We start from the raw sequence: 359,620 nt of genomic DNA, 5'->3' as shown, positions 1-359,620 counted from the left end.
CGTGGGTCGGCAGTCGGGCGAGCGTCAGAGAGTGGCTTGAACAGTTCGTACACTATTATAACACGCAGCGACCGCACCAGTCACTCAACGGACAGACGCCAGCAGAGGTGCTAAACTAGACAGTGCCACATGAACGGATATGCGTATAAACTGTTCCCGAGCTCATCCATGACTTTCCTCATATGATAACTCCACATCCCATCATGGTCGGAGCCCCCATCCTTCTTATCAGAGAACTTTGAGCGCATCAATGCACTCGTCGCTTTGTATATTGAATAGTAAGACATCGTAATCCTCCATTCTGCTATCCTCATACGGTCTCGGGCATCCCCGGCAACTGGGTCGTTTAATGCGAACTCATCACGCCAAGCGTTACTGATATTTTTCATCGCTTTGGCGGGCTGAGCGCCTGCTTCTTTATCTGAAAAGAATCGGTTCAATTCCTGTTCGTTCTTCTGAGCGTTTGCTACGACATGGTAGAGTGCATGATTCTGAACGTCTGTGAGGTTGCTACCCCATGTGTCATAGCTGTGATTTACCTTGTTGAGATTTAATCCCCACTTCTCCCTTATCGCTGGACTCTGGTCGTCGCCAACCCAAATACCGCCTTCGGCATAATCATGCTTGTCAAACTCGTACGTTTCGTAGAAACTCCCGTTTATACGACGGAACAACCGTGCAACCGGAGCCCCCTCTCGCATGAAGCCCGAAGGTGTCTGGCTCATAGAATGCTTGTCACCGGATGAGACTTTCACTCTTCTCTTTCACTATTCGGTGTTGGTGTTCATTCAGTCGTCACATCCGTCGTTGCTATCCATACGCCTAGGTGATTCCAGCCGCAATCATATGTTGTGAGACACGAATGAGTGATGAAGAGCCACAGCAGACCGATTGGGAGACCGAGGTCGGCTTGTCCGAGGAGACAACCTACGTCGCCATCTACCCGAGTCGTAAACACGCCGAGGAATGGATAGAGGAAGCTGAGGAGCAAGGCTATGGCAGTCGATCGCAATACCTGTACGAACTGATACAAGAGGCCCGCGCCGCCCGCCAAGAGGGGTTCCTTGCGTACAGTCAAAACGAATCGAAAGTAGAGGAGCTTCAACTACAAGTTGAGCAGTTGCAGGACGAACTCGAAGACGCTCGGAACTCCGAACCCGGTGAAATCGATATCGAACACGAGGAGTTCGTTACCGCGTTCCTCACCGACCGCTACCAGGAGTTCGAAACTATCCTCAAGGAGGTCACGGGAAGCGGGGTCCTCACGGGCATCGTCAAGGATGCTGTCGAGGAGCAACTGTTCGACCTCGCGGAAGAGAACAAGGTCGAGTACAAGCAGGGATACGGCTGGCGACTCGCTCACGACGACGCTGACGCGGAGGTGGTCGAGGCATGACGGGCAGTTCCCGCGAGAAGATCTACGAGAACGAGCACGACGCGGTCAACGACTTCATCCAACGTAAGGAAGCCATGGGTCGTAGTCGGAGGACGCTCAACGCCTACTCCCGAACCTTGAAATCATTCTTCCACGAGGAGTTCCCCGACCTCGCACCCGAAGACGTCACGCCGGAACATATCGAGGACTACGTCAGCACGCTTGCCGCCCGCGACCTCTCGCAGAACACGAAGCGTAGATACCTCGAATCGCTCTCCTCGTTCTACGGGTGGACGATGAAGCGCCCGCGGTTCGAGAACATCACGGGGAACCCGGCGGCAGTCGTCCTCGAAGAAATCCCGCAGAAGTACCGAGAGCGTCCCGACTGTGCGACGTGGGAGAACGCTAAGCAAATCGTTCACAACGTCGCTGACCCTCGGAACAAGGCGATTACTGTCATTCTCGCCAAGACCGGCTGCCGGATTCGGGAGGCACTCGAAATCGAACAGGACGACCTGATGCTCGACGATGGCTTCATTCGCCTCCGTGAGCGTAAGGGCGGGAGTCAGACGGTCGTCCCTGTTGACGAGGAGGTGAAGCACGCCATCAAGCGGTATCGACTCGTCCGCCCCGACAACGACTCTGAGTATCTGTTCCTGAGCGTGCGGGGTAGCCGCGTGCAGTCGACGCAGGTGCAGCGGGCCGTTCGGGATGCTGCGGTCAGAGCAGGCGTGATGGACGACGGTGAGACACGCTTTCACCGCAAATTTACGCCTCACACGTTCCGCACGGTGTTCACGACTCGAATGCGCAATAACGAGATGCCTGACCACATATTGCAGTACATCAGAGGTGACAGCAATAACCGAACGATGGACGTGTATACTCGTGTCTCGCGGGATGAGGCGAGGCAGTCGTATCTTGAGTGTATCGAGTCACTCGACCTCTAGCCTCCCCCTCGTGGAGCAATACGGGGAGACGCGAAGAGACTCGCTCGTCTGACGGTCGACGGCATGAGGCCCTGTGTTCCTTCGGACATCTACTGAAACTCGAGAGACGACCAATTGTCTGCGGTCTAAGGGGACGGTGCATCTGACGGGACGAACCTTCTACAAAATTCTGCGTGATGTGCTTCACCTGTATTCGTTCGTCTGTAACATCCACACTCGTCACTATGCCTGCGTTCGAGTCTCTGACAAGACGCGCAACGCTCTCCCTTTTCGTGACCCCGGCCCCTACGATGTAACAGATGGAACCTGACCTGCAAGAGGAGGAGTCTGCTTTGTCTCTCCGGTGAGGAAGTTATCCGTTCTTGATGAACCCGAGTACGTTGTCGCTGACGTGCAGGAATCCCCACAGCGGTAGTCCGACGACGAGCACCCCGAACCAGTAGATGGAGAGGGCTATGTCCAGAGGATGCGGGAGTGCAGTGATGGGCAGGCCCACTGCGTTGAGCCCGATGGCGAGCAGGAACGAGACGAACCCGAGGAGGTTCAGGGAACCAACGGCGCGACGAGGTGACTGGAACGGGCCACGAGGATAATCCCGCGAGTCGCCATCCGTCGAGGTCACGTCGGCGGTCGTCTCGGGTTCGTAGTCATCTCCAACTGCGGTACCACACTCGGGACAGTACGAGGTCTCATTATCAAGCTCTGCACCGCATTGTTGGCAGTATCGGTCTGGCACGACGCTACGCACGGAGAAGATGCTGGTAGGTGTGGTGGAGGATTTTCTATTCCGAATCAGACTGAATCCCCTGAGATAGAGATTCTCCTGTTCTTTGTGGGACTGGCTGAGCCACTAGTCCGAGTCGTTGCCTCCACGTTCACTTCACGGACACGGGAGCAGCTTGCGTCGTCTGACGATGGACGGAATAATCTGTGTGTTCCATCCTCTCGTCTCTACTATCGCTTAGACTGCAAGTGTCTTTGTTTAGAACAGGTATCATATATTTAACAACGAGTGGGAAGACGGGTGTTTGAGAAGAAACCGTTGTTAGACTCTTTCAACGGAGTCAATCACTACTCATCTATTGGTACAGCATACAGCCAAAAAAGCTAGCTACTTGCGTAGCTAGTAAAAAACCCGATTCGACCCGGTGTTGATGGAGGTGAGATTAAGCTTGCTAATGACTACCGTGTCAACCCTTCGTCCTAAATACGGGGTCATTATTGGCTCGTACGTGTAATCCGGGGTGGTCACTCACTTCCGAGCGTGGAGCCTCGATGGTCAGTTGGGCTACGAGCGGTTCGTTGGAAGGCTTCATACATGGTGTCGAAAATGGCTAAAACCCAATCCTACGACGGACGAGATGCACAGGAAGAGAAAGCAAAGACGGTTGGGCCGATTTACGAAAGCCCAGGAGGATGGCCCCGTGACCTCCCCGCGAATGTGCTTTCATTGGAGTTCTCGAATTATTCTGATGACGAACTCGGAGAGCGGTACGAATCGTCACGCAGGGAGTACTCGACAGCTGAAATCAATCGGGCCCGAGGTCGGGGACCCGAGAGTCGTGAACAAAAGCTCGCTCGCAGGTACGAGCGTGTCAAGAAGAGTTCCAAAGAGGCGACTTCGGCAGCAACGAGCGCCGCGAACAGTTCGTCTGGAATCAATGGCTCAGACGGCGAAAGCGCCCGGAATTCAAGCAAGTCTCCCGAACTGACGACGAAGCCCTCTCTCACGGGCTACGACTTGAAGGAGGTCATCCGCGACGAGTTCAACGAGGAGGGCTGGACGGTGATGAAGCCGCTCTTGGCAACCCATGCGACGCTCCTCCTCGACGATATCGAATCCTCCCGAGCGATAATGGTCGAGGGTCAGTCGGGTGTGGGGAAGACCATGCTGCTCAAGACGTTCGGAGGGCTCAACGAGCAGTTCTGTCGTCGTTCAGATATCACGCCTGCCTCATTCGTGAGCGCAGGGCCTTCAAAATCTGCGGGCGGTTCGACTAATACCGACCTACTCCCGCAACTTGAAGGACGGACTCTCGCCGTCCGCGACGCCCAGACATTATTTGGAGGCAGCGAACAGACGATTCGGAGTCGGTGGGGAACGATGGCCCGGATAATGGACGGTGATGGCTACTTTCGTCAGACCGCGACCCACGGGAAAGCCGGATACGATGATATCCGATTCAATTTCATCGGCGCAACAACGCCTCTTAGCCCGCGAGCGTGGAAGATGATGGGCAACGTCGGGCAGCGCCTTCTCTTCATTGAGTGGCCCGAGGAGGAGTATAATGATGGGTGGCTAACATCCGTGGTTGACGGAGGTGAACGGCGACCCATTGAACGTGGCCAAGATGCTGTCCAAGAATTCCTGCATGGCCTCTGGGAGTTCCACGGCGGCTCATCAAGCGTTACATGGGATGACGAGCGTCCGAACGAAGTCATGGAGCTGATTGAATATCTCGCCAAAGTCGTCATCTACGCTCGCGCTTCAATCACGAATGGAGAATCACAACGCGAGGCCCCCAAGCGAATCGGGCAGCTCCTCCACGACCTCGCCCGAGGTCACGCGCTCATCCACGGTCGTACCCATCTTGAACTCGAAGACGTCGAAGTGTGTGGACGAGTCGCCCTGAGTACCATGCCGTCGAAGCGTCGGGGTATCGTCCGGGCACTCCTAAACCCGAACAGGGACGCTCCTCTCACCGCCAGCGATGTGGAGACGATTCTGGACGTGAGCCGGCCGACCGCCCGTGACCGTATTGACGATGTGGTGGCTCTCGGCTTCGGTGAAGTCGTTGAGGCAACCGGACGTGGTGGGACCACGAAGGCGGTCGAGGTAAACTCGGAGTTCCGCTGGCCTGGCGGAGTCCCGTTCCCCGAGTTCTAGCGGCTCACGGCTCTGTATTTTCTCGACACCAGTCTCGTGAAGCTGAAAATATTTTCAGAGTACCTGCGTTTGACGCGCCGGAATCGCCAATCGGCCAGTCTGCAACCTCGAATGTAGGGCTTAGTCGTCACAGGTACGTGTTGGTCGAGGATTCTTTCAGCTTCACATCTACCGGTGTCGTAGTTCGGAACCTTACGATATAGACCGAAATCAGTCGTGGCTGACTCACACGGTCGAGCCTACAATCCACTACGGGAAAATTCGCCAACAAAAATATCAGATATTTGAGTAAAGTACTTCTGTGCTGGTCACATATCCCGACTCAGAATGAGCTTGGAATTGTATGAGCGGTTTGCGCGGCAGTCATCCGTCGAGTCCTGCAAGGAAGATGGCGATGTGCTGGGAGCGTATCGCCCGATGGTTGTTGACCGTCTGTTGAGGCATCTAGAGCGGATTGCGGATAGTGGCGATATCGACGGGTGGCTGGATTACGTTGACCCGGAGCTCACGTACGATGAAAACAAGGCCAAGCTGAAACGGGAGGCCAGGGCCGAAGGACACGGCACGCCATTCAATTCCGACAGAGAAGCGTACGTCTCAAAAATGCTGGCCAAACAGGAGGAGTATGAACAGAGGATGAAAGAGGAACGAGATAGACAACGAGCTCGAGAGGAAATGTTCAGAAATTCGATGCGCTAAGTCGCGAATCGGGTTAACCGAAGAAGCTTGGCGTCGCTGCGGTTCCTCGCTCGTTACGATGCATCCCTCGGGCCGCTCCCTCGCCTCCGCTTCTCGTGCGAGTCTCTTCGGGCTGCAATGAGAGACAGCCGTTCGCTAATCCAATTCGGTTAACTTCCGGTTTTAGAATTGAGTGCTCTCCAAGGCAACTAAAGCGCGGTCAACATCTCGCAAACTCAGGTTAGTCTGATTAGCGATATCACGGCAGACTTTCAGATATTCATCATACTCTTCAATATTTGGCGTAGATTGCCCATCCCAGAGCCCTTGCCGAATAAGAGACAAGATCGCGGGTTTTGTCATTACACTGAATTCATCCGGACGCCAAAACATGAGGAGAGCAGTGGCAGTATTGATGCCGAGCCCGTCTTGATTATACAAGCGTTTTACTCGGTCAGCCGCACTACTCATGTTAGACGAAAATGCTTGGCTCGTCGCCATTTTCACCTGGTAATTTTGGATACTACCAAATTGACTTTCCCATAGTCCGGCTCTAACCCATTTGATTACAGATTTGAAATCACTAGTAGTAGTCACACATCCATCTGACTGAAATTTTTGAGGAAGGTTATTGAGTAAATATTCCTCTTCTTTCCAATAGGAATCGATACCTGCCTTCTGAGTATTTCTGGGCTTCCACCGTTCAGTAGTGTTTTTGTACTGGTCACGAGCTTGATTCAGAGTTTGTGCTGAGAACATACTTCAAGACGGGTTTCCCTTAGGTCAGTTGTCTGGTGAACCACTAATAAAGTATCGGGAAGAAGTGGAGCAATGGTGGTCAACGAGGTCTGTGAATCCTCGAGCGAGATGAATGAAGGATTGCTGGCGATTAAATACTGTCAGGAAAAATACTACTACACATGGACGACCCCGAACGCCCTGGTCCCGATGCCGGCGCCTCGGAGATAGCGGAGTGAATGGAGAATGATTTCGGGCGAGCCGTGGCTGACGGAGTCGAGAACGCGAGCGGTGAAGACGAGCAGGAGGTCGTTGAGGTCGAGATACTCAATCACGAGCGGGGTGAGGTCGTCGGGACGATAGACACGGACGGGAATCTCGACACGGAGAGCGAGGCGCTCAGAAACGTCTCGCAGGAGTATCTCAACGAGGGCATTCCCGTACTGGTCCCCACGACCTACGAGAACGAGGACGGTGAGACGGTTCACGCCGACGCCGAGGTGATCGTTGAACCGGGAACCACGGGATTCGTTCGGGCAATCGTTGACGAACTCCCGAGTCCGTTCGACGGTGACCCGGAGGCACTTGCCGACCTACCGGCTCACGACATAGAATAGGACTAATCGCACACTGTGCCCTTCTATTCCGAAAATCGAAATTCGCAGGCATTAGAGACTCCCGTTTTCAGAGCAACACCTGTTTTTCGCCTAGTTCCTCGTCTCGTCAAGAGACGTGCGTCTACACGTGTCGAAGTGCAATCCGATGTATCCCTCAGACCCTCGCCTCAAAACCGTGTCTCGTCGAAGTCTCTCGGTCTATCCGTTAGTCAAAGGTGAGGAAGTCCGTCAATTCATCCTGAAACGCTGCAAACGTCTGCTCGACTGCATCAAGGTTCGGGCTTCCCGTAACCACAACACGACCAGAGGCGAAGAGTAGAACGACGCTGTCTGCTCCGGGTGGTCGGTAAATCAATCCGGGGAACTGATCAGGCTCGTATTCCGTACGCCCCAACCCGAGCGCTACCGCCGCAGCAAGGTTCACACTCGATCCTAGCTCTGCTGTAGCGACGAGATACTTCACCATAATCGACACCGAGATGGTTTCTCGGTCAATGTCGACCCCTACGCTGTCGAGCACTTGCGACAGCCACTCGACGATATTTAGCACCTCCTGCCATGATTCTGCCCCGGCAATCGTGTAGGACCCCGAACGAAACACCATCGCGACCGGTGTTCCGGGATTCTTCGACAAGTACAGGCGTCCCGGCTGCACGGTCTTTACAACGTCAAGGTCGGTTGCCAACGCCTTAACGTCAATCTCACCAGTACCGAGTGTTCCGGGGGCGACGATATTGACAATTTGCAGGTCTCGATAGTCGCTTCAGTCTGTACCGACTGGCGTTGGCATGTATTCAGGGAGAGTGATCGATGTACAAAAGCCTCGTTGAGTCTCAGTAATTCGCCGTTGCGGGGCGGAGTTTTGGAGGGGAAAACCAGATACTTATGCAAGATGCGCTGTAGAGTCGGACTATGTCAGAGACTCCGAAGGAACAGAAGTTCCACAGTCTTCTCTACTCGGCTCTTTATCGGTATGTCGAAAATAACGACACAAAGTTCTCTGAAGTCTCTATCGAGAAGGACGTTGAGGGGCGCCGAGCAGACATCTACCTCGAAAGTAATCTTACGGGTAGTCTCGTTATCGAGGTCAAGCGCGACGTCATCTCGCCGTACGACAAAGAGGTAATCAAGCAGGCACGTGACTACACGCGAGACATCGGCGCTGACTTCTTCGCCACCTGCAACAGTAACGACTTCTACCTCTTCAATTACGACGGTCAAATCGACCTGCAGAACGTCCCGTACAATTACGCGAACCTCCGGTCAATAAACCTCTCAGACGAAGAACTCGACGGGTTCGTCCCGCACCTCCTTGCCGGCGTCGATCACCTTTACCAGCGCGGAGAACTCCCGGAGCAGGAAAAGAAAGAACAGGTTGTTGGCCTGCTTCGAACGTTCCACTCGACAATCTGGCCAGCATACAAGGAACTCGCCGAACAGAAATACGAAAGCAATGAGAAATTCATCAACCTGTTCGAGGACTGGGTTCGCGAAAATGACTTCACGGCTCTCGATACCGACGAGCAGTTAGAAACTGCAGCGAAGCAGTACGCGTACCTGTTAACGAACAAGATTCTGTTCTACGAAGTTGTCCGGGAGCAAACACCAGAACCCATTGAACCAAGTGACGGGAACAAACTCGATTCACTCGTCGGTGTCTCTAAGCTCGACTTCCTCGATGAACACATTCGTCGGCGATTCGAGGAGATCATCGAGAAAATCGACTATGAACCTATCTTCAGGAACAGTGATTTGTTCGAGCAGTTTCCGAACAACAGGAAGACACTGCAGAACATTCAGTCTCTGGCTGAGAACATTGAGCAGCGCAAAATATCCGGAGTCGACGAAGACCTGCTCGGTGACATCTTCGAGGAGCTCATCCCAGAAAGTGAACGGAAAAAACTCGGGCAATACTACACGCCGCCGACAATCGCTGACGCCGTCTCGAAATGGGTTCTTGACGCACCAACGGAAGATGGGATCCCTGAAGTTCTCGACCCCGCATCCGGAAGTGGCACCTTCCCTGTGGAGGTGTACACCGAGCTGAAACACGATTACATAGACTCTTCACATCAAGAGATTCTGGATGCGATTACGGCAGTTGACATTAACAAGTTCCCACTGCACCTCACGGCGCTTAATCTAGCGAGTCAGAATATTGAGGAGAAAATCGATACACTGCACGCCTATCACGCATCGTTCTTCGATATCGAACCAGATTCGACGATGCTGTCTTCAGCTCGCCTTGACAATCGCGACACTGGAGAGGTCGGGTATTTCGATGGTGTTGTTGGGAATCCACCGTACATTCGGAATAAGAATATCCCGAATAAGGAGGCGTTCCGAACGCACCTTTCGCGGTTCGGTCCGGAGAACCAGTCACCATATCTCACCGGGTCGAAGAAACTGAGTAAGAAATCCGATGCATACGTGTACTTCGTTACACACGCTACGCAATTCCTCAGAGACGGTGGGCGGCTCGGATTCGTTATCCCACCGAAGTGGATGACTGTCCGATACGGGATGGATTTCCAGCAGTTCCTGTTCGACCACTACCGCATTCACGCCGTAGTGTCGTTCGCCGAGCGAGCGTTCGAAGACGCGTTCGTTGATACATGCCTTCTGCTTATCGAGCGGTGTGAGGACGAGGAGACGCGTCGAGAGACGACGACGCGATTCATTCGCGTACAGGACCAAATGGAGCCAGTTGACTTGTACGACACTGTGACATACGGGATGACGCTGGACGAAGAACCAATCGACGTTCGGACACGACCCAACTACCGAGCACTCGGGGTGCGGCAGGCGTATCTTGAGGATACTGGTCCGAAGAAAATCGGGCACTATCTGAACGCGCCGCTGAAACTCATTAATCTGATTGAACGTGATGATTTCGTTCCGGTTAATGAGTTCGTTGATGTGTCGTATGGGCAGAAGACCGGGGCGAATCGGTGGTTCCTACTTGATCAAGATGAGGCCCACCGTCGCGGTATCGAAGACCGGTTCCTGAGCCCGGTAGTGAAATCCATCAAAGGGATGGATTCAGAGGTTTTCGACAGTGGTGAAGTAGATAAGTACATTATCGACGTACATGACTACGTCGAGGAAGTCGAGCGAGAGGTTGGGGAGTTCGGTGAGGATACCCGCTTAGAGGAGGACGTGAAAGCGGCGTTGAAACGCGACGGGTACACCGGATTACTGCAATACATTAAGGAAGGGGAGAATAACGGTGAGCATGAAGGAAGCACGTGTGCAGCTCGCCCGGTGTGGTTCGATCTCGGTGAGCAAGTCGCACCGGAACTCTTCCACCCAGTATTCTTCAAATGGCGGTTGTTCACCGTCGTCAACCGTGCTGGGGCGCTCACCACAAATGCTGTGCAGTGCGTTCAGGTAAAACCGGAATATGACTCGAAAGTCATGATCGGGTTGATGAACTCTAGCCTATACGCTGCTGCTGTCGAGTGCTGGGGACGCGTCGAAGGGAACGGTGTGCTGCAACTATTGACGTACGAAACCAAGACTGTCCCGGTACCCAACATTCGGAATTTCGATGAGGAGGCGTGTGAGATGATCCGAGAGGCAACAGACGCGTTACTAGCTGGTGAAGAAGATGCGAACAAACGTCTTAACGAAGCTGTCCTTGAAGCCGTCGGAATTGAAGATATCACAGCAGAGGAACTTGAAGAGATTCGGCAGGTAATGACGCATCAGCGGTTGGAAGGAGAGTTTGAGTCGGAAGTGATGCTTCGTGATCTCGACGCTGCAACGGAGTGGTCAGCAGAGTATTTCGGTGAGGAAAATGAGGGCGGGGCTAGCACGTTAGACGACTTCTCGTAATTCTTCTTTTTGTCCAGAGAATTTCTCTGTTGGATTTCTCTCACTCAACCAACTGGTTAGACAAGCCCGTCAAGCGGGTCGGCCATTTCTTTCAGCCGCTGATCAAACCCTCGTTCCCACTCCTGCATCGCATCAGCCTACTCCTGTCGAGCAGATTTAGATTCATCAATGAGTTCTTCATAAATTTCGTGATCTATGTGATGTCTCAGAGTGTACTCTATTCGCCTTTTGATTACGACTGTCCTCTCTCAGAGGGGAGTAAACGCAATTCTATGACGTTCGTTCACTTCTCTTCGCAACTGTATGGATAGAAAGCTGGCCTCGGCACTCATAGGGTTCGTCACCGCTGGGTGCCACCCCGACTCGGTCCGGTGCCCTCGTCATCGGCCGGGCGGACATACGGCCCTGCGCGTTATCACGGTTCCGACGAGGCGTCGGCGGGGTCCGGCAGCGCCTGGTTGTCTTCGTCCGTCGTATTCGGCAGTCTCGACGTGCGAAACGGTGAAAACGTCGCAGGTGCGTCGTCGCTTGCGGAGCGAGTTTCGGGTGACCCGTCGAGTGTCGAAGCGTCGGGCGAGGGGGTCGAGGACGACGGCGTTTCGGAGTCTGTGCTTGAATCGGATCGCGTGGTTTTGGTGTACATCGAAGGTGAGTCGAATCGGAGCGGTCGCGGCACTGGACGACGGTCGAGAGAATCAGGCGCGTACGGGTACGACCAGCGTCATCGGATGCGTACCTCTTCTCCGCCATATATAATAATCTTTCGTGTCGGTGCGGCTGTCGCCGGAACTGACGGCGGTAGAGCCGAAGCGACGCAAGAACTAACAGCGTCTCCGATGCAGTGACGAACGATGGCCGACGAACGGGCCTCGACAGCGAGCGACTGCTCTCCGACGGCGAGTTTCGTCGTCCCGGCGCGCAACGAGGCCGACTACCTTCCCGCGACGCTCGCGAGCATCCGCGAGTTAGAGACCGACGAACCGTACGAGGTCGTCGTCGTCGACGGCGAGAGCAATGACTGCACCGTCGATGTGGCCGAAGCGCAGGGCGCTCGCGTCTACCATCAGAACGGGCGGGGGATCGGACCCGCTCGCGATCTGGGTGCAACCCACGCCCGCGGCGACTGGCTCGCGTTCGTCGACGCCGACACCGTCGTCCGCCCGGAGTATCTCGACGCGATGCTTGGCTTCGTCGAACGCGAAGGACTCGATGGAGCGTCCTCGCGCTGTCGACTGACCGGACCGCGGCGGGCGAAGCCGATGGAGTGGACGATAAACTACGTTTTCCCGCGTCTTCTGGGCCCGGTCCTGCCGGGATTCAACTGTTTCGTGCATCGAGAGGCGTACCGCGACGCAGGAGGATTTCCGGACGTTCCGAACGAGGACACGGCGTTCAGTCGTCGCCTCGGCAGGGTCGCCGAGACGGGGTACTGTCCGAGAGTGCTGGTCGAGAGTTCGGGCCGGCGGATCGCGGACGTGGGACTGACCGGAACGCTGTATCACTACTTGCGGCTCGACTGGGGTCGGGTGACGACGGACTACTAACCGCGAGCGTCTTGACCGACGGGTCCGTTACACCGCGTCGACGTGTTCCTCGACGAGGCGGACGTTCCGGCGGTTCGCCTTCCACGCGGCGTCGAACAGCGTCCCGAGTAGCGGGACCGAGCCGACAACCGCGTCGATGGCGATGTTCGCGACCATCCTCGCGACGACCGGTGCGGGAACCCCGAGGTTGGCCGCTTCGAGGACGATGTACATCGAAACCACGAACATCACCGAATCACCGGCGACGGGAAGGATCCCGACGAGCGGGTCGAGGCCGACGCGGAAGTCAGTTCCGGGGACTCTGATAGCGTCGTCGAGAACCGTACTCACCGCTCGCATCCGTTGTATCGCCGTCTCCTCGTCGCCGACGAGCGTCAGGTCGGCGTCGGACGACAGACCGGCGGTCGGGTCGTCGAAGTCGAACTGTGCCATACCAGTGGTTCGACGGCGAGCGGGATAGGTACCCGTATGAGCGAACCGAACGGTTTCCGGGATTGACTGGTCGTCAGCCCGGAACACCGGCGCTGGCGGCTAGTCCGGCCCCTACTCGCCGACCCGTTCGCGGGCGGCGGCGACAACCAGCGGCAGGGTGATCGTTGCGTCGGCGTAGACGCTCGCGTTGCGCCCCGCTTTCTCTATTTTCCCCCACGACCGCGCCTCGTCGAGCGTCGCACCGGAGAGACCGCCGGTGTTCGGCTGGTCCATCGTCAGTTGCACAGCGTAGTCGTACGCGCCCGGCGCGACGAGCATCGTCTGGAGGACGAAGTTCTTGGGGACGCCGCCGCCGACGACCATCGCGCCGGCCTTCTCGGCGTCGAACGCCTTGTCGGTCAGCGGCGTCATGTCGGCGAGCGCGTCCAGCGAGAACTCGTTCGTCTGGGAGTACATCCACGCCTGGAGGCCGAGCACGGAATCCTGGACCGCGGGACAGTAGATCGGCACGTCGTGTTCGTACGCGGTCGCGGCGATACCCGGCCGTTCGTCGACGTCCTCGGCCTCGTTGACGGCGGCGTTCGCCCGGCCGAGTTCCTCGGTGAGTCGCTGAATGCTCACCACGCCCTCGCACTCGGGGAACACTCGCGAGCGAAGATGGTCCTCGAACAGCGCGAAATGCTCCTGGGGAAGATAGACGTTGTAGATGCGATCCACGCCCTCGTCCCGGAGCTGTTCGTCGTGTTCGCGTTCGGTCCCCTCGCCGTGGACCTGCCCGTGGTGGTGCTTCCCGCCGATAGCCTCGATAGCGTCGTGGGTGAGATTCGCACCGGTCGTCACCAGCGCGTCGATGTGGCCGTCCCGTATCAGGTCGGCGACGATGCGGCGCATCCCGGCGGGCACCATCGCGCCGGCGAGGCCGAAGAAGTTGGTCACGTCGTCGTCGCCGATCATCTCCGCGTACACGTCGACGGCCTCGTGCATATCCGTCGCGCCGATCCCGGCGTCGCCGTACTCCCCGACGAGTTCGTCGACTGTCATCTCCGCCCGGACCGCCGCGTGGGCGACAGGGTCGTGAGAGAACTCCTCGCGCTCCGGGTCGTGGTCCTCCGCCGGCTCGTGGTCCTCGGACATGTGTTCGCCTGCGCGTGCCAGGGGTTTGAACGCCGCGATCACCGCTCGCCAGCGCGGCCAGCCGGACCGGTTACCGCAGTGTCACAGTCCAGCCGGACCGGTTACCGCGGTGTCACAGGCCAGTCGGGCGGTCGACGTACTCCGTCTCCAGTCCCCACTCCTCGGCCGCCGACTTGAGCGACCGGACGCCGAACGTCTCGGTGGCGTAGTGCCCCGCCAGAACGAGCGTGATTCCGGCCTCCCGCGCCTCGTGGTAGGCCTTCTGCTTGCCTTCTCCGGTCACGAGCGCGTCGACGCCTTTCTCGTCAGCCTCGGCGATCCAGTCCGTGCCGCTACCTGTCACGACTGCGATGTCTTCGATCGGTTCCGGGCCGAAGTCGAGCACCTGAACGTCCTGTCCGCCGGTGTCCAGTGCGTCGCCCAACCTCTCACCGAGAGTGTCGGCGGTGAACGGCTTGGACGCCGTCCCCCGCAGGCCGATGTACTCCGGTCCGACCTCGGCGAAGCGCTCGCGGTCGGTCAGTTCCAGGCGGTCTGCGACGCCGGCCGCGTTGCCCAGTTCCGTATGGCCGTCGAGCGGCAGGTGGACGGCGTACAGCGCGATATCGTTCTCGATGAGCGGGGCGATGCGGTCGAACTTGCGCCCGGTGACGCGGTCGAACCCGCCCCAGGAGACGCCGTGGTGGGTCACGAGCACGTCCGCGTCCGCCTCGGACGCGGCCTCGATAGTTTCGGTGGCGGCGTCGACGGCGAAGACGGCACGCTCGACGGACGCTTCGTCGGGACCCACCTGCAGGCCGTTCGCGGCGGCGTCGAGGTCGGCGTACTCCTCGATTCGCAGTCGGTCGTCGAAGCGCTCGCAGAACTCGGAGAGGTCCATGGGAAGCCGTACCGCCGGCCGCACCGTATGCGTTGCGCTCTCTTGCTTCGGCCGCCTGCTTTCCCCTGATGGGGACGTTGTACGTCAGTTCGGTAGTTCACCGACACGGGAGCGGCGACATCGCGAGGCGGAGTTACAACAGTCCCTACGAGGCGGGCCGTCGCCCCCGTCAGGCGCGCTACTCCGATTGCTTCAGGTACTGCCCGTCTTCGACCAACACGCCGCGGTCGACGGCGGTTTCGATGACGGCGTCGAAGTCCTCCGGCGGTATCTCGTAGGCGTTCGATGCGACGGTCGCTATCTCTCCCCGTTCGACCGGGAACTCGCGGTTCTGGAGCAGGCGCACGACGCGGTTGTACGTCGCCTGCGGCGGGCCGTTACTGCTCCCCGCGGCGCTCGTTCCCGAATCGTCGGCGCTGCCGCCAGTTGTTCCGGGACCACCGGCGCTGTCGCCGTTCGACTCCCCGCCACCGGCGCGTTCGCCCGCCGTGCCCCCGTCGTCGACGGTTATCCCGTCGTCAGCCTGCGGTTCGCCGGGCGTCTCGTCCGGCGTTTCTACCTCGACGGACACCTCAGTCTCGTCGGCGTGTGCCCGACCGGTCGCCTCGCTCGTTTCGTCCGCGTGTGTCGGATCTGTGTTCTCACGCGGTTCGTCCGAAGGATCGGTATCGGCCGACTCGCCGGCGTCGCTCGACGACTCCGTTCCCAGCAGGTCCTCGGCCACGTCGTCGTCGATGGACGGCGGGTCGTCCACGCCGAGTCCGTCCGACGTTCCGGCCGCGTCTGCCGCTGAGTCCGCGGACGGCGATGCGGCGTCCGCGTCGTTCGACGCCGTTGCACGGTCGGATTCGACCGACCCTGCTGTCCGGTCGAGACGCTGCTGTCGGTCGTCGACGGCGGTAACGACGTGGTCCATCACGCGGGAGAGCTTTCGGTGACAGGAGGGACAGAGGACGACGGTCCCCTGTTCCTCGGGAGACGGTGCGAAGGCGTCAGGGACGACGGGATACTCGGAGAGCGGTTCCTCGATTGCGGTCCCGCAGAAGTAACACGACGAGAGGGTCATGCTTCCAACACTCACCGCGACGCGGTAAAAACCTCCCCCTGGCGGTCGACGCTCGACGGACAGCACTGACTACCGAGCGTGCTCGTAGACGAACTCGCGGAGGAGTTTGCCGGCGAGCGCCGCGGCCTGGCCGTCGTCGCGGTCGTTCACTTCGACCACGTCGAACCCGTCGGCGTGCGGGGCAACGGCGCGGACGGCGTCGCGCATCTCGCGGGGGCGCAGTCCGAACGGTTCCATCGTGCCGGTTCCGGGGGCGTACCCCGGGTCGGCACCGTCTACGTCGACGCTGAGATAGACGGATTCGCCGTCGAAATCCGGCGTCCAGTCGGGCACGTCTGCAGGCGGGACGACGGTCACGTCGTCCGCGTCGGCGCGCTCCCACTCGGCCTCGCTTCCGGTGCGAGCGCCCAGTATCACGGCTTCGTCGGCCACGTCTAACGCGTGCCGGGTCGCCGTGGCGTGGCTCAACTCGTTGCCGTCGTACTCCTCCCGCAGGTCAAGATGTGCGTCGAGGACGACGACGGCGTCGGGGTCGACGGCCCTGACACCGGCGACCGAGACGGTGTGTTCCCCCCCGATGGTGAGCGGGACGGCTCCGTCCCACACCGCGTCTGTCAGGACCCCTTCGAGATACTCCAGGTACTCGGCGGCGTCGTCCCACGCGCGGACGTTGCCGTGGTCGTGAACTGAGAGTTCCGAGAAACGGAGGTCGGTTCGACGGTCGAAGTCGTCGTACGTTTCCGCGAAGCGTCGCACGCGGTCCGGGCCGAATCGTGTGCCCGGTTGGAACGTCGTCGAGACGTCAAGCGGAGCCCCGACGACCACGTACGACGCGTCGTCGCGGTCGGCGCGGGCTCCGGGGAACATTATATGATCTTGCGCTGCTCTTCCATCTCCAGATATTCGATGTCGTCGTCCGGCGAGAGATCAGCGTCCTCGGGCGTGCTGATCGTGATCGTCTCGTACGTTTCGAGGTCCATCACCTGCGCGACGGTGGGCGACTCGACGCTGACGACCTGTCCCTGCTTTCGCTCGATGATCGGGACCCATACCTTCGCGTCGACCGGCTGCGACAGCGAGCGCTTCTTCCCGTCGAACACGCCTTCGGCCTCGATACGTGCCTTGGCGCTGCCGTGCTTGCCCGGTTTCGCCGTGCTGTACGCATTGATCTGGCACGGCGTGTCCTCGATCATCACGTAGTTGCCTTCCTGAAGGTCGCGAACTTGCTTCTGCTGTTTCGCCATAGGGCGGCTTAATCAACGTAACAGTATAAACGATTTGGAAGCGTGTAACCGGTCTCTCCGGGGCTAAATCCGCCGAATGACGCCGCAATCAGTTCTGGGCGGAGTTGCGCAGTTCCGTTCTCCCTCTCCGGGCGGCGTCGGGACGGAATCGCTCGTCGACACTTTTTTCCTCCGGTTTCATGATGGAATTGTATGGGTAGTCCTCCTTCCCTGTCGCGTCGCCGAGCGCTTCGGGCGACCGCCGCCTGCGTCGTGCTGTCGTCCGGCTGTCTGAGCGGCGACGACTCGACGGAAACCTCCCCCGTACAGACGACTGGCGTCCCCTCCATCTCGGACCCCGACCACGGCGACTTCTACGTCTGCGTGCGCAACGACGCCGACGAGAGCCGGGAGATAACCGTGACTATTCGCGGCCCGGACGGCGACGAACCGTTCTCGGCCGACGTCTCTCTCGAATCGGACGAGCGGGACCGGCGGAAGAACGTCGTGAACGCTGGCGGAGCGTACACCGTCGAGGTCGACGCCGGCGACGCCGGGTCGGAGACAGTGACGTGGGACATCCCGGAGTCAGTCGAAGACGTGACCGGCGTGAACGTCAACGTCGAACCGACCGACGAAATAGAAGTGGTCGTCGCCGAGCGACAGCCCTGTTGACCCGGACCGGGCCGGTCCAATCCGGCGGACCCGCCGCACACACTTACCCCCGACGCTCGATAACTCGCCCGACGCGCTCCAGCCCCTCAGTCAGTTCATCCCGGGGCAGGCCGAAGCCGATCCGGAAGCGGTCCGGATGGCCAAACAGATCGCCGGGCGCGAGGACGACGCTCTCCTCCTCGACGACCGCGGTGCAGAAATCACGCGCGCCGTCGAACCCGTCGGGGACCGTCACGAACCCGTTGACGCCGACCGGTTCGTGCCAGTCGAGGCCGTGGTCGCCGACGAAGTCGCGGACTCGCTCTCGGTTCCGTCTCGCGTGCTCCCGGTTCTCGCGGAGAAGCCCGTTCTCCTGACCGCCCAGCGCCTGCTTCGCGACGTGCTGGCCGAAGACGGAGGGCGAGATAGTCGTGTAATCCTTCCAGTTCCACGCCGTTTCGACCAGTTCCTCGGGAAGGACGGCCCAGCCGAACCGGAGGCCGGCGAGGCCGTGGGACTTCGTCGTGCTAGACGTGCTGATGCCGCGCTCGCCCATGCTGGCGACCGGCGGGATCGGTTCCTCGGCAAGGAGGCGGTACACCTCGTCGCAGAGCAGGTAGGCGTCCGCGTCTTCGGCGAGGTCGTAGAGCGCGCGGATTTTCCCTTCGGGGTGATACCGTCCCGTCGGGTTGTTCGGGTTGTTGACGACGATCACCTCGGTGTCCTCGCGGACGGCGTCCGCTACCGCATCGATGTCGAGTTCCCATTCCGGCGGCGAGAGAGGGACGCGCGTCACCTCGGCCACGGCTTCGGGGACGGCGTGGAGCGCTTGGTACGTCGGCGTGACGACGACGGCGTGGTCGTCGGCGTCGAGCAGCGAAAGGAAAGTGAGGAAATTCGCCTCCTGCGCGCCGCAGGTGAAAAGCACCTCGTCGGCGGTGCGGTCGTACCGCTGTGCGACCTCGGCGCGGAACTCGGGGTCGCCGTTGGTCGGGATGACGTAGCCGAGTTCGCCGGGGTCGGTGTCGAACCGGTCAGCGTCGAGGCTACGGATGCCGCTTTCAGCGAGCATGATATCGGCTTCGTGTTCGTGTTCAGCGAACCACCGCTCCAGACCGAAGTCGGCGACGTTCATAGTGGTCGATAGCGAGCGAAGGTAAAAGCCGGCGGGGATCTCCAGCAGACGACGCTCGTCAGTTTCAGTCGCCCTCGCCCGGGCGGCGCTGTTTCAGATTCTGGCGGGTGAACTGGGGCTTCGTGCGGATCCCCTTGCGGGACCGGAACGAGCGGTAGAGCAACAGGGCGACGCCGACGGAGAACGCGGCTGCGATCGCGGTCGACCGGACGGTGGCAAAGGAGTAAAGCACCGAGGTCGAGAGGACGCCCGCGGTGAGCAGGAGGCCGTAGACGATCCGCTTCGCAAGCGTGTCGAACACGTCGTTCGAGTCCTCTATCTCGGCGCGGACGTGGAAGTTCTCGCGGTCGATGCGGTCTAATGCGCGCTCCAGTTTCGGCGGCGCGCGAACAGCAGAGAGCACCGACTGCTGGACCTGGTCGCCCGCCTCGTCGATGTACTGCCGGACGCTCTCCTCGCGATACCCCTGGTCTGTCAGGTAGTCGGTGGCGATAGAGATGAAGTCGAAATCGGGGTCAAGCGTCACGCAGACGCCCTCGACGACGGTGGCGACCCGCAGGACGAGCGCGAGGTTCTTCGGCAGGCGGAACGGGAATTCGTAGATGGAGTCCTCGATCTGGCCGATGATCTGCTGGACGCGGTACTGCTCGATGTCCTCGCCGCGGACGTCCTGAATGGCGAGTTCCATCACCTCGCCCATCACCTGTCGGTCGGCCTCGGGCGAGAGCGTCCCGATCTCGATGAGGGCGTCGAGGATGCCGTCGATGTCTTGGTTCGCGACGGCGACGTAGAAGTCGACTATCTTGTCCTGGATGAAGTCGTCGACGCGGCCGCTCATCCCGAAGTCGTAGAAGATGATGCGGCCCTCGTCGGTCACCGCGAGGTTCCCCGGGTGGGGGTCGGCGTGGAAGACGCCGTCCTCGATGATCATCTGGAGATACGCGCGTTGGAGGTTCTCGGCGATTTCCGTGCGGTTGAGGTCCTTTTCCGCGAGCGTCTCCAGGTCGTTTATCTTCGTCCCCGGTATGTACTCCATCGTCAATACTCGCGCCCCCGACCGTTCCTCGACGACGGGGGGAACGACGATCGCGTCGTCGTCATCGAAATTCGACCGGATCTCCCGGAGCATCTCGGCTTCGCGCTCGTAATCCATTTCCTCGCGGATCGTCTTGGCGAACTCGTCGGCGAGGTTTTCGAGCGAGAACGCCCGCGACTCGTCGATGAACGTCAACAGGACCGGGAGCGACCAGCGGATAACCCGTAGGTCGGCCTCGACGAGCGGTTCGATGTCCGGGCGGCGGACCTTCACGGCCACCTCCGACCCCTGGAACTCGGCGGTGTACACCTGCCCGAGACTTGCTCCGCTTATCGGCTCGGTGTCGAATCCGTCGAACGCTTCGTCGACGGGTCCGAGCTCCGATTCGACCACCGTCCGGGCGTCGGACCACGGCGCGGGCGGCACCTCGTCCTGGAGTTGCGTGAGGACGTCTATGTACTCCGGCGGGAGGATGTCGGGCCGGGTCGAGAGCAGTTGACCGAGTTTGATAAACGTCGGCCCCAGCGTGAGCAGCGAGTCGAGCAGGCGGTCCGCGCGCTCGCGACGCATCTCGGCGTCGACGCGGCGGCGACCGCCGACGATCAGGAACCTGTGACGGTCTCTCGCGTAGGCGACCAGCAGCGGTAGGAACTGACGCACGACGACGAAAAAGCGCCAGTAGGCCCGGAGGTTGACCAGCGTAACCACCTCGCGCTACGCGCCCTCGGTGACCTCTATCGACGTGCCAGTAGACTCCGAACCGCGTTTCGGCAGGTGGAGTTCGAGGACGCCCCGGTCGACCGTCGCAGACGCCCCGGCGTCGGTCGCGTCCGGCGGGAGCGGGATATCGGCGTCCAGAAACAGGGACCGGTCTTCAGTCCGGTACTGGAACTCCGGTGGGAGGTTTTTCTCGCGCCGCGCCTCGATCTCGAGCGCAGAGCCATCGACGGCGATGTCGACCGTGTCTGCAGTGACACCGGGGAGGTCGACGACGAGCAGATACTCGTCGTCGCTCTCCAGCAGATCGGCGAACACGGCGTCGGGTAGGTCACGCAAGGCATCACGCAGCGCTGACATACGCGGTCGTACGGAGTCCGTGGCGAAAAAGGCCGCGATCCAGCCTAGACCGGTGAGACCACGACCCAGAGAACGGCCAGAACGACCGCCGCGCCAGCGATTCGCCACAGGGCGGGCATCGCGAGGCGTCGAACCGCCTCCCCCTCGTCGCCGTCGGTGATCCGGAAGAGCGCCGTCTCGCCGTCGCGGACGACGGCGTTGACGGTCCCCGCGGCGTTCGACCACGGTTCGTACTCCACTCCGCCGTACACGTGGACGGGGTCGCCGGGGTCGAGGCGGCGTTCGATGTACTTGCGGTCGTCGCCGGTCGCTATCTCGATCACGCGGAGGTCCCACGACTTCTCCTCTGAACCGACATCCGGAGTGTCCTCGATCCACCGTCGGATCCGTTCGGGCGGAGCCTTTCCGCCGTCGACGCGGGTGGTGTGGTCGTCGAGCGCCAGGGCCGCGCCGTCGGGATCGACGAGTAACGCCCCGGTGTCGTCGTCCAGAACGAACGGGACACGCCCGCTCCCCGAATGGATAGTCTCCCAGTGGTTGTTCTTGCCCGACGACCGCAGTTCCTGTACTTCGTACTCGCAGACTACGCATTTCGTTCCCGAAAACGGCGCACGGAGCGACGACTCGTGTATCCCGACCGACCCCTCGATCTCGACGATTCCGGAGACGTTCGCCGCGGACGCGACGTCTATGGGATCGTTCCGATAGACGCGGTATGCCCGTGCGCCGTGTCTGCCGGCGTCCCCGAGTAAGAGGAGACTAACGAGGACGAGTACCGCGATGAGAGCAGTCGCGGCCGAGAGCAGTGCCATGCTTCCGGTTGAGAACCCCAGGAAATAAGCGTTCCGTCGCTGAATAAGGGTAACTTACCGTTCGAAGCCCCGGTTTGGGTGGGGGATAACAAAACACCCAGAAGGGGTTAGATGGGACGATGAACAGACGGACTCCCCTGGTGGTCCTCGGATCCATCTTGTTTCTCGCTGTCGCGACTGTCGGAGCGTTCACGGTAGCAGCGACGGCCGCGGCGGTGGAGGGACCGATCGACCCGCTGACGAAAAACGAGACGGACGTACAAGAAAACGAAACGAACGCACGGGATTCGCTCTCGGCCCACGCGACGGTTCGCGGCGGCCCCTCCACCGGCGAGGATATCGGCGGCGGCGACGTCGACGGCGACGGGTCTGCCGACGTTCTCGTCGGCCAACCGTTCAACGACGAAGCGGGCGAGAACGGCGGCGCGGCGCACCTGTTTTACGGTCCGGTCGAGGGTGGCGAGTACGACATCGAAGACGCCGATCTCACGATCCGCGGCAGTGCCGGCGGACAGTGGACGGGGTACGACGTGAACGTCGACGATGTCGACGGCGACGGCTACGGCGACCTGATAGTGAGCGCGCCGCTTCGCGAGGAGGGGTACGTGTACGTCTTCTACGGTGGCCCGTCCCTGTCCGGTACTCTCACTCCCGACGACGCCGATGTCGTGCTGAGCGGCGTCGACCAGGACGAACAACTCGGCCTCGCTGTCGATCCCGTCGAGCATGAGAGCGGCGCGGGACTGGTCATCGGCGCGCCGCGAAGCGACGTCGGCGGTGAGAACGCCGGTGCCGCATACTACTTCGAATCGCCGTCCACAGACGTGACCACCGCCGACGCCGACCTGCGACTGGTCGGCGCTGAGTCCGGCCACACCGCCGGGTGGGACGTCGCCGGTGCCGACGCGGACGGCAACGGGTCTGCCGAGATCGCAGTGGGTGCGCGCGGCGTCGACGACGCGGCAGGCGCGGCGTACGTCGTCTCCTCGAACTGGTCGGGCACCCATTCGCTCGCCGACGCTGACATCGTGGTCCGCGGCGCGCAGTCCGGCGACAGAGCAGGCCAGAGCGTCGATATCGTCGGGACGGACGACGGCGGAGAGGTAGTCGTCGGCGCACCGAGCGCGAACCGGGACGGGAGCAACTCCGGAGCGGTGTACGTCAGCCCCGTAGAGTCGACTGACCTCTCCGAGAGGGACCCGGTTTTCGTCGGTTCGTCGGGCGACCGCGCCGGATGGGACGTGACGGCCGGCGACGTGACGTGTGACGACCGCCCCGACCTGCTCGTCGGCGCGCCCTACGCCGAGGACAAGGCCGGCGCTGCGTACGTCGTCCCCGGTGGCGGGGGCGACGCAGCGCAGCTGCTGACCGGCGAGAGCGCGGGCGATTTCGCCGGCTACCGCCTGGCGCTGGTCGCAAACGCGACCGGCGGGGAAACCAGGGACGCGCTGGTCGGCGCACCGCACGAAAACACGACGAACGTCACCGGCCACGCCTATCTCCTGGAGGGAGAGTGCGCCGTCGACACCTCGCCGGTCGAGAACGCGACGACAGGCGACGGAAACGGTACGGACGGTGCCCGAAACGGGACGAACGGGACGGAGAACGGCTCAGCGAACGGGACCGAAACCGGCGGAGACGGGGGCTCCGCGGAGACGGACGACGCCACGACGGGACCGGCGACCGCTGACGGGACAAACGGACTTCCCGTCGATATCGTCCCCGCCAGTGTCGCCGTCGCCGCGGCACTCGCGACCGTCGGCGTGGTAGTGCTGTGGCGTCGCCGCCTGTGAGAGCTCTGCTGTAGCGACACCGTCCGTCGAAACCGATTTCGCCGTTACGGTGTCCCGGCGGTCTGGTGATCAGCCGCCCCGTCAGTCAGCACCGCCGGCGTCGAGTACCCCCACTTTTCCCGCGGCAGTCCGAACGTGGTGGTATGAGCGATCAAGTAACTGACGCCGGGTTCAAGGACCGAACCCGGGTCGACGAGGCACGCGACGCCCTCCGCGAGGCCGTCGCCGGGATCGACCGCACGGAGTCGGTCCCGCTGACCGCGGCCGACGGGCGGGTCGTGGCCGAGCGAATCACCGCGGAACGGTCCGTCCCTCACTACCGGCGGGCCGCGATGGACGGCTACGCGGTACGGGCGGCAGACACCTTCGGCGCGAGCGACCGCTCGCCGTCGGTCCTCCGGGCCGACGACGCTGTCGGGCCGGAACGTGCGGCCCGCGTCCACACCGGTAGCGAACTCCCGGAGGGAGCCGATGCGGTGGTGATGGTCGAGCAGGTCGAGGCGGTCGGCGACGACCTCGAAGTGTTCGACGCCGTCGCCGAGGGCGAGAACGTCGCCCCCGTGGGCGAAGATGTCGAGCAGGGCGACGTGTTGTACGAACCGGGCCACCGCCTACGCCCGTCGGACCTGGGACTGCTGAAATCGGTCGGCGTCGACGAGGTCGAGACCTACGACCGCCCGTCAGTCGGCGTGATACCGACGGGCGAGGAACTCGTCCAGTACGACCCCGACCTCGGGGAAGTGATCGAGACGAACGGGCTGACGGTTTCTCGCTACGTCGAGCGCTGGGGCGGGCGCGCCGAGTACCGGAACGTCGTCACGGACGACCGGGATGCGCTCCGTGCCGCCGTCCAGCGCGACCTGACGAAAGACATCGTCGTCACGACCGGCGGGTCCTCGGTCGGCGAGCGCGACCTGATCCCCGACGTCGTCGACGACCTCGGTGAAGTGTTCGTCCACGGCGTCGCGCTGAAGCCGGGCCATCCCGTCGCGCTCGGCGTCGTCGAGGAAACGCCCGTGCTCATGCTCCCGGGGTATCCCGTGGCCTGCATCGTCAACGCCGTCCAGTTCCTCCGGCCCGCGATGAAGTGGACCGAGAACGCGGCCGTTCCGCCGCACCCGACGACCGAGGCCCGCCTCGACCGGAAGATAGCGAGCGAACCAGGCACGCGGACGTTCGCCCGCGTGACACTCGAATCGAGAGACGGCGAGCGCGTCGCCATCCCGACGCGGGCGAGCGGGTCGGGGATCCTGTCGAGCGTCGCGCAGGCCGACGGCTGGGTGGTGATCCCGGACGACCGCGAGGGCGTCGCGGAGGGCGAAACCGTCGCCGTACAGGACTGGGAGTGGTCGGCGTGACGGACGCAGACGCCGCCGCGGAGGTGAGCGCATGAGCGACCGTAAGGAATTCCGCGACCTCGCGTCCCCGGAGCGCGCCCGGGAGGCCATCGACTCGCTCGACCTCGAACCGAAGCCGGAGACGGTGTCGCTCGAAGACGCCCGGGGCCGCGTTCTCGCCGAGCGCGTGGACGCGGGTATCGACGTACCGGGGTTCGACCGCGCGTCGCTCGACGGGTACGCCCTCAGAGCACGGGACACGTTCGGCGCGGACGAGGCTGACCCCGCTGCCCTCGACTTGGTCGGGTCGGTCCACGCAGGCGAGGAACCCGGCGTCGACGTGGAAACGGGCGAGGCCGTCGAGATATCGACCGGTGCGGTGATGCCGCCCGGAGCGGACGCGATGGTGATGGTGGAGGAGACGGACGAGAGCGGGGATCGGGTCCTCGTCCGGACCTCCGTCGCGCCCGGCGACAACGTGATGCTCGCCGGCGCGGACATCGCGGCGGGCGAGCGAGCGCTCGGCCCCGGAACCCGACTGACCGCCCGCGAGATCGGCCTGCTGTCGGCGCTCGGGGTCGACGAGGTGCCCGTCCGCGGGACGCCCCGAGTCGGGATCATCTCGACCGGCGACGAACTCGTCCGGCCCGGCGGCGACCTCCACAGCGAGCGCGGCCAGATCTACGACGTGAACTCCTACACCGTCGCCAGCGCCGTCGAAGAGGCCGGCGGCGAAGCAGTCACTTACCCCCACGCGGGCGACGACTACGATGAAATGGAGCGGATCCTGACGACCGCCGCCGATGAGTGCGACCTCGTCCTCTCGTCCGGGTCGACGAGTGCCAGCGCCGTCGACGTCATCTATCAGGTGATCGAAGACCAGGGCGAACTCCTGCTCCACGGCGTCGCGGTGAAGCCGGGAAAACCGATGCTCGTGGGTCGGCTGGCTGACTCGGCGTACGTCGGCCTCCCCGGCTACCCCGTCTCGGCGCTCACCATCTTCCGGACGTTCGTCGCGCCGGCGGTCCGCGACGCTGCCGGCCGCCCCGAACCGCGGACCGCGACCGTCACCGGCCGGATGGCTCGCCGCGAGCGGTATCAGGAGGGTCGTCTCCGGTACATGCCCGTCGGCCTCGTCACGGTTGGGCCGAAGGACCAGCGAGGCGGAAACGGTGACACCGTCGGCGCGGACGGGAACGGCGAAACGCTCGTCTACCCCGTCGACAAGGGAAGCGGCGCGACGACCAGTCTCGTCGAGGCGGACGGCGTCGTCGCCGTGGACCCCGACACGGACTACCTCGCCGAGGGAGAACCGGTTACCGTCGAGTTGTTCTCGCCGGACGTGCGCCCGCCGTCGCTGTTCGGCGTGGGCGAAGACGACCCGCTGTTCTCCCGGCTACTCGACGACCTGTCGAACCCCCGATACCTGTCACTCGGGAGCCGCGAGGGACTGCGCCGGCTACGCGACGGCACGCCGGACGCCGCGGTGACCGCCGGGCCGGTCGAGCGAGATGTCGACGCCGAACCGCTCGGCGAGTGGACCCGTGAGTGGGGGCTGATCGTCCCCACGGGCGATCCCGACGGGGTCGACGGACTCGCCGACCTGGTCGACCGGGACCTGCGGTTCGTCAACCGAACGACCGACTCCGGCCTGCGGACGAGCCTCGGCGAGGCGGTAGCCGCACTCGCCGAGGAGCGCGGCGCCGACCGCCGCGAACTGGTCGACGCTATCGACGGGTTCGAGCTTGCCGTGCGCGCCCACGAGAGCCCGGCGCGGAAAGTCGCTGCGGGCGGTGCTGACGCTGGCGTCGGATTACGGGCGAGTGCGGAGAAACTGGGACTCGGTTTCGTCCCGCTCGGCGAGCAGCGAGTGCGGGTCCACGGCAACCCCGACCGGACCGAAAAAACCGGCGTGACGGAACTGATCACGGCGCTCGACCGGGTGCCCGATCTTGCCGCAGACCTCCCCGGTTACAGGTCGGCGAACGAGGAGAGTCGGTAGTCCCCGAGCACGCTGTGGCCGAGCAGGTCGGGGTCGTGACGCTCGACGTGGATGCCGTCGAGGCCGGCGTTCCAGGCGGCGCCGATGTCGCAGGCACCGTCGCCGACGAGGACGCCCTCGTGTCCGTTGTACGCGACCTCCATCTTCTCTTTCGCGTGTTCCACGGGCGCGGGGTCGGGCTTCCAACCCAGGTCTTCCGAACAGCAGACGACCGTCTCGAACCAGTCCCGGATGTCGAGGTGGTCGAACACGACGTCGGCGACCGGTGCTGGACAGTGCGTGACGATGCCCGATGGCGTGTCGATGTTCGTGATACGGTCGGCGTCGTCGTAGAGGTACGTCGACTCCGCTCGCGCAATGGGGTCGTCCACCTCGTCGAACACCTCCCAGAACTCCCTGACAGTGAGTTCGGGCGGTAGAATATCCATTCGCAGGTCGTCCGTCGCGTGCCAGAGGAGATACCGCTCGTCGTCCGTAAACGCAAGGCCGAGTCGGTCTTCGACGCCGGCCATCACCTCGTGGCGATAGTCGGATTCGACGTCGACTAACGTCCCGTCGAGATCGAACAGCCAGTAGTCGTACTCCGGGACCATAGGAGGCAAAAATAGAGGCCGTAGCAGAATAAGTATTCTGCCCCTACGCGCCGTGTTAACACGGTTTGGATCGGCCTAAGCGGAGCCAAAATACGGCCAGTGCGACCTACGCGTCACCCTCTCGCACCTCGACGCTGCTGCCGAGATATTTCGAGATCACCTCGGAGACCGAATCCGCATTGAACAGGTCCAGTGACTCTGCGATCTCGGCTTTCATACCGTCGAAGTACGCTTCATCGGTCCGCAGTGCGCTGAACGCGACGCTGTCTACCGGAACGTCGAGGGCCTCCTCGGCCATCGCCCGGTGGTGCTTCTCGTCGTTTACCTCGCCCCGCCACAGGTTGTCGCGGAAGAACAGCCACCCCTCATCGCCGGGCGGGTCAGCGCGGCGGTACAGCGTCGTCTCGAACGTAGCGGGGTCGACGCGAACGCGCTCGCCCGCCGGATCGATCCGGACCCGAACGCGGAACACGTACTCTGCATCCATCAGGCGTAAGGCCCCTTCATCGTTGTAGTTGGTCTCTCACTCGTGGCCTGACTCCGTCTCGACGAGTTCCGCCATCTCGGCGTCCTTGTCCGTGATGCCGCCCTCCTCGTGGCTGGTGAACCGGACTTCGACCTCCTCGTAGCCGATCCGGATCTCCGGGTGGTGGAACTCCGCCTCCGCGATCTCGCCGACGAGTTGCGCGAAGTTGACGCCGCGTAGGTAGTCGTCGAACTCGTAGGTCCGGACTATCTCGTCACCTTCGCGGTGCCATTCATCCGGGATCTGTTCCTCGACTTCGTCGTCGGAAAGCAGGTCGGCCATGGAGAAGATATCCCGAGGCCAGCAAGATAATCGTTGTGCCCGCTTCAGTCGTCGTCGAACGGGCTGACGAGCGCGTCGGCCGGCAGTTCGTCACGCGCGTCCGCCGGCATCTCGTCGGACATCGCCTCGGTAACGAAGTCGGACGGACCGTCGGCCCCGGCGAACTCCGGGTCGAACAACTGGAGCGCGGTGTGGATAGTCGTCCAGTCGTCATCAGCGGCGGCGTTTCTGAGACTCTTCGTGGGCGCGGCGAGCAACTGGCCGACCAGCGCGTCGGCGAGCGATTCGAGTATCTCGCGCTGGCGGTCGGAAACGTCGCCCTCCGCCTCTAGTTTCGAGACCGCGGTTTCGATCTCGCGGGACTTGACCCGTTCCGCGCTCTCGTACATCGCGGCGATGACTTCGTCGGCCCGCTTACGTTTGTACTGGTCCAGCAAGCGCTCGAACTCCTCGTCTATCGTGCTCTCGACGCGTTCGGCCGCCTCACGTCTGCGCTCTCGGGTCCGGTCGGTCACCGACTCCAGTTCGTCGAGGTCGTACACGGCCACCGCGTCGAGGTCGTCGGCCGCCGGCGCGACGTCTCGCGGCTGGGCGAGGTCGATCACCACGGTCCCGCCGGTGTCGGTGAGAGTGTCCGCGTCGAGGATGAACCCCTCCGTACTCGTCGCCGTGACGATGACATCGGCGCGCTCCGCCGCGGCGGGGACGGCGGGCAAGGCGATAGCCCGCGCGTCCGCGTCGACTTCCGTAGCGACGTGTTCGGCGTGGGGGACGGTCCGGTTGGCGACGATCATCTCGTCCGAACCGTGGGTGGCGAGCGCCCGGGCCGACAGCGTACCCATCTCCCCGGCTCCGACGACGAGCGCCGTCGAGTTACCGAGGTCGGTCTCCGTCTCGGCCAGCCGCGCCGCCGCGGTGCCGAGCGAGACGGCCCCCTCGTTGATGGCCGTCTCGGTGCGAACCCGCTCGCCGACGTGGATCGCCTTTGTGACGGCGTCTTCCAGCACGGGGCCGATACCGCCCGCACCGCGGGCCTCCTCGTAGGCAGTCCGGACCTGGCCCAGGATCTGGTCCTCGCCGAGGACGAGCGATTCGAGTCCGGAGGCGACCCGGAGCAGATGGCGAAGGCTCTCCTCGTGGTCCATCTCGACAACGCTATCGTCGGGAACGTCCGCGACCAACTCGTCGAGAACGGCCCGTCCGGTCACAGGGGATTCGGTGACCACGTACGCTTCGACGCGATTGCACGTCTGGAGGGCAAACGCCTCCTCGGCACCGCCGAGCAGACCCGAGACGACGGTCCGCTGGTCGGGGCCGCTCGCCTCGGCGAGCACGTCGACGGACGCCCGTTCGTGCGAGACGCTTACGCCGGAAATGACGCCGGTGCTTGCGATCATCGAGTATCACCGGACGAGTGTAGTTTGTCGCTGATCACGTCGCGAGCCACTTGCCGACCCTTGGACTCCCCCCTACGTAAACCCTTCCAAACCCGGGAAGACCTGACGACGGCTCGGATCGCGTCGTGTCGGTCCCCCTCGGGCACGCCCTCGTCGCGCAGTTCGTCGCGGAGGTCGGCCGTCACCGTCGCCATCGCTCCCGCTCCCGCTATCTCCGCTTCGATAGTTTCGCGGAGATGCTTGCTCAACGCGGGGCTCGCGCCGCCCGTCGCCACGGCCGCGACCACTGGATCGTCGCGGACCGTCGCGGGGACGACCACGCTCCCGGGGTTGCGGTCGCCGTGGCTGTCCGCCCGATTGACGAGAACGCCGCGGTCCCGGGCCGCCTCGGCTATCGCCTCGTTGACGGTAGCGTCGTCGGTCGCCGCGACGACCAGCGCCGGGTCGAACCTGTCGAGCCAGTTCGGAACGTCCCCTTCGGCGGGGGCCGCCCGCACTCGCTCGCTCCCGCCGAACTCCGCGTCGGCGAAATCGGGGCTGACGACGACGACGCTTGCTTCGCGTGCGAACCGTCTCGCCTTCCGCGCGCCGACGGGGCCGCCGCCGAACACGAGCACCGTCGTGCCCGAGAAGTCGTGGAGTAGCGGGATCATACGGGGTTCACTCTGCGGTGTTTGCGCTCGCGCGCTCCTCGATTCGGATGCCGGTCTTCTTCAGGATGCGCGTCGAGAACAGCGTGTCCCAGTCGCCCTCGTCGACGCTGTCAGGCTCCGTCCGGCGGGCCGACGACGGTTCTTCGTCGACGTCCCAGAACTCCGCCATGCGCTCGCGCACCTGCTCGATGCGCCGCTCGCTCTCTTCCTCGCTCCGGCCGTGGGTCATCGCGAAGAAGTTGTACGGCCAGACGCCCTCGTGGCGCGGCCGCCGGTAGCAGTGCGTGACGAAGGGGAGGGCGGCTATCTCGGGGCCGACCTCGTCGACGATGTCGTCCGGAACGTTCCAGACGGTCATCCCGTTTTCCGTGTAGCCGAGCGCGTAGTGGGTCGGGATGACGCCGACCCGTCGGATCTTCCCCTCCGCGTCGAACCGCTTGATCGTCTCCAGCACCCAGTCGACATCCGCGTCCAGCGCGTCCGCGACGTCCCGGTACGGCGTCGCGGAGACCGGGAGCCCGTCCTGTATCTCGACTACCAGGTCCCGCTCGGCGGGCGTCAGCGTGTCGGCGTCGGTCGGGGCCACGTCCGGACCGAGATGCGAGAGGTCCACGTCGCCCTCGGGGATCGGCCCGTCGACGTAGAACTTCGCTTCGACGCGGAACTCCCGCTGCTTGGGGAGGTTGTACGTCTCCTGGCCGGTCTCGTCCTCGATAGCGGCCAGAACCTCTTCGACGCGGTCGCTCGCGGTTTCACCGCTCGACTGGGACCCCTCCGGAGTCCCGCCGTCCGCGACCGAGACGACGAACCACATGTTCAGGTGCGGGTGCTCGCGCTCGTAGTTGTGCGCCACCTCGCGGTGGGCGTTGACCTGTTCGGCCACCTCGTCGAACCGGTCCTCCGGCGCGTGCATGGCGACCAGCGTCGCTGTGCCGCCGATCTCCTGTGCGTTGATCAGCGGGCCAAACCGCGTCAGCACGCCGTCGTCGTCCAGTCGCCGGACCCGCTCCAACAGTTCGTCGGCATTCACATCGACCCCCCGGTCCCGCAGCGCCGCGGCCGCCGGTTCGAAGGGGTCGCGGACGACCGGGAACCCGCCCTGAAAGGCGTTGACGACCGCGCGGTCCCGCTCGTCTAGGTCGACGTCCGTCTCGCTCATAGTCGAAACTGAGGACCGGGGGCCTATAAGCAATGCGAGGCGCGACGGCGGCGTCTCTCGATACCGCCGTTCCGACTGCCGTGATCAGTCGCCGCGGACGCCCGTCACGTCGAAGCCCGCCTCGCGAATGTCTTCCAGAATGGCCTCGTGGTCGGCGGTGGCCTCGTAGTAGAAGACGACGTCGAACGTGCCGTTGCGGAGAAGCTGCTGGCACTCCCAGACGAACTCGTCGTCGTCGAGCGTGAGCCCCTGATGCTGATTCGACGCGAACTCGGAGTCGTCTGAGCCGGAGTAGACGTACGCCTCCTCGTCCGTAGCGTGGTCGGCGATGACCTCGCCGATGTCGATGGTCGCCTGCGTCATCGCGATGTCGTCCTGGGACTCGATGTCCGTGTGGACAACGGCACCGTTGAGTTCTATCTCGCCGGGTTCGAGCAACTGCTTGGTCCGCCGGTACAGGTCGTCGTCGAGAGCGTCGCTCATTAGCGGGACGAACGTGTCGCGTCCCCTTATGGTACCCGTTTCCGCGCGAGCGAGCGGTTTCCGGTCGTCGCGTGCGGACGGAGCCGTCGCTGGCGTGTGTGAAAAAACGGAGAAACGATGCACGGGCGGACTGCAGAGGGGTGGACCCCCAGAGATGCGCGTCGCCGCGCCGCCTGACAGCGCCCGGATGCGAATTGGGCTGTAAACCGGTTTACAGACGCTCGAGGTTCGTCGCGCGCGGGCCCTTGTCGGCCTGCTCGATATCGAACTCGACTTCCTGACCTTCCTCCAGGTCAGGACCGCCGACGTCCTCCATGTGGAAGAACACGTCTTCCTCGGAGTCGTCGCTGTCAATGAAACCGTAACCGCCCGTGTCGTTGAAGAAGTCAACCGTACCTTTCGCCATTGCAACTCTGGAGAGTGGCTCCGCCTATATAAGCTATGCGACTCGCGGTCGTCGTGGAGGCCGAGATCTGCTTTCACGGCCCGCAGACGCGTACTGATACTGACGGACGGAAGTCAGTGACGAATTTCGCGGGGACGTTCCCGCGAAATATCTGAAACAGTTACGTCCATCAGAATACGACACTTACCGACACACAAGACACATTATCCCCGCCGTTGTCGCCGTACGTAGATGCTGTCTGGTCTCCGCGAGCGCGCCGAGGATGCCTACGAGCGACTGCTCGAACGCGAAATATCGGGAACACCGTCGCACGTGGCCGTGATTCAGGACGGAAACAGACGATACGCCCGAAAGCAGGGCACAGAGAAACACGACGGGTACCGATCCGGCGCGGAGACGACCGAACAGGTGTTGAACTGGTGCCGGGACATGAACATCGACGAACTGACGCTCTACACTTTCTCGACGGAGAACTTCGACCGTCCCGAGGAGGAGCGCGAACCGCTGTTCGACCTCCTCGAGGAGAAACTCCACGAGTTCGCTGACGCCGACCGCGTCCACGACGGCGAGGTGTGTATTCGAGTGCTTGGCGACGTGGACCGCCTGCCGGAGCGCGTCAGGGACGCGGTCGAGTACGCGGAGGACCGGACCCGCGGCTACGACCGGTTCGTTCTGAACATCGCGCTCGCGTACGGCGGCCGGGCCCAACTACTCTCCGCCGCACAGAGCGTTGCCCGGGAGGTCGACGACGGGGACCTCCGCACCGACGACGTCGACGTCGAAACCGTCGAGAAGAGGCTGTACGACCGCCCGGTTCGCGACGTCGACCTCATCCTCCGAACCGGCGGCGACGAGCGGACGAGCAACTTCCTCCCGTGGCACGCGAACGGAAACGAGGCGGCCGTCTATTTCTGTACGCCGTACTGGCCGGAGTTCTCCCGCGTCGACTTCCTGCGGGGAATCCGCACTTACGAGCACCGGGAACGGTCGTGGCGGCGCACCCGCGCCCGCCGCGGCCTCGCGCTCTTGCGCGCGCTCGGCGGCGTCGAACTCGACGAGGCCCGGTCGGTCGTCCGGCGGTTCCGCGACTCGTTACCGAGCAGCGAGCGCTCGACCGTCGACGAGGTCGCGCCCGAGGACCTGCCGCCCGCGGACGAGGAACCGAAGCCGGCGGACTGACGGGTCTCGTCGGGCGAGCGCTCGTCGGTTCGTTTTCCGTCCGTGCCGTGTCGAGGCTACCGCCCATATCGACGGTTTCGCTTCCCGTACTCCCGGAGCGCTCGCAGGTAGTCGCGCTTCCGGAAGTCCCGCCAGTTCACGTCGGTGAAGTAGAGTTCGGAGTAGACGGACTGCCAGATCATAAAATCCGAGAGGCGCTCCGCGCCGGTCTTGATGACCAGGTCGGGTTCTTCGGGGAAGACGAGTCGGTCCTCGATGTCGTTGGCGTCTATCTCGTCGGGGTCCAGTTCGCCCTCCTGTACCTCCTCGGCCAGGCCGCGGACGGCGGTGGTGAACTCGTGTTTGCCGCCGAGGCCGATGCTCACCTGGATAGGGGCGTCCGCGCGAATGTCGTCGTCCGGTCCGCGAACGTCGATGGTACGGGGAACGTCGATGTCGTCGAACTGTCGTTTCAGCGTCGGAACGGCCGCTTCGTCGAGTACACTCACGGAGACGGTAACCCGTTCCGCGTCGTATTCGAACGCCCAGTTGAAGGCGTCCTCTAACGTGTCGTACGCTCCCTGCTCCAGCAGGTCGCGTTCCGTGATGACGATCGCGACGCGGTCCGGGCGAACGTCGTCCTCGAAGCGTAGACGGGTGGCGAGGTATCTATCGTAGAGACCCACACGAATCGCTTGTCAGGCGGATGGCCTAATACTGTCGGCTATGAGACGCTGGACGGTTTCGACGCTCCGGGTTCGACTATTCTCGCGAGAGAACAGACGCCAGAATACACTGTCGGCTGTCCGTCCTTGTGGACGTTCACCGGACCGATCCGGTGCACTCCACAACCGGATACGGCCGACGGTATAAGTGGTACGGGTCGCCGTCGGCGGTGATTCGCTTCGGGAAGGTTAAGTGACCTACCTACAAACGGACGCGTTAGCGTGACATCGACTGTACGGCGAGCGGGGGCGTTTGCGGGGGTCGGCAGCCTCGCACTGGTCGCACCCCTGCTCGGATGGGCGGCCGCCGTCCCGTTCGCCGTGGTCGCGGGAATCGCCGTGCTCGTCGGTGACGGGCCGGTGTTCGAGTTGTTTGCGCGGCCCGGCGACTGGGAAGAGGGCCGCCTGCACGGACTGATCGGATTCGCACTCGCTGCGACCGGTCTCGGACTCCTGTCGACCGTCGAGGCGATGCCGACACTCGCGTTCGTCGGTGCGGTACTGACGCTCGTGTACGGCAATCTGGCCGCACAGGTTGTTCGCCGGCGCTCGACCGACCCCGTCGTCGGCGCTGTCGGATTCGTCCTCGGCGGCGCCGTCGGCTGCTGGATCGGCATTCTTGCCACGGCGCTGCTGAACGGTGACTCGGGGGTGGCCCCCGCGTTCGTCGTGTTCCTCTCGGCAAGCGGCGCGTTACTCGGCGCGTTGCTTCGGTCGGTCCTGTTCGAACGCGACGACCCGGTCGTCGTTCTCTCGGTCGGACTCCTGCTTTGGTTCCTCTGGGAACTGACGGACCCGGGGACGGTACACGATGTCGGGATCGCCCTCGCGGTGACAGTCGCCGTCGGATACGCCTCCTACGCTCTCGACACCGCGTCGGTCTCCGGAATGCTATCGGGCGTGTTCCTCGGCCTGCTCACGATCGTTCTCGGCGGGATCGGGTGGTTCGCCGTCATCATCGTCTTTTTCGGCATCGGCGGCCTCTCGACCAAGTTCCGGTACGAGGAGAAGGCCCAACGCGGCGTCGCGGAGAAAAACGAGGGCGCGCGTGGGAGTTCAAACGTGTTCAGTAACGCGGCGGTCGCGCTGGCGGCCGTCCTCGCGTACGCGGCCGCGCCGATCCATCTCCCGGTCGGCGACGGCACGGGGATCGCCGGAGGGATCTTCCTCTACGCGTTTGCCGGCTCCATCTCCACGGCGATGAGCGACACGCTCTCCAGCGAGATCGGCGGCGTGTTCGACCGGCCACGACTGATCACGACGCTCAAACCGGTCGACCCCGGGACTGACGGTGCCGTCACCTGGCAGGGGGAACTCGCCGGCACCGCTGGGGCGACGCTCATCGCGCTCGTCGCCGTCGCGTTGCTCGACTCGGTCGGGCCGACAGGCGCAGGCGTCATTCTCGTCGCCGGCGTCGCCGGCATGACCGTCGATAGCCTCCTCGGTGCGACGGTCGAGGGCGGTCGTCTCGGCAACCAGAGCGTGAACTTCCTCGCCACCCTGTCCGGTGGCGCCGTCGGGGCGGTCCTGGCGAGCGGACTGGGCATCGCCGCCGTCGCGTGATCCGAGCGGCGACGCCCGCCGACATGCCCGTGCTTCGTGCGCTCCAGTCGCTTCTCCCCGCGTCGAGTCCGCAGCTCCTGACGACCGCGCTCAGCGGTCCCGGCGTGGTGCTCGCGTCAGTCGACGGGCCGGACGATACCGGCGTTCCGGTGGGGTACATCCTCGCGATGAACGGCCCCGAAACGGCCCACGTCGCTGAACTCGTCGTGGCCCCGTCGCACCGACGGGAGGGGCGCGGCCGGCGGTTGCTCGCCGCGGCGCTCGCCCGCCTGCGCGAGACGGAGGCGACATCGGTAGAATTGGCCGTCGAACCGGGAAACGACGCGGCCAGACGGCTGTACGAGGAGTTCGGGTTCGAGGAGAAAACGCGAATAGAGTCGTACTACGACGACGGCGGTCCCGCCGTGCTCATGCGGCGGCCGTTGTAGCGCGCGTTCGCTACAGTTCGATGTCGGCGGCGGCGTGGACGCGGACGCTCGTCGGGCGCTTGGTGAACTCCCCGCGGTCGCTCCCGACGACACGGTCGACGCCGCGGTCGGCCGCCACGTCTGCGAGTCGCTGAGTGACGTCCCCGTCGCGAACCACGGCGGTCGGCACCGGGTCAGCGTCGTCGACAGCGTCGACCGCCTCGTCGGCCGGTGCCTCCGACAGCGGCGAGTGGTCGGCGTCCAGCAGACGGACGACCCCGCGTCCCTCGTCGATCACCTCGGCGACGTGGTCGCGGAGCGTCTCGGGGAGCGCCTCCGTCGAAACCGCTTCCTCGGCGGTTTCCGCCGCTTCAGACTCGTCGGGCATCGATTCCGGCGTGTTCGCATCCGTCGCTGCCGACCCGTCCGAGGCGCCGCGTCGGAGCGGTTCCGTCGTGTCGGCGTCGTCCGGCCCTGGCGACTCCAGCGTCTCCGGTGAAACCGGGGTTTCCGCCGTCGTGGCGTTCTCGTCGACTGGCGGGGACGGCGACCGACTCCCGTCCGTGGCGACGGTGTCCTGAGAGTCGGGGCGGTCGGCCACCGTCTCGTGCGGTTCCTTCTCGCGGAGCGCCGCAAACACTTCCTCGCGCGAGAGGTCTTCGACGGACTTGCCGTCGGGCGCGAACGCGACGTAGTCGATCTGAGCGACCTGCCCCAGTTCTCGGAGGATGAGGTGTCCGCCGCGGTCGCCGTCGAGAAACGCTGTCACCGTCCGGTCGGCCGTAAGATCCGCGACCGCGTCGGGGACGTTCGTCCCTTCGACGGCGACGGCGTTTTTCACCCCGTAGCGCAGGAGCGTGAGGACGTCCGAACGCCCCTCGACGACTACGACGGCGTCGCTGTCTGCGACGCGGGGGCCTGCCGGTTGCCCCTCGTGGTCGGTGACGGTACCGACGCGGGCGCTCTGTCTCACTTCGTCGAGGATCTCCTCGCTCGTCATCACGCCGTCGTCGAACGAGTCGTGTAGGAGTTCCTGCGCGCGCTCGACGATCCGGCGGCGTTTCGCCGCCCGGACGTCTTCGATGTCGGTGACTTCGAGTTCGGCTCGGCAGGGGCCGATCCGGTCAAGCGCTTCCAGCGCGGCCGCGAGCGTCGCCGTCGCCACTTTGTCGACGCTCGTGGCGATGGTTACCGTGCCTTCCGACCGGCCACTGGCGCTCTCTATCTCGACTTCGATACGACCGACCTTCGAGGACTGCTGGAGGTCTCGCAGGTCGAGTTCGTCGCCGAGGAGCCCCTCGGTCTGACCGAAGATCGCACCGACGACGTCACTCCGCTCTACCACCCCGTTGGCGGAGATTTCGGCGTGAATGAGATATTTCGATGTGTCCTCCATAGATGATCTGCCCGTTTGTCGGGCTGAACCGTGACTCCATGCGCGTCCATGGACTACATTGTAATTGTTGAGGATCCCTCAAATACCTGTTGGGGTTGAAAGGAAGGAGACGGGAAAACGGACGGCGTCCGGAGGCCGCCGGAGCCTGACGCGGGCATCGAGTCCCTGATGAGGCCTGTCAACGTCTGCTGACAACGGCGAATCAACTACCTGAGCGCGTCGAGGACCGCACCGCCGTGGGCCAGCGACGTACGGGGGTTCGACGGCTCATCGTGTTCGTATATGATCCACTCCGTCCCGGCGTCCCGTGCCGCTTCGGTGCATCCCTCCACGTCCAGGTCACCCTCGCCGAGTTCGACGGGCGTCTTCGTCTCGGCGTCGACGTCTTTCAGGTGAACGAGCGGCGCGTCGTCGATGCGCCGTAGCAGGTCGACGGGGTCGCGGCCCGCTGCGAGGGCCCACCCCGTGTCGAGTTCGATGGAGACGCTGTCGCCGAGTTCCGAAAGAAGCAGCTCGTACCCAGTCGTCTCGCCGAGAGCCGTGAACTCCTGGTCGTGGTTGTGATAGGCCAGGCGAAACCCGCGGTCCGCGAGGGCGTCCCCGATACCGTCCAGTCGGTTCGCCGTTCGCTCGACGGCGGCGCGGGATTCGAATTCGGACTCGTCGAGCCACGGGACGACGACGGTGTCGACGCCCGCCGCCTCGCAGGCATCGAGGACGCTCCCGCGGTGTCCCTCCAGATGCTCGATGCCGACGTGGGCTGCGGCCGCATCTAGCCCCGTCTCGGTCAGGGCGGCGGACACCTCCTCGTCGAGAGTCCCGGCGAACTCCACGCCGTCGAACGTGGTCTCCGCGACCAGCGAGACGAGGTCGCTCGTCGATCCGTCTACGTCGCGAAGCGTGTACAGCTGGATTGCCGTTCGCATACCTGGGGGTACGCGGACCAGCGGAATATACGGTCGGCCGTACACACAGCATAGCGACCAGTCGTCGGTGTATTTTTCCGCGCGTCTACTCTCGCGTCTCCGTCTGCGCGCTGGCCGTGAGAGACGTGGCGAGTGCGGCGGCCTCGACCGCCGTCTCGCCGAGAACGTAGGTGATCGGTTCGACGCCGAACGCGCCGCGGTGGTAGATCACCCGTGGTACGCTGCCGCGCTCCTCGAACCGCTCGCGAAGGCGCGCGCGCCGGGTGTCGTACTCCGCGTCGAACTCCAGCGGGTCGATCCCTGCCTCGTGGGCGGCGGCGAGCAGGGCCTCGGACGTTGCGAGATTGAGAGCGCCGCCGACGTCGGGGTCGACTGCGCTCGCGGCCAGAACGGTCTCCGCGACGTGTTGGGACGCGCCGAACTCGGGGTTCGCCGGCACGTTGATCCGCCCCCGCATCGCGTGGATCCGGCCCGGGATCGCCGCCACGTCGGTTTCGTCGGTTGCGCCGGGCAGTGCGGTGCCGACGTTCGTTCCGACGTTGGGAACGTGGTCGACGATAGCGGGTTCGTTTTCGAGCGCGCGGGTCGCCTCGCGGACCGTCGAGAGCACGTCTCGCTCCGCGAGGACGGCGTCGTCGCGCCCGCGGACGCAGAGGTCGCAGCCGAGCCCCTGCAACGAAGGCATCGCCTCCTCGTGGGCCTCGCAGATCGGCCCTCGGTCCTCGAACTCGCGGATCAGGTCGAGCAGTTCGGCGAGCGCCTCGTACTGGTCGAGTTCGCCCGTCGCAAGCCCGTCGGCGATGGCCGACATCGTCTCTCTCATCCGGCGGTTATCGCTGAACCGCTCGTTCAGCGCACTGTCGCCGGCGACGTACTTGCTGACGGCAGCCTGCGTCACGCCGAGCTGGTCGGCTATCTCCTGCTGGGTCAGGTCGTGCTCGTGGAGTTCCGCCGCGAGCATCGCCCTCGCGGTCGGCAGGAACCGGTCGACGACTATCTCGCTCGGAAGCCGCAGCGACATGGCCGTCGTTTCGGCGGGCGGGGGAATAAGTATCCCGGCAAGGGCGAGGGCGTCAGTGCTGTTCGTTCGAGCCTCCTTCGGTGAGCCAACCGCGGTTAGTCGTCCGCGCTCGGATACTCGTGAGAGAGGTCGACGCCCTCTATCTCGTCGGCGATGTCGCTTGCGTCGTGGCGGCCGACCGGCGGCCGGTTCACCTCCGCCGCGGGGGAGTCGGCGACGTCGGTGTCGTCCTCGATCGACTCCATCTCGCCGTCGGCGTCGCGGGCGTCCTGGTCGATCCGCATCGAGCAGAACTCGACGCCGCACATCGAACAGAAGCGTGCCTCCTTGTAATTATCTCCCGGCAGCGTCTGGTCGTGGAACTCGCGGGCACGCTCCGGGTCCAGCGCGAGTTCGAACTGCTCCGACCAGTCGAACTCGTAGCGGGCCTCCGAGAGCGCGTCGTCCCAGTCGCGGGCACCCTCGCGGCCGTTCGCGACGTCCGCGGAGTGGGCGGCGATGCGGTACGCGGCGAGACCGTCGCGGACGTCCTGTTCCTCGGGCAGGCCGAGATGCTCTTTCGGCGTCACGTAACAGAGCATCGCGGCACCGGCGCGGGCCGCCTCCGTCGCGCCGATAGCGCTGGTGATGTGGTCGTAGCCGGGCGCGATGTCGGTTACGAGCGGGCCAAGAACGTAAAACGGCGCGCCGTCGCACACCTCCTGCTGGCGCTCGACGTTGTCGGCGACCTCGTCCATCGGCACGTGGCCCGGTCCCTCGACCATCACCTGCACGTCGTGTTCCCACGCGGTGCGAGTCAGTTCGCCGAGCGTGTCGAGTTCGGCGAACTGGGCCTCGTCGCTGGCGTCCGCGATACAGCCGGGACGGAGACCGTCGCCGAGGCTGAACGTGACGTCGTACTCCGCGAATATCTCGCAGATCTCCTCGAACTTCGCGTACAGCGGGTTCTGCATCCCGTTTTCCTCCATCCACTGCGCGAGGATCGACCCGCCGCGGGAGACGATACCGGTTTTCCGGCCGTCGGTCAGCGGCAAGTGCTCCATCAGTACGCCGGCGTGGATAGTCATGTAGTCGACGCCCTGCTCGGCCTGCTTCTCGATTATATCGAGCAGGATCTCGTGAGTGATGTCGGTGACGTCGTCGACCTGTTTCACCGCCTCGTAGATAGGCACGGTACCGACGGGGACCGGCGAGCGGGCGATGTTGGCCTCTCGGATGCTGTCTAAGTCGCCGCCCGTGCTCAGGTCCATCACCGTGTCGGCACCGTGGTGGACGGCAGTGTGGAGCTTTCGGAGTTCGCCCTCGATGTCGCTGGTCGTCTCGCTGTTGCCGATGTTCGCGTTTACTTTTGTCCCGAACTCGCGACCGATGATCATCGGGTCGAGGCTTCCGTGTTCGACGTTGGCGGGAATTACGGCCTGCCCTTCGGCGACCTGTTGTCTGACGAACTCGGGGTCGACCTGCTCGCGTTCGGCGACTCGTTTCATGGCGGGCGTAACTTCTCCATCGCGCGCTCGGCGGATCTGCGTCATAATAACTAGGTCATATTACTGCATTATAAATCTCGGGGGGACGCGGGTCGGAGCGGCGACCGCGATTTTATTACTGCGCCGGCTGATGACAGAAACGATGACGTTCAACAGTTCCATCGATCAGTGCACGTCCACTCTCGTCACGGACTTCGGAGACGCGCTTCGATTAATCGGCGTCGGAGACGGTGCTGCCGACGAGTTCGAGATACAGTACATACGAGACGACATCGCCGAGCAGTACTCTCCACCTGACCGGCGGGAACTGTTCGACGGCGCGATCCTCGAGGCGCTGATGTGCGAGCGGCAGGAAGACCTCGTTCAGCGCGGGGAACTCGAATACACCATCAGAGTGTTCGAGCGGGGGATAAACCTCCTCTGCCGGATCGGTGACCGGCGGATGTTGTTCGTCGGCGTGGACCGCGACCTGTCGCTGATCCCGGCGACGATAGCGCGCATCGAACGGGAAACCTCTCCCGGGGGTGACCGGTAAGGACGAACGATGCGCAGTCGGACGGTATTCCACTTGAGGGGATTAATAAACGTCCCCACGGAGTATAGCGTATGCAAACGCACATCGTCCCGGTCGGGTTCGACTACGACCGGCTGATCGCGCCGCTGGTGCGCGATCAACTGGACGTCGACCACGTGATCCTGCTGGAAGGGGCCGTCGGGAGCGAGGCCAACGTCGAGTACTCCCGAAACCTCTCGGAGAAGTTGGAGACGGACTTCGAGAACCTCCTGGGGGCGACGACCGAGCGGTTCGTCATCGAGGACGTGTACGATTACGACAACGCGTTCGAGCAGGCGTTCGACCTGATAAACGCCGAACTCGACGACGGGAACGAGGTGTGGGTGAACATCAGCGCGATGCCCCGCACCGTCAGTTTCGCGTTCGCGACGGCGGCCCACTCGATCATGGTCGAGCGCGAGGGCGACCGCGACCAGATCCACACCTACTACACCGTCCCGGAGAAGTATCTGGAGACGGAACTCGCCGAGGAACTGCGGACCCAGATCGACCTGCTTGCGGACCTTCGCGAAGAAAACGGCGGTGACGCCGTCGACGACGACCGCGTCACGGAACGCTTAGAGAGCGCCCGGGACCTCCTCTCGGAGTTCGACGAGCGCGGCACGACTATCGGAGCGAAGGAGATAGGCGGCGGCCACATCGTTGAACTCCCCGTGGCGTCGTTCTCGAACGTCAAACCGTTCGAGGAGCTCATCCTCTACAAACTCGGAGAGCGCGGCGAGTTCGAATCCGTCTCGGAACTGGCGGAGTCGCTCGCCGACGAACTCAACGAAGAATACACCGACAGCTTCCGGTCGAAAGTCATCTACAACGTCGACAGACTCGGGCCGGGCGGGAAGGGGTACATCGAACAGGAGTCACATGGCAAGTCCTACCGGACGCGGCTGTCACGCATCGGCGAACTGTGGGTGCGCGCGCACTCCGACGGGGAACTGGAGCGCTGAACGCCGAGCGCCGCTCGGACACCGTCCAAGGCTGTGAGACCTTTTTGCCCGCGGAGGTGGTACGACGGCGTATGGACACCGAGCGAGCGGGAAGCGCCATCGTCGGCGGCGTGGCGGGGACGGCCGTCATATCCGGGATCCTCGTCATGCTGGAGGTGCAGATGCGGGACGTCCTCCATCTGTTCGACGCGGTCGCGCGGTTCGTCGGTCTCCCAGGACAGACGTTTCTCGGGTTCGTCATCTACTCGTTCGCCGGCGCGGTCGTCTGGCCGCTGATCTTTCTCGTGTTACGGCCGTATCTGCCGCGCGGACCGGACCCCGCCGCGCAGGGTGCAGTCTTCGCCACGGCGCTATGGGTGGTGTTTGCGATCACGGGGCGCGGCGACCTCGACGGGGCGATCCTGATCGTCTATCTCGTGTTCACCCTGCTCGCTCACTGGGCGTACGGGTTCACGATGGGTGCGGTGTACGGCTACCTGACCGGGGAAACGCCGCGCGCTCGGGGAGACCAAACGCCGGGATAGCGGACGGTTCACGACCGTTCTGACGGGGACCCGACCACAGTGTGCGCGGAGGGATCTACGCTACGTGCCGCCGCGCTCGCGACCGCTCGCTCCGACGAGAAGTGTCCCGCCTGTATTTCCGGATGCGCGTCGATCCACTGGATATTGGACCGGGGTGGAACGAATGGGGCAAATACCGGGGATCGTCATCGCGGGAGGAGTACTGCTCGCACTCGCCGTCGCCGCGCTCGCGTACGGCCGACCGAGGCGACGCGCGCGCGACGGCGGGTACGTCACCGGGTTAGAGGTTGGAACGGAGAAGCCGACGAACGTCGTTCTCCGGTGGCTCACCACGGTCGACCATCGCGATATCGGCGTGCTATACCTTGTTCTCGGCACCGTCGCGGCGCTGTGGGGCGGCGTCGACGGAATGATGATCCGAACGGAACTGCTGACACCCGAAGCCACGGTCTGGGACCTGGAAACGTACAACGCCCTGTTTACGACTCACGGGCTGACGATGCTGTTTTTCTTCGTCACGCCGGTGTTTACCGGGATCGCTAACTACTTTCTCCCCATCCTGATCGGCGCTGACGACATGGCGTTCCCGCGGATCAACGCGCTGGCGTTCTGGCTGCTGCCGCCGGGGCTGGCGCTCGTCCGCGGCGGCCTGATAACCGAGGTGTTCGCGAAGGGACTGGAGTTCGTCGGCTACACCGTCCCGCTCCTGTTCGAACTCGAACCGGTGGCGATGGGGTGGACGATGTACACGCCGATGACTATCGAGATGGCGAACCCGCAGATCGACATGGCGCTTCTCGGACTGCACCTGTCCGGGGTCGCCACGACGATGTCGGCGATCAACTTCATCGCGACGATATTCGTCGAACGCGACGAGGAGGTCGGGTGGAGCAACCTCGACATCTTCTCGTGGGCGATGCTCACCACCAGCGGCATCATCCTGTTCGCGTTTCCGGTCCTCGGGAGCGCTATCGTCATGCTCCTGCTGGACCGGAACTTCGGCACCTCCTTTTTCGCGGTGGCGGGCGGCGGCCCGGAACTGTGGCAACACCTGTTCTGGTTTTTCGGCCATCCCGAGGTGTACATCCTCGTCCTGCCCGCCTTCGGACTCATCAGTTACATGCTGCCGAAACTGGTGGGCCGGCGGCTGTTCGGCTTTCGGTTCGTCGTCTACTCGTCGCTCGCTATCGGCGTGCTCTCGTTCGGCGTCTGGGCTCACCACATGTTCGTCGTCGGGATGGCCCCGCAACTCCGCGCGGCGTTCATGATGACGTCGCTCACTATCGCCGTGCCGAGCGCGGTCAAGACGTTCAACTGGCTCACAACGATGTGGCAAGGTCGGATCCGCCTCTCCGCGCCGTTTCTCTTCGTCGCGGGCGGGGTCGGGCTGTTCATCATCGGCGGCGTCACTGGCGTGTTCGTCGCCGTTGTCCCCTACGACGTTCGGGTCCACGATACGCTGTACGTGGTCGGCCACTTCCATCTCATCATCATGGCGATCATCCCGTTCTCGATGTTCGCGGCGAGTTACTTCTGGTTCCCTCTGTTGACGGGTCGCCTGTACAACCGCCGACTCGCACAGACACAGGCGTTCGCGATGATCGTCGGGGCGTTCCTGACGTTCATGCCGATGCTGGTCATGGGCAACGCCGGGATGCCGCGGCGGTACGCCGAGTACCCCGAGATGTTCCGCCCGCTCCAGTTCGTCTCCTCGGTCGGGGCGTTGCTCATCGGGATCGGGGTGATCCTCTGGATAGTGAACATGATCCAGTCGTTCCGGATCGGGCGTCCCGTGCGGGACGCCGACGTGTGGGACCTCAAGGAGACTGGGCAGTTCTCCCGGGAGTGGCAGTGGTTCGAACGCAGACTGGCCGAACGGCGGGGCGAGGCGAGCGACGGGGAGTCGGAGTAGTCGGGCTCTCCCCGGCCAGGAACCGAGTCTCGCAAGAGTTAAATCCGAACGCGCGACACGATACCAGTAATGAGCCGGAGCGTCGCAGTCGAGCGGTCGGCGTCGGCCGCCGCTGTGAGACTGGTACGTGTAGGGGCGTCCTAGCCCCACCACCACCCATTCTTCGTCCGGTTACGGTCGTTCCAGACGCGGAAAAGCGGAGAACCGATCAGGCAGTATCGACCAACAGACGACCAGAACGCGACGCAGTCAGACACACGGAACACAACACATGAGCGCAGAAACGAACCAACGACAGGACGGCCCCGACGGCGACTACGACGCCGAGGCGGTCGAGAAGAAGTGGCAAGAGCACTGGGTCGAACACGACACGTACGCCTACGACGGCGACCCCGAAATGGACCCGAACACGGTGTACAGCATCGACACGCCCCCGCCGACCGTCTCCGGAAACCTCCACATGGGTCACATGTACGGTCAGGCGCTCCAGGACTTCGCTGCCCGGTTCCACCGGATGGCCGACGAGGACGTGCTGTTTCCCTTCGGCTACGACGACAACGGCATCGCGTCCGAACGGCTCACCGAACAGGAACTCGGCATCCGGCATCAGGACTTCTCCCGGCGGGAGTTTCAGGAGAAGTGCCGCGAGGTCTGCCGCGAGTACGAGGCCGAGTTCACGGAGAAGATGCAGGGTCTCGGGATATCGATCGACTGGAACCGGACGTACAAGACGATCAGTCCGGAGGTCCAGCGGATCTCCCAGCTATCCTTCCTCGACCTGTACGAGCAGGGTCGCGAGTACCGCAAGCAGGCCCCCGCGATCTGGTGTCCCGACTGCGAGACGGCTATCTCGCAGGTCGAACAGGAGGACGCCGAGCGCCACACCCACTTCAACGACGTGCGGTTCGACCTGGCCGAGCCGACCGAGAGCGGTCGCGACTCCTTCGTCATCGGCACCACGCGTCCCGAACTGCTTCCGGCCTGCGTCGCCGTCTTCGTCCACCCCGAGGACGACGAGAACCGCGAACTGATCGGGAAGGAGGCCGAGGTGCCGCTGTTCGGTCACACCGTCCCGATCATCGAGGACGACCGCGTCGACCTGGAGACGGGGACTGGCGTCGTCATGTGCTGTACCTTCGGCGACCAGAACGACATCGAGTGGTACCAGGCACACGACCTGCCGCTACGGGTCGCTATCGACGAGTCCGCGACGATGACCGACCTCGCCGGCGACTACGAGGGCATGAGCACGACGGAGGCCCGCGAGGCCATCTCCGAGGACCTGGACGAGGCGGGTCACCTCGTCGACCGCGAGGAGCACACTCACACCGTTCAGGTCCACGAGCGCTGTGAGACGGACGTGGAGTTCCGCGTCTCCGAGCAGTGGTACGTCGAGATCCTGGACCACAAGGAGGAGTATCTGGAAGCAGGCCGGAAGATGGACTGGTACCCCGAGAAGATGTTCACGCGGTACGAACACTGGATCGAGGGACTGGAGTGGGACTGGCTCATCTCCCGCCAGCGCGACTCCGGCATCCCGTTCCCGGTGTGGTACTGCGAGGACTGCGGTCAGGAGGTCATGGCGGACCGCGAGGCCCTGCCGGTCGACCCGCTCGCGGACGATCCGCCGGTCGACGCTTGCCCCGAGTGCGGCGGCGAGGCGTTCGAACCGGAGGACGACGTGTTCGACACGTGGGCGACCTCCAGCCTGACGCCGCTTATCAACGCCGGCTGGGACCCCGAGTCGATCGGCGAGGGTGAACTCGCCGCGGGTGACCTCGACAACCCCGAACTGTACCCCTTCGACCTGCGCCCGCAGGCCCACGACATCATCAGCTTCTGGCTGTTCCACACGGTCGTCAAGTGCTACGAGCACACCGGAGACGTGCCGTTCGACACCGTCATGATCCACGGCCACGTCCTCGACGAGAACCGCGAGAAGATGTCCAAGTCCAAGGGCAATATCGTCGCGCCCGAGGAGGTCGTCGACGAGTATCCCGTCGACGCCATCCGCTACTGGGCGGCGTCGTCGGCGGTCGGCGACGACTTCCCGTATCACGACAAGGACATCGTCGCCGGCGAGAAACTGCTGCGAAAGCTCTGGAACGCCTCGAAGCTCGTCGACCAGTTGACGCCCGCCGAGGCCGCCGAACCCGACGAACTCGACCCGATCGACGAGTGGCTGCTGGCGAAACTGGACGCGGTCGTCGCGGAGACGACCGAGCAGTTCCAGGAGTACGAGTTCGCCAAGGCTCGGGACAACCTCCGGACGTTCTTCTGGAACACGTTCTGCGACGACTACCTCGAGATAGCGAAGAGCCGGGAGACGGAGTCGACGGCGTACGCGCTTCGGACGGCTCACCGGACGTTCTGTCAGCTGTTCGCGCCGCTGCTCCCGCACGTCACGGAGGAGTTGTGGAGCGAGATGCACGACGGCGGGAGCGTCCACCGCACCGACTGGCCGGAGCCGCGCGGATACGAGGCCGACCTGGAGGCCGGTGAGACGGCGATGGAAACCGTCTCCGCGCTCCGCAAGTACAAGACCGACCACCAGCTCGCGCTGAACGAAGAGCTCGACGCCGTCTCCGTCTACGGCAACGTCGCCGGGATGGAGGACGCCGTCGCCGAGGTCATGCACGTCCGGAACCTGGACGTTCTCGACGCAGAGCCCGAGACGACAACCGAGATCACGAGCGTCGACCTGGACTACTCGACCGTCGGCCCGCAGTACGGCGAGACGGTCGGCGACATCGACGCCGCCATCGAGAGCGGCGAGTTCGAGATCGAGGACGGCACCCTGCACGTCGCCGGGGAGGAACTCGGCTCCGACCTGTTCGAGATCGAGCGCGAACGCACCTACTCCGGTGAGGGCGAGATGATCGAGACCGAATCGGCCATCGTCATCGTGCGGAACTGAGCGCGGGCCCGGACCGCATCGCGGCGATGGGGCATTCCTCGGGCGCGCATCTCGCGGCCCTCGCGAGCGTTAGGAAGGCGGCGTTCGGCAAGCGCCGCGAGGCGTCTACTGTAGTCGGGGCGGTCGTCGGCATTTCCGGAGTGTACGACCTCACGATCACCGACGGGGGTCCGGACATCTACCGGCGGTTTCTGAGCGGGGCGAGCGAGGAGTTGCCGGAGCGGTACCGCCGCGCGTCGCCGCGTCAGGTGGCCACCGGGGACGCGCCGCCGACGCTTCTCGTTCACGGGTCCGACGACGAGACTGTGCCGGTGGCGTAGTCGGAACGGTACCACGACCGGTTGCCGGGCCTGGGCGTCGAAACGGCCCTGTTCGTCGCGGACGGCGGCGACCACGTGGTCCCGTTCCGCAACGATTGGGACGACGATATCGTCGACCGAACCGCCGAGTTCCTGCGGTCGAATCTCTAGCCACAGTTAGATTCGACAGCGCCGGTCTCTCCTTTCTTCACTCGCGTCGCAAGCGACAGGAACGTCGCAAGTAGTGTCAGTACCACCGCGCCCGCGGCGGCGTACTCGTGGGCAGGAGAGGTGTGGATGACGCCGCTTGCCGATATCCCTTCGGCGGGGACGAGGGTGTGATGCGGCGTTCCGAGGATGGGGACGAAGTAGTCGACGATGTCGTTGAGGCCGTACCAGAACAGGGCAACGGCGACGGCCCGCACCGGAAAGTCGGCGAAGCGGTAGAGGACGAACCCCTGGACGACCATCGCGAGGTGGCTCCAGAAGAGGAAGTTGTACATCGCCCAGTGGAGATAGGAGAAGTCGGCTTTGAACACGAGCAGGACGTACGGCGTCCAGAAACCGAGTTTGAGGCAGCCGAAAAACGCCAGTGCGTTGAGCCACTCCCGGGACTCGCCCAGTTTCCACGACGCGACGGCGAGGGCGATAAACAGCGTCGCAACGGGGCTGTCGGGGACGAGCGGCCACATCGACAGCGGTTCGATGGCGAACTGCCCGGTGATGAGCGGGTCCGACAGCGGCAGCGGATGGAAGCCGTAGTACCAGAACCCGAAGACGGTGCCGAGGAGGTTGACAGCGACGACTACCCACGCGTACCGGAGGCCGAGGTCCTCCAGTCGTTGCGGGACGGGAGCAACGTACCGGGGGAGATCAGGCCGTTCGGGGAGCGAACGCATCGGGACGGACCACGGATGGGGGTAGCAAAACGGTAGCGGTTTCGGCGCGGACGGCCGACAGTCGATCCGGAAGGGAGTGTGCGAAAGGACAGCGGTAAGTGCTGGCGGGTCCAAGCCACTCGCATGGCGGAAGAGACCGATCTGGAGGAACTCAAGCGAGGGACGGAACTCGTCAAGCGGGGGTTCGCCCGCATGCAGAAAGGCGGCGTGATCATGGACGTTGTCAACCGCGAGCAGGCCCGCATCGCCGAAGATGCCGGTGCCGTCGCGGTGATGGCGCTGGAGGCCGTTCCGGCGGACATCCGCAAGCGCGGCGGCGTCGCCCGGATGCCGGACCCCGTCGACGTCGAAGCGATCATCGACGAAGTATCGATCCCGGTGATGGGCAAGTCCCGCATCGGCCACACCAAAGAGGCGCAGATCCTGGAGTCGGTCGGCGTCGACATGATCGACGAGAGCGAGGTGCTGACGCCCGCTGACGACCGCTACCACATCGACAAGCGGGAGTTCACATCGCCGTTCGTCTGCGGCGCGCGCAACCTCGGCGAAGCGCTCCGGCGCATCAACGAGGGTGCGGCGATGATCCGCACCAAGGGCGAGGCCGGCACAGGCGACGTGAACCAGGCCGTCCACCACCAGCGCAACATCAAAGGGTCCATCCGCAAGTTGGAGGGGATGACCCACGAGGAGCGAGAAAAGTGGGCCCGCGAGAACGAAGCGCCCGCCGAACTCGTCCACGAGACGGCCGAACAGGGCCGTCTCCCGGTCGTCAACTTCGCCGCCGGCGGCATCGCAACGCCCGCCGACGCCGCTCTGATGATGCATCACGGCTGCGACGGCATCTTCGTCGGCAGCGGCATCTTCGGGGCGGAGGACCCGGAAGAGATGGGCGATGCCATCGTCCAGGCGACCAACAACTGGGACGACTCCGACGAACTCGCCGACATCAGCAAAAACGTCGGCAGCGGCATGCGCGGCGACGCCAACGCCGACCTCCCCGAGGAAGAGAAGCTTCAAGGTCGCGGCGTCTGAGTCGGTTCGAGGCCGCGAAGTAAAGCGGTGCGGGGTCGCGGCAGTTAGCCGGATCCGTTCGTCGTTTTTCTCGCTGTCACGACCGCGAGCAGCGTCAGATACGACACGACGCCGCCGAGGAGTGCCCACAGCACTCGTCCCGGTGCTCGCGGGGCCGCGACTGCCGCCGCTCCCGCGCCGCCTATCGTCGCGCCCCACCGAACGCTCGGTCGCTCCCAGAGGGCTCTCACGCGGTCGCGGTGTCGCAAAAGCGCGCCCTCCAGCGCGAGCGCGCCGACTGCTCCGACGGCGACTGCTCTCGGCGAGAGCGGGATATCGCGCCAGCGGACGACGGCGGCCACGACGGAACCGACGGCGAGGGCACTCGCGGCGTCCACGACGGCCTCGCGGCTCGCGGGTCGTTCCTCCCCGCTCACTCTATTCGAGGCCTTCCGTCGGTCGGCCTCGCGGCCCGCGGGTCGTTCCTCCCCGCTCGCTCCATCCGAGGCCTCCTGCTGGTCGGCCTCGCGTGTCACTCGAATACCCCCTCGACGACGAGACCCGCGCCGAGCACCCACGCTCCGACGAGAGCGACGAGCGAGGAGACGTAGAAAACCAGTTCGACACCGGAAAGCGACGCGGCGTCCGCGCGCAGGAGCGCGTCCGCGCCGCGGACGATTCCGGCCGGTGCCGTTCCGCCGAACAGCGAAACGCCGGCGAGTAGCGCGACCGGAGCGCTCAGCGCGACCGCCGCTACGCCGACGGCTACGGCCCGCCGCCCGACAGCGACAAGCGACGGGTTCTCGTGGGCCGGCTCCCGGTGGTTCGGCCTGCGCCCAGCCATATCTTGGTAGTTACTCACACACACGAATAAAAGCACGGAACCGAACCGGTTCGGGACACATCGGAGTCCGACCGGACAGCGCCGACAGTTCTCATTGGGACTGCCGTAACCGCGTACCGGTGTTCGCCGACCCGGCGTCGGCCAACGACTGATACTGTCGGCTGTAAGTACGTGAAGACTGCGACGCAAGTATGGCCGTGTTACTTGCTTACACACAGTTTGCTGTCTAATCACTGTTCGACGAATTACAGCCGACAGTATGAACTAACCCTCACCTACCTCTATCAGCGGAACAGTTCCGCTCCGTCGGCGATCCGGCTCTGGTACGCCCGGCTGTCGATGTCCGCGTCGTCGAACGCGTCCAACATAGCGCTGGCGACGTCCCGCCGCGTGTTCTCCCGGCACGCGGCGATGACGCCGGGTCCTGCGCCGCTGACCGTGACGCCCGTCGCCCCCGCGTTCAGGGCGGCCTCGCGGACGGCGTCGTACCCGTCGATTAGTTCCGCCCGGGCCGGCGTGACTATCTCGTCTTCCATCCCTTTGCCGACCAGCGCCGGGTCGTCCCGAGCCATGCCGACAGTGAGAGTGGCGGCGCGGCCGACGGTGTCGACCACCTTGTCGACGGACGTGGTCTCGGGAACGACGCGGCGAGCGTCGCGGGTCGAGACGACGATGTCGGGCAGACAGACCACCAGCGGGATGTCGGCGTCGACCTGCGTGACGCCGTCGCCGGTCGCGACCGTAAAGCCCCCCAGCAGCGAAGGCGCGACGTTGTCCTCGTGCGCCTCGCCGGAGACGAGCGCCTCGCCTTTGGCGGCGACCGGTACGAGTTCCTCCCGCGAGAGGCCGCGGTCGTACAGTTCGTTCAGCGCGAGCGCCGCACCGGCCGCACTCGCCGCGGAGGACCCGAGACCGGAGGCCGGCCGCACTCCTTTGTCTATCTCGATCCGGGCGGGAGCGTCGAGCGCTTTGGCGACCGCGCCGGCGGTGTTTTTCTCCGGGTCTTCCGGGATGAAGTGACTCCCGGTGCCGGTGACTTCGATAGTCGTCTCCGGGGCGCGCTCGACTCGCACGATGTCGGCGGGCCGGTCGAGTGCGGCCCCGAACACGTCGAACCCGCTCCCGAGGTTCGCACTGGTTGCGGGAGCGCGGACGGTAAGCATGCGCGTCAGTTGCCGTAGTGAACGCAAAAAGGTAGCGGACCGAGAATCCCCTGACAGACGCGCGTCGTCGGAGAGTTCGGTGACGTTCCCGCGACGTATACCGAAACAGGGGTCCCGACGGTGACATTCAAAAGACCCATCTCGGCCCCCCCACAACGCACGGACATGATCGGTATCGTCGGCGGCGGCGTCGCTGGACTCGCGGCGGCGTACCGCCTGCAGGAACGCGGCCACGACGTTCACGTGTTCGAGGCCAACGAGGAGATGGGCGGTCTCGCGGCCGTGTACGAGACGGCGGGCGACCCCATCGAGAAGTTCTATCACCACCTCTCGGGGGCCGAAGAGACTATCGTCGACCTCGCGGAGGAACTGGGCCTGAGCGACCGAGTGGAGTGGCGGTACAAGACCGACGCCTACTACGTCGACGGCGTGGTCCACCCGCTGGAGAAGCTATGGGAGATAGCCGCCTATCCCCATCTCTCCCTCTACGACAAGTTCCGGCTGGGGATGCTCACGATGGAGGTGGACTGCACTACATTCCCGCCGTCGACGGACAGTTACGACGACATCGAAGCGTACGAGGACGTTCCCGTCGAGCAGTTCCTGCGCGAACATACCACCGACCAGGTGTACGAGCGGTTCTGGCTCCCGCTCTTGGACGCCAAGTTCGGGAGCAGGAAAGAGGACGTCAGCGCCGCGTGGCTGCTCGGACGCGTGAAGTTCCGCGGCGAGCGCGACCTCCTGCGCGGGGAGCAACTCGGCTACTTCCGGGGGAGTTTTGCGGTGTTGATCGACGCGCTGCTCGACGCGGTGGGCCGGGAGAACGTCACCACGGGGGCGCGTGTGACGGGGGTGGACACGACCGGCGGCACCGTCCGAGCGCTCACCGCGGAGACGGAGAACGGCTCGGCGACCTACGAGGTCGATTCGGTAGTCGTGGCGGCGATGCCGAACGTGCTGGAGGACCTGACCGGCTACGCCTGCGACATCGACTTCCAGGGGACCGTCTGTTCGGTGTGGAGCATGGACCGGTCGTTGTCGGACGCCTACTGGCTCAACATCGCCGACGAAGCGCCGTTCGGCGTGCTCATCGAACACACGAACTTCGTCCCGCCCGAGCGCTACGGCGGCGAACACCTCTACTACACCGCGAGCTACGTACAGGACCCCGCGGAGGAACTATGGCAACTGTCAAACGCCGAGGTCGAGGACGCGTGGCGGGACGGCATCGCGGACCTCTTTCCGGATTTCAGCCGGGACGACGTGAACTGGGTCCGGACCGCGCGAAAACCGCGAACTGCGCCCGTGTACGAACGGGGGTATCTGGACATGGTGATACCGTACGACCTGGCTGGCGAGGTGGCCGACGACCTCTACTACGCCGGGATGGCGTCGGAGGCACAGTATCCCGAACGCAGCCTCAACGGCGGTATCGTCGCCGGGTTCGAGGCGGCGGACCGAATAGCCGAGAAGGGGACGCGACGGGAGCGGCCGCCGCAACGCTGATCCGGTCTGGCGGTCGCCGCTCGACGCGGGGCTGACCTCTCTGGCCGACCGCTACCGAGTATTATCACGCCGCGCGTCGAAACAGTACTATTCCGGTGACTATCGTGCCCGGAGACGCCAACTCAGGCCGGCCGGAAACGGCGACGCCGCGGACCGCCGCCGAGTGCGACGCGTTCGGGGCGTCAGTCCACTACGCCCGCAGCCGCGACCGTGGCTCGCCGCCCGAGCGGTCGTACGCCGAGGCGCTTCCCGCTGCTCGGCGAGAGATCCTCTTTCGATTCGTCCGCGGGATCATGCGCGGGTCGCCGGCCGGGCTCTGTGACCCGCAGTTCGTCTCGGCGTCGTCGCCGTCGGTGCCGGACGCACCCGTCCCGCTCTCGGACCTGGACGGCCCGAGGCTACTCGCGGCCGTCGGCCCCCTCGCGGACGACTGTCAGCGCCTCGCGCTGTTGCCGTTTCCCGCCGCCGGGAGCGTCGTCGTCGCGCAGGTTGCGAACGTCCACGGCTACGACCGCGCCCGACTCTGCGGGTCGGTACGGCGGTGGAACTGCGGCGAGGAGGACGCAGCGACGGTTCGCCATCCGGTCGACCTGGTCCCGCTCGTCGAGTGTGCAGGCGCATTCGCCGACACGAGACAGGCCGAGCGGGTCCGCGGCGAACTCGCCGAGAGCGTCGCGAACCTCGCGCTCGCTCGACTCGCCGAGCGGATTCACGCCGAGGCGGTCGACGCCGAAGGGCTTACTGCGGAGACAGTCGACGCGGAGGAGATCGATGCGGCCGCGGCACCGAGACCCGGCGCGGCCGGACGGTCGATACTCGACGCTGTGGCAGACGGGATTCCTGCCGCGGATCCCGTCGCCGCGTTCGAGCGGATCACGACCGACGGCCACCCGTTTCACTACGGCGGCAAGATTCGGCGCGGGATGACGGCCGCCGACGGCCTCGCCTACGCGCCGGAGTTCACGGAAAGGATCGACCTCCGCTTCGTCGCCGTCGACCGGGCGTACGCCCGCGAAACCCGGGCGGCGGACGCCGAGCGGTTCAGTAGCCGGATCCTTGCCGCATTCGGCGGGCTCCGAGACGCGCTGGGGAATCAGCTCCCGAGCGGGCGAGACCCCGGCGAGTACGCTGTGGTCCCGGTCCACCCCTGGCAGTACGCCCGGACGATCCCCGATCGATACGCCGAACAGCGTCGCGACGGTCGCGTCGTGCCGATATCCGAGTTCTCACATCCGGCGACGCCGGGCCTCAATCTCCGGACTGTAGTGCCGTACGACACCGAGCGGATCGACGGCGGTCCGCCGCCGCACGTCAAGTTAGCCATCGCCGTCCAGACGACGAACGTCGAGCGGACCCTGTCGCCGCACGCGGTGACGAACGGCCCACAGGTGACGGACCTGCTTTCGGACGTGGCGGGGGCGGAGTCGTTCGAGACGCTCGGCTTCCTCGACGAACTATCGGCGACCTGCTACTTCGCGCCCGGCGGACCCCACCTCGACGGCGACCAGTTCGACGACGCTCGCCACCTCTCCGGACTGCTCCGGGCGAACCCGTACGACCACCCGCTCGTCGGCGACGGAGCGCATCCGGTGGTCGCGTCGAGCCTCGTGGCCGACTCCCCCGCCACGGGACGGCCGCTCGTCTGCGACCTGCTAGACGAGTACGCGTCAGCGACCGAAACGACGGACCCGACCGACGCCGCGCTCTCGTTCGTCGCCGACTACGCGTCCGTCGTCGTGCCCGAGCAGGTGTTTCTCCTCTCGAAGTACGGAATCGCGCTCGAGAGTCACCTCCAGAACAGCCTCGTCGCGTTTGACGGCCCCCGTCCCGTCGCAACGCTCGTTCGGGACTTCGGCGGCATCCGGGTCCACCGCGGCCGCATCGCCGACCGCGGCCGCTCGATAGACCCGTATCCCGAGTCCGACCTCGACGCCGACGGCGAGACCGACCTCTACCGGAAACTGTACTACGCGCTGTTTCAGAACCACCTCGCCGAACTCGTCGCGGTGATCGCGACCGAACTCGACGTGGACGAGGGCGCGTGCTGGGCGCGGATCCGCGCGGCGTGCGAGCACGGGTTCGACGCCGCCCGGTCGGACCCCGCCGTCGCGGACGAGCGAGTCCGCCGCGACGAGCGAGCACTGTTCGCGGACCCGACCGTCCACAAGGCGCTGACGGCGATGCGACTCCGCGGCAAGCGTCACGAGTACGTCACGAGCGAGGTGTCGAACCCGCTCGTCGGAGCGAAACCGCGGTCCGAGTAGCGACCGTCAGGCCTCGCCCTCGTCCTCCACGCCCGGCGCTTCGCTCACGTCGACGTCCTCGGGTTCGTCCTGGCCGCCGACGACGAGGTTGCCTTCGGCGTCTTCGACGTACACGTCGTCCGCGAACCCGCCCTCGGCGTGGGGGTGGTCGGGGTCGTCGAGTTTCTCGGGCGTCGACGGCGCGTCGGCGATGCCCTCTTCCGGGTGGAACTCGCCGAGCGGGTCGTCGATGGAGATGCCGTGACGCTCGAAAAAGGCCGCGTAGCGGTCGTAGTGGTCGGACAGTTCGTCGCCGGGGAACTCCATCATCTCGGTCCAGCCGTGGTTGTAGAAGTCGAAGTTGGCCTGGATGTGCGTTATCTCACGCGCCTGCGCCTCAGTGAATCCAGTGTCGAGCGCAGCGACGTACGTATCGAACGTGGCGTCGAAGAAGTCGTCGAGGTGGTCTCGCCGTTCCTCGCGGCGGGTCTCGTCGGCCTTGTCGAGGAAGATGCCCGTGTGCATGTCCACGAGTCTGCTCCGCACGACGTCGCCGACGACCGGCGTAGTGAGCGATTTCTTCGCGGCCCAGTGGCGGACGTTCTGGCGGATCTTCATACGCTGTCTTTAGGAGAGGATCCTATTGAACCCCGCGACAGGTGAGATAGCAATCCACTTCAACCCTCGTTCCGAATTCCATGCACATGACCCAGTCGTACGTAATTATCGGTGACGGTATCGCGGGGAGTTCCGCGGCCGAGACCCTCCGGGAGGAAGCCCCCGAGTCCGACATCACAGTCATCACCGATGAAGGAGAAGCCCTGTACAATCGTATCCTGATCAAGGAGTTCGCGAAAGGGAAACTTCCGGAAGCCCCCATCTCCATCCACGAGGAAGACTGGTACGCCGAACGCGAGATCGACCTCGCCCTGAACACGCACGTCACCGAGATAGACCCCGACGCTCACACTATCCACACTCACGAGAGCGACACGTACGAGTACGACAAACTGCTCGTCGCCACGGGCGGCACGCCGACCCAACTGCCCGTCGACAACAGCGACGCCGACGGTATCCACCACTTCTGGACCTTCCAGGACGCCAGAAATATCGCCGAACACGCCGAGAGAGCGGACACCGGTGCCGTCGTCGGCGCGGGCCTGCTCGGCATCGACCTCGCGGCCATCTGCGGTGCCCAGGACATCGACGCGAACTACTTCATGCGCGGTAATCGCTGGTGGCGCTACGCCCTGAGCGAGGAGGGCGCGGAGATCATCCACGACGGCCTGCGCGAGAAAGGCGTCACGCCCGTGTTCGATAGCGGCGTCGACGCGTTCGTCACGGACGACGACGGCAAGGTCACGGCGACGGTCACGCCCGACGGCGAGGAACACGACAGCGACTTCGTCGGCGTCGCCATCGGTCTCGATTTCAACGTCGAGGTGCTCCAAGGGACCGGCGTCGAGACCGACGACGGCGTCGTCGTCGACGAGTACATGCAGACAAACGTCGACGACATCTACGCGGCCGGCGACCTCACACGCTTTTACGACACGATCCTCAACGATCACGGTCAGAACGGATCCTGGGGCAGCGCCAAGGAACAGGGGCAGGTTGCGGCGAAAAACATGGTTGCGGACGGCGAATCGGAGGCGTTCCGCTGGGTATCCTCGTACTCTATCACTCACTTCGACTTCCCGTTTCTCTCCTTCGGCCACCCGACACTCGGCGACAACCACATCGAGCGCAAGTACAGCGACACCGAGTGGCGACGCCTCGCGCTCAAGGACGGGAAGATAATCGGCGGCGTCCTCATCGGCGACCTCGCCCCCCAGAGCGCGTTCAAACAACTGGTTCGCGAGGAGCGAGACGTCAGCGGACAGACGGACGTTCTCCTCGAAGAGGAAGTCGACCTCGAAGAACTCGAAGCGCCCCAGAAAGAACAGTAGGTTCCGGACCCGACACGACGGCACGACGCTCGACCCCGAGCGTGACAGCAGGACTCTCCTTCGGACGGATTCGAGACAAGTGGCTTCATCGCTCGCCGCGGGCCAGACTACGGTGTGCTGATACGAACGGGCCGTCTCGCAGATCTAATTGCTGAACACACGTGGGGTCGTCGCCGTCCGATGGCGACGGTTCGGACTGACTCGTACCGCCTCCCGGCATCTAGATTAATAGCCCCTCTCTCTACACGAGGGTACGAGGCTAGCTGGGTCGCCTATACATCTGTAGTGCTTCAGAACGGATATGCAACGAGAGGTCGCAGACGGAAGCACGCGTCACGACGCCGATAAACCCAGTACAGCGGCGGTACTGGCCGTCGCAGAGGAACGAGGCGTCGACGCGGCCGAACTCGAAACCCGACTCAACGACGTCATAGACCCCGATGCGCTCGACCAACTGTTTGGAGAGGAACACCAGCGGACGGTTGCCCCGGCGAAAGTTGAGTTTACGATGGCGGACTGTTCCGTCGTCGTTTACGCCGACGGAACCGCAACAGCGGCGGTTACGTCCCCGTCTCGTAAGACGGGTGCGACTCCGTGAACGGACAGAAAATGGATACTCCTTCCACTGAAACGTGCACGTACTGCGAAGGCGAAATAGAGACTAGCGAGTGGCATCCAGTTCGAGTCGTCCGAAGCGACGAAGACGAGGTCGAAATTCTCCCCTTCTGCGAATCAGAGTGCGTCGAAGGCTGGAACGACGAGTAGGGTCCGGCCGAAGACGACTACGTCGTGTAGTGTTTCGTCGGTCCGCCGTCGAGACCGACGCTCAGTTCTGCTTCGACCTGACTCACCTTGTCCGTTGGCTCGAGTACGTACCCGTCACCGCGTTCCGACCGTTTGACGAGGCCGACGGAGTGGAGTTTCGGGAGATGATTGTGATGCAACGTCATCTGAATACGCTCCGCTGTCTCGTCGTCGACCTCACTGACGGCCTTGTCTTCCTCCCAGGCGGCGATCTGCTCGGCGAGTTCTCTGTCGGTTATCGGCAGGCCGCGCTTGCTCAGATACGCGAGCGCGTAGCGTCGCCGGGGGTTCGAGAGCAGTTCGAAGGTAATTTCCGGTGTTAACTCGACATCCGATTTTCCGTTTGACATCTCAGCTGATCCCCCACTCAGCCTCGCGCTGTCTCTGGGTTCGTTGGTTCATGCCCCCAGTACAACGTTCAGTCTTAAATTCTTCTCGTGAGTCCGAATGCTGAGACGTTTCTGTTGTTACTGAGATGAAAAACGGGGTCACTGCTCGCCGGCAGACCCGTGAAGCGTCTCGTGAACTCCGATAACGAGCCCCGGAACCACCAGGATAAACAGGTGCTCCTCGACCGGAATCCCGAGGAGGTCGACGCCCGTTCGTAGTTCGATAGCGAACACCCCGACCCGGAGCGTGTACCAGTCCCAAACGTACGCTACGGGATACAGTGCGGCGATGGTACGGGCGGCGCGGCCCAGAGCGTTGGCGTACACAAGTAACGCGAACGCGACGCTACCGAAAGCGATCTCCGTCACCAAATAGGTGTACGGACCGAAAACGCTGATATCCGGAAACACGATCTCACGTTAGGCGCCCTCGTCCTAAGGCACACATGTGGTACACTTTGACAAGGGACGAAGTTTGAAGTCAGTCGGACGAGAAGATTCCGGTGTGAGTACGATGGATATTGCTGACATCGCTACCCGAGAGTACGTGGAAGTCGACGCTGACACGCGCCTCGGGAAAGTCCGGTCGTTGTTCGAGGAGAAGAACCCGAAGGGGATCATTGTCATGCAAAACGGCGAGTACGAGGGGGTCGTCGGCGAACGGCAACTCCTCAAATCGCATGTCGAGGACGATACGAAAGTCGCGGCGCTGGTCAAACCGAGCCAGAACGCACCCGCACCGACGGTCGAACGAACTGAAGACATCCGCGAAACCGCCCGAGTGCTCGTCGAGGGAGGGACGAAGGTCGCCCCGGTCTTCGAGGGCGGCGAACTGTGGGGTATCATCACGGAAGACGCGATCCTGACCGCCGTACTGGAGAACCTCGACGCCCTCGATGTCGGGCAGATATACACTGAAAACGTCATCACGATCACCGAGGAAGACGGTATCGGAAAGGCGATCAACCTCATGCGCGAGAACGTCATCTCGCGTCTCCCCGTGGTCGACGACTCCGGGATGCTCTCCGGCGTCGTCACGACCCACGACATCATCGACTTCGCCACCCGCAACGAGCAACGCATCACCGGAAAAGGTGACCGCGCCGGCGACCTGGACCGGATGCTCGACATCCCCGCGTACGACGTGATGTCCAGTCCCGTCGCGACGACGTCCATCGACGAGAGCGTCCGCGACGCCGTCGAACGGATGCTCGACAACGATTACTCCGGACTGGTCGTCACGCCCGAAGACGACGACCGCATCGTGGGCGGCGTCCTCACGAGAACTGACGTTCTCCGTGCGCTGACGTACACCGAGGAGGAACATATGGACGTTCAGATCACCAACATCGAACTCCTCGAAACCATCTCTCGGCAGGACATCCGCCAGAGCATCGAGCAGGTCTCGGACAAGTACAGCAAGATGCAGGTCCGACACGCTCACGTCCGCTTCCAGGAACACCAGGAGAAACTCCGCGGCACGCCGCTCATTCTCTGTCAGATCCGGATGCGGACGAACAGAGGCCAAATGATGGGTAGCGGCGAGGGGTACGGAGCCAAGCAGGGCTTCCACGTCGCCCTCGACAAACTCGAACGGAACGTACTCGAACAGAAAGGTATCCAGAGCGACGAGGAGTACCGGGGCCAGTTGCTCCGGAAACTCGGCGAGATCTAGGGCTCGTCGGCCGCCGCTAGGCCCTCGTCGGTGATCCGGAACGTGGCCGTCTCTCCGGCGGCCTTCGACCGGTGTTTTTCAAGCGTCGCTCGGCGGTTTCCGCCGCGGAAGCGGTCGATTCGAAGAACCGTTCCCGTCCAGTGCTCTAGGGTGTGCCCGCCCAGCGCCCGCGTTCGGTCCGACTCGGGGTCGGTGAACACCTGGTTAGTGATCACGACCGCGAGGTCGTGCCGGCGGGCGAGCGACAGCAGATGCGTCACCTGCCTGGCGACGTCCCGAAGCGACTCCCCGTTATCGCTTTCTTTCGTTCGTTCGAGACGGTAGAACCCGGTTGCGCTGTCGAGCACGATCAGGTCCGCCTCCTCGGCGAACTCGCTGGCGTCCTGAACTGCCTCCGCCTGCTCCTCGTAGTCGTGGGCCGATTCGACGACGATCCGAGAGGTCACTGACTCGGCGTCACCGTCGGTACGCCCCTGCGCTATCTGCTCGAACCGGTCGAGCGAAAGCCCCTCCGTGTCGATGTACACCGCCAGACCACCGTCCGCCGCCACGTCGACGGCGGCCGAGAGCGCGAGGTTCGTCTTGCCGGCCGCCGGCTGACCGTACACCTGCGTGACGGTGCCTCGCTCGAACCCGCCGCCGAGCAGGTCGTCGACGGGCGAACAGCCGGTCGGGATCGGCGTCTCGTCGTTCACACCCGTCGCTTGGCGGGTTTCGGGGAAAAAGCCCCCGGTCCGCGGAAGACTTTAACTCCGACGACTGCGAACGATCGCCTAGTGATAGTCGTCGCGACCGAGAACTTCGAACTGTACCACGGCGTCGTGAACGAACTCCGCGACAGGGGCGTGACGTTCACGACCATCGAACCGGGGGACCCGATCCCCGAGTCGACGACAGTTCTCGTCACGGACGCTCAGGGAGGGATCGCCGGCGGCGACGAGTCGGTCCCGAGCGACGTGGCAGTCATCACCGCCGACCCGGAGAGCCCCCGCCGTGCCGTCGAGTCGGCGCTTGCCGCCGTCCGCGGCGAAGGGGGTCGGACTATCGTCGGCGTCGACCCCGGCACGCGCCCCGGAATCGCCGTTTTGACGGGCGAGACGGTGGTCGCCGCGTTCCACGTCCCGTTAGAGGACGCGGTCGAGGTCATCCGGGAGGAGGTCGCAGACGCGCCGGACCCGGTCGTCCGTGTCGGCAACGGTGCGCGCCTTCAGGGGGCGACTATCGTCAACGACCTGGACGACGTTCGGGTCGAACTCGTCGACGAAACGGGGACGACGCCGTATCTCGGCACCGGCGCTCGCGGCATGGGCGACGTGCTCGCGGCGGTCAACATTGCCCGCATCGAGGGCGACATCGTCGACGAACGCGAGGTCGAACCGACCGAGGGCGAACTGAAGGTGATCAAGAACCGCTCGCGCGAGCAGTCGGCCCGGAACCGCGCTATCGACGAGGCGCTGGCACGGCGCGTCGCGAGCGGCGACCTCACTATCGACGAAGCGCTCGACGAACACGGGGACAGGTAGCGTTCATTTCACGGGTCTACCGTGATATCCGCCAGCGGACCGGGGTCCGAGACTCCGTCGTCCCGCCTCCGAAGCACATACTTCTGCCCGTCCGGGAGGGCGTCGGGCGCGGTGGACAGGAACGTTCATCGTGACGCCCCAAGTGTCGTATCCGAGTGATGATCTCCCATTCTGAATCACCGCAGGCATCTCCCCACTGTCGGTGCGAAAAAGGTATGGACCGGTTAGCGGGGAGTACCTAGCGGGTTGTTTTCGGCTTTCATCGGGAAACATCCGGAGAAAGTGCAATAACATTCCAGTTCACCCTCATGGAATTTATCCCTCTGCTCGTGGCTATAGCGTCCGGAGGTCACACAGTGTTTTTCCAAAACGACGAACTACAGTACGAGGTCGAGGTCGAGGAACCGGATCCGCACTTCGCGAAACTGCTTCAGCAGGCTATCGGCGGCGTCGAGGGGGAGATGCGCGTGGCGATGCAGTACATGTTCCAGGCGATGGCGCTTCCGGAGGAGCACAGCGACTTCCGGCACATGCTGATGGAGACGGCCGCCGAGGAACTCGGACACATCGAGATGCTTGCGACGGCGGTGACGAAGAACTTGCGCGGCGCGCCCCAGGAACTCCGCGAGGAGGCACAGGAGGACGCCGCCGTCGCCGCGGCGATGACGGGACAGAACCCCCGTCACTTCCTGTCGTCCGGGCTGTCCGCGATGCCGGTCGACAGCAACGGCACGCCGTTTAGCGGGAACTACGTCGTCGCGTCGGGGAACCTCGCGGCCGACATGTACGCGAACGTGATGGCCGAGTCGACCGGGCGACTGCTAGCGACCCGGCTGTACGAATACACGAACGACGAGGGGATGAAAGACATGCTCGCGTATCTCATCGCGCGCGACACGATGCATCAGAACCAGTGGCTGACGGTTCTCGACACGTTCGAGGACCATCTGCCGATCCCCGCGAGCTTCCCGCAGGAGAAGGAGAACCAGGAGTTCAACTACTCGTTCATGTCGACGGCGAGAGACCCGCACGAGGACCCTGCAACGCCGTGGACCCAGGGCGAGGCTCCGGACGGCAAAGGCGAGTTCTCGTTCCTGGCTGAACAGCCCGGCGGCGGATCCCCCGGCGTCGGTCCGGCCGACCCGACGACGAACAACGAGCCCGAATCCGAATAACGCACGAGTGCGTTCACCGTTTCCCTATTCTTTCACCGCGTTCTCCGCCCGCCGCAACACCTCGCGGAGCGCGAGCCCCGTCTCCCGCGCGACCCCGAGCGCGTCGTCGTACTCGGCGCTCACGTCGTACGTCTCGCCCGCGTCGTCGCTCGCCACTTTCACGTCCACATCGTAGGTGTCGCCGTCCACCGAGAGAGTCGCAGTCAGAAAGGCGCGTTCGGCGATCCAGCGGTGGGTCGCCCCGCTCTGCCGGACGCCGAGCGTTCCCGTCTCCTCCGCGAGGCGGCGCGCTACTGCCCGCGCGTCCTCGGGTTTCGCGATCACCTTCACGAGGTGGCCCGGGCGGGACTTCTTCATCGTCGTCGGGAGTATCGTCACGTCTCGCGCGCCTGCCTGCGAGAGCGATTCCTGTAGGCTTCCCAGCACCTCCGGCGTCACGTCGTCGACGTTCGTCTCCAGAACTGCAACGTCGTCGCCGACGAGGTGTCCGTCGTCCGTCGCATCCGCAACGCCGTGTCGGTCGTCCGACGTGTCCGAGACAGAGCTCCCGTCGTCCGCGCCGTGTGTGTGACCGTGGCCGTCGTCCGCGCCGTGTGCGTGACCGTGGCCGTCGTCCGCCGCGTCCGCCTCGCGCTCCGCTCCGACGAACGCGCGCAGCACGTTCGGTCGTTCGTCGAAGTCGTAGCCGCCGACCCCGTACCCCGACGCCGTCACGTCCAGCGGCGGCAACTGGCCGACGCCGTCGGCGAAGTGCGCGAGTATCGCCGCACCCGTCGGCGTGAGCAGTTCAGCGTCGACCGGGCCGCCCTGAATCGCCCAGTCCGCACGTTCGACTATCTCGACGACCGCCGGCGCGGGAACCGGATACACGCCGTGACTCATCTCGGCGGTCCCGCCGCCGGTCCGGACCGGCGTGGTGACAACCCTGTCGACCCCTACGTCATCGACCAGCAGCGCCGCCCCGACCACGTCGGCGATGGCGTCGTCAGCGCCCACCTCGTGGAAGTGCGTCTCGGCGAGGTCGGTCCCGTGGACCGCCGCTTCGGCCTCGCCGAGGATCTCGAAGACGGCTTTCGCGTCCGCCGCGACGCTGGCCGGGAGATTCATCCCCTCGACGATCTCGATTACCTCGGGGTAGGTTCGGGCGGGGCCGCGACCCTCGGCGGATCGCTCGTGGTCGTGAGTGTGGGAGTGTTCGTGGTCGTGATCGTGGGTGTGAGAGTGGTCGTGGCTGTGAGTCTCTTCGTGATCGCGGCTGTGGTCGTGTTCATCGCTGTCGCGGGTTTGATCGTCGTCCCGTCCGTCGCTGACGAGCACGCGGATGTCGGTCGCTCCGATTCCGTGTTCCGTTCGCTCGTCGACCACGTATTCAACGTCGAGAGCGGCCGTTACGGGAGCAAGCGCGTCGGGGTCGGCACCTGCCGCGACGAGAGCGCCGAGGAGCATATCGCCGCTGGCTCCCATCCGGCCGTCGAAGGCGAGCGTTCGCATATCACACGTTCGGAAGTGACGGCTGGTCAAAGTTCGGGTCCGGGAACGTCACGCCTTTGTGTTCCCCGGTTCAATATCAAGTGGTACCATATGACACGAGACAGGGTAAACAGCGGGGGTGACCCCCCCATAACAAAAGACATATCGGGACCGGCGTCTGAATGCAAACCATCTCTACCGCTGTGAAATCATGAACGAAGTTCAACTCGAGGTCGCAAAAGCGTACCCGAACGACTCGGGGCGCGGTATCGCTCGCCTCGACCCGGACACGCTCCTCCACCTGAAGCTGAGTCCGGGCGACATCATCGAAATCGAGGGTGCTGACACGACCGCGGCGAAGGTGTGGCGCGCCGACCGGCAGGACTGGAACACGGACACAGTTCGTATCGACGGATTCACGCGACAGAACTCGGACGTGGGGATCGGCGAGCGCGTGACGATCCGCAAGGCCGAGGCGACGAAGGCCGACTCGCTGGTGCTCGCGCCGCCCGAGGAGGCGAGCGTCCAGTTCGGCAGCGACGCTGCCGGCATGGTGAAACGGCAGATACTGAAGCGGCCGGTCGTCGAACGCGACATCGTTCCGGTGATGTCGTCGACGAACCACCCGTTCATGCGCTCGCCGGGACAGGCGATCCCGCTCATCGCCGTCGAGACGGAACCCGAGGGCGTCGTCCTGATTACCGAGGACACCGACGTCGAACTCCGCGAGGAGCCGATCAGCGGGTTCGAGAAGACGGGCGGCGGGATCACGTACGAAGACATCGGCGGACTCCAGTCGGAGATCCAGCGGGTCCGGGAGATGGTGGAGCTCCCGATGAAACACCCGCAGATATTCAAGAAACTCGGGATCGAACCGCCCCAGGGGGTGTTGCTCCACGGACCGCCCGGCACCGGGAAGACCCTCCTTGCGAAGGCGGTGGCTAACGAGACGTCTGCGAGTTTCTTCTCTATCGCCGGTCCGGAGATCATCTCGAAGTACTACGGCGAATCCGAGCAGCAACTCCGGGAGATATTCGAGGACGCGACGGAAGAAGCTCCCTCTATCATCTTCATCGACGAGCTCGACTCCATCGCGCCGAAACGCGAGGACGTGACGGGCGAAGTCGAGCGCCGCGTCGTCGCCCAGTTGCTGACGATGATGGACGGCCTCGAATCGCGCGGTCAGGTCATCGTCATCGCGGCGACGAACCGCGTCGACTCGGTCGACCCCGCGCTTCGCCGGCCGGGTCGCTTCGACCGCGAGATCGAGATCGGCGTCCCCGACGAGATGGGTCGCGAGGAGATACTCCAGATCCACACGCGCGGCATGCCGCTGTCCGACGACGTCAACCTGGGTCACCTCGCGGATGAGACCCACGGCTTCGTCGGCGCGGACATCGAGAGCCTGACGAAAGAGGCCGCGATGAAGGCACTGCGGCGATACCTCCCCGAGATCGACTTGGACGAGGAGGACATCCCGCCGAGCCTCATCGACCGGATGATCGTCAAACGCCAGGACTTCCGCGGCGCGCTGAACGAGGTCGAACCGTCCGCGCTACGGGAGGTCCTCGTCGAACTCCCGAAGATATCCTGGGACGACGTCGGCGGCCTGAACGAGGCGAAAGAGCAGGTTCAAGAGAGCGTCGAGTGGCCGCTCACCTCGCCGGAGAAGTTCGAGCGCCTCGGCATCGACCCGCCGAGCGGCGTCTTGCTGTACGGCCCGCCCGGAACCGGGAAGACCCTGATGGCGAAAGCCGTCGCCAACGAGACCAACGCCAACTTCATCTCGGTGCGCGGCCCGCAACTGCTGTCGAAGTGGGTCGGCGAGTCGGAGAAGGCGATCCGGCAGACCTTCCGGAAGGCACGGCAGGTGTCGCCGACGGTCATCTTCTTCGACGAACTCGACAGCCTCGCTCCGGGTCGTGGCGGTGAGATGGGGAGCAACGTCAGCGAGCGCGTCGTCAACCAACTGCTGACGGAACTCGACGGCCTCGAAGACATGGAGGACGTCATGGTCATCGGCGCGACCAACCGGCCGGACATCATCGACCCGGCGCTGATCCGCTCCGGGCGGTTCGACCGGATGGTGATGATCGGTCAGCCCGACGTCGAGGGTCGCGAGCGTATCCTCGACATCCACACGGCGGACACGCCGCTGGCCGCGGACGTGTCGCTGCCGGAAATCGCAGAGATAACTGACGGCTATGTCGGGAGCGACCTGGAAAGCATCGCGCGCGAGGCCGCTATCGAGGCGCTTCGCGAGGACGACGACGCCGAAACCGTCGAGATGCGCCACTTCCGCAAGGCGCTCGAAAACGTCCGGCCGACGATAACTGAGGACATCCTCGATTACTACGAGCGGATGGAAGACCAGTTCAAGGGCGGCACCGGCGACCCTGCACACGACAAAGCCGGCGGTCGCATCGGATTCCAGTAGGCCGACCGTCGGCTCTCGCAGGCGAACCGCTTTTTCCAGCGCGCTACACGTTTTCGCGGCGGATCGACGATAACGTTTTAAACGTCTGATACGTACGCCAGTTGTAACATCCGTGAAGGGACGATCGCCCGGCGAACCGGACGAAGACGCGCTCACCGGCGGCGAGGACCCGTACAGCGCCTTCCGGGACCCGACGATCATGATCCTCGTCGGCATCGTCTGTGGCACGCTTGTCGCCATGGTTATCGGTCTGGGCGGTCCGGGTGCGGTGGCTGGAAACGAGAGCGGGCCGGTCTTCCCGTTCCCCGACCTCGACGACGGCGACTCGGCGACGGCCGTCGAACTTCGGATCGACGCGAACAGGTCGACGAGCAGACCCGGCGACGCCGTTACGTTCACCGTCGAACGCGCGGGGGATGACCCGGTCGCGAACGCGTCGTTGCGCGTCGGCGGGGAACGGTACAGAACCGGCGACGACGGGACCGTCACAGTACGGTTCGACCGCGGCGGCGAGTACACGGTCAGGGCAACGGCGTCAGCTGACGGGATCAACTTCATCGACGCGCGGCGAACGGTCACGGTGGAGCGGTACGTCACCGACCTGGACATCCGGGCGAACGCGTCTCGTGCGACGGCCGGCGATGCGGTCCGATTTACCGTCACGGACGGGACGGATCCGGTCGAGGGAACCGTCGAAGTCGCCGGGAAGGGACACACAACCGGCGCGGACGGCACCGTCGTCGTCATCTTCGAGCGAGCGGGCGAGTTCACCGCGACGGCGAGCAAAGGCCGGACTCCGACGACGCGATTCAACCGGAGTTCGGTCGACGTATCGGTCACTCGCCGGCGAGCGTCGCTCTCGCTCACCGTCGAGGACGACCCCGTTGCCCACGAACCGGTCCGGGTTCGCGTGACCCGCGACGACACCGGCGGCCCGGCCAACGCGACAGTTACCGTCGACGGGAAGACGTACGAGACGGACGACGACGGCATCGTCAACGTCACCGTCGAAGCCGCTGGCGAGGTTGCGTTCACCGCCAGCGCGCCCGACACGCCCGCGGTCACGTTCGACGACGCCGCACTGACGGTCGCAGTCGACCGCCGGACGGTGTCGTTGGCGCTCGCGGCGAACCGGACTCGCGTCGAGAAGGGTGCGGTGGTTCGGTTCGATCTGACCCGCGAGGACACCGGGGAACCGGTCGACGGCTCACTGTCCGTCGGTAACGCGACCCACGCAACCGGCGCGGACGGGACGGTGAACGTGACGTTCGACGATCCCGGGACCGTGCCCGTCCGCGGCCTGCGAACCGACACGGCGACCGAGACGTTCGAGGCTGACGGCTACACCGTCTCCGTCCGCGGGGCCGACTTCACCCTCTCGTCGCTCGACGCTCCCGACGAAGTGGCGCGCGGTGAGAACGTCACGGTCGAGGCGACGGTGACGAACGCGGGCAACGAACCGGGAGGACAGTGGGTGAAATACCGGTTCGACGACGCCGTGGCCGACCGTGAGTACGTCAGACTAAACGCCGGAGAGTCGCGGACGGTCGATCTAACGACGCGGGTCGCTGAGAACGCGTCGACCGGCGAGTACTCTCATGGCGTAGAGTCGGATGACGCGGATATCGAGGCGACGATAACGGTCGCGGAGCGAGAGGACGCGTTCGAGACGAGATCCGCTCGAGCGCTCGTTCTGACTGTAAACTCGATATATTGACTCATAGACTGTTGTAAAGGATCTCGACGCCTCTCAGGGCGTCGTGAAACGTAGTAGGAGGTTGGTACGATCCGTAAAACGGAGCGAAATAAAGCGAACGCTCTGACGGTTATATGGTCTGACGTACTGTAGGACTGTTCAAGCGCGACAACAATGTCACGTCCCTCCCCCTTCCACAGCGAACAAGCACCCTCCGACGCGAGTGACAACCGCAACGGTCGACAGTCGGTACTTGACCGACTCGATTCGTCCCTGTTCACCGCGCCGATCAGAATGATTAGCTTCTGGATGGCCGTTGCCCTCCCGTTCCTCCACGTGCCGTTACTCCTCCGCGGTCTGACAGATCCGTCACAGACGATCACCTTCCTCGGGCTACTCGTCGTCAATATGGTGGCGCTTCTGATCGGCCATTCGTACAACACGACCTGACGGCAGTCGCGGCCCCGAACTCCCCTGCTGACGCCATCTTCTATCGTCCCCTGTGGTCCCTCGTCTCGCAGTCAGTCGACCACGGCTCGCTTGATACCTTCGACCTCCTTGGTCAGCGCCCGCCGCTTTATCAGGACGAACCCGGCGAAGATAACGAGGAAGCCGACGACCGTCGGGACGCCGATTATCTCACCGAGGAACAGCCACCCCGACACTGCGGCGAATATCGGCGCGACGTACGACACGAGATTGATCTCGATGGGGCCGAGACGCTCGAGCAGATCGAAGTAGACGAGGAAGCCGAGAGCGCTCGCGACGACCGAGAGATAGGCGACGGCCGCGACCGCTTCGACGGTCCAGGTTATCGCCGCGAACGACTCGTTTGGCAACGCGGCGCTCAGGACGTGCATCAGTAACGCGCCGAAAACCATCGACCACGCCTCCAGCGTCTCGATAGGGAGTTCGGCCTCGATCCGACGCGTCAAGACGCTTCCGAGGGCGAACGCCGCCGCCGCGCCGAAGACGAGTAGTTTCGCGACCACGTCCTCGGCCAGCAGGTTCGACGGGTCGGGTTGCGCCAGGATAGCAACGCCGAGAAGGCCGAGGACGAGGCCGGCGATGCCGGCGGTCGTCATGCGTTCGCTCGGTAACAGCATCCGGGCGAATCCGGCCGTTAGAACGGGAGAGAGCGAGACGACCACTGCGGCGGCCGCACTCGTCGTGTTCAGTTCGCCGATAAACAGCAAGGCGTGGTAGGCGGCGATCATCAGCGACGCGCCGACGGCGACCAGAGCCCACTGGCCGCGCCCGCGTGGGAACGGGTCGTCGACGACGTACGCGGCGTAGCCGAGCATCAACACCCCGGCGATATCGTATCGGATGGCCGCAAACAGCACGGGCGGGAAATACGCCAACCCGGCCTTGATCGCCATAAACGCCGTCCCCCAGACGGCCGCCAGTACGACGAACAGCAACACGTTTCGATAGCGGGTCACACTGGCCGTTTTACACACACCGGACTGAATGTTTCGATCCGTAACACCGTACTGTCCCGAACTATCCCTCCTTTCAGTTTAGATATCGTGGGGATCCAACCCGAATATCCAGTATATCAAACGCCTGTGTCCGAGCGCGGGACTACAACGACCCGACTCAGTCGGTACCCCAAACAAATCCACGGTAGCCGGCAAGGAGCGGGTTCGCCCGGTGTATTTATACGGAAACGGGTCCTTGTAACAGTATGGCCGTTCATGGCCGGCCCGCGTTGCGGGATCTCTTCGACGAGTCACCGACGCCACACATCGCCCATCCACCCGAAACTCATCATCGGGACTTCTATGTCGCTACCGACGGTTCGTTCAGAGCCTCGGATCCGGGCGGACTCGGCGTCGTCATCGAGACTCGCGACGGGACGAAAGTGACGCGGCTTTCCCTCCCGGATAGCGCTCCTGATAACAACGTCGCCGAGTACCGTGCGCTCCATCTCGGACTCGACGTGCTCGACGCTCGCGCGCCGCCCGATGCACGGGTCGGTCTCCTGTTGGACCACGACGACCTCGCCGAGAACGTCAACGCCGCGGTACTCGCCGCGCGTCACCCGGACAACGACCCGCCCCGACCGTACTCGGTCCCGGACGGGAGCGCCAACCACTGGCGCGGTATTCGGGCGCGCCTCGCGACGTTCGGCGAGATCCGCGCCGCGCGCATCCGGAGCGAGCAGAACCCGGCCCACCCGCTCGCCAACACGCCGGACCACTACGAACACGTCAACCGCGAATCCGCCCGCTGCGTCCTGCCGAAAACGCACGAACCGGACGCCGCGGCCGATCCGCGGTTCCCGCCGCCGTCGCGTGCCGACCGCCACGCGAACGAGGCGAGCGACTAAGCCGGACTCCGCTGTCCGCACGCCGGCGAAGACCTATCTCTACGGGCCAAAACACTCCGTCGGGACAACCTCGACGGGGGCCGTCCCCGGGAGTCGGCCGCTCGCGTTCGTTACGGAGAATCAAGGAGAAAGTTCCGCCCGTCAGGGCGGGGAAGATGTCAATCCTCTTGTTGTGCGTCGACCACCGCGACGCCCGCCAGGTTCACGATGTCTTTGACCTCGTCGCCCCGCTGGAGGACGTGGACGGGTTTGTCCATGCCGACGAGCATCGGGCCGATGGCCTCCGCGCCGCCGAGGCGCTGGAGGAGTTTGTAGCCGATGTTGCCCGCCTCAAGGTTCGGGAAGATCAGCACGTTTGCAGGGTCATCGAGGTCAGAGAACTCGTACGTCCCTTCGAGAATGTCTTCGACGACGGCCGTATCGGCCTGCATCTCGCCGTCGACGGCGAAGTCCACGCTGTTGTCCTCGCGGAGGCGGCGAGCGGCCTCGCGGGGCTTGCGCGTCCCCTGGTTGTCGACGCTGCCGAAGTTCGAATACGACAGCATCGCCGCTCTCGGCTCGATGTTGAACCGGCGCGCGAGTTCGGCGGTGTGGCGGGTGACCTCGGCGAGAACGTCCTCGTCGGGGTTTTGGTTGACCGTCGTGTCGGCGCAGAAGACGACGCGGTTCTTGAACGTGAGCATGTAGACACCGGCCGCGTAATCGGCGTCATCGGCGGTTCCGATCACCTGTAGCGGCGGCCGTAGCGCCGACGGGTAATTGTGGGTCAGCCCCGTGAGCAAGGCGTCGGCGTCGCCGCGTTCGACCATGACGCTGCCGAAGTAGTTCGTGTCGCCGCGGATCAGTTCCTCGGCCTCGTTCTCCGTGATCCCTTTCCGACGGCGGATCTCGTAGAGGTGGTCGGTGTAGTCGTCGTAATCGCCGCTGCGCGGGTCGGCTATCTCGGGCTCGAAGTCGAGTCCGAGTTGCCGGGCGGTCGTCCGGATGCTGTCGGCGTTGCCGAGGAGTATCGGCTCGGCGATCCCCTGTTCCTGGATCTGGTAGGCCGCGCGGATCATCTTCTCGTCGTCGCCCTCGGCCAGCGCGACACGTTTCGGGTCGGACTTGGCCTTGTTGAGAACGACGCGCATCATCTCGCGGGATTTGCCCAGGCGGGCCTCTAACCGCTCGACGTACGCTTCCTCGTCGAGTTCCGCACGGGCCGCGTCGCTTTCTATCGCCGCCCTCGCGACTGCGGGTGCCACTTCGAACAGCACGCGCGGGTCGAGCGGTTTCGGGATGATGTAGTCCGGGCCGAACTGGAGCGGCTGGTCGCCGTACGCCTTCACCACGGCGTCCGGTACGTCCTGTTTCGCCAGGTCCGCAAGCGCCTCGGCGGCGGCGACTTTCATCGCCTCGTTTATCTCCGTCGCCCGCACGTCGAGCGCGCCGCGGAAGATGAAGGGGAACCCGAGAACGTTGTTGACCTGATTCGGGTAGTCCGAGCGACCGGTCGCCATGATGACGTGGTCGTCGCGGGCCGCTTTCGCCTCCTCGTAGCCGATCTCCGGGTCAGGGTTCGCCATGGCGAAGATGATCGGGTCGTCGTTCATCGACTGGACCATCTCCTGGTCGACGATGCCGCCGATAGAGAGGCCAACGAACACGTCAGCACTGTCCATCGCGTCCGCGAGGTCACCCTCGGGAACGTCCCGGGCGAACTCCTGTTTGTACTCGTTGACGTCGCCGTGTCGGGCGCGCTCCTCAGTGATGATCCCCGAGGAGTCACACATCGTGATGTTCTCTTTGCTCGCGCCCAGCGAGACGTAGAACCGGGCGGTGGCGATCGCGCTCGCCCCCGCTCCGGAGAAGACGATGTCGAGGTCGGAGAGGTCCTTTTCGGCGATCTCGACGGCGTTCAGCAGCGCCGCGCCGCTGATGATGGCCGTGCCGTGCTGGTCGTCGTGGAACACGGGGATAGACAGCTTCTCCCGGAGTTCCTCCTCGATGGTGAAACACTCCGGAGCCTTGATGTCCTCCAGGTTGATCCCGCCGAACGTTGGCTCCATCTGTACGACGGTGTCGACGAACTCGTGCGGGTCGTTCTCGGCGAGTTCGATGTCGAACACGTCGATGTCGGCGAACCGCTTGAACAGTACGCCTTTCCCCTCCATGACGGGTTTCGACGCCTGCGCTCCGATGTCGCCGAGTCCGAGCACGGCTGACCCGTTCGACACGACGCCGACCAGATTCCCCTTCGCCGTGTACTTGTAGGCGTCCTCCGGGTTCTCACTGATCCGCAGGCACGGTTCGGCGACGCCCGGCGAGTACGCGAGCGAGAGGTCGCGCTGCGTGTTCGTCGGTTTCGTCGTGGATATCTCTATCTTGCCGGGTGGTTCTTCGCGGTGATACTCTAGCGAGTCCTCGTCGAGTCCCATGTACGGAGAACGTCGCCATCAGCCGTTATAAACTTTGACGAAACGACAGTTCGTCATTCGTCGAAATCACGGCGAAAGCGGGCGGTGGCGGTCGACAGTCACGTCGCGGTCGACCGCCGCGACGACCTCGGTCGGCCACCGACCGGTCCGCGTGAGGACCTCGAAGCCGTCCTCGGTGACGAGAACGGTGTCCTCGCTTTTCGCCCCCTGAACCGTCGGGTTCCAGGCGTAGCCCATCGGCGTCGTCACCGGGCCGTCGTGGCCCGGGGTCGCGATCCACTCGCGTCCGGCAAACCCGGCGGCACCGCCCTGATGGTGGCGTTTCCACTCTCCCTCGTGGCCGACGGCCTCGTAGGCGTCCCGAACCGCGTCGAAGACGGCCCCTGCGGCGTCGCCGTTCGCCGCCGCCTCCTGCGTCGCGGCGAGCGCCGTCGCCTCGACGGTCATCGCCGCGTCGTGGCGCTCCTCCAGCCACTCCGGGGGGTCGAACGCGACCGTCCGGGTGAGACTCGCGTGTAAACCGCCGCTCTCCGCGGTGATCGAGACGAGTGCGTACGCCCCCAGTTCCTCCCGTTTCGGCGTGTAGTGACGGTACGTCTGGGCGCGCTCCGCGCCGCCGACCAGCACCACCGGCGCTTCGAGATCCCGCGCCGACATCGCGACCCGGAGCGCGGAGGCGACTTCATGCTCCGTGTCTTCCGGTTCGATCTCCTTGCACACCGCCTCCAGCGCGGCGGCCGCCTTCTGCCCGAGTTCGCGGTACTGTTCGATGTCGGCCTCGGTCAGCGGCTGCCGGAGCGACGAAGTGTCGACCGTCTCGAACCCGGGAACGTCGAAGTCCGCGGCCGCGGGCTCCGTCGCGTGGGTCCGGACGCCGTCGGCCAGCGAGGAGTCGTACCACTCAGTCTCGTGGACGGTCACGTCGTCGTCGAGTTCCTCGGCGGCGAGACGCGGCGCTTCGATGTTGTCCGTGACGACGGTGACGCTCTCGCCGTCGTATCCGGCGGCAGCCACGCCGACGGGCGCAGAGCGGTCCACGACGTTGTCGCCGCCGGCGAGCCACGCGAAACTGTTCGGTTGCGCGAACCAGACGGATTCGAGGTCGTTCTCCGCCAGATACGCGTCGAGTCGCTCCTCTCTCATGCTCGCTACCAGTCCGTACCCGTTCTTGAAGCCACCGGACGGTTGTCGAGTTCCGCGGCCCTAAACGCGGGAAATCACTCGCCGAAACCGCGTGACATAAGTGCGCGAGCGACTGATTTCTAAACAATGTCCTCGACTTCCGGGTCGAACGGCACGGACCGCTTTCGGGGCCTCGCCGTCGCCACGGCGATCATGACGTTCCTCCTGATCCTGATCGGCCTCTACACGGCGACGGCTGGGTTCGGTCTCACCTGCGAAACGCGCTGGCCGTTCTGCGACGGGGCGGTGTTCGGCCTGTTCCCGGCCAACTGGGGGAGTTTCGTCGAGTGGTTCCACCGGCTGGTGGCGATGGCAACGGGGTTCATGATCCTCGGCCTGACCGCCGCCGCCTGGCGGGGCGGTCGCTCCCGTCGAGTCCGGTACGCGGCGGCGACGGCGACGCTCGTCCTGCCGACGCAGATCGTTCTCGGGGCGCTCACCGTCACCGAGTACGAACTCCTGATCCTCGCGGCGCACTTCGCCACGGCGTTGCTGATCTTTCTGCCCGTGACCGCGGTCGCGGCTTGGGCGCTCGCCGACGGTGACACGACACGCGGTGAGGGGACGGCCGCTACCCGCGCCGGAGACGACCGAAACGCCGACGCAAGCGACGACGGCGAGCGCAGAGACGCCGCCCGACTGGCCCGGATCGCTGCCCTCCCGCCGGTGATACTCGGCGTTCCGGTGGCCGTCGCCGCCTGGTCGTTTTCGGACGGCCCGGCAGTCGACCGCGCCGGTCTCGTCGCGGCCACCGCCGTCCCTCTCGCCGCCTTCGCACTCGCGTCCGGCCCGGCGGTTCGACGCCTCGCCGGCGGGACGCGCCGCTCGCGATCGCGGATAGCGCTCGGCGGGTCGCTCCCGTTGCTCCTGCTCGGTGTCGTGCTCACGCCCGGACTGATACTCACGTCTCTCGGCGCGACTATCGGCTACTACGCCGCGAGCCTGGCCGCGTTAGCCGCCCTGTTCGCCGCCGGTCTGTGGCTGGGGGACGTCGACGTCGCCGGACAATCGCACGTCCGGCTTGTCTCGTTCGCCGCCGCGGGGACGCTCGCGGTCCAGTTGCTGATCAGTCGCGTCTGGCTCACGGGTAACACGGTGGCAGTGGCCGTCGGACTCAACCTCGTCGTCCTCGTCGCCACGCTCGCCGCGTTCCGATTGAGTTCACGACGGGACGGCTCGGACCCGCCCGGCGGTCGCTCCGCCGCCGTCGAGTAGCGCAACTCGCCACGCCGTCGGACCCGTCCGGACAGGTCGGGTCGGCCTCGCCGTTCCGGAAGTCGTCGTAAACCCTGTTATCCGACGCACTTCCCTGACGAACACGAATTAAAGCATTTACATAGGTATAGCCACTGCTTTTTCGGTATGGATCGACGTACGTATCTTAAAACATCGGTAAGTACCGTCGCAGGACTAGGAATCGCCGGCTGTCTCGACTCGATCACCGGTGGCGGTGACGACGACCAGACTCTCACGCCCGCAACCAATCCGGGGTTCGCACCGTTCGAGATGAAAGAGAACGGAGAACTCGTCGGCTTCGACGTGGACCTGCTCAACGCCGTTATCGACGAAACCGAGTACGAACTCGGCGAGTGGCAGGAGTTCGATTTCACGTCGCTCGTCCCCGCACTCGACAACGACCGGGCGGACGTCGTCGCCGCCGCGATGACGATCAACGACGAGCGAAAACAGACGGTCGACTTCACGGACCCCTACTACAGCGCGGATCAGGCTGTCCTCGTACAGGAGGGGAGCGATTTCTCGCCGGAGTCGATGGACGACCTCGCCGGCCACGACATCGGTGCACAGGGCGGGACGACCGGCGAAGGGCTGATCCAGGACCGGATCGAGAACGGCACGTACGAGGAGTCCAACTACAACACCTACGACAACTACGTCTTCTCCGTCGAGGACCTGGAGAACGGCAACATCGAAGCCGTCGTGCTTGACGACCCTGTTGCTAACACGTTCGCATCCAACCGCGACGTCGAGGTCGCCTTCGTCTTCGAGACCGACGAGGAGTACGGGTTCGCCGTTCAGAAGGGGGCCGACGATGTTCGGACCGCTCTCAACGAGGGACTGCAGGCAGTCCGGGACAACGGCACGTACGAGGAACTGACGAACAAGTGGTTCGCCTCGGAGTAATTCGATGCTACAGGCCCTCGCCGACGCGTCGTTCGGGGCCGTGGTCCTCCAGAGTGGGGACTGGGGTTTCGTCTTCGAAAACGCCGACTATCTGCTAGAGGGGACGCTGACGACGGTGTTGCTCACCGTGGCGAGCGTCCTGCTCGGCTTTCTGGTCGGCTTTCCCGCCGGGGTGGTTGAGGTGTACGGCGGTCGCGTACTGCGGGCGATAGTCGGGACGGCCGGCGTCGTGTTACGCGGCACCCCGATCCTGGTGATCTTCTTCTTCGGCTACTTCGTGTTTCGCTTCGGGGGCGCGTTCGAGACGGCGATCGTCGGTCTCGGCCTGCGAAGCGCCGCGTATCAGTCCCAGATATTCCGCGGGTCCATCCAGAGCGTGAGCGAGGGCCAGATGGAGGGGGCCCGCTCGGTCGGCATGTCGAAACTGGAAGCGATCCGGTGGGTGGTCGTGCCGCAGGCGCTCCGTCGTTCGATCCCCGGGTTCCAGAACGAGATGACTATCGTCCTCAAGGACACCTCGATCGCGTACGCCATCGGCGTCGCGGAACTCCTGACGCTGAGTCGCGAACTGTTCATCCAGGAGACGACCGCCGTGATGGAGGTGTTCCTGTTCGCCAGCGCCATCTACTTCGTGCTGACGTTCACGACGAACCGCGGACTCGACTACCTCGGCCAGTACTACGGTATCCCCACGGAGGAATCAGTATGAATCCACTGCTACGTCTCGACTCGGTGTACAAGAGCTACGGCGACGAGGAGGTACTGCGCGGCGTCTCCCTCGACATGGAGGTCGGCGACGTGGAGGTCGTCGTCGGTCCCAGCGGGAGCGGCAAATCGACGCTACTGCGCTGTGTCAACCGCCTCACGGAAATCGACGACGGCGACATCTATCTCGACGGCGACCGGGTGACCGCCCCGGACACCGACGTGAACGAACTCCGGCGCGACGTCGGGATGGTGTTTCAGGACTTCAACCTCTTCGCGCACAAGACGGCGCTGGGCAACGTGACTCTCGGCCTACGACGCGTCCGCGGCATGGGCAAGGTCGAGGCCCGCGAGAAGGCGATGGAGCATCTCGACCAAGTCGGTCTGGGGGACCAGGCCGACTCCTACCCGGCGGAGCTTTCCGGCGGGCAGAAACAGCGTGTCGGCATCGCTCGCGCGCTCGCGATGGACCCGAAACTGATTCTGTTCGACGAACCGACGAGCGCGCTCGACCCCGAACTCATCGGCGAGGTGACTGAAGTGATGCGCGATCTCGCGTCGGGCGGGATGACGATGCTCGTCGTTACCCACGAGATGACCTTCGCCAGAGAGGCCGCCTCCACCATGACGTTCCTCGACCAGGGGGAAATAGTAGAGCGCGGCCCGCCGGAACAGCTTTTCGACAGATCGGAGCGGAAACGAACGAGAGAGTTCCTCAGTCGGATCACGGCCCGCCACGGTGACGCGCAGCCATGAGCGAGACGGCGACGCGCTCCCGCACGGGCATATTTCGGTCGCTCTCGCCCGGCCAGGTCGTTACCGCCGCGGCGGGGATCCTGTTCTGGGGATGGCTCGCCGTCCGCCTGCTGAACGACTGGGGAGTCGTCGACGCCGGCGCGGCGCCCGACGAACCGTTCGTCGACCCCGCCGGCCTTCCCGAGTGGATCCCTGAGTGGGTCGCCTTCGCCGTCGAGTTCCTCCCGCAGATGGCAAGCGGCGTCTATCTCACCGTCGTGCTGACCGTCGCCGGTATCACGTTCGGGTTCGTCCTCGCCGTGCCGCTTTCGATCGCCCGCGTGTACGGGACCACTTCGTCGTATCTCTCGCTCGCGTTCACCGAACTGATCCGTGGGACGCCGCTGCTCGTCCAGTTGTTCGTCCTCTACTACGGTATCGGTTTGACCTCGTTCCTCGGCGGCCTACCCGGTGTCGGTCAGGGTTGGGTTCCCGACGAGGCGGTGTGGGTTGCCATCGTGGGCTTCACGATAAACAGCGCCGCCTATCAGGCAGAGTACATTCGATCGGCGCTCATCAGCGTCGAAGAGAGCCAGTTGACCGCCGCGCGAGCTATCGGACTGTCGAAACTCGACGGCATCCGGTACGTGGTTCTGCCGCAGGGCCTTCGCTACGCCATCCCGGGGTGGACGAACGAACTCGTCTACCTCATCAAGTACTCCTCGCTGGCGGCGTTCATCACCGTCCCCGAACTGTTCCACCAGGCACAGGACATATCGTCGAACAACTTCCGGTACACCGCCGTGTTCACCCTGGCCGGCGTGCTGTATCTCGCGCTGGTGATATCGGCCGCGAAACTGATGGAGACCGTCGAACGCCGGACGTCCATCCCCGGTGTCGGCCGAATCAAGGGACGCCAGTAGACAGTCCTCCTGCGTCGCGACAGTAGTCTCCTCAGCTCGAAACTTTCGTTCATGTTTCTGATATAACTACTAGGAGAACCGCCCTGCACTGTGTCGGTAGTTTCCACGACCTTGGATCCCGAACTATTATAGTCTCGTCAACTGACCGCTAGAGCGTGGTTTACGAAACGGGTAATCGGACGGTAGACGACGCAGTCGAACGTGTCCTCGCCGGCGAACAACTCGACCGGCGCGACGGGTTGGCGCTCTACGCGCAACCGGTCGACGACCTCGCGCCGGCCGCCGACTACGTGCGTTCGCAGTTCGGCGACGACACGGTCGACGCCTGTTCCATCGTGAACGCGAAGGCGGGCGACTGCGCCGAGGACTGCGGGTTCTGCGCGCAGTCGGTGCATTTCGACACCGGCATCGACACCTACGGCTTTCTCGGGCCCGAGAAGATACTGGAGGCGGCGAAACGCGCCGAGCGGGACGGCGCTCAGCGGTTCGGTATCGTCGTGGCCGAGAAAGGCGTCTCGAAAGAGCACCGACCGGATGAGTGGGACGAAGTGCTGGAGGCGATCCGCCTCGTCCGCGATGAGACGGACGTAGAAGTAGACGCCTCGCTCGGCATCCTCACGGAGGAAGAGGCCGCTATCCTCGCCGACGAGGGGATCAACCATTACAATCACAACATCGAAACGTCGCCGCGCTACTTCCCCGAAATCGTCGGCACCCACGAGTTCGAGGACCGTGTGAAGACGCTCGAAATCGCCAAAGAGGCCGGGATGGACCTCTGTGCGGGGGTCATCCTCGGCATGGGCGAGTCGCCGACCGACCGCGTGGAGGCGGCCGTCGCGCTACAGGATATCGGGATTTCATCGCTTCCGGTGAACGTGCTCAATCCCGTGGCGGGGACCCCGCTGGGCGAGGAGCCCCGAGACGTAACTAGCGCCGCCGAAGACGGCACTCCGGCGGCGGACATCACAACCGAGGGAATCGTCAAGACAGTCGCTGTGTACCGACTGCTCCACCCGGAGGCCCGCGTCCGCCTGACCGGCGGTCGCGAGGTCAACCTCTCACCGGATGAGCAGCATCTCCCGTTCGAAGCGGGCGCTGACGGGATCCTCACCGGCGACTATCTCACGACTGGCGGCCAGTCCCCCGGCGACGACATAGAAGTGATGGAACGCGCGGGGATGGAACCGAACACCGACGCGAACGAATTCGACCCCGAACGGGTGAAAGAGCGGTCGACGGACGGCGACGACGCGGCCGCCGAGACCGCTGCGGGGTCTGCGACCAGCAACGCGACACAGGATTAGATATGGACGAAATCACTTTCGCGGTACTCGGCACCGGCGGTATCGGCAGACGGACGCTCGAAGTCTCGAAGGACAAGGACGCGCTCGTTCCCGTCGCGGCCTGCGACCGAAACGGCATCGCCGTCGACCACGGCGGCCTCGACGTGGACGAACTGCTGGACGCGACCGAGGGGAACATCGCCAGCGGTCCGGACGACGGGGCCGTCACCGACGGGGGGACGGCGGCCGTCAAACAGAGAGGCGAGGACGCGGGCGTCGCCGCCTCGGCACAGGCAGAGCCTACGGAGACGCCGATCGAGGACATAATCGCCGATAGCGACGCTATCGACGCGGTCCTGATCGCATTGCCGAACCTGGAACACGATTTCATCCCGCGCGTGGGCGAACAGTTCGCAAAGGCGGGTTACGAGGGCGTCCTCGTGGACGTGCTCAAGCGCTCCCGGGTTATCGGGATGCTCGACGACCGCGCCGACGAGTTCGAGGAAAGCGGCATCACGTTCGTCTGCGGCGCGGGCGCGACCCCCGGGTTCCTCACAGGCGCGGCGGCGCTTGCCGCCCAGTCGTTCGTCGAGGTCGAGGAGGTCGAGATCTGGTGGGGAGTCGGCCTCAAATCCGGCTACGAGGACAACCGCGGCACCGTCCGCGAAGACATCGCACACCTCGACGGCTACGACATCGAGACCGCGCGCGACCTTTCCGACGAGGAGATCGAAGCGATCGTCGACGAACACGACGGCATCATCGAGTTCGAAGACATGGAACACGCCGACGACGTACTGCTCGAACGGGCGGGCATCTGTGACGCAGACGACGTCAGCGTCGGCGGCATCCTCGACGTCCGCAGCGACGAAAAGCCGACGACGACCACCGTCAGCGTGACAGGCCGAACGTTCGACGGCGAACGCGGGACGAACACGTTCCAGTTGGACGACGACACAAGCATGGCCGCGAACGTCAACGGCCCCGCACTCGGCTACCTAAAGGCCGGAGTCCGGCGTAACCGTGCTGGCGAATACGGCGTGTTCGGCCCCGCAGACCTGCTACCGGAGTTCTGATGGCCGACTGCGACCGTACTCCCGGTGACGAACACGGGTTCGACCTCGCGGAGCGTCTCGACGAACGAGACCGACGCGGCCTTCGCCGCGACCTCCAACCCGTCGACCGCGTCGCCGAGCGATCGCGGATGGCCGCCGACCCGAACGGCCATCCTCCGTCGTTCACCGGCGACGAACTGCTGGTTTTCGCGGCGAACAACTACCTCGGACTGACGACCGACGAACGCGTTCGGAATGCCGCGGCACAGGCCATCGATTCGGTCGGAACCGGGGCCGGCGCGAGTCGGCTTCTCACCGGGGACACCGAGATTCATCGGGAACTTGAACGTGCGCTCGCTGATACCAAGGGGACCGAGCGAGCGCTCGCGTTCTCGTCCGGCTACGCCGCCAACGTCGGCACGATCACAGCGCTCGCCCCGGACGTAGTGTTCTCGGACGAACTCAACCATGCTAGCATCGTCGACGCGTGCCGACTCGCCGACGCCGAAACGGTTGTGTACGACCACTGTGACCCGGATGACCTGTCACAGCGGATGGACCGCCGTTCCGCGGACGTAGCGGGCGACGAGTCGTGGCTGGTCGTCACCGATTCCGTCTTCAGTATGGACGGTACTGTCGCGCCGCTGTCCGAACTCTGCGATGTCGTCGATGAGTCAGGCGCGTGGCTCATGGTCGACGAGGCTCACGCGACGGGCCTGTACCAGGACGGCGGCGGCATCGTCCAGCGAGACGGACTGGAAAACCGCGTCGACGTACAGATGGGAACGCTCTCGAAGGCGCTCGCCAGTCAGGGCGGATACGTTGCCGGTGACGAGGTACTTGTCGAGCATCTCGTCAACGCGGCGCGCTCGTTCGTCTTCTCGACGGGACTCGCGCCGCCCGCCGCGGCGGCCGCTCGCAAGGCGCTCCAGATCGCCCGTGCGGACGACCGCCGCGACGCGCTCTGGGTGAACGCCGCCATGCTCCGCGAAAGGTTGACGGACGCGGGCTACGACGTGAGGGGCGAAACGCAGATCCTACCCGTCATGATCGGTGACCGCGACGACGCACTCGATCTAGCTGCCGCTCTCCGCGAACGCGGCGTCGCCGCACCGGCGATCCGCCCGCCGACGGTGCCGGACGGAACGAGTCGTATCCGCGTCGCACCGATGGCAACTCACACGGAATCGGACATCGCGCACTGTGTTGACGTCTTTCGAGAGGCCGGCACGGAGGTCGGGATACTGTGAGACTCGCCGTCGTCGGCACCGACACCGGAGTCGGAAAGACCGTCGTCACCGCCGGACTGACGGGGTGGCTTCGAGAGGAAGGGGTCGACGCGAGTGCTGTCAAGCCGGCCCAGACCGGCTATCCGCCAGACGACGACGCCGCGTTCGTCGCCGAGGCCTGCGGTACAGCGGACGCTGCGACCTGTCTGCGGCGGTTAGAGCCTCCGCTCGCACCGCGGGTCGCGGCCGAGCGCGAGGACGTCACGCTCGGTTACGACGTGATCCGCGACGGGTGCGAGCGCGAACTCGATACGACAACTGTCGGGATCGTCGAGGGGATCGGCGGCCTTCGCGTGCCGCTTGCGGGCGAACGCGAGGTGATCGACCTCGTCTCAGACCTCGACTGTACAGCGGTTCTCGTCGCGCGGTCGGGGCTGGGGACACTGAACCACACGGCGCTGTCGGTGAGCGCGCTAGAGCGCCGCGGCGTCGACGTTCACGCCGTTGTTCTAAACGAGTTCGAGGGCGCGAGCGTCGCCGAACGGACGAACCCGGCGGAACTGGAGCGGATGACTGGCGTACCGGTACACACCGTACCGCCGCTTGTCTTTTCCGAACCCGCGGACACGGTCGACGAACTCCGGAAGCACCTGCCCCCGTCGGTACTACCTGCGGGTGCGTTAAACGGGTGATACTGTCGAACGTCCCGTCGTGACAGGATTCGACACCCTGGTGTCTCGACAGTCTTCAGATCTCTGCCCGACAGCACGAGAGGCGATGAACTCGATAACTGTGATGGCGAACAGGCGGCCGTAGCGTACGCGAAGCGGGCGGCCGCACGACCGCGGACCGCTTCGCGGCGGGTCGGTCAGATCACGGCGGTTCTGGCCGCCCCTTCGAGTATAAACCCTTGCGTCACCCGAAGACTTATTCTCCCTCCTCGGTCGAGATGGCTATGGAAACGAGATCTCTCTCATCGGCCGACCGGGACCTGATCGACCGGGCATCGGAGACGGTCGCCGACTGCGTCGACCACGAGAAGTTCGGCGGCGCGCATATCGTCGCTGCCACGCTCAGAACGGCGTCAGGAGCCATGTACGACGGGGTGAGCGTTCCGGCGAGCATCGGTCGGGCGTCCGGCTGCGGCGAGCCGGTCGCTATCGGGTCAGCTATCGCGGACGGCGAGGACGAGTTCGATGCGATCGCGGCGGTCAGCTATCCGATGCCGGAACACGAGGCGGAGGAGATACAGTTGATCCCGCCTTGCGGCGTCTGTCGGGAGATGATAGTCGACTACGGCGAGGATATCGACGTGATAATTCCACGGGAGGGAGACGCAGTGAAAGTCCGCGCGGAGGAGTTGCTCCCGGTCCGCCCCTGGTGAACGAACCCGGTCTGACGGCAGTGAGTACCCCCGCTCAGCCGACGGTCACATGAAGTCGTCGAGGCCGGACTGGTCCTCCGACGCGGCGGGGTCGGCGGCGTCGTCGACCTCGTCGCCGTTCGTCGGGTTCGGCCCGCCCGTATTGTCCGCGTCACCATCGTCGGAGTCGCCCTCGGTAGCCCCGTCGATAGCATCCCGTACTGCTCCTTCGAACGCGCCGCCCGCGTTGTGTTCGATCGCTTCGTCGCGGCGCTCTCGCGCGTCTTCGACGACGCTCTGGACCTTGTTCGTCGTCTCGCCGCTTCCCGTGATGAATGACACGTCGCTCTCGTCTAAGTCGTAGGCTGCGGCCATCGCGACGGTGAGTTCGCGGTTCTTACAGTGATGTGTCATCGTCGCGAGAAACGGGAGGATCTCCCGCCGGGCCGTGCCGATGCTGGTGCCGGACCGCTCGGCAATCTCGCGGGCAATGCGGTCGCGCTGTTTCCTCGTCGCGCTCGTGCGCCCCAACTTCGACCAGTAACTCGGCGGCCCGTATCGAGTCCACCCGCCCTTGCTCTCCTTCCGGGCGGCGGCGACGCCGGCGGTCATGTTGTCCCCGGCGTAGCGCCAGTACGAGTAGTCCTGCGTGGCGCGGACGCGACCGAGCCAGCGGTCAGCATTCGCGAGGAACCCGTACGCGTCCGCGAGTTCCGCCCCGTGGTAGTCCTTCGGCATGTTGTCCTCGATCCAGTTGATCATGTCGTCCGGCGTCTCGTCCACGTCGTACGAGGCGTACAGCGCGTCCTGAGCGTCCAGGTTCTTGATCAGGTCGTCGAGGAAATCGAAGATGCCCTCGGTCTCGTCGCGTGCGCCGGTGACCACGTCGTCCTCGGTGAGCCGTTCGGTCTCCTCGGCGAGCGCCTGGAGGTCGTTGATCGCGGACCGGAGGTCGCCGCTCGTGTTGTCGGCGATAGCATCGAGCGCGTCGTCCTCGTACTCGACGCCCTCCTGTCGGCAGATATCTCGGAGAACGGGGACGATAGAGCGCGAGGAGACGTCTCGAAACTCGATTTCCTCGCACGCGCTCCGGAGGCTGTCGCTCATGTCGTAGAACTCGTTGGCGACGAGGACTATCGGCTGGTCGGCCTCCTTGACGACTCCAGTGACGGCCCGCGAGCCACCGTAGTCGGCGTTGCCGTGGAAGTTGTCGGCCTCGTCCAAGATCAGAAGTCGGCGGCCGGATTCGCCCGCGGTCAGTGTTCCCGACTGCGCAGCCTCGCCCGCGATGTGTTCGACCACGTCCCCTGTGCGCGAGTCGCTGGCGTTGAGTTCCATCACCGGCCACCCCATGTCGTTTGCTAGCGCGTGCGCCGCGGATGTCTTGCCGACGCCGGGACTGCCGTGGACGATGGCGGCCTTCCGGTGGTCCTCCCACGTCTCCGCCCACTCTTTTAGCTTATCGCGGGCCTTGTTGTTCCCGCGGACCTCGGAGAGCGTCGAGGGGCGGTACTTCTCCGTCCAGTCAGTCATTGCTCGGTCGTACGGACGAACCGCGTTTAGTGGTTGCGGACCCGTCGGGGATCTCTCCGGGAGCGCTTCCTAGCTTCTAGGTACCGGGAGTCGCCCGGCGCTTCTCGGATCACTACTCCGCGGTGAAACCGCCCGGATCGAGCGAGTGCTTCGAGACGGTGAGGATCCGGACCATGTACGCGCTGAGCAGGACGTACGGTGAGAGCGCGACGACGAAGGCGATACTGACGTAGAGGAGGCGTCGCTGGATGTCGAACACCGTGAACGAGGGAAACAGGCCCGCGTCGATGGCAAGCAACACGAACGAGGTGAACACGATGACGGGAAGCGAGAGCACGAGGAGGTCGCCCGACAGCGCCCGTACTTCGCGTTTGTAGTAGAGCGTCGTGAAGTACTCCCGACCGGAGGCGAAGATGGTGAGAACGGAGATGAGGTCGTCGAGCGTCTGGCGTACGGGCTCCGGAAATCTGTCGCCGCGAGTCGCTCTGAGTCGACGAACGGCGTTGATATGTCGGGCGTAGTCGTAGTCCAGACCGGCCACGACGACGGCGGACAGGCTGCGGTCGGACGACTGGATCCGCTCTTCGATGAGCGCGACTTCCTCCTGGACGTCCTCAGCGATCGCCACGACGTCCCCGCGGTCGCCCTCGTCGAGGATCGACTTCGCCTCTCGCCGCAAGGTGTCGGCCTCCTCGTCGAGTGTCTCGAGGACGAACAGGTAGAAATCGCCGAACCCGGCGGGGCTGATCCCCGTTCCCATCCCCTCGAGTTCCGTCTGGAACTCGATCGACTCCTCGACGTGTGACTGTTTCGTTTCGAGGGGTCCGAACTCGTCCGAGATGACGGCAGTGTTGATCGAGAGGACGACGGAGACGAAGAGGATGATTCCGCCGAGGAGCGTGTTGAACAGCGTCTGGACCGCTCGAGTTTCGTCGACCAGCGTCTGCATCTCCAGTTCCCACACGGTTCCGATGGTAACGAGCGATAGGAGGATAGTGACCAACAGTAGCACCGCTAGCAGTCGGCGGCTGCCGGTAAGGAGAACCCACCGGACAGCCTCCTTCGGTCGTGTACGCGACCCTCCCGTAGCAGCGCCGGTCCCGTCCGTCCCGTCGCTCTCGGGCATCGTCTGGTACGACGACATCGAGCCGCAAGTAAACGAGCCTCCGCGCTGTTGCGAAAGACGGACAGTCGTACTCCACCGATCTAGCGCATGGACGTCGCTATCCTCACCGTCGGCGACGAGATACTCGCCGGCGATACGACGAACACCAACGCGTCGTGGTTGGCCGAGGAGATCACGGACCGCGGCGGACGAGTACGGCGGATCCTCACGGTCCCCGACGACCGCGACGTCATCGCGGAACACGTCCGCGAGTGGTCGGGTGGGTTCGACGCCGTCGTCGTCACGGGCGGTCTCGGCGGGACGCCTGACGACGTGACGATGGAGGCAGTCGCCGACGCACTGGAGCGCGACATGCTCCTCGACGAGGATCAGCGCGGGCGACTGGTCGAGAAGGCTCGGGAGTTCCGTGAGGAGAACCCCGGACTGGCCGAGGAGTACGATCTGGACCTCGATTTCGACGCGGCGGCGTCGCTCCCCGAGGACGCTCGCGCCCTCGCGACGGACGCGGGGTGGGCGCCGGGTTGCGCCGTCGAGAACGTCTACGTGTTCCCTGGGTTCCCGGACGAGATGCGGGCGATGTTCGACCTGGTCGAAGCGGAGTTCGTCGGCGACGCCGTCTCGGAGACGGTGTGGACGCCGACGCCGGAAGGCGCACTTGGTGATATCATCGACGCCGTGGACGAACGCTTCGACGTCTCCGTCGGAAGCTATCCGGGCAAAGGCGAGACGCCGGGGCGGTTGAAACTGTCTGGGACGGACGCCGACGAGGTCGCGGCGGCGGTCGAGTGGATCAGTGCGAATCTAGCCGTGACGGATGGGCCGGGGTCGTCTAGGGAATCCGAATAGCCCGCGAAACGTGTCTACGCAACAGCGTCCTGACTACTGATCCGATTTCATATCGTGGTATACGCTTCACGACACGTTTCCGGCTGTCATCACCCGGCCATGTCGCCTCGCCGAACGCTCTCGTGCCTCCAGAACGCTTATCACACCACGGCCGGAACCTCCGGAATCAGTTGATGTTCCCGGAGGAAATCGAGACGGAGCGATTGCGCCTCGTCCAGTTCAGTCGCGACCACGTCGACCTCGAACCGGTCTACGAGGCGCTGTCGCGCGACGAGCAGACGGAGCGCGAGTTACAGCACGTCACCAAGACTCCGGACGACACGCTGAAAGACACCCGGGACCGCTTCGTCGCCGCCGAGCGGAACTGGGACGACGGCGAGAAGGCCAGGTACGCCGTCTTCCCGCGGGAGGGCGAACCGAACGCCGGCGAGTTCGCGGGGATGGCGGCGCTGACGCCGGACTGGGACCGTCGCAGCGCGCGGTTCAGCCTCGTCCTCAAGGAACGGTTCTGGGGCCGCGGGTACGCCGGCGAACGAGCTATCGCGTTCATGGGACTCGCGTTCGACCGCCTCGACCTCGACCTCGTCTCGACCGGATATTTCGAGGGGAACGAGCGATCGAAACAGGCGATCGAGAAGTACGTCGACCGCGTCGGCGGCGGTTACGACGGCCTGTTGCGGAACTGGGTGCCCGACGGGGACGAGGTGCTCGACCTGTATCGTTACACGGTCACACAGAAGCAGTGGGAGGCGAACCGGCCGGACGACCATCTGGTGTTCCGCGATGGGTGAACTCCTCGAACGGCGGCGAAACGAATCGTTTCCGGAAACCATCGAAACCGACCGCCTGCGCATCGAACGCCTTTCCCACGAGACCGTCGATCTGCCGGAGTACTATCGGATCTGCTCCTCGGACGAGGCCATCGACGAGGTGACGGAGTACCTGTCGTGGGACCCGCACGAGTCCATCCGCGAGACCAGAGAGTACGTCGACATGGTCGAGCGACAGTGGGAACGCGGCGACAGCGCCGCCTATCTGCTCAGGCCGCGTGAGAACGAAGACGGTTCAGGCGACATCGCAGGCGGAGCCGGGATGACGTTCGACTGGGAGCAAAAGACCGGGACGCTGGGCGTGTGGCTCCGCAAGCGCTTCTGGGGACGCGGGTACTCCGGTGAGCGCGCTGCGGCGTTCATGCGCCTCGCGTTCGACCGACTCGACCTCGATGTCGTCGCCGTCGAACATCAGGCCGGGAACGAGAAATCTCAGCGTGCGATCGAGAAGTACGCTGACCGGTTCGGCGGCTCCTACGACGGGACCGTTCGCAACTGGGAAGTCAAGTCCGGCGAGGCCCACGACCAGCACCGCTACACGATCCGGAGAGAGGAGTACTGCGAGGCGACGGCGTGACGGGCCGGGGATGTGAACGGCCGGCCGTACCGGTCGTGACGGTCATCACAGCGGCCGGGCGACCATCTCGCCCCAGGGCTCGAAACCGTAGTTATCGTAGAACGCCTGCGCGCGGTCGTTTTTCGGGTCCACGTCGAGCACGATCCGATCAAGCGGTAGGTCCTGGTCGCGGGCCGTACCAATCGCCGCCGCGATCAGGTCGTCGGCGACGCCCGACCCCCGATACTCGGGGGCGACGTATATCTCGTTGAGGACGGCAGCGTCCCAGATCATCGCCAGACGTTCGGGGAGGACGAACGCGTAGCCGACGAGACTGCCGTCCAGCGCTGCGACGGTCACACAGTCCGGTTCGTCTTCGGTACAGCGCTCGACCCAGTCGAGATACCGCTCGCGGTAGTCGTCAGTGAGTTTGTCCTCGTAGGCTGTTTCCTTCTCCTCGCCGCCGGTGTTCGCGCCGAGACCATGCTCGAAGGCGCGCTTGAGTCTCCAGAGGTCGTTCTCGTCGGTGTCGGAGTCGTATGCTCGAACGTCCATACCACATCTCCTCGCCCGATCCTGTTTATCTGTGCGGTTCCGACCAACGCGCTCGTCTGTCTGCCGCCGGGACTGTCGGTCACGCCCGCCGCTCAAACAGGCGCGCCGCGACCGTGACGACTCCCGCCACGACGACTATCAACTGGTCGCCGTTCGCGACGACGGGGAAGATCCGTTCCGGGGACCCGCCGTCGCCGCCGGCATCAGCGCCAGTGCTACCGGGTTCAGGATCGACGCCGGTGTAGAACTGCGTCTCCTGAGTCGTTCCGCGCGCCGACTCTTCGAGGTCGACGAACGTCTGGACGATACCGCCGTCCGTCGAGTAGTACAGTTCGCCGTCGAACGCGTAGAACTGGTCGTGTAGGGGATACAACAGATTCACGCCGTTGAACGTCAGGTCTGGGCCGATACCCGCGAGTGTCACGGCCGCGATAGTCGACCAGGCAACGCGGGACCCATACGGACCCCATCTCGTCCGGATCCGCGATTGTTCGCTCATCCGAGTGTCGTAGTACACGACTGCGGCGGCCGTCAGCGGCAAAAGCAACGTGTGGAAGGCGGCCCTGTGGGTCCCGATGAAGTACCAGCCCAGGAAAACGTCGAGGTCGATACAGGCCGTTGCGGCCATCACGACCGCTATCGCGCGAGCGTCGAACTCGTCCCCGAGAAGTGCTGTCCCGACGAGACCGGCCAGCGCGACGTGGACGACGGTCGACGGCATACCCACACACCACGTGTGCCGAACCTATCAGCGTTCCCGTCCCTTAGACCGGAGCGGTCGGGTCTCCCGCCGCTCGTCTTCGTCGTCTGTCGAACGGTGGTTTCGGTAGAGCTATTATCCGCTCTCTTCACCCCCTTACCATGGCACGGACGAACGGGGCACGGCGCGACCTCGCCGAAAAGATCGCCGGCGAGATAACCCTGAGCGATGATCCGGGCGCGACGCTCCGGAAATGGCGTACCGATTTCGACGTCTCGCAGACGGAACTCGCGGACGAACTCGACGTCTCCTCGTCCGTCATCAGCGACTACGAGAGCGGCCGTCGCAAGAGCCCCGGAATCGGTGTCATCGAACGGGTCGTCACTGGTCTGCTCGACATCGACGAGCGCCGGGGCGGCGGTCGGATCCGGCAGTACGCGCGCGTCCTTTCGGCCGGGTTCGAAAGCGACATCGTCCAGGACCTCCGCGAGTATTCGACGACCGTCTCGCTGGGGCGGTTCTACGAAACCGTCGGCGCGACCGAACTCGTTCGCGGCACGCAAGACCGGATAAGCGGCCACACGGTCATCGATTCCATCGAGGCGATCACCCGCCTCTCCAGTGAGGAGTTCTATCGCCTCTACGGGCAGAGCACGAACCGCGCGCTCGTGTTCACCGGGATCACCCGCGGCGAGTCGCCGCTGGTCGCCATGCGCGTCGTCAACCCGACCCCGAACGCCGTTGTCCTCCACGGGATCACCGAAGACGAGCTATGGGAACACGCTCCCGACCTCGCTACCATCGACGACTTCGCGCTGGCAGTGACGGACGCCGACAAAGACGAGATGCTCGACGCGATGCGGGAACTGCCGTAGCGGCCGTTTTCGTCGGGTCATCTCCGGCGACCACTCTCCGTTCATAGGCCGCGCTCGTACGCACGGACAGCGGAACCATTGGGCCCGCTCGGCTCGGAAACCACTCGCGACAGAGGGCCGCTCGGTCGCGAATACTTCGACGATACCGGGAAAAAGGGTCGTCGGCTTACTCCACGTACCGGTACTTCCGCTCGCCCATCCGACCCCACCCGTCGAAGGTGAACTCCTCCTCGGGGACGGTCAGGGCGTCCATGTCCGTGTCCTTCTCGTGGTTGTGAGAATCGTGGATCGACTCGTACTCGCCGTACGAGAGGTCGTGGCGGTCCGCGAGTTGCTCCTCGACGTTCAGCGCGCGAACCTCCTCTTCCCACCCCTCGACGACCGTCTCGGCGTGGATTTCGGCCTGTGCGCCGCTGCCGTAGGACCCGATGAGCAGGCGCTTTCCGACAAGGTCGACGTCGTTTTGCAGCGCGTGTCGAAGCGCGCTGGCGCGGGCGACGTGGACCGAGCCGGTGTACCAGTTCCCGACCTCGCGGGAGATGGTGAGCGTCGGGTCGATCGTGTTCGCGTACCACTCGCGGTAGGCGTCTGTCTCTTTCAGTGCGTCCATGTACTCGAGGACGGCGTCCTCGTAGGCCTCGTCGTTGTCGAACGCTTCGCGGCGGGGTTGGCGACCGATCTCCTCGGCGAGTTCGTCCTCGACGGACGTGTCGCGGATCATGTGCCGATATCCGAGGAGGCCGGCCTTTCGGACCATACCCGGGAACGGCGTGTGGAACGGGATATACGCGTAGTCGTCGGGATGCGTGTCGCCCGCGACGCTCTCGAAGTCCTCCAGCGCCTCGCGCATGCGAGAGAGGTACACCTGCACCGAGCGCTTGCCGTCGACGCTCGGGAACTGCTGGTTCGGCTTGAGGAAGTCGGTCTCGTCCGCGCTGCCGTACCCCTGCTCCGTACTCATCTCGACGACCGACGGGTCCTCGGTTATGAGCATGGCGACGGCACCGGCACCCTGCGTGGCTTCGCCGTCGTCGCCGCGCGCGTACAGGGCGGTGTCAGTAGCGACGACTAGGGCCGCGCGTCCGCGGTTACGCCCCGCCTTGATCCAGTTGTACGCGTCGTCTAAGCTCTGAGTGCCCGCGATGCAGGCGAACTTCCGCTCGCCCTTGTTCGCGTGGTGGAAGTTCTCGCCGTACACGTCTTCGAGACAGCCGGCGATGTACGTCGAGACGGGTTTGGAGTTGTCGAACGCGCTTTCGGTCGCGACGTCGATCCGGCCGATGTCGTCGGGCGTCAACCCCTTGCGCTCCATCAGGCGGTGGGCGGCGTTCGCGCCCATCGTCACGATGTCCTCATAACTGTCCGGGAACGAACTCGCGTTCAAGCCCAGCCCTTTCGTGTACTTGCCCGGCTCCTCGCCTTTCGCCGGCGCGAAGGTGTTCGGGAGGTCGAGCTTGAGATTCCCGGTCCGGATCTCGATGGCGTCGATACCGACTGCGGTCATACCCCGACCAACGAAACAGTGGTATAAGTTATTGTCGTCTGGGCGATCGACGATCGTCGAACTGCGTCAGGAGGCACCGACGCCGTTGTCGTTGACCCTTACCTTGTCGCCGTTCGTATCGCGGACGTATCCGACACCGCCGGAATCGGTCGCGTATTTCAGGTAGTAGTTGTTACCGTTGGGGCCGAGGCCGACGTAAATCACTTCGGGAGTCCCGTCACCGGTCCAGTCGAAGGTTCCGACCGGGGATTCGATACTGCCCGACGTAAGCTCCCGGTCGTTACCGTTCTCGTCCGCCAGGTTGACGAACCCGTTCCCGTCTACGTACGGAACTTCCGGCGCTCCGTCGGCGTCGTACTCGGCCGGAGCGCCGGTGGCGGCAGCGGTGTTGAGATTGATTCCCGTGTTGATGACTTCCCTATCGCCGTTTTTCTTGTCCTCGACGAACACCAGGTCCTGATCACTGTTGACGAACACCAGATCAGCGTCTCCGTCGCCGTTCATGTCGGCGACGCCGACTGCGGAGGATGCCGCTATCGGTTTGAAATTGTTGCTCTTAGACGGCTTTTTATCGATCGCTTGCGCGGAGCTGCCACCAGTAACTCTGGACAGTTTCCCCTGTCCGTTGACGAAGAAGACGGAGGTGTCTCCGTCCCAGGTGCCGACCGCCAGACGCGTCTGGGTCACGCTACCCCCGTCGACCAGTCGTCTCACGTCGCCGTTGAGGTCCGTTATCTCGATGTTGTTGTTCTGGTCCATGTACGGTAGGTCTATCGCGCTATCGTCGTCGAGGTCGGCGGTCATCGGCCCCGTACTCAGTGGCTTGTTCGGGCTGTAGTCGTTGAGACGGCCGTTCGAATCGATCGTCTTGAGGCTGTTATCCGTTCCGCGGAAGGCGATGCCCTCCGTCGGCGGTCCGGTCGCATCGCAGGCACCGCCGGCACCGTCTTCGGGGGTGACGGTGAACGTCTGACTCGGCTCGTTCTCGAACTCGACCGTGATTTCGACCTCCTCGCAGACCATGTCGTGTTCCCCGCCGTTCTGGAGGAACCGGTACAGCCAGAACCGTGCGCTGTCACTGCTTCCGATGACAGCTTCCTGTGCGCGGTTGTAACCGTTCCCGCCGCTTAGGTCAAGGGTCGACGGGAGTGTCACACCGTTGTCGGCGTCAGCGACCCCATCGGTGTTGCTCGTTTCGATGTACAGTTCGCTCTCGTTGATCCCGTTGCCTGTGACGGGGTCGCTCAGTTCGTCGATGTTGGCGTTTGCCGGATCGACTGTGACATCGGTGACCGTCACGTCAGTCGTTGCCGTGTTTTCGACACTGAACGTAACTCCTTCGCGGATCCCGACCGACCCGTCGTCGTCGTAGGCGTAGCCGTCGCCGTTGTACCGTACCTGTCCGCTACTGCCGCCGAAGAACACGCTCTCGGACTGCGTGCCCCAATCGCTCCTTTCGTCCGTCTCCCGGTAGCTCTCGTCACTGTAAGCGGTACGATACCCGACCTCGCTGGTACCAACCGAAACGCTCCAGCCGTTCGACGTGCTCTCGGACCCGTACGCCGCTTCGTCTCGGAGTTCGCCGTTCGCGTCGGTGAGCGTCAGCGCCTCGCCTCCGTTGTCGAGGCTTAGCGAGGTCTCGTAGACGCGGTTCGCTGAAACGGACCCGTGGGCGTTGAGAAAGGCCGTCTCGTTTTTAGTCAGGAAGTAGTCGCCCTGCAGTCGTTCGACGGGAAGCGTCTCAGACTGGTCGCTGTCAGCGATGGTCCAGCCCGAAGTCTCCGTCGAGTTCTCGAAGTGAATCTGAACGAACTCGGTTCGGTCGTTCGTCGTGCTGGGATCCGGCTCGACGGCAGTGAGCAACGCCTCGCCGCGGTAGGTCGCGTTCACCTGCCCGTTGATCGTCGTGGTGGTGTACGTCGTCGACGAGTTGTCGAGATCCGCTATCGTACGAAGGCTATCGACGAACCCGGCCGACGGGGTCCGGTAGCTCTCCCGATTGATGATATCGGTCCCGTCGTACGACCTGTCACTGTCTAATATCGCGTCTACGGCCCCGTCGTTGAGGTTGGCTGTTGTCGAGGAGCCGGTCCGGCTAGAGTAGATCTCGACACTCCCGCCCGGGTTCGACCCGTCCGGTTCACGGAACGCCTCGACAGTGATATCGAACGATGTCGTCCGGTTCTCAACCGAGTACCGGAGCTTCACGTAGTCGTCGCCGCTGACGTACACCGGGTCTGTGTCACTGAGGATCAACTGGTCGGTCTTCGTGATCGCCGTCCACTTTCCGTTTGCGACCGACATCCGTGCCGTGTTCGAACTCGGGGAGTAGACGGACGTTCCGCCCGATCCGACTCCTAACGACGCTTCACCACCTGAACTCTCCACGTTCATCTCGAACTCGACTTTCTCGCTCGCGTTCGGCGACGCGCTGACGTTCGCGGTAACGGTGTCGGTCCCCTTGCTATCGGGCGCGTTGTACGTGACCGTCACCCGGCCGTCGCTGTTCGTCGTCCGAGTGATATCCGCCGCCGGCGGACCCGAGGCGTTTTCGAACTCGCCGCCGGTCGCGCTCAGGTTCACCGTTTTCCCGCTCACCGGGTTGTTGTACGTGTCGCGAACCTCGACCGTCACTTCCTGCGTGCTACCGGTCTGGACGGACCCGCCACCCTCGATGTCCGTGATGTATCTCTCCGCCGACCCGGCCGACGCGCCTGTCCCGACGCCGACTCTCGCCATCTGCAGGTCGTATGTCGGGCCCTCTTCGAGTTCTATCGTCAGTAGCGCGTACGATGCGCCGCTTACGTCCTCGTGATACTGCCCCACGATGTGGCCCCCGTTGCTCGCGTACTCCTCCCTGAGCGCCTCGCTCCACGTGTCGTTGTCGAGGCGCGTCGGCACGGTGATGTTGATCGGATCGCTATCAGCTTCGACGGCGACGGTGTTGGTCGAGGCGCTCACGGACCGGGCTGTCACCGACGCGCTTCCCATTCCGTTCTCCGAGAGGTTGCCATCGAGGGTGACGAGCGTTATCTGTCGGTCGTTGACGATGGTCTGGTCCGACACCGTGAGGTTGGCGTCTCGGAATTTGTTGTACAGCAACGAGTGTTCGTACACCGTCGTCGGCGGGTTCTGGTACTCGTGGTAGCGGGGTTCGTAGACGAGCGCGCCCGTCGTGTAGTTCCGAGCGTCGCCGCTCCAGAAGTCCTCGACCTCGCCGTCGGTCGCCACCGCGTGCGAAACGCTGACGTTCACGTTCTCCTCGTTCGTCCCGACCGTCCGCAGCGATCCGGACGGCGGGCCGGGATTCAAGAACAGCGTCCGCGACGGGTACGTCGTCCCGAGGTCGAGCGTGACTGACCCCCCGTTACCGCCGCCGGGGACGGAGACGACGGCGTTGCGGAGGTCCTGCATCTGGCCCTGTACCTTCTGGTTGTGGTTGAACTCGATTCCCTTGTTCTGGTCGGGGACGACAGTGGCCTGGTAGAGCGCCATCGAAATGATGAGCATACCGAAAAGCAGCGTCGCTCCGACCTGGATCGCTGCTGCGCGCTCGTCGTCCCCGAACTGCATGGGCACACCTAGAGACGGGGAGAGTAAAACACTTGTTGCCGGAGACAGGTTGCCTCCGTGATGGTTATTCCGCCTCGTCCTCCTCGACGACTTCCGGGTCGCTCATGGCGCTTTGTAGGCTGTCGAGACCGTTCACCCACTCAGTGACGAGACCGTACTCGACCTCTTCGGCGATCGAGATGTCGAGTTCGTCGCCGTCGATGATACGCGTGCCGGCCTGGGCGACGTACCCCAGTGCGGCGTCTAAGTCCTCCTCGGCCTCGGCGTCAGCGGCCGCGCGGATGTACTCCTCGACGCTCGCCTCCTCGGCGGGGCCGTTGGCGATGAACTCCTCGGCGGCGTAGAAGACGCAGACGAGACTGGTCTGCACGCCGTCGATGAGCATGAGTTTCTCCTCGTCCTCGAAGTCGACTTCGCTCAGGACGATCTCGCGGATGTCCGCTATCTCCTCTAGGGCCGTCTCCTGGTCGAGAGTCTCGTCGTCGTACGCGGAGACGATTTTCGCCACGGCGATAGCCGCGTCGTCCTGCAGATTCAACAGCAGGCGGGCGGAGTCCTCGTCCTCGGGATCGATCTCCTCGTCTTTGATGCGGTCGACCCAGTTCTGCCAGCGTTCCTCGGAGTAGAACTCCTGCGGCGGTTCGCTCATACATGAGGGTACATTGGCCGCCTGAAATGCCTTTCTCTCTCACCGGTGCGTTGGGCCGAACCGACACTTCCTCATACGGACAGTTGTAATTCAGTTCGGTCGTGCGCCGACGCGGGGTCGGCGCGGACCGGCATACAGGTGCAAAAACCTATCAGTCTCCGTCGAGCGTGGCGACGGTGTCGAGGCCGTACACGCGGCCAGGCGTCGTCACGTGTGCCCGCTCGACGGCGTCGTCGTACCCCTCTTCGAGCATCCAGCGCACCCGGCGCGGCACGGTTTTCGGCCCCAGCACCGCACCGGGCCGGTCGGGGTCGTCGACGAAGTCCGTCTCCATGAGGAACGGTTCCCCTGATTCGGCGGCGACAGTTAGCCGCTCTTTCTCGCTCATCACGCTCGGCGTCGGACCGACGAGGCGGCCGCCCGCGTAGTGTTTGACGACGCGGTGGCGGGGGAGGCCGGCGGCCTCGGCCCACTCCGCAACGGCGGTCATCTCCTCGCTCGCTTCCGTGTGCAACTGGACGGCGCAGTCCGCGTCCGCGCCGCGCGCGAAGGTGTGGCGCATGACATCGTTCGACGCGTCCCACACCGCCTCGCTCACGTCGTAGTGCGGGCGACCGGATTTCAGCGCGACTGCGGCACCGTCCGCGACGTACTCCGCGGCGACATCGATGCCGGCCTGCATCAGGTCACGTGCGTCTTCGGGCGCGAACCCGCGGTCGTCGACGAGACGCGTGACGAGGCCCGGGTGAACGCCCAGAACGGGCCATGCCGTGCCGTCGACGACTTCGCTCGCGCGGTCGACGACCTCTATCGTCCGCTCGAACACCGCCCGGAAGTCCTCGCCGACCTCGGGTTCGACGCCGAGATGCCAGGACGGCTTGTTCACGACGAGCAGGTGCGTGCCGCCGAGGCGCGCGAAGTCCTGTACGGCCTCGATCCCGCGCCCGTTGTCGGGGTCGATGTGGAGGTGATTGTCGAGCACCGGCGTGTCGAGATCGGTCATCGGTCCGCAGTGGGCGTTCCAGCACTGAAAAGGGGTCGGTCCCGCGCGCGAGACCTCGATGGCGGCGGCTCGCCTCCGGCGCGCGGCGTCACGGACGCCCGTCGCAGTTCCTATCAGGCGTCGACGACGAGCGCTTCGTCGGCCGCGTTCCCGAGCGCGTCGGACTTCCCGTGTTCGCCCGGAGCGATAGCGAGCGTCCGGACCCCGCGTTTCCCGGCGGTTTCGACGACCGGCTTGAAATCCGTATCCCGCGAGGCGATAGCCAGTACGTCCATCGTCCCGTCGACGACCGCCGCCGCCGCGTCGACGGCGAGTTTTACGTCCACGTCGCCGCTCGTGACGATCACCTCGTAGCCACGCGCCTCGGCGGCCTGGATGAGTCCCGGCGTCGCGTGTTCGTCGAGGTACAACCGTGTCACCGCGAGGTCGCCGGTTTCGGCCGCGATGTCGCGCAGGTCGTCCAGGTCGACGTCGAACTCGTCTCTGAGGACGTTCGGGCCGTCAACGAACAGCCCGACCCTCGTCCGACTCTCGTCGCCGCCGACCAGACGGCGCAGTAGTCCGTTCATGGATCGCCGTTGACTGCTTACCACGATAGTCGTAGCGGTGTCGCGTCAGCGGGTCCGCCTCTCCCGGCGTCGCCTTCGGTACACGTTGGCAGATTTAAAAATTATCAGTACGTTTCTATCTGGCCCAGATCGTGGGACTGAGTCGTCCATACGATGAATTATCCTTGAATTTTTATACCTACCATCACTTTATATATTATTTGGAAAAGTTTAAATTAAAGTACTGCAAAAATTGCCACCGCCATGTCAAATAATGGCAACCCATCATGGTCACGACGATCGTTTATCAAAGCAACCGGTACGATGGGGGCGATAGGCGCCCTCAGCGGTGTCTCCTCGGCAACCCCGGGGAGATCTCCCGGTCCACGGGAGGACGAGATCCTCGTCGGCGTCTCCGCGGCGTCGACGATGGATGACGTTCAGACACAGGTCGAGCGAGATATTCCGGACGACGCGGAGGTCGTTCACCGGAACGAGACGCTCGGTTACATGGCGGTACGACTGCCGGATCGCGCGAGCACGCAGGCACGCGATTCGGTGAAATCCGCGATGGAAAACCGAAACGGCGTCCGATACGCTGAGGACAACTCGACCCACCACCCGCTGGCCGAACCGAACGACCCCCGGTTCAACGACCAGTACGCGCCCCAGCAGGTCAACGCGCCCGCGGCCTGGGACACCACACTCGGCTCCGAGAGCGTCACCGTTGCCGTGGTCGACCAGGGAGTCAAATACGACCACCCCGACCTGGCCGACCAGTTCGGGAGCAACAAGGGACGTGACTTCGTTGACAACGACGGCGATCCGTACCCCACGGACCTACAAAACGAGTATCACGGTACTCACGTCGCCGGCATCGCCGCGGCGACGACGAACAACGGCACGGGCGTCGCGGGCATCAGCAACTCGCGCCTCCTCTCGGCCCGAGCGCTCGGAGACGGCGGCGGATCCACTGCGGACATCGCCGACGCGGTGCAGTGGGCCACCGACCAAGGGGCGGACGTGATCAACATGTCCCTGGGTGGCGGCGGCTACACGAACACGATGAAAAACGCCGTCTCCTACGCGACGAACAACGGTGCGCTCGTCATCTGTGCGGCCGGTAACAACGGCTCCCGCGGTGTCTCCTACCCCGCGGGGTACGACGAGACCGTCGCCGTCTCCGCGCTGGACCAGAACGAGAACCTCGCGGACTTCTCGCAGTACGGCAACAAGATAGACGTCGCCGCGCCGGGCGTGGACGTCCTCTCCGCCTGGACCACCAGCGACTACAACCGGATCTCTGGTACCTCGATGGCCTGTCCGGCCGCCGCCGGCGTCGCCGCGCTCGGCAAAGCGGTGGACTCGTCGCTGTCCGCAACGGAACTGCGCCAGCGCCTCAAACAGACCGCGGTCGACGTGGGACTCTCCAGCGACCAGCAAGGGTCCGGCCGAGTCGACGCCGGAAACATTGTTGGCAACGGCGGCGGCAACGACTCGCCGACGGTGTCTATCGACGCCAGTTCCGCGTCCGTCAACGTCGGCGAGGAGGTCACGTTCGACGGTAGCGCGTCCTCCGACCCCGACGGCACCATCACGAGCTACGAGTGGAACTTCGGTGACGGCACCACCGACACCGGCGAGGTCGTCACGAAGACCTACGACTCGTCCGGCGATTACACCGTGTCGCTGACAGTTACCGACGACGAGGGCGCGGCCACCACCGACTCCGTCGCCGTGACCGTCGGGGACGGCGGTGGCGGCGGAGAGTGCGGAAGCCAAACTGAAACCGGGAGCGTCGACGGGAGTCTGTCCGGCTACTACGATTCGGACAGCTACACCTACGGGACGGACACGGCCGACCCCTGTCAGGCCACCGTCTCGCTCGACGGCCCCTCTAACGCCGACTTCGACCTGTACGTGACCCTCGACGGCCGTACGCCGTCGACGAGCGACTACGACAAGCGCTCGATCACGCGCGACAGCCAGGAGACAGTCGTCGCCGAAGACGTCGACAGCAGCACCGAACTCGGTATCCTCGTCGACTCCTACAGCGGGAGCGGCAGCTACACCCTCTCTGTCGAAGAGATCGGCCAATAAGCCGTCACCCGAACCGCTCCGTGTCACTGTCGTTCCGTCTCTTTTTTCGCGACCGGCGTAACTGGCGTCCCGGACTACAGTCCAGCGTGGTTCTCGCCCGGCTCCGACCGTAATACCAAAACCTTACTTACAGGCGGTCGACCGTTGGGGTATGTCCCGACGGAGGCCACCATTGCACGCGGTCCACGACGATCGCGGTGCATCATTCACCGGGTTCGGCGGGTGGGAGATGCCCGTCGAGTTCGATTCGATCAAGACGGAACACGCCGCCGTCCGAGAGTCCGCCGGCATCTTCGACGTCTCGCACATGGGGGAGATAACAGTGAGCGGTCCCGACGCGACGGCGCTGATGCAACGGCTCGTCACGAACGACGTGACGGCGCTCTCGCCCGGTGACTCGCAGTACGCGATGATCACCGACGAGGACGGTAGCATTATCGACGACACCGTCGTGTACCGCCTCCCCGACGACGGGGAGATCCGGACGGAGTCACGGGCCGGCGAGGCGTCGTATCTCTTTGTCCCCAACGCCGGCCACGACGAGGAGGCGTACGACCGGTGGACGGGCTACCGCGACGAGTGGTCCCTGGACGCGACCGTCGAGAACCGAACCGAGGAGTACGGCATGTTCGCCGTTCAGGGACCGGACGCCGAAGCCCTCGTGTCCGAGGCGGCCGACGACGAGGTGACTGACCTCTCCCGGTTCGAGGCCCGCTGGGCGGCCGTCTCCGGCGTCGAGTGCTGGGTCGCTCGCACCGGCTACACCGGCGAGGACGGCTTCGAACTGGTCGTTCCGCAGGAGTCCGCCGAGACGGTGTGGGCGGCGTTCGACTGTCAGCCCTGCGGCCTCGGCGCGCGCGACACGCTCCGCATCGAGGCCGGGTTCCTCCTCTCGGGGCAGGACTTCGACCGGGAGGAGAACCGGCGGAACCCGTACGAAGCGGGCGCTGGCTTCACCGTAAAGTTAGACACCGAGTTCGTCGGCCGGGACGCGCTCGAACGCGCGAAGACCGACGGCGTCGACGAATTATACGTCGGCTTCGAACTCACAGAACGCGGCGTTCCGCGTCACGGGTACGACATCACGGATACCGACGGAGACGTCATCGGCACCGTCACCAGCGGTACGATGAGTCCGACACTGGACAAGCCGATCGGACTCGGCTACGTCCCCGTCGAGTACGACGACCCTGGCACCGATGTACGGGTCGTCGTCCGGGACCGACCGAAAAACGCGCAGATCACGAACACACCTTTCATCGACCAATGAGCTTCGACGTACCTGACGACCACGGCTACCTGGAATCGCACGAATGGGCACACAACGACGGCGGAACCGTCCGGATCGGTATCTCCGACTTCGCGCAGGACGAACTCGGCGACGTCGTCTTCGTCGAACTGCCGGATGCCGGCGACACGATCAGCGAGGGCGAGGAGTTCGGCGTCATTGAGAGTATCAAAGCCGTCTCGGACCTGTACGCGCCCGTCTCCGGCGAGGTGACGGCTGTCAACGAGAACCTGTTCGACACGCCGGAACTCGTCAACGAGGACGCGTTCGGTGACGGTTGGATGCTCGAAGTCGACGCCGCCGACGAGAGCGAACTCGACGACCTCATGTCCGCGGACGAGTACAGAGCTCAGATCGAGTAGAAGCGACCTTTTTCCTCTGGTTTCGAACGGTGTGACCGCTCGAAGCGACAAGCACGACCGAAAGCCGCCTCACGGAACGGAGCTCCGCTTCGGCGGTGAACCGCGCTCTGCCTTCGCGGGATGTCCGACGCGCGGATGCCCAGTCACCACACGAGACGAGTCAGTCGCCGGGTTCCCGCAACGTGAACTCCCGACGCTCGTACACGTCGTTGTCGGGGGTGTCATCTTTCGGAACGTACCCGAACGCCCGCCAGTTGTCGCTCGGGTACACGTGTAGCGACCTGCTACGGACGGGGCTGTACACGGCGTGGATCTCGTTTTTCCGCGGGTCGACAACCGCCGGTTCTCCGGGGTCCGTGACCTCCGAATCGACGACATCGAAGGCGTACTCGCCGTCTCCGACCTCCGTGCGTTCGAGATTCGAGAGCGTGAGATGGCCGTCTACCAGTACCTCGAAACAGGGCCGGCCGTGATGCTCGTGAGGCATCAACGTGTATTCGGGCGGCCACTCCATGAACCGGATTACGTGTTCGCCGGGGTCGCCGATGACTTTCTCTCGCGTGTACTCATCGGGTGCGGCCGGGTCCGTGGTAACGTTCTCGAAGAAGCCGTCCTGTTCGATGGCGTCAGCTAAGCGGGCGGGCCCCTTCTCGATGAACGCGTCGTCTCCCTCTTGAAGTAGTTCGCCGAGTTCGTCGTACACCTCGCGAACTAGCGGGTTAGGGTCTGATTCGGGCGCCGTTTGCCGGCTCATACTTTCACCGACGGTAAACCCGAACTTATACATTGGGGAGAAGACTGAGACGGCGGTTCCGTCGGTCCCAGGACCGTACACCGGAGAAACCGAGGATGTGATAAGGGGCGGGTCGTAAGTACGCAATACCTGTGCTTTCGACCACTCTCCGCGGGTCGCCGCGGGTTACGCGACGCTTTTCCCTCGAACGCGAGAGTCCCACGCAACCATGACTGGACACGACACAACTACTGGCAGTCCGTTCGCGCCGCACACGCCGGACGAAACCGAGGCGATGCTCGACGCGATCGGTGCCGACGACGTCGACGAACTTTTCGACATTCCGGAGGCCGTTCGATTCGACGGCGAGTTCGGGATCGAACAACGAAGCGAACGCGCGGTCAAGCGCGAACTGCGCGAAACATTCGGTGACAACGACGACCTGACGGAGTTTCTCGGACGCGGTCACTACGACCACTACGTGCCGTCGCTCGTCGACCACCTCTCCCTGCGCTCGGAGTTTCTCACCTCGTACACGCAGTACCAGCCCGAGGTCACCCAGGGGTTCCTGCAGGTCCTGTTCGAGTACCAGTCGCTGCTGGTCGAACTGACCGGACTGGAGATCGCGAACTGCTCGATGTACGACGCCGCGACTGCGCTCGGCGAGGCGGCGACGCTCGCCTCCCGCGTCCGTGCCACCGACGGCCACCGCGTGCTCGTGCCAGAACTGCTCCGTGACGAGCGCCGCGAAGTGCTGGAGAACTACGTCGCCGGAACCCAGATGGTCGTTGAGACGGTGCCGAGTGACGACGGTAATATCGACGTCGAAGCGCTCGCAGACCTGGTCGACGGCGACACCGTGATGGTGTACGCTGAGAACCCGTCTGTCCGCGGGACCGTCGAGGAAGGACTCGCCGACATCGCCGACATCGCACACGACAACGACGCGCTGTTCGTGCTCGGCTCCGACATCGTCGCGCTCTCACTGCTCCAGAAACCGTCCGAGGTCGGGGCCGACGTTGTTATCGGCGACGCCAGCGTGCTGGGCCTTCCGACGAGTTACGGGATGGGGCTTGGCCTGTTCGCCACGCGGGACTCGTTCGTCCGACAGGTTCCCGGTCGTCTCGTGGGCGCGAGCGAGGACGAAGCCGGCAACCGGACGTACACGCTGACGCTCCAGACCCGGGAACAGCACATCCGCAAGGAGCGCGCCACGAGCAACATCTGTACGAACCAGGCGTGGGTCGCGCTCCGGACGGCGATTCACGCCGCGGACCTCGGCCCCTCTGGTCTCGTCGACCTGGCCGAAACGTGCGTCACCGAGGCCCAGGACCTCGCCGAACGCGTCGACGATATCAGCGGCGTCGGCGCTCCCGTTCACGACCGGCATCACTTCCGGGAGTTCGTCGCACGGACCGACCAGCCCGCGCCGGCGATCGCCTCGGATCTCGAAACAGAGGGCTTCGCGGTGCATGCGCTTTCCGACCATGAACTCCAGATCTGTGTGACCGACGCCAACGCCCGGAAGGCAGACGATCTGGTCGCCGCGCTCGCGGAGGTGGCAGAATGAGATTCGACCAGGCGCGATGGACCGACGACGATGGCGGCCGCTACGAACCCCTCCTCTCCGAGAAAGACGGGACCGAGGTCGAAATCGACGACTCGCCGCTCCCCGACGACCTGACACGGGACAGCCTCGACCTGCCGGAGCTTTCCGAACCCGAACTCGCCCGGCACTACACGCGGCTCTCGGAGATGAACTACGGCATCGACAACGGGCCGTACCCGCTTGGTTCCTGTACGATGAAGTACAATCCCAAGTTCACCGAGGACGTGGCCGCTATCCCGGACGCTGCGGTCCACCCGGACCGCTCCGAGGACACCGTACAGGGGACGCTCGAACTGCTGTACGACCTGCAGGACTACCTCGCTCGTATCGGTGGCATGGACTCCGTGACGCTCCAGCCCCCCGCCGGCGCGGCCGGCGAGTTCACCGGTATCCTCCTCGCCGAGGCGTACCACGAAGCTAACGGCGAGGGCCACCGCCACGAGGTGATCGTTCCCGAGAGTGCCCACGGCACAAACTTCGCCAGCGCTGCTCTCGGCGGGTACGACGTGGTCGAACTCCCGGGCGGCGACGACGGCCGGGTCGACCTCGACGCGCTCGAAGCGGCACTCTCGGAGGATACGGCCGCGCTGATGCTCACCAATCCGAACACGCTCGGCCTCTTCGAACGCGACATCGAGGAGATAGCCGAGATGGTACACGACGTGGGCGGCCTGCTGTACTACGACGGCGCGAACCTCAATGCCCTGCTCGGCCGAGCGCGCCCGGGCGACATGGGCTTCGACATAATGCATTACAACGTCCACAAGACGTTCGCCACGCCCCACGGCGGCGGCGGCCCCGGTGCGGGACCGGTCGGCGTCGTCTCGGACCTCGAACCGTACCTGCCGACGCCGCGAGTCCGCCAGGCCGAGAGCGGAGCGTACGAACTGTTCGAACCCGAGGAGACGGTCGGCAAAGTCCACGGCTTCCAGGGCAACTGGCTCGTCCTCGTGAAAGCCTACGCCTACATCGCCAGATTGGGCGATCCCGGCCTCCGCGACGCCAGCGCGAAGGCCGTACTGAACGCCAACTACCTCGGCGAACGGACCGACTACGACGTGCCGTACGGTCCGTACCACCACGAGTTCGTCGCCAGTGCCGGCGACCAAGACGCCGCAGACGTGGCAAAGCGCATGCTCGACTACGGCGTCCATCCGCCCACGACGAAGTGGCCGGAGATCGTCCCGGAAGCGCTGATGACCGAACCGACGGAGATCGAGAACCGCAAGACGTTAGACCAGCTAGCGGCCGCGTTCAACGCCGTCGCCGGCGAGGAGGACTCGACGCTCGCCGATGCCCCCGAGCACACGACCGCACGCCGGATCGACCAGACGTCCGCCGCGCGAGACCTGCGGCTCTCCTGGCACTCCCTGGACGGGGACTGATCGTACTCCGCGGCGTCTGATCTCTCGGTCGGCGGCGTTCTCTCGAACAGTTTCTTCCTGTGCAGTCACTTTCTTTCACAACTCGTGTTCAGTTCTTCCAGAGCCGCTCGGACGGGAACCGGACTCAGGACAAGTCGCTGGATCGCTGTTTGTGGTGAACGGACGGCGGTATACCGCCGCCAACCGGAGAGGGGTGGACGAGTTCACTAGCTATCGCTTGTTTCATTAGACTCTCATGGTTCTTAACGCGGGCGTCAATTTAGCCTGCAGCTGATCGCTCAGTACAGAACGAGGACAGTTCGTTCCGTAGTTTGAGTGAACTCACTCCTCCGCTTGGTTATCGAGGTAGTTGTTTATCATCATCGGTGAAATAATCCCGACGAACATGATAAGGCCTATCGTCACCTCGTCCGGGAGTTCAGTAAGATAGAACGTAGCTGCGTGGAGAACCAGTGCCAGAGCCACGAAGATTCCGATTATTTTGTTCTCTCGTGAGACCATACTCCATCTTGAATTTGATCTTACAATATATTTGGGTAATTCTCTATTTGGTAAAACGGTGAGAACCATATACGCAAAGCGACCTATCGGTTGGTTCACGACGTTTCCGGGTGAAACTACTATTGTGCGAGGTATTCTTCCGAAAGACTCTCTGATAGCGTGTCCCCCCGGTATCGTTTACTCTGAGTACCCTGTTACGTCTTCACCGAACGGGTCCACGTACGGGTCCTGGTCACTACACCGCGCTAACTTCCTCTTTGTTTCTTCCTGGTCTAACCACTCATCAAGGTCGCTTCGACCGTCTTCAACCTGCTGGTGCATGTCCAGCATCGTCCGATACGCGTGAGTAACACCCAACTGGTCCAGTTTCTTCACGATGCGCGCACCACGTTCGCTTAGCCGATACTGGTCACCGACTGACGTTTCCTGCTCGTCAATCTCGGGAGTGACTAAGCCGAGATCGCGTGCTTCTGCGAGGCGATACGTGAGCGTTGAGTCACTGATATGCAGCAACTCCGCGAGGTCTGTGAACCGCTGCGGGTCGCTATACAGCAGGATGAGGACACCGAGCGCGCCGCGAGAGGTACAGTACTCCCTCACCGTATCAGCCATGCAATACCCGCTGTATCAACGCCCGCCGTAGTGAAACTTCTGCACGAACAAAGATAGCTACGATTCATACAATACTTTGGATACAAGCGCTCAACAAGGCGAACCCGGCTCAAGCGGTTGTTGATTTTATACGCACTCTACGTAGTCACATCCGGAAATTTCGGAATTACCGCCCCCGCGCTTATACTTCGAATCAAAGTACATCGCTCTCAACGCATGACGGCCACTCCGGACACGACGCACGCGGTGCTCAGCGCTGTCCGAGAGTCACATCCTCAGTGGCCGTACGCAGATTCTCACGACACGGTAGACGGTGATCCGTGGCCGCTCGCATGGGATGCCGCTGCATTCATCGAAGAATGGTTCGCCCACCTCGACCACAACGACCTGGAAGAAGCACTCTGCAACCTCCCACTGGACCCCTGGAAGTTCGGGTACGACATCACTGAGTGGCACGACAAGCGAGAGCCACAAGCATTACTCAGAGCACACCTGCTTCGTATCGTCAAAGGGTGGGGCGGCGAAACCGCGCTCACAGACTACCTCAACGACAACCCGGAGCTGGTAGATGCCCTCGGATTCGACAATGGAAGGGCGTCGAAATCTACGCTGTGGCGTGTCTGGAACGACGGAAGACTCACCGACACCCACAAACAAGTTATTCGGACCATCGGGCAAGTGCTCGTGAACGTCGCCCGCGAGCACGACGTGCCTGCGCCCGACGAGGTGTTCCACCCGGACCCGAGTGTCGATGCTCCCGAAGACGTGACACAAGATGACTCAATGGTTCAGGATCGCACGATAGCTAACACGCGGGAGGTCTGGAAACACGGCAAACCGATGTTGACCGAGAACTACTATCTTCCGCGTGGAGTGAACACTGAAATCAACGAAAACGCGTTCTTCGAGGGGCACACCTTCATCGGGTCACGCGAAGAGATGTACGCGGAAGACGGGACGTGGAATTTCGCAGCAGAAACCACACGCGACCGCGTCCAGACCGGCAGCACGCACCGATATCACCTGCAGAAGATCGGGCCTGATGCCGCACGCCAAATGCACCGCGATACAACAGAAGCGTTGATCGAACGAGCACGGCGGGACTCAGAACTCGTTGGCGGTGTGCTCGCCAGCATTGACATCACGAAGTCGAATCCGACCGGGAAAACACTGAACTCGAAGAGGGGGTGTATTTGATATCGCGTTTAATGGTTTATTTGATCGCCCTGGTGACGACTTCCCGGGACGTTGTTGCGAGGTTCTTCAGGCGCTCAAGCCAGGGGTACCACGTGACGAGAGAACTGTGGCTATCACACTTACCAACGCAGTCCGAAAGTGTGTGACAGGAAGCGTTCAGCCCAGACCAGGGGAATTCACTGAACTAAATGATCATCTCCGAGTGCAGGGACGACAGGTGATGGCTCTCAGAGCCCTCAACCTCAAGCAGTTCATGAGTACCGCCCTGGCACGCGGATGCCCTGTCGAGATCAAGACAGCCTGTCCCGGATCTGGCCACGGATGCGGGGCTATTCCTCACCGCAATGGACTCTGCTCGTGTCATTTTCTCCGTCGAATCCACCGTATGGCCTCTGCGAGGACTGATCCGATAGTAGATTAGGGCGAGGATCCGCTGCTCAGGGAGTACGAACCGCCAGTCGTACGGTGATCTCGACCGTGAGAACGTCCTTCGCGAGGGGGTGTTTGGTCCGCTTGTACGGATGGGTCGAACTTCCCACCGGCAGACTCGTCTCGGCATGCAGTCCACCACATCGATCCTCGGTCGGACGACACCGACAGATCCTGTTGTGGGCGGCGCTCGTTTCAGCTACTAGCAGTCTTCAAAATCGGTGTGCCGGAGGATATTCCTCTACTCTTACACCCGGACCGATGAGAACAGGCCGGAGAGATCGATGGACTGGACACGTTACCCCGGGGGTACGGTCCAGAACAGGCTACTATAGCTTCGACACTGAGTCGAGGGTGATCGGTCGCGGAGAACAGGCGGGAACCAGTGTTACGCTTCGATGTCGGACTGGCTGGAATCGATGCCGTCGATCGTGACGAAGGAGTAGTTGCACTCGGGGCATCGCCACTTCGTTTTCTCTCCGAGATGGAGCGTCGTGCTCGCGGCACGCCAGAATGTCCGGTCTGTCTCGCAGTCCGGACAGTAGTGGTCGAGTTCGAGGGCCATATTCGATCGTTTCTACGAGCGTTGTTTAACATACTGGTTTCCCCCGGACTTACGCACCAAGTTAAACCTCATAGTGATATATCAAAATCCTCGGACGCTCCAAGCCGCCGCGACTAAACTCGGCGTTCGTGATTGATACTAAGTGGGTCCGAGGCGACCGTGATCGTATGAAAATCTACACCGGTCGCGGCGACGAGGGAATGACGGACCTGCGAGACATGTCGCGCGTCTCGAAAACGAGCCCCCGGATCGAGTCGTACGGGACGGTAGACGAACTGAACGCTCTGATCGGGACCATCGTTCCGACAGGGTACGACGACATCGACGAACAGCTCTCCGGCGTCCAGAACCACCTCCACATCGTGCAGGCGGATCTGGCGAACCCGGACCCCGACGACGGCGACCCGGTCGTTCGCGAGGCTCACGTCGCCGAAGTCGAAGACTGGATCGACTCCTACGACGACGAACTCGACCCGCTAGAGTCGTTTATCCTCCCTGGCGGGTCGGAGACGGGGTCCTGTCTCCACCACGCCCGCACCGTCTGTCGGCGGGCGGAGCGCCGAGTTGTGGCGCTCGCCGGCGAATCGGAGGTCAACGAACACACAGTGGAGTATCTCAACCGCCTCTCGGACGCGCTGTTTACCTTCGGCCGCGCGGTAAACGAGCGTGACGGCGTCCCCGAGGAGAACCCGACGTACTGACTGCGGACGAGATCACTTCCCGCCGTCTCCCGGCGGCATCAATCCCACGACGCGCCGGCCGAAGATGTCTGCGTAGCCCCGCGGCGTGAGTTTCAGCGACGGCACCCCGAAGAAGGTGAGCGTCTGAATCGGAAGCAGCGGCCGTTCGACATCGACGCCTACGGCCCTCAGCGCCGCCCGAACGTCGTCCATGCGTTCCGCTGTTTCGTCGAGAGGCGTGTCCGCGGCGACGCCGGCGACTGCCAACGGCAGGTCCGCGAGCACCTCGCCGTCCCGGACAACGGCGAATCCGCCGCCGGCGTCGGCGACGTGAGATGCGGCACGGGCCATCGCCGCGTCGTCGACGCCGGCGACGGCGACCGACGCTTGCTCCCAGGTGAGACTCGTTGCGACAGCGCCCTCGTCGATGCCGTACCCAGTGAGAAAGCCGGTAAAGGCGTCGTCGACACCGCTCCGGCGGTCCAGCAGCGCGGCCTTGGCAATATCGTCGGACGGGTCTGCGACGAGCGCATCTCCGTCGACAGGGGGACTAACGGTCGTTTCGGTCGTGATGAGGCCGTGGCTGTACTCCAGCGCTCGGACCGAACCGTCGCGGGCCGCACTCGTCGGGACCCGGAACGTCGCCGCGGTCGGGTCGATGTCCACCGAGTCGTAAAACTCCGCGGAGTAGTCGTGTTCTCGCGGGCCGACGGCCGCTTCGCCGTTCCGGACGACGACCTCGCCGTCGCCGACGACGGAACCGACGGTAACCGATTCGAGGTCGTCCAGGACGAGCAGGTCCGCGACGTTGCCCGGCGCGATACTCCCGCGGTCGGTCAGGCCGAAGTGGTTGGCCGGTGCGTGCGTCGCCATCCCGATCGCCGTTTCCGGGGCGACGCCGTGGTCTATCACGCGGCGAACCGCAGCGTCCATCGCTTCGCCCGTAGCGAGTACGTCCGGCCAGGCACCGTCAGTCGACAGGGAAGCGTCGATGTCGTTTTCCCGTACCGCCTCAGCGATCGCCTCGCTGTCGTCGCGGATCGATCCGCTGCGACCGATGGGGTGGATGCCGCGTTCGTGACGCGCCGTCACCTCGTCGGCCGTGATGGCCTCGTGGTCGTTGTCGACGATGTTGGCGTAAGCCGTCAGTTTCTCGCCGGAACAACCGGCACCGTGACCGACGACACGGAGTCCCAGTTCCCGCGCTCGCTCGTAGAGTTCCCCGGCGAGGGAGTCGCGGCCGACGACCTGCACCCAGTCGGACTCGCCGACGCCGACGACGCGCTCGTCTTCGAGCAGGTCGATGATGCCGTCGCGTGTGGCTTCGTCTGCGGGAGCGCCGAACGCGTCGAAAAACGCAAGCGGCGGGACGGTCACGCGGAGGTCGACCGGCAGGTCCGCGCTGGCGGCAAGCAGTTCCCGAACGCCGTCGGCACCGCTGACCCCGCCGAACGCCGTCGCCTCCGTGACGAGCGTCGTCGTTCCGCCTTCGAGGATCCGGTGATACGAGGTTTCGACAGTCTGAAAGATGTCCGCGTGCGTGTGCGCGTCGACGAATCCCGGAACGACCTCACGCCCGTCGGCGTCTACGACCGTCGTGTCGTCGCTGACGACCCCGCCCGCGTCCTCGGGGACGGCGGCGATCCGGTCGCCGACGACCGCCACGTCGCGGTCGCGAAACTCGCCGAGTTCGGCGAGCAGAACGCGGCCGTTCTCGATGACGAGGTCCGCGCTGTCTGCGCCGAGTGCCACTGCCTGTTCACGTTGTCTGTTCGTCGGTTCCGTCCGGTCTTCGTCTCGGTTGTTCCCGTTCATGTTCGTTCGTACACGACGACACCGCCGCGTTCGGATCGCTGTACTTCGCTGCGACGTTCAAGCACGTCGAGGTGGCCGACCGCCTCGCTCATCCCCGGGAAGTACTCGGTCAGCGGCAGGTCGCCGAACAGACCCTCCATCACGTCCATCGCCGTTGTCTTGCCGTCGACGAGTTCGAGGACGTTCTCGGTTCGTTCATCGTGGGATTCGCGTATCTCGCCGATTCGCTCCGATGGGCGGTCGATCACCTCCCGGTGGCCGGGGAGCACGCGGTCGTACTCCCGGCCGCGAAGTCGGTCGAGAGAGTCGTTGAACGCCGGCAGGACTCGCGGACGGGGGTCCCCCTCTTCCGCCGGGGGTTGCAAGAGCGGGTTCGGCGTGATATCGGGGAGTATCTGGTCGCCGACGATAGCCTCCTCGTCGCCGGCGTGCTCGTACTCGAACACCAGTTCGCCCGGCGCGTGCCCCGCGGCGTCGCGTGCCCGAACCGTCTCGCCTGCGACGGTGAGTTTCTCGCCCTCCTCCAGTAGTCGGTCGGTTTCACACGACGGCGAGTACTCCAGATACACTTCTGGGAGTTCGGTCACGGTTTCGGCCGTCGAACGGGCCATTCCGTGGCGCTCGAAGCAGTCGACGAAAAACGACTGTTCGTACGCCAGACGCCCCTCGAAGTTCTCGATGATCCGGGATGTTGCGGGACTCGCGAACACCCTCGCTCCGTCGTCACGAAACCGTCTCGCTAACCCGAAGTGGTCCGGGTGCGGATGCGTCACGAGTATCTGTTCGATGTCCGTGGGCGAGAGGTCGCGTTTCTCCAGTTCGTCGAGCATCGTCGACCAGGACTCCTCGCTGTCCGGGCCGGGGTCGACTATAGTCCGTCCCGAAATGTAGGCGTTGACGGGACCGACCTGAAACGGCGTCGGGATCGAGAGCCGCTTGAACATCACACGCTCGGTAAGACGGTCCGCGGGTAAACTGTTTGTGAACCGGCGATACGAAAAGACGGATCCGCTGGGTCGGTACCGATGCCCACGGTTACGTTCCCTTACAGAGTCGGCGGGACGGCGATGGTGCCCGGACTGCGGCGGTAGCTAATCGTCAAGGCGGCATGACCAGTGACATACTCGGACGGTTCGCCGCCCCGCACAGTTTTAGGCACGCCTAAGAAATACATAAAACCACTGGTTTCGGCCAGCCTAAAAGCTGATGTCAGTGTCAGTCGCGGACTCATACTCTGCGAAGAAATGTCGACTGTGGATTCTGTCCCTCCACAAAGGTTATATCCTTTCGAAGACAACAGATAGGCATGAACAAGCATTTCGAAGACGCACGGTACTACATCAAGCGAGCCGGTGAACACGCTAAGAAAGGCGTTACGGAGGAACTCGAACCCGTCGAGGAGCGCTTCCGGGAGTTGACCGGTAGTGAGCAAGAACCCGAACCGAGTCGCCTCGACAACGTCCGCGAAGAACTCGAAGCTATCGAGGACCGTGCTGAAGGAGAGACGAAAGACGCCCTCGCAAAGGCGCGGCGACGTATCCGCGGACAACGCCCGAACTGATCGGTTCCGGAACGTTTTTCACCGGCCCGCGGGTACGCTTTCTTGCGGGTTGGTGGTCTAGCCAGGTTATGACGGCTCCTTCACACGGAGCAGGCCGGCGGTTCGAATCCGCCCCAACCCATTTCTGATTCCTTGCAACGACGAGCGGTGCGAGAACGTTCTCCGTCGGAGCACGGAACGATTCACCAGATGCCGGTGTGTCGCCGTTCAATCCTGGTGCCAGCCCAACGACACTCATAGAGAGGTCGGCTCTGACGATCCTTGCCGGTCGTTGCCTCGCAGTCGAACTGTCGTAAAGCGGTCGGTCTCACCGGTGGCGGAGACGACGGTGGCGACCAGAGCGGTCATCCGTTCTCCCGGTCGGTCACAGGTCGCATCACCTGTTCCGCCGGGTCATTGCCAGGTTCGATCGAAACTGGTTCGATCCGCGCGACCGCTTTAATCGACTGTTTTCCGTCGATCTGTGTCCCGACGAACCGCGTACCGCAGTTCCCGTTTGCCAGGTCCGCTCCGTCGCGGGTGACGGCGACCAGCGCGTCGAATGCGGCGGCGATCCTGACACAGACGTGGTAATTGTCGGTGCTACTCAGGTGGAGATGCGTCGTCGACGGCGGAGCGCCAGCGATCGCGAGAAGGTCCCGAACGGGAACGCCTGTCCACGTCGCTACGGTTCGGTCGCCGGACGCACAGACGACCGAACATTCGCGTTCGACGGTCGGGAGCGCGCCAAGGTCGTCGCGAGTCAGTTCTAACCACTTCTTGCCGATGATATCGACGGTCGCGCCGCCGTCGCGACCCGTATCTCGCTCGGAACCCGTTCGCGGGTCAGGAACGTTCCGGGTCATGCTCGACGATTCGGTTACGGGCGGACGGCCGTGAGGACCCAATCGTCCGGAGTCCGTCGGTCAACCTCGAACGAGTCGATAGCGGCCGGATCGCGGTCAACGACCTCAGCAAGGTACCCTCTGACGGGCGACGGGTCTCTGTCACTGACGAGCGTAAACGTCGCCCCGCTGTCTAGCGATTCGAACCGTTCAGCGACGCGCTCGCGCCGTTTCTCCGGGGGGTCGCCGCGAATATCGACCGCGTCGTCAGGTACGTCGAGGTCCCACGCGGTCGCCGCCGCGTCGGCCACGGCGTCGGCGAGACGGCCCATCTCCGTCGGTGCAGCGCCGGGGACGGGGGTCTCTTGGAGGTCAGTCGAGAACGGGATTTCGGCGAGGACCGGCGCGGACAGCGTGTCGGCTGGCGAACTTCCCGGAAACAGGTCGTGTTCGTCACCGCAGGACGGACAGGTGAACCCGCCCATGTTGATGACTGCTCCGAGGACCGGCACGTCGTTGTCCCGGAACAGTTCGATGCTCCGAGCGGTGTCGTCGAGGCTCGCCGGGAACGGAGTCGACACGACGACGACGCCGTCGACCGGAACCTCCTGAAGCGTGGTGAGGACGATGTCACCGGTGCCCGGTGGCAGGTCGATAACGAGCGTGTCCTCGGCGCGCCACGCCGTGTCCTCGAACAGTTCCGTCAGCGCGTCGTGGGCCATCGCACCGCGCCAGGCGAGCGGGGCTCCGTCCTCCATCAGGCCGACGCTCATTACGTCGAGCTCCGCGTCGGGAGTGGACGCGTCGACGGGCAGGGGGTGGCCCTCGTCGTCCGAGCGGACGGGGCCGGACATGTCGAGGAGCGACGGGACGTTCGGGCCGTGGATGTCGGCGTCGAACAGTCCCGTCGGCCGGCCGGCCGCGAGCGCGCAAGCGAGACCGGTCGAGACGGTCGATTTACCGACGCCCCCTTTCGCGCTGGCGACGGCGATCACCGTATCGAACCCGGCGACGCCGAGGTTCCTGTCACCTGCCGACGGGGCGACCGGTTCGACATGGGTACTATCGACGCCGGGAACGTCGCGAACCGCGCGCAACATCGCGCCCATCACGTTCGTCGCGTTCGCCTCGTCGAACTCGGCGACGGCGGCTTCGATGGTCACGTCGGCCCCCTCGATCCGTATCGACTCCACTAGTCCCGCCTCGAAGACGGTCACGTCGGCGTCGGGGTCGCGGACGGCACGCAAAGCGGATTCGACCCGGTCTTCGAGACTGTTGGCATCGGAGTCGACAGTGTCGGTGCGTTCGTCCGCAACCGCGGCCGTATCGTCGGACGCGGTTTGGTCGGCGTCGGTCGTCGGGTGTGAGTGGTCAGTCATGGTCAGAGGTTCGGCGTTCGGTTGAGGTCGTCTTCTCCCGGGAGCGTGCGGTCCGATTCGTCGAGGGTGCCGCTGAACTGCCGGCGGAAGCTGCCGGCGTCGACCTCCCGCGCACGCACGGCGGTCTCGCGGACGATGCTGCTGTCGTCGTCGGCCAGTCGGTCCAGTGTCTCGTGCGCCCGCTCGTCGTCGATACCGCCGAGCAGATGTGCGGCCCATTCTCGGACCCGTTCGCTCGGGTCGTCGGCCGCCTCGACGAGCACGGGGAGCGCGCCCTCGCCGCGGTGTTTGAACAGGGACACCGCGGCGTTCCGGCGGACGGCGTGATGCCCGTCGTCCAGCGCGGATTCGAGGGGGTCCTCGTGTTCGGCCCGGTCGAGTCGGTCCAGGGCGACGACAGCCTCCGCGCGGACCCACGGCTCTGGGTCGTCGGTCAGCGCGAGCGCCGTCTCGGCGGCCACTTCTCCGCCGAGTTTCGCCAGCGCCTCGACGGCGAACTGCCGTACTTCGGCATCGTCGTCGGTCGTCGCAGCCTTGCTTAGTGCGCGGACCGTGCGGTCGTCGTGCTTTCGCTCCGCGAGTTCGAGTGCAGCGCGACGACGCTCGATGACATCATCTCCGGCGAGCGCGGCGAGCAGGTCGCCCCTGGCGTCGTCTTCGACGGGTTCGGTGTCACTGGCCGCGAGTTCCTCCGGTGACGCCTCGCCGATCGTCACGTCGCGGTCGACCTCGATGTCTTCCAGTCCTTCGGGCTCCTCGTCGAATCCGGGACTCTGTTCGGGGTGGAGTTGCGGGTCCGGCGGCCCGTCGGTCGCTTCTTCTTCGTCTCTCACGCTGTCTCACCCCCTCGCGAGTCGACCAGTAGCGCGACGGCGACGACGACTCCCAGCGCCCGGATCAGCGTCCCGGGGACGCCGGCCGCGAGAAGTAACCCGGTACCGAGCGCGGCGTCGACCCGGCCCCGGCGGAGCGTGTGAGCGATTCCGGCGACGCCGCCCCCGACGGCGAGGACGACGAGCGCGAGGGGTGCGCCGACGACCCCGACACCCACGAGCAGCACTGCGCCCATCACGTACGGGATGCTCGCTGCGGTCCCGTACGTCAGGAGGCCAGCGAGCGCGCCGACGGTCAGACTCGCTCGGTCCATACCGACGAGAAGCGGCACCAGCGCAACGCCGAATAGCGCGAGCCCAGAGCCGAGCGGACGGAGAGTCACGGTTTCAACGCCCGCCGTCGCCGCGAGCGATACGACGACGCCGGCCGTGAGGACGGTCACGACGCCTGCGCGGCGAATCGAGGCGACGCTCGCGTCTCGCCCGAGCCGCCGGACACGGCTGACCGTGGCGAGCCCGCCTCCGAAAACGACGCCGGTAGCGGCGGGAAGCCACGCCATCGGCGACGCGAGTGCGACCAGCCCGAAGCCGCCGGCGAAGGCGAGACCGATACGCTCGCCGGGCGCGTCCGCAGTCGTTGCGAGGAGCAGTCCCGCTAGCGCGGGGCCGGCGACGCCGACCGGGAGCAAGACGGTTACGAACTCTCTGAGCGGGTCGGGAAGCGTTCCGGGTGCGTTGTGAGCGATACGGTACAGCGTCGTTGCCGCGACCGAGAGAAGCGCGAGCACCCCTGCGGCGGTGCGTGTCGAAAGCGGCGACTCCGTCGAGAGTCGGGCGACGACCGCTTCGAGACGGCTGTCGGCCATCTCGTCGGCTCGGCGTCCGCTCACCCGCCGTCACCTCCCTCGAACCGTTCGGCGAGAGCGGTCTGGTCGGCGGTCACGAACCGGTCGAGAAAGTCGGCGAGTTCGCCGTAGAGGCCCGTACCGCGCTCCTCGTCGATACGGTCGGCGAGGCCGCCGGCGACGACGTGGAGATGTCGGTCGTGAAGGTCGAGCCTGGCCCGCGCGGCGTCGGCCGACGACTCGGCCTCGCGGCGCGCGAGGTACCCCGCGAACTCCAACTGGTACGGAAGGTAGTCGTGGTTGTCTCGGGCAGACTGGTCGACCTCCAGGCCGAAGTAGTCGTACGCCCTCGCCAGGTCGAGATTCACGTCGTTCCACGACGCCTCGGGCCGGTATGCCGTCTCGTACAGCGATACTGGCGGCCCCTGGCTGTCCAGCGAGCCGTCGGTCCGGTCCTCGTACTCAGCGTACCCGACCGTGAACAGGTCGTTGAACCGCGCGCAAAGCGTCTCGTGGTCGTCCTCGACGGTTAGCTCCGGCGCGTCGACTGCCAGACCGGTCGCATCGAGCAGGTCGCGGCAGGTCGCGTCGACATCGCCCGCCGCGATCCGACGGTACGCCGACTCGTCCGGCTCGTCAAACAGCGCGGCGAGGAGCGCGTACACCCCGCCGCGGGCGGCCGCCTGACGGTCGACCCGCTTTGCGTCGAGTCGCTCGGGCACCGGCGGTTCGTCGGTGCTTGCTTCGCTGTCACGTGATACCTCGCCGGAGCAGTCCGCCGCTTCGCCGTTCCTGTCTGTGTTCATCTCGTCTCACCTCTGGTGTTTCGCACCGCGTGGATCGTCACCAGCGCCACGCCGGTGATCGCGAGTCCGGCAATGGTCCACAGGATCGCCTCGTACGGCGGTCCCTGCGGGCCGGATCCGAGCGGGAAGTGGTACCACTCGCTGACCGACTTCTGGCCCGACCGTTCCATGTTCGACCCGTTCCATACCGCGAACGCAACGTCGACATCGCGGTCGACCGCGAGCGAGGTCCGGTTCGTCGCGTCGGACTCGATGTCCCGCGACATGACGACCGTCCAGCGCCCGTTGTCGTGGCTCGCCGACGTATTCACTGCTGCCTGTTCGAACTCGGTCGTCGTCCCCGGGCCCCCGGCGAGCAGTTCCTCCGTCTCGCCGTCCGCGCTCCAGTACCAGAGGTTCACGGGATTCTCAGTGTTTCCCATGGCGATGGGTGGCCGGGCACTGGTGTTTTTCGGCACCTGAACCGCAATCGCGTCGACGAACGCTCGCGGGTCAGTGGCGTTGCTGTCAGCCGTTTCGTCGCTCCACGACAGGCGGAGGTAGAACCGCTCGTCGCTTCGAGCCGACTGAACGCTGACCGTCTCGGTGGTCGTGTCGCTCGCGTTGGGAACGCCGCTCGGCGCGCTGGCCAGCGGGATGTCGACGGCGGGGACGGTGTCCCACGCATCGCTCGTCGGGTCCTGTGGCTCGTCGTCGACGGACACCGACTCGACCGGGATCTGATTCGCCGGGCGGGCGGACACCAGCATGGGTGCGAGCGCGGTCGTCACAACGATCAGACTGGCGATGGCGATCGCCCCGACAGCGACGGACCGTCGCTCCCGGGAACGGCCCGCTCGCGTTTCCGAGTCGTTTCGCGGCTCCCGGTTCTCGCTCATTGTCGAACACCTCCGGAACTCCGTTCCGGCCAGCGCGACTTCGCTCGCATCAGTCGAACACCTCCAACCGATACTTGCGTGCGGGATTCGTGTCCGTGAGCATGTCGAGCAGTTCGCTGGATCCGCCGCGGTCCACTTTGTCGCGCTCCCGCTCGATAGTGTCGAGCGCGTCGTGGACCCCCTCGCCGAACAGCTCTTCGAGGTACGTTCGCGGGATGCGGTCGACGTCGACCGTTTCGCCGTCCTCGGAGTGTTGTGGCGGCGCGAACGGCGGGATGTAGTAGACGTTCGGCTGCGTCCGGTACTCGGGGTGGAGCGGCAACGCGACCTCGTACTCCTTGACGAGCTTGTGTATGGGCCCCTCCTCGTCGTCCAGGAAGCCGACGAGGCGCAACTGCGGCGGACAGTCTTCCGCACAGGCCGGTGCGAACGTTTCGCCCTCTGGCCCTTCCCCCTCGATCCGGGGATAGCAGAAGATGCACTTCTCTGATGTCTTCTGCGTCGCGTTGTAGTACACCTTCTTGTAGGGACAGCCCTCGACGCAGTAGCGGTAGCCGCGACAGCGCTCCTGGTCGATCAGGACGATACCGTCCTCCTCGCGCTTGTAGATAGCCTTGCGCGGACACGCTTCGACGCAGGAAGGATGCGTGCAGTGGTTGCAGATGCGCGGGAGGTAGAAGTAGTACGAGTTGGGATACTCGCCGGCCCCCTGGTCCTCATCCCAGTTCGGTCCCCACTCGGGGTCGCCGTCGGGCCGGAGCGGCTGGTCGCTCCCGTCGTACATGATCTCCTCGTGGTTGAACTCCCACGCCTCGCCGTAGTCCTCCTGGTCGGGGATCTGCCCGGGCTGGCGCTCGCCGTGCTCGTCTGATTTCCAGCCGCCACCGGACTCCTCCCAGTCGCGCGGGTACCCTTTCCCGGGCTTGGTCTCGACGTTGTTCCAGTACATGTAGTCGCGCCCGCCGCCTTCCGTCCACAGCGACTTGCACGCGACCGTACACGTCTGACAGCCGATGCACTTGTTGAGGTCCATCACCATCGCGACCTGGTGGTCGATCCCCTCCGCAATGTCGACCGTTTCGTCGCCCGCATCCGCGTCCTGTGCGGTCATTCGCCGTCACCTCCCTTCTTCCGCACGTCGACCCGGACGTCGCTGTTGACGCCGGTCGGTCCCCAGTAGTTGGGGAAGAAGTAGAGGTGTTCGCCGGTGTCCTCCGGATACTGCACCAGTTGGGTCGGCTTCATGTACATCGGCACGAGCGAGTTGAAATCGGTGTCATCGGGGAACTGGAACCGTTCCCAGGCGAAGTACATCCGGGCCGTACCGCGCTGGCTGCTCGGATAGATCTTCGCCTGCAACTCGACCGTCGAGAGGTCGTTGAACACTTCGACAGCGTCGCCGTCCTCGATGCCGCGCTCGGCGGCGTCTTCGGGGTGGAGGTAGACGACGGGCTCCCCGCGCTGGAGGCGGAGCAGTTTCTCGCTGTCCCGCCACGTCGAGTGGATAGACCACCGGCCGTGGGGCGTGTTGTACTCCATCGGGTAGTCACCTCCCGTGTTCGTCGGTCCCTCCTTGTGGGTCGGAAGCTCCTCGCCGAGTTCGAGGAACCAGTCGTGGTCGATGTAATACTGCTGTCTGCCGGTGACGGTGGGCCACGGGTTCTTCTCCTGCACGTAGTCCTTCCACGGCGTGTAGGCCTCGCCCTCCTCGATGTCCGAGGTCCAGTGGTCGCCCGCCTCCAGCAGTCGCTGGGGTTGCTCGACCGTGTCGGCGAACGTGATCTGCTCGTCACTGTCGGCGGGGTTTGACTCCTCGGAGTGTTCGAGGATGTACTCGCAGGCCGCGCGGTCCTCCGCGAGCGCGTCCGCCTCGTCGGTCGACCAGTCACGGACGTAGTCGTCGTGGATAGTGGTCAAATCGATCACGCGGTCGAACTTCCGGTCCTGCACGGGGTCGACACCACGTTCTGTCGCCACTTCCTGGATCTTCGCGGCGAGTTCGCGGAAGATCTGCCAGTCGGTCTTCGACTCGCCCAGCGGCTCGACCGCGGGCGTGAACGGGTGCACGTAGGAGTGCATGTCCGTCATCGACAGGTCGTGTTTCTCGTAGTGGCTCGCGGTCGGCAACACGATGTCCGAGTACATCGCCGTCGAGTCCATCCGGAAGTTGATGTCGACGACGAGGTCGAGCTTCGGCCACAGCTCCTCCTCGACGGCGACGTTCCCTTTCGCCTGGTTGAAGTAGTTGCCGCGCCAGACGAACATCGTCGACGGGTCCGGACGGGAGCCGTCCTCGCGCTCCTCGGGGTAGACGGGCATCCACCCCTTATCGATAGATTCCCGTATCTTCGCGGCGGTGTCGGGGTCGGTGTTGTCGAGGATACCGGCGTGGTAGTACGTCCACAGCGTCGTTGGCACGCCCCGGACGTTCCCGGTTGGGAACGAGAGCGTCTTCCAGCCGTGGAACGTCCAGATCTTCTCCTGACCGACGTAGTGGTCCAGGCCGGTCCCCTGCTCGCCGAGGTTGCCAGTCAATGTGACGAGTAGCTGGATAGCGCGATTGCCCAGGTCGTTGTGATACCAGTCGTTGACGCCTTTCCCGTGGATGATCTTCGCTTTCTCCGCCTCGGCGAACTCGCGGGCGACCCGCTGGTACGTCTCCCTGCCGACCTCGGTCTCCTCGTGGACAGTCTCCGGGTCGTACTCGGCCAGTTCGTCGCGGAGTTCGTTCCACACCGTCCGGACGCCTACGGTGCCGTCCGTCGTCTCGACCGTCCGCTCGGCGTCGAGGCGCGGGTCGAAATCCAGGTCGATGCTCTTCGAGTAGTCTTTCTGGCCGTCTCGCTCGCCGAGCGACCCCGGCGCTTCGCGGAGTCGGCCGTCAGCGTCGACCATGAGGAGCATCCACTCGGGTCGGTCCGCGTCGGTCTCCACGGCGGGCACGTCGCTCGCGCGGAGGAACTTTCCGGTGTCCTCACGGACCAGAAGGGGCATGTCGGTCTGTTCCTTGAGGTGGGCCTCGTCGTACAGTTCCTCGTCGACGATAGTGCGGGCCATCCCCAGCGCCAGCGCAGTGTCGGTGCCGGAGTCGGGGCTGATCCACTCGTCGGTGTGGATGGCCGTCTGTGAGTAGTCGGTGAAGACGCCGACCCGTTTGGTGCCCTCGTACGCGGCCTCGAGGAAATACTTCGCGTCGGGGATGCGCGTAACGTTGATGTTCGACCCCCAGGCGATGATGTAGTCCGCGTTGTACCAGTCGGCGCTTTCAGCGTTGTCGGTCTGGGTCCCCCAGGTGATCGGCTGGCCCGGCGGCAGGTCCGAGTACCAGTCGTAGAACGAGTGGCTGACACCGCCGAGAAGGTTGATAAGCCGGGAGCCGCTTGCGAACGAGACTGGGCTCATCGCCGGGATAGGCGTGAACCCGCTGATGGCGTCGTAGCGACCGTCTTGGACCTCGTCGACGACGTGTTCGGCGATCTCCATGAGCGCTTCGTCCCACGAGATGCGCTGCCACTGCCCCTCGCCGCGCTCGCCGACGCGCTTGAGCGGATGTTTGATACGCTGGTCGGCGTTGACGTAGTCGGTGTAGCAGGCCCCCTTCTGGCAGCCGCGGGGGTTCGGGTCGGGCAGGCTCTCGTCGAAGCGCGGGTAGTCACCAGCCTGCTCCTCGCGCCAGACCTGCCCGTTTTTCACGTACACGTTCCACGAGCAACTGCCGGTGCAGTTGACGCTGTGGGTCGAGCGCGCGACCGAGTCCCAGTCCCACTCCTCTCGGTAGAGATCCTCCCAGTCGCGGTACGGGTAGTCGCCGATGGGGTCGTCGACGGTCTGTAGCCCGTCCATCTGGAACAGCCCGTCGCCGACGGCGGACGCGCCCCCGATCCCGAGCAGCGACGCGATGCCGACGCCTTCGAGGAAGCCTCGGCGGGACACGGACCCGTCGGAGTCCGTCGGGTCACCCGGCGGGTCGCCGACTGCAGGTCCATCGATCTCGGGGTCTTCGCGGTCCGGTTTCTCTGTTCTCTCGTCGTCGTTCTGCGGTGTGTCGTTTCTGTTCATTCGTCTTTCCGTACGAAAACGGTCGTCAGCGCTAGTGCTACGCCGACCGCGCCGAGTGTCACTCCCGCGAGCGTGTCGCCGCCGGCTTCGAGACCGAGGGCGACCAACCCGACTCCGAGGAGTTTGCTCGCGCGGTCGAGATATCGATACGTCCGAGCCGACAGTCTGACCTCGGTCGGCCAGTCCGCGGCGGTGCGGGCGTCAGTCATCGTCGGCCACCTCCGCCGCGTCGTCCGTTTCGCTGCGCTCGTCGTCGCCCTGAAGGACGCGGTAGGTAAGCAGGCCGGAGGCGACCGGGACGACCAGCAGCGCAACGGTGAGAACCTGGTTTACCACCTCGGTTCCGACGCCCAGCGCGCGTGCGAGCAGGTTGTTCATACCCGCGATGGAGGCGACCATGATCATCTGGATGGCCGCGACGCCGACCGCGGTCTGCCACGGGCGGTCGAGCGGGTTCGCCGTGAAGTGGACCGGATCCTCGCGGTAGTCGACGAAGGGCCAGACGGCGACGGCGGCGAACACGAGCGTCGGAAGTAACACGCCGCCGACGAACTCTGTCGAGACGTGAACGCCGACGAACGGGACAGTGAAACTCATCCACGCGGGAAGGAGCTTCAGGAAGCCGTACACCCACATCAGGAACCAGTCCGGCATAATGAGCTCCGGCGTCCCGGCGGGGTTGTTCGGGCCATACTCCGCGATGTTGTGGACCGGCAGGAAGCCGGCCAGCGCCGCCAGCGCCGCCAGCGTCAGGAAGAAGACGACGGCGCTGACGGCCGCTTGATTCGGGAACGCCGGCAGGCCGACGACGACGCTGTCGTCGTCCTCGTCGACGGTCGCCGAGCCGCCGTCAGTCGCGGACTCATCGCCGGTCGTCGGTAGAGGTCCGCGCACGTCGTCCTCGCGCGGTGCTTCGGTGTGTTTCTGGCGGACGAGGATCCCCATGTGGACCGCCAGTAGCACGGCGATAGCCGCGGGAATGACGAGTACGTGGAGGAAGTACAGGCGGGGAATGGTCGCGCTCGACGGGAACTCCCCCCCGAAGAACGCTTTCCCGACGATCTCCCCCACGAACGGGATGGAGGTCGCGAGGCTGTAGCCGATACCCGTCGCCGTCGCGGCGAACTCGTCGAAGGGCAGCGCGTAGCCGGTGTAGGCCGCGCCCATCGCCAGCCCGGCGAGGCCGGTGCCGACGATCCAGTTCGGCTCGCGCGGGTTGCGGTACGCCCCGGTGAAAAACACCCTGAGCATATGTAACCCGATTGAAGCCACGAACAGGTGGGCCGCCCAGTGGTGCATTCGCCGGATGAACATCCCGAACGGGACGTCGTAGGTGATCTGCAGGACGCTCGCGAACGCCTCCGGAACTTCCTCGCCCTGGAACTTGTCGACGCTCCCCTCGTACTCGACGTCGCTGGTCGAGGGCTCGAAGAACATTCCGAGGAACATCCCCGTCAGGACGAGCATCAGGAAACAAAACAGCGCTATCTCGCCGAGCAGGAACGAGTCCTCGGCTGGGAACGCCTTCCCGAGGAACTCGCGGCCGCTGTCGAGGCCGAATCGGACGTCCAGCCAGTCGTAGGCGCGCTCGCCGGCGTCGGCCGCTCGCTCTGCGAGTTTGTCGGTCCGGGACATCAGTCACCACCAGGGCCGACTGGCCCTTCGAAATCCCCCGTAGCGATGAGATTCCCGTCACTGGAGAGCGTGATAGGCAACTGCGGCAGCGGCCGCTCGGGTGGCCCGCCGACCACCGACGCGCCGTCCATCGGATCGAACTTCCCGAAATGACAGGGACAGACGAGCGTCTCTCCCTCCTCGTTCGACACCATACAACCCGCGTGCGTACAGACCTTCGAGTAGGCGGCGTAGCCTGAAACGGTGAACTCCATCTTCGTTTCGCCGCCGTAGGCGTCCTCGGAGTGGCGGACGAGCAGGGTCGGTGCCCGTTCGATCCCCGGCCGCGGCTCCGGGAAAACGGTCAGCTTCTCGCCCTCCGACAGCGTCGATTCGCCAACTCTGTTCCCGTCGCCGTCGACGAGGTTGATGCCGTCCGAGTAGACCGGGCCGGTGTACGACCGGTCGAACACGCGCGTCAGCCCGGCGAGCGGCGCTGCGAGGCTCCCGACCGCCGTCAGCCCGCCGACAGTGGCGAACAGTTTCGCGTAGTCGCGGCGAGCCAGCGTCGCCCGCGTATCGGTGAAGATACTCGGCCGACCCCCTTCGTCGCCGTCGCTCGGACAGTCCGTACAACGGCCGTTACAGTCGTCTGCTTCGGAGTTCGGTGTATCGTGTCCCATCAGTGTTCCCTCCGTTCCGCGACCTCGACGTGCGGGAGGAACCAGGCGTAGTACGCGACCGTAAGCAGTGCTAACGAGACGAACATCCCCATCGCATAGACGCCGAAGTACTGCGTCCGTGCGAGCGTGAGATACTCGCCGGTAAACAGCGCAGCGAAGACGATGGCGACGATCGTCAACCCACCCATCGCCAGCACTCCCTCGATGGCGTCCGAGGCGTCGTGATACGTGACGACCCAGCGGTCGTCGGTGCGGAACCAGGGTAGCCCCACTTGTCCCCCGTCGGCGACCGCAGCGTCGTTCGCGTCGTCCGGCCGCACCGCCGAGTTCATGAACCGGTGGACCGCGGTGAGCGCAGCGACGAGTCCGAACAGCGCGACCCAGACGATCACGCCGACCTGACTCGGTGCGAGTTTCTCCGGCGTGTCGACGATCTCCTGGAGCGGTCGGATCTCGCTGACGCTCTTGTCTATCTCGACCTCTTCGCTGGGTGGTTCCCCGTGTAGCGCGACGTACCACATCGGCAGGAGCACGGCGACGAGCAACAGGACGATGACTGCTGTTTCTCGCTTCACGGTTCGCCACCTCCCGGGTACTGTAACTGACCGCTCGTTCCCCACCTATGATTTCTGAGCATGCTCTCTGATCTCACGTAGCGTCCATAGGCCGGTAACACGTCGACCACAGGATGGCGGGTGTTTAAAACCGGGTAGAAATAGGTGGGCAAGGTACTTTGCGCTTCGATACGGTTATTCCCCGGTATGGGCGTTAGCATCCGGGCAGAGATCCTGATAGACAACCCGTCTACGTGCCAGATCGCGGCTGTCTCTCAGGAAACATCATCGGTCCGGTCTATCAGACGAACCACTACGCCGGACGGTGACGCGGTCACCGAGGAGTTTACCGTCGAGGCGGACACCGAGATCGACGGCGATGCGATGGACGAGATATTCACGTACGACAGCGACAGCGTCTACCGTTTCTCCCGTGACAGCGGGCAGGGGTGCGTCTGCGAACTCGTCGAGTCCCACGACATCCCGATACAGACTATCCGGGTGGAGAAAGGGTCGCTAATCATCGGCTTTTTCCTCACTGACCTGGACGAACTCCGAGCGGTCGTTTCGGACCTGCGCGCCGACTTCGACGGTGTCAACCTCCGCCGACTCACCCGGTCGGAAGGACCGGATTCGGACGAGAGCCTCGTGTTCGTCGACCGGAACAATCTCACGGACCGACAACGGGAGGTGCTGTCGACGGCCCACGATCTGGGCTATTTCGACCATCCGAAAGGTGCGAACGCGACCGAGGTGTCGGAGGAACTCGGCATCAACAGGTCGACGTTCGCCGAACACCTCGCGGCAGCCCAGACGACGCTACTGGATACGGTCTTCGAAGCCTAGGACTGCCGGACCGTTGGCTCGCTCTACAGCGTCTGCCGTCTCGACGGCTGCGAACAGCCCGAAATCGTGAGTTTCTCCACTTTCCTGTACGCCGTCGACAGCGTAACGTCACAGTCCTCGGCCAACGTCGCCACTGGATCGAAGGACGGATCCGATTCGCCATCGTCGCCGTCCGGGACCGAGCGACGGACGGAGTTGTTCACTGAAATGGCTCCAGCTCGTCTCCACCTGTGCTAACCGTGATTCGCTACAATATACAGGCGGATTTGTAGTCGCCTCCGCTGCCATCACGGAGTGGAGGTCGGTTACTGCATCGTATTGGAACCGATCCGCGAGAACGCACTGGGGCCGACCTGTGCCCGACATAGCACGCAACCGTTGTCCAGAATCTCCGCACGAATGTCGTCATCGACGTCTACCTCAGCGCTACACTCCGGACAGTCGAACGTGAATCGAGACACACTACTCTCTGATCGCCCTCTAGACGCATGTCCCCCCACCCCGCATCGTATGGGTGTTAAAGTCGCAAGTTGTGACACTCTAGTCATACTCACTCATCCGACGCTTGCACGTGTCACGACACCGATGGACTGTCGTCGGCGTCAAACGGAGTCCCAACGAAGACGACGTGTCGCTCGACCCCTCATACTGGGACCCTCGACCGCGTTGAGATCGGAGCGATACTGAACCGCTTGTCTCGTTCTACCCCACTTGACGCCGGTCTCTCCCCAAGGAACCTTGACGACATTCAGGTTCACCGAGTGGACACACCCCCACGGGGCCACAAAAAGAGGGATCGTCCCGTTCCCGCACCGAATGCGGTGGCGTTTCGAAGGCATCACGTAACGAGATACCGTTGATATACTGTACTAAACGGCGTAATTAGTCGGCCTATTCTACGATTACAGCGCTTCTAACTTTGGTTACAGGTCAGTAATCTAACTGCAATTCATGGGGGGAGAGAGCGAGCGGAAACGACTGAAGATCGGATCAGCCCACCGGTCGAACCGGGGCGCATCAGAAGTGATCGGGGTCGTGTTGCTTGTCGGACTCGTGGTCGCCGGGCTAACTCTCGTCGTTGCGGTTGGCGTCCCGGTACTCGATGACTCCAGGCGGAACGCGGAGATCCGCGCCGCACAAACGGGGATGGTCGAACTGGACGCGACGGCCGAGCGCGTGGGCCGCCAGTCCGCGGCGACGGAGCGTCTAACCTTCGATCACAGGAACGGGAAACTCGCCGTCAACGATGACAGGGGACGGATCACGGTCCGGAGCGTCGACTTCGCTTCGGGTCAGTCGGTCGTGGTTGCGAACGAGTCGTTGGGAGAAGTCGCGTACGTCGCCGGAGAGACGCGGATCGTGACCCAGGGAGGCGCTGTGTTCAGACACTCGTCCGGAGGGACGACGATGGTGTCGACGCCGGAAATCGAGTATCGGGACGGCACGCTTCTGGTCGAGTACCTCACCGTCGAGGGTGACCCTTCGCTCGACCAGCGACTGCGGATCCGGTCGGCGAACCGCTCGATTGGAACTACTACAGACGCCGTCGCCAATCCGATCGAGAGCCCACAGGCGCTCACGATCACGATCGAAAGTGAGTACTACACCGCGTGGGCCGCGTACTTCCGGGCGAGAACGCCAGGAAGGGTCTCCGTCAACCACTCCGCACGGGCCGTGACGGTCCAGTTCGTTACCGGGTCACCGCAACTGGAGATCCGGAGCGGTCTCACGGGGACGGCCCCGACCGGAGAGTTACGTCTGACTGGCACCGGCGCGTACACGGACAGTTACGATTCCTCAGAGGCGGCGTACTCCGAGGACGATGCGACGGGACACGGGTCCGTCAGGGTCGCTGGAAACGTCTCGTCCGGTGGTGACGCTACGGTACGGGGAGACCTCTACTCCGGTGAGTCGGTCGAACTCAGCGGCTCGACGGAGATCGACGGGACCGTTCACTGGACCGACAGCTTCGAACGGAACGGCGCGGACTACGACGGCTCCGAGCGGATAGACGGCATCGAGACAGCGACCCCGTTCAGCTCTATCGTCGAGCGACAGGTCGCGCGCCTCGCAGACGAAAACGACAACGCGGACGCGTCCGCTATCTCCGGAAGTTCGCTGTCCACTTCCGGTTCGACGACGACGATCACCGCCGGTCAGTACTCCGTCGAAGCGATCGATCTCGACAACGAGGAACTGGTTCTCGACACGACAGACGGGGACATCGTCGTCGGCGTCCGGGACTACGTCCGCCTCGGCGGAGCGCAGGGGTCGAACATCACCGTCAGAGGGAACAACAGCGTCCGGTTGTACGTTGCGAGCGAACGCGATGTCACCGTCTCCCCGACGGGACTCGGCCAGCGACAGGTCAACGTCCACGTCGGCAAGAAATCCCACGTCACAGTCCCGGGTGACCGGTCCTCGCAGTTCTGGACGTTCGGCACCGAGGACTTCAACGCGACTATCGCTGGCGGAGGCAGTTCAACGACGCGCGCTACCTTCACCGGCGTGATGTACGCGCCGACGCGGAACGGGTCGGGGTACAGTTACGTCAAACAGGCGGACGTGTACGGGGCCGTGGTCTCCGGAACGACCACGCTCGGAACCAAGGGAGCCGTCCATTACGACCAGGCGCTTGCAGCGACGACTGACTCCGGCCTCGCGGACGACGCACCGTGGGTTACGTACCTCCACGTGGACCGGAACTCGGTCACCGTAACTGACGCGGACTGATGGTTCGCCGTCTTACGCCTGCTCCGCGTGACACGCACGAACCTACGTGCGTTCGACACCTGATCTCGAAGCGACCACCGCCGTCAGTTCCTGGGTTCTAACACCGTTTCGCCGCCGAGCGCCGCCTCGCCGAGCGAGAACTCGCGGGACGTTAACTTGCTGTTGATCCCGAGGAACGTGCCGGATCCGAGTGTGCACTCGTTTTCCAGAAAGACGACGGCTGATCCGACGTGGGCTGGCTTCTGAGAACTCGCGAGCGCTTCCACGGCGGCGCGTTCGTCGTCGCTTCGGAGCGGGCCGCAAAAGAGCGCAAACCCGGGTCGGTCGGGGAGTTCCGAAGCGTACTGAGACCACGCTGCCTCGCGCTCGATACTCTCAAGGCTGCTGTGGTCGAGGAAGTACAATCGGTGGCCGGAGGGCGTGTCGGCGCTCCCGCAAGACGGCGTATCATGTGTCGCGGACGCGGAATCCGCAGTATCGGCAGTGCCGGCAGCGGGAGAATCGGGGTCAGTTCCGTCGGCTCGGTCCAGGCCCGTAGACTGACCCACAGGTGTCGCGTATCTGAGATACAGTTCGACTAACTCGCGGAGGCCTCGTTTCGTTCCTCGCTGCTTGTACAGTTCGGGAGCCCTGGCGAGCAGTTCCCGGCGCGCGGACTCCGGCCAGTCGACCCGTGAGTCGACAGCTAACCACCGTTCCAGCCAGGCCAGCGATTCGCTCGGAACACCCTGCGGATCGAAATACTGACCGATCCCGTCTATCTCCTCCTCGATGTCAACGAATATCCGTTCGAACACGGACAGGAACCGTTCGAGAAACTCCGTAGACTGGTCGTCTTCCTGATACAGCTCCGGGAGATACCGAAGATACGTCTGTCGGGGACAGAATGCCCTTATGGAGTCGACCCGCGGAGCTGATTCCGGAGTTCCAACGAGCTCCAGATTGACGAACAGATATCGCCCGTTTCCGTCTTCGAACAGGACATCGGTCGGGTTGAGTGAGTCCACAGTCGTCCAGTTGCCTTCCGCGTGTTCCGACAGGTTGCTCAGCGCGACACCCTGCCAGTAGCGGACGTTCCTCGGGAAGACGTCCTCGTGACGCGAAGCGACCCGAGCAGGGTCGCAGTTGATGAGTTCCCAGACGCTGGTGATCCCGTCGTCTCGAAGCATGTCGACCGTCTTCGGCGCAAGCCGAGTGATCTCGGCAGCGTCTAACTCGACGAGCGCGGGTGAGTCCGTCGCGAGATATCGAACGCGGACCTGAGTACTGGCTGACGACCGGCCGATCCCCAGCGACAACCGATGCCATTCGTTCCCCTGCGCACCGGAGTCGAATCGCTGGAACGCCGTCCCGACGTACCGGTCCCGTCTCGGATGTCGCTTGTTCAACGAGGTTTCAGTAAGCGCGTGACAGTTCTGGTCGTCGCCAAGCAGTCCATAGAACTCGTACTGATCGGTATTTTCGACGAACCGGCCGTCGAGTTCGACACAGGGGTCGTCGAAGCGGTGGCGTTCGGAAAACGATTCAGAGTCAGGATCCCACTCGTACAGCGCGCTCTCCGTTTCTCCGGCTACTGCTCCAGTAACGAAGAGGCGGCCGGCGGTGACAGAGAGAGCAACAGGCGAAACGGGGCCGTCTTCGGTTTCGAACGTCGCCCCCGGCACCGACGCGCTCTCGACCTCCTCACCCCCACGGAAAGCTCGGACGGTAGAAACACCGTTCAGGGGATCTAAGAGGTATAGTTGGCCGTCATCGGCCGCGATGTCAGTCGGGGTTCCGAGATCCCACCCAGTCGTCGAGTCGGTCGTCTTACCGCGTTCGACCGTCACGATCCCTTCCCTCTCGTCGAGAACGTAGATCGTCCCGTCAGAGTGCGCTAACCCCGCGGGCTCGGACGCCGGCGTCTCCAGTGTTCCGATAAGGCGCTGTAATCGCGGTGAAAGGACGGCGATACGGCCGTCGGTCGAATCGATGACGAAGACACGGTCCGCCGTAGCACAGACCGCGACCGGGTCGGTGAGCGTCGCTTCAGTCCGGTCCAACAACTGCTGTTCGAGTTCTGTATCTGGATCGTAGCGATAGAGCCCGCCTGACGGCCGGACAGTGTAGAGCACCCCGCTCGGATCGACGGCGTGGTCGATGGCCCGCGTTTCCAGGTCTGACTGCCGGATCGCGGTCGCCGTTTCGAGGCTTATTCCGCCGTCTCGAACGTCGACGTTGCGACCGTTCCACTCGTTCCAGTCCGTCTCGCTCGCTGTCGTGGCGTACGAGAAATCCACAATTACACACCTCCGCCACTCGGGGTGGCCATCTCAGCGAGGTCCGTGATCACTTCCTCGACGTAAAACAGCGACATCTCGTCGATCCGAACGACGCCGTCGTCGATCACCGCCCCGCCGTGCGCGGAGATATCGATGTCGCTCACCCGGTCGATCACGTCGTGGCCGGCGATCTGGTCGCGCAGTTCGGCATCGAAAAGGGGTCGGCCGAACGGCCACCCGTTGCCGTCGAAGCCGTTGAGCGGATGGACGTACTCCTCGACGGCGGCGCGGACCGCCGCCTCGTGTCCCTCGTCAGTGTACTGTGACCGAGTTCGGCCCGTGACGGTCACTTCGAGTCCGACGTACCGGGGTGCTATCACGCGAACGCGATCAGCCAGTACTTTTCGTTCGTCCAGATACCGTTTGACTGCTCGCAAAAACCCCTCACTGGGTTCGGGTTTCGGCACGTCCGGAGGCGCGTACGGGACGGCGACCACGGTGATCTGCTCGTCGGCCACGACGACGTTCGTCCGATCGACGCGAATCCCCGGCGTTCGCGACGCGATGGCGCGATAGTCGTTCGTGGTGACTGCACGATGTGGCGTCCGAAGATCCCGTCTGACGCGCTTGAGCGCTGCCTCGACCGACTCGCCGTCCGTCCCCCCGGTTGCGGGCCGGGTCGGCGACACCGTGATGTCGTCAAGTGTCCCCGCTCCGTCGAGCGAGGTCGTCCCATCTGTAAACCGCCACTGTGCGGACTGCGGGACGTTGCCTTCGTCGCCGCCTCCGTACACGTAATCGGCGACGACGGTCGCATCAGACGGCGGCACCTTGCCGTTGATCCCGTCACCGAACAGAACGCTGCCGTCGTAGCGGTCGAGGACGTACTGCTCGTCGTCGGGCCCCGATGCGTCGAAGTCTGGGACCTCCGTCCACCGCTCGCCGTCGACTGTCACCCGCGCTGAAAGGATAGGAGAGTGCTCGAAGTCGAACGTCTGTCCGTCCAACGCCGTCGGTTCGTCGAGCGTCCCGACCTGCTCTAACCGTTCGCCGCTGACTGACGCACGGTGGCTCGCGGACGCGACGTTCGTCTCGATAGCGTCGATCTGTGGCGGGATCTCGTAGCCGGGCCTCACTAGTCGACAGCGGATCCAGTGGTGTTCCGACGCCGCGTCGTCGACCGGAAGTTCGGTTCCCCGGGTCTGCTCCCTGTCGTCCGGACGGCTCAGTTCGATATGCCCGCCTTCGTAAAACGCGTTCGTACCGTCACCACGGACGTCGAGACACACCCACGCCCCGTCGCGCTTCCGTCGGTGTTCCCACGCAAGTTCGACAGACGGGTCGAACGACGGGTCGCCAGTTCGAGACGGAGCCGGGTCGGGTATATCTTCGTCGTGGTAATCGATCATCAGCGTGAGTCTGTCCGAAGCCCCGAACGGATCGGCGTCAAACCCCAGGTACAGCGTATCGCGGACCGACGGGTCGTCGCCGAACGCGCGGTAGTACATCCCGTCGGTCCGGTTCGCGTGCGAGTTGTCGGTCTGTCCCGCTTCCCCGACGGTTACGACGCGTCGGATCGCAGCTGCCGTGAGAGCGGTGTCGTGGTCAGTTTCGAAGCGGCACGTTTCCCCCGTGGTATCGGTCACCGTAAGCTTGGTTCCGGCCGGAACGCGACAGCCCGCGGTATCGCCCGGCGGGGTAAACGCCACCCGCGTCGTCGCCTGACCGGGTGGACGCGGTTTTTCGCCCATCAGCCGGAGGTACTTCTCGCGATGTTCGTCTGTGACTCTATCGAGCTGGTAGACGTACGTCTCAGTCAGCCATGCTAACACCTCTAAGATCGTTATCCCCGGGTCGTGCGGGTTGAAGTCGGTCCACTCGTCAGAGTACGCGGGGATCAGTTTCTGAGCCTCTTCCAGTATCTCCTCGTACTCCCTGTCGGCGAGTTCCGGAACGTCGAGCCCCACGGGTCACCGCCCTCCGTCGGGTGTGATCCTCGGCTGACGCCGACCCGTTCCGACTCGGCGGGTCACGGGTCTCCCTCCATGGTGACTGTTATCTCGTGGTCTCCGCTACAGACGAGTGCGTCTCTCGGGAGCGTCGGATCGCGCTGGCGGCCACTGAGCGACTGTTGGTCGCCGCTCACGTCGATCCTTGCCCCGATATCTACCACGTTCGACACGTTCTCGATGTCGTCGACAGCCGCGGCCAGTTCCTCGATACCGGGCATCGATCCGAACTCCCACCCGTCGCCCCCGTTCCCGGTCAGCGGATGCAGATACTCGTCGAGTCGTTGACTGATCGTTCCCTTGAGCTGTGAAACGCTCTTGACCTCCGACGCTCGGAGCGTCAACTCGACGGCCATCTCGGCGTAACTTGGTCCCCTGACGACGATCCGTGCGCTCTCCGATTCGACGAGCGACGCCGGCGCCCGTTTTCGCAGTGCGGTGTGGACCTGCTGTTTGAGTTCCGTTGACGGGACCGGCTTTTCTCGTTCGGCCTGCGGAACTATCAACAATGTCACCTGACCGGACGCCCGTTCGCCGCTGCTAGACAGGTTCGGATCGCATTTGACCGTCGCGAGTTCGCGGAACTCGGCTTTCGAAACCTGTTCGTAGTCGGCGGCAGTGACCGCTTTCCCCCGGTGTTTGATCTGGTTCGTCGTCCGCGAAACGAGCGCATCGATAGACTCGATGTCCGCACCCCCGTCCGCCGGTGCCGGGTTCGAAACCGATTCGACCAGCGAGATCGAACTCTTGAGGTCGGTGATCGTCCCGGTGTCTACGTTGCCGTCTCTCCCGCCACCGGTCGTGTACGTCGTCTTCAGGTTGTCCTGGCCGTTCGGTGGGATCGCTCCGCTGTTCCCATCGCCGAACGTGACGGTGCCGTTGCTCCTGTCGACGACGTAGTTCCGGTCCGACGGGCCCGAGTCCAGGAAGTCCGTCGCTTCCACCCAGCGAACCCAGAACTCCTCGGTCTCACCCCGGGGCGACGTAACGCGTTCGACGGCATCGGGGCGGGTTTCGACGAGTTCTCGCCGTTCGCCCGAAGACAGACTGGCGTACTCGTCGACCCAGACCTCTGTCTGGATGACCGGAGCGAACGCGAATTCGAACGACTGGTCGTGTGACCCGTCGCTCGATCCGAGTATCTCGTTTTCCACCGTATTCGTGTTGTAGGCCCACTGCGTGTTCGGGTAGATTCCGTCCAGAACCGGTGGCGTCGTCGACCGCTCTAATGTGCGGTCGGTTCCCTCGACCTCCGATACGACACCGCTGTTCCGCGACGGTTGGGTCGGTCGGGGCTCGCGCTCGAACTCGTCCTGCGTGATGCGTGCCCGTATCCAGTGGCGCTGTCGGCCGAACAGATCGAACGCGGTGGTCGGTTCGGGAAACGTGAACCGTACGAGTCCGCGCTCCGTCAGCCCGCCCGTCCGGTCCTGAACGTCTATCTCCGACCACTCGAATGCGTCGGGGTCGTTGCAGTACTCCCACTGAATTCCGGGGTCGAAGGCGCGCGGATACGTCGTGTCTTTCACCGGAACGAACACGGAAAGCGGCCCGTTCCGAAGTACGTCGTCGAACCCGAGATAGATCGTCTGTTCCCGGTCCGGGAGTTCGGTAAACGGCGAAAACGGATCGGAACGGTCCGCGAGATCTTCGCTGAACGACGCGTTGTCGTATCTGCGGACTGTCTCGAAGGGTTCCAGTCCCCTGTCGTAGTGGATCGACACGTTACTGAACTTCGGCGGCTCCGGGGAGTCGGTGAGCGCCCCTCGCGTACCGGCGTCGGTAACGTCGAAAGACGGCTGCCCGTAGTTCCCGCTGACAAGCCGGGCGCGGATCCACACGTCATCGTGTCCGGACACTGCGGTCGCCTCGATGTCGTCCGGAACGGGAAACCGGACGTGACCCGGGTCCGCCAGCGCGTTCGTCTCGTCGGTGATACCGTCGATCCGAGTCCAGCCGTCCCCGTTCCAGTACTCCCACGATATGTGCGGAGGGCCGCCGACGAGTCCGACACCACCTGGACCACCGTCTGCGGACCCGTCCGCACCGTCGCCCGCGTCGGACGGGCCGGCCACCTCGGGCACGTGGAACTCGATGTCGATGACTCCACCCCCTTTGGTGAACGCTTCTTCCGAGGCGACGTAGAACGTCGCCGGGGGTTGCGGAAGCCGTCCGAACGGTAGAATGTCGCCCTCGTCTTCGAGCGACAAGGGGACATCGTTCGCGAGGAGGAAATCCGGCGCAAGCCCGCCCTCTCTCGCCCCGCTTCCGACGCTCACCGCTAGCGACTGCATTTTCACCGAGAAGGGGTCCGACTCGTCGTCGACCAGCCGGCACCGAAGCCACCGACTCTCGTCACCGTCGACGGTCGTCTGTACGGTTTCGCCCCGGAGCCGAAACGTCGATTCGATCGCGTGGCCGTCGCTCCTCTCGTGCCCGGTGTCCGAGCGAGATTGCAGCAACTCCTGAAGCTCTTCGAGACTGGCGTCGTCGCCGGGGCCGTCTCCGTCCTGTGGTTGTTCGAGCCGATGCCAGCCTTCCTCGCCGGACTCGTCGTCGCCGTAGTACTCCCAGACGACCGAGTCGAGGAACACGTCGCTATCGACGTTCGTTTCGGCCGTGACTGTCACCGACGACCCGGATTCGAGGTTGAGCAGGGTATCGTGACCCATGTAGAGGACGTGTTCCTGTTCGTTCTCGCCGACGAACACCTCCGTAACGCCGTCGTCGTCCAGCAAGTCGTCGTGGTCGACGATGGCGTCGTCGGCCGGGTCGACCGCAGTCACGTCGATCAGCGTCGCCCCCGTCGCTTCGAAGCCCCGTTCCTGCGGCACTTCGAATATCTGCGTTCCCGCGTTGTCGGGGTCGGCTATCGCCTGCGTCCCACCCGGGATCGCCACGTTCCGGTCGAGATCCGTCGAGACAGAGAAGGTCAGCGGTAATCTGGCGGCCTGCGGCGGTCGTCGTTCGAAATCGAGTGCGTCGAGAAAGGCGATACGGTGTTTCTCCGGGACGTCGTTCAACCTGCGGATGATATCAGCTCCGAGATGGGAGAAGATCCGCAACAGCGTCCGCCCGTTGTCCGCCGACGTCGGGTCCCACGAATCGGTGTACATCTGGGCGATACGCTGGAGTTCTTCGTACACCTCCTCCTGGCTCCTATCGTCGATTACGGGCTCGTGACTCATCCGTCGCCCTCAGTGATGTAGAAGGGGTACACCATGTTTGACAGACTGTTCGTCGTCCGAACGCGGTACTCGATCTCTATCTGGACCCTGTTCGGGCTCTCGCTAGCGGTCCGGGCCTCGATGTCCTCGACGTCGATCCGGGGCTCCCATCGAACGAGCGCTTTCCGAACGCTGCTTTCGATCAGGTTCAGCGTGGCAGGCGTGGCCGCCGAAAAGACGTGATCGTGTATTTCACAGCCGAACTCCGGCCGCATGATACGTTCTCCTTTCGCAGTACCGAGGATGATCCGGATCGCCTCGCGGATGTCCTCATCCGTGTCCGACGTTCGGACATCTCCGCGGTGGTCAGTTTCGACCGGGAACTTCCACCCGGTTCCGAGGAAGTCCTCTGACATCGTGGCTCAGCCTATGAAGACCGTGGGACACCCGCTCGCTATCTTGTTCGGCGGGCCGTTCTCGACGACGGTGTCTCCCATCCGAGCCGCCGGCATCTTGTTGACAAACACCGTCGTACTTCCCATCGCGACTGAACCGCCGACGTGCGGAACGACACCGCTCGTGAGCGGACAGCTGTGAACGTCGGCGATGGCGCGCCAGGCGGGCTTGCCGCCGATCAGGACGTTCGAACTGGCACTGCCGGTGAGTGGCGTTCCGTGAGCGGTCTGATCGCCCAATCTGGCTGCAGGCTTCATCTATATTATCTATTAATTTAATTGTATTATAGAACCTTTAATAGTTAACGGACCGGTAGCGTCGATCCCCATTATCCCGCGACTCGACACGTTCAACTGCCCCTTGCTTGCCAGATCGAGTTGGGCTTTGCTCGAAACGGCGACGCCCTTGTTGCCCGATATCTTCACCTTCTTTCCCCCGCTGATGGAGACGGTCGGTGCCGAGATGTCGATCTCGTTTTTCGCCTCGATCGAAACGTTTCCGCTCGAAGCGTCGAGAGTGACGCTGTTGTCGTTGCTCTCGTCGCGGAGCACGATCGTCTCCGAACCGCCGGAATCATCGATGACGATTTCGTGACCCTCCCCAGTCCGTATCGTTATACTCCCGGAATCGGCGTCGTCGAACCTGAGTTGATGATCACTTCGCGACCGTACCTCCCGAACGTCGTTGCCGCCGTCGCCGTTCGTCTGTGGCGGTTTCTGCTCGCCGTTCCAGAGCGACCCGATGACGAACGGTCTGTGGATGTCGCCGTTCTGGAAGGCGACGAGCACTTCGTCGTCGACCTCCGGAAGGAAGTACGTCCCGTACCCGTCGCCCGCCATCTCGGTGGCGACTCTGGCCCAGTAGCTCTCGTCGTCGGCGTCGCGCCACGGGAACCGTAGTTTCACGCGGCCGAGGTCTTTCGGGTCCTCGTTGTCCGTGACGATACCGACGGCGACGTTGCGGGAGTCGCCGTCGTCGTCGGCGTCCCCCTCGAAAAACCCGGGACGGCTCACGTTCCCACCTCCGTGGCCTCGAACGTCGTGCGGTAGCCGGAACCGCCCATTCGGTGCGTCGCTTTCGTCACGTGGTACTCGCCGGAGAACCGCTCCCCGAGTTCCTCGAGACGGACCGTCGTCCCCGCTCGGATCTCCGGGGTACCGTCGACCTCTCCGTGGCCCTGAACAACGCCGTCGGAGAACCGGTTCAGCTTCGTTTCTGCTATGTGGTCTGCTTCGTCGCGTGACATGGCTGGTATTCGAAAGACCTCCTTGTGTTTCGCGTTCGAACTCCCCGCGGAGACGACGATTTCCTCCTTTTTCTGGACGTCCCAGGACCGAACCTCGACCGCGTGCGTCCGCTTCCGATGGGTTATCTCGGCGAAGAACTCGTGAAGCGCTTCCCCGTACCAGAGTTCGGCGACGGGTCCGTCGCTTCCGGCGTGCGAGGACAGCGGGACGAACCTGACCGAATCCCGTTCGGCGTAGAACTCGAAGCCGTAGGTCGCGGCCAGGTCCTGAATGAACCGATAGTCGCTCTGTCTGTCCTGGATCAGTTTTGCCCGCTTGACGTTCGCGCTCTCGACGTCGATCGTAGAAAACGAGTACGACGACAGCACGTCTTCGACCGCCGCTCCGACGGTGGTTTCGGACCACGATCGAGAGTCGGTCCCCTGCATGGTTTCCCAGAGCAGTCCGTACCCGTTGACCTGGACCAGCGGCCCCCTGTCCGTCGTGAACTCGGTGTCGATCGAGCGAATACTTCCGCTCAAAAGCGGCGTCAACGTGCCGTCGTCACCGTACCCCATCGCTATCTCGACGTCCGTCCCGATGCCGAAGTCATCCCAGGTCAACCCGGCGAACTCGCCCAGTTCCTCGTCGAACGGGAAGTTGAGTCCGAACGAGAACCTGTCAGCGCCGTCGAGGGTCGTTTCGACGACGAGGTCGGTGATTCGGCCGCCCGGCTCCTGGAACTTGTCGTCGCCGACGGTGACCTTGAACCGCGGGGAGTACCGCGGATGGTTGTTGATTTCGGTGCTCATTGCTACAATGGCGGGAGTTCGAGCGTCTCGCCCGTTTCGAGCGTCCGCGGGTCTTCGATGTCGTTCTGTTCAGCGATCGTGCGCCAGTGAGACGGGTCTCCGTACTCCTCGGACGCGATCAGCCAGAGCGTGTCGCCGTCGTTCACCCTCCAGACCTTGGTCTTGTCCGTCGACTCAGGAGATACCTCGGACTTGTGATAGTCCGCCGTCTTGAACTCCCTGAACACCACGTTCACCCGGGCGCGGATAGGCACGCCGCTCGGGAGGAACTTCGTGAACTGCTTGTTGGCGCTCTCGACCAGCGCCGTGAAGGCGATACCGTCGCCCCAGACGAACTGACAGACTGGCGGAGCGTGAAGCTCCCCGTCGACCGAAAGGAGCGTGTCGATGTGTTTCGTGTACTGCTCGCGGACGTCGACCTCGGATGAACTCGACGAGCTATCTGCCTGGACCCGGTCGGTCGTGTCGAAAAACAGCTCCATCGACAGCGTCTCCGCGTTGCCGTCGACGAACTGCATGATCGACGCTCCGGAGCCGGTCGCGTTCAGTTCACCGTAGTTGACGCTCTTTTCGATGGTGTACGAACTCGGGTTGAACTTACAGTCAATCGTTTCGCCCTCGTTCTTGCCGTTGAGGACGGATATCTGTGCTTTCTCGAGTTTGCCACTGTTTGCCATCTACAATCCCCGCCGTTTTCGTTCGATCCGCTGTTTTCGTTCGAGCTTCCGATAGAGCCGTTCGACTATCCGATCGACGTCCGATTCGAACTCCATCGAGCCCGTGTCTCTCGGAATATCGATACGCCGTCGCCGGTCCCGTTGAGAACGGTCGTCGGGGCGCTGATCACGTCTGCCGGAGCGCTGGTCGGAACGCGGGGGTTCAGTCGGCCGGCCCGGCGTGGACGACCCCTCACTCGGTGGAAGGTTGTCCGTCGGTGACCGGCGGTCGCTCCGATCGAACGACGATCGAAACGGACCCGATGTCGCGTCCGACTCGTCTGCAACCGACCGTTCGTCGAGGCCGCCTCTGTGGGCTGGCTGGCGACCCGTCCCACGCTGCGGTCCGGTTTTCTGCCTGGCATGGCCGGACTCCGGTCGAGAGTCGGTTCCGGTGCTTTGCACGGACTGCGCTCCTCCGGCAGCAGTCGCTGGCCGTTCGTTCCCGTCCCGCGTCTCACTGGCCGTCGCCGTGTCACGGTACGTCAGCGACGGTCGTTCAGACAGTCCGGTTGTGTGCATCCCACCTTCCACCGAGCTTCTTTGTTTCGATCCGATAGGTTTTGATTTAGTACTTTCCCTATTCGTTCCTATTGTCCTGTTCGCCCGGATCAGTGAGTCGTCTGTCTCACGAGTAGACGATAGCCCGAACCGAACAGCCGACGATGGTCTGGACTGAACTGCCGGCTGCGACCCGGACTGAACTGCCGGCTGTGTCTCTGACCCCCGTACTGGCGAACTTCCCTCCCGGGATGCCGTCAGAGCCTCACCGGTTTCAGCGGGCGAGCCGGACGCTCCGATCAGACCAGTAGCGTGGTCAGGCAGGCGTTCCCCCCGGCCGGATGCGGTCCGGTCCACTCTCGGACCGGGCGAAGTCCGCTGTTCTGGCGATGCCCGCGGTTCGGACGAAACCGGCGGGTCGGGCGAGCCCGTCGGATCCGACACTGCTTCGATGCGTCGGTCGGGGCTGTTGACCGACATCCGCGCCGAGCGGATCGGTTCGGTGGCCGGTGCCCGGCCGTCCGTTCGGTCGAAGTGCAGAGAGGATGCGAGACCGTCTGCCGGGTTTCGAGCGTCCGGGCGAGACAGCGATAGAGCGGGCGTCGTCACGTCCACGTCGAAGCGGCTCCGTGCGGTCTCGCCGTCGTTCCGCCGGGATCGAACCGGTCGTCCGACAGACCGATCCGCCGCGCCCCCGATGGTCTCGTCCGCCGGTTCGGCCGTACCCGGTTTCGCCTCTGTATCATTGGTCCGGGACACGGACCGAGTACTCGCTTTCGCCGTGCCAGCAGCAGGCGCAGACTGCGGGCTAGCCGTCAAGGAGGCCCCGTCGGGTTGGAAAGCGAGCCCGGAAGAGTGTCGGGACTCGGACGGACGAGGCGCGGGTTGACGCCCGGTGTCACCCGTTCCGTACCGAAGCGAGACGCCCGGGGACGAACCCGCTCGTTCGCCAGCGGCACCCATCCCGTCTCTGCGGTCGACCTTCGACGCAGTGGTCGCCTCGGGCAGTCGGTGAACGGTAACTCGTCGTAACCGACTGACTTCCCCCTCGCGCGGTCGTGCTGCCTCGTCCGCGAGGAGACCGATCCGACTGCGGGCGCTACCCGTCTGGGACGCCGATGCCCCGGTCCTTGGGTTTAGCGCCCATCGGCGGCCGTTCCTGTCCGGGTCGCCCTCGTCTGTGACGCCGCCGCGCGTCGTCTCACTTTCCTGCATTGTGTCACTACCCCACGTCGACCCATCCCTGCGCGTCGTCTCATCCCTGTGTATTGTCTTTCTTTGCCCGCCCCGAACGGATGCGTCAGTCCGCGAAGCGCGTGATTCCGGCTGCTGTCCGTGGGTACCGTTCGACGATACGCGAGAGCGGTTCGCAGACGAATCGCGCATGACCTGGCTCTCTGCCCATGCCGACCGTCTCCGTGGAAGTGTTCCAGTTCTGACAGCCGTTCGTGCGCCGCGTGTACGGTCGGAATGCTCGCTGCCGGGACGCTGTGGTTCCGCTGTCGGCCCTGTAGCGCGGGCGGCCTCCGCGGCGGGCGGGAACCAGACGGAGCGGTCGAGCTCTTCGGTGAAAGACGGATCCTGTCCGGAACTGCCAGACCGCGTACGCGACGGACTGGGCCGGCCTCTACGGATAACGAGGGGAGTATCGTGACCGGATGCACGTGGCAGTCGTTCCCGTTCGTCCGAAGCGAGTGTCTGCCCTTCCCCGGCCGACGGACGGTCCGCACGTCCGGTCCCCGTGTCGGAACGACCACCCTCAATCGACGGAGTCATCCACGGCGTCGATACGGCGACGCTCAGCGGATCACTGGCGACAGGGGCGGGTGTTGAACCGCGTTCGGACCTGGACGCGTTGTCCCGAGACTGGATCGGCGTTCCGGTGTTACGCTCGGTGGGACGGGCTGGGGTCGAGTTCGGCGTCTCGGCCGGTCCAGACCCCGAGAGGCGCAGTCGTCGGCTGTTATCGGACCGCCGCCCGTCTTTGCCGGAGGGTGATCGCAGGACCGTACCCGACCGCGGGGCGGTTCGTCTGGCTGCCGAGTTCGAATTGGCGGTCCGACGAGGGTTCGGACGCATCGGAGAGTGGGCTGTCTGATACGGTTTCGGAGCGGTTCGCTCCCGTTCGGTCTCCGCCGTCGCGCGGTCGGCCGTCCCCGTACCGGGTCGGCGGGCGAGAGACACGCTCGTCGACTGCTGACCGCTTCCGGTGCTGAGGGATCGCGAGCGGGTGGACCAACTCCCGGGAATCGCCGTCTGTCTCGGGGACAACCGTAGCTGAGTTGGCGTATCGAACCGCCGTGGCCGTGTGCGGCTATCGGAAGGTGTCTGGTGATTCCTGACCACGGCTCGGGAGTCCTCGGCCGAGACTCGGGCGGCCAGTCGCTGGATCCGCCCGGCCCCGTCCCGAGCATCCGGATCCGCGGCCGCGGGCATCGTCTCCGGTGACGACCAGTCTCCCGCTCCGAACACGACGTTCGACGGCGGGTCGGGACCGTTTTCGTCCCCTGCAACGCGGGGCCCACGAACTGGCAGAGAGCGCTGGACAGCCACCGGAGCGGCCGACTGGTCCGGTGTGCGCCGCCCGGACGACCGTGTGCCGGCTACGCCGGTTTCGGTCGGCGAACTCGGGCGCTCAGTTCGTCGTACGGCGTTCGGTGTCCGCCAGCCGTCGCTGTAGTCGACGCTATCGACCGCGGCATCGCCGGACGATCGTTTCTGGTTGTGATAGCGTACGCTTCGTCGGCCGGCGACGGTGTCGCGTTCTGCGGCCGTTCGTGATGGGGAGCGAACGGCGCTTCCAGTACCGGCTGCTGTGCCCGGCGACGGTTCCGGACGGCTGTCGGTCGTTCGCTCACTGTGGGTTCCACCGGGACGGGGATGGTCGATGTGCGGCGTCAACTGCGGAGCCCCAGTGGCTCTCGGTCCGACGTCGTCGGTTTGAGGCGCGCTCGCTCGGTATCTGATACTGGGGTCGGAGGCGCTCCGGGGGGTAACGGCCGAACTGTGGTCGACAGGTGCGCGATGTACGGCGGCTTCGAGCGTTGCTATGCGGCGGGTTGCCGACGGCCCGCGACGTTCGACGACGGCGGGCGAGCCGCCGCTGGGAGCCCCCGTTCGCGGTACTGTTTCCGGGATACCCCGAGAAGTCGCGCTCCGGGATGCTGTTTCCGGGTGGCCGGACCTGTTCGTGATTGCGCGCCGGTTTGAACGGTCGGGACTGTCCGAACTCCGGGCAGTCTGACGCCGTGCCGTCGTCGACACGGCGCGACTCGGCGACTCGGGGCAGTCGTCCGTCGAACGGCGTTTCTCGCTCCACCGATCGGATGGGGTGACGGCAGTGCCCCGGGACCAGTCGTGGACCGACGACTTCGGGCGGCGAGACGGCCCGTCAGACCGGGAGTTAGCTGAACTTCGCTCGTGAGGCGATCCCGGGACCACGACTCGACCAGTGCGGAACGAGGTGTTCGCAGTATCTCTCGCCGATGGCCGGGAACTCGGCAGGCGGGATACTTTCGCGAGGTCGGTCACGCTTGCGCCGTCGCGAGGCGTCACCGTCTCGCGCGAGGCCACGGGCACGGTTCGCGTTCGAACTGTCGGTTGCCGTGAGTCCGTCAGTGTAGTTCGGGAACTGACTGCAGTGGTTCGTTCTCCTTCGACTCCGCTCGAACCGATCGATAGCTGACTGTCGACGGTCGTACACACGGTCGGGGGACTGACGAGAGTCGCCTCGGTACGTCGCGGCCGTGTCCCGGAGCGAGTCGACGCGTTCACGGGGTCAACCGTCGACTGGCCGGTTCGGCCGGTCTGTCCGCCTCGACGGGACCGGTCCGGACGGGGCTCTGTCGAGGTATCGGTGCCGGGTTTCGCCTGTGGCGACGCCACTGTTTCCGTCTCGGCCCGTCCAGTTCGGCCGATCGCAGAAGGGAATCGCTCGCTGCCGGCCGCTCCCAGTCCGTTCAACTGAGACGGCCCAGGAGGTACGGCGTCGTTCGTTGCGTCCGACGGTCCGATCCAGGATCCGTCGTACGGTCCTTCCGTTGCCGTAGAATCGCCGTCGAGGGCGGGGACGTCCGCGTACTGAAGCCCGGCAGAATACCCTCCGTGGCGCTCCCCGGACTCGTTCACGTACGTCTCCTCGCCCGGCGGCAGCGATCCATCCGGACGGTCCGCAGCGGGATCCGTTTCTGACAGGGAGAGAAACGTCAGATCGACCGGGCTGTGTTTCCGCGCGATCCCGACTCCGAGTCCGGCCGCGAACTCGTCGATGTCGAGCGTCGCGATAGGCGAGACGCTAGCGTCTAGGCCACCGACTATCGTCGCCCCGGTGCAGTGGGTACTCTCTTCGCCATCGTTGGGCGACGCGATGACGCTGATATCTCGGACCGGTGAGGCCGCATCGGAGGGGTCGCGGTCACCGATCACAGGTCTCTCCCCGGAGAACGACGAACAGGTCGCCGGTCCAACCGGATCGCCGATACTGGGCCGCATCTATACACAGTTAGTACCGGGAAAATATAATTCGCTTCACTTAACATTTTCCAACATCCGGGAGAATATATCGCGGTGGGAGAACTCCTTCCGCCGCGTGGCACAGACAGAACCGCTTCCGTAATGAAGTCGTGTTTTCAGGGTAAGTTGCCACATCCGACCCGGATAGTTCGACTGTAGATCGGGATTCAAACTGTCTCTCAACTCGGTGATTTTACAATGAATGTCTATAAATATACCCATGAGATCCGCTCCGCCCATCGAGAACTGTCCGTACAGATTCGACCACAACACGAAATGAAGGCGAACATACAAGCGCAAACCGACAACGGGATCGTCGTACGGGTCGTCGACAACGCCGACATAGAGCACAGAGTCGAGATAGACGGGACCGGCGAAATAGCGTCGCACCAGTGCAGCGCATACGCCGGGGAAGAACGGGCCCGCTCACCGCGAGAAAACCAGCACGTCGATCAGGTAAACAGGTATTCCAAGTACTACGTCGACCGAAAGCGAGGACTCAACACGCTGAGGCCGTACAGTAAGACGGACCGCATCACCCATCCGGAGCGACTCGCCGCCGCGACGCTGATCATCGGCGCGATGTCACCGGAGACGCTCAAAAGCCATTTCGGCGCGTATTATCGGCAGATAGCGAGCGCATACGCGGACGTTGAACCGCCCGTCAGTCCTCCCGACAGGGAACCGGACGCGGACTGTCACCGAGTGCAACAGGACGTGTATCTCGCACTGAACGACGACCAATGGCGGCTGCTCGGCGACGTACTCGTCGAACTTGATGGGCTCGCCGCGCTCGCGACAGCGCTCGACAGGGAACCGAACAGAAACGACGACGACCTGTTCGACCGCCTCGAAGCGGCGCTTCCCGGCGAACCAGATGGCTATGAGGGAGACGCTGCCGGAGACGACAGTGAGAACCGATTTCTCCGCGGTCTCTCGCCGTTACGCGTCCACTGGCAAGCGGCGGAGGGAAAGCGCGTCACGTACGGCGACGGGTCCGACCCCGGCGCTGAGAGCGCTCCGGATGCCCGACTGCAGATGACAGTGCAAAACGACCGTATCGAGACGGTCCAGTCGTTCCAGCGACATCTGATTCATCACCTTCGGTGTCAGGTCCGGGACTGCTACGTCGGCATGGGGTTTTCCCCGCCGAAGGGTGTGCGAGTTCGGGGAACCGGGATCGACGCTCTCACCGATAAGTACGAGCATCACGACGGGTATCAACGCTATCACGACCCGGACGCGATCATCGATTGGACCCGGCAGGCCCCCGCACAGCACCCCGACTGGTGATCGTCGGTCGGGAGGATACGGCCGGAGACAGATCGGACTCTTCAGTCCTGTGACGCGGGGTCGACTCCGGGCCTTGCCTCAGTGGCGGTGGCGAACGGGCGGTGGTCACCACTGTCGTCTGCTCGTCGGAGCGTGAACTTCTCGCCGGACTGAGTGAAGATGACCGGGGTCTGGCCGCCCTGTTTGAGCGTGTATCCGAGGGGAAGATCCGTCGCGTCGTCGTTCGGGGCGAGCGAGAACTGGTCCGGAATCTCGAACGTACAGACCTCGCCAGGGCCGAGCATGACATCGATACCGAGGCGGAACAGGTCGTATTCGGTGTCGCGGATCTTCGATTTCGCGAGGTCGATCGAGTGACTCGCCTCGTTCCGAACGGTCAACTCCCGGCCCGCCCGCGACTCGGGTGCCGTCACTTTCACGACGACGAGGTCCGTCCGTTCGCTGGTCGTCGATTCGTACCGGTTGTACGCTATCATCGCCACGAGAAGCCACACTAGCAGTCCGCCGAGGATCGGCGCGAGAAGAGAGTACGTTCCGAAGTACCAGACTGTCGCGTATCGGATCACCAGACCACCGAGTATCGCCACGAGGAACCCAACGAGGACCGCGAGCGTCCGACTCTCCTGGCTTTTCATCTGAGCGTACCCGGTTCTCACGAACGCCGATCTGAGCGTCGACGGCGACTCCTCTTTCGTCCCGCCCCGGACCTTGAGAAGCGTGACAGCGGCACTGAGCGGCCACGCGACAAGGAATCCGACGGGGATCAGATACAACGGGAACGTGTAAAACAGCGACGCGATAGCTAGTCCGATGGCAAAAAACAGCGCAGAGACGAACCCGATCAAGGTGCCTTGCGACCACGTCGACAGTGCTTCCCATCGGCCGAGGATAGCCTCCTGATTCCGACGATAGAACCGGTATGCGCCACCGACGACCACGACGACGACGAAAACGGAGAGAAACAGGAAGTATCGGGGCGATATCGGCCACTCAACGAGAGGGACCCGGACTGTGGGGACTGCACTCATATACCCGGTGAACATGAACAGTAGGGTCGTTACAGTGGCGACGATCCCGGCGATGAGCAGTATCGGCAGGAACGGCGTGAGTTTCTTTTTGAGCGGCTTCGTTACCCGTTTCGCCATCCGCCTCATCGTGTTTCCCCCCGATAGATCCGAAACCGGCTTGCGATACCTGCCACCCCACCGCTCCTCGGGACGCTACCGGTTCGTGATGATTCGAAAGTAACAGTCGGCTCTCTGAGATTCATATCTGCTAGTTATTGTAACTTCCTGTAATGATAAAATATAAAATCACCGATCGTATTAATATATCCCGGTCGGCCCGGGCCCCTTGCCGGAACCGTTGCGGAACGGCAGTGTTCCGCGATGAAACCCCACACCGGAACAGCGGTTCAACCGACAGTGGTGTCTTGATACACAGTGGTCACCACTTTTCTGGTTGCTCTCGGTCCGGTGGGTCGTCGTTCAGTACGTCCGGCTCGTCCGGCCGACGGGAGACGCCGGTTTCTCGGTCGGCGACGCGGGTGAAGTCCTCCTCGTTCATCGACTGGATCATCACCGGTCTGACTTCGAGAGTCGTCGAAGGCCGGTACGTAGCGTCGCCGAACCGCGACCAGAGGCTCGTGAACTCGTCGAGCGGTTCCGATGTCAGCGACAGAGTCAAGCTGGTATCCTGATCGATGCCGCCCGCACAGTCGTCGGGGTTCAGCCGCGAGTTATCGTGCAGGATCTGCAGGGCCAGACCGAGCGTTCGTTGTTGTGCGATCATCTCGGACGACTGCTCGGTATCGTCGCCGACGGGGTAGGCGGTCAGGAGGTACCGCAACGCTAACGGAAGCGGTGGGTCGCGCTTCGTCGACTCCCCTATCTGATGGGTGGTCGACCCCGCCGCTCCGTCTTCTGTGACCCTGTACGGGTACAGTCCGAGGCGGACGTTCGAGTCCTGGCTGACTTCCTCGGGCGATACGAGGTCGACGCTGCCACGGTCGATGGAAACGACGTTGCCGCGACGGTCGATCTCGTCCCGAAACAGTTCCAGAAGCGTTCGGCTGACGTCCGCCACGGCGGTGAACGTCACGTTGTTTCACCCCGCCGACCGGATATCGGGACACTCGAACGGTAGCAACGCCGACAGTACGCCATACGCGAACATTTCTATCCGGATACGTTAATATTTCCCATCTTGTGATAAAAAATACGCCAGCCGTTCGCTCACTGCAAGCGTCAATCGGTGACGAGATAGTCTTCGTACGGCTCGAACTCCGACACCTGGTACAGCCGACCGATCTTCTCGAGTTCGAGCTGGACCGCTCGAACGGCGTGGGACATCTCTATCGCCTCGCTATCGTTGCCCGCCGCCAGGATCGCGGCGGTCTGTCCGACGGTTTTTATCCGGCCGCCGGTGAAAGTGAACTCCGAGAGGAACTCGTAGTCGACATCTCCCGTCGGCGCGTCGTCGGGGAAGATATTCTTCCAGATGGTTTCGCGGGTCGATTCCCGCGGCGATTTGAACTCGATCTCGTGATCGATCCGGCGGTTGAACGCCGAGTCGATGTTCGAGGCGTAGTTCGTCGTCAGCAGGATCACTCCGTCGTAGGCCTCGATCCGCTGGAGCAGGTAGTTAACTTCGACGTTGGCGTAGCGGTCGGTCGAGTCCGAGACCTTCGAGCGGTCGCCGAAGACGGCGTCGGCCTCGTCGAACAGCAGGATCGCGTTCGAGTTCTCGGCCGCCTGGAAGATCTGTTCGAGATTCTCCTCCGTTTCGCCGATATATTTGCTGACCACGCTGGAGAGGTCGATCTTGTAGATGTCCATTCCGACGTCGTTCGCGAGGATCTCGGCGGCCATCGTCTTGCCCGTCCCCGACTCTCCTTTGAACAACGCGACGACGCCGGTGCCGCGGCTAAACTGTTCAGAGAACCCCCAGTCCCCGTATATCCGGGCCTGATGCCTGACATGGTTGCGAACCAGTTCCAGTTTGCGTCGCGTCTCCTCGCGTAACACGATGTCGTCCCAGTCCTTGCCCGGTTCGATCTTCTGGGCCAGTTCGTCGAGTTCGTCGGCGGACTGGGCGCTACAGCCAGCGTAGACGGCTTGGGCGGTGAGTTCGCCGTCGCCGGACAGCGACTCGGCCGTCGACAACGCCGCCGCTAGTTGTCCCGGCGTGAGGTTGAACGTCCCCGCCAGCACTTCGGGGTCTATGTCGTCGGGCAACTCGTCGGCGTGACCTGCCCAGAACTCCCGGCGGAGGTCGATCGACGGCCGGGGGAACTCGACGATCGCGTCGACAGGCGTGTGCATCGCCTCCGAGGGCGTCCACTCACCCTCGCCGGTCACGATCAGGTCGTTCCCGAAGCCCGCGAACCGGTCGAACACGGACTCTAGGGTCGTATCGCGTTCCCGCGCGTCGAACGTCGCCTGCGCGGCCGACATCAGATGGAGCGGCCGGTCCAGGATCGTCGCCTCTCGGCGCAACCGGTCGAGCGCCCGGGCCTCGATGACGGCGTCGAGATCCGCCCGGAGAACCCCCTCGTCACAGACGGCCTCGACCGCGCGGTGTTTCTCGGTGCCAGCGGGACCGTACCAGTAGAAACGCCAACCGCCGTCGTCTTCGGGGAGCGACGACAGGCGCTCGTGACAGTCGTCGCTGATCGCGAGATCCGAGAGGGAAGCCTCGGTTGTGCGCACTGAAAGCGAATCGTTGGCCCCGTCACCGCTTTGCTGTTCGAGAACTGCCTGTAGGTCCGTATCGATCCCCGCGTAGCCTTTGAGATATTCGGCGATCCGCTCGTCGACACGGACCGTTCGATCACGTGCGGTTCCGGTACCGTCAGGAGCGGGTGCGACCGAGACGAGGTCGTGCTGACGGAGCGGCGAGTCGCTGCCGACGAGCGCACCGGCGGCGACACGTTGCTGGCGAGTTTGACTGAAGAGGTCTTCGACGAGACCGACAGTTGGCCGGGGGAGAGCAACGTTCCCCTGAATACTTTTCAGCGTATCCGCGAAGCTGTCGTCGACATCCGGAGCGAGGGCGAGTACCAGAACGTCGAGATGCCGCCGCGACAGGGAAAACCGGTGGGCAAGTTCGCGAAGACGCAGCGGTATCTCTTCCGGCGTCTCCCGACACCGCTGCTCGATGGCCGCGGTGTGTGTCTCGAGTTCCCCATGACCCGACTCCGAGACGCCGATCGGTAACTGTTCGGGTGCGCTTTCGTGCATCCCGGCTCCGCCGTCGGACCCGGTTTCGGACAGTCCGGGGGTATCCGCCTCGTCGGCGTAGGCTCGGAGTAGCGTCTCGATGCGATCGATTTCGTCTAGCAGGTGTTGCTGCGTGGTCTCGTAGCTCATCGGTTCCGTCCCTCTCGTTGCCGGCCTCGACAGTTCGTTCCGTCAGACATCGTGTTCAACTAACACACTATCCAACCATACAAAGACTTATATGAATTGATATATGACGTTATTCCAAGTAAGATGGGACATCGATCTAGTCGGACGGGCAGAGAGGAGAGTACTTCGGCCGACTCAGCCGGCGGGACGACCACTACCGCTGAGTCCACGGTCACCTCAGAACCCGACAGCAACCAGGCCGACGAAATCGAACGTACGGGCACACTCCAGCGCCTCGAACAGACCTATGGCCCGCGAGTGTATCGGTGGGCCGACGAGGGGATGCCGCCGGACGTGATGGGCGACCCCGAGAAGATGCGGGAGTTCCGCGAGCGCACCGGCAGCAGCGACCGCGACCCCACGCCCGAGAGTTTCGTCCAGTGTAGCACTGACAGTGTCGCCGCCGACGCGTCTGCGGGGGCACAGGAGACGGTTAAGCGCGTCCTCGACAAGCCGGGCCGCCCGCTCGACCCGGACATCTCGAAATCTCTGGGCGAGCGCATGGACGCGGACTTCTGGGACGTTCGCATTCACACGGGTGCGGACGCCGCCGAAGCCTGCGACGCTATCGACGCCAGGGCGTTCACAGCCGGGTCGGATATCGTGTTCAACGACGGCGAGTACAGACCGGAGTCTCCCGAAGGGCAACATCTGCTGGCCCACGAACTCGCCCACGTCAGACAACAAACCGGCGGCGCGCAACTCAGCATGATGCCTCGGGAGGACGCCGCCCTCGAAATCGACCCGGACCCGGCGTTAGAACGCGAAGCCGAGGACGCTGCCGAAGACGCCATGCAGGACGGGCCGGTGACGATAAATCGCATGGGCGTAGAGATGCATATCCAGCGGATGCCCGAAGCGGAGAAGCTTGAAAACGCTCGTGCCCAGGCCGAGTCGGAGAGCGACGGGATGAGGCTCAAACAGACGGTGTCGAACCTCCAACAACGGGTATCCTCGATCGAGGAGACAGTCAGCGGCGGTAACGAGGGCTGGGCCGACAAGCTCGGCAAGGCGACCGGTAAGGGTGCGATCGGTGCTGTCGGCGGAGTAGCCGGCGCGGCACTCGGTACGATGATCGCACCCGGGGCGGGCACGGCCGCCGGGGCAGTCGCCGGTCAACAGGCCGTCTCCGAAGTCGCCAAAGGCATCGCCGGCGACGTGACTAAGACCGTTTACGACCCTATCTACGACAAGGGAAATCAGGCAGTCGCCGACGCAGAAGTGCCGGATATCAACAGCGACACGCTACGCGGAATCAAAGGCCTGATAGACGAACTGCTCGACGAAAAGATGCGGTTCAACGACCAGGCTCGAACTGGAAAGGGTAGCGATCCGTTTACTGATGGTGACACGTAATGAACGGGGATATCGACGGGGAAGATGAAGAGTACGTGAAGATTTACGTTACTGATAATACAGAGACGGAACACGATCTAACGGTCGATAAAGAGTCCGGCGAAATCGCATACCATACGCAAGACGGGTATCCGGACGATCCTACCGAGCGAACGTTAGCGGAAAGTGAACGCGTACACCAAGCCCGCAAGTTTGCTCAGTACTGTGTCTTCACTGAACGAGGCTACGACACGGTTCCGCCGACGATCCACCCGGAACGGCTCAACGCCGTCCGCGTCTCTATTGCGACGCTTTCCGAGGACAGACTTGACGATTACTTCGGCGATTTCTACCGGCAACTCCGAAGTCATCACCATGACACCGACCGCGTGATCGACGTTCCGGCCGATGCGACCGATGCCGACTCGGTGCTGTACCGCAAGAACGTCTACCTTGGACTCGACCCGGTGGAGACGGAACTCCGTGAAGGCGCTCAGGAACTGGCCGCACGACATGGGTTCGATTTCTCCGATCGGTCGATCTCGGAGAGATCGCTCGATACCGTCTCTGGCGAAGAGCTAGATAGCTGGACGGCGTTCTCGCAAGACCTGGGCGAGTTAGCAGTTGAGACGGATGCTGACCTCTCCGAAGGACTCCAGATCGACTCCGTCTCCTCGTTGTACACGGCGTACCTCGACGACCGCGGCGAAGAACACGTTACTGACGCCGACGAACCGTTCGAGCGCGAGCCTGACGCGTTGCTGGAACTGCCGATGATGGACCCCGGATCGCTCGAAGCGTTTCGCGACTACCTCAATCATAACCTCTCATGCCAGATCCGGGATTGTTTCGTCCGGATGGGCCTCGAACCACCCGAGCCGTTTCGGATACTCGGATACGGCCGGTTCGAAGCCGCCGAACAGTACCGGCATCTGGAGATGTACCCTAACTACATCGACCCTGAAGAGGAACGAGCCTTCGCGTACGGCTAGCTCAGCCCACCTCTGGATTTCCCATCGGGAGGGAGATACGGCAGCGCCCCTACCGAAACGCGTTTTGTCGAAAACGGGAGGCGGTCGGACGAGACGGCGATGAAGCCGTTACTCGGGCATCCCGGACATCCGGGTGAACCGCTCGTACGCCAACTCGATCGACTCGATGGCCATCCCGCGTTGGTGGCTCGCGAGGTCCGGGCCGCGCCACTTCGTGGGATACGCGTTTTTGAACTCCCAGCCCCAGGTGCTGTCGCCCTTGAAGCTGTCTTTGATCTTGATGACGAGGTTTTTCCGCGTGACCTCGCCGCTCATCACTTCCTGGATCCAGTGCCAGAACGACGTGTCCTTCGTCAGCCCTCGTTGTAACACCAGATTCGCGTGCACGAACTGGCCGGGTAACTGGTGGACGTGGTCGTTGACCCCGCCTTCACGGTACTGCACCGTGTCCAACTCCATCGTGAGTCCCGACACTTCGGCGAAACCGGCGACAGTCTCGCCGTCTATCTCGACCTCGAAGTTATATTTCGAGTAGGGGTCGTCTTTGGCGGTGTATTCCGTCATGGTGTTCAGTTCGAAAGATGCTCAGAGGGACTCGGGTGGGTTCCGGAGGACGATGCCGCCACTGTCTCCTCGGGAGCGACCCAGTCGGTGACCGCCTTCGGACGATGGGTCGTCGTTCATCCGGTCGTTGATCTGGCTTATCTCTTCGCACCAGCGTTGGCGTTCCCGGTGTGGCATGGTCAGTACGTCGTCGCGGTCCCATCCGAAGTGATACGCTACGAACGCGACCTCCTCGTAGAGGCGGTCAGGGTCGTACAGTGGCGTCACTCCGTCGGATTTCCCGAGTCGGTCTCTACGGCTTCCTCTGTGGGTGTGGCTTCGGTGAATTCGCTTTCCGGCGACCCTCCGGCGGCGGAACCGCCGCCGAACTCCGCACGGATCTCGTCAGTCGATGCGCCGGTAGCGTCCATCCCTGTTGGCTCCATTCCACTACCGGTGTCCGAGGGTGTGGCGTGAGAGCCGCTCTCTGCGTCGATCTCGAACACTTCGCCGCAGTCCGGACAGGCCGTCTCGACCGCGTTCGTTCCCTGGTTGTTTATCCGCTCGTACATCGCCTGAAGATACTCCAGATCGGTGACGAACAGGTTTTCGATGACGCCCTCGTCCACGGTCTCCAGATCACCGAGTTCCGTGACGACCCGGCCGAGTAGGAGGACAGTCAGATAGGAGGAGTTGGACTGAACGCGCGGGTCCTTCAGCGGCTTGATCTCGTCCGCCGCGGTTGCGAGTCGGATCCGGCCCTCCTTGTGGAGTGTCCCGTCGTCGTCGACGTACCCACGCGGGAGCGTGAACTCGAACTCGGTCTGTAATGCCGCGTCGGTCATCGTCGGTCCTCCCGTCCGACGCAGGTGAGTACGACGCGTTCTGTGAGGCCTGCCGACGTAGAGGTGTGGAGATACCCCTCGTCGTCGATCCGCCACCCGTCACCGTGTCGGTGTCGCGGTACAGTGAATTCAGGGGTCGAACCCTTCTGCGTGCCGGTCATACGTTCTTGCGGTCCATCTCGTCGAACGTGATGACGTACTGTTCGGTGGCGAGGTTAGCCTGTCCGCCCCCGGCGTGGGAGTTGAGGGTAGGCGGTTGATACTCCTTGATCCACGCTTTCGAGAACTCGAAACGGAGGACGGAATCGCCGACTTCGTTCGTGATGATGACGGCGATGTTCTTTCGAGCGTCCTCCATTTTTCCCTGTTCGACGGTCTTGCGCCAATCGTACAGGGTCTCGTTTTCCTTGTTCGCCCCTCGAACGAGGATCAGATCGTCGTACTGCGTATCGCCCCAGAGCTTCCGGTTGTGTCCGGGGTCGTTCCCTTCACGGTACTCTATCTCTTTGGTTCGCTTCGCTGGGAGCTCTACCTCGATGAATCCAGGGACGTTAACGCCGTCGAGTTCGACCTTGAATTCGGTTTGCTTGAGTGGTCCGTGTGTATCTGCCATCGTTGATCGTGTGTTTTGTTTGTTAGTTTCCGTCGTTGGTTGCTACTGTATCAGGTAGGGGTGTCTACGAATCGCCGGTGTCCTGGCTGATGCGGAAGATGACGAACTCTGCCGGCTTGACAGGCGCAACGCCGATCTCGACGACGAGACGACCGTTGTCGATGTCGTCCTGTGTCATTGTCTCTTCCCCGCACCTGACGTAGAAGGCCTCGTCGGCAGTGGACCCCTGAAGGCCGCCGTCTCGCCATACTGTCGTCAGGAAGTTCTCGACCGACTGCGTAACGCGGGCCCAGAGATCCACGTCGTTGGGTTCGAACACTGCCCATTGGGTGCCCTCGTCGATGGACTGCTCGATGAACAGGAACAGTCGTCGAACGTTCACGTACTTCCATTCGGGGTCACTCGACGTGGTCCGTGCGCCCCACAGGCGAATCCCTCGTCCCTGGAAGCTACGGATGCAGTTGACGCCTTTCGGATTGAGAACGTCCTGTTCACCCTTCGTGAGGTCGTGTTGCACTCCGAGCACGCCGCGGACGACCTCGTTCGCGGGGGCCTTGTGAACGCCGTACTCGGCGTCGCTCCGAGCGAACAGACCCGCGATGTGACCGCCAGGCGGGACGAGTTTCTCCTGGTTCGTGAACGGATCCTTCACCGACACCCACGGGTAGTAGTAGGCGGCATACGACGAGTCGACCGGGGTTTCGATCTCCGAGATGGGGCCAGCGGTCTGGGGTGCCTGCAGGACCGCAAACCGTTCGCCCATGTTCTCACAGTGAGCGACCAGCGATTCAGTCAGGCCCTTGATATCGTTTTCGTCCGGGACACAGACGATCGAAATGCCGTCGAGTTTCTTGAACCCGGCAAGTCCGGTGCGCATCCCGGGTTTCTCAGTCCCCTCGTAGTCGCTCAGAGTGACATCCTCGTCAGGTTCGGACTGTTTCGCTTCTGCGGGGTCCGAGATCACCTCGACGTCGACCTCTTCTTCTCCAGACCGGATCTCCTCGAGGCTCTCCACCAGGTCGTCTTTGGATTGGCTTCCGTCGATATCGAACGACCCGGCGATCGACTGTAGCTCGTTGTACGCCAACTCGTCGACGTCCTCGGGGATGTAAACGACTGAGTCGTCCTCCTCTTGCACTTCGAGCACGCCGCCGTCCGAGACTTCCTCGACGGTGTCCCGGTTTAGCCACGTGAGCCCCTCGACGGGGACGCCGTCGTCGACCTTGTTCAGATCGACGAGAACGGAACTCGCGAGTTGCTTCTCGTAGAACTGGCTGGACTCCGGTTCCGTCGAGAGGTCGTCGTATATCTCTTCGGCGTAGGGTGCGGGGTCGGGTTTGTTCGAACTGGGCTTACTAACCTCCTCTAAGTCGCACGACCAGTACCGAACCGTCAGTCGGAAGTGTCCGCTCTCCTCCGCTTCGACGATCGTCGCGATGGAGTTGCCCCACTCACCGGGTCCGTTCGCTTCGACTTCGATAACGTCGTTTAGGTCCTCGTCGACCAGCGTCGCCGTCGCGGTGTCGGTCGGTTCGGCAGCAGTAACGCGACCGATGTAACATCGGCTTCCACCGTTCTTGAAGAACCCGTCGACGGCGGCGTCTAGATCCGACGACGACGGGCTCGAACCGTACATCCGTTCGAACTCCGCGAAGCTCGTTACGAGCCGCGGTTCAACTGGACCGCGTTCAGTCTCACCGAGGAATCCGGCCGTACTCGTACTCACGCCTTCGACGGATTTGGATCCGCTGTCTACCTCTTCAACATAAACGCCTGGGGATTGGTATTCTGGCATTGATCTGCTTGCCTCCAATATCTGATCTACGTGAACCAAATTTTAGGTGTTATAATATAAAACTTATCTATCAAAGACAAATACATGAGGGTAAATGTGAGAGTATTGAACAGAAGTTGGATCGGATCAAAGTTCGGTCTGAGAGAGCACTGCCGCGTTACTCGTCGGGAATGACGCCGACCAGGATCTCCAGCGAGTCCGCGGCCTCGCAAACCTGGTCGTGTGCGTCCGCTAGTTCGAGTACGGGTTCGCCGTCCTCGACGACGGTCTGTAGTTCGGACACTGCTTTGAGATACTGTTCGAGACTGTCCTCGGTCGTATTCTCGTCGAGACACTCGCCGAGGTCGATCAGTTGATCGAGTACCGTCCGGACGTGGCGACGATACGACTCCTCGCGAGCGTCGAACGACTGTAGTTCTTCGTGGGAGAGTTCGACGATTTCGCGAGCGAGACGGCTGCCGTCTCCAGTGTGATCTTCTAACCGCTCGGCCAGCGCTTCGAAAAACCGGATGCGGTCCTTTATCGTTTTGCGCATTACGTACCGCGTTAGGGCCGCTCGGTCCCGTTTGATCTCTTTCATCTCTTCTTCCAGGAACGTGAGCCTGTCGCTGATGCCGACGATGTCTTCCGGAATGTCGTCGGACGCCTGGTCGACCGGTGTTTGATGGGGGTTTTCAGTGTCAGTGACGTGCTCGACGAGTAACCCGAACAGTAGTTCCGCGTCGTACACGAACGGGCGTGCCGTCGCATCGTCCCCGACTCCCCAGGTGCCGTCAGGATTCCGTTCGAACGACCCGAGAAACACCGCCGGGTCCTCGTCGTCGGTCGAAGCGGAACGATGTCGTTCGTGGAACCGCTCGATGGCGCGTCGAGCCAACGCCTCTCGGTCAACCCCGTCGTCCCCGATACGCGGTAGCTCGACGTCCGGGACGTCGATGGTGTTTTCCGGCGGTGACTCCTGGTACGTCAACTCGAACACCTCGACGACGCGGTTCGGTGTGGCACTTTCGTCCGCGGCTTCGGTGGTATCGGGAACCGGCACCGTCTCCATCGCGACCTCGTTGTATCGTAGATACAGGTGAACCTCGTTGCCGGAGGGAGACGGAAGAGATTTCGTCGCTACCTGTTCGACGACGATCGGTCGACCGTTCCCGTCCAGCGCGAAGCCCGGTTCGATCGTTACGTCGAGGCCGTCGTCGGTTTCCGTGATCGACTGGACTCCTAACCCCTGTAGGATCCCGCTTCCGGTAACGAGTCGCGTGATAGTCTGAAGACGTTCTGCGTGATACTCCTGCTCGGCTTCCATGTCGCGAGGAGTCATCAGTTTGCCCTTGAAAAAGCGGTTCTTCTCGAACTGAGACAGATAGCCCCCGTCGCTGTCACTGTAGTCTGAGTGTGGCTCCATAGTCGGTTAGTCTGCTTCGTTATGTTTTGTTTGATCTTAAATATTATTCGCTCGGACGGGAGTTTGAAGTCACGAACGGCTGCCGAAACTCGTCGTTCTCTGCGGTACCATCGTTCAGAAACGGTCAGCAGTCCCGGTTCGATGCACTCGTGTCGGACACACCTATCGGTCTGTCCCCTTAACCAGACTCCTCCGTGAACTCCGCGGACGAGATACCGCCGGAATCACCCCCGGTTAGGAACTCGAACCGCGCACCGCCGGCCTCGCTCTCTGCGATCCGTAACTTCCAGTCGTGGGCTTCGGCGATGGACTTGACGATACTCAGTCCCAGACCCGTACCGCCCCGAGCGTTCGTGTATCCGCGTTCGAGCACCTGTGAGCGTTCTGACTCGGAGATTCCGGGACCGTCGTCTTCCACGTAGAACCCCTCCTGTCCGTCGAGTCGGCCGACGCGAACGGTCAGGTCGTCTGCGGTGACATCACACCCTCTAGTTCGGCGGGACGCTCGGTCCGGACGGTTGCCGTGTCTCGGGGTGTACCCGCCGTATTTTCCGCCGTCTGCGGCGTTGGGGTATCCTTTTCGGTCGGGACCGCGTCCCAGGTCGCGGTCATCTCTCCCGGCTTCGGTCGTCTCGGCGTCGCGGTCGTGCCCGTCGCCGACCTTGTCCTCGACGCTATCGCCGGTTTCCGTCCAGTTGCTCGTGGAACCGCGTTCCACGGAGTCGCCGGACAGTGTCTTGCTGGTAGTCGAACCGTGCTCGACGCTGTTCTGGAACAGGTTCTCGAACAGTTCCTGCAGTCGTGTGGGGTCAGCCCACAGCGTCTCGATGTCCTCCACCGCTAGCGACCCGTCCGGAACACCGGCGGTCCGTGCCGCGGCCTCGGCGACAGGTTTCACGGCGACCGATTCCGCGTCGTCGACCTGTCGGCCCCGTCGAGCGAGCGTGAGCAGGTCGTCGACGATGGTCTCGATCCGCTCGTGCGATCGGCGTATCTTCCGGATCGCCTCGTCGTCGTCGACCTGCCGTGCGACCTCTTCGGTGTACCCCTGGGCGATAGAAAGGGGGTTTCTGATGTCGTGGCTGACCACGCCGGCGAACTCGTCCAGGTATTCGTTCTGCCGTTCGAGCCGTTCCGTCTTTTCGGCTATCTCCCGCTGTTTCTCGACTTCCTCCGTGACATCCCGAAGGTGGACCAGAGTCCCGATTCTGATCCCCCGCTTCCGTATGGGCGGGAGAGACACCGTCACGAATCGACCGTCGTTCAGTTCCGCGGTCGTCTCCTCGCTCCGTTCCACCGCTTCGACGAGGTCGGGCCACTCGGAGAAGCCGTTCGAGACCGTCTTGCCGAGCACGTCGTCGGTCACGTCGAACATCTCTTTGGCAGCGTCGTTAACCGTCGCGACGACCTCGTCGTTGTTGAGCGCGATCACCCCGTCCTCGATGGTGTTTATCGTGGTCTCGCGAGCAATCGGGACGATCTCCAGCAGGTCGTGGTAGTAGAGCGCGTACAGAGTTATCAGTCCGGTCAGGGCGAACCCGATAGGCGTCAGTTCGGCCGCGGACTCAACGATCCCGGCGTTGCCAGCCTGATTGACGAGAAGCGGCGGGAGCAGCGCAGCGACGAGCATCCCCGCCTGCCGTCGGTAGAGCCGGTTTCGCTCGGCGGCGCGAACGATGAGAGCGGCGAGCGAGAGCAGACTGAGACCGTAGCCGTACACGTCGAACGCGCTGTACCACGGTTCCGGGTCGTCGACGATCAACGGCGACGCCGACTGAGCGCCGGCTAACAGAGAGTACGTACCTTCGACCCCAAACGCCGCACCGATCACGAGAAACGGCGCGGCGAGCAGATAGATGCGGCGACCGTCGACGACCCGTTCGTAGTTGGTGAAGTGCGCGATGAAGTAGACCCACCCGACGATGATCAGCCCCGACGTGACCACCGACAGCGCTTCGGCGGCGAGATGGAAGGCGACAGTCGGCACGAGGAGTTCGAAAACGGCGTCGATAGAGGTGCCGGCGATGCCGAGCGCCGAGACCGTCAGCCCGTCGGCCATCGGCGCGTCCCGCCGGTGTGAGACACGAGCGACCGCGACACCGGTCACCGCGGCGAGCATGAAGACGGCTGTCAACCCCGCCGTGGTACTCATTTGTGACGTACTGTTAGATGAGAGGTGAAAAACCATCGGGAAAGGACGGACCTCGTTCGTCCACTGTCGTCGTCTCGACTCTCTCACTCGCGTAACTGAGACGCGCACTGAGCTGTCTTCTGGCCGAGCGTTTACAACCCCGCCCGGAGAACACGGATCCGAATGGAGGGCGTCCTCTGGTATCTGCTCGCGAGTTCCCGCGGCGGCCCCACGAGAGTTCGCGTCCTCCGGCGACTCGACGAACAACCGAGCAACGCGAACCAGTTGGCCGAGCAGTTGGACATGGATTACACGACTATCCGCCACCACCTCGACGTCCTGATGGAGAACAACGTCGTCGATAAGGCGGGTGACGAGTACGCGGCGGTGTACATGCCGACCGACCAGGTCAGAGCCAACTGGGAAACGGTCGAGGAGATATTCGATACGGTCGACGGGGAGGACAGCTGATCATGGACGAACTTTGGACAGAACATAAACCGGCGAACTACCAATGGAGGCACGATGGAGATCTGGATACACGCGGTTAGGGGCGCCGCAGCGGCGAATTTACTCCTGCTCGTCGCGCTCGGGTCCGTCTGGCTCCGGGGGTACCGACAGCACGGGGCGCGGCACACGCTCGGCCTCCTGGTGTTCGCCGGCTTCCTCCTGGTCGAAAACGTCCTGTGGCTGTACTTCTACGTCTTTCACTCCTCGTTCGTCGGCTGGTTCGGTTCCGTGGGGACGGATGTCCAGGTCGGAATCACCCTCCTCTGTGGACTGGAACTGCTTGCTCTGCTCGTTCTTACCCGCATTACCTGGGCCTGACCGCCGGCGTTCGAGAGGCGCGACCGTCACGGTACGCTGACGGCCGACCGCCGCCGAACCCTGGACGAATTTTGGACGCAGTTCGGAAAATCCTCATTTAGCGGACAGGCGACCTCTGACGTATGCGCTGGACACGACGCGCTCTGCTCGGAACGGCAGCAACGACCGTCGCAGTCGCCGGATGCCTCGGCGACGACGACGAAACGGATAGCGGCGACGACGAAACGGACGGCGGCGACGAAACGACGGAGAGAGGACCGTACGCGCGGGGAACGGACGACGAGACGACCGACTCCTCGAACGCGACTGTTGCGGTTCGCGCACACGAGGAGTTGGGGGACATTCTCGTCGGGCCGGACGGCATGACGCTGTACAACTTCGAACAGGACACGCAAGGGGCGGGGGAAAGCACCTGCTACGACGGCTGTGCGGAGAGTTGGCCGCCGCTTACGGTCGAGAGCGACCCGAGCCCGGGCAACGGCGTGACGGCCGCTCTCACGACGTTCGAGCGTGACGACGGGTCGACGCAGGTGTCCGCCAACGGCTGGCCGCTGTACTACTTCGCACCGGACGAGGAGCCGGGTGACGCGAACGGACACGGCGCAAACGATGTCTGGTGGGCGTTACGTCCGGACGGGAGTCTCGTCAAACCGGACGAGTGAGAACGGCTCGGGGGTCCAGCCGGTGGCCTCATACTGTCGGACGTAACTGTTTCAGATATTTCGCGGGAACGTCTCCGCGAAATTCTTCACTGACTTCCGTCCGTCAGTATCAAAATCGCGGCGGCCGGCCCGTCGTCGTCAGTCCTGCGTCGCGGCCGGCCCCTCCGTCGCCTCGGAGCGAACCGGGCCGGTGTGGATGCGTTCCGCCCAGACGTACAGCATGCTGGGGAGAACGAACACGCTCACGACGAACGACGTGAGCAGTGCGAGGACGACGAGCGTCCCGAAGCTCTGGAACTGCGGGCTCGGATGCAGTATCAGCGTCGCGAACGCCCCGACGGAAGTGAGCGTGCTACCGAGGAGCGCGCCCCCGGTACCGGTGACAGCGGTCCGAATGGCGTCGTAAGCGTCGCGGCCTCGCTCCAGTTCGTGTGCGAACCGGTCGCTGATGTGGATGCTGTAGTCGATGCCGAGTCCGATGACGAGGCTTATCAGCAACGCGGTGAGCAGGGTCAGCGGAACGTCGAGAACGTACATCCCCCCGATGACCAGCGCGGTGACCAGGACGATGGGGACGACGGTGAGTGCGCCGAGCGATGCGCTGCCGGTCGCGAGCCGGTAGATGATCGTCAGTACGACGAACACCGCGCCGAGCGCGAGGACGATCGTCTCCAGAATGTTCTCGGCTATCTGGAACGAGATGGTGTCGTTGATCGTCGCCGATCCGACCGCGGTCGCGCTGACGCCATCGCTCTCGTCGGCGACGTCTGCGACGTCGTACATCGCGTCGGCCTGGTCGTCGAACGTGGCCGCCGAATCGATGGGGACGATAACGCGCAGCGAACGGTACTCGCCGTCCGTCCGCTCGATCACCAGTCCGGCCTGGTCCGGGGCGGTCTCGTACAGCGCGTCGTACACGGCCTCGACGTTCCTGTCGGGGACGCCGTCGCCGTCGGTATCGCTCTCGTGGTAGAGTTCGGCGAACTCATCGTCCCGGGCGGCGGCCTCCTGCATGACGGAGAGGGGCGAGACGAACGGGGCGGTCCCTCCCTGCTCGAAGACGACGTCGGTGTCTCGTGCCGCCTGTTGACTCTCGTGTACGCGTTCTAACGCCTTCGGCGCGGTTACGTCGCCTTCGATGAGTATCTGTGACTGCCTGCGCTGGCTCTCGTCGGCCTCGCGGTACTGGTCGTCCACGTAGCTCGATCGCTTTTCGTACGCTGCCTGGTCCCAGCCGAGCGGGCCGGGGAGGTCCTGTTTCCACTCGGCCACTTCGTCGGTCTGTTGTTGGAAGCTCTGCCTGTCGAGCGACGTCCAGGTGGCGGCCCCGGCGGTCCCGGCGACCAGCGCCAGCACGATGACGACGGGAGCCGCCTTCCGCGCTAGCGTCGCGCCGCTAGCGAGGAACGGCCCGACTATGCTGCCGCGGCCCAGCGCGCGCTTGTGCCGGTCGATACCGAACCGTTCGAGCAGACCGTCCGCGCTCACCTTGAGCGCGGGAACGATCGTCACGAAGATGACGAACGCCGAGACGACGCCCATCGTGATTCCGATGCTCAGGTTCCGGATGCTCGGCCACGCGGCCGTCACGTTCGAGAGGAACCCGATAGCGGCCGTGACGGTAACGAGCGCGAGCGCAACGGCGACGGCCCGTAGCGACCGGGCCATCGGACGTCTGATGCCTTCGTCCTCGCCGCGTTCCTCGCGGTAGCGCTGGAACACGTGGAGGCCGAAGTCGATGCTCAGCCCCACGATGAGAACCGGGCCGATGACCAGGGTCATGCCGGCCGACACCTTCAGCCAGCCGAGGATTCCGAACATCCAGACCAGCGAGAGGATCACGCCGGTAAATCCGATGATCACGTCGACCAGATCGCGGTAGGAGAACGCGAGAACGGCCAGGATAAGCGCCAGCGCGACCGGGAGTATCAGCTCAGCGGTGTTCGTAAACTGGTGTTCGCTGTAGTCGGCGAAAGCGTTCTGTCCGAGGGTGAAGTACTCGGGGGAGTCGCGCGATTCCGCCTCGTCGTAGAGGGCTTTCTGCGCCGCCGCGACGGTGGAATCGTCGTCCTCACCGCCGACCGTCTGGTCGAACCGGAACAGGATGCGCGTGCTCTCGGCGCTCGGGGTTCCCGGTTCGTAGTCGTTCGGCAGCAGGCGAAGCGCGGGCGAATCCTCGGAGAGCGTCGCCGAGACGACCCGACGAACTTCGTCTTCGTCCATCGATTCGAGGGTTTCTCTCTGCGTCGCGAGGCTCGCGTTGGGGTCCTCTGCGGCCCGCTTGGCGATGATAGTCGCAACGCTGACACTTCCCTCGTCGGTCGCGAGCGCGGTACTCACCGAATCGTTCTCCTGCACCGACTGCTGGTACCGGAGCGACCCGATCAGCGACTCCTTCGACAGGGCGTTTCCGTTCTCGTCCCTGACGTAGACCGACGAAACGGTGACGTTCTCGTTTCCGGGTTGATCGTAGTTATCCTGAATGTACTCCCCCTTCTGCATGATCTCGGTGTCGTTGAACGCGTCGGCGTCTCCCGCCTCGCTCTGAGTCTGGAGGTCGGTCATTCCCACGGCCATCACGCCCGTGAGAGCCAGCATCAACAGGATGGCGATCCGGTTGTGCGTCGTGACGAAGTCGACGATCTTGTCGAATGCACCCCCCATTATCGCCCTCCATCGGTCCCTTGCGAGGCGGTCAGCGATCTGTGCCTCCGGTACCCGTTCCCGGGCCGGCATCGACGCCGGTCGTTCTCGTTCCGTCGATACGTTCGTTCCCTCGGAGAATATCTCCGCGGAGACGTACGGTTTCGGCTCACAGCATAGCAGTCCCCCGGCTACTTAAAAAAACGGGCGTCACGGTTGCAGAGATTGAAACTGTGAGGCGGACTGGTGAAACGGCCGTTCTCAGCCGCTAGATGAGCCGAAAACGTCTCCGATCGCTGTCAACCGCTCCGCGATGCGGTCCGCCCACAGCACGCTCAGACAGCACGACCACAGTATCGCCGTGGCGGTCGGCGAGTGTCCGGACAGCACCACTCCGTGGAACGCATCGGTGACGGGGTACAGCACGGGGATACCCGTAGGCGTCGTCGCGTCGACGGCGAGGTGGGAGGCGTAGCCGACGGCCGTGGCCCCGCCGGCCCGGCGGTCGGCGACGATCCACGTCAGCGTCGCCGCGACCGCAAGCGCAAGCCCCGTGTGAGTGAGACCTCGGTGGACGAGCGGGAAGTCAAAGGCCGCGGGGAAGAGGAAGTCGGCGTCCGCCAGCAGCCCGCCGACGAGGCCCGCCTTGGGCGCATCGAACAGCCGCGCGCCGAGGGTGTACCCGATGACCGCGTGCGTGGCGATGGCGACGGCGAGGAAGACAGCGTGGCCGCCGGGGTAGGTCAGACCGAGCGTCACGGTCGGATATCTATCCGAGAAACCATACCTTTTCTGCCACCTCCGACGGACGTTTTTTACCGGTCTGACTCCTTCCATCGTACCGCACCCTATGGCTTCGCCCCCGCCTCGCGTGACCGTCCTGTCGAGCGACCTCGTCACGCGCTGTCGCGCTGCCCAGGTCCGTGACGCCCTGAGATACGCCGACCCCGACGCGCTCTTGCTTTCAGACCCCGGCGCGCTGGTTCGCCTCCGAGCGGCAACACCAGATCTGGTCGAGGAGTTCGGGCCGCTTCTCGTCCCCGGCGACGCGAATCGCGGCGACCCGGCACACCACCGGATCCGCGGCGTCGACCTTGTCGTGCCGACGACGGACGAGGGGCTAGCCGAGATCGAAGCGCTCGAATCTGCCGGGACGGTCGAGCCGTCGACGGAGACGTACGTCATTAGCGACCGTCTCGACGTCTCCGTTCGCCCGACGAGCCTCGAGGCCACGCTTTCCGGCGTTACGACGTACCGCGAATCGCTCGCACCTGACGCGCTCGGCGGGTCGTACACCCACGTTTCGACGGCCGCACCGGTCGACTACTACCGCGAGTGGGACGGCCTCACTGCCGCCGGCGCTGGGCCGGACGCCGACAGCGTAGCGACGGGGACGGGACGCGGAGGCGCGGAGATACCGACGCTGCAGTTTCACTCGGACGGGACGGTCTGTTCGACCGCCATCGCAACGACGCGGCTCGGCCTTCGGGCGCTCTCCGGCGTCGGCGAGACGACCGCGGGGCGGCTCCGCGAGGCGGGGTACGCCGACCCCGAGGCGGTCGCGGAGGCTCAGCCCGCCGACCTGCTCGACGTTTCAGGGGTCGGACGGGAGTCCGCGGAGACGATCTGTGACCACGCCCGGGCGCTAGAGGCCGGCGAGGTCGTCCGCTACGGCGACGAGTACGTTCCGGACCGCGAACCGGTGTTTATCGACATCGAAACGGACGGACTGACGCCGACGGTCGTCTGGCTGATCGGCGTTCTCGACCGCGAGGGCGAGGAGACGTACATGTCCTTCCTGAACCGCGACCCCGACGACCCGGGCCGGGCCGTGGAAGCGTTCGTCTCGTGGTACGCGGCCAACGCTCGCGGGCGTCCGGTCGTCGCCTACAACGGCCTCTCCTTCGACTTCCCGACGATCGCCGACCACGTCGAACGACACTGTCCCGAGCACCTCGACGACTGGGAGAGTACCTACACGTTCGACCCGTACTACTGGGCGGTCCGCCAGGATAACGCCGTGTTTCCGGGGCGCACGAACAAACTCGGCGACGTCGCGGCGGCGCTCGGCTGGGAGACCGACGACACCGGACTCACCGGGGCGGCGGTCGGCCGCGCGTACCGACAGTGGATGCGAGAGCGCACGGCCGAGGCCGAACCGGACTGGGAGCGTCACGAACGGTACTGCGAGGACGACGTCCGCTCTCTCGCGTTCGTATACGACGCCCTCACGGCCGCTAGCGGGAGCTCTCAGCAGCGGACTTCGTCGAGCCACTCCGGGTCGGCGACCGGTGACGACACCTCGCAAGGAACACTCACGGACTTCTGATATGACTGATGACAACGCGACCGCGGCGGACGAGACAGCGGGATGGAGCGAGCGGGTCGACGTGCTCTCCCCGGAGAGACTCCGCGACCGATTCCCCGAGTACGAGGGCCAGATCGCCCACACGGCGGCCCAGCCCGCCGAAGACGCCGACTACGTGGACGCCGCGTCCGTCCTCGGCGACGCGCTGGCGGCGGAACTCGGCCACGACCTGTACGAGCACCAGGCCGAGGCGATAGAGCGGTTACTCGACGGCGAGAACGTCGCCGTCGCGACGGCCACGTCGTCCGGAAAGACGTTCGTCTACGCGCTGTACTTCGCGCTCCTGAAGCGGGAGAACCCGGACGCACGGGCGCTGTTCTGCTTCCCGACGAAGGCGCTCTCCCGCGACCAGGAGGGGGCACTGAACGACCTCTACGGCGATCTCGGGCTGGATGTCACCGTCGCGGTGTACGACGGCGACACCCCGCGGGACCGCCGCCGAGCGATCCGCGAGAGCGCGGACGTGATCGTCTCTAACTTCGCCGGGATCAACGTCTACCTCGGCCACCACCGGAAGTGGCGCGACTGCTTGGCGAACTGCGAACTCCTCGCCGTCGACGAGTCGCACTCCTACACGGGGGTTCACGGGATGCATGTGGCGTGGACGCTCCGTCGCCTCCGGCGCGTTCTCGACTACTACGGGAGCGACCCGAGCCTCGTCTGTACGACGGCGACCATCGGCAACCCGGCCGACCACGCTGAGGCGCTCACCGGCGAACCGTTCTCGGTTGTCGACGAGGACGGCAGTCCGCACGGGCGGCGGGAGATAGTGTTCTGGGACCCGCCGTTCGACGAGGACCCGGCCGAGGAGTACGACATCGAGGAGTTCCTCGGCGCGAAACGCAGCGCCAACAGCGAGGCGAGCGACGTGCTTGCCCATCTCGGCCTGAACGGGGTACAGACCCTGCTGTTCGCTCGCTCCCGGCAAGGGACGGAACTCGCAGCGAAGGCGGCGGAGCGCGCCGCGGGAGACCACCCGGCGGGCGGCTACCTCTCGGTCGAACCGTACCACGCGGGCCACGGGAAAGAGAGCAGGCGAAGCACCGAGTACCGCCTCAAGTCGGGCGACCTCGACGGCGTCGTCTCGACGAACGCGCTGGAACTCGGCATCGACGTCGGCTCCGTCGATGCCGCGGTCGTCGCGGGCTACCCCGGCACGCGACAGTCGTTCTGGCAGCAGGTCGGGCGGGCGGGGCGCGGAACGGCGGACGCGCTCGCGGTGCTTGTCGCCCACGCCGACGCCATCGACCAGTACGTGCTGGACAACCCCGACTACCTGCTCGGCGACGCGATGGAGGACGCGGTAGTCGACCTGGAGAACAACGCGGTGTACGCGAGACACCTGCTCTGTGCGGCCGACGAACTGCCGCTCACCCGCAATGATTCCCGGTGGTTCGACGGCGAGGACCGACTGGAACGCGGCGTCGAGATGTGGAAAGACGCCGGCCGGTTCGTCGGTCACCTCGACCACGGCGTCCAGTACGACGGCCCGCCGCGCCCGCAAGCCGACATCTCGATGTACGCCACCTCCGGCGAGCAGTTCGACGTCCGCTGCGAGGACGGCGAGATAGAGATGGAGCCGATAGACCGCGAACGGGCCTACCGCGACTTCCATCCGGGCGCGCTGACGCTCCACGACGGCACCGAGTACGAGGTGGTGGAACTCGAAGAGGACGTTCCCCGCCCGTACGTCACCGTCCGGGAGGCCCGGACCAACGAGTACACGCGGACGCTCTCCGAGAAGTCCGTTTCGGACCTCGACCGCCGGCGGGAGCGCGACCTCGGTGACGGGTTCACGCTCTGTTTCGGGACGGGCACCGTTTCGATCCACTACAGCCACTACAAGCGGATCGAAATCGAGACAGGTCGGACGAAGGGTGCGCCCGAACCGACCGGCCTGCCCCCGATCGAGTTGCGGACGCAACTGATGTGGGTCGAGACGCCGCGCTCGCTGTTCGAGACGGTCGTTGAGGACGTTCCCGACGAACTGCTCGCCGAACCGTCAGCGTCCGCATCGCTCGGGACGAAAGAGTGGACGTTCCTCGGCGGCCTCCACGGGGCCGAACACGCGATGATCAAACTCGCACCGCTGGAACTGCGGATGGACAAGGGGGACATGGGCGGTCTGAGCATCAATCGCCACCCCGAGACCGACGTGCCGACGTGGTTCATCCACGACACAGTCGAGGGGGGCATCGGATTCGCGAAGGGGATCTACGAGAACGTCGAGTCGGTGCTAGAGCGGACGCGCGAACGCGTCGCCGACTGCGACTGCGGCGGCGTCAACGGCTGCCCGGCGTGTCTCATGGACGTGCAGTGCGGCAACGGCAACGAACCGCTGCACGCGCCGGCGACGGTACGGATCGTCGACGCGGTACTCGACCAGTTCGACTGAACGTGCGACCCGCCGAATACATATAGCCCCCGCCGAACGGACGGAGATATGATTGTAGCCATGGACCCCATACCGAAAGGGTCCGTTCGTCGTAATAGACAATGAACGCTGACCAGACCACCCCCGTCGAACGCGTCGCCGAGACCGAGTCCGCAACCGAAGCCGTCGTCATCGCCACCGCCGAAGCGACAGACGCTGACCCGCTGGAACTGGACCCTCTCTTCGACGCCGTCGACCCGGACGCGCTAAATCGACTCTTCGAGTCGAGCGACGACGGGAGTGACCGGCCGAGCGGTCGTATCGAGTTCACCTACGCCGGCTGTGACGTGTCAGTGTACGCCGACCGGCGCGTCGTCGTCTCCCCGACGCCGGCACCGACGGCATCCGCGACGCAGACGGCGACCTCCGACTGATCGCGTTCTCCTACGAGACACTCTCTTCCCCGCAGATGCTTCCGTTTCCTGCCCCCAAACGGTCGCGCGACCGCACCGGGGGAGTCAGTCCGACGACTCGCCGCCGTCCGCGAGCATCGTCTCCCGCTGTTCTTCGAGCCACTCCCACTCGCGCGTCTTGAGGCCGCGCTCGGCCAAGTTCCACGGGTCGCCGCTGTCGATGCGAGCGCCTTCGAGCCACGACACGACGATGTTCCAGACGAAGATCAGTTGGCCGACCGCCAGGATGAACGCGCCGAGGGTCGCCGCCTGATGCAGGTCGATGAAGTAGGTCTGCGGGCCGACGGACAGGTTGTAGGTGGCGTACCGGCGCGGCATTCCGCCGTAGCCGAGGAGGACCATGGGGAAAAACGTGAGGTTGGTCCCGACCATCGTGAGCCAGAAGTGCCACTTCGCAAGCGTGCGCTGGTACCACCTGCCCGTTACGAGGGGGAACCAGTAGTAGATGCCGGCGAACACGGCGAAGGCGATGGCACCCATGATGACGTAGTGGAAGTGCGCGACGACGTGGTACGTGTCGTGGAGCACGAGGTCGACCGGGATCGCAGCCTCGAACACGCCGGTGACGCCGCCGATGATGAAGTTCGCCACGAAGCCGATACAGAACAGCATCGGCGCTCGCAGTCGCAACGCACCGTTCCACATCGTCGCGATCCAGTTGAACGTCTTGACCGCGCTCGGGATGGCGATGGCGATGGAAACCGCCATGAAGCTAGCCCGGAGCCGGGGGTCGATACCCGTCGCGAACATGTGGTGGGCCCAGACGCCGAACGAGAGGACGCCGAGCGCCAGCGTCGAGTAGACGACGTATTTGAACCCGAACAGCTTCCGTCCCGCGAACCGCGGGAGGACGTAACTGATGATCCCCATCGGCGGGAGGACGAGGATGTACACTTCGGGATGTCCGAAGAACCAAAACAGGTGTTGCCAGAGGATAGTGCCGCCGCCGTCCACGGCGAAGAACGTCGTCCCGAAGTTCCGGTCCAGCAGGAGCATGACGAGCGCGCTCCCGAGGAGCGGGAACGCGAAGATGATCTGCCCGGACTGGACCAGCACGGTCCACGAGACCATGTCGAGGTTGCTCCAGCCGACCTCTTCGCCTCGCTCGGTGAAGATGGTCGCGACGAAGTTGATCGCACCCATCGTCGCGGAGACGCCGGTGAGATGCAAGCCGAGGATCATCAGGTCGACCCCGGGGTTCGTCTGCTCGACCGACAGCGGCGGGTAGATAGTCCAGGCGGTCTGAGCGCCCTCGATAGCCCCGAACGGTTCCAGCAGGATACCGCCCCAGATCAACAGCGCTCCCGGCGGCAACAGCCAGAAGGCGATGGCGTTGATCCGGGGGAACGCCATGTCGTCCGCGCCGATGAGAAGCGGGATCAGGTAGTTCGAGAACGCCGCGAGGATCGGCGTCCCGAACAGGAACAGCATCGTGATGCCGTGACTAGTCAGCAAGACGTTGTACGTGGACGTGGTGACGATGTCGGAGGTCGGCGTCATCAGTTCCGTCCGCATCAGGAGGACTGCGAGGCCGCCCCACGCGAACGAGAGGATCGCAAAGACCCCGTAGAGGATCCCGATGTCCTTGTGGTCGACCGTCGTCAGCCACCGGACGAGGCCGCCGGGTTTCTCCGCGTGACCGTAGTCTCCTTCGGTTCCTGTCTGGCCCGACCCCGCCGGTACGTACGAACGACGCCCTTCGAGCGTAGAAACCCACCGGCCGACGGTGAGAAGGACCAGAGCCATCACCCCCGTCAACACCAACTGAGCCGTTCCGTTTGCCATGCCGGGGGTTTAGTTCGATCCGGAAAAGGAGTTCTCCGTCACATGTTCGGTTTCGCTTTTTACGTGCTTCGGCAGGCTATCCGTCAGAACAGTCGGACGGCGACGACCGCGGCGAACCCCGTGGCCCCGAGTGCCGCGAGTCCGTCGCCCATGCCCGATAGGACCCCTGTGACGGGGTCACCTCCGAGAAGCGGTCCGAGAACCTGTAGGGCGACGCCCGCGGCGAGAGCGGCGACGACTGCCGTCGCCGCGGCGTCGCTCCCGGGGAACTTACCGTCGGTGTGCGGGTAGAACAGGAGGACGAATCCGACGACAGTCAGGCTGAGAAACCCCGCCAGCATCGCATCGACGTGGGCCGTGCGGAGCGCGGCGAGCGGTCCGGCGCGGGTCGCCATCCCGACGCCGAGGCCGGCTCCGACAGCGCCGAACGCCGCCCCCGCGGCGATGCCGTAGAAGCCGACGAACGACCGCGAGGTCCGGAAGAAGAGGGTCCCGACGATGACGGCCCAGCCGAGCAGTCCGACGGCCTGAGTCGCGGCCGCGAGGCGAAAGTCGGCCCCGCCCCAGAGGTGGACCGCGAGCATCCCCGGCCCGACGGCAGCGGCGGGGAGTGTCACGGCGACGACTGCCGTCGGCGGATCGGCACTGCAAAACCCCGGAAGCAGGCGCGTCCCGAGCGCGACGATCAGCAGGCCGGCGGTGCCTGCGGCAAACAGGTGGGTGGTCCGCGGGTCGGTGCCGACCGCTCCGTCAGTCGTCGCCGCGAGTAGCCCTGCGGTCCCGACGAGCAGGTAGGTAAGGGCGACCCCGACGAACGGGAGCGCGAACCGGGCGCTCCAGCGGTCCTCGCCCGACCCCCACCGCTCGAAACGTGTCAGTTCCGGGCCGACCGTCCACAGCAGGCCGCCGAGAAAGAGGACGACGCCGAGCGTCCATGCTGCGCTTCCCGCGACGCCGACGACGCGTGGAGTCAAGCCGGCCCGCGCGCCGACCAGCGCTATCGCGCCGCCCGCGGCGAGCGGCAAGTGGACTGCCGGGACGGACGCGGACGCCAGCGTCCGTCCGGCAAACGACGGGATCAACAGGTACGCCTTCCCGAAGACGACGGGCAAGACGAACCCCAGTAGCGCGGCGGCCACCTCTACCCCGTGGTCCGCGCCGAGGAGCACACCGATCCGCCAACAGGCGAACCCGACGGCGCTCGTGGCCACGTAGCGTCGCGTCCAGCGGTCGATACTCCGATTCATCGGCGGATGCGGACACGAGCGTTCTGGGACTGGTTCGTGGTCATCGTCCGCGGGATACGCGGCCCCGCCCGGTAACCTCGTCCGAGAACATGTTCGGTCCGGTCAGTCGTCTGTGGGCGCGACGTCCGACTCTGTCGGGTCGACCACGCCCTCCGCCCAGGTTCCCCTGAGGAAATAGAGGGCGGCGATAGCGGCCATCAGCGCGTTCGCGGCGGCGACGCCGTACCAGACACCGGTCGCGCCGAGGTCGAGAGGGCCGACGAGCGCGTACGCGAGCGTCGCCCGGAAGACGATGAATCCGAGGAAGGCAAACACCATCGCGATGCGCGTACTCCCGCTCCCGCGGAAACCGCCCTGGACGACGTAGAAGACGCCGAGAAAGACGAACGACGCGCCGACGATCCGGAGGTAGTCGGCACCGTAACCGATCACGGCGGCGGCGCTGTCGCCGCTGATGAACACGTCGACCACCGGTTCGGCGAAGACGTACACCGCGGCGGACAGCGCGACGAGGCTGACGACGATGAGCGCCGCCGCTGCGAACACGCCGCGTTCGGCCCGGTCCGGCTGGTTCGCACCGAGGTTCTGTCCGACGACCGTCTCGACGCCACGGGCCAGGCCGAGCGCCGGGAGAACGACCATCGAGGTGATCCGCGTGCCGATGCCGTAGCCGGCGACCGCGTTCGCGCCCACGATGGCGACGAGCGCGGTCACGACAGTCGTGCTGACGGCGACCATACTGCGTTCGACGCTCGCCGGCGCGCCGATGCGGACTATCTTCCGAACGGTGTCAGCCCTGAGTACGAAGTCCGACGGGGACAGGCTGATCCCGACCCGGCCGGAGAGCAACAGAGCGATGCCGATGACGGCCCCGATACCGCGGGTGATGATCGTCGCCAGCGCGGCCCCCTGAACCCCGAACCCGGAGAATCCCGTCGCCGCGTACAGCGACGATTCGAGCGATCCCATGCCCAACCAGGTGAACAATACGTTCTCCTCGAAGCCGAGGATGAAAAACGGGTCGGCGATCACGTTCAGTACGACTCCGAACGCCATCAGGTACAGCGGCGTTCTGGTGTCGCCCCACCCCTGGAGGAGCGCCTGGAAGATGAAGAACCCGAAGACAAAGGGAAGCCCGAGAAACATCGTCCGGGTGTACGCGAGCGACAGAGCGAACTCGTCCGTACCGGGGGTCGCGCCGACGAGGCGGAGCAAGTCGGGCGTGAGTAGATAGCCGACGACCGACAGCACGGCCGAGACGAGGATCACGAACGAGATGGTCTGGCCCGCCACGCCCGCGATGCGCTCCGTGTTCCCCGCACCCTTGTTCTGCGCGACGAGAACCGTCCCCGCGACGGTGAACCCGGCGGCGAGTGCGATGACGAGAAAGACGATCGCCCACGAGTACGAGATGGCGCTGACCGCCGCCTGCCCGAGGCGGCCGACCCAGAAAGTGTCGGCCAGGTTGTAGCCGACCTGGAGGAGGTTCGTGACGACGATGGGAAGAGAGAGGAGTATCAGCGGCTTGACGAGCGCTCCGCTGACGACATCGACCGCGCGGTCGTCACCGGGAGAACTCATGTACTGCCCTCCGCGAGCAGACTGTCGTCGATGTACCGGTGCAGTTCGGCCTGGACTGATTCGAGAGCGGCGGCGGCGTCCGCGGTCGTACGTCTGGTCGTTCCGCCGACGATGGCTGTCAGCAGATGCTCCGCGACGGCTTCCGGGTCGACGGCGCGAAAGTCGCCTTGCTCAACGCCCTGCGCGACGGTTTCGGCGATCCGGTCCCGAAACTGCGCGTCGCTACGGGTGAAGTGGTCACGGTACGCCTCGTCGTGGGCCGCCTGCGCGCGGAGTTCGACCATCGCGGCTCCGAACTCGTCGTCCTCCCTGTCGCGGGTGAAAAAGTGGTCCACCAGCGAGCGGAGTTCCGTCTCCGGGTCGTCGGTTTCCCACTCCGAAACCGTCTCCCGGTGGTAGTCGAGCATGAACGCGAGGAAATCCAGCATCAGGTCGTCCTTGCCGTCGTAGTGATGATAGAGGAGCGATTTGCTCCTGTCGAACTCGTCGCCGATCCGCTGGATCGTCAGACCGGTGTAACCGTGTTCGCTCAGGGCGCGGTAGGTCGCCTGCATGATCGCCGTGCGGGTATCAGCAGGGTCGTCGTCGAACGGATCCGACGGAGGCATTGTTGAATGAACGTTCATTCAGCAGTTTAACGGTTGTGTTCCTTCGGTCGGACGTGCCTATCGAACCGACCGTTTTACCACCACCGGAGACGACGGACCGGACGACGTGGAAACGACACACGAAGTGACTGTCGGCGACGCCCGCTCGATGGACGGCCTGGCGGACGACTCCGTCGAACTCGTGGTGACCTCGCCGCCGTATCCGATGATCGAGATGTGGGACGAGTCGTTCGCGGCTCTCGACCCCGACGTAGAGTCAGCGCTCGCCGAAGGTGACGGAGACCGAGCGTTCGATCTAATGCACGGCGTCCTCGAAGACGTGTGGGCGGAGGTCGCTCGCGTGCTGGCCCCGGGCGGTATCGCCTGCGTCAACGTGGGCGACGCGACGCGCTCTATCGGCGGCCGGTTCCAGTGTTTCCCGAACAACGTCCGGGTGACCGAGACGTTTCGCGACCTGGGGTTTCACCCGCTTCCCGACGTGCTCTGGCGCAAGCCGACGAACAAGGCGAGCAAGTTCATGGGGTCCGGGATGCTCCCGCCGAACGCCTACGTGACACTGGAACACGAGTACGTCCTCGTGTTCCGCAACGGCGATTCCCGGTCGTTCGAACCGAAGGCCGACCGGCGCTACGAGAGCGCCTACTTCTGGGAGGAGCGAAACGAGTGGTTCTCGGACGTGTGGACCGACGTTCGCGGACGCGACCAGTCGCTCGACGCCGCTGGGGATCCGGACCGCCGAGAGCGGTCGGGGGCGTTCCCGCTGACCATCCCGTACCGCCTGATCAACATGTATTCGGTCTACGGCGACACCGTCCTCGACCCGTTTTGGGGGACCGGCACGACGACGGCCGCGGCGATGGCGAGCGCACGCAACTCCGTGGGGTACGAACTCTCCGAGGCCTTCGTCGAGGCGTTCGACGAGTACGTAGACGAGTTACCCGAACACTCCCGGAGCGTCACCGAGCGCCGACTAACCGACCACCGCGAGTTCGTCGCCGAGGAGCGGGCTGACGGCGGGTCGTTCGGATACGACGCCGAGAACTACGACGTTCCCGTGCGGACGAAACAGGAGCGGTCGCTCCAGTTGTACTCGATGTCCGGGATTCGGCGGACAGAAACGGGGTATGCGGCCACCCACGAACCGTACTGATCGGCGCGGGCGGACCGACAGCCGAGCGCTGTCCCACCGTTTAGATGATGTACCACTGCCGGAGCAGCGTCTCCACCGCGGCGAACGTCCGGAACCCGTAGCCGAACACGATGGCCGCCGGCAGGGCGCTCGCCAGGGCCGCACGCCCGCTGGAGGTGTCGTGGACGGTAGCGATACCGAGGCCGAGGAGGAACGCGCCGTAGATGCCGGTTATCGCCCGAACCTCCGGGATCGGAATACCGGCGAAGACGCAGGGAGCGGTGCTGTAGGCGATAGTCTGGACCGTCTGGCTGATGCCGCCGCGGTTCGGGGCGAACGGCATCAGAAGCACCGTCTGCAGCGCCGCAGTCAGGTGGAGCGCCGCGGGCGCGACCAGTAACACGGCGATACCGATCCACAGAGCGGCCGACAGTATCTCCTGTCCGCCCACGACCGGGTACGAGTCCGCAACCAGGAGATAGCGCGTCAGTTCCTCGACCATGACGACGCCCATCGCGAACGCCAGTCCGGGTGCCTGGTCCCCCTCTGCGACCGCTGAGCGGAAGAACCTGTGAGGCCTGGTCAGGACTTCGAACCACGCCCGGGCAACGGCTCGCGGACCGCGGTCGCGCCCGCCGGTCGGGTTCTCTATCCACTGGGTCACTGCCACATCCCTCCGCGACTGGCAGCGTCGAACGCGTCCATGGTCCCACAGGTTCGGGCGAGGAGTAAAGCCGTTCCCTTTCACTCTGACTGGGTGCAGATGTGGACGAGGAGAACTGTCAGGAAACACGACATGCTCGCGAGGGGGACACTCATTACCACGGAAGCGGCCGGATCGATTCTGCTGGCTCGGCCATACGATCTCGCCCTTGCCGACCCCGAGAAGTCGGGAGAGAGCCGTTCGATGACACTCACCCGTCGCCGACGGTTACTTGTTCACCGCTCCGACGTTCTCCTCGCTCTCGAAGGACTCGGGGTCGGGTTCGATGTTGGCGTACTGGACTGCACGCCGGCCGAGCGTCCGGACGCGCTCTTCGAGTCCGTCGTCGACGAACGCGCCGTCGCTGAACGCGCTGTGGGCTTTCGGAACGGCGGCTTGGTGCGGAATGACCCAGGCGTCTAACGCTCGACAGACCGACCGGAGATGCTCCAGCGCGGAAATGGGGAAGCTCCCGCCGGCGACGGCGAGGAGGCCGACGGTCTTGTTCTCGAACTCGTCGAACCCACAGTAGTCGAGCGCCGTCTTCAGCGGCGACGAAAAGGATCCGTGGTACATGGGCGTGCCGAGCAGGATCGAGTCGGCCGCACGGACCGTCGCCATCAGTTCCTCCGCGTCTTCCGGTTCGTCCTCGTCCGGGTCGATCATCGGCAGGTCGTACTCCCGGAGGTCGATCAGTTCGGCCGATGCGCCGGACGATTCGGCGGCGTCGAGAGCGTGTTCGAGGGCGAGCCGCGACTTGCTCTCCTCCCTAAGGCTCCCGGCTATCGCGACGACGTGCGGTCCATCTGGCATACAACACTCTGAGAGGGGGAGTCACAAAGGGCCAACGTTCGACCGCACCCCCGCGAAACGGGAAAGCCGGGGCGACACCGTCAGATGAAGTCGCTGACGCTCGGGCCGCCCGCCGACTCGTCGTCATCGTGTTCGGCCCCGCCCACCGCGAACGTCATCGGATTCCGCGTTTGCAGCCAGACATGGCCCTCGCCGGTGAACTCGGTCACGAATCCCTCGCCACCGAACACGGTCGACTTGATGCTCCCGTCTTTCTGCCGGTTCAGGTTCAGACCGGCGGTCCAGGCGACGATGTGGTCCTCGTCTACTATCAGCGGATTCTCCGGCGTCACGTCCTGTTCGTGCATGGAACCGTAGGACGAGACAAACGCGTGTCCCTGGCCGGAAAGTCCCAGAACAGTCAGTTCGCCCGACGAAAAGAGGTTCGACCGGTTGTTAAACTCCGTCGACCGCTCGACCAGCGGTTCCCACGCCAGCAGCGATCCAGACTGCGACCGGATGGGTCCGGATTCCGAGACGTTGATCGCGCTGATGTCGCCCGGATGCTCGGGAACGAGCGTCACCTGCTCGTCGTCCGCCTCCGCGTAGTACGTGTTATCGACCAGCCCTCGCTCGTCGCTGACCGCCCGCTTGACCATGCCCGTAACGCCCTCATCGCCCCCGACGTTCGACTCGTTTCCGATGCCCGCCGTCCGAGTCATCATCGCCCCGGGTTTGGTCTGGATCTGTTCACCGTTTGCCAGCGTCACTTCTAGCATCGCGTAACTCGGCCGTTTTTCTATCGAGTACTGCATCGTGTTGCAATTCTAATTCTTTCCCCTTATTTAAACATTCGTAATCATCTGATATATAGACCAAACAACATACATCAAATCCCGGAGAACGGTACCGCTCTGTATATCCTTCCGGTGTCCGATATCCCCGGCTCATCGCTTCTATGGTGCTACTATTGGCGTACTGGCGGATGGACGTTCAGGAACGGAGTCGAGCGACGGTGTCGCCGTTCCGTTTCTCCACCTCGACCAGACCGTCGTCGGCCAGGTCAGAGAGTAAGCCCTGAAGCCACTCTCGACCGTACTCACCGTCCGGTGCGTAATCGACGCGGATGCGCGGGCCGAGGTCGTCCAGCCCGAGTTCGTTGTACTCTTTCAGTGTCGAAATCACGCGCCCACGGAACTGTCGCCGACTGCCCTCGAAACTCGGTTGCGTCGGTACGTCCGGAGCCGTGAAATCTCCGGTCTCGTAGGCGTGACACCACTCGCGCCATGGGCAACCGGTCTCGTCACACTTGGGTGTCTTCTCGCAGGCGACGCCGCCGAGTTCCATGACGGCGTTGTTCCACACCCTCGATTCTCCCTCAGGCATCAACTCCGACGCTGCCCGTTCGAACGCCGCATCGTCGTCCGGAATATCGAACGCGCGGTAAAGGACGCGCTTGACGTTCGTATCGACCACCGCGTCGCCGTTGTTGAAGGCGAAACTGGCGACGGCGTTCGCAGTGTACGGGCCGACGCCCATGAGTTCCTGTAGTTCCTCGGGGTCGCTCGGGAACTCTCCGTCGTACTCGGAACCGACCTGCTCGGCGGCCTCGTGGAGGTACCGCGCTCGGTTGTTGTAGCCGAGGCTGTGGTCGGTCCAGAACCCGACCACGTCGGCGCGGTCCGCCGCGGCGAGGTCTGCCGCCGTCGGCCAGCGCTTCAGGAACTCGGCCCAGGCCGTCTCGACGCGGCTCAGTTGGGTCTGCTGACTCATCACCTCCGAGACGAGTATCTCGTAGGGGTCGTCGGTCCGCCGCCAGGGGAAGTCGCGGTGGTCGTCCTCGTACCACTCGATAAGGGCGTCCCGGACCGCGTCCGTGTCCGCGGGCACCGTCGGGGCGTCGGCCTCGCTCATCGGCGTCCGCTTACGACGCGAGCGACATACGCCTGCCGGTCGCAGTGCGTCGGGTCCGCGGGACGGCGTCTGGCAACCTGAGCGTCACGCTTATTTTCCGTCTGCTGGTATCTCTGCGCATGGACGGAACCGACTTGGTGCTGCTCGGAATCGGGGTCATCGTCGCTCCGCTTGTCGCCCTGATATTCCTCGCCGGCGGTCCGCTCCTCTGGTTCGGACTCGGTCTGGCGCTCGTCGTCGCCGGAATACTCGTGACGGTACTTTCGCCCGAGGACGCCGAGGAGCACGTCCGGCCCCGGAACTGCCCGAACTGTGGAAGCCCGAACGACCCCGACGCCGCGGCGTGTTCGCACTGCGATTCGTCGTTGTAGCTCGTCCTGTCGCCCCGCGGTCCCGGTTCGACACGAAAACCGTATCTGGCCCCCTCTACTGGATCGCGATATGAGCTTAGACGACCTCGAAGCCGACGTGGAAACCGCCTACGCCGACATCGACGAGGGTCTCGACGGAGCATTCGACGAGGAGACGAAGCGGGAGTTGACGATGCTCGACGCCGCGCTGGACCCGGAGGAACCGGAGGACCTGGTCCGGCGGGCCGTTCACCTCCTCTTCCAGTCGACGGTCGAATCCGGGAAGCTCGACTTCCACCTGCGGAGCACGTACGACGTCACGTACGACGAGTACCTCTCCGGGATGACGTTCGACGAGATGACTGGCAACGCCTTCCCGCAGGACCAGCAGAAAGACGACCGTCGCTACCAGTTCTAACGCGAGTGTTCGGGATCTTCCGCAAGCGGTTTCAGTGTTCTCCCCCCGGTTTCGAACATGATGAGTACGCTCTACCGCGGTCTATCGCTGTTCGCGCTGCTGGTCGTCGCCGTCCTGATCGCGGCAGTTCTGACGTACCGCCTGTACGCGTTCGACGAGAACGGAGTCAACCGACTCGACAGCCGAGTCGACACCGCCTTTCGCGGCGGCCTGGCCGTCGGTGCGCCGGCGGTCGCGGTCGGCCTCGTCGGAGTCCTCGGAAACCAGTACGTCGGCGGAACGTTCGCAACGGTCGCGTTCGCGCTGCTCGTCCTCGGTTCGGGCGTCGTCACGCTGACCATCGGCGGAATGGTGGCGAACCTGATCGTCGTAACGCGGACGCCTCACGGGTGATATCCGTCTATTGCGAGGCCTGTCTATTCCGGGGAAGGGTGCGATTAGAAAACGGTGAGAAGCACGAGGAGAACCACCGTGCTAACGAGAAGTAGGCTCGTCAGCACGACGCCGACGGGTTTGATACCCATGTCTCGGAACTCGCGGACGTCGATGCTGAGTCCCAGTCCGGCGAACGCGACGAGGAACAACCAGGTCGACGCAGTGTCGAAGGCGGTCGTCTGTGCGTTCGAAAACACGCCGACGCTGCCGAGAACCATCATGAGGACGAACCCGAGGATGAATTTCGGAAACGTTCGCCAGAGATAGACCGGTTTACTTTCGATCGTCGCCTCGGCTCCGCCGCGGCGCGCGTAGTAGAGCGCATACCCGATCGCTATCACCCCGATGAGCGCGTTTCGGGTGAGTTTGACGAGGACCGCCCATTCACCGGCCACCTCCGAGTGGGCGAACCCGGCCGCCGTGACCGGACCGGTACTGAACATCGTCGCCCCCGCCCAGATCCCGAAGACGACATCAGAGAGGCCGAGGACACGCCCGATCATTGGATAGGCCGCGAGCGTAACCGCATCGAATAGCAGCACGGTCGCGACGGCGTACGCGATGTCTTGTTGATCCGGCTTGATGCTCCCCGCGACTGCTGCGACTGCCGAGACGCCGCAGATGCTCGAACCGACTGCGAGAAGCGACCCGATCTTCTCGGGAATATCGAATATCTCCCGAGAGAGGGTTTCGACCGTCACGACGGTGACACAGACGGTGGTTCCGACGACGAGCAGCACGGTACCGCCCGCATCGATGATCTGTTCGAGCCCGACGGTCGCACCCATCAAGACGATGCCGGCCGCGAGCAAGAGGCTATGCGTCTCGACTCCGGGTTTCGCCCAGTCTGGAACGCCGACCGAGTTAGCGATGATGACACCGAGGCCGATGACGACGATGAGGTGGCTCCCGATCGGAGCGAACATCGTAATCCCCCGCGCGAGAAAGCCGAGCGAGAGAAGAACCACGAGGCCGGGAAGAAGGCGCCGCACCCTGTTCATACCTGGACCGAGGTCCGACGGCTGCGCACAGTTACAAGAGCAGGGATGGTCCGAGAAGATACCGCCTGTCGTCTCCCGTTCGGAGACATCCGGCACCGATTACGCCCGCCCGGTAGTGGCTCCCGGTCTCCCGCTGGTTTCTCATACTGACGGACGGAAGTCAGTGACGAATTTCGCGGGGACGTCCCCGCGAAATATCTGAAACAGTTACGTCCGACAGTATCAGCCGGTGTTCGGACTTCCTGTACGCCGCTCATTTTTACACAGTTCCGGTGCAGTTCGGAAAAGTGCCCCGGTCTACTGATTTCATCCCCTAGCTGGTCGGTCGATGGCGTCTCGAAGCCCGGCGGTTGTAGCCGGCGAGCGGGGTACTCCAACTGGACGAGTACTATACTTCGACTCCGTCCGCCCTCACGGCTGGCTCTTAGTGATTCCTGGCTTCGTGGTCTCTGACCGCCTCCAGCGAGCGAGTCTCTCCGTTGATGCGGGGGAAGCGTCATTCGCTCCGCTGTTCGTCCCCCTGTTCGATAGAATAACACAGATCGATCAGATCGGACATCCCGTCCGGAGGGTCCTGAAACTGCATCGCACCACTCCGCCGGTCGTACTCGACGATATTGTTCTCGGCTAGTTTCGGGAGGTGAACGTGATAGAGTGTGACTCTCACCCGTTCAGCGACATCGGCAGGCACGTCTGCGGGATCACAATCGCGTTCGCGCGCCGCAATGAAACGGGCCGCATCTTCGATGCGAGTGCTGTCCCGTTCTTCCAGATAATAGAGTAGATGCCGACGGCGCTGCCCCCGGAGAGAATCGAACATCCTGTCTAACGGGGACTGCCCTCCGTCAGAAATGAGACGATAACGTCCGCGGTCGTTACCATTCGTTTCCTCTTCAGAGGGACTATCGACAGGCAGCATCATCTGATCGTGATATCATGGTCAACCTGCAAAAATGTGTGGGAAGTTAACTAGAGCCGTAGATCTGCCGAGGATTGTTTAATTGTGTGGCACAGAACACAGGGTTGTACATCGGCCCCGTGTGAAATAGTGTAGACGTACAGATCCGTGGCCGTACGTGGATAGAGACCGATGAAATCTCCGGAGAGTCTCCGATCAGAGATCGGTGTTTGTAACGGAAATCCCAGTCCGATCCACCGATAGTTGCTCAGGTGTGACTGATCTCAGCCTTTGAGGGTGAATTCTCGATTCTCCAGAACGATGCCGTAGCCACAGTAATCGAACTCGATCCGCACGTCGTTTGATTCGAGAAGATCCGTTGCGGCTTCTAGATCCACTGCTTCGTAGAGTGGTGGGAGGTCGGTGTACTCGCATCTCTCTCTCTCTGCGATCTCTCGTATGATTTCGAGGGCAACCGATTCATCTCTCTCCATCGCTGTGCTATGCGAACTCACGACCCGGACCACAATGAACACCGTGATAAGATAATTGAAACTAATATAAACTGGCCAAGGGTTTCGAGCGTGGAGCGCTGCGCAAGTCGTACTCGCCCTCCGCAAGGAACGGCTCGCAAGAGCTATCGAAACGATTCACACTGTTCTCCGCCCGATCCGGCGACCATCTGTATCGTGCGATGGCTACGATAGTCCGGGCAGAGAGCAGTAGAGGTGTCCGACAAGGAACTGCGGGCTCCTTGCAGACCGCACCGGACGCCGGCTATCGACGCGTTTCCACACGTCAGCCTGTAGCACGCAGTCGACGGTTCACTCGCTGCCGACGCTCGCCGTCGGCGTGGCGTCCTGAATCGCGTCGTCCAGCAGGTCCGCGGCGAGGTCGATCTCCCGTTCGGTGACGTCGAGCGGAGGCAACAGACGGAGCGTCCGGTGACCGCAACCGAGCGTCAACAGACCCCGATTCAGTGCTGCCTCCATCACGTCGTCCCGGCGTTCCTTGCTGTCGAATTCGGCGGCGACCATCAACCCCTTCCCGCGGACGTCCGTGACGATCTCGTCGTCGGTCTCGCGGAGACGGTCCATTAGCTGTTCGCCGCGCGTGACGGCGTTGTCCATCAGGTCGTATTCGTCGATAGCTTCCAGCGTCAGGACGCCCTGCATCGCGGCGATCACGTCGCCGGCACCCCACGTCGATGAGAGGCGGGACTTCTCATCCGGGAAGACGTCCTCGTTGGCGATAGTCGCGCCGACGCGGAGCCCTTTCGCGCTCGTGATCACGTCAGGTTCGATCGCGTAGTGGTCTGCCCCCCACATCTCTCCGGTTCGGCCGACGCCGGCCTGGATCTCGTCGGCGATCAGCGGGATGTCGTGGGTCGCACAGACGTCCTGAATCTCTTCGGCAAACGCGTCGCTCGGGAAGCGATAACCGCCCTCGCCCTGGATCGGTTCCATGATCAGGAATGCCACTTCGTCGGGGTCGATATGCCCCTGCTTCGGGTCGAGTTTCCGCCGCAAGATGGAGGGGTCGTCGGCGTCGCCGGGGAAGAATCCGCAGTCGCAAGACGACCGCGTACAGCCCGAACTATCACAGAACGGTACGTCGTGGACGCCGGCGACTTCGGGGTACTCCCGTCGGTGGACGGATTTCGAGCGATTGAGCGAGAGCGCACCGAGCGTTCGTCCGTGGAAGGCTCCGTCGAAGGTGATGGCGTAGTTCGCGCCGTCGCTGTGGTCGTAGCAGGCCTTGATCCCGTTTTCGACCGCTTCCGCGCCGGAGTTAGAGAGAAAAACGGTGTCCATGTCGTAGTGGTCCGTCCGGTCTGTCAGTTCGTGCATCAACTGCGTCGGCCCGGGGAATTCGGGGTCTTCCGGCGGCCAACCGCCGCTGGCGTAGAAGTCCTGTCCGGCGATCTTCAGCGGGTCGACGATGTCGAACTCGCGGAGTTTCTCCAGTATCTTGGGGTTGTTGTACCCCAGTGGAGCAGCGGCGACGTGACTGGTGAAGTCGAGGAGGACGTTCCCGTCGACGTCCGTACAGAACGGTCCTTCGGCGTCCTCGGTGATGTCCCAGACGAATTCGTAGACGTACGTCGTCTTGGCGGCCGCGTCGTGGTGGTAGTCGACCCACTCCTGTGCCCGTTTGCCGGGCAGTTCCGTCACCCGGGGCTCCGCAGTGTGGCGGTCCATATCACCATTACGGCGACGTATCCCATAAATAATTCGTTACGGTTCGGGCAATACTTACAAGCCGGCCGCAAGCGACGCAGTGCCGGCCGTGAGAAGGAGGACAGCGCTCCAGAGGGCGACCCGGTAGGCGAACTCGCGGCTCGGCCCCATCAGGGTGAGGACCGCTTTGACCATGATCGACGACGCGGTGGCGAGCAGAATACCGAACACCGCCGTCGTCTGGTCGACCGTCCCGTTCCGGTAGAGAACGACGGCTGAAGTGGTGCCGCCAGCGCTAGAAACGAGTCCGGAGAGAAACGTCGCGACGTAGAACCCCGCCGAGCCGAACTGCTGTTGTCCGACAGCACCGCCGACGATGACGAACGCGAAGATAGCGCCGAACGCGAGCGCGTTCTTCAGGGAGAACGGGTCGTCCAGTTCCATCTCGACAGATTCACCCCAGTCGGCGGTGTACGCCGCGATAGCGAAACTCCCGACGATCACGGTCCCCAGCGGCAACACCGCGTCTACGAGAACGTTCGGAAAGGTGAACGCGATGGCGATAGCCAGGTTCCGCAGCGCCATCGCCGCGTCGGCGAGCAGGATCGCGGCCACCGCGTACGAGGCGGCGGTGGGCGTCTGCCGCACGTGGTCTAACATCGTCCCGACGACGGCGGTCGAAGAGGCCAGTCCACCGAAGAACCCGGTAACGGCGATGCCGCGGCCGCCGTACGTCTGTACCACGACGTAGTTGACGATACCGATGGCGGCGACGGTGACGACCATCAACCAGACGACGCGCGGTTCGAACGACACCGTAATCGGTTCGTACCCCACCGTCACCGACCCCGTCGGGAGCAGTGGGAAAACGACGAACGCGAGGATCGCAAACTCCGTTGCAGACTGCATCTCCTCCCGCGAGAGGTTCCCCGCAAAGCGGTGGAGCTCCCGCTTCAGTACGAGTAGCTGCGAGGAGAGGACGGCGACGATAACGCCCTCCAGGATGAACCCAGTGGCGACGAGTACCCCGACGCCGTAGGCCACTAACATCGAAACCGAAGTGGTAAGCGAGAGGCCGGCATCCTCGGGGTCAGTCAGGAGACCCTGACTGGCGAGGAGGACGCCCTGAACGATGACGAGTATGCCGCCGATAACCAGCAGTTCGGGGCGGTCCAATACGGCAAACACCGCACCGAGGAGTCCGATGAGCGAAAACGTCCGAATACCGGCGGACTTGTGGGACCACTCCCGTTCGAGGCCGAGAAACAGGCCGAGCGCTCCCGCGAGCGCTATCCGGACGACGGTACTTTCGAGCGGCACCGACGATATCTGCGCGACTGGTCCCAACACCTTCGACGGTACGCCGTTCGGATAGTTAATAGTTGACTGCAGTAGCGGCGTGACTGGGGACCGGGAAACCGGTGGCGGGCCACCTGAAACACGGTCGGACCGACCTGCCGAACGACCGAATTCCTACTTATGCTTCGACGTACTGCTGTTCCCACTCGTTCCGGGCCTCTATCTCGCGGCGGCCGCGGCGGGTGAGGGTGTAGAAGTTCGTCCGCCTGTCGCGTTGGCCCTTCTCGACGAGCCCTTTGTCCACCAGCGTGTCGAGGTTCGGATACAGCCGGCCGTGGTGGATCTCTTTTTCGTAGTACGCTTCGAGTTCTTCCTTGATAGCGAGACCGTGTGGCTCCTCCTCGCCCGCGATCACATACAGCAGATCTCGCTGAAATCCTGTCAGGTCGTACATTGGTTAAGTACGCAAGAACGTTACTATCGGAATAAAATAAGTATAACGACTCACAGTCGAGTATCGGCGAAAACGGGCGACTAATCCGATGTTTCTGGGGTACAACCTAAATTTAACTAATCTGACCTAAGTGGTAATTCTCATCGATATGTCGAACTGGTTATCAACGGATACGGGAGTTCTGTCGGCGGTAAACGATCGTGGCTCGCCGGTCGAACTCCGCCGACGAAACCGCGGCAACGAGTGGACATACGGGACAACCAACAGTATATATCCGGGGGAGACGTACGATAGCCCATGGCAGAAACCGTTCTTTTCGAATCTGAGAGCGCGAGAAGTCGTTCCGAGATCGCCGCCGCGCTTCGCGACGTCGCTGACAAACTTGACGGCGGCGACCCCGTGACGTTCGCGGCGGGCGACGAGAACGTCACCGTCGACCCGCCGGCGTCGCCGACGTTCGAGATCAAGGTCGAACGGGAGACCGGGTCCGGTCCGGACGAGATGAGTTTCGAACTCGAAGTCGAGTGGGACAAAGGCGACGGAGCGGACGCTGACGGTGATTTACGTATCGAATAGGAAATGGAAAGCGAACCATGCGAGTGAAAAGCGCGCGTGGTTCGCTTGCCGCCCTGAATTGGTCCCCGCTGACGCTTCGGCCCTCCAAGCGAAGCGTCAACTGAACGAAGTAGCGCTGATACCTTAAATGTAACGACACGGGACGAGCGGCTGATAGTTTCCGAGGGGAGTCACATGTGTTCCTCTTCCAGCACCCATCCCAGCGCCCGGCGGTAGTAGCTGAACATCTGTCTGACGCCCTCGTGGTTCATATCTTCGCTCTCTAACTCCTCCTTCAGAAACTCGTACTGTTCGCGGACTTCTTCTTCTGAGCGCATGGACGAGAGTTCGGTCGCCGCCGGTAAGAACCCCAGTCTTATCCGTTGGTTGGTCCCTCCTTTCTCGCCGTTAGCGGTTGTCTCGAAACCAGTTCGCAGTCGAACGCGTCGTGTTCGACGAAGTGCCAGACGAGCATGTGCCGACGCCCGCCGGTGACGCCGGCGTGGCGAACGTCGTCGGCGGTAAACTCCTCGGGGAGCCGGTCGTACAGACAACGGCACTCGTCGGTCGACTCGAACACCTTCCTGTGCCCCGCTGATTCCACACCGCGACGTTCGACGACGTACGCACCGTCTTCGCGGTAGGTGCCGGCGGTCCTGACGAACTCTCGGCGCTCGGTTAGCGCGTCACTGAGCGCAGTCCGGAGTTGCCGGGCCTCCGAACGCGTCAGCTCTCGGGTTTCGGTTCCGGTGTCCAGAACGAGCGTCCCCCCGTCATTTCGAACAGTGACGGGTCGATCACTGTCAGTACTGTCCGATCTGCCTCGCCGGTCGTCGGCGTATTCGTGCGAGAAATCCCCGTTACGTTCGGTCGAGAATTTCTCGACCAGTCGCCGTGTGGCGACTTACTCTATCCTCCGCACCGTCGGTCGTGGGAGCCTGAGACGACATGGTATTCGGCCGTACGCCCGGACAAATGATAAACCCCGATGGTCGTGCAGATCGGTCTGCAGGACCGCCGAGCGGATTCGGATCCACCAGACGAACGTCGCCGGAGTTTTGACGGCCCGGCCCGAACTGCCGGCCATGGAGATCCGCGGCGAACGCGAGTGTCAGGACTGCGGGTCGCGGTGGTCGTACTACGAGACTGGAACCGTTTCCTGTCCCGAGTGCGGGAGCATGCACAGCGTCGGCGTCGACGGCGAGCGCAAACTCCACACGACCAGCCCCGTCGACTTCGACCTGACGGACGTGCGCGAACGGGTTGACACGGATCCGCTACACCGGGTGGCGGAGGCCGCAAAAAAAGCGTGTCGCGAGTACGTTCGCAAGCGGGGGTTCGTCCGCGGCGGCGAACTGACGGACCTCGACGACACGTACCTAGCCGCGTCGGAACTGCAGCACGCGGCGGACGTGTTCGGTCGGTCGTTTCAGCCGACCGAGCGCGAGGAGCTTTACTTCCTCGAACTACTCCGGGGCGCAGACGCCGGCGAGCGACCGGACGCGAGCACTGTTCCCGAATCGCTCTCCGAGGCTCGCGGTCTCGCCGCTGCAAACGCGGTCCGGGAGTACCGCCGGGACCTCCGCCAGTGGCACGACGGCGACGATCCGGCCGTCGAGAACACGCTGGAGATGGTCGGCGAACACGAAAAACGCGTCAGGGCGCTCTCGGGGAGTGTCGACCCCGGAACGGCGGACATGCTGGTCGAAGCGATGCGCGGTATTGCGGCGTACGTGCGGGACGGCGACGAACTCGCGCTGGCGAACGCACAGGACAGGGTAGACCGCCTCGCTGACTGAGCGGACACTGGATGACACCGAGCGGCACCGCTCGGCGGCATCGTTTCCCGAAGAACCGCTCACTATGACCCGTTGTCGCGAGAGACACTTAAATGGAGAGTCGGATTAACCGCTTTCAGGGCAGGTCCACGGTAACCCCTTCCTGCAACCCTGCCGCCTTCGCCGTGTTGTAGAGCAGCATCGCGATGGTCATCGGGCCGACGCCGCCGGGAACGGGCGTGATGGCGCTCGCTTTCTCCTTCGCGCTCTCGAACTCGACGTCGCCGACGAGTTCGTATCCCTTGTCGGTGTCAGCGTCCACGCGGTTGACGCCCACGTCGATGACGGTCGCGCCCTCGCCGATCATCGAACCGTCGATCATCTCCGGCACGCCGGCCGCGGCGATCACGATGTCGGCGTTGCGGGTCTTCTCTGCGAGGTCGTCAGTGCGGGAGTGACACACCGTGACGGTCGCGTTGCCGCCGTCGGCCTTCTGGATGAGGAGGTTGGCCATCGGCTTGCCGACGATCTCGGAGCGGCCGACGACGACGGCGTCTTTTCCCTCGGGGTCGACGCCGGCGGCGGCGAGGAGTCGCTGGATGCCGTGCGGCGTGCAGGGCTTGAACCGGGCGTCGCCCGCGACGAGGCGGCCGACGTTTTCGGGGTGGAAGCCGTCCACGTCCTTCATCGGGTCGACCCGGCGCAGCACCTCGTGCGTGTCGACGTGGTCGGGGACGGGCATCTGAACGAGGATGCCGTGGACTTCGGGATCGTCGTTCAGGTCGTCGATCGTCTCGTACAGCTCTTCCGCGGGGGCGTCGGCGTCTATCTCGACGTGGATGCCGTCGATCCCGACCTCCTCGCAGGCGCGCTGTTTCATTTTCACGTACGTCTCGCTGGAGCCGTTGTCGCTCATGAGGACGGTGGCGAGACCGGGCGTCACGCCCGCGTCGGCGAGCGAGTCGATGGCGACGGAGAGGTCGTCTCGGATATCGTCGGCCACGGCGTTGCCGTCGATGACGTGCGTCATTGCGTGAACGAGGGGCCGCGGTGCCCTTCAACTCTCGGATTCGTGCCTATATTCCGAGTGAAGGATCAGATTCTATGCATGTTCGTGGATCTGATTGCCATAGGCGCGACGGCGAAAAAGGGTCTGTCGTGCGACGCGCGCATCGCGCCAAGCGGCGCGGCTTACTCGTACAGCGGGTGTTCGTCGCAGAGGTCCTGCACGCGCTCGGAAACTTCAGCCATCACGTCCTCGTCGCCGATGTTGTCGATCACGTCGGCGATGCAGGAACCGACCTGTTCCATCTCCTCGACACCGAATCCGCGCGTCGTTAGCGCGGGCGTGCCGGCCCGGATACCGCTCGCGACGAACGGCGACCGCGTCTCGCCGGGAACCGTGTTCGCGTTGAGGACGATGCCGACCGATTCGAGGGCCTCTTCGGCGTCGCTCCCGGTTACGTCCGGATGAGAGTCGCGGAGGTCGGCGAGCACGAGATGGGTGTCCGTCCCGCCGGAGACGAGGCTGAATCCGCGGTCCTGTAGCGTTTCGCCGAGGACTTTCGCGTTCTCGACGACCTGCTCTGCGTACGCCTCGAACTCCGGTTCGAGCGCTTCCTTGAAGCCGACGGCTTTGCCGGCGATGTTGTGCATGAGGGGGCCGCCCTGACTGCCGGGGAAGACGGCGCTGTCGACGGCGTCTGCGTACTCCTCGTCGCACATGATGATCCCGCCGCGGCCCGACCGGATCGTCTTGTGGGTGCTGCCGGTGACGAAGTCCGCCACGCCGACGGGCGAGTCGTGGACGCCCGCCGCGACCAGACCCGTAATGTGGGCGATGTCGGCGAGATGCAGCGCGTCGGCGGCGTCGGCGGCCGCCTGAATGCGATCCCACTCGACCTCGCGCGGGTAGGCGGAGTATCCCGAGACGATGATGTCCGGCTCGAACTCTTCGGCCTGCTGACGGAGGTCATCGTAGTCGATGTACCCCGTTTCCGCGTCGACTTCGTACTGTTCGACCTCGTACAGTTGGCCGGTGAAGTTGGCCTGGTGACCGTGCGAGAGGTGTCCACCGTGGGTCAGATCCAGCGAGAGGATCTTGTCGCCTGGTTCGAGCATGGCGAGGTAGACGCCCATGTTAGCCTGGGTACCGCTGTGAGGCTGGACGTTGACGTGGTCCGCGCCCCATAGTTCGGTAGCGCGCTCTCGTGCGAGTTCCTCGACGACGTCCGCGTTCTCGCAGCCGCCGTAGTAACGGGAGCCCGGGTACCCCTCAGCGTACTTGTTCGTGAGGGTACTCCCCTGGGCTTCGAGGACGGCCTCGCTGGCGTGGTTCTCGCTCGCGATCATCGCCAGCGTGTCCTGCTGGCGCTCCACCTCGTCGGCGAGGGCGTCGGCGACCGCCGGATCGACCTCGCTAACGTGGTCGTCGTTCATGTTTCAACGCGGGACAGCGCCATCCATAAGTGTATCTTTCCGGTGACGGGTTTTCCCGCGGTTTGTATGTGTCGCGATAGCATCCAACATTCCGAAAGAATAACCTGTTGTAACGTCATCTTCCCACTCGAATGATCGAGTGGGAGGTGACGAAATCGGGCCTCCGGGTTGTCGACAACGACGACGCCGAACTTTCGGTGGCTGCGCCCGGATTCGAACTCCGAGCCGGAAACGCCGACCTCCCGCGGCCTATCGACGCGGCCGTCGACTGTGCGGCCAACGAGTTACGGTTCCCGGTCGACGCCCTCTATCTCACGTCCGTCTCGACGGCGGAGCGCTACGAACTGAACGGCCAGATGACCCCGCTTGAACTTCCAGCGGACGAGTACGTCGCTGATGCAGACGCCGAGATCAAGGTGTACGCGCAGTTCGACGGTCCCGTAACCGTGCGGACGGCCGAATCCGGTGGCGAGGTTATCGTCACGTTTCCCGAACACAGTCGCTGTACCGTCGGATTCCGAAGCCATCACGAACAGCCGTCCGGCGTTATCCGGGTTCCACCGACGCCGGAAGGGGTAGCCACGGCCCTCACGCATCTCTCGTCGTCTCACAAAACTACCGGACCCGAACGGTCGTATCCGACCCTTCGCGGTCACCCTCCGCTCGTCGAAACCAACGAAACCGAGGCGTCGATACCTGACGCTATCGCCGCGGAAACGCCGAAGACGGGGATCGAACTCGCCGTCGAACCGTCGTTTCCGGAACTGTTCGTGCTCGCCCCGCTCGCGTACTACCTGCAGGCGTCAGTCGTTACCGAGGACCGAGACGCGCCCGTCCTGCGAGCGCCGTCGACGGGCTTTTGCTACGAACTGGACGCCTTCCCGGACCTCGAACGCGACGTGACGCGTCTCCTCAGGAAGGTGTTTTTCATGGACTGTCTCGTGCGCAACGCGGGACCGTACGGGACGAACCTCGCCGAGAACAATCTGCTCGACGCCTTGCGTCTCGACGTAGATGCCCTGTACGAGCTATCCCCCGCCGAGCGTCTCGCGGAGTACGCCGACGTTCCGTACGGCGCTATCGAACAGCGCCTCCCCGACTGGCACCTCTCGGCGTACGTCGAACCGGGCCCGAAACGGGTCGACTGCCTCCCCTTCCTGCTGGACGACATGAGTCTCGTGTACAGGCCGCGGACCTCGGAGCTCGAAGGACCCGAACTCATCGAACGGTCGCTCGACGACTTCTATCGGGCCACGCCGGGCAGTGCAGGAACGGTCGCGTCCGTCAACGTCGTCAAACCCGAACTCCGGGGCGGCCGGATCCACGGCTGGCTGGCCGACGGCGTGCCGATAGACGTGTTCAAATCGACCAAGACCGCGTACGAGAACCGGCTCTCGTATCTCCAACGGGAGAGCGAGACTACCTCCGTAACGGTCGTTCTCAACGACGACGACATGGCAGCCGAACACGCTGATGTCGAACGGATCTACCGGAAACGAGGCGAAGATATCCCGCTCGATCTGACCGTCGAACACCGTCTCTCGAAAAACGACCTCGCAGCCGTCTTCGAGTCACAGACGGATTTCGTCCACTACATCGGCCACTGCGAAGACCAGGGGCTGTGCTGCGCCGACGGATATCTTCCCGCCAGCAGTTTGACCGAGTGCAACGCCGAGACGTTCTTTCTCAACGCCTGTGGCTCGTATCACGAGGGGAAGGAACTCGTCGAGAAGGGGAGCGTTGCCGGTGCGGTCACGTTCTGCGAGGTCCTCAACGATCACGCGGTCAAGGTCGGGTCGACGTTCGCTCGGCTGCTCGTTCACGGGTTCGGTATCGAGCGCGCGATGCGACTCGCGAGACGCCGCATTATGATGGGTAAGGATTACGCCGTCGTCGGGGACGGGACCCACGTCCTGACCCAGAGTAGCAACCACCTTCCGGCGACGGTACGGCTACAGAAGCTCGAAGAGGGTAACTTCCTCCTGACCTACGACCAGTTCTCTGCGAACGAACTGGGCGCGTTCTACCGGCCGTCCGTCGACGAGAACGAGTACGCGTATCTCTGCGGGAACGAATCCGAGTACGTCCTCGACTACGATTCGACGCGTTCGTTTCTCAACCGGACAGAGATGCCTGTCATTTACGACGGTGACGTGTACTGGACGGACGAACTGTACGGAAACCTGTAGCTTTCTTTTGCCACCACAGCCGCCTTGCAGCCGCGGTCCGAACCGGATGTGTTTTCGGTCGCGTACGCCCCCGGACGACTCATACGGACTGCTGTAAGTCATTTCCGGATAGCGCCGACACGAGGTCGGCGCATACCGGTACACAGTTACAACAGTCCGTATCAGTACGAAACCTCCGTTCACCGTGCAAGGCACACTCGAACAGGAACCGACAGCTGACAGAACCCTGTCGAACCGGGGATCCGTCTCCGCAGCTGATAAATCCCATACTAATTCTGTTATGTATCTCGTTGTACCTGTCGTAAATAGGCTTGATAGAGGTCCTCAGGCGAGATTTGCCACATCACCGGCCAGTAAAATTAAGTATGGCGGACCCCTTTCTCCCGTACAGGCATGACCTCGAATTTACTCGACAGGCAGTTAGACGATATCTTGACCACAGTACTGGCGGACGCGGACGACGAGGTAGTCGTCGTCAATCCGGCAGCCGATACGATCGAAGACGTGATCCGCGTTGCGACGGACGTCAGCGGCGACGTTCCCGAGATCCGAATGCTGGCCGACGAACGGACGCTCAAGGGCGTGATGGACGACTTCATCGTCGCCAGTAACGCGGCAGACCTCCTCGACGAGGGGATCCTCTCGCTTCGCACGATGGACGACGGCGGCGAGAACTCTCTGCTCGTCACCGACGACACCGTCATCGCACTGGTCGACGCCGGCAGTCGCGTCGGCGGCCTCACGACTGAAGACGAGGAGTTCGTCGACGCCGCATACGACACGTACCGCACTCAGTGGGAAGAGGCCGACGAGTACCACCTCCGCACTCCCCCGATCACCCGCGTCCGCGAAAGCCTGTCCGAGGACATCAGCCCGCAGGCAGAAGAGGACTTCTCGCGAATTCTCGACACGTTGGAGACCGCCCGCGGCGACGGCGACGGTCTCGACGAAGTGACGATCAGCCTCCTCGTAGCGGCAAAGAACGAAGCGCTGCTGTACGACATCAGCAAGTGGGGCGAGGACGTGGGCATCGCCTCGAAAGCGACGTTCTCCCGCACCAAGACCAAACTCGAAGACATGGGCCTCATCGACACGGAGAAGGTCCCCATCGACGTTGGCCGCCCGCGCCTCCGTCTGAAACTCGGCGACGACCGTCTCCGCGACGCGGACAACGACCAGGTCGCGAGCGTCGCCCAGTCTATTCTCCACTAAAAAGCCCTCGTGAGCGCCTGGCGGCGCTCACGTCGCCCTTTTTATGTCCACCGCCAGAATCGCTCCGCGATTCTCGCTAAGGCCGCCAGTTTGCGCGGTCGCGGCGGTCGCCGCGACACGCTCCGAGTACCTGCCTTCCCCCGTCCGCTCGGCGCGCTCGCTCCGCTCGCGCATCCGAACGCGGCCACCGCTCTACTCTGCTTTCACTCCGCTTTCGCTCCACTCCGCTTCCACTCTGCTTTCGCTCCGCTCCGCTACCGCTACACTCCGCTACCGCGTCGCTCTCCTCAGCTACCGCACTCTTCCGTCTCTGCGACCGCTCCGATCACAGCCCACTCCCTCGATACCTGCGGCACTCCTCCCCGACCCACACTGCGTACGTGCGTTTTTAGAGCCATCGAACGAACCGAACGAACGCTGAAAACGGGCTGTACGGTTAGTCTACGGCTATCTGGCGAGCGCCGCTCGGTCACGCTTTCGTCCGTCCCGTAGAGTCGCCGCGCTTTTGCTCTCTCCTAGAGACTACTCGCGCATGGACGTCACATTCGTCGGAAGCGGGCCCGCGCTCGACGCCGTCGGGGACGCGCTTTCGGACGTCGGCGTTGAGACCGAGTCGGGCGACCCGAAGGATGTCGCCGCGGCGGACTTCGCGGTCGTCACCGGTGTCGCCGGCGACGACTCGTTCGATGCAGTAAACCGCGCGGCGCGCGACGGCGGGACGCCGTGGCTGGCCGTCGAAATCAGCGGCGTCGGCGGCGTTCCGTTGTCGGATATCGACGCGGCGGTGTCCGGGTTCAGCCCGTCATCCGGGTGCTACCAATGTCTTCGCCAGCGCGTCGCGGCGAACGCCGCGGAGGACGTACTCGCCGCCGAACCCTCGGCCGACCGCAGCGCCGTCCGAGTCGCCGGTGCCGTGGCCGGACACGAGGCGGTAGCGCTGCTCTCCGGCGAGGACTCCTCGGTGCTCGGTGGGGTCGTCGAGTTCCCCCACGCTCGTCGCGAATTCTTGCCCGTTCCGGGATGCGAGTGCGCTGAGGGCCGCGACTGGTCACTCGACCGCGAGTACGAGTCGGTCGAACTGCAGGCTGCGCTGTCGCGCGCGGAGCGAGCGCTGGACGAGCGAGTCGGTATCGTCAACTCAGTCGGCGAAATCGAGTCCTTCCCGGCACCGTACTACCTGGCGCAAAACGCCGATACGGAGGGGTTCAGCGACGCTTCGGCCGCACGGAAGGCGGCCGGCGTCGCCGGCGACTGGGACGGCGCGTTCATGAAGGCGCTGGGCGAGGCGATAGAACGGTACAGCGCCGGCGTCTACCGCGATTCCGAGTTCACGGTCGGCGCACCCGACGATCTGCCGAATGCCGTCTCGCCGGCGAGTCTCGTTCGGGGACCCGGCGAGGCGGTCGATGACCGGATCCGATGGGTTCCCGGCGCGAATCTCGTCACCGACGAAGAGGCGTTTCTCCCCGCCGAAGCGGTCCACTTCCCGCCGCCGGAGGAGCGGTATCTACAGACGATCACTACCGGTCTCGGGTTAGGGAGTTCCGGCGTCGGTGCCCTCCTGTCCGGCCTGTACGAGGTGATAGAGCGCGACGCGACGATGATCGCCTGGTACTCGACGTTCGACCCGCTTGAACTCCGCGTGGACGACGACCGGTTCGGCACGCTCGCCCGGCGGGCCCGCGCCGAAGACCTGTCGGTGACGCCACTGCTCGTGACACAGGACGTGGACGTGCCGGTGGTCAGCGTCGCTGTTCACCGCGAGAGCGGGTGGCCCCGGTTCGCGGTCGGGTCCGACGCAGACCTCGATCCGGACGCCGCGGCGACGGCCGCTCTGGCCGAGGCGATCCAGAACTGGATGGAACTCAGGTCGATGGGACCGGAGGAGTCGGCCGAGGACCCGAGCGCAATCGCGGAGTACGCCGACTATCCGCCCGCCGCCGAGCAGTTCCTCGATGTGGATGGGGTCGTTCCGAGCGCCGACGTCGGCCCGGACGAACTCCCTTCGGGACCGGCCGAACTCGAAGCCGTAATCGAGCGCGTGACTGAGGCCGGATTGACGCCGTACGCGGCCGAACTCACGCCACGAGACGTATCCGCGATCGACCTCGCGGCGGTTCGCGTCGTCGTGCCAGGCGCACAACCCCTGTTCACGGGTGAACCCGTCTTCGGCGACCGCGCCCGAACCGTCCCCGCGGACTTCGGGCACGACCCCCGACTCGGGCGCGACCACCATCCGTACCCCTGACTGCCGGTATTACGCCTCTGTACGGCTGTACAGTAGCTTTATCACGACAACCGCCGTAGTTTCTGGCGGTGTGCTATTTGTTATCATGAGCGAACGCAGTTTCAGAACGGGGGGAGTATGACTACCGAGTTCGATCTGGACTGTGCGACGTGTGGGGGGATGCTACAGGAACGAACTGTCGGAACCGACGCGCTCGACGCGAACGTTTCCGGGTCGGTCCAGATCGCCGTGTGCGCGGACTGCGGGAGTCGGCACTTTCCCGAAGGTGCCCTCGAAGCGCTAAATTCCGAACGTCGCCCGGAGCATGTCCCGGGTTCCGGGACCCAGGCCGACCGCGAGCACCGTGATCAGTAGCATGACCGTGTAGCGCGGACTGTCCTCGAACACGTTCTCGTCAAATATCCAGACGACGAGGACGATAGCCACGAGTTTGACGAGCAGGAACGGCCACGCCGTGCCGGTGTAGTGTGTGATGCTCGCCGGCAAGACTGCGCCCGTCACGTTGACGATAGCCTCGTTGACCGGATGTTTCGGCCCGAGGTCGCCGTAGTGGACGCCGAGTTCCGCTGCCCAGTCGAGACCGACGACGTTGGCCACGCCGTCGATCGCATGCCCCCAGATGAGGACGAGTCCGATGAGCCCCGTCCCGCGGTTGACCTCGGGTGCGAACCGGTCGATGGCGACCCAGGTCAACCCCGCGGCGAGCGTGGCTCCGACGAGAACGACAGCGAGCACCTGTGGATGGAAGTAGACATACTCCGCCGTGCCGGCGAGATAGCCGAGATAGCCGACACAGGAGAGCAGCGCGGCCGTTCCGATGCCGGCGAGCGGATACTCGAACCCATCGACGTACCCCCGGCTGTCGAGCTGGACCGCGACTACGACCGCAGCCAGCGTAAAGAAAAACATCGTGAAGTAGATCAGGGGGCTGATGAGCAGCGTGTTGAGCGGGTAACTGATCGGTTGGTCCACGCCGGCGCGGATCGCCGCAACGTTTGCGTCCTCGACGACGCGGAGTGCCCCGCCGAACAGCATGAACGGGAACAGCGCGTAGAAGCCCGTTCGGTACCGCTGGATGTCGAGTCTCCGGAGCAGGAACATGACTCCCACGAGAGCGACCAGCAGGACGACGACGTATCCGACCTCGGACACGAGGGTGTATCCGGGTTCCGCGACCGGCCCGATATCCGCCAGGCGGTCCGGGTTGTTTTGGAGGGACGCGCACTCGCTGCTATCGAGCAACCGCTGCTGGCCGTCCGCCCAGGCGACGCAACTCGCACCCTCGGAGTCCGCGTACACCGGCCCCCAGAAGTAGTGCCAGATGAACTCGACGTAAACGGTCCGGTGAAAGAGGACCGACCCGAGACCGAAGACGGCGACGATGCTTGCGACAAGCGCCGCCCACGCTCGCTCGGGGTCGACCTTGTCTAGAACCTCGTCCATAGCGGGAAAAACGCGACTCACACGGTATCACGTTTCCGGTCTTTCGCTGCCAGTGAGGGTTACCCGCCGTCCGGGAGGGTTCGAGCGGCCGAAAGCAGTGCGTCGTGTATCCGTCCGTTGGAGGCGACGAGGCCCTCGTCACCCGGCGACCAGCGGTCGCCAGCCACGTTCGTTACAGTGCCCCCTGCCTTGCGGACCATGTGAGCGCCGGCGACGGTGTCCCACGGCGGCGGGGACAGGTTGGTGATCGTACCGTCGAGTTCCCCTGCGGCGATCATCGACAGCGTCAACTGCGCTGACCCGACCCGCCGCAGGTCGTCGAACTCGGTGACTATCGCCCGCGTCGCCGCGGCGAACTCGTCGCGGCGCTTTCGGGTCCAGAGCATCAGCGGCGCGACCAGTGCGCGCTCCGGGTCGGTCACGTCGCTTACCGTGACGGCCTCTCCGTTTCTGCGGGTCCCGTTCGGGCCGCCGACGTACGTGTCTCCGAGCGCTGGAAACGCGTTTGCGCTCGCCGCGGTCCCCGACGCTGTCGCCGTCGCGACGCTCGTTCCCCAGGCCCGCGTGCCGCGGACGAAGTTCTTGGTCCCGTCTATCGGGTCGACGACCCACGCCGGTTCGCCCTCCGGGAGCGATTTCGGCGTGTCGCCCTCCTCGCCGACGACCGGTTCGTCGGGATACTCCTCCCGGATCACCGCTATCACCCGTCGTTGTGCGTCTCTGTCTATCCGGGTGACGGGTTCGGCGTCGGCTTTGGTTTCGACGTCGACATCGGTGCGGAACGCATCGAGAGCGACTGTCGCGCCGGCGGCAGCGGCCCGTTCGACGAGTTCAGCACGTGATCCAGCGGCCATACCCTCGCCATAGACGCCGGCAGGGAAAATACTCCCGGCGATCATACTGTCGGATGGTGGCCCATGAAGCATTTCGACAGATCAGGTGTCGAATGACTTCACGACGTTCCGTCCGACAGTATCAGCGCTCTTCGAGGATCTCCGAGATAGCCGTCGCGACTTCCTCGTACTGTTGCAGCGTGAGGCTATCTGTGGTCGCGAACACGCCCTCTCGGTCCGTGGCCACGCGGACGAGATAGCCGTTTTCGAACGCGCGGACCGTGAACTTGTATTCGCCGAGTTCGGAACCGGAGTAGGCGTTCTGCGTGTTTTTGAAGTCCTGCCACTCGTGGCCGATAAAGTCCATCAGGTCGGCGTCCTGTTCCAGGTCGCCGCGGAGGTACAGTTGCTCGAAGTCGTCGCGGGTGAAGTACGTGACAGAACGGAGGCTGTCTCCGATAGCGGTGCGACAGAGCGTGGCGATCTGATCGGCTGACTCCGGTGCGAGGAGGTCGTTTTCCATGGTCCGACACATGACGATCCATCGTTAAAACGATACTGTCCACCGACCGGCGGTAGAAAGCGTTTAGTCGACGCGGTGCGCCCACCGTCACGTGCGAATCGAGAACAGTTTCATCCCGGTCCGCGGCGTCGGCGAAACGACAGAGCGGCGACTCTGGCGCGACGGCATCACCCGCTGGGAGGAGTTCGACCCGTCGGCAGTCGGTCCCAAAACCGGCGACCGCGTCGAGTCGTTCGTCGCTACCGCCTGGGAGCATCTCGACGACGGTAACGCGGAGTTCTTCGCAGAACAGTTCCCGCAGGGATCGCACTGGCGACTCCACGAGAACTTCCGGTCCGAAACCTGTTACTTCGACATCGAGACGACGGGGCTGAGCCCCGACCACAACGAGGTAACGACGGTGAGTTTCCATCAGGACGGCGAGACCACGACACTCGTCCGCGGCGAGGACCTCACCGCGGACCGCATCGCGGAACAGTTCGCCGACGCGTCGCTCGTGGCGACGTTCAACGGGAAGCGTTTCGACGTCCCGTTTCTCGAATCGTCGTTCGACGTGTCCGTCGACTGTCCGCACGTCGACCTCATGTACCCCTGCAAGCAACTCGGCCTGACCGGGGGGCTGAAAGCCATCGAACGGGACATCGGACTGGAACGTGACCGACCGGACATCTCAGGCGAGGACGCGGTCCGCCTCTGGCGCGAGTACGAGGCGGGTGACGACGACGCGCTCGACACCCTCATCTCGTACAACCGCGAAGACACGGCGAATCTCGCGACGCTGATGGAGACGGTAACTGACCGCCTCCACGAGGACGTGTTCGCCTGCGAGTGTCCGGAGTGAGTCGGCGTTCGTCGTTCGACCGAGTACAGACTCGGCGGTATCTGATTTCGTGAGAAGTTGCGAGGGAAGATCGCCCCGAAGGGACGGTCTTCCGCATCTTGCGATGCGAGGGATGCGATTTGAACGCATGGACCGCGAGAAGACGGTCGCGCTCGCTTTCCTCGCGCGCTGCGACTTCTCTGCCTCGACTCGCTTCGCTCGTCGAGACCCTACGGGAGCGGATCTCGAGTCCGCCGCTATACTACAGTCCCGACTCCTGAGATAGTGGTGTGAGAAGTTGCGAGGGAAGATCGCCCCGAAGGGACGGTCTTCCGCATCTTGCGATGCGAGGGATGCGATTTGAACGCATGGACCCCTACGGGAGCGGATCTTGAGTCCGCCGCCGTTTCCAGGCTTGGCTACCCTCGCACGCGACTGCTGTGTGTCTGTTTGCGGTTTCGCGGAACCGTACTGTAGGGTCAGTACTCGTCGGTTTATAGTTTGCACGAAACGCGTTTCTTTCGGCGAGTTCCGAACGCCACCGATCAGTCGTCCGAAACGATGTCGTGTAGGCCGGCGAGCGAATCGATCTCGTACGTCGGTGCGCTCGACACCGCGCCGTCGCGATGCGGGCGGTGGAGGTAGGCGGAATCGATGCCGGCGTTTCTCGCGGCTTCGATGTCGCTTTCGCTGTCCCCGACGAACAGAGCGGTGTCCGCGCCCAGATCAGCCATGGCCTGCTCGACGTAGTACGGGTTCGGTTTCTTGCGGCGGATGCTCTCGACGGTCGGGTCGCGGCCGTAGTACGTCTCGAAGCGGTCCGTGAGATCGAAGTGGTCCAGGACGAACTCGATGGTCTCGTGCTGGTTCGAACTGACGATGCCGAAATCGTGGTCGAGGTCGGCGAGCGCGGAGACGTCGTCGTACAGCGTCTTCTCTCCGTCTCGGACTGCCGCCTGCTGAGCGGCGGAGGCGACCCGGTCCCGAACAGCCCAGAACTCGTCCGGGTCGAGACCGTGTTCCGTACAGATGTCCTCGTACCAATCGACGGTGACGTTGATGGCGAGACCGTCGACGTGGCGGTCCGGCGGCGATTCGACGCCAGCCTCGACGAACGCGTCGCGGGCGGCCGACTGGAGGAGGTCGATCTCGGGCGGCGTCGTGATCACGCCGTCGTGGTCGAAGATGATAGCGTCGTAATACATCTACGGGTTACTGCTGGTCTGCTTCCGAATACCTTCAGGTTACTGATCGATACCCAACTCTCGGCCAATGTACTGCAGAACCAGCTACCACGCATTTGCAGTCCCTAGTTGCGGCGACGGTCGTCGGTCTTACGAGGAACGAGCGGCGTCCGAGTAAACGAGCACTTCCCCGTCTGCACCGACGGTGATCTCGTGTCCGCTGTACGAGAACGTCACTTCTCCGCTCAGTTGATTCCCCGTCGACGGAGCGAACACCCGGTCCAGCGCCTCCGGGTCAACCACCTCGTACAACGGCGGCGCCACGTCTACTGGTTCGATACCTTCTGCTTCGGCGACGGCGTCGATTACTTTCTCACTTACGCCTCCGCTATCGCGGGGTGTCGGAGGTGCATCCATTAGTACATCGTACCCGATACGCCGGTTAAAGCCTGTCGGGGATGAAACATTTTCCAGCAACGTCCGGGCGTTCTCCGCGTCTAACCATCTGAATAGTTGTTTTTCGTCATCTTTCCACGAACATAATTCCTCACTCATCCGTGACATGCTCGCCGAACTCGTCGAACGGCTGGGTGAGTTCGCGTTTCAGTATCTCTGTTCGGATGACTGAGACGCCGACCTCTCGCAGTCGCTCTATCGTTCGGACGATGTCTTCCTGGTTGGCTCCGAGCAGTTCTAGCGAGAGGTTCTGCTCGTCAGTCAGTAGCTCCCGAGCCTCGATAACCCCTCGGACATCGAGGGTGTCTTCGACCGGGTTCACGTCCGCTTCCGGCTGGACAGACCCGATCACGAGTAGGTGATGGTCGTACTCCGTCCGCGCGTAGTCGATGTCCGGCTGATAGCTTCGGATTATCCCCCGCTGTTCGAGTTTTCGGATGCGGTTTGCAACGGTACTCGAAGCGATATTCAACCTCTCCCCGATCGACTTCGTCGTCACGTTGCGAGCGTCCTCCTGTAGCAAGAAGAGGATCCCCTCGTCGACGGAGTCGAGTTCCGGATGCGCCATGTTTCCACGTAGCGACGAGGACCCTCATAGACTCTTTTCCGGACGAACTGTCCTGACGGAACCCGGAGTTGACGGGCGGGCGACGGAGTTACCAGCCTTCGGAGCGATCGCTCGACCATGGACGAACACACGCGGGACTCGTCCGTCGCCCCGCCGACCGGAACGCCGACCGGATGGCGACCGGACGACGACCTCTGGGAGCACGCCACGCTCCGCCGGGCGACGGTTCACGGCGTCCGCCTCTACAACGCGGGCGAATTCCACGAGTCGCACGACTGCTTCGAGGACGAGTGGTACAACTACGGCCGCGGCTCAACCGAGAGCAAGTTCCTCCACGGGATGGTCCAGGTAGCTGCAGGTGCCTACAAACACTTCGACTTCGAGGACAACGACGGGATGCGTTCGCTGTTCGACACCGCACTCCAGTACTTCTACGACGTTCCGAACGACTTCTACGGCGTCGACCTACTGGACGTGCGCACGACGCTTTCGAACGCGCTGGACGATCCGACGGTGTTGCACGGCTGGCAGATAGCGCTCGACGGGGAGCGACCGTCCGCCCGCGAGGCGGATTTCGCCTACGCCGACTCTCTGGACGAGTGAATCTCAAGCCACTTCACCGAGGAGGCCCTGGGACACGCTAATGCGAGTCGAACAGGTTGGCGACGGGACGCCGGAGATAGCGGTCGTCGCCGGGATTCACGGTGACGAACCGTGCGGCGTGCGTGCCGTCGAGCGGTTGCTCGACGAACCGCTCACCGTCGACCGCCCGGTGAAGTTCATCGTGGCGAACGAGGAGGCGCTCGACCGCGGGGAGCGGTTCGTCGACACTGACCTCAACCGCGCGTTTCCGGGGGAGTCCACCGCCGACGAACACGAGCGTCGGCTAGCGGCGGCGATCACGGCGGAGATAGCGGACTGCCTGACTCTGGCGCTGCATTCGACGCAGTCCTACGCGGAGCCGTTCGCCGTCGTCAACGGGATCGACGACACCGCCCGCGATATCTGCCCGCAACTGTCGGTCGCCGCCGTCGTCGAGACGAGCGAGTATATCGAGGGGCGTATCTTCGCCGCGGGTCGGGCTATCGAGATAGAGGCCGGACTCCAGGGGTCGGACCAGGCCGAGGAGAACGCGCTCCGGATAATCCGGGAGTTCCTCACGGCGACCGGCGTGCTCCCGGGCGACACGATGCGGCGCGACGTACCGGCGTACAAACTGCTCCGGCCGATAGACAAGGAACAGGCGGAGTCGTACGAGGTGTTCGCCGAGAACTTCAAACGCGTCGACGCCGGCGAACCGTTCGCCGCGGCCGACGGGGAGGAACTCACTGCCGAGGACGACTTCTACCCCGTGTTGCTGTCGCCGTACGGCTACGCGAACGTCTTCGGCTACGCGGCAGAGAAAATAGACACCTTATAAAAGAAAGCCCTCACGAACACCTTGGCAGGTGTTCGCTCGCCCTTTCAATGTCCTCCACGACGCCTTCGGCTCCGCCTCAGGCGTCAGTCCAGGCCCGCCAGTTTGCGCGAGTCGCGGCGATCGCCGCGACACGCTTCGAGTACCTGCTCCCCCGTGCGCTCGACATGAACGCCGAGCGCGGCCCGTCGGTTGGTTCGTGTATGCTTATTCCTCGGACTCAAACTCGACGAGCGTCAGATCCCGGTCCAGCGCGCACGTATCGTGCGGCGGGTCGCCGACGACCTCCTGAATCTGGCGTTCCTCTTCCTCGTCCGCGCCGTCGGCGACGCAGAACTCGTGACTCGGGCATTCGACGTGCGGACAGGGGCCTGCGAGGCTGGCCTTGCTCCCCGCGTATGCGTTTCTGGAGGGGACGTTCGCCCGGACGGACGCGGGTTCGACTTCGACGGCGCGGACGCCGCCGTCGTGGAGGGCACAGTCGAGCGTCTGTGCGTTCTCGCGGACGCCGTCGACGCGGTATTTGACGCCCTCGGAGAGGTTGAGACACTGGTCGCGGTACGGACATCCCTCGCACCCGGAGGCTTCCCCATGGTAGACGAACTCCTCGCCTTCGTTCGCGAGGCGCGCGCCGATGAGCGTGACCTGGGACATGGATTCCCGTTGTTGTCCGCGAAGGTTAAGTCTCTCGTCCGGTTATACTGCCGGACGGAGGCCCATGACGAATTTGGACACACTGGGGTGTCGAATGTCGTCACGACGGTCCGTCCGACAGTATTAGCTCGTCGAGACGTTCGAAGTAGTCTTCGCGGGGGACCTGATACATCTCGCGGTAGTTTATCTCGCCGTTTGCGAACGACCGTGCGATGTCGAGTGCACCCGATACAGCGGCGTCTCTCGTCCCGTACGACGTTCCGCCGTCGTCGACATCGGGTTCGAGATACAGCGTGACGTACCAGTCCGCCCCCGGTGCGGGCGAGGCCCCGGGCCGGCGGGACTCCCGGCGGCCCTTCGTCAGATACAGCGTCGGGAGACAGGCCGCGGGAAACGCGTCCGAATCGAACACGTCGGGGCGATAGGCGAGGATTACCCGGCCGTCCGGTTCTTCGTTCCAGACGACCCATCCCTCGGGCGTATCGATATCGGTCATAGTGGACAGTACACCCCCGGTGCCTAAGGCCTTCTCGGACCTATACGACACTAACGGACGTATCCGTCAGCTATAGTAGCCACTGAAAGCCGATGCACACCTGAGCACGTCTGCTGTGCAATCAGTGTGTGAACCGTTTCAGTAGCTACCGTATTTCGCGGGGATATCCCTGCGAAATCCGCCGCAGATGGATGTCCGTCAGTACACCCACTAGGAAGATAGTGAACGGCCTCGAACCGCACCACCGACTCGCACACAGACAGTCGACAGGGTTACTGAGACCGCCGGGTATCACCGTGGGCTATATAAAACCCGCTCGTTATGAGGGCCGGAAACGATGAACGGTCCGCATCACTCCGCCGTGTTCCGGAATCTTAATATGTAGAATTATACCTGTAAATATGTTTTGGGTATACACTTAAGTGTCTTGGATACTTTTAGATTAAACACTATCGGTGGCCGCCTGCCGCCGGTCCCGCTCTCGCGCTCCGACCCGGTTTCAGACGCAAGCGTTTTCGAACGCTCCCATGGAAGATTCCCGTCGTCGCGCGCGCGAGCGTGGTAATCGACCACACATGTCACGCCACAACGGAAGTACGGTCGGTCCGTCGCGTCGTCCGGTCGGCGAAGTCGGTAGTGTGACCGCGGAGACGTCGAGTGGTCGGTTCGGTGGGCACGCCCCGACACCGCGGGTTCGGCCCCGCGCTCTCCCCTCGTTGGTGACGACGACCTGTCGTACTGTGGATCTACGGGGGTCGCCCCCGATCGAAACGGGGTGGGCAACTAACCGTCCGTGATACAATGACAGGAGACATCGACACACTCGAGGCGTTGAGCGAGGAATACCAGGCATCGGTCCCGGAGGACCTGCGAGCGACGAAGTCGTTCGACTGGTACCTCGAAGAGTTGTACGGCGACCCGAAGATAGCCCGCAACGCGCATCAGCGCGTCGCGGACATGTTCGACTACTACGGCACGGAGTACGACGAGGAGGCCGGAGTCGTCGAATACAAGATGGTGTCGGAGGACCCGGTCAACGACGGCGAGAACACCTTTTACGGCCGAGTCATCCATCAGGCGATCCACGAATTCGTCAACAAAGTGAAGTCGTCGGCCCGCGGATTGGGGCCGGAACGACGAATCAAACTCCTGCTCGGTCCGGTCGGCTCCGGTAAGTCCGCCTTCGACCAGCAGATCCGGCAGTATTACGAGGAATACACCATGCGGGACGAGGGTCGGATGTACACGTTCCGCTGGACGAACCTCTGTGACGTCGTCGACGACCAGGACCCGTCCGACGACACGGTCCGGTCGCCGATGAACCAGGACCCGATCGTGTTGATCCCGCAAGAGCAACGCGAGTCGATCATCGACGACCTGAACGAGCGTCTGGACGCCCCCTACACCATCCGCAACGAGCAATCGCTCGATCCGGAGTCGGAGTTCTACATGGACAGACTGCTCGCGTACTACGACGACGACCTCCAGCAGGTGCTTTCGAACCACATCGAGATCGTCCGGTTCGTCGCCGACGAGAACAAGCGCCAGGGGTTAGAAACGTTCGAACCGAAAGACAAGAAAAACCAGGACGAGACCGAACTCACGGGCGACGTTAACTACTCGAAGATCGCCGTCTACGGCGAGTCCGACCCGCGAGCGTTCGACTACTCGGGCGCGTTCTGTAACGCGAACCGCGGTATCTTCTCCGGCGAGGAACTGCTCAAACTCCAGCGGGAGTTCCTCTACGACTTCCTGCACGCGACGCAGGAACAGACGATCAAGCCGAAGAACAACCCGCGGATCGACATCGACCAGGTGATCGTCGGCCGCACGAACATGCCCGAGTACAAGGACAAGAAAGGCGACGAGAAGATGGAGGCGTTCAACGACAGGACGAAGCGGATCGACTTCCCGTACGTCCTCTCCTACGAACAGGAGGCCGACATCTACCGGAAGATGCTGTCGAACGCCGACGTTCCCGACATCAACGTCGAGCCTCACACCCTGGAGATGGCCGGTCTGTTCGGCGTCCTCACGCGCATCGAGGAGCCTGACACCGAAACCGTCGACCTGCTCCAGAAGACCAAGGCGTACAACGGAGAGGTCGACGAGGGCGACGACATCGACGTGAAGAAGTTACAGGAGGAAGGCGAAGCCAAGGCCGACATCGGCGAAGGGATGGAGGGCGTCTCGCCCCGGTTCATCGGAGACGAGATATCCGAGGCGATCATGGACTCGAAACACCGCGACAGGGGGTTTCTCTCCCCGTTGACGGTGTTTAACTTCTTCGAGGAGAACCTCGAACACCACGGGTCGATCCCGGAGGACAACTTCGAGACGTACTACCGCTACCTCGAAACCGTCCGCGAGGAGTACAAAGAGCGGGCGATAGAGGACGTCCGCCACGCGCTGGCGTACGACATCGACGAGATCCAGCGGCAAGGCGAGAAGTACATGGACCACGTGATGGCGTACATCGACGACAAGACCGTCGAGGACGAACTCACGGGCCGCGAGCAAGAGCCCGACGAGACGTTCCTGCGGTCGGTCGAGGAGAAACTCGACGTTCCGGAGGACCGCAAGGACGACTTCCGGCAGGAGGTATCGAACTGGGTCTCCCGCCGCGCCCGCGAGGGCGAAGCGTTCAACCCGCAGGACAACGAGCGCCTGCGCCGCGCGCTCGAGCGGAAGCTGTGGGAGGACAAGAAACACAACATCAACTTCTCGGCGCTGGTCTCCAGCAACGAGTTCGACGACGACGAGCGCAACCAGTGGATCGACGCCCTGATCGAGCAGGGTTACTCCGAAGCGGGCGCTCGCGAAGTGCTGGAGTTCGCCGGCGCTGAGGTGGCAAAAGCCGAGATGGAGGACTGATGAACCACGGCGACGAGTTCGTCAGCGAGGCCGACCGCGCGCTCGAAGAGACCTACGAGGAGCCGAAGAGCCTGGCGGAGTACGTCGACGAAGTGTTCGAAACGCCGCGGATAGCCTCGCACGCGAGCAAGTACCTCCTCGAAGCCATCGAGGCGGCGGGTACGCGAACCGTCGTTGAGGAGGGCGAGGAGAAAGAGCGGTACCGCTTTTTCGACGATCCGCACAACGACGGCGAACACGCCGTCCTCGGGAACACGGAGGTGTTGAACGCGTTCGTCGACGACCTCCGCTCCATCGCGGCCGGTCGGGGCAAAGACGAGAAGATAGTCTGGTTCGACGGGCCGACGGCGACGGGCAAATCCGAACTCAAGCGCTGCCTGATAAACGGGCTGCGCGAGTACTCGAAGACGCCCGAAGGACGGCGCTACACCGTCGAGTGGAACGTCGCCACGGCGGACGACACCCGTGGCCTCTCGTACGGCGAGGAGTCGCCCGTCGACGAGGACCAGTGGTACGAGAGCCCCGTTCAGGCCCACCCCTTCTCCGTGTTTCCGGCCGAGGTTCGCGAGGGGCTCCTCGCCGAGTTGAACGCGGACAACGACGACCACATCGACCTGCAGGTCGACGAACGCCTTGACCCGTTCTCCCGCGAGGCGTACGAGTATCTCGAAAAGCAGTACCGCCGACGCGGCGCGTCAGACCTGTTCTCGACGGTGACCGACGACGCCCACCTGCGCGTGAAAAACTACGTCGTGGACGTTGGGCAGGGTATCGGCGTCCTCCACTCCGAGGACGAGGGGCAACCGAAGGAGCGACTAGTCGGCACCTGGATGCGGGGCATGCTCCAGGAGCTCGACTCGCGCGGTCGGAAGAACCCACAGGCGTTCTCCTACGACGGCGTCCTCTCGCAGGGTAACGGCCTGCTGACGGTCGTCGAGGACGCGGCTCAGCACGCCGACCTCCTCCAGAAGCTGCTGAACGTGCCGGACGAGGGGACGGTCAAACTCGACAAGGGGATCGGGATGGACATCGACACGCAGCTAGTCATCATCTCTAACCCCGACCTCGAAGCGAAACTCAACCAGCACGCCGAGAAAAACGGGATGGACCCGCTGAAAGCGCTCAAGCGCCGCCTCGACAAACACGAGTTCACGTATCTCACGAACCGGAGCCTGGAGACAGAACTCATCCGGCGCGAGTTGACCAACGAGACGGCGGTGTGGGACGGCGACGACGACGCGGTCGAGGAGAAGGTCGCGGAACCGCTGACCATCGAGATCAAGGGGTCCGACGGAACCGTCCGCGAACGGGAACTCGCCCCGCACACGGTCGAAGCGGCGTCGCTGTACAGCGTCGTCACGCGCCTCGACGACGAGGACCTGCCCGCCGGTCTCGACCTCGTGGACAAGGCGCTGCTGTTCGACCGGGGCTACCTTCAGGACGGCGACGAGCGTCTCGAGAAAGACGACTTCGAGTTCGCCGACGACGGCGGGGCGAACGGCGAACACGGCATCCCGGTGACGTACACCCGCGACACCATCGCGGACCTCCTCCACGAGCGGCCGGACCGCCACCATCCCGAACTGAACGTCGAGGACGTGATCATGCCGCGGGACGTGCTGAACGCGATGGCCGAACGGCTGACTGACGCGCCGGTGTTCTCGCCTGGCGAGCGCACGGAGTTCGAGAACCGCGTCGTCCCCGTGAAAAACCACGTGTTTCAGAAACAGGAAGACGACGTCATCGACGCGATGATGCGCGACCGGCGGGTCGACGAGGAGACCGTCGCCGAGTACGTCGACCACGTGTACGCCTGGGCGACCGACGAGACGCTGGAGAACGAACGCGGCGAACGCGTCGACCCGGACCCGCTGAAGATGAAGGTGTTCGAGACCGAGCATCTGGGCCGGTTCTCTCCGGAGAGCTACGACGGCAACGAGCCGTCGCCCGCCGTCAGGCAGTTCCGGACCGAGAAGGTGATCACCGCGTTGAACCGCCACGCCTGGGAGCGCCGCGACGAGGATTTCTCGGTCGGAGACGGCGACGGTTCGGACTCCTCGACCGCCGAGACGCCGTCGCACAACGTCGACCTGACGGAGATTCCAGTGATCAAGAGCGTCCTCGAATCCCACGACTGGGACGATGTCGCCCGGATATTCGAGGACTTCGACCCGCGGCAGTGGGACGACCCGCCGAGCGGCACCGAGACGGCCGCGGTCAAAGCGGAGACTATCGAGAACATGGTCGAGATGTTCGACTACAGCGAGGCGTCGGCCGAACTGACGAGTCGGCACGTCATGGGACAGGTGAGTTACAAATGGGACTGAAAGACGACCTCGAACGGTTCTACGAGGTAGGCGAACAGCGCCGCGAGGACCTCTCCGACTTCATCCAGTACGGCGACCTGGGACAGAGCCTGCCGAACGAGGTTCGCGTCCCGATCAAGATAGTCGACCTCCCCGAGTTCCAGTACGACCAGCGGGACCAGGGCGGGGTCGGTCAGGGCGACGCCGACGTGGGTGACCCGGTCGGCGAGCCCCAACCTCAACCCGGCGACGGAGACGAGGAGGGCGAGCCGGGCGACGAGAGCGGCGAGCACGAGTACTACGAGATGGATCCCGAGAAGTTCGCGGAGGAACTCGACGAGGAACTCGGGCTCGAATTGGACCCGAAAGGAAAGAGCGTCATCGAGGAAAAGGAGGGGCCGTTCAAGGACCTCACGAAGTCCGGCCCCGACAGCACGCTCGACTTCGAGCGGATGTTCAAGAAGGGGCTCAAGCGGAAGCTCGCGATGGATTTCGACGAGGAGTTCCTCACCGAAGTGCTGAAAGTCGACGGCGTCTCCCCGGACCGGGCGTTTGAGTGGGCACGCGGCGAGTCCATCCCCGTCTCGAAGGCGTGGCTGACCGAGACCTACTCCGACATCCCCGAGAACGAACGCGGCGAGTGGGAGAGCATCGAGCAGGTCGAGGAGAACGTCGAGCGAGAGACCGTCCAACAGCAGATCCGCCGCGAGGGGATCGGCCACGTTCCGTTCCGACGGGAGGACGAGCGCTATCGTCATCCCGAGATCATCGAGGAAAAGGAGAAAAACGTCGTCGTCGTCAACATCCGCGACGTGAGCGGTTCGATGCGGGAGAAAAAGCGCGAACTGGTCGAGCGGACGTTCACGCCGCTCGACTGGTATCTCCAGGGCAAGTACGACAACGCCGAGTTCGTCTACATCGCTCACGACGCCGAGGCCTGGGAGGTCGAACGCGACGAGTTCTTCGGCATTCGCTCTGGCGGCGGCACGAAGATATCGTCGGCATACGAACTGGCCGACGAGTTGCTGCAGGAGTTCCCCTGGAGCGACTGGAACCGCTACGTGTTCGCCGCGGGCGACAGCGAGAACTCGTCGAACGACACCGAGGAGGGGGTCATCCCGTTGATGGAGCAGATCCCGGCGAACCTCCACGCCTACGTGGAGACGCAACCGAGCGGCAATGCCATTAACGCCACCCACGCTGAGGAGGTCGAACGCCACTTCGGCGAGGACAGCGACGATGTCGCCGTGACGTACGTCACCGGTCCTGAGGACGTGACCGACGCGATCTACGACATCCTGAGCACGGAGGACGAATCATGACCAACGAACCGACCACCGTTACGGAGGAACGATGAGCTTCGACCGCTACGAGGCTCGGCGGATCGCCGCCGAGTTACAGGGCCCGGTCGACGACGCCAACGAACTGGCCGAGCGACTCGGTCTGGAGCCCTACCCGGTGAACTACTGGATCGTCGACTACGACGAGATGAACGAGCTCATCGCCTACGACGGCTTCCAGCGGCGGTATCCGCACTGGCGGTGGGGGATGAAGTACGACAAGCAACAAAAGCAGGGCCGCTACGGCGGCGGCAAGGCGTTCGAGATCGTCAACAACGACAACCCATCGCACGCCTTCCTGCAGGAGTCGAATGACCTGGCCGACCAGAAGGCGGTCATCACCCACGTCGAAGCTCACGCCGACTTCTTCGCCAACAACGAGTGGTTCGGCATGTTCGCCGACGACCTGGACGCGGCGGCGATGCTCGAACGCCACGCCCGGAACATCAGCGAGTACATGCAAGACCCCGACATCGACCGCGCGGAGGTCGAGCGCTGGATCGACAACCTGCTCTCGCTGGAGGACAACATCGACCAGCATCAGGTGTTCGACCCACGGGGGACGCTCGGGGACGACATCGAGGGCGATACGGACGACAAACTGAGCGAACAGCTCGACGAACTCGACGTCTCCGACGAAGTGCGCGAGGAGGTGTTCAGCGACGAGTGGCTCGAACGCCAGAACGAGGACGAGGACGGCGTCTCGTTCCCCGACGTGCCGGAGAAAGACGTGCTCGCGTTCCTCCGAAAGCACGGCAAGCAGTACGACGGCGAGGCGGAGAAAGCCGCCGAGATGGAGCCCTGGCAGCGCGACGTACTCGACATGCTCCGGGCGGAGGCGTACTACTTCGCCGCACAGAAGATGACGAAGGTGATGAACGAGGGGTGGGCCGCGTACTGGGAGTCGATGATGATGGGCGAGGAGGCGTTCGCGACCGCCGATGAGTTCATCAGCTACGCCGACCACCAGGCCAGAGTTCTCGGGTCGCCGGGGCTCAACCCGTACAAGCTCGGCAAGGAGCTGTGGGAGTACATCGAGAACACGACGAACCGGCGGGAAGTCGTCGAGAAACTCCTGCGAGTCGACGGAATTACTTGGCGTAACTTCACCGACACCGTCGACTTCGAGCGAGTGCTATCGGCGTTGGAACCGCCGGAAGCGCTGGACCGTCTCTCCTCGGACACGCTGGACGAAGTGGCCGAACTGCCGGACGAATTCGTCGACCGCGAGGCCCTGGAGAACGCTCGCGACGGCGAGATAGATGTCGACCGCTACCCCTGGAAGGTCCTGACCTACGAGGGACTGGCGCGTCGGCATTACTCGCTCGTCAAGCCACAGTACCGCGGATTCCTGGCCAGTGTCGGCCAGAGCGACCTCGAACGCATCGGCCGATACATGTTCGACGACGCGGTGTACGACGACGTGGAGGCCGCGCTCGACGACATCGACTTCACCCGCGGCTGGGACCGGATGCGCGAGATCCGCGAATCCCACAACGACGTGACGTTCCTCGACGAGTTCCTCACCCAGGAGTTCGTCGACGAGAACGAGTACTTCACGTACGAGTACTCGCAGGCCGCCGGACAGAACCGCGTCGCCAGCACGGAGTACGAGGACGTGAAAAAGAAACTGCTGCTCCAGTTCACTAACTTCGGCAAGCCGACTATCGGCGTCTACGACGGCAACTACAACAACCGGAACGAACTGCTGTTAGGTCATCACTACAACGGCGTCATGCTCGACATCCAGCAGGCCAAGCGGACGCTGGAACGCGTCTTCGAACTGTGGGGCCGCCCCGTCAACCTCATGACCATTGTCAAGGAGGTCGACGAACACGACATCGAGGTCGCGAAGCGCCGCGACAAGGAACCGGACCCCGAAGAACGAGGGAAACTGATCCGCTACGACGGGGAAGAACACACTATCGAGGACCTCTCGTGGGAGGAAGTCGAAGATATCGCCGCATCCGACGTGGATTACGACACCAAACCCGACGAATGGCTCGCCTGAGGCTTCTGTACGGATCTGTTCTCGACGTAATTTTCGGATAGAATATAGTTATACTTATACGACGGGTCCGTCTCGGTACTCGTTGATGACCGCGTCATCGAACAGGATAGAGATCACCGAGTGGCGGCCTCCCGACGGAGGTGTCCCGTCGTGACCGGTCGTCGCGATTTCCTCCGGAAAGCCGCTATCGCCGGCGTCGGGACGGCGGCGGGCGTGTTTGCCCTCCCGTCAACGCCGGAAGCCAGCGACGCCCTGATGTCGGATGAGCGGTCCCCCTCCGCGAACGCGACCGATCAGTCGCTCTCGGTAACGGCCGAGGATACATCGCCGTACGCGCTGTGGCAGTACAAGAAACGGGACGACGGCTACGCGCCGACGAGTCCGATAAACGCCGTTTTCCCCCTCTCAGAGACGGAGCGGGGATTAGACGACGTGATGGACGTCCTGTTTGACGCCGGTTGGTACTCGCTTCCGGTCGAATACGTCCGATACGCGTGGAACCGCAAACGGGAGACGTACGAACACCAGCAGGCAACCGCCGCCGAGACGTTTTACGGGACCGTCGGCCGGCGACACGTGCGGTGCTGGGAACTGGAAGGGGCCGTATCGATGCAAGCACACGAAGATACGGCGGCGACGCCGAACCACGGCATCGAATCGTACCGACAGGCCCAGCGCCGTATCGAACAGTTGTTCGACGAGGCGGGATGGACCGTCGACGAATCTCAACGGTTCGCAAACGAGAAATCGCCCGACCACGACGGTCACGTGACCGTGATCCGGCCGTGAACTACCACCGGTTCTCGCTCCCGGCGCAACCGCTCGGTACGCACCTTCTCGGGGACACCCGACTGCGAACGCTCGTCGGGATCGGCTATCTGGTTGTTCTCACCGCGGTTGTGGTCGCGAGTACCGTTTCCACCCGAACGACGGTGGCCGGTGCCCCCATCGCCACGCTGTCGCCGGTATTCGACACCCTCTTCTGGGCGCTCATAATCCTCGTCGTACTGTCGACGTTCGTGGTGCCTATCGTGTACGCGCTGTTCAACGGCGGTCCCGTCATCGCCTTTCTCATCGCCGTCGCGCCCGAACTCGTCGTCTACGTCACGACTGGAACGCTCCATCTCACCCCCGACTTCACGCTCGGACTCGTGTTCGGAGCGTTCGCGGCTGTCCTCGCGGTGTACGTCAGCGCGTATCGGTCGTACGGGTCCCTGTCACCGGGGTCTCACGCGGACTTAGACGACGCGTTACTGTTCTCGACGGCGGTTGCCGTCGTGGGGACGGTCGCCCTCGTGCGTCTGTACGTCGAGGGCCCGTCGTCGATGGCGGCCCGGACGGAACCGTACGGTGTCGTCGTCGTTCCGACCGTCGCAATGGTCGCGTACGGCTGGATGATGCGGCTTCGCGCCGAGTAACGACGTTTTTTCCCGGTCGTCGCCGTCGCATCGATTATGACCGAGCGACTGTCCGTCGACACCGGCGAACGACTGACCACCGTCGACGTGACCGACCGCGTCGCCGCGGCCGTCCCCGACGGCGCGAGCGGCGTCTGTACCGCGTTCGTCCGCCACACGACTGCCGCGCTGGTCGTTCAGGAGAACGAGTCCCGCCTCCGGGGCGATATCGAAGGGTACCTCGCCGACCTCGTGCCCGACGAGGGACACGCACACGACCGCATAGACGACAATGCGGATTCGCACCTGCGGGCGACGGTTCTCGGCCCGGACGTCAGCGTCCCAGTCACGGACGGCGACCTCGAACTGGGAACCTGGCAGTCGATACTCCTCGTCGAGTGCGACGGCCCGCGGTCGCGGGAGGTAGCTGTTACGGTGACCGACTGACGGCGTCGTGGCGGTAGCTAACTGACAGCGTCGGGGAAGGGTCTGGCGAGCGCCCGGAGAAGTTCGAGTGCGTGTCCGTCAACGTCGACCTTCAGATGGTCCGGGGGCGGCACCTCACCGTCGACGACTATCCCGTCGAGGCCGGTCGCAGCGAGGTTCCCGATGAAAGGATTTTCACCGGGAGGCGAGTTGTAATTTCCCCGGTCGATGACCGACCATAGACAGAAGTGTGTGACTCGGTAAACCACCACAAGTATTACGGCGATACCCTCTGAAAAGTTAAATATGAGCAACGATGCAACAGGCAACGCACTCGTCGACTGGTACAGCGACAACGTCGCCAGACCGCACACGTCCGACGAGGCGTACGGCTACTGGGCGTTCGTCGTCGGGTCAGTGCTCGGCGTCCTCGGTTTCGTCCTCTTTCTCCTGAGTACAACGGCGACGAAGGGGACCTCTATCTTCTGGACGTACCGGTCGCTGTCGTTCTCGGTCGGCGCGCTGGCGCTGCCGGTACTGATGTACGGGTTCGTCGTCGTGTTGCCGTTGCGCGAACGGGCTACGAAGGTCGCGTATCTGGGCTTGGCGGTCAGCCTCTTATCGGTGGTCGCCTTCCTCTGGGCGTACCCCGATAGTTGGAACGTGAACACGAGCGATCTCAGCCCGATCATCCTTTCGGTGTACGCGCTGGGAATCGGCATCGAAGTGGTCGCCGCCTTCCTGTTCCCCGCGGTCTCCAACGAAGCGCCGGTAGAACCCGCGACGGGACCCGGCGTCGTCGAAGCGGCGACCGACGACACCGGTTCCGGAGAGAGTTCCGCCGACGCGAGTAAGGCGACGTTTGAACTCTATCAGGACCGGAAGAGCGAGTGGCGCTGGCGGCTCCGACACGACAACGGGAACGTCGTCGCCGACGGCGGTGAAGGGTACACGGACGAACGTAACGCGAAGAAAGGCATCGAGAGCGTACGAAAGAACGCCCCCGGTGCGGCTGTCGACCGCCGCGAGACGCCGCCGGCGGACGCCGCACCGGCGGCAGACGGCGAAGACGACCCCTCGACCGCCGCCGAACCGGCCGAGGACCCCGCCGAGTCGCTGCCAGAACCGGACGATGAACCCTCGGACGGCGCAACCGTAGAAGTGTACGAGGACCGCGGCGGTAACTGGCGCTGGCGGCTCCGACACGACAACGGAAACGTCATCGCGGATGGCGGCGAGGGGTACTCCTCGCGGCGCGCTCTGGAGGACGCGGTCGACCGACTGACGAACCGGGTCGCCGACGCGGACACGCTGGAACACGACCCCGCGGCGTTCGAGATCTACCGCGACAACGCGGACGAATGGCGCTGGCGGCTCCGGCATCGTAACGGCCGCATCATCGCGGACGGCGGCGAGGGGTACGCCTCCCGACGCAACGCCGTCGAAGCCGTCGACCGCGTCCGCGACCGCGTCGAGGACGGACCCGAGATGTACGAGGACGCCGCCGGCCGCTACCGCTGGCGTCTGGTCGCGGACAACGGCGAGATCATCGCCGACAGTAGCCAGGGGTACGCTTCAGAGTCGGGAGCCCAGGACGGCTTCGAGCGCGTCCGCCGATACGCGCCCGAGGCGGACACGCTACAGTTCGACCCCCTCGGCTTCGAGGTGTACGAGGACGCCGCCGGCGAGTACCGCTGGCGGCTTCGCCACCGCAACGGAAACATCGTCGCCGACGGCGGCGAGGGGTACACGTCGAAACAGAACGCGAAGAAGGGGATCGCCGCGGTGCAACGAACCGCGCCCGGGGCGGCCGTCGTCGAACGGTAACGGCAGCAGTTCCGTTTCGTCGCCTTTCGTCCAGGTGAGTACAGCGTCGCGGCAGCCGTCAGGAGATCAGTTGCGCGCCTTCCTCCGAGAGTTCGACAGTGACGTCCTGACGCGTCTGCTCGCTGATCTGGTCGAGGTTTCGCGTAAGAACGTCCAGAATATCTTCGGGTTCTGGGTACACCAGCATGTTCTGGTCGTCGTCCTCCATCGTCAACTGGGTGTCGGACAGGGCGATCTGGTCGTTTTCGATGCTGGCTACGACGGCCGGCAGGGTCTCCTCGCCGCCGGGGTCACCCTCCGCGACTCTGGTGATGTACAGCGAGTCGAGACCGATGAGGTCCTTGTACTCCCGGATCTGCTCTGCGCAGTTCACCATGTCCCGCGTGATCGCAGTTTTCTCCGGGTTGCCGTGCGTCCCCTCGTAACACTGCTTGCAGATCCGCAGTTCCATTCGCATATCCGGGTTTCCGACGGCGACAGTATTAACTGTCGGCTGTAATACCGACGGACGTGAATCTGTTCGGCCCACGTCACGCGGCTTCAGACCTACTGGACACGTATCCAACCTCCGGAAGTGAAATCCCGGCGCACCGGCCGCAGTCAGGTCCGCAGTTGTTACAAGTTCTTCCGGCGATAGTGGACCGTATGACAGAGTTCGAGAGCGACGAAGAGCGCGTGGAGTGCCTCCGGGAGATCGCTGACGACGTCCGCGGCGGCAGTTCCGAGAGCGAACAGATCGCCGCTATCCTCTACCGCGTCAGCGATCTCTACGACACGGACGAGGAGACGACCCCGAAAGACATCTACCTGAACGTCCGGAACATCCTGAACGTGAAAGAAAGCGGCGGCCTCGAACGGTAGCGACCCGACCGCGCGAACGGTTAGCGCGACGACGGCGGAGAACAGCCACCGCGGTCGTTTTTACGCTGGATGCGCTTTGCCCACGTGTGGACGCACACCAACAGGACACCTCGAACCCGTTCGGCATGGACGAGGACTGCGAGAACTGTCCCGCCCTCTGCGAGACGCGCACGCAGATAGTACACGGGTACGGGGACGTCGGCGCGGACTTCGTTTTCGTCGGCGAGCGTCCCGGCCCAGGTGCGGACGAGACCGGCGTTCCGTTCACCGGCGACGAACGGGCCGAGGCGTTCCTCTCTATCCTCCGCCGTCTCGGCCTCTGTGGGTCGCCGGCGGACAGCGACGAACCCGAGCTAGCGAACGCCTTTCTCACGCTGCTGACGCGCTGTCGCGACCCGGAACGCCCGCCGACTGACGAGGAAGTCGTCACGTGTGAACCGTATCTCAACGCCGAGATCCGAATGATAAATCCCGAGATCCTCGTCCCGGTCGGCGAACGGGCGTTACGCGAGCTAGCGACGGAATACACGACGACCCCGGCGGACGAGTTCGACGTCGTAGACGACCACGCAACGACGGTTCGCGGTCGCGGGTTCGAACTGGTGCCGATGGTCGACCCCGCGGACCAGACCGAAGAACAGACGCAGACGTTCGTCGAGCGCTTCTCGGAACTGATGGCGAGCGATTACCGCCAGACGAAGGGCCGGCGGAGTCGGTAGGCCCGATAGGACAGACCCTCACCGGGGCGGCCTCACCAGTACGGCGTGGACCGCCGCTCCGTCCACCCGAGAGCGACGAACACCGCCACCGTGGCGGCGATGAGAGCGGCCGTCGCCAGTGCCGCGGTTTCGACGTCAGCGAGAACGAAACCGAGTGTGCTGACCGCGAGCAGTCCGACGAGCAACACCGCGAGGCCCGCTGACGGCTTCGACCAGTGCATGACCAGTGATACGGCCCCCACTCGGATAAAACGGCGCGCCTAAGTCTCCGGGACCCGGATAGACAGGTATGACAGTCGTTGCAGTACTGGCCGATCCGCCGCGAGAGGACGTCGTCTTGCCACGCCTGCCCGACACGTCGCCGCTCTCGGCGGCGGAGGCAGTAGACCTCTACGAGGCGATGCTGAAGGACGTGGTCACCGCCGTGGCGGGAAGCGGGGCGGAGCTTTTGGTCAACTACCGCGACGACGAGGACCTACCTGAGGGAGATGGTCGTTCCGAGGCACAGCTCCGCGCCGTCGTCGCAGACGCGCTGGGAGACGCCGACGGGGCGCGCTTCGAGGTACAGGTTGGGTCGTCGTACGCCGCCCGAATGGGCAACACGATGACCCACTTGCTGGAGTCTGAGAGCGTCCAGTCCGCCGCGGTCGTCTCCCCGGCCGCACCGCTCGTCGACCGGAAAGAGATCGACAACGCGGCGATGAAGCTCCGCAGGAACGAGGTCGTCCTCGGTCCAGCGGACGACGGCCGCACGTACTACGCGGGATTCACCGAGACGATCGATTTCGAGAGCGCTGACACCCCACCGGTTCTGGAGACGCTGACGGACCGCGGCGTGGACGCGGGGCACGAAGTCGACTATCTCCCGATGCTGCCGGTCGTCGAAACCGGGCGAGACCTGGCTTCCGTCGTCTCGCTGGTCCGCTCGCGGACCCGTGCGGGACGCATCATCCCGGAGTACACCGCGACGGTCATCGCCGATTACGGCCTCACAGTCGACGTCGTGGACGACGGGACGCCGAGGCTCCGCCGGGACTGATCACTCCACGTCGAACGCGACGGCGACTGTCGGCCCCCAGTGGACGAACCGGTAGCGGCCAGCAGGGAGGTCCGGGCAGACCTCCAGATCGAACGGATGGTCTTCGACGAGGCCGTTTTCGGTCATCTCGATGGTCCAGTCGAACCCCTCGCCGGGCGGGTGGAGAATCGCTTCGTCAGTGTAGCCGAAGTGTTCGGCGCTGGTGCTTCCGCGGACGTCTTCCCACCCCGCTTCCGTCCGGACCTGCAGACTGTACTTGTGTCGGTTTCCGGTGGTCTGTTCCTCGTCGGTAACGTTTGTCAGCGTCACGTCGATTGTGTCGCCGCGTTCGACCGTCGTTTCATCCACGCGCAGGGCGAAGCTGGGTTCGCCGTCGTTGCCCGTCGCTTCCCCCCAGGAAACGTCGCTATCGTCGAACCACGACGGGTGGCGCTCGAACGCGTCGTCCTCGCAGGAGAGTTCCGGTGGGACGTTCGCTGGGTCGCCGTCGGGGCGCACGTGTCCGGGGAGTTCGGAGGGTGCGGGTGAGAGCGAATCGCTCGCCGACACCTCCAGTTCTGTCTCGTCGTCCCACCCGTCAGTGACGGAGAGCGTCGCGCGGGAGACGGGAGTCCCGTCGAACTGCGCCCGGACGAGCACTGCGGGGAACGAGACGGTCTGAACGCACATATCGTCCTCGTGGCCGTCGTCTACCGCCGAAACCGAGCCGACGAGGCGGTCGTCATCCAGCGAGAGGCCGTCGAGTTCGACGTGATAGCAGGCAGTCGGCGCTGCGACCGTGACTGAGAGTAACACCGACGAATCGAAGTCGGTCCCCTCGACAGCGTTCTGGACTTTGTCCGACGCATCGTAGCCGAAAGCCGCCCGTGCGCGTTTCTCGCTGTCTATCACGAGCGAGCGTGCCGGCGTGCTGTCGTCGTACCAGTTCGGGGTCCCATCGGATCCGGAGAACTGGACGACCTCGTAGTCAAGCAGTTTCCGGTCCTGGTTACTCCGGTTAGTCGTGTCAGTCGGATCGGACTCGTCGTCAGCCGAGCCGAGACAGCCGGCGACCGCCGTTCCGAGCGCTATCCCGCCGATCTGGAGGGCTTCTCTTCGGTTCAGGGGGGGCATACCCGAAGGTACCATCCTATTGTCAAAGGGCCTTGTGTAAACTACAATCCCGGTTGAAGTCATCCGAACGTCCCGGCGAGCGCACCCCCTCTCCGCTCGTCCACGGGCTCGACGCGAACGGTCAAATCCGATACTTCTTAAACCGGCCGCTGCATAGCTGGTCACGAGGTGGGGTGGCAGAGCGGACTATTGCGCCTGCCTTGAGAGCAGGTGGCCCCAAGGCCTCATGGGTTCGAATCCCATCCCCACCGTTTTGCGAGGAACGGACGTGACGAGCGAACCGTCTTCGCATAGTTCGACTCCCGTCTCTTACCGGTACGCCGGTTGTTTCCCAAACTCCAGACCGATCGCTGTGCCGGCGATTTCACGGACCAGAAACATATTTACACGCCGGTGAGATAGTAAACACCGAATGGCGGAGAGTGGCGAGCGGACGGGCGAGAGGACGACGGTTCTCGTGGCAGACGACGAGCCGAAGGTAGCGGACCTGTACGCCCAGTATCTCGACTCTGAGTTCGACATACGGACGGCATACAGCGGATCAGAGGCGTTAGAACTCGCCGACGGCGTGGACGTGGTACTGCTCGACCGGCAGATGCCCGACAAATCGGGCGACGACGTGCTGAACGAACTCAGGGACAGCGGGAACAACTGTCAGGTCGTCATGGTGACGGCGCTGGAACCGACGATGGACGTGGTCGACATGCAGTTCGACGACTACGTCGTCAAACCGGCCCAGAAAGACGACCTGATAGCGGTCGTGGAGGCCCAGGTCGTGCGGGCGACTTACGATACCCGCTTCCGGGAATATCTACGGCTGAAATCGAAGATCGACGTTCTCAGAGAGGAGATGGACTCCGAGGAACTGGTGGAGAGCGACCGGTTCGAGATGTTGACCGTCCTCGCGGAGTCGCTGTACGACGACCTCAGGGAGATGATCGAGGAGCACGACTCGCTCGACGATGACGCGGGTCCCGAAGAACTCGTCGAACCCTGACTTGCGGGACGAGGGCCGACTGTGCTACCACGCCGGGTCGAGGTCGAGCGCCCGCCGTAACAGGCTCTCGTCGTACGCTGTCGCCGTCTGTTCCGGCCGGACGGCATCGATGCGGTGGACCGTCCGCACCGTGTTTGCGAAGTTCTTGAACGTCGCCTCGTCCACCATCTGGCCGTCGAGCGTGACGGCTCCGGTCCCCTCGGTCTTCGCGTCTTCGAACCGCTCTATCTTGCTCACGTCGCGCCGGAGTTCCTCGCTTGTGGGCATGTGGATCCGGTTCGCCTGTACCGTCTGTTTCGGGTAGAGCGACCAGCTACCGTCCAGGCCGACCGTCGCCTCGCGCTCGACCTGGTCGGCGTAGGCGTCGCCGTTGTAAAACCGGACGCCGGCGCGCTCGCGGAACAGGTCGTCGAACGGCCCGCCGACCGCGACGAGGTCGTTCGCGCTGGCCTCGTTCGAGAGGTCGGCGAGGAGACCGTCCCACATCGGACGGTCACCGTCGATGGCCCGTCCGCCGAGTTCCGCGGTGTAGTCGACGGGTCCGAAAACGAGACCCGCGAGCCGCGAATCGCCGCCGAACCGCGCTATCTCGCGGAGGTCCGACTTCGCGCGAGCCGTCTCTACGATGACCGAGAGTTCCACGCTCCCGTCGGACAGGCCGTACTCGCGTTCGGCCTCAGCGACGGCGCTGGCGGCGCGTTCGACGTCCTCGGCGCGGCCGACTTTCGGCACGACCACGCCGTCGATAGCGTCGCCGGCCTCTCGAACGAGCGTCTCGATCTCCTCGCGGCCCCGGCTCCTGTCTCGCTCGCTGTCGTACCCCCACTGCACGCGAGGCCATATCTCGCCGCCGAAGTCAACCCCGCCGCGGAGCCGCTCGACGGTGTTTTCCAGCGCCTCGTCTTTCCGGTTCGGAGCGGTACCGTCTTCGAGGTCCGGCACGAGCCAGTCGGGGGCCTGAAACCCTTCCGCGTCGAGCCCGGAGTCGAGGTATTTCGCCGAGTTCTCTTTCGGAACGGCGGCCGGTGCGGTCTGGAACGTTCGACAGAGTCGTGTCATCGGATGATCGCCTCTCTGGTGCCGGAGTAGACCGGCGTCCGGTTCTGGTTGAACGCGACGTGACGGAATCGTACGAGCCCGCAGTCGGCCGGGCCGCGGTCCGGATCAGCGCCGAGGACGCGCGTGAACCCGGACACGGTGTCGCCCGGCGTGACGAACGTATGGAACCGCTCGTCACCGTACGCCAGTTCGCGGTAGGTCCGTTCGTCGGAGCGGGCGTGGCCCAGTGCGATGGAGCGCGTCACGTCGCCGTAGGTGACGATGTCGCCAGACGGCGAGTCGGCCATGTAGTCGGTGTCGTGATGTTGCTTCGCGGTGTTCAGCGTCGACAGGGGGAGCCCGGAGACGAGCGTGTCGTCCATCGTCCTCCCTCGTTCGTGGCGGTACGCGACGGCGGCGTCGCGGTCCTCAGCGCGGTCGAGCACCGCTCGGAAGTCCGCGAACGACGGGCCGTCGGGCACGATCAGTTCGCCCGGGAGCGACGGCGGGTCGTCCTCGTCAGAGACGGTGTCGGACGCCGGTTCGCCGCCGTCCGTTTCGAGCGGTTCCCGCCGCGGGACCATGTTCGTCCGCTCGTAGGAGAGCAGGATTTCGCCGGTTTCGGCGTCTCTCCCCCGGGTCTCCCAGGTGACGATGCCGTACTCGGGGCGCGAACTCGACGAGCGCGTCGCCTCGACCGTCGACTCCACGCGGAGTTCAGTCCCCGGATAAACCTCAGGGTCGTGCAACTGGACGCCGTCACGACCGAGAAAGTAGCCGCCCTTCTCGCTCAGGTCCTCGACGCTTGGCCCCATCGTACAGGCAAGCAGGTAGTCCGGGTGGATCGGCGGTTCGTCGAACCCGCGCTCTCTGGCGGCGTCGGTTCGCCAGTACGTCGGGTCGTGGTTGAGCGTCTGGCTCATCCACTGGTCGTTGCCGTGGCGGGACAGGCGGATCCCGGCGTCGTGGGCTATCTCGTCGCCCTCACCGAACGCCTCGAAGTAGTTGCCCTTCTCCAGCGTCTCGGCGCGGTCGAGGGCGGCGGCGAAGGTGTCGGGGTCGGTCCATTCAGTCATTGGCGGACACCTTCGGTGCCGCGATTCCCTTGCTCGCGGGTCGCTTTGCACCCCGCTCGCTTTACCGAGGACTCCGCTAACGCTTCATTCTCGCGGGTCGCTTTGCTCCCCGCTCGCCTTTCCGAGGACTCTGCTAACGCTTCGTCCTCTCGCTCCTCTCTAGTCATCGGCTGTCACCTCCCGCGTCGCGCCGTCGCGGCGAGCGAGCGCCCGCCGCATCTCGTTGGTGACGACCATGAACCCCTCGTCGAACCCCATGCCGGGTTTCGCGAGCACCTGCGCGGCGTCGGTCGCCAGTGCTACGTGAGCGCAGGCGCGGGCAGAGGTCACCGTTTCGTTGCACGTGCCGCCGAGGTACGCCCGGGTGTCGGTTCCCTCGCAGTAGCGAACGGCCTCGCCGCTTCGGTGGATGCCGCCCAGGTCCGGCGTCTTCACCTGGACGACGTCCGCCGCGCCCTCGTCGACGAACGCCCGCACGTCGTCGAAGGTGTTGCACCACTCGTCGGCGACGATGTCGACGTCGACGCCCGCGTCGGCCAGAGCGTCCCGGAGTTCCGCCATTGCGTGGATCTGCTCTGCCCGGCCGCCGGCGTCCATCGGCCCTTCGACCTGGACCGGATACGGCGCGGCGGCGGCGCGGAGGTCGGCGAAGTAGTCCGCTATCTCAGGCCGGTCGTACGGCGGCCCGAACACGTCGCCGAACGTGCCGTACACGTCGACGTGGAACCGCGGCGCGTACTCGTCGGGGCCGAGTTCCCGGGCGCGGGTCGAGAGCCAGTCGAGGTAGTCGGCGAGTTTCTCGCCGTCCCGGCCGACCTTCTCGACGCTGTTGAACAGGCCGTGCGGGAGGACCGGAACGCCCTTTATCAGCATCTTCTCGGCGTTGTCGCGGCGAGCGTCTCCGGACTGGCCGAACACCGGAACTGGACGGTCGGCGGGCGTCGCGTTCAGCGCTGTTGCCAGCACGTCCGTCCTCGTCACCTTGCGGGCGTGGGCCGCGGCGGCGAGCAGCGCCTGCGAGACGCCGTACCGAACTGCGGTGTGGAGCGAGTTGCCGTCCGGGGACGTGAGGCCTTCGACGGCCGCCGCGTTCTCGGCGAACGTCACCGGGTCGCGGCCGGTCAACGCATCGGCGACGCGTCCCTCGACGACATCGGCGTAGCGCTCGGCGCGAAACAGCGGGTCCCGACCGCCCGCACCGGAGTACTGGACGGCCGCGCAGTCGCCCGAGACGACCGTGCCGTCGGAGAGTTCGAGGTCCACGGTGAGCGCCTCGCCCGCCTCGCGGACGCTGTCGAACCCGGGCGTCACGGGATCGCCTTCGTACGAGAACCCGTTCTGCTCAGCCCCGGCCGTGATCGCTCGCTGGTCGTCGAAGAAAAAGCCCGAGACGGCGGGGACCGCGCTGACCGCTTCAATCCGCATCGGTCTCTCCCCCCGTGGGACGGCCGATGAGTTTCCCGTCGCTGATCGCGTCCACGTCGTCTGCGACCATCGCGAACGAGCGGTCCCGGTCCTCGCTCCGGGCGCGGTCGTCGAGTCGCGTCTCATGGATCTCTTTCGTCTCGTCGGAGACGGCGAGATCCGAGAACGCGAAGATACGGACCCGGCCGTCGTCGTCTCTCGCCGGGAGAACGTCCCCCGCCGCGCTGTCGCTGGGGGCGAACGGGACGTCAAGCGCGCCTGATTCGAACGCGCGAACGACGCCGCGGGCGACATCGCCGTCCCCGTGTTCGTACACGGCGTCCATCAGCGAGCGGGTCGCCCGTTCGATGAGTTCCTGTTCCTCGCCGATACCGTCGATGGTGATGTCCTGCTCGATTAGCATGTCGATCAGCTGTCGCGTGGTACGGAGCCCCGCGGCGTTCGCTTCCTTGGTTGGAACGCCCTGGAACTCCTGCGGTGACTTCGTGATGACTTTGTCCGGTCGCGCGATGGCGGCGGTAGCAGCGCCGAGGCCGATGACGCCGTTCGCGCGCGCCTCGTCGGGCGGGAACCCGCCCATCCACTCGTGGAAGACGGTTGTAACCGTGACTTCGTCGGGGAGAAACTCCTCGCCCAGCTCCCGCAGAGCGCGAAGCGCGGCTACGTCCTGCACGACGTTGCCGACCTGGCCGTAGCCGAGCGTGAGCGACCGGACGCCTTGCGTGGCCGCGAGCAGTCCCTCGACGAGCATCACCGCGATGGCGATGCAGGGCGGGACGAGCGTTCCGGTCAGCGGCCCGAACGGTTCGCGGTTGATCCGCACGCCGCGTTCGGTGTACGCGCCGGCGAGGCGGTCGACGTACTGCCAGTGTTCGATGGTCTGTTCCAGGCTCCCTTCCTTCGTGTAGGGAATGTTGTAGGAGACGGGACCGCCCTCGAAACTCTGGAACCCGCCCGCGAACGTCACCGCCGCCAGCAGGCGGGCGTCGGGGGTGCCGTGTCGGACCTCGATCGGTCGGTCGAGCGCCTCGATCAGTTCGCGACAACCGGAGACGCCGTGATTGACCGCCGGGAAGCCGTTGAGCGTGTCGTCGCCCGACTCTCGGGCGTCTTCGAGCCCCTGCTTTGCCTTTCCGTACTCGTTGTCCCGCGTGTACGAGTCGATGGTAGTCGGGAGCAGGTCAGCGAGGCCGTCCTGCTCCAGATGTCGGAGGAGGTCTATCTGGTCGTCGAGGCACGGAACGCCGGCACGCGGTTGAAGGAGCGGACGGTCCGCCGTTTCCAGCACGCGGGCGAACTGCTTCTCCCGCGGGAGCGACTCGTGGTACGCGACCGCTTCCTCGAAGTCCACGTCGTCGCCCGTGTGCCAGTTCCCGCGGACCGCCTCGTCGATTCGTTGCAACTCGCCGGAGGGGAGGCGTTCGTCGCGTATCATCTACGCGCTGACCCGCTCCTCCGTCTCCGCGTTTCTGTGTCCGAGGTCCTGTCGCAGAGCAGCGATAGCTTCCTGTGGGTCGGTTTCGGAGTCGAAGACGCGGTCGAACCCGAGGCGGCGGAACCGTTCGCGCGTCGCCTCGAAGTCGTTCTGTCCGACCGCGAGGTTCCCGCCGATGTAGGTCACTGCATCGGTGCCCGCGTCACGGAGAGTTTCGTGGAAGCCCTGGCAGTCCTGTTCGGCGTGGCCGTAGAGCGAAGAGACCAGTACAGCCTCGGCGTCGTGTTCAGCCGCCGCGCTGGCGAACTCCTGCTGTGATGACTGCACGCCGAGATTGACGACGTCGAACCCGGCCGCTTCCATCGTCTGTTCCAAGATCGTGATCCCGACGACGTGGGCGTCGGAACCGATCACGCCGAGGATGACTGTCTGGGCCATCGGTATCAGTGCGGACGAGAGAGCTCCGGATAAACTTAATGGTCTATCATGACAATACTCATTAAACACGTTTGGACACCGGTGTGACACACAACCACATTCATCATGATCTATAACGTGCTTTTTTCACCGCTCCCCTCGGACCCCTGGCCATGGGAGCGCTCGACGACTTGCGCGTGCTCGATCTGACGCAAGTGCTCGCCGGACCGTACTGTACGATGTTGCTCGCGGATATGGGCGCGGACGTGGTAAAGGTCGAACGCCCGGGAGGAGACCTGATACGGTCGAATCCGCCGTTCGTGGACGACCCCGAATCGGAAGCGTACGGAGGGTACTTCCAGAGCGTCAACCGCGGCAAGCGGAGTCTCGAACTCGATTTCGGGGACGAAACGGACCGTGCGGCCTTCCTCGACCTGGTCGAACACGCGGACATCGTCGTCGAGAACTACAGCGCGGGCACGATGGAACAGTTCGATCTCGGATACGAAACGCTCACCGAGCGTAATTCGGAGCTTATCTACAGTTCTATCCGCGGGTTCGGCGACCCACGAACGGGCGAAACGCATCGACAGGGACAACCCTCGTTCGACCTGGTCGCCCAGGCGCTCGGCGGCGTGATGGAGATCACGGGCCCGGAGGACGGCCCGCCCACGAAAGTCGGCCCTGGCATCGGCGACCTCTTCACCGCCGTATTGAACGCCGTGGGGATCCTTGGAGCGGTCCACTACCGCGACCGGACCGGGGAGGGACAGTACGTCGACACCGGCATGTACGATGCGATGGTGTCGCTGTGCGAGCGGACAGTGTACCAGTACTCCTACACCGGCGACGCGCCGACTCGTCAGGGGAACTCCCACCCGACGCTGTTTCCCTACAACGCCTTCGAAACCGCTGACGGCCACGTCGTCGTCGCGGCGTTCGGAAACGCGCACTGGCAGACGCTCTGTGAAGCGATGGACCGCCCGGACCTCGCGGCCGAGTACCCGGATCCTGAGAGCCGCCTCCGGCACCGCGAATCGCTCCGGGACACCATCGCGGACTGGACCGCCTCACGCCCGACAGACGGCGTCCTCGATGCGCTCGACGGCATTCCGGTCGCGCCTGTCCAGACCACCGCCGACGTGTTCGAGGACGCTCACGTCCGCGACCGCGAGATGCTCGTCCCGGTCGAGCAGCCGGGCGCGGACCGTGAAGTTACCATCGCCGGATCGCCGATCAAGATGACCGAAACGCCGCCGGAACCCGGCGGCCGCGCTCCACTGCTCGACGAACACCGGAGAGAGATACTCGGCGAGAGTTCGGGGCCGGCCGGCGATATCTCGGGGCGATCTCCGGAAGCCGGCGACGACTGACCGTCTCCGCCGAAGCGGGGTTTCCCAGAGGGTAGCGACTCCGGCGGCGCATCGAGAACTGCCGCGGCATCGACACCGCGTAAGAGTAATCCTTTTGCGACGCCCGTCCAACACCCGCGTATGGACTGGCCCCACGACCCGGACGACGACAAGGGCAGCGAAGGGAAGCGCAAGTACGGGATGGCGATACTGGCGAAGAAACTCGACGACGAGGAGGACTTCCCGCTCGACGTCGCGGCCTTCGTCGACGAACACGGAGACGAACCGCTCCGTCTCAACCACCACCGCGTCGTCAGCGTCGAGGACGTGTTCGAATACGTCGAGGAAGACGAGTTCGAGGACATCGTCTCGTTCCACAAGGGCGTCGGCCGCGCGATGCGCGCCGGCAACTTCTGGGAGTACCACCCGAAAGGCGACGATCCCGGAACGAATCCGGCGTAGATCGGCAGTTCAATTTTCCCGGCGTTTCGACCGAACGCAGGTTCGACAGTAACAGCCACGCTAGGCGAGCGCGTCGGGATCTGTCGCGTCGGCTTGGTCCGGGATCTGTGACGACGGACGGGTAGGGCCGCGATAGATTACGGCAGACGGAAGGGACTATCTATGTCCGCGGGCCAGGGACGATAGCAGCCTCCGCGTTTGCTTCCGATCACGGATCTTCGTCGCTGAATCGCATAAAGGTAGCGGGGGTAGATTTTAGACATACCGTGGTAACAGTCCGCATATGGAGACCGACGTGACGATCCGAGACGTGATGACCAGAGAGTACGTCGGCGTGAGCGAATCCGATACGGTTCAGGGAGCAGTAGAACTCATGCGCGAGGAGGAAGCCGGGAGCGTCGTCGTCCTCCGAGGAAGCGACCCCGTGGGTATCTTCACGGAGTGGGACGTACTCGGTGTGGTTGCAGACGAGGCCGCTCCCGGGGAGACGACGGTCGCGTCAGTGATGTCTGAGCCCGTTCTCACTGTCGCTCCCGACGAACGTCTTCGCAACGCCGCGGGAAAGATGTCGAGCGAGAACGTCAGACGGTTGGTCGTGACGGACGCCGACGAGATACAGGGAGTGTTGACCGCCCGTGACGTTATCGCTGCCGCCGCGTCGTTCCGCCGACCTGAAACGGCGAATCAAGCCCGTTCGGCCGTGGAAAACTCCCACGACCGCAGAGCAAACACGGTGGCGAACGGTGAGCGGGCATACTCGGACCAGAGCGTCTGTGAGACGTGTGGGTCCCTCGCCGACACGCTTCGCGAAGCCAACGGCCAGTTAGTGTGTGCCGAGTGTCGTGAATTATAGTTTGTTACAGTTCCATATATATGAATGATTCCAGAATAGGAGTCACACTTATAACATATGGTCCGATATGAAGAGACATGCCACGGAGTACGAGGCGGCGTGACGTTTTGAAGGGAATAGGTGTTACTGGCATTGCTGGAGTCGCAGGTTGCATTGGCGACCTGAGCGGCGACGGCAGCGGCGGCGGCCCGGACATCCTCAACGTTATCGGCTATCCGGAGAGCGGGATCCAGTTGTTCCGGGACTACTACGACGAGTCCGACGGCGAGGAAGACATCATCGTTCCGGACGGTCTCCGACAGCAGGACCTGCCCAACGAAGTCGGCAACGAAATGAGTAACCTCACCGGTACGGCACCGGCCGCCGGCGGTCCGAACCAGGATGCGTTCAACAGTATCTACGAGGACGAGTACGACGAGAGCCCGGGCGTGTTCACGTCCCAGTCGTACGATTCGGTCGCTCTCCTTGTCCTGGCCAACGTCGCGGCCGGCGAGAACAACGGGACGGCGATCCGCGACCAGATGCGTCGCATCGCCAACCCTGACGGAACCGAATACGGACCCGGCGAGTACCTCGACGCCGTCGAGGCGGCCGCCAACGGCGAGAACATCAACTTCCAGGGCGCGTCGTCCGCGACGAACTTCAACGAGGCCGGAGACCCAGCCTCCGCGGCCTACTCCATCTGGGAGTACGATGGGATGGACGGCATCAACACGTTAGATACCCAGAACTTCGAGGGCGACAACCCCGACGGTGCGGGCCCCTCGGCGGACGATTCGCCCGGCGGTCTCGGCCGAGAGGTCGACGTCGGTATCCTCCTGCCCGAGACCGGTGACCTGGCGTCGGTCGGTGTTCCGATGATTCAGGCCGCCGAACTGCCGATCAAGCAGGTGAACGAGTCGGGGCTCGACCTGACGGTCAACGAGCATTACGAGGACACGAACACCTCCCCGGACCAGGGTGTCAGCGGTGCAGAATCGCTCGTTAGCGCGGGCGTTCCCGCGATCTGCGGGTCCGCGTCGTCCGGCGTCAACGTCCCGGTGTCGCAGGAGGTGTTCATCCCCAACGAAGTCGTCGGCTGCTCGCCGTCCAGTACGGCGCTGTCCGTGACGAATCTCGACGACAACGACTACATCTACCGAACGGCACCGAGCGACCTGCTTCAGGGGCGCGTCATGGCCCAGGTCGCCTCGGATCGTCTGGAGGCCGAATCGGCGGCCACGCTGTACGTCAACAACGACTACGGCCAGCAGCTATCCGAGCGGTTCAGCGATGTCTTCGAGAACGAGTTCGACGGCGAGATAACGAACCAGGTCAGCTTCAACAAGGGCGAATCCTCCTACTCCTCGGTCATTCAGGACGCTCTGTCGAGCTAACTCCTGCGGCTTCCGACACGGCTGTTTTTTTCGTTGAGGCTCCCCCGTCAGTTCCCCGTCCGTCGTCGGACAGGGACGTACAGTGCATGCGTGAATAGCATCGACCGGTACGTCTCAGCGGAAAAGGAAAAGCGTGTTCGAACGCGGGCGGGCCTATCCGCCGAGGAACTCCCGCCGCACCTCCTCGTCGTTCAGCAGCGTCGTACCGCTGTCGACGAAGCGATTTTCGCCGTTTGCGAGCACGTAGCTGCGGTCACATCGCCGGAGCGCCTCTTTCGCGTTCTGTTCGACCATCAGGATAGCCGTTCCCGATTCGTTGATCTCGTCTATCTTGTCGAACATCTCGTCGACCAGGTCGGGAGCGAGACCGGCGCTCGGTTCGTCGAGCAACAGCAAGTCGGGGTCTAACATCAGTGCGCGACCCATCGCGAGCATCTGTTGTTGACCACCGCTCATGGTCCCTGCCTTCTGGGCGTTCCGTTCTTCCAGGATCGGGAAGCGGTTGTACACGTCCTGAAGCGCGTCCTGCGGGACGTCGTCTAGTATGTACGCGCCCATCTCCAGGTTCTCTTGTACGGACAGTCCAGCGAACACGTTGTCGCTCTGCGGGACGTACCCCATTCCCTTGTGGATGATGTCTTCCGGTTGGGCGGCAGTGATGTCTTCTCCCGCGAACGTTACCGTTCCGTCCATATGCGTCGTCAGGCCGAACACGGATTTCATCATCGTCGACTTCCCGGCACCGTTCGGGCCGACGATAGTGACGTACTCCTCCTCGTCGACGTGCAGGTCGACATCGGTGAGGATCTGCAGGTCCCCGTATCCGGCGTCGAGACCCTGAACGTCCAGTAGGCTCATACTTCACCCCCCAGATACGCTTCGATGACGTCTTCGCTCTCTTTCACTTCCGCCGGCGTACCCTTCATTAGTATCTTCCCTTGGTGCATGACGACCACTCGCTCGCAGTTGTTCATGATGAGATCCATGTCGTGCTCGACGATGAGGAACGTGTAGCCGTCCTGACGGAGCTCGTGAATGTGGTCGAGCAACCGCTTTTCGAGCGTCGGGTTGACGCCCGCGAACGGTTCGTCGAGTAGCAACATGTCGGGGTCGGTCAGCAGCGCGCGGGCCATTTCGAGCAGTTTCCGCTGGCCGCCCGAGAGGTTCCCCGCGTACTCCTCGGCGAGGTGTTCTATCTCGAAGAAGTCGAGCACCTCCCAGACGCGCTCCAGCACCTCTTCCTCTTGTCGACGCACGTTGTCGCGGACGCCGGGCGTGATCGAGCGCCAGAGCTTCTCGCCCTGCTGGTTCTTCGGAGCGAGCATCATGTTTTCCAGTACGGTCATCTCCTCCAGTTCGCGGGCGATCTGGAAGGTGCGAGCCAACCCGCGGTTGGCTATCTCGTGGGGGGCACGGCCCGTGATGTCCTCCCCGTTGAACCGGACCGTACCGGCGTCAGGGTCGTTCATCCCCGTGATGAGGTTGAACGTCGTCGACTTCCCGGCCCCGTTGGGGCCGATGAGGCCGGTCAGCGACCCCTCTTCGACCTCGAACGCGATGTCGTCGACGGCGACGATACCGCCGAAGGTCTTCCGAAGTCCCTCGACTTGTAGCGGGTAGCGCGCGCGTCCCTGTGCATCATCGTCCGGGGCGGTCGTCCGCTCTCCAGTCTCTGTCGTTTCGCTCATTCTTTCTCACCTCCGTCGGTCGCGGCTGGTTCCTCGTGAACGCTACCTTCGGGCCGCGACAGGTCGATGCTCGATGCGACTTCCTTCCGGTGACCCAACATCCCTTCCGGCCGGTTGTGCATCAGGTAGATCAACACGACGCCCATGATGACGAGCCGGAGTTGGCTGATACTGTTCAGCGTGTACACCAGGAACGGGACGGGGTCGAACGACCCGAATGCTGCCATCGCCTGTCCGAAGCTTCCCGGCCCATCGCCGATGTCGATAGCCGCCTCGATGAGGTTCTTGATGTATCGCGGGCCCTCGTAGAGCAGTGCCGCGAAGACGGCACCGCCGAGGACGCTTCCGGTGTTCGACCCTGCTCCACCGATGATGAGCGCGATCCAGACGAAGAACGTGATGTTCGGTCGGAACGAGGGCGGCGTGATGGACCCGCGGCCGGCGTACCAGAGGACGCCCGCAAAGCCCATCAGCGCGCATCCGAGAACGAACGCTTTCAGTTTGAACACGTCAGTGTTTTTCCCGAGCGCGTTCGCAACGTCCTCGTCCTCGCGGATCGCCTTCAGGACGCGACCAAACGGCGACTCGCCGGTCCAGGTGAGCAGCCAGTAGTAGATGCCGACGACCACCAGCAACAGGAGCCCGTACACCAGGCTATCGACGACCGGTTTCGGATTGGTCTGGATAGCGTACTCGCCGACGAAATCGACGAGGCCGAGATACGGGTCCCAGAGGAACAGGAACTTCAAAAGCGCCTCCAGCGGAGACGCGTAGTTCAGGATCAGCCCGCTACCGCCGCCGAAGCCGACCGTATCGGCCACGGGGTCGAAGCTAATCAGCGTCGTTCCGAGTATAGTCAGGTCGAAGGTGTCCGGAACGGTGAACGTCTCGAACGTCGACGACATGAACGTGAACCGCATGATCTCCGAGAACGCGATAGTCACGATAGCAAGGTAGTCAGCGCGCAAACGCAACGCGGGTAAGGCGACGATCGCACCGAACAGCGCGGCCGCCAGAACGCCGGCGACGACGCCGACGCCGAGCGGAAGTCCGAGACCACCGACCTGGGCCGCGCCGCCCTGAGCAGCCGGGGGTTTGGAGAAGATAGCGGTGACGTAGACGCCGATCCCCATGAACCCGACGACGCCGATGTTGAACATGCCCGTGTACCCCCAGTGGAGGTTCAGTGCCAGCGCGAGCATCCCGAACACGGCGATGTAGAACGTGAGATTCGCCAGGGAGTTCATGTGACCTCGAACGGTGAAGCCGAAGACGATCCCCGCGAGGATGTACGCAAGGTAGATCGCACCGAGAACAGCGATCACGAGACCCGGATCTCTGGTGAGTAGGCTTTCGAACCGGCTCCGGAGGCTGCTCTCGCTCATGCTGTCGTCCTCCCACTGAAGAGCCCCTGTGGTTTAAACAGGAGAATGAGTATCATCACGAGGAACGCTGCAGCGCGGCCGAACTCGGACGGGATCCAGATGACCGACATCGACGCCGTCAGTCCGATGACGATGCCACCGGCAATAGCGCCGTAGATCGATCCGATCCCACCGAGAATGACGGCGGCGAAGATGAGTAACAACAGCAGCCATCCGTCGTTGAACCCGATCGTCCCCTTCCAGAGGACGAACATGTACCCGGCGACACCGGTGAGGCCCCCGCCGACGATCCAGGTCGATCGAACGACCTGTTCGGTCGGGATACCGGTAATGCGAGCCAGGTCCTCGTTGTCCGACATGGCGCGCATCGCCTTGCCGAGTTTCGTCCGCTGAAGCAGGAAGTGGACCCCGAGCATCAGCCCGACGGCCACGACCAGCAGCGTGACGTCGTGTGCGTTTATCGTGAGATAGCCGTCGACGGCCACCAGGCGGAGTTGCGGTTGACTACCGGCCGCGGTGGTTCCGCGAACGCGCGACCCGAACACGAACACGATGAGATAGCGCAGCGCGAACGCCACACCGATACTAGTGATGAGCAGGGCGATGCCGCTCTCGTCGCGGATGGGCTTGTAAACGAACCTGTCGATCGCAAGCGAGAGCGCTATCGTCGCGATAGCTGCGACGACCATTCCTGCGATGATTCCTATCGGCGACGTGGCGATGCCGACGCCCAGCGCACCACCGAACACCGACCCACCGGCACCGACGAGAAGTAACGATCCGATGTCAGCCTCGCCAAAACCGGCGACGAGGTACGAAACGGCCATCCCGGCAAACGCACCTGACGTGATGTAATCGCCGTGCGAGAAGTTAGCGAAATTGAGTATACTGTACGTCATCGAGAGACCGATCCCGGCGAGGCCGATGATCAGTCCGCGTAACAGCCCGTCCCAGAGGTATCCCAGGACGTTGTTGACCTGTAACCGTCCGGTTACCAGTCCCTCGACGAGGAACCATGCCATCCATATCACAACTAACCCGACGACCAACGCGAGCGGTTGCTCAACGACGAACTGCCGCCCGCGCGAATAGCTTTCTGACACACCCATGTTACAACACTCCTTACTTCTCTCTGGAATTCCGGACTCATAATAACTTTTCCTAGAACGACTAGATGATCGGACCAACGATCTTTAACGAAAAGAACCGTCAAAACCCAACTTCAACAACGAGTAGTAACACCTATGCTGCTACCGTTCGATCGTGATCGTACCGTCTTCGCCCGATCTGTCGGTACTCTCATAGCATGGTTATCGAACGACCTACGACTGACGACGTCGACGCGCTCGTCGACCTGTGGGTGACACTGGCTACCGAACAACAAGGGCACGGATCGCACATATTAGCCGAAGATAACAAGAAATCAGTCCGTGAACAACTCGCGCGCAACGTCGTGACTGGTCGAGCGATAGTCGCGAGAGAGAACAGCGAGATCCTCGGGTTCGTCACGTATCAGCTAGAAACCGGCACCTACGACCAAACCGTTACGCGAGGCGTCATCAGCAACCTGTTCGTCCGACCGTCGGCCCGCAACGGCGGAATCGGGACGGCCCTGCTCGAAGCCGCCGAGAGTGGTCTCGAAGACGCCGGCGCGGATGTCGTTGCGCTAGAAGCCCTCGACAACAACGACGCCGGCCGACGGTTCTACCGCCGGCACGGCTACGATACGCATCGGGTAGAACTGGAGAAACCGCTCTCGACCGAAAACGACAATCACTCAAAGGAAGACGGGTAAGCAACGCGTAGCGCCAGGGGAGCTTGGGCGGTTCAAGCACTCGACTTGTAATCGAGAATTCGTGGGTTCAAATCCCACCCCTGGCTCTTCTCGCCGAGCACTGCGAGGCGTGAGCCTACAGTGGGATTTGAGGTAGACGACGCGCGAGCGGAGAGCGCGGCGGCGTAGTTCAATATTCCACCCCTGGCTCTTCTCGGGACGAACGCGAGGGCCCCAGGAGACGGCAATATCTACCACAACAGGGAGCCGGACTGCAGAAGCGATATCAACACCGTAAGCGTCAGAACGCTCCCGATAGTCGTGACGAGAATAGCCGTGCTGACGTACTCAGCGGCGGAAAGCTCGTCACCGTCGCCGCCGAACTCGACAGTTAGCATCAGCGGCGTGATCGCGGCAGGCATCGCACACTCCAGAACAAACACCCGGCCGACATCCCCGCCGAGACCGATCCCGGCGGCGACGGTGACGGCGAGAACGGGCGCGACGAGTAGCTTCAGCACTACGGCGGGAGTCACTCGGGAAAGTGCGGTCCCGTACGTCGTGTTGGCGAGTTGGATACCGAGGAGTAACAGCATCACTGGGATAGCGGAGTCACCCGTGAGTTTGAGCGTCTGCATCACCGTCGCGTCAGCCGGCGGAACCAGACCGGCCGCCCGCACCGTCGCGGCGGCCACGACGGCGTAGACGAGCGGGAGTTCGAACACCTTCGTCACGGCGTCGCGAGTCGATCCGGCCTGTCCTCGCGAGGCGACGTACACGCCCACGGTGTACATCAGGACGGACTGCACCGCGATGAAAAGCACCGCGGTGCTACGGCCGATAGTGCCGAACGCGAACGCCGACAGCGGGATGCCGTAATTGCCCGCGTTCGGGAACGCGCTCGTCAAGACGAGCGAACCGAGCGTCGGTGGCCCTTCACCGGTGATACGGCCGTACCCCTCCGCAACCCCGGCCATTACTACGGTGAAGACGGTAACTCCGGTGAACAGGGTCGCGGCCGTCCCGCGCGCGATGGGCGTCGTGACGAGACTGTGAAAGACGAGCGCCGGCGTCAGCACGTACAGCGTGATAGTCGCCAGCGGGTCCACGTCCACCTCCCGGAAGACCCCTAGGAGATAGCCGACGCCGGCGACCGAGAGAACTGGCAGTATCGACGTGGTCAGCGCCGAAAGCAGCGACATACCGTACACCGAGTCGGGGTCGTCTCACAAAGCTTTCGAGTCAGACGGGCCCAGGGTCGTCCGTCGCGCAGCGGTCATCAGGATTCTTCTCGCCGTATGCGTCGCAGCCGGGAACGGTCGAAATCGTAGCGTCCGTCGCCGTCGCGCGTCACGAGCGAATCCGTTCGGAGTTCGGTGAGGAGGCTACGTACCGACTCCATCTGCGCGTCCACGCGGGGTTCTATCTCCCGGGACCCCAGCGGGCCGTTGCTCGCGAGCAGCGTCAGAACGTCCCAGGCGTAGTCCTCGTTACACAGCGACTCCCGGCGGGCGAACGCGATTCGTCGGCTAACCGGGTCGGAGCGAAGCAACGCCATATCGTCGTCCGTCGTGCTCCCGCCGTCATCGGAGCGCTGGGCGGCTTGGTTGGCCCGTTCCTCGTTCGTTGCGGGGTCGGCCGACGCGGTAGTCGAGGAACCAGCCGACCCGGCGGATGACAGGTCGGCCGACGTACCGGGCGACGGGGCCTCGTTCGACTGTCGCTGACGATCAGCGAACTCGCGGTACTGTTCTAGTTTAATCTCCTTTCGCGCGAGCGCGGTTTCTAGCTCGTCGACGCGGTCCTCCAGCGCGTCGACTTCCGGTCTGTCCGCCTGCTTTGCGAGCCGTTCGTTCTCCGACCGTAGCCGCTCGTTCTCCGCCTCCAGTTCCGCGATTCGGTCGCGGGCGTCGCCGAGGTCGGATTCGAGCGTCTCCATCCGCTCGCGCTGCTGCTCGGCCGCATCGCCCGTGGGCAACTCCGTCTGCTGCGTGTCCTCCGGTTCGACGTCGCCGTGTCGGAAGGCGTTGGCCATCTTCCTGGCGGCGGCGGAGACGTCGCGGGCGGACTCCAGTTCGCTTTTCAGTTCGGCGATCCGTTCGTCCTTCCGTTCGAGTTTCGACTCCAACTCGGCCACGCGGTTACGCTGTTTTTCCTGTTGCTCTGTGATATCCTGTAAGTCCCCGACCAGCGTCTCGCTGACGGATTTGAGCTCCGGCCGTTCGAAATCGTCTAGTCCGGGCGTCGCTCCGGCGTCGAACGTGCGCTTCCGTCGAAACTGGATCCGACGCACGTCAGCCTCGGTCCAGTCCGTCTGGAGGAACGCCTCGCCGTCGCCCAGATCCGAAACCATCTCGCCGTACTCCCTGTCGACGATCCGACCGACGACCTTGGTGTCGTTCTCCCAGGTCAGGCGGTGCCAAACTAGCCAGTTAGCCTGCGTGATGAAATCCTTCTTGACGTCCGCCGGGCGCTGACTGATGCCGACGATCCCTAGCCCGTGCTTGCGTCCGCGTTTGCCGATCTTGATGAGCATCTGGCCGGTTTCGCCCAGGCCGCCGCCCTCCGGAATGTACTCATGGACCTCCTCGACGACGAGCAGAAACGGCTTCTTCAGTTTCTTCTCTTTCGTGAACAGGTGCCGCGCGGTCTCGCGGATGAGTTCGTCGGCCTCGTTCTCGTCGAGGTAGCCCGATACGTCGAGGATGACGGGGACGTTCTCCTCCAGAGCGAGCGTGGCTATCTTCTCGGCGTGTTCCGCGCCGATCTGGATGTCACACTCCTCGTCCGCGCCCGCGTGAAGGAGTTCGTACTCCTCTTTCAGCCCGTAGTACTCCCCGTCGGTATCGACGATCAGGAGCGGATAGCCCGCTTCGAGTAGTTCTTCGCCGATAACGCTCGCGGTGTTACTCTTCCCGCTACCGCTTTTCCCGGTGACGAACCCGCGGCCGGTCAGCAGTTGCACTACCGGCAATGTGACGTCCGTCCCGTGGTCGTCGTCCGCCGCCTGAAGCTCACCGACGGTGACGTGTTGGCTCTCAGTCATTCGCTCGTTGCCCCTGTCTCCTCCCAGCGTAAAGAACTTCGCGTCTCCGCAACGGCCGGACACCTCCGGTCCGCAGGAAAGTATTATTAGTAAGCGCGCCCTCTTTTCTCGTGCAATGGCGAAAGGTACGGTCGATTTCTTCAACGACACTGGCGGTTACGGTTTCATCGATACAGAGGACGCAGACGAAGACGTGTTCTTCCACATGGAGGACATCGGCGGACCTGACCTCGAAGAGGGACAGGAAGTCGAGTTCGAGATAGAGCAGGCGGACAAAGGCCCGCGGGCCAAAAACCTCGAACGGTTGTAGACGAACCCGAAGAGAATCGGCGAGAGAACACAGTATTTCAAACGACCGTTAGCCTACCGTATCGGCAGTTCGGCTACGGAACAGCGTCGCGACGCGTGTCCGACAGGGCCGTTTCCTTCCGAGTATCGCACTAACCGTTATTCGAGTCTGATCCACCCGCTGGACACTTCCCCGTCGCGGAGATGCCAGCGGTGTTGGGTTACCTCGCCCTCGGTCCGAACCTCGACGATAGCGTCGAACAGCGGTTCGAGGAGGTGGACGGCGTCCGAGTCTCGGTCGACGCTGAGATGGAAATGTCCCATTCCCGACGCCTGCCTGACGCGCGATGTCACCATGTGGAGCAGGCGGAACACGTTTTCGGGGGAGTGATTGTCGAGTAGCGAGACGAGCGAGTCGACGCAGATCCGGAGTTGCCCCGGGTCGAGACCGTCGTTTCCTTCTTCGAATTCGTCTATCGATGTGATTATTTCCTTGCCGAGCGCGCTCAGGAGCCGACTGTCGACGACCGACTCCTCGAAACAGGGATCCGCAGTTGGTTCCTCAACCTGCTTGAAGATGACCCTCGTATCGTCGCTGGCACCGTCAGAGAAGCGTTCGCGGGCGTCGTATCCATCCGTGAAAACGAGCAGTCGATGTCGGGGGTCGTCGCTGGCGTCACCGAGCAGACGGCGGCAGGCGAGGACGTGGGAATCCTGGCACTCGTTACCCACCAATAGAATGTTGCTCCCCTCCCGTTTCAGCGCCGCTAGTTCCTGAGAGAAAGCCGTACTCTCCGGAACACCCCCACCATGCTCGGTGTGCATTCTTTCAGTAAATAGAGAACAGGATACAATAAATATTGCGGCCAAATTTTTTATCGGAATGTCTATGCTCGATGGCTTTCTGGAATTCTTCAGATACGACTTAAATCTGCTTGGACTGTATTAGTTGGCGAGCGGGATCCGGTTCAAATCGTGGAAACAGGCAATGGCTGCCGCTGTCAAGCGATTTCGAAGGAGTGGGGCCGAGACCCGGGGAAACGGCCGTTTCCGAGGCTGTAGACGCGCACCGACCAGTCGGTTTTTGGCAGTGCCGACCGAAGCAAGCGTATGAGCGATGCGACGCCCGACGACGACATCGCCCGGGCAGCCGAAGATCTGGCTGACGCCCTCCGCGAACTCAGAACTGACGTGGAGCCGCCCCGCGGTCCGCTGGGGCTCCCCCGTCCGCCCCGTCCCGGTGAAGTACTCCAGTTCGCTGACGAGGCGGCTCTCCCCGCCGTCATCGCCGTTCTGGAGGCGAACATCCGGATCCTCGAGGCGTTTCAGCAGGCGATCCGGCTGGCACGAACAGGCGAGAACGCCCGCCAGCGCGGTACCGAGGCCCGCAACCGCGCGGCTGACCTCAGTCAGTCCACGCTCGAACGGGTCGATAGCGCGCTCGCCGACCTCCAGACTGCAATCGAGTCGGGGGAACTCCCCGAGGATTCGCCCGCCCGTCCCGTCCTCGAAGACGCCCGCAACCTCCGCGCCGAGATAGACCGTCGCCTCCGCGAGGCGACCGAGGAGGACCACAGACTCGACGAGTACGAGGACACGGACACGGACGCAGACGACGAGGAACTCGACCAAGGAGTCAAGGTCGATGTCGACGCCGAACTAGACTCCTTGCGCGACCAGTATCGAGACGACGGCGGGGAAGACGGGAACGGCGATCAGGGCGAGGACGGCGAGGAGTAATCGGAGCGATCAGCCGGCAGGGGCATCGATAGTCCCGACCTGAATGTTCCAGAGGGTAGCGTATGCACCGTCGTGTTCGAGCAGTTCCTCGTGCGTGCCCCGCTCGACGATCTCGCCGTCGTCGAGCACGAGGATACGGTCGGCCGTCCGCACCGTCGATAACCGGTGTGCGACTACGAACGTCGTGCGGTCTTCGACGAGTTCTCTGAGCCGTTCTTGGACGATCCGTTCGGTCCCCGTGTCGACGTGGCTGGTCGCCTCGTCGAGGACGAGTATCTTTGGGTCGGAAACGACGGCGCGTGCGATGGCGATACGCTGTCGCTGACCGCCCGAGAGCTTCACGCCGCGATCGCCGACCTCGGTGTCGTAGCCAGCGGGTAACGCCTTGATGTCGTCGTGAACGCCTGCCAGACGCGCCGCCTCGCGGACCCGCTTGTCGGACACGTCGTCATCAGCGCCGTACGCGACGTTGTACCGGACGGTACCGTTGAACAGAAACGAGTCCTGGTTTACGTACCCGACGGCGTCCCGGAGACGCCGCCCCGGAACGTTCCGGACGGGTTCGCGATCCACGGACACGGTTCCGCGGTCGGGGTCGTACAGTCCGAGCAGGAGCTTCACGACCGTAGATTTCCCCGCGCCAGTCGCGCCGACGATCCCGACTGTCTCCCCGGGATCGACGCCGAAACGGACGTCCTCGACCGCAGGCTGGTCGTCGTCCGAGTAGCGGAACGTCACGCCCTCGAAGCGAACGCGACCGTCCTCGACCGCAGGCTGGTCGTCGTCCGAGTAGCGGAACGTCACGCCCTCGAAGCGAACGCGACCGTCCTCGACCGCTGCGGAGTCATCCCCAGGGCTTCCGTCCTCACTCTCGCGGGCGTCCGTTCGGCGTTCGTCGCCGTCGCGCTCCCCGCCGCTCGTGAGGCCGTCGATACGTTTTGCGGCCGCTTTCGCGGATTTGTACCCGTCGATGACTCCACTGAGGTTCTTCAGCGGGAGCGTGACTCGCTCCATGTAGAACAGAAACGGGACGAGTTCGCCGGCGGTCAGCGGCCCCGAGAACACGAACGGCGGCTCCACGAGTATCCAGTAGATCCCGATAGAGAGCGTCGCGAGCAACCACGCGCCCGCGACGAGTCGGTTCAGGGGCGCTTGCCGGACCGCCAGTCGCTTGGCCCGGAAGCGCGCACGGAAGTGGTTCAGCGAGGCGTCTTCGACGCGGTCGCGCTCGTGGTCCTCCGCGGTGAACGCCTTCACGACGCCGACGCCGTCGAGGCTGGTTTCGAGGTGCGCGTTCAACCCGCCGCGCTCTCTTCTGACGGCGTCCTGTAGCGGTTCGAGCCTCCGCGCGAACCGATAGTTGATTGCCGCGACCAGCGGGCCGGACGCAAGCACGAAGACCGCGAGCTGCCAGTTCAGCACGGACATGTAGACGAGCGCGGCGACGAGCGTGACGGCGATCCAGACTGCCGCGCCGAGCAACACCGTGAAAAACGTCTCAAGCTGGTTGACGTCGTCGTTCAGCGCGCTCATGACGTCACCAGTGCGGTGAGTGTCGAAGTAGTCGAGCCCGCGGTCCAGGGAAGCGTCGAAGGTGTCGACGCGGATCCGGTGGAGGAGCCGCTGGGCGAACACGCCGGAACTGAACTCCGCGAGGGAGCCGCCGAGGACGGTCACGGCGTTTACCGCGAACAGCAGCGCACCGACGAACACGAGCATTGGGAGCGGGTCCGAGGGCGTCCAGGCGTCGGGGAGTAACGGCAGCGCGAGCGGCTGGCCGTTGAACAGCGCGTCGATGGCGAGTCCGACGATGAAGACATCCGCGAACCCGATGAACGATTTCGCGGCGTCGAACCCGACGCCGGCCGCAAGATAGTGGCTATCCGCTCGGCCGTACCGGCGTATGAGTCTCAGTAGCGGGTAGTCGGCGGACGCATCGTCAGCGATGTCGGCGGTCGTGTCGTCCGTCATTTGACCGCCTCCGGTTCGGCTTGCCCGCGAGTATCGTCGGCCCTGGCGGCGGCGATAGCGCCGGTCTGGATGCGCCAGAGCGTCGCGTAGACGCCGCCGACAGCGACGAGGTCGTCGTGGGTACCGCACTCCGCGACCTCCCCGTCGTCGAGGACGAGTATGCGGTCAGCATCCCGAACCGTCGAGAGGCGGTGAGCGATCGCAAACACGGTTCGGTCGCCGGACGACGCCGAGAGGCGTCGCTTGATCGCGGCTTCGGTCTCGTTGTCGACGTGGCTGGTCGCCTCGTCGAAGACGAGTATCTCGGGGTCGTGGTAAAGCGCGCGGGCGATAGCGATGCGCTGTCGCTGCCCGCCCGAGAGGTTCGCCCCGCGCTCCCCGACCTCGGTGTCGTAGCCGTCCGGGAGGTCCGTGACGAACTCGTGGGCGTCGGCCGCCTCCGCCGCCGCGACGACTTCTCGGCGGTCGGGGTCGCGGTCACCGTACGCGACGTTCTCCGCGACGGTGCAGGGGAACAGATACGGCGTCTGACTGACGTACCCGACATGTTCCCGGAGACTCGCAGGGTCAGCGGTCGTGACGTCCTGGCCGTCGACGCACACGGTACCCGCATCCGGCTCGTAGAACCGGAACAACAGCTGTAGAAGGGTAGACTTACCGGCCCCAGTCGGCCCGACGACGCCGACGAACTCCCCCGGTTCGGCGGTGAACGAGACATCGGCGAGCGTCCCGCCGTCCTGCCCGCCCTGGCGGTCAGCGTTCTCGTACGCGAAGCTAACATCGTCGTACTCCACGCGCCCCGCAGTCACGTCTATCTCCGACGCGTCGACGTCCTCGGTTTCGGTGTCGTATCGGAGTACTTCGGCGACGCGCCGGGCGGACGCCTGCGCGCTCTCGACCTTGTCGACGACCTGGACAGCAAGCCGGCGGGTCGGGTCGAGAAACGACTCGGCGTAGATGAGAAACGTGAGCAGGCTGCCCGCAGACAGCTCCGCCGTGAAGAACGCGGGCGGACCGGCGAGTACCCAGTAGCCGCCGAGGAGGAACAGCCCCCAGATGCCGACGGTCCCCGAGAACCACGAGATGCCGTTGTACGCGACGCGGAGTCGGATCGCCGCCCACTTCGACTCCTTGAAGTCGTTCGAGGCGTCGGCGACCCGGGCGCGTTCAGTGGATTCGCCCGTGAACGCTTTCACCGTGCTCAACCCCTGGATCGCGTCTCGGATCCGGGCGTTGACGGCCCCCACGCTCTCGCGGACGGCGTCGTACCGCGGTTCCAGTAACGCGGCGTAGACGCGGGCGGTGGCCACGAGCGCGACCGGCACCACCAAGAGGAGCGCCGCGAGCTGCCAGTTCAAGGCGACCATGAACGCGAACGCGCTAACGAGGCTACCGCCGTACAGCAGACCGTCGCGGCCGCCCGCGAACAGGTCCCCGAGGTTATCGACGTCGTCGTTGACGACGCTCAGGACGTCGCCGCGGTCCCGGTCGTCGTGGAACGGCATCGGTAGCGACGCAGCCGTGTCGTAGACAACGACCCGGATCTCGTGTAGCGTCCGCAGTGAGGCCGTTTCGTACACGAGGCTTCCGTACCACTTGGCGGCGCTCTCCGCGGCGACGGCAGTACCGAGAACGCTCACAGTGAGTACGGCTTGCCCGGCCGGAGCGGCCGGGATCCACGCCGAAGGAACGAATGGAAGCGTGTACGACTGGCTTCCCAGGAGGAGCGCGTCGAGAGCGACACCGACGACGAGCGCCGGGACGCGCTGGAGGAACACCGCCGCGACGAGCAGGCCGATACCGAGCGCAAACCGCCGCCATCGCGGTTTCGCGAACCTGTCGAGGACGTAGCCGACTGGAGACTGCGACTGAGTCATATCTGCGAGGGGTGGTTCCGATACAGCGACTGCATCGAGATAAACGTAATCTGTAGAGCGTTACTGTAAATTATAATACAACTATGACCGTCTGCACTGGCGTTGCGTTCTCCGCGACCGACTTTCGGCCCTCACCACAGATTGATTATCGGCAGGGCTGAGAACTGGAACATGTTCGACGAACCGCCGGCCGAAGACGACTCTGTGACCGTCGAACGGCGGTCGCCGGAGGACGTGTTCGGCCTGCTCGGGAACGGCGTGCGCATCGAAATACTCCGCGTGCTCGGCGAAACGCCCGAGAAACCGCTGTCGTTCTCGGAACTCCGGGAGCGGGCGGACATCGACGATAGCGGGAACTTCAACTACCACCTGGAGAAGCTACTCGGCTCTTTCGTCCGGAAAGACGGCGACTACGAACTCACGCACGCCGGCGAGCAGATCGTCGGTGCGATGCTCGCGGGAACCTATACCGCTGACGCGACTGTCGACGCGATCCCGCTGGACTGGGACTGCCTTCTGTGCGGCGGCGCGATGGTCGCGGAGTACTTCAGAGAGCGCGCTCGCATTCACTGTCGAGCGTGCGAGAAGGGTGCCGTGTTCCCGTTCCCGCCAGGGAGTCTCGACCAGTTCGACCGCGACGAACTCCCGGTGGCGTTCGCGCGGTGGCTACGTCACCTCGTCCAACAGACCACCGCCGGGTTCTGTCACGTCTGTGCGGGCCGCGTGGACGGGAGACTCGAACGGCATCCCGGGGGTACTGAGTCCGACCCGAAGCCCACACAGATCACCTTCGAATGCCGGCAGTGCGGCGGGGGAATGCGGTTCTCCGGTTCGACCCTGGTGACCCATCATCCTGAGGTGGAGGGGTTCTTCTTGGACCACGGCCTCGACCTGCTCTCCGGGCACCCGTCCCGAGCGTGGAGTCGCCTCGACCGCTTCGACTCGCAGATCGTCGCGAACGACCCGCCGAGGGTGGAGATCATCTTCGCGCACGAGGGCGAAACCATCACCGCCGAAATCGCGCCGGACGCGACGGTTCGAAACGTGCAGCGTCACACCACCGACCGGTGAAGAGAGATCCGATAAAACGGTCCTCAGACCGGTTCGAACCTGACTCGCTTTGAACCGTGAAAGGACCGATAAAACGGTCCTCAGACCGGTTCAAAGCGATACCCGTCCCACTCCTGGCTCTCCGGCTCCCGGATGCCTGCGTCGGGGTCGCGGACCTCGTCGACGTAGACGGGTTCGACCGTATCGCCGGTCTCTATCTCGTCCGTCGTCGCCCCGCCGAGCGCGCGGACGGAATCGTCGTCCAGTTCGAACTCGACGATAGCGAGCGTGTTGGGTTCGCGGACGCCCGGCGGCGTCGCGGTGCTTTTCGTCCACGTGACGACCTCCGCAGTTCGGTCGCTGAGGTCGACCGTCTCGACCTGTTTCTCGCCGCACTCCGGGCAGCGAGTGTGGCCCGGATACGTTACGTGGCCGTTCGGACAGCGGTGTGCGTTCAGGCTCATGCTTGCTCCAGAATAGTCGTGGTGACGCAGTTGCCGAACCCGCCGACGTTGCAGGCGAGACCCACGTCAGCCTCGACCTGCCGCGGTCCGGCGTTGCCGGTCATCTGCTTGTGTATCTCGTATATCTGTGCGACGCCGCTGGCACCGAGCGGATGGCCCTTCGACTTCAGCCCACCCGAGGTGTTGATCGGGAGTTCGCCGTTTTTCTCCGTTTCCCCCGCCTCGACCGCCGTCCACGCCTCGCCCGGTTCGGCGAAGCCGAGCCCCTCCATCTGGAGGAACTCCAGGATGGTGAACATGTCGTGGAGTTCCGCAACGTCGATATCCTCCGGGTCGCGGCCAGCCATCTCGTAAGCCTCTCGCCCGCTCTCGACGACGCCGCCCATCGTCGTCGGGTCGTCGCGTTCGTGGACGACGTGGGTGTCAGTCGCGCCCGCGACGCCGGTAATGACGGAGTAGTCGTCGGTGTACTCCGCCGCGACGGACTCGGGACAGAGCAAGAGAGCGGCGCTGCCGTCCGTGATCGGACAGAAGTCGTAGAGCCGGAGCGGGTCGGCGATGATCGGCGACTCCAGAACCGTCTCCAGGTCGACCTCCTTCCGGAACTGCGCGTGCGGATTGTCGAGGCCGTTCTCGTGGTTCTTGACGGCGACCTTGGCCAGAGATTCGCGCGGCGCGTCGTACTTCTCCAGGTAGTGTCGCGCGGTCATCCCGGCGAAACTCGGGAGCGTGACACCGTGTTTGTACTCGACCGGGTGGGTCAGCGACGCGATGACGTCGGTCGCCTCCGCCGTTGTCTTGTGGGTCATCTTCTCCCCGCCGACGAGCATGGTGAGGTCGCTCGCGCCGCTTGCGACCGACTGCCAGGCGGCGTAGGTTCCCGCGCCGCCGCTGGAACTCGTCTGGTCGACACGCTGGGTGTAGGCGGGCATCGCACCGAGGTCGTGAGCGAGGGCGTTCGGGACGCCAGTCATCCCCTCGAACTCCCCGCTCGCCATGTTCGACACGTACAGATGGTCGAGGTCGTCGCCCTCGACCCCCGCGTCGTCCAGACACGCTTCCCCCGCCTGCGCGAGCAACTCGCGGATCCAGGCGTCGCGTTGCCCGAACTGGGTCATCGACGCGCCGATTATCGCTACGCGTTCCATACACGAACGCTCACGGGGCAATGATTTATATGTCGGTGATGACGCAGACGTTCGCGGAACAGCTAGATATGAAAGAAAGATATGAAAGAAGAGAACGGGCCGGGAGCGCGGCGCGAGGCGGTGCGCCGAGTGCCGTGCGACTCGGGGGAGGGCAGGCCGTCATCGAGCAGTGGATCTGCGAGTGAGTGTAGCGAACGAGCGGCCTTTTTTGCTCGACATTTTTGCGAGAGTGATGCACCGAAGCCGCACCCGAGCGCGAAAAAAGTCGTGTTACAGATCCATCCCGCCGTTGACATCGAGCACCTCGCCGGTGATGTACGAGGAATCCTCGTCGGCGAGGAAACAGACAGTGGCGGCGATGTCCTCTATCTCGGCGAAGCGGCCAAGCGGGATCTCGGCGATGATCTTCTCCTGAACGTCGTCCGGAACGGTTTCTAACATATCGGTGCGCGTGAACCCGGGAGCGACGCAGTTCGCGGTGGAGCCGCCGTTGGCAAGTTCCAGCGCCATGGTGCGCGTAAAGCCGAACAGGCCGCTTTTTGCGGTGGCGTAGTTCGCCTGTCCGAAGTTACCCTGCTTGCCGACGATGCTAGAAATATTGATCAGTCTGCCCTCGTCGGCGTTCCAGATGTCGTCGTAAAACGCCTGCGTGCAGTTGAACGTCCCGCCGAGGTTGACGTTCATCACCTGGTCCCACTCGTCGCGAGACATCTTGGTGAAGCGAGTGTCTTTGGTGATACCGGCGTTGTTTACGAGCACGTCTAGGGGGCCGAACGCCTCGTGGACGGTCTCGCGCATCGCGTCGACCTCGTCGCGGTCCGTGACGTCCGCCTGTACGGCGATAGCGTCGCCGCCGGACTCCTTGATCGCGTCGACAGCCTCTACCGCGGACGCCTCGGACGATCGGTAGTTGACGACGACGTTCGCGCCCTCCTTGCCGAAATGTTCAGCGATACCGCGGCCGATTCCTCGCCCCGATCCAGTGATCAAACACGTGCGGTCGTCCATTGACATGGTTGGAAACGGTAGGGGCGGCCAGGTCGGTCGAATCGGTCCGAAACCGCTGGCCACGCCCGACTCTAGTTGCACAGTCAACCAGTCTACGTATAAGGATTCCCCCAACTGGGACGAAAAATGAGGCGAAGCTACTGCCCGTCGGTCAGGGACTGCGCCTGATCGATCCAGTCTTCGAGATTGCTAACTGGCACGGCCGCGTCGGCAGCGACGTCCTCGACAGCCGCCGCAGCGAGGTCGGCGACGGTCTCGACGCCGGCCCCACGGAGTTCGTCGGCGTAGGACGGGCCGACGCCCTCGATGTCTTCGAGAGTCGACGACGACTCGACGTGTGTACCGTCCGATGCGATGTCCTCAGCCTCGGTTTCGTCTCTGTCGACGTCCTCCGCGAGGGCGGCGTCCGGTTCCTCGGGGTCGGTCGTCGCTTCGGCGCTTGTCTCTTCGCCGTTGACGACTTCCTCGACGGCCTCCTCGTCGACGTGCATCTCACCCGGTTCCGCGGGTTCGTCCTGAATGTCTTCCTCGCCGAGTTCCGTTATCTCTTCGTCTGAGCGCTCCTCGCCGGGGAGGTCCTCCTCGACCTGCGAGCGCTCCTCGAACCACTCGCAGACGTCGGGCCAGAGTTCGGCGTGCGAACTCGAAGAGACGGACATCCCGATGTGACCCGTCGGGAACTCCATCGTCGTGACGTCGTCGCTCGGGATGACGTCGTTGAACGGTTTGGAGGCCTGCGGCGGGATAAGGTGGTCGTACTCGGCGACTATCTGCAACACGGGCATCTCGATGTTGTCGATGTCGACGTGTTTCCCGTCCAGATAGAGTTCGTTCTCGTACAGCTTGTTCTGCTGGTACACGTCGCTCAGGAACTGGTTGTACGTCTCGCCCGCGACGTCGATACCGTCGCCGAGCCACTCCTCCATCCGGGCGAAGTTCTCGACGAAGTCCTCGTCCTCGATGTTCTCGTAGAGGCGGACGTACTTCGTGATTCCGTTCGCTATCGGGTCCATCAGCGCGAATCCGACGTCTAGGAACTCAGCGGGGACGTTATCGAACGTTTCAGTCACCTTCTCCGGGTCGTAGTAGTCCTCGGCACCCCACAGTTCGAGGACGCCGCCGTCGCCTGCGAAACAGAGACCGGCGGCCATCAGCCCGAGGTTACGGACCTTCTCGGGGTGGAGCGCGGAGTACATGACGCTCATCGTACCGCCCATGCAGTAGCCGAGGATGTTGATGCTGTCTTGGCCGGAGCGGTCGCGAACCTCGTCGACGCAGTTGTCGATGTAGCGGTTTACGTAATCGTCGAGCGTGAGCGAGGCGTCCATCTTCGACGGCTCGCCCCAGTCGATGAGGTAGACGTCGTACCCGTTGTCCAAAAGCGTCTGGACGACCGACCTGTCGGGCTGGAGGTCGAGGATGTACGGCCGGTTGATCAGCGCGTACACGATGAGGATCGGAACGTCGTGTTGCTCCTCGGTCCTCGACTCGTAGTGGTACAGCTTGAGCTTGTTCTCCTCGTAGACGACCTCCTTCGGCGTCTGGCCGACGTCGACGTCGGAGAGCGTTTCGCCCGCTTCGGGCGCAGACCTCGCCTTCTCGACGACCTCGGTGGCGTTCTCCCAGGCTTTGCGCTGGAGATCGATCGCGTCGGCGTAGGGGTTCATCATTCGAGTTCCTCGATGATGCGGTCGAGTTTCTGCTCGACTGCGTGCTGGCGGCGTTCGAGTTCGACCAGTCGCTCGCCTATCTCGACGATATCGCCCTCGGTGGCGAAGCCGAGGTCGTGGAGCGTGGACTCGGCGGCCTCGTCGGCCTGCTGGCGGATGTCGAGCGCCTGTTGCACTGATTCGCCGGTCGCGGCGGCGAAGGCCGTCGTACTCATCGCTTCCTTGAACGCCTCGTTGGCGGTGTTGAGCCAGATGTCTCGGAACTCTTCGACCTCGACGTCCTCGCCCTGTGCGGAGTCGTTGACGCGGTCGACCATCTGCTGGGCGGCGTCCATCCAGGCTTCGTAGGCGCGGGCGTAGCCTTTGACGCCCTCCGTCATCTCGTCGTCGTCGATGCTCGTTTCGAGCGTCTCGGTCCAGGATTCGACGAACTCGGCCTGTGCTTCGACGTTCTGCTCGAAGGCGTCCATGAACTGCTCGTTCATCTGCTCGACGAAGCTGTTCCAGTTCTGTGCGGCCGCATCGGGGGTGTATGAGTCTGTCATGTTGGAAAGAACGGGGTCGTCGGTGAAAAGGGTCGCTTCTAGTTCGCCGCGACGTCGAAGTCGTCGGCGACGCCCTCGACGTTGTTCTCGACTTCTTCGTGAGCGTCGAGGAAGGTGTCGAAGGTGGTGTCGACGGCTTCGGTGTAGTTGTCGGCGTACTCGTCGAACGCGGCGACGCTTTCGTCGACGATGTCGTCGAAGGAGTCCCAGGCGTCAGCCTGAACCTCGTCGGCGGATTCGAAACCGTCGTCGATCATCTGACGCAGGTCGTCGAACTGCGCGGCGTCTTCGGGCGCAGCGTCCTCGGGGACGGCAGCCTCGACGGCGTCGAGGTACGCGTGGGCGGCTTCCTGGCTCATCTGGTTGGTCTGGCTCTGGAGCGCCTGAACGGTGTCGAGGTTCTCGGCGAGCGTCTGGAACGCGGTCCGCTGTGCCTCGACGGCGTCGTGGGTGGCCTGCTGGGTCTGTTCGACGGCGGTGCGCTGGAATTCGAACGCGGTCTGGATGGGGTTGTTGTTACTCATTGGTATCACTTCGGTTGCGTTTAACGGGGACGACGACTGTCTGCACGATGTCGCCCTCCTGGATGTCGAGGGCTTCGCGCTCTGCATCGGGAATGCTGATCCGGCCGCCGCTCTGGACACGTGTCTTGAACGTCGCCGTTCCCATGCTCATCGGCCCGAGATCGGCCGCTCCGGTGACTCCACCGGCGTTTGCCGAGAGGAACTGCTCGAACAGTTCCTGTTGGGATTCGGCGGCGTGTTCACTCGCTTGTTGCATCTGCCGTGCGAACGCGGCGGGCGACCAGGGCATTCCGTTGCGGTCGTCGTCGTCCTCCGTCATCGACAGTACGTACTACGCCACTCTACATAAGAGTTCCGCTGAATACCATCTGATACCATCCAATACCAATGGAGACCATAGAACGTGGACTTACGTCGGAGAGGGGGTTAAGGCGCGTGTAGGATCCATCGGGTCGTATTTCGGTTTGATTATCGTGCTGAACAGCCAAAGAAGTCTTAACAGTTAACCGCAAAGGGGGATTTGTCCATGAGCGATCATTCGCAGGAATTGACAACCCCGCTGTCGACGATGACGAACGCGTGGGCCCAGATGACGGGTTCGTTTTTCAAGAGTGCTGCGGCGGCTAACACTGCAGCCCTCACAGCGTTCGACGCTGACAGAAAGGTCGACGCCGACGAGACGAACCGGCGGCCAGCATCCGTTTCGTCCGTCGAATATGACGAGGCCGATTGGGAGTCCGAGCGCTCCGTAGAGAACGCCGCGGACATCACGGTCGGCGACACGGTACGCTTCTCGAAGGAAGTCGACGACGACGACGTTCACGATTTCGCACGCGCGAGCGGAGATACGAACCGACTCCACCTCGACGAAGAGTTCGCCGAGACGACGCGGTTCGGCGGACGCATCGCACACGGGACCCTCGTGTCCGGACTCATCAGCGCTGCACTGGCACGACTCCCCGGCCTGACGATCTATCTATCGCAGGACCTCGAGTTTACGGGGCCGGTGAACATCGGTGACCGGATAACCGCGACCGTCGAAATCATCGAGGACCTGGGGGACAACCAGTTCCGACTGTCGACGATCATCACCGACGAGAACCAGGAGAAAAACGTCATCGAGGGCGAAGCCGTCGTCCTCATCGACGACTTGCCCGAAGACCGATAAGGCCGATTCTCCGCGGCCGGTCCGTCGCGGGAAGCGTCGACCCGAGATGATCAGTTATTTTAGGCTGGCCTAAAGAGTTCGTCGTAACTGATGAACGGCGACATCTGCGTTATCGTCCCGACTATCCGCGAGTACGAGTGCATGCGGGCGTACTTCGAGAACGCCCGGGACCACGGGTTCGATCTCGACCGGCTTCACGTGTTGCTCGTCACGGAGGACTTCTGTGACACGGCGGAGATGGAGGCAATGCTCGACGACGAAGGCGTTTCAGGCGAAGTGTTCGACGGGACCCGCCGCGACCAGTGGTACGAGTCCCGGGGCATCGCGGAGTACTCGCATCTCGTCCCCGCGGCGAGTCACGCGGAGACGAGTTTCGGACTGCTTTACATGTGGGCCAACGATTTCGACTACGGCTTTTTCATCGACGACGACACGCTCCCCCACGAGGACGACGATTTCTTCGGCCGCCACCTGACGAACCTGGCGTACGAAGGCGAGATAGAGTCGGTCGCCTCCGACGAGCGGTGGGTAAACGTCCTCTATCAGAACTTCGACGAACACGGTCTCTACCCCCGCGGCTACCCCTACTCCGCGATGGACGAGACGGTCGAAACTGACACCGCCGAGATAGCCCGCGGCGAGGTCGTCGCCTCGCAGGGCCTCTGGACGAATGTTCCCGACCTCGACGCGGTCCGCATTCTGATGGACGGCGACCTTCGGGGACAGGCCCAGACGCGCACGAGCGCGGAGGACTACGGAAGCGATTTCGTCGCGGCACGAGGGAACTACCTCACGGTCTGCTCGATGAACCTCGCCTTCCGCCGGGAAGTCGTCCCCGCGTTCTACCAGTGTCCGATGGACGAGAATCCCTGGAACGTTGGACGCTTCGACGACATCTGGAGCGGCGTCTTCCTCAAGCGCGCCTGCGACGCTCTCGGCAAGCGGATCTACAACGGCGCACCGCTTTGCGAACACAACAAGGCACCGCGCAGTACGTTCGACGACCTGAACAACGAGGTGCCCGGCCTCGAACTGAACGAACACCTCTGGACGGTCGTCGACGAGGTTGGCGACGACGCCGAGTCGTACGCCGACGCCTTCGACGCGATGGCGACCGCACTCGCCGAGGGCGACTGGGACGAGTACGAGAACGGCGAGTTCTTCACCCACGTCGGCGAGTACATGCGCGATTGGCTTGACTGCCTGAACGCCCTCGATCCGCTGGACGCACAGGCCCCGACTCCGGCCACCGCCGACGACTGAGGATCGGTAGGTATATATGATTTAGGCCGGCCTAAATCTATGTATGAACGGACACGACGGAGCCGACGGTCGAACGACGAACCGGCGCCGGTTCCTCGCCGGCACCGGGGCCGCAGGGATGGCGTCTCTCGCCGGGTGTAGCGCCGCTCTCGATCTTCTCTCGGGTGACGAGGACAGTAGCGGCGACGACGAACCTGGACTGATCGGATCCGGGCGCGAGGGACGGGACGCGCCGGGCGGTACGCCGATGAGCGAGATGCCCGACCTGAGCGGGACGCTGACGCTATACTCCGGCCGCGGAGAGCCGCTCGTCGGAGAACTCATCTCCCACATCGTCGATACGTACGACGACTTCGAGATCGAACCTCGTTACAACAGTTCGACGGACCTGGTGAACCAGATCCGCCAAGAGGGTGAGGCGAGCCCCGCCGACGTCTTCTTCTCGGTCAACGCCGGTGCGTTGGGTCTTCTCGCCGACGAGAACCTTGCCGCGACGCTCCCCGACGACGTGGCCGGGAAAGTCGACAGCGTGTACCGCGACGACGACGACCAGTGGGTCGGTACATCCGGTCGCGCACGGACGATCCCGTACAACACGAACCAGTTCTCCGAGAGCGACATCCCGGACGACATCTTCGCGTTTCCGGACGCCGACCAGTTCCAGGACACGATGGGTTGGGCCCCCTCTTACGGGTCGTTTCAGGCGTTCGTCACGGCAATGCGGATCCTCAACGGCGAGGACGAAGCGAGGTCCTGGCTAGAGGGGATGATCGACCAAGGTGTCGAACCGTACTCCGACGAGTTCACCGTCGCGCGCCGCATCGCCGACGGCGAACTCGGCGCGGGGTTCACGAACCACTACTACATCCAACGCGTGGTCGACAACCGCGACGATCCGCCGATAGCGACGGCCTTCACCGAGGGCGATGCCGGCACCATCTTCAACGTCGCGGGCGCGGCGGTCGTCAGCGCCACCGACCAGTCAGATCTCGCTGCGAACTTCATCCGACACCTCCTGTCGGCCGAAGCCCAGGAGTACTTCGCCGTTCGGACGTTCGAATACCCGCTGATCGCCGAGGTTGAACCCGTCGGGGAACTCCCGACTATCGACGAGTTGAACCCGCCGGAGTTAGACCTGACACGACTATCAGAGATCGGTCCCACCCTCGACCTGATGCGCGAGGCCGGGATCGACGTGTAACGTCATCATGGAAACGGACAACGGCACGACCACGACCGACGATCCGACCGACTCCGGGCGTTCGGCGTCCTCGCGACCGGTCGGACTGACACTGCTTTCTGGGGCGATCGCCGCGGCCACCGTGCTCCCGCTGTACTGGTTGTTCGACACCGCATTCCGGGCCTCGAAGCCGGTCCAGTTGGGTGACCCCACGACCTGGCTCGGTGTTCTGGACCCGCTCTCGCTGTTGCTCGAACCAGCGTCGATACAGGTTCTAACAAACAGCGTTCTCCTCGTGGTCTGTGTGACGGCCGCGTCCGTCCTCATCTCCGTCCCCTTAGCGTATCTCACCGTTCGGACGGACCTCCCGTTCCGACGGTTTTTCACTATCGCCGTCATGCTGCCACTGGTCATTCCGAGTTACATCGGCGCGTTCGCCTTCGTCTCGGTGTTTTCGCCGAAGGGGCAAGTGCAGTCGCTTCTCGCCCCTCTCGGTGTGGAGGAGCTCCCCGGGATCTACGGTCTGGAGGGTACGGTGCTCGTGCTGACGCTGTACACCTACCCATACGTGTACATCACGTCCCGCGCGGCGCTGAAGACGCTCGACACGAGTCTCGTCGACGCTGCACGGACCCTCCGACACAGTCGGTGGGAGGCGTTCAAGCGCGTCGTCGTCCCCCAGATCCGGCCCGCTGTCGCCGCCGGGTCGCTACTCACCGCGCTGTACACGCTGTCCGATTTCGGCACGCCGCAGATCATGCGGTACCACGTGTTCACGCGTATCATCTACACCCGCTGGGCGGACAGCGCCGAGTTCGTGTCCGTGCTGTCGCTCCAGTTGCTCGCAGTAACTGTACTCATCCTCGCCGTCGAATCCAGAGTTCGCGGCGACGATACGCTTCACAGCAGTCGGGGCGGGCAGGCCGCCAGCCGAGTGAGACTCGGCCGGTGGCGGTGGCCCGTCCTCGCCTTTCCGCTTGCCGTCGTCGGACTCGCACTGGTTGTTCCTATCGGGACGCTCGGCATGTGGCTGCTCCGCGGCAGTGCCACGGGGAGCGGCGTTCCCTTCGAATTGGAGTACGTCGCTAACTCCATTGACGTGTCGCTCGCCGCCGCGCTGATCGCGACGCTCGCCGGCATTCCAGTCGCGTACCTGTCGGCGCGATACGACACCCGTCTCGGCGACCTGTTCGAACGCGTGACCTACGTCGGTTACGCGGTGCCGGGCGTCGTGATGGGGCTCGCACTCGTCTTCCTCGGTATCAACCTCTTTCCGGACCTGTATCTCACGCTCCCGCTTCTCATCTTCGCGTACGTCGTTCGCTTCCTACCCCAGTCCGTCGGATCGACCCGGGCCTCGTTCCTGCAGGTCAATCCCGCACTTCCGGAGGCGGCCCGGACGCTCGGACGGAGTTCCGTCGGCGCGTTCCGCGCGGTGACGCTCCCGCTCGCCGCGCCCGGACTGCTCGGCGGCGCGGCGCTGGTCTTTCTCACGACGATGAAGGAGTTACCGGCAACACTGATGCTGCAACCACACGGTTACAAAACCCTCGTCACCTACATCTGGCAGATGCAAGAAGACGGCTACTACGGCGACGCCGCGGTCCCCGCGCTCGTGCTCGTCGCCATCTCGGCGCTCTCTATCTTCGTGATAATCTCACAGGAGGGGTACGATGTCAAATAGCACGTTCACGCAGGGGTCGTCCGAAACTGAGGGGACGAGTCAACCGAATTCGACGGCGGAGACGGTTCTCGAACTCGACGGCGTCTGCAAGACTTACGGCGACGAACGGGTGATAGACGACCTGTCGCTGTCGGTCACCGACGGTGAGATACTGACGCTCCTGGGTCCGTCGGGATGTGGCAAGACGACGACGCTCCGCCTCATCGCCGGGCTTGAACGGCCGGACAGCGGCGAAGTTCTCCTCGATGGCGCACCAGTGGCGGGCAACGGCGACTTCGTCGCGCCCGAACAGCGAGGCGTCGGCGTCGTGTTCCAGGAGTTCGCGCTGTTTCCCCACATGACCGCCGAAGAGAACATCGCCTTCGGCCTGAAGGACGCCCCGGAGAGCGAACGCGAGGACCGCGTCGACGAGATGCTCGACCTCGTCGGCCTCGACGCCCACCGCGACAGCCATCCCGACGAACTCTCCGGCGGCCAGCAACAGCGCGTCGCGCTCGCCCGGTCGCTCGCCCCCGAACCCGAGATGCTCCTGCTCGACGAGCCGTTCTCGAACCTCGACGTCGACCTCCGCGTCGAGATGCGCGAGGAGGTCCGGCGGATCCTGAAAGACGCCGGCGTCACGGCCATCTCTGTCACGCACGACCAGGAGGAGGCGCTCTCGATAAGCGACCGCGTCGCGGTGATGAACGACGGGCGGATCGAGCAGATCGACCGCCCCGAACAGGTGTTCCAACACCCCGAATCCCGCTTCGTCGCCGGTTTCCTCGGTCACGCGAGTTTCCTCTCCGGATTCGTCACCGGCGACGAGGTGGAGACGGGACTCGGGACGCTCTCTCGCGACCGCATCCACGGCCTCGCCGAGGAGTACGACGGGACGAAGCTAGACGTTCTCGCCCGACCCGACGACCTCACGGCGTCACCCGCGCCCGGCGACCAGTCCGACGGCGAGGTTGTCCACCGCAGATATCTGGGACCGACGGTGCTGTACCGCGTCGAACTGGACAACGGCGACGTGTTAGAGTGCATGCACGACCACACCGACCAGGTCGCCGTCGGCACGCGGGTGGCGGTCGAACTCGATGCGAACCACGACCTGGCCTGGTTCCCGGCCTCACAACGCTGATGTCGCCCGCGAGCGGCTTCCGCGACCACGTCACCCCGGCGCGGGTCGCGGCGCTGCTCGCGGTGCTAACCGGTGCTGTCGTGTTCCTCGTCGCGAACGAGCTGTTCCCGTATCACTCAAACAACCACGACGAGGGTGTCTATCTTCAGCAGGCCGAGATGCTACTGAACGGGCAGTTGTCTCTCTCTCCGGCAGTCCCGGACGCGGTTCGCCCGTGGTTTTTCGTCGACGACGGCGGGCGGCTCTATCCCAAGTACACCCCCGTCCCCGCCGCCATGTTCGCGACGGCGAAGGCGCTGACCGGCGAGTTCCGCGTCGCTCTCGCCGTCGTCGCCGCTGGAAACGCCGCACTTGCCTACAGTCTCACCGCCGAGGCGTACGACCGACGGACCGGCGTCGTCGCGGTCGTCGCCCTCCTCGGAGCCCCGCTGTTTCTGCTGACTTCGTCCGTGTTCCTCCCGTACGCCCCGACGGCGCTCCTAAACTGGACGTTCGCGCTGGCGTACGTCCGTGCGGTACGGGAACGGAGCGCTCGATACGCCGCGTTGGCGGGCGTCGCGGTCGGCCTGGCGTTTTTCGCCCGGCCGTACACCGCGGTGCTTTTCGCCGCGCCGTTTATCGCCCATGCGTTCCGTACGCTGTACCGGGCCGGGACCCGCGACGAGTGGGATATCCGCGAGTGGGTTCGGCTCGACGCAGTGATCGCGGCCGGTGGACTCGCGTTTGTCGGACTGTCGCTTTCGTACAACGCCGCGATGACGGGGTCAGCGTTCCTGTTCCCGTACGAGGCGTTTGCCCCGCTCGACGGTCTCGGCTTCGGCCACCGGAAGATACTGAGCCACGATCTCCGGTACACGCCGGCGGTTGCGCTCCGTGCGAACGCCTGGGTGCTGTGGTACTTCGCGACGCGGTGGGCGGTCGCCGGACCGATAGGAACGCTCCTGGCGGCGGCTGGCGTCGCGCGCCTCCTCACTTCGCTCCGGCCCAGTCGGCGGTCCCGACGGGAGACCAGCGGCGGCACTCCCGACACCCCGCTGTCTGACCTCGAACTTCGGACCGTTCTCGCGGGGCTGTTCGTCACCGTCGTCGCGGGCAACGTGCTCTTCTGGGGCAACTACAACGTCCTCGCGACGTTCGACGACCCGACTGACGGCCTGATCTCTCATTTCGGACCGTTCTATCACTTCGACCTGCTCCTCCCACTGTCCGCGTTCGCCGCCAGCGCCGCCGTAGGCGGGTGGCGACGACTCCGCTCCGCGGCCGCGAACCGCTTTCCGACGCGATACGCGAAACTATCGCTCCTGCTGGTTCTCGTCGTCACCCTTCCCGCCGTCGGCGTCGCGGAGCGCTCCGTCATCGACGGCCCCGTCGAGCGAAACGCGGCCCACACCGAGAAGTACGAGCGGGCGTACGCGCCGGTCGAGAACGCCGAGTTCGAGAACGCGCTGGTGTTCGTCCCCACACCGTACGGGGACTGGCTCAATCATCCATTCCAGTCGATCCGAAACGGCCCCGATTTCGGCGGCGAGGCCGTGTACGCCCTCGACAGGTCCGCAAGCGGGGACTTCGCGGTAGTCGACGCCTACTCGAACCGTACGCTCTACCGCTACGCGTATCAAGGCGAGTGGACTCCGGACCCGTCTGAGCAGGTCGATCCGAAACTCGAACGCCTTCGAGTCCGCGAAGCGGCGGCGTTCGACGGGGTGATGCGGGTCGGCGTCATCCGCGCGGTCGAATCGGTGACGGTCCGAGTCGAAACCGATGGAACGGTACACGAGTACGCCGTCGACCGGGAACGACTCGGCGACGAACTCGCGGTCGAGTGGGAGCTGACGCCCCGCGGCGTTCGTGCGACCGGTGACAATCTGACCCGGGTCGTCGGCGACGGCGAGTTCGTCCCGGTCGACGGCAGCGAGAACGTCGCAGTGACAGTGACGATGATCCAGCGGGGCGGGGCGTCTATCACCTACCGCGAGGACGTTTCAGTCCGGACGGGCGACGAAACGGTCGAGGTGATCTGGCCGCCCGAACGGTCTGTGTGCAATCTGGTCATGGACTGCGGATCGGAGGGCACCTACCTCCCGGACCGGCCGGAGACGCGCGTCGACGGCGCGAGTATCAACAGTACGCTCCGGCCGAAGGAGGGGGAGGCTGTCGGCGGTCTGTGAACTGGCCTGCCGACCGCGCCGGCAACCCGTCCGACGGCTCATACTGTCGGCTGTAACTTCGGAAAGATAATCGGACCCCCGGGGGTCCGATATTCTTCAAGGGATTACAGCCGACAGTATCAGTTCGAACCGCTCACCCGTCCGCGGGGTCGTACACCCAGATCATGTTGTTGTCGTGGAACCCGGTGTCCTCCCCGATGATGACGCGACCGTCGGGCATCACGACGACGTTATCCGGATTCGCGATAGTGTTCTCGGGGTCCTGGTCGGGCGAGAGCGATAGCTCGCCGAAGCCGAACGCGCCCTCTTCGTCCTGTTGAGGGTTGTACCCGCAGTCCTGGCAGACGGACTCGTTCGAATTCGGGTCGGCGTCGTACGGACAGCCGCCGCAGATGTTGGCGTCCGGACCGCCGGTGACAACTGGCTCCATTCGGTCGACATCGTAGTTCTGTCGTAGCTGCATCCGATAGACGGCTCCGTACTCGTTGCCGCGGAGCTGGATATCTCCCTCGTCGTCCGCCATCGTCTCGCTGACGGCGGACATCGCGACGTACATGTAGTCGCCCGGTTCGGCGTCGGGACGGATGTTGATCCCCTCCATCTTCCGGAACTCGCTCGTGGCACCGGCCACCTCGGCCGCTTTCCGCGATTCGAGGAACGCGACGCGGTCGTCGGCGGCGTTTCCGTTCGCCCAGGCCGTTACCTCGGCGTCGGTGATGTAGCTCGTCTCGCCGTCCGCGTAGTCGGCCTGCGAGATGCCGTCGTATTCGGCCACCCACTCCGCTATCTCGTCGTCCGACGCGTGGCCGAGTTCGACCCACTCCAGGTCGAAGCCGACATCCGCCGGGTCGCCACGACCGTCCTGAGACGCACTGGCGGCGTACAGCGTTCCCGACGAGAGGTCCTGCGCCTCGTCGGCGACGAACTTGTAGAGGTGTTTCCCGGTGCCGTCGGAGCTGGTGTATACGGTTCGCTCGTCGGGCATGACGACGGCGTTTTCGTGGGCGGACCGGCCGATGGCGAACCGCTTTTCCGGCGTCGGGTCCTCGGACTCCGGCTCCGTTATCTCGACGATGTACCCGTATCTGTACGGGTTCGGATAGTGGCCAAGATACTGCTCCAGGCTCTCGACACCGCCGACGTAGTCCCATTCGGGGTCGTTCCAGTGTGCTGTGCTCGTGTGGGCGTAGTTCTCCTCGGAGGTAAGCGGCGTTCCCCACGGCGAGACGGTTCCGAAGCAGTTCACCCACGTTCCCTCCACGTCGCGGAAATCGACGTTCATGGCGTCGACGACAGTCCAGCGGCCACCCTCGCGCCGAACGTGCATCCTGCTTACGGCACCGGGACGAGTCTCCCAGTTGGTGAACAGATACCCTTCGTCACCGGCGTCGTTCGCGGGGATGAACCCGTTGAAATCCGGCGTGTCGGCGTCGGTCAGCGGTTCGCCATCGGGCGTCGTGGGAACGCCGAGCCGTTCGCCGTCGCCGATGTCGTCGCCGCCGTTGCGGAGCACGGAGTGAGTGCCGGCAGCGGTTCTGACCATCTCCGCCGACGAGTCGGACGTCGGCGTCTGCACGCTGCCGAAATCACGCGGCAGGTCGTGGAGAGAGGTGTCCTGAACGACGCCGACGCCCCCGTGTCGGTAGCCCCACCACATGTTGTCGTCGTCCGGGTGTTGCACGTTGAAAAACAGCGTTCCGTCGTCGGTGAGAAAGAGGCCAGTGATCTCAGCACCGCTTGCCGTGGTTGCGAACCGGTTCAGCGTGGGGTCAGTGTCGACCCCTGCAGTGCTGTCACTCCGCGCGCTCGTCACGCCCCATGGTGTACCGAGGACGCCGAGAACCTTCAGTACCTCCCGCCGGCCGAGTTGTAGGTCTCTGGACATCGACATCTCGGGATTCCCGAATAGTACAGGAATAGGTTTATATTAGCCGTACAGCGGGGTACTAGACGGTCTGTATCACTATTGTCCAGTGCATATCGTTTCTTGGGAATGGAACTGTTCGTCGGAGATCCTCCCGATAGAATCACGCCGAGAGGCTCACCGGAACTGCTCTTCGAGGCAGACTTTGACGATGGACTTCGCGATGGCCACGCCGCCCGAGAACGGGTCGAGTTTCGTCTCGCCTTTCCGTTCGCGGTACGCGATGGGCACTTCCTTCACGTCGTATCCTCGCATCAGCGGCCGGATCAGCAGTTCCGCCGAGAGCCCCGTGTTTTCGGTCCACTCGATTGACTCGACCACGTCCCGGCGGTACGCGCGCATCCCCGTCGTCGTGTCGTGGACGCGCTGGCCCATCAGACCGCTCGCGAGCAGGGCAAACGCCTGATTGCCGCGGCGGTTGAGGTCCGGCATCGCGTCGGCACCGTGGTAGAGTCGGTCCCCGCTGACCACGTCGTACCCGTCGTTTATCGCGGCGAGGAACTCCGGCAACTGCTCCATCGGATAGGTGTCGTCGCAGTCAGTGGTGACGACGAGAGGCCGGTCCGGCGTCAGGATGGCTTCGCGGACCGCGACGCCGTACCCTTGCGGGGGTTGTCTGACCACGCGAGCGCCGTGTTCACGCGCTACCTCCGGCGTCTCGTCGTCGGAACTGTCGACACAGACCACCTCGGCGCGTCCGTCCGTCACATCGGCGACGTCGTCGAGCACTGTTCCGATGGCCTCGGCCTCGTTGTACGTCCCCATCACGACGCTCAGGTCGTCGAAGGTGAACTGGTCCTCGCTCCCGTCTCCGTCGTCGCGGTCCCGATCTGCCCGTACACTCATTACTGGCGGTTTCGCTCGGGAGTACTTGAGTTTTTAGGTTTGCCAAAAACAACGGGGATCGACCGTCGCCCAGTTGATGTCGGGAGTCGGCGATCCGAGACTTTGCGGGCGACGGCGTGAAACGCGGAGAAACAGCCGCGATGTGTGAGAACGTATTTCACTCCCGGCTCGATGGACGAAACCATGCCATCAACTCGCCGGGTCACTGCCGCGGCCGGACTCGCCGCGCCCACGCTGGCGCTGGGTTCCATCCTCGTGGCGACGCTTCTTTCGCCGTCGTTCACCTGGAGCGGGGCGGCGCTGTCTGACATGGGGCGGCCGAACGAACCCACGTTTCGACTGTTCAACGGCGGACTCGTCGCCGCCGGCGTCGTCGGACTGCCGTTCGCGTACGCGCTCTACGGCCGGGCGGAAAACGCCGTACAGACCGCGGGTGCGGTCGCGTTCGTCCTCGCGACCGCCTCGATGGGGCTCGTCGGCGTCTTCCACCTCCCGAGAGCGGGCCACGGGATCACCGCTATCGCCCACTACCTCTTCGCCACGGTAACGCTGTGGGTGTGGGGCAGCGGCGAGGCGCTCGCGGGCGACGTTCGACGGGGACTGGCGACCGTCTGGCTCGGCATCGGTCACGTCCTGCTGTGGATCGGCTGGGCCGGACTGCTCGCGCCCGACTGGTTCGCTGGCGCGGAGTTCGCAGGCGCGGCCGTCTTCGGCGTGTGGACGGTCGCCACCGCTCGCCGCCTGCTCCGACAGTAGCCATCGAACGTCACCGCCCGCCCTGTCGCCGGACAGCGGGGCAGTACGTCCGACCAGCAGACCGCACGGCTGGTACGTCCGAACACGACGGGTCTGGGCGACACTGTTACTCGGATTCCGTGACAAGCGCCGTGAACTCGTTGACGTCGGCGTCTATCCCGGCGACGATGACCTCGTCGCCGACCTCGAATCGGAAGCTCGGGGCGAGGTCAGTTATCGTCTCTCCGTCGCGTTCGACCGCGATGACGGTACACCCCGTCCGGTTGCGGATGTCCGCGGCACGGATCGTCTGTCCCGCGATCGCGGGTGCCTCGGTGCGCACGACCTCGACCTGCGTGTCGAGCGAGATGACATCCCTGTCGAGCACTGTCGATGCGAGCATGCGACCGCTGACCGTCGACAGCGCTAGCACGTAGTCCGCGCCGGCCCGGTAGAGTTTCGGAACGCTCTCGTCCTCCTCGGCCCGGCAGACGATCTCGGCGTCCGGATTGAGTTGGTCGACGACGAGAGTCGCAAACGTCGTCGCCGTGTCGCTCCCCAGCGTGATAACCACTGTCGTCGCGTCGGGAACGCCTGCCTCCCGAAGCGTCCGTTCGCTCGTCGCGTCGCCGACCACGTCCGTGAGAGACGTGTCCCGGTGGTCAACGACCGTCGCATCGATGTCGGCTGATGCCAGCACGTCGACAACGGTCGACCCGACCTCACCGGTACCGAGAAGGACGACGTCCGATCGCGACGGCCGGCGGCGCTTCGACCGCGTCAGTCTTCGGAGCGCCTTCAGGTTGGATACGCGTCCCGCGGCAAGGAGGACCGTCCCCTCCGAGAGTTCGGTTTCGGGGGACGGCGGACTTTGGAACTCACCGTGCTCCCAGATACCGACGACGTTCGCCCCAGTCCCCTCCCGGATACCGCTGTCGACCAGTCGCGTGCCGTCGAGAGCGCTGTTTCGCTGGACGATGAGTTCCGCTATCTCGTACTCCTCCGTTACGGCCTCACCGACCCGGGAGTCGACCGTCCGCGTTATCTTGTCGGCGAGGCTCTCGCCGAGGATCCGCTCGGGAGAGAGCACGTGGTCCGCACCGGCGTACCGGTGATACCCCGAGTTTGCGGTATCCTCGACGAGCGTCACCGTCTGTACCTCGTCGTCGACTTCCCGGACGGAGAGGACGATGCTGGCGTTACGTTCGTCGTCGGCGTCCGCGACGACCGCAGTCGCCCCCGAGACGTTCGCGTTCCGGAGCGTCGCGGTCGATTCCGGGTCACCATGAATCACTGACAGTCCCGTCTCGTGGAGTTCCGTCGCCGTCGGTTCGTCCGATTCGACGACGACGTACTCCTGTCCGCGCGTTTCGAGTTCGTCGACGAGCGCCTCTCCGTGAGGCGTGTACTCGCAGACGACGACGTGGTCTGAGAGGTCCTTGACTGCGGTCGGTGCGGCGGTTGCCAGCGTCTCCTCGAACAGCGGGAACACGAACGCCGGGAGCGTCATGAAAATGAGAAACACGCCGGTCAGGTCCATCAGAATGACCAGGACGTTCATCCACGGCGAGGACCAGGGGGCGTCCGACCCGAACCCGGTCGTAGTGAACGTCTCGACGACGACCTGAAGCGAGTGTGGGAACGTCGACGGCCGATTCTCGAAGATCCCCATCCCGAAGTGGTACGCGAGCGCGTACAGGAGGATGATACCCGCCAGTCCGAGGAGATAGAGTATCGTTCGTCGTCGCCAGGTACTCATTCGCACACTCTTTCCCACACAGAGGACAAAAAGGGTTCCGTCGAAGAACTCGCCGATGGAGGGTCAGGTCACCGATTTTCCACCGAACTGGGGGTGGCACGGTCAAAAGGTTGAAATTCGGACCCCCCATAGAGGGATCCATGCATAAGGACGAGCTACTCGAATTACACGAGCAGATGGTGACGATCATGGAGAACGTCGCCGAGCGTGAGGAAGTCGATCCGGAACTGTTCGACCCGTACTATCAGCTAGACGTCGACCCGTCTCACGTTCACAAATCGAAAAGCGAGCACAAACACGCCGTGTTCGTGCTCGGAAACGCGCTCGCAAACGCGATGAGCGAAGACGAGTTCTCCTCCGCGGGCCGTATCGGTAAGCGCATGGAGGAACTCGCCGACGACGCCGAACAGAAGATCTGAGGCGAGTAGTTCGGTCGGCGGTAGCTTCTAGCCGCTCGCAGGTCCACCTCTGACCTGTCACGGCGGGACACATTCTCTGCTAGCGGCGGAAAGTATATGTTTCGCATGTGGCTTTTGCCATGCATGAAAACGCGCACGGAGGAGCGGGTGGATGACTGGAGTACCCGTCCGACAACGACGGGGTACGATGGGTTACGAGACCTCGCGGACGACGGATTCTCGGGTGCGGTGCGCGCGCGCGGCACGTGGTTATTCATGCTAAACGGCCGCATCGTGGGGGTGTTCGAGGGGGAGATAGAGGACTTCGAGTCTGCATCTGCGACACCGTACAAGGCACCGGATCCCTCTCTCCCGCTTCTGTTTACCATGCTCGAAAAGGGCGGCGAACAGCAGGCCAAATACTACACGGAGGACACGCCCGTGGCCGAGGCCGACGGAACGCTCTCTTCCGGTTCGTTCACCGGCTACATCGAACTCAGCGAGAACGTTCTGAGCGGCGACTACTACGTCGTCTACTACGGCGGACGCTCGATGAAATGCGCGTTCGTCGGCAACAGCGAGGACCTCCTGACCGGCGACGAGGCGTTCGAGCGCGCCAACGACGAGGTCGGCATCTACGAGGTTCGGAACGTCGATATCGAGGTGACCGACGTACCGTCCGCGTCGGGTACAACCGGCGACGCACACGGCGATGCGGACGGCGTGGGGTCGACCGACAGTGATTCGAACGCCGAACCGGAGACGGGAACCGGCGTCGGCACGGGCACGACGGTTGAGAATTCGAGCGCCGGAACCGGCGTGACGGACGAGGCCGGCGGTGTCGGGGTGACGGACGACATCGATGCCGGTAGCGGAACGGGTGGGTCATCGACCGTCGACGACGCCGCGACGACGGGGACGACCGACGCGCGACAGTCCGGTTCAGAGCGATCCAGCGGTGTGGAAACCCCGCCAACTGACGCAGACACCGACCGGCAGTCGGACGTGTCCCCCGACACGACGGCCACGGAGAGAACAGAGACCTCGACCGGCGAGAGCGAGGCGACCGAGGTAGGCGACGTGACGCCTTCCCCGGAAGACGACGTAACGACTTCCCCGGAACGTGACGATGCGGCGCGAACCGACGGGAGCACTGCAGATCAGGCCCCGACCGAGAGAGTCGCGGACTCGGTATCGCACGAGGACGCCTCGGATCCGATGCCGAGCGAGGAGACCACTAGAGAATCGCCGTCCGGTTCGGAGCCAGACCTCGATCCGACACACCCTACCGAACGGGAGTCGTTCGGCACCGCCGCCGGTGACGCGACGGATCCGACGGACGCTGACCCCGCGGTCGAAACGGAACCCGAACCCGACAGTGACACCGCGTCGGCTTCCACGGAACAGCCTGAAACGCCGGCAAACGCGGGCGATAGCGGCGCGGACCGAACGGACACAGCCGGACCCGGCCAGAGAGCCGACGACAGTCCGAAACAGGAGAGTTGGGACACCGACCTCGGGTCAGACGACGCGGCGTCGGCCGAGGCCGAACGGACCGATCCGGGCAACGAAGACGAGGCGGAGTGGCGCGAGACCCAGACGATCCCCGCGCTTGACCCCGACCGCACGTCGACCGGTGACGACGGAGGACGGAGCGACTCACAGGCACAAAGCAGCGCCCGGGGAACCGGAACACGCGGCGCTTCGGGTCGCCAGGCCAGGAATCGAGGTGGACCGACCAATCGCGACCGTGCAGGGACCCAGGGACAAACAGCCGACCGAGACCGGGCGAAAGCCCGTGGAACCGGAGATAACGGGTCCAGCACGCAGCGATCGACCGAGAACAGCGAGGCGTTGAAACAGGAAGTGCTGGAACGCGAGGACAAGATCGACCAACTGCAACAGCGCGTTTCGGACCTCCAGGGCGAACGGGACCGGCTCAGGTCCGAGCGCGACGACCTCGCCGGGAAAAACGAGTCGCTCCGCGGGGAAGTCGAGGAGCTCGAATCCGAGATAGAGCGCCTCGAACAGACGGTCAACCGCCTGAAAACGGAAGTCGAGGACGCGCGCCAAGCCGCAGGGGACACGCCGAACGCCAGTCAGCGGATCAGTCCGGCGGAGGCGCTTCAGGGGACCAACTTGTTCGTCCGCTACGGCTCGAAAGGAGACGCGACGCTGGACGACGCGAGGGCCGGCGAAGCCGACGCCGAAGCGGTGAACGCGAACCTGCGCCTCGAACATCACACGCAGTTCGAAACCGACGACGTGGCAGTCGACGGCAAAGCGTTCGACGAGTTCCTCACGAACACCTTAGAGTTCAACTTCGTTGACTGGATAGTCGGCGGTCTGTTGTACGAGATCCGCGACACCGGTCACGCGACGGCGCTCGAAGACCTCTACAACGCGATCCCCGAGATCGACCGCGCCGAGATAAAGGGCAACGTCAGCCTCGTCTACACCGAAAACGGGGACGAAGTACGCGAGCAACAGCAGTTCGACATCGTCTTGCGCGACCGGATGGGGAACCCGCTCGTCGTCGCGGACCTGAACGACTCGCGCCAACCCGTCACGCAGGACGGGATGGCCGGGCTTCAAAACAGCGCTTCGAAGGTCAAAGAGACCAACGACCGCCTGTGTTCGGCGTTCGTCGTCACGTCGAGTTTCTTCGAACCGGGCGCGCTGGAGACCGCGGCCGAAGCGACGAGTGGGAGTTTCCTGAGTCGAGACTCGAAGGAGAGCTTCGTGAAACTGGCCCGTAAGAAAGGCTATCACCTCTGTCTCGTCGAATCACGCGGCAGAGACTTCCACCTCAACGTGCCGGAACTCTAACTTTCGACTTCGGCGCTCTCGTCTATCTTCATACTGTCGAGTTTGTCGACTATCTCGTCTAACTTCTCGTCGAGTTCGTCGACAAACTCGTCGGTACGCTCCGTCTTGATGGCACCCTGGCTGGAGGGTTCGATGAGGTTCTCCTCTTCGAGAACGCGAAGGGAGTATCGAACCTTGTGATGTGGGTAACCAGTTTCGTTGGACATCTTGACGATCCCGATGGGCTCGCTCTCGATGACCATCTTCAGAACCTGGAGGTGACGTTCAAGCATATCGACCTCTTTCTCAAGTCGGTCTATCATGGCATTTGTTAACTTGTCTTTCGGGGTTTTAAAAGTTGTCTTCAGAGCGGTGCGTCGAATACGTCTCAGACGTTTCCCGTGATGAAGGTTAACACTTTGGATCGGAGCCACAGTCGGTGATCGCGGCTGCTACCGGGAACGTGCGCGATAGAACCCGAACGGGAACGTGCGCGATAGAACCCGAACGGGAACGTGCGCGATAGAACCCGAACGGGAACGTGCGACCGCAGGCCGGCTTGTCCGAACGACGGTCCCGACTGCTCGGATCCGGTGGATCATCCTCGCAGTAGAATTCGTACCGCAGAGCGCCGCCGATACTCGGATTTGCGTACGCGTCACGCGGTAGCACCCGCCGTAATCACGGAAGTGCTTGCTTGACGGCGTTCGCAGTCCGGGCGATACACGAACGTGGGGTACTTCTCCGGTGACGAGCGTCACTATCGTAATCGGTTTACCGGGGTAGAGAGAATCGAACCCTGTTATGACCGTTACCATCGTCGGTGCCCAACTGGGCGACGAGGGGAAAGGCGGCATTGTCGACCTCTACTGCGACGAGGCCGACGTTGTCGCCCGGTACCAGGGCGGCGACAACGCCGGCCACACCGTCGTCGAAGACGGCACCGAGTACAAGCTTTCGCTGGTTCCCAGCGGGGCTGTTCGCGGCAAAGTGGGGGTGCTCGGCAACGGGTGCGTCGTCAACCCCGCGACGCTGTTCGACGAGATAGACGACCTCCGAGAGCGCGGCCTCGACCCGGACGTTCGGGTGGCACGCCGCGCCCATGTCATCCTTCCCTACCACCGCGTGTTAGACGGCATCGAGGAGGAGATAAAGAGCGAGTCGGACCAGGAGGTAGGCACGACGGGCCGCGGCATCGGACCGACGTACGAGGACAAGGCGGGCCGTCGCGGAGTCCGCGTCGGCGACCTTCTCGAACCCGATGTCCTCCGCGAGCGTCTCGAATACGCCGTCCCGCAGAAGCGCGCGCTCGTCGAGGACGTGTACGGCCTCGACGTTGCGGACCTCGACGCCCCCGAGGCGTTCGACATCGACGCCGTGTTCGAGCAGTACCGGGAGTTCGGTCGCCGTCTCGACGACCAGGACATGACCGTCAACGCTGGCTCCTTCCTCACTGACGCCATAGAGGAGGAGGAGAGCGTCATGCTCGAAGGCGCACAGGGGACCATCATCGATATCGACCACGGAAACTACCCGTACGTCACGTCGTCCAACCCGACTGCCGGCGGGGCGGCGACCGGTACCGGCCTCAGCCCCGGCGTCGTCGGTGGCGGCGAGGTCATCGGCATCGTCAAAGCGTATCTCACGCGGGTCGGGAGCGGACCGATGCCGACCGAACTCGGCGGAGTCGTCGGCGACACGCCCGGCTACGACGAGCAGGGCGAGGGCGAGAACGAGGAACTCGCGACGTACATCCGCGAAGAGGGCGGCGAATACGGTACGGTTACCGGTCGCCCCCGCCGCGTCGGGTGGCTTGACATGCCGATGCTCCGCCACGCCGCCCGTACGAGCGGCTTCACCGGGCTCGCGGTCAATCACATCGACGTCCTCTCCGGGCTAGACGAGGTGAAAGTCGGCCACTCCTACGACATGGAGGGCGAAGAAACGTTCAGCATGCCGGCGACGACCGAACACTGGCGGCGCTGTGAACCGAACTTCCGGTCGTTCGACGGCTGGCCGGACGTCGACTGGTCCTCCGTCGCCGCGGACGGCTACGACGCCATTCCGGACGGTGCCCAGACGTATCTGGAGTACGTAAGCGACGAACTCGACACGCCGGTGTACGCCGTCGGAGTCGGTGCGGACCGCGACGACACGGTCGTAGTCGAAGAGCCGTTCTAACACCTGAAACCGACAGCGACCACGGAGCGAACCGCGGACCGTCGTCGCTCTCTCCGACGGGCGCTTACTTCGCGACGATATCGGATTCGAGAGCCGCCACTTCGGAGAGTATCGCGTCGACGTGTTCCGGTTGAACGTCGAACGATTCCAGGCTCTCCCGCAGGTGACCGGCGACCCGCCGGAAATCGTCGTTCGTCAGGTCGAGGTGAGCGTGCGCGTCGCGCATGTCGTCACCGTCGTACTCGACCGGTCCGCCAGTCACCGCGGAGATGAACGCCGTCTGGTGCGACCTGAGTTCGTCGAGATTCGCCTCCGAGAAGTACCCAGCCAGTTTCTCGTCGGCGAGGACGCGGTCGTAAAACTCGTCGACGACTGCTCCGATCGCTTCCTCACCGCCGATTTCGTGGTACAGTGACTTGTCTCCGGGCATATAGTTTCACACGCAGTGAGCAAAGTAAATAGCTTGTGTCAGCACGGGGACGACCCGGCACGTTTTTTGCCGGGGGAGCCGTGGTGTCGACTATCAGGTGAGTTCGTCGTGAAAGAATCACTCATGGACATACTCTGTTGCCCGATGGACAAACACGACCTCGAACTGCAAGACGAGGAGCGAGACGACGGCGAGATCATGTCTGGGAAACTCGTCTGTACGGAATGCGGGGAGAGTTACCCCATCGAGGACGGGATCCCCAACCTCCTTCCGCCGGACATGCGAGACGAGGCCCCAGCCTGAAGGTTTTTGCTCCCGGGGTCCGACGAAGTAGCCGTGCCCCGGACGCTGGCGGTCCACGTGAATGACGAGACTCTCCACGCCATCACAGTGGAAACGCGGTCGTTCGAGACGGCGGGGGCGTTCGACATCGAACTGGTGAACCACGGCCGCGCGGTCCACGTTCACCTCAATCTCATGGAGGGGCTGGAACGCGGAGCGACGCTCGAAGCGACCAACCACTTCGTCGAAACGGAGACGGTCAGGAGAGTCGCTCTCGACGTCGTGGACGGCGCGCTCCCGGCCAGCGGCAAGCTAAAGATCGTCACGGGCTACGGCGCGGAGACCGCGTACGTCGACGTGACCGCCAGGGAAGCCGAGAACAGCGTCGATGCCGTCGACATCGACGAAACGCTCGCCGAGCCGGGCGGAACCGCCGACACGGATGTGGACCGACAGACGGACGCTCGTTCGCTCCTGCCGACACCGCTTGCGAAGAGTGCGCCAGTCGTCGCGCTGGCGGGCGTCGCCCTGTTCGTGGCGTTGCTCGCCGCGACTGTCGTCGACGCCATGTTCGCCCTGTTCGGACTTGCTGTCGTCCTCGTCGGTGTCTTCGCAGCGGGTGCGATTCTGGTTCGCGGCTGAACGTTCGTCGTAAAGCAGTGCGACGTCGAGACGGTTACGGACGGTCCAGAACGTGGTCAGGGACGGAATGAAGTCGGGCCAAGTGTGCATGCACGACTGCGCGAACAGATGCGACTGTCTCGTTAGTCGAGGGAGTCCGGTCGTCGTGGTTACGGAGTAGCTACTCTTCCTCGGTCGGCACGCCGCAGAGTCGTCCCTCCTCGTCGAATAGCTTCTCCCGCAGGTAGCGGGTGCGATAGCGGTTCGCTCCCTCGTACACGTCCGCCTCGCGGATATCGTCGGTCCTGCCGTCGGCGACGGCGTCGATCACGTCCTCTATCTGCTCTTTCTCGCTCGGGGTGAGGTCGAACTCGTAGGTGCGCGATTCCTCGCGTTCCAGCGTGGTCCACTTGCGCGCGGCGGCGACGACGAGCGAACACGGCTCGCGACAGGGGAACTGCCCGTCTCCGCCGTCGGCATCGAGTTCGCGGTCCTCGTCGAACTCCCACTCTCGGCGTTTGAGACACTGCGAGTCGACACAACAGGTTGCGGCGATCCGGTCGACCGCCTCGGGGTCGAGTTCGTCGACGATGTCGTAGATGCCGGTCTGTCGCTCCGCCGTCTCGCGCCAGTGGGAGATGTCGAGTTCGCCTTCACGCTCTCGGTGCCAGTTCGGTATCGTCGCGGGATAGACGACGCCAACGGTTTCGACCAGTTCCGGCGCAGTGAGATCGGGAAACACCCACCCGTCGCGGAGCGACGGGGCGGTCTTCAGGGGTCGGTATCGCTCTTTTCGGTCGTACTTGACGAGTTCGCGCGCATCGGTCGGGTCTTCGTACGTCCGAAGGTCCGTGACCGGCGCGCCGGCGTCGTTCTCGTGGCGAACGTCGTACGCTCGGCGGCCGTCGTCGCCGAGCGTCACCGTAAGTTCGAGTTCGCCCCAGGTCCGACTGACGCCGGCAGCGAGTTCGTCGTACCGCGTCGGAACGTCACCCGCGTCGGACCATTCGAGCCACCGAAGAAACGCACGTCGGGCGCTGTGGGTCGGAGCGATCTGCGCCCAGAAGTACCAGTTCGTGACGTAGGCGGGGGCGTCTTCGGCCGCCTGAACGAACGCCGACTCCGAGAGGCCGGTCCGCTCGTCGTCCGGGACCGCAAACCGGTACACGTCGCCGTCGTACTCGGCTTCGAGGCCGTCCAGGGCGATCCCGTCGGACGCCGCTTCGCGGAGCGCCTCGATCTGCTCGGCTTGCATACGTACGTCGTAGGACAGGGACGGCATAAGCCCGGCTATTCGACCACGGAAGCGCCGTCTCGCCGTTTTGAACAGATGAAGTATATAAGTTTTTCCCCGCCTTTCCGATAGGGAGAGCGCGCTGACCCATTTATGTAGATACGGAGACACGGAAGAAATGCAATGGTTTCCGACTCACTTCGGTCCTCCGTCCCGGCCCTGTTGCTGGTCGGCATGTTAGTGCTCAGCGGTTGTTTGGGCACCGTCGCTCCCGGCAGCGGGGACGCGGACCAGACGACTGCTGAGCCCACAGATCTTCCGGAAGAACAGTCCGACGACGATACTGACGACAGCGACGACAACGCACCCCCGAGCGACGAGGAACTGACCGACACGCTCAACGAGCGGATGTCGGAGATCGAGAGCCTGACGATGACCCAGCGGATGACGGTCGTCATCGACGGCGACGAGACTAAGGCCGCAACGAAGGTGTGGCTCCGCCCGGAGTCGGGCGAGATGCGGAGTCAAACGCTCGCTCCGGAGTCCCGTGCCGGCGACGTGTCCCTTCTCAACGAGAGCAGGATGGCGATATACGACGCCGACGAGCAGAAGGTGACGGTGTACGACCGCGAATTTAACGGCGGATCCGCGGCCGGATTGACTATCGTCGGCAGTCTCCGGGAGGCGTCCGTCGAGTACGAGGCGACCGAGCAAATCGACGGCGATCGGACGTACCGCGTTACCCTCGTTCCGAACGGTACGATGAACGCAGAGGCTGAGATGACCGCATGGCTCGACGCCGAGACGTACTTCCCCAAACGGGTCGAGACCACCAGTTCGACCTCCGCACTCAACACGACGACCACCATCGAGTACGAGAACGTCAGCCTGAATCCGACGATCCCGGACACGACGTTTACGTTCGATGACCTCCCGGAAGACGTTGAGTGGGAAGAGTACAGCACGCCCGACACCTCGACCTACGACTCCCGCGAGGCCATGACGGGAGAGTCGAACCTGTCGGTTCCGGCACCGGACGTTCCCACAGGGTACGAGTTCGAAACCGGACGGATCGTCGAGGGGACTACCGAATCGGTGTCTATCACCTACACCAACGGGGACCGACAACTCTCCGTTACGGCGATAAACACCACCTACGAAACGGCGGACGGTAGCGCCGAGAACGTCACCATCGACGGCAACGAAGCTCGGTACACTGACTTCGACGACAGAGGGCTTGTCACGTGGTCCTGCGACGGCAAAACCTACTCCGTGCACGGCCCGTTCGACGAGACGGGACTGGTCGAGATAGCCGAGTCCATCGGTTGTCACTGAGACCGCCGAACCGATAGCTCCCTGCCGCCGCCACCCGGGCACGGCACTCTCGCTGACGCTTTCCCCTCCGCCACGCCCTTCTTTCTCTCGTTTCGAACTTGTTCTCTCGCCGAGATGCAAGGATTTTTGCTTCGTCTCCCTGTTCGTCCGAACTGTATGCCGTTCATAGAGTCCCCTCTCCAGCGGGCCATCGTGGGTATCTTCGCCGTTTTCCTGATCTCTGCGGGCGTATTCGTCGCGTTCGGCGGCGACACCGGCGCGTCGGAGACGAAGCCGATAGGAGAGAACGCCTCGGAGAAGTACGCACAGATAGACGGCGTCGCCGCAACCGTCACCTCCGAGTTCGAGGGTCCGAACACCTCCGAGCAGTCGGTGATGGTCACGAAGGAGCGGCCCGGGACTCAGCAGTTCTACCAGCGAACCGTGGACGATAGCAGGAACGAGACCGAGATATACACCAACGGTTCGGTCATGTGGCTGTACGACCGTGACGCGGGCGAAGCGATCCGGCAGGAACTCCCGGAGCAGATGGAACGGTCCTCGAGAACGCGGGACCAACTAAACGATATCTTTGCGCGGATCAACGAACAACGCGGAGCGGCGGAGGCGGACGACACGGACGATACGGATCGGGGCGTCTCACCGTTGCCAGTCGTATCGTCGCCCCAGTCGACGACGGCGTCGATCGAAACTCCCGCAGCGAACGAAACGGATTACGAGGTGACCTACCTCGGGACTGGAACGGTCGACGAGCGGAAAACACACGTCGTCCGGATTAACGGTACACTGGCGGCGGGTAACGGGTCAAGCCTCGGAATGACGAACATGACACAGACGCTGTGGATCGACGCGGAGCGGTATTTCCCGCTGAAGTACCACCAGCGCTGGTGGATGAACGGCGACCGCTACGAAACCCGGGTGACGTACTCGAACGTCACGTTCGATCCGGGGTTCGACGAGTCAACGTTCGAGTTCGATCCGCCGGAGAACGTGACTGTCACCGAGCAGTCGTTCCCGGAAACGACGACGTACGACTCCAGAGAGGCACTCGCGGAGGCGGCTGAAATGACTGTTCCCGACCCTGACCCGCCGTCCGGATTCGAACCCGAAACGTTCCGTCGGTTGAGCGGAGCCTATCGCTCGGTTTCGATAAGCTACACTAACGGGCCGTCTGAACTCACCGTCACGAAGATGAATCGGACTACGTCGAGCGGAGTCAGCGACGCCGAACGCGTGTCGGTCGACGGACGGACGGTACAGTACACCGAGTTCGGGTCGGTCCGGATAGCGGTCTGGGAGTGTGGGGGACGGCGGTACAGCGTCACCGGACGAAACGCCAGCCGGTCGGCCGTTCTCGGTGTCACCGCCTCGGTCGACTGTGAGCGGGCGACCGATCAGGCACGCAGCGACAACGAGTACGCGATGAACGCAACGCCGAGAAGTTGAAGCAGTCTGACGAGCAGGGTAAAGCCCGGCCGATAGTCAACCGGAACGACACCGCCGCGGAGCAACAAGGAGCCAACGAACGCCGAAGCGAAGGTGACACCCATCAGAATGACGAGGCCGAGCGAGAGATACTGCATCGGCCGACTCTGGTGGCGGCGGTAGCCGCGGTACGCCTGATAGGCGACGTACAGTCCGACGACTGTCGAGGCGAACGAGGCGGCCAGGATGGCCCACTGGATTGGGGACGTTGCGAGTGACATAGTCAGAGGTTCTCCCACATGTACGTCAGTCGGTCAGCCGTGTCGTCGGCGTCGAGCGCCGGAGCGCGTTCCGTGCGTTCTATCCGCGCCTCGTACGCTCCGTCTTCGAGTTCTATCGACACAGACGACAGCGTGGCGGAGAACACCTTGTGGTGGCCGCCGTCCGGATCAACTCTGGTCTGTTCCTCGATGAGTTCGTGCTGCTTTAACCGTTCGATACGTCGGTATATCGTCGGGAGAGATGCGTCGCAGCGGTCACTGAGCCTTTTGGCTGACATTGGTTCCACACTGGTCTCCGCGAGGATCGAACGAGCGTACTCGTCACTGATGAGATCGAGCACGTCATCGAGTTCCCGATCCTCACTCACGTGTCGAGCAACGGCCAGTTCCGTTTTAAATTCCCCGAGTACTTTCCGAGCGAGAAAAACCGAAGCAACCGGGCCACACAGCGCTCGAATGTCCAGTCAGTCGTCTGCAAACGGTTTTGTGCCGCCCGTCAGGTCGCGGACGGTTTCGACGGCATCGCCGATGTCAGCGCCGGCCTCGGCTGCCCGCTCCAGAATCACGTCCGCCATGAGGTCCTCCGTCCCGACCGCACCGGAGTACCAGATGCGGTGCCCATCGACTGTAGCAGGCGTCTCCCAGCCGGTTCTGTAGTCGTCAGTAAGCCCCATGTCCTCGGGAATGTCCTCCTGCGTGTGGTAGCCGTCCGCGATAAACAGCGGTACCACGACGATGTCAGGCGAGGAGAAGAAGTCGGTCACGTCGTCGACTTCAGGCTCTTCGTCCATGAACAGGGCCTCGACTTCGTCGAACTCGCCGCGCTCACTGATGCGGTCGGCGTGGTACTCGATGGCTTTGGCGCTGTTCTCGTTGCGTTCCGTGCCGTGGCCGACCACGGCCAGTCCGACGCCGTCACTGAGGTCCGCGTCGCCGGTGACGCTCTCCGCTCGCTGGACGATGACATCGCTCATTGCGTCGTGAGTTCCGACCGGCCCGCAGTAGTGGACGGTCTTGTCGACGTCGTCCGGCGTGCCGCTCCGCGGTTCCCATCCGGGGTTGGGGTCGTCCAGGCCGACATCGTCGTCGACGCGGAGTTCCCGCGGGATGACTTCCTCCGTGAAGTACCCTTCACTGACGAACAGCGGTACGACGTACACTTCGTCGCTCTCGACCGTCCGCAGCACTTCCCTGAAGTGGGGCTGTTCCTTCCAGAACCCGGTGACGACCTCGTCGAAGGCGTCCGTCTCGCAGACGGTGTCCGCGTGACGGTAGGTCGGCGTGCTGGAGTCCGGATTCAGGTGAGAGCCGTGTGCCACGATAACCAGCGCTTGCATACGTCTATCGAAGGGGCAAAGCAACTTAGGGACTTCGCCAGGGCCGTCAGCATACAGCGGATCCCAGGGTGACGGTACCGTACCTCGAACCCAAATAGGGGTCGGTTTTATCCCTTCGGAGCGGCGTGACAGGCTCATGTCACTCGCTGCTCGAACGCGCGAGGCCGTCGCCGACCGACCGTTTCTCGTCGACGCACTCAGGGCCGGCGTGGCGAACTACACGGCAGTCGCCCGGTTTCTCGACGTGGAGGGCGATGTCGATGCCGTGGCGACCGCGCTCCGTCGGTTCGCAGACGAGTTACCGCCGTACGAAACGGCCGAGCGCGAGGCTCGCGTGACGATGGAGGGCGGTCTCGGCGAGGTCGCCGACCGCGGCGACGCGTTGTTCGTCGTCGGCGACACCGCCCTCGCGCCGACAGGGGGATCACTTCAGGGCGTGTTAGCGACAGGTGACGTCGACGCCGCGGCGCTCGCAGCGGTGCTTCGGCAACTGTCGACGGCAGGCGTCACCGTCGAAGCGGCGGGGACCGCGGGCGACGTGCTACTGGTCGTCGTGGACCGTCGTTCGGGTGCAGACGCCGTCAGAACGGTGGAAGGCACGCTGGAGGCCGTCCCGAACCGGGATCACTGATCGTCGAGTTGGTCGTCGGTCGTCTCAGCGAGACCGTCATCCTGAGGTTCCGCCGTCGTTTCGTTCGTCACATCGCTATCGGTGGCCGCGGCTGGCAGTCCAGCGAAGACGAGAACCAAGAGGACAGCCAGCACGGCTACACCCGATTTGCGGACGTGGCCCGCGAAGAGCGTCGTCAGTCGACTCGGTAGCTGTGAGCGTCGGTACTCGGTGTCTATCAGCGTCGTCATGGTATAGGGATGCTGTCCGCGGGCGGCCAGCGGGAGCGGCCGGGTATACTGACGTTTCCACGCCGAGTAGCAGGGTACTCTGACGTTTCCGCGCCGCCGTCAGTACGTCCGGATTAGCCGTCCGTCGCGGAGCGAACTACCGTAGCCGACTCGGGGAGATAAACGTAGAACACGCTTTAGAACCGTTTCACATTGGTTACTGGGGCCTCTGCTTCGGAAACGCGTTCTTAGCCCCGGTAATAGATCGTTACGAGCCGCGTTTGAATGAGTACCGGTGCGAAGGCGAAACCGCGAAATAGCGGCAATAGCGGGGCCACGGTCGACGGTTTCGGCACGAGAGAAACGAGTAAGCGAGGCTTAGCGGACGAAAACTGGAACGTTACGAACTTCCCCCCGGGATCTCCTTGCTCTCGTCGGCGATGTCGTCCCAACTGACTGTCTCCTGTTCGATGATGTTCTCCGGGTCGAGAGCGTCGTCGCGAAGGACAGTCGCTGCAAGGCCCGACGGCGGCGACAGTTCCTGTTCCTCTGACGGTTGGCCGTCACCCGCTGTCTCGTTGTCCGCAGTTGCGTTGCCCGCTGTTTCGTTCCCGGCCGACACGTTGTCCGCCTGGCCGCCAACGGTTTCGTTCGCGTCGGCTGTCGCGTTCTCGGCCGTTACGTTTCCGGGAACGCCCTCTCCGGCGTCCTGACTGGCGGAAAACGCCGGCTCCGGAACTTCCTCGGCACCGGGGCCCGACGCTTCGCCCGCAACGACGCGGACGACCATGCCGAGGAACTCGTGCGGACCGCAGTAGAGGTCGTACACCCCCGGTTCGTCGAACGTGTAGAGCCAGTACGCGCCCTCGGCGAACAGCGGCGAGGAGATGGGCGGAACGTCCTCCGGCACGCGCCGAGTCTGTCCGAACCCGGGATGATAGGCCATCACGTTGTGGAACGGCGAAACTAACGAGAACCGCACCGTGTCGCCGGGTTCCACGTACACGCCGGTCGGGTCGAAAAAGAACTCGGGGTTCGGGCGGTCCTCCCGCATTTCCGTGTAGAGTTCGACCTCTCTGTCGGGTTCGACCGGCGGTTCGACGTCGTCGGAGAGCGCCGGGAAACCGAACGCGGGACGTATCTGTCCGGTAGCTTGACTGGCGTCGCCCCCGTCCGACGAACTTTCGATGCTTCCGCGCATTGAGGTCGGGTGGAAGCTACAGTAATACTCGGCCATCTCCTCGCTCGCGGTGAATTCGAGAGACGCCGTTTCGCCCTCCTCGCTCACCGTATCGGTCGATTCGAGTTCGTTCCCGTCCGCGTCCTCGATGACTAGACTGTGTTGGGCTCCGTCGCCGTTCTCCCAGGTGAGCGTGTAGGTCTGTCCGACGACGAACTGGAGCGTCGGGTTCGTCTCGCCGGCTATCTCTTCCGGCGACTGGCCTTCCCAGCCGTCGACGACCCCGAGCAGTTCGTACGACCCCTGCTGACGGTACGCGTTACTCTGTGCTGCTGTCACGCCACCGATCCCGGCGACAGCGCCGGTGCTTGCCGCATACTTGAGTACGTCACGCCGCGACGCACCGTTCCAGTCGTTTCGAGTCATTGCCACCGGAAACTGCTACCGTTACGAGAATAAATCCGAGAGACAGTTGTTTACAGTTCTCTCTCGCAATGGGTGTGTTCCGAGACACAACGCGGGATTACCGCCGGTTTCGACGCCGCAAAGCGGTTCCGACGATTTCAAAGGGAGCGGGGAAGTAGTGGCGGGCAATGACGGTACACGTGACGAACACGCTCACCGGCGAGAAGGAACCGTTCGAGCCACAGGACCCGGACTCCGTTCTCCTCTATCTCTGTGGCCTGACGGTTTCCGACCCGGCCCATCTCGGCCACGCCCGGGCGTGGGCGCACACTGACGTTATCCACCGATGGCTCGAACACGAGGGGTACGAGGTTCGCCACGTGGAGAACTTCACCGACATCAACGAGAAGATAGTGGCTCGCGTCGGCGAAGATGGCGACAGCGAGGCCGATGTCGCCGAGAACTACGTCGACGAGACTCTGCAGGACATGCGCTCGCTGAACCTGAAACGGGCGACTGTCTACCCGCGAGTCTCCGAGCACGTCCCGGAAATCATCGATATGGTGGAGACGCTCATCGAGAAGGGCTACGCCTACGAGTCGAACGGCTCGGTCTACTTCGACGTGAGCGAGTACCCCGACTACGGAAAGCTCTCGAATCAGGACATCTCGGAGATGGAGTCCCAGGGCGACGAAGGCGACCGGACCGAGAAGCGAAACTCGGCCGACTTCGCACTCTGGAAGGCAAACGGCGTCGCCGAGAGCGACATCGCGGAGCATCGTCACGACGATGCCGGACCGGCCGACGAAGCCGTCGAGACTGCCGAGACGTGGGAGTCGCCGTGGGGCGAGGGCCGTCCGGGCTGGCACATCGAGTGCTCGGCCATGTCGACGACGCATCTGGACGACACTATCGACATCCACGTCGCCGGGCAGGACCTCGTGTTCCCGCACAACGAAAACGAGATAGCGCAGAGCGAGGCCGCCACGGGCGAGCAGTTCTCCCGCTACTGGGTCCACGTCCGACTGTTAGAGACCAGCGGAGAGAAGATGTCGTCATCGCTGGGGAACTTCGCAACCGTCGAGACCCTCGTTTCCGAGGAGGGTGCGAACGTGGTCCGAACGTTCCTGCTCTCGACGGCGTACCACAACCGCGCCACATTCTCCGAAGCGACTCTGAACGAGGCCCGCGAGCGCTGGGAGCGCCTCGACCGGGCGTACGACAGGGCCGCCGCCGCCGCCGACAGCGCAGACGCTCGGACCAAGGTAGTCGACGACGACCTCCGCGACGCCGTCGTCGAGACCCGAGACGCGTTCCCCGCGGCGATGAACGACGATTTCAACACCCGCGAGGCGCTGTCCGCACTCCTCGAACTGGCCTCGGCAGTCCACCGCCACGTCGACGAACACGACCGATACGACTACGGGAGTCTCAACGCGGCGATCGAGACGTTTGACGAGTTCGGGCGAGACGTACTCGGTCTCGCGTTCGGCGCTGAGGCGGCCGACGGTGACGCCCGCCTCGCCGACGAAGCCATCGAACTCGTGTTGGACCTGCGCGAACGCGAACGCGCGGCCGGCAACTACGAGCGCGCTGACGATCTGCGGAATGAACTAGAACGCCTCGGCGTTACTGTCGAAGACAGCGACGACGGACCGACATTCCGGCGTTGAAGATAGGCCACGAACCTTATATGTTCTGACCCGGAACACCAGTTCATGACTCTTACACGACGAGCGTTCGGTGGGTTGGTGAGCGGTGCTATCGTCGCCGGAACGGGCTGTCTCGGATTTATCTTGGGTGACGAAGCCCAGAAGTTCGAAGCGTCGCCCGCAACCATCAGTGCCGAGGCGAGCGGCGAGACGGGCTACGAACAGGCGAGCGAACCGGAGTCCGAGGAGATGCGGATCGAACGAACTGTGGAGGGTGGGGGACAGGAGCGCGACATCGTCGCGGTCAACTACATCAGCCAGTACGAGAAAACCGTCGAATTCCTCGGCCAGGAGAAACGCGCCGCGGTGTTCATTGCCTTTTCCACGCCGGAAGTCGAGATACTGGGCAAAACGCTCAATCCGGTCGGCGAAATGGACAACAAGAAACTCATCGAACAGGCACAGGGGAAGTACGAAGGTCTCACTGTCGGCAACGAGGTCGGAACCCGCGAAACCGAACTCCTCGGATCCACCGTCGACATAACGAAATTCGAAGGCAGCGCCGACCTCGACGGTACCGAAGTCCCCGTGTATATCCACGTCGGACAGACGGACCACGACGGGGACATCGTCATTCCAATCGCTGTCTACCCGCAGATGGTCGACGAGGAACCGGAGACGTACACGAACATAACCGGAATCGAACACTAGCTCCCGGGCAGGATATCCCCGAGGGCACCACCGATAGCCATCGCCACGAAACAGACAGTCACTTGCGAAGCTGCGACGTGCGGGTCCGACCAATCGACGCGGCCCCACGCGGTCATTGCCACTACCGCCGTGACCGAAGCGACCCCGACAACGCCGACCAGCCGGCGCGGTATCAGCCCGAACAGCGGTTCGTGCACCCGGACGTCCTGAATATCTGCGACGTACAGTATCCCGACGACGACGGCGACTCCGAAGGTAAGCGTTCCCACGAGGTAGGCCGGATGGGTGGCGATGAACTCGCCCACTTCCAGCGTTCCGCCCTCGACCAGCATGGGGATGCCGAACACGACGCTTCCGACGAGCGCCTCCGCGACGTCGCCGCGGTCGAACCCCTTGATAACGTTGCCGAAGACCCCGGAACCGGTGTCGACCCGCCTGGCCATTCGCATCGTCTCGCGGACCTGTTCCCGTTCCGATGTCGAGTCGACGGACTCCTCGAGGTCTTCGAGTTCGTCGAGTAAATCGTCGATATCTGGGCTCGGTTCCCCGTCCATACCCTGTTCTCGGATGCGGCCGGCAAAAACCCGCGGACGGTCAGGCTGAGTTCTCTATCTCGACTTTGTGGACCGAGGCGTGGAGGTACGTGATCGGTGGCGGAACGACTCCCGCGGTCGGGAGAGTCGGTTCGACGTTTTCCAGGCGGTCGTCGTATTCGAACTCGCCGATGTTCGCGACCTCCATCGGTCCCGCGATGATCGATCCCGTGACGCTTCCGCCGCCTGTCGCCAGGCAGACGTCGATACCGGTCTGACAAGAGGACGTGGCCGAAGACGCGTATCTGTCCGCTGCCTCGTTCGTCCCGGTCGCCGGCGTGTTCCGCGGCGCATAGACGCTTCCGGTGAAATCACCCTGGCCGAGCGCGAAGTGCATCTGGGAGGTGCCGTAGATCTGCAACCGACCCGGATTACCGCTGTCGACGTACGCTCCACCTCCGCCGTTGGAGACGGCCATATCGCCGGTCATGTACACTCTCAGGGCCGTGTCGGTCCCCGTATCGTTGACCACGCGGATGGCCTGGCCGTCGAGAGCGACGCTCCCGTTGACGAACAAGGTGACGTTTCCGGTCCCCACGTCGACTTCGAGGTCCTGACTACTCAGATGGAGATCGTCGTCAAGATAGTACGTCCCCTCGTCGAGTTCGTTGTTCGGCGGGAGCGACGTTACGACAGTGCTGTTGTTCTGGACTGACCGCATCCGCTGTTTGATGACGCCGTCGAGCGCCATCATTTCCATCGAATCGCCTTCCGTAACGCAGTCGGTACCCGTTCCAGCGTCGCAGTCGACGTTGCCTTTTCCGACGACGGTACCTCCGGCGGATATCTCTGTCGTCACGTCCGGATTACCCCGATTACCGACAGTAACATCGCCTGAGGCCACCAGTCCCGTATCGAAGTTACCGTCGATCTCACGCTGTCCGAGTACGACGATGACGCGGTTCTCGTCGTGGTCTAGCTCTCGGATGGCCGAATCGTCGACGTTCTCGCGGAAATATTCGGCCCAGCCGGTGTAGTACGGGCTGGTGATGTTGACGGTAACTACCTCTCCCTCGACCAGCGAGATGTCCGAGAGCGGTGACACGGTCTCCTGCTTGGTGACGGTGACTTCCCCGCCAGTGAGGTGTTCGTCACCCTCGAAACTCGTGATAGGGAGCGACAGCGTGTGGTCGACGTTCGAGCCGTTGGTCCGATAGTTGAGGTCGGGTCGGGAGATGACCTGTGTCTCGTTGCCCTCGTTACGCCAGACCGCACCGGCCTGATACGCAAACGTCGTCCCGTCCTGTTCGTAGACGATAGCGCCGAGTGGCTGGTCGACTACGGGGTCTGAACTGCCGGACGTATTGATGACGATGCGGCCGGTCCCGGACTGTCGAACGGCACCTTCGGTCCCAGAGAGGTCCATATCGACGGAGCGGGACACGTTGGTCTCGCTCCGCGAGACGGCATCGACTTCGCTGTCTAGGTGAAGAAACGCCTGTTCGACGCGCTCGGTTTCGGCGGCCTGTTTCGAATCGCTAACGGCTTCGGTTGTGACGAAGAGGATCCCGACAGTGATCGTTGCCGCGAGACCGAACAGCAATACGACCGCGAGCACGGCAGACTGTCCGCGCCGGTTATCGCGGTCGAACACGTCACACCCCTCCTCGGAGCAGTCCGTTGCGCTTCGGAGAACGCTTGATTCCCGCAGTGTAATATTTCATTCTTCGAATGATACGCCGTTATATGTAAATAATCTTCCCCTTGTAACTCTTTCACACATACCGTATTTATCCCCGGTATACAACCTCTCACGGGTTCCGAGCAGGGGTGTGCATCCGAACACGGCTACTCTCATAGACGAACCACCGTTTTATGGCTCACCCCCCGGTCGGAGTTTCGACAGGTCGTCTCGTCAGTTCGAGGTCAGTGCTAACCGGGGGGATTTTTCGGGGGGACCGCCGTTGAGACACCTATGACGCTGCCGGACCTACTCGCGGACGACGCTCGTGCTATCGATACGCACGCCCATCAGCCGACGTCCGAGTTCCTCCACGACGCGGGCGGACAGATGATGCGCGACGCCGCCGACCGTTTCGGAACGGATCTAGAGACTCACGGTTACGACGAGATGGTCGCGGAGTACGAGGAGGCGGGCGTCGGAAACGCGGTTCTCCTGGGATGGGACGCCGAGACCAATACGGGTAACCCGCCAGTGCCGAACGACTACGTCGCCGAGGTCCGCGACGAGTACGACGACTTCTTCGTCGGGTTCGCGGGCGTGGACCCGCTGAAAGACGACTGCGCCGAAGAGGCCCGCCGCGCGGTCGAAGACCTCGACCTCTCCGGGTTCAAGTTCCAGCAGATCGCACAGGGGTTCGACCCGAGCGACCCGGCCCACGAGGAACTGTTCTCCACCATCGAGGATCTGGGAGTCCCCGTCGTGTTCCACGGCGGCAACTCGACGCTCGGTGCGTGTAGCCCGGGCGGACGCGGCCTCAAGATCAAGTACGGCAATCCGATGTTGATAGACGACCTCGCCGCCGAACACCCGGACCTGCAGATACTCATCGCGCATCCGGCGTTCCCGTGGGAGAAAGAACAACTGGCCATCTGCCAGCAGAAGGGCAACGTCTACATGGACCTTTCCGGGTGGATGCCGCGGTACATCGACGACCAGGTGATCCACTACGCGAAGACGCTCCTATCGGACAAGGTGATGTTCGGAACTGACTACCCGATGATCGATCCCGGGCCGTGGCTGGAGCAGTTCGCGGAACTGGACCTGCCCGAAGACGTTCAGCGAAAGATCCTCTGGGAGAACGCGGAGCGGTTCCTCGGCCTGTAGTATTCCTGGCCGGTTAGAAGGCGTACCCGTCGTCGTCATCGCCGATCGACCGTTCGTCCGTCGCCATCATCTCCTCCTCGAAGCCGACTTCGCCGCGCTCCTCGGTTTCCGCGACCGTCTGGTGTTCCTTGATCCCGAGCGACAACAGTTCCTCTATCGCCTCCTCGCGGTTGACGAACTTCCCCTGGTCGACCATCTGATCGAGCTGGACTTCCACGTCGTCCGGTAGCGTCACTTCTATGCGAGGCATCGTAGGGTGGCTATTTCCCCCACGGACATGAACCCTTTGCCGACGTGTTTGGGACGCGACCAACCGCCTCGCGTGACCCCGGGTCGACTTCCCTTCAGTCGAAATCGGGCGGACGCCCCTCCAGGAACGCGTCGACGCCCTCCTCGTGGGCCGGCGTGTCGTACGCCTGCGCCTGAAGATGGTTCTCGTAGTCGAGCGCCTCCCGCCAGTGTCGCCCCGCGTTCTCGTGGAGCGCCTGCTTCGTCAGGCCGATCGTTTGCGTCGGCCGGTTCGCGAGCGTCGACAGCAGTTCCTCGACTACCCCATCGATGGCGTCGTCGGCCACCGACTCGTTTATCAGGCCGAGTTCGGCGGCGGCGTCCGCGGAGAACGTCTCGCCGGTGAACGCGAGTTGCTTCGCCGCGCGAAGTCCGATCAACTGCGGGAGGAGAAACGTCCCGCCCGTGTCCGGAATAAGTCCGACATGGACGAAGGCGCATCCGAACGACGCTGACTCCACACCGTACGCGAAATCAGAGACTGCGGCGAGAGCCAGGCCCGCGCCGACGGCGTCGCCGTTTACCTTCGCGACGATCGGTACGTCCGCCGTCAGCGCCGCTTCGACGACTCGACCGAACGTCGCTCGGACCTCTTCGTACGCCTCGCGGGTCGACATCTCGCGTTCCGCCATCGACTCGATGTCGCCGCCGGCGCAGAACGCCTCGCCCTCACCGGTCAACACGAGGGCGTCGAACGTCTCGTGTGACACGTCCTCGATCCGGTCTGCCAGGTCGCTCGCTATCTCTCTCGTCATCGCGTTGCGCGAATCGGGGCGGTCGAACGTCACGGTCCGGACGCCGTCCTCGTCAGATACGTGCATACCTGACCTATATCCTGAGGGTTTAATTAGTTACTTTGTGTAGCCCGCCGCATGGACGTAGAGTCTTTCTTCGAGGAGATGCCGTTTGCAGAACTGCTCGGCGTCGAAGTGACCGAGGTCGACGACGGCCACGCCGAGGGGCGCGTCGAAATGCGCGAAGACCTCTCGTGGAACGCCGACCGCGAGATGGCCCACGGCGGCGTCACGTTCACGCTCGCTGACACCGTCGGGGGCGCGGCGCTTGTCTCCGTCGTGGACCAGCCTGTGCCGACAATCGACATGCGGATCGACTATCTCAAAGCCGGGACCGGGGACCTGCGGGCGGAGGCCGACGTAGTGCGTTGCGGGAGCGACGTTGGCGTCGTCGACGTTGACGTGATCGCGGAGGACGGTACTGTCGTCGCTGACGCTCGCGGCGTGTACAAAACGGGCTGAGACGACCCACTGTTCGAAGAGTTCCTTTGCTCTCGCTGAGAGCGTTCGAGAAACGCCGACCGAATGAGTAGCGACGCCCGTCGCGGGACGAGGGAGACGAACGAGGCGACGATTCGCCCTCGGAACACTCGTGGCCGAGATGATTCATTCAGTATCTGTGTTTAAAAACAGACATGGACAAGGTAATTAGTATGGGCGAGTAACTATAACGGACGAACATGGACGAAGACGCGCTCGGAGAACGGGTCGCCCTCCGGAGATCCGGCCTGTACAGTACCCGAACTCGGGTTCGGTCCGAGGCGACCCCGCGGACGAGACAGATCCCCCTCTATCGGTCTGGTCGTGGGCGTGCCTCCGGTGCGACCGCTCACCAGCCAACCCCCGAACCGAACACCTATCGCTCGTCGACCGGTGGCCGCGGAGACGGTATGACAGCTATTTGATGGCCCATGACATCCACACTCGACCCAGACGACCTTTCCGACCGGGAACGAACCGCAGTCGAACACCTGCTGTTCCGCCTGGCTGACGACGAACTCGTCCTCGCGGAGCGATACTTCCAGTGGGAGGCCCGCGCGCCCTCTCTCAGGTCAGGCCTAGCGCTTGCCACTATCGCTCAAGACGAATTCAGCCACGCACGCCTCTGGTACGACCTGTTACAGGACTTCGGACACTCGGAACTGTCTCTCATTTACGAACGCGACCCTGGCGAGTTCCGTCACTCAACGCTCCCGGAGCTACGGCTCGCCGACGGGAACTGGGCCGGCGCGGTAGTGCGGGGCTACTTCTACGACGTCGCCGAGGACCTGCGGTTGGCATCGCTGGAGAGTTCGACCTATCCGCCGATCGCCGACCGCCTGGAGAAGGTTCGCGGCGAGGAAGAGTACCACCGCAAGCGTGCCCGCAGTTGCCTCGAACGACTCGCCGAGGGCGAGCGCGGCCGCGAGCGTCTGCAAAACGCCGTCGACCGTCTGTTCCCGCACGCGCTGACGCTGTTCGAACCGGTCGACGAGAACGTCGAAACCGACATCGTCGACCTGGGCGTACGCCGGAGGGGACTCGACGATGTTCACATGGAGTGGCTCGCGACGGTCGAACCGTTCCTCGAATCGAACGGCCTCCGACTCCCTATCGAAGCGGGAACTGCTCCCGCAAACGGCCTGTCAGACGTCGGCGGGCGGGCCCAGAATCACACTGACGACTGGGACGGCCTCCACGCCGAGATGCGCCGGGCGTACCGGGAACGGGAACGAGTGGAAGTCAATCGCATCGTCGAGGACCCGGACGACATCTAACGGGACTGGCCGGACACACTACCGCGACGAAGTGTACAGGCTTCCGAAGTAGCCGACGCTCCGTCCGTTTCCACACGTGTAACGTCTTCGGAAAGCCGTTCGAGAAATACGAATAGATCGGTACGAAGCGGTCGGGTCTATCGTTCGACCGCAACCGTTTCCGACGAGTGAATCCACGCCTCGTCGTTGTCCGCGTCGTACACCACGAAGCGGTCGTCCTCAGTCTCGTACGCGCAGTATCTGTCTTCCTCCTGGTTTGCAGGGGGGTCGTTGTTCGCTTCCATTCGCTACCTGATTGTCCGTGCCGCCGGGTATAAAAGCGTGTCTCGGCGACAGACTGACCTGTCGGCCCGTCAGACCTGGGGCAACGTCACCTGAACGACAGTCTTCTCGCCCTCGTCGACGATAGATAGATCGCCGTCCGAACGGGCGACGACCGCCTGCGCGACGCGGAGTTCCAGACCTTCGGCGTGAGAGATCGGGGTCTCAGGCGTGTCCTCCAGCGCTGTGCGTTCGGTTTCGGGTACGGACATCTGGTCGCTCGTCACGCGGATGACCACGTCGTTTCCATCGTGCTCGGTCACGACCCGTACCGACGGAGACGACGCTGTCGTGTACCGCAGCGGTAATTCGACCACGTTCTCTATGGCGACATCGACGTACTCGTCAGCTAACGCCCGGGAGTCGCCGGCGAGTTCCGTGGCGATCGTTGCCGTCGGGTAGTCGGAAGCCAGTTCTTCGACGCAGTTACATACCAGTTCGTCCACGTCGACAGGCGTGTTCGGGCGGTCCGGATCGTTCATCACTCGCCGGAGGAGACGGGTTTCCTCGGTCAATTGCAGGAGGTCCTCCGCGGTTTCGAGCATCGCCTCCGCGTGCACTTGCGCCTGCGTGTCGTCGACTTCGTCGACGATCATCTCCGCGCGGCCGTGGATCACGTTGGTCGCGTTGCAAACGTTGTGTCGGAGTACCCGCCGCAGGATCTGTGCCTGCTTCGTGGAGCGTTCGAGGTCCGCCTTTGACTCGTGTAGCGATTCGAAACTTCTGGCCGTCAGGAAGTAGATCGACGCCGCGGAAACGGCGACGAAAACGCTACCCTTGAGGATCTGAAAGCGGACCGCCGACTCCGGCTGAGGGACTAACTGAACAACGACGGTGTCGGACATCGTCACCCACAGCACGCCGAGTAGCGCATACACTGAGGCGATTTTTAGCGCGCCACGGTCACTTGGAACTCCCACTGTATCTCACGGTCCGCCTGTGGGAACATAAAACTCGTCGCGTCCGTGATGTGTCTGTTGGGTATGATCTTATCAGCCGACCGAACTGAGTCGACCGCTTCCGTCACGTGACTCCGAGCGGTGACAGACGCGGCAGTCGTACAAATCGCGACGAGAAACCAGTTAGTCGACAGTCACTCGCCGGTCGACCGTGCGTTCAACAACCGTCCGAGAAGGCCACGGAGGTTCTGTTCGGATGACTCCGATCCGTAGACTCTCACGGAGTCGACGCCCGAGTAGCCGTGTTCTCCGGACTCGTCGCGCTCCCAGTACAGCCACGCAGTTTCTTCCTTGCCGTCGAGTCCGGTTTCGTCGACCGGGAACTCCAGTACGAGCGCGTCGTGACCGTCACCGTGTCCGCTCTCGACCTGAGTGACCGTCCCGCTGTCCATCGGGCGCGCTCCCTCGCCGTCTTTCACCGTGAACCGCGACCCGAAGCGATAGCGTACGGGTTCGTCTGTCGGGTCGAACGTTTTCCGTTCGCCGTCCTCATTCAGGAACTCGACGGGGTGGACGGCAACGGAGACGGACTCGTTGGTGTGTAGGTCTATGAAGTTATCCGCGTTCTGCGGTTGGATATCGATACTGAGTTCGTGCGGAAAGTGCGCTGCCGCGACGCCGCTCAGGGCCGGGAGAGCGGCGACGGTAGCTCCAACGCCCAGCGTTCCTTTGAGTAGACGACGCCGCGTAGTAGTGGTAGCTGGTGAATGCCCGGTCAGTGTTTGTAACGTTGATTTCGGCATGCAATATAGGGGGCTCGGTGTACAGTGATTTAGAGATTCTAGTCCGATTACCGAACCACCGTATCGAGAACGCATATACAAGGCCGGCGTCTAACGGGTGAGTATGAACGATAGGATCCCCTCCGGGACGGGATGGTTCGAGAGCGTAGATCCCGGCGACGTGGAGGGAGCCGCCACTGGAATACGCGATGGTAGCGCGGCCGCGCCCCTGAATTGGCCGGTGCAAGCGGTCGAGGCCGGCTTCGCCGACAGTGAAGACGACTACTACGACCAGCTCCGCGAGGCGACGCTCGCGGCGACGGCAGCGGCCGTCGAGGAAGCCGAGCGGGCCGACGACCGCCAGCTCGCACACGCGGTTCGAGCCATGGACGACTGCGAGCGGACGGCAAACGAACTGGCGGAGCGCGTCGCGGAGTGGGCGGGCACGCTGTTCGACGATGCTGGGACCGGCGTCGAGTACGCACGGACGCTCGCGGAGAGTGACCCTGACGGCCCCACCGAGCGACGGGTCGTCGACCTCGCTCGACGGGTGGCGTCGCTGGCCGACGAGCGCGACGAACTCCGGACGTTCGTCCAGCAACAGGCGAGCGTCGTCGCGCCGAACCTGGCTGCGATGGCCGGCCCGGTGCTTTCCGCGCGTCTCATCGCACTCGCGGGCGGCCTGGGGTCGCTCGCTAAGATGCCGAGTGGCACCGTTCAGGTTCTCGGTGCCGAGGACGCGCTGTTCGCGCACCTGCGCGGGCAGGCGAGTTCGCCGAAACACGGGATCATCTACACGCACGAGTACGTCCGCAACACTGCTCCCGACCAGCGCGGGTCCGCGTCGCGTGCGCTCGCCGGGAAACTGACTATCGCCGCCCGCGTCGACCACTACTCGGGCGAGCGCAAACCTGAACTGGACGACGAACTGGACGACAGAATCGCGTCTATCCGCTCGCGGGGTGGCGACGAATGAGCCGTCCCGACGGCGTCGCCCGGCGGACTATCGACGGGGCCGAACGGCTCGCGACCCGCGGCGCGCCCGTCTACGGCGAGCCGACCGACGGGGAGTGGCGGCTGTGGGACGCCCGCCGGTCGAAACTCGGTGCGATGTTCGAGAACGGTATGGAAACGGGACTGTCGGACGGCGATGCAGTTCTCTATCTGGGCGCAGCGAGCGGGACGACCGTCAGCCACGTCGCCGACTTCGCCGGGCCGACGTACGCCGTGGAGTTCGCTGCGCGGCCGGTGCGGGACCTGTTAGATGTCGCGCGCGACCGCGAGCGCCTGTTTCCGCTGCTCAAGGACGCCCGGAAGCCGGAGACCTACGCGCACGTCGTCGAGAACGAACTGGACGCTATCGTGCAAGACGTTGCGACGCGCGGGCAGGCCCGCGTCGCAGCCGAAAACCGGCGGTTCCTCGACGACGACGGCCGGCTGATCGCCGCAGTCAAGGCGCGCAGCGAGGACGTCACCAGGGACCCGGACAGCGTCTTCGACAGTGTCCTCTCTGAACTGGAAGAGACGTACGAACTGCTCGAAACGGAGCGGCTGGAACCGTTCCACGACGACCACCTCGCCGTCGTCGCGCGGCCGCGGTAGACCCTCTGTCGGGCGAGCGTCCTCACTCAGTGCCGTCGGGGGCGTCCCCGTCACCGTTCGAGCGGTCCCTGATAACCGGCATGCTCGGGTCCCGATACGGGGAGCGGCCGAGGACGCTCCCTTCGAGGTCCTGTTCGTCGAGTTGCTCCCGTAGCGTCCGGTTCAGTCGGTTCACGCTGGTCGTGTCCAGACCGTGGGCCGCCAGCAACTCTCGATACTCGGGGTTCTCTTTGATGGATTCGAAGCGCTCGTACAGCGATTCGAGCCTCTCCGGCGACTGGTCGCTCACCCACCCCTGGTCATGGAGGCCGAGTTGCCGTCGTCGCTCGTCGTCGACGACGTACTGGACGACGACCAGTGCGACCTTCTCGATAGCGCGCTGGCTTCCGAACGCCGTCAGGTCGAGATCGACCATGATCCCGAGCGCGCGGTCGCGTTCCCAGGCGGTGAGCGAGAGCGTACTGCAGAAGGCGTGGGTGATTCGAGCCTTCTCCAGTCGATGCATCCGCGCGCTGTGACCGTCCATCGCCGGGTGTTGCTCGTCGTGGAGTCGGCGGAGGTTCTCCCCCACGTCCGCGTCCGGACGGTCAGCACGGCCGATGAGCGTCGCGCTCGGCGTCACTACGTCCCATCGCCTGATGCGTTCGTCCTTGACGGCATCTAACCGCGACAGCGATCCGTCGCCTGGGCCGGTGCTAATGTCCCTACGTAGCCACGCCCGTTCGATGCTCGTGGGTGGTCCGGTCGACGTCTGCGGCGGGCCGCCACTCATCTCGTGCGGTTTACGCTCCCGAGGGTATAGAAAGGCATGGCTTCGTACTGTCGGCTGTCTCGTCGGAACGATGTTTGATACTTGGGGTGCCGGAGTTTTTCACTGGCGTACAGCCGACTCTGTCGGAAGAAAACTGGACCGCAGAACCCGACGCATTTCCTCACAATGAACCCTTATCGCGAGAAGCACTTAAAGGGTCAATGGCCTCACGTGAGATCCGTAGTCGCGGCCAGCGGTGCCGGTCGAGAGACGCTACGCTCGAAGACAGATAGTCTCCCGAGAATCCTTCACTACGAACCCTTGTCGCGAGAAGCACTTAAAGAAACGCCGTCAGTGCGACTGACGAGCGCATCGCTTCCCGGAGTGAACTCAGGCAGAATCCTCTACTATGACCCCTTGTCGCGAGAAGCACTTAAACGGTCGACCCGTCGGACAACCGTCTGGCCCGTCTCGCCGGCGTTGAGACGATCCGGTGGCAGGCCTGCCGACTCCAAACCCTATTTATTCGCGGGTTGCAAACTCTCGGGCGATGGACCGGGCCGCCGCCGAGAGGTTCGACGAGTTCGGGACGCTTGGGATAGAGGAGGAGTTCTACGTCGTCGACGAGGAGGGCCGTCCCGTCTCCGGTACGGACGACCTCGTCTACCGGCACGACCCACCAGAGATACTCGACGGTCGACTGGACCACGAGTTGTTCAAGTGCGTCATCGAGACGCAGACGCCTGCCGTCGAGTCGCTCGGTGACGCCGAAGAGTCGCTGGGCGCGGTTCGGGAGGCGCTCGTCGACCACGCGGAGCGACACGGGTACCGAATCGCCGCGGCGGGCCTCCACCCTACGGCGAAGTGGCGTGAACTGGAACACGCCGAAAAGCCGCGTTACAGGTCTCAGCTCGACCGAATACAGTACCCTCAACACCGCAACACCACGGCCGGCCTGCACGTTCACGTCGGCATCGACGATGCCGACAAGGCGACGTGGATAGCCAACGAGTTGCGCTGGTTCCTGCCCGTAATGCTCGCGTTATCGGCGAACTCGCCGTACTGGAACGGGTTCGACACCGGCCTGCAGTCCGCCCGTGCCAAGATATTCGAGGGGTTGCCGAACACGGGGATGCCGACCGCGTTCGAGGACTTCGACGCCTACCACGAGTTCGAGCAACGGATGTTAGCGACCGAGTCGATACACGACCGCGGGGAGCTCTGGCACGAGGTCAGGCCCCACACGGAACACGGGACCGTCGAGGTGCGGACGCCGGACGGACAGGCTGACCCCGAGCGCGTGATGGCGTTCGTGGAGTACACGCGTGCGCTGGTGTTTGACCTGGCCGAACGATACGAGGACAGCGCGAACCCCGAGCCGCCGGATATCGCGGGCGGAGACGTGGGGACCGAGGGCCTGCGACGCGAACTGCTCGACGAGAACAAGTGGCGCGCACTCCGGCGCGGTCACGACGCCGCGTTCGTCACCCGCGACGGCGCGGAGACGATAGACCTCGGCGAACTCGTCGACAGGGAATCGGAGCGCCTCGGCGTGACGGGTATCCGCGACATCTACGGGTCCGAAAGCGGGGCCAATCGGCAGCGCCGACTTCGCGAATCGGAAGGTCTCGACGCGCTCTGCGAAGCGCTCCTCCTCTAAGCAAGGTTTTTCACCGTTGGGGTATTCCGTCCTTACAGAAAGGACAATGGACGACGATACTGAAAACGACAACGACGACGTGACGGTCGAAGGCGACGAGGTCGAGGAAGCGGCGGTCGACGTCGACGAGGACGTGGAGGTCGAGGAACGACTGGAAGTCGACGAGGAGGGAGACGTTCACGAGGAAGTGGCCGTCTCGGAGGGCGACGACGAGACCACCGTCGTTGACGAAGACACTGACGTGGAGACCGAGAGCACCACGCAACGTGCAGTCGACGGGTTCGACCAGGGCGTCGTCGATCTCCTCTCGTGGATACTCGACACGGAGACTCGCGCGAGAATATACGTCCACCTGCGAAAGAATCCGGGCAGCACGAGCGAAGAGATCGCCGGCGGGACCGGTCTGTATCCGAGTACGGTCCGCGAGGCGCTTGCGGAACTCCACGAGGAAGAGATAGTGAACCGGCGCAAACGCGAGAGCGACGGCGCGGGCAACAACCCGTACGAGTACACCGCTATCGCCCCGAGCGACCTGGTCGGCGGCATCGTCGGACAGGTTCAGAGCGAACTGAACACCGTGTTCAACCTAGACGATTACCTCTCGGAGACCGAGTCAGTCCTCGACGAAGAGGCGGAAGACCCGGTAACTATCACCGTCAAGGACGACAGGGACAGCGACACTGAGGAGTCTCGGGACGACGACGCCGAGACGTAACCCGACTCTTTTAAGCACCGGGAACCGATTTACGACGATATGAAGGTAGCGCTGGGTGGGACGTTCGACCCGGTGCACGACGGGCATCGATCGCTGTTCGAACGGGCGTTCGAACTCGGCGACGTTACCGTCGGTCTCACCAGTGACGAACTCGCGCCGAAGACCCGCAAGGAGGACCGCTACGTCAGACCCTTCTCCGAACGAGAAGCGGACCTCGACGAAGAACTCGCCTCGTTCGCCGAGGAGTACGACCGCGAGTACGAGATACGGACGTTGACGCAACCGACAGGCATTGCCACGGAACCGCAGTTCGACTACCTGATCGTCTCGCCGGAGACGGTCGACGTCGCCGAGCGGATAAACGAGATACGGGAAGAATGTGGCAACGCTCCGCTTACCATCGAAGTCGTCGAGTACGCCCGCGCCGAGGACGGCGACATCATCTCGAGTACCCGCATCGTCCGCGGCGAGATAGACGAACACGGGACCCTCACGCCGGACCGTGAGGGCCGCGAACGACAGGATAGCTGACTCCATCGACTTCGCACCCTCGGTGATGATTGAACCGATCCCGATGTCGACGCGGTCGTGTACGGGACGGTGTCAGCGTTCCGTCCGAACTCGTCGAATCGACGAGGCTGCTTACGACGCCGCTTTCGGCAGCCGTCGCTTAGACCCCGAATAGTCCCGGGCCGATAGCGTTCGGGATTCTGTCCGACAGTATCCGCCCGGTATCTACCAGCCCGGGGGTTCGAGTCCGGCGTTTTCCAGTATGTCTTTCCACCGCTGCTGGATACTCAGCCGCGAAACGTCGGCCGCATCCGCGACTGCCCCCTGGGACCGCTCCTCGCCTGCGATCAACGATCCGGCGTAGAGACTCGCCGCGAGAGACGTTCGTTTGGACCCGTCTTCGGTCTGGATGGCCGTGAGAAAGAGGTCTGTCGCCGTCGACCGCGCCTCGGATCCGAGGTCGAGGCGGTCAGCCGCGGCGTGGAGCTGTTCGATCCACTCCTCGTTATCGACTCTATCACGGGCCCGATACATGAGCGGTGATTGTGGTCCGGCGAACTTAAGCGCGCGGTCGGAACGACAGGTATTTTTTGCAGACACGGGTACGTGGGGACGAGCGCGGGTAGCCAAGCCAGGAAACGGCGCAGCGCTTAGGACGCTGTCCCGTAGGGGTCCAGGAGTTCAAATCTCCTCCCGCGCACTCGATCCTCACGCAGTCCCGTGGTTTTGCTTGTGCACACAAGCATGACAGCCAAGCAAAACGAACGCTGCGACATTCGAATCGAGTCCGGGCGGAAGATCCGATTAGTCCCGGAACCGAACCGTGACGCACTGAACGATAAGCAGCTCGTGGACTACCGCGAGCACCGCGCCGAGTTCATCGAATGGCTACGATCGAAAGGGAAGAACCCGGGTAAGCGCGAAGGGTACTCAGATTACACCGTGTACGAGACCGCGTACAAGACCGCCCGGTTCGATCGATGGACATGGGGTGAAGACGGTCGATACACCGTCCCGCCACGACCCGAGCAGGCGACGGAGTACATGGACGACGTCGTCGCATACCGTGACGTCACGAACGCGACGAAGGGCAAGACGGAGGAGGCCTTGATGCGGTACTACCGATGGGCATCAGGGACGTCTCACGTCGCCGAGTGGAACCGAGAACAACGATTCCGTTCCGGCGGGGGCGATGCTCCGCGTGACTACCTGACCCGGCGTGAGCGACGCCTGGTGCGCGAGGAAGCCCTCGAAACGGGCGACGGGTGGCGCGTCGCATCAATCGTTCTCACAAGCCTCGATGCCGGGTTACGACCCGTAGAAGTCGCGCGAGCGCGACCTGCGTGGGTTGATACGCAGAACATGCTACTCAGAATCCCGCGCGAAGACTCATCGAAGAACGTCGATAACTGGCGCGTCAGTCTAACGAGTCGAACGGCGACCGCGCTCGAACACTGGCTGCAGGAACGCAGCGACGACTCGATGTACGACGATCGTGACGAACTCTGGTTAACCAGAGAAGCAACCGCGTACGGGTCCCGGTCACTCTCCCGGTTACTGTCCAGACTGTGCGACGATGCAGGAATCGACTCAGGCGGACGAAGTCTCACGTGGTACGCCGTTCGACACAGTGTTGGCACCCTGATGACTGCAGAGCGGGATTTGAAAGCGACGAAGGACCAGTTACGGCACAAGTCGGCGAAGACGACGATGAAGTACGATCAGGTTCCAGTGGAAGACCGTAGAGACGCGTTAGAGAAATTCTGAGCACCGCGGGAGAGAGGCAGGCACCCCAGTCCCGCGCTCACCGGAGGTTGTACATCTCAGGACGGTCCAATGCGTTCAGCACTGTCGCTCGCACGCACCCCAACATCGAAGCTGCCTCACGCTTCGACGTCCCCGAATCTCTGACCTGCTGAAGGATCGTGCAGACACGATCGTAATCATCCGCGGGAACAAGCCGCCCATCCTTCGCTTCGAAGCCCAACGGAGGACGACCGCCAGTGTGCTGATACGTGTTCTCCCCCTCAGCCCGCGGATGGATCGAATCAGCCAACGTCGTCACCACACGCTTCCGTGCACCCTCAACAGGACGCCCCGACAGCAACGCAATCTTCTGTGAAGCTGTGTGCACAGTCACTCCCCCATCAGTCACGAGCGCGTCAACATGACCGACCCCGACGGAACTGTCAACGAGCGCGTCAACATCATGCGTGACCACGTGCAGAACGTGGTCATCACGCTTAGTCTCAATCACGAGAGACTGCAGCCCCGCAGCGGTCCCGATGCGATCGTGGTAGATGCGTAGCTTATTGAGCTCATCTTCGAGCCCCTGCTCACGGAGTGTCGTGACTTCGCCGGGCTGCGAGGTTTCCATTGAATTGAGTGCACTGCTCACAGCTTGATTGATATCGAGTTCACGAAGCCAGGTTTCTCCGGACCGGTTCGACGCGTGGACCAGGCAGGCTTTGAGATTCTCAGCTCGCTCACTCTCACTGTTGCCTGTGACGTAGATGCTGGTCGATGCTGGTTTGTGTTTCTGTGGCATCTTACTAGAACGTAACACTTCCAGAAACATAAGTGACAGGGGTTCCTAACATGTGAAAAACGAAAATGACAGTGTAACGCGCTCCGAAACGCGCGAAAAACACCGCTCAGGGCATATCTCATAACACGAATCAATTACGGTGATTCGAGGGTGGTCAGATCGGGGTGGAATCCGGGGTTGCCAGGGTGGGATATCGGTGTTTTCTAAGCCGGGGCTGCTAAGGTAACGAAAAAGTTTTTCGTGCGTTTTGCGTCCGTAACTGGGGGTGAATATCGGTAAATGACACCGTTTTTTCGTCCGAAGGTGTGGGTGGGGTATAGAGGGATTTACCCTCCGGAGAGAAGTGGTGGGTTGGTGGTCACTCAGACGCCGCTGGGCTTCGAAGAGCAGTCCGCCCAGTGTTACGGGGAAGTGTCACGCACCCCTGGGGTGCAGACGACGACGCCCGGCAGTCACGATCGACACCAACGAGCACCGCGAAACTGTCAACGCTCACACGCCGCCAGTGCTCACACGACCACGAACGACGAACGACGACGCGGCTCAGACGACGCTCACACGCCGCGTAACACTCCCGCAACAGAACACGCACCAATCCCCTCACCGACAGCCACGGCACGCTCACGCGCACGCACGCGACCGCAGAGACCACCATGACCATCGATCCAGACACACCAGCACCGACCGTCCACAACGAGCGCGGCAGCCGCCGCGCCCTCCCATCGACACCAACCCAGCTAACACGAGTTTTACAGCAGTTAACATCGGTGATGTAAAGTGAAAACCGCAACACGGCGACAGGGTGAACCCCCGATTTTACGCGATTAACGCAATTTACGGATTCTCTCAGGGGGTTGTGACCAACAACAGGGACAACGACAGGAGGGACAGTGAACACACTATCCCGAGAGATACTGTAAAATGCGTAAAATACGTAAAACCACCACCAATCACCCCCTCTCAGAGGCTGTACTACCGGTTATCGTTTTACACCGCGATGTAAAATCGGTGTTAAACGCTGTAAACTCCGTTAGTGACTGGAGCAGGTGCCGGAGTCGATGGGCGTCGCAACTCTGCGAGGTTTTAAGAGTGACAGGAAGTTGTAAATCTGTGCCAGCAATCGATGCAGTCCCAATCAGGCTTAGTGAACGCGGGTCCAGAACGCATCTCGATCCTCACTGTACAGGTCGAGATTAGCAGCTGCGCGCTCACCACGTGCAGTGAGTTCGTAAATTCCGCGATCGGGGCGGTGGACGAGTTCGTTGTCGCGGAGGTGTTTGAGGCGGTTTTGGACGTATTGTTTCGAGTCTGTACTCTCTACTTTGGTGAGGAGCATGCTCGGTGTTTGCCGGCTTTCTTCGTGGAGGAGTTCGAGGAGTTCGTGATCGGTATCGAGCAGCGATGGGTGTTGGGTCATCATTCCTATCTCTATGTTTGTTCCCCAAACACTTATACGCACCGGGTCCTTAACAGGGGATAAGCGGTGGACACGCGGCCCTGGACGGACACCTAACCAGTGTCTGAATGAAAGGACGGGCGACAGGGTACCACCCTGTCGCCCTGGTATCGCGGAGTTCACCTGACCTCGATGGATGTGCGGATGCGAGTCGGATCGACTCTCCAAATCAATCGATGCAGTCCGCGAGTACCAATGCAAACTACGCAACGAAACCTTAAAAATCACACCACATCGAGTGGTCGCAGCGACGCAAAGCCCGCCGCCATCATTCATGAGAACGGCGAAATCATTCACGCCCCCGATCACGACACCCGCGGTGGGTGGGTCATCATTTACCGCGCGGAGAAGCCCGGCGTTGACCGGAAAATCCCGCGCGAAAGGGTCGTGGATATCGACCGCATCCACGACGATTGCAACCGCAAAGTCACAGAGGATGACACGGTTGAGTGGTGCAGTGAGTCTTGGACCGTTGTCGGTGTGACCCATAAAGTTGGGATGGCGCGCCTAGAACCGCGAACCGACGCAGCGCGCGATCTGTGCCCCGAGAGCCACGACGGCGGAAAGTTATCGTTCATTGACGCGCCGGTCGATCAAATCACTGTCACCGGTGAGAACGACAACGACGGTCCGCACGGTACGGCTGACGGAGAGATCGTGACGGACGGCAGTGCCAACACGAAGGGGGGTGAAGACAGTTGGTAGACGAAGGTCAGCAGGACACCGGCGACGACGATGTTGTAAACGTGCACGCGGAGAACATCCCGCAGATCCTGAAAGACCACGACCACTGGTTACTGTGGGACTCATCGAACGACACACCGCGCCGCCCGCACTGGAAGGGAAATTTCAGTATCTCCTACAACGACCCGGACGCGTGGCACACCTTCGAGGAAGCGCTGGAAGCCGCGGAATCGAATCCCAGCTGGGGGATCGGGTTCGTGACCACGGACACCCCGGTCTCCGTCATCGACCTTGACGGGTGCCGGCGGACTGACGGCGAGTTCTTCGAAGAGAACTTCCGCTGGGAATGGTGGGTTCCGGAATCGTTCGGCAAGAAGATTGCGGAGTACTACAAGGAACTCAGCCCATCCAAAACCGGGGTTCACCTCCCAGTGACCGGGTTCGACGTGCCGGAGTGGTGGGCAGACAAGTCGTTCGAAGATGCAGAGCACGAAGGCGTTGACGTCCTCGATAACAAGTTCTGCACGGTGACCGGTGCGTGCGACGGTGACCTCCCAGTCGTTGACGTGTCCGGCGACGACCAGTGGCTGCGGAACGCCCTCGCAGACTTGTACGAGACGATTACGGGCGAGGATCCGCGGAGCGGTCCCGACACGCCGTCCGGGGGCGGTTACTCGCCCGGTGATGAATGGCTGCAGCCTGCGGACGTGCAGGGAGCGCTCAGTCACATCGACCCGGACGTCGGGTATTCGGAGTGGCGTAACATCGGGTTCGCGGTCGCGGAGTACTTCCGCCGCGTGGACAGGGATCTGGACGACGACGCGTTCGATGTGGCGTTGGAGACGTTCGAAGATTGGTCACAGGACGGTGAGAAGTGGGATCGTGAGGCGGAGGAGAACGCGTTCAACATCATCCGCGCCGGGTTCGACGGTGATGCGGAGACCGATTCGCACGTCACGATCGGGACGCTCCTCCACGTTGCGGAGCGGAACGGGTGGGAGATGCCGGACAAGACCGTTAGACTCGCGGAACAGACCGTTGACGGGTTCATCGATGAATACCCGCCGGTCGCTACCCGTGACCCGGACGACGAACGCCCCGACCCCACCGACGACCATGTGCGGCGCTTGGCCGATGCAGTCGGGGACTTAGATGAAGAGACGTTCGAAGCCCGGATTGACGAGATTGACAAGTGGGTCGGACGGACTCGTGACAGGATTGAACGGCACTGGGAACTCGCAAACGAGCACGAGTACGGTGACCTTGTCAACGAGAATGGCCAGCTGATGCGCGTGACGTGGACAGATAGACGGTGGATGTTCACGAAGCCAGTGCTGTCGTTCGAGTTCGACGTAGACTCGATCCTCGACCTCCCGGATGAGCAGGGTCGTTCGAGCATCGTTCAGATTAACCCGCCGGCAGAGTCCGAACCGGAATTCGAGCTGGATGTTCCACCGAAGGTGTTCAACGACGTCCGCCGGTTCAAGGACGAGATCCTGTCGCGCGTGTACTCAACGACGATCGAGGACGACCGGTCGCACAGCGAGGTTCTGGACTCCATTCGGCACTGGATCGCTGAGCAGGACGTTCCGATTCGCGCCGCACAGTACGAGATGGGACTCAACGAAGACGGTACCGAGTTCGTAACGCCCACTGGGTCAATCACCGCAGACGGGTGGACTGACGACCCTGACGCCGTACACATTGAGCGCGGGTCGAAGACGAACGCGACAGTCCGGTCGTTCACCGCGGACTCGGACGACCACGACAACATCGACACTGACGAGGTTGCGGAGATGATCGAGCTCATCGCCCAGTCCCGGGCCCCCGCTCGCATCACGGCAATCCTTGGGTGGTGGTACTCGGCACCTCACAGACCCCGCATATTCGATGTTAGCCGGACGTTCAACCCGCTCGCAGTCATCGGCCGATCAGGTAGCGGGAAGACGGCGACGCTTGCAGCGCTCAACCAAATGTGGGGAATGGACACAGAGCCACAGTCAGTCTCTGCAACCAAGCACGCCGTGCTCACAGGATTCGCTGCCAGTCGCGGAGTGCCGGTGTGGTTCGACGAGTACCGACCGGAGAAGACTGCAAACTACGCAATCGATAGGTTCCACGATTATTACAAGAAGAGCGCAACGGGTGGCATCTTGCCGAAAGGGAACCATTCGATGGGGACTGACGACTGGCATTTCCGCTCACCGATTGTTGTGTCCGGGGAGTCAGAGATTCGGTCGAACGCTGAACGTCGGCGGACTGTCAACGTGAACGTCACGTCAGCACCCACAGAAGACGAGGGGATGAAGCAGGCGTTCAAAGACCTGGTTGGCGACGTGCAAGTCGATGATGAAGGGGACAAGACGACTGTGGAGTTCCCCGAAGCTGAGTACAACTTGCAAGATCACGCAGTCGCGTACTACTCGTGGGTTGCGGACATGAGCGAGGACGAGTTCCGCGACTCGTGGCTTGACGCACGCGGACACGTCGCGGAATTCCTCGGTCAACACGAGGGCTTAGACCTGGGTGACACTGAGACTCAGGCGCTGCAGACGGTTGTGTTCGGATGGAAGCAGATGATCGCGTTCGCCAACGCGATGGGGGCAGACGTGTCCAAACTTCCAGGCGAGGACGCGCTTGAGGACGCGCTTGCACACGTCGCTGACGTTGACGGCGACGGACGGCAGTCCCACGAGGACGAGTTCTTCAGCTTAGTGTCGCGCGCCGCTGCAGCCGGGTACTTGATGAGTGGTTCCGAGTCGGATAACGGGTTCTACAAAGTCGTGTACGAAGGTAAGACGAACGAGGAACTACGCGTGAACGTGACGCGAGCCTTCGACTCGGTCAGTAAGTACGTGAGAGATCACGACTTGAACGCTGACCTACTGCAGTCCGCATCGGATTACAAGAACAACTTCGACGAGTTGAAAAAAGAGGATACGTACATCCAGAGAACGAAGCAGAATTCGCCACCGATCGCCCGCTGTACCGGGATTGACATGGCTCGCGCTGTTGACGAGATTACCGGGTTCAGTAGGGAGTCGTTCGTTGACGTTGAAGATGAAGGCGACGACGGTGAAGAGACTGTCAACGATGACAGCGATAGTGACGGCGGTGACGGTGATGGCCCAGTTCCGGTCGGTGCGCTCGGGCAGGTAGATCACAACTACACCGAGGTGACGGTCAAAGTCATTGAATGGGGGGAAACCCCTGACGGTGTTGCTGATGCTGGTGGCCCTGTCAAAGCGGGGTCAGTGTCCGACACGACCGGTCGCGTGGATATCGTCGCGTTCGATCACAACGGTGATGCTGCTGACGGGAGTGAACACTTAGAAGCCGGTGAGACGGTACGGATTGATGACGTGTACATCGGTGAATACGACGGTGCGCGACAGCTGAACCTCGATGCTGGGACAACCATCACTCCGATTCAGCCCGGCGTGGGGTTCACTGAAGGCGAAGAACCTGACGACGGACAGGGGACTCTTGACGGCGCGTCAGACGACGGTGAGAGTCAGCAGGAGAGTGTTCTGGCGGATGGCGGTGACACTGAGGGTGACGGTCAGTCCATCGATGCAGACGTGCAGCGCGACCGCGTGATGGCTCTCAAGGACGTCATCGAGAACGTCGAAGACGAACACGAGGATGGTGCCCCGGTCGGTGAAGTCCGCGAGCAGGCTGTTGAAGCCGGGCTGAGTGAGGACAAGTTCGATCACGAACTGGCGAAGTTGAAGACGAAGGGCGACGTGTACGAACCGTCGGAAGGCCGGCTGCGAACCGTCTAACACGAGGTGAACAAGATTGTCAACATCAACATCGAACGAGACGGTGACGTGGCAGTCGGACCGCGCGCGAGACTTCCGTCAGCGGACGGAAGGCAAGCTCGCGGCTCACTGGGGCGAGATCCGCCAGTACCTCGCACCCCCGGTTGTCGCATGGTCGTGGGGTGAATCGGGACTGTCAACGGCGATGAAACACTATCTGAAGGACAAGGGGCTCATCAAGCGCGCGCCGGGCGGTGAGAAGTGGCGGACGTCGATGGACCTCTGGTGTTACGCGATCAGCAAAGCCGGTGACGAGGAACCGGTCGGTGTGGAAGCGACGGGACAGCAGACCCTCGATGCACCACCTCAGTCGGGGAGTTCGCGTGTCCTCACTGACGACACTCCAGCGCCTCCGTCACGGCGGGTGCAATCGACACTGACGGGTGACGAAGCCGATAAACAAGCGATCAAGTCGCAGTATGAGCCGGATTGGACGGTTGTCAATGCGCTGAAGGGCATGCACGGTGACGACGGCCGTGAGGACGCCGCTCGGCACCCAGGGCAGGCTCGGTTGTCAACCTTCGAGGATTACGACTTGTCGCAGTGGGACGTGACGACACCGTGGTTCCGCTCGGGTGTCACGGTCCCGGCGGGGAACGTCTACTAACACCCCCGTTACACGTCCCCTGACCGCGGCCCAGTCGAGTCTGTCAACGATCGCCGAGTAACACTCCTTCAAGCGGGATCAGTCGGACCTCTCCGTTGCGGACGACGAAGACGACAGTGGTGGATTCTCCGCCGGAGAGTGCTTCGAGGACGTCTTGTGGGACGTTCATCGACCCTGACCCGGACGGTTTGACGCTGATTGTCGCGGTGTGTTTGTCTCCTACTGATGTCATCAGTGGAGGGTATGGGGTGTAGGGGTAAGAGAGAGGTAACACTGTTCTGTGATTCACGCGTTTCGCGCGTTTCTTGAGTGTCAGAAACTAGGGGTAACGGGCTTGTAACCCTTAGATACGGGCATGTCATTGGACATGCCAGCGCTGGCGACGAACACAGTAACTAGCCTGTCGAGCATCGCGGTATTGGGTTACACGATGGGGTTCGACCCCCTCGCGTCGCTCGGCAGCTCGGTTGCAGTAATGATCGGGACGATCGTGGCGCTCGCAGGCGCGTACGATCTTGGTGAACAGTTCGACGCCTGGGACTAATCACGATGCGAGGTGTGACACGCAAAACAGGCGCTGCCGCGCTCGCAGCGATGCTTCTCGTGAGCGTTCTCGGCGCGTTCGCGGTCGGCCCAGCGGCTGCAGCAGCAGGCAACGTCACGTTCGGAGCGACGAACTACGACGTGGACGAGACGACGACAGCGACCGTTGAGATCAACGTGACCGCTGACTCAGCAGGACTCAGTAATCAGACGGTGTCCATGGCTGTGGTCGATACGTCCGCTGAAACCGCCGTCGCAACCTACGAACGGCAGGTGGACGTGGCAGCGAACAGCACGAAGACGGTCACGATTGACGTGTCACCGTCTGAGCAGGGGATTGACCCGGGGACCTACTCGGTCGAAGCGACCGTTGACGGGGTGACGGCGACGTCATCGATGACGGTCAACGCGGTCGCTGACCAGTCCGTTACACTCGACCAGTCGGAATACAGTGTGAACGGTAGCGAGACGACCGTTAACGCGACCCTGTCGGCGGGCGGGCAGGATCGGGTTGGCCCGGTCGAGTTCGTGGTTCTCGATAGGAACGACTCTGTCGTGCATTCGGAGACGATGGACGACTACACGCTGTCCTCGGGTACGTCGGCGACTGAGTCGTTCACTGTCGCCCCGGGAGACGTCCCTGATTCGGGGAACTACACTGTCGAAGTGGTCTACGCGAGCACGTCAGCGACCGCACCGCTGACAGTAGACACTGAGGATGCACCGATCGGTGGTGGTGTCATCAGTGACGCAGCTGGCGATCCGATCGCAATCGCTGGGGTGCTCGTAGTGCTGCTCCTCATCGGGCTTGCTGCGCGCGCTGAGTAACACCTGCTAACCGATTTTTCATACAAACATGAAGGATACAGAAGACGGCGACGGCGAACCTGTCAACGCGGACAGCGGTGACAGTGTAACGGTATCGAGACGCCAACTACTGCAGGGACTAGCAGCTGCAGGTGTCACTGCGACCGCAGGGTCATCGCTCACGGGGTCCGTGGCCGCGCAGACGAACACTACAGACATGACCACGACGACTGAGGACGGGAACGTCGTAGACCCAGACAGTCCAGACGACCGGTACTGGATGGACAAGGACTACAGCGATTACATCGCTCAGGACAATCACCGTAACCTGATTGGCGTCCCATCCGCGGGCCGTGTTGGCGAGCTCATGCTGGCATACACCCCGCTCTACGGGCAAGCAGCCGCCGCAGGAGGGACGATAACCAAGTACGCAACCACTGACCAGGACCTCTTCGAAGCCGGGCGGTCAGTGCTCGCGGACATGTACTTCGACCCGTTCGACTTCGCGCAGGCGGGGAAATCGACGGTGCTGCAGCAAGCCTGGTACGATCTGGCTGAAGCACACCAGTTGCTAGAGCGGATGATTACGCAGTGGTCAAACAGTCTGTCGGCGAACGAAGAGCTTGCGCACAGTGAAATCGAGCTCGTTACACGCGCATCGTTCAACTCGGGGAAGTCGATGGGCGAGGCGAAAGATGAAGCGTCACTCGCTGTGCGAGACCTCCTCTCCACGAGCGAAGTGAACTTGTTAATCCTGCTTGAGGAGCTCCTCATCAGGATTAACGGCGTGTTCTTCCGTGTCGCCAGCGAGCTGACAGACGATTCGCTGAAGAACTACTGGAGCTTCAACTCGGGGGCGGAACTCACGCACAGTGATTTCACGCTGCATCAGCCGTCGATGCACCCCGCGCGTCTGGAGTTGATGGACGGGCGAATCCTCGAAACCGGTGTGATGCAGCTGGTTCCTGAACAGGATACGCCGGAGATGATCGTGCACCCGCTGCACGATCAAATCGCGTCTGAGGGTCGATGGGAGTGGGTACCGTCGGTCCCTGACGATAAGACGTACCCGATCCCGCCGGTCAACTACGCCCCGCCGGATTTCCTGAGCGACAGCGAATACCAGCTGGGGAAGTACAATCAGAATCTCGCGGATCTCGCGTCTGAGATGTACACGAAGCTGTGGGATCTGGTGAGAACGTTCGACTCAGAGATTGACGCGTACGTTGAGACGATGTACACCTACTACGCGGGCGAAGACCGCATCCCGATGAGCGAACTGTCGAACGCGGCTGTCCGGCGGGAGCTCGGGATGGACTGGGCGCGGACCGGTTCGACCGGGTTCGCGCTCATAGCCGCCCTGAAGCGCGGGATGCGAGCGAATACGAAGATGAACGTGGACGTCGAAGTCCTGCAGCCCGACGAAAACGTCGGGGAAGGGCAGCGAATCGACGACACGATCCCAGTCCTTGGCGGTGACGAAGGATGGGTGCCGGGAGCGAAGAAGACGGTTGAGTACGACCTCACCGAAGGTGAAGACGCTCGCATTGAGGGCCCAGAACTGCACATCCGCGGGCAACCAGCGAACGGTCAGCACACGGTGACGTTCGCCGATGGGTCCACGCAGGTAATCGAGTACGGGAAGGTGATGACGAGCGGGGAGTGGATGTCCAGTTCCGATCCTGGGGAGTGGACCGCGTCATTCTACCTTCGACTCGACAGTTCAGATTACTCCCTCAGTGACATCGAGTCCGTGACCGCAGCGGTCGATGAGGCGCTGTTTGTCGGTGAGACGTACCGGATCCCAGATCCGAACGACGTGTCCGCGGAGATTGTCGTGGCGGACTACGACAGTCTCTGGCGGAGCCTGACTGACCCGGGACAGGGCATCCACATCCACTCCGTCACGAACGCGGAGGGTGAGGAAATCGATGCCCTCTGGATGCGAGATGGCCGTCAGGCAGAGTTGTCCACTGACGGTGCAGAAGAGCTGATGCGCCGGCAGATTTGGACGGCAGCGGAGCGCACGCGCCACAATCGGAAATATGAGCCGATTGGTGGCGGGGGAGGCGGTGACGGTGGTGGGAGTGGGTTGTGGATGTGGGGTGCAGCCGCGGGCGCGGGAGCGCTCGCCGCGTTGGGCCTGCAGGGGGGTGACGACTGATGCTCCCGCTACTCGGCTTGAAGGCGTTGGGGAGTCTCGGTCAGATCCTCATCCTGGTAGCCGCGGCAGCGCTGGCGCTCGCAGTCCTGTCGCAGGCTGGTGTGCTGATTGAGGCGGTTGTAGGGTTGGTTGAGTGGTTGGTGACTGGGGTTGGCGGTGCTGTTGGAGAGTTCGTTATGAGCCTCATTGAGGCGATCGTGAAGGCGCTCGGCGCGGACGCAATCGGGGTGTAAGCTTCTATGACAAGCAAAAACACAGAACACGACGGCGGACGGATTGTCAACGACGACGAGGACACGGGTGTTACGCGACGTGATGTGCTGCGAGGCGGGGTGACACTGTCAGCAGCGATCGTGGGGAGTAACATGGTTGGAAGCGCGTCAGCGCAAACCAGCACGACCACGGACGGGCTGTCCGGGTCGGGGACCGGAGCCGACCCGTACCTCATCGAGACGGTCGAAGACCTCAATAAAGTCAGGAACGACCTCACCGCGCACTACCAGCTCACCAGTGACATCGACGCGAGCGGGATTGACAACTGGGAGCCAATCGCCACCTCCTCGAACGGGTTCACCGGGACGTTCGACGGCGCTGGCTTCGCTGTCAACGGTCTCACGATCAGCAAGCCATCGACAGACTACGCCGGACTGTTCGCGTATATCGGAGAGTCCGGCGAAGTCACGGGTGTCACCCTGTCCGGCGCGGACGTCGAAGGGCGTGACTACGTCGGAGCGCTCGCCGGGTACGCGTGGCAGGCGACGATCACTGACGTTACACTCGATACCGTGACTGTGACCGGGCGTGAGGCAGTCGGCGGTGTAGTCGGGAGCGCGTCAAGCACGACCATCGAGACTCTGTGCGCGTCCAGTGTCACTGTCAACCCCGCCTCGAACGCTGTCCATCACGGGGTTGTCGCTGGCGAACTACTCGGACCATCAGTGTTACGCGATGCGTTCGCTGCAGGGGTTCTGGAGCCCGCAGGAGACGTTGACGGCGCGGCAATCGTCGGTGGGGCGGTCGGGCTCGCCGGCGGTCTCATCGACACCGTGCAGACGGACGTGACCATAACCAGCCACGGGGTGGCGGGCGGTGTGGTCGGGGAGCTTAACCCGTCCGCGGCAGGCGATGACCGCGGTGTAATCCGTAACACGTCCGCGGACGGCACTGTGACGAACACGTCCAGCAGCACTGCGACCGGTGGGATTGTCGGGACGACGGACGATGCGAACGCCGCAACGCGCCTCAGTGACGCGTACTCCCGGTGTGACGTGCAAGCACCGAACGCCGGCAGTCTCAGTGAGACGGCGGGTATCGCAGGCGCGCCGGTGACTGGGACGACGATCGAGCGCGCGTACTACGCTGGCGGGACAGTGAGCGCTGCAGACGGGGCTGTCGGCGGTGTAGTCGCAACGACTGTCCCGACGGTGTCTGCAGGGTACTTCGAGAGCTCAGGCGTGAGTGTAACCCCGGTTGATGGCGGGATGTCCGGTGTTACGGGCGTGGCGACGGCAGACCTCTCCGGGACGACTGCGGAGGATACGCTCGCAGAGTTCGACTTCGATTCCGTGTGGGGCACCGTGAACGGGGATTACCCTGTCTTGCAGGCGACGCCGTCGCGGTCGTGCGCGCCGGAGGACCCGATCGGCGGCGGTGTCACGTCGTCGGACAGTCCAGGGTTGGAGTGGCTTCCATGGGGGATCGCGGGCATCCTCGGGTTAGGGTTAGTCGCAGATGATGATGGGGAGGGTGGTGGGGAGTGAGACGCGCCGCCCTCCTCACGCTGGCAGTGTTACTGGCGGTCACAGCCGGTGTAGCAGCGCCTGTAGCCGCGCAGGAGAACACGACTACGACCACCGGTGGTGACGACGCTGTCAACGCCAGCGATATCGATACGTCGCAAATCGCCGGCGAACTCGGCACTGTAACCGTTCACGAAGTCGAATTCGCCGACAACGGCCTTGTCAAAATCACGGTGACTGCAGAACGTCACAGCGGGCCGATCGCCGTCACAGACTCTGGCGCGGTCGATATCGGGAGCAACGAACGTGCAAGCGTCCCGTTCGAGGTATACAGGCCCTCTGAGGGACAACACGTCCTTCGATTCCACTTGAGTTCCGATGACGCCCTCATCACGATCCAGGAGGGCGGGGAGATGATGGCTGCGAGCGGCGAACGTGGGACTGTCGATGTGATGGCCGCGAGCCCGACCGTGGACGTCGTCCGGTGGAGTGCGATCGGCGGGGGGATCGGAGTGCTAGTCGCCACCGGTCTTGCCGCCGGGTTCCTTCGCCGCAAACACCAGAATACCTACAAAGAACTCCTCTCTGAAGAACGCATCCGCGTTGAAGAGGACCCCGTAGACGGGGTTCTCGGCAAGGCGAAACGGTTCTTCACCCGTCACAAGTACGCGTTGCTCACTGCAGCTGCAATCGTTGGATATCTCGTTGCAGTCAGACTCGGGATGCTCCCCAGCATCGGGGCAGTGTGGGGAGATATGACCGATTCACAGCGCGTTGTTACGACCGCTGCAGGCGCGATGACTGTGATCGGATTCCTCCCCGCGTACGCGATCGTGACGCGAGTCTGGGAGCCTGCCAAGGAGTTCGTGATCGATATCGATGCACGTGACGTGTTAGACCCGTCACTCGGCAGCAATGGCGGGTTAGCGTTAGATGCAGATGATATCGAGGACGTTGCTGATGAACTGCAGGAGAAAGAAGAAATGGACGTCGTCGGTGTCTACAGCGGAAGTCCTGAGCGCGTCAGGAAGATGCGTGTGGACGGGAAGAAAGCCGAAGTCGAAACACCAGGTGGGAAAGGCCATCTTGTCGAAGAGTTCGATGCGAAGCGGAATGCCGCGCGTGGAACGTGGCCCGGAACGGCGAACGACGTCGAACTCATCTCTGAACGCAGTAAGATCGACGGGAACCGCGAAGTGTTACGGGACGAGTCGCGGATGCTGCGAACGCTCATCGGCGCGCTCCCGGCAATCGCTACGGCGAGTGACACCGACGCGATGCGATCCGTGGACAAAGAGATCCGTGAGCTCGCTACGGTGAACAGTGACCCCATCGACTCCCTCCTCAACCGCGCTGCACAGGACACGCGGTTTGAAGGGATGTACACTGACGATGACGGCGACGAAGACGAAGAGGAGAGCGGGTTAGAACAAGTTGTTAACGGCTTGAACCCCGGGAGTGACGACGGAGAAGACGACGAAAACGAAGGTGATGAGCAATGAGCGGAGGAGGCGGGTACGACGCCGCGGACGCAGCGGACAAGATGCGCGAAGGCGACGTCGACGCGAATATCGACGGCGTACTCTCCGGTGACACTGCAGTTGCGAACATGGTCCTCGCAGCCGAACGCGCGGGGCTTGACGAAGACGGCCCGCTCATGTCGATTCTCGGGCGGACATCGAGGACGCACACCCTTCGAGACGCCCGCGAGCAAGGACACGTCCCCACGTTGAACGCTGCGACCGGTCTCTCCGAATCGAGTATCGAGGCGACCGGGTACGACTTGCTTGTCAATGCCCTCAAACCGGCCGCGCAGCAGGCGCTCATCAAAGGCCCGAAGGGATCAGGTAAGTCCACGAAGGCGATTGACTTAGCGAAGCGCCTGTACCACGAGTTCGACGGCGAACTCTCGATCCTGACGAATATCGAGGGGCCGGACGACCACCCTGCAGTGGACTACGCAGACACGATCAGCGGGATGCTTGAGTGGGTGCGTGACACGAACGGCGAGAAACTCGTGATTGGTGACGAGTGGTCGAGTACTGTCAACGCTCACGCGCACGGTGGCGGGCAGGTTGGCGCGATCTTCGCCCGGTTTATCAACGCCTTGCGAAAGGGGAAGGGCGGGTCTACGCGCCTGATTGCGATCGGGCACGAGCACGACACTGACCTGGCAGCTATCCTTCGCAACCAGTCTGACGTCGTCATTGAGGCTGATGGGAAGAAGGATGACGGTCTGATCGACTGTGCGACTGTGTACGAGGGGTGGAAGGATTACACGGAGGATGACCACTGGTTCCGTGTCCGTGGCCTGCAGGACGTCCCGTCGTCGTCTCAGTGGGGGTTCTCGACGAACTACTTCGCTACGTTCGATCTGGATCTGGATGACCCAGAGAATCAGATCCAGAAGGGGAAGTTGGTAGAGAACTGGGAAGAGTACCAGGATGACGACGGTGACGGCGATGACCCCGGTAACGCGGGCGAGCAGGCGGCCCAGTACCGAGAGTGCAGAGGTGAGAAGGCAGATGGTGGTGACTGCGGTGCGACGGTCACGCACGAGAGTGGCTACTGTCACGCCCATAGGAGCCAATGGAATGGCGAGCCGGACCCGCGCCTCACTCCCGGTGACACGCCGCGTGACACCCGTGACACCGGCAACGCAGGCGCGGAGGGTAGACACTCGGGCCGACGGTCGGGACGCCGCGCAGGGCGCGCAGGACGCCCTCTCGGCACTCCAAGCCGCTACCGGGGAGCGTGACGGCGACGATCGTGACCGAGAGCTAATCGCTGCAGCACTACAGCGCGAGCACCCGCGTGACCTCGATGACGATGAAGCCGACCGAATGGCCCGTGTACTCATCGAATCGGACACGGAGAACACCGATCCTCCCGCCTGAAAGCGGGGTTCACGCCCACAGAAACGCATCGAACACGACCGAATTGTAAACGACAACGCGACACGAAACACAATGGCATCAATTCAGACACACAAGGTCCCCGGGCCGGAAGGGTCGGGACCGTACGCGTACCGAGTGGAATGGGACGGTGACGAACACGATTGGACGTATCTCGGGCCCGCAGGCAGCTTGGACCCCGAAGCCCCAGCGAACGGTGAACCCCTCACCGACAGCGAGATCGCCCAGCTCCGCGAGGAGAACTTCGGTCTCGCACGGTACAGAGAGAGCTCAGAGGCAGACCTGTACAAGAAGGAATTAGCGAACGCGTTCCGCGAAGACATGGCTGAACGCTTCGATGAAGACGTGTTCGCACCAGGGGACGACAAGCGAACGACCACGGTTGAGCTCGCTGAAGACGCCCCAGCGACAGTCAAGCAGTTGCTGTCTGAGCGTTCGACGGACATCCAGCAGGATCTCGATTCATCAGCGGGGCAAGCCCCGCTCACGGAAGACGAACGGAAGAAAATCGACTTCACAGAGACGGACACGTTCACCGCGAGGCGCGCGAAAGCCGCGATCCTCGATGAAGGGATCCCGGCGAGCAGCTGGTTAGATAGCGTTTGGTCAGAGGATCTGACAACGGAGAGTGAGGCGCGTGGAGCAGCGAAACGCAACCGCGAGTCGATCGTGGGTGACAGGACAGACGAGAACGAAGGGAATACGGCGAACACGTCGAACGAGGAGTTCCGTTCGGAACAGGAGAAGAGCGCGCTGCGGTACGCGAAGGAAGAGGGTGACGAGGACGCGCGTGACTATCTCCTCAACGAGGCAGGGTGGACTGCAGAAGAGATTGAGAACACGCCGGTGCCAGCATAACCATGACACGACACACCGACCAGCAGGACGACCGTATCGACCAGGAATTAGCGTGCCTTCGAGGACACGCAGAGGCACGCGAGCGGCTTGCGGACCACGGGTGGCCTGAGGAGGACATCGAGACGTTGGAGTCCTCGATGTCGTTCCGAGAGTTCGCAGCCGCGGTGGCGGACGAACTTCGGTGGCGACGCGCTCACCAGTAACACTATCTTTTCTGCAGGGCGGAGGAGCCGCTCACGTAGCCACGAACCCCGGGGTAAGTGACGGCAAGAGCTTGTTTGTCAACGGCGGTCGCTTCGCGTGCGCGCGTCGCGGGCGCGCATAGGGGTGGGTGTACCCCCTCCCCCCTCAGGTAGTGTTACCTCTCCTAAATGGGTGCTCGCGCTACAGTGACACATGAGCCTCACAGAGACGCGGACAGGTGCAACTTGCATCGAGGAGCACGACACTGCAGTGGACGCGAGCACGGTCAGGTGTCCTCGGTGCGACACGCCCGCGTGGATTACGCCAAACGAGTGTTGGTGCATAGTGTGCGCGAGCGCGATCGAGCGACCCAGTGGGTGAGATCCCGGCGAATGAAGTGGGTAAAACACGTAGACTGAATGCCGCTCGCCAGGGTACGAGCGGTTGAGAGAGTGTGTTCACCCCGGTTCGGGCGGACTGTGGTGGGTCCGCCCGCCCACGCCGCGGCCCGTAGACCCGGACGGACAGACGCACACAAGTCCGTACACGTTCGCGGACGTACGTACGTACGTACACAAGCACGTACACCGCGGTGTACACGACGACGCACACAGACACGGACGCGTCTATGTACGCCGGTTTTTTCATTTGGTATCCGCGGTCACCAAGTACCAGTCAAAGTTCCGGACACCCCCCGTCCCTGAGTCCCGTGTTACCTCTCCTAAATGGGTGTAACCCCGAGTATCGGGTATGCAAGACCCAGCAGACGATGAAATCGCACGGCGCGCAAACGACGCAGATCACTTCCCCGTCATCGAGAACGCTGCAGTCACGACAGTGCCCGCCCCTCGGTTCCAGACCGAGTGCCCAGAGTGCGAAGGCCTCATCGAGTTCGAACCGGGCGACGACCGTGTCAAGTGCTATGAGGGGATCGGAGGATGCGGAGCAGAGTTCACCGTGCAGGGCCCACCAGTGGTGCAGCTCGCACGTGAGGACCGATGATCGGGATCGTCCCCTTAGCAAGTCGGTCTTGGTGTCATTTCGGCCCTGAAGCCGCAGTCTTCTTCGGTGCCATCGGATACGCGGTCATGTGGTTGATGATGCAGGGCTGGCGAGGCACAGACGGTGAGGACCGATGACCGGGGGTGAAGGGTTCCGAGTCCTCATCGTCTCATTCAGCGTGACTACAGCACTGGGGTTGGCATGGTACCGTTTCATCGTTTCCCGGTTCATCGACCCGAACCCTTGGTGGGAACAGAGTAAGGAAACCTAATCTATTCCATACCGTCAAGGGATGTATCCTCTCTTATCCGGGTGTCACCCCTACTGGAAGACATGATCGGACCACACGAGATTGTCAACAGACTCCGGACGATCCGGTACCTCAATGACGAAGAGTGGGAGCATCTACACGAACACCGCCGTGGCAACACCTGGCGGACGACTGTTGACGACGAACAGCGTTAGCGCTCGGAGTACCCCTCTAACACCTCACCGTAACACTATACTTAGTGCAACACATAACACTAACCGAGTAATGCCCAGAACAACCGTCCAAGTCACTGAATCCGAGGTAAACACCGCGGATGGAGACACCCGCGAAACCAAACAGTACCGAGTCACCATTCCCAAGCAAATGGCCGAGTTCTTCGATCTCTCACAGGGAGATGGAATCGAGTGGTCAGCCGGGAGTGCCAGTAACAAGATGGAACTCACCATCCACCAAGAATAATGCCACTCACCAGACTCACACCAGCACCAGTACCGAGCACCACCACCAAAGCCATCGAAAACATCCACCGTGGCGACGGGATCGTTCCACAATACGACCCCATCGACATGGACCAGTGGATGGAACAATTCAACGACATCACAGACGGCGACACAATCACAATCGAAACGAGCCGCCGGCAGTACTGTGACGTAGTGGTAGGAGAAGTCACTGACTCAACGATCCGAGAAGGAACTGCAATCGAATGCCGAATCCCGGAATCACCCTACAACATCCGGCTGTTCAGCCACGGCTACGCACAACTAGTCCCGGGAGCTGGTGACACAGAGACAGGGCAGTTAGAAGATTTAGTCAAGGTGATCCGATGACCGACACAGCGCGAATCTACGTCCGCCTCAGCGACCGGAGCAACCGGAGCATCGACGGGCAAATCGAAGACTGCCGAGCGTACGCCGACCGGCAAGGATTCGACGTAGACCGCGTGTACAACGAAGGACAACGCGTCTCCGGATGGGACGGCACCCGCGAAGACTACAACGACATGCTGCAGGACGCCGAGAACGGGGAGTTCGACGCACTCATCGTTCGTGACGGCAGCCGATTCGGACGCGATAAGCGCGAGCGAATCCGGCGGTTCTTCGACCTCGATGAATGGGGGGTCGAACTACACACCGTGAGCCGCGGGTACGTAGACCCCGAAGACCCATCCGATTTCCTCATGGAAGTGTTCAAAGCCATGAGTGACGACCACGGGAAGCGCGATGAAGTGGAACGACTGAAGTCTGAGATGGAGAAGCGAAAGGAGAAAAACTGGTATATCGGTGAAGCCCCGACTGCACTGCAGTACGACGACGACAAGCGTTTCTTAGAACCAGTTGATGGGCAACTCGATACCGTGTTACGGGTGTATGAGCTGCGAGACGACGGCGCAACATACCGTGACATCGAAGAGGACGTCCCGTGGTCTCTCCCCACGATCGGGAAACTCATCGACCGGCGCGAGCAGTACGAAGCTGTTGCGGACGGCGCACGACTCGGGTTCAAGTTGACGATCGTCGAACCCGAGCCCGCGTAAGTTGTAAACGAATCTTCTTCTGACCAGGTGTCACCCCGCGACTCGATGTGTAAGTAAATCGTTTCTAAACCGCGTTACACCGGTGTATACCGTATTAATCTACGTATATCAACAGTCCATCGGGCAGATATGTAGATGCAAACACCGGAATTCAGAGAACGTTTCTTCAACGAAGATGCGGAACTCCCCTACGGCGTAACTCCCGGCGAAGTTCGAGAGTCGATCAAAGGCTTCTACGACTTTTACGACGATTTGAACAGGTTCCTGATGCGAGAGGACCACGGTCGTATCGAAACTGTTCTCCGCGCCAACAACGCCCTCAGCGACTTCATCGGCAACGCAGCCACCGAAGAGTTAGCGAACGCCAGCGACGCGCTCATCGTTAACCAGAAACCCGACGGATTCCCCGACCTACTCCCCACGAACCACGACGCGTACGCCGAGCAAGACTTCGAGGTACACCACGGCGAACACGGCATTGAGACGAAATGCTCGAAATCGAACGGCGGGTGGCAAGCGCATAACAACGAAGAAGCCTGGTTCGTAGTGTTCAGGTACGAACGCGGGGACCCTGAAGACGACATCGAGGACATGGCCCCGATCCGGTTCGTGCAGGTTCTCGCCGCGAACCTCACCGAAGACGACTGGAGTCACAGCGGCCGTTCCGGTGATTCTCGCCGGACAATCACGTCATCCATCATCAAGAGCGGGATGGACAAGCTCCGATCGAACCCGATCTACCAGGATCCCGAGTACATCACCGGGCGCGCGAAACCGCGAGAACGGTACCGCCGGGAACACGCCGAGTTCGACCCGGTATTCGCAGAGAACAACCCGCAGTACGTGACCGAGCAAACCGAGCTAGGGGACGATTGATGGAACGGCCGCGCGTGGACCGCGAACTTGTTAACGACGACAAAGCCACGCTCCCGTACTCCCTCACAGCGGAGGAAGTCGCGGACGCAATCCAGTCGGTCTACGATTACTGGTACGAAGTCAACGAGTGGCACATCGAAAACGGATACGGACGGTTCCACGAGCAATTCAGGGCAAACAACGCGATCGGCGGGTTTGTCAGCGACCGTGTCACGCGCGCCTTGGTGGACCCGAACGACGGGCTTGAACTCAACCCGGCAGACGACGGATATCCGGACATCCATTACACGAGAGGGGACCGGACATGGCCGGACGATTTCCCGGAGAAAGCGAAGGACGAAGCCGTACCCGGAGTCGAAGTGAAAGCCTCCCGTGACGGCACGATCACCGCCCATCACAACGTCGAAGGGTGGGTTCTGGGGATTCACTACAACATCAACGCCCGTGGCAGAACACCGGATGACGTCGTTCCAATCTCGATTCTCAGTGTCCGGGTCGCTTCGATGGACGAGGATGACTGGGAAGAGCAACCGAGCGGGGAAGATTCGAATCGGACGAACACAACGACTCTCCCGACTGAAGCGCTGCATGAGCTCCGGAAGAACCCGGTGTATCAGACGCGGGACGGGATCCCGCAGTCACGTGACGGTGACTGGAATACACTGTACAAGCGCATTCACGCACTCTTCGACGCCGAGTTCCGGGAGTCGAACCCGACGCTCTTCCCAAAGTCAGACGGGTCGAACGTGTGTGACGGGTGTGGACGGTTCTTCAAGAACGACCGTGGCGTGTCATCGCACCGGAGCCGCGGTAAGTGCGGTGATTAGAGTCAGCTGAAGTCGGTCAAGGACGCCGATTCCTTTTCGATGTGGTCGAAGTCCGGGCGGTCCTCAACGGGAGTGTCGACGTCCGCGAGGCGAGGGATGGCGTTCTCTGCCATGCTGTAGAACGTCTCATCTAACTCGATCCCGACCGCATCGTACCCGAGCGCGTGTGCAGCCGCGATCGTTGACCCGGATCCCATGAACGGGTCGAGAATCGTTCCTTCTTGAAGCGGGAGGGACGCGTGCACTAATTCCCGCATCAAATACTGTGGTTTCAGATTCGGATGTGCTTCTTTCTCCTCATCAGCACCAGCTGGGTGTGATTCACGGACGATATCAGTCTCTGCCTTCGGTGTTTTCCCATCCTCCAGTAGATCGGTGAATGGCCGTTCATCGGATTCACGCCGGAGACCGCCTGTTTGCCACTCTTCGAGATTCTCTGTGAGTTTCCCTTCGAGCGGTTTCCGGTACAGTAGCCACGGTTCCCAGTACACTCTGGGCATCGAGGACACGTCTTTGAACTCCGGGTGGTCGTGCGCGCCTTTCGGCCGATCGCCGCCGCGAAGTGTTTTCGTCTCTCTTACGAGCACGTCACGGCGTTCCAGTCCGGCATCATCGAACCCGTTCGAGACGTAGTGCATCAGGAGTTGCGTGGAGGCGATGAACACGTGCCCTCCCGGCCGTAGCTTAGATTCGAGAACATCACCGAGCTTCTTGAAGAATTCCTGCAGCATCTCCTTGTCATCCTCGGTGAGAACAGTGAACCGCGGCAAGGGTTTCCGTTCATTCCCGTCCAGCTCAGGCGGGATGCGCCAGACACCACCGACGCCGTCCCGCATCTTTTCAACGTTCTCCTCAGCGAACTCGATCACCCCGTACGGTGGATCCGTGACGACAGCATGGAAATAGTCATCTGGGAACTCCTCTTCGAGAACTTCGAAGGAATTCCCGTTAATCAGATCGTAGCTCATTATCTGTGGGTTCTTTTGTGCCATCTTAGTCTCTATGCTCTGCCGCGGGGTGTAAGTATATCGAATCTCATCGAGGTATCCTGTAGTCAGTGATAAGCCACGGCGGGGTAAACCGACGTACCAACGTGGGCGGAACAGCAGCAGCAGACGCCGGGTTCATCAAAGGGTCGAAGCACCGCGTGGCGGTGTTACGCCGATTAGCGGAATCACCGGCGATTCCGAAGGAGATTAAGAACGATACTGACCGCCCGTATTCGCGTGTCTCTGACGCTGTAGACGATCTTCGGGAGCAGGGACTGGTTGAGTTGCTGGTCCCGGAGGAACAGACGAAAGGCAGACTGTACGCGTTGACTGACCGCGGTGAGGAGTGCTGGGAGTTCATGGTGGACCAGGGGATGGTCGATCCCGACTGACCGCCGGGACACGTGTTACTGTCAACGACCGCACTGCCAACAGTCGGGGTGTCCTGCCAGCACGACCATACTACCCGCTAACGATGGTGGGTGGGCCTGTACCCTCAACAACTGCGGTCAGGATTAGTGGTCTCCCCAAGCACCCACCCACGGTGAGCAACCACGGTGGCCGGACAATGTTACCGCCCACAGTGGCCAAGAAATGTTATCGCGCAAGATTATCGCCCCCAACGAGCACGATGAACGACCACCAACGCAGAGTAGGAGCCCTGTACCATAACTTCGATCACACACTGTTACCAGACACTCTCCTCTCGCACTCTCACCGAATAGCTGCGGGGAGGGATTGTCAATACAGACAGCGGGACCGGATTGGAACCGGGGGACTCCTACGGGACAGCGGACGGCTCAACGTCGGTATCGCAGAACGCTGTGCCGCGCATTACTTTTATAGTTCGCGGGGGAGACGCTGGCGATACAAGCAAGACCGCGAGACGCCAGGGGTCCGCCAGACGCCCGCAAGAGCCCGCGCACACCGCGAACGCGCATCCCGTGTGATTTCAGGCGCGCGCCACCGTGACCGCCAAAGCGAGCACTTATAAGGCGTAGCGCTTAGGACGCTGTCCCGTAGGGGTCCGCCGGTTCAAATCCGGTCCCGCGCACTCGCTACCGCTCGTTTTCGGCTTGTCCAACAACGACAAGACCCCAAATGACGCTCGAAAAGCCGAATACGCTGAAACTCTGTGACAGTTTCTATTCATATATGATGGAGTCGAACAATTACAATCGTCCGCAAGGACCAACGCGAGTTCTTAAGCGATAAGGTCGTTGTGGATTACCACGAGTACCACAACCATTCTTGGCATACTTGCTTCGAATGGGCAAGAACCCGAAGAAAGTGAAGCAATACTCACCATGCACGGTCAGTAACACATCAAACCGCACTGCATGCTTCGACAAGTGGGCCTGGGAGAACCGTGGCGGTTACAAAACACCACCAGATGAGGACGACGCCAGAGTCTACATAGAACAAGTGACGTTTCGAGACGTTACTGAATCGACCAAGGGAAAGATTCTGGAAGAACTGGGGCGGTACTCAAAATGGCTACAGTACAAGTTCAGTCGTGACGAGTGGGAGTTTGCCAGGAACTTCCAATCCGGTGGTAGTAGTAACGGTCCCCGTGACTTTCTCACGAAACCGAAGCGTCGGAAGAGTCGCCGTGCCGCGCTCGGGAAAGACAGTACTCCCAACTACGAAACCGTCCAAGACCTTCTCGAACCCGATCCCGACAGTTGGAAATTTACGTCTCTCGTCTGGACGAGCCTTGACGCTGGACTTCGTCCAGAGGTTGGGAACGCTCGGGTAGGTTAGTGTGAATCCGAGAACGGCCTGCTACGCATCCCGAAAGATGGTTCAGCCAAGTTAGAGCAGTGGATAGACGAACGATCGGACCAACCGAAATACCAGGATACCGACAAACTCTGGCTCACTGGGCATGGGAATCGCTACGATTCCAACAAACTGAGCCGGATAATCAAAGACCTATGCGAACTCGTCTTGAAATGCGCAGTCAGAAACATCGAACCCAGCGTCAGCCATTCATGACCGTGAAATCATGCGTCTAAACAAGTCCTAATATAGTACGATGATAAGAGTAGCAAAAACTTATCCCGGATGTATAAGTTAATATATAATGAAGGACCGCTATGGAACTTAGTCCACGTCAGCGGTCCTTCATCAAAGAAGAAATGAAACGCGAAGAGGAAGATGAAGAGAGATTTCCGAGCGCCAGAAAAGAAGCAGATCAAATCCGAGAGCAGATTGAGAAATCACTCACCGAGTAACTATTGCCAATAGGCCGAAATTCCCGCCCCTGATTCACCCGCTGTTTAGATTTCAGATTGCAGCTTTCGCTCCGAACAGTCCATTTTTAATAATACTATATTTTTTGATAACTATACATGACGTCTCAGTGGTCGAAATCCACTGGAACAACGAAATTTCCAATAATATGTCTGAGATGCGTTATTTGTCTAAGACAACAGGAATTCATCCTGGGAGTGGTAAAACCGAGGTTTTCGCGTTTAAGATTACCAAATATAACGTCCCAGTCACTTGGTTTTGTAATAATCAGGATGTCTATAGGCCCCTATCTTCAATTAGGATACAACCTGCCGCACACACTCCAAATATATTTATATCCACTTCCCCCAACAATATACTTTTATTGAGGAATGAAATATGGGGTTACTTGATTATTTGTTTGTGAGTAATAGTAAGCTATAAGTCATTTCTGATGCGACTATCCCACATGGAGTCAGTACAACTCAAAGCCAGCGAAACAGATGCAATAGATATCGCAAAGCTGGCATTTGAGTATACTTCTGGGATCAAAACATATTATCAGGAAAGAAACTACATAATCGGTAAAACTGGCGCTGGCCTCGGAAGTTACGGTGAAAAGGTAATTGTCGAATGCCAAAATGCTGGCGGGGACAATTCTCAGACGGTAATGACTGTTAGTGGTGAAAAAGAAGTTTCAACGAATATTACAGCTAACCCGGACAAGTACGTCCGTCGTTTTGTTTCCAACATACATAATCTGAAGGATCGTCCAATGTCCGAAATTGTGGAGTTGGCCGACCAGCATATGACTGCTAATGGAACAAAAGAAGTTACCGATAGTAGCAACCAATCAAGTGGAAATTGGCTCATGTATGTAGTTTTTGCGATGGTTTTTGTGTTTATGATAATGATGATGTCATCGATTTGATCTAACATCTCAGCTCAATCTAAAATGAACAAATACGCAATACTCACTGTAATCGGGATCATCGTGCTGCTGGGTGGACTGGCGATGCCAGCTACCGAAACTCAAACAACGCAAACTTGCATGAATTCGCCCTACACCTATGGGCAAGATTGCGTCCAAACAACATATGAGGCACCAAATCCGGCGCGTGGACCAGCGATTGGTTTTGGCTTTTTCCTTACAGTCATCAGCGGAATACTGTGGTCCCGGTCTGACTCGGAACCTCAGAATAGTGGACCACCGCCATCATCTCAGATAAACAGTCTTTCAAAGCAGATAGATAAGGAGACAGAATCACGACAAATGGACGAGACGAATACATCAGCCAGATCACAGCAACGATCTGCCAGTCAAACTAACAATCATACTCTCGCAAGTCGGATCCAATCAGAACATAACCATCAGGATAAGTCAAATCAAGATAAATTCGAATGAAATACAAGACAAAATCAAATTCACGAATCCTCTATTGGCCCATTTGATGTGAGATGATTGATATTGATGTCAAAGATATAATAATACGGGGGAAGGATTCAGACAGTCTCATCGTGTAGAAAGAGACGCACTTAACGCTGTCTTGGTCGGTGTTTTATATACAAGGCGGCTATTGTGTCGGTAGGCAGGCCGAAATCGGGACTTGCCACCCCAAAATTGGCGCATTAACGTGCCTACGGCACATCCGCGCTTAGGACGCTGTCCCGTAGGGGTCCGCCGGTTCAAATCCGGTCCCGCGCATACAATAACCCGGAGCCTCCTTGCGGTTTTCAGCCTGTCAAAGCAACTATATCAGGCGAACCCAACGAAAGGCTGTGACGATGAATTAGAGGCGGATTGGGGTTCCGGACGCCTCATCAAACTTGTCCCGCCCCGATGGGTGAAACCCCCGATCACCGTCTGGTGATTTCCTCTCAGACGTCCGAACAGTATTGAACGTGGCACTCCAACTACGTCTGTGAGAAACAATGCTTCATTGTGAATGCGGGTGGGCTTGGGAATGGGAAGATGATCCGGTTCCTTACTGTCCCTTCTGTGGCAAGTTAGGGGGAGCAGGACCCGGGGCGCCAAAAGAAGCCAAGGAAGCGGTTGAGAACGCAGAGAAAGAACGGAACTAATCAATTGAGTCTTCCTGCACTTGACGAGGATTTATCGTTTTCCATTCAGTTCCCTTTCGAATCTCGCCAAGCAGACCTGAATCGCCCTCAGTCAATACCGGGTCAAAACACCGCGTTGCGGCAGTCCAGTCGTGAACGAGGGGACTCGCGAGCGGCCGAGACAGTCAGCTAGCGTAGGCGGTTGCAACTTCGCTTAACTCGGCGAGAGTGAGCGCGCCACTCGCGTACTGGGTAGCTGCCTGCGAGAGTTCACCGAGATCGATTTCCCCGTCGTTATCCGCGTCGTATTCACCCGATACGCCGTCCAAGGGGCTCCCTTCCACGACGACGATATCGTCACTCCCCAGAGAGACCTCACTGTCGCTTGTCACCGATCCCGAGACCGAGTAGGTCGTTCCCGGATCGACGTTCTCGCCCGCTTCGACCGTGTACTCAGTTACAACTGTCTGGCCCGGGTTTACTCCGCCAACGGCGACGAGCGCACCTGTGGGATCGGCAACCTCAACGACCGGGGACCGCAACTCCCCGTCGACAGTAACAGATTCGATCGACGCGGCCGCGACCTCCGGAGAGAACGATTCGCTGACGGTCAGATCGTTACTCTGTGCGGTGGCTTCCACGGTGATCGTCGTCTCACCCCCGGGTGCTATCTGCGTGGATTCGAGATGGCGTTCGGCAGACGAGTCACCACCCTCGACCGTCGCCGTTTCTGATGCGGTGTCCGTCGCGCCGTCGCCATCAGTGACTGTCACTACTGCGGTGTAGGTCCCCGCCTCGGAGTACGTATGGGTAGCTGTCGGGCTGGACGTCTGTACATCTGCCTGCCCGTCGCCATCGAAGTCCCAGGTGTAACTCGCGATCTCGCCGTCGGAATCGGCGGACGCCGAGGCGTCGAACGTCACCTCTTGACCGGGGACAGGGTCCGCTGTCGTCCACGTGATCGACGCTGCTGGCGGCTCGTTCTCTCCGGGGTCCGACCCAGAGGAAACGACGAAGTTCGCCTCAGTCGTCCGTTCGGACTCGACACTGACTGCCGCCGTCTGGTCTGTGTTTCCGTCGCTCTCGGCGACAACCGTGTACTCGCCCGGAGTGATCAGGACTGTGTAGTCTCCCTCTGCGTCTGTCGTCGTCTCTGCGACGACCAGTCCGAACGTGTCTTTGACAGACACCACCGCTCCCGAAATCGAGTCGTTCTCGCCGTCGAATACGGTGCCGGTGATGGCACCGGGACGGTCAGGGACGTCGAGAACAAAGTCCGCAGTGGTCGTCTTCGCAGAGTACACGGTGACCGAATTCTGTCCCTCGGTACCATCGCTCTCGGCGTACACAGTGTACTCGCCCGGAGCGACGTCGACGGTGTACTCGCCTGAAGCAGATGTCGACGTAGACGCGACGACCGATCCGGAGTCGTTTTCGACAGTCACCGACGCCCCCGAAATCGCGTTGTTCTCCTCGTCGACCACCGCGCCCGTGATAGACCCGGATTCGGTCACAGGACGAACGACGATATCTGCTCCCGTCGTCTGGTCTGACTCGACGGTGACCGAGGTTCGCCCCTCCGTTCCATCGCCTTCAGCGTACACAGTGTACTCGCCCGGAGCGACGTCGACGGTGTACTCGCCTGAAGCAGACGTCGACGCGGACGCGACGACCGAACCGGTCTCGTTTTCGACGGTTACTGATGCCCCCGAAATCGGGTCACTGCCTGCGTTCGTTACAGTCCCCGATACGTATCCCGGTGACGCGGTCACGAGGACAATGTCCGCCGAAGTCGTAAACCCCGACTCGACGGTGACCGAGGTTCGTCCCTCGGTTCCGTCGTTCTCGGCGACGACCGTGTACTCGCCCGGAGCGACCTCGACGGTGTACTCGCCTGAAGCAGACGTCGACTCAGACGCGACGACCGATCCGGAGTCGTCTTCGACAGTTACCGAGGCCCCCGAGATCGCGTTGTTCTCCTCGTCGACTACCTGTCCCGAGATGTACCCCGGAGAACCGGACGATCCGACCGCGGCGTCGATGGACTCGTGGCCACCGTCAGTCGCACGTACGGGCATCGAACCGAGAGCGGTGCCGGCAACGACAACGCTTGTGACCACGACGATACCGAGAGCCAACGCGAGGAGTTTCGTCTTCTTATACATAATTTGGTGTAACTGTTAGTGGTGGTTCAGTTCTATTTCTCACCGCGAGGGACCGAGCTGGAATGACAATATGTTGTACTCTCCGTGGCTATTATGTTAAATTCCTGTCCCAAAATCGTTTCGCAACCCGTTGTTCACGGGGAGTTATCCGTTGTGAATAATCTGCGGGACACAGTCCAGCAACGAGAACCCGACTCGACGAAACAGGTCCAAGACACGACCGGGAAAACGTCGCGAGCGTTCCGACGCCGTAGAGAGCGGCCTCGTCACACACAAACCGGGTAGAAACCGCCGCTAGTTCGGATTCACGAACGAGGCAAGCACCATTTCGGATCCGGAATCGCCCTCCCAGACGAGTTCGACGTAACCGCCGGATTCGACCTCGACCTCGATGGAACTCCCCGCGGTGATCCGGCCGTCACTGGATCCTTGCCACTCCGACGTGCTGCGGATGTCGCCTTCGATCGACAGGTTGTCAGCGTCGACGTTGTCTCCTCCATGGTGCGTGATAGTTACCAGTCCGCCGTTCGATGTCTCCTCCCAATCGGCCTCCCACGACACCATCGGGGTTTCCGACTGTCTGCTACTGCTGGCCGAACCGGACATGCTGGTGGCTCCCGTCATCCCCGAATAGTTCTCCCAGAACGCCGCGGCGTCCAGAGTCATCGAGATAGTAAGCGTCCGTTCACCGCCGGTGACGGATACGTCCTCTATGTTCTCGAAGGCTCGCGGCGATTGATTGCGGGCCTCGTCCACGAGGTCCTGTGCGGTGTCTACGGGAACCTCCGTCTCCTCGTCGTAGGCGAGAATGATCTCGTTGTCGGTCGTTTCGCCGTCGAGGGTACCCGACATACCGGCGCCGTAGAGCCCCTCAACCAGTGTCCGGGCGCGCGGGTCCGAGATCTGGTCGCGGACGGGCGATCCGAGGTCGAATTGGCCGCCCATCACGACTGTCGCTTCGCCTAGCTTGTCGATGAGGAGTTCGGCGTACTCGCTCTGGTCGTAGTACCGGTCCGCGTTGCCCTTATTGGCATCTATCATCTTCTCGACAGCATCGCGGCCGGTCACGTCGGCGTCCTCTATCATCCCGACGACGATGTGCTCGCTGTCGAGGGCGAAAGCGACGGTCATGTCGCTGTACTGGTTGCCATCGTCGCCGTAGTACAGCTCGTACCCCTCGTAGGAGCCGGTCTGATACTCCGCGTCGCTGTCACTTTCCTCCTCTATCTGGGTCTGGATCGAGTCGACATCGAACGACCCTTCGACGACGAACGACGCCCCGGAGGATGCGTCGTCGCGCTCGACGTTGAGCGTGCTACCGCCGACGGCGGTCAACTCTGCGATCTCGGTTAGGTCCACGCCCTCTATCTGCTCGTTGGCCTGTTCCAGACCCTCGAACGGGTCCTGCGGGAGTTCGTCGCGCTGTTCCATGACGCTTTCCACGTCGTAGGACGCGAACCCCCGCGTGTCGATCCCGAGCAGGTCCTTGGGGTCGTACAGCCAGGACGCGTATTCGGGCTGACCGCCAGCCTGCGTGAGACTATCGTCGTCCTCCAGGATACCGGTACAACCGGCGAGACCCAAGAGGGCGGACACTCCGCTTGCGCGTAGGAACGTGCGTCGTGAGTGAACCATAGATGTCATTTTACTTCGGAGTAGTATAAATGTATGCAACCGGAACAGAGACGGTGAGAAGAGAGGTCGACCGGCGGTAGACCGCACAATGCACCCCGTCGGAAGGTCCGAGAGCAGCGGATCGATGTCGGCAGAGAAAACGAACCGGAGACTTTTCTTGTTTCGACCCCAATTGCAGCCGAATGAAGCGTCGACAGTATCTCGCCGCCGGCCTGTCGGTCCCCCTCCTCGCCGGTTGTTTAGACGGTCAGACCGACAACGGCGACACGACGAACGCGGAACCGACGGACAGTACCACGTCGACCGAACCCGGGTCGCCCGACTCCGACGGCATCTACGTGCAACCGTTCGTCGAGAACATGCTCACGGCCGGGACGACGGCGAGCGGGGAGTACGAGTTCGGTGTGTTTTACACCTTCCCGCACCAGTTCTGGACGGTGACCGGGACGGAGCGGTCCGAGCAACCGCGTAGCGACGACCATTCGCTCCACCTGATGGCGAGTGTCTGGGACTCAGAGACGGAGACAGTCCTGCCCAACACCGGCCTCTCGGTCGAGATCACTCGAGACGGCGACCTCGTCTCCGAGGAGGTCATCTATCCGATGTTCTCCCAGCGGATGGGCTTTCACTACGGCGCGAACTTCAAGCTGGGCGACAACGGAACGTACTCGGTGACAGTGAGTATCGGCGGAACTGATCTCCGCCGAACGGGGTCGTTCGAGGGCCGGTTCGAGGACCCTGCGAGCGCGACAGTCGATTTCGATTTCACGAAGGAACAGCGGGATAAGTTGACCACGCAGGACATCGATGCCGGCGGTGATCCCGGCGCGGTCGAACCGATGGACATGGGGATGCTTCCGATCGGTCGGGCGAAGGACCCGGCCGACCTGCCGGGGACGGTACTCGGATCGACCACAGCCGATGGGATCACGTACGTCGTCACGAGTATCGGCGACGAGCGGTTCGGCGACGAAACGTACGTCGCAGTCTCCGCCCGGACGCGGTACAACGCCCTTCTGGTGCCGGCGATGGGGCTATCCGGAACGATCACTCGGGACGGCGAAACGGTGTACGACGGGGCGTTCGAACGGACGCTCGACCCCGAACTGGATTACCACTACGGAGCGCTCGTCGACGGCGTCGCAACGGGCGACGAACTCTCGCTGTCCGTCGACGTGCCGCCGCAGGTCGCCCGCCACCAGGGGTACGAAACGGCGTTTCTGGACACGCCGACAGTGGACATGACATTATGAACGGCCGACGGTCGGCAGTTGTCGTGGTCGCACTCATGCTGGTCGTCGCGCCGCTTCTTGGGATCGGTTCCGCGCCGGCCGACGCGCACGGAAACCACGTCACAGCGGGGTCGCAGGTGGCCGCTGACGGAACAGTCGTTGTCGAGGAACTGTTCATCCTCGAAAACGGCTACCTCGTCATCCACGAGAGGGACGACGGCGACCCCGGAAAGATACTCGGACACGTGGCGATCGAATCAGGCTACCACCGGGGCGTCTCCGTTTCGCTCGACGAGTCGTGGTGGGACACCGCCGCGGACAACGAATCTCTCGTAGCCGTACTCCACCGGGATGCAGAAGGCGGCGACGAGTTCGACCCGGACGCCGACACGCCGGTGTCCGCGTTCGGAAGCCTCGCCGGGGCGGAGTTCGACGTTCGGGAGGGTGATAAGCCGGTCAGTGTCGTCGCGACCTCGTTCGAAGGACACGCCGTCGAGGACTCGGTGACGGTCCCGCGCGTCCAACTCGCCGACGACGGGTATCTCGTCGTCAGGGCGAACGAGGAGGGCGAACCGGGTGAGGTAATCGGCCGGGAGCGACTCGAAGGCGGGACGCACGAGAACACAACCGTTCCGGTCGACCGGGAGATGCTCACCGGCAATGATTCGACAGTGTATCTCTGGGTGTCGGTGTACAACGACGACGGCGACGGGGCGTTCGATGCCGAACGCGACGACCCCGTCACCGTCGCCGGGTCGCCGGTACAGTCGCGGATCGTCGCGCAACTGAACGCGACCGAATCGGACATGTCCGTCGGCGTCAACACGCCGGAACCGACGACAACAGGGGCGGCCACGAGCCACGATACGACGGGAGCGTCCGATGACGCGAACGACGGCACGTCGGGCGGCGAGGAAACGGATACGCCCGCAGTCGGCGTCGTTGGAACGGTCGTCGCCGTACTGCTGGGACTGCTACTGGCGGGGAGACGGCGATGACCGTTGGAGAGCGCGGGATCCCCCTTCGAGAATCGCACCAGAACCCCCATTTGCTCGGGGACCCAAGGGGGCGACGATGACGCTGTCCCCGGACCAGTCGCGCCGCGAGTTCATGAAAGCGGCCGTCGCGATGGGAGGGGCGTCGGCCCTGTCCGCGTGTCTCGACCGCGATGACGAGTCGGGCGAGTCGGAGACGACGGCCGGACCGGTCCCCTCCGGGGTCGACGACCCAGCCGACCTCCCAGCCAGCCAGCACGGCTGGAACGACCAGTTGCCCGAAGACGAACACGGCAACGCCGTGTTACCCCGACACCACGTCTTCCTCTACCTGAACCTCGACGAGTCGGGCGAACCGAGCGAGGAGGCCCGCGAGACGGTCGCGTCCGCTCTCGCTACGCTCGACCGGGCGTACGAGCGCTCGAACGAGGGGCTCATTTACTCCGTGGCGTACTCACCGTCGTACTTCGACCGGTTCGACGAGTCGCTCCCGGACAGCGTGAACCTGCCCGAGCCGAGACGGCTCTCGTCATTCGAGGAACCGGAACTCGATACGCAGGACGCCCTGTTACACATGTCGAGCGACCGCGCGGACGTGGTTCTCGAAGCGGAGGAGGCGCTTCGCGGGAACGTCGAGGCTAACGGCGTCGAGATGGAAACGCCCCTGTTCGATGTCGTCACGGACGCTGACCGCCGGACGGGGTTCATCGGCGACGGCATGCCGGCCGAGCGCCAGGACGTCAAGGGAATTCCTGACAGTAAGCCGGTCCCCGAGGAGTCGCCGCTGTTTATGGGGTTCAAAGCCGGCTTCGTCGGCAACCAGGCGACCGAGGAGTACGTGAGCATCGACGAGGGACCCTTTGCCGAGGGGACGACGAAACACCTGGCCACGATCCGCCAGCGGCTCAGCGACTGGTACGTCGAGAACGATTTCGAGGAACGCACTCAGAAGATGTTCAGTCCGCTCCACTCGGAGGAAGGGTTGGTCGAGTCGACCGGACACGAACTGGGAGACCACAGCGGAGTCACGCCCGAGACGACCGAGGCGATGCCGGACCACGCCCGCGAGTTCGGCCGGGTCGGGCACGCACAGAAGATGGCCCGTTCGAACCGTGACGACGACGGAAATCCCCTGTTGCTCCGCCGCCACGTCGAATCGACTGACAACGACGAAGTGAGCCTTCACTTCCCGTCGCTTCAGCAAGATATCGCCCAGTTCGAACGGGTCCGTCAGGCCATGAACGGAACCGACGTCGACAGCCCCTCGGTTCGTCAGCGAGTGAACAACGGGATCCTAGAGTACATCTTCGTGAAACATCGCGGGAACTTCCTGGTTCCGCCGCGCCGACACCGCGCGCTTCCGAGGCCTCGACCGGAGTAAGCGGCGAAACTGCCTTCGCGGGCAAGTTTCGACCGTACTGCGAGCAGAACATTAAACAGATATGATCGGACAAGAAACTGTATGAGACGACGAACGTTTCTCGCGAGCGCGGCGTTCACGGCCAGCCTCGCGGGTTGTCTCGGGTCGGACGACGATACGTCGACCGACGATACGAACACCGAGACGACCGCGTCGACGGAGAGAAACAGCGAGTACGAAACGAACGGCGACTTCCCGCCCGACGAGACACCTGCAGACGGCTATCCGCCGGAGTTCGACGACGTACCGAACAAACGGTCCATAGACACCGATGCCTTCCAGACGAACACGCAAAACGGCGTGGACGTACCGCTCGCGCCCATCGATGTCGTCAACTACTGGTACCGGCGCGGCGAAGCGCGGATCGCCGACGCCCGCGGCGAACAGCAGTTCGACACCTCCCACGTGTACGGTGCGGCGCTGTCACCGGCGTGGAACCAGGACGATTCCGACCCGGTGCGCGACTGGCCCGAAAGCGACCGGATCGTCTGTTACTGCGGGTGTCCGCATCACCTGTCTTCCGTCCGCGCCGCGTCGCTCATCGACGCTGGCTACGAGGAGGTGTACGTCATCGACGAAGGGTTCTGGGAGTGGCACGAACGCGACTACGCGATGGCGGGGAACGACCTCTCCGAGACGCCGTTCGGATATGCCGTGCGGGGGCGAACCGACGCCCGGTACGGCGGCGAGGACATCTGGGCCCGCCACGAGCCGTCCGGACAGCGCGAGGCGACGAGCATCGATTCTGACGGCCGCTTTAGCGTCACGCTCCGGTTTATCGATGTCGACCTGAGCGACCCCATCGTCGTCGAAACACCGGGATACGTCGTGGAAGCGCCGTTACGACAGCTCGCTGATAAGACTGTCACCGCTGATATGGCCTGACAGATGTCGGGAGAACGGCGTCTGACGGGCGGATGACGCGACGCAAACCTTTTTCGTTGAGGGTGAGTTGAATCAAGCAATGCCGGAGGCAAGCGAGTTGTTCGCGGAGTTGTTGCCGGACGTCGACGCCGTCGTGCTGTTCTCGCCCAGCGGCTCGTACTACGAAGACGTGATTGCCGACGCGCAAGTGCCGGTGCTTGTCGTGTCCGATGAGAACGCCGTTGGTGCCGAGGAGTTCGTCGAACTCCCGCTTGAGTTCGACGACGTGGCAGACCGGATACGGTTCGGCATCGAGGGAGCGCTCGAACAGGGGTTGGTCGAGGACGGCGACGTGGTCGCCTGCGCGGTAACCATGTTCAGCGACGAAATAGATACGGTCACACGCGTCCGCGTTGACGAGACCATGGAGTCGGGGATTTACAACCTGTTTTCGGACTCCCGGGCCGAGGCGAGCGTTATTCGCGCCGTGCTGGAACTGGCTATCGAACTGGGGCAGAAAGGCCAGAAAGGCAAACCGGTCGGCGCGCTGTTCGTCGTCGGCGACGCGGGGAAGGTGATGAACAAATCCCGCCCCCTGTCGTACAACCCATTCGAGAAGTCTCACGTCCACGTCGGCGACCCCATCGTGAACGTGATGCTCAAGGAGTTCTCGCGGCTCGACGGGGCGTTCGTCATCAGCGACTCAGGGAAGATAGTGTCGGCGTATCGCTATCTCGAACCCTCTGCGGAGGGGGTCGACATCCCGAAAGGCCTCGGCGCGCGCCACATGGCCGGCGGTGCCGTCACCCGTGACACGAACGCGACCGCTATCGTCCTGAGCGAGAGCGACGGGCTCGTTCGCGCATTCAAAGGAGGCGAACTAGTGCTCGAACTCGATCCGGAGGACTACTGATGGTCGAGTGGCGAATGGTCGCCGACCAGCCGGCGGCGCTGGCGGCCGCGGTACTCGCTGTCGGTATCCTACTCGGGTATCTGGTCGGGAAACTCAACAAGCGCCTGCTCACCGCCGCGGGCGTCCCGGGTGCGATCGAGGGAACGCCGTTCGAGCGGACCGCCCAGAGTCTCGGAACGTCGACGGTCACCATCGTCGCGCGACTGAGTTCCTGGTTCGTTTACGGCGTCGCCGTCCTGACGGCCATCCACATCGCGCGGCTTGTCAATGCACAGACGTTCTGGCTACGCGTTACCTCCTTCGTCCCGCAGCTGTTCATTGCGGCGCTCGTGTTGATCGTCGGGTTCGTCGTCGCCGACAAGGCGGAACTGGTCATCAGCGAGCGGCTCCGGGGCGTCAAGCTCCCCGAAGTGTCGATCCTGCCGAAAGTTGTCAAGTACAGCGTCCTCTACATCGCCTCGCTGGTCGCGCTCGGCCAGATCGGGGTCAACACCGACGCGCTCATCGTCCTGCTCGCAGTGTACGTGTTCGGCCTGGTCTTTCTCGGCGGTCTCGCGTTCAAGGACTTCCTCGCTTCCGGGGCGGCGGGCGTCTATCTGCTACTGAACGAACCGTACGGCATCGGCGACAACGTTCGGATCGGCAAGCACGAGGGAATCGTCCAAGAGGTCGACGTGTTCGTCACCCATATCGAGAACGACGAGGAGGAGTTCATCGTCCCGAACAGTCGCGTGCTGGAGGAAGGTATCGTCCGGATGCGGAACTAATCGTCGCCCAACTGGTCGCCGTTCATCGGCCGTGCCGGCACCCCAGCCACCGTCTCGCCCGGCGGTACGTCTTCGGTGACAAGCGAGTTAGCTGCGACGCTTGAACCCTCGCCGACCCGGACGCCCGGGAGGAGGATCGCGCCGGCCCCGATCATTGCCCGTTCGCCGACGACGACCTCGCCCGTGCGGTACTCGTCTTGCAGGAACTCGTGACAGAGGACGGTGACGTCGTAGCCGACGATAGCGTGGTCGCGAACGGTGATCAGTTCGGGCCAGAACACGTCCGGAGTCGACTCCAGCCCCCACGAGACGCCTTCGCCGACGGTGACGCCGATCCGACGGAGCAGCCAGTTCTTCAGCCGGAGACTCGGCGACACCCGACAGATCCAGATCACGACGTAGTTCAACGCGACCCGCAGGAACGGTTTCGCCTCGGGCCAGTGCTGGAGGGAGTTCAAGGGGCCGGGTGTCGCGTGTGCGGTGACGCGGTCGTGGCGGGTCGCGGTCCCCTGAGACTCCGCCGGCGTCTCGGTGTCGTCGTCGGTCACGGCTCGGCGTTCGTCCCGGCGGGATATAAACGCACCTGGGGCGTTCCGCAGGGCGGCTTACGCCCCGCGGAGGTCGTTCACGTGGTCGATGCGCTTCTGAACGAGGTCGGCCGTGCCGATGTCGTGGCGGATCCGCAGGCCCTCCTCGCCGGCGACGGCGAGCGCGTCCTCCGCTATCTCCTCCGCGTCGGCGATGGTGTCGCCGACGCCGACGACGGCGAACGACCGGGACGTCGTGGTGTAGATACCGTCATCACGTGCATCCACTGAAGCGTAGTACAGCAACGCCTCCCCCGCGCTCTCTTCGTCGACCCGGACTTTCGCACCGGATTTCGGGTCCGTCGGGTACCCCTCAGGGACGGCGTACTTGCAGACCGTCGCCTTTTCGGCGAAATCGAGGTCTGGCAGGGACTCGTCGTCGCGCGCGGCGGTCAGCACGTCGAGGAAGTCGGTTTCGAGGACCGGTAGCGTGTTCATCGCCTCGGGGTCGCCGAACCGGGCGTTGAACTCGACGACGCGCGGCCCGTCCGCACCGAGCATGAACTGGCCGTAGAGGACGCCGCGGTAGCCGTCCAGCGCGTCGACGGTCGCCTCGATGATCCGGACTGCCTCGCGGTAATCGGCCTCGTTCATGAACGGGAGTTGCGGGATCGAGTCGCTGTAACTCCCCATACCGCCGGTGTTCGGCCCCTCGTCGCCCTCGTAGGCGCGCTTGTGGTCCTGCACGGCGGGCGTGGTACGTACCTCGCCGTTCGCGACGAACGCCTGCAGAGTGAACTCTTCGCCGACGAGACGCTCTTCGAGGACGAACTCCTCGTACTCGCTCTCGCGGACGTACTCCATCGCCTCGGCCTTCGTGATCTGGTCGCCCGTGACGCGGACGCCCTTCCCGTCCGTCAGTCCGGTGGGCTTGACCGCGAGGTGGCCGTCGTACTCGTCGATGTACGCCGCCGCGTCCTCGGGGTCGTCGAACGTGGCGAAATCCGGACAGCCGGGGATATCGTGGTCGGCCATGAACTCCCGCTGGAACTGCTTGTCCGTCTCGATGCGTGCCTCGGCCCGTTTCGGGCCGAACGCGTACACGCCGACGTCTTCGAGGGCGTCGACGACGCCCGCGGCGAGCGGCGTCTCCGGGCCGATAACCGCGAGCGTCGCGTCGACCGACTCCGCGTAGTCGGCCACCGCGTCGACGTTCGTCGTGTCCAGGCTCTCGAACCCGTCGGCGATGCGCGTGATGCCGGGGTTGCGGTTGCCCGCGCAGGCGTACAGGTCGCAGTCCGACTCCGACAGCGAGCGAGCAATAGCGTGTTCGCGGCCGCCGCCGCCGACCAGCAGGACAGTCTCCGTCATAGACGTTGGTGGTGAGCACGGAGGTGTAAAGTTTTCTTTTCGCGCCGGGGGTATAATGCATGTCCGTGGATATAACACGGGAACTGCCGACGCCGCCGATACGCGGCAGTCGTACCGACGACTTGGGGTTTACGAGTCTCCGGACACTACGTCCGGCCATGAGCGCACCGACGGACCGCAACCGCCTCGACGAGGAGGAGAGCCCGTACTTGCGCCAGCACGCGGACAACCCCGTGAACTGGCAGCCCTGGGACGAACAGGCTCTGGAAGCGGCGAAAGAGCGAGACGTTCCAATCTTCCTCTCGGTCGGCTACTCCGCCTGCCACTGGTGTCACGTGATGGAGGAGGAGAGCTTCGAGGACGGAGAGATAGCCGACATGCTCAACGAGGACTTCGTCCCGATAAAGGTCGACCGCGAGGAGCGGCCCGATCTGGACAGCATCTACCAGACTGTCTGCCAACTCGTCAGCGGGCGCGGCGGGTGGCCGCTCTCCGTCTGGCTGACGCCGGAGGGAAAGCCGTTCTACGTCGGGACGTACTTCCCGAGAGAGGAAAAGCGCGGGATGCCCGGGTTCGGCGACCTGCTGGAGAACATCGCGAACTCCTGGGAGACGGACCGCGAGGAGATGGAAAACCGGGCACAGCAGTGGACCGATGCGGCGACGGACCGACTGGAGGAGACGCCGGGTGCGGGCGGGGCTGCGCCGGGGAGCGAGATACTAGAGACGGCCGCCGACGCCGTGCTCCGCAACGCCGACCGCGAACACGGCGGGTTCGGCTCCGGAGGACCGAAGTTCCCGCAGCCACAGCGCATCGACCTCCTCCTGCGGGCGCACGCCCGGACCGGTCGAGACACGTATCGAGAGGTCGTCGAGGAGACGCTCGACGCGATGGCGGACGGGGGCGTGTACGACCACGTCGGCGGCGGGTTTCACCGCTACGCGACGGACGCCGACTGGACAGTGCCTCACTTCGAGAAGATGCTGTACGACAACGCGGAGCTCCCGCGGGCGTATCTCGCCGGCTACCAGGTGACCGGAGAGGAGCGGTACGCCGAGGTAGCCCGCGAGACGTTCGCGTTCGTGGAACGGGAGCTTACCCACCCGGAAGGTGGGTTCTTCAGCACGCTCGACGCCCAGAGCGCCGTCCCCCAGAGTCGGGTTCCGGACGCCGACGAACGCGACGACGAACCGGGCGACGAGGAGGGCGCGTTCTACGTCTGGACGCCGGCGGAAGTCCGGGCCGTCCTCGACGAGCAGACGGCGGACCTGATCTGCGACCGCTACGGGATCACGCCGTCGGGCAACTTCGAGGGGGGAACAACGGTGCTGACGATCAGCGAGAGCGTCGAGAGCCTCGCCGACGAGTATGACATCGACCCAGACGCCGTGGAGAAGCAACTCGACGCGGGAACCGACGAACTGTTTCGGGCCCGCGCCGATCGGCCGCGCCCCCGCCGCGACGAGAAGGTGCTGGCGGGGTGGAACGGCCTGATGATCGCCGCGCTCGCCGAAGGCGGCATCGTGCTGGACGAGGCGTACGCGACGCTCGCCGAGGACGCGCTGTCGTTCGTCCGCCAGCATCTCTGGGACGAGGAGACGGGGCGGCTGAGCCGTCGGTACAAGGATGTCTCCGAGTCCGCGGACTCGGAGGCTCGGGAGACGGAGTCTCCCGGTGAGGACGTCAAAGGCGACGGCTACCTGGAGGATTACGCTTTCCTCGGCCGCGGCGCGTTCGTCCTGTACGAGGCGACCGGCGACGTGCAGTATCTCCGGTTCGCGCTCGACCTTGCCCGAGCGATCGAGGCGGAGTTCTGGGACGGGGACGCGGAGACGCTGTACTACACGCCGGAGAGCGGCGAGGAACTGGTCACGCGCCCGCAGGAACTCCGCGACCAGTCGACACCTTCGAGCGTCGGCGTGGCTCTCGACCTCCTGCTCTCGCTCGACCACTTCGTCCCGCACGACGACTTCGCGGAGATAGCCGAGGCGGTCGTCGGCACGCACGGCGACCGGATACGGTCGAGTCCGGTCGAGTACTCCTCGCTGGCGATGGCCGCCGACCGCGTGGAGACGGGCGGCCTCGAACTCACGGTCGTCGCCGACGACGTGCCCGAGTCCTGGCGCGCCCGGTTCGCCGGCGAGTACCTCCCGAACCGGATCCTGTCTCGCCGCCCGCCGACCGAGGACGGCCTCGCAGAGTGGTTGGACGAGTTAGACCTCGACGACGCGCCGCCGATCTGGACGAACCGCACTGAGGACGGCGGACGGGCGACGCTGTATGTCTGCCGCTCGTTCACCTGTTCGCCGCCCCAGACCGACGTGGACGCGGCGATGGAGTGGGCGGAGGATCTCGTGCCGGGCACGGCGGATACAGGAGACGGAGTGTAGAGCGAACGGAAGGTCGGTTCGGGCCCCGGAGGCGGGTGGGAGGCAACTGTTTTGGGATGTCGCTTACGGGCGTCAATCCCTTTCTGTTCGGTATGGAGACACCAGCAGCACTCGAAAAAGTAGCCGGGGAACGGGACGCAATCGAGATCGGCAAACGCGAGTACGACGACGAGAGCGTCGTCGTCGTCGACTTCGGACCGACGGGTGACAAACCGGTGGTCGACATCGTCGACGGCACGGCCATCGTCGTCGTGGACGGGAGCCAGTTCGAGTTCGACGTACCGGACGACGCTTCCGACGTGACCGTCAACGACGGCATCCTCACTATCACGGAAGAGAAGTAGGCACGCGGACCAGAGAGAAGGGGTCGGATCCGGCCGACAGTGCCGGGCGGTGTAGTAGCCGGTGAAACGGTTCACACAGTGATCGCCCGATAGCAGGCGATCGAGTGTGCAATGACTTTCACTGGCTACTGTAGTTACGGCGACGTTTCGAGTTCCTCTAACTGTTCGGCGATGAACGTGGCGGCAGGGCGGTCCTCTTCTTCGACGAAACGGGCGACCTCGTCGCCATCGCGTTCGACGGCGTCATCGGCGGCCGAGGAGTTCTGACTGTCCGTCGAGTTTCGCTCGACGATGATCGTGGGGATGAGTTCGATCCCGTACTCCTCGACGAGTGGACCGACCTTCTCGCCGTCTTCGCGCTCGACGGGGTAGTGTTCGATCCGGTCGTCAGGTATCCCGGCGGCGTCCAGCGCGGCGGCGAAGTCGGGAAGTGCGGCGCGACAGTCCTTGCACCAGTCGCCGCCCCACACTTTGTACGTCAGGTCGTCGTGAGCCGCCAGTGTGTCGACGGTGTCCTCGTACGCCGTCTCGTCGAACGTCGGAGTCGGCTGCATCGTGTCGAGTTCCATACACCGCAGTTGGCGTTCCAGCGATTTAACCGCCGCGCTCCCTGCGAACCCCGAAATCCGGCAATATAATCCTATTTCTTGCGCAGGGCCACCTGTCGAGAGAATCGTTACACGATTTATTGCGGTGCAAACTGTACACCACAAACGATGCAACAGCGATGTACGCTCTGTCGAAAGGTGATAGGGTCGGGGGAAGAGCGCGTCCTGTGTCACTGCGGTCGACTGCTCCACGACCGCTGTGCCGATGCGCACACGGACTGGTGTGACGTGGAGGGGAACGAGCGATGGATCGGGGCTGTCGAACTGTAGCGGCAGCGTCGAAACGTGCCCGGTTCCCGGAGGCTGGCGGCGGCACGTCCTGCCGGAGTCCGGCAGTAGTTTACCGTGGAGTCACCTAGGACTGTGCAATGAAAGAGAGCATTCTGGACGCTATCGGCTCCCCCCTCGTCCAGATCGGATCCCCCGAGGGGGCGACCGTCGCGGCGAAGGTCGAATCGTTCAACCCGGGGGGGTCCGCCAAGGACCGGCCGGCGCTGGCGATGGTGCGGGCCGCCGAACGCGAGGGGTTGATCGAACCCGGCGACCACCTCGTCGAACCGACGAGCGGCAACACCGGTATCGGCCTCTCCCTGGTCGCCGCCGCGCGGGGCTACGACATCACTATCGTACTGCCCGCCTCGAAATCGCCGGAGCGTCGTCGGATCATGCAGGCGTACGGCGCTGAACTCGAACTCGTCGACGGCGAGATGGAAACGGCCCGAGAGCGTGCCGACGAGTTAGTCGCCGAAACCGGCGCGGTTCAGTTGGGACAGTTCGAGAACCCGGCGAACCCCCAGTCACATTACGAGACGACCGGCGCGGAGATACTGGAACAGGTCGAGGACCGAGATATCGACGCGTTCGTCGCAGGCGTCGGAACGGGCGGAACGCTGTCGGGTACCGGGAAACGCCTCCGCGAAGAGTTCCCGGACGTGGAGATAGTCGCCGTCGAACCCGAGAAAAACGCCGTTCTATCGACCGGCGAATCCGGCGACGACGACTACCAGGGGATGGGTCCCGGCTTCGTCAGCGAGAACCTGGATCTGAGTCTCGTCGACGACGTCGAGACGGTACCGCTCGAAGACGCCGAGGCGGAGTGTCGCCGCCTCGCCCGCGAGGAGGGGATCCTCGTCGGCCAGTCGAGCGGCGCGACGAGCATCGCCGCGAAGCGGGTCGCGGAACGTATCGCTGAACCGGAGCGGAACTGCCCGCCCGCCCCGACCGGTGCGACGGGTCCCTCCGTCCAGTCCGACGGGGGCGAACCGCATTCGTCGACCGGTCGGGCGGGAAGCGGGGGGTCCGCGGACTACGACGACTGCCCGCTCGTCGTCACGGTGTTTTGGGACAGCGGCGAGCGGTATCTCACGACGGGTCTGTTCGACTGAGGCTGTCCGAAGCAGACGGCGACGGACCGCCGCGTCGGTCGTCGACCGGAGGCTACGGATCGACGCACGGAAGATGCACTGCCTCGACCCAGAAATCTCTGACCGCCCGCACCAGCGAGACGAACTCGTCCGGGCCGCTCGGTTTCGTGAGATACGCGTTCGCCGAAAGCTCGTAGCTCCGTATGATGTCTTCTTGGGCTTCAGAACTAGTCAAGACGAGTACCGGAAGCCGCGAGAGAACTGGGTCGTCTCTGATGTTTTCAAGAACTTCGAACCCGTCCATACGGCGCAGGTTCAGGTCCAGAAGGATCAGGTCCGGATACGGCGACGAATCCGTTCCCTCGCGGTCGTTCAGATACTCCAGTGCGTCGGCTCCGTCGCTGACTGCGTCAATCGTCACCTCGAAGTCAGCCGTGTCGAACGCCTCCCGCGTGAGCCGAACGTCGCCGGGGTTGTCCTCGACGAGTAGGATGTCTACCGGAGAGCTAGGGTTTCGATCACTGTGAGTGTTCACTCAGTTCTGCCTTACCGCCTCGGGGACGTAAGGGTGGTCGGTAAAATGTTTGGTCGGTGGATTCGATCTATCGGTGAGAAGGGCCGTATCGGCGCTCGTTCCCGTATTCTGGAGATGTTGTCGGTTGGGAGCGGACTCGGACGACGCCTGCGGGTATCGCTACGGTTGCGGGGAAGTCCGCGCGAGAAAGTCCGCGAGCGTCTCGTTGAACTGTCCCGGACGCTCCCGCGGCGGCCAGTGACCACACTCCTCGAAGACGGCGAGTTCCCCGTTCGGGAGCGACTGAGCGGCCGCTTCGGACCACTCGACCGGAAGCAACGGATCCTCGCGGCCGTGGGCCACGAGCGTCGGGATCCGAACCGACGCGAAGTTCGTCTCGTGACTGGTTCGGACGCCGCTCGGAGAGAACTCGTGGCGGAGGTAAGCGACGAAATCTTCGCCGGAGTCGGGCCGGCGGATGCGGTCGCGGACGTCGTCGACGAACTCCCCGTCGACGGCGTCGGCGTCGTAGACGATGTTTCGCAGCGCCGTCCGCGCCGCGGCGCGGTTAGCACCGAAGGCGAACCGACCGAACGTGTTTGCAAACGGCGCGTTCGCGAGGAAGTACGACCCGATACCGCCTGGGACGGCGTCGCTGAGGCCGTAACTGTCGACCAGTGCGAGGCGATCGACCCGGGCCGGATCGCGGACGGCAAGCGTGAGCGCCGCCGCGCCGCCCATCGAGATCCCCACCAGGGTCGCCGAGTCCAGACCGACGGCGTCGAGGAACCCGGCGAGCGTCTCGGTGTAGAACTCCGTCGTCGGAGTCACCCCGGCGTCGTCGCTCTCTCCGTACCCGGGCCAGTCCAGAGCGTACACCTGATACCTCTCGGCGAAATACGGCACGGCGTGTTTCCACGACACCGTCGCGTCGTCGACGCCGCCGCCGTGGAGGAAAACCAGCGGCGGCCCCGAGTCGCCGGCCCGCAGGTAGTGGAGACGGCGGTCGTCGACGGTGACGTACAGCGAATCGGCAGCGGGGACGTGTTCGTTGGTGATCATCGGCCGAACTCTGTCTCCGTTACGCGCACTGTCACCGTCTCGGTCACGTCGCGCAGGTCGTACTCGGGGGTCTCGCCGTCCGTCCGCGTGACGAACAGCGGTTCGACGAGTTCGCCGTCGTCGACGCCGTACAGGCGGAGATACTCGTCGGTCGCGTCGGGCGATACTCTGTCGTTGCGGAGCGCCTCCGCCAGGTTGCGAGAGAGCCACTCCGACTCGCTGACGCTCGGGTCCCTGACGAGGGCCGCGTCGGCGAAGCGGACGAGATACCAGTTGAGGTCGTTGAGCAGAGAGACGGCCGCGCCGACCGAGACGGTTTCAAGCGCGAGCGTGTTCTCGTACGGTCGGGAGAGGTCGTACGTCGCCAGCGCCTCGCGAGCGGTCTCCCTGGAGAGGAGTTCGAAGCGGAGGTCGACGCCGTCGGAACCGACGAGACAGACGCGGGTCACTGTCCGTTGATCCGCCTCGCGCAGTAATGTGAATTTCGCCTCGGCCGCAGCGTTTCGGCGACGGTTATTAAGCTTCGGCGTTGTACAGCATTCAGATCGATGGTTGCTCCGCTTGGACACCTCGGAATGGCATTGCTGTTTGCCGTTCCGGCCTGGTTGCTCTGGGACGGGAGAGTGAGCCTCGCGTTCATCGGCTTCACAGTCGCGACGGCAAATCTACCCGACCTCGACCTGTACCTACCGGTTCCGCACCACGGCGTGACACACACTATCGTGTTCGTAACCGGTGTCGCAGTGATTGTCGGCGCGATCACCGAGTACGCGCTGAAAGAGCGTCTCGACCGACTGTTCCTAAAAGAGCGAGGGTACAGCGCTTCGCCGGGTGCGCTGTTTCTGTTCGTCGCAGGCGGCCTGTTTCTCGGCGGGATGAGCCACCTCTTCGCCGACACGTTGTCCGCGCCGGACATCGCGAAACCGCTCGAACCGTTCTGGCCGTTCTTCGACAGGCCGTACTTCATCGACCTGGTCTGGTACGACTCGCCGTGGTGGAACGAAGGTCTGCTGATGCTGGCGGTACTGGTGCATCTGGCGCTCGCATACGTCGACCTGAAGGTCGATCATCCGTACGCGATCAGTCAGCAGGCGTGAGAGCGGGCGGACGCGAGGAACGCGACCGCTGCGGCGGCCGTTAGGGGTCGACGTACTCCGACGCCTCGGCGGCACGTTCCGCGCGCTCGAACAGGTCGTCTGGCTCCGCCTCGCGGAGGGGTTCGATCCGGGCGTTCGTCTCCGCCTGGTCCGGCGCGAAGCGGTTACAGCCCGCGGGTATCGTCGAGTCGCTGAACGTGCCGATCCGCCTCGCCCGTTCCGTGATCTCGTTTTTGTCGAGCGAGAGGAGCGGGCGGTGAACCGGAAGGTCCGTCGCCCGACTCGTCACGCCGAAGTTTCGGGCGGTCTGGCTCGACTTCTGTCCGAGCGCCTCGCCCGTGACGATGCCGTGGGCACCCTCGCGCTCCGCGACGCGTTCGGCGACGCGGTAGATGAACCGTCGGAACGCGAGCATCCGGCCCTGTTCGAGTTCGTCGACCAGCAGGGAGACGGTGTCGCCCGCGGGAACGCGCCGGACGCGGAAATCGAAGTTCGGCGCGCGCTCCGCGAGCGTTCTGACCGTTTCCATCGCCCGCGCCTCGTGGTCCGGGCCGCCGTAGTCGCCCAGGTCCACGTAGACGGGAACTATCGGCGCGCCGCGTTTCATCACCTCGTAGGCGGCCACCGGCGAGTCGATGCCGCCGCTGACGAGTGCGACGACCGGGGCCTGACTGCCGAGCGGCAGTCCGCCCGGCCCCGCCCGCTTTTCCAGAAAGACGAACGCGTCGCCCTCCTTGCGGCACTCGACGAAGAAGGTGAGGTCAGGGTCGTCGAGGTCGACCTCGGGCGCGAACTCGTCCTCGACCGACTCCCAGACCGCCTGGCCGCCGAACTCCTCGACGTCCTTGCTGGTGAACGGAAGTGAATCGCCCGCCCTGCGTGCGTCGACGGCGAACGTTCCCCCGTCGTAGTGCTCCCGTGCGGCGCGAGCCAGCGCGTCCTCGATGGCCGCCCGCTCGGCCGACACGACGAGCGCGGGGCTGGCGGAGACGACGCCGAACGCGTCGCTGACGGCGTCGGTCGCCGCCTCGACCTGGGACTCGGCGGTGTGAACGAGCGGACGCGTCCATCGGTGTTCGACCTCGGCGGCGATGTCGCGGTCTGACAGCAACGCCTCGACGTTCTCCACGAGGCGTCCCGCCATGTCGCGCTGGACGCTACCGCTCTTCTGGTTGATGTCGCCGTACCGCACGACGACGGTGTCCGCTCCCGGGGGTTTCATATCGACCAGTTGACCGCGGGGAGATAAACAGCCTTCGGGCGACGGGCGCACCCGCCATCTACGGTCATAAGGGCTATTGTCCGTCATTTCGGTAGCTCGACGACACGGGGTCGGCGAATACCGGGACACAGTTACAACAGTCCCTCTCAGAAGGTAGAGAGTTCGCCGTCGATCACTCGCTCGGTGATGTCGGTGACGTTCGCGAGTTTCTCCTCGACGATAGCGGCGACGTCGTCCTCGATGTCCTCGACGGAGATGCCCTCCTCAGTGACGACCTGGGCGTCGGCGACGTGGGGGCGGTCGATGGGGCGGCCGATCTGGCTGAGCAGTCGGACTCGCAGGTCGCGGATGCCGTCCACTTCCGCGACGACGCTCTCGGCGATGTCCGTCGACAGCAGGTTGTATATCTTTCCGATGTGGTTGACGGGGTTCTTGCCGCTGGTCGCCTCCATGCTCATCGAGCGGTTCGGCGTGATGAGCCCGTTCGCGCGGTTCCCGCGGCCGACGGAGCCGTCGTCGCCCTGTTCGGCCGAGGTGCCGGTGACGGTGAGGTAGATAGAGCCGTCCTCGTAGTCGTCGGCGGTGTTTACGTGGACCGTCACGTCGCGGTCGGTGTAGTCCGCCGCGAGACGCTGAACGTGCTCGCGGATGGCGTTGACGGTAGCGTCGTACTCATCGAGATCAGAAACGTACTCGTCGACGATGGCCGCGGCGACGGTCACGTCGATGTGGTCGCCCTCGCGTTTGCCCATGATCTTCACGTCCGGACCGACCTCGGGGTTTTCGTCGGCGTACTCGCCGGTGAGGCTGCGTTCGGCTTCGCGGACGATCTGCTCCGTCTCGGTCAGGGGCGCGTGGCCGACGCCGAAGGAAGTGTCGTTGGCCATCGGGACCGTCTGTCCCTCCTCGCCGAACACTTCCTGAAGGTCGCCGCTTCCCTCGCCGAGTTTCACGTCGACGACGATGTCCGTTCCGACGTCGAGTTCGGGGATGTTCTCGTTCAGATAGTCGCGGGCGGCCTCGAGCGCGATGGTCTCGGCCGGGATCCGCACATCACCGTACTCTTTCGTCGCACGACCGACGATGAGCAGGTAGATAGGCTCGATCACCTCGCCGCCGCCGAACGCCGGCGCGGCGTTGCCGGCGACTAGCTGTGTCTCGTCCGTGTTGTAGTGTAACACCTTCCCAACGCGGTCGAGATACGCCTGGGCGAGGGCGCTAGAGACGCTCTCCGCGACGCCGTCACAGATCGAATCGGGGTGGCCGATACCTTTCCGCTCGACGATCTCAACCTCCTGGTCCTCGATTGCGAGTCGCTCGATGGACTCGACGGTGATGTTCCGCTCGGTCATTGCACCAAATTTCACTGTCGGCTGTTCTATAACTTGCGGAAACCTACGACACACCGGTAATGTTCATCAGTTATCCCCCGCGTTCGGCTCTTCGAGAAGCAGTCCCAGATACGACGTTCGTATCTGCGTCTCGGGGTCGAGTCCGAGTCGCCGAAGTACGTCGTACGCGCCCTCCCTGGCCGTCTCGACGCCCGCCTCGTCCGTTTCGGTCTCGACCTCCACGAACTCGCCGAGACCGTCGACCGCGTCGAGCGTAACGGCGTAGCCGTCGACGGTGTATCGGTCTCGGCCCTTGCTGACCGTCGCGGCCGGGTCGAAACCGAGGCCGTCGAGGATAGCAGCCATCGTCTCGCCGTCGTCGACTCCGGTCTCGAACTCCTCGCGCGTCTTGGACGCTCTGTCGACGAGCGGTCCCTTGTAGGTGACGCGCGCGGTCTCGGCCTCGGCCTCGGGCGACCGTTCGCGGCGGATACGAAGCGCCTCGTCCGTCTCGGCGAAACTTCGGTGCGGGGCGTCGTAATACGTGTCCTCCTGAACGACGGCTCCGACCGATTCCGCGCCGACCGCCTCCAGTCGGTCGCGGACGGCATCGTGGTCGGCCCGAACCTTCACTTCGACCTCGAACATACCCCCGGAGAGGGCGAGGCCGCTAAAAAGGGTTGCTTACGGAGACGGCGATAGACCCTGATCGAGCGTCGTTTCGAACTTCCACCACGTCTCGCGCGACCGACGGGACCGCTGACGCGGTGAAAACGTGGTTCTTAAATGCCGACCGAGAGACGTACAATGTATGAGCGAAGAACCAGAGGCCGAACAGGCCGATGAAGCGGACGCCACCGAGAGCGAAGAGGAAGTAGAACAGGAGGAGGGACTGCAGCAAGGTGATTTCGTCCGTCTCGATTACACCGCTCGCACCGAAGACGGCCAGCTCGTCGACACGACCGACCCCGAAGTCGCCGAGGAAGAGGGCGTTGACGACCAGGACCAGACGTTCGAACCGCGCGTCGTGGTGCTGGGCGAGGGCCACATCTTCGCCGCGGTGGAGGAGGACATCTACGGCAAGGAAGTCGGCGATTCCGGTAGCGTGACCGTCCCCGCCGAGGAGGCGTTCGGCGAGCGCGACGACGAGGAGGTCCGCACCGTCAGCGCCGAGAAGCTCCCCGAGGACGAGCGCTACCCCGGCGCGCACGTCAACATCGACGGCGAACACGGCCACGTCGAGACGATCATCGGCGGCCGCGCCCGCGTCGACTTCAACCACCCGCTCGCCGGCGAAGCCGTCGACTACGAGTACGAGATTCTCGACCTCGTCGAGGACCGCGTCGAGCAGGCGAAAGGCCTGATCGGCATGTACGTCGACGTCGACCTCGACATGTGGATCGAGACCGACGAAGTGGAAGAGGAGGTCCAGGTCGACGACGAGGACGACGACGATGACTCCGAACCCGAGTTCGAGACGCAGACCGTCGAGAAGGAGACGCTCTACATCGAGTCCACGCCCCAGCTGGCGATGAACCAGCAGTGGATGATGTCGAAACAGCAGGTCGCACAGGACGTGGTCGACCGTCTCGACCTCGACCGCATCATCGTGCAGGAGACCCTCGGCGAGGGCGCCGGCATGATGGGCGGCCTGGGCGGCATGATGGGCGGAGGCATGGGCGGCGGCGACATCGAGGACGCCCTCGAAGACGCCGACGTCGACGCCGACGAGATAGTCGACGAACTCGAAGACGCCGAAGAGTAACGCCGCGGCGCTTTTCTGTTTTCTCCGCCCCTACCAGCAGGTTTTTCTCACCAGACACACGGGGAAAACCTATGTCAACCACTCGCTCCAACCGGCCGATAGCCGTCGAACCGCGCTGTCCGACCGCCGTAGGTTTGAACCATGGGTAGCATCCCGACCTGGTTCGCCGACGCGTGGCGGCGGTCCGAGCGCCTCATCCACCTGGCGGTCGTCCCGCTGGTCACGGCGTTGCTGGCGTTCGAAAAGGTCCAACAGGCGTTGAGCGTGGCCGGCCCCGGCAGATTCCACGCCGGCGTCGCGATCCGGTTTCCTGCTGTCGTCGTCGACCTCTGGTCGTTCGTGAGTTTGCCGTCCGTGGGACCGGGCGTCCGCGTCACGTCGCCCCTGTGGCTGCTTCCGATCATCTTCGTCGTCCACAGCGTGCTGGCGGCGGGGTACCTCGGCAGTATCAGCGACGGACTCGACGACGGCCGGTACGACTTCGCGGCCGCCGTCGAACGGTACTTCGTCCGGTTGGTCGCCTACAACGCGCTGGTGTGGACCGTCGTGTTCGCGGCAGTCGTTCTCGGCGTTCTCACCGGACCGCTCGTCCTCCTCCTGTTCCCTCTCTTTCTCCTGTTGAACTACCTGTTTTTCGCGACGCCGTACCTGATCGTCGCGCGCGACACCTCCGTGGTCGCCGCGCTGAGGGAAAGTTACGCCCGGGCGGTCGACGGCGGTCCCTACTTCGAGTTCGCGCTCCAGTATCTCGCCGCTGTCCTCGTGCTATCGATCCCGACGACGCTGATGGCGGTGAACGCCGGGCCTGTCGGAATTCTGGTCGCGGCGGCGGTAACTGCACGAGTCGGCCTGGCCTTCTCGACTGGCGTGATGCGGTTCGTCCACCAGCGGACCCGCGGCCCGCGGTCGGACTAATACTGTCGGCTGTACCTTCGGAACGATACTCGGGCTTCCGGGGAGTCCGATATTCTTCAAGGGAGTACAGCCGACAGTATAACTCACGCGATGTCGCGGCTGGTGTCGATGGCGACTTCCTCGGTCAGTTCGAGTTTGATCGTCTCCGTGAGCGCGCGGCCGCCCCGGAACTTCGGAACGGCGAGGCGGTTCACCATATCGGTCCCCTCGACGCGCGTGTCGAGGTCGAAAACCAGATCGGCCATATGCTGGGTCGAATCCCTGTTTTCTGGGGGGTTTTGGCCGTCCAGACAGTGCAACACGGCGATAGAGCCGGTGTTTACCATGTGGGTCTGGAGTTCGTTGAGGAAGTTCCGGTAACGCGCGGGTTCGCGGCGTTCCAGTGTGTCCACCGGATCGATGATGAGGTTCGCGCCTTCCGGGAGCGCGCGGATCAGTCGGTTGGCCTCGTCGAGCGGTTCGCTTCCCCCCACGTCTCTGACTGTCGGGCTTCCGACCTGGGTGTTCGTCCCCTCCACCGCGTCTCTGACGGCCTGATCGGAGCGTTGCGTCGTGAGATACAGCGTTCCCCGCGCGGCGGTGAGTTCGTACAACAGAAGTTCCGCCTGGCTAGCCGGTGACGCCGTGAGGGCAACGATAGATCCGGGCGGGACGCCGCCGTTCAGTTTCCGGTCGAGGACGTCGATTCCGGTCTCTAGTCGGCCAGCCATTCAACTGGGAAGTAATTGGACAGGGTATAAATAATACTTTGGCTAGACAGCGTGTTCCAGCGGAGAACGCCGACCGCCCCCGGGCCGGTCAGTCGCCTGCGAGGCCGGCTTTTACGTTCAACTGCCGGTACGCCCTCGCGGTCGCCGAGGACCGGAGCGGGTCGTCGCCGCCATCGGGAACCGCGACGACCGCATCCGTCCCGAGCAGTCGGTTGACGCTCTCGGGGGTTTCGTCGGTACGGACGACAGCCCCCGCGACGACGGCGGTGTCAAGTGCGCGAGCCATCGCGGCGGTTTTCGCGGCGTCCCGCAGGCTCTCCTCAGTCGGCAACGAAACGACGATAGCGCGGTCGGCGACGCGTAGCGGGTCGGCGGCGTCGGGACCTGCACCGGCGGGACAGTCGAGCAAGACGCGGCGCTCGCACCGAGAGAGGTGACGAAGCGACTGCGCCGCGTCCGGGTCGTCTCGGCCGGCCGCAGGGAGGATCCTGACGCCCGCGGTGGCGGGGTCCTGGTGCGCGATGGCTGCGGGGTCGGCCGTCGCCGAAACGTCCGTGACTGACGGCTCGTCAGGAACGCCGGCAAGTGCGTGCAGGTTCGGCATTTCACGGTCCGCGTCGACGGCGAGAGCCGTTCGACCCGCCCGCCCCAGCGCCCGTGCCAGGCCGAGCGCCGTCGTCGTCTTCCCACAGCCACCTTTCCCCCCGGCGATAGCGAGCATACGGCACCTCGCCGCGTCATCCCCTATCAACCTCCGGAGCCGATGGGGAGAATTGAATAGGCCGGGGCGTCCCAGCCTACACGATGCGGCACGACCATCTCATCACGGCACGACAACTGTCGCGGGCGGACATCGAAACCGTCCTCGACCGGGCCGCGGAGTTCGACGCTGACCCGGCGGCGTACGGCGACCGCCACCCCGGAGCGCTGTTAGGCCTGCTCTTTTTCGAACCGAGTACCCGGACGAAGATGAGCTTCGAGACGGCGATGAAACGACTCGGCGGTGACGTCGTCGACATGGGATCGGTCGAGTCTTCGAGCGTCAAGAAAGGCGAGAGTCTCGCCGACACCGTGCGGGTGATCGAAGGGTACGCCGACGCGCTCGTCCTCCGGCACCCCCGACAGGGCGCGGCCAAACTGACCGGCGAGTACGTCGACGTCCCGCTGCTGAACGCCGGCGACGGGGCTGGCCACCACCCCACACAGACGCTGCTCGACCTATACACCATCCGCGAAAACGCCGGACTCGACGACCTGACGATCGGTATCATGGGCGACCTGAAGTACGGTCGGACGGTCCACTCGCTTGCCCACGCACTGACGAACTTCGACGCGCACCAGCACTTCATCAGCCCCGAAAGCCTCCAGATACCCCGGAGCGTCCGATACGACCTGCACGAGTCGGGAGCGATGGTCCGCGAGCACACCGACCTGACGGATATCCTGCCGGAACTAGACGTGCTGTACGTCACCCGTATCCAGCGCGAGCGGTTCCCCGACGAGAACGAGTACCACGCCGTGGCCGGCGAGTATCAGATCGACGCCGAGACGCTGGAGGCGGCGAGCGACGACCTGACCGTGATGCACCCCCTGCCGCGCGTCGACGAGATCGCGGCCGACGTCGACGACACCGACCACGCGAAATACTTCGAGCAGGCGCACAACGGCGTGCCGGTGCGCATGGCACTGCTCGATCTCCTCCTCGGTGATTCCGAATGAGCGACCACGAACTCCGCGTCAGCAAGATCCGCGACGGTACCGTCATCGACCACGTCCCCGGCGGCCAGGCGTTGAACGTGCTCGTCATCCTCGACATCGACGGGACGGGCGGCGAACAGGTCAGTATCGGAATGAACGTCCCCAGCGACCGCCTCGGCCGCAAGGACATCGTCAAGGTCGAAGGGCGAGAACTCAGTCAGGACGAGGTCGACGTACTGTCGCTCATCGCCCCGGATGCGACTATCAACATCGTTCGGGATTACGAAGTGATCGACAAACACCGGTTAGAACGTCCCGATCACGTCCGCGGCGTCCTCTCGTGTCCGAACCGGAACTGCATCACTACGGACGAGGAACCCGTCGACTCGAAGTTCGAAGTACTTCCCGACGGCGTACGTTGTGAGTACTGCGAGACGATCATCCGCGAGAAGATTCCGGATCACATCGGATCAGCCTAGCGGATACGCCCCAGAAATTCTATATACTTTCGGAACGTAACAAAGGGTATGTCCAGGAAAGTAAAGGTCCTGTTGGCCGTGGCACTGGTTATGATCGCGTTCAAGATGCTGTCAACCGACAGCACACCGACAGAGATAGAGTACGAAGAAGACTAGCGCTTCTCGAAGCGGAGCGGAACGCCTTACCCAGTTCGGTCAGTACAGGTGAGTATGTACGGCGTCGTCACGCGCAACGAAGAAGAACTTGCGTGGTCGGAGTTCGACCGCGGATTCTACGAGGTCAAAGACGTTACTGGCCGGGCGGCGGAACCCGTCGCCGAAGGTGTGAACATGATCTCCTGCTTCGGCGACACCGCGGCGGGCGAGGCCGACTCTGATCTCGTTCCAGTCAGCGAGGATGGAGACCTCGCGACTCGCGAGCGGACGTACTTCGACTGGGGGTACGTCTGCCCCTCCCGCGAGAAGTACCGCGAGGGGTTACTGGAGATAGTCGAGGACTGCGCCGCGGTCAATCCCGACGTGCGTCTGGACGACGTTGGCTTCCCCCGGCCCGAATACTGCTACTGCGAGGTGTGTAACGAGCGGTTCGCGGAAAGCGACTACGACGACCGGTTCGCCTGGCGGGCCGAGGTCATCACGGACTTCGTCGCCGAGGCCGCAGACCGGATCCCGGGAACGACCTACTTCACGCTCTACCCGGACCCGTATCCGGGCCATCTCTACGAGCGGGCGGGACTGGACCTCGGCGCGCTCGCGGAACACGTCGACGAGTTCGTCGTCCCGCTGTACGACATGGCCTACGAGACGACCTACTGGCTCGAAACGATAGCCAGCGGGTTCGAGGACGCGCTGGACCGTCCGTTCAGCGTCGAACTGTACGCCGTCGACGTCGACATCGACAACTTGGTCCACGCCGCCAAAGTCGCCGACGAGTACGGCGAATCCGTTCTCTTCGGCTACGACGCCAGCAACGCGCAGGCGACCCTTCGCCGAATGCGGGCGGACGCCAAGGACGGCGTCAGTTACGGCACCGAAGGTAACCAGTGAAACCCGATACCCATCAGATCGCCGTGTGATCAAGCTACAGTGTGTTAACCGCTGACACGACAGGGTAGCGCTCCGTTCCGCCACCGTAGGCGACTATCTACTCGTCGGTCAGAGCATGAGACGACTGTTCGGTCGGCCTATTGACCGTCATCGGACAGGCGACGTGTTCTGTCCCTGTGAGGAATCCTGACCCCTCGGAGTCGGATCGTGAGACCGTACTACTCCGGTAACATTGCGAAAAGTTGAAAAGACGTGTCTTGGTAGGGTTTATTATACGGTAAATCGTGTCCGAGAAAACGTCCCCCAACTCCACGACACGTAGCCGCCTCCAAGATGACGACGATAACTGACCTCGATGTGGACTCCCGGCCGATCCGTGACCGCCTCGCCGACTACACGCTCGTACGTGCCGTGTTGCTCGCCGGCATCGTCGGCGGAACGCTCGTCCCCCTGTATTACCTCCTCCTTGCGGACACGACACCGCTCGCATGGGACTTCCGGGCGTACCGACACGCCGCCGAACTGTTCGTTTCCGGTGAACCGTTCATCGGAGCGAGCCCCTCCGTCGGCGGAGGGAGGTGGGTGTACCCACCGATAGTCGTACTGCTGTTCGTTCCATTCGCCGCCTTCCCGTCCTTGACAGGCGCGTATGCGGCCGCCACCATCGTAAACATCGGCCTCCTCGTACTCACGGCTCGTCTGGTGATCCGGATCGTCGAACGGGTCCGGCGGGAGCGTCTCGCCCGCGTCGACCGCCTCCTCCTGACGTTGTTCATCGTCACGAACACGTTTTCCGCGGTCGTCATCGGTCAGGGGCAGATCGATCCGCTCGTCTGTGTGACGCTCGCCGGGGGCTTTCTCGCCCTCGAGAGCGGGCGTGAGACACGGGCTGGCGTCCTGTTCGCCGTCGCGGCTGTGATCAAGCTATTCCCCGTAGTGGTGGGCGCGTGGTTGCTCTACCGACGCGCGTACCGCGCGGTCGCCGCCGCCGTAGCAACTGGTGTCGGAGCGATCGTCGCGAGTTTCGCCGTTTTCGGGGTCGAGACACACCGCAGATATCTCCACTTCGTGCTGTACGAGCGGAGCCGTCTGGAAACTGCCGCGTCGGGGATCGATCCCAACTACTCGTCGCTGACGCTCCACCGGCCGCTGTCAGTTCTGTTCCCCGAGCTATCACCGAACGCCTACGTCGCGATCGCCGTTATCGCGTTCCTTCCCGTGATAGTGGTCTGTTTCATGCGTACCGTCACAGTCATCGACCGGCTGGTAGCGTTCCTCGTGACGCTGACAGCGAGTCTGCTCGTCACGCCGGCAACGATGATCCATCACGCCGTCTACCTCCTAGTCCCGCTGCTTCCGCTGTTGTACGGCATCAAACAGCCCGCGATCCGGCGCACCCTCTGTATCGGCACCCTGGCAATGCTGTTTCCGGTACTCCCCGCCCAGATCGACCGGGTGCTCGCGATGGCTGATACGCTCGACCCCGTCAGGGCAGGCGTCATGAGCGTCGTCACGCCAGTGTTGACGACCGCCACCGTCACCCTGTACGGTCTTCTGATCGTGGTCAGTGTCTGCGTCAGCTACAGGGTGTGGACGCTCGACGTCCCCCGAGAGGACTCGAACGGGGTTCCGGGCGACTGAACCGCGACGGAATCGGCGGACGGATCAATCCCTTTTTGTCGACGCCGAGGGAACGGACTCGTATGAGCTTCGAAGAGGACGACCGCGTGGTCCTGCACGACGAGCACAGCGAACACGACGGCGAGGAGGGGACAGTCACCCAGGTGATGGACACGATGTTCGGCGATAGCACGTACACCGTCAGCTTCGAGGACGGTCAGGAGACGGGTGTCCCTGAGGATTCGCTCGAATCCGTAGAGGAGTAAGCAGCAGTTCGATGTCGAACGTCCCGTTTCACTACGTCGACCTCCGTACGTTCTGCTACGCGACCGAGGACGAGAAGCGCGTCGAGGAAGCGTTGCGGACGTTCCTGCCCGAGGAGTTCCCAGTCGAGCGAGCGGAGAGCGAAGGCCACCACGGCGACCGAATCATCGTGTTGTCGGCCCGCATCGAGAACGCTGACGACATCCGCCACGCCCTCGACCGGATCATGGAACTCAGCGAGATAGAGACAGTCGTCGACGAACTCGACGAACGCGTCACCGAGAACACGGAACTGTTCATGCATCTCGATAAACAGGCGGCGTTCGGCGGTGACGCCGCACTCGGCGAGGGGATCACGTTCCGGGCGAAAGTTGAGGCCTACCCGGCCAAGAAGGAGGCCGCCGTCGAGAACGTGCGGGAGGCGCTGACCAACGGGGACTGACCGGATCGCTTCCGTCCTGTCGCCCACATACCACTAAGGAGCGTCGCTTGGGACCGTTCTAGGCCGCGAATACGGCGACGCTACAATGAACCGACGAAGATTCCTTTCGGCCACGGCCGCGCTATCGACTCCCCTGGTCGCTGGCTCTGGTGACGGCAACAGCGACGGAAGCGACGGCAAAGAGGACGTTGCCGACGAGACGGTCACGATAACCGATGAATCGTTCGACCCGGTCCGGTTCTCTGCACCGCCGAAGGTGTGACCGTCGAGTGGGTCAACGAAACCGACGAGGCACACACGGTGACGAGCGCCGAGTTTCACGACGATGCCGAGTCGTGGGACGCGACGCCCCAGTTAGCGCCCGACGGGAACGCCGCCCACAGTTTCGACTTCGAGGGGATATACGAGTACTACTGTTCGAACCACGGCGGGGGAACGATGTGCGGCCTCGTACTCGTCGGGGACGTCTCCGAAGACGAAGACATGCCCTGTGAGTAGCGATTCGCGGGAGACGGGACCGGTCCCGCAACGTTAACGCCCGCGGCTGTCGAACTGCAGCGTATGATACAGAGCGACAGGATGGCCGCCATCGACGCGAACGCAGAGGCGTTGGGCGTACCGCGAAAGCAACTCATGGAGTCGAGCGGCAACGCTGTCGCCCGCGAAGTTCGTGATATCGCGGAACGAGGCGACAGTGTCGTTCTCGTCGCGGGACGTGGGAACAACGGCGGCGACGCGTTCGTCGCGGCCCGGTTTCTCGACGAGTACGACGTGACGACCGTTCTCCTCGGCCGCGCCGACACCATCGGCACCGAGATCGCCCGCGAGAACTGGGAGGCGTTACAACGGGTCGAGTGCGACACCCGCCAGTTCACCGACTCGGTGGCAGTCGATATCCCCGACTGTGACGTTATCGTCGACGGGATGCTCGGCACCGGCGCGACGGGGGCCCTCCGCGAACCCGAAGCGACGGCGGCCCGGGCGATAAACGAAAGCAACGCGACGGTCGTCGCCGTCGACGTTCCCTCGGGAGTTGACGCGGACACCGGCGAAACCGACGGCGTCGCCGTCGACGCCGACCGCGTCGTCACGTTCCACGACCGGAAGCCGGGATTGGCCGGTCTCGACGCGGCGGTACGCATCGCTGACATCGGTATCCCCGACGCCGCCGAACTGTTCGTCGAACGGGGTGACCTCCTGGCGCTTTCGCGAGACCCACAGAGTCACAAGGGCGACCACGGAGAGGTGCTCGTCGTCGGGGGTGGACCGTACACTGGTGCGCCGGCGCTTTCGGCACAGGCGGCGCTTCGAGCGGGTGCGGACCTCGTCCGGGTCGCGGCGCCCGAAACCGTCGTCCGAGAGATCCAGGGGTACGAAGAGAGCCTCATCGTCCGCGAGTTACCGGGCGACAGAGTACAGCCGGGCCACGTCGACCGACTGCTCGAACTGGCGGACGACCACGACGCCGTCGTGTTCGGTCCCGGCCTCGGCCACGCCGAAGAGACGAACGCGGCCGCCCGGGAGTTCCTCTCCGCCTACGATGGGACGTGCGTCGTCGACGCCGACCCGCTTCGCGAAGTTCCGAAGGTCGATACTGACGCCGACCTGATCTGCACGCCGCACCAGGGCGAACTCGAATCGATGGGCGGCGAAACCGCTGACGACTGGCGCGAACGGATGAGTCTCGTCGAGAACTACGCCGACGAACTGGACGTGACTCTGCTGGTGAAAGGCGCTCACGATATCATTTCGGACGGCGAAGAGACTCGCGTAGGGAGAACGGGCAATCCGGGGATGACAGTCGGCGGCACCGGTGACGTTCTCGCCGGTATCACCGGTGCGCTGGCGAGCGGACACGACACCCTGACAGCAGCAGGCATTGCGGCCTTTGTCAACGGACGGGCTGGCGATCTCGCGGTCGGGGACCGGGAGTACGGGATACTCCCGACGGACCTGTTAGATCGCATCCCTCCGGCGATGTGGGGTGACGACAAATGACTGACGAACTGACCCACACCGACGACGAGGGTGACGTACAGATGGTCGACGTTGGCGACAAACCAGACACCGCGCGGCGGGCCGTCGCCCGAGGCCGGATTCGCCTTCAGGCGTCGACCGTCGACGCCGTCCGCGAGGACGAGATCGGGAAGGGCGACGTGTTAGCGACGGCCCGCGTGGGCGCGGTTCAGGCCGTCAAGCACACCTGGGAGACGATCCCGATGTGTCACCAGATCCCGATCACGAACGTCGACACCGAGTTCGACGTGAGCGATGAGAGTATCGAACTGACGGTCGCGGTGGAGACGACGGGGAAGACCGGATGCGAGATGGAGGCGCTGGAAGGGGTGACGACGGGGCTGAACGTCGTCTGGGACATGGTGAAAGCCGCCGAGAAGGACGACGACGGGGGGTATCCGGATACGGGAATCGATGACGTTAGCGTCGTCGAGAAGGCAAAGCGACCGCTGGAGTAGGGCCGTCCTCGGTCTCCGGTCTGGGCGAACAGGCGACACTCGTGTTCGCGGGACGCCGTGTCGCGCAACCGCGTTTCGTCCCGCGGCAGTTCTCAGATCACAGTGGGCGGTATCCCCGTACTGGTGTATAAACTGATGGACGGATTGCCGGAAAATACTCATCTCGGAACCCTGTGGGAAAACACATGGAAACAGCGTTCACGGGACTGGCAGGGGTCGAACACCCCGTCGTACAGGCACCAATCGGGAGCGCGACGTGTCCCGAGCTCGCCGCTGCAGTGTCGAACGCCGGCGGTCTCGGCCACCTCGCAGTCACCTGGCGCGACCGGGAGGAAACACAGCGGGCGATCGAGCGAACGAGTGCCTTGACGGACCGTCCGTTCGCCGTTAATCTCGTCCTCGACGATGCGACGAGGGAGCGACCGACCGACGAACATCTGTCGGTCTGTCTCGACGCGGGTGCGCGGATCGTCTCGCTATCGTTCGGTGACGCCGAACCGTACGTCGATCAGGTCCACGACGCGGACGGTCTGGTCCTCCAGACGGTCGGGAGCGCTGCGGAAGCGCGAACGGCTCAGGCGGCGGGCGTCGACGCAGTCGTGACGCAGGGCTGGGAAGCCGGCGGCCACGTGCAGAGCGAGGTGGCGACGCTTCCGCTGGTACCGCGGGTGGTCGATGCCGTCGACGTTCCGGTCGTTGCGGCCGGCGGCATCGCCGACGGCCGAGGGGTCGCCGCCGTCCTGTCGCTCGGGGCGGACGCGGCATGGCTCGGCACCCGTTTCCTGGCCACGGAGGAGGCGAACGTGCACCGCGGGTACCGCGAACGGGTAACTGCGGTCGACGAAACTGAAACCGTCTACACGGGTCTGTTCGACAAGGGGTGGCCGGGAATGTCCCACCGTGTCGTCGAAAACGACACCGTCCGACAATGGCGAGCAGCAGACGAACCTGAACCGGGGGACCGCCCAGGCGAGGACGCTGTCGTCGCCGAGTCCGCGGACGGTACGTCGATAGAGCGGTACTCGGAAGCGCTAGCGACTCCAGATGTCTCCGGCGATATCGACGAGATGGCGCTGTTTGCCGGGCAGAGTGCAGGTCTGACTGACGACGTGTTGTCGGCTGACGATGTCGTCGAGCAACTGGTGGCCGAGACGGAGTCGGCGATAGACCGAGCCGCTGGCTTGCGCCGCTGAAGACGGGAGACGAAGGCTCTTTGACCCCCCGACCGAACGCGGTCCCATGCCGACGCTGATAGACACGTATATCGAGAACCGGAGTCGAGTGCAGCCGAACCACGCCAACAATTACGGGACGGTCCACGGGGGAAACGTCATGAAGTGGATGGACGAGATCGGCGCGATGTCGGCGATGCGTTTCGCGGGAGAGTCCTGTGTCACCGCGAGCATCGACAACATGGACTTTCGCAACCCT

General features: G+C 63.4%; 352 protein-coding genes and 6 tRNA genes (1 of these 358 running past the window's edge). 179 read left to right on the top strand and 179 right to left on the bottom strand.

Annotated features, from left to right (window positions below):
* A partial coding sequence (locus EYW42_RS08110; protein WP_161972926.1) for an integrase core domain-containing protein occupies nucleotides 1-119 on the top strand: 119 nt, incomplete at its 5' end.
* On the opposite strand, the gene EYW42_RS08105 is transcribed toward EYW42_RS08110, so the two are convergent.
* Nucleotides 111-725 (bottom strand): hypothetical protein, encoded by a 615-nt coding sequence (locus EYW42_RS08105; protein ID WP_135534740.1) that lies wholly within the window; start codon nucleotides 723-725, stop codon nucleotides 111-113. The genes EYW42_RS08110 and EYW42_RS08105 overlap by 9 nt on opposite strands.
* A gap of 137 nt (nucleotides 726-862) precedes the next feature.
* Between EYW42_RS08105 and EYW42_RS08100 the strand changes: the two genes are divergently transcribed.
* Together EYW42_RS08100 and EYW42_RS08095 are read left to right on the top strand one after the other, a co-directional pair.
* Nucleotides 863-1,396 (top strand): hypothetical protein, encoded by a 534-nt coding sequence (locus tag EYW42_RS08100; protein ID WP_135534739.1) that lies wholly within the window; start codon nucleotides 863-865, stop codon nucleotides 1,394-1,396.
* Nucleotides 1,393-2,325 carry a tyrosine-type recombinase/integrase gene (locus EYW42_RS08095; protein ID WP_135534738.1) on the top strand — a complete coding sequence of 311 codons (933 nt, stop codon included), beginning with the start codon at nucleotides 1,393-1,395 and terminating at the stop codon, nucleotides 2,323-2,325. The genes EYW42_RS08100 and EYW42_RS08095 overlap by 4 nt, the downstream gene beginning before the upstream one ends.
* Before the next feature lie 352 nt (nucleotides 2,326-2,677).
* On the opposite strand, the gene EYW42_RS08090 is transcribed toward EYW42_RS08095, so the two are convergent.
* On the bottom strand, nucleotides 2,678-3,061 hold the full coding sequence (locus tag EYW42_RS08090) for a zinc ribbon domain-containing protein (protein WP_161972925.1): 384 nt from the start codon (nucleotides 3,059-3,061) through the stop codon (nucleotides 2,678-2,680).
* 582 nt (nucleotides 3,062-3,643) lie between these two features.
* Between EYW42_RS08090 and EYW42_RS08085 the strand changes: the two genes are divergently transcribed.
* Both EYW42_RS08085 and EYW42_RS08080 read left to right on the top strand, forming a co-directional pair.
* Nucleotides 3,644-5,212, top strand: coding sequence for a hypothetical protein (locus tag EYW42_RS08085; protein ID WP_135534736.1), 1,569 nt, complete (start codon nucleotides 3,644-3,646; stop codon nucleotides 5,210-5,212).
* Nucleotides 5,213-5,539: 327 nt separating this feature from the next.
* Nucleotides 5,540-5,911: a hypothetical protein gene (locus tag EYW42_RS08080; RefSeq protein ID WP_135534735.1), complete on the top strand. Its 372-nt coding sequence runs from the start codon at nucleotides 5,540-5,542 to the stop codon at nucleotides 5,909-5,911.
* A 162-nt stretch (nucleotides 5,912-6,073) separates the two neighbouring features.
* Here EYW42_RS08080 and EYW42_RS08075 read toward each other — a convergent pair whose 3' ends face one another.
* The gene (locus EYW42_RS08075; RefSeq protein ID WP_135534734.1) at nucleotides 6,074-6,649 is read right to left on the bottom strand and encodes a hypothetical protein; all 576 of its coding nucleotides are present in this window, start codon (nucleotides 6,647-6,649) and stop codon (nucleotides 6,074-6,076) included.
* Between the two features lie 218 nt (nucleotides 6,650-6,867).
* Here EYW42_RS08075 and EYW42_RS08070 point away from each other — a divergent pair, with 218 nt between their 5' ends.
* Complete coding sequence (locus EYW42_RS08070) at nucleotides 6,868-7,245, top strand: hypothetical protein (protein WP_135534733.1); 378 nt, start codon at nucleotides 6,868-6,870, stop codon at nucleotides 7,243-7,245.
* A gap of 205 nt (nucleotides 7,246-7,450) precedes the next feature.
* Here the strand turns inward: EYW42_RS08070 and EYW42_RS20100 are convergent, their stop codons facing one another.
* Nucleotides 7,451-7,987, bottom strand: a complete 537-nt coding sequence (locus tag EYW42_RS20100; protein ID WP_259371284.1) for a hypothetical protein — start codon at nucleotides 7,985-7,987, stop codon at nucleotides 7,451-7,453.
* 170 nt (nucleotides 7,988-8,157) lie between these two features.
* Between EYW42_RS20100 and EYW42_RS08060 the strand changes: the two genes are divergently transcribed.
* Together EYW42_RS08060 and EYW42_RS08055 are read left to right on the top strand one after the other, a co-directional pair.
* Nucleotides 8,158-11,082: an N-6 DNA methylase gene (locus EYW42_RS08060; protein ID WP_135534731.1), complete on the top strand. Its 2,925-nt coding sequence runs from the start codon at nucleotides 8,158-8,160 to the stop codon at nucleotides 11,080-11,082.
* Nucleotides 11,083-11,933: 851 nt separating this feature from the next.
* Nucleotides 11,934-12,626, top strand: a complete 693-nt coding sequence (locus EYW42_RS08055; protein ID WP_135534730.1) for a glycosyltransferase — start codon at nucleotides 11,934-11,936, stop codon at nucleotides 12,624-12,626.
* 27 nt (nucleotides 12,627-12,653) lie between these two features.
* Here the strand turns inward: EYW42_RS08055 and EYW42_RS08050 are convergent, their stop codons facing one another.
* From EYW42_RS08050 to EYW42_RS08025, 6 genes are all read right to left on the bottom strand, one after another.
* On the bottom strand, nucleotides 12,654-13,058 hold the full coding sequence (locus EYW42_RS08050) for a DUF4112 domain-containing protein (protein WP_135534729.1): 405 nt from the start codon (nucleotides 13,056-13,058) through the stop codon (nucleotides 12,654-12,656).
* 111 nt (nucleotides 13,059-13,169) lie between these two features.
* On the bottom strand, nucleotides 13,170-14,192 hold the full coding sequence (locus EYW42_RS08045) for a deoxyhypusine synthase (RefSeq protein WP_135534728.1): 1,023 nt from the start codon (nucleotides 14,190-14,192) through the stop codon (nucleotides 13,170-13,172).
* Between the two features lie 112 nt (nucleotides 14,193-14,304).
* Nucleotides 14,305-15,072, bottom strand: coding sequence for a Nif3-like dinuclear metal center hexameric protein (locus EYW42_RS08040; RefSeq protein WP_135534727.1), 768 nt, complete (start codon nucleotides 15,070-15,072; stop codon nucleotides 14,305-14,307).
* 178 nt (nucleotides 15,073-15,250) lie between these two features.
* Nucleotides 15,251-16,138 carry a hypothetical protein gene (locus EYW42_RS08035; protein ID WP_135534726.1) on the bottom strand — a complete coding sequence of 296 codons (888 nt, stop codon included), beginning with the start codon at nucleotides 16,136-16,138 and terminating at the stop codon, nucleotides 15,251-15,253.
* A 69-nt stretch (nucleotides 16,139-16,207) separates the two neighbouring features.
* Nucleotides 16,208-17,005 (bottom strand): agmatinase, encoded by a 798-nt coding sequence (gene speB / locus EYW42_RS08030; protein ID WP_135534725.1) that lies wholly within the window; start codon nucleotides 17,003-17,005, stop codon nucleotides 16,208-16,210.
* Nucleotides 17,005-17,382 carry a translation initiation factor IF-5A gene (locus tag EYW42_RS08025; RefSeq protein ID WP_135534724.1) on the bottom strand — a complete coding sequence of 126 codons (378 nt, stop codon included), beginning with the start codon at nucleotides 17,380-17,382 and terminating at the stop codon, nucleotides 17,005-17,007. Before EYW42_RS08025 ends, speB begins: the two co-directional genes overlap by 1 nt.
* 192 nt (nucleotides 17,383-17,574) lie before the next feature.
* On the opposite strand from EYW42_RS08025, the gene EYW42_RS08020 reads away from it, so the two are divergent.
* Complete coding sequence (locus EYW42_RS08020) at nucleotides 17,575-18,036, top strand: hypothetical protein (protein ID WP_135534723.1); 462 nt, start codon at nucleotides 17,575-17,577, stop codon at nucleotides 18,034-18,036.
* Between the two features lie 43 nt (nucleotides 18,037-18,079).
* On the opposite strand, the gene EYW42_RS08015 is transcribed toward EYW42_RS08020, so the two are convergent.
* The 4 genes from EYW42_RS08015 to EYW42_RS08000 form a co-directional block, all read right to left on the bottom strand.
* Complete coding sequence (locus tag EYW42_RS08015; protein ID WP_135534722.1) at nucleotides 18,080-19,150, bottom strand: aminotransferase class I/II-fold pyridoxal phosphate-dependent enzyme; 1,071 nt, start codon at nucleotides 19,148-19,150, stop codon at nucleotides 18,080-18,082.
* A gap of 64 nt (nucleotides 19,151-19,214) precedes the next feature.
* Nucleotides 19,215-20,894, bottom strand: a complete 1,680-nt coding sequence (locus EYW42_RS08010; RefSeq protein WP_135534721.1) for an ABC1 kinase family protein — start codon at nucleotides 20,892-20,894, stop codon at nucleotides 19,215-19,217.
* A 6-nt stretch (nucleotides 20,895-20,900) separates the two neighbouring features.
* Nucleotides 20,901-21,263, bottom strand: a complete 363-nt coding sequence (locus EYW42_RS08005) for an Hsp20/alpha crystallin family protein (protein ID WP_135534720.1) — start codon at nucleotides 21,261-21,263, stop codon at nucleotides 20,901-20,903.
* A gap of 44 nt (nucleotides 21,264-21,307) precedes the next feature.
* The gene (locus EYW42_RS08000) at nucleotides 21,308-22,075 is read right to left on the bottom strand and encodes a GIDE domain-containing protein (protein WP_135534719.1); all 768 of its coding nucleotides are present in this window, start codon (nucleotides 22,073-22,075) and stop codon (nucleotides 21,308-21,310) included.
* A 119-nt stretch (nucleotides 22,076-22,194) separates the two neighbouring features.
* Between EYW42_RS08000 and EYW42_RS07995 the strand changes: the two genes are divergently transcribed.
* From EYW42_RS07995 to EYW42_RS07985, 3 genes are all read left to right on the top strand, one after another.
* Nucleotides 22,195-23,868: an FG-GAP repeat protein gene (locus EYW42_RS07995; protein WP_135534718.1), complete on the top strand. Its 1,674-nt coding sequence runs from the start codon at nucleotides 22,195-22,197 to the stop codon at nucleotides 23,866-23,868.
* A gap of 143 nt (nucleotides 23,869-24,011) precedes the next feature.
* Nucleotides 24,012-25,226, top strand: coding sequence for a molybdopterin molybdotransferase MoeA (locus EYW42_RS07990; RefSeq protein ID WP_135534717.1), 1,215 nt, complete (start codon nucleotides 24,012-24,014; stop codon nucleotides 25,224-25,226).
* Between the two features lie 31 nt (nucleotides 25,227-25,257).
* A complete protein-coding gene (locus EYW42_RS07985) occupies nucleotides 25,258-27,207 on the top strand; it encodes a molybdopterin biosynthesis protein (RefSeq protein WP_135534716.1) in 1,950 nt (649 codons plus the stop codon).
* Here the strand turns inward: EYW42_RS07985 and EYW42_RS07980 are convergent.
* From EYW42_RS07980 to EYW42_RS07945, 8 genes are all read right to left on the bottom strand, one after another.
* Nucleotides 27,177-27,800, bottom strand: a complete 624-nt coding sequence (locus EYW42_RS07980) for an HAD family hydrolase (RefSeq protein WP_135534715.1) — start codon at nucleotides 27,798-27,800, stop codon at nucleotides 27,177-27,179. The two genes, EYW42_RS07985 and EYW42_RS07980, sit on opposite strands and share 31 nt — an antisense overlap.
* A gap of 106 nt (nucleotides 27,801-27,906) precedes the next feature.
* The gene (lwrS, locus tag EYW42_RS07975) at nucleotides 27,907-28,287 is read right to left on the bottom strand and encodes an LWR-salt protein (RefSeq protein WP_135534714.1); all 381 of its coding nucleotides are present in this window, start codon (nucleotides 28,285-28,287) and stop codon (nucleotides 27,907-27,909) included.
* A 36-nt stretch (nucleotides 28,288-28,323) separates the two neighbouring features.
* Nucleotides 28,324-28,608, bottom strand: coding sequence for a 4a-hydroxytetrahydrobiopterin dehydratase (locus tag EYW42_RS07970; protein WP_135534713.1), 285 nt, complete (start codon nucleotides 28,606-28,608; stop codon nucleotides 28,324-28,326).
* Between the two features lie 44 nt (nucleotides 28,609-28,652).
* Nucleotides 28,653-30,002 carry a glutamyl-tRNA reductase gene (gene hemA / locus EYW42_RS07965; RefSeq protein WP_135534770.1) on the bottom strand — a complete coding sequence of 450 codons (1,350 nt, stop codon included), beginning with the start codon at nucleotides 30,000-30,002 and terminating at the stop codon, nucleotides 28,653-28,655.
* Nucleotides 30,002-30,658, bottom strand: coding sequence for a precorrin-2 dehydrogenase/sirohydrochlorin ferrochelatase family protein (locus EYW42_RS07960; RefSeq protein WP_135534712.1), 657 nt, complete (start codon nucleotides 30,656-30,658; stop codon nucleotides 30,002-30,004). The genes hemA and EYW42_RS07960 overlap by 1 nt, the downstream gene beginning before the upstream one ends.
* A 7-nt stretch (nucleotides 30,659-30,665) precedes the next feature.
* The gene (gene ahbB / locus EYW42_RS07955; RefSeq protein WP_135534711.1) at nucleotides 30,666-31,817 is read right to left on the bottom strand and encodes a siroheme decarboxylase subunit beta; all 1,152 of its coding nucleotides are present in this window, start codon (nucleotides 31,815-31,817) and stop codon (nucleotides 30,666-30,668) included.
* 84 nt (nucleotides 31,818-31,901) lie between these two features.
* A complete protein-coding gene (locus EYW42_RS07950; protein ID WP_135534710.1) occupies nucleotides 31,902-32,300 on the bottom strand; it encodes a DUF5778 family protein in 399 nt (132 codons plus the stop codon).
* 211 nt (nucleotides 32,301-32,511) lie between these two features.
* Nucleotides 32,512-32,706, bottom strand: a complete 195-nt coding sequence (locus tag EYW42_RS07945; protein WP_121817324.1) for a cold-shock protein — start codon at nucleotides 32,704-32,706, stop codon at nucleotides 32,512-32,514.
* Nucleotides 32,707-32,937: 231 nt separating this feature from the next.
* Between EYW42_RS07945 and uppS the strand changes: the two genes are divergently transcribed.
* Nucleotides 32,938-33,885, top strand: a complete 948-nt coding sequence (gene uppS / locus EYW42_RS07940; protein WP_135534709.1) for a polyprenyl diphosphate synthase — start codon at nucleotides 32,938-32,940, stop codon at nucleotides 33,883-33,885.
* A gap of 56 nt (nucleotides 33,886-33,941) precedes the next feature.
* Here the strand turns inward: uppS and EYW42_RS07935 are convergent, their stop codons facing one another.
* Nucleotides 33,942-34,550 carry an undecaprenyl diphosphate synthase family protein gene (locus tag EYW42_RS07935; RefSeq protein WP_135534708.1) on the bottom strand — a complete coding sequence of 203 codons (609 nt, stop codon included), beginning with the start codon at nucleotides 34,548-34,550 and terminating at the stop codon, nucleotides 33,942-33,944.
* A gap of 261 nt (nucleotides 34,551-34,811) precedes the next feature.
* Between EYW42_RS07935 and EYW42_RS07930 the strand changes: the two genes are divergently transcribed.
* Nucleotides 34,812-36,152: a DUF92 domain-containing protein gene (locus tag EYW42_RS07930; protein ID WP_135534707.1), complete on the top strand. Its 1,341-nt coding sequence runs from the start codon at nucleotides 34,812-34,814 to the stop codon at nucleotides 36,150-36,152.
* Nucleotides 36,153-36,175: 23 nt separating this feature from the next.
* Nucleotides 36,176-36,580 carry a GNAT family N-acetyltransferase gene (locus EYW42_RS07925; RefSeq protein WP_135534706.1) on the top strand — a complete coding sequence of 135 codons (405 nt, stop codon included), beginning with the start codon at nucleotides 36,176-36,178 and terminating at the stop codon, nucleotides 36,578-36,580.
* A gap of 10 nt (nucleotides 36,581-36,590) precedes the next feature.
* On the opposite strand, the gene dnaG is transcribed toward EYW42_RS07925, so the two are convergent.
* The 4 genes from dnaG to thiC form a co-directional block, all read right to left on the bottom strand.
* Nucleotides 36,591-37,955 (bottom strand): DNA primase DnaG, encoded by a 1,365-nt coding sequence (gene dnaG / locus EYW42_RS07920; protein WP_135534705.1) that lies wholly within the window; start codon nucleotides 37,953-37,955, stop codon nucleotides 36,591-36,593.
* Between the two features lie 206 nt (nucleotides 37,956-38,161).
* Complete coding sequence (locus tag EYW42_RS07915; protein WP_135534704.1) at nucleotides 38,162-38,881, bottom strand: sugar phosphate isomerase/epimerase family protein; 720 nt, start codon at nucleotides 38,879-38,881, stop codon at nucleotides 38,162-38,164.
* An 85-nt stretch (nucleotides 38,882-38,966) separates the two neighbouring features.
* Nucleotides 38,967-39,902 carry a thiamine-phosphate synthase family protein gene (locus EYW42_RS07910; RefSeq protein ID WP_135534703.1) on the bottom strand — a complete coding sequence of 312 codons (936 nt, stop codon included), beginning with the start codon at nucleotides 39,900-39,902 and terminating at the stop codon, nucleotides 38,967-38,969.
* A 95-nt stretch (nucleotides 39,903-39,997) separates the two neighbouring features.
* Complete coding sequence (gene thiC / locus EYW42_RS07905) at nucleotides 39,998-41,434, bottom strand: phosphomethylpyrimidine synthase ThiC (RefSeq protein WP_135534702.1); 1,437 nt, start codon at nucleotides 41,432-41,434, stop codon at nucleotides 39,998-40,000.
* A gap of 97 nt (nucleotides 41,435-41,531) precedes the next feature.
* On the opposite strand from thiC, the gene EYW42_RS07900 reads away from it, so the two are divergent.
* From EYW42_RS07900 to EYW42_RS20320, 7 genes are all read left to right on the top strand, one after another.
* The gene (locus tag EYW42_RS07900) at nucleotides 41,532-41,924 is read left to right on the top strand and encodes a hypothetical protein (protein ID WP_135534701.1); all 393 of its coding nucleotides are present in this window, start codon (nucleotides 41,532-41,534) and stop codon (nucleotides 41,922-41,924) included.
* Between the two features lie 71 nt (nucleotides 41,925-41,995).
* The gene (locus EYW42_RS07895) at nucleotides 41,996-42,907 is read left to right on the top strand and encodes an HFX_2341 family transcriptional regulator (protein WP_135534700.1); all 912 of its coding nucleotides are present in this window, start codon (nucleotides 41,996-41,998) and stop codon (nucleotides 42,905-42,907) included.
* 71 nt (nucleotides 42,908-42,978) lie between these two features.
* Nucleotides 42,979-43,431, top strand: a complete 453-nt coding sequence (locus EYW42_RS07890; protein ID WP_135534699.1) for a DUF6789 family protein — start codon at nucleotides 42,979-42,981, stop codon at nucleotides 43,429-43,431.
* A 163-nt stretch (nucleotides 43,432-43,594) separates the two neighbouring features.
* Nucleotides 43,595-45,343, top strand: coding sequence for a cbb3-type cytochrome c oxidase subunit I (locus tag EYW42_RS07885; RefSeq protein WP_135534698.1), 1,749 nt, complete (start codon nucleotides 43,595-43,597; stop codon nucleotides 45,341-45,343).
* 271 nt (nucleotides 45,344-45,614) lie between these two features.
* A complete protein-coding gene (locus EYW42_RS07880) occupies nucleotides 45,615-48,260 on the top strand; it encodes a valine--tRNA ligase (RefSeq protein WP_135534697.1) in 2,646 nt (881 codons plus the stop codon).
* A complete protein-coding gene (locus tag EYW42_RS07875; RefSeq protein ID WP_310732945.1) occupies nucleotides 48,233-48,580 on the top strand; it encodes an alpha/beta hydrolase family protein in 348 nt (115 codons plus the stop codon). Before EYW42_RS07880 ends, EYW42_RS07875 begins: the two co-directional genes overlap by 28 nt.
* Nucleotides 48,581-48,601: 21 nt before the next feature.
* The gene (locus tag EYW42_RS20320) at nucleotides 48,602-48,730 is read left to right on the top strand and encodes a hypothetical protein (protein ID WP_259371280.1); all 129 of its coding nucleotides are present in this window, start codon (nucleotides 48,602-48,604) and stop codon (nucleotides 48,728-48,730) included.
* Here EYW42_RS20320 and EYW42_RS07870 read toward each other — a convergent pair.
* The gene (locus EYW42_RS07870; protein ID WP_135534695.1) at nucleotides 48,727-49,458 is read right to left on the bottom strand and encodes a DUF1405 domain-containing protein; all 732 of its coding nucleotides are present in this window, start codon (nucleotides 49,456-49,458) and stop codon (nucleotides 48,727-48,729) included. The genes EYW42_RS20320 and EYW42_RS07870 overlap by 4 nt on opposite strands.
* Nucleotides 49,459-49,581: 123 nt before the next feature.
* Between EYW42_RS07870 and pdxS the strand changes: the two genes are divergently transcribed.
* Nucleotides 49,582-50,490: a pyridoxal 5'-phosphate synthase lyase subunit PdxS gene (gene pdxS / locus EYW42_RS07865; protein ID WP_135534694.1), complete on the top strand. Its 909-nt coding sequence runs from the start codon at nucleotides 49,582-49,584 to the stop codon at nucleotides 50,488-50,490.
* A 44-nt stretch (nucleotides 50,491-50,534) separates the two neighbouring features.
* Here the strand turns inward: pdxS and EYW42_RS07860 are convergent, their stop codons facing one another.
* The 3 genes from EYW42_RS07860 to EYW42_RS07850 all read right to left on the bottom strand — a co-directional run bounded on the left by EYW42_RS07860 (nucleotide 50,535) and on the right by EYW42_RS07850 (nucleotide 52,476).
* Nucleotides 50,535-51,005: a hypothetical protein gene (locus EYW42_RS07860; protein ID WP_135534693.1), complete on the bottom strand. Its 471-nt coding sequence runs from the start codon at nucleotides 51,003-51,005 to the stop codon at nucleotides 50,535-50,537.
* Complete coding sequence (locus EYW42_RS07855) at nucleotides 51,002-51,313, bottom strand: hypothetical protein (protein WP_135534692.1); 312 nt, start codon at nucleotides 51,311-51,313, stop codon at nucleotides 51,002-51,004. Before EYW42_RS07855 ends, EYW42_RS07860 begins: the two co-directional genes overlap by 4 nt.
* A 284-nt stretch (nucleotides 51,314-51,597) precedes the next feature.
* Nucleotides 51,598-52,476 (bottom strand): homoserine kinase, encoded by an 879-nt coding sequence (locus EYW42_RS07850; protein ID WP_135534691.1) that lies wholly within the window; start codon nucleotides 52,474-52,476, stop codon nucleotides 51,598-51,600.
* 165 nt (nucleotides 52,477-52,641) lie between these two features.
* Between EYW42_RS07850 and EYW42_RS07845 the strand changes: the two genes are divergently transcribed.
* Nucleotides 52,642-53,982: an NAD(P)/FAD-dependent oxidoreductase gene (locus tag EYW42_RS07845; protein ID WP_135534690.1), complete on the top strand. Its 1,341-nt coding sequence runs from the start codon at nucleotides 52,642-52,644 to the stop codon at nucleotides 53,980-53,982.
* A gap of 104 nt (nucleotides 53,983-54,086) precedes the next feature.
* The gene (locus EYW42_RS07840) at nucleotides 54,087-56,246 is read left to right on the top strand and encodes an IucA/IucC family protein (RefSeq protein WP_135534769.1); all 2,160 of its coding nucleotides are present in this window, start codon (nucleotides 54,087-54,089) and stop codon (nucleotides 56,244-56,246) included.
* Nucleotides 56,247-56,252: 6 nt separating this feature from the next.
* On the opposite strand, the gene EYW42_RS07835 is transcribed toward EYW42_RS07840, so the two are convergent.
* Complete coding sequence (locus tag EYW42_RS07835; protein ID WP_135534689.1) at nucleotides 56,253-56,843, bottom strand: DUF6149 family protein; 591 nt, start codon at nucleotides 56,841-56,843, stop codon at nucleotides 56,253-56,255.
* Nucleotides 56,844-56,929: 86 nt separating this feature from the next.
* Here EYW42_RS07835 and EYW42_RS07830 point away from each other — a divergent pair, with 86 nt between their 5' ends.
* The 3 genes from EYW42_RS07830 to EYW42_RS20680 all read left to right on the top strand — a co-directional run bounded on the left by EYW42_RS07830 (nucleotide 56,930) and on the right by EYW42_RS20680 (nucleotide 58,939).
* Entirely contained in the window at nucleotides 56,930-58,174 is a 1,245-nt protein-coding gene (locus EYW42_RS07830) for an NAD(P)/FAD-dependent oxidoreductase (protein ID WP_135534688.1), read from the top strand.
* A gap of 301 nt (nucleotides 58,175-58,475) precedes the next feature.
* Entirely contained in the window at nucleotides 58,476-58,772 is a 297-nt protein-coding gene (locus EYW42_RS07825; RefSeq protein ID WP_135534687.1) for a HalOD1 output domain-containing protein, read from the top strand.
* Between the two features lie 11 nt (nucleotides 58,773-58,783).
* Nucleotides 58,784-58,939 (top strand): DUF7576 family protein, encoded by a 156-nt coding sequence (locus EYW42_RS20680; RefSeq protein WP_449271868.1) that lies wholly within the window; start codon nucleotides 58,784-58,786, stop codon nucleotides 58,937-58,939.
* A gap of 17 nt (nucleotides 58,940-58,956) precedes the next feature.
* On the opposite strand, the gene EYW42_RS07820 is transcribed toward EYW42_RS20680, so the two are convergent.
* Nucleotides 58,957-59,328 (bottom strand): DUF7344 domain-containing protein, encoded by a 372-nt coding sequence (locus EYW42_RS07820; RefSeq protein ID WP_135534686.1) that lies wholly within the window; start codon nucleotides 59,326-59,328, stop codon nucleotides 58,957-58,959.
* Between the two features lie 138 nt (nucleotides 59,329-59,466).
* On the bottom strand, nucleotides 59,467-59,778 hold the full coding sequence (locus tag EYW42_RS07815) for a lycopene cyclase domain-containing protein (RefSeq protein ID WP_202613831.1): 312 nt from the start codon (nucleotides 59,776-59,778) through the stop codon (nucleotides 59,467-59,469).
* Between the two features lie 103 nt (nucleotides 59,779-59,881).
* Here EYW42_RS07815 and EYW42_RS07810 point away from each other — a divergent pair, with 103 nt between their 5' ends.
* On the top strand, nucleotides 59,882-61,042 hold the full coding sequence (locus EYW42_RS07810; RefSeq protein WP_135534768.1) for a CBS domain-containing protein: 1,161 nt from the start codon (nucleotides 59,882-59,884) through the stop codon (nucleotides 61,040-61,042).
* Here the strand turns inward: EYW42_RS07810 and radB are convergent.
* Nucleotides 61,039-61,737: a DNA repair and recombination protein RadB gene (gene radB / locus EYW42_RS07805; RefSeq protein ID WP_135534684.1), complete on the bottom strand. Its 699-nt coding sequence runs from the start codon at nucleotides 61,735-61,737 to the stop codon at nucleotides 61,039-61,041. The genes EYW42_RS07810 and radB overlap by 4 nt on opposite strands.
* Before the next feature lie 81 nt (nucleotides 61,738-61,818).
* On the opposite strand from radB, the gene EYW42_RS07800 reads away from it, so the two are divergent.
* Together EYW42_RS07800 and EYW42_RS07795 are read left to right on the top strand one after the other, a co-directional pair.
* Nucleotides 61,819-62,565, top strand: coding sequence for a hypothetical protein (locus EYW42_RS07800; RefSeq protein WP_135534683.1), 747 nt, complete (start codon nucleotides 61,819-61,821; stop codon nucleotides 62,563-62,565).
* Nucleotides 62,566-62,921: 356 nt separating this feature from the next.
* Nucleotides 62,922-63,740: a manganese catalase family protein gene (locus EYW42_RS07795; RefSeq protein WP_135534682.1), complete on the top strand. Its 819-nt coding sequence runs from the start codon at nucleotides 62,922-62,924 to the stop codon at nucleotides 63,738-63,740.
* Nucleotides 63,741-63,764: 24 nt separating this feature from the next.
* On the opposite strand, the gene larC is transcribed toward EYW42_RS07795, so the two are convergent.
* Nucleotides 63,765-65,231, bottom strand: a complete 1,467-nt coding sequence (larC, locus tag EYW42_RS07790; RefSeq protein WP_135534681.1) for a nickel pincer cofactor biosynthesis protein LarC — start codon at nucleotides 65,229-65,231, stop codon at nucleotides 63,765-63,767.
* A 190-nt stretch (nucleotides 65,232-65,421) separates the two neighbouring features.
* On the opposite strand from larC, the gene EYW42_RS07785 reads away from it, so the two are divergent.
* The 3 genes from EYW42_RS07785 to EYW42_RS07775 all read left to right on the top strand — a co-directional run bounded on the left by EYW42_RS07785 (nucleotide 65,422) and on the right by EYW42_RS07775 (nucleotide 69,793).
* Nucleotides 65,422-67,647, top strand: coding sequence for a CDC48 family AAA ATPase (locus EYW42_RS07785; RefSeq protein WP_135534680.1), 2,226 nt, complete (start codon nucleotides 65,422-65,424; stop codon nucleotides 67,645-67,647).
* A gap of 112 nt (nucleotides 67,648-67,759) precedes the next feature.
* Entirely contained in the window at nucleotides 67,760-69,364 is a 1,605-nt protein-coding gene (locus EYW42_RS07780) for a CARDB domain-containing protein (protein ID WP_135534679.1), read from the top strand.
* 153 nt (nucleotides 69,365-69,517) lie between these two features.
* Entirely contained in the window at nucleotides 69,518-69,793 is a 276-nt protein-coding gene (locus EYW42_RS07775; RefSeq protein WP_135534678.1) for a hypothetical protein, read from the top strand.
* A gap of 71 nt (nucleotides 69,794-69,864) precedes the next feature.
* On the opposite strand, the gene EYW42_RS07770 is transcribed toward EYW42_RS07775, so the two are convergent.
* A complete protein-coding gene (locus EYW42_RS07770; RefSeq protein WP_135534677.1) occupies nucleotides 69,865-70,788 on the bottom strand; it encodes a DMT family transporter in 924 nt (307 codons plus the stop codon).
* A gap of 245 nt (nucleotides 70,789-71,033) precedes the next feature.
* On the opposite strand from EYW42_RS07770, the gene EYW42_RS07765 reads away from it, so the two are divergent.
* Nucleotides 71,034-71,678: a ribonuclease H gene (locus EYW42_RS07765; protein ID WP_135534676.1), complete on the top strand. Its 645-nt coding sequence runs from the start codon at nucleotides 71,034-71,036 to the stop codon at nucleotides 71,676-71,678.
* Nucleotides 71,679-71,836: 158 nt separating this feature from the next.
* Here the strand turns inward: EYW42_RS07765 and EYW42_RS07760 are convergent, their stop codons facing one another.
* On the bottom strand, nucleotides 71,837-74,095 hold the full coding sequence (locus tag EYW42_RS07760; RefSeq protein WP_135534675.1) for an NADP-dependent malic enzyme: 2,259 nt from the start codon (nucleotides 74,093-74,095) through the stop codon (nucleotides 71,837-71,839).
* A gap of 66 nt (nucleotides 74,096-74,161) precedes the next feature.
* The gene (locus EYW42_RS07755) at nucleotides 74,162-75,238 is read right to left on the bottom strand and encodes a M24 family metallopeptidase (RefSeq protein WP_135534674.1); all 1,077 of its coding nucleotides are present in this window, start codon (nucleotides 75,236-75,238) and stop codon (nucleotides 74,162-74,164) included.
* Nucleotides 75,239-75,364: 126 nt separating this feature from the next.
* Between EYW42_RS07755 and EYW42_RS19775 the strand changes: the two genes are divergently transcribed.
* The 10 genes from EYW42_RS19775 to EYW42_RS07705 all read left to right on the top strand — a co-directional run bounded on the left by EYW42_RS19775 (nucleotide 75,365) and on the right by EYW42_RS07705 (nucleotide 84,733).
* Nucleotides 75,365-76,492: a COX15/CtaA family protein gene (locus EYW42_RS19775; RefSeq protein WP_202613830.1), complete on the top strand. Its 1,128-nt coding sequence runs from the start codon at nucleotides 75,365-75,367 to the stop codon at nucleotides 76,490-76,492.
* Nucleotides 76,493-76,639: 147 nt separating this feature from the next.
* A complete protein-coding gene (locus EYW42_RS07745) occupies nucleotides 76,640-77,419 on the top strand; it encodes a basic amino acid ABC transporter substrate-binding protein (RefSeq protein WP_135534673.1) in 780 nt (259 codons plus the stop codon).
* A 4-nt stretch (nucleotides 77,420-77,423) separates the two neighbouring features.
* Entirely contained in the window at nucleotides 77,424-78,128 is a 705-nt protein-coding gene (locus EYW42_RS07740) for an amino acid ABC transporter permease (RefSeq protein ID WP_135534672.1), read from the top strand.
* Nucleotides 78,125-78,880 (top strand): amino acid ABC transporter ATP-binding protein, encoded by a 756-nt coding sequence (locus tag EYW42_RS07735; protein WP_135534671.1) that lies wholly within the window; start codon nucleotides 78,125-78,127, stop codon nucleotides 78,878-78,880. The genes EYW42_RS07740 and EYW42_RS07735 overlap by 4 nt, the downstream gene beginning before the upstream one ends.
* Nucleotides 78,877-79,782 (top strand): amino acid ABC transporter permease, encoded by a 906-nt coding sequence (locus tag EYW42_RS07730; RefSeq protein WP_135534670.1) that lies wholly within the window; start codon nucleotides 78,877-78,879, stop codon nucleotides 79,780-79,782. Before EYW42_RS07735 ends, EYW42_RS07730 begins: the two co-directional genes overlap by 4 nt.
* 155 nt (nucleotides 79,783-79,937) lie before the next feature.
* Nucleotides 79,938-81,086, top strand: coding sequence for a biotin synthase BioB (gene bioB, locus EYW42_RS07725; protein ID WP_135534669.1), 1,149 nt, complete (start codon nucleotides 79,938-79,940; stop codon nucleotides 81,084-81,086).
* A gap of 2 nt (nucleotides 81,087-81,088) precedes the next feature.
* On the top strand, nucleotides 81,089-82,141 hold the full coding sequence (locus tag EYW42_RS07720) for a transcriptional regulator (RefSeq protein ID WP_135534668.1): 1,053 nt from the start codon (nucleotides 81,089-81,091) through the stop codon (nucleotides 82,139-82,141).
* Nucleotides 82,141-83,370, top strand: coding sequence for an aminotransferase class I/II-fold pyridoxal phosphate-dependent enzyme (locus EYW42_RS07715; RefSeq protein ID WP_135534667.1), 1,230 nt, complete (start codon nucleotides 82,141-82,143; stop codon nucleotides 83,368-83,370). The genes EYW42_RS07720 and EYW42_RS07715 overlap by 1 nt, the downstream gene beginning before the upstream one ends.
* Nucleotides 83,367-84,041 (top strand): dethiobiotin synthase, encoded by a 675-nt coding sequence (gene bioD, locus EYW42_RS07710; RefSeq protein ID WP_135534666.1) that lies wholly within the window; start codon nucleotides 83,367-83,369, stop codon nucleotides 84,039-84,041. Before EYW42_RS07715 ends, bioD begins: the two co-directional genes overlap by 4 nt.
* A 263-nt stretch (nucleotides 84,042-84,304) precedes the next feature.
* Nucleotides 84,305-84,733, top strand: a complete 429-nt coding sequence (locus EYW42_RS07705) for a cytidine deaminase (protein WP_135534665.1) — start codon at nucleotides 84,305-84,307, stop codon at nucleotides 84,731-84,733.
* Nucleotides 84,734-84,778: 45 nt separating this feature from the next.
* Here the strand turns inward: EYW42_RS07705 and EYW42_RS07700 are convergent, their stop codons facing one another.
* Together EYW42_RS07700 and EYW42_RS07695 are read right to left on the bottom strand one after the other, a co-directional pair.
* Nucleotides 84,779-86,245 carry a replication factor C large subunit gene (locus EYW42_RS07700; protein WP_135534664.1) on the bottom strand — a complete coding sequence of 489 codons (1,467 nt, stop codon included), beginning with the start codon at nucleotides 86,243-86,245 and terminating at the stop codon, nucleotides 84,779-84,781.
* A gap of 112 nt (nucleotides 86,246-86,357) precedes the next feature.
* Nucleotides 86,358-87,371, bottom strand: coding sequence for a hypothetical protein (locus tag EYW42_RS07695; protein WP_202613829.1), 1,014 nt, complete (start codon nucleotides 87,369-87,371; stop codon nucleotides 86,358-86,360).
* 87 nt (nucleotides 87,372-87,458) lie between these two features.
* Here EYW42_RS07695 and EYW42_RS07690 point away from each other — a divergent pair, with 87 nt between their 5' ends.
* The 3 genes from EYW42_RS07690 to EYW42_RS07680 all read left to right on the top strand — a co-directional run bounded on the left by EYW42_RS07690 (nucleotide 87,459) and on the right by EYW42_RS07680 (nucleotide 89,624).
* Nucleotides 87,459-88,217 carry a competence/damage-inducible protein A gene (locus tag EYW42_RS07690; protein ID WP_135534663.1) on the top strand — a complete coding sequence of 253 codons (759 nt, stop codon included), beginning with the start codon at nucleotides 87,459-87,461 and terminating at the stop codon, nucleotides 88,215-88,217.
* 173 nt (nucleotides 88,218-88,390) lie between these two features.
* Nucleotides 88,391-89,008 (top strand): GNAT family N-acetyltransferase, encoded by a 618-nt coding sequence (locus tag EYW42_RS07685; protein ID WP_135534662.1) that lies wholly within the window; start codon nucleotides 88,391-88,393, stop codon nucleotides 89,006-89,008.
* Nucleotides 89,001-89,624 (top strand): GNAT family N-acetyltransferase, encoded by a 624-nt coding sequence (locus tag EYW42_RS07680; protein WP_135534661.1) that lies wholly within the window; start codon nucleotides 89,001-89,003, stop codon nucleotides 89,622-89,624. Before EYW42_RS07685 ends, EYW42_RS07680 begins: the two co-directional genes overlap by 8 nt.
* 45 nt (nucleotides 89,625-89,669) lie before the next feature.
* On the opposite strand, the gene EYW42_RS07675 is transcribed toward EYW42_RS07680, so the two are convergent.
* Nucleotides 89,670-90,158 (bottom strand): GNAT family N-acetyltransferase, encoded by a 489-nt coding sequence (locus tag EYW42_RS07675; protein WP_135534660.1) that lies wholly within the window; start codon nucleotides 90,156-90,158, stop codon nucleotides 89,670-89,672.
* A gap of 79 nt (nucleotides 90,159-90,237) precedes the next feature.
* Nucleotides 90,238-90,879: a metal-dependent hydrolase gene (locus EYW42_RS07670; RefSeq protein WP_135534659.1), complete on the bottom strand. Its 642-nt coding sequence runs from the start codon at nucleotides 90,877-90,879 to the stop codon at nucleotides 90,238-90,240.
* Between the two features lie 140 nt (nucleotides 90,880-91,019).
* On the opposite strand from EYW42_RS07670, the gene EYW42_RS07665 reads away from it, so the two are divergent.
* On the top strand, nucleotides 91,020-91,733 hold the full coding sequence (locus EYW42_RS07665) for a helix-turn-helix domain-containing protein (RefSeq protein WP_135534658.1): 714 nt from the start codon (nucleotides 91,020-91,022) through the stop codon (nucleotides 91,731-91,733).
* 166 nt (nucleotides 91,734-91,899) lie between these two features.
* Here the strand turns inward: EYW42_RS07665 and hmgB are convergent, their stop codons facing one another.
* From hmgB to EYW42_RS07640, 5 genes are all read right to left on the bottom strand, one after another.
* Nucleotides 91,900-93,237, bottom strand: coding sequence for a hydroxymethylglutaryl-CoA synthase (gene hmgB, locus EYW42_RS07660; RefSeq protein WP_135534657.1), 1,338 nt, complete (start codon nucleotides 93,235-93,237; stop codon nucleotides 91,900-91,902).
* A 66-nt stretch (nucleotides 93,238-93,303) separates the two neighbouring features.
* The gene (locus EYW42_RS07655) at nucleotides 93,304-96,810 is read right to left on the bottom strand and encodes an invasin domain 3-containing protein (RefSeq protein ID WP_135534656.1); all 3,507 of its coding nucleotides are present in this window, start codon (nucleotides 96,808-96,810) and stop codon (nucleotides 93,304-93,306) included.
* A gap of 64 nt (nucleotides 96,811-96,874) precedes the next feature.
* A complete protein-coding gene (locus tag EYW42_RS07650; protein ID WP_135534655.1) occupies nucleotides 96,875-97,459 on the bottom strand; it encodes a DUF2150 family protein in 585 nt (194 codons plus the stop codon).
* A gap of 151 nt (nucleotides 97,460-97,610) precedes the next feature.
* Entirely contained in the window at nucleotides 97,611-98,462 is an 852-nt protein-coding gene (locus EYW42_RS07645) for a TatD family hydrolase (RefSeq protein ID WP_135534654.1), read from the bottom strand.
* A gap of 113 nt (nucleotides 98,463-98,575) precedes the next feature.
* Nucleotides 98,576-99,031 (bottom strand): NYN domain-containing protein, encoded by a 456-nt coding sequence (locus EYW42_RS07640; RefSeq protein ID WP_135534653.1) that lies wholly within the window; start codon nucleotides 99,029-99,031, stop codon nucleotides 98,576-98,578.
* 303 nt (nucleotides 99,032-99,334) lie between these two features.
* Between EYW42_RS07640 and EYW42_RS20425 the strand changes: the two genes are divergently transcribed.
* From EYW42_RS20425 to gcvH, 3 genes are all read left to right on the top strand, one after another.
* Nucleotides 99,335-101,110, top strand: a complete 1,776-nt coding sequence (locus tag EYW42_RS20425; protein WP_310732943.1) for a S8 family serine peptidase — start codon at nucleotides 99,335-99,337, stop codon at nucleotides 101,108-101,110.
* A gap of 151 nt (nucleotides 101,111-101,261) precedes the next feature.
* Nucleotides 101,262-102,380 (top strand): glycine cleavage system aminomethyltransferase GcvT, encoded by a 1,119-nt coding sequence (gene gcvT / locus EYW42_RS07630; RefSeq protein ID WP_135534651.1) that lies wholly within the window; start codon nucleotides 101,262-101,264, stop codon nucleotides 102,378-102,380.
* Nucleotides 102,377-102,760, top strand: a complete 384-nt coding sequence (gcvH, locus tag EYW42_RS07625; protein ID WP_135534650.1) for a glycine cleavage system protein GcvH — start codon at nucleotides 102,377-102,379, stop codon at nucleotides 102,758-102,760. Before gcvT ends, gcvH begins: the two co-directional genes overlap by 4 nt.
* A gap of 160 nt (nucleotides 102,761-102,920) precedes the next feature.
* Here the strand turns inward: gcvH and EYW42_RS07620 are convergent, their stop codons facing one another.
* Nucleotides 102,921-103,514 (bottom strand): hypothetical protein, encoded by a 594-nt coding sequence (locus EYW42_RS07620; protein ID WP_135534649.1) that lies wholly within the window; start codon nucleotides 103,512-103,514, stop codon nucleotides 102,921-102,923.
* Between the two features lie 208 nt (nucleotides 103,515-103,722).
* On the opposite strand from EYW42_RS07620, the gene gcvPA reads away from it, so the two are divergent.
* On the top strand, nucleotides 103,723-105,063 hold the full coding sequence (gcvPA, locus tag EYW42_RS07615) for an aminomethyl-transferring glycine dehydrogenase subunit GcvPA (protein ID WP_135534648.1): 1,341 nt from the start codon (nucleotides 103,723-103,725) through the stop codon (nucleotides 105,061-105,063).
* On the top strand, nucleotides 105,060-106,487 hold the full coding sequence (gcvPB, locus tag EYW42_RS07610) for an aminomethyl-transferring glycine dehydrogenase subunit GcvPB (protein WP_135534647.1): 1,428 nt from the start codon (nucleotides 105,060-105,062) through the stop codon (nucleotides 106,485-106,487). The genes gcvPA and gcvPB overlap by 4 nt, the downstream gene beginning before the upstream one ends.
* 321 nt (nucleotides 106,488-106,808) lie before the next feature.
* On the opposite strand, the gene EYW42_RS07605 is transcribed toward gcvPB, so the two are convergent.
* Both EYW42_RS07605 and EYW42_RS07600 read right to left on the bottom strand, forming a co-directional pair.
* Entirely contained in the window at nucleotides 106,809-106,988 is a 180-nt protein-coding gene (locus EYW42_RS07605; protein ID WP_135534646.1) for a hypothetical protein, read from the bottom strand.
* 177 nt (nucleotides 106,989-107,165) lie between these two features.
* Nucleotides 107,166-107,600 (bottom strand): winged helix-turn-helix transcriptional regulator, encoded by a 435-nt coding sequence (locus tag EYW42_RS07600; protein ID WP_135534645.1) that lies wholly within the window; start codon nucleotides 107,598-107,600, stop codon nucleotides 107,166-107,168.
* 216 nt (nucleotides 107,601-107,816) lie between these two features.
* On the opposite strand from EYW42_RS07600, the gene EYW42_RS07595 reads away from it, so the two are divergent.
* The gene (locus EYW42_RS07595; RefSeq protein ID WP_202613828.1) at nucleotides 107,817-108,797 is read left to right on the top strand and encodes a hypothetical protein; all 981 of its coding nucleotides are present in this window, start codon (nucleotides 107,817-107,819) and stop codon (nucleotides 108,795-108,797) included.
* An 817-nt stretch (nucleotides 108,798-109,614) separates the two neighbouring features.
* On the opposite strand, the gene EYW42_RS19770 is transcribed toward EYW42_RS07595, so the two are convergent.
* Entirely contained in the window at nucleotides 109,615-109,791 is a 177-nt protein-coding gene (locus tag EYW42_RS19770; protein ID WP_202613827.1) for a DUF7838 family putative zinc beta-ribbon protein, read from the bottom strand.
* Nucleotides 109,792-109,958: 167 nt separating this feature from the next.
* Here EYW42_RS19770 and EYW42_RS07590 point away from each other — a divergent pair, with 167 nt between their 5' ends.
* A complete protein-coding gene (locus EYW42_RS07590; protein ID WP_135534644.1) occupies nucleotides 109,959-110,492 on the top strand; it encodes a cob(I)yrinic acid a,c-diamide adenosyltransferase in 534 nt (177 codons plus the stop codon).
* A gap of 12 nt (nucleotides 110,493-110,504) precedes the next feature.
* On the opposite strand, the gene EYW42_RS07585 is transcribed toward EYW42_RS07590, so the two are convergent.
* Nucleotides 110,505-112,286: an adenine deaminase C-terminal domain-containing protein gene (locus tag EYW42_RS07585; RefSeq protein WP_135534643.1), complete on the bottom strand. Its 1,782-nt coding sequence runs from the start codon at nucleotides 112,284-112,286 to the stop codon at nucleotides 110,505-110,507.
* Entirely contained in the window at nucleotides 112,283-113,230 is a 948-nt protein-coding gene (locus tag EYW42_RS07580; protein WP_135534766.1) for an MBL fold metallo-hydrolase, read from the bottom strand. The genes EYW42_RS07585 and EYW42_RS07580 overlap by 4 nt, the downstream gene beginning before the upstream one ends.
* A gap of 362 nt (nucleotides 113,231-113,592) precedes the next feature.
* Between EYW42_RS07580 and EYW42_RS07575 the strand changes: the two genes are divergently transcribed.
* A complete protein-coding gene (locus EYW42_RS07575) occupies nucleotides 113,593-113,847 on the top strand; it encodes a DUF7553 family protein (protein WP_135534642.1) in 255 nt (84 codons plus the stop codon).
* Between the two features lie 46 nt (nucleotides 113,848-113,893).
* Nucleotides 113,894-113,968 (top strand) — tRNA-Val (locus EYW42_RS07570).
* 223 nt (nucleotides 113,969-114,191) lie between these two features.
* On the opposite strand, the gene EYW42_RS07565 is transcribed toward EYW42_RS07570, so the two are convergent.
* The 12 genes from EYW42_RS07565 to EYW42_RS07510 are packed head-to-tail and all read right to left on the bottom strand — an operon-like array spanning nucleotide 114,192 to nucleotide 126,343.
* Entirely contained in the window at nucleotides 114,192-114,692 is a 501-nt protein-coding gene (locus EYW42_RS07565) for a molybdopterin-dependent oxidoreductase (RefSeq protein WP_135534641.1), read from the bottom strand.
* Nucleotides 114,693-114,706: 14 nt separating this feature from the next.
* Complete coding sequence (locus tag EYW42_RS07560) at nucleotides 114,707-116,050, bottom strand: P-loop NTPase (RefSeq protein WP_135534640.1); 1,344 nt, start codon at nucleotides 116,048-116,050, stop codon at nucleotides 114,707-114,709.
* 2 nt (nucleotides 116,051-116,052) lie between these two features.
* The gene (locus tag EYW42_RS07555) at nucleotides 116,053-116,883 is read right to left on the bottom strand and encodes a HEAT repeat domain-containing protein (protein ID WP_135534639.1); all 831 of its coding nucleotides are present in this window, start codon (nucleotides 116,881-116,883) and stop codon (nucleotides 116,053-116,055) included.
* Nucleotides 116,880-117,773, bottom strand: coding sequence for a hypothetical protein (locus EYW42_RS07550; RefSeq protein ID WP_135534638.1), 894 nt, complete (start codon nucleotides 117,771-117,773; stop codon nucleotides 116,880-116,882). The genes EYW42_RS07555 and EYW42_RS07550 overlap by 4 nt, the downstream gene beginning before the upstream one ends.
* Nucleotides 117,770-118,534: a molecular chaperone TorD family protein gene (locus EYW42_RS07545; RefSeq protein WP_135534637.1), complete on the bottom strand. Its 765-nt coding sequence runs from the start codon at nucleotides 118,532-118,534 to the stop codon at nucleotides 117,770-117,772. The genes EYW42_RS07550 and EYW42_RS07545 overlap by 4 nt, the downstream gene beginning before the upstream one ends.
* Nucleotides 118,531-119,412, bottom strand: coding sequence for an ethylbenzene dehydrogenase-related protein (locus EYW42_RS07540; protein WP_135534636.1), 882 nt, complete (start codon nucleotides 119,410-119,412; stop codon nucleotides 118,531-118,533). The genes EYW42_RS07545 and EYW42_RS07540 overlap by 4 nt, the downstream gene beginning before the upstream one ends.
* A gap of 49 nt (nucleotides 119,413-119,461) precedes the next feature.
* Nucleotides 119,462-120,523, bottom strand: coding sequence for a nitrate reductase subunit beta (gene narH, locus EYW42_RS07535; protein WP_135534635.1), 1,062 nt, complete (start codon nucleotides 120,521-120,523; stop codon nucleotides 119,462-119,464).
* Nucleotides 120,520-123,471 carry a nitrate reductase subunit alpha gene (locus EYW42_RS07530; RefSeq protein WP_135534634.1) on the bottom strand — a complete coding sequence of 984 codons (2,952 nt, stop codon included), beginning with the start codon at nucleotides 123,469-123,471 and terminating at the stop codon, nucleotides 120,520-120,522. Before EYW42_RS07530 ends, narH begins: the two co-directional genes overlap by 4 nt.
* On the bottom strand, nucleotides 123,468-123,680 hold the full coding sequence (locus EYW42_RS07525) for a hypothetical protein (protein WP_135534633.1): 213 nt from the start codon (nucleotides 123,678-123,680) through the stop codon (nucleotides 123,468-123,470). The genes EYW42_RS07530 and EYW42_RS07525 overlap by 4 nt, the downstream gene beginning before the upstream one ends.
* Nucleotides 123,673-125,106 (bottom strand): cytochrome b, encoded by a 1,434-nt coding sequence (locus EYW42_RS07520; RefSeq protein ID WP_135534632.1) that lies wholly within the window; start codon nucleotides 125,104-125,106, stop codon nucleotides 123,673-123,675. The genes EYW42_RS07525 and EYW42_RS07520 overlap by 8 nt, the downstream gene beginning before the upstream one ends.
* Entirely contained in the window at nucleotides 125,106-125,768 is a 663-nt protein-coding gene (locus EYW42_RS07515) for a QcrA and Rieske domain-containing protein (protein ID WP_135534631.1), read from the bottom strand. Before EYW42_RS07515 ends, EYW42_RS07520 begins: the two co-directional genes overlap by 1 nt.
* Nucleotides 125,768-126,343, bottom strand: a complete 576-nt coding sequence (locus EYW42_RS07510; RefSeq protein WP_135534630.1) for a hypothetical protein — start codon at nucleotides 126,341-126,343, stop codon at nucleotides 125,768-125,770. The genes EYW42_RS07515 and EYW42_RS07510 overlap by 1 nt, the downstream gene beginning before the upstream one ends.
* A gap of 186 nt (nucleotides 126,344-126,529) precedes the next feature.
* On the opposite strand from EYW42_RS07510, the gene EYW42_RS07505 reads away from it, so the two are divergent.
* A complete protein-coding gene (locus EYW42_RS07505; RefSeq protein WP_135534629.1) occupies nucleotides 126,530-127,168 on the top strand; it encodes a helix-turn-helix domain-containing protein in 639 nt (212 codons plus the stop codon).
* 23 nt (nucleotides 127,169-127,191) lie between these two features.
* On the opposite strand, the gene EYW42_RS07500 is transcribed toward EYW42_RS07505, so the two are convergent.
* Both EYW42_RS07500 and EYW42_RS20675 read right to left on the bottom strand, forming a co-directional pair.
* Entirely contained in the window at nucleotides 127,192-127,371 is a 180-nt protein-coding gene (locus EYW42_RS07500; protein ID WP_135534628.1) for a hypothetical protein, read from the bottom strand.
* Between the two features lie 102 nt (nucleotides 127,372-127,473).
* Complete coding sequence (locus EYW42_RS20675; protein ID WP_449271867.1) at nucleotides 127,474-127,716, bottom strand: DUF7560 family zinc ribbon protein; 243 nt, start codon at nucleotides 127,714-127,716, stop codon at nucleotides 127,474-127,476.
* Between the two features lie 403 nt (nucleotides 127,717-128,119).
* Here EYW42_RS20675 and EYW42_RS07495 point away from each other — a divergent pair, with 403 nt between their 5' ends.
* Entirely contained in the window at nucleotides 128,120-129,901 is a 1,782-nt protein-coding gene (locus EYW42_RS07495; protein ID WP_135534627.1) for a DUF7289 family protein, read from the top strand.
* Nucleotides 129,902-129,984: 83 nt separating this feature from the next.
* On the opposite strand, the gene EYW42_RS07490 is transcribed toward EYW42_RS07495, so the two are convergent.
* The 9 genes from EYW42_RS07490 to EYW42_RS07450 form a co-directional block, all read right to left on the bottom strand.
* A complete protein-coding gene (locus EYW42_RS07490; RefSeq protein WP_135534626.1) occupies nucleotides 129,985-132,180 on the bottom strand; it encodes a phage tail protein in 2,196 nt (731 codons plus the stop codon).
* A gap of 2 nt (nucleotides 132,181-132,182) precedes the next feature.
* Complete coding sequence (locus tag EYW42_RS07485; protein WP_135534625.1) at nucleotides 132,183-134,129, bottom strand: putative baseplate assembly protein; 1,947 nt, start codon at nucleotides 134,127-134,129, stop codon at nucleotides 132,183-132,185.
* A gap of 62 nt (nucleotides 134,130-134,191) precedes the next feature.
* On the bottom strand, nucleotides 134,192-137,359 hold the full coding sequence (locus tag EYW42_RS07480) for a putative baseplate assembly protein (RefSeq protein ID WP_135534624.1): 3,168 nt from the start codon (nucleotides 137,357-137,359) through the stop codon (nucleotides 134,192-134,194).
* Nucleotides 137,356-137,754, bottom strand: coding sequence for a GPW/gp25 family protein (locus tag EYW42_RS07475; protein WP_135534623.1), 399 nt, complete (start codon nucleotides 137,752-137,754; stop codon nucleotides 137,356-137,358). The genes EYW42_RS07480 and EYW42_RS07475 overlap by 4 nt, the downstream gene beginning before the upstream one ends.
* Before the next feature lie 6 nt (nucleotides 137,755-137,760).
* Nucleotides 137,761-138,051 carry a PAAR domain-containing protein gene (locus EYW42_RS07470; RefSeq protein WP_135534622.1) on the bottom strand — a complete coding sequence of 97 codons (291 nt, stop codon included), beginning with the start codon at nucleotides 138,049-138,051 and terminating at the stop codon, nucleotides 137,761-137,763.
* 12 nt (nucleotides 138,052-138,063) lie between these two features.
* On the bottom strand, nucleotides 138,064-138,807 hold the full coding sequence (locus EYW42_RS07465) for a phage baseplate assembly protein V (RefSeq protein WP_135534621.1): 744 nt from the start codon (nucleotides 138,805-138,807) through the stop codon (nucleotides 138,064-138,066).
* Nucleotides 138,804-139,832 carry a phage late control D family protein gene (locus EYW42_RS07460; protein ID WP_135534620.1) on the bottom strand — a complete coding sequence of 343 codons (1,029 nt, stop codon included), beginning with the start codon at nucleotides 139,830-139,832 and terminating at the stop codon, nucleotides 138,804-138,806. Before EYW42_RS07460 ends, EYW42_RS07465 begins: the two co-directional genes overlap by 4 nt.
* Before the next feature lie 2 nt (nucleotides 139,833-139,834).
* A complete protein-coding gene (locus EYW42_RS07455; protein ID WP_135534619.1) occupies nucleotides 139,835-140,509 on the bottom strand; it encodes a CIS tube protein in 675 nt (224 codons plus the stop codon).
* A gap of 3,143 nt (nucleotides 140,510-143,652) precedes the next feature.
* Nucleotides 143,653-143,907: a hypothetical protein gene (locus EYW42_RS07450; protein WP_135534618.1), complete on the bottom strand. Its 255-nt coding sequence runs from the start codon at nucleotides 143,905-143,907 to the stop codon at nucleotides 143,653-143,655.
* A 1,930-nt stretch (nucleotides 143,908-145,837) separates the two neighbouring features.
* Between EYW42_RS07450 and EYW42_RS07445 the strand changes: the two genes are divergently transcribed.
* Nucleotides 145,838-146,854 (top strand): hypothetical protein, encoded by a 1,017-nt coding sequence (locus EYW42_RS07445; RefSeq protein ID WP_135534617.1) that lies wholly within the window; start codon nucleotides 145,838-145,840, stop codon nucleotides 146,852-146,854.
* A 41-nt stretch (nucleotides 146,855-146,895) separates the two neighbouring features.
* Here the strand turns inward: EYW42_RS07445 and EYW42_RS07440 are convergent, their stop codons facing one another.
* The 3 genes from EYW42_RS07440 to EYW42_RS07430 all read right to left on the bottom strand — a co-directional run bounded on the left by EYW42_RS07440 (nucleotide 146,896) and on the right by EYW42_RS07430 (nucleotide 151,224).
* The gene (locus tag EYW42_RS07440) at nucleotides 146,896-147,999 is read right to left on the bottom strand and encodes a hypothetical protein (protein ID WP_135534616.1); all 1,104 of its coding nucleotides are present in this window, start codon (nucleotides 147,997-147,999) and stop codon (nucleotides 146,896-146,898) included.
* Between the two features lie 301 nt (nucleotides 148,000-148,300).
* On the bottom strand, nucleotides 148,301-148,954 hold the full coding sequence (locus tag EYW42_RS07435) for a DUF4255 domain-containing protein (RefSeq protein WP_135534615.1): 654 nt from the start codon (nucleotides 148,952-148,954) through the stop codon (nucleotides 148,301-148,303).
* Between the two features lie 146 nt (nucleotides 148,955-149,100).
* Nucleotides 149,101-151,224 (bottom strand): ATP-binding protein, encoded by a 2,124-nt coding sequence (locus tag EYW42_RS07430; protein ID WP_135534614.1) that lies wholly within the window; start codon nucleotides 151,222-151,224, stop codon nucleotides 149,101-149,103.
* Nucleotides 151,225-151,347: 123 nt separating this feature from the next.
* Here EYW42_RS07430 and EYW42_RS07425 point away from each other — a divergent pair, with 123 nt between their 5' ends.
* Both EYW42_RS07425 and EYW42_RS07420 read left to right on the top strand, forming a co-directional pair.
* Nucleotides 151,348-152,619 (top strand): eCIS core domain-containing protein, encoded by a 1,272-nt coding sequence (locus EYW42_RS07425; protein ID WP_237561291.1) that lies wholly within the window; start codon nucleotides 151,348-151,350, stop codon nucleotides 152,617-152,619.
* Nucleotides 152,619-153,590: a hypothetical protein gene (locus EYW42_RS07420; RefSeq protein WP_135534613.1), complete on the top strand. Its 972-nt coding sequence runs from the start codon at nucleotides 152,619-152,621 to the stop codon at nucleotides 153,588-153,590. Before EYW42_RS07425 ends, EYW42_RS07420 begins: the two co-directional genes overlap by 1 nt.
* Before the next feature lie 108 nt (nucleotides 153,591-153,698).
* On the opposite strand, the gene EYW42_RS07415 is transcribed toward EYW42_RS07420, so the two are convergent.
* From EYW42_RS07415 to EYW42_RS07385, 8 genes are all read right to left on the bottom strand, one after another.
* The gene (locus tag EYW42_RS07415) at nucleotides 153,699-154,154 is read right to left on the bottom strand and encodes a phage tail protein (protein WP_135534612.1); all 456 of its coding nucleotides are present in this window, start codon (nucleotides 154,152-154,154) and stop codon (nucleotides 153,699-153,701) included.
* Between the two features lie 21 nt (nucleotides 154,155-154,175).
* Nucleotides 154,176-154,421: a DUF6760 family protein gene (locus tag EYW42_RS07410; RefSeq protein ID WP_135534611.1), complete on the bottom strand. Its 246-nt coding sequence runs from the start codon at nucleotides 154,419-154,421 to the stop codon at nucleotides 154,176-154,178.
* Nucleotides 154,418-154,978: a hypothetical protein gene (locus EYW42_RS07405; protein WP_135534610.1), complete on the bottom strand. Its 561-nt coding sequence runs from the start codon at nucleotides 154,976-154,978 to the stop codon at nucleotides 154,418-154,420. The genes EYW42_RS07410 and EYW42_RS07405 overlap by 4 nt, the downstream gene beginning before the upstream one ends.
* The gene (locus EYW42_RS19460; RefSeq protein WP_161972924.1) at nucleotides 154,975-155,139 is read right to left on the bottom strand and encodes a hypothetical protein; all 165 of its coding nucleotides are present in this window, start codon (nucleotides 155,137-155,139) and stop codon (nucleotides 154,975-154,977) included. Before EYW42_RS19460 ends, EYW42_RS07405 begins: the two co-directional genes overlap by 4 nt.
* Entirely contained in the window at nucleotides 155,136-155,591 is a 456-nt protein-coding gene (locus EYW42_RS07400) for a phage tail protein (RefSeq protein WP_135534609.1), read from the bottom strand. The genes EYW42_RS19460 and EYW42_RS07400 overlap by 4 nt, the downstream gene beginning before the upstream one ends.
* Before the next feature lie 64 nt (nucleotides 155,592-155,655).
* Nucleotides 155,656-157,386 carry a phage tail sheath family protein gene (locus EYW42_RS07395; protein WP_135534608.1) on the bottom strand — a complete coding sequence of 577 codons (1,731 nt, stop codon included), beginning with the start codon at nucleotides 157,384-157,386 and terminating at the stop codon, nucleotides 155,656-155,658.
* Between the two features lie 157 nt (nucleotides 157,387-157,543).
* Nucleotides 157,544-158,791 carry a hypothetical protein gene (locus EYW42_RS07390; protein WP_135534607.1) on the bottom strand — a complete coding sequence of 416 codons (1,248 nt, stop codon included), beginning with the start codon at nucleotides 158,789-158,791 and terminating at the stop codon, nucleotides 157,544-157,546.
* Nucleotides 158,792-158,969: 178 nt separating this feature from the next.
* Nucleotides 158,970-160,943, bottom strand: a complete 1,974-nt coding sequence (locus tag EYW42_RS07385; RefSeq protein WP_161972923.1) for a histidine kinase N-terminal 7TM domain-containing protein — start codon at nucleotides 160,941-160,943, stop codon at nucleotides 158,970-158,972.
* 162 nt (nucleotides 160,944-161,105) lie between these two features.
* Between EYW42_RS07385 and EYW42_RS07380 the strand changes: the two genes are divergently transcribed.
* The 3 genes from EYW42_RS07380 (at nucleotide 161,106) to EYW42_RS07370 (ending at nucleotide 162,412) form a co-directional block, all read left to right on the top strand.
* A complete protein-coding gene (locus tag EYW42_RS07380; RefSeq protein WP_135534605.1) occupies nucleotides 161,106-161,393 on the top strand; it encodes a winged helix-turn-helix domain-containing protein in 288 nt (95 codons plus the stop codon).
* A gap of 54 nt (nucleotides 161,394-161,447) precedes the next feature.
* Complete coding sequence (locus tag EYW42_RS07375) at nucleotides 161,448-161,750, top strand: hypothetical protein (RefSeq protein WP_135534604.1); 303 nt, start codon at nucleotides 161,448-161,450, stop codon at nucleotides 161,748-161,750.
* 122 nt (nucleotides 161,751-161,872) lie between these two features.
* Nucleotides 161,873-162,412 (top strand): COG4315 family predicted lipoprotein, encoded by a 540-nt coding sequence (locus tag EYW42_RS07370; protein WP_135534603.1) that lies wholly within the window; start codon nucleotides 161,873-161,875, stop codon nucleotides 162,410-162,412.
* A 138-nt stretch (nucleotides 162,413-162,550) separates the two neighbouring features.
* Here EYW42_RS07370 and EYW42_RS07365 read toward each other — a convergent pair whose 3' ends face one another.
* Together EYW42_RS07365 and EYW42_RS07360 are read right to left on the bottom strand one after the other, a co-directional pair.
* A complete protein-coding gene (locus tag EYW42_RS07365) occupies nucleotides 162,551-165,076 on the bottom strand; it encodes an efflux RND transporter permease subunit (protein ID WP_161972922.1) in 2,526 nt (841 codons plus the stop codon).
* 240 nt (nucleotides 165,077-165,316) lie between these two features.
* Complete coding sequence (locus EYW42_RS07360) at nucleotides 165,317-165,814, bottom strand: metal-dependent hydrolase (RefSeq protein ID WP_202613826.1); 498 nt, start codon at nucleotides 165,812-165,814, stop codon at nucleotides 165,317-165,319.
* Between the two features lie 91 nt (nucleotides 165,815-165,905).
* On the opposite strand from EYW42_RS07360, the gene EYW42_RS07355 reads away from it, so the two are divergent.
* The 3 genes from EYW42_RS07355 (at nucleotide 165,906) to EYW42_RS07345 (ending at nucleotide 170,231) form a co-directional block, all read left to right on the top strand.
* Nucleotides 165,906-167,384, top strand: a complete 1,479-nt coding sequence (locus EYW42_RS07355; protein WP_135534600.1) for a ribonuclease H-like domain-containing protein — start codon at nucleotides 165,906-165,908, stop codon at nucleotides 167,382-167,384.
* Nucleotide 167,385: 1 nt separating this feature from the next.
* Complete coding sequence (locus EYW42_RS07350; protein ID WP_135534599.1) at nucleotides 167,386-169,818, top strand: DEAD/DEAH box helicase; 2,433 nt, start codon at nucleotides 167,386-167,388, stop codon at nucleotides 169,816-169,818.
* A gap of 101 nt (nucleotides 169,819-169,919) precedes the next feature.
* Nucleotides 169,920-170,231, top strand: coding sequence for a HalOD1 output domain-containing protein (locus EYW42_RS07345; RefSeq protein WP_135534598.1), 312 nt, complete (start codon nucleotides 169,920-169,922; stop codon nucleotides 170,229-170,231).
* 84 nt (nucleotides 170,232-170,315) lie between these two features.
* Here EYW42_RS07345 and EYW42_RS07340 read toward each other — a convergent pair whose 3' ends face one another.
* The 4 genes from EYW42_RS07340 to EYW42_RS07325 all read right to left on the bottom strand — a co-directional run bounded on the left by EYW42_RS07340 (nucleotide 170,316) and on the right by EYW42_RS07325 (nucleotide 175,491).
* A complete protein-coding gene (locus EYW42_RS07340) occupies nucleotides 170,316-172,055 on the bottom strand; it encodes a cbb3-type cytochrome c oxidase subunit I (RefSeq protein ID WP_135534597.1) in 1,740 nt (579 codons plus the stop codon).
* An 83-nt stretch (nucleotides 172,056-172,138) separates the two neighbouring features.
* Nucleotides 172,139-173,302, bottom strand: coding sequence for a hypothetical protein (locus EYW42_RS07335; RefSeq protein ID WP_135534596.1), 1,164 nt, complete (start codon nucleotides 173,300-173,302; stop codon nucleotides 172,139-172,141).
* Between the two features lie 102 nt (nucleotides 173,303-173,404).
* The gene (locus EYW42_RS07330; RefSeq protein WP_135534595.1) at nucleotides 173,405-174,883 is read right to left on the bottom strand and encodes an MATE family efflux transporter; all 1,479 of its coding nucleotides are present in this window, start codon (nucleotides 174,881-174,883) and stop codon (nucleotides 173,405-173,407) included.
* Entirely contained in the window at nucleotides 174,880-175,491 is a 612-nt protein-coding gene (locus EYW42_RS07325; protein WP_135534594.1) for a TetR/AcrR family transcriptional regulator, read from the bottom strand. Before EYW42_RS07325 ends, EYW42_RS07330 begins: the two co-directional genes overlap by 4 nt.
* Nucleotides 175,492-175,597: 106 nt before the next feature.
* Here EYW42_RS07325 and EYW42_RS07320 point away from each other — a divergent pair, with 106 nt between their 5' ends.
* Nucleotides 175,598-176,641: a DNA-methyltransferase gene (locus EYW42_RS07320; protein ID WP_135534593.1), complete on the top strand. Its 1,044-nt coding sequence runs from the start codon at nucleotides 175,598-175,600 to the stop codon at nucleotides 176,639-176,641.
* Between the two features lie 40 nt (nucleotides 176,642-176,681).
* Here EYW42_RS07320 and EYW42_RS07315 read toward each other — a convergent pair whose 3' ends face one another.
* From EYW42_RS07315 to EYW42_RS07300, 4 genes are all read right to left on the bottom strand, one after another.
* Nucleotides 176,682-177,284, bottom strand: coding sequence for a YIP1 family protein (locus EYW42_RS07315; protein WP_135534592.1), 603 nt, complete (start codon nucleotides 177,282-177,284; stop codon nucleotides 176,682-176,684).
* A 267-nt stretch (nucleotides 177,285-177,551) separates the two neighbouring features.
* A complete protein-coding gene (locus EYW42_RS07310) occupies nucleotides 177,552-178,136 on the bottom strand; it encodes an NADPH-dependent FMN reductase (protein WP_135534591.1) in 585 nt (194 codons plus the stop codon).
* Between the two features lie 80 nt (nucleotides 178,137-178,216).
* Nucleotides 178,217-178,930, bottom strand: a complete 714-nt coding sequence (locus tag EYW42_RS07305; RefSeq protein WP_135534590.1) for a TIGR00266 family protein — start codon at nucleotides 178,928-178,930, stop codon at nucleotides 178,217-178,219.
* 178 nt (nucleotides 178,931-179,108) lie between these two features.
* Nucleotides 179,109-180,029: an A/G-specific adenine glycosylase gene (locus EYW42_RS07300; RefSeq protein ID WP_135534589.1), complete on the bottom strand. Its 921-nt coding sequence runs from the start codon at nucleotides 180,027-180,029 to the stop codon at nucleotides 179,109-179,111.
* Nucleotides 180,030-180,148: 119 nt separating this feature from the next.
* Here EYW42_RS07300 and EYW42_RS07295 point away from each other — a divergent pair, with 119 nt between their 5' ends.
* The 3 genes from EYW42_RS07295 (at nucleotide 180,149) to EYW42_RS07285 (ending at nucleotide 181,190) form a co-directional block, all read left to right on the top strand.
* On the top strand, nucleotides 180,149-180,400 hold the full coding sequence (locus EYW42_RS07295) for a zinc ribbon domain-containing protein (protein ID WP_135534588.1): 252 nt from the start codon (nucleotides 180,149-180,151) through the stop codon (nucleotides 180,398-180,400).
* 70 nt (nucleotides 180,401-180,470) lie between these two features.
* Entirely contained in the window at nucleotides 180,471-180,797 is a 327-nt protein-coding gene (locus tag EYW42_RS07290; protein ID WP_135534587.1) for a hypothetical protein, read from the top strand.
* A gap of 57 nt (nucleotides 180,798-180,854) precedes the next feature.
* Entirely contained in the window at nucleotides 180,855-181,190 is a 336-nt protein-coding gene (locus tag EYW42_RS07285) for a hypothetical protein (protein WP_135534586.1), read from the top strand.
* 44 nt (nucleotides 181,191-181,234) lie between these two features.
* On the opposite strand, the gene EYW42_RS07280 is transcribed toward EYW42_RS07285, so the two are convergent.
* From EYW42_RS07280 to EYW42_RS07255, 6 genes are all read right to left on the bottom strand, one after another.
* Nucleotides 181,235-182,233, bottom strand: a complete 999-nt coding sequence (locus EYW42_RS07280) for a YeiH family protein (RefSeq protein WP_135534585.1) — start codon at nucleotides 182,231-182,233, stop codon at nucleotides 181,235-181,237.
* A gap of 496 nt (nucleotides 182,234-182,729) precedes the next feature.
* Nucleotides 182,730-183,053, bottom strand: coding sequence for a DUF7344 domain-containing protein (locus EYW42_RS07275; RefSeq protein ID WP_135534584.1), 324 nt, complete (start codon nucleotides 183,051-183,053; stop codon nucleotides 182,730-182,732).
* Nucleotides 183,054-183,415: 362 nt separating this feature from the next.
* Nucleotides 183,416-183,646, bottom strand: coding sequence for a HalOD1 output domain-containing protein (locus EYW42_RS07270; RefSeq protein WP_202613825.1), 231 nt, complete (start codon nucleotides 183,644-183,646; stop codon nucleotides 183,416-183,418).
* A gap of 309 nt (nucleotides 183,647-183,955) precedes the next feature.
* Complete coding sequence (locus EYW42_RS07265) at nucleotides 183,956-185,332, bottom strand: class-III pyridoxal-phosphate-dependent aminotransferase (RefSeq protein WP_135534583.1); 1,377 nt, start codon at nucleotides 185,330-185,332, stop codon at nucleotides 183,956-183,958.
* A 54-nt stretch (nucleotides 185,333-185,386) separates the two neighbouring features.
* On the bottom strand, nucleotides 185,387-186,658 hold the full coding sequence (locus EYW42_RS07260) for an MgtC/SapB family protein (RefSeq protein WP_135534763.1): 1,272 nt from the start codon (nucleotides 186,656-186,658) through the stop codon (nucleotides 185,387-185,389).
* 130 nt (nucleotides 186,659-186,788) lie between these two features.
* The gene (locus EYW42_RS07255; RefSeq protein ID WP_135534582.1) at nucleotides 186,789-187,064 is read right to left on the bottom strand and encodes a PadR family transcriptional regulator; all 276 of its coding nucleotides are present in this window, start codon (nucleotides 187,062-187,064) and stop codon (nucleotides 186,789-186,791) included.
* A 297-nt stretch (nucleotides 187,065-187,361) separates the two neighbouring features.
* On the opposite strand from EYW42_RS07255, the gene EYW42_RS07250 reads away from it, so the two are divergent.
* On the top strand, nucleotides 187,362-187,640 hold the full coding sequence (locus EYW42_RS07250; RefSeq protein WP_135534581.1) for an amphi-Trp domain-containing protein: 279 nt from the start codon (nucleotides 187,362-187,364) through the stop codon (nucleotides 187,638-187,640).
* Between the two features lie 170 nt (nucleotides 187,641-187,810).
* Here EYW42_RS07250 and EYW42_RS19765 read toward each other — a convergent pair whose 3' ends face one another.
* A complete protein-coding gene (locus tag EYW42_RS19765; RefSeq protein ID WP_168192974.1) occupies nucleotides 187,811-187,957 on the bottom strand; it encodes a hypothetical protein in 147 nt (48 codons plus the stop codon).
* Nucleotides 187,958-187,995: 38 nt separating this feature from the next.
* Nucleotides 187,996-188,349, bottom strand: coding sequence for a DUF7528 family protein (locus tag EYW42_RS20515; RefSeq protein ID WP_135534580.1), 354 nt, complete (start codon nucleotides 188,347-188,349; stop codon nucleotides 187,996-187,998).
* A gap of 355 nt (nucleotides 188,350-188,704) precedes the next feature.
* Here EYW42_RS20515 and EYW42_RS07240 point away from each other — a divergent pair, with 355 nt between their 5' ends.
* Entirely contained in the window at nucleotides 188,705-189,418 is a 714-nt protein-coding gene (locus EYW42_RS07240; protein WP_135534579.1) for a DUF7117 family protein, read from the top strand.
* 115 nt (nucleotides 189,419-189,533) lie between these two features.
* Here EYW42_RS07240 and EYW42_RS07235 read toward each other — a convergent pair whose 3' ends face one another.
* The gene (locus tag EYW42_RS07235; RefSeq protein ID WP_135534578.1) at nucleotides 189,534-190,427 is read right to left on the bottom strand and encodes a bifunctional methylenetetrahydrofolate dehydrogenase/methenyltetrahydrofolate cyclohydrolase; all 894 of its coding nucleotides are present in this window, start codon (nucleotides 190,425-190,427) and stop codon (nucleotides 189,534-189,536) included.
* A gap of 161 nt (nucleotides 190,428-190,588) precedes the next feature.
* Nucleotides 190,589-191,836, bottom strand: coding sequence for a serine hydroxymethyltransferase (gene glyA, locus EYW42_RS07230; RefSeq protein WP_135534577.1), 1,248 nt, complete (start codon nucleotides 191,834-191,836; stop codon nucleotides 190,589-190,591).
* Between the two features lie 131 nt (nucleotides 191,837-191,967).
* On the opposite strand from glyA, the gene EYW42_RS07225 reads away from it, so the two are divergent.
* From EYW42_RS07225 to EYW42_RS07215, 3 genes are all read left to right on the top strand, one after another.
* Complete coding sequence (locus EYW42_RS07225; protein WP_135534576.1) at nucleotides 191,968-194,025, top strand: hypothetical protein; 2,058 nt, start codon at nucleotides 191,968-191,970, stop codon at nucleotides 194,023-194,025.
* A gap of 393 nt (nucleotides 194,026-194,418) precedes the next feature.
* Entirely contained in the window at nucleotides 194,419-195,237 is an 819-nt protein-coding gene (gene tbsP, locus EYW42_RS07220; RefSeq protein ID WP_135534575.1) for a transcriptional regulator TbsP, read from the top strand.
* Between the two features lie 532 nt (nucleotides 195,238-195,769).
* Entirely contained in the window at nucleotides 195,770-197,485 is a 1,716-nt protein-coding gene (locus tag EYW42_RS07215) for a YcaO-like family protein (protein WP_135534574.1), read from the top strand.
* A gap of 279 nt (nucleotides 197,486-197,764) precedes the next feature.
* On the opposite strand, the gene EYW42_RS07205 is transcribed toward EYW42_RS07215, so the two are convergent.
* The 3 genes from EYW42_RS07205 to EYW42_RS07195 form a co-directional block, all read right to left on the bottom strand.
* Nucleotides 197,765-198,928, bottom strand: a complete 1,164-nt coding sequence (locus EYW42_RS07205; protein WP_135534572.1) for a DUF63 family protein — start codon at nucleotides 198,926-198,928, stop codon at nucleotides 197,765-197,767.
* A gap of 59 nt (nucleotides 198,929-198,987) precedes the next feature.
* A complete protein-coding gene (locus EYW42_RS07200; protein WP_135534571.1) occupies nucleotides 198,988-199,782 on the bottom strand; it encodes an inositol monophosphatase family protein in 795 nt (264 codons plus the stop codon).
* A gap of 121 nt (nucleotides 199,783-199,903) precedes the next feature.
* Entirely contained in the window at nucleotides 199,904-200,284 is a 381-nt protein-coding gene (locus EYW42_RS07195; protein WP_135534570.1) for a DUF7522 family protein, read from the bottom strand.
* Nucleotides 200,285-200,375: 91 nt separating this feature from the next.
* Between EYW42_RS07195 and EYW42_RS07190 the strand changes: the two genes are divergently transcribed.
* On the top strand, nucleotides 200,376-201,125 hold the full coding sequence (locus EYW42_RS07190; protein ID WP_135534569.1) for a ribonuclease H-like domain-containing protein: 750 nt from the start codon (nucleotides 200,376-200,378) through the stop codon (nucleotides 201,123-201,125).
* A 324-nt stretch (nucleotides 201,126-201,449) separates the two neighbouring features.
* Here EYW42_RS07190 and EYW42_RS07185 read toward each other — a convergent pair.
* The 4 genes from EYW42_RS07185 to EYW42_RS07170 all read right to left on the bottom strand — a co-directional run bounded on the left by EYW42_RS07185 (nucleotide 201,450) and on the right by EYW42_RS07170 (nucleotide 203,312).
* A tRNA-Leu gene (locus EYW42_RS07185) sits at nucleotides 201,450-201,533 on the bottom strand.
* A 116-nt stretch (nucleotides 201,534-201,649) separates the two neighbouring features.
* A complete protein-coding gene (locus EYW42_RS07180; protein ID WP_135534568.1) occupies nucleotides 201,650-202,309 on the bottom strand; it encodes an HAD family hydrolase in 660 nt (219 codons plus the stop codon).
* 129 nt (nucleotides 202,310-202,438) lie between these two features.
* A complete protein-coding gene (locus tag EYW42_RS07175) occupies nucleotides 202,439-202,705 on the bottom strand; it encodes a HalOD1 output domain-containing protein (protein WP_135534567.1) in 267 nt (88 codons plus the stop codon).
* Between the two features lie 130 nt (nucleotides 202,706-202,835).
* Complete coding sequence (locus EYW42_RS07170) at nucleotides 202,836-203,312, bottom strand: Lrp/AsnC family transcriptional regulator (RefSeq protein WP_135534566.1); 477 nt, start codon at nucleotides 203,310-203,312, stop codon at nucleotides 202,836-202,838.
* A 117-nt stretch (nucleotides 203,313-203,429) separates the two neighbouring features.
* Between EYW42_RS07170 and EYW42_RS07165 the strand changes: the two genes are divergently transcribed.
* Nucleotides 203,430-203,915, top strand: a complete 486-nt coding sequence (locus EYW42_RS07165) for a DUF309 domain-containing protein (RefSeq protein WP_135534565.1) — start codon at nucleotides 203,430-203,432, stop codon at nucleotides 203,913-203,915.
* A gap of 40 nt (nucleotides 203,916-203,955) precedes the next feature.
* Nucleotides 203,956-204,732 carry a succinylglutamate desuccinylase/aspartoacylase domain-containing protein gene (locus EYW42_RS07160; protein ID WP_135534564.1) on the top strand — a complete coding sequence of 259 codons (777 nt, stop codon included), beginning with the start codon at nucleotides 203,956-203,958 and terminating at the stop codon, nucleotides 204,730-204,732.
* A 204-nt stretch (nucleotides 204,733-204,936) separates the two neighbouring features.
* On the opposite strand, the gene EYW42_RS07155 is transcribed toward EYW42_RS07160, so the two are convergent.
* Together EYW42_RS07155 and EYW42_RS07150 are read right to left on the bottom strand one after the other, a co-directional pair.
* Nucleotides 204,937-205,383 (bottom strand): UPF0179 family protein, encoded by a 447-nt coding sequence (locus EYW42_RS07155; protein WP_135534563.1) that lies wholly within the window; start codon nucleotides 205,381-205,383, stop codon nucleotides 204,937-204,939.
* Nucleotides 205,384-205,483: 100 nt separating this feature from the next.
* Nucleotides 205,484-205,879 carry a DUF5820 family protein gene (locus tag EYW42_RS07150; RefSeq protein ID WP_135534562.1) on the bottom strand — a complete coding sequence of 132 codons (396 nt, stop codon included), beginning with the start codon at nucleotides 205,877-205,879 and terminating at the stop codon, nucleotides 205,484-205,486.
* A gap of 801 nt (nucleotides 205,880-206,680) precedes the next feature.
* On the opposite strand from EYW42_RS07150, the gene EYW42_RS07145 reads away from it, so the two are divergent.
* The 8 genes from EYW42_RS07145 to EYW42_RS07110 all read left to right on the top strand — a co-directional run bounded on the left by EYW42_RS07145 (nucleotide 206,681) and on the right by EYW42_RS07110 (nucleotide 218,060).
* Entirely contained in the window at nucleotides 206,681-208,753 is a 2,073-nt protein-coding gene (locus EYW42_RS07145; protein WP_135534561.1) for a PrkA family serine protein kinase, read from the top strand.
* Nucleotides 208,753-211,080: a PrkA family serine protein kinase gene (locus EYW42_RS07140; RefSeq protein WP_135534560.1), complete on the top strand. Its 2,328-nt coding sequence runs from the start codon at nucleotides 208,753-208,755 to the stop codon at nucleotides 211,078-211,080. Before EYW42_RS07145 ends, EYW42_RS07140 begins: the two co-directional genes overlap by 1 nt.
* Complete coding sequence (locus tag EYW42_RS07135) at nucleotides 211,071-212,381, top strand: YeaH/YhbH family protein (RefSeq protein WP_135534559.1); 1,311 nt, start codon at nucleotides 211,071-211,073, stop codon at nucleotides 212,379-212,381. The genes EYW42_RS07140 and EYW42_RS07135 overlap by 10 nt, the downstream gene beginning before the upstream one ends.
* 31 nt (nucleotides 212,382-212,412) lie before the next feature.
* Nucleotides 212,413-214,410, top strand: coding sequence for a SpoVR family protein (locus EYW42_RS07130; protein ID WP_135534558.1), 1,998 nt, complete (start codon nucleotides 212,413-212,415; stop codon nucleotides 214,408-214,410).
* A gap of 150 nt (nucleotides 214,411-214,560) precedes the next feature.
* Nucleotides 214,561-215,199 carry a twin-arginine translocation signal domain-containing protein gene (locus tag EYW42_RS07125; protein WP_135534557.1) on the top strand — a complete coding sequence of 213 codons (639 nt, stop codon included), beginning with the start codon at nucleotides 214,561-214,563 and terminating at the stop codon, nucleotides 215,197-215,199.
* The gene (locus EYW42_RS07120) at nucleotides 215,196-215,828 is read left to right on the top strand and encodes a hypothetical protein (RefSeq protein WP_135534556.1); all 633 of its coding nucleotides are present in this window, start codon (nucleotides 215,196-215,198) and stop codon (nucleotides 215,826-215,828) included. The genes EYW42_RS07125 and EYW42_RS07120 overlap by 4 nt, the downstream gene beginning before the upstream one ends.
* A gap of 36 nt (nucleotides 215,829-215,864) precedes the next feature.
* A complete protein-coding gene (locus tag EYW42_RS07115; protein ID WP_135534555.1) occupies nucleotides 215,865-216,254 on the top strand; it encodes a secondary thiamine-phosphate synthase enzyme YjbQ in 390 nt (129 codons plus the stop codon).
* A 285-nt stretch (nucleotides 216,255-216,539) separates the two neighbouring features.
* Nucleotides 216,540-218,060 carry an HVO_2922 family protein gene (locus tag EYW42_RS07110; protein WP_135534554.1) on the top strand — a complete coding sequence of 507 codons (1,521 nt, stop codon included), beginning with the start codon at nucleotides 216,540-216,542 and terminating at the stop codon, nucleotides 218,058-218,060.
* A gap of 58 nt (nucleotides 218,061-218,118) precedes the next feature.
* On the opposite strand, the gene EYW42_RS07105 is transcribed toward EYW42_RS07110, so the two are convergent.
* Nucleotides 218,119-218,517 carry a hypothetical protein gene (locus EYW42_RS07105; RefSeq protein ID WP_135534553.1) on the bottom strand — a complete coding sequence of 133 codons (399 nt, stop codon included), beginning with the start codon at nucleotides 218,515-218,517 and terminating at the stop codon, nucleotides 218,119-218,121.
* 188 nt (nucleotides 218,518-218,705) lie between these two features.
* Here EYW42_RS07105 and EYW42_RS07100 point away from each other — a divergent pair, with 188 nt between their 5' ends.
* Both EYW42_RS07100 and EYW42_RS07095 read left to right on the top strand, forming a co-directional pair.
* A complete protein-coding gene (locus tag EYW42_RS07100) occupies nucleotides 218,706-218,921 on the top strand; it encodes a hypothetical protein (RefSeq protein ID WP_135534552.1) in 216 nt (71 codons plus the stop codon).
* Nucleotides 218,922-219,007: 86 nt separating this feature from the next.
* Nucleotides 219,008-219,640, top strand: coding sequence for a uracil-DNA glycosylase (locus tag EYW42_RS07095; protein ID WP_135534551.1), 633 nt, complete (start codon nucleotides 219,008-219,010; stop codon nucleotides 219,638-219,640).
* 32 nt (nucleotides 219,641-219,672) lie between these two features.
* On the opposite strand, the gene EYW42_RS07090 is transcribed toward EYW42_RS07095, so the two are convergent.
* Complete coding sequence (locus tag EYW42_RS07090; protein ID WP_135534550.1) at nucleotides 219,673-219,861, bottom strand: hypothetical protein; 189 nt, start codon at nucleotides 219,859-219,861, stop codon at nucleotides 219,673-219,675.
* Nucleotides 219,862-219,929: 68 nt separating this feature from the next.
* Here EYW42_RS07090 and EYW42_RS07085 point away from each other — a divergent pair, with 68 nt between their 5' ends.
* Nucleotides 219,930-220,679: a TIGR04282 family arsenosugar biosynthesis glycosyltransferase gene (locus tag EYW42_RS07085; RefSeq protein WP_135534549.1), complete on the top strand. Its 750-nt coding sequence runs from the start codon at nucleotides 219,930-219,932 to the stop codon at nucleotides 220,677-220,679.
* Here the strand turns inward: EYW42_RS07085 and EYW42_RS07080 are convergent, their stop codons facing one another.
* Entirely contained in the window at nucleotides 220,680-221,792 is a 1,113-nt protein-coding gene (locus tag EYW42_RS07080; protein WP_135534548.1) for a hypothetical protein, read from the bottom strand.
* A 167-nt stretch (nucleotides 221,793-221,959) separates the two neighbouring features.
* On the opposite strand from EYW42_RS07080, the gene EYW42_RS07075 reads away from it, so the two are divergent.
* Nucleotides 221,960-222,043 (top strand) — tRNA-Ser (locus EYW42_RS07075).
* 161 nt (nucleotides 222,044-222,204) lie between these two features.
* The gene (locus tag EYW42_RS07070; protein WP_135534547.1) at nucleotides 222,205-222,789 is read left to right on the top strand and encodes a response regulator transcription factor; all 585 of its coding nucleotides are present in this window, start codon (nucleotides 222,205-222,207) and stop codon (nucleotides 222,787-222,789) included.
* A gap of 24 nt (nucleotides 222,790-222,813) precedes the next feature.
* Here the strand turns inward: EYW42_RS07070 and citE are convergent, their stop codons facing one another.
* The 6 genes from citE to glmS are packed head-to-tail and all read right to left on the bottom strand — an operon-like array spanning nucleotide 222,814 to nucleotide 228,201.
* A complete protein-coding gene (gene citE, locus EYW42_RS07065; RefSeq protein ID WP_135534546.1) occupies nucleotides 222,814-223,848 on the bottom strand; it encodes an L-malyl-CoA/beta-methylmalyl-CoA lyase in 1,035 nt (344 codons plus the stop codon).
* Nucleotides 223,845-224,903: a 2-methylfumaryl-CoA hydratase gene (gene mch, locus EYW42_RS07060; RefSeq protein ID WP_135534545.1), complete on the bottom strand. Its 1,059-nt coding sequence runs from the start codon at nucleotides 224,901-224,903 to the stop codon at nucleotides 223,845-223,847. Before mch ends, citE begins: the two co-directional genes overlap by 4 nt.
* Complete coding sequence (locus tag EYW42_RS19455) at nucleotides 224,900-225,070, bottom strand: hypothetical protein (RefSeq protein WP_161972921.1); 171 nt, start codon at nucleotides 225,068-225,070, stop codon at nucleotides 224,900-224,902. Before EYW42_RS19455 ends, mch begins: the two co-directional genes overlap by 4 nt.
* Nucleotides 225,063-226,328, bottom strand: a complete 1,266-nt coding sequence (locus tag EYW42_RS07055; protein ID WP_135534544.1) for a methylaspartate ammonia-lyase — start codon at nucleotides 226,326-226,328, stop codon at nucleotides 225,063-225,065. The genes EYW42_RS19455 and EYW42_RS07055 overlap by 8 nt, the downstream gene beginning before the upstream one ends.
* Nucleotides 226,318-227,763, bottom strand: coding sequence for a methylaspartate mutase subunit E (locus EYW42_RS07050; RefSeq protein WP_135534543.1), 1,446 nt, complete (start codon nucleotides 227,761-227,763; stop codon nucleotides 226,318-226,320). Before EYW42_RS07050 ends, EYW42_RS07055 begins: the two co-directional genes overlap by 11 nt.
* Nucleotides 227,764-228,201, bottom strand: a complete 438-nt coding sequence (gene glmS, locus EYW42_RS07045) for a methylaspartate mutase subunit S (RefSeq protein ID WP_135534542.1) — start codon at nucleotides 228,199-228,201, stop codon at nucleotides 227,764-227,766.
* Between the two features lie 152 nt (nucleotides 228,202-228,353).
* On the opposite strand from glmS, the gene mct reads away from it, so the two are divergent.
* The 4 genes from mct to EYW42_RS07025 all read left to right on the top strand — a co-directional run bounded on the left by mct (nucleotide 228,354) and on the right by EYW42_RS07025 (nucleotide 232,223).
* Nucleotides 228,354-229,553 (top strand): succinyl-CoA:mesaconate CoA-transferase, encoded by a 1,200-nt coding sequence (mct, locus tag EYW42_RS07040; protein WP_135534541.1) that lies wholly within the window; start codon nucleotides 228,354-228,356, stop codon nucleotides 229,551-229,553.
* Between the two features lie 120 nt (nucleotides 229,554-229,673).
* Nucleotides 229,674-229,994 carry a DUF5785 family protein gene (locus tag EYW42_RS07035; RefSeq protein ID WP_135534540.1) on the top strand — a complete coding sequence of 107 codons (321 nt, stop codon included), beginning with the start codon at nucleotides 229,674-229,676 and terminating at the stop codon, nucleotides 229,992-229,994.
* A 283-nt stretch (nucleotides 229,995-230,277) separates the two neighbouring features.
* A complete protein-coding gene (locus EYW42_RS07030; RefSeq protein WP_135534539.1) occupies nucleotides 230,278-230,847 on the top strand; it encodes a CBS domain-containing protein in 570 nt (189 codons plus the stop codon).
* Nucleotides 230,848-230,924: 77 nt separating this feature from the next.
* A complete protein-coding gene (locus tag EYW42_RS07025) occupies nucleotides 230,925-232,223 on the top strand; it encodes an ABC transporter substrate-binding protein (protein WP_135534538.1) in 1,299 nt (432 codons plus the stop codon).
* A gap of 153 nt (nucleotides 232,224-232,376) precedes the next feature.
* On the opposite strand, the gene EYW42_RS07020 is transcribed toward EYW42_RS07025, so the two are convergent.
* Genes EYW42_RS07020 through EYW42_RS07005 form a run of 4 tightly spaced genes read right to left on the bottom strand, consistent with a single transcriptional unit; the run spans nucleotide 232,377 to nucleotide 236,405 of the window.
* A complete protein-coding gene (locus EYW42_RS07020) occupies nucleotides 232,377-233,081 on the bottom strand; it encodes an ABC transporter ATP-binding protein (protein WP_135534537.1) in 705 nt (234 codons plus the stop codon).
* Nucleotides 233,078-233,911 carry an ABC transporter ATP-binding protein gene (locus EYW42_RS07015; RefSeq protein ID WP_135534536.1) on the bottom strand — a complete coding sequence of 278 codons (834 nt, stop codon included), beginning with the start codon at nucleotides 233,909-233,911 and terminating at the stop codon, nucleotides 233,078-233,080. The genes EYW42_RS07020 and EYW42_RS07015 overlap by 4 nt, the downstream gene beginning before the upstream one ends.
* Nucleotides 233,908-235,296, bottom strand: coding sequence for a branched-chain amino acid ABC transporter permease (locus EYW42_RS07010; RefSeq protein WP_135534535.1), 1,389 nt, complete (start codon nucleotides 235,294-235,296; stop codon nucleotides 233,908-233,910). The genes EYW42_RS07015 and EYW42_RS07010 overlap by 4 nt, the downstream gene beginning before the upstream one ends.
* Nucleotides 235,293-236,405: a branched-chain amino acid ABC transporter permease gene (locus tag EYW42_RS07005; RefSeq protein ID WP_135534534.1), complete on the bottom strand. Its 1,113-nt coding sequence runs from the start codon at nucleotides 236,403-236,405 to the stop codon at nucleotides 235,293-235,295. Before EYW42_RS07005 ends, EYW42_RS07010 begins: the two co-directional genes overlap by 4 nt.
* A gap of 197 nt (nucleotides 236,406-236,602) precedes the next feature.
* Here EYW42_RS07005 and EYW42_RS07000 point away from each other — a divergent pair, with 197 nt between their 5' ends.
* Together EYW42_RS07000 and EYW42_RS06995 are read left to right on the top strand one after the other, a co-directional pair.
* Nucleotides 236,603-237,091 carry a GNAT family N-acetyltransferase gene (locus EYW42_RS07000; RefSeq protein ID WP_135534533.1) on the top strand — a complete coding sequence of 163 codons (489 nt, stop codon included), beginning with the start codon at nucleotides 236,603-236,605 and terminating at the stop codon, nucleotides 237,089-237,091.
* 12 nt (nucleotides 237,092-237,103) lie between these two features.
* Nucleotides 237,104-237,177: transfer RNA gene (locus tag EYW42_RS06995), tRNA-Thr, on the top strand.
* 144 nt (nucleotides 237,178-237,321) lie between these two features.
* Here EYW42_RS06995 and EYW42_RS06990 read toward each other — a convergent pair.
* Both EYW42_RS06990 and EYW42_RS06985 read right to left on the bottom strand, forming a co-directional pair.
* Nucleotides 237,322-238,272 (bottom strand): AEC family transporter, encoded by a 951-nt coding sequence (locus EYW42_RS06990; RefSeq protein WP_135534532.1) that lies wholly within the window; start codon nucleotides 238,270-238,272, stop codon nucleotides 237,322-237,324.
* A 77-nt stretch (nucleotides 238,273-238,349) separates the two neighbouring features.
* Complete coding sequence (locus EYW42_RS06985; protein ID WP_135534531.1) at nucleotides 238,350-240,116, bottom strand: ATP-binding protein; 1,767 nt, start codon at nucleotides 240,114-240,116, stop codon at nucleotides 238,350-238,352.
* A gap of 115 nt (nucleotides 240,117-240,231) precedes the next feature.
* Between EYW42_RS06985 and EYW42_RS06980 the strand changes: the two genes are divergently transcribed.
* Nucleotides 240,232-240,426: a cold-shock protein gene (locus EYW42_RS06980; protein WP_128476257.1), complete on the top strand. Its 195-nt coding sequence runs from the start codon at nucleotides 240,232-240,234 to the stop codon at nucleotides 240,424-240,426.
* Between the two features lie 137 nt (nucleotides 240,427-240,563).
* On the opposite strand, the gene EYW42_RS06975 is transcribed toward EYW42_RS06980, so the two are convergent.
* Nucleotides 240,564-241,229 carry a DUF7504 family protein gene (locus EYW42_RS06975; protein WP_135534530.1) on the bottom strand — a complete coding sequence of 222 codons (666 nt, stop codon included), beginning with the start codon at nucleotides 241,227-241,229 and terminating at the stop codon, nucleotides 240,564-240,566.
* Between the two features lie 285 nt (nucleotides 241,230-241,514).
* Here EYW42_RS06975 and EYW42_RS06970 point away from each other — a divergent pair, with 285 nt between their 5' ends.
* On the top strand, nucleotides 241,515-242,144 hold the full coding sequence (locus EYW42_RS06970; RefSeq protein WP_135534529.1) for a DUF7547 family protein: 630 nt from the start codon (nucleotides 241,515-241,517) through the stop codon (nucleotides 242,142-242,144).
* 9 nt (nucleotides 242,145-242,153) lie between these two features.
* On the opposite strand, the gene EYW42_RS06965 is transcribed toward EYW42_RS06970, so the two are convergent.
* Both EYW42_RS06965 and EYW42_RS06960 read right to left on the bottom strand, forming a co-directional pair.
* On the bottom strand, nucleotides 242,154-244,115 hold the full coding sequence (locus EYW42_RS06965; protein WP_135534528.1) for an ABC transporter ATP-binding protein: 1,962 nt from the start codon (nucleotides 244,113-244,115) through the stop codon (nucleotides 242,154-242,156).
* Complete coding sequence (locus EYW42_RS06960) at nucleotides 244,112-245,992, bottom strand: ABC transporter ATP-binding protein (protein ID WP_135534527.1); 1,881 nt, start codon at nucleotides 245,990-245,992, stop codon at nucleotides 244,112-244,114. Before EYW42_RS06960 ends, EYW42_RS06965 begins: the two co-directional genes overlap by 4 nt.
* A 171-nt stretch (nucleotides 245,993-246,163) precedes the next feature.
* On the opposite strand from EYW42_RS06960, the gene EYW42_RS06955 reads away from it, so the two are divergent.
* Nucleotides 246,164-247,063 (top strand): DUF7351 domain-containing protein, encoded by a 900-nt coding sequence (locus tag EYW42_RS06955; protein ID WP_135534526.1) that lies wholly within the window; start codon nucleotides 246,164-246,166, stop codon nucleotides 247,061-247,063.
* An 80-nt stretch (nucleotides 247,064-247,143) separates the two neighbouring features.
* Here EYW42_RS06955 and EYW42_RS06950 read toward each other — a convergent pair whose 3' ends face one another.
* The gene (locus tag EYW42_RS06950; protein WP_135534525.1) at nucleotides 247,144-247,506 is read right to left on the bottom strand and encodes a Zn-ribbon domain-containing OB-fold protein; all 363 of its coding nucleotides are present in this window, start codon (nucleotides 247,504-247,506) and stop codon (nucleotides 247,144-247,146) included.
* Entirely contained in the window at nucleotides 247,503-248,654 is a 1,152-nt protein-coding gene (locus EYW42_RS06945; protein ID WP_135534524.1) for a thiolase family protein, read from the bottom strand. The genes EYW42_RS06950 and EYW42_RS06945 overlap by 4 nt, the downstream gene beginning before the upstream one ends.
* A 38-nt stretch (nucleotides 248,655-248,692) precedes the next feature.
* Here EYW42_RS06945 and EYW42_RS19450 point away from each other — a divergent pair, with 38 nt between their 5' ends.
* Nucleotides 248,693-248,839 (top strand): hypothetical protein, encoded by a 147-nt coding sequence (locus tag EYW42_RS19450; protein ID WP_161972920.1) that lies wholly within the window; start codon nucleotides 248,693-248,695, stop codon nucleotides 248,837-248,839.
* Between the two features lie 85 nt (nucleotides 248,840-248,924).
* Here the strand turns inward: EYW42_RS19450 and fabG are convergent, their stop codons facing one another.
* The 5 genes from fabG to EYW42_RS06920 all read right to left on the bottom strand — a co-directional run bounded on the left by fabG (nucleotide 248,925) and on the right by EYW42_RS06920 (nucleotide 252,720).
* A complete protein-coding gene (fabG, locus tag EYW42_RS06940; RefSeq protein WP_135534523.1) occupies nucleotides 248,925-249,668 on the bottom strand; it encodes a 3-oxoacyl-[acyl-carrier-protein] reductase in 744 nt (247 codons plus the stop codon).
* A 131-nt stretch (nucleotides 249,669-249,799) separates the two neighbouring features.
* The gene (gene phaC / locus EYW42_RS06935) at nucleotides 249,800-251,332 is read right to left on the bottom strand and encodes a class III poly(R)-hydroxyalkanoic acid synthase subunit PhaC (protein WP_135534522.1); all 1,533 of its coding nucleotides are present in this window, start codon (nucleotides 251,330-251,332) and stop codon (nucleotides 249,800-249,802) included.
* Nucleotides 251,329-251,877 carry a poly(R)-hydroxyalkanoic acid synthase subunit gene (locus EYW42_RS06930; RefSeq protein WP_135534521.1) on the bottom strand — a complete coding sequence of 183 codons (549 nt, stop codon included), beginning with the start codon at nucleotides 251,875-251,877 and terminating at the stop codon, nucleotides 251,329-251,331. The genes phaC and EYW42_RS06930 overlap by 4 nt, the downstream gene beginning before the upstream one ends.
* 38 nt (nucleotides 251,878-251,915) lie before the next feature.
* Nucleotides 251,916-252,401, bottom strand: a complete 486-nt coding sequence (locus tag EYW42_RS06925) for a hypothetical protein (protein ID WP_135534520.1) — start codon at nucleotides 252,399-252,401, stop codon at nucleotides 251,916-251,918.
* Complete coding sequence (locus tag EYW42_RS06920; protein ID WP_135534519.1) at nucleotides 252,394-252,720, bottom strand: AbrB/MazE/SpoVT family DNA-binding domain-containing protein; 327 nt, start codon at nucleotides 252,718-252,720, stop codon at nucleotides 252,394-252,396. The genes EYW42_RS06925 and EYW42_RS06920 overlap by 8 nt, the downstream gene beginning before the upstream one ends.
* A gap of 207 nt (nucleotides 252,721-252,927) precedes the next feature.
* Between EYW42_RS06920 and EYW42_RS06915 the strand changes: the two genes are divergently transcribed.
* The 6 genes from EYW42_RS06915 (at nucleotide 252,928) to EYW42_RS06890 (ending at nucleotide 260,987) form a co-directional block, all read left to right on the top strand.
* Nucleotides 252,928-253,569: a MaoC family dehydratase gene (locus EYW42_RS06915; RefSeq protein ID WP_237561289.1), complete on the top strand. Its 642-nt coding sequence runs from the start codon at nucleotides 252,928-252,930 to the stop codon at nucleotides 253,567-253,569.
* 90 nt (nucleotides 253,570-253,659) lie between these two features.
* A complete protein-coding gene (locus EYW42_RS06910) occupies nucleotides 253,660-254,832 on the top strand; it encodes an alpha-1 4-glucan-protein synthase (RefSeq protein WP_135534518.1) in 1,173 nt (390 codons plus the stop codon).
* A gap of 43 nt (nucleotides 254,833-254,875) precedes the next feature.
* Entirely contained in the window at nucleotides 254,876-256,033 is a 1,158-nt protein-coding gene (locus EYW42_RS06905) for an extracellular solute-binding protein (protein ID WP_135534517.1), read from the top strand.
* Nucleotides 256,034-256,040: 7 nt separating this feature from the next.
* Complete coding sequence (locus EYW42_RS06900) at nucleotides 256,041-257,696, top strand: ABC transporter permease (protein WP_135534516.1); 1,656 nt, start codon at nucleotides 256,041-256,043, stop codon at nucleotides 257,694-257,696.
* A complete protein-coding gene (locus tag EYW42_RS06895; protein WP_135534515.1) occupies nucleotides 257,686-258,819 on the top strand; it encodes an ABC transporter ATP-binding protein in 1,134 nt (377 codons plus the stop codon). Before EYW42_RS06900 ends, EYW42_RS06895 begins: the two co-directional genes overlap by 11 nt.
* A complete protein-coding gene (locus EYW42_RS06890; protein WP_135534514.1) occupies nucleotides 258,819-260,987 on the top strand; it encodes an ArnT family glycosyltransferase in 2,169 nt (722 codons plus the stop codon). The genes EYW42_RS06895 and EYW42_RS06890 overlap by 1 nt, the downstream gene beginning before the upstream one ends.
* Nucleotides 260,988-261,120: 133 nt before the next feature.
* Here EYW42_RS06890 and EYW42_RS06885 read toward each other — a convergent pair whose 3' ends face one another.
* Both EYW42_RS06885 and EYW42_RS06880 read right to left on the bottom strand, forming a co-directional pair.
* The gene (locus EYW42_RS06885; RefSeq protein WP_135534513.1) at nucleotides 261,121-262,872 is read right to left on the bottom strand and encodes a PhoX family protein; all 1,752 of its coding nucleotides are present in this window, start codon (nucleotides 262,870-262,872) and stop codon (nucleotides 261,121-261,123) included.
* A gap of 156 nt (nucleotides 262,873-263,028) precedes the next feature.
* Nucleotides 263,029-263,757 (bottom strand): dolichyl-phosphate hexose transferase, encoded by a 729-nt coding sequence (locus EYW42_RS06880; RefSeq protein WP_135534512.1) that lies wholly within the window; start codon nucleotides 263,755-263,757, stop codon nucleotides 263,029-263,031.
* A gap of 183 nt (nucleotides 263,758-263,940) precedes the next feature.
* Between EYW42_RS06880 and EYW42_RS06875 the strand changes: the two genes are divergently transcribed.
* Complete coding sequence (locus EYW42_RS06875) at nucleotides 263,941-264,513, top strand: DUF998 domain-containing protein (RefSeq protein ID WP_161972919.1); 573 nt, start codon at nucleotides 263,941-263,943, stop codon at nucleotides 264,511-264,513.
* 106 nt (nucleotides 264,514-264,619) lie between these two features.
* On the opposite strand, the gene EYW42_RS06870 is transcribed toward EYW42_RS06875, so the two are convergent.
* Nucleotides 264,620-266,251, bottom strand: coding sequence for a potassium channel family protein (locus EYW42_RS06870; RefSeq protein ID WP_135534510.1), 1,632 nt, complete (start codon nucleotides 266,249-266,251; stop codon nucleotides 264,620-264,622).
* Between the two features lie 140 nt (nucleotides 266,252-266,391).
* Between EYW42_RS06870 and EYW42_RS06865 the strand changes: the two genes are divergently transcribed.
* On the top strand, nucleotides 266,392-266,670 hold the full coding sequence (locus tag EYW42_RS06865; protein ID WP_135534509.1) for a UPF0058 family protein: 279 nt from the start codon (nucleotides 266,392-266,394) through the stop codon (nucleotides 266,668-266,670).
* 123 nt (nucleotides 266,671-266,793) lie between these two features.
* Nucleotides 266,794-269,478 carry a DUF7527 domain-containing protein gene (locus tag EYW42_RS06860; RefSeq protein WP_135534508.1) on the top strand — a complete coding sequence of 895 codons (2,685 nt, stop codon included), beginning with the start codon at nucleotides 266,794-266,796 and terminating at the stop codon, nucleotides 269,476-269,478.
* Here the strand turns inward: EYW42_RS06860 and EYW42_RS06855 are convergent.
* Entirely contained in the window at nucleotides 269,475-269,780 is a 306-nt protein-coding gene (locus tag EYW42_RS06855) for a hypothetical protein (protein WP_135534507.1), read from the bottom strand. The genes EYW42_RS06860 and EYW42_RS06855 overlap by 4 nt on opposite strands.
* A 481-nt stretch (nucleotides 269,781-270,261) precedes the next feature.
* Here EYW42_RS06855 and EYW42_RS06850 point away from each other — a divergent pair, with 481 nt between their 5' ends.
* Nucleotides 270,262-271,638, top strand: a complete 1,377-nt coding sequence (locus EYW42_RS06850) for an adenylosuccinate synthase (protein WP_135534506.1) — start codon at nucleotides 270,262-270,264, stop codon at nucleotides 271,636-271,638.
* A gap of 64 nt (nucleotides 271,639-271,702) precedes the next feature.
* On the opposite strand, the gene EYW42_RS06845 is transcribed toward EYW42_RS06850, so the two are convergent.
* Nucleotides 271,703-272,068, bottom strand: a complete 366-nt coding sequence (locus EYW42_RS06845; RefSeq protein WP_135534505.1) for a group I truncated hemoglobin — start codon at nucleotides 272,066-272,068, stop codon at nucleotides 271,703-271,705.
* Nucleotides 272,069-272,176: 108 nt separating this feature from the next.
* On the opposite strand from EYW42_RS06845, the gene EYW42_RS06840 reads away from it, so the two are divergent.
* Together EYW42_RS06840 and EYW42_RS06835 are read left to right on the top strand one after the other, a co-directional pair.
* On the top strand, nucleotides 272,177-272,371 hold the full coding sequence (locus EYW42_RS06840; protein WP_135534504.1) for a methytransferase partner Trm112: 195 nt from the start codon (nucleotides 272,177-272,179) through the stop codon (nucleotides 272,369-272,371).
* A gap of 33 nt (nucleotides 272,372-272,404) precedes the next feature.
* Entirely contained in the window at nucleotides 272,405-272,992 is a 588-nt protein-coding gene (locus EYW42_RS06835) for a DUF7524 family protein (protein WP_135534503.1), read from the top strand.
* 160 nt (nucleotides 272,993-273,152) lie between these two features.
* Here the strand turns inward: EYW42_RS06835 and EYW42_RS06830 are convergent, their stop codons facing one another.
* Nucleotides 273,153-274,226, bottom strand: a complete 1,074-nt coding sequence (locus EYW42_RS06830; protein WP_135534502.1) for a DR2241 family protein — start codon at nucleotides 274,224-274,226, stop codon at nucleotides 273,153-273,155.
* Nucleotides 274,227-274,388: 162 nt separating this feature from the next.
* Between EYW42_RS06830 and EYW42_RS06825 the strand changes: the two genes are divergently transcribed.
* Nucleotides 274,389-275,540: a DUF4367 domain-containing protein gene (locus EYW42_RS06825; protein WP_135534501.1), complete on the top strand. Its 1,152-nt coding sequence runs from the start codon at nucleotides 274,389-274,391 to the stop codon at nucleotides 275,538-275,540.
* Between the two features lie 156 nt (nucleotides 275,541-275,696).
* On the top strand, nucleotides 275,697-276,986 hold the full coding sequence (locus EYW42_RS06820; protein ID WP_161972918.1) for a LolA family protein: 1,290 nt from the start codon (nucleotides 275,697-275,699) through the stop codon (nucleotides 276,984-276,986).
* Here EYW42_RS06820 and EYW42_RS06815 read toward each other — a convergent pair.
* The 3 genes from EYW42_RS06815 to EYW42_RS06805 all read right to left on the bottom strand — a co-directional run bounded on the left by EYW42_RS06815 (nucleotide 276,935) and on the right by EYW42_RS06805 (nucleotide 278,583).
* Nucleotides 276,935-277,246, bottom strand: coding sequence for a DUF7521 family protein (locus EYW42_RS06815; RefSeq protein ID WP_135534499.1), 312 nt, complete (start codon nucleotides 277,244-277,246; stop codon nucleotides 276,935-276,937). The two genes, EYW42_RS06820 and EYW42_RS06815, sit on opposite strands and share 52 nt — an antisense overlap.
* A 2-nt stretch (nucleotides 277,247-277,248) precedes the next feature.
* The gene (locus tag EYW42_RS06810) at nucleotides 277,249-277,614 is read right to left on the bottom strand and encodes an ArsR/SmtB family transcription factor (RefSeq protein ID WP_135534498.1); all 366 of its coding nucleotides are present in this window, start codon (nucleotides 277,612-277,614) and stop codon (nucleotides 277,249-277,251) included.
* A gap of 96 nt (nucleotides 277,615-277,710) precedes the next feature.
* Entirely contained in the window at nucleotides 277,711-278,583 is an 873-nt protein-coding gene (locus tag EYW42_RS06805; RefSeq protein ID WP_135534497.1) for a CbiX/SirB N-terminal domain-containing protein, read from the bottom strand.
* Nucleotides 278,584-278,719: 136 nt separating this feature from the next.
* Between EYW42_RS06805 and EYW42_RS06800 the strand changes: the two genes are divergently transcribed.
* Nucleotides 278,720-279,214: a DUF7523 family protein gene (locus EYW42_RS06800; RefSeq protein WP_135534496.1), complete on the top strand. Its 495-nt coding sequence runs from the start codon at nucleotides 278,720-278,722 to the stop codon at nucleotides 279,212-279,214.
* On the opposite strand, the gene EYW42_RS06795 is transcribed toward EYW42_RS06800, so the two are convergent.
* Both EYW42_RS06795 and EYW42_RS06790 read right to left on the bottom strand, forming a co-directional pair.
* Nucleotides 279,208-279,444, bottom strand: coding sequence for a hypothetical protein (locus EYW42_RS06795; RefSeq protein WP_135534495.1), 237 nt, complete (start codon nucleotides 279,442-279,444; stop codon nucleotides 279,208-279,210). The genes EYW42_RS06800 and EYW42_RS06795 overlap by 7 nt on opposite strands.
* 379 nt (nucleotides 279,445-279,823) lie before the next feature.
* A complete protein-coding gene (locus tag EYW42_RS06790) occupies nucleotides 279,824-281,029 on the bottom strand; it encodes a plastocyanin/azurin family copper-binding protein (protein WP_135534494.1) in 1,206 nt (401 codons plus the stop codon).
* Nucleotides 281,030-281,196: 167 nt separating this feature from the next.
* Here EYW42_RS06790 and cysS point away from each other — a divergent pair, with 167 nt between their 5' ends.
* The gene (gene cysS, locus EYW42_RS06785; RefSeq protein WP_135534493.1) at nucleotides 281,197-282,681 is read left to right on the top strand and encodes a cysteine--tRNA ligase; all 1,485 of its coding nucleotides are present in this window, start codon (nucleotides 281,197-281,199) and stop codon (nucleotides 282,679-282,681) included.
* Between the two features lie 45 nt (nucleotides 282,682-282,726).
* The gene (locus tag EYW42_RS06780) at nucleotides 282,727-283,371 is read left to right on the top strand and encodes a DUF6517 family protein (RefSeq protein WP_135534492.1); all 645 of its coding nucleotides are present in this window, start codon (nucleotides 282,727-282,729) and stop codon (nucleotides 283,369-283,371) included.
* On the opposite strand, the gene EYW42_RS06775 is transcribed toward EYW42_RS06780, so the two are convergent.
* Together EYW42_RS06775 and EYW42_RS06770 are read right to left on the bottom strand one after the other, a co-directional pair.
* On the bottom strand, nucleotides 283,368-283,925 hold the full coding sequence (locus tag EYW42_RS06775; RefSeq protein ID WP_135534491.1) for a DUF2391 domain-containing protein: 558 nt from the start codon (nucleotides 283,923-283,925) through the stop codon (nucleotides 283,368-283,370). The genes EYW42_RS06780 and EYW42_RS06775 overlap by 4 nt on opposite strands.
* A 40-nt stretch (nucleotides 283,926-283,965) precedes the next feature.
* Nucleotides 283,966-285,558: a DUF7289 family protein gene (locus tag EYW42_RS06770; protein WP_135534490.1), complete on the bottom strand. Its 1,593-nt coding sequence runs from the start codon at nucleotides 285,556-285,558 to the stop codon at nucleotides 283,966-283,968.
* A gap of 321 nt (nucleotides 285,559-285,879) precedes the next feature.
* Here EYW42_RS06770 and EYW42_RS06765 point away from each other — a divergent pair, with 321 nt between their 5' ends.
* Complete coding sequence (locus tag EYW42_RS06765) at nucleotides 285,880-286,752, top strand: amidohydrolase family protein (protein WP_135534489.1); 873 nt, start codon at nucleotides 285,880-285,882, stop codon at nucleotides 286,750-286,752.
* Nucleotides 286,753-286,765: 13 nt separating this feature from the next.
* Here EYW42_RS06765 and EYW42_RS06760 read toward each other — a convergent pair whose 3' ends face one another.
* A complete protein-coding gene (locus tag EYW42_RS06760; protein WP_135534488.1) occupies nucleotides 286,766-287,002 on the bottom strand; it encodes a CopG family ribbon-helix-helix protein in 237 nt (78 codons plus the stop codon).
* 94 nt (nucleotides 287,003-287,096) lie between these two features.
* The gene (locus EYW42_RS06755; protein ID WP_135534487.1) at nucleotides 287,097-287,861 is read right to left on the bottom strand and encodes an enoyl-CoA hydratase/isomerase family protein; all 765 of its coding nucleotides are present in this window, start codon (nucleotides 287,859-287,861) and stop codon (nucleotides 287,097-287,099) included.
* Between the two features lie 51 nt (nucleotides 287,862-287,912).
* Between EYW42_RS06755 and EYW42_RS06750 the strand changes: the two genes are divergently transcribed.
* Nucleotides 287,913-288,296 (top strand): PaaI family thioesterase, encoded by a 384-nt coding sequence (locus EYW42_RS06750; protein ID WP_135534486.1) that lies wholly within the window; start codon nucleotides 287,913-287,915, stop codon nucleotides 288,294-288,296.
* A gap of 449 nt (nucleotides 288,297-288,745) precedes the next feature.
* Nucleotides 288,746-289,591, top strand: coding sequence for a 1,2-phenylacetyl-CoA epoxidase subunit PaaC (gene paaC / locus EYW42_RS06745; RefSeq protein ID WP_135534485.1), 846 nt, complete (start codon nucleotides 288,746-288,748; stop codon nucleotides 289,589-289,591).
* 137 nt (nucleotides 289,592-289,728) lie between these two features.
* On the opposite strand, the gene EYW42_RS19760 is transcribed toward paaC, so the two are convergent.
* The 3 genes from EYW42_RS19760 to EYW42_RS06735 form a co-directional block, all read right to left on the bottom strand.
* Nucleotides 289,729-289,875 carry a DUF7331 family protein gene (locus EYW42_RS19760; RefSeq protein WP_168192967.1) on the bottom strand — a complete coding sequence of 49 codons (147 nt, stop codon included), beginning with the start codon at nucleotides 289,873-289,875 and terminating at the stop codon, nucleotides 289,729-289,731.
* A gap of 69 nt (nucleotides 289,876-289,944) precedes the next feature.
* Nucleotides 289,945-290,832, bottom strand: coding sequence for a HAMP domain-containing histidine kinase (locus EYW42_RS06740; protein ID WP_135534484.1), 888 nt, complete (start codon nucleotides 290,830-290,832; stop codon nucleotides 289,945-289,947).
* 173 nt (nucleotides 290,833-291,005) lie between these two features.
* A complete protein-coding gene (locus EYW42_RS06735) occupies nucleotides 291,006-291,614 on the bottom strand; it encodes a hypothetical protein (RefSeq protein ID WP_237561288.1) in 609 nt (202 codons plus the stop codon).
* Nucleotides 291,615-291,717: 103 nt separating this feature from the next.
* On the opposite strand from EYW42_RS06735, the gene EYW42_RS06730 reads away from it, so the two are divergent.
* Together EYW42_RS06730 and EYW42_RS06725 are read left to right on the top strand one after the other, a co-directional pair.
* Nucleotides 291,718-292,569 (top strand): NOP5/NOP56 family protein, encoded by an 852-nt coding sequence (locus EYW42_RS06730; protein WP_135534483.1) that lies wholly within the window; start codon nucleotides 291,718-291,720, stop codon nucleotides 292,567-292,569.
* Complete coding sequence (locus tag EYW42_RS06725; protein WP_135534482.1) at nucleotides 292,566-293,195, top strand: fibrillarin-like rRNA/tRNA 2'-O-methyltransferase; 630 nt, start codon at nucleotides 292,566-292,568, stop codon at nucleotides 293,193-293,195. Before EYW42_RS06730 ends, EYW42_RS06725 begins: the two co-directional genes overlap by 4 nt.
* A 22-nt stretch (nucleotides 293,196-293,217) precedes the next feature.
* Here the strand turns inward: EYW42_RS06725 and EYW42_RS06720 are convergent, their stop codons facing one another.
* Nucleotides 293,218-293,967, bottom strand: coding sequence for a DNA-directed RNA polymerase subunit epsilon (locus EYW42_RS06720; protein ID WP_135534481.1), 750 nt, complete (start codon nucleotides 293,965-293,967; stop codon nucleotides 293,218-293,220).
* A 529-nt stretch (nucleotides 293,968-294,496) separates the two neighbouring features.
* On the opposite strand from EYW42_RS06720, the gene EYW42_RS06715 reads away from it, so the two are divergent.
* Genes EYW42_RS06715 through EYW42_RS06705 form a run of 3 tightly spaced genes read left to right on the top strand, consistent with a single transcriptional unit; the run spans nucleotide 294,497 to nucleotide 296,852 of the window.
* Nucleotides 294,497-295,606 carry a glutamate--cysteine ligase gene (locus EYW42_RS06715; RefSeq protein WP_135534480.1) on the top strand — a complete coding sequence of 370 codons (1,110 nt, stop codon included), beginning with the start codon at nucleotides 294,497-294,499 and terminating at the stop codon, nucleotides 295,604-295,606.
* A 46-nt stretch (nucleotides 295,607-295,652) separates the two neighbouring features.
* Entirely contained in the window at nucleotides 295,653-296,321 is a 669-nt protein-coding gene (locus EYW42_RS06710; RefSeq protein WP_135534479.1) for a winged helix-turn-helix transcriptional regulator, read from the top strand.
* A 39-nt stretch (nucleotides 296,322-296,360) separates the two neighbouring features.
* The gene (locus EYW42_RS06705; protein ID WP_135534478.1) at nucleotides 296,361-296,852 is read left to right on the top strand and encodes a phosphopantetheine adenylyltransferase; all 492 of its coding nucleotides are present in this window, start codon (nucleotides 296,361-296,363) and stop codon (nucleotides 296,850-296,852) included.
* A gap of 204 nt (nucleotides 296,853-297,056) precedes the next feature.
* Here the strand turns inward: EYW42_RS06705 and EYW42_RS06700 are convergent, their stop codons facing one another.
* Nucleotides 297,057-297,365 carry a transcription initiation factor IIB family protein gene (locus EYW42_RS06700; protein WP_135534477.1) on the bottom strand — a complete coding sequence of 103 codons (309 nt, stop codon included), beginning with the start codon at nucleotides 297,363-297,365 and terminating at the stop codon, nucleotides 297,057-297,059.
* 82 nt (nucleotides 297,366-297,447) lie between these two features.
* Between EYW42_RS06700 and EYW42_RS06695 the strand changes: the two genes are divergently transcribed.
* Nucleotides 297,448-297,531 (top strand) — tRNA-Leu (locus EYW42_RS06695).
* 44 nt (nucleotides 297,532-297,575) lie between these two features.
* Complete coding sequence (locus EYW42_RS06690; protein ID WP_135534476.1) at nucleotides 297,576-298,598, top strand: tyrosine-type recombinase/integrase; 1,023 nt, start codon at nucleotides 297,576-297,578, stop codon at nucleotides 298,596-298,598.
* 37 nt (nucleotides 298,599-298,635) lie between these two features.
* Here EYW42_RS06690 and EYW42_RS06685 read toward each other — a convergent pair whose 3' ends face one another.
* Complete coding sequence (locus tag EYW42_RS06685; protein ID WP_135534475.1) at nucleotides 298,636-299,379, bottom strand: hypothetical protein; 744 nt, start codon at nucleotides 299,377-299,379, stop codon at nucleotides 298,636-298,638.
* A gap of 1,141 nt (nucleotides 299,380-300,520) precedes the next feature.
* A complete protein-coding gene (locus EYW42_RS06680) occupies nucleotides 300,521-300,796 on the bottom strand; it encodes a hypothetical protein (RefSeq protein WP_135534474.1) in 276 nt (91 codons plus the stop codon).
* 234 nt (nucleotides 300,797-301,030) lie between these two features.
* Between EYW42_RS06680 and EYW42_RS06675 the strand changes: the two genes are divergently transcribed.
* The 3 genes from EYW42_RS06675 to EYW42_RS06665 are packed head-to-tail and all read left to right on the top strand — an operon-like array spanning nucleotide 301,031 to nucleotide 305,950.
* Complete coding sequence (locus tag EYW42_RS06675; protein ID WP_135534473.1) at nucleotides 301,031-301,540, top strand: hypothetical protein; 510 nt, start codon at nucleotides 301,031-301,033, stop codon at nucleotides 301,538-301,540.
* Entirely contained in the window at nucleotides 301,534-305,304 is a 3,771-nt protein-coding gene (locus tag EYW42_RS06670) for a PriCT-2 domain-containing protein (RefSeq protein WP_135534472.1), read from the top strand. The genes EYW42_RS06675 and EYW42_RS06670 overlap by 7 nt, the downstream gene beginning before the upstream one ends.
* A 16-nt stretch (nucleotides 305,305-305,320) precedes the next feature.
* Nucleotides 305,321-305,950 (top strand): hypothetical protein, encoded by a 630-nt coding sequence (locus EYW42_RS06665; protein WP_135534471.1) that lies wholly within the window; start codon nucleotides 305,321-305,323, stop codon nucleotides 305,948-305,950.
* Nucleotides 305,951-305,993: 43 nt separating this feature from the next.
* Here the strand turns inward: EYW42_RS06665 and EYW42_RS06660 are convergent, their stop codons facing one another.
* On the bottom strand, nucleotides 305,994-306,182 hold the full coding sequence (locus tag EYW42_RS06660; protein WP_135534470.1) for a hypothetical protein: 189 nt from the start codon (nucleotides 306,180-306,182) through the stop codon (nucleotides 305,994-305,996).
* Nucleotides 306,183-306,305: 123 nt separating this feature from the next.
* Here EYW42_RS06660 and EYW42_RS06655 point away from each other — a divergent pair, with 123 nt between their 5' ends.
* The 16 genes from EYW42_RS06655 to EYW42_RS06585 all read left to right on the top strand — a co-directional run bounded on the left by EYW42_RS06655 (nucleotide 306,306) and on the right by EYW42_RS06585 (nucleotide 319,669).
* Nucleotides 306,306-306,494, top strand: a complete 189-nt coding sequence (locus tag EYW42_RS06655; RefSeq protein ID WP_135534469.1) for a hypothetical protein — start codon at nucleotides 306,306-306,308, stop codon at nucleotides 306,492-306,494.
* A 14-nt stretch (nucleotides 306,495-306,508) separates the two neighbouring features.
* A complete protein-coding gene (locus EYW42_RS06650; protein WP_135534468.1) occupies nucleotides 306,509-307,321 on the top strand; it encodes a hypothetical protein in 813 nt (270 codons plus the stop codon).
* A 28-nt stretch (nucleotides 307,322-307,349) separates the two neighbouring features.
* A complete protein-coding gene (locus EYW42_RS06645) occupies nucleotides 307,350-309,464 on the top strand; it encodes a hypothetical protein (RefSeq protein ID WP_135534467.1) in 2,115 nt (704 codons plus the stop codon).
* On the top strand, nucleotides 309,464-309,697 hold the full coding sequence (locus EYW42_RS06640; RefSeq protein ID WP_135534466.1) for a hypothetical protein: 234 nt from the start codon (nucleotides 309,464-309,466) through the stop codon (nucleotides 309,695-309,697). Before EYW42_RS06645 ends, EYW42_RS06640 begins: the two co-directional genes overlap by 1 nt.
* 6 nt (nucleotides 309,698-309,703) lie before the next feature.
* The gene (locus tag EYW42_RS06635) at nucleotides 309,704-311,224 is read left to right on the top strand and encodes a hypothetical protein (RefSeq protein ID WP_135534465.1); all 1,521 of its coding nucleotides are present in this window, start codon (nucleotides 309,704-309,706) and stop codon (nucleotides 311,222-311,224) included.
* Complete coding sequence (locus EYW42_RS06630; protein ID WP_135534464.1) at nucleotides 311,221-312,705, top strand: hypothetical protein; 1,485 nt, start codon at nucleotides 311,221-311,223, stop codon at nucleotides 312,703-312,705. Before EYW42_RS06635 ends, EYW42_RS06630 begins: the two co-directional genes overlap by 4 nt.
* Nucleotides 312,702-313,961 carry a hypothetical protein gene (locus tag EYW42_RS06625; RefSeq protein ID WP_202613824.1) on the top strand — a complete coding sequence of 420 codons (1,260 nt, stop codon included), beginning with the start codon at nucleotides 312,702-312,704 and terminating at the stop codon, nucleotides 313,959-313,961. The genes EYW42_RS06630 and EYW42_RS06625 overlap by 4 nt, the downstream gene beginning before the upstream one ends.
* 211 nt (nucleotides 313,962-314,172) lie before the next feature.
* Nucleotides 314,173-314,976: a hypothetical protein gene (locus EYW42_RS06620; protein WP_135534463.1), complete on the top strand. Its 804-nt coding sequence runs from the start codon at nucleotides 314,173-314,175 to the stop codon at nucleotides 314,974-314,976.
* A 2-nt stretch (nucleotides 314,977-314,978) separates the two neighbouring features.
* Nucleotides 314,979-315,179 carry a hypothetical protein gene (locus EYW42_RS06615; protein WP_135534462.1) on the top strand — a complete coding sequence of 67 codons (201 nt, stop codon included), beginning with the start codon at nucleotides 314,979-314,981 and terminating at the stop codon, nucleotides 315,177-315,179.
* Nucleotides 315,180-315,909: 730 nt separating this feature from the next.
* Nucleotides 315,910-316,161, top strand: coding sequence for a hypothetical protein (locus EYW42_RS06610; protein WP_135534461.1), 252 nt, complete (start codon nucleotides 315,910-315,912; stop codon nucleotides 316,159-316,161).
* A 333-nt stretch (nucleotides 316,162-316,494) separates the two neighbouring features.
* Nucleotides 316,495-316,626 (top strand): hypothetical protein, encoded by a 132-nt coding sequence (locus EYW42_RS20315; protein WP_259371279.1) that lies wholly within the window; start codon nucleotides 316,495-316,497, stop codon nucleotides 316,624-316,626.
* A 70-nt stretch (nucleotides 316,627-316,696) separates the two neighbouring features.
* On the top strand, nucleotides 316,697-316,891 hold the full coding sequence (locus tag EYW42_RS06605; RefSeq protein WP_135534460.1) for an AbrB/MazE/SpoVT family DNA-binding domain-containing protein: 195 nt from the start codon (nucleotides 316,697-316,699) through the stop codon (nucleotides 316,889-316,891).
* Nucleotides 316,891-317,259 carry a hypothetical protein gene (locus EYW42_RS06600; RefSeq protein WP_135534459.1) on the top strand — a complete coding sequence of 123 codons (369 nt, stop codon included), beginning with the start codon at nucleotides 316,891-316,893 and terminating at the stop codon, nucleotides 317,257-317,259. The genes EYW42_RS06605 and EYW42_RS06600 overlap by 1 nt, the downstream gene beginning before the upstream one ends.
* Nucleotides 317,256-317,966 (top strand): recombinase family protein, encoded by a 711-nt coding sequence (locus EYW42_RS06595; RefSeq protein WP_135534458.1) that lies wholly within the window; start codon nucleotides 317,256-317,258, stop codon nucleotides 317,964-317,966. The genes EYW42_RS06600 and EYW42_RS06595 overlap by 4 nt, the downstream gene beginning before the upstream one ends.
* Nucleotides 317,967-318,101: 135 nt before the next feature.
* Nucleotides 318,102-318,842: a hypothetical protein gene (locus EYW42_RS06590; RefSeq protein ID WP_135534457.1), complete on the top strand. Its 741-nt coding sequence runs from the start codon at nucleotides 318,102-318,104 to the stop codon at nucleotides 318,840-318,842.
* Nucleotides 318,842-319,669: a hypothetical protein gene (locus EYW42_RS06585; protein WP_135534456.1), complete on the top strand. Its 828-nt coding sequence runs from the start codon at nucleotides 318,842-318,844 to the stop codon at nucleotides 319,667-319,669. Before EYW42_RS06590 ends, EYW42_RS06585 begins: the two co-directional genes overlap by 1 nt.
* A 2-nt stretch (nucleotides 319,670-319,671) precedes the next feature.
* Here the strand turns inward: EYW42_RS06585 and EYW42_RS06580 are convergent, their stop codons facing one another.
* Nucleotides 319,672-320,661: a DNA-methyltransferase gene (locus EYW42_RS06580; RefSeq protein ID WP_135534455.1), complete on the bottom strand. Its 990-nt coding sequence runs from the start codon at nucleotides 320,659-320,661 to the stop codon at nucleotides 319,672-319,674.
* 101 nt (nucleotides 320,662-320,762) lie between these two features.
* On the opposite strand from EYW42_RS06580, the gene EYW42_RS06575 reads away from it, so the two are divergent.
* From EYW42_RS06575 to EYW42_RS06560, 4 genes are all read left to right on the top strand, one after another.
* Nucleotides 320,763-321,050, top strand: coding sequence for a winged helix-turn-helix domain-containing protein (locus EYW42_RS06575; protein WP_135534454.1), 288 nt, complete (start codon nucleotides 320,763-320,765; stop codon nucleotides 321,048-321,050).
* Nucleotides 321,051-321,614: 564 nt separating this feature from the next.
* Nucleotides 321,615-321,712 (top strand) — tRNA-Leu (locus EYW42_RS06570).
* 215 nt (nucleotides 321,713-321,927) lie between these two features.
* On the top strand, nucleotides 321,928-322,422 hold the full coding sequence (locus tag EYW42_RS19755) for a hypothetical protein (protein ID WP_202613823.1): 495 nt from the start codon (nucleotides 321,928-321,930) through the stop codon (nucleotides 322,420-322,422).
* A 940-nt stretch (nucleotides 322,423-323,362) separates the two neighbouring features.
* Nucleotides 323,363-323,824 carry a hypothetical protein gene (locus EYW42_RS06560; protein ID WP_135534453.1) on the top strand — a complete coding sequence of 154 codons (462 nt, stop codon included), beginning with the start codon at nucleotides 323,363-323,365 and terminating at the stop codon, nucleotides 323,822-323,824.
* Nucleotides 323,825-325,139: 1,315 nt separating this feature from the next.
* On the opposite strand, the gene EYW42_RS06555 is transcribed toward EYW42_RS06560, so the two are convergent.
* Both EYW42_RS06555 and EYW42_RS06550 read right to left on the bottom strand, forming a co-directional pair.
* On the bottom strand, nucleotides 325,140-327,119 hold the full coding sequence (locus EYW42_RS06555) for a carboxypeptidase regulatory-like domain-containing protein (protein ID WP_135534452.1): 1,980 nt from the start codon (nucleotides 327,117-327,119) through the stop codon (nucleotides 325,140-325,142).
* 294 nt (nucleotides 327,120-327,413) lie between these two features.
* Nucleotides 327,414-328,754, bottom strand: coding sequence for a twin-arginine translocation signal domain-containing protein (locus EYW42_RS06550; protein WP_135534451.1), 1,341 nt, complete (start codon nucleotides 328,752-328,754; stop codon nucleotides 327,414-327,416).
* 182 nt (nucleotides 328,755-328,936) lie between these two features.
* Here EYW42_RS06550 and EYW42_RS06545 point away from each other — a divergent pair, with 182 nt between their 5' ends.
* The 6 genes from EYW42_RS06545 (at nucleotide 328,937) to EYW42_RS06520 (ending at nucleotide 334,945) form a co-directional block, all read left to right on the top strand.
* On the top strand, nucleotides 328,937-330,007 hold the full coding sequence (locus EYW42_RS06545; protein ID WP_135534450.1) for an iron transporter: 1,071 nt from the start codon (nucleotides 328,937-328,939) through the stop codon (nucleotides 330,005-330,007).
* Nucleotides 330,004-330,984, top strand: coding sequence for a DUF7282 domain-containing protein (locus EYW42_RS06540; protein WP_135534449.1), 981 nt, complete (start codon nucleotides 330,004-330,006; stop codon nucleotides 330,982-330,984). Before EYW42_RS06545 ends, EYW42_RS06540 begins: the two co-directional genes overlap by 4 nt.
* Nucleotides 330,985-331,060: 76 nt before the next feature.
* Entirely contained in the window at nucleotides 331,061-332,362 is a 1,302-nt protein-coding gene (locus EYW42_RS06535) for a DUF7405 family protein (RefSeq protein ID WP_135534448.1), read from the top strand.
* Nucleotides 332,363-332,443: 81 nt separating this feature from the next.
* Nucleotides 332,444-333,286: a rhodanese-like domain-containing protein gene (locus tag EYW42_RS06530; protein ID WP_135534447.1), complete on the top strand. Its 843-nt coding sequence runs from the start codon at nucleotides 332,444-332,446 to the stop codon at nucleotides 333,284-333,286.
* A gap of 79 nt (nucleotides 333,287-333,365) precedes the next feature.
* Nucleotides 333,366-334,178: a diadenylate cyclase DacZ gene (gene dacZ / locus EYW42_RS06525; RefSeq protein ID WP_135534446.1), complete on the top strand. Its 813-nt coding sequence runs from the start codon at nucleotides 333,366-333,368 to the stop codon at nucleotides 334,176-334,178.
* Nucleotides 334,178-334,945, top strand: a complete 768-nt coding sequence (locus EYW42_RS06520) for a mechanosensitive ion channel family protein (protein ID WP_135534445.1) — start codon at nucleotides 334,178-334,180, stop codon at nucleotides 334,943-334,945. Before dacZ ends, EYW42_RS06520 begins: the two co-directional genes overlap by 1 nt.
* Here EYW42_RS06520 and EYW42_RS06515 read toward each other — a convergent pair.
* Together EYW42_RS06515 and purD are read right to left on the bottom strand one after the other, a co-directional pair.
* Complete coding sequence (locus EYW42_RS06515) at nucleotides 334,942-335,493, bottom strand: acyltransferase (protein WP_135534444.1); 552 nt, start codon at nucleotides 335,491-335,493, stop codon at nucleotides 334,942-334,944. The two genes, EYW42_RS06520 and EYW42_RS06515, sit on opposite strands and share 4 nt — an antisense overlap.
* 57 nt (nucleotides 335,494-335,550) lie before the next feature.
* Nucleotides 335,551-336,843, bottom strand: a complete 1,293-nt coding sequence (gene purD / locus EYW42_RS06510; RefSeq protein ID WP_135534443.1) for a phosphoribosylamine--glycine ligase — start codon at nucleotides 336,841-336,843, stop codon at nucleotides 335,551-335,553.
* A gap of 158 nt (nucleotides 336,844-337,001) precedes the next feature.
* Between purD and EYW42_RS06505 the strand changes: the two genes are divergently transcribed.
* Both EYW42_RS06505 and EYW42_RS06500 read left to right on the top strand, forming a co-directional pair.
* Complete coding sequence (locus EYW42_RS06505; RefSeq protein WP_135534442.1) at nucleotides 337,002-339,233, top strand: thioredoxin domain-containing protein; 2,232 nt, start codon at nucleotides 337,002-337,004, stop codon at nucleotides 339,231-339,233.
* A gap of 92 nt (nucleotides 339,234-339,325) precedes the next feature.
* Complete coding sequence (locus EYW42_RS06500) at nucleotides 339,326-339,577, top strand: DUF7127 family protein (RefSeq protein WP_135534441.1); 252 nt, start codon at nucleotides 339,326-339,328, stop codon at nucleotides 339,575-339,577.
* Nucleotides 339,578-339,711: 134 nt separating this feature from the next.
* Here EYW42_RS06500 and EYW42_RS06495 read toward each other — a convergent pair whose 3' ends face one another.
* Complete coding sequence (locus tag EYW42_RS06495) at nucleotides 339,712-340,146, bottom strand: TlpA family protein disulfide reductase (RefSeq protein WP_135534440.1); 435 nt, start codon at nucleotides 340,144-340,146, stop codon at nucleotides 339,712-339,714.
* Nucleotides 340,147-340,293: 147 nt separating this feature from the next.
* On the opposite strand from EYW42_RS06495, the gene EYW42_RS19445 reads away from it, so the two are divergent.
* Nucleotides 340,294-340,455 (top strand): hypothetical protein, encoded by a 162-nt coding sequence (locus EYW42_RS19445; RefSeq protein ID WP_161972917.1) that lies wholly within the window; start codon nucleotides 340,294-340,296, stop codon nucleotides 340,453-340,455.
* A 98-nt stretch (nucleotides 340,456-340,553) separates the two neighbouring features.
* Nucleotides 340,554-341,570 (top strand): PLP-dependent cysteine synthase family protein, encoded by a 1,017-nt coding sequence (locus tag EYW42_RS06490; protein WP_135534439.1) that lies wholly within the window; start codon nucleotides 340,554-340,556, stop codon nucleotides 341,568-341,570.
* A 52-nt stretch (nucleotides 341,571-341,622) separates the two neighbouring features.
* Here EYW42_RS06490 and EYW42_RS06485 read toward each other — a convergent pair whose 3' ends face one another.
* The 3 genes from EYW42_RS06485 to EYW42_RS06475 all read right to left on the bottom strand — a co-directional run bounded on the left by EYW42_RS06485 (nucleotide 341,623) and on the right by EYW42_RS06475 (nucleotide 343,574).
* Nucleotides 341,623-342,084 (bottom strand): response regulator, encoded by a 462-nt coding sequence (locus EYW42_RS06485; RefSeq protein ID WP_135534438.1) that lies wholly within the window; start codon nucleotides 342,082-342,084, stop codon nucleotides 341,623-341,625.
* 159 nt (nucleotides 342,085-342,243) lie between these two features.
* Complete coding sequence (locus tag EYW42_RS06480) at nucleotides 342,244-343,125, bottom strand: alpha/beta fold hydrolase (RefSeq protein WP_135534437.1); 882 nt, start codon at nucleotides 343,123-343,125, stop codon at nucleotides 342,244-342,246.
* Complete coding sequence (locus EYW42_RS06475) at nucleotides 343,122-343,574, bottom strand: DUF5804 family protein (protein ID WP_135534436.1); 453 nt, start codon at nucleotides 343,572-343,574, stop codon at nucleotides 343,122-343,124. Before EYW42_RS06475 ends, EYW42_RS06480 begins: the two co-directional genes overlap by 4 nt.
* A gap of 99 nt (nucleotides 343,575-343,673) precedes the next feature.
* Here EYW42_RS06475 and EYW42_RS06470 point away from each other — a divergent pair, with 99 nt between their 5' ends.
* Complete coding sequence (locus EYW42_RS06470; RefSeq protein ID WP_135534435.1) at nucleotides 343,674-344,222, top strand: metal-dependent hydrolase; 549 nt, start codon at nucleotides 343,674-343,676, stop codon at nucleotides 344,220-344,222.
* Between the two features lie 40 nt (nucleotides 344,223-344,262).
* Here the strand turns inward: EYW42_RS06470 and EYW42_RS06465 are convergent, their stop codons facing one another.
* The 3 genes from EYW42_RS06465 to cyaB form a co-directional block, all read right to left on the bottom strand.
* Nucleotides 344,263-345,444 (bottom strand): tRNA sulfurtransferase, encoded by a 1,182-nt coding sequence (locus EYW42_RS06465; RefSeq protein WP_135534434.1) that lies wholly within the window; start codon nucleotides 345,442-345,444, stop codon nucleotides 344,263-344,265.
* A gap of 146 nt (nucleotides 345,445-345,590) precedes the next feature.
* Nucleotides 345,591-346,796, bottom strand: coding sequence for a methionine adenosyltransferase (locus tag EYW42_RS06460; RefSeq protein WP_135534433.1), 1,206 nt, complete (start codon nucleotides 346,794-346,796; stop codon nucleotides 345,591-345,593).
* 66 nt (nucleotides 346,797-346,862) lie between these two features.
* Nucleotides 346,863-347,423, bottom strand: coding sequence for a class IV adenylate cyclase (gene cyaB, locus EYW42_RS06455; RefSeq protein ID WP_135534432.1), 561 nt, complete (start codon nucleotides 347,421-347,423; stop codon nucleotides 346,863-346,865).
* 163 nt (nucleotides 347,424-347,586) lie between these two features.
* On the opposite strand from cyaB, the gene EYW42_RS06450 reads away from it, so the two are divergent.
* Together EYW42_RS06450 and EYW42_RS06445 are read left to right on the top strand one after the other, a co-directional pair.
* On the top strand, nucleotides 347,587-348,540 hold the full coding sequence (locus EYW42_RS06450) for an FKBP-type peptidyl-prolyl cis-trans isomerase (protein WP_135534431.1): 954 nt from the start codon (nucleotides 347,587-347,589) through the stop codon (nucleotides 348,538-348,540).
* A 141-nt stretch (nucleotides 348,541-348,681) separates the two neighbouring features.
* A complete protein-coding gene (locus tag EYW42_RS06445; protein ID WP_135534430.1) occupies nucleotides 348,682-349,455 on the top strand; it encodes a hypothetical protein in 774 nt (257 codons plus the stop codon).
* Between the two features lie 83 nt (nucleotides 349,456-349,538).
* Here EYW42_RS06445 and EYW42_RS06440 read toward each other — a convergent pair whose 3' ends face one another.
* Both EYW42_RS06440 and EYW42_RS06435 read right to left on the bottom strand, forming a co-directional pair.
* The gene (locus tag EYW42_RS06440) at nucleotides 349,539-350,165 is read right to left on the bottom strand and encodes an RAD55 family ATPase (RefSeq protein ID WP_135534429.1); all 627 of its coding nucleotides are present in this window, start codon (nucleotides 350,163-350,165) and stop codon (nucleotides 349,539-349,541) included.
* Nucleotides 350,166-350,253: 88 nt separating this feature from the next.
* On the bottom strand, nucleotides 350,254-350,886 hold the full coding sequence (locus tag EYW42_RS06435; RefSeq protein WP_135534428.1) for a MinD/ParA family ATP-binding protein: 633 nt from the start codon (nucleotides 350,884-350,886) through the stop codon (nucleotides 350,254-350,256).
* Nucleotides 350,887-350,969: 83 nt separating this feature from the next.
* Here EYW42_RS06435 and pyrB point away from each other — a divergent pair, with 83 nt between their 5' ends.
* From pyrB to EYW42_RS06380, 12 genes are all read left to right on the top strand, one after another.
* Complete coding sequence (pyrB, locus tag EYW42_RS06430) at nucleotides 350,970-351,884, top strand: aspartate carbamoyltransferase (RefSeq protein ID WP_135534427.1); 915 nt, start codon at nucleotides 350,970-350,972, stop codon at nucleotides 351,882-351,884.
* Nucleotides 351,881-352,342 (top strand): aspartate carbamoyltransferase regulatory subunit, encoded by a 462-nt coding sequence (gene pyrI / locus EYW42_RS06425; RefSeq protein WP_135534426.1) that lies wholly within the window; start codon nucleotides 351,881-351,883, stop codon nucleotides 352,340-352,342. Before pyrB ends, pyrI begins: the two co-directional genes overlap by 4 nt.
* Before the next feature lie 210 nt (nucleotides 352,343-352,552).
* Nucleotides 352,553-353,389, top strand: a complete 837-nt coding sequence (locus EYW42_RS06420) for a hypothetical protein (protein WP_135534425.1) — start codon at nucleotides 352,553-352,555, stop codon at nucleotides 353,387-353,389.
* Between the two features lie 333 nt (nucleotides 353,390-353,722).
* Entirely contained in the window at nucleotides 353,723-355,030 is a 1,308-nt protein-coding gene (locus EYW42_RS06415; RefSeq protein ID WP_135534424.1) for a glycosyltransferase family 87 protein, read from the top strand.
* A gap of 62 nt (nucleotides 355,031-355,092) precedes the next feature.
* Nucleotides 355,093-355,275, top strand: coding sequence for a DUF1918 domain-containing protein (locus EYW42_RS06410; protein WP_135534423.1), 183 nt, complete (start codon nucleotides 355,093-355,095; stop codon nucleotides 355,273-355,275).
* Nucleotides 355,276-355,286: 11 nt separating this feature from the next.
* A complete protein-coding gene (locus tag EYW42_RS06405) occupies nucleotides 355,287-355,715 on the top strand; it encodes an RNA-binding protein (RefSeq protein ID WP_135534422.1) in 429 nt (142 codons plus the stop codon).
* A gap of 85 nt (nucleotides 355,716-355,800) precedes the next feature.
* A complete protein-coding gene (locus EYW42_RS19440; protein ID WP_161972916.1) occupies nucleotides 355,801-355,977 on the top strand; it encodes a hypothetical protein in 177 nt (58 codons plus the stop codon).
* Nucleotides 355,974-356,213, top strand: coding sequence for a cupredoxin domain-containing protein (locus tag EYW42_RS06400; protein ID WP_161972915.1), 240 nt, complete (start codon nucleotides 355,974-355,976; stop codon nucleotides 356,211-356,213). Before EYW42_RS19440 ends, EYW42_RS06400 begins: the two co-directional genes overlap by 4 nt.
* A 63-nt stretch (nucleotides 356,214-356,276) precedes the next feature.
* Entirely contained in the window at nucleotides 356,277-357,713 is a 1,437-nt protein-coding gene (locus EYW42_RS06395; RefSeq protein ID WP_135534420.1) for an NAD(P)H-hydrate dehydratase, read from the top strand.
* Nucleotides 357,710-358,189: a cyclic pyranopterin monophosphate synthase MoaC gene (gene moaC, locus EYW42_RS06390; RefSeq protein ID WP_135534419.1), complete on the top strand. Its 480-nt coding sequence runs from the start codon at nucleotides 357,710-357,712 to the stop codon at nucleotides 358,187-358,189. Before EYW42_RS06395 ends, moaC begins: the two co-directional genes overlap by 4 nt.
* Nucleotides 358,190-358,374: 185 nt before the next feature.
* Nucleotides 358,375-359,382, top strand: a complete 1,008-nt coding sequence (locus EYW42_RS06385) for an NAD(P)H-dependent flavin oxidoreductase (protein ID WP_135534418.1) — start codon at nucleotides 358,375-358,377, stop codon at nucleotides 359,380-359,382.
* Between the two features lie 46 nt (nucleotides 359,383-359,428).
* A protein-coding gene (locus EYW42_RS06380; protein ID WP_135534417.1) for an acyl-CoA thioesterase crosses the window boundary here: on the top strand, nucleotides 359,429-359,620 show its 5' end (the start). It continues 249 nt past the right edge of the window; the window shows 192 of its 441 coding nt (coding positions 1-192); the start codon lies at nucleotides 359,429-359,431; its stop codon lies beyond the right edge, outside the window.

Origin of the sequence: Halostella pelagica, assembly GCF_004762015.1 — an archaeon.
GTDB classification, from domain to species: domain Archaea; phylum Halobacteriota; class Halobacteria; order Halobacteriales; family Natronoarchaeaceae; genus Halostella; species Halostella pelagica.
The sequence above is the reverse complement of the archived record's forward strand: the minus strand, read 5'-3'. Positions and strand labels throughout refer to the sequence as shown.

Excerpts from the sequence above, each read along its gene's own strand:
- EYW42_RS08105 (WP_135534740.1), bottom strand. The coding sequence starts at position 725 with ATGAGCCAGACACCTTCGGGCTTCATGCGAGAGGGGGCTCCGGTTGCA.
- EYW42_RS08100 (WP_135534739.1), top strand. The coding sequence starts at position 863 with ATGAGTGATGAAGAGCCACAGCAGACCGATTGGGAGACCGAGGTCGGC.
- EYW42_RS08095 (WP_135534738.1), top strand. The coding sequence starts at position 1,393 with ATGACGGGCAGTTCCCGCGAGAAGATCTACGAGAACGAGCACGACGCG.
- EYW42_RS08085 (WP_135534736.1), top strand. The coding sequence starts at position 3,644 with ATGGTGTCGAAAATGGCTAAAACCCAATCCTACGACGGACGAGATGCA.
- EYW42_RS08080 (WP_135534735.1), top strand. The coding sequence starts at position 5,540 with ATGAGCTTGGAATTGTATGAGCGGTTTGCGCGGCAGTCATCCGTCGAG.
- EYW42_RS08075 (WP_135534734.1), bottom strand. The coding sequence starts at position 6,649 with ATGTTCTCAGCACAAACTCTGAATCAAGCTCGTGACCAGTACAAAAAC.
- EYW42_RS08070 (WP_135534733.1), top strand. The coding sequence starts at position 6,868 with ATGGAGAATGATTTCGGGCGAGCCGTGGCTGACGGAGTCGAGAACGCG.
- EYW42_RS08060 (WP_135534731.1), top strand. The coding sequence starts at position 8,158 with ATGTCAGAGACTCCGAAGGAACAGAAGTTCCACAGTCTTCTCTACTCG.
- EYW42_RS08055 (WP_135534730.1), top strand. The coding sequence starts at position 11,934 with ATGGCCGACGAACGGGCCTCGACAGCGAGCGACTGCTCTCCGACGGCG.
- EYW42_RS08050 (WP_135534729.1), bottom strand. The coding sequence starts at position 13,058 with ATGGCACAGTTCGACTTCGACGACCCGACCGCCGGTCTGTCGTCCGAC.
- EYW42_RS08045 (WP_135534728.1), bottom strand. The coding sequence starts at position 14,192 with ATGTCCGAGGACCACGAGCCGGCGGAGGACCACGACCCGGAGCGCGAG.
- EYW42_RS08040 (WP_135534727.1), bottom strand. The coding sequence starts at position 15,072 with ATGGACCTCTCCGAGTTCTGCGAGCGCTTCGACGACCGACTGCGAATC.
- EYW42_RS08035 (WP_135534726.1), bottom strand. The coding sequence starts at position 16,138 with ATGACCCTCTCGTCGTGTTACTTCTGCGGGACCGCAATCGAGGAACCG.
- speB (WP_135534725.1), bottom strand. The coding sequence starts at position 17,005 with ATGTTCCCCGGAGCCCGCGCCGACCGCGACGACGCGTCGTACGTGGTC.
- EYW42_RS08025 (WP_135534724.1), bottom strand. The coding sequence starts at position 17,382 with ATGGCGAAACAGCAGAAGCAAGTTCGCGACCTTCAGGAAGGCAACTAC.
- EYW42_RS08020 (WP_135534723.1), top strand. The coding sequence starts at position 17,575 with ATGGGTAGTCCTCCTTCCCTGTCGCGTCGCCGAGCGCTTCGGGCGACC.
- EYW42_RS08015 (WP_135534722.1), bottom strand. The coding sequence starts at position 19,150 with ATGAACGTCGCCGACTTCGGTCTGGAGCGGTGGTTCGCTGAACACGAA.
- EYW42_RS08005 (WP_135534720.1), bottom strand. The coding sequence starts at position 21,263 with ATGTCAGCGCTGCGTGATGCCTTGCGTGACCTACCCGACGCCGTGTTC.
- EYW42_RS08000 (WP_135534719.1), bottom strand. The coding sequence starts at position 22,075 with ATGGCACTGCTCTCGGCCGCGACTGCTCTCATCGCGGTACTCGTCCTC.
- EYW42_RS07995 (WP_135534718.1), top strand. The coding sequence starts at position 22,195 with ATGAACAGACGGACTCCCCTGGTGGTCCTCGGATCCATCTTGTTTCTC.
- EYW42_RS07990 (WP_135534717.1), top strand. The coding sequence starts at position 24,012 with ATGAGCGATCAAGTAACTGACGCCGGGTTCAAGGACCGAACCCGGGTC.
- EYW42_RS07985 (WP_135534716.1), top strand. The coding sequence starts at position 25,258 with ATGAGCGACCGTAAGGAATTCCGCGACCTCGCGTCCCCGGAGCGCGCC.
- EYW42_RS07980 (WP_135534715.1), bottom strand. The coding sequence starts at position 27,800 with ATGGTCCCGGAGTACGACTACTGGCTGTTCGATCTCGACGGGACGTTA.
- lwrS (WP_135534714.1), bottom strand. The coding sequence starts at position 28,287 with ATGGATGCAGAGTACGTGTTCCGCGTTCGGGTCCGGATCGATCCGGCG.
- EYW42_RS07970 (WP_135534713.1), bottom strand. The coding sequence starts at position 28,608 with ATGGCCGACCTGCTTTCCGACGACGAAGTCGAGGAACAGATCCCGGAT.
- EYW42_RS07960 (WP_135534712.1), bottom strand. The coding sequence starts at position 30,658 with ATGATCCCGCTACTCCACGACTTCTCGGGCACGACGGTGCTCGTGTTC.
- ahbB (WP_135534711.1), bottom strand. The coding sequence starts at position 31,817 with ATGAGCGAGACGGACGTCGACCTAGACGAGCGGGACCGCGCGGTCGTC.
- EYW42_RS07950 (WP_135534710.1), bottom strand. The coding sequence starts at position 32,300 with ATGAGCGACGCTCTCGACGACGACCTGTACCGGCGGACCAAGCAGTTG.
- EYW42_RS07945 (WP_121817324.1), bottom strand. The coding sequence starts at position 32,706 with ATGGCGAAAGGTACGGTTGACTTCTTCAACGACACGGGCGGTTACGGT.
- uppS (WP_135534709.1), top strand. The coding sequence starts at position 32,938 with ATGCTGTCTGGTCTCCGCGAGCGCGCCGAGGATGCCTACGAGCGACTG.
- EYW42_RS07925 (WP_135534706.1), top strand. The coding sequence starts at position 36,176 with ATGCCCGTGCTTCGTGCGCTCCAGTCGCTTCTCCCCGCGTCGAGTCCG.
- dnaG (WP_135534705.1), bottom strand. The coding sequence starts at position 37,955 with ATGGAGGACACATCGAAATATCTCATTCACGCCGAAATCTCCGCCAAC.
- EYW42_RS07915 (WP_135534704.1), bottom strand. The coding sequence starts at position 38,881 with ATGCGAACGGCAATCCAGCTGTACACGCTTCGCGACGTAGACGGATCG.
- EYW42_RS07910 (WP_135534703.1), bottom strand. The coding sequence starts at position 39,902 with ATGTCGCTGCGGCTTCCGAGCGAGATAGTCGTCGACCGGTTCCTGCCG.
- thiC (WP_135534702.1), bottom strand. The coding sequence starts at position 41,434 with ATGACGCAGATCCGCCGAGCGCGCGATGGAGAAGTTACGCCCGCCATG.
- EYW42_RS07900 (WP_135534701.1), top strand. The coding sequence starts at position 41,532 with ATGACGTTCAACAGTTCCATCGATCAGTGCACGTCCACTCTCGTCACG.
- EYW42_RS07895 (WP_135534700.1), top strand. The coding sequence starts at position 41,996 with ATGCAAACGCACATCGTCCCGGTCGGGTTCGACTACGACCGGCTGATC.
- EYW42_RS07890 (WP_135534699.1), top strand. The coding sequence starts at position 42,979 with ATGGACACCGAGCGAGCGGGAAGCGCCATCGTCGGCGGCGTGGCGGGG.
- EYW42_RS07885 (WP_135534698.1), top strand. The coding sequence starts at position 43,595 with ATGGGGCAAATACCGGGGATCGTCATCGCGGGAGGAGTACTGCTCGCA.
- EYW42_RS07880 (WP_135534697.1), top strand. The coding sequence starts at position 45,615 with ATGAGCGCAGAAACGAACCAACGACAGGACGGCCCCGACGGCGACTAC.
- EYW42_RS07870 (WP_135534695.1), bottom strand. The coding sequence starts at position 49,458 with ATGCGTTCGCTCCCCGAACGGCCTGATCTCCCCCGGTACGTTGCTCCC.
- pdxS (WP_135534694.1), top strand. The coding sequence starts at position 49,582 with ATGGCGGAAGAGACCGATCTGGAGGAACTCAAGCGAGGGACGGAACTC.
- EYW42_RS07855 (WP_135534692.1), bottom strand. The coding sequence starts at position 51,313 with ATGGCTGGGCGCAGGCCGAACCACCGGGAGCCGGCCCACGAGAACCCG.
- EYW42_RS07850 (WP_135534691.1), bottom strand. The coding sequence starts at position 52,476 with ATGCTTACCGTCCGCGCTCCCGCAACCAGTGCGAACCTCGGGAGCGGG.
- EYW42_RS07845 (WP_135534690.1), top strand. The coding sequence starts at position 52,642 with ATGATCGGTATCGTCGGCGGCGGCGTCGCTGGACTCGCGGCGGCGTAC.
- EYW42_RS07835 (WP_135534689.1), bottom strand. The coding sequence starts at position 56,843 with ATGAAGATCCGCCAGAACGTCCGCCACTGGGCCGCGAAGAAATCGCTC.
- EYW42_RS07830 (WP_135534688.1), top strand. The coding sequence starts at position 56,930 with ATGACCCAGTCGTACGTAATTATCGGTGACGGTATCGCGGGGAGTTCC.
- EYW42_RS07825 (WP_135534687.1), top strand. The coding sequence starts at position 58,476 with ATGCAACGAGAGGTCGCAGACGGAAGCACGCGTCACGACGCCGATAAA.
- EYW42_RS20680 (WP_449271868.1), top strand. The coding sequence starts at position 58,784 with ATGGATACTCCTTCCACTGAAACGTGCACGTACTGCGAAGGCGAAATA.
- EYW42_RS07820 (WP_135534686.1), bottom strand. The coding sequence starts at position 59,328 with ATGTCAAACGGAAAATCGGATGTCGAGTTAACACCGGAAATTACCTTC.
- EYW42_RS07810 (WP_135534768.1), top strand. The coding sequence starts at position 59,882 with ATGGATATTGCTGACATCGCTACCCGAGAGTACGTGGAAGTCGACGCT.
- larC (WP_135534681.1), bottom strand. The coding sequence starts at position 65,231 with ATGCGAACGCTCGCCTTCGACGGCCGGATGGGAGCCAGCGGCGATATG.
- EYW42_RS07785 (WP_135534680.1), top strand. The coding sequence starts at position 65,422 with ATGAACGAAGTTCAACTCGAGGTCGCAAAAGCGTACCCGAACGACTCG.
- EYW42_RS07775 (WP_135534678.1), top strand. The coding sequence starts at position 69,518 with ATGTCACGTCCCTCCCCCTTCCACAGCGAACAAGCACCCTCCGACGCG.
- EYW42_RS07765 (WP_135534676.1), top strand. The coding sequence starts at position 71,034 with ATGGCCGTTCATGGCCGGCCCGCGTTGCGGGATCTCTTCGACGAGTCA.
- EYW42_RS07760 (WP_135534675.1), bottom strand. The coding sequence starts at position 74,095 with ATGGGACTCGACGAGGACTCGCTAGAGTATCACCGCGAAGAACCACCC.
- EYW42_RS07755 (WP_135534674.1), bottom strand. The coding sequence starts at position 75,238 with ATGAGAGAGGAGCGACTCGACGCGTATCTGGCGGAGAACGACCTCGAA.
- EYW42_RS19775 (WP_202613830.1), top strand. The coding sequence starts at position 75,365 with ATGTCCTCGACTTCCGGGTCGAACGGCACGGACCGCTTTCGGGGCCTC.
- EYW42_RS07745 (WP_135534673.1), top strand. The coding sequence starts at position 76,640 with ATGGATCGACGTACGTATCTTAAAACATCGGTAAGTACCGTCGCAGGA.
- EYW42_RS07740 (WP_135534672.1), top strand. The coding sequence starts at position 77,424 with ATGCTACAGGCCCTCGCCGACGCGTCGTTCGGGGCCGTGGTCCTCCAG.
- EYW42_RS07735 (WP_135534671.1), top strand. The coding sequence starts at position 78,125 with ATGAATCCACTGCTACGTCTCGACTCGGTGTACAAGAGCTACGGCGAC.
- EYW42_RS07730 (WP_135534670.1), top strand. The coding sequence starts at position 78,877 with ATGAGCGAGACGGCGACGCGCTCCCGCACGGGCATATTTCGGTCGCTC.
- EYW42_RS07720 (WP_135534668.1), top strand. The coding sequence starts at position 81,089 with ATGGACGAAATCACTTTCGCGGTACTCGGCACCGGCGGTATCGGCAGA.
- EYW42_RS07715 (WP_135534667.1), top strand. The coding sequence starts at position 82,141 with ATGGCCGACTGCGACCGTACTCCCGGTGACGAACACGGGTTCGACCTC.
- EYW42_RS07705 (WP_135534665.1), top strand. The coding sequence starts at position 84,305 with ATGGAAACGAGATCTCTCTCATCGGCCGACCGGGACCTGATCGACCGG.
- EYW42_RS07700 (WP_135534664.1), bottom strand. The coding sequence starts at position 86,245 with ATGACTGACTGGACGGAGAAGTACCGCCCCTCGACGCTCTCCGAGGTC.
- EYW42_RS07695 (WP_202613829.1), bottom strand. The coding sequence starts at position 87,371 with ATGCCCGAGAGCGACGGGACGGACGGGACCGGCGCTGCTACGGGAGGG.
- EYW42_RS07690 (WP_135534663.1), top strand. The coding sequence starts at position 87,459 with ATGGACGTCGCTATCCTCACCGTCGGCGACGAGATACTCGCCGGCGAT.
- EYW42_RS07685 (WP_135534662.1), top strand. The coding sequence starts at position 88,391 with ATGTTCCCGGAGGAAATCGAGACGGAGCGATTGCGCCTCGTCCAGTTC.
- EYW42_RS07680 (WP_135534661.1), top strand. The coding sequence starts at position 89,001 with ATGGGTGAACTCCTCGAACGGCGGCGAAACGAATCGTTTCCGGAAACC.
- EYW42_RS07675 (WP_135534660.1), bottom strand. The coding sequence starts at position 90,158 with ATGGACGTTCGAGCATACGACTCCGACACCGACGAGAACGACCTCTGG.
- EYW42_RS07670 (WP_135534659.1), bottom strand. The coding sequence starts at position 90,879 with ATGCCGTCGACCGTCGTCCACGTCGCGCTGGCCGGTCTCGTCGGGACA.
- EYW42_RS07665 (WP_135534658.1), top strand. The coding sequence starts at position 91,020 with ATGGCACGGACGAACGGGGCACGGCGCGACCTCGCCGAAAAGATCGCC.
- hmgB (WP_135534657.1), bottom strand. The coding sequence starts at position 93,237 with ATGACCGCAGTCGGTATCGACGCCATCGAGATCCGGACCGGGAATCTC.
- EYW42_RS07655 (WP_135534656.1), bottom strand. The coding sequence starts at position 96,810 with ATGCAGTTCGGGGACGACGAGCGCGCAGCAGCGATCCAGGTCGGAGCG.
- EYW42_RS07650 (WP_135534655.1), bottom strand. The coding sequence starts at position 97,459 with ATGAGCGAACCGCCGCAGGAGTTCTACTCCGAGGAACGCTGGCAGAAC.
- EYW42_RS07645 (WP_135534654.1), bottom strand. The coding sequence starts at position 98,462 with ATGACCGATCTCGACACGCCGGTGCTCGACAATCACCTCCACATCGAC.
- EYW42_RS07640 (WP_135534653.1), bottom strand. The coding sequence starts at position 99,031 with ATGAACGGACTACTGCGCCGTCTGGTCGGCGGCGACGAGAGTCGGACG.
- EYW42_RS20425 (WP_310732943.1), top strand. The coding sequence starts at position 99,335 with ATGGGGGCGATAGGCGCCCTCAGCGGTGTCTCCTCGGCAACCCCGGGG.
- gcvT (WP_135534651.1), top strand. The coding sequence starts at position 101,262 with ATGTCCCGACGGAGGCCACCATTGCACGCGGTCCACGACGATCGCGGT.
- gcvH (WP_135534650.1), top strand. The coding sequence starts at position 102,377 with ATGAGCTTCGACGTACCTGACGACCACGGCTACCTGGAATCGCACGAA.
- EYW42_RS07620 (WP_135534649.1), bottom strand. The coding sequence starts at position 103,514 with ATGAGCCGGCAAACGGCGCCCGAATCAGACCCTAACCCGCTAGTTCGC.
- gcvPA (WP_135534648.1), top strand. The coding sequence starts at position 103,723 with ATGACTGGACACGACACAACTACTGGCAGTCCGTTCGCGCCGCACACG.
- gcvPB (WP_135534647.1), top strand. The coding sequence starts at position 105,060 with ATGAGATTCGACCAGGCGCGATGGACCGACGACGATGGCGGCCGCTAC.
- EYW42_RS07605 (WP_135534646.1), bottom strand. The coding sequence starts at position 106,988 with ATGGTCTCACGAGAGAACAAAATAATCGGAATCTTCGTGGCTCTGGCA.
- EYW42_RS07600 (WP_135534645.1), bottom strand. The coding sequence starts at position 107,600 with ATGGCTGATACGGTGAGGGAGTACTGTACCTCTCGCGGCGCGCTCGGT.
- EYW42_RS07595 (WP_202613828.1), top strand. The coding sequence starts at position 107,817 with ATGACGGCCACTCCGGACACGACGCACGCGGTGCTCAGCGCTGTCCGA.
- EYW42_RS19770 (WP_202613827.1), bottom strand. The coding sequence starts at position 109,791 with ATGGCCCTCGAACTCGACCACTACTGTCCGGACTGCGAGACAGACCGG.
- EYW42_RS07590 (WP_135534644.1), top strand. The coding sequence starts at position 109,959 with ATGAAAATCTACACCGGTCGCGGCGACGAGGGAATGACGGACCTGCGA.
- EYW42_RS07585 (WP_135534643.1), bottom strand. The coding sequence starts at position 112,286 with ATGAACGGGAACAACCGAGACGAAGACCGGACGGAACCGACGAACAGA.
- EYW42_RS07580 (WP_135534766.1), bottom strand. The coding sequence starts at position 113,230 with ATGTTCAAGCGGCTCTCGATCCCGACGCCGTTTCAGGTCGGTCCCGTC.
- EYW42_RS07575 (WP_135534642.1), top strand. The coding sequence starts at position 113,593 with ATGAACAAGCATTTCGAAGACGCACGGTACTACATCAAGCGAGCCGGT.
- EYW42_RS07565 (WP_135534641.1), bottom strand. The coding sequence starts at position 114,692 with ATGACCCGGAACGTTCCTGACCCGCGAACGGGTTCCGAGCGAGATACG.
- EYW42_RS07560 (WP_135534640.1), bottom strand. The coding sequence starts at position 116,050 with ATGACTGACCACTCACACCCGACGACCGACGCCGACCAAACCGCGTCC.
- EYW42_RS07545 (WP_135534637.1), bottom strand. The coding sequence starts at position 118,534 with ATGAACACAGACAGGAACGGCGAAGCGGCGGACTGCTCCGGCGAGGTA.
- EYW42_RS07540 (WP_135534636.1), bottom strand. The coding sequence starts at position 119,412 with ATGAGCGAGAACCGGGAGCCGCGAAACGACTCGGAAACGCGAGCGGGC.
- narH (WP_135534635.1), bottom strand. The coding sequence starts at position 120,523 with ATGACCGCACAGGACGCGGATGCGGGCGACGAAACGGTCGACATTGCG.
- EYW42_RS07530 (WP_135534634.1), bottom strand. The coding sequence starts at position 123,471 with ATGAACAGAAACGACACACCGCAGAACGACGACGAGAGAACAGAGAAA.
- EYW42_RS07525 (WP_135534633.1), bottom strand. The coding sequence starts at position 123,680 with ATGACTGACGCCCGCACCGCCGCGGACTGGCCGACCGAGGTCAGACTG.
- EYW42_RS07520 (WP_135534632.1), bottom strand. The coding sequence starts at position 125,106 with ATGTCCCGGACCGACAAACTCGCAGAGCGAGCGGCCGACGCCGGCGAG.
- EYW42_RS07515 (WP_135534631.1), bottom strand. The coding sequence starts at position 125,768 with ATGGGACACGATACACCGAACTCCGAAGCAGACGACTGTAACGGCCGT.
- EYW42_RS07505 (WP_135534629.1), top strand. The coding sequence starts at position 126,530 with ATGGGCGTTAGCATCCGGGCAGAGATCCTGATAGACAACCCGTCTACG.
- EYW42_RS20675 (WP_449271867.1), bottom strand. The coding sequence starts at position 127,716 with ATGACTAGAGTGTCACAACTTGCGACTTTAACACCCATACGATGCGGG.
- EYW42_RS07495 (WP_135534627.1), top strand. The coding sequence starts at position 128,120 with ATGGGGGGAGAGAGCGAGCGGAAACGACTGAAGATCGGATCAGCCCAC.
- EYW42_RS07480 (WP_135534624.1), bottom strand. The coding sequence starts at position 137,359 with ATGAGTCACGAGCCCGTAATCGACGATAGGAGCCAGGAGGAGGTGTAC.
- EYW42_RS07475 (WP_135534623.1), bottom strand. The coding sequence starts at position 137,754 with ATGTCAGAGGACTTCCTCGGAACCGGGTGGAAGTTCCCGGTCGAAACT.
- EYW42_RS07470 (WP_135534622.1), bottom strand. The coding sequence starts at position 138,051 with ATGAAGCCTGCAGCCAGATTGGGCGATCAGACCGCTCACGGAACGCCA.
- EYW42_RS07460 (WP_135534620.1), bottom strand. The coding sequence starts at position 139,832 with ATGAGCACCGAAATCAACAACCATCCGCGGTACTCCCCGCGGTTCAAG.
- EYW42_RS07455 (WP_135534619.1), bottom strand. The coding sequence starts at position 140,509 with ATGGCAAACAGTGGCAAACTCGAGAAAGCACAGATATCCGTCCTCAAC.
- EYW42_RS07445 (WP_135534617.1), top strand. The coding sequence starts at position 145,838 with ATGAAGGCGAACATACAAGCGCAAACCGACAACGGGATCGTCGTACGG.
- EYW42_RS07440 (WP_135534616.1), bottom strand. The coding sequence starts at position 147,999 with ATGGCGAAACGGGTAACGAAGCCGCTCAAAAAGAAACTCACGCCGTTC.
- EYW42_RS07430 (WP_135534614.1), bottom strand. The coding sequence starts at position 151,224 with ATGAGCTACGAGACCACGCAGCAACACCTGCTAGACGAAATCGATCGC.
- EYW42_RS07425 (WP_237561291.1), top strand. The coding sequence starts at position 151,348 with ATGGGACATCGATCTAGTCGGACGGGCAGAGAGGAGAGTACTTCGGCC.
- EYW42_RS07420 (WP_135534613.1), top strand. The coding sequence starts at position 152,619 with ATGAACGGGGATATCGACGGGGAAGATGAAGAGTACGTGAAGATTTAC.
- EYW42_RS07415 (WP_135534612.1), bottom strand. The coding sequence starts at position 154,154 with ATGACGGAATACACCGCCAAAGACGACCCCTACTCGAAATATAACTTC.
- EYW42_RS07405 (WP_135534610.1), bottom strand. The coding sequence starts at position 154,978 with ATGACCGACGCGGCATTACAGACCGAGTTCGAGTTCACGCTCCCGCGT.
- EYW42_RS19460 (WP_161972924.1), bottom strand. The coding sequence starts at position 155,139 with ATGACCGGCACGCAGAAGGGTTCGACCCCTGAATTCACTGTACCGCGA.
- EYW42_RS07400 (WP_135534609.1), bottom strand. The coding sequence starts at position 155,591 with ATGGCAGATACACACGGACCACTCAAGCAAACCGAATTCAAGGTCGAA.
- EYW42_RS07395 (WP_135534608.1), bottom strand. The coding sequence starts at position 157,386 with ATGCCAGAATACCAATCCCCAGGCGTTTATGTTGAAGAGGTAGACAGC.
- EYW42_RS07390 (WP_135534607.1), bottom strand. The coding sequence starts at position 158,791 with ATGGAGCCACACTCAGACTACAGTGACAGCGACGGGGGCTATCTGTCT.
- EYW42_RS07385 (WP_161972923.1), bottom strand. The coding sequence starts at position 160,943 with ATGAGTACCACGGCGGGGTTGACAGCCGTCTTCATGCTCGCCGCGGTG.
- EYW42_RS07380 (WP_135534605.1), top strand. The coding sequence starts at position 161,106 with ATGGAGGGCGTCCTCTGGTATCTGCTCGCGAGTTCCCGCGGCGGCCCC.
- EYW42_RS07375 (WP_135534604.1), top strand. The coding sequence starts at position 161,448 with ATGGAGATCTGGATACACGCGGTTAGGGGCGCCGCAGCGGCGAATTTA.
- EYW42_RS07370 (WP_135534603.1), top strand. The coding sequence starts at position 161,873 with ATGCGCTGGACACGACGCGCTCTGCTCGGAACGGCAGCAACGACCGTC.
- EYW42_RS07365 (WP_161972922.1), bottom strand. The coding sequence starts at position 165,076 with ATGGGGGGTGCATTCGACAAGATCGTCGACTTCGTCACGACGCACAAC.
- EYW42_RS07355 (WP_135534600.1), top strand. The coding sequence starts at position 165,906 with ATGGCTTCGCCCCCGCCTCGCGTGACCGTCCTGTCGAGCGACCTCGTC.
- EYW42_RS07350 (WP_135534599.1), top strand. The coding sequence starts at position 167,386 with ATGACTGATGACAACGCGACCGCGGCGGACGAGACAGCGGGATGGAGC.
- EYW42_RS07345 (WP_135534598.1), top strand. The coding sequence starts at position 169,920 with ATGAACGCTGACCAGACCACCCCCGTCGAACGCGTCGCCGAGACCGAG.
- EYW42_RS07340 (WP_135534597.1), bottom strand. The coding sequence starts at position 172,055 with ATGGCAAACGGAACGGCTCAGTTGGTGTTGACGGGGGTGATGGCTCTG.
- EYW42_RS07335 (WP_135534596.1), bottom strand. The coding sequence starts at position 173,302 with ATGAATCGGAGTATCGACCGCTGGACGCGACGCTACGTGGCCACGAGC.
- EYW42_RS07330 (WP_135534595.1), bottom strand. The coding sequence starts at position 174,883 with ATGAGTTCTCCCGGTGACGACCGCGCGGTCGATGTCGTCAGCGGAGCG.
- EYW42_RS07325 (WP_135534594.1), bottom strand. The coding sequence starts at position 175,491 with ATGCCTCCGTCGGATCCGTTCGACGACGACCCTGCTGATACCCGCACG.
- EYW42_RS07310 (WP_135534591.1), bottom strand. The coding sequence starts at position 178,136 with ATGCCAGATGGACCGCACGTCGTCGCGATAGCCGGGAGCCTTAGGGAG.
- EYW42_RS07305 (WP_135534590.1), bottom strand. The coding sequence starts at position 178,930 with ATGCAGTACTCGATAGAAAAACGGCCGAGTTACGCGATGCTAGAAGTG.
- EYW42_RS07300 (WP_135534589.1), bottom strand. The coding sequence starts at position 180,029 with ATGAGCGAGGCCGACGCCCCGACGGTGCCCGCGGACACGGACGCGGTC.
- EYW42_RS07295 (WP_135534588.1), top strand. The coding sequence starts at position 180,149 with ATGGACGGAACCGACTTGGTGCTGCTCGGAATCGGGGTCATCGTCGCT.
- EYW42_RS07290 (WP_135534587.1), top strand. The coding sequence starts at position 180,471 with ATGAGCTTAGACGACCTCGAAGCCGACGTGGAAACCGCCTACGCCGAC.
- EYW42_RS07285 (WP_135534586.1), top strand. The coding sequence starts at position 180,855 with ATGATGAGTACGCTCTACCGCGGTCTATCGCTGTTCGCGCTGCTGGTC.
- EYW42_RS07280 (WP_135534585.1), bottom strand. The coding sequence starts at position 182,233 with ATGAACAGGGTGCGGCGCCTTCTTCCCGGCCTCGTGGTTCTTCTCTCG.
- EYW42_RS07275 (WP_135534584.1), bottom strand. The coding sequence starts at position 183,053 with ATGTTCGATTCTCTCCGGGGGCAGCGCCGTCGGCATCTACTCTATTAT.
- EYW42_RS07265 (WP_135534583.1), bottom strand. The coding sequence starts at position 185,332 with ATGGACCGCCACACTGCGGAGCCCCGGGTGACGGAACTGCCCGGCAAA.
- EYW42_RS07255 (WP_135534582.1), bottom strand. The coding sequence starts at position 187,064 with ATGTACGACCTGACAGGATTTCAGCGAGATCTGCTGTATGTGATCGCG.
- EYW42_RS07250 (WP_135534581.1), top strand. The coding sequence starts at position 187,362 with ATGGCAGAAACCGTTCTTTTCGAATCTGAGAGCGCGAGAAGTCGTTCC.
- EYW42_RS19765 (WP_168192974.1), bottom strand. The coding sequence starts at position 187,957 with ATGCGCTCAGAAGAAGAAGTCCGCGAACAGTACGAGTTTCTGAAGGAG.
- EYW42_RS07240 (WP_135534579.1), top strand. The coding sequence starts at position 188,705 with ATGGAGATCCGCGGCGAACGCGAGTGTCAGGACTGCGGGTCGCGGTGG.
- EYW42_RS07235 (WP_135534578.1), bottom strand. The coding sequence starts at position 190,427 with ATGACGCACGTCATCGACGGCAACGCCGTGGCCGACGATATCCGAGAC.
- glyA (WP_135534577.1), bottom strand. The coding sequence starts at position 191,836 with ATGAACGACGACCACGTTAGCGAGGTCGATCCGGCGGTCGCCGACGCC.
- EYW42_RS07225 (WP_135534576.1), top strand. The coding sequence starts at position 191,968 with ATGATCGAGTGGGAGGTGACGAAATCGGGCCTCCGGGTTGTCGACAAC.
- tbsP (WP_135534575.1), top strand. The coding sequence starts at position 194,419 with ATGACCTCGAATTTACTCGACAGGCAGTTAGACGATATCTTGACCACA.
- EYW42_RS07215 (WP_135534574.1), top strand. The coding sequence starts at position 195,770 with ATGGACGTCACATTCGTCGGAAGCGGGCCCGCGCTCGACGCCGTCGGG.
- EYW42_RS07205 (WP_135534572.1), bottom strand. The coding sequence starts at position 198,928 with ATGGACGAGGTTCTAGACAAGGTCGACCCCGAGCGAGCGTGGGCGGCG.
- EYW42_RS07200 (WP_135534571.1), bottom strand. The coding sequence starts at position 199,782 with ATGGCCGCTGGATCACGTGCTGAACTCGTCGAACGGGCCGCTGCCGCC.
- EYW42_RS07195 (WP_135534570.1), bottom strand. The coding sequence starts at position 200,284 with ATGGAAAACGACCTCCTCGCACCGGAGTCAGCCGATCAGATCGCCACG.
- EYW42_RS07180 (WP_135534568.1), bottom strand. The coding sequence starts at position 202,309 with ATGTATTACGACGCTATCATCTTCGACCACGACGGCGTGATCACGACG.
- EYW42_RS07175 (WP_135534567.1), bottom strand. The coding sequence starts at position 202,705 with ATGGATGCACCTCCGACACCCCGCGATAGCGGAGGCGTAAGTGAGAAA.
- EYW42_RS07170 (WP_135534566.1), bottom strand. The coding sequence starts at position 203,312 with ATGGCGCATCCGGAACTCGACTCCGTCGACGAGGGGATCCTCTTCTTG.
- EYW42_RS07165 (WP_135534565.1), top strand. The coding sequence starts at position 203,430 with ATGGACGAACACACGCGGGACTCGTCCGTCGCCCCGCCGACCGGAACG.
- EYW42_RS07160 (WP_135534564.1), top strand. The coding sequence starts at position 203,956 with ATGCGAGTCGAACAGGTTGGCGACGGGACGCCGGAGATAGCGGTCGTC.
- EYW42_RS07155 (WP_135534563.1), bottom strand. The coding sequence starts at position 205,383 with ATGTCCCAGGTCACGCTCATCGGCGCGCGCCTCGCGAACGAAGGCGAG.
- EYW42_RS07150 (WP_135534562.1), bottom strand. The coding sequence starts at position 205,879 with ATGACCGATATCGATACGCCCGAGGGATGGGTCGTCTGGAACGAAGAA.
- EYW42_RS07145 (WP_135534561.1), top strand. The coding sequence starts at position 206,681 with ATGACAGGAGACATCGACACACTCGAGGCGTTGAGCGAGGAATACCAG.
- EYW42_RS07140 (WP_135534560.1), top strand. The coding sequence starts at position 208,753 with ATGAACCACGGCGACGAGTTCGTCAGCGAGGCCGACCGCGCGCTCGAA.
- EYW42_RS07135 (WP_135534559.1), top strand. The coding sequence starts at position 211,071 with ATGGGACTGAAAGACGACCTCGAACGGTTCTACGAGGTAGGCGAACAG.
- EYW42_RS07130 (WP_135534558.1), top strand. The coding sequence starts at position 212,413 with ATGAGCTTCGACCGCTACGAGGCTCGGCGGATCGCCGCCGAGTTACAG.
- EYW42_RS07115 (WP_135534555.1), top strand. The coding sequence starts at position 215,865 with ATGACCGAGCGACTGTCCGTCGACACCGGCGAACGACTGACCACCGTC.
- EYW42_RS07110 (WP_135534554.1), top strand. The coding sequence starts at position 216,540 with ATGAGCAACGATGCAACAGGCAACGCACTCGTCGACTGGTACAGCGAC.
- EYW42_RS07105 (WP_135534553.1), bottom strand. The coding sequence starts at position 218,517 with ATGCGAATGGAACTGCGGATCTGCAAGCAGTGTTACGAGGGGACGCAC.
- EYW42_RS07100 (WP_135534552.1), top strand. The coding sequence starts at position 218,706 with ATGACAGAGTTCGAGAGCGACGAAGAGCGCGTGGAGTGCCTCCGGGAG.
- EYW42_RS07090 (WP_135534550.1), bottom strand. The coding sequence starts at position 219,861 with ATGCACTGGTCGAAGCCGTCAGCGGGCCTCGCGGTGTTGCTCGTCGGA.
- EYW42_RS07085 (WP_135534549.1), top strand. The coding sequence starts at position 219,930 with ATGACAGTCGTTGCAGTACTGGCCGATCCGCCGCGAGAGGACGTCGTC.
- EYW42_RS07080 (WP_135534548.1), bottom strand. The coding sequence starts at position 221,792 with ATGCCCCCCCTGAACCGAAGAGAAGCCCTCCAGATCGGCGGGATAGCG.
- EYW42_RS07070 (WP_135534547.1), top strand. The coding sequence starts at position 222,205 with ATGGCGGAGAGTGGCGAGCGGACGGGCGAGAGGACGACGGTTCTCGTG.
- citE (WP_135534546.1), bottom strand. The coding sequence starts at position 223,848 with ATGACACGACTCTGTCGAACGTTCCAGACCGCACCGGCCGCCGTTCCG.
- mch (WP_135534545.1), bottom strand. The coding sequence starts at position 224,903 with ATGACTGAATGGACCGACCCCGACACCTTCGCCGCCGCCCTCGACCGC.
- EYW42_RS19455 (WP_161972921.1), bottom strand. The coding sequence starts at position 225,070 with ATGACTAGAGAGGAGCGAGAGGACGAAGCGTTAGCAGAGTCCTCGGAA.
- EYW42_RS07055 (WP_135534544.1), bottom strand. The coding sequence starts at position 226,328 with ATGCGGATTGAAGCGGTCAGCGCGGTCCCCGCCGTCTCGGGCTTTTTC.
- EYW42_RS07050 (WP_135534543.1), bottom strand. The coding sequence starts at position 227,763 with ATGATACGCGACGAACGCCTCCCCTCCGGCGAGTTGCAACGAATCGAC.
- glmS (WP_135534542.1), bottom strand. The coding sequence starts at position 228,201 with ATGGCCCAGACAGTCATCCTCGGCGTGATCGGTTCCGACGCCCACGTC.
- mct (WP_135534541.1), top strand. The coding sequence starts at position 228,354 with ATGGGAGCGCTCGACGACTTGCGCGTGCTCGATCTGACGCAAGTGCTC.
- EYW42_RS07035 (WP_135534540.1), top strand. The coding sequence starts at position 229,674 with ATGGACTGGCCCCACGACCCGGACGACGACAAGGGCAGCGAAGGGAAG.
- EYW42_RS07030 (WP_135534539.1), top strand. The coding sequence starts at position 230,278 with ATGGAGACCGACGTGACGATCCGAGACGTGATGACCAGAGAGTACGTC.
- EYW42_RS07025 (WP_135534538.1), top strand. The coding sequence starts at position 230,925 with ATGCCACGGAGTACGAGGCGGCGTGACGTTTTGAAGGGAATAGGTGTT.
- EYW42_RS07020 (WP_135534537.1), bottom strand. The coding sequence starts at position 233,081 with ATGAGCCTACTGGACGTTCAGGGTCTCGACGCCGGATACGGGGACCTG.
- EYW42_RS07015 (WP_135534536.1), bottom strand. The coding sequence starts at position 233,911 with ATGAGCGAAACGACAGAGACTGGAGAGCGGACGACCGCCCCGGACGAT.
- EYW42_RS07010 (WP_135534535.1), bottom strand. The coding sequence starts at position 235,296 with ATGAGCGAGAGCAGCCTCCGGAGCCGGTTCGAAAGCCTACTCACCAGA.
- EYW42_RS07005 (WP_135534534.1), bottom strand. The coding sequence starts at position 236,405 with ATGGGTGTGTCAGAAAGCTATTCGCGCGGGCGGCAGTTCGTCGTTGAG.
- EYW42_RS07000 (WP_135534533.1), top strand. The coding sequence starts at position 236,603 with ATGGTTATCGAACGACCTACGACTGACGACGTCGACGCGCTCGTCGAC.
- EYW42_RS06990 (WP_135534532.1), bottom strand. The coding sequence starts at position 238,272 with ATGTCGCTGCTTTCGGCGCTGACCACGTCGATACTGCCAGTTCTCTCG.
- EYW42_RS06985 (WP_135534531.1), bottom strand. The coding sequence starts at position 240,116 with ATGACTGAGAGCCAACACGTCACCGTCGGTGAGCTTCAGGCGGCGGAC.
- EYW42_RS06980 (WP_128476257.1), top strand. The coding sequence starts at position 240,232 with ATGGCGAAAGGTACGGTCGATTTCTTCAACGACACTGGCGGTTACGGT.
- EYW42_RS06975 (WP_135534530.1), bottom strand. The coding sequence starts at position 241,229 with ATGCACACCGAGCATGGTGGGGGTGTTCCGGAGAGTACGGCTTTCTCT.
- EYW42_RS06970 (WP_135534529.1), top strand. The coding sequence starts at position 241,515 with ATGAGCGATGCGACGCCCGACGACGACATCGCCCGGGCAGCCGAAGAT.
- EYW42_RS06965 (WP_135534528.1), bottom strand. The coding sequence starts at position 244,115 with ATGACGGACGACACGACCGCCGACATCGCTGACGATGCGTCCGCCGAC.
- EYW42_RS06960 (WP_135534527.1), bottom strand. The coding sequence starts at position 245,992 with ATGACTCAGTCGCAGTCTCCAGTCGGCTACGTCCTCGACAGGTTCGCG.
- EYW42_RS06955 (WP_135534526.1), top strand. The coding sequence starts at position 246,164 with ATGTTCGACGAACCGCCGGCCGAAGACGACTCTGTGACCGTCGAACGG.
- EYW42_RS06950 (WP_135534525.1), bottom strand. The coding sequence starts at position 247,506 with ATGAGCCTGAACGCACACCGCTGTCCGAACGGCCACGTAACGTATCCG.
- EYW42_RS06945 (WP_135534524.1), bottom strand. The coding sequence starts at position 248,654 with ATGGAACGCGTAGCGATAATCGGCGCGTCGATGACCCAGTTCGGGCAA.
- EYW42_RS19450 (WP_161972920.1), top strand. The coding sequence starts at position 248,693 with ATGACGCAGACGTTCGCGGAACAGCTAGATATGAAAGAAAGATATGAA.
- fabG (WP_135534523.1), bottom strand. The coding sequence starts at position 249,668 with ATGTCAATGGACGACCGCACGTGTTTGATCACTGGATCGGGGCGAGGA.
- phaC (WP_135534522.1), bottom strand. The coding sequence starts at position 251,332 with ATGATGAACCCCTACGCCGACGCGATCGATCTCCAGCGCAAAGCCTGG.
- EYW42_RS06930 (WP_135534521.1), bottom strand. The coding sequence starts at position 251,877 with ATGACAGACTCATACACCCCCGATGCGGCCGCACAGAACTGGAACAGC.
- EYW42_RS06925 (WP_135534520.1), bottom strand. The coding sequence starts at position 252,401 with ATGAGTAACAACAACCCCATCCAGACCGCGTTCGAATTCCAGCGCACC.
- EYW42_RS06920 (WP_135534519.1), bottom strand. The coding sequence starts at position 252,720 with ATGACGGAGGACGACGACGACCGCAACGGAATGCCCTGGTCGCCCGCC.
- EYW42_RS06915 (WP_237561289.1), top strand. The coding sequence starts at position 252,928 with ATGAGCGATCATTCGCAGGAATTGACAACCCCGCTGTCGACGATGACG.
- EYW42_RS06910 (WP_135534518.1), top strand. The coding sequence starts at position 253,660 with ATGAACGGCGACATCTGCGTTATCGTCCCGACTATCCGCGAGTACGAG.
- EYW42_RS06905 (WP_135534517.1), top strand. The coding sequence starts at position 254,876 with ATGAACGGACACGACGGAGCCGACGGTCGAACGACGAACCGGCGCCGG.
- EYW42_RS06900 (WP_135534516.1), top strand. The coding sequence starts at position 256,041 with ATGGAAACGGACAACGGCACGACCACGACCGACGATCCGACCGACTCC.
- EYW42_RS06895 (WP_135534515.1), top strand. The coding sequence starts at position 257,686 with ATGTCAAATAGCACGTTCACGCAGGGGTCGTCCGAAACTGAGGGGACG.
- EYW42_RS06890 (WP_135534514.1), top strand. The coding sequence starts at position 258,819 with ATGTCGCCCGCGAGCGGCTTCCGCGACCACGTCACCCCGGCGCGGGTC.
- EYW42_RS06885 (WP_135534513.1), bottom strand. The coding sequence starts at position 262,872 with ATGTCCAGAGACCTACAACTCGGCCGGCGGGAGGTACTGAAGGTTCTC.
- EYW42_RS06880 (WP_135534512.1), bottom strand. The coding sequence starts at position 263,757 with ATGAGTGTACGGGCAGATCGGGACCGCGACGACGGAGACGGGAGCGAG.
- EYW42_RS06875 (WP_161972919.1), top strand. The coding sequence starts at position 263,941 with ATGCCATCAACTCGCCGGGTCACTGCCGCGGCCGGACTCGCCGCGCCC.
- EYW42_RS06870 (WP_135534510.1), bottom strand. The coding sequence starts at position 266,251 with ATGAGTACCTGGCGACGACGAACGATACTCTATCTCCTCGGACTGGCG.
- EYW42_RS06865 (WP_135534509.1), top strand. The coding sequence starts at position 266,392 with ATGCATAAGGACGAGCTACTCGAATTACACGAGCAGATGGTGACGATC.
- EYW42_RS06860 (WP_135534508.1), top strand. The coding sequence starts at position 266,794 with ATGAAAACGCGCACGGAGGAGCGGGTGGATGACTGGAGTACCCGTCCG.
- EYW42_RS06855 (WP_135534507.1), bottom strand. The coding sequence starts at position 269,780 with ATGATAGACCGACTTGAGAAAGAGGTCGATATGCTTGAACGTCACCTC.
- EYW42_RS06850 (WP_135534506.1), top strand. The coding sequence starts at position 270,262 with ATGACCGTTACCATCGTCGGTGCCCAACTGGGCGACGAGGGGAAAGGC.
- EYW42_RS06845 (WP_135534505.1), bottom strand. The coding sequence starts at position 272,068 with ATGCCCGGAGACAAGTCACTGTACCACGAAATCGGCGGTGAGGAAGCG.
- EYW42_RS06830 (WP_135534502.1), bottom strand. The coding sequence starts at position 274,226 with ATGCAAGCCGAGCAGATCGAGGCGCTCCGCGAAGCGGCGTCCGACGGG.
- EYW42_RS06825 (WP_135534501.1), top strand. The coding sequence starts at position 274,389 with ATGGTTTCCGACTCACTTCGGTCCTCCGTCCCGGCCCTGTTGCTGGTC.
- EYW42_RS06820 (WP_161972918.1), top strand. The coding sequence starts at position 275,697 with ATGCCGTTCATAGAGTCCCCTCTCCAGCGGGCCATCGTGGGTATCTTC.
- EYW42_RS06815 (WP_135534499.1), bottom strand. The coding sequence starts at position 277,246 with ATGTCACTCGCAACGTCCCCAATCCAGTGGGCCATCCTGGCCGCCTCG.
- EYW42_RS06805 (WP_135534497.1), bottom strand. The coding sequence starts at position 278,583 with ATGCAAGCGCTGGTTATCGTGGCACACGGCTCTCACCTGAATCCGGAC.
- EYW42_RS06800 (WP_135534496.1), top strand. The coding sequence starts at position 278,720 with ATGTCACTCGCTGCTCGAACGCGCGAGGCCGTCGCCGACCGACCGTTT.
- EYW42_RS06795 (WP_135534495.1), bottom strand. The coding sequence starts at position 279,444 with ATGACGACGCTGATAGACACCGAGTACCGACGCTCACAGCTACCGAGT.
- EYW42_RS06790 (WP_135534494.1), bottom strand. The coding sequence starts at position 281,029 with ATGACTCGAAACGACTGGAACGGTGCGTCGCGGCGTGACGTACTCAAG.
- cysS (WP_135534493.1), top strand. The coding sequence starts at position 281,197 with ATGACGGTACACGTGACGAACACGCTCACCGGCGAGAAGGAACCGTTC.
- EYW42_RS06780 (WP_135534492.1), top strand. The coding sequence starts at position 282,727 with ATGACTCTTACACGACGAGCGTTCGGTGGGTTGGTGAGCGGTGCTATC.
- EYW42_RS06775 (WP_135534491.1), bottom strand. The coding sequence starts at position 283,925 with ATGGACGGGGAACCGAGCCCAGATATCGACGATTTACTCGACGAACTC.
- EYW42_RS06765 (WP_135534489.1), top strand. The coding sequence starts at position 285,880 with ATGACGCTGCCGGACCTACTCGCGGACGACGCTCGTGCTATCGATACG.
- EYW42_RS06760 (WP_135534488.1), bottom strand. The coding sequence starts at position 287,002 with ATGCCTCGCATAGAAGTGACGCTACCGGACGACGTGGAAGTCCAGCTC.
- EYW42_RS06755 (WP_135534487.1), bottom strand. The coding sequence starts at position 287,861 with ATGCACGTATCTGACGAGGACGGCGTCCGGACCGTGACGTTCGACCGC.
- EYW42_RS06750 (WP_135534486.1), top strand. The coding sequence starts at position 287,913 with ATGGACGTAGAGTCTTTCTTCGAGGAGATGCCGTTTGCAGAACTGCTC.
- paaC (WP_135534485.1), top strand. The coding sequence starts at position 288,746 with ATGACATCCACACTCGACCCAGACGACCTTTCCGACCGGGAACGAACC.
- EYW42_RS19760 (WP_168192967.1), bottom strand. The coding sequence starts at position 289,875 with ATGGAAGCGAACAACGACCCCCCTGCAAACCAGGAGGAAGACAGATAC.
- EYW42_RS06735 (WP_237561288.1), bottom strand. The coding sequence starts at position 291,614 with ATGCCGAAATCAACGTTACAAACACTGACCGGGCATTCACCAGCTACC.
- EYW42_RS06730 (WP_135534483.1), top strand. The coding sequence starts at position 291,718 with ATGAACGATAGGATCCCCTCCGGGACGGGATGGTTCGAGAGCGTAGAT.
- EYW42_RS06725 (WP_135534482.1), top strand. The coding sequence starts at position 292,566 with ATGAGCCGTCCCGACGGCGTCGCCCGGCGGACTATCGACGGGGCCGAA.
- EYW42_RS06720 (WP_135534481.1), bottom strand. The coding sequence starts at position 293,967 with ATGAGTGGCGGCCCGCCGCAGACGTCGACCGGACCACCCACGAGCATC.
- EYW42_RS06715 (WP_135534480.1), top strand. The coding sequence starts at position 294,497 with ATGGACCGGGCCGCCGCCGAGAGGTTCGACGAGTTCGGGACGCTTGGG.
- EYW42_RS06710 (WP_135534479.1), top strand. The coding sequence starts at position 295,653 with ATGGACGACGATACTGAAAACGACAACGACGACGTGACGGTCGAAGGC.
- EYW42_RS06705 (WP_135534478.1), top strand. The coding sequence starts at position 296,361 with ATGAAGGTAGCGCTGGGTGGGACGTTCGACCCGGTGCACGACGGGCAT.
- EYW42_RS06700 (WP_135534477.1), bottom strand. The coding sequence starts at position 297,365 with ATGTATCGGGCCCGTGATAGAGTCGATAACGAGGAGTGGATCGAACAG.
- EYW42_RS06690 (WP_135534476.1), top strand. The coding sequence starts at position 297,576 with ATGACAGCCAAGCAAAACGAACGCTGCGACATTCGAATCGAGTCCGGG.
- EYW42_RS06685 (WP_135534475.1), bottom strand. The coding sequence starts at position 299,379 with ATGCCACAGAAACACAAACCAGCATCGACCAGCATCTACGTCACAGGC.
- EYW42_RS06680 (WP_135534474.1), bottom strand. The coding sequence starts at position 300,796 with ATGACCCAACACCCATCGCTGCTCGATACCGATCACGAACTCCTCGAA.
- EYW42_RS06675 (WP_135534473.1), top strand. The coding sequence starts at position 301,031 with ATGCAAACTACGCAACGAAACCTTAAAAATCACACCACATCGAGTGGT.
- EYW42_RS06660 (WP_135534470.1), bottom strand. The coding sequence starts at position 306,182 with ATGACATCAGTAGGAGACAAACACACCGCGACAATCAGCGTCAAACCG.
- EYW42_RS06655 (WP_135534469.1), top strand. The coding sequence starts at position 306,306 with ATGTCATTGGACATGCCAGCGCTGGCGACGAACACAGTAACTAGCCTG.
- EYW42_RS06645 (WP_135534467.1), top strand. The coding sequence starts at position 307,350 with ATGAAGGATACAGAAGACGGCGACGGCGAACCTGTCAACGCGGACAGC.
- EYW42_RS06640 (WP_135534466.1), top strand. The coding sequence starts at position 309,464 with ATGCTCCCGCTACTCGGCTTGAAGGCGTTGGGGAGTCTCGGTCAGATC.
- EYW42_RS06635 (WP_135534465.1), top strand. The coding sequence starts at position 309,704 with ATGACAAGCAAAAACACAGAACACGACGGCGGACGGATTGTCAACGAC.
- EYW42_RS06625 (WP_202613824.1), top strand. The coding sequence starts at position 312,702 with ATGAGCGGAGGAGGCGGGTACGACGCCGCGGACGCAGCGGACAAGATG.
- EYW42_RS06620 (WP_135534463.1), top strand. The coding sequence starts at position 314,173 with ATGGCATCAATTCAGACACACAAGGTCCCCGGGCCGGAAGGGTCGGGA.
- EYW42_RS06615 (WP_135534462.1), top strand. The coding sequence starts at position 314,979 with ATGACACGACACACCGACCAGCAGGACGACCGTATCGACCAGGAATTA.
- EYW42_RS06610 (WP_135534461.1), top strand. The coding sequence starts at position 315,910 with ATGCAAGACCCAGCAGACGATGAAATCGCACGGCGCGCAAACGACGCA.
- EYW42_RS20315 (WP_259371279.1), top strand. The coding sequence starts at position 316,495 with ATGATCGGACCACACGAGATTGTCAACAGACTCCGGACGATCCGGTAC.
- EYW42_RS06605 (WP_135534460.1), top strand. The coding sequence starts at position 316,697 with ATGCCCAGAACAACCGTCCAAGTCACTGAATCCGAGGTAAACACCGCG.
- EYW42_RS06600 (WP_135534459.1), top strand. The coding sequence starts at position 316,891 with ATGCCACTCACCAGACTCACACCAGCACCAGTACCGAGCACCACCACC.
- EYW42_RS06595 (WP_135534458.1), top strand. The coding sequence starts at position 317,256 with ATGACCGACACAGCGCGAATCTACGTCCGCCTCAGCGACCGGAGCAAC.
- EYW42_RS06590 (WP_135534457.1), top strand. The coding sequence starts at position 318,102 with ATGCAAACACCGGAATTCAGAGAACGTTTCTTCAACGAAGATGCGGAA.
- EYW42_RS06585 (WP_135534456.1), top strand. The coding sequence starts at position 318,842 with ATGGAACGGCCGCGCGTGGACCGCGAACTTGTTAACGACGACAAAGCC.
- EYW42_RS06580 (WP_135534455.1), bottom strand. The coding sequence starts at position 320,661 with ATGGCACAAAAGAACCCACAGATAATGAGCTACGATCTGATTAACGGG.
- EYW42_RS19755 (WP_202613823.1), top strand. The coding sequence starts at position 321,928 with ATGGGCAAGAACCCGAAGAAAGTGAAGCAATACTCACCATGCACGGTC.
- EYW42_RS06560 (WP_135534453.1), top strand. The coding sequence starts at position 323,363 with ATGGAGTCAGTACAACTCAAAGCCAGCGAAACAGATGCAATAGATATC.
- EYW42_RS06555 (WP_135534452.1), bottom strand. The coding sequence starts at position 327,119 with ATGTATAAGAAGACGAAACTCCTCGCGTTGGCTCTCGGTATCGTCGTG.
- EYW42_RS06550 (WP_135534451.1), bottom strand. The coding sequence starts at position 328,754 with ATGGTTCACTCACGACGCACGTTCCTACGCGCAAGCGGAGTGTCCGCC.
- EYW42_RS06545 (WP_135534450.1), top strand. The coding sequence starts at position 328,937 with ATGAAGCGTCGACAGTATCTCGCCGCCGGCCTGTCGGTCCCCCTCCTC.
- EYW42_RS06540 (WP_135534449.1), top strand. The coding sequence starts at position 330,004 with ATGAACGGCCGACGGTCGGCAGTTGTCGTGGTCGCACTCATGCTGGTC.
- EYW42_RS06535 (WP_135534448.1), top strand. The coding sequence starts at position 331,061 with ATGACGCTGTCCCCGGACCAGTCGCGCCGCGAGTTCATGAAAGCGGCC.
- EYW42_RS06530 (WP_135534447.1), top strand. The coding sequence starts at position 332,444 with ATGAGACGACGAACGTTTCTCGCGAGCGCGGCGTTCACGGCCAGCCTC.
- dacZ (WP_135534446.1), top strand. The coding sequence starts at position 333,366 with ATGCCGGAGGCAAGCGAGTTGTTCGCGGAGTTGTTGCCGGACGTCGAC.
- EYW42_RS06520 (WP_135534445.1), top strand. The coding sequence starts at position 334,178 with ATGGTCGAGTGGCGAATGGTCGCCGACCAGCCGGCGGCGCTGGCGGCC.
- purD (WP_135534443.1), bottom strand. The coding sequence starts at position 336,843 with ATGACGGAGACTGTCCTGCTGGTCGGCGGCGGCGGCCGCGAACACGCT.
- EYW42_RS06505 (WP_135534442.1), top strand. The coding sequence starts at position 337,002 with ATGAGCGCACCGACGGACCGCAACCGCCTCGACGAGGAGGAGAGCCCG.
- EYW42_RS06500 (WP_135534441.1), top strand. The coding sequence starts at position 339,326 with ATGGAGACACCAGCAGCACTCGAAAAAGTAGCCGGGGAACGGGACGCA.
- EYW42_RS06495 (WP_135534440.1), bottom strand. The coding sequence starts at position 340,146 with ATGGAACTCGACACGATGCAGCCGACTCCGACGTTCGACGAGACGGCG.
- EYW42_RS19445 (WP_161972917.1), top strand. The coding sequence starts at position 340,294 with ATGCAACAGCGATGTACGCTCTGTCGAAAGGTGATAGGGTCGGGGGAA.
- EYW42_RS06490 (WP_135534439.1), top strand. The coding sequence starts at position 340,554 with ATGAAAGAGAGCATTCTGGACGCTATCGGCTCCCCCCTCGTCCAGATC.
- EYW42_RS06480 (WP_135534437.1), bottom strand. The coding sequence starts at position 343,125 with ATGATCACCAACGAACACGTCCCCGCTGCCGATTCGCTGTACGTCACC.
- EYW42_RS06470 (WP_135534435.1), top strand. The coding sequence starts at position 343,674 with ATGGTTGCTCCGCTTGGACACCTCGGAATGGCATTGCTGTTTGCCGTT.
- EYW42_RS06465 (WP_135534434.1), bottom strand. The coding sequence starts at position 345,444 with ATGAAACCCCCGGGAGCGGACACCGTCGTCGTGCGGTACGGCGACATC.
- EYW42_RS06460 (WP_135534433.1), bottom strand. The coding sequence starts at position 346,796 with ATGACCGAGCGGAACATCACCGTCGAGTCCATCGAGCGACTCGCAATC.
- cyaB (WP_135534432.1), bottom strand. The coding sequence starts at position 347,423 with ATGTTCGAGGTCGAAGTGAAGGTTCGGGCCGACCACGATGCCGTCCGC.
- EYW42_RS06450 (WP_135534431.1), top strand. The coding sequence starts at position 347,587 with ATGAGCGAAGAACCAGAGGCCGAACAGGCCGATGAAGCGGACGCCACC.
- EYW42_RS06445 (WP_135534430.1), top strand. The coding sequence starts at position 348,682 with ATGGGTAGCATCCCGACCTGGTTCGCCGACGCGTGGCGGCGGTCCGAG.
- EYW42_RS06440 (WP_135534429.1), bottom strand. The coding sequence starts at position 350,165 with ATGGCTGGCCGACTAGAGACCGGAATCGACGTCCTCGACCGGAAACTG.
- EYW42_RS06435 (WP_135534428.1), bottom strand. The coding sequence starts at position 350,886 with ATGCTCGCTATCGCCGGGGGGAAAGGTGGCTGTGGGAAGACGACGACG.
- pyrB (WP_135534427.1), top strand. The coding sequence starts at position 350,970 with ATGCGGCACGACCATCTCATCACGGCACGACAACTGTCGCGGGCGGAC.
- pyrI (WP_135534426.1), top strand. The coding sequence starts at position 351,881 with ATGAGCGACCACGAACTCCGCGTCAGCAAGATCCGCGACGGTACCGTC.
- EYW42_RS06420 (WP_135534425.1), top strand. The coding sequence starts at position 352,553 with ATGTACGGCGTCGTCACGCGCAACGAAGAAGAACTTGCGTGGTCGGAG.
- EYW42_RS06415 (WP_135534424.1), top strand. The coding sequence starts at position 353,723 with ATGACGACGATAACTGACCTCGATGTGGACTCCCGGCCGATCCGTGAC.
- EYW42_RS06410 (WP_135534423.1), top strand. The coding sequence starts at position 355,093 with ATGAGCTTCGAAGAGGACGACCGCGTGGTCCTGCACGACGAGCACAGC.
- EYW42_RS06405 (WP_135534422.1), top strand. The coding sequence starts at position 355,287 with ATGTCGAACGTCCCGTTTCACTACGTCGACCTCCGTACGTTCTGCTAC.
- EYW42_RS19440 (WP_161972916.1), top strand. The coding sequence starts at position 355,801 with ATGAACCGACGAAGATTCCTTTCGGCCACGGCCGCGCTATCGACTCCC.
- EYW42_RS06395 (WP_135534420.1), top strand. The coding sequence starts at position 356,277 with ATGATACAGAGCGACAGGATGGCCGCCATCGACGCGAACGCAGAGGCG.
- moaC (WP_135534419.1), top strand. The coding sequence starts at position 357,710 with ATGACTGACGAACTGACCCACACCGACGACGAGGGTGACGTACAGATG.
- EYW42_RS06385 (WP_135534418.1), top strand. The coding sequence starts at position 358,375 with ATGGAAACAGCGTTCACGGGACTGGCAGGGGTCGAACACCCCGTCGTA.